The sequence below is a fragment of the Variovorax rhizosphaerae genome, assembly GCF_037889975.1.
In the GTDB taxonomy this organism is placed as follows: Bacteria; Pseudomonadota; Gammaproteobacteria; order Burkholderiales; family Burkholderiaceae_C; genus Variovorax; species Variovorax rhizosphaerae.
Genome location: NZ_JBBKZT010000001.1, coordinates 173,015 through 627,907, shown reverse-complemented (window position 1 = coordinate 627,907; position 454,893 = coordinate 173,015). Strand labels below are relative to the sequence as shown.

Sequence of the window (454,893 nt, the reverse complement as noted above, 5' to 3'; positions counted from 1 at the left end):
GAGCACTTCGTCCACGCTGTGCGCGGCCGGGTCGCCCTGGAAGGCGGCCACCACGTCGCTGTCGAGCAGCCGGCGGATGTCGGGCAACGCGTCGCCGAATTCCCGCACCGCTTGCCCTGCGCGCGCATCGACTTCGTCCACAGCAGTCGGGGCATGCCGGCCGACGTACTGCAGTTCCAGCCGGGCCTGCTCCAGCAAGGTGTGAAGGGCCGCGTCGAGCGTGTGCGCGACGTAGTAGTCCTCGCCGTCGGGCCGCAGATTGGGCGGACCCAAACGCAGCGGGAACAGCGCACCCTTCAACTGCTCGACCACCACGGCCAGCGATTCACGCGACGGAAACTCGCGCCCCGCCGGCTCGCGCGATCGCTTCTGTGCGTCGCGCCATTCGCTGCGCACGCCGCGCAGGGAACTGGCGATGCGGTCGATGTCGAGTCGTACGGGCATGGTGTCCTTTGCGTCGTTGACCGGGTGCCGGTCAGTCCTGCACCCAGGGCAGTTGATGAAAGCGCCAGCCATCGGCCACGCCGCGGTGCTGGTGCGCATCGATCTCGCCCTCGAAGCCTTCGAGGACGTTGAAGACATTCGCAAAGCCGGCCTTGGCAGCAGCCTCCGCCGCCAGCGCCGAGCGTTTGCCGCTGCGGCACAGCAGCAGCACGACCGCATCCTTGCCGCCCTCCTTCGCCACCTTTGCTTCCAACTCGCGCACGAAGCGCGGGTTGCGCGTCAACGCGGTGCCGGTGGCCCAAGGCACGTGCAGGCTGTCGGGCACATGGCCGACGAACTTGCGCTCTTCGCCGGAGCGCACGTCCACGAGCACGGCCTGTGCCTGCTGCACCAGTTGCCACGCCACGAAGGGCGTCACACCGCCTGCGTAAGGGAGGTTCTGCTGTGCCGCGATGTCGCGGGCCTGTTCCAGTGCCGCGGGCAATTCAAGGGTTGCTGCATCGAAATTCATGACAAGGTCTCCACTTTTTTTGGGGATCAAAGGTCTCGCCTTGATGGCGATAGACCACTTTAGGGTGCGTGCTTGCCAACACAAACGACTGAGAATTCAGTTCTTAAGCACTGAACTGTCTATGGCCGCAGGATGCATCTGGGCCGCGCACCATTCATGCGCCCGGCTCGAACAGCGTCACGGCCAGCGTGTCGACGCGACGCGGCAACAGCTTCTCGGCGAGGAAGGCGTCCGCAATGCGCTGCTGCTCCGCCAAGCCTGCGGCCACGACCGGGCGCACCCGGTAGCTGCGCCGTGCGTTGGCCTGCTCGATGGTGGCCGTGTCCAGGCCCCACACCGGTGCGAGCACGGCAGCCGCCTCGGCCGGGTTCTGCTTGACCCAGCGGCCCGCCTTCTCCAACTCGGCATACACCGCGCGCAACACATCGGGCCTTGCCTGCGCATAGCGCGTGCGCGCGAGGTAGTAGCGCTGGTACGAGGCAATGCCGGTGCCGTCGGCGAGCACGCGCGCCTGCGTCTGGCGTTGCGCGGCGGCGAGGAACGGGTCCCAAACCACCCAAGCATCTATCGCGCCGGTCTCGAAGGCTGCACGACCATCGGCCGGGGTGAGATAGGCGGGCTCGATGTCCTTGAACGACAGGCCGGCCTTCGCGAGTGCCGCGATCAGCAGGTAGTGCGAACCGGCCGCCTTCGCGAAGCCGACTTTGCGCCCCTTGAGATCAGCGACGGTCTTGATCGGCGAATCAGCGCGCACGAGGATCGCCTGCGCCGACGGCGACGGCGCCTCCTGCGCAACGAAGGTCAGTTGCGCGCCGGCCGCCTGCGCGAACACCGGCACCGTGTCGGCCACGTCGGCGCTGAAGTCGAGGTTGTCCAGGTTCAACGCTTCCAGCAGCGGCAGCCCGCTCGTGAACTCATGCCAGCTCAGCTTCACGCCCAGCGGCGCGAGGCGCTTCTCCAGCGTGCCTTGAGCCTTGAGCAGTGCGATCAGCGTTGATGATTTTTGATAGCCGAGTCGCAAGGTGTCGGATGCGCTACCGGCCTGCGCCAGCGCCCGCGCTGCCGCGAGCGAGCCCAGCAGTCCGAGCACGCCGCGGCGCGTGAATGCATGCGCCGTCGCTTTCACCACGAATGCGCCAGCAAGGCGTGCGACTGTGAGTTCGAAGGGGCGTTGAACCGCAGGCGCTTCAGCAAGCGGATCGACAATGAACGACGCGGCGCGCGCGGCGCCACATGCCAGGCCGATGCCGTGACGGCGATCACCCGGCGAGCCCGGGCTACGGGCGAAATCTCTGAAAGCTGTGTCATCGTGACTTCCACCGAAAGCGGGCCGGCGGCCCGCGCGTTGAGGGATTCTGCGAAGGTGCGACTGCAAAGCCAAAGAAGGAATTCGGCTATGCAGATTCGGTTTGCGTGGGGCGCGGAGATTCAGCCAAACATACCGCTGCGAAAGAGCATTGCGCCGCCAATCGCTGTGACGGCAACCGCAATCCACGCCCAGCGGCGCAGCAGCCGTTCTTCGCGCTCTTCTGGTATTGGAATCGCGAATGCTTGCTTGATTGAGAACAGGGGCTGTGCGCCAGTCAAACGTGTGCTGCGCGTCGACAGCAGACCCAGCGCTAGAACGGCAAGTCGCCCTGGATCGTCGTGCGATACAGCTTGCGCCGCAGTTCATCCGGCGTGCCGGCCGCGAGGTGCATCAGCGAGCGGTTGTCCCAGAACACGAGGTCGTGCGGCTTCCATTGGTGGCGGTAGACGAACTCCGGCTTCACGCTGTGCGCGAACAGTTCGGCCAGCAGCGCATCGCTCTCATCCTTCGGCAGGCCGACGATGCCGGTCGTGAAATGCTCGCTGACGAACAGCGCCTTGCAGCCCGTCTCGGGATGCGTGCGCACCACCGGCTGGATGGCGGGTGCGACCTTGTCGATCTGCTCCTGCGACAACTTGGGCCGCCACGGGTTCTTCGAACGCAGTTCCTCGTACTTCGCCAGGTAGCTGTGCTCGGCCTTCAGCGGCAACAGGTGCTGCTGCGTCTCCGGGCTCAGCGCTTCCCAGGCCAGGTGCTGATCGGCAAAGAGCGTGTCGCCGCCTTCGCTCGGCAGTTCCTGCGCGTGCAGCAATGAGCCGAGGCTGGGCTTGTCCTTGTACGAGATGTCGGAATGCCAATACGCACCCGCGTCGCCCAAGCCGATGGGCTCGCCGTTCTCCTTGATGTTGGAGACGATGAGGATCTCCGGGTGCCCCTTCAGGTGGTACTGGTGCAGCACGTGGATCTCCAGCGGGCCGAAGCGGCGGCTGAAGTCGATGTGCGCCTCGGGCGACACGTCCTGGGCGCGGAAGACGACGACGTGATGGTCGAGGTGTGCGCGGTGGATGCGTGCGAAGTCGGTTTCGTTGATGGGCTTCGAGATGTCGAGCCCGATGATCTCGGCGCCGACGGGCGCGTCGAAGCGGAGGACTTCGAAGTCCTGCGCGGGAATGGAAGCGGTGGTTGTCATGCGCGAAAGTCTACGGCGGCAGTGCGCCGCGTGCCGGGGGCGCGGGTACCGGGTTTTCTTACGCGATGCCCGACAGGAAGCCCGCAATCAGCGCGGCGGCCGTGACGACCAGGATGCTCAGCGCCAGGTCGCGCAACTCGGTGCCCAAGGGATGGCGCTCCTGCGGATCGTCGGCGAAGTCTTCGGTGCGTACGGGGGAAAGCATTGGCGCATTCTGCGGATCCGCACGCTATTGGCGAACGACGGAATTGTCAGTTGCATATAACTGAAACAGCTGGTTTGACGGCGATATCCACGACTCCGTCCAAAGTCGACCTTCGCCTGACCCTGTTCGGCATCTTCGTCCGTACAAGCTCCCACGGTCAATGTCGACCGGCTTGCGAGGAGCCCTTCATGTCCCATCCTGTCGTCGCCCTGCCGCCCCGCGTGGCCGGCCTGTTGAACCGCCGCCTGCTGCTGGGCCTGCCGGCCGCCGGCCTCCTGGTGGCCTGCGCGACGCCGACCTGGTCGCGAACGCAACTGGATTCGAACTGGCTGCGCGTCGAGGTACAGGACCGTGACAGCGGCGAGACCCTGCCCGTCTACACCGCCGCCGACGGGCAGCGCTACGTGGCCGGCCGCCCCGGCGCGCGCTACGGCGTCACGCTGCGCAACCTGCGCAGTGAGCGCATCTTGGTCGTGATGTCGGTGGACGGCATCAACGTGCTGAATGGCAAGACCGCCGGATGGGACCAGGACGGCTATGTGCTCGGCGCGCATGCCTCGGGCCAGATCGCGGGCTGGCGCAAGAGCGACCGCGAAGTCGCGGCCTTCGAATTCACCGCGCCCGGCGACTCATATGCGTCACGCACCGGGCGCCCGCTCGACCTGGGGGTGATCGGCTTTGCGGTGTTCAGCGAACGACGGCCCGAGCCGCGGCCGATGCCCAGGCCACCGATGGTCCCCTCGCCGATGCAGAAGGACAGCGCCGCCGCGAGCGAGGCCGCGTCCACGGCACGCGCCGAAGCACCGGCGAGTGCGGCATCCCAACCGTCGGGCTCCGGCGCCGCCAATGACGCCGCGTCGCCCTCCGCGCTGGCCCGCCGCGAGCGCGCACCGCTGGAAGAACAGAAGCTCGGCACCGGCCACGGCCAGCGGGAGGAATCGATCGTCACGCACACCCGCTTCGTGCGCGCAAGCAGCACGCCCGTAGAGGTGCTCGCCGTGCGCTACGACAGTCGCGCCAACCTGATCCGCATGGGCGTGATCCCGCAGCCTGACGATCGCATCGCGCGGCCCCCGCGGCCGTTCCCGCAGACCCCGCAGGCGAGCTATGTTCCCGACCCGCCGCCGCGCTACTGATGTTCAGCGCTTCGCCGCCCGGTAAAGCCCTTCCACCTTCGGCACGTTGGCTTCGAGGATCTTGATGCGATCGGTGCCGCTCGGGTGCGTCGACAGGAAGCCCAGCCCGCCCGAGGACTTGCTGGCTTCGGCCATCTTCTTCCACAGCGTGACCGAGGCCTTCGGGTCGTAGCCCGCGCGCGCCGCAATCTCCAGCCCGACCAGGTCCGCATCGGTCTCGTCGTTGCGGCTGAACTTGAGCGTGATGAGTTGCGTCGCGCCGCGCGCTGCCAGGTCGCCCATCTGGCCCAGGCCCAGCAGTTGCGCGCCGATCGACAGCGCCGCGCCGGTGCCGGCGTTCTTGGCCATCCGCGCCCGCGCATGCTCGCGCAGGGCATGCGCCATCTCGTGGCCCATCACCATGGCGATCTCGTCGTCGGTCAGCTTCAGCTGGTCGATGATGCCGGTGAAGAAGGCGATCTTCCCGCCCGGCATGCAGAAGGCGTTGATCTGCTTGCTGCCGATCAGGTTGACCTCCCACTTCCACTCCCTGGCGCGCGGATTCCACTGCCCGACGAATGGAATGAGCCGCGCCGCGATGGTGCGCAGGCGTTGCAGTTGTGGGTTGCCGTCACCGGCCAGCGCGCCCTTGGCCTTGGCCTGCGCCATCAGCTGGCTGTACTGCTGCGTACCGGCCTGCTCGATCTGGTCCGCGGAGACGAGATTGCGGGCCATCGAAGACTGGCCGACGTCGACCTGCGCCAGCGCAGGGCCCGCGACCGAAGCACCGGCCGCAAGCAGGAAGGCGCGGCGCGCGAACAATGGGCCGGCGGGATTGAAATGGCAGCGTGAACACATGGGGGAATAATAAGCAGCAAGCCCTGCTTGTCCTACATGTCCCCACCTTCCGCCGACCAAACCCTTCCCGCTTCTCAAGCCGATGTGGCTTCGCCAACTCGACTTGATTCCCCTCGGGGGGCGGGCCGGTCCGCGCCCGGCGCTGGGGGCGCTGCAGTCGATGCGGCTTCGCCCTCCCGGCTTGATTCTCCGCAGGGGGATTCGGAAGACCGCAAGCTCCCCTGGCGCGACACCCTCAAGGTCTACCTCGAACCGGCCACGCTGCGCATGCTCGCGCTGGGCTTCTCCGCCGGGCTGCCGCTGTTGCTGGTGCTCGGCACGCTGAGCTTCCGGCTGCGCGAGGCGGGCGTGGACCGCGCCACCATCGGCTTCCTGAGCTGGGTCGGGCTGGCCTATGCCTTCAAGTGGGTGTGGGCGCCGCTGGTCGACCGGCTGCCGTTGCCGCCGCTGACCACGCTGCTCGGCCGGCGCCGCGGCTGGCTGCTGTTCGCGCAGGGGCTGGTGGTCGCCGGCTTGGTCGGCATGGCGCTCAATGATCCACGCGATGGCCTGCATCCATTGGTCTGGTGCGCGCTGCTCGCGGCCTTCGGCTCGGCCACGCAGGACATCGCGCTGGACGCCTTCCGCATCGAATCGGCCGCGACGCGCAAGCAGGCGGCGCTCGCCGCGGCGTATCAGACCGGCTATCGCCTCGCGATGATCTGGGCCGGTGCCGGGGTGTTGTGGGTGGCGGCATGGGCCGAGGTCAGCGACACCGGCGGCTACCAGAACGCCGCCTGGCGCACCGCCTACCTGGTGATGGCCGCATCGATGTCGGTGGGCGTGCTGACGGTGTTGTTGTCACCCGAGCCGGAGCGACGATCGCTGGCCGCGCCCAAGGGTGCGGTCGCGTGGCTGCAAAGCGTGCTCATCGAGCCCTTCGCCGACTTCATCCGCCGCTACAAGTGGCAGGCCGCGCTGATCCTGTCGCTGATCGCCGTCTACCGCATCAGCGATGTAGTGATGGGCATCATGGCCAATCCGTTCTATGTGGACATGGGCTTCACCAAGGACGAGGTGGCCACGGTCAGCAAGATCTTCGGCGTGATCATGACGCTGGTCGGCGCTTTCGTCGGCGGCGTGCTGTCGATGCGCTTCGGCGTGATGCGGGTGCTGATGCTGGGCGCCGTGCTCAGCGCGGCCAGCAACCTGCTGTTCGCATGGCTGGCCACGCGCGGACATGACCTGAGCGCGCTGGTGGCCGTGGTGTCGGCGGACAACCTCGCGGGCGGAATCGCCTCGGCCGCGTTCATCGCGTACCTCTCCAGCCTGACCAACATCAACTACTCGGCGACGCAGTACGCGCTGTTCAGCTCGATGATGCTGCTGCTGCCCAAGTTCATCGCGGGGTATTCGGGCGTGTTCGTCGACCGCTTCGGCTACATCAACTTCTTCACCGCCACCGCACTGCTGGGCGTGCCGGTGCTGGTGCTGGTGGCGCTGGCTTCCAGGGCGCGGAAGACGGCCGGCAACGATTGATCAGAGCGTCCCTCTCCCGGATTCGGCTGAATACGCGCCGGCCCTGAAGGCACGAAGATTTCGTAGCGAGGGCGCCGAGGTCGGTGGCCGCAGTAGATAGATTCGCGCCTTCAGAGCGTCCAGCCGCCGTCGATGACGTGCGCCTGTCCCGTCGTGTACGTCGCCCCCGCGAGGTACACGACGAGGTCCGCGATCTCCTCCGGCTGCCCGATGCGCCCGATCGGCTGGCGCGCGATGAAGGCCGCGCGGTTCGCCTCGTAGTTGCCGTCCGCGCTCAGCCGTTGCTGCAGCGAGGGGCTCTCCACCGTGCCGGGGCATATCGCATTGCAGCGGATGCCCTGCGCAATGAAGTCCGCCGCGACCGATTTCGTCAGGCCGATCACCGCCGCCTTGGTCACGCTGTAGGCAAAGCGGTTCTGCACGCCCTTCACGCTCGACGCAACCGAGGCCATGTTGACAATGCTGCCGCTGCGCCGCTCCAGCATGCCGGGCAGCACGGCCTTGATCGTGCGGACCATGGCCTTCACGTTGAGGTCATACGCAAAGTCGATGTCGCGCTCCGACGCCTCGAGGATGGTGCCGCCGTGCACCACGCCCGCGCAATTGAACAGCACGTCGACACGGCCCACCTGCTGGAAGAAGGCCGCCACGGCTGCATCGTCGAGCGCGTCGAGCCTGCGCCGCTGCATCTGCGCACCGCCCTGCACTTCCGCCAGCGCGGCCTCGTTGATGTCGGTGGCCCACACGGTGGCGCCGAGCCGGTCGAATGCCTCGGCTGTTGCGCGTCCGATGCCCTGCGCGGCGGCAGTGATGACGACCACCTGTCCGTTGAAATCCATGCTCATTTCCAGTTCCTTGCAGTTGCCGACGGGTTCATGCTGCGGCGCCCGGTGCTGCCATCGTCATTCGGCGCCGCGCTCGTAGGAGCGGGATTGGATCGCGAGGATGGCCAGGATCGTGACGGCGCAGCACACCATCAGGTAGACCGCCACATAGGTCGACGCGCCATCGGCGGCGGCGACCAGCGCCGAGGCGATGAACGGCGTCGGCCCTGCGATCAGCAGGCCGCTCAACTCCCGGCTCAATGCAATGCCCGAGAAGCGATAGCGCGTGGGAAACAGGTTGGCCAGGAACGCGCCCTGCGCGCTCGCCAGGCCGCCGAATCCAAGGCCGTAGCCGAGGCTCATGCCCAGGCAGCAGAGCACCACGTTCTTCGTGTCGAACAGCGCGAACAGTGGAAACGCGAACAGGAACACGAAGGCCGCGCCGCCCATGTAGACCTTCGCATGGCCGATGCGGTCTGCCAGCATCCCGAGGAAGGGCGTCAGCACCACGCCGACGAAGGTCGCGACCAGCACCGCCGTCAGCGCGTCGGTGCGCGCCATGTGCAGCGTGTTGGTCATGTAGCTGAGGCTGAAGGCGCTCAGGATGTAGGCGTTGGCGTTGTGGCCGGTCACGCTGAGGAAGCCGAAGAAGACTTCCTTCGGGCTGTCGCGCAGCAATTGGCGGATCGGCACCGATTCCTTGCGGCGCTGCTCGCCCTGCTTCGCCATGGCCGCCACGTATTCGGGCGTTTCGTCCAGGCGCTTGCGGATGTAGAGCGCGACCACGAAGAGCAGCGCCGACACCAGGAACGGGATGCGCCAGGCCCAGCCGAACAGCACCTCTTCCGGGAGGTAAGAGACCAGCAGGAAGCACAGCGTCGCCAGCAGGATGCCGAGCACCGTCGCCGACTGGATGAAGGCGGTGTAGAAGGCCTTGCGATGCGGCGGCGCGTATTCGGCCACGAGCGTCACGGCGCCCGCATATTCGGCACCCGCGCCGAAGCCCTGCACCAGCCGGAAGAACACCAGCAGAACCGGCGCCATCACGCCCGCCTGCGCAAAGGTGGGCAGCATACCCATCGCCACGGTGGACAGGCCCATCAGCGCGATCGTGAAGATCAACGCCGGCTTGCGGCCGAAGCGGTCGCCGAAATGCGCGATGACGATGCCGCCGACCGGCCGCGCGAAGAAGCCCACGGCAAAGGTGGCGAAGGACGCCAGGATCGCGGCCGTCGCCGACAACTGCGGAAAGAACAGCTTGTTGATGATGAGGCCCGCGGCCGCGCCGTAGAGCGCGTAGTCGAACCATTCGATGACGGTGCCGATCGTCGAAGCCACCACCGCACGGCGCAGGGTGTCGGTGCTGGCCGGGGCCGGGCGCGGGCGCGCTGCGGAATCGGCTGTGATGTCGAGGCTTGCCATGTTGTTTCCAGTCTGGAGATGTGTACGTTCAGGTGGGCATCGGGACCGAGAGACGCTCGGACCACGGTTTCAGCGCCGCCATGACGCCCGGGTCGACCTGCACGCCATCGCGCAGCTGGCGTTGCCGGCGTGCTTCGCTGTCGTCGCCGGGCACGCTCACCTTGGCCACGCCGGGCCGCGGCGCGGAAGCGCGGCAGGCGTCGGCCAGCCAGGTGGCCTGCTTGAGGTAGGCATCGGTACCGCCGAAGGCCGCCGGATCGAGCGCCAGCACGAAGACGCTCGCACTCCAGCCCTCTTTCGGTTCGGCCCGGCCATGACCCGACAGGCAGCCCGACAGCAGTTCGACCATCAGGCCGATGCCGTAGCCCTTGTGCCCCGCGTCCAGGCCGCCCAGCGGCAGCACCGTGCCGGGGGGCGTGGCGCCGACGACAGCCGGATCGGTGGAGGCGTGGCCCTGGTTGTCGAGCAGCCAAGGCTGGTCGAAGTGGCGTCCCTGCGACTGCATGCGCGCGACCATGCCGTTGGTCGTCATCGACGTGGAGATGTCGATGTGCACGGGCTTGTCTCCGCCCGGCGCACCGAACGCGATCGGATTCGACGTCAGCACGGGCGTGATGCCGCCGAAGGGCGCCACGCTGGAAAAGCCCGGGTCGGTCAGTGCGATGTAGAGCATCAGGCCCTGGTCGGTCGCGCGGCGCAGGTACGCGCCCAGGCATGCCGCATGGTGGCTGCGCTGGATCGACACCGCACCCATGCCGAACTGCCCCGCCCGCGCCATCGCTTCATCGACGGCCCGCAACATCAGCCACGGCCCGGGCAGCTTGCGGCCGTCCCAGGTCAGGCAGGCGCCGAAGTCGTTGACCACGCGCGGCGCGCCATCGACCTGCATGCCACCCGACTGGATCTCGCGCAGGTAAGGCGCCAGCAAGGCATAGCCATGCGTGCTGCGGCCCAGCAGTTCGCCTTCGACCAGGACCTGCGCGACGTCTTCCGACTTGTCCTGCGGCATGCCGGCGCGCTGCAGCAGTTCGCGCGCAAAGGCGGCGAGGGCCTCGTGCCGGAACTTCATGCGCGCCTCCGCGCCGAAGGCAGCAGGATGTCCCACAGCAGCGCCATGAGCAGGCCGGCCAGGATCATCAAGCCGCCGATGACGTTGACGCTGAGGAAAGTGCTCTTCGTCAAGTCGTTCACCCAGCCGATGAAGGTCGGGCTGAACACGCTGCCCAGGTTGCCCATCGAATTGACGAATGCAATGCCACCCGCGGCCGCAACGCCGCTCAGGAAGGTCGACGGCACCGTCCAGAAGACCGGGAAGATGCCCAGGATGCCCAGCGTGGTCACCGACAGCGCCGCAATGGCCACTGCCGGGTTCTGCGCATTGGCCGCGCTCACGATGTAGCCCAACCCGCTGGCGATGGCGCACAGCGCCAGATGCCACTTGCGTTCGCCGGTGCGATCCGAGTTGAAGCCGATGAACACCATGCCCACACCGCCCACCAGCCACGGGATCGAGGTCAGCAGGCCGATGGTCTGCGCGTCGGCAATGCCGGTGTTCTTGATGAGCTGCGGCATCCAGAAGGTGACGCCGCCAAAGCCCACGAGGATCAGGAAGTAGACCAGCGCGAGGTACAACAGACGAGGATCGGCGAAGGACCTGAGCAGGGAATGACCGCTTTCGGTGCTGCGTTGCTCGCTCGCCAGGTCGAAGGCGATCCGCCGCTTCTGGCTTTCGCTGAGCCAGCGGGCCGTGGCCGGCCGGTCCGGCAGGCAGGCATACACCACCACGCCCATCACCACCGCCATGAGGCCTTCGATGAGGAACAGCCACTGCCACCCGGCCCAGCCGTTCGTCTCCGCGAAGTGCTTCATGATCCAGCCCGCCATCGGACCGCCGGTGACGCCGGCCAGCGAGATCGCGATCATGAACAGGGCGTTGGCGCGGGCGCGTTGCGCCTCGGGGAACCAGTAGGTGAAGTACAGAACGACGCCGGGGAGGAAGCCCGCTTCCATCGCGCCGATGAGAAAGCGGCCGATGTAGAACTGCGTGGGCGTCTGCACGAACATCAGCAGCGCCGATGCGATGCCCCACGAGACCATGATCCGCGCGATCCAGATGCGCGCGCCGATGCGGTGCAGGATCACGTTGCTCGGGATCTCGAACAGGATGTAGCCCACGAAGAACAGGCTGGCCCCGAGGCCGTACACGGTGTCGCTGAACTTGAGGTCCTGCTGCATCTGCAGCTTGGCAAAGCTGATGTTGACGCGGTCGTAGTAGGCGACGATGAAGCAGATGATCAGCAGCGGGATCAGGCGCCAGGCGACGGTGCGGTAGATCGACTGTGCGTCCCTTTCCGCTGCTGCCGCCGCTCCTTGCTGGATGGTGGTGGTCATGGTCTTGTTTCCTTGGTGGTCCCGGGTGGTCAGCTGTGCAGTTGGCGATGCACGAGGTGATGCTCCAGCTTGTCCCAGTCCCACTCGATCCCCAGCCCCGGTTCATGCGAAGGAATCGCCTGGCCGTTCTCCACGCGCATGCCGCTGTGCGTCACCAGGTCCAGCTGCGGGATGTATTCGAGCCAGCGGCTGTTGGGCACCGCGCAGCACAGCGCCACATGGATCTCCATCAGGAAGTGCGGGCACACCGGCACGTTGAAGGCCTCGGCCATGTGCGCCACCTTGAGCCACGGCGTGATGCCGCCGATGCGGCCCACGTCGGTCTGCACGATGGAACAGGCGCCGCTCTGCAGGTAGTCCTTGAACTGCGACAGGCTGTACATCGATTCGCCCACCGCGATCGGCACCGTCGTCGAGGCGCAGAGACGCTGGTGCGCGAGCACGTCGTCGGCATGGATCGGCTCCTCGAACCAGGCGATGTCGAAGGGTTCGAAGCAGCGAGCGCGGCGAATCGCCTCGTCCAGGCTCAGGCCCTGGTTGGCGTCGGTCATCACGTCCCAGTCGCCGCCAACCGCGTCGCGCACGGCGGCGATGCGGCGCACGTCCTCGCCGACATGCGGCTTGCCGACCTTCAGCTTGGTGCCGCCGAAGCCCAACGACTTGGCGCGCAGCGCCTCCTCCACCAGTTGCGACTGCTCCAGGTGCAGCCAGCCGCCTTCGGTGTAGTACAGCGGGATGCTGTGCTTGGCGCCGCCGGCCACCTGGTGCAGCGGCTGGTTGGCCTTGCGGGCGCGCAGGTCCCACAGGGCGGTGTCGACGGCGGCCATGGCGATTGAGGTGATGGCGCCGACGGTGGTCGCATGCACGCGGTAGAACATGTCGCGCCAGAGCTTCTCGACATCCGCCGCGTCGCGCCCGATGAGCATCGGCGCGAGGTGGTCATCCAGCAGCTTGATGACCGACGATCCGCCCGTGCCGATGGTGTAGCTGTAGCCGGTGCCGACCACGCCGTCCGCGTCGCGGATGCGCACCATCGGCGTCTCCTGGCATTCGAAACTCTGGACGGCATCGGTGCGGACGACCTTGGGCTTCAGGTCGACCTTGAGCACCTCGACGGAAACGATCTTGGCCATAGCGAAGTTCTTTCTTGGGGATAGGGTGTTGATAAAACGTACTTTACACGCCATGTGCGTTTCCAACAATGAGCAAGTTTGCAGTGTTCACCCTCTGTTCTGGCGAACGGAATCGGCGTATATATTGAATTCAGAGTGCAAAATACAAATTCATCACCTTCCCCGCGCGGCCCTCGCCACCGCCAACACCCATGACGCCGCCCGAAGCCCCGTCCGCCCCGCTGCTCGCCGACACCGTCTATCGCGTGCTGCGCCGGCACATCGAGGCGCGCCACCTGCCCGAGGGCCTGCTGCTGGGCGAGGCCAACATCGCCAAGGCGCTCTCGGTCAGCCGCACGCCGGCCCGTGCCGCCCTGCAACGGCTGGCGGACGAAGGCCTGCTGGTGCCGCATGCCGGCCGGGGCCTGCTGGTGCGCCACGACGACCCGGCGCCGCAGCCGCTGCGCATGGACCTGCACGAGGCCGGGCTCAGCCTGGTCGCAGCCGACGAAGACCATCTCGACTCATCGACCACCGCGGACCGCCTCTACCCCGATATCGAAAGGGCGATCGCCTCCTGCATGGCCTTCGGCCGCTTCTGGGTCAACCAGACCGCGCTGGCCAGCCACTTCGGCATCAGCCGCACGGTGGCGCACGACCTGCTCACGCGGCTGGAGAAAGTGGGTGTGGTGTCGCGCGACCGCAATGCGCGCTGGTACGTCGAGCCGCTGACGCCGGCCAAGGCGCAGGAGCACTACACCCTGCGCGCGCTGCTCGAACCCGAGGCCCTGCTGCTGGCCTGGCCGCACATGGACAAGGCCCGCATCGAGGCAAGCTGGCAACGGCTCGTCGCCGCCATCCAGGCGCCGGCCGCGCTCGACGCCGCGGGCTTCGACCAGATCGAGCGCGACCTGCACGTCGACCTGATCCACCTCTGCCCCAACGCCCAGATGGTCAAGGTCATCCAGGAAAGCCAGATGCCGCTGATCGCCACGCACTACACGATCGAGCGCTACAGCGATTCGGCGCAGATCGGCCAGTCGATGCTGCAGCATCTCTCGGTGCTGACGCCGTTGATGGAGCAGAACCCGCAGCGCGCGGCCGAGGCGCTGCGCTACCACCTGCAGCAGGCGGCCGAGGTGACGATCCCGCGCATCGCCAACCTGCCCGTGTTGCGGCCGGACCAGTACCCGAATTACTTGCTGCCCGAAAGGTAACCCACGCCCGTGCGGCTGGGGCGCCGAAAGCGACCGGCCGCGTGACGCGCCATGCCAGCGGATATTGGGCCGCGTGCCTTCGATATGGCAAAACACCCACGTTGGAAACCTTGGTGAACTGGTAGGCTTTTGGATTGGCTTCCCTCCGGATTTCCCTCTCTTCGTTCTCCCACCGTGCCCTCCAGGATCCCACCCCTTCACATCAGCGCCTTCACCGCCACGTCGGCGGTCGGCGTCGGCAAGGCGCCGCTGCTCGCGGCGCTCGAACAACAGCGCAGCGGCCTGCGCGCCAACGACTTCGGCCCCAATCCCTTGCCCACATGGATCGGCCGCGTCGACGGCGTCGAAGACATCCGGCTGCCGGAGTCGCTCGCGTTCTGGGATTGCCGCAACAACCGGCTGGCCTGGCTCGGCCTGCATGCCGATGGGTTCATGGAGGCAGTGGCGGCGGCGCGCGAACGACACGGCGCGGCGCGCATCGCATTGATCCTGGGCACTTCGACTTCGAGCATCGGCGAGACCGAGCTCGCATACACGCAACTGACGCCTGAGCGCCAATTCACGCCAGAACAAAACCGTGCCGCCGTGCACACGCCGCATTCGCTGGCGATGTTCGTGCAACAGGTGCTGCAGCTCGAAGGGCCGTGCGAGACCATCTCGACCGCCTGCTCGTCCAGCGCCAAGGTGTTCGCCTCGGCGGAACGCATGATCCGGCTGGGCCTGGTCGATGCGGCCGTGGTCGGCGGTGTGGACACCCTCTGCGGCAGCGTGCTGTTCGGCTTCAACTCGCTGGAACTCGTGTCGACGCAGCCCTGCCGCCCCTTCGACGCATCGCGCAACGGGATCAGCCTGGGCGAAGGCGCGGGCTTCGCGCTGCTGGAACGCGGACCGGGCGCGCTGGAACTCCGCGGCTATGGCGAATCGAGCGATGCACACCACATGTCGACCCCGCACCCCGAAGGCCTCGGTGCCGAGCACGCGCTCGACGACGCCCTGGCACGCGCCGGCCTGGAGACCAGCGCCATCGACTACATCAACATGCACGGCACCGCCAGCATGAAGAACGACGAGGTCGAGGGCGGCCTGGTGTCGCGCCGCTTTCCGGCAAGCACCCATGCCAGCTCGACCAAGGGCTTCACCGGCCACACGCTCGGCGCCGCCGGCATCGTGGAAGCGGTCATCAGCCTGCTCGCCATCGAGACCGGCCTCAAGCCCGGCACTGCCAACTGCAAGGAACTGGGCACGGGCTTCGGTCCGCAGATCAAGCTCGAGCCGGAGCGCGGCGATGTGCGTTATGCGCTCTCCAACTCCTTCGGCTTCGGCGGCAACAACTGCGCGCTGATCTTCGGCAAGGGAGTGGCCGCGTGAGCGCCGCCCGGCCGCTCCGAAGGCGCTCGCACCGCAGCGCGCAGCGCGGAGGTACCCAGTGAGCGAGACCACGATCCCCAATGTCAGCCCGCCGACGCTCTACATCGAAGGCCCGGCCTTCTGGGCACCCGAACTGCCCGGCTGGGACATCGCCTGCGCCGCCTTCCGCGACGAGGGTGGCCTGACCGATCCGCCCGCCAAGCGCCCCTCCCCGCAGATCCTGGCACCGGCCGAACGCCGCCGCGCACCCGACACCGTCGCGCTCGCGCTCGAAGTCGCCAGCGCGGCCGTGACCGCATCGGGCCGCAACGCGAAGGACCTGCCCTGCGTCTTCGCCTCCGCGCACGGCGACCTCGGCATCAACGACTACATGTGCGGCACGCTCGCCACCGATCCATCGGTGCTGTCGCCGATCAAGTTCCACAACTCGGTGCACAACGCGGCCGTGGGCTACTGGACCATCGGCACCGGCTGCATGGCCTCCAGCAACTCGCTGAGTGCCTTCGAGACCAGCTTTGCCGCCGGCTTGCTCGAAGCCGCAACCCAATGCGCGGCGGACCAGCAAGCCATCCTGCTGGTCGGCTACGACGTGCCGGCTGTCGGCCCATTGAAATCAGTGATCACGAGTGCCGGCCTCATGGCAGCGGCTTTCGTCGTGTCCCCAGTGCGGACCGAGCGCACGGTGGCCTCGCTCGACTGGGCGCTGGAGCCGGGCCCTTCGCAGACGCCAGCCTTGCATTCGAGCGCCGCGAACAAGGTGCACACCGACTCCATCGCCGACGCACTCCCGGTGTTCGAGGAACTCGCGCGCGCCAGCGGCACGCCACTTCGACTGCCCCTGGCGCCGACGATGTCGCTGCGCCTGCTGATCCACCCTCTGGCCTGACGGAGCCCCCATGACCAGCACCGCCAATCCCGCACACGACGTCGTGATCATGGGTGGCGGCCTGGCAGGCCTCACGCTGGCGCTGCAGCTCAAGCGCCGCTTCGAGGACATCGACGTGCTGGTGCTGGAGCGGCGCAGCCACCCTGTGCCGCTGGCTGCGCACAAGGTCGGCGAATCCTCGGTCGAGATCGGCGCGCACTACTTCGACACGGTGCTCGGCCTCAAGCCCCACATGCAGGAGGCGCAGCTGCGCAAGTTCGGCTTCCGCTTCTTCTTCAGCGAGGGCCGCCGCGACATCGACCAGGTCACCGAGATCGGCGCCAGCCGCTTCCTCTCGGTGCCCAGCTACCAGATCGATCGCGGCATCTTCGAGAACTACCTGGCCGAGGAAGCCGCACGCCGTGGTGTGCGCTTCGTCGACGGGGCCGTGGTTCGCGCCGTCGACCTGGCCGAAACTCTCGATGCGCCGCACCGCCTACGCTGGACCGTCGACGGCGTGACCTACATCGCGCACACACGCTGGGTGGTCGACGCCTGCGGCCGCGCCGGCCTGCTCAAGCGCAAGCTCGGCCTCGCGCGGCCCAACGCACACGACGCCAACGCCGTGTGGTTCCGCATCGGCGAGCGCATCGTCATCGACGACTGGAGCGACGACCCCGCGTGGCGTGCCCGCTGCGATCCGCAGGCGCGCTGGCTGTCGACCAACCACCTGGTCGGCGCCGGCTACTGGGTGTGGCTGATCCCGCTGGCCTCCGGCTCGCACTCGGTCGGCATCGTGGCCGACCCCAAGCTGCATCCGCTCGACACGATGGACAGCTTCGACAAGGCGATGGACTGGTTCAGAACCTGGCAGCCGCGCCTCTACGACGAGTTGGACGGCAAGCGCGACAAGCTGCAGGACTTCATGTTCTTCCGCAAGTTCTCGTACGGCTGCAAGCAGGTGTTCTCCGCGCAACGCTGGGCCCTGACCGGCGAGGCCGGCCTGTTCCTCGACCCCTTCTATTCCCCCGGCAGCGACTTCATCGCGCTCGGCAATACCTACATCACCGACCTCGTGGCGCGCGACCGCGCCGGCCTGCGGCTGGAGGCACGCGCGCAGCTCTACGACCAGATCTACCACTCCTTCTACGAAAGCACCCTCACGCTCTACCAGGACCAGTACCCGCTGTTCGGCGACCCTGAGGTGCTGCCGGTCAAGGTGATCTGGGACTACACCTACTACTGGGGCGTGCTGTCGCAGATGTTCTTCCAGGAGAAGCTCACGCACCTCGCCCTGCTGGGTGAACTCAAGGAGGACCTGGTGCACTGCCAGCGCCTCAACGTCGCCATGCAGGCCTTCCTGCGCACCTGGTCGGCCGTGAGTGAAAAACGCAACCCGGCCGTGATGCTCGACCAGGCCGCGCTGCCCTGGTTCGCCGAACTCAACCGCAGCCTCAACGACAAGCTCGACGACGACGGCTTCCGCCAGCGCATGCGCGCCTCGGCGGCGCTGCTGGATGCGCTGGCCCGCGAGATCGTTGACCGCGCCGGCCGGGCCCATCCCGGCCTCGACACCGGTGCGCTCGGCCGCCTGCTGGACGAGAGAACACACTCACCATCAAACGAAGCGAAGCGGCCCGGCATGCTCTTCTGCGTCGCCCAGGCAATGGGTTAGCCTCGCATCCCGCCTCTTGCCCGTTTACGCAACTTTACCCAGCCTTCAAGCCCGCTTGGCCGGCCTGCACCACGATCCTTCCATGAGCAATCCGCAACTCCTGATGATCGAAGACGACGCGCGGCTGGCGCAGATGGTGAGCGAATACCTCACCCAGTCCGGCTTCGGCGTCAACCATGCACTGGACGGCAGCACCGGCCTGGAACTCCTGCAACAACACGCGCCCGACCTCGTCGTGCTCGACCTGATGCTGCCCGACATCGACGGCCTCGAAGTGTGCCGCCGCATCCGGGCGCTGCCCGGCCCGCTGTCGAAGGTGGCAGTACTCATGCTCACCGCCAAGGGCGACCCGATGGACCGCATCATCGGCCTGGAGATCGGCGCCGACGACTACCTGCCCAAGCCCTTCGAGCCGCGCGAACTGCTGGCCCGCATCCGCGCCGTTCTGCGCCGCCGCAGCGAATCCGGCGCCGCCAGTGCAGCCGCCACGCTGATGCGCTTCGGCACGCTGGAGATCGACCGCGACGCGCGCACCGTCACCGTCGGCGGCGCGCTGGCCGACCTCACCTCCTACCAGTTCGACCTGCTGGCCGCGATGGCCGAGCGCGCCGGCCGCGTGCTGACACGCGACCAGATCATGGAAGCCGTGCGCGGCCGCGAGCTGGAAGCCTTCGACCGCTCCATCGACGTGCACATGGGCCGCATCCGCGCGGCGATCGAGGTCGATGCGAAGAATCCGAAGCGAATCCTGACGGTGCGCGGCGTGGGCTACGTCTTCGCCAAGCAACAGGACTGAGATGGCGCCGCCCTCCCGGCACCACGGCGTCTCCGGCCAACCCTGCATCGCGTCGTGATCAACCTGTACTCACGCCACCTCTACGTCCGCATCTGGCTGGCGGTGGTTGCGGGCGTGGTCATCCTCACGCTCACGGCCGGCTGGATGGTGCGCTGGGCGGCCGACAACGAGCGCGACCGCATTTCGTCCTTGCCGCGCACGGTGATCGTGCGCGACGCCGAGGACCGCATCATCGGCACCGGCCAGGCCACGCGCGTGCGCGGCCAGGGCCTGGAATTCGACCTCACCCTGAGCGACGGCCGCGCACTCACGCTGCAGATGCCGCCGCGCGACCAGAACCCCGGCCCGGCCGGCCGTGCGCCGCCGCCGCCATGGCGCACGCCCTTCGGCTTCACCTGGATGATCGTCGTGGTCGGCCTGGCGGTGGCGCTGGGCGTCTATCCGATCGTGCGGCGCCTGACGCAACGGCTCGAGGCCTTGCAGCGCGGCGTGCAGCGCTGGGGCGAAGGCGACCTCTCCGTGCGCGTGCCGGAGCAAGGCCAGGATGAAGTGGCGGACCTGTCAAAGCGCTTCAATGCGGCCGCGGCGCGTGTCGAGACGCTGGTGCGCTCGCACAAGTCATTGCTGGCCAACGCCTCGCACGAGCTGCGCTCGCCGCTGACGCGCATCCGCATGGGGCTCGAACTCATGGGAAATGCGGCCCCCGAGCTTGGCACTGACCCGTCCTCGCCGCCCACCCTGGGGGCTCTTGCGGCTCGGGGCGACCCGTCGCAGTTCGTGACCCGCAAGCCCGGCGCCACCGACTCCCACGCCGCCGCACGCGCCGAGATCTCCCGCAACATCGCCGAGCTCGACCAGCTCATCGACGAGATCCTGCTGGCCAGCCGCCTCGACGCGCACGAGGCCGACATGGGCACGATCGAGACGGTCGACCTCACCGGCCTGGCCGCCGAGGAGTGCGCGCGCATGGGTGCCGAACTCGACCTCGCCGAAGGCACCAGCAGCAACAGTCTCAACGTGCCCGGCGTGCCGCGCCTGCTGCGCCGCGCCGTGCGCAACCTGCTTGAGAACGCACGCCGCTATGGTGCCGGCGAGATCAGCGTCGAACTCAAGACCGACGCGCGCAACGCAGAAGTGCGCGTCGGCGACCGCGGCCCGGGCGTGCCGGCCGCGTTGCGCGAGCGCATCTTCGAGCCCTTCTACCGGCTGCCCGGCGCGAGCGAACGCGAAGGCGGCGTCGGGCTGGGGCTGGCGCTGGTGAAGTCGATCGTCGAGCGACACGGTGGCAGCGTGCGATGCGAGTCCCGCGTGGGCGGCGGCGCCAGCTTCGTGATCGCGTTGCCGCGATAGCAGAGATGAATGCCTGTTCGTGGGCACCCGCGGAACCGGCTTTGCCGGGCCGCTGGGTGCGCCTCCTTGAGGGGCTGAGGGCCGCGGCTCCAAGCCTGCCTGCGCATGCTTGGACGGCCCGCAAGAGCAGCCGCCTCTGGCGGCCGCCCGGGCGCCGCAGGCGCTGCTGGGGTGGGTCCTAGAATTCGCCCCATGCTCAGGACACGCCTCGTCCGCTACACGGCGGCCTTCTGGGGTTTCGTGGTCTACATGCCCGTGGGCGTGAACTACGGCGCCACCTTTCTTCTCCTCCTCACGATGCTCGCCGGCGGCGGCTTGCGCGAGCGAGGGGCGCGCCTGCGCGCCAGCCCGATGTGGTGGCCCATCGTCATCTACCTGGCCTGGACGCTGGTGGTGCTGGCCATCGGGCAGCACTATCCGGAGACCGGGGAGAACCTGTTCCACGGCATCCGCATCGCTTCCACCATGCTGCTGGCGCTGGCGCTCACGCGCGCGGAGGCGGTGTGGGCGCTGCGCGGCTTCCTGCTGGTGTCGATGATCAACTTGCTGCTCATCGTGCTGCACCAAGCCCACGTCTTGCCCGACGTGCAGATCTGGCGCGCCGTCGTCTCGCTGCAGGGCAACAAGTCGATCAACGATGCGCTCCTGTTCACCGTGCTGGGCGCATCGACCGCGGTGCTGGGCCTGGCGCACCTGGCCGATGCGCGGCGCTGGCACTGGGCCGGCCCGGCCTTCGTCTTCACCGTGCTGATGGCGCTGATCGTGACGCTGGTGCTGCCTTCGCGCACCTCGCTGGTCGCGATGCTGGTGTGCGTGGTGGCCGCCTGTTTCCACCAGTGGCGCAGCCATCCGCGCATCCTGGCGGGCGCACTGACGGCGGTGTTCGTGGTGGCGGGGCTGCTGGTCTGGCAGGCGCCGGCGTCCATGAAGGACAAGTTCGAACTCGGCCTGCAAGAGGTCGAACAGGCGCAGGCGGGCGAGGTGTCCGAAGGCAGCATGACCACGCGCTACTACATGTACCGCCTGACGACCGAGATGATGCTGGACAAGCCGCTCATCGGCCTGGGCATCGGCGCCTGGACCAGCGAGTGGAAGAAGCGCGGCCCGAAGGTGCTCGACTACAAGAACATGCCGCACAACGACTACCTCTGGATGGGCTCGCAAGGCGGCATCCCGGGGATGCTGTCGCTGCTGTTCATCCTGGTGGCCGGCGTGTGGATCGCGTGGCGCCGCGCCGACCTGACCGGGCGGCTGGGCTTCGTCGCGATGCTGACCCTGCTGATTGCCGCGAGCCTGAACTCCGCCTTGCGCGATGCGCAGATCGGGTTGTGCCTGCCGTGGATCTGCTTCCTCTACTTGCGGCTGGTCGGGGAGAGCGGCAGCCCGTGGCGCGAGGTGCTGCCAGCGCGGCTGTCCGGTGTGTTCGTCAGTGCGGACGGCAGTCCGACGCACGCCCTTTGAGCACCGCGTTCAGGCCGTGAGCGTCCGGATCGCGATGCGCGCCGCCGAGGCCACCACCTCGTTGCGCATCGTCGCGTCCTTGCGGTCCTGCGTGTAGTAGATCGCCAGCACCAGCGGTGCACGGGCGACGGGCCAGACCACGCCGATGTCGTTCGTGGTGCCGTAATCGCCGGAGCCGGTCTTGTCGGCCACCACCCAGTTGCCCGACGCGGCCCGGATGCGCTGGCCGCCGGTGGTGTTGTCGCGCATCCAGGCCTGGAGCTGGTTGCGCTGCGCCTGAGGCAGTGCGTCGTCGAGCGCCAGGCGCTGCAGGTTGCGCGCCATGTCGCCGGGCGTGCAGGTGTCGCGCGGGTCGCCGGGCACGGCGGTGTTCAGTGCCGTCTCCCAGCGGTCCATGCGGAAGGTCTGGTCGCCCAGGGTCCGCGCGAACGCCGTCACCGCTTCGAGCCCGCCCGCCTGGCGGGTCAGCACGTTGCCCGCCGTGTTGTCGCTGTACTGCAGCGCCGCGGCGCACAGCTCGCCCAGCGTCATGCCGTCGTTGACATGCTTCTCGGTGATGGGCGAGTAGTTGACGAGGTCCGAGCGCGCATAGCGCACGCGGCGTTGCAGCAAGCCCGGATCGGCCGCGCTCTGCCGCAGCACGGCGGACGCGGCCAGCACCTTGAAGGTGCTGCAGAACGCAAAGCGCTCATCGGCCCGGTGCTGGATGCGGCGGCCGGTGCCGGTGTCGATGCCCATGACGCCGAGACGGCCGCCGACATCGGACTCCAGCTCGGTCAGCGTCGCCCGCGTCGCCTGCGTCGCCGGCAATGGGGCACACGCGTTCAGCACCGGCACCGCCATGGCGCCGAGCAGCAGCGTGCGACGGGTGGTCATCAGTGCCGGTGGCCGGCGGACTCGCCGGCCTTGAGACGATAGACCGTGCCGCAATACGGGCACTTGGCTTCGCCGGTGCGGGCCACGTCGAGATAGACCTTCGGGTGGTTGTTCCAGATCGGCATGTCAGCCTTGGGGCTGGGGCAGTACACGCCGCCCTGCGAGTTCAGTTCCTTGCCGAGCAATTCGACGACGGCGACGGGTTTGGTCGTGGACATGGTGCGATCAGACTTTGGTGAGCCAGTGGGCGTACTTGGGATTGCGGCCGTTCACGATGTCGAAGAACGCGCTCTGGATCTTCTCGGTGATCGGGCCGCGCGAGCCGCTGCCGATCTCGATGCGGTCGAGTTCGCGGATCGGCGTGACTTCGGCGGCGGTGCCGGTGAAGAAGGCTTCCTCGGCGATGTAGACCTCGTCGCGGGTGATGCGCTTCTGGATCACCTCGATGCCGAGGTCCTTGGCGATGTGCAGGATGGTGTTGCGCGTGATGCCGTTGAGCGCGCCGGCCGAGAGATCCGGCGTGTAGATGACGCCGCCCTTCACCACGAAGATGTTCTCGCCGGCGCCTTCGGAGACAAAGCCCGACGCGTCGAGCAGCAAGGCTTCGTCGTAGCCGTCGTCCAGCGCTTCCATGTTGGCCAGGATCGAGTTGCTGTAGTTGCTGACGGCCTTGGCCTGCGTCATCGTGATGTTGACGTGGTGGCGGGTGTAGCTGGAAGTCTTGACGCGGATGCCGCGCTTCATGCCTTCCTCGCCCAGGTAGGCGCCCCAGGCCCAGGCCGCGACCATCAGGTGGATCTGGTTGCCCTTGGGGCTGACGCCGAGCTTCTGCGAGCCGATCCAGGTGAGGGGGCGCAGGTAGCAGCTTTCCAGTTTGTTCTCGCGGACGACGGTCTTCTGCGCCTCGTTGACCTCTTCCTTGGTGAACGGGATCTTCATGCGCAGGATCTTGGCGCTGTTGAAGAGGCGCTCGGTGTGCTCCTCCAGGCGAAAGATGGCTGTGCCGTCGACCGTGTTGTAGGCCCGCACACCCTCGAATGCACCGCAACCGTAGTGCAGCGTGTGGGTCAGCACATGGATCTTGGCATCGCGCCAGTCGACCAGTTGGCCGTCCATCCAGATCTTGCCGTCACGGTCGGCCATCGAAGGCGCGGGGGGAACGAGGGCGCTCATTGTGTTGTGTCCTTGGGGGAGATTCGCTGAGCCGACGATTTTACGGCGCGGGCGGCTTGGCGTCGGGCCAGCAAGCCCACGGAAGGCGGAGGCGCGACGAACGATGGCGGCGAACGTCTGCTGGCGAACGTCTGGTGGCAAAAGCCGGGGCGCGCCGAGCGGATGTCCCACGAAGCGGCCGCCGCCGGGCGGCGACAATGCGCGCCTTCTTCGCCAAACCTTCGCCAAACCGTTACCGCTCATCGTTTCAGAAAAGAGTGCCTGTGTCCTTCTTCAAGAACGTCATCGTCTATCGCATCGAATCTTCATGGTCTGCCACGCTGGACCAGGCCGAACTGGCGCTCGACGCCCACCGTTTCACGCCCTGCGGTGCCACGCAGGAAAAATCCGCCGGCTGGATCGAGCCGCGCGGCCAGGCCAATGGCTCGCTGGTCGAGTCCGTCGGCGGCCACTGGCTGCTGGAATTCATGATCGAGGCCAAGGCCGTGCCGGCATCGGTCATCCGCCGCAAGGTCGACGAGCGCTGCGCGCAGATTGAGGCCACCACCGGCCGCAAGCCCGGCAAGAAGGAAAAGCGGGATCTCAAGGAAGACATCGCGCATGAACTGCTGCCGATGGCCTTCACGCGCCAGGCGAAGGTGACGGTCTGGATCGACCCGGAGTCGCGCCGCCTCGTCATCAACAGCTCCAACGTCTCGCGCGCCGACGAGGTGGTGACCGCGCTGGTCAACGCCTTCGAAGGCTTTGCCGTGGCACAGATCTCCACCACCATCGAGCCGGCCGCCGCCATGTCCAACTGGCTGTCGACGCAGGAGCCGCCGGCCGGCTTCACCATCGACCGCGAGTGCGAACTGAAGGCCAGCGATGAATCCAAGTCGGTGGTGCGCTATGCCAAGCACGCGCTCGACATCGACGAGGTGCGACAGCACATCGAACAGGGCAAGCGCCCGACCCGCCTGGCCATGACCTGGGACGACCGCGTGTCCTTCGAGCTGACCGAAGGCATGACGCTGCGCAAGATCGTGTTCCTTGAAGGCACCGACAGCACCAGCGCGATCAAGGACGGCAAGGAAGACAACTTCGACGCCGACGCGGCGATCGCGACGGGCGAACTCGGCCAGTTGGTGCCGGACCTGCTGGAAGCGCTCGGTGGCGAGATGGCGCTGGGCGTGGCCGCGCCGGTGGAAAAAGCCGACCTTCCCGCAGAGGCGGAAACGGAAGACGCGCCGTTCTAAGGGCCATTCGAAGCGCCCGCGCCGCTCGAATGAAGGGGCGAACCGAACGGGCTTGATTCGGACCCTCGGCGCGGGGCCATGCTTGCCCACGACCCGCAAGCGGATCAAGTCGGGTTTGCCTTTGCCTCCTCGACTTGATCGCGGCCCTAAGGGGCTGGCGTCTGGGCGGGAGGTTCCGCCGCATCCGTCGCCTCAGGCCGCGTGAGCGACCACTGGCGCAGCTTGCCGTTCATGAACTCGGCATCGACCCACGAGCCGCCGCCATCGGTCCAGCGGTAGAGCTCCGGCTGCTCGTCCTTCGGCGACCGCAGTTCACCGAGCGAGCGCGTGAGCGCCATCAAATGCATCAGGTTCACGCCGGGCTTGAGCTTGGCGTTGAGCATCACCGCGCTGTCGACATAGCCGATCGGCCGGTTGGCCGCGCGCCGCAGCACGGCCATCGTGCGATTGAAGTGCAGCAGCAGGAACATCACGATGGCGCCGGACACCACGGCCACGCCCTGCCAACCGTATTGGTTCCACGCGAAAACGAGCAACAACAAGCCGAATGCCGGCACCAGGTACTTGCGGAAATTCATTGATGGATTGTCGTTGGTAGTCAAGCCGCGCTACTGCGAGGGGCATGTTTCGATACTTTGCAGGGAAGCGATGCCGGACGGTACACCGAGGCGGCACATTTCGTTCACGGGCATGTGCCCGGGCCACCCCGAAGTGTATGAATCGCGTCTCCTTCTCCCCCCGTGTTTCCACCGTTCTCCTGTTCGTTGCCACTGCGGTCGCGGCAGCCACCTTGAGCGGCTGCTACGTGGTGCCGATGGCGCCGCCTGCGCAAGTCGGGCCGCCGCAACAGGCCATCGCGCTGTCGCCCATGCCTCCGGTGCCAACCGCGCCGCCGGCACCGACGAGCCAGAGCTTCACCGCACGGCTCTATCCGAGCAACGTCGAAGCGGCCCGCTTCGGTGCAGTGACCGGCGTGGTGACAAGTGACCTGAATGGCCGCGGCCATTTCAGCGCGGTGATCGGTGGAGAACAGTTCCAGGGAGAAGCAACGCGCACTGCGGGTTCGCAACGCAACGGCATTGCCAATGCCGCCGGTGCGAAAGGCGGGATCTTGAGTTGCCGGTACACGATGAATTCAACGACGTTGGGCGCAGGCAACTGCACGCTCAACAGCGGACCCGAATTCACGATGCATATCGGCGGGTAGGGAGGTCTGCCCGGATTCGCGATCGTCCCCCTCGCGGTCCGGGCGTTTTTTTGACCCCTGGCTATTGAAGTTGACGGACCACGTCCATCGCTTCCTCGATACGTTCCACGGCGTGGATCGTCAAGCCTTCGATCTCCTTCGCGCCCTTCCGGGGCGCGTTGGCTTTGGGGACCACCGCGATGCTGAAGCCGAGCTTGGCGGCCTCGCGCAAGCGCTCCTGGCCGCGCGGCGCCGGGCGCACCTCGCCGGCCAAACCCACCTCACCGAATGCGATGAAGCCCTTGGGCAAGGGCTTGCCGCGCAGGCTCGATGTGATGGCAAGCATCACGGCCAGGTCGGCCGCAGGCTCGGTGATGCGCACCCCACCGACCGCATTGACGAACACGTCCTGATCCATGCAGGCAATGCCCGCGTGGCGGTGCAGCACCGCCAGCAGCATTGCGAGGCGATCCCGGTCGAGGCCGACACTCAAGCGCCGCGGACTTGGGCCGCCGTTGTCGACCAGCGCCTGGATCTCCACCAGCATCGGTCGCGTGCCTTCGAGCGTGACCAGCACCACGCTGCCGGGCACGGGTTCCGCATGCTGGCTCAGGAAGATGGCGCTCGGGTTGGTGACGCCCTTGAGGCCGCGCTCGGTCATTGCGAAAACGCCGATCTCGTTGACCGCGCCAAAGCGGTTCTTGATGGCGCGCACGAGCCGGAAGCTCGAATGCGTGTCGCCTTCGAAATACAGAACCGTGTCCACCATGTGCTCCAGCACGCGCGGGCCGGCCAGCGCGCCTTCCTTGGTGACGTGGCCGACCAGCACCACCGCGGTGCCACTGGTCTTGGCGAAGCGCGTGAGGTGCGCCGCGCATTCGCGCACCTGCGCGACAGAGCCGGGCGCGGAGGTGAGCTGGTCTGAATACACGGTCTGGATCGAGTCGATCACCGCGATCGCGGGCCGGTTGGCGTCCAGCGTGGCGATGATCTTCTCCAGCTGGATCTCGGCCATCACCTGCACCTGCGAATAGTCGAGACCGAGCCGCTTGGAGCGCAGCGCAACCTGCGCCCCGCTTTCTTCGCCGGTGACGTACATCGCGTTCTGCCCTGCGCGCTGCAAGGCATCGACGGCCTGTAGCAGCAAGGTCGACTTGCCGATGCCCGGATCGCCGCCGATCAGCGTGACGCCGCCCGCGACGATGCCGCCACCGAGCACGCGGTCCAGTTCATCGATGCCGGTAGGCGTGCGGGCGATGTCGGTCGCTTCGATTTCCGACAGGGTGGCCAGTTCCGATGAGCCGCCGAGCGCCGCGAAGGGCGCGCTGAAGCGGTTGTTGCCAGCGCCGCCACCTTGCACCGCGACCTGCTCGACGAGCGTGTTCCAAGCGCCACAGCTGGGGCACTTGCCCAGCCATTTCGCGCTGGTGCCGCCGCATTCGCTGCAGACGTAGTTTGTTTTTTCCTTTGCCATGGATCGAGTGTAGGGAGGGCCGAGGAAGCGCCCGCCGTGTGTCCTCGGGTAAACCCCTTCGTAACGGAATGTCCGGGCACTTGCAAATCATTTAACAAGTTAAATAATAGCGATGCTCATGACCGCCACACCCTTCGTCCATCGCAACCTGCCACGCCTGCTGCTGCAAGCGCGCGAGGCGGTGATGGCACACACGCGGCCCAGCCTGCGCGAGCACGACCTGTCGGACCAGCAATGGCGGGTGCTGCGGGTGCTCGGCGAGCATGGCGCTGTCGAGACCGGCCGCGTCGCACGGGAAGCATTCATCCTGGGACCGAGTCTCACCGGCGTGCTGGCGCGCATGGAGCGCGACGAACTGATCCGGCGCAGCCGCGATCCGGAGGACCAGCGCCGCACGGTGATCGAGGCCACGGCCAAGGGCAAGCGGCTGGTGAAGAAGCTGTCCGGCACCATCGAGGCCCACTACGCGTGGCTCGAGGGATCGCTGGGCAAGGACAAACTCGGGGAGCTCTACGCGCTGCTCGACGAATTGATTGCATTGGAGCAACCATCGTGAGCAACGAGCGCCCCGGCGCGGAGACTTTCATGCCGACCGGCACCGTGTACGGCGTGCTGCTCAACTTCCGCGAGGAGGCGGAGGCCTGGGCGTCGCGCATGAATGAGCCGCCGTACAAGGCGCCACCCAAGGCACCGGTGCTGTATGTCAAGACGGCCAACACGTGGAGCCCGCATGGCAGCGCGATTGCAGTGCCGGAGGGCGCGAGCGAAGTCGAGGTCGGCGCGACCATTGCCATGGTGATGGGCGAAGGCGGCCAGGTGGCAGGCCATGTGCTCATGAATGACCTGTCGCTGCCGCATGCGAGCTTCTTCAGGCCACCGGTCAAGTTCAAGTGCGTGGATGGTTTCCTGGGCATCGGCGCCGCGATGCGCTTCGGCGGTGATCCGGCGGAGTTCACGCTGGAAGTGCGGATCAATGGTGAGCTTCGGCATGCCGCCGACTTCTCCCGGCTCGTTCGCGACGCGGCCCGATTGCTGGCGGACGTGAGCGAGTTCATGACCCTTGCGCCTGGCGATGTGCTGATGCTGGGCTGCAATGCCGGGCGACCGCTGGCGAAAGCGGGCGACCGAATCGAGGTCAGTGCGCCCGGCTTCGAGACATTGACGAACACGCTGGTGGAGGCCGCATGAAACACGCCCGCGTGCGCTACCAAGAAGCCGTGCACCGCGCCACCGAACGCGACGGCGCATTGCTGCTCGCGGATGGCCGGGTCGTTGCGTTCGAGGCGGTCGACTGGCTTCCGCCGCTTGAGCCCACGCCACGCCCCCGCACCATCCTCGCGCTCGGCCTCAACTACGCCGACCATGCAAAGGAACTGGAGTTCAAGGCGCCGGAGGAACCGCTGGTGTTCGTCAAGGGCGAAGGCAGCTTGATCGGCCACCGCCAGCTCACGCGCCGCCCCGCCGGCGTCCAGTTCATGCACTACGAATGCGAGTTGGTGATTGTCATCGGCCGCACCGCGAAAAAGGTGCGGCGCGACGATGCCTATGACTTCATCGGCGGCTACACCGTCGCCAACGACTACGCGATCCGCGACTACCTCGAGAACTGGTACCGCCCCAACCTGCGCGTGAAAAACCGCGACACCTGCACGCCGATCGGGCCGTGGCGGGTCGATGCGCAGGACGTGCCGGACCCGATGGCGCTGGCCTTGCAGACCACCGTCAACGGCAAGCTCACGCAGTCGGGCAACACACGCGACATGATCTTCGACGCGCCCTTCCTCATCGAATATTTCAGCCGCTTCATGACGCTGCAGCCGGGCGACCTGATCCTCACCGGCACGCCCGACGGCGTGGTGGATTGCCAGCCCGGCGATGTGGTCGTGACGGAGATCGAGCACATCGGCGCACTCGTCAACACCATCCAGGGAGCTTCATGAAGATCGATCACCTCATCAACGGCAAGCCGGTGTCCGGCAGCGACTACTTCGAAACCGTCAACCCCGCGACGCAGGAAGTGCTGGCCGAGGTCGCGTCCGGCGGCGAGGCGGAAGTCCACGCCGCCGTGGCCGCCGCGAAGGAAGCCTTTCCGAAGTGGGCCGGCATGCCGGCGCCGCAACGCGCGAAGCTGATCCGCAAGTTGGGGGACCTGATCGCGGCCAACGTGCCGGCCATCGCGCAGACCGAGACCGACGATTGCGGCCAGGTCATCGCGCAGACCGGGAAGCAACTGGTGCCGCGCGCGGCCGACAATTTCTACTACTTCGCCGAGATGTGCACGCGCGTCGACGGCCACACCTACCCGACCGAGACGCACCTCAACTACACGCTGTTCCATCCGGTCGGCGTGTGCGCGCTGATCTCACCGTGGAACGTGCCGTTCATGACGGCGACGTGGAAAGTTGCGCCATGTCTTGCGTTCGGCAACACGGCGGTGTTGAAGATGAGCGAGTTGTCGCCGCTGACGGCCGCGCGGCTGGGCGAACTGGCACTCGAAGCCGGCATTCCACCTGGCGTGCTGAACCTCGTGCATGGCTATGGCAAGGATGCGGGCGAGCCGCTGGTCGCGCACCCCGACGTGCGTGCCATCTCGTTCACCGGATCGACGGCCACGGGCAATCGCATCGTAAAGAGCGCGGGCTTGAAGAAGTTCAGCATGGAGCTGGGTGGCAAGAGCCCCTTCGTGATCTTCGAGGACGCGAATCTCGACCGCGCGCTCGACGCGGCCGTGTTCATGATCTTCAGCAACAACGGCGAGCGTTGCACCGCGGGCTCGCGCATCCTCGTGCAGAAGTCGATCTATGCGGACTTCGCGGCGAAATTCGCGGAGCGCGCCAGGCGCGTCAGGGTCGGCGATCCACTGGACGAGAAGACCATCGTCGGCCCGATGATTTCGCAGGCGCATCTTGCCAAGGTGCGCAGCTACATCGAACTCGGGCCAAAGGAAGGCGCGACCTTGCTGTGCGGCGGCCTGGGCGCGCCCGATCTGCCCGAGCGCGTAAGGAAGGGCAACTATGTGCTGCCCACCGTGTTCGCCGATGTCGACAACCGCATGAAGATCGCGCAGGACGAGATCTTCGGGCCGGTTGCCTGCCTGATTCCCTTCGATGACGAGGCGGATGCGATCCGCCTGGCCAATGACATCCAGTACGGCCTGAGCAGCTATGTCTGGACCGAGAACATCGGCCGCGCGCACCGCGTGGCCGCAGCTGTCGAAGCCGGCATGTGCTTCGTCAACAGCCAGAACGTGCGGGATCTGCGCCAGCCTTTCGGCGGCACCAAGGCTTCGGGCACCGGGCGCGAAGGTGGCACGTGGAGCTACGAGGTGTTCTGCGAGCCGAAGAACATTGCGGTGTCGATGGGTTCGCATCACATTCCACATTGGGGCGTGGCATGAGCGTCGAAAGGAGCCCGATGGCTTCGTCGCGGCGATCGTTCCTGCAAGGCAGCGCGGCCACGCTGCTCTGGCCATTTCTTGCACACGCCCAGAGTTGGCCCGGCAAGCCGGTCCGCATCGTGGTGCCCTTCACGCCGGGTGGCACGACGGACTTCGTCACGCGCCTGGTCGGCGTCGAACTCGCGAAGTCGCTCGGCCAACCGGTGATCGTCGAGAACAAGCCCGGCGCGGGCACGGTCATCGGCGTCGAGTCCGTGGCGAAGTCCGCGCCGGATGGCTACACCTTCGTCTGCGTCGCCAACAGCTTCGCGGCCAACCAGACGCTGGTGAAGAAGCTCCCCTACGATACGCTCAAGGACTTGCGGCCGGTGGCACTGATGGGCATGTCGGAGCATGTGCTCGCAGCCAACCCGGCGAGCGGCATCAAGACACTGGCCGACCTGCGCGCACAAGCGAAAGCCAAGCCTGGCACGCTGAGCTTTGCGTCGTTTGGCAACGGCACGTCGGCGCATCTGTCGGGCGAGATGCTCAAGCTGCAGATGGGGCTGGACATCGTGCATGTGCCGTACAAGGGCCAGGGGCCGGCGCTGGCCGATCTGCTGGGTGGACAGGTCACGGTCATGTTCGGCAACTGGCCCGAGTTCCGCAGCCACATTGCCGCCGGCAAGCTGGTCGCGCTGGGCATGGCGACGGCACAGCGATCGCAGTACGCGCCCGACATTCCGACGCTGGCCGAGCAAGGCGTGGCCATCGAATCGAATTCGTGGAACGGCCTGCTCGCACCAGCCGGTACGCCCGACGCGATCGTGCAGCGCATGAACGAGGAAGTGAACCGTGCGCTCGCCAGCCCCGCCGTCGTCGAGGCCTTCCACAAGGGCGGCATCGCCTCGTTGTCGGGCACGCCTGCGGAGTTCGCGGCCTTCGAGCAGCGTGAGATCGCGAAGTACGCGGAGGTGATCCGCAAGGCCAACATCGCGTTGGAGGGCTGAGATGAGACTGCCCCGGTGGCCTCGGCCCACATCCCAGTCAGAGATTCGTGCGACGGCGAGGCGGGACTGACATGAGCCTCTACAGCATGCAGAAATTCCTCTACGCGCTGAACCGCGAACCGGAGGTGCAGCGCCGATACCGCGAAGGCGGCGCGGAGCGCGACGCACTGCTCGCCGGCTACGACCTCGTCGACGAGGAGCGCGCGGCCATCCGCGACGGAGACATCGGCAAGCTCTATGTGCTCGGCTGCAACGGCCAGTTGCTGATGCACTTCGCGCCCTTGCTCGGCATGCCGTGGGCCGACTATCTCGAAGCGATGCGCGAGGGTGTGCGCAAGTACGGGCCGGTGCGCGCAGGCATCTATGCAATGACCACGTCGACCGACGACAAGGTGGCGGGCGTATGAAGGGAGAACGGTCATGAGCCTTGTTTTCGCAGGCGTTTGCAGCCACGCACCCGGCATCACGGGCCGTGCCCATCTGGCCGACCCGGTGGTGAAGGACGCGTTCCACGCGGCGTTCCATCGCTTCGGCGAGGCCATGCGCGCGACGAAGCCCGATGCGGTCATCGTCATCGCCGCCGAGCACTTCGCCAACTTCTTCATGAACAACATGCCGGCCTACGCGATCGGCATGGCGGACCGCTACGAAGGGCCGATCAAGGACCCGGTCTGGCTCGGCATCGCGAAGACCTCCGTGCCCGGCAACGCGGCGCTGTCGCAACGTCTCATCCGCGAAGTGATGCAGACGGTCGACGTGGCCTATGCGGAGGAATGGAAGTTCGATCACGGGATCATGGTGCCGCTCAACTTCCTCACACCGCAGTACGACCTGCCGGTGGTCCCGATCAACATCAATTGCCAGGGGCCGCCGCTCACGCCGCTGCATCGCGCGTGGGCCTTCGGTGAAGCGTTGCGCCGCGCCTGCGACAAGGCGCCGGAACGCATCGCGCTGGTGGGCACGGGCGGAATCTCGCACTGGCCCGCGACACCGGACTCCGGCAAGGTCAACGAGGCGTGGGACGCCGACTTCATGCAGCGCTGGTGCGCCAACGACAAGGCTGGCATGCTCGACTACACCGATGAAGCCACCTACCGCGACGCGGGACAAGGCGGCTTCGAGATCCGAACCTTCATCACCGTGGCGGCCGCGGCGCGCGGACGCGGCGAGATCCTGCACATGAAGGCCATTCCGATCTTCGCGGTGAGTTGCACTGCCGCCACCATGACCGTCCTCTAGCCATGCCCCATCTCGTCATCCTCTACACACCGAACATCGAAGCGCAGACCGACATGGGCGCGTTGTGCCGCTCGATGGCCGACGCCATGCTCGCGCAGCGCGACGATGACGGCAAGCAGGTCTATCCGACCGGCGGCACGCGCGTGCTGGCCTTTCCCGCGGCGCACTATGCAGTGGCCGATGGCAGTGGCGACCATGCCTTCGTTTATCTCAACGTGCGCATGGCATCGGGCCGGCCCGATGCCGTCAAGAAGCGCATCGGCGATGCGTTGCTGGCCTGCGCGAAGCAGCACTTCGATCCGCTCATCGCGCAGCGCCACGTCGGCATCACGCTGCAGATCGACGAGGCGCCGGGGCAGGTCTACGACGGCAAGCTCGGCAACCTGCATCCCCTGTTCAACAAGTAGCGCCCATGCTCTCCACCGAAGTCATCCAGCAGCTCGCCGCCGAGCTGGACCAGAGCGAGAAATCGCGCGTGCAGGTCGAGCATTTCTCGAAGCGCTATCCGCAGATGACCATCGAGGACGGCTATGCGATCTCGCGTGAATGGGTGAAGGGCAAGATCGCGGCGGGCCGGATCGTCAAGGGCCACAAGATCGGCCTGACTTCGCGCGCGATGCAGCAGGCCAGCCAGATCACGGAGCCGGACTACGGCACGCTGCTCGACGACATGTTCTTCGAGCAGGGCGGCGACATCCCGTTCACCCGCTTCATCGCGCCGCGCATCGAGGTCGAACTGGCCTTCGTGCTCGGCAAGAAGCTCGAAGGTCCGGGCGTGACCATTTTCGACGTGCTCGCCGCCACCGACTATGTGGTGCCGGCCATCGAGATCATCGACGCGCGCATCGAGCAGTTCGATCGCCACACCAGGCAGATGCGCAAGGTGTTCGACACCATCGCCGACAACGCGGCCAATGCCGGCATCGTCACAGGCGGCAGGCCTGTGAAGCCCGATGCCGTGGACCTGCGCTGGGTCAGCGCGCTGCTGTTCAAGAACGGCGTGATCGAGGAATCCGGCGTGGCCGCTGCCGTGCTCAATCACCCGGCCACCGGCGTCGCGTGGCTGGCCAACAAGCTTGCGCCCTGGGGCGAATGCCTGGAGGCCGGCGAGGTGGTGCTGGGCGGCTCCTTCACGCGCCCGACCACCGGCGCGCTGGGCGACACCTTCCATGCCGACTACGGGCCCCTGGGCTCGATCTCCTTCCGTTTCGTCTAAAAAAGGCTCCCATGCAAACACCCGTCAATCCCTTCAAGCAAGCCCTCATCGAGAAGCGCCCGCAAATCGGCTTCTGGCTCGGCTTCGGCGATGCCTACAGCGCGGAGATCTGCGCCGGCGCCGGCTTCGACTGGCTCTTGATCGACGGCGAGCATTCGCCCAACGGCCTGCAGTCGATCCTGCAGCAGGCGCAGGCGATTGCGGCCTACCCCGGCGCGAACGCGATCGCGCGCGTGCCGGTGGGCCACGGCGATGTCGGCACGACGTATATCAAGCAATACCTCGACCTCGGCCTGCAGACGCTGCTGGTGCCGATGGTCGACACACCCGAGCAGGCCGCAGCCATCGTGCGCGCGATGCGCTATCCGCCGCACGGCATCCGCGGCATGGGGGGCGCGCGCGCCTCGCGCTGGGGCCGCTACAACAACTACCCGAAAGAGGCCAACGACAACGTCTGCCTGCTGGTGCAAGCCGAGACGCGCGAGGCGCTGCACAACCTCGACGAGATCGCGGCCGTCGACGGCGTGGACGGCATCTTCATCGGGCCGGCCGACCTGTCGGCGTCGCTCGGGCACCTTGGCAACCAAGGGCATCCGGAGGTGCAGGCCGCGATCGAGGACGCCATCGCGCGCATCCTTCGCGCTGGCAAGGCAGCAGGCATTCTGACGCCGGACGAGACGCTGTCGCGCCGCTACCTGGAACTGGGCGCGACCTTCGTGGCGGTGGGGCTGGACACCAACCTGCTGGTGCGGCATACCAGTGCGCTGGCCGCGCGCTTCAAGGACAGCGCGACCGCGGTGAAGCCGGGCAGTGCATATTGATCTGCGTTGGATTCAACGTATGACAAATTCATCGTACGTTGCCGGAGCGCCCGAACAGTCAGATTGCCATGTGCTGCGGACACTCCGCGCAATGCCGCCGGAAACGGGCCAGGTTGCTCTTCACGTCGCTCGGCAAACAGCGCTTGGAAACATATTCAACGTGAGGTAAACGCGGGGGCCAAAAAGCGGTCGCCACTGGAACAATTCCGACCGCACTCAACCTCGGAGACATCCCATGACTATCACCCGCCGCCACATCCTGCAATCCACCGGCGCCGCCGCGCTGCTCGCCAGCATCGGCCAGCAGGCCTTCGCCCAGGCGCAGATCGAGACCGCGCGCATCATCACCGGCTTCGCGGCTGGCGGCACGTCGGATACCACCTGCCGCCGCGTCGCGACCAAGCTTGGCCCGCCGTACGCGAACACCTGCGTCGTCGAGAACAAGACCGGCGCGGGCGGCCAGATCGCCGTCACGTATGTGAAGAGCCAACCGGCCGACGGCGCAACCATCCTGCAGACGCCGACCTCCATCCTCACGATCTACCCGCACATCTACAAGAAGCTGCCGTACGACCCGCTCGTCGACCTGACGCCGGTGACCGTCGCCTGCGTCTTCGACTTCGGCTTTGCCGTCGGTCCGGCTGTGCCGCTGGACGTCAAGACGGTGCCGCAATTCCTCGCCTGGGCCAAGGCCAATCCGGCCGGCGCCAACTTCGGCTCGCCGGCCGCGGGTTCGACGCCACACTTCATCGGCGTGCTGCTGGGCAAGAGCGCGGGTGTCGAGCTGAAGCATGCGGCCTATCGCGGCACGCAACCGGCGATGCTCGACCTGCTGGGCGGCAACATCTCCGCCGTCTCCGGCCCGATCGGCGACATCACGCAACACCTGCCTACCGGCAAGATTCGCATCCTCGGCGTGTCGGGCGAAAAGCGCAGCCGTTTCGCCCAGGACGTGCCGACCTTCGGCGAGCAGGGCATCAAGGACATGGCGCACAGCGAATGGTTCGCCTTCCTGCTGCCGGCCAAGGCTTCGCCGGAAGTGCTGAACCGCCTGAACGGCGCGATGCGGTCGGCACTCGCGCAAAAGGACGTGATCGACGGCCTCGCCGGCTTCGGCCTGGAAGCCATGTCGTCCACGCCACAGGAGCTGACCGATCTGATCAAGAAAGACACCGCCAAGTGGGCGCCCATCGTGAAGCAAGTGGGCTTTACCGCGGAAGGATAAGGCTCTCCCCCAGGTTGCTCGCAGGTCGTGCGAGCGCCCACCCCCTCACCGGGGGCGACACCAGCGGCCCGGCGAAGCCGGTTCCACGGTGTCCCTGGAAAGAGAGGCGGCGCATGGTGCGCAAGGGATATTGAAACTGAAAGGCAACCCAGATGAACACCCGACTCGATGCACCCGATGCGTTGCTGATGCATCCGGACGAGCGCGCCGCAAGGCTGCAACTGGCCGCCTGCTACCGCGTCTTCGCGATGCTGGGCTGGACCGAGATGATCTACAACCACATCACGGTGCGATTGCCCGACAGCGTGACGGGCGGTGAAAAGCAGTTCCTCATCAACCCCTTCGGCCTTCACTACACCGAGGTCACGGCCAGCAACCTGCTGAAGATCGACCTGCAAGGCAATGTGCTCGACGGCGGCGCGTATCCCGTCAACCCGGCCGGCTTCACGGTGCACGCCGCCATCCACGACAACATTCCCGACGCGCATTGCGTGATGCACACGCACACCACGGCGGGCGTCGCGGTGGCCTGCCTGCAAGGCGGCCTGCAGCAGACCAACTTCTACACCGCGCAACTGCACGGCATGGTCGCGTACCACGACTTCGAAGGCATCACGATCCATGCTGACGAAGGGCCGCGTCTCTTGAAGAGCATCGACGGCAAGCCGGCCGTGATCCTGCGCAACCACGGCCTGCTGGCCTGGGGCCAGACCTTGCCGCAGACCTTCGCGATCCTCTGGACGCTGCAGCGCGCGTGCGAGATCCAGATGGCGACCTTCTCGATGGGCCAGGCCATCCCGATCAGCGAAGATGTCGCGCAGCGCTGCACGCGCGATGCGCTGCAGTTCAATCCGAACCACGGCGCCGGACGCGATGTGTTCGATGCACTGGTGCGGCAGGTCGATCGCATCGATCCCTCTTATCAAGATTGACATGAAGATCTGCATCTACGGCGCCGGCGCCATCGGCGGCTGGATTGGCGTGGCGCTGGCGCAGGCCGGCGAGCGCATCAACGTGGTGGCGCGTGGCGCGACCTTGGAAGCGCTGCAGCGCGACGGCCTGTCGCTGATGCGCGGCGACGTGCGCACGCGCGTGCCGGTGAACGCCGTGGCTGACCCGGCCGAGCTTGGCGAGCAGGACCTTGTCGTCGTGGCCGTGAAGGCGCCTTCGCTGGCGGGCGTGGCGGCGCACATCGCGCCGCTGCTCGGACCCGATACCCTCGTGCTGGTCGCAATGAACGGCGTGCCATGGTGGTTCCTGCAAGGCGGCTTCGGCGGTGAGGTCACGGGCCGGCGGCTTGCGGCAGTGGACCCCGAGGGCGCGATCGCTGCCGCCATTCCGGACCACCACGTGATCGGCGGCGTGGTGCATTGCAGCTGCTCGCTCGATGCGCCGGGCGTGGTGCGACATCACTTCGGCAACGGGCTCATCATCGGCGAGCCCTCGGGCGAGGCCACGCCGCGCGCGCAAGCCTTGCTGGACCTGCTGACACGTGCCGGCATCGACGCCAAGCTGTCGGCGCAGATCCAGAAGGACGTGTGGTTCAAGCTGTGGGGCAACATGACGGTGAACCCGATCAGCGCCCTCACCCGTGCGACCACCGACCTGATCCTCGGCGACGAGCTGGTGCTCGGTTTCATCTCGACCGTGATGCTGGAGGCCAAGGAGATCGGCGCGCGCATCGGCATCCCGATCACCGACACGCCCGAGGACCGACATGCCGTAACGCGTCGCCTCGGCGCCTTCAAGACCTCGATGTTGCAGGACGTGGAAGCCGGTCGCGCGGTCGAGCTCGATGCGCTGGTGAGCGCAGTGCGCGAACTGGGGCAAATGACCCGCGTGCCGACGCCATTCACGGACGCACTGCTCGGCCTGTCGCGGCTGCAGGCGCGTCAACTCGGCTTGTATTGAGCCCGCCTTCGCAGCCGGTCAGCGCCCCAGCATCGGCCAGATCGCTTGCGGCAGCGTCGCCGCAGCGGAGAGGAATACATCGACGGCCGCGCCCGACACGAGCGCGATGCCAAGCAGGAACAGCGCGATGACCGGCACCAAGGATGCGTTTGCCATCGCCCGCGCTCGCACGTCGAGCGACCCGCCCGGCAGATCGCCGAGCCCCGTGCCGTCCGCGCGCGGCGGCACGGTCATGCGACGATCGTTGGCACCCGCAAGGCCAGCGCGCACATGAGTTCGTAACCGACCGTACCCGCGGCGCGCGCCACGTCGTCGATCGGCAACACGGTGCCATTGACGGCCGAGCGGCCCCACAGCACGACCTCGCTGCCGAAGCCCGCGTCCGGCACCGGTGTGAGGTCGACCGTGATCATGTCCATGCTCACCCGCCCGACCATGCGCGTGCGCACGCCGTTGACCAGCACCGGCGCGCCGGTGTCGGCATGGCGTGGATAGCCGTCCGCATAGCCGACCGCGGCGATGCCGATACGCATCGGCTGCTCGGCCGCGAAGCGGGAGCCGTAGCCGACCATCGCGCCCGGCGCCAGGTCCTGGATGCCGATGAGCCGCGTGGCCAGTGTCATCGTCGGTTGCAATTGCCAGTGCGCCGAATCGTGCGCCGGAAAGTCGGGCGCGCTGCCGTACAGCAGGATGCCGGGGCGCACCCAGTCGGCGCGCGTGCCTTCGGGGTGCCTCAACAATGCGGCACTGTTGGCGATCGAACGCTCGCCGGGCAGGTCTTCGGTGGCGCGGCGGAAAGCCTCGACCTGCGCATCGATGCCGCGCGGACCATCGGCGTCACTGAAATGCGTGACGAGCGAAATCTCGTCGACTTGCGGCAGCGCATTGAGGCGCGTCCATGCGGCGCGGTAGCGTTCGGGCGTGAAGCCGAGCCGGTTCATGCCCGAGTTCATCTTGAGGAAGACGCGCTGCGGTTGTTGCGTCTTGTGTGCCGCGAGCATGTCGATCTGCTCGTCGCAATGCACGGTGTGCCAGAGGTCCAGGCGCGAGCAGAGTTCCAGGTCGCGCGCATCGAAGACGCCTTCCAGCAGCAGGATCGGTCCGCGCCAGCCGAGTGCGCGCACACGCTCGGCCTCGGCCAGGTCGAGCAGCGCAAAACCGTCGGCGCCGCGCAGGCCTTCATAGGCCCGCTCGATGCCGTGGCCGTAGGCGTTGGCCTTGACGACCGCCCAGACGCGCGCGTCGAGCGCGGCGCGCCGTGCGCGGTCCAGGTTATGGCGCAGTGCGTCGGTGTGGATGGTGGCGAGGATGGGGCGCGGCATCGGATGGCGTGGATGTGAAGGTGGGGAAGACGCCGGGACAGTCGCGCAAAACGACACGTTCGGCGCGCGGGTGAACCCGTAGTGGCACGGTGATTCTGGCACTGGACCCCCATGCTATAACCGCCTGTCCGCCCGTACGGCGGCGACTATTTCCACTATTGCCAGCGGCCCTTTTCCACTGGCCAGCATGCTCATCGATGAAGCGCGGTTTTTACACCATCATGTCGGCCCAGTTCTTTTCGTCTGTGGCCGACAACGCGCTTTTCGTCGCCGCCATCGAACTGATGAGAAGCACCGGCGCTGCCGAATGGCAACGCGCCGCACTGGTGCCGATCTTCGCCATCTTCTACGTTGTGCTGGCGCCGTTGCTGGGCGCGTTCTCCGACGCCTTGCCCAAGGGCAAGGTCATGTTCATCAGCAACGGCATCAAGGTGCTGGGGTGCGTGATGATGCTGTTCGGCTCGCATCCGTTGCTGTCCTACGCCATCGTCGGTCTCGGCGCAGCGGCTTATTCGCCGGCCAAGTACGGCATCCTCACCGAGCTGTTGCCAGCCTCGCAACTGGTCAAGGCCAACGGCTGGATCGAAGGCCTCACCATCGCGTCGATCATCCTGGGCATCCTGCTGGGCGGGCAACTCGTGGGGCACGCGGTGTCGCACTTCCTGCTCGGGTTCGACATGCCGCTCATCGACACCGGCATCGACACGCCGTCCGAAGCCGCCATCGGTGTGCTGATCTTCGTGTACCTGATCGCTGCCTGGTTCAACACGCGCATCCCGCATACCGGCGTCGAGATGCGGCCGCTGCGCTCCAATCCGCGCAAGAGCTTCGTGGGCAACCTGGTGGCGCTGCTGCCTGACTTCTGGCACTGCAATTCGCGCCTGTGGCGCGACCGGCTCGGGCAGATTTCGCTGGCCACCACCACGCTGTTCTGGGGCGCCAGCGGCAGCCTCAAGTACATCGTGCTGGCATGGGGCACGCTGGCCCTGGGCTACACCACGGCGCAGGCCACCGCATTGACCGGCGTGGTGGTCGTGGGCACTGCCGTCGGCGCCGTGGTGGCGTCGATGCGCATGAAACTGGACATGGCGACGCGGGTGATTCCGATGGGCATCGGCATGGGGCTGCTGCTGATCTCGCTGATCTTCATCACCAACCTGTGGGTGGCGATTCCGTTCCTGGTGCTGCTGGGCGGGCTGGGCGGCTTCCTGGTGGTGCCGATGAACGCGCTGCTGCAGCACCGCGGCCACAACCTGATGGGCGCCGGACGCTCCATCGCCGTGCAGAACTTCAACGAGCAGGCCTGCATCCTGGTGCTCGGCGTGTTCTACAGCGCCTGCACCGGCGCGGGCCTGTCGGTGTACACGGCCATCGCCGCGTTCGGCGGCCTGGTGGGCGGCGTCATGCTGATCATCCAGCTTTGGTACAACTACAACTGCAAGAAGTACCCCGAGGAAATCGAGCATCTGCTGCAGATTGCGCGCAGCGACAAGCATCACTAGTCCACCCCGCAGCGCCTGCGGCGCACCCCTCAAGGGGCGCACCCAGCGGCCCGGCAAAGCCGGTTCCGCGGGTGCTCACGAACAGACAGCGCTTGCACAGGCTTCGTACGGCGGTGACAGACACGTCTTCCCGCTCCGACTACGATGCTCGCCTTTACCCACAGCAAGGAATGACCATGGCAAGCATCTATGACTTCGAGGCGACCAGCATCGATGGCAAGCCCATCGCACTCAAGAAATTTAAAGGCAAGGTCATGTTGATCGTCAACACGGCGAGCAAGTGCGGCTTCACGCCGCAGTTCGAAGGGCTGGAGAAGCTGCATGAAAAGTACGGCGGCGAAGGCCTCACGGTGCTGGGCTTTCCGTCAAATCAGTTCGGCGCGCAAGACCCGGGCAGCAACGAGGAAATCGGCGCGTTCTGCACGAAGAACTACGGCGTGAGCTTTCCGATGATGGAGAAGATCGACGTCAACGGCAGCAACGCCGCGCCGCTCTACCAGTACCTCACCAAGGAAAAGCCCGGCCTGCTCGGCATGACCGCCATCAAGTGGAACTTCACCAAGTTCCTGGTGGGACGTGACGGCAAGGTGCTCAAGCGCTATGCGCCGCTCGACACGCCGGCCTCCATGACGCGCGATATCGAGAAGGCGCTGGCGGCAGCGTGAGACAGGGCCCCAGCACCCACTGCGCGCGCTGCGCGGTGGAGCAAGCGCCATGACGGCATCGCCCGTCCGGCACGACGCGGTTCGCACGCCCGACGAGCGCTTCGGCAACCTGCCGGGCTATCCCTGGGCACCGCACTACATCGCGGACCTGCCCTCGCTGGCGGGCCTGCGCATGCACTACCTTGATGAGGGCCCGCGCGACGCTGCGAGCACCTGGTTGTGCCTGCACGGCAATCCGACGTGGAGTTACCTCTACCGCAAGATGATTCCGATCTTCCTGCAGGCGGGGCACCGCGTGGTCGCGCCGGACCTGATCGGATTCGGCCGGAGCGACAAGCCCATTGACGAAGCCGCGCACACCTTCACCTGGCATCGGCAGGTGCTGCTCGAATTGGTCGAGCGACTGGACCTTCGCGACGTGGTGCTTGTGGTGCAGGACTGGGGCGGACTGCTGGGCCTGACGCTGCCCATGGCCGCGCCGGAGCGCTATCGCGACCTGCTTGTCATGAACACGGCATTCGGCACCGGCGACGCACCACTTGGCGCGGGCTTTCTCGCATGGCGCGAGATGTGCGCGAAGAATCCCGAATTCGACGTGGGGCGACTTTTCGCGCGCGGCAATCCGCAGATGAGTGGTGGCGAATGCGCTGCCTACAACGCGCCGTATCCGGATCACGCGTACCGTGCCGCGCTGCGGGCCTTCCCGCCGATGGTCCCGGAATTCCCGGACGCCAACGGCGCGGCGGAGTCACGCGCAGCGCGCGAATTCTTCGGAGAGCGGTGGCAAGGCCGCACGGTGATGGCGGTCGGCGCCCAAGACCCGGTGATGGGCGTGCCGGCGATGCGCGCGTTGCAGAAGTTGATCCGCAATTGCCCCGAGCCCATCGTGCTCGAAAAGGCCGGGCACTTCGTGCAGGAACTGGGCGAGCCCGCGGCGCTGGCCGCGGTGCAGGCGTTCCGCTGAAACGGTCGCGCTAGAAGCGGAAGTCCACGGTCCTCGGCGCGCTGGCGATCGTCACCGGCAGGTTCTTGGTGACGCCGCCGCTGCTGGCCTGAACCATGTACGAACCCGTCGGAAGGTCCACCAGACACAGCGGGCCGCGTGCGCGGAACACATAGGCGGGGGCTGCAGTCGTCGCATCCTGGATCGTCACGTCGACGTCAGCAAGATAGGCGCCATCGGGCCGCGCGAACATCAGCGACAGCGGATGGTCATTCATCTGCGCTCGCATCGCCACCGACTCGTCCGAGCCGACGCCGCCGCAAACATGTGTCGGTCCATCGGCCTTTTGCGCCCAGACGCCGCAGGCCGCCGTGGCAATCGCGCAGGCGACAACGCCGCGGCGCAGCAAGCTGGAAGAAACAAGGGAAACCATTTGGAACTCCTTCCTGAAGATCAGGTTGAAGTCAGGATGCAGCGCGACGGGCATGCAGCGGGTCGGACCCGTCCTGCAATGCCTGTGCGATCAGGCCGATGCAGCGGACGGCGCAAGCGCCGCGTCAAGCAGTTCGACCCAGTGCTTCACCGGTGTTTCGCTGCCGCTTTGCAGGTGCGTGATACAGCCGATGTTGGCCGACACGATGGTGCTCGGCTGCAACTGGTTCAGGTGCCCCAGCTTGCGGTCGCGCAGCGGATAGGCCAGTTCGGGTTGCAACACGGAGTAGGTGCCGGCAGAGCCGCAGCACAGGTGCGATTCATTGCGCGCGACCTGGATGTCGAAGCCGAGCGCACGCAGGTTCACTTCGACACCGCCGCGCAGCTTCTGCCCATGTTGCAGCGTGCAGGGCGGGTGGTAGGCGATCACGCCGATGGGCGCCTTCACGCGCGGCTTGAGCGCCTTCACCAGATCGGGCAGCAACTCGCTGAGGTCGCGCGTCAGTGCGCTGATGCGCGCGGCCTTCGTGGCATAGGCCGCGTCGTCCTTCAGCATGTGGCCGTACTCGCGCACCGTCACGCCGCAGCCCGATGCATTCATGACGATGGCCTCGACCGCGCCGCTTTCCACCTGCGGCCACCAGGCGTCGATGTTGGCGCGCATCTGCGCCTTGCCGCCTTCGTGGTCATTGAGATGGAACTTGACGGCGCCGCAGCAGCCCGCTTCCTTGGCGATGACCGTCTCGATGCCGGCCGCGTCGAGCACGCGCGCGGTGGCGCTGTTGATGTTGGGCATCATCGACGGCTGGACGCAACCGGCGAGCATCAGCACCTTGCGCGCGTGCTTGAGCGTGGGCCAGGCGCCAGCGTCCTGCTTCGGGGGCACCTTGGCCTTGAGCTTTTCAGGCAGCAGGCCGCGCACGCTCTGACCAAGCTTCATCGCGGGGCCGAACAGCGGCGAGGGCAAGCCTTCCTTCAGCAGCCAGCGCGCGGCCGACTCCTTGCCGGTGCGCGGCACCTTCTCGTCGACGATCTTGCGACCGATGTCCACCAGGTGCCCATACTGCACGCCGCTCGGGCAGGTGCTTTCGCAATTGCGGCAGGTGAGGCAACGGTCCAGGTGCATCTGCGTGCTGCGCGTCGGCGCCTTGCCTTCGAGCACCTGCTTGATGAGGTAGATGCGTCCGCGCGGGCCGTCGAGTTCATCGCCGAGCAGTTGGTAGGTCGGGCAGGTGGCGGTGCAGAAGCCGCAGTGCACGCACTTGCGCAGGATGGCTTCGGCTTCCTTGCCTTCGGGGGTGTTCTGGAATTCGGGGGCGAGTTCTGTTTGCATGGATTTACCAGGCTTTGCCTTCGTTGCCGAGACGGCCACGGTTGAAGATGCGATGCGGATCGAACTCATGCATCAGGTTGTGCTGCACGCGCGCGAGGGCGGGCGAGAGCGTGTCGAATCGTGCGTCTGATCGGGACGCATCGCCCGGCCGGAACAGCGTGGCGTGACCGCCCGCTGCGCGCGCCGCGGCGCGGATGGCTCCGCCCTGGCCCGACGGTATGCGGTACCAGCGTTGCGCGCCGTGCCATTCGATCAGCGGCGGCTCGCCCGCGATGGCCAGCACGGGCGCGGTCTGCGGCACCGAGACGCGCCACAGGTCGTGCGTAGCGGGTGTGTCGACGAACCACGGCAGGGTCTGGTCGCGGCAGGCATCCCAATCAGCGGCGACGTTCTCCTGTCGCTCGCCGCCGAGGTGCGCGCAGGCGGCCTCCACCGCCGCTACGGCGCCGCGCAGTCGCAGGTAGAGCACGGGATTCCCGGCATCCTCCACCCAGCAACTGGCGTTCAGTGGCAACGGTTGCCCGCCCCAGCTGTTGAGCAGGCGCAGCGCATCGGCCTGGCTGCAATCGAAGCGCAAGGTGGCTTCGGCCGGCGGCACCGGCAGCACCTTGAGGCTGACCTCCGTGATGACGCCCAGCGTGCCGAGCGAACCGGCCAGCACGCGCGAGACGTCATAGCCCGCGACGTTCTTCATCACCGTGCCACCGAAGCGCAGCAACTCGGCCTTGCCATTGAGCAGTTCCGCGCCGAGCACATGGTCACGCACCGATCCGACACTGGCGCGCGACGGGCCGCTCAGGCCCGCCGCGACCATGCCGCCGACGGTGCCGCCACCAAATCGCGGCGGCTCGAAGGCCAGGCACTGGCCCTTGCCGGCGAGCAGGGCTTCCAGTTCTGCCAGCGGCGTCCCGGTGCGCACCGTGACGACCAGTTCGCTGGGCTCGTAGCTCACGATGCCCGCGAGCGGCGTGGTGTCGAGTGCTTCGCCGGCGATGGGCTCGCCGTAGAAGTCCTTGGTGCTGCCGCCACGGATGCACAGCGGCGTCGCGCTGGCCGCCGCCGCACGAACGCGTTCGACCATCGCTTGCAAAGTGGTGTCCATGGTGCTCATCAGAAACGTGGGAGGTCGGCAAAGGGCATCTGCGCGCCGGCGCGGAACACCTGCTTGCCGTATTCGGCGCAGCGCTGCAGCGTCGGGATCACCTTGCCGGGGTTGAGCATGCCGCTCGGGTCGAAGGCGCGCTTCACGCCGAACATCTGCTCGTTCTCCGCGGCGGTGAATTGCACGCACATGCTGTTGAGCTTTTCCACGCCGACGCCATGCTCGCCCGACACCGTGCCGCCCATCGCGACGCTGGTCTCGAGGATGTCGGCGCCGAAGAGTTCGCAGCGGTGCAGTTCGTCCGGGTCGTTGGCATCGAACAGCACCAGCGGATGCAGGTTGCCGTCGCCCGCGTGGAAGACGTTGCAGCAGCGCAGGTTGTATTTCTTCTCCATGTCCTGGATCGCCAGCAGGATGTCGGCGAGGCGCTTGCGCGGGATGGTGGAGTCCAGGCACATGTAGTCGGGGCTGATGCGGCCCGATGCGGGGAAGGCGTTCTTGCGGCCGCTCCAGAACTTGAGGCGCTCGTCCTCGCTGGTGCTGACGGCGATGGCGGTGGCGCCGCAGCTGCGCAGCACCTCGCTCATGCGGCCGATCTCTTCCTCGACTTCTTCCGGCGTACCGTCGGATTCGCAGAGCAGGATCGCGGCGGCCGTGAGGTCATAGCCGGCGCGCACGAAGTCTTCGACTGCGGCGGTCATGGGCTTGTCCATCATCTCCAGGCCGGCCGGGATGATGCCGGCGGCGATCACGGCTGCGACCGCGTCACCGGCTTTGCGCACGTCGTCGAAGCTGGCCATGATGCAGCGCGCGAGTTGCGGCTTGGGCACCAGCTTGACCAGCACTTCTGTCGTCACGGCCAGCATGCCCTCGCTGCCGACGACGAGCGCGAGCAGGTCGAGGCCCGGTGCATCGAGCGCTGCGCCGCCGAATTCGACGGGCTCGCCATCGGCCATGAAACCACGCACGCGCAGCACGTTGTGCAGGGTCAGGCCGTACTTGAGGCAATGCACGCCGCCCGAGTTCTCGGCCACGTTGCCGCCGATGGTGCAGGCGATCTGGCTCGACGGGTCGGGCGCGTAGTAGAGACCGTAGGGCGCGGCGGCTTCGCTGATCGCGAGGTTGCGCACGCCGCACTGCACGCTGGCGGTGCGCGCGACCGGGTCGATCTCGAGGATGTTGTTGAACTTGGCGAGCGACAGCGTCACGCCCATGGTGTCGGGCATCGCGCCACCGGAAAGGCCGGTGCCCGCGCCGCGTGCGACGACGGGGACATCGAGCTTGTGGCAGGTCCTGAGCACGGCTTGCACCTGCGCAGCGGTCTCGGGCAAGGCCACGACCAGCGGTCGGGCGCGGTAGGCCGTGAGGCCGTCGCATTCGTAGGGCGTCGTGTCCTCGTCATGCCAGATCAGCGCGTGCGCTGGCAGATGAGCTTGCAGCGCGCGCACCACCTGCGACTGGCGTTCTGTCTTTGAAAGCAATTCGTTCTGCGTGGGCGTGACGGGGGCATTCATTTCTGTACTTCCATTGCGCTGTGCGCCAAATCGGCGTTGACAAGGACGATCGCGAGCTTCAGGCTGATTCAGCCGACATTCTCAGTGAACCACCATCAAGGTGAACGGCCACACATAGGCCTGCATCGTCACATACAGCCCCACCAGCGCGGCCAGCGCGATCGAGTGGAAGAACACGTAGCGCAGGATGTCGCCTTCATGGTCGAACCAGCGCGTGGCGGTCGAGGCCACCACGATCGACTGCGCATCGATCATCTTGCCCATCACCCCGCCCGAACTGTTGGCCGCGCCCATCAGGTTCGGGCTCAGGCCGAGCTGTTCCGCCGCCACCTTCTGCATGCCGCCGAACAGCACGTTCGAAGCGGTGTCAGAGCCCGTCATCGCCACCCCGATCCAGCCCATCAGCGTGCCGAAGAAGGGATAGAACGCACCGGTGTTCGCAAAGGCCAAGCCCAGCGTGGTGTCGGTACCGGAGAAGCGCGTCAAGGTGCCCAGCGCCAGCATCAGCACGATGGTCAGCAGCGAGTAGCGCACCAGCCACAACGTCCGGAAGAAGGTGCGCACGATCTCGACCGGGTTGTACTTCATGAACAGCGCGCTCACGATCGCTGACAGCAGGATGCCGGTGCCCGTGGACGACAGCAGGTTGAGCACATAGACCGCCGATTCCTTGTGCGGCGTGGGCACCACCGGCGGCATCTTGTCGATCATGTTGTGCAGCCCGGCCATCGGGAAGGACGGCGCGAAGATGCCGTTGAGCGCGGACTTCACCGGCGGCAGGCCCCAGACGAAGACGAACACCGACAGGATCAGCCACGGCGTCCACGCACGGATCAGCTCCGCCCGCGGATGCACCACGATGGGCGCCGGCGGCTTGGCTTCATGGGCGCTCACGTCCTTGCCGCGCAGGGACGGCGAGTGCCAGATCTTCTTCGGCTGCCAGACGCGCAGGAACAGCACCAGGCTGACCATCGAGACGATGGCCGCAATGATGTCCACCAGTTCCGGGCCGATGAAGTTGGAGACCAGGTATTGCGGGATGGCGAAGGACAGGCCCGTCACCAGGATCGCCGGCCAGATCTCCATCATTCCCTTGCGCCCGGCGAAGGCCCAGATGAGCCAGAAGGGCACCAGCAGCGAGAAGAAGGGAAGTTGCCGGCCGATCATGGCCGTGACTTCCATGAGGTCGTAGCCGTGCACCTTGGCGAGCGTGATGACTGGCGTGCCCAATGCACCGAAGGCCACCGGGGCGGTGTTGGCGATCAGCGAAAGTCCGGAGGCTGCCAGCGGCGAGAAGCCCAACCCGATCAGGATGCCCGCGGTCACCGCCACCGGCGTCCCGAAGCCCGCCGCGCCCTCGAAGAACGCACCGAAGCAGAACGCAATCAGCAGCAGCTGGATGCGCCGGTCCTCGGTGATGCCCGAGAGCGAATCCTGCAGCACCTTGAAGCTGCCGTTCTGTTCGGCCAGCTGCTGCAGGAAGATGATGTTGAGCACGATCCAGCCGATGGGCAGCAGGCCGGTGAAGCCGCCGAACAGCGCCGCGCGTCCGGCCATGTCGGCGGGCATGCCGTAGGCGAACACGGCCACCAGCAGTGCGGCCAGCAGGCCCAGCCCTGCAGCGATGTGCGCCTTGATGTGGAAGAAGCCCAGGCAGGCCAGCATCACCACCACCGGAATCGCGGCCAGCGCGGTGGAAATGATCATGTTGCCGAACGGGTCGTAGATCTGCTGCCAGGTCATGTGTTTGTCTCCGGATGTTGTGCCGGTGACTGTAGGCAGGCGCGCCCCGCAGCGGGTTGATTGTTTTTTGTCCTCGGGTTGAAGAAATTTCGCGGCGGCCCTGAAGGCGCGAAGATTTCGTAGCGAGGGCGCCGAGGTCGGGTCTGCGGCGCGGAACCCCACTCTCGTGCGGTGACACCGAAGTTGCGGCAGAGGCTGACAACTGCGCGAAGTGCTTGTCATGCCGGAGCCAACACCGCAGGCCCGAGATCAGCGTCCGCAGCAGAAAAATTCGCGCCTTCAGCCGTGGAAGGTCTGCGCCAGCCAATCAGCGAAGGCCGCGCATTGCCACCGCTCCAGCGCGCCCGGCTGCCAGCAGATGTAGTGCTTGTGCGGCGACAACACCGGCTTGTCCGACAGCGACACCAGCCGCCCCGATTCAAACCACGCCGCACCGAGCTTCAGCCGCACCAGCGCGACGCCGAAGCCGCTGGCGGCGGCATCGTAGACCAGGCCCAGGTCGTTGAACTGCGAGCCGACCTTCGGCTCGGGCTGGGCCAGGCCGCAGCTTGCGAACCAGGTGTTCCAGGGTTCCAGCGGACTGCGGATCAGCCGGGCACTGGCGAGCTCGGCCTCCGTGCGAAACCCGTCGAACGGCCCGAACTCGTTGAGGTAGCTGTGGCTGCAGGCCGGCACCACCTCCTCCTCGATCAGCAACCGGTGTTCGCAGTCGGCATACGCGCCGGGGCCGTAGCGCACTTCGAGGTCGGCCTGCTCGCCGGTCACGTCCAGCAACGGGATCGACACCTGCAGCACCAGGTCGATGTCGGGATACAGGTTGCGGAAGGCTTCCAGCCGCGGCATCAGGAACTGGCGGCTGAAGGTGGGCGTGACCGCCACGCGCAGGCGTGCCGCGCGCTGTGTGGCCTTGTTGCTGCCCGGCATGGCCTGCAACGCGGCGAGGCCTGTGCGCACGTTGGCCAGGTAGGCCGCGCCGTCGGCCGTGAGGCTGAAGTCGCTGCGGCCGAACAGCTTGAAGCCCACATGCGACTCGAGCTGGCGGATGCGGTGGCTGACCGCGCTGGCCGTCACGCACAGTTCATCGGCCGCGCGGCCCGCGTGCCGCAGCCGCGCCACGGCCTCGAAAGTCAGCAGGCACTGGATCGGCGGGATGTGCTGGAGGGACATGGCCGCACATCAGTCGTCGAAGAAATTGACCGGCAGGCCCCTGGCCTCGACACGGCGCATGACCACGCAACCCGACGCGGGCAGGCGCTCGATCTCCGCCGCGGGCCGCCCCTTGCGCGCACTGGTGACGAACAAGGTGCGCAGGTCGTCGCCGCCGAAGCACGGCATGGTCGGGCACTGCACCGGCAGCGCAACGGCTTCGCGCTGCGTGCCCTCGGGGGACAGGCGCAATAGCTGCCCGCCTTCGAACATGGCAGACCAGTAGTCGCCGGCCGCATCGACGGTCGCGCCGTCGGGACGGCCCTGGTAAGGCACGCCGCTCCCGGCACTCCAGCCCTCGGGCTTGGCAGCAAACTGATGGAACACGCGCTCATGCGAGAGCGTGTTGCGGTCGCCGGCCCAGTCCCAGGCGCGTACGACATGCGCGGCGGTGTCGGACCAGTAAAGCGTGCCCGCGTCCGGCGAGAACCCGAGTCCGTTGGCGGTGGTGGCGTCATTGGCCATCCTGGTGATGACCGGCGTTAGGCCTCCGCGCGCATCCAGGCAATACAGCGTGGCGTTGCGCTGCGTCTTGGGTTCATTCAGCGTGCCGGCCCAGAAGCGGCCGAGCGGATCGCACTTGCCGTCGTTGAAGCGCATTGTCGCGGTGTCGTAGTCGGCGGCCTGCATCAATAGCAGCGCGCCGCCCCATTCCGGGGCGCGGTGGATGCCGCTGCGCAAGGCCATGACGAGGCCGCCGCGCCGGGCGGGCGCGATGCAGCCGGGCTCCTCGGCCAACGCCCAGCGCTCGACGCGGACATCGGGCCCGATCGCGCCGCGCGTGCGAAGGATGCACCGGCCGGGGATGTCGACCCAATAGAGGGAGCGCTCCTGCGGATGCCAGAAAGGCGATTCGCCAAGTTCGCAAAGGGAGTCTGGGAGGGTCTGCCACATGGTGCTGCGATTGTGCGGGCAAGCGCGGCGCCTGCCCTCCCCCCGTTCAACGCCCTTGCGCCCGCCGACCACCCGCTTATGATGCGGCTGCCCCAAAAAACTGACGGGAAACTGACCATGAATACCATCCATTCGAAGACCTCGCTGTCGCGCCGCAGTGCGTTGCAACTGTGCCTGGGGGGCGCTGCCAGCGTTCTCCCGGGCTTCGCCTCCGCCCAAGGCGCTTGGCCCAACAAGGCGGTGACGCTGGTCGTGGGCTATCCACCTGGCGGGCAGACCGACTTCGCGGGCCGCGTGCTCACGGCGGGCATGCAGACCAGCCTGGGCCAGGGCGTCGTGATCGACAACAAGCCCGGCGTCAACGGCAACATCGCGACCGACTACGTCGCCAAGTCGCCGCCGGACGGCTACAAGCTGCTGGTCGGCAATGGCAGCAACATGGTGCTGAACCCGCACACCTACCGCAACACGCCGGTGGCGGACCCGCTCAAGCTCACGCCGATCGGCCTGCTGCTGACCTCGTCGCTGATGCTGGTGGTGCCGGCCACCCTGCCGGTGAAGACGGTCGAGGAATTCATCGCGTGGGTCAAGGCCGAGGACAAGGCCGGCAAGACCGTCGACTACGCCTCGGGCGGTCCCGGCAGCCTGGTGCAGACCGCCATGGAACTGTTCCGCGAGCGCATCGGCAAGCCCAAGATGAGCCACGTGCCTTACAAGGGCAGCAGCCCGGCCATGATCGACCTGATCGCCGGCCGCATCCCGTGCATGTTCGACGCCTCGTCGGTGGTCGCGCCCATGCTCAAGTCGGGCCAGCTCAAGGCCCTGATGTCCACCGGCCCCAAGCGCGTGCCGGCCTTCCCCAATGTGCCGACCGCCAAGGAAAGCGGCATCAAGGACTTCGAGATCATCTCCTTCATCGGCTTGTACGGCCCGGCCGGGCTGCCAGCGGACATCGTGACGAAGGTGAACACCGCGATGAACACCGCCCTCAAGGACGCCAACGTGCAGAAGACCATTGCCGACCGCGGCGACGATGCCGGCGGCGGCACGCCCGCGCAACTTGATGCGATGACCAAGAGCTACTACAAGCTGCTGGGCGACGTGGTCAAGAACAACGACATCCGGGCCGAGTAACGACCAGAAATCGGGCCGGCCAAGGCGCCGGCCCTCAGCCCACCGCCGACAGCAACTCCGGCAGGCGGGCAGCGGCCTGCCTCGTGGCCGCGCGGTAGCGGCGCAGCAGCGCCTGCCGGTCCGCATCGCTCTCGTCGACGCCGCGCACCATGTTGCCGAGCGTGTTCAGCCGGGCACGGCCCATCCACTCCGACACGGCAGGATGTTTCGCCCAACGCTGCCCGTTGGCCATCGCGACGGCCATCATGCGCAGCCAGTCGACCGGTACGCTGGGCGGCGGGATGATGGCGCAGAGGGCATTCTTTTCCGCGTCGTCGGTGTCCAGGCTTTCCACGAACGCGATCAGCGAAGAGCTGAAGGCCGGCAGGCAACTGCGCACCATCAGCAGGTTGACCCTGTCGCCGTCGAACACGCGCTTGACCTGCGGCGGGGGTATGCCATTGGCGGTGCAATCGATGTAGAGCCAGTCGGGGCCGGCCGGGATGGTGCCGTGGTCGAGCACGATGCGCGTCGGCTCGATGGAGCGCACATGCCCCAGGCGCACGATGTTCGTGATCCGCTGCACCTCGCGCATTTCAGCTGGCGCGACGGTGGCACAGCGGTACATCGTCGGTTCGATCGACGGCGACAGGCGCAGCACCTGGTGCGACGCCTCGAGCCGCAGGAACAGGTCGGCGATCGAGCTGGCGGCAGCGATCGCCTCCATCTGCTCGGCCAGGCCGAGAAAGGTTCGATCGAAGCCCTCCATGCCGGGCTGCACCGCGCCGCGGTCCAGGAACCACGCATCGCGCGGCACGATCCAGCGAATCGCATCGGGGTCCACCCCGTTCTGCAACAGCCATTGGCAGGTGTCGATGCCGGTCTTGCCGGAGCCGATCACCACGTAGGCCGGATGCGGCCGGCCGATCTTCGGCAACTCGTTCGGGGGCACGCAGCGGACGCCCGCCGCGACCGGGTAAGGCGGCGGACGGGTGGAGGGCACTTCGGTGCGCGCATGGGTGGCATCCACGATCTTCCGGCGCACCTTCACCGCCTGCCGCGCGCCCGTCAGCAGCGCGCTGAAGCCGGCGCCGTCCGCATCGACCTCGCACATCGGGAAGTAGTGCACCCGCCCCGAAGGCAGGAAGCGCTGGTTCATCACCTGGTCGAAGTAGTCCACCACCTCCGCGCCGGAAGCCAGTTCCGACAGCCCCTGGTTGAGCCCGACGAGATCCTTGCCGCCGTTGCCGAGCTGGCGCGAGTTGACGCCGTAGAACGCGGATGGCGAATGCAGCCGGACGAAGGGATACGCGTCGTTCCAATGCCCGCCAGGCCGGTGATGCCGGTCCACCATCACGATGTCGGCCTGCGTCTCGTCGAGCAGCGTGTCGACGAAGGACATGGCATTGGCGCCGGCGCCAATCACCAGGTAGTCGGTTTCGAGCAGGGCAGCGTCCATGGGTGCACTCTATGCCCGCACGCGCACAAGACCTATGAACCCGTTCACATCCGCCAAAAGCAAAAAGCCACCCGGAAAAGGTGGCTCGATGCTCATTCGGGGGATACCGCGGAACCGGCTTTACCGACCCGCTGGTATCGCCCCCAGCAGGGGAAGGCCTCGCGGCACGCAGTGCCGCGAGGCCTGGGGGCTTACCTGTTGTATGCCGTCTCGCCGTGCGACGAGATGTCGAGGCCTTCGCGCTCTTCTTCTTCCGTCACGCGCAGGCCGATCGTCAGGTCGGCGATCTTGTAGGCGATGAAGGAGACCACGCCCGACCACACGATGGTCAGCACCACCGCCTTGAGCTGCGTCAGCACTTGCGGGCCGATCTCGCCAGCCACCACGGTCGCCGTGACCCAGTCGCCGACATAGCCGGGGCCGCCGAGCGACTGCGTGTTGAACACGCCCGTCAGCAGCGCGCCGACGATACCGCCCACGCCGTGCACGCCGAACACGTCGAGCGAGTCGTCCGCCTTCAGCAGCTTCTTCAGGCCATGCACGCCCCAGAGGCAGGCGAAGCCGGCGACGAAGCCGATCACGATCGCGCCCATCAGGCCGACGTTGCCGGCGGCCGGCGTGATCGCCACCAGGCCGGCGACGGCGCCAGAGGCCGCACCCAGCATGGAGGCCTTGCCCTTCATCAGCGCTTCACCGATGGACCATGCGAGCACGGCGGCCGAGGTAGCGGTGAAGGTGTTCATGAAGGCGAGCACGGCGCTGGTGCCGGCTTCGAGGGCCGAACCTGCGTTGAAGCCGAACCAGCCCACCCACAGCAGCGAGGCGCCCACCATGGTCAGCGTGAGCGAGTGCGGCGTGAAGGCTTCCCTGCCGTAACCCACGCGCTTGCCGATCAGGATGGCACCGACCAGGCCGGCGACAGCCGCGTTGATGTGCACCACGGTGCCGCCTGCGAAGTCGAGCGCGCCCCATTGCCAGATCAGGCCGGCCTTGGCGTTCAACTCATCGACCACTGCCGCGCTGGTGTAGGCGTCCGGGCCCATCCAGAACCAGACCATGTGCGCGATCGGCGTGTAGGCGAAGGTGAACCACAGCACCATGAACAGCAGGACGGCCGAGAACTTGGCCCGCTCCGCGAAGGCGCCCACGATCAGCGTGCAGGTGATGCCGGCGAAGGTGGCCTGGAAAGCCGCGAACAACAGTTCAGGGATGTAGACACCCTTGCTGAAGGTCGCGCCGGGTGCGAAGACGCCCGTGGCCGGATCGAAGATCCCCTTCATGAACAGCCGGTCGAACCCGCCGATGAAGGAGTTGCCCTCGGTGAACGCCAGGCTGTAGCCGTAGATGAGCCACAACACCACGATCATCGAGAACGTGACCATCACCTGCATCAGGATCGACAGCATGTTCTTGCTGCGGACCAGGCCGCCGTAGAACAGGGCCAGGCCCGGCACGGTCATCATGATGACCAGCAGCGTGGAGACCATCATCCAGGCGGTGTCGCCCTTGTTGAAGCTGGGGGCGGTTGCGGCGGCGGCGTCGGCCGGCGCGGCGGTTGCAGCGGCGGCGGGTGCAGCAGCTGCGGGCGCCGTGGCGGCGGGGGCTGCCGTGGCAGCGGGCGCCGTGGCTTCGGCGGCTGGCGCCGGCGACTGGGCAAAGCCCGAGAAGCTGGCGGTCAGTACGCCCACGCCTAGCGCGAGGGAGATCAGCAACTTTTTCATTGGGGTGTTCTTTCGTGCCTTGAAATGCTTGAAATCAGAGGGCTTCGCGACCGGTTTCACCGGTACGGATGCGCACGACCTGCTCGAGGTCGTACACGAAGATCTTGCCGTCGCCGATCTTGCCGGTGCGGGCTGCGCCCTCGACGGCTTCGATCACGCGCTCGACCAGGTCGTCCGCCACGGCGGCTTCGATCTTGACCTTGGGCAGGAAGTCCACCACGTACTCCGCACCGCGGTACAGCTCGGTGTGGCCCTTCTGCCGGCCAAAGCCCTTGACCTCGGTCACGGTGATGCCCTGCACGCCGATGGTCGAGAGTGCTTCGCGCACCTCGTCCAGCTTGAAGGGTTTGATGATGGCTGTGACCAGCTTCATGGTTCTGTTACTCCTGAGGAAATATGGATGGCTCGACCCCTGCAAGGGCCGGGCCTGCTTTTCGTTTTTCTTAGAACGTCTTGGTCAGCGTCGCGATGAAGCGGGCCTTGTTCGGCGAGTAGGTCGTCGCGCCGATCGGGCCGAAGCCGAGGTCGATGCCGGGGTTGTTGGCCACGGCATAGGTGTTCTTGTGGTTGGCGCCTTGCACCGAACCCGCCAGCGACAGGCCGCCGCCGAAGTCCCAGCTCGCGCCGACGTTGTAGTCCATGTAGTTGCTGTAGCCTAGGCTCTTGATGTCCGAGGACATGAAGGTGTAGCCAATGGCCGCCTTCAACGTGAGGCTGGTCAGCACGGTCTTGCTGTACGACAGGTTCAGGTAACCCGTGTTCTGGCCCTTCAGGCCCGAGCCGCCCTTGTGGCCGGCATAGTTGAAGTAGTCCTTCGACACGGTGTGCGAGTACTTGGCGGTGAAGCCGCCGATGGCTTCGTCGGACCAGGTGGCCGCACCGTAGATTTCGGTCGTGTTGCCGGCCGTATTGCCCGAGTAGTAGTACTGCAGCACGCCGAAGTCGAGGTCGACCGGGCCGGCCTTGAACTTGTAGCCGCCGTAGAAGTCGCTCTCGATGCTGTTGCCCGGGAGCCAGTTGACGCTGGAGTTCCAGTTGCCCAGGTAGAAGCCGCTGGCATGCGCATAGTCGAAACCGCCCTGGATGGCGGGCTTGAACCAGCTGGTCTTGACCGGGGTGGTGAAGCCGCTGCTGATCATGTCCTGGTCCTGGCCGCGGAACTTGTAGTTGGTCGTGAGCGAGACGTTGGCCGTGATCGGCGAGACGACGGGTGCGGCAGCAGCCGGCTCTGCCGCTGGGGTGCTCTGGGCGAAAGCGGCGCCCGACGTTGCGAGCGTGGTGGCCAGTGCAACCAAAGCCTTGGCAGTGTGACGGTGCATCATCGAGGGAACTCCTACGTATATTTGAAAGGTTGGGAAACCCTTCAAAGCAGGGAGCGTGCCAAAGTGATGCGATCGATGCTGGATAACCCCGAGGGCATTCACAAACACTCACAACTGACGGGCAAAATCGTTACGGAAGTGTTTCGACGCAGAAGCGTGGAACTGAAAAGTAAACAAGAGCGCACCACAGCGGTGGATGCACCGTTTTGGTGAGGGAGAGGAAATGAGTCTGTCTTTGGTGCAAAGCCGTGCTTTGCTGGGCCTGGAAGCGGCCAGCGTCACGGTTGAGGTGCATCTGGCCAATGGATTACCCAGTTTTACGCTGGTCGGGCTGGCCGATGTGGAAGTGAAGGAGGCGCGCGAACGCGTGCGCTCGGCCATCCAGAACGCGGGGCTGGAGTTTCCGAACAACAAGAAGATCGTCGTGAACCTGGCCCCGGCGGACCTGCCCAAGGACTCCGGGCGTTTCGACCTGCCGATTGCGCTGGGCATCCTGGCCGCCAGCGGGCAGGTCGATGCGGCGAAGCTGGCGGGGCATGAGTTTGCCGGCGAGCTGTCGTTGTCCGGCCATCTGCGGCCGGTGCGCGGGGCGTTGGCGATGGCGTTGGCGCTGCACAGCCGGGGCATTGCGACCCGATTGGTGCTGCCAGCCGAGAGCGCGCAGGAGGCGGCGCTGGTGCCCGGCTCGGAGGTGTATGGTGCGCGGCATTTGCTGGACGTTGCGCGGCGGTTTCTGCCAGCGGGTGCGGACGATCCGCTTCAGGTCGAAGCGGGAGAGGACGGCTGGATGCGCGTTGTTCCGGAAGCCGGTACTTACGTTCCAAGCTATCCGGACTTGTCTGACGTGAAAGGGCAAGCCGGCGCCAAGCGTGCACTGGAGATCGCGGCGGCGGGCGGGCACAGCCTGCTGATGGTCGGGCCGCCGGGCTCGGGCAAGTCGATGCTGGCCCAGCGCTTTGCCGGATTGCTGCCGGCGATGTCGGTGGACGAGGCGCTGGAAAGCGCGGCGGTGTCGAGCCTGGCCGGGCGCTTCGCGGTCGACCGGTGGGGCGTTCGGCCAACTTGTGCGCCGCACCATTCCGCAAGTGCGGTGGCATTGGTGGGCGGTGGCTCCCCTCCTCGGCCTGGAGAAATCTCCCTCGCGCATCACGGCATTTTGTTTTTGGATGAGTTCCCGGAATTTCAGCGGGCCGCGCTGGAAGCGCTGCGCGAGCCCCTGGAGACCGGCACCATCACCATCGCACGGGCCGCACGACGCTCCGAATTCCCCGCGCGCTTCCAGCTCATCGCCGCGATGAACCCCTGCCCTTGCGGCTTCTCGGGCTCGCCGCTGAAAGCCTGCCGGTGCACGCCGGACCAGATTTCGCGCTACCAGGGCAAGCTCAGCGGACCCTTGCTGGACCGCATCGACCTGCATATCGAAGTGCCGGCCGTGTCCGCGCAGGAGTTGCTGACTGCGCCGCAGGGCGAGGCAAGCGCCGGCATCCGGGACCGCGCCGCCGCCGCGCGTGATCGGGCGATGACGCGGCAGGGCGTGCCCAACCAGGCGCTGCGCGGTGCGCAGATCGACGTGCATGCGGGGCTCGACGAAGCCGGCATGCGCTTCATGCAGACCGCAGCGACCAAGCTCGGCTGGAGCGCGCGCTCGACGCACCGGGCGCTCAAGGTCGCGCGCACCATCGCGGACTTGGCCGGCGCCGAGAATGTGCAGGCCGCGCACGTGGCCGAGGCGGTGCAGTACCGGCGGGCGCTGAGTGGCGCCGGCTGAATGACTGAACGGCAGAGCACACCGCATGAACGTTTCGCCATGACTGCCATCGCACGGTTCGCCAGGAACACGCTGGGGCGGGACTTTGCCGTCGGGGACATCCACGGTGCATTCGGCGCCCTGAAAGTCGCGCTGGACGCCATCGGCTTCGACAGCGCCACGGATCGGCTGTTCTCGGTGGGCGACCTGGTCGACCGCGGGCCCGATTCGGCGCAGGTCGTGGCATGGCTCGACCTGCCCTGGTTCCACGCGATCTGCGGCAACCACGATTTCATGGCGTGGCGCAGCGCGCTCGGCCGGCCTTTTGAACCGGTCGATCACGCCGCGCACGGGGGTGCATGGTTGCGCGACCTGCCGGTGGCCGAACGGCGGCGTATCGGCGAACGCCTGCGCGCGTTGCCGATGGCCTTCGAAGTGGAAACGTCCGGGGGCGTGGTCGGCATGGTGCACGCCGACTTTCCATCGGACGACTGGCGCGACCTGAGCGCGATCGACTGGCGGGCGCTCGACAACATCGACAGCATTGCCAGCCAGTGCCTCTGGTCGATCGAGCGCCATCAACGGCGCTACCGGGGCGTCGTCAGGAACATCCGTGCCGTCGTGCATGGGCACATGACAATTCCCGCGATGGAGACCTTGGGGAATGTTCATTTCATCGACACCGGCGGCTGGCATCCCTCGGGGCGCTTCACCTTTCTTGAACTGGGGGAACTGAAGGCCTTTACCGGTCCGGGACCCGAGCGTGAACCTGCCAATGCCCGGCGAAACCGGTAGCGCCCTGAACCACGGCGGCTCCGGCGTGTCTCCCGGGCGGCCCCTCTACGACGCACGCATGGTCGGTTGGTTGTCGGTCGGACAGTTGATCACCTGGGGCAGCGTGTTCTACGCGTTCGCGCTGCTGATGGAGCCGGTCGAGCAGTCGCTGGGTTTGAGCCGCGCGCAATCGTCGCTGGCCTTCAGCCTGGGCCTGCTGGCCGAAGGCGTGATGGCCTGGCCGGTGGGGCGCTGGATCGACGCGGGGCATGAACGCGCGGTGATGACGGGCGGCTCGCTCGTGATGGCGCTCGGGCTTTTTGCCCATGGCTTCGTGCAGGACGCGGCGGGCTTCTATGCGGTGTGGATCGTGCTGGGCGGGGCGCTCGCGGCGACGCTGTACGCGCCGGCCTTCGCGATCGTGACGCGGCGCTTTCCGCTGGGGTTTCGACGCGCGATCATCACGCTCACCTTCCTGGGCGGGCTGGCCAGCACGGTGTTCATTCCGTTGATTGCGTGGCTCATCGGCGCGATCGGCTGGCGGCATGCGCTGTGGGTGCTGGCGGCGATCCATCTGTTCATCTGCGTGCCCTTGCATGCCATCGTGTTGCGTGGCGCGCCAAAGCCGTCGGCATTGCGCGAGACCGGCGCAGCGGCATCGACCACAACGCTGCCTGCGTCCCACTTCCTGCGCAGCAAACCCTTCCTGCTGATCGGTGTGTTCGCGGTGCTGTTGATGGCCGTCACGGCCGCGCTGCCGCCGCACATGGTGAGCCTGTTGCGCGGCAGCGGACTTCCGGAGGCGTGGGCCATCGCGGTGCCGGCAAGCATCGGCATCGTGCAGGTCTTCGGGCGGGCGTTGCTCTACTTCTTCGAGCACCGCTTCGACCTGCATCTGGCGAACCGGCTGATTCCCTGCTTGATCCCGCTCGGCTTGATCGCGCTGCTTGCCGGCAGCGGGCATGCGGGCGCGGCGTTGGTGTTCGTCGCGTTGTACGGCATGGGCAACGGCATGCTGACGATCGTCAAGGGGACGGCGATTGCGCAGTACGTGAGCCGCGAGCACGTCGCCACGCTGAATGGCGCGCTTGGGTTGCCGATGGCGATTGCCCGCGCCATTGCGCCGCTGATGCTGGGGGTGTTGTGGACGCCAGCGAGTGGCTACACGACGGGGCTGTGGGTGCTGCTGGTCGCGAGCGTCGTGGCCGTTCTTGCGTTGGTGGGCGCGCAGCGGGCGCGGGTGGGTTGAGTGCTCGATCCGCTCAACCTTCGATGTCAGCCATTGCTGGCATTCCAGAGGCCGAACTCCGCATGCCTCGACGCAGACTGAAAGTCCTTGTCGGTCGACAGGAGCCGAAGATCGTGTCGACGGCTGAGCTGAATGAGCAAGGCGTCAATCGTGCCGATCTGAACACCATGGCGGCGGCAGGTATTGCGAACCTCGGCGGCTTCGATATGGTCCTGACGATCTGGCTCGATGAAGGCCAAGGCGGTGAAGCGCTCGATGATGCTGTCGCGTGCTTTCGGGCCGGCGAAGCCCTGCAGGAGTTCCTGCAGCACAAGCCCGGTGCTGAACACTTGGTCCGCTCCGTGAAGTGCGTTGCGCAACGCGATGACCTGCGGCGTCTGAAGGTCGCCATCCCTGCGCAAGGCGAGCGACCAGACGCTGGTGTCCACAAGCAAGCTCATGACTTGCGCGATCGCTCGGACTTGTAATCGAAGGATGAGTCCCAATCGAGCTTGCCGAAAAGATCGGCAACTCGCTTCTGCTCGCGACGGGCAATGAACTCCTGAAGCGCACGCGTGACCGCAGCCTTCTTCGTGACTTCTCCGCTGAGCAGAAATGCGCGGTTCAGAAGTTCTTGATCAAGGGCTAGGTTGGTGGCCATGTGTAACTCCTTCAAGTTCAGTCTACACATGGCATTTTGTTACGGCAACACGGCCGCGGCAATACAGGGCCTTCGCACGCCGCGACCTCTGGAGCGCCGCCATGCGGCCCCTGCCGCTCTTACGCCCCGACGCGCGAATCCAGCGCTTCATCAACCGGCAACACCTCCGAAGCCGGCCGCCCGCGCAGCACCACCACCCACAGCAGCAACCCAGCCATCAGCCATCCCGCGCCAACCGCCAACGCCAACGGACTCAGACTCAGCAACAGGCCCACGCTGACCAGCAACCCGATGCCCGGCAGCAGCCGATGCCGCACGAAGCGCACCGTCTTCTCGTGCTTGCCAAAGAAGCGCAGCACCGACAGATGCAGCAGCAAAAAGCCCCCGAGCGCGCCGAAGTTGATCATGGTCGACAACTCATCCGCATGGTCCACGCCGACGAGCGCGACCAGCAATGCGATCACCGAGGTCAAAAGCATCGCCACATGTGGCGTGCCGTGCTTGGCATGCACACGCCCGAGCACGCGCGGCAACTGGCCGTCGAGTCCCATCGCATACATGAGCCGCGCCACGCCGGCACAGATCGGCACCATCGCGACGATGGCCGCGACCACCACGGTCCAGGTCATCACCCCGCCGAGCGTCGGGCCCAGCGTGGCATTGGCCACGTCATAGGCCAGTGAAGCCGGGTCGCCGACCTTGAAGCCCACCATCAGGTCGCTCAGCAGCGAAGCCTGCACCACGAACAACACGCCGGTCAGCAGCAGGCTCAGCATGATGGCGCGGCCGATCAGGTGGCGATGCTCGGGGCGCACCTCTTCGCTGAGCGTCGAGATGCCGTCGAAGCCCAGGTATGACATCACGCCCAGTGCCACGCCGGGCAGCAGCGACTGCCAGACGATGTGCGCAGGCCAGAGCGACAGCGTGCTCACGTGGCCCGCACCCTTGCCGCCACTCAGCGCGATGACCGCGGCAATGATGAAAGCCCCGACCGCCGCCACCGACACCCAGAACAACACCGCGTTGATGCGCGCGCTGACGCCGATGCCGAACCAGTTGACCGCCAGCGTCACGAGCACCAGGCCGACCACCCAGGCCTCGCGCGGGATGGCCGGGGTCTGGCTGTTGAGCCCGATCGCCGCGAACACGCAGGTCAGCGCCGGGAACAGGATGTAGTCCAGCAGCATCAGCCAGCCGGCAAGAAAGCCCGCGAACGGGCCGAGGGCGACGCGGGCATAGGCATACACCGAGCCCGCGCGCGGTACGCGTTCCACCATGGTCGCGTAGCTGGCCGCGGTGAAGACCATGCAGCCCATGCCCAGCAGGTACGCCAGCGCCGGCGTGCCGCCCGAAGTGACGTGCAGGAAGCCGAAGATGACCCACGGCGCCACCGGCACCATGTAGGTCATGCCGTAGATCAGCAGGTCGGAGAAACGCAGGACCGGTCGCAGCTTGCCGTCTTGATGGCTCATGTGGGCTCCAGGGAAGGACTTTGCGTTGCAGATGCAGAGGAAACCGGTCGGCGAGCGCGCTGTGCCAGGTAGTCTTCGACCACGCCGCAGGCCAGCTCGATGAGCATCGGCGTCAGCTCGATCGCGGTGGCCGTGCCCTTGCGCTCATGCACCCAGCCCAGGTAGGTGGTGCTGCGTGCTGCGAGGAACATCGGCAGGCTTGCAAGGGCTTGATCGCTCAGGTCGCGGCGCCGCCGATAACCTTCGACGAGCGCGGCCTGCGCCACGTCGTAGTACGGCTCCGCCTTCAGGAAGTACAGCGAGGTCGCGACGTCGAACAGGTGCCAGCCGAAGCCTGCGTCGTCGAAGTCGATCACGCGGACGTCGTCGCCGTCGACGAGGAAGTTTTCCGGCACCAGATCCGCATGGATGAGGCCGTAGACCTGCGCGGACTTGCCGATGGCGAGCAGGTCTTCGCGGATCGCCATGCGCGCGGAGCCGAGCAAGCTGCGCTGCGAGGGCAGCAGCGCCTCCAGTTCCCAGAAGCGGCCCCACAGCGGGCGCAGGCCGGCGAGACCTTCCTCGCACCAGCTGTGACGCGCGAAGCCATCGACCGGCTGCCAGCGGCTCGATTGGTTGTGCATGCGCGCCATGGTCTCGCCGACGATGCGGTACTTGCGTGCGATCTCTTCGTCGCCGCCGCTGACGCCCTCTTCCACCGAGCCGAGTTGCCGGCCGTCGATCCACTCGATGATGTCGACCTGGTGGCCGATGGAACTGGTCGTGGCACCAATGACTTCGAAAGGCCGGCCATAACGCGACGCGATGACGCGCGGCACCTGCAAGCCATCGCGTTCGAGCGCGGCCATCCATTCGGATTCGGAGCGCAGTGCATCGTCGGAGTGGTAGCCCTGGCGATGGACGCGCAGCACCACCTTGCGGCCGTGTTCGCAGTCGACACGGAACACCGCGTTCTCGCGCACCTTGATGAGATGGATGCCAGCCGGCTTCAGGTCCCAGTGGATCAGGGCCGAGAGTGCGATCTGGCGGAAGGCGTGTTCGTCGGGCGTGGTGTGCAGCGTGTCGGTCACGGCGTGGGCTCCGTGACCTATGCGGCGACGCGCAGCGAAGACATCACGCGGTCGAGCGTCTCGATCAGCTGGTCCGCATTGCCGCTCGTGAAGGGCATCGGCGGGCGGATCTTCAGGATGTTGTCGAAAGGACCGATGCGGCTGATGAGCACGCCGGCGCGGCTCATCGCGTTGATGATCTCCTTGGCGGCATCGGTCGCCGGCGTCTTGGTCTCGCGGTCCTGCACCAGTTCCACCGCGAAGAAGAGTCCTCGTCCGCGCACATCGCCGATCAACTCGTGGCGCTGTGCCAGATCGCGCAGTTGCGCCAGCACATCGTCGCCTGTGGTCTTCGCGTTGGCGACCAGGTCTTCGTCCTCCAGCACATCCATCACGGCCATGCCTGCCGCACACGACACCGGATTGCCGGCGAAGGTGTTGAAGTACATCGGGTTCAACTCGGTGAAGCGCTCGACGATGTGGCGGCGCGCGATCACCGCGGCCATCGGATGGCCGTTCCCCATGGGCTTGCCGAGCGTCACGATGTCGGGCACCACGCCCTGCACCTGGTGGCCCCAGAAGTGGCTGCCGAAGCGGCCGAAGCCGCCCTGCACTTCGTCGGCGATGAAGTAGCCGCCGGCCGCGCGCACCTGCTCGGCGACGCGGCGCATGTAGCCGGCCGGTTGCGTGGGCAGGCCTTCGGAGGAAAGGCCGGTGCACAGGATCATGCCGGCGAACTTGCGGCCGCCGTCTCCGAAGCTGGCGATGGCCTTGTCGACCTCGGCGCAGTAGCCGTCGACCAGCGTGGCATCGTCTTGCTGGCCGCGATCACGGTACGGGTCGATGACCGGGATCATGCGCACGTCGGGGCCGCGCTGGTCGGGCGTGCTGAGGATGGCGCTCACCTGCGATACCGCCGCCGTGTTGCCGTGGTACGAGTGGGCCGTCGAGATGACGCCGGTGCCGCCGCTGACTTCACGCACCATGCGCAGCGCGAGCTCGTTGGCCTCGCTGCCGCTGCAGCAGAACATCACCATCATGTCTTCCTGCGCGAAGGTCGCGGCCAGGCGCTCGGCATAGCGCACGATGGTCTCGTGCAGGTAGCGCGTGCTGGTGTTGAGGGTGCGGGCCTGGGCGCAGATGGCATCGACCACGCGCGGATGGCAATGGCCCACGTGGGCGACGTTGTTGTAGGCGTCGAGGTACTTCTTGCCGTCGGCGCCGTGCAGCCAGACGCCTTCACCGCGCACGATGTGCAGCGGCTTTTCGTAGAAAAGCGGTGCGCGCTTGCCGAGGATGTCGAAGCGGCGCTGGAGGAGTTCTGTGGATGACATGCGATGTCCTTCTTCGGATGTGTTGTGTGTGTTCAGCGGCCGGCGGATTCGACCGGACCGTTGCGCGACAGGAGGAGTGCCTTGCCGTCGGGCAGTAGCGCGGCGGCGGTGAGGCTGAGGCGGTCTTCGCGTATCTCGGGCTTGACGTGCGAACCACCGTCGTTGCTGTGCAGAACGAGGCCGTCGAGGCCCACGGCCAGCACCTGCTTGCCACGCGCGGCCAGGCCGGTGATCGACGAGGTGCTGCCGGTGTCGATGCGGTCCCAGTGCGCGCCGTCGTCGGTGCTGCGATAGAGAGAGCCGCGCAGGCCGCCCACCACCCAGGCGCCGTCCGCAGCCACGCCGGTCCAGAACGAGCCCTTGTAGCCCGTCTCGACGTAGCGCCATGCATGGCCCTGGTCTTCCGAGACCAGCACCATGCCCTTCTCCGCGGTCGCGATCAGACGGCCCTTGCTGTCCGCGAACAGGCTCAGCAAATTCAGGTCCGCGGTCTTGCCGCCGGGGGGCGGCGCGAGCTTCTGTTCCTTCCAGCTCTTGCCGCCGTCCTCGGTCACGAGCACCAGCGACCACAGGCCGACGGCCACGCCGTGGCCGGCGTCGAAGAAGTGAACGGCGAAGAGCGGACGGTCTTCCTGCGCGGCCATGCGTTGCACCACCCAGGTATCGCCGCCGTCCTGCGTGTGCAGGATCACGCCGCGATGGCCGACGGCCCAGCCCTGCTTGCCGTCGACGAAGCTGGTGCTGTTGAGCTTGACGTCGACTGGCACCGACTTCGCCTGGCGCCATGCCTTGCCCGCGTCGTCGCTGAGCAGCACGACACCGTGGTCGCCGACTGCGACGAAGCGCGGGCCGGCACTGGCGATGGCCAGCATCTCGGCCTTCAGCGCATGGGCCACGCGTTGCGCTGGCACGAGCGCGGACGGCGCGCCATCCACCGGCGCCTGCGCGCAAGCCGCGAGACTTGCAAGGCCGCAACCCAGGGCCACGATCGATGCACGCAGGCTGCGCGAGAGGAATGCGTTGTTCATGTTCCTGCTCCCCTCTTCAATGGCTCAGCAAGCCAGGCGCACGCATCGGCACCTTGCGCGGGAACAACCTCTCCAGCCACACCGCAAAAGCCGGCAGCGCGGTCATCGCCATGATCATGTTGACCATGAACATGAAGGCCAGCAGCTTGCCCATGTCGGCCTGGAACTTGAGGTCGGAGAAGGACCAGGTCGCCACGCCGACCGCCAGCGTGATGGCGGTGAAGATGGTCGCGGTGCCGACTTCCAGCATCGCGTGCTCCACCGCCTTGACGATGGGCTGGCCCTTGCTCAGGTGCAACTGCAGCCGGTTGTAGATGTAGAACGCATAGTCCACGCCGATGCCCACGGCCAGCACCATCACCGGCAGCGTCGCCACGGTCAGGCCGATCTGCAGTTCCTTCATGAACCAGTAGCCGATGAAGGTGCCGACGGTGAGCGGCAGGCAGCAGGCCAGCACGGCGCGGAAGTCGCGGTACACGGCGAACACCAGGATCACGATGGCCGCGTAGACGTACAGCATCATCGGCAGCTCGCTGTGCTCGACTTCTTCATCGACGGCGGCCAGCACACCGGCGTTGCCCGAGGCAAGGCGGATGGTCACGCCGGGCTGCGGATGCGTGTCGCGGAAGCGCTTCACCGCATTCACCACGCGCTGGATGGTCGCGGCCTTGTGGTCGGTGAGGAACAGGTGCACGGCCGTCATGCTGCAGTCCTTGCGCATCGTGCCGCGGATGCGCGAGATCTCGGCCGCCAGCGCGGCATAGTTGCCGGGGTCGGTCGGCACCACGCTCATTTTCGGATTGCCTTCGTTGTAGCCCTCGTTGTAGAGGCGCATCTGCTGCGAGAACGAGGACACCGAGAGCACGCCCTCCACCGGCTGCAGCGCCCAGGCGAAGCGATCCTGGTAGAGGCCGATGTCGATGTTGCTGCAGCTGTCGGGCGCAGCCTCGAAGACCACGGTGAGCCAGTCGAGGCCGGTGTCGTAGTTGGTGGAGATGGCGACCGCATCGCGGTTGAAACGCGCTTCGGGCCGCAGCTCCGGCGCGCCCGGTTGCAGCGTGCCGACCACGCGGTCGCTGCTCTGCCAGACGGCGGTCGCGAAGATCGCGCCCACCACCGCCAGCGTGATGGCGGCATTGCGCGGCTCGGCCACCTTGACGACCACGCGCAGCCAGCGCGCACGCGCCTCGCGCTGCACCATCGCACGGTCGGCATAGGACTTGGGCACGTCGAAGTACGACGCTGCCACGGGCAGCATGACCAGGTTGGTGATGATCTTGAAACCGACACCGAGCGATGCCGTGATGGCCAGCTCGCGCACCATCGGAATCGGGATCAGCAGCAGCGTGACGAAAGAGACGAAGGCCGTCACCAGCGCCAGCGTGCCAGGGATCAGCAGGCCCGTGAAGCTGGCCCGGCACGCGTCATGGCAGCTCTTGCCATGCGAGATCTCGCGCACGATGAAGTTGATCTGCTGCACCCCATGCGACACGCCGATCGCGAACACCAGGAAGGGCACCAGCACCGCCAGCGGATCGAGCCCGAAGCCCAGCAGGCGCAGCGCACCGAACTGCCACACCAGCGAGGTCAGCGAACACACGATCGGCAGCAAGGTGAAGCGCACCGAATGGCTGTACCAGTACACCGCGCCCGCCGTCAGCAGCAGCGCCAGCGCGCAGAACTCGATCACGGCCGAGGCACCGTCGGCGATGTCGCCGATCTGCTTGGCGAAGCCGATGATCTGGATCTCGAAGTCGGCGTCCTCGAACTTGTCGCGGATGTCCTTTTCGAGGATGCGGTTGTAGGCAACGTAGTCGAGCTTCTTGCCGTCCTTGTCGAACTCGATGAGTTCGCCCGTGACCATCGCGCTGGTCTGGTCGCGCGAGACCAGCGAGCCAACGAAGCCGCCCTGTGCGGTCGCCTGGCGGATCGCGGCGATTCGCTCAGGTGTGAGCTGCTCGGGCGTGATGGTGCCGTCGATCAACGGATCGGCGCGAAAGCCTTCCTCGGTGATCTCGTTGACGAAGCTGTTGGGCGTCCACAGCGACTGCACGCCGAGGCGCTCGACGCTCGGCAGGAACTTGACCGCCTCCGTCACGTCGTAGAGGCGCTTGAGGCCGGCCGGCGTCCAGATGCCGCCGTTGCGCGCCTTCACCACGATGTTGAGGCGGTTCGCGCCGAGCACGTCGTTGCGATATTGCTGGAAGGTGCGGATGTACTCGTGGCCGATCGGCATCTGCTTTTCGAAGCCGGCGTCCATGCGCAATTGCAGCGCGAGACCGCCCATGACCACGGTGAGCAGCGCGAGTGCGATGAGCAGCGGCTTGCGCCGCGTGAAGAAGAAGTCCTCGAGGCGGGCCAGCAGGCGCTGCACGAAGGAAGGGGCAAGGGTTTGAGAAGTCACGACGTGATCCCGTTGGACGCACTGAGGGCCCGGAAGGTGTGAAGATTTCGTAGCGAGGGCGCCGAGGCCGGGTCTGCGGCGCGGAACCGCACTCTCGTGCGGTGACAACGCAGTTGCGGCGAGGCTGACAATTGCGCGAAGCGCTTGTCATGCCGGAGCCAACATCGCAGGCCCGGGATCGGTGGCCGCAGTAGAAAGATTCGCGCCTTCCTAGAAGTTGCGCGACGCGTAGACGCCGATGAAGTCACGGTCACGCAGCGGCTGGTCGAACACCGATTCGCCGCCCCAGAACTTGGCGTAGTTGACGCCGAACTGCCAGGTCGCCGGGTTCTTGATGAAGGTCACGGTCAGGTTGACCGCTTTCGCGCCCTTCATGAAGTTGGCCGACAGGTTGGGCGTGCGGCCGCTCAGTGCCTGGAAGTAGTAGATCTCCGGCACCACCTGCCAACCCGGGATCAGCGTGCTGTCATAGGTCCAGCTGAAGTCGAAGTTGAAGCCGCTGGAGTACTTGCTGCCGACCGGGTATTGCGCGTTGGTCGCGGCATTGACCGCGTACTCGTTGCCCCAGCCCCAGCCGCCCGCGGCCACCGGGTCGCCGCCATAGGTGGGCTTGAGCTTCGGGTAGCCGATGACCACGGCCTCGGCCATCAGCGTCGCGGTCTGCGCGCCGAGGAACTTGAGCACCGGCTCGGCATTCGATGGCGTGAGACTCAGGATGCCGGTCAATGCCCACTGGAAGCGCTTCTGGTCGACCCAGCAATTGCCGCCCTGGCTCGAACAACCCGAGACGTTCGGCGAGATGAACACAGCATCCTTCGGCCGGTACGAGAGCTCGGTGCCGATGGCCCAGTCACCCAGCGGCATGTTCGCGCTCAGGCCGAACATCTTGCGGTTCTCGAGGTACTTCCACTGCGGGCCGAATTCGGTGAGCGCCAGGTTGGGCGTCTTGTCGGTGTACGTCATCGCATACAGGCCGAGGTTGAGCTGCGTGCCGTCCGGCTGGTAGCGCAGCGCGACGCCGCCCTGGCCGGTCTGCTTGGGCTTGGTGTCCTGGATGCCGTAGGTGTTGGCGCCCTTGCCCAGGCCGTTGGTGACGGACCAGTAGCTGCCGCTCGGCGGAAAGTAGCTCTTGTTCCAGTCGGTCTGCACATAGGCTTCGGCCGCAAAGCCGGCACCCAGCCCCGAGGCGACGCTGATCATCGGCGCGGGCAGCACCGCTTCCTTCAGCTGCGTGCCGGGCTGCGACAGCCGCATGATGTCCATCGCATTGGTGGCGTTGATACCGCCCGGTAGAAAGAGGCTCTCACCCCAGTTGACCACCTGGTTGCCGATCCGCACGCGGGCCGTCTGCTCGCCGATGGAGAAACTCTTGCTGACCCACAGGTCGAGCAGCCGGGCCTTGAAGCGCAGGTCGTCACGCGCGTCCGGTGCCAGCCCGTCGCGCGACTCGATCGGCGGCGCGGAACTGATGTAGCCCGTGGTGTGGGTGGAGGTGAAGTCCCTCAGCCAGCTGAAGCGGCCCATGAAGGTGACGCCCTCGGGCATCTTCAGCAACAGTTCATGGCTGCCCTTGAGGTAGGTGGTGAAGGCATCGCCCTTGCCGTAGTTCAGGTTGCCCTGGTCGCCCATGCCCGACAGCGGCGACAGCTCGCCCGGCGGGCCGCCGGTGTTGCCGGCGTTGATGAGCGTGGTGCTGGGGTCCTTCAGGCGCACGCCGGAGCCGAGGCTCACGGTGGAGTCGAAGCTGCCCTTGAGGCTCTCGGTTTCGAAGGTGAGCGCATGGGCGTCGGCCATGCCGAAGAGCGCGCAGGCCGTGGCAATGCAGGAAGGGACGAAGCGATGGCGCATGGTGTCGTTCATTCGTGTGTCGCCTGACGCTCAACGCTCGCTGATGGCACGCAGGTTCTCGGAGGTGTAGAAGCCCTCCTTGAACTTCGGCTCCTTCGACTCGACGACCCAGCGCAGGTCCTTGCCGGCGGCAAGCGGCGTCTGGTCGAACAGGTAGCGGCCCTCGGGCAGGTTGTATTGGACGAAGGCCGGGTTGTCGCAGCTGCCCGTCTCGTAGACCGGGATCACGAAGGACTCGCGCACCTTGGCGATCTTTCCTTGCGCGTCGTAGTCGTCGGCGACGACGGCGGACCAGCTGTCCTCGTCGAGGTAGAAGGTGCGCTTGGGCGCCGAGTGGCGCACGCCGGCTTTCACCGTGGCCTCGACCACCCAGACGCGATGCAATTCGTAGCGGCGGCTGGCCGGGTCGATGAAGTCCTGTTTCGCGACCTGCTCGAACTTGACCGAGGGGTCGTACATGCCGAAGGCGTTGTAGCCGACGTAGATTTCCTTCTTGCCGACCAGCTTCCAGTCGAAGCGGTCCATGGTGCCGTTGAACACGCGCGGCTCGTCCACCGTGTACTGGTTCTCGAAGCCGACCTGCGGCGCGTCATAGGCGTAGGTCGGCATGCGGCGCACGCGGCGCTGGCCGGGGAAGTAGTAGAAGGCTTCGCTCGGCTTGTCGGTGTAGAGCACGTACACCAGGCCCTGGCCCGCCAGCGCCGTTGGCGATTCGTAGGCGAAGTAGGTGTTGTACTCGACCGGGGGCAGGGTCGACAGCAGCGTCGAACCCTTCTTGCCCCAAGGGAAATAGTAGGTCTGGGTGGCCCCCGCCTGGACCCATTCCGTCGCGCCCTTGCGCGGCGACAGCGACACGTAGTTCAGCGGCCATTCGAAGCCGATGCCCGCGTACTTCATCTTGTAGTTCCACATCGCCTCGGCGCCGCTGGAAGGCATCGGGAAGGGAACGCCGGGGACCACTGCTTCCTTGAGGCTCCAGCCGTCATCGCCGAGCTTGGCGGTGCCGATGTTCTTCTTCGTGTTCTCCTGCACGAAGTCCGGCACGCTGCAAGTGCGGCGCGTGGGGTACACGTCCATGCGGTAGCCCTTGGTCTGCTTGATCAGTTGCACCTGGCCGGGCGAGAGCTTGTCGGCGTACTTGTCGACGTTCGATGCATCGATGGCGAACAGCGGCTTGTCGCCCTTGAACTTGAAGAAGTCCTCGCGCTTCTTGCCTTGCGACCAGCCGGGTTCGGCCGGCTGGATGACCGTGAACGCGGGGATGACGCCGTCCTTGTTGGCCGCCTTCTCGGCGCCGGTGGCCGTGAGGTCGGCACCCAGGCGGGATGCGTCGGGGGCGGCAGATGAAGTGGCTGCGTACAGCGAACAAGCCATGGCGATTGCAGCGGCGATGGCGGTGGGGGCGGATGTGGATCTCATGAATGAAACCTCCTTGAGTGGTGCGCAAGCGTCTGGATCGAGACGGGTGTGGGACCGCTGGAGCGGACACGTCAAAGGTACGTTTGCACCGTCGCGCCTGCTTGGACTGGCGTGCACAACCTGCCGGATTCGCGTGCAAGCGATGCGCGCGGCTTGCACGCTCGTGCGGCATGACGTGCACGCCAATGCCCGCCTTCGCCGCGATGGCTGCCTGCGTTCGACGGCGAGGCGGGCCGATGAGCCGCACCAGCGCTATCGCTTCACCCGCCCGCTCTCACGGCGTCAAGGAACACCCCGTGGCTGGAGATTCGAAGGGCAAGGTCGCGCCGGTCACGGTCACGGTCACGGTCACGGTCACGCTCACGGTCACGCTCACGGGCGCGGGCCAGGGCATCGGCGAAGGCATTGCGCGCGTGCTTGCGGCGACGGCGCAAAGCTCGTCATTGCCAAGCGCACCGCGCAGAACGGGCGGTGACGGAAGCATCAAGGCAGCGGGCGGCGAGGCGAGGCGACGCTGGTGTGGGCCGACGTCGGCCGGCGCGAGGAGATCCGCAAGGCGGTGGCCGTCGCGACGCAGTTCTACGGGCAACTCGACATCGTGGTGCACGACACGGCCGTGCACCCGGTCATTGCGATCGGGCAACTGGGCGATGAGGACCTGGAGCGCACGCTGGCGGCGAACCGCAAGCCGCTTAAGCCGCTTTTCAGAACACCGTTCCGCTCACCTCACCCAGGCCGATCCGTACCGCCCCCTTGCGCTCGCAATACCCGCGCAGCGTGAGCGTGTCCCCATCCTCGAGGAAGGTGCGGCGCTCTCCGTTGGGCAGCGCGACCGGGTTCTTGCCGCCGAGCGTGAGCTCAAGCAGCGAGCCGGCCTGATCGGGCTCGGGCCCCGAGAGCGTGCCAGAGCCGAGCAGGTCGCCCGGTTGCAGGTTGCAGCCATTCACCGTGTGGTGCGCCACCAGCTGCGCCGCCGTCCAGTAGGCGGCCTGCGCGGCGTTGCTGCGTGTAAGGCGCGTGGCGGGCACACCGGCGTCGCGCATCTTCGGCGTCTGCAACCAGACTTCCAGCGTGATGTCGAGCCCGCCGGTGTGCCGGTTGACGTCGCTGTCGAGGTACGGCAACGGCAACGGATCGCCCGCCGGTCGGTCGAAGGACCGGGCGCGAAAGGGGGCCAGGGCTTCCATCGTCACCAGCCATGGCGACAGGGTCGTGGCGAAGTTCTTCGAGAGGAAAGGCCCGAGCGGCTGGTACTCCCAGGCCTGCAGGTCGCGCGCGGACCAATCGTTGAGCAGAGTGACGCCGAACAGGTGCTGCTCGGCTTTCGCGATGCCGATCGGCTCGCCTTGCGCGTTGCCCTCGCCGATGAAGAAGCCCAGCTCCAGTTCGTAGTCCAGCCGCTTCGAAGGCCCGAAACTCGGCGCCTCCGCATCGGGCGCCTTGGTCTGGCCGTGCGGCCGCTTGAAGCGCTGGCCGCTCACGCCGATGGAGGAGGCGCGGCCGTGATAGCCGATGGGCACCCACTTGTAATTGGGCATCAGCGGCTGGTCGGGACGGAACAGCTTGCCGACGGTGGTGGCGTGATGGATGCCGGTGTAGAAATCGGTGTAGTCGCCGATGGTGCAGGGCAACGCCATCTCGACGTCGGCCTGCGCATACAGCGCCAGCTCCCAGTGGTTCTGCCGAGGGCTGCCCTCACGCAAGTCCTCGGACAGCAGGGCGCGCAGCGCGGCCCGTTCGGCGGGCGATGCCGACATGACGAGGTTCATGTCGGAGTGCTCCAGCACATGGGCGGCTTCGAGGTCCAGCACACGGTCGCCGATGGCCACGCCAATGCGGAACGGCTCGTTGCTGCCGGCCGGCCTGAAACGGCCGAACGGCAGGTTCTGGATCGGAAAGTCGCAACCCGCCACGTTGGCGGTCTCCACCCAACTGCGCAAGTTGGGGTCGTGCGTGGCGTTCAAGTCGTTGCTCATTGTTTCTCCCTGATCGATGCGTCGTGATGCGTGCCGGACGGGACGATGGTCATCTCGGGAACCTCCGCGAAAGCAGGACTTTGATAGTAGTGCGTCCTCGCCAAAAACTGCAGGGGAGAACCGGCATTCACGCAGGCATCGGGAAGCCGCATCCTTCGCGACGCCGGACGTCGTTCTCCGCCGAAGCCCAGGGCGGCCGACGGCGGCGAAGGCGTGTCATGGCAAGCCATTCATACGGCTTTGCATTCAATTGCAGAACAAGGCGGAGCGCCGCAGACAGCGCTGTAGCACGGCAAGGTGATCCAACGCAGTGATGCGGTTGAAGGCGAAGTCGTATCGCGCCTCCCACCGATGAAGCCCGCCATGCAGCGCAAAGCCGGGGCAGGCGCTGTCGTGGAACGGACTTGCGGCGGCGCGCTGGATCCAGGCTGATGCTGGAAGCAGTCCATGCGCAGGCTTGGACACCTCCAAGCGCAGCCGCATCGGGACTGCGGCCGTGGGCTCAGCGACGGGCCGCGTGCAGCATGTCTCGCGTCCGCTGCGCCTCGCGCCGCGCGGCTTCGGCGAAGTCGTCGCCGGCCGATGCGTAGCAAATGGCACGTGACGAGTTGACGACGATGGGCGCATCTTGGCGCCAGCCCGCTCGCACCGTCGCCACCGCGTCACCGCCCTGCGCGCCCACGCCCGGGATCAGCAGTGGCACGGTGGGGGCCAGCGCACGCACGCGTTCGATCTCGTCCGGGTAGGTGGCGCCCACCACGAGGCCGAGTTGGCCGTTGAGGTTCCACGGTCCCTGGGCCAGTCGTGCGATGTGTTCGTAGAGGAAGGGTTCGCCTTCCACGCCGGCCAGCCGCTGGCCCTGCAGGTCGGAGCCGCCGGGGTTGCTGGTTCGGCACAGCAGGAAGGCGCCCTTGCCCGCATGCCGCAGGTAAGGCTCGACCGAATCGAAGCCCATGAAGGGTGACAGCGTGACCGCGTCGGCACCGTAGCGTTCGAAGGCCTCGATGGCGTATTGCTCGGCGGTGGAGCCGATGTCGCCGCGCTTGGCGTCGAGGATGGTGGGCACATGGGGCGCGTTGCGGCGCATGTGCTCCATCAGTTGCTCCAGTTGGTCTTCGGCGCGGTGGGCCGCGAAGTAGGCGATCTGCGGCTTGAAGGCGATGGCCAGGTCGGCGGTCGCGTCGACGATGCGGGCGCAGAAGTCATAGATGCGACTGGCATCGCCCTTGAGCTGCGCCGGAAAACGGCTGGGTTCGGGATCGAGGCCGACGCACAGCATGGAGGCGTTTTGCTGCTCGGCCGTGCGCAGCTTGTAGAGGAAAGTCATGGGGCGGGATTCTAGGTTTCGCGGGGAGCACATCGCCCCGGGCTCCTGGGCCTCATGTCCCGCCGAACCGATCCGCAGCCAGGCAGAGATCGGCCCAGGCCTTGGCCTTGTCGCCCCGGTTGCGCAGCAGGTAGGCGGGGTGATAGGTCGCGACGACCTGCACGCCCGACGCACCCGGCAACTCGGCCGCCTGGCCGCGCAGCTTGCCGATCGGCTCATTGCGTCGCAGCAGGCATTGCGCGGCGAGCGGGCCCATCGCGAGCACCATGCGCGGCGCGACCGCCGCGAGGTGCGCATCGAAGCTTTGCGCGAAGGGCTGCGAGGCGGAGGCTGAGGAGGTGGCGCTCCGGTGCGTGCGCATCAGGTGCACGGGCACGGCGCCGCTGTCCAGTTGCAGCGCGCGCAGCATGTTCTCGAGCAAGCGGCCGGCCTCGCCCGCAAAGGGCTCGCCATGGCGGCCATCGGGCTGGGGCGGCATGTCGACCACGACCAGCCAGCCGCCTTGCGCCGCGCTGCCGCCGTAGAGGCGCTGCGGCGGCTCGATCTGCATGGCTTCCTCGCCCGCCGCTGAAGGGCGGACGGCGGGCGCGGGGGCCGGACCTTTGGCGGTCGGTCCGGCGGGGACCGGTCGCGGGGCGACTTCGGCTGGCGCGGCGCGGCGGGCTTCCGGCCGGCCGCCGGCCACGGCCGGCTGCGCGGGTTCGGCGGCTGGCGCGGCCTCGCGCGCCACGCGCAGCGCCGGCTCCGCCGTCGACGCCACCACGGGCTCAACCGGCCACCAGACCTTGACGCCCATCTCCTCCAGCATCGCGCGTTGCCGCGCATCGAGTGCGAGTGCGCTCATTTCAAAGGGCCCCAGGCGCTGGCCGATTCATTGAGCAGCAGGCTCATGACGATCGCGTCCTCGCGCTGGTTCTGCAGCGCCGGGTAGTAGCCCTTGCGCACGCCCACGCGGCGAAAGCCGCCCCGCTCGTAGACAGCTATCGCGCGCGCATTGGATGCACGCACTTCGAGCCAGAGCCATTGCGCGCCTTGCCCGCGTGACCATCCGGCCAGGGTTTCGAGCAGCATCGGCGCCCAGCCCTGGCGCTGGAATGGGGGCGCCACGGTCAGGTTGAGCAGATGCACTTCGTCCACGCCCTTCATAGCGACGAAATAGCCGATGAGCTCGACCGGCTCGATCCTCGCGCGCTCCCGGCGCGAGAGCGCATCGGCGTCTGGCGCGGGTCCCACCAGCAACTGGCAGTGGTAGCCGGCATGCATCGAATCGATGAAGTTGGCCCGCGTCCAGGGATGGGTGTAGGCGGACTGTTCGACGGCGCAGACCTGGTCGAGCCGCTCGATGACGAGCGGTTCGAGTCGTGCTTGCAACGGTGGCTGCGGTACGGCGCTCATCGGTTTCAGGTGGTGGTTCCGCTGCGGATGCGCATGCGCTCTTCGGTGGTCTGCGCGACTTTATCGCGGACGTACAGCGGCCACGCATCCGCCGGCGCAACGGTGCGGCCGGCGGCGATCATTGCCGGGGCGAGTCGCAACAGGGCCGCGGCGGTCGGCAGCACCTCGTGGCGCGCGGCGGCTGCAGGGAGTCGATCGCCGTACGCCTGGAAGGCATTGCCCGCCAGTGCCCAGCCTTGGGGCACGCGCACTTCCTCCGGCGCCAGCAAGCGAGGCTCGCAGGCGGACTCAAGCGCATCGAAGTCGTACTCCGCCGCATAGACCTGGTCCATGCGCGCATCGAGCAAGGCCACCACGCGCCGAGAACCGAAACGATCTCGCGCCTCCTCGGCCACCGCGTGCAGCGTGTCGATGGGCAGCAGGCGCACGCCCGCGCCAAAGCCCAGGCCCTGCGCCACCGAACACGCCGTGCGCAGCCCGGTGAAGGAGCCCGGGCCGCGCCCGAACGCGATGGCGTCCAGCTCTCGCAGCGTGAGCCCGGCATCGGCCAGCAACTGCTGGATCAGCGGGATCAGCGTGGTGGACGATTGCGCGCCGCCCGCGCCGGTGTGGACATGCAGCGCATCGCCGTTGCGCACGGCCACCGAAAGATGCTCGGTGCTGGTGTCGAAAGCGAGGAGCTTAGGCATCGGCCTTCCCCGCGGCACGCACCAGGGGCGTGGCCGGTGCCGACGCGTTCGGCCGCACGCGCTGCACGCCGAACAGGATGCCGCCCGTCACCAGCAGCAGCCCGACCAGCAGGCTCCAGTGCAGCGGCTCGCCGAGGAAGATCACCGCGGCAAAGGCGGACAGCCCCGGCACCAGCGCCGTGATCATGGTGGACCGCACCGGCCCGAAGTACTGGATCATCCGTGTGAACGTGATGCCCGAGATCACCACCGACCCGAGCCCCTGGAACAGCATCTGGAAGGCGATCTCGCCCACCGGCGCGGTGCCCAGGTGGCTGTTGACCCAGCCGACCGTCACCAGCAGCGCATACACCGGCACGAAAGTCAGCGTCGCGAACACCGTGATCGCGATGGTGGCGCGCACCGCATCGAGCCCGTTGCTGCGCGCCACGATGCTGTAGCAGGCCCAGCAGAAGGCGGCGCTCATGAAGAGCAGGTCGCCCTTCCAGATCTCACCGCCCTCGAAAGCATGCAACAGGCTGCTGCCGCCGACCATCAGGTCGCCGATGACGATCAGCGCCAGCCCGGCCGCGCGCATCGGCGTGATGCGATCGCGCAGCACCACCGCAGCCAGCAAAGTGGTCCAGAGTGGCAGACTGCCCGGCAACAGCACCGAGGCATGCGCGGCCGGTGCGTAGAAGAAGCCGGAGTACGCGAGCAACGCATAGCCCAGCCCGCCGAACACGCCGCCCAGCGCCGTCACCCGCAGGCCCAGCGGCGACAGGCCGAACAACGAGCTGACGACCGGTCCACCACCGGCCTCGCGCCGCGCCTTGCGGACCAGCCATGCGCCCCAGGGCATCAGCACCAGGCTGGCGCCGCACATGCGCGCGACGGCAATGTCGAAGGGCGTGAGCGAACGCGCGGCCGAAGCCCGGGCGATCACGATGAAGGCAGTCCAGACGAGCACCGTGATCACGGCCGCGCCGATGCCGATGGTGCGCGGGGAGAGGCGGGGAGCGACGGGCATCGGGGGATTATCGAGGGCGGCCCGCCAACCCCGGCGCGCCGGGGCCAATGCATGGGCCAATACCGCTCCCTCAGCCCCGGCACAAATGAAACCGATGCGTTTCGTGCCACGTCAAGGCCCAAACCTCAGCGACACCAGGGGCTCCGCACCACTCACGCCGCTGCATCAGCCTGCACGATTCGCGCCGCGGCCTTGCGCAATGCGGCCAGCGCCTTGGCCGGCGCCGTAGGGGCCACCAGCAGCGTGACACCTGGGCCCAGCGGATGGATCACGCAAGCCGATGCCACGCCGATCTTCTCGGAAGAAGCCAGCACCACCGTCTCCGCCGACGCCGCCATCAGCGCGCGCTTGATGTGCGCCTCTTCCAGGTCGGCCGTGGTGAGGCCGGCCTGCGCTTGAACGCCGGTCACGCCCATGAAGTAGGTGTCGGCGCGGACCTGCGCGATCGCCTGCAGCGCCGCCGCGCCAACGGCCACCATCGAATGCTTGAACAGCCGCCCGCCGACCAGCACCACCTCGACGCCCGCATGTCCGGCCAGTTCGACCGCGACCGAGGGGCTGTGCGTGACCACCGTCGCGCGCAGCGAAGCGGGCAGGTGCCGCGCCATCTGCACGGCCGTGGTGCCGCCATCGATGAACACCACCTGCCCCGGCAGCACCATGCGCGCGGCGGCGCGGCCGATCAGGCGCTTGTCGGCCGTGGCGATCTTTTCGCGGCCCGGAAAGTCGGCCTCGGCCGGCGCCAGCGGCAGCGCGCCGCCATGCACGCGTTGCAGCAGGCCCTCGGCCGCCAGCTCGCGCAGGTCGCGCCGGATCGTGTCTTCCGACAGGGCCAGTTCCTCGCTGAGCGCACGGGCGATGACCTGCCCGTCGCGCCGAAGCGCCTCGAGGATGTGTTGCTTGCGTTGACGGGTGAGCATGGCCTCGATGGTAGGCGATGAATGCACGAATCTGCACGTTTTATCTTGAAGCTGCACGAAATTGCTTCTACGATCGCCACCATGAAGCTGCAAGAACGCGTCCGGGTGCACGAAGTCACCCTGCTCTCCGACAACTGGTACGTGCTGAAGAAGACCGCCTTCGACTGGCGCCGCAACGACGGGCAGTGGCAGCGCATGGAGCGCGAGACCTACGACCGCGGCAACGGCGCCACGCTGCTGCCCTACGACCTCGCGCGCCGCACCGTGCTGCTGACGCGGCAGTTCCGCTATCCGACCTTCGTCAACGGCTATGGCGAGTTGCTCATCGAGACGGCGGCCGGCCTGCTCGACGACGCCGCGCCCGAGGAACGCATCCGCGCCGAAGTCGAGGAAGAACTCGGCTACCGCATGGGCCATGTGGAGAAGGTCTTCGAATGCTTCATGAGTCCCGGCTCGGTCACCGAGAAGCTGCACTGCTTCGTCGCGCCCTACGACGCCAGCATGCGCATCGGCGATGGCGGCGGACTGGCGCATGAGGGCGAGGACATCGAGGTGCTGGAGTTGGACATCGACGAGGCGCTGGCCATGGTGGCGGACGGGCGCATCGTCGATGGCAAGACCGTGATGCTGCTTTATCACGCTCGATTGCATTTGTTCGTTCAGTAGCGTCCGAGAAGTCACGCAAGGTCGGATGGATATCGCCGTCCTGGCAGCATCCATCGCTACACTTTCGGCCTCATGTTCCGCTTCCGGTCCGCCCATCGCTGCTTCTCCGCCTTCGTGGTGATGCTGTCGCTGTTGTTCTCGCAACTGGCGCTGGCGGGCTATTCGTGTCCGGCGATGGCCGCGCCCGAGTCGATGGCCGAGCGCATGGCCCGCGGCGCGCCGTGCGAGGGCGGTGACGAGGTGCAGCCGGTGCTGTGCCACCAGCATGCGGTCAATGCGTCGCAGTCCTTCGAGCCGGCCAAGCCGGTCACGCCTTCGCTACCCATGGTGGTGCAGGTGCTGCCGGCACCATCGATGCTGCCGGTGACCGACGCTGCCGGCCTGCGCGTGGCGCACGTGCCCGAGCAGCGACCTCCACCCGATCCCGTCTTCCTCGCGACGCGCAGACTGCGCGTTTGACATCTCCGTCGACCTGAGCTGACCGGTGCTGGCGCGGCCTTGCCGCTTGCCAGCCATCGCCTCGTTGTTTCGCGGAGATCCCATGTCCATTCCCCTGATACGTTCGGCCGTCCTGGCCGTGGCGCTGTTGCCCTGCCTGGCCAGTGCCGAAACCCTTACCCTGGAGACGGCGCTGCAACGCGCGGTCCAGCGCTCCGAAGCCGCACGCGCCTCGCGTGCCGGCGTGCTGAGCGCCACCGAGAGCGCCCGCGCCGCCGGCCAGTTGCCCGACCCGATGCTGCGTGTCGGCATCGACAACCTGCCCGTCACCGGCGCTGACCGCTTCAGCACCACGCGCGAGCCGATGACCATGAAGCGCGTCGGCATCAGCCAGGAGTGGCTGTCTGCGGACAAGCGCAACGCACGCCAGGCCGCTGCCGACGCCTCGGTGGAACGCGAGACGGTGCAGGCCCGCGCGGCCATCGCCGAGGTCCGCCTGCAGACGGCGCTGGCGTATGTCGATGCCTTCTATGCCGCCGAATCGTCGCGGCTCGCCACCGCAATGGAGCACCACGCGCGGGAGGAATTCGAAGCGGCACGCGCGCGACTCGCTGCGGCGGCGGCTGGCAGCCAGGAGGTTCTAGCGCTTGGCGTCGCACGTGGCCAAGCCGAGGACGAGGCGAGCGACGCCCTGCAGCAACAGAACGCTGCGCGGCTTGCCCTGCAACGCTGGGTCGGCTCGACGCCCGACGACCTCGCGCCGTTGGCCGAGTTGCCGATACCTGACGAGGAGGCCTACGTGGCCGCCCATCCGACCATCGCCGCATTGCAGCGCGATGTAGAAGTGGCGAAGCGATCTGCCGCCGTCGCAAGCAGCAACCGCTCGCCCAACTGGACCTGGGAAGTGGGCTACGGCCAGCGCACGGGTTACTCAGACCTGGTGTCCGTCGGCGTGAGCATCCCGATCCCGGTCGCGCCCGACGCGCGCCAGGACCGCGACACCGCCGCGCGGTTGGCCTTGGTCGACAAGGCCGAAGCCGATCTGGCGGAAGCCACGCGCGTCGCCACCACGCAATACCAGACGCTGCAGGCCGACACACAGCGCCTGCGGCAACGCATCGAGCGCTACCGCACCAGCGTGCTCACCGTCGCGTCGCAACGCACCGCCGCCGCGATGGCTTCCTACCGCTCCAACCAGGCGTCACTTGCGACATTGTTCGAGGCGCGCCATGCCGAAGTCGAAGCGCAACGCAAGCTGCTCGCGCTGCAGCGCGACCTGGCCAGGACGCTGGCCCAACTGGTGTTCCGTCCCATCGTTGACGAGGTGTCCCCATGAAACGCACCCGTCTCGCGGCCCTGTCGCTGGTCGCCGCCCTGTTGATCGCGGGCGGCGCGTTCCATGCGGGCCGCACGCTCGGCCCCGCTCCCGACGAGCACGCGGCCCACGCGCCGGCCCCCGCTGCCAGCACGCCCGAACCCGCGGCCGAAAAGAAGATCCTCTACTGGCACGACCCCATGGTCCCCGGGGCGCGCTTCGACAAGCCCGGCAAGTCGCCCTTCATGGACATGCAGCTCGTCCCGATGTATGCCGACGCCGACAGCGTGAGCGGCACCCGGATCGATCCGACCATCCAGCAGAACCTCGGCATCCGCCATGCCACGGTGCGACGTATCGAATCGAACACATCGGTCGAAGCCATTGGCTCGGTGCAGTTCGACGAACGGCTCGGCGTGGCGGTGCAGACGCGCGTCGCCGGCTATGTCGAGCACCTGGCCGTGCGTGCGCCGATGGAGTCGGTGCGCAAGGGCCAAGCCCTTGCCACGGTCTTCGCGCCCGAATGGCTGGCACCGCAGAACGAACTGCTGGCCTTGCAGCGCTCGGGCGTGTCGCAGGAGATCATCAGCGCCGCACGCGATCGCATGCGCGCGATGTCGATTCCCGCCGAGCTCATCCGCCAGAGCGAAAAGGCCGGCTCGGCGCAAGCCCGCTTTACCTTGACCGCACCCGCGAACGGTGTCGTCACCGAACTGGGTGTGCGTGAAGGCATGGCCGTCACACCCGGCATGACGATGTTCCGCATCGGCGGGCTCGACAAGGTCTGGGCCGTGGTCGAGGTCCCTGAGGCACAGGCCTCGCGCATCCGCGTCGGGCAGAAGGTCAAGGCTGTCTTGCAGGCTGACGCGACGCAGTCCTTCGACGGCAAACTGACCGAGATCCTGCCGCAGATCGATGCGGCCACACGCACGCTGAAGGCCCGCTTCGCGGTCGACAACGCGCAACGCAAACTCGTGCCGGGCATGCTGCTACGGTTGCAAGTGGAAGGGCCGAAGACCACGCGCCTGGTCGTCACCTCGGAGGCCGTGATCCGCACGGGCAAGCGCGCGGTCGTGATCGTGCGCAAGGCCAATGGCGCCTTCGAGCCACGCGATGTGACGCTCGGCGCAGACCTCGGCGACGACATCGAGATCATCGACGGACTCACCGAGGGCGAGCAGGTCGTCGCGAGCGGCCAATTCCTCATCGACTCTGAAGCGCGCCTGCGCTCCGTGCTCGGCAACATGGCCCCGCAGAAGCCATGATCGCCGCGCTCATCCGCTGGTCTATCGGCAACCGACTGCTGGTGCTGATGGCCACGCTGCTGCTCGTCGCGGCCGGCCTCTGGTCGGTCATGCGCACACCGCTCGACGCATTGCCGGACCTGTCGGACACGCAGGTCATCATCCGCACCCCTTGGCCCGGCAAGGCGCCGCAGGTGGTCGAGGACTTGGTCACCTATCCGATCACCACCACCATGCTCGGCGTGCCCGGCGCAAAGACGGTGCGCGGTTATTCCTTCTTCGGCGACTCCTTCGTCTACGTGCTGTTCGACGACAAGACCGATCCGTACTGGGCCCGCTCGCGCGTCGTCGAGTACCTCAACCAGGTGCAGGCCCGCCTGCCCACCGGCGCCAAGCCCGCGCTCGGACCTGACGCGACCGGCGTGGGCTGGGTCTACGAATACGCGCTGGTCGACCGCACCGGCGCCCATGACCTCGGCCAGTTGCGCGCGCTGAACGACTGGTTCCTCAAGTTCGAACTCAAGACCGTGCCCGACGTGGCCGAGGTCGCCAGCATCGGCGGCATGGTGCGCCAATACCAGGTGGTGCTGGACCCCGAGCGCATGCGCTCGCTGGGCATCACGCAGGGGATGGTGGTCGACGCGCTGCAGAAGGCCAACCAGGCCAGCGGCGGTTCGGTGGTGGAGATGGCCGAGGCGGAGTACATGGTGCGTTCGCGCGGCTACCTGCGTTCGCTCGACGACTTCCGGACCATTCCGCTGACGCTGTCCGGCGCCACGCCCGTGTTGCTGCGCGACGTGGCCACAGTGCAGGTCGGGCCCGAGATGCGCCGCGGCATCGCCGAGCTGGACGGGCAGGGCGAAGTCGCAGGCGGCGTCGTGGTGATGCGCTCCGGCAAGAACGCCCGCGCGACCATCGCGGCGGTCAAGGCCCGGCTGGAATCGCTCAAGCCCAGCCTGCCGCCGGGCGTGGAGATCGTGCCGGTGTATGACCGCTCGCTGCTCATCGACCGTGCCGTCGACAACCTGCGCAGCAAGCTGGTCGAGGAGTTCATCGTGGTCGCGCTGGTGTGCGCGGTGTTCCTGTTCCACCTGCGCTCCGCCCTGGTGGCGGTGGTGGCGCTGCCGGTCGGTGTGCTGGCCGCCTTTGCCGTCATGCATTGGCAGGGCGTCAATGCCAACATCATGTCGCTGGGCGGCATCGCGATCGCCATCGGCGCGATGGTCGACGGCGCCATCGTGATGGTGGAGAACCTGCACCGGCACATCGAGGCCTTCGAGACGAAGCATGGACGGCAGCCGGACCCGCTGAAGCGCTGGCGGCTGGTGGCCGATGCCTCGGTGGAGGTCGGGCCTGCCCTCTTCTTCTCGCTGCTGGTCATCACGCTGAGCTTCGTGCCGGCGTTCTCGCTGGAGGCGCAGGAGGGCCGGCTGTTCTCGCCGCTGGCCTTCACCAAGACCTATGCGATGGCGGCTGCGGCCGGCTTGTCGGTGACGCTGATTCCGGTGCTGATGGGCTGGCTGGTGCGAGGCCGCATACCTCATGAGGCGGCCAATCCGGTGAACCGTTTCCTGATGGCGATCTACCGGCCCGCGCTCGAAGCGGTGCTGCGGTTTCCGAAGGCTACGCTGGTGGTATCGGTGCTCTTGCTGGCCTTGAGCATCGTGCCGCTGCTGCGCCTCGGCGGCGAGTTCATGCCGCCGCTCGACGAAGGCGACCTGCTGTACATGCCGTCCGCCCAACCAGGGCTGTCGGTGTCGAAGGCCGGCGAACTCCTGCAGCAGACCGACCGCCTGATCAAGACCGTGCCGGAAGTGGCGAGCGTGTTCGGCAAGGCAGGCCGCGCCGACACGCCGACCGACCCCGCGCCGCTGGAAATGTTCGAGACCACCATCCAGTTCAAGCCGCGCAAGCAGTGGCGTTCCGGCATGACGCCCGACAAGCTCGTCGCGGAGCTGGACCGCGTCGTGAAGGTGCCGGGCCTCACCAACGTCTGGGTGCCGCCGATCCGCAACCGCATCGACATGCTGGCCACCGGCATCAAGAGCCCCGTCGGCATCAAGGTCGCGGGTGCGGACCTGGCCATCATCGACGCGCTCACCGCGCAGATCGAAGCGGCAGTGAAGAAGGTGCCCGGCGTGTCTTCGGCACTGGCCGAGCGGCTCACCGGCGGGCGTTACGTCGATGTCGACGTGGACCGCGCAGCGGCAGCGCGCTACGGGCTGTCGGTGGCCGACGTGCAGGCTGTGGTGTCCACCGCGATCGGTGGCGACAACGTCGGCGAAGTGATCCAGGGGCGCGAACGCTATCCCATCAACGTGCGCTATCCGCGCGAGATCCGCGACTCGCTGGAGCGCCTGCGCACGCTGCCCTTCGTCACCGACAAGGGCGCGCAACTGTTGCTGCAGGACGTGGCCCGGGTCCGCATCGAGGACGGCCCGCCGATGCTGCGCAGCGAGAACGCGCGCCTGTCGGGCTGGGTGTATGTCGACGTGCGCGATAGAGACCTGCGCTCTACCGTCAACGACATGCAGGCGGCCGTTGCCAAGTCGGTGACGCTGCCGGCGGGCTATGCCGTGTCCTGGTCCGGCCAGTTCGAATACCTGGAGCGCGCGACCGAGCGCCTGAAGCTGGCGGTGCCGGCGACGCTGGCCGTCATCTTCGTGCTGCTGTACCTGCTGTTCCGGTCCTTCGGCGATGCGCTGCTGGTGATGGCCGCCGTGCCCTTCTCGCTCATCGGCGGCCTGTGGCTGGTGTGGGCGCTGGGGCATGCGGTCTCGGTGGCCACGGCGGTGGGCTTCATCGCGCTGGCCGGTGTGGCGGCGGAGTTCGGCGTGGTGATGCTGGTGTACCTGCAGAACGCTCTGTCGCGGCGACTCGCGGCCGGCGAGCCCATGAACGAGCAGACCCTGCTCGCCGCCATCCGCGAAGGCGCCGTGCTGCGCGTTCGGCCGAAGGCCATGACAGTGGCGGTGGTGATGGCCGGGCTGTTGCCAATCTTGTGGGGCAGCGGAACAGGATCGGAGCTGATGACCCGCATCGCCGCGCCGATGGTCGGTGGCATGGTGAGCGCGCCCTTGCTGAGCATGCTGGTGATGCCGGCGGCGTGGTATCTGCTTCGACGGAGGGGCATGGCAGGTGCGGGTGCCGCAGGATCGGCCACGTCCGCAACCGCGACCGCGACCGCGACCGCGACCGCGACCGCAAACTGATCCTTGCTGCAACTTCACCTCTGCCGCAGGAACCAGAACCAGAACCAGAACCAGAACCGGCGCCGAAGCCGAAGCCGAAGCCGAAGCCGAAGCCGAAGCCGAAGCCGAAGCCGAAGCCGAAGCCGAAGCCGAAGCCGGGGCCGAGGCCGAGGCAGTTGCCGCCGCCAGAACCGCAATCGAAACCGCCGCCGATGGCACCGCCGCCTCAGACGGCCCGACCGGGATAATCCACCGATGCGATTCGCCCCCCTCCTCTCCTTGGCCGCCGCGACGCTGTTCAGCCTCGGCGCCGCCGCCCAGCAAGCCCTGCCCCCCGAAGTCGACGCCGCGCTGGCCCGCGCCAAGGTGCCGCGCGATGCCGTCACCATGCTGGTGATCGATGCCGAAGGCGGCAAGCCGCCCCGCCTGGCCTGGCGCTCACAGACGCCGGTGAACCCTGCGTCGATCATGAAGCTGGTCACCACCTATGCCGGCCTTGACCTGCTCGGCCCGGCGTACGCCTGGACCACGCCCGTCTACGCCGACGGCCCGGTCAGCAACGGCGTGCTCAACGGCAACCTCTACATCAAGGGCCAGGGCGACCCCAAGTTGGTGGTCGAGCGCCTCTGGCTGCTCATGCGCCGCGTGCAGGGCCTCGGCATCCACACCGTGGGGGGCGACATCGTCATCGACCGCAGCGCCTTCGAGAGCCCGACCGAGCCCGATCCCGCGGCGTTCGACGGCGAGCCGCTGCGCCCCTACAACGCATCGCCCGATGCGCTGCTGATCAACTACAAGTCGGTGGTGATGACCTTCGTCCCCGAGCGCCAGGCGCAGACCGCGCAGGTCAACTTCGAACCCACACTGGCGGGCGTCACGATGCAGCCCACCGTGCCGCTGTCCGCTGGCGAATGCGGCGACTACCGCAGCAACCTGCGCGCCGATTTCAGCGACCCGACGCGCATCCGCTTCGGCGGCAGCTTCCCAGCCGCCTGTGGCGAAAAGACCTGGGCCGTGGCCTATGCCGATCCGCGCAACTACGCCGCGCGCGCCGTCGGCGGCATGTGGAGCGACATGGGCAACCAGCTCAAGGGCCAGGTGCGCGAGGGCCGCGTGCCGGCCGGGCTCAAGCCCGTGTTCGAGGCCGTCTCCCCGCCGTTGGCCGAGGTCATCCGCGACATCAACAAGTACAGCAACAACGTGATGGCGCAGCAGCTGTTCCTCACGCTCGGCCTGCAGCAGAAGAACCGCGGCACGCTCGACGGCGCGCGCACCGCCGTGCGCCAGTGGTGGAACGACCGCATCGGCACCGGCGAAGGCCAGCCCGTGCTCGACAACGGCTCCGGCCTGTCGCGCGAGGAGCGCATCACCGCCGCCGCGCTGGCCAAGATGCTGCAGCATGCGTGGCGCTCGCCGGTGATGCCCGAGCTCGTGTCGTCGCTGCCCGCCAGCGGCGTCGATGGCACCTTGAAGAAGCGCGCCCTGCGCTCCGGCGGCACCGCGCACCTCAAGACCGGCTCGCTGCGCGACGCGGCCGGCGTGGCAGGGTACGTCGATGGCGAGAGCGGTCGCCGCTACGTGCTGGTGGCCATCGCCAACCATGCCAACGCCGGCGCCGCGCGTCCGGCCTTCGACGCACTCGTGGACTGGGCCACGCAGGACTGAGAAGGCGCGAATCCTTCCACTTCGGCCACCGATCCGGGGCCTGCGGTCATCGCCGCACGAGCGTTCGGGTTCTCGTCCGCGAACCAGTCTCCCGGCTGGCCCCACGCGGCGAAATGCTCACGCCATCCTTGCCTCCCGAATGTCGGTCAAATCCTCCCGGGCAGTACTTTCGTCGTAGGACATCGGCTAACATTGCCCGCGTTCGTCCAAAACAAAATTCAGGGAAAACAAATGAGACATTTCCAGATGTGGAGCGTGGCGGCCGCGACCGCCGCCTTGACGGCTTGCGGCGGTGGAGGAGGCGGCAATGACGCCTCCCTCGCGATCCTCGCGGCCACCCTGGCAGCGCAGAAGAACGCGACAGTCACCCCCCAAACCCCCGCGCCAGGCTCGCTGCGCGACCCCGCGGTCGTCGCGGCCACGCTCAGCGCGGCGCAGATCGACGCGGCCACGGGCGCCAGCGGCTTGCAGGCGCTCAGCGGCAAGGCGAAGTGCGACGTCAAGGTCGTCCCGCTCAACTACAACACCATCGGCGTCAAGGGCGAACCGGCCAATGCCTCGGGCGTGCTGCTGCTGCCGGCCGGGGCTTGCGCCACCAGTGCCGCGCCACTGCTGGCCTATGCCCGGGGCACCGAAGTGTCCAAGCCGCGCACCATGGCCAACCCGCAGGACGGCGAGACCCAATTGCTGCTGGCCCTGTTTGCATCCCAGGGCTATGCGGTGGTGGCCACCGACTACCTGGGCTACGCCAAGTCGACCTACGCATTCCACCCCTACCTGCACGCGGATTCGGAAGCCAGCGCGGTGATGGACTCCCTGCGCGCCGCTCGCCTCGCGGCAGCCAGCCAGTCGGCCCCGCTGTCGGGCAAGGTGATGTTCACGGGCTATTCGCAAGGCGGCCATTCATCGATGTCCGCGCATCGCGCCGCCGAACGCGACAACGCCGCCGAGTTCAATGTCGTGGCGGCCGCCCACCTGGCCGGTCCCTACTACCTGTCGAACACGATCAAGTCCACCGACGCCATCGCCGGCTACCAGGTCTTCGTCCCGTTCCTCATCAACTCGTACCAGAAGGTCTACGGCGACGTCTACGCGAACCCCAGCGTCGTCTACCAGGCCCCCTACACCAGCGATGCGTACAACACCAGGTTCGGCAGCATCGCCGACCTGCTGCCCAGCCCGACGCTCACCTTCACCACGCTCATCACCAGCGGCGCGGTACCGGGCGCCAATGGGGAGACGCCTGCCCAGGCGCGCGATGCGCTGTTCCAGCCTGCATTCGTGGCGGCGGTGCAGACCGACCCGGCCAACAAGCTGGTCCTCGACGCGAAGAAGAACGACCTGCTGGGCTGGAGCCCGAAGGCCAGCACCCTGCTGTGCGGTGGCGCCGCCGATCCGACCGTGCCGCCCGCGGCGCACATGGTCCCGCTGATGGCGGACTTCCGGGCGCGCGGTGTGACGACTGTGACCAGCGTCGACGTGGACTCCCAGATCCAGGCCACCTACGGACCGAACGGCGCAGCGCCGACCGACCCGGGATCGCCTGAATTCGCCGCCTACTACGGCAAGTACCACGGCACCTACGAGCCGCCGTTCTGCCTGTTCGCGGCGCGCACGCTGTTCGATGCGATGAAGTAGCGGTTGGCCGGCCAGGCTGGCAGGCAGTCCGCCTGCTGGCCTGTCGCTCCGCCAGGATCAGCGCCGCGCGGCCGGCCGCCTTCACGTGGCCGACCTGCGCTCGCAACGGCCGCTCCGCTTCCGCCGGCGTCCGTCCGGCCGCGGGACGCAGCAAGTCCTGGCTCACGACACGCAAGGTGCTGGCCGAGGTCAGGCAGAAATGGATCGCCGTTTCCCTCGACTGCCCCAAAGAGCCGCCCTTCCTCCTGGAGAACTGTGCGTTCGCCGGCCGATGACGGCGCCGAAAGCGCTAATGAGGGCAGGTCACTGTCGGCACGTGGAAGCACACGCCTCGATGGCAGCGAGCGCGCCACCAAGCAGATTCAACTCGGCCGCTTCGCTTTCATCATCCTCCCAGGATCGTTTGTCGGTCCCATCTGGCCTGGGGCTCCGCCAGGTATTCCTGCCAGCGGAAGCCGGCGTCGAGTCAAGCTTGACGCCCGTCACCGAGCCCCCAGCCTTCGCCGCCGAAACAGCGCGAAATGCTCAGTCCGCCGCTGCGGCGCGGCGCAAGCGGTCGCGCACGCCTTCCCACTCGGGTGAATCGGGCGGCGTCTCGATCCAGATCAGCCGAGCGCCGCCCGCATCGAACTCGCGCAGCACCGCAAAGAGCTGTTGCGCGGCGGCGACCGCATCGTCCGGCATGCGCCGTTGCAGCACGCGCTGCGAGCGGCTCTTGAGCCCGGTGCGCGACCACACCGCGATGTGCGCGGCTTCGGCGCCCAGCACATCGAGCCCGGCTTGCAGCGCGCGGGCATCCATCAGGCGCAACCTGGCATTGGGCGCGTAGTGCGCTTCCAGCGTGCCGGAGGCGCGCGGGTCGGGCTGGGCCAGTTCGGCGGGATCGCGCACGCGCTCGCCACAGGCGGCCTCGACCTGCGCGCGCGTGATGCCGCCCGGGCGCAGCAGCACGGGCACGCCCCGGCTGCAGTCGATGATGGTCGACTCGATGCCGACATGGCATGGGCCGCCGTCGATGACCATCAGGCCGTCGCCGAACTCGTCATGCACATGCGCCGCGGTGGTCGGGCTCACGCGCCCGAAGCGGTTGGCGCTCGGCCCGGCCAAGCCGGGAACGCCTTGCGCCAGGCAGGCCGCCAGCAGCGCCTGCGCCACCGGATGCGCGGGACAGCGCAGGCCGATGGTGTCCTGCCCGCCAGCCGCGGCCGCGCCAACGCCGTGCTGGCGCGAAACGATCAAGGTCAGCGGCCCGGGCCAGAACGCCTTCTCGAGACGCTCCGCGAACGGTGGCAGCGGCTGGGCGAAACGCGACACCGCCTCGGCGCCGGCAGCGCCCGCCGCCACATGCACGATCAAGGGATGATCGCTCGGACGCCCCTTGGCCGCGAAGATGCCGGCCACGGCCGCATCGCTGGCGGCATCCGCGCCCAAGCCGTAGACCGTCTCGGTCGGAAACGCAACCAGGCCGCCCGCGCGCAGCAGCACCGCGGCCTGGTGGATGGCTTCGGGGGAGTGGCCGTCGAAGATCATGGGAGAACCAGTCCACCCGCCGGGCCGCCCCAAGGGCGGACTGCACCCCCTCGGGGGGCAGGGAGGACACGCAGTGCCGAACGTGGGGGCTGCACCAGTCCACCCGCCGGGCCGCCCCAAGGGCGGACTGCGCCCCCCCGGGGGGCAGAGAGGACACGCAGTGCCGAACGTGGGGGCTGCATGTTCATTCCGACAGCGGTATCGGCAAGCCCAGCAAGGCAGCCGCGAAATCAGCCGTGCTGCGAACGGCATTGATATCCGCACCGGTCACGTTGAGGTGGCCCATCTTGCGCCCGCGCCGCGCCTCGGCCTTCCCGTACAGATGCAAATGCACCCCGGGCAGCGCCAGCACATCCGCCCAGGGCGGCTCGCGTGGCGTGTCGCCGTCCGGGAACCACAGGTCGCCCAGCAGGTTGAGCATGATCGCCGGGCTGTGCTGTCGTGGCTGCGTGAGTGGCAGGCCCGCGAGCGTGCGCACCTGCAATTCAAACTGCGAGATGTCACTCGCGTCCATGCTCCAGTGCCCGCTGTTGTGCGGTCTAGGCGCCATCTCGTTCACGACCAGCGTGCCATCCATCAGCACGAAGAACTCGACGCAGAGCACGCCCACGTATTCAAGGCCCTCCGCAATCGACCGGGCCGCGGCCGTGGCCTGCTCCGCCACGTCGATGGGCATGCTGTATTCGTGGACCTCGGTCACGGCCAGGATGCCGTCGCGGTGCAGATTGCGCTGCGCCGGCAGGTGCACCATCAGTCCGTCGCGGCCGCGCGCCACGATCACCGAGCATTCGAAGTCCAGCGCAAGCATCTTCTCCAGCACGCAGGCGACGCCACCGGCAGCCTGCCATGCGGCGGCCAGCTCCTCGCGCGTGCGCACGCGCTGCTGGCCCTTGCCGTCGTAGCCGAGCCGCGCGGTCTTCAGGATGCCGGGAAGCAGGTCGTCGTCGACAGCGGCCAGGTCGGCCGGGTCCTTGAGCACGGCATGTGGCGCACATGAAACGCCGCAGCGGATGAAGTGCGCCTTCTCGCGGATGCGGTCCTGCGCAATGGCCACAGCCGCCGCGGCAGGCGACACGGGCCGCGCCACGGCAAGGTGCTGCAGCGAAGGCGCGGGCACGTTCTCGAACTCGGTCGTGATGGCGTCCGCCAGTCCAGCGAGCCGCGCCAGACCATCGACATCCGCATAACCGGCGGGAACGTGGTGGTGGCTGACGTGCCCGGCGGGGCTGTCCGGGTCCGGATCCAGCACCGCCGTTGCATAGCCCATGCGCTGTGCCTCATGCACGAACATGCGGCCGAGCTGGCCGCCGCCCATCACGCCGAGCGTGGCGCCGGGAAGGATGGGTGCGCCGTTCTCGCGCGCCACGCTCACAACGCGCCCCCGCCTTGCGGCGAGAAGAGCGGAGCCGCGGCGCCGGGCGACGCGGCATCGGCGCCCGGCGGCGGCAGGGTCATGGCCTGGGCCGTGGCCGTCTGCGCCGCGCGGAAGGTGTCGAGCTGGGTGCGCAGGCGCGGATTGTTGACGGCCAGCATGGCCACCGCGAACAGCGCCGCATTGGCCGCGCCCGCGTTGCCGATGGCGAAGGTGGCGACCGGCACGCCCTTGGGCATCTGCACGATGCTGTAGAGCGAATCGACACCCTGCAGGTGGCGGCTCGCGACCGGCACGCCGAGCACCGGCACCGTCGTCTTGGCGGCGAGCATGCCCGGCAGATGGGCCGCGCCGCCCGCGCCTGCGATGATGGCGGCCAGCCCGCGCGGGGCAGCGTTCTCGGCGTAGGAAAAGAGCTGGTCCGGCATGCGATGGGCAGAGACCACTTGTGCTTCGTGCGCAATGCCGAATTGCTGGAGAATCTCGACGGCGTGGCGCATCGTCTCCCAGTCGGAGTTCGAGCCCATCACCACACCGACCTGGATTGCTTGGTTCATGGTCGCAATTTTACGTTTGACACACCTTTCCCGATGATCGACATCACCCTCGACAACTTTCAGACCGAACTCATCGAAGGTTCGATGGACGCGCCCGTGCTGCTGGACATCTGGGCCGAATGGTGCGGTCCCTGCAAGCAGCTCGGGCCTGTGCTCGAGCAATTGGAGGTCGAATACGCCGGCCGCTTCACGCTGGCCAAGCTGGACGCCGACAAGGTGCCGCAGATCTCGCAGCAGCTCAGCCAGATGTTCGGCGTACGCAGCATCCCCTTCTGCGTGATGTTCAAGGGCGGCCAGCCGGTAGACGGCTTCGTCGGCGCCGTGCCGGCCGCGGAGATCCGCAAGTTCCTCGACAAGCACGTGCCCGCCGCCGAGGAACTCGAAGCCGCCGCGCAGGAAGAAGCCGCGCAAGAGGCGCTGGCCGAGGGCGACACCGAAGGCGCGCTCGAAAAGCTGCAGCATGCGGTGGCCACCGATCCGGCCAATGACGAAACCCGCTTCGACTACATCAAGCTGCTGCTGCAGCAGGGCCGCGACGACGATGCGAAGGTGGCCTTCGCGCCGGTGATCAGCAAGGCCCCGGCGGTGCGCCGTTTCGACGCGTTGCAGCGCTGGATGGACGCCATCGACTTCGCCAACCCGCCGACCGGCGCCGCGCCCGTGCTCGCCGACATCGACGCGAAGATCGCCGCCGCCAAGCGCGACTTCCCCGCCCGTTTCGACCGCGCCCGCCTGCTCATGGCCGCGCAGCAATGGACGGATGCGATGGACGAACTGCTGGAGATCCTCATGCGCGACAAGGCCTGGAACGAGGAGCTGGCGCGCAAGACCTACGTGGCCATCCTCGAGATCATCGAACCGCCGAAGGTCAAGGTCGCCGATGGGCAGATTCCGCCGGCCGATCCGACTGTCTCCACCTACCGGCGCCGCCTCAGCAGCGTCGTCCTGAGCTGATTCCCCTGGACGGAACACGCACCATGCCCGCCATCCCACCGCAGGTTTCGGCCCCTTCGACGGCCTCCCGGCTTCTCGCTGCCGCGCGACTCACGTGCGCCGGCATCGGATTGTTCGCGGTGTCGGCCTGCTCCAGCGTGAGCCTCGACGAACCGCTCGAAGGCACGCCCTGGCGGCTGGTGCAGCTCGAAGGCCAGCAGGTGATGATCGGCGCCGACCCGAAGATCGATCCGACCCTCCAGTTCGACGCCGGCTCGCAACGCGTGAGCGGCAATGGCGGCTGCAACAACCTCTCGGGCGGCTACAAGCGCAGCGGCAATGCGCTGCGCATCGGCCCGCTCGCCTCCACCCGAAAAGCCTGCATCGACGCCAGCCGCTCGCGCCTGGAAAGCCGCTTCCTGGCCGCGCTCGAAGCCACCGCCGGCTACACCGTGAAGGGCGGCCAGCTCACGCTGCTGGACGGTCGCTCGATGCCGCTTGCGGTGCTGGACCTCGGCTTGCGGACGGCATCGCCTCCTTGACCGGGGAGGCGGATGCACCGGCAGGCATGGCGGCTCCCGCCGCAGCTCATTGCAGCTTGTACAGCCCCACGATCTTGCTCATCTCGACCTGACGCGCGCTGCGCACCCACAGCTCGAAGCTGTTGAGGGTGGTGCCTTGCGCGTATTGCGGGAAGCCGAAGCTGGTGTCGCAATGAAGGTCCATCGCGGTTTGCTTCGAGCACCGGACAACGGTCTTGCGCGCCAGGCTCGCCACGCCTGTGGCGTCGTTGAAGCGTGCACCGGCTTGACCGGCGACGCTGCTGCCGAAAGGTGCGCGGCCATAGGCGATGAACGATGTCGGCGCCAAGGCCCCCGGCGGAACCGTCCAGGCGTCCACGTTGCCGTCGCTGCTGAAGTCAACGATGTTGGGCTTTGCCTGGCTCGCCGCACCGAACGTGAACGCTCCCGCAGCGGCGCTCGAACCGATCAGCCCGACCCGCATCGACGGCGTGAGATCCACGAACGATGCCTGGCGGATCTCACCGAGGGTCAATGGCCGCGACAGCGTGCGGTAGGCCTGCACCACGTTGGCCACGGCATCGTTGGCATGGAAGAACTCCAGGGTCCACGCGCTCTGGTCATTCAATGCGCTGATGCGCGAATCGGTGTATTGCGGACTCGCGAAGTACAGCGCGGTTTCCTTCTCGGCGGGGTTGCCTGGCGTCGACCGATCCAGGTACTCGCCGCGCAGGCGGAAGACCGGACTGGAGGTGAGTGTGACGTTGTCCTCGCGCGTGACCACCAGGTATGAAAGGCCGGGCGTTGGCACGAAGACGCGCTGCTCTCCGCTGGCCGCGGTGACCAACACCTTGCTGAACAACGGAGCGCCCGCGCCATCGACTCGATTGTCGATATAGACGTTGTAACCCGTGGTCAGGGAACTGAAGGCCGGCGTGTTCAGCAGGTCACGGCGTTGTGCAAGGGGACGCACGCTCGCGCTGTACGCGTTGGTATTGCCGGCGAGCTTGAGAACGCCGCCGACATTGCGCGCCGCGAGGGTGTCGTGGTCGGTGTTGCCCAGGGCATCGGTCCAGCGGTAGCTCAGCACCATGTCGCCGTTGGCGCGGAAGAACTCGACGTTGGCACGGTCCCATTGGAGGCCGGTGGCGCCGCTGCGGAACAGAGAGGCGAATGCCCCCTGGTTGCTGGCGTCGCGGCCCACCGCGAGGCCGTTGGCAAGGTAGGTGTTCGGGTCATCACCCACGAACAGCGTGCGACAGGCCGGTGCGGAGACATCCGCCGCCCCGCCGATCGCGCTTGTCGTGTCGCTTGCACCGCGGATGCGCTGGGACAGCGGCAATGCATAGCAGGCCGTCAGTCGGCTGACGAATGCGGCGACGACGTCGGGCGCTGGCACCGGCGCGACGTCCTGCGCCGTCAATGTGGCCGGCAATGCCGGGATCGCCGCATCGCTGCTGCGAAAGACGATGGAGACCGGCGCACTGTCGGCAGCCGTAGGCAAGGTCTTGACCGTGATCTCGACGTTGGCAGCGCTGCCGTCAGGCCGCACGCTGACCACGAGCGCGTCGAGCACCTTGTCCTGCCCCGTGCCATTGGCGGAAAACGCACCGGCGATCGGATCGATGGTGGTTTCGCCGAGTGCGCCCAGCAGCGGCTGCAGCGCCGAGGCCAATGCCGCGACCTGCGCGTTGAGGGTGTCGGCCGTCACCGTGGCCGGCGTGGTCTTTATCGCACCGGCCAGGCTGGCGGGATTGCCCTCGGGCGAAAGCCTGGCAACGATCACCGTCGTGAGCGAGCTCACGTTGGCAACGCCAGAGGCAGTGGCCGACGTGCCGTACAAGGTCTGGTCGTCGCGCACGGCGCGGATCGCCAGGGGCGCCCGGGTGGTGCCGGCCAGCGTGCACGCATAGGCGCCCTTTTCGTCGGTGGTCGTGTCACACACCTTGGTGCCAGCCTGGTCCGTGACGGTGAGGGCCGCGTGGGCGAAGGGGGCGCCGGTGGCAGCCACGCCGCTGAGGGTGGTGGCGGTGGGTGTCGTGGTGGTGGGAGCGGGTGTCGTGCCGACGGTGCCGATCGGAAAGTAGCTACCGCCGCCTCCACCGCCGCATCCCGAAATCGCCAGTACCAACGCACCGGACACGGCCAGGCAGGTACGCGAAAAGCGCTTGTTCATCGAAGTCTCCCTGAATTTGGTGTGGCATCCGCTTCGCGCAGCCGCCTTCAGGGAGCATAGGGGATCAGCACGAAGCCACACCCCCAGTTTTGAGGATTTCGAATCAGGCCCGCGCCTGCTACCAGCGCGCGGGCAGCGACTTCAGGATGGTCAGCGTGCTTCGCTCGTCGACCAGGTAGGCGCCGCGCTTCAGGTCCATCAACAGCCGGCTCACCATTTCGCGAGAGCAGCCGATTTCGCTGGCGATGGTCTGGTGGGTAAGGCGCCCGACCACCAGCGTGCCGTCGGCCTGGGGCTGCGCACGTTCCTCCAGCAGCAGCTTGAGCCGCGTGTAAACGTCGAGCAGCGCCATGCTGCGGGCACTTTCGGTGGCCAGGCGGGCCCGGCGGATCAGTCGCAGGATCAGCTCCATCGCAAACTCCGGCTCGGCCGCGATATGGCGCAGCACGGTCTCGCGCGTGACCACGGCGCAGAGTGTCGGCTCTACCGCCTGCACGCTGGCCGAGCGCGGACCGCCGTCGAGGGACATTTCGCCGACGTACTCGCCGGGACCATGGTGACTCAGCGTGGCCTCGCGCCCGCGTGAATCGGAGACAAAGGCACGCAGCCGACCGGCGAGCACGACATAGATCGCATCGCCCCGGTCGCCCTCGTTGATCAGCACCGCATGGGTCCGATACCGGCGCTGGACGCCCAGGGCGGCCAGCGTTCGCACATGCGGCGGGAGGGCGGAAAGCGGGTCGGCGTTCGATTCGGGAGCGGGCGGCGGCATCCACCGAATATAGGGCGGCCTTCGAAGTGCCGCTGTCGCCGGCCTCAGTTCGCGTGCATGCGCAGCGCCGACACCACCTGCGGCATGCGCGAGACGCGGTGGACGACCTCGCGGATGCTGCCGCTGCCGGTCTTCTGCCGCACGTTCTTGATATGGGTGCGGACGGTCGACAGGCAGATGCCCTGCAGGCACGCGATTTCCTCCGCGCCGTGGCCGGCGCAGAGCTGGGCCAGCACGTTCTGCTCGGCACGCGTGAGTTGCTTGGCGCGGGCGAACATCTGCATCGTGATGGTCTCGCAGCCGGCCGAGCGGCTGCACATGATGAGCACGGTGTCGACCTCTGCGCCGGCGTCGCGCGGGCCGAGCGGAATGAAGGCCAGCGACAGCGGCTCGCTCGCATGCTCCAGTTCGACGATGCTGCGGCAGCCGCGCTCCGCATCCTTCAGCGCCTGGCGGATCGGGTTCTGCCAGCCGGACTGCGCTGCATTCAGCATGCCGTCGACGTTGCGCAGCGTGCGCTGTGCCGCCAGTTCGCGCAGGGCCGGATGGTTGGCGTGCAGGATGCGGCCGGTGAGGTCGACCAGCATCAGCCCGTGGTCGATTTCGTCGAGCACGCGGGCCAGCATGCCGGCGTGCAAGGCCTCCGGCGGTGGCATGCTCGCCGGGGTGTAGGAGGTCCAGGTCTGCGGTTGGTGTGCCAGATTCATGTCGCTCTCCTCAATCGTTGGGATGAGTTGAGTGTGCTGAATCGGTACGCTGGCGGGTGGGGACTATTGCCGCCGCTTTTGTGACTTATTCACGTTGACACGGCTGCCGACATTTCTGCCTTCGGCAATGCGAGAACGACCACTTCGGCGAGTCCGCCGTCTCAAGCGACCGTGCTCACCTCCATCGATTGGGCGCCGCAAGCTTGCGACGGACATCCCTCGTCCGGAGGATGGGCCAGGACGCGCCGCCCGGGAATGGAGCGCGGCTGCAGCCCCGCCAGGCGTCAGCGGTCGCGCGGCTGCTCAGCCTGTCAGCCGCTCCAGCGCCTCGCGGTACTTCGCGGCGGTCTTCTGGATCACGTCGGCCGGCAGGCGTGGCGCGGGCGGGGTCTTGTCCCAGGGCTTGCCGTTGATCTTCGTCGCCTCCAGCCAGTCGCGTACGAACTGCTTGTCGTAGCTCGGCGGATTGGCGCCGGTGCGCAGCGCGTCCTCGTAGCCTTCGACCGGCCAGTAGCGCGAGCTGTCGGGCGTGAGGACTTCGTCCATCAGCACCAGCGTGCCGGCTTCGTCGAGGCCGAACTCGAACTTGGTGTCGGCGATGATCATCCCCTTGGCCAGCGCGATCTCGGCGGCGGTCTCGTAGATCTGGATGCTGGTCTCGCGGATCTGCTGCGCCAGCGCGGGGCCGACGATCTCCACCACGCGGTCGTAGCTGATGTTCTCGTCATGCTCGCCGGCAGCCGCCTTGGCCGCGGGCGTGAAGATCGGGCGCGGCAGCTTGCTCGCGTTGGTCAGGCCTTCGGGCAGCGGCACGCCGCAGACGGCGCGGTTGTCCTGGTATTCCTTCCAGCCGCTGCCGGCCAGGTAGCCGCGCACCACGGCCTCGACCGGTATCGGCTTCAGCCGCTTGACCAGCATCGAGCGGCCGGTGACCTGCGGTACTTCGTCGGGCTGGACGGCGCTCTCTGGCGCGTCGCCGGTCAGGTGGTTCGGGCAGATGTGGCCGAGGCGGTCGAACCACCACAGCGCCATCTTCGTGAGGATCTCGCCCTTGCCGGGAATCGGCTCGCCCATGATCACGTCGAAGGCGCTCAGCCGGTCGCTCGCCACCATCAGGATGCGGTCGTTGCCTACGGCGTAGTTGTCGCGGACCTTGCCGCGTGCCAGCAGGGGCAGGCTCTTGATGGAGGAGGTGTGGACGGTGGTCATGAGCGGGGTCGGAAGTTCAACGGGAGATCAGCGCGGAATTGTGGCGCATCGTGATGCCCTTCAGTTCCGCCAGTGTCAATTGCGCCGTGACGCCGCGCGGCGACCGATAGAACGCAGCCAGCCCGCAACCCGCACGCCGCCGCATTCGCCGAAAGGCGGCTTGGTGCGCTGATCGATCTCGCTCACAATGGCTCTTCACAGGGAGGACGCCATGGATGCACATGCGCCAAGACGCGCGGCTGGACTACGCTTGCTCGCACTCGCCAGCCTTTCGAGCGGCTGTACGGGCGCACCATCGATTCCGTTTGCCGGCGCGTACTTCCCGGCCTGGCTGGTGTGCGCCATGGTGGGGGTGGCAGGCGCCATCGTCGCGCGCCTCGTCTTCGTCTCCACCGGCCTGGCCCAGGTCCTTCCCCTGCAACTCTTCGTCTGCACCGCCATCGGCATCATGGTCGGCGCGCTGGCCTGGCTTTTCTGGGTCGGGATGTGACCATGGAAGCACGAGGCAAGCGCAAGCCGCCGGTTCGCGGCCTGGTCATTTCGCTGACGATCATCGCCGTCGCGATCGGGGTGGCGGTCTACATCGGGGCTCGCAGCCGACCCTCGACCGACAACGCCAGCATCGACGCCGATGTCGTCCACGTGGCGGCAGCCGTCGGAGGCCGCATCGTCGACCTGCCGATCCGCGAGAACGGTTTCGTGCGCAGGGGCGACCTGCTGTTCCAGATCGATCCGGTGCCCTACCAGATCGCGGTGGACGTGGCAGAGGCCAATGTCGGCGTCGCGCTCGGTGCGCTCGACACGCAGCAGCGCCTTGTGGCGACCCAGCGATCGGGCGCGATCGTCGCGAGCGAGCAGACGCGCCGTGCCGAAACCAACCTGGGCCTGAACACGCGCACCGAAGAGCGCCTGCGCCCGCTCACGTCCAAGGGCTATGTCCCGCAACAGCAACTCGACCAGGCCCAGACCGCCACGCGCGATGCGACGACGTCCTTGCGCCAGGCACGTGAGCAGGCGGCGGCGGCCCAGCGCGCGGTCGGCAACATCGCTGGCGCCGAAGCCGCCGTGCAATCGGCCCGGGCCATGCTGGCCAACGCGCGGCGCGCGCTGGAGGACACCACCGTGCGTGCCGCGCACGACGGCCGCATCGTCGGGCTCACGGTCTCCAGCGGCGAGATGACCCTGCCTTCTCAGGCCCTCTTCACGCTGGTCAACACCGAGGAGTGGTTCGCCGTCGCCAACATGCGGGAGACCGATCTCCACGACATCGCGACGGGCGACTGCGCAACGGTCTACTCGATGATCGATCGCGGCAAGCCGATCAAGGGCGTGGTGGACGGCATCGGCTGGGGCGTGCTCTCGGACGACCGGGTCAACCTGCCGCGCTCCGTCCCCTTGGTGCAGCGCTCGCTGAACTGGGTTCACGTCGAGCAACGCTTTCCCGTGCGCGTGCGCTTGGAAGAACCGCCAGAGGGCCTCGTGCGGCTGGGCGCCAGCGCCAATGTCGAGATCCGCCATGGCGCCCGCTGCCGCTGAGAACAGTCCCTTGCGCCTGGCCGCGCTGGCACGGCTGCTGGCGCCGCGACCCGGGCGGCTGGAATTCGCGGCGCGGCTGGCGCTCATCTGCGCCTTGACCGCGCTGGTCACCGAGATCTACCAGACCCCCGAGCCGGCGCTCGCGACCTACGTGGCCTTCTTCGTCACCAAGCCGGACCGCGTGTCGAGCGTGGTGGCCTGCCTGCTGATGACCGTGGTGATCACGGTGGTGCTCGGCGGGGTGCTGCTGGTCGCGCAGTTCGTGCTGGACTTTCCCGCCTGGCGCGTGGCGAGCATGGCGCTCATCTCCTTCGGGCTGCTGTTTCTTGTCTCGGCGAGCAAGCTGCGCCCGCTGGCCGGCACCATGGCGCTGATGACGGCATACGGGCTCGACCGGCTCGGTTCCGTGCCGGCCGGAGAACTCGCGACGCGGGGCTTGCTTTACGCGTGGCTGTTCGTCGGCATTCCCGCGGCAGTGGCGTTGGTCGTCAGCCTGTTGCTGGCGCCGTCGCCGCGCACGCTCGTCCAGCATGCGTTGGCTGGACGCCTGCGCCTGGCCGCCGCAGCGCTGCGCGGGGCCGATGAAGCAACGGCCGGCGCATTGGCGCAATGCATTCGCGGGGGCGATGCCGAGATCCAGGGCGGGCTCAAGCTGGCCGGCGTGGAGCGGACCTCGCCGCCCGAAGACATCGTGGCGCTCCGCCATGCCGCCGACGCCACGGTCGTGCTGCTGTCGGCCGTCGACTTCATGGCGCGGACACCCGGGGCCATGCTGCCGGAAGGCACGCGCACCGCGCTGGCGGACACGGTGGAGCAGATGGCCGGGATCCTCGCGACCGGCGGGTATCCGGTCGGGGTGACGCTGGCGTTGCCAGACGACGAAGCGCTCGCTGCGCTGCCGGCCACAGCCCTGGCGGCGGTGAAGGACGCGCTGCTGCATTTCGCCGAGCCAGCGCCCGCCGTTGCACCCGCTCCTGCCGCAGCCGCAGCCGCAGCCGCAGCAGCAACCGCAGCGCCATCTTCCGCGTCCGAACCTGCCCCCGCGCCAGGCGGAGCGTCATCGGCCGAAGCCGGTACCCCACGCGCCCCCCTCGCCCCCGCCGCAGTTGCAGCCCCCCTACCTGCACCTGCGCCCTCCGGCTTCCTGGCCCCCGACGCCTTCACCAACCCCGACCACGTGCGCTATGCCCTGAAGACCACCCTGGCCGCCATGTTCTGCTACCTGCTCTTCTCGGTGCTCGACTGGCCTGGCATCCACACCTGCCTGATCACCTGCTACATCGTGTCGCTCAACACCATGGCGGACAGCGTCGAGAAGCTCGGCCTGCGCATCGCCGGCTGTGCAGTGGGCGCTGCCGCGGGCATCGGCGTGATGACCTTCATCGTTCCCTCGGTCACCTCGATCGGCGGGTTGCTGGTGATCGTGTTCCTGGGCGGGCTGGCGTCCGCCTGGGTCGCGGCCGGCAGCGCGCGCATCTCGTATGCCGGCTTCCAGATGGCCTTCGCGTTCTTCATCTGCGTGGTGCAGGGCGCGGGGCCGGCGTTCGACATGGTCGAGGCGCGCGATCGGGTGATCGGCATCCTGCTGGGCAACGTGGTGGTGTACATCGTGTCCGCGCATATCTGGCCGGTGAGCGTGCGAGCGCGCATCGAGGCCGGCATCGGCGCCATCACACAGCGGCTGAGCCTCATGGCGCAGGCCACCAGCCCCGCTGCGCGGCGTCGACGCGCGGCCGAAGCCCAGGCCGCATTGGGGACGACGGAAGCCGACCTCGCGCTGGCGCAGTACGAACCCGACTGGGTGCGCCCCGAAGATGCCTGGCTGGACCAGCGGCGTGATGTCGTGACGCGAGCCGGCGCATTGCATGCACCCTTGCTGCTGCTCGCGTCGGCAGGCCATGGCGTGGACGCCGGGATCGAACAGCGCCTCGATCGGCTCGCAGGCAAAGCTGCGGCGCCTGCGACACCGGGCGCCACTCCGCCGTTCTCTGGAAGTGCAGGGAGCGCAGGGAGCGCAAGCATCGAGACCCGCCCGCTGCGCACGCTCGTCGACGCGCGCCTGCGCCATCTGGAAAACGCATGGACGGCCCTCGACCGGCCGCAGGGAGAGGTTTCGCATGCACCAGCCTGAAAAGCTCGCCACAGCGATGTGTTCGCTGGTGCTGGCCGGCTGTGCCAGCACGGCGCTGGACATGGTGCCCAGCCGACCCGACCGTCCCTGGCGCCCCGCGATCAGTGTGGGCGGCGAGATCCTTGCCAACGGTGCGGGTGGGGTTGCGACATCGGACAACGGCTCCTATGTCCTGCCCTCGAACCCCGCACTGGCCGTCGTCAAGCCGGCGCCCGTGCTCGACCCCGGCCGCGCGTACTCACTGGCCGACCTGATCGACATCGCGCAATCCAGCCATCCGGCGACGCGCATCGCCTGGGACGACGCCCGGCACGCGGCGCTCGCGGCCGGCATCGCGGAGAGCGCCTATCTGCCTCGCCTCACCGCCAACCTGGTCGGCGCCCGCCAGAGCGCCGACGGCAGGAGTTCCCTGTCGTCGCTCAACTTCGGCAATGGCTCCGACTGGGGTGCGGTGGGCGCGCTGTCGCTGCAGTGGCTGCTGTTCGACTTTGGTGAGCGGGCGGCGGTCCTCGACGCCGCGCAGCAGGTCACGGTGGCATCCAACATCGCGTTCACCGCGGCCCACCAGCGGGTGATCCACGACGTCTGCCTGGCTTTCTATGCCCAGGCTGCGGCCAGGATGCGGGTGGAGAGCGCCGACAAGTCACTGTCGAATGCGCTCAAGGTCGAGGCCGCCGCCGACGATCGCTTCAAGCACGGCGTCGGCACGGTGATCGCCGTGGCGCAGGCGCGCCAGGCAACGGCGCAGACGCGGCTGGCGCAGGTCCAGTCGAAGGGCGTCGCGCAGGACAGCTACCAGGCCTTGCTCTCGGCGATGGGCATCTCGCCGATGACGCAGATCCGGCTGGCCGACGTGTCGAAGCGCAAGCTGTCCCCGGCGTTGGCGGGATCGGTCGATCGCCTGGTGCGCGAAGCCCTGTCGCGCCGCCCCGATGTGCTGGGCGCCTACGCAGCGCAGAAGGCCGCCGCCGCCAGCATCCGCGCCGCCGAAGCGGACTTCAAGCCGAAGGTCTTCGTCTCCGCGAGCACCTCGTACACCACCGCCCACCTGGGCCTCACGTCCATTCCGTCGGTGAGCCAGCAGCCCGGCACCGCCAACCTGTCAGGCCACAAATGGGGTGCCACCGTCCTCGCGGGCATCACGGTCCCGATCTATGACGGGAACATGCGCAACAACACCTTGCAGCAGGCCCATGCCAACGCCGACAAGGCTGCCGCCACGCTGGAGCGGGTGCGGGATGAGGCCGTGCGCCAGATCGTGATGGCCCAGAACGCGCTGGAAACCAGCCTGGCCGCGCACGATGCAGCCACCGCGCTGAAGACCGCTGCCCAGACCACCTTCGACGCGGCGCTGGATGCCTACCGCCACGGCGTGGGTTCGATCACGGATGCCACGATGGCCGAAACCCAACTGCTGCAGGCCGGCAACGCCGCCACTGACGCCTACAGCAATGCGCTTTCGGCGGCGGCCACGCTGGCTTTCGCGAGCGGGTCGCTGGGCGCGGCGCCGGACTCGCGCTGAAGTGAAAAAGCACCGCCGATGTCCCTGCGACGCCGGGGCGGCCAGCAAAGGCGGCGGCTCTTGAGGGCCGTCCAAGCCTGCGCAGGCAGGCCCGGAGCCGCGACCCTCAGCCCCGCCCTCGAGGGACGCGCACCCAGCGGCCCGACAAGACCGGTCCCGTGGGTGCCCACGAACGGGCAACGCTGCGGGATGCGGGATGCGGGATGCGGGATGCGGGATGCGGGATGCGGGATGCGGGATGCGGGATGCGGGATGCGGGATGCGGGATGCCGTCAGTCTGGCCGGAATTCGTCAAAGAGAGACGGGTTCGCTGGCGACGAGGGAGACGTTTCGTCCCATTGCGCCAGCCAGGCCCGCACGCCCTTGTCATCGCGCCACAAGTCGAACTGTTCAGCCACCATGACGCGCGCTTCCTCCACCGAACCAACGGCGTAGCTGGAGATGTCCGGCACCTTGGGCTTGCGCGAGCCACGCAGCAGCGGCAGCACGTGCGGATTGCGCCGATGGACCTCCGCCAGCAGGCGCCCGGCTTCGTCGAGGCGCTGCACCGCCAGCAAGGCACGCGCATGCGCCACCGTGATACCCACGACGAAATCGTCCGGGTAGCGCGCGCACAACGCCAGCGCTTCCGACCTCATGCCGCGCCGCAGGTACACCGCGGCCAACCGAGGCCGGAAGCCATGGTTGTCGTTCGGATTGAGCACCTCGACCATCGCACGCAGCCATTCGAAGGAACTGTCGGCCTTGGCGGATGTGTCCAGTTCGATGCGGCGCACGAGGTGACGCAGCGCAGGCCGGTTCTCCATCCAGGCCCATTCGCATCGCGCCGCCGGATAGCGCTGGAGAATGAGGTTCCAGAGTGCCAATGCCCGTTCCAGGACACGCGATTCCAATCGATAGGTCAGGGCAGCGGGCCCGCCATCCAGCGCCAGCAGCAGGGCGTCCAGCACGTCCAGGCAATCCGCCAGCACGGGGCTGCGCTGCAGCGCTTGCAGCCAGGCCGCGGCATCGAACACCTGCAGTTGATCGTCATCGAGCCGCGAATACGTCAGCTGCGGCTCGGGTTGCGTCATCGCCTGCCGCCATCGGCGCATCGCCGTCGCGGCCACCTTCGTCGGCGCCAGGGCGCCCAGGTCGTCCGCGGTCGCATGGCGCCAGTCCAGTTGCAAGCGCGCCTCGGGCAGGCTGTCGATCCAGTTCAGCAACGAATCCACATCGGCATCCATGCCGAAGAGAGCCCGGACATCGTCGTCGAGCACCTCGTCCCCCTGGCCCGCGGCAAGATGCCATTCGCCACGGCTCATGTCCTCCAGGGCGTCGATGGTGTGGGCGATTTCAGGCGCGATCGGGAGGCGGCCCAATCGGCGCGCGTGGAAACCGGCGCGCTCACGCGCCCGGCTCTCCTGGCCGGTGCCCAGCAAGGTGGTGACTTCGAGGACGGCAATGCGCGGATCGTCGGGTGTGAGGCGCTGGGCCTGGTCGAACGCGCGCTTCGCGCCCTTCGCATCGCCAGCGTCGGAAGCCATCATGCTCAACCGCTGCCAGCCGAACGATTGAACTGTGGCATCGCCGTTGTCGATCATGGCCTGCGCGAGTTGCTTGCGCTTGCGAGGCTTGTCCAGGTCGAGGTACACATCGGCCAGCACGTCCAGCAGGTCGCTCACCTCGGCCGTCCACGGGGCAGGTCGCTTGGCCCAGGGCTCCAGCAGCGCGCAGGCGTCCTGGAACGCTTCTTCGTCACAAAACGATTGCGCTGCCGCCAGCACCATGTCGGGCGGAATTCGCAGGGCCGGCAGTTCGCCCCACTGCTTGCGCGGCATTGCACAAACCATGACCGCGCCCAAGGTCAGCGGCTCGAACGACGGCAAATGCGCGTACACGTCCGCGCAGCAGTGCTTGAACTTGCGAGCCGAGCCGCACAAGCAGGCGTCGTTGCGCCCCGGCAGAGGGAGCTTGCGCGGGATGAATCGGTTGGACGGCAGCGGCATCGCGGACGCAATGGCCCATCCCAACGCACGAAACATGGGCGCTGCCGCGGGATTGGCCCGCGCGCCGGCGCCTTCCGCCGTCAACTCCGGGTAGAGCGAAGGACCTGCCAGCGCCAGCCGTTCGATGAGTTGGCTGGCATCGTCGCCTGCCAACAGTCGCTGCGCACTCCAATACAGCAAGCCATCGATGGCCGCAGCGCGCGCAAGAGCGTCCGGGATATCGTCCATTCCGTCCGTCCTCATCGCCGGGCACCCATTCAATCCAGGAGATGGTCCAGGGGCCGGCCCCTGCGCAGCACGCGCATCCTGCGCGCCGGGTCAGACCACCGCTTGCGCGAGTTCGCCCTTGGCGTATTTGGCAGCGACGACCTGCAGCGTGTCGCCCTTGATCTTCAGGCCCTGGCCTTCGCAGCCGAATTCCAGGTAGCGCTGCTTGCAGATCAGGCGAGCAGCTTCACGGGCCGGCTTGAGCCATTCGCGGGCGTCGAACTTCTCGGGGTTCTCGGCCATGAACTTGCGCACCGCGCCGGTCATGGCCAGGCGGATGTCGGTGTCGATGTTGATCTTGCGCACGCCGTGCTTGATGGCTTCCTGGATTTCCTCGACCGGCACGCCGTAGGTTTCCTTCATGTTGCCGCCGTACTGGCGAATGATGGCCAGCAGTTCCTGCGGCACGCTCGACGACCCGTGCATCACCAGGTGGGTGTTGGGGATGCGCGCGTGGATTTCCTTGATGCGGTCGATCGCCAGGATGTCGCCGGTGGGCTTGCGGGTGAACTTGTAGGCGCCGTGGCTGGTGCCGATGGCGATGGCCAGCGCGTCGATCTGCGTACGCTTGACGAAGTCTGCCGCTTGCTCAGGGTCGGTCAGCAGTTGCTCGCGCGTCATGGTCGCGTCGGTGCCGTGGCCGTCTTCCTTGTCGCCCTTCATGGTTTCCAGCGAGCCGAGGCAGCCCAGTTCGCCTTCAACCGTCACGCCCACGCGGTGCGCCATGTCGGACACCTTCTTGGTGGTCTCGACGTTGTATTCGTAGCTGGCGATGGTCTTGCCATCGGCCTCCAGCGAGCCATCCATCATGACCGAGCTGAAGCCCAGGTCGATGGCGCCCTTGCAGACGTCGGGGCTCTGGCCGTGGTCCTGGTGCATGACCAGGGGCACGGTCGGGTAGGCCTCGATGGCGGCCATGATCAGGTGCTTGATGAAGGCCTCGCCTGCGTACTTGCGGGCGCCGGCGCTGGCCTGCAGGATGACGGGCGCGCCGACTTCCTTGGCCGCTTCCATCACGGCTTGCACCTGCTCGAGGTTGTTGACGTTGAAAGCGGGAATGCCGTAGCCGTTGGCGGCTGCGTGGTCCAGCAGTTCGCGCATCGATACAAGTGCCATGGGGTGCCTCTGTAGGTAGAAAAATCGGAAAAAAGTACTGCCGGCGATTCTATCGATCCCCTCCCGAGTCACGGGGGATTGCCCCCACATGGCGCGCTGTGCGCCTACGGCAATCCGAGGAATTTCACGATCGGCGGCAGAACTGGTCCGCCCAGCCAGCGCAGCGGCTTCGCGACGGCGGCAATCAGGGTGACGTGGCCGAGGTTGTCAAATTCGCGCACCTGGACGTCGACGCCCACTGCACGCAGCCGCTCGGCCATCTGCCGCGTGTTGCGGACCGGGTTGACCAGCGTGTCCTTGTTCACCGCCATGAGCAGCGTGCGCGGCGCGGCGGCCGTCACGTGGTTGAGGGGCTGCGACTCCGGCAGCGTGTTCGGCCAGTCGAAGGCGACCCGGGCGTCCGGGTTCTCGATGGGCAGGAAGTCATAGGGGCCGGCCAGGCCGATCCATCCGGCGAGCTGCTTCGGGCTGGCACCGACGGCCCCCAGCCAGCGATCGTCCAGCGCCACCATTGCCGCGTTGTAGCCGCCCGCACTGTGGCCCATGACGTAGACCTGCTTCGGGTCGGCGCCGAGGCGCACCGCGTTGTCCAGCGCCCATTTGACGGCCAGCGCGCTGTCCTGCACGAACACCGGGTACCGGAAGTCCGGCGACAACCCGTAGTCGGGCAACACGACCACCGCGCCGCGCGACGCCAGCGCCTCGCCGACAAACCAGAAGGTCGCGCGATCGCCCGTGGTCCAGGCGCCGCCGAAGAAGAACACCACCAGCGGGCGCCGCCCCACCACCGGCAATGCGGCGGGTAGCGGCCGGAACACATCGAGCTTCTGGCGCGGCGCCGGACCGTAGGCCTCGCCGCCGTCGAAGTCGTAGGTGTTCCGCGACACCGCGCGGTCCAGCAGCATGGCGGGCGAGCAGGCCGCCAGAAGCGTGGTGCCGGCCGCGCAGAAGGCCAGTGCGGCGCGCCGCAGGAGGGGAGCGAAAGTCATGGCACAGAATACGTCGGACGACATGATCTGGATTCGCGGGCCGCTGTCCGCCCGAGCCGGACGCCCGGGCAACCATCCTGCCCATGACGGGGTCAGAAGGTGTGAGGATTTCGCAGCGAGTGCGCCGAGGTCGGGTCAGGCAGCGCAGCCGTAATGCGGTACGGCGAGGAGCGAAGGCCCGGGATCGGTGGCCGCCGTAGAAAAAATTTCAACTTCGTCAGGTGGCCCGGCAGATCTTCAGCATGTTGGTGCCGCCGGGCGCGCCCATCGGCTCGCCGCAGGTGATCGCATACACGTCGCCGCTCTGCACGATGCCGCGCTTCTTCAAGTGCGCCTCGGCCTGGTCGAGCGCGGTGTCGCGGTCGCTCTGCGAATCCATCAGCAGCGGACGCACGTTGCGGTAGAGCGCCATCTTGCGCTGCGTGGCCAGCCGCGAGGTGAGCGCGTAGACGGGGATGTGCGCGGCATGACGGCTCATCCACAGCGGCGTCGAGCCCGACTCGGTCATCGCCACGATCGCCTTGGCGCCCAGGTGGTGCGCGGTGAACAACGCGCCCATCGCGATCGACTGGTCGATGCGGTTGTAGGTGTGGCCGCTGAAGTCGGTGTCGCGGGTCTTGTCCTCGGCGGCTTCGGCGGCTTCGCAGATGCGGCTCATTTCCTGCACGGTTTCGAGCGGGTAGCGGCCCGAGGCGGTTTCGGCCGAGAGCATCACCGCGTCGGTGCCGTCCAGCACGGCATTGGCCACGTCGCTGACCTCGGCGCGCGTGGGCACCGGGTTGGTGATCATCGACTCCATCATCTGCGTGGCGGTGATGACCACGCGATCCATCTCGCGCGCCATGCGGATCATCTTCTTCTGCAGCGCCGGCACCGCCGCGTTGCCGACTTCCACCGCCAGGTCGCCGCGCGCGACCATGATGCCGTCGCTGGCACGGATGATTTCCTCCAGCTTGGGGATCGCCTCGGCGCGTTCGATCTTGGCGATCAGGCCCGGCTTGTGCCCATGCTCTGCCGCCGCCACGTTGCAGAGCTGGCGCGCCATTTCCATGTCGGTCGCGTTCTTCGGAAAGCTCACCGCGACGTAGTCGGCCTTGAAGCTCATCGCGGTCTTGATGTCTTCCATGTCCTTGCCGGTCAGGGCCGGCGCGGTGAGGCCGCCGCCCTGCTTGTTGATGCCCTTGTTGTTCGACAGCTCGCCGCCGAGCTTGACCGTGGTCAATACCGTCTCTCCCTTGACCGCATCGACCGTCAGCACGATCAGGCCGTCGTTGAGCAGCAGCTTGTCGCCGGCCTTCACGTCGCGCGGCAGGTCCTTGTAGTCGAGGCCGACGCCGTTGACGTCACCCAGCTCGGTGCGGGCCGCGTCCAGCAGGAACTTGGCGCCCGGCTCCAGCCAGACCTTGCCTTCGGCGAACTTGCCGACGCGGATCTTCGGTCCCTGCAGGTCGGCCATGATCGCCACCTCACGCCCGGTGCGCCGCGCCGCCTCGCGCACCATCGCCGCGCGGTCGATGTGGTCCTGGGCCGTGCCGTGGCTGAAGTTCAGCCGCACCACGCTGACCTTGTTCAGGATCATCTGCTCGAGCAACTCCAGCGTGTTGGAGGCCGGGCCGAGCGTTGCGACGATCTTGGTGGCGTGGCGGGGAAGGCGGACGGGGGTATCCATGGTGCAAGTCTCCGGGGTCGTTGTGGTTATGAGAGGTCTTCAGGAAATCCACCCCGCCGCGCCCGCGAGACGAGCGCGAACGGGTTCAGTTCAATGCGGGGCGCTCACTGCGCCGCGCGCCGGGTCAGGATCTCGAAAGCCGGCAGCGTCTTGCCTTCGAGGATCTCGAGGAAGGCGCCGCCCCCGGTCGAGATGTAGCCGACCTTCGATTCGATGCCGTACTTGGCGATCGCGGCCAGCGTGTCGCCGCCGCCGGCGATCGAGAAGGCCGGGCTCTCGGCGATGGCTTCGGCGATGGCCTTCGTGCCGCCCGCGAAGGCATCGAACTCGAACACGCCGACGGGGCCGTTCCAGACGATGGTGCCGGCTTCGCGCAATTGCGCGGCGAGCTGGGCGGCGGTCTTCGGGCCGATGTCGAGGATCAGGTCATCGGCGGCCACGTCGGTCGAAGCCTTGACGGTGGCGGGCGCATCGGCCGAGAAGGCCTTGGCCGTGACCACGTCGACCGGGATCGGCACGGCGGCGCCGCGTGCGCGCATGGCTTCGATGACGGCCTTGGCCTGGTCGAGCAGGTCGGGCTCGGCGAGCGACTTGCCGATCGGCAGGCCGGCGGCCAGCATGAAGGTGTTGGCAATCCCGCCCCCGACGATGAGCTGGTCGACCTTCTCGGCCAGGCTCTTGAGGATGGTGAGCTTGGTGCTGACCTTGGAGCCGGCGACGATGGCGACCAGGGGGCGCTTGGGCGTGGCCAGTGCGCGGGTGATGGCGTCGATCTCGGCCGCGAGCAGCGGGCCGGCGCTCGCCACCTTGGCGTATTCGGCGATGCCGTAGGTCGTGCCCTCGGCGCGGTGCGCGGTGCCGAAGGCGTCGTTCACGTAGATGTCGCACAGCGCGGCCATCTTCTTCGCGAGCGCGGGGTCGTTCTTCTTCTCGCCCTTGTTGACGCGGCAGTTCTCGAGCAGCACGACGTTGCCGGGCTTCACGTCGACGCCGTCGACCCAGTTGGCGACCAACGGCACCTCGCGGCCCAGCAACTCGGCCAGCCGCGCGGCGACCGGCGCCAGCGAATCCTCCGGCTTGAATTCGCCCTCGGTCGGGCGGCCCAGGTGCGAGGTCACCATGACCGCGGCGCCCGCGGCGAGCGCCTGCTGGATGCAGGGCACGGAGGCGCGGATGCGCGTGTCCTCGGTGATGCGGCCGGTGTCGTCTTGCGGCACGTTGAGGTCGGCACGGATGAAGACGCGCTGGCCGGCAACCTTGCCTTGGGCGCACAGATCGGTAAAGCGAATGACGTTCATGCGCTTGATTCTAGGAGTCGATCGTGACGGTGCCTGTACGCGTTGGCAACGAACTGATGCGCTGCGGCCGGCGTTGCCGCAGCACCAACGGCTACCAGCCCAACCCGAGGTGCAGCGGCAGGTACACCGCCATGCCCGCCACGATGGTCCCCAGCACGCCTCGGCGCTTGAAGTAATAGAGGGCACCCACCGCCGCGGCGTAGAGCCGCGCGTCCTGCCATGTCGCGATGAAGTGGCCCTGCGTCATCACGATTTCGGGAATCACCACCGCCGCCAGCGCCGCCACCGGCGCATAGTGCAGCGCCCGGTGTGCCCATGGCGGAAGGCCCCAGGGCCGGTCGAGGATGAAGAAGAAGCAGCGCGTGAGCACGCTGATGCCGGCCAGGCCGAGGATGATCAGCAGCGTCCAGCCGTCCGTGACGCCGCCGTTCACTTCGCGTCCCATTCATTCGGGTCCAGCCCGAGCTTCTTCTCGAACCAGAAGCACAGCAGCACCGCCACGCCGATGCCCACCACGATGTTGAGCTTCAGCGGCAGGCTGTAGGCCATCACGGCCGTCGCGCCGGCGATCCCGATCGCGACCATGCGCAGCCTGCTGGTAGCCATCGAACAGAGGATCGCAACGAGGCTCAGCACGCCCGCGAAGCCCAGCCCCCAGGCGAGCGGGATGAAATTGGCGAGCGCCACGCCGAGCAAGCTCAGGCCCATCCAGGCCACCCAGGTGATGCAATAGCCGCCCGCGAGGTAGGCCTCCTGCTCTTCGCGTCCCGCGGTGTCCGGTGCCGGCTCGGGGTAGCGCCGCGTGAACATCACATAACTGAGGTCGGCCGTCATGTAGCCGTTGACCAGCCGGCGCCAGCGCGGCATGTGCATGAGGTAGGGCCGCAGGTGCAGGCTGAACACGACGAAGCGCAGGTTGACGCAGAAGCCCGTCGCCAGGATCACCCAGCCCGGCGCGCCCGCCATGAGCAAGGGAATTGCCGCCAGCTGGGAGCTGCCGGCATAGACCAGCAAGGCCATGGCAACGGCCTCGACCACGCTCATCCCCGACTGCACCATTGCCACGCCGGTCATCAGGCCCCAGGCCGCGATGCCGAGCGCGAGCGGCGCCATGTTGCGCGCGCCTTCGCGGAAGGCGGGATGGTTGCGGACGGATCGAAGGAAGAACAAGCGATCAGCGCCCGAAAACCTGACCCGGCCGCACATCGAAGCCGCGCACGAAATCCGCCACCGCCAGGCGCTTGCCGCCCGGGCGCTGCAACTCCGTGACGACGACTTTCGCGTCATGGGCGGCGACCGTCATGCCCGCGGGCGCGACGTCCAGGATCGTTCCGGGTGCCTGCTCCGGCAGGCCGGCGTCGACGCGGGCGGCCCACACCTTGACAGTCTCGCCGGCCAGTTCACTGCTCGCGCCCGGAAACGGATCGAAGGCACGGATGCGGCGCACGATGGCTTCGGCCGGCTGGTCCCAGTCGATCTTCGCCTCGTGCTTCTCGACCTTGTGGGCATAGGTCACGCCCTCCGCGGGTTGGCGCTGCGGCTTCAACCCGCCCACCTCAGCCAGGCGCAGCGCGTCGACGACGAGGCGTCCGCCCATGTCGGCCAAGCGGTCGTGCAGCTTCGCGGTGCTGTCCTCGCCGATCGCGAGCGACTCGCGCAGCAGCATGTCGCCGGTGTCGAGACCGGCGTCCATCTGCATGATGGTCACGCCGGTTTCCGCATCGCCGGCCTCGATGGCGCGGTGGATCGGCGCGGCGCCGCGCCAGCGCGGCAGCAGGCTGGCGTGGATGTTGAGGCAGCCCAGCGGCGGCATGTCCAGCACCCACTGCGGCAGGATCAGGCCGTAGGCCGCCACGACCATCGCATCGGCGTTGGCGGCCCGCAATACTTCTTGCGCGGCAGCCGCGTCCTCCGGGTACTTGCCGTCCAGGCGCAGGCTGCGCGGCTGCGCCACGCGCCATCCGCGCAGCAGGGCGAGCGTCTTCACCGGCGAGGCCTGCAGCTTCATGCCGCGGCCGGCAGGACGGTCGGGCTGGGTCAGCACGAGGGCGATTTCAAAGCCGGCGGCATCGAGCCGCGCCAGCGCAGTCGCGGCAAAGGCGGGAGTGCCCGCAAAGACAATTCTCAAAGGGGTACTCGCAGGGTCAGCGGGTCAGTTGCTCGAACCGCAGGTCGTCTCCGACGTTGTAATGGTCCACCACGCCTCGCGGATCGACGTAGATGTAGAGCAGCCGGATCGTGTTGTGCCACTTGTAGCGCCAGGTCCAGACGTCGCCATTGAAGGAAGTGACCCGGCTGATCTCGTAAGGGCGACCATAGGTGAGCAGCACATCGGGCACGCGCCAGGTGCCGGGTCGGATGGTGTTGCCAAACAGCCCCTCGTCGAGTTCCTGTCGGATGGACAGCACCTTGCCACTCCTGTCCAAGTCGACGTTGTTGACTTCGAAGCCTGCCGGCCCGCGTGAGTACTGCAGGCGCTCGCCACCATCGGGGAGCGCATACGTCGCGGTGGGCGGGCCCAGGCGCTGAAGCGCTTCCGCCCGCGTGCTTTCCAGCGGGAGCCGGGTCGGCTCCCCGGCGCAACCCACGAGACCGCCCATCAGGCCAAGCGCCGCCGTCAACGCAGCCAGTGCCCGCCGGCAGCGAATCACGCTCATCCCCGGCCTTCGCGCTGCTCTTCGCGTTGCTGCTTGAGCAGCTTGCTCTTGATGCGATTGCGCTTCAGCGGCGACAGGTATTCGACGAAGACCTTGCCGAGCAGGTGATCCAACTCGTGCTGGATGCAAACCGCCAGCAGGCCATCGGCCTCGATGGTGCGCGGTTCACCATCCAGGTCGAGAGCTGTGCAGCGCACCGAAGTGGAACGCTCGACCCCGTCGTAGATGCCCGGAACCGACAGGCAACCCTCTTCATTGACCACTTTCTCGTCACTCGCCCACACGATTTCGGGGTTGATCAATATCAGCGGGGCGTTACGCTCCTCCGAAACGTCAATGACCACGAGTCGTTCGTGCACGTCGACCTGAGTGGCCGCGAGTCCGATGCCCTGGGCGTCGTACATGGTCTCCAGCATGTCGGCCACCAAGGTCTTGATGCGGGCGTCGACACCCTGAACCGGCTTGGCAACCGTGTGCAGGCGTTTGTCGGGGAAACTCAGGATGGGTCGTTTGGCCATGAAAGCGTGGGAAAGTTGGGGCTATTTTCGCCAATTCCGCGACGCCCCGCGGACACCGAAAAGGATAAACGTTGCCGTCTCCGGGGCTTCAGCGCAAAATTCGTTGCAAATTGTGAGGATTCGTTTCCGCCGCCTCCGTGGCCGTAGTGTGTGCACACCATCCAACTCATGAAAACATTCCGAACCATCGCCGGCGTGCGTCCGAACAACCTTGAGTCGATGTGGCTTTGCTTGCTCGACTCAACCCCCCGCGGGGGGCGGGCGGGGCGCAGCCCGGCCCTGGGGGCGCTTGAGTCGATGCGGCCTTGCCATCTCGACCCCATCCCTCGCGGGCGGCGCCCGGTTCTGGAGGCCATTGCCATGCTCGCGGGCCTGACGCTGTTCGGCACTGCCACGGTGGCTTCGGCGCAAACCTACCCGATCACGCCGACGCAGCGTGCCACCGCCCAGCAGACCGCGCAAACCGGCATTCCGCTGAGTGAACTCGCCCCCAACGCGCCGGACGAATACACCGTCAAGCGTGGCGACACGCTCTGGGCGATCTCGCGCATGTACCTGCGCACGCCATGGCGCTGGCCTGAGTTGTGGGGCATGAACATCAACGAAATCCGCAACCCGCACCTGATCTATCCCGGCCAGATGCTGTACCTCGACAAGACGGGCGGCCGCGCCCGCCTGAGCACCCGTCGCGGCACCGGCGCGCCGGAAGGCACGATCAAGCTGTCGCCGCGCACGCGTACCGAATCGCTGTCGGGCATGGCCCTGCCGACGCTTAACACGGCCCTGATCGAACCCTTCCTCACCGAGCCGATCGTGACGGACGAGGACAGCGTCAGGCTGGCGCCGCGCATCGTCGCCGGCAACGACAACCACGTGCTGCTGTCCCGTGGCGACCGCGCCTATGCCCGCGGCGAAGCCAATGCGCCGCTGGTGGAGAAGCCAGGTCCGATCAACCAGTACCGCGTGTTCCGCAATGCCACGCCGCTGAAGGATCCGGCCACCGGCGAGATCCTCGGCTATGAGGCGCAGTACCTCGGCAAGGTCCAGTTGCAGCGCAGCGAGACGACCGAAACCATGATGCAGGACGGCAAGGAGGTCACCAGCGTGGTGCCCGCCACCGTCGACGTCGTGGCTGCCAAGGAAGAAATCCGTGCCGGCGACCGCCTGCTGCCCGAACCGCCGCGCCAGTTGCTGAGCTACGCGCCGCGTGCACCCTCCGGCACCATCGCCAATGGCCGCATCATTTCCGTGTATGGCAATGCGGTGCAGTTCGCGGCGCAGAACCAGGTGGTGTCCATCAACAAGGGCACCCGCGACGGCCTCGAGACCGGCAACGTGCTGGCCATCCTGAAGAATGGCGAGACCATCGTCGACCGCACCAACGGTGGCAAGGAAACGCTCAAGCTGCCGAATGAACGCATCGGCCTGCTGATGGTGTTCCGTCCGTTCGAGAAGGTGTCGTACGCCCTCGTCCTGGAGATCAGCGACACTCCGAAGGCAGGGGACTTGCTGATCAACCCCTGAAAAAACAACAGGGGAGTGGACAGGGAGTGGAACGAGAAGAACTCGAGGGCTGGCTGCGGCTGACCCTCACGCCGGGCGTCGGCGATATCACCGCGCGCAAATTGCTGGGCGCCTTCGGGCTGCCCGGCGACGTATTCCGGCAGACGCCGGCCGCCCTTGTACAGGTCGTGTCCGAGACCTGTGTCGCGGCGCTCCAGCAAGCGCCCGCCGGGCTTGAAGCGCTCGTCGAAACGACCTGGCAATGGCTCCACGGCAGCGACGCCACCGGCGCCGCACGACGGGTGCTGACGCTCGGCGATGCCGGCTACCCGGCCGGGCTGCTGCAGATGGCCGATCCGCCGCTGATGCTCTACACGCTGGGCGCTGCCGGATTCAACCTGGCGCAGGTCGATCGCAGCTTGGCCATGGTCGGCAGCCGCAATCCGACGCCGCAAGGGCTTTCGAACGCGCGCGCATTTGCGCAGGCGCTGGGCGAAGCACACATCGTGGTCGTCTCGGGACTGGCGCTCGGCATCGATGGCGCAGCGCATCAGGGCGCCCTGGATGCCGCCGGCAGCGCGCAGCGCCTGGCGACAGTCGCGTTTGTCGGCACCGGACTCGACCGCGTCTATCCGGCCCGACATCGCGACCTGGCGCGCCGCATCGTGGGACAGGGCATGCTGGTCAGCGAATTCCCACTCGGCACGCCCCCGCTCACGCAGAATTTTCCGAAGCGCAACCGGCTGATAGCCGGCCTTTCGCAAGGCACGCTGGTGGTCGAGGCCGCATTGCAATCCGGCTCGCTGATCACCGCCCGGTCGGCGGTCGAACAAGGCAAGGAAGTCTTCGCGATCCCTGGGTCGATCCACGCGCCGCAGTCGCGCGGCTGCCATGCGCTGATCCGGCAGGGGGCCAAGCTGGTCGAGTCGGTGCACGACATCCTGGAGGAACTGCACTTTCCGATGTCAACGCATGCAACAAGTGCCGGCTCGTCATCGGCCAAGGGCCCCGACAACATGGAATCGGAAAACCCATTGCTGGAAGCACTCGGCCACGATCCCGTCACCCTCGACGCACTGACCGCGCGCACCGGTTGGAGCGCTTCCGACCTGCAGGTTCGCCTGCTGGAACTTGAACTGGATGGCCATGTGGCGCGGCTGCCGGGCGGGTTGTTCCAGCGCGTCGCCTCGGCGTGACAAGCCCATCCCCGAATATGCCTGCGACGACCCCACTCAGGGGTCGCACGCGGGCGACCGGCGAGAGGGACCCTATGAGTCGGGTTCACAGCCCCGATGCGGAGTGCCGTATGGGGGACTGGTCCAGCGAGTCGGCGGCAACACCCGGCGGCCATGCGAAGCCGGTTCCCCGGGTGCCCATGAACAGGCCATGCTCCCGGATCGCCAGGCGCGGGACGCGCACGTCATGGATACGCCGAACTGACACATTCATACGACTTCCCAGGCGGCTGGGCTATATTGGGGCATGTTCGAAGTGCTCGTATTCGTCTATGAAAACTACTGGCGCGGCGACGCGTGCCCCGAACCCGAGCAACTGGGCCGCAAGCTCAGTGCGCACGGTTTCGACCACGACGAGATTCGCGATGCGCTCCAGTGGCTGGAGGGCCTGAGCCTCGCCACCCGGGGCGCCCAACTGAAGTTCGAGGGTGACGGCAGCACCGCCACCGTCACCCTGCTCGGCCCGGACGAAGCCGCCCTGCCCCAATCCGACGACGCGATGCGTGTCTACTCCAGTGCCGAGCAAGACCACCTCGGCGCCGAATGCCTGGGTTTCATCAACTTCCTCGAAGCCTCGAACGTGCTTGACGGCGGCTTGCGCGAGATCGTCATCGAGCGCGCCATGGCAGCGCCCGGCGACCCGGTGGCACTGGACGAACTGAAGATCATCGTGCTGATGGTGCACTGGAGCACCGGCATTGAGCCCGATGCGCTGGTGCTCGACGAGCTCTGCGAAACCCGCGCCGGACGGGTGGCGCATTGACCATTGCCTGCTCCCTGCACTCGCTGTAGCGACCATCCCCAGCCGGAAAGTCGCAGTGCAGTGGCCCGGCAAGGCCCCGTGCACGTCGAAGCGTGCCGATATGACGAACGCGGCGAACTCATTGCCATGTGCGGCGGAAAGGCGTTCGGATCGACCGGATTCGCAGTGTTCCGGGCCTGGTACCGCCTGACTAATTCAACAACCGCTCGGGATTAGCATCCAGCTTGGCCAGCGCTTCGCGCGTCGCGCGGACGGTGAGGGTTTCCTCTTCCGCCGGCACCAGCAGCCCGGCCTGCAGGTAGGAAGCGAGTCGCCCGGCCTGGATCAGGAAGTTGCGCCCGTGCGTCGAGGCGAACAGATGCAGTTGCTTGCGCTCGCTGCGCCAGACGAACTGGACCTGATTCACGCGGCCATTGTGGTCGAGCATGAACCAGGTGCCGACCTGGAGTTCGTGCGCCCAGGCCAGCATGTCTTCGCTGACCTTGGTGCCCGCGTTCGGAATGACTTCCATCGATGCCGCATCCACGCCCAGCAGCAGTTCGATGCTGCCGGCATCGATCGGCAACTCGCCCGAGACGTCGCCGGCCTCGTCGGTGACGAAGTCCTCGAGGTTGGCCAAGCGCTTGGCCATGGCCTCGATCTGCGCGGCAGGAATGGCTTCCGTCTTCGACATGAAGGCATCGGCCAGGGTGTCGCCGATGATCTTGATGTGCGCTTCCTGCGGCTCGCCCACGATGCCCAGCAGCGTCATGCCGGAGCGCAGGCGCTGCAGCAGCTTGGGCAGGTCCTGGATCACGCGGGTGCGGTCGTTGCGGTTGGGCTTGGCGCTGGCGGCCCACACCAGTTCGGAAGCTGCGCGCTTGAGCGTCACGGTCTGCTCGTCCTGGCCGCCATAGCGCAGCGCGGCGATGGCCAGCACCTCGGCCCAGACCTTGAACAGGAACTCGCGGATCTCATCGCGCACCGGCATCTCGTTGAGCATCTTGCGCAACTCGATGGTGTACTGGATCGCCATCGTTTCCTTCTGCTCGACCTGCTGCGCCACGCTCATCAGCCGTTGCGTGGCGTCGCTTTGCGTCAGGTACTTGTTCAGGAAGGCGACGAACTCGTCGAACACCAGCTTGAACACGCGCTGGCCGGTTTCCGGGTATTGCTCGATCACCTGGACCACGCGGCGGATCTCGCCTTCGAGCGCGCTGCCAGAGATGGCCGCCGCGTCGAAGCCCATGACGCAGGAGCCCATGCGGTCGATCAGCATGCGCGCGGGATGCTGCAGCGTGCCGAAGAACTCGGGTTCGGCGATCGCCACGCGCAGCACCGGCATCTGCAGGCGCGCGAACCACACGCGCGCCGAGAACGGAATGCGCTCCTCGGCAAGGATGGCCTGGAACATCAGCGCCACGATCTCGACCGTGGCCTTGTCGGCGGTGGTCGGCGCCTTCTTCTTGAGTTCGGCGCTGCGCCGGCGGAGGTCGACAGCGGTCTGCTGCACGGCAATCGCATCGTCGGCCAGAAGGTACTGCGATGCGGCAACCTGGTAGGCCGCCTCCGCATCCGCGATGGCCGCGGCAAAGGCTGCGCCACCGACGCCACCACTGGCACCTCCCGCCATGCCGCCGCCGACACCGCCTCCGCCCATGCCTGTGGCGCCGACCCCGCCGCCCAGGGCGCCACCTCGCTGTGCCACGGTTTCACCGCCAATACGTGCAGTCACGAAGCGCTTGAGATTCAGCAACACGCCTTGGGCGCGCTGACGGGCCACAAAAAACGGCGATCCGCCTCCGCCTTCCAGACCCGGTAGCGCCGCACCACCGGAGCCTCGGCTGCCACCGGAACCCCAACCGCCGTGGCCATGGGAGCCTCGACCGCCGCCGGACCCGCTTCCGCCTCCATTGCTGCCGCCACCGCCGCCTGGCTCGCCGTGCACCACGCCGATCGCGGCAGGCGCGAAGCTGCCAGGGGGAATGCCGAAGCCGCCCGCATGGCCGCCGCCGCGATGCGCGCCACCAACGCCCTGCACGCCACCAACGAATCCGCCCAGTCCCCCGCCGCCAATGGCAGTGGAATTGGCATTGGCAAAGCCGCCCGATTCAGGGATGAAGCCGCCGCCCAGCACGCCGGCGTTCGTGGCATTGCCGGTGCGCTTGACGAATTTCTTGAGGTCGATCTCGGGCATCACGCCCTTGGAGATCAGGAAAGCGTTGGCGTCGTGATAGGCACCCACCACGACTTCCAGCAGCCGGGTGTGCACGACCTCCTGCACCTTGGTCCAGAGCGGCCGACTGAGTCCGGCAGCCAGCCATTGCTCCACCAGCATCTTGGCCAGCGACTCGGGCCGCAGCACGTCCTTGGAATCGAGTTCGGTCGTGCCTTCCAGGTGCTGGATGCGCAGGCGCAGGTCGTTCAACTCGAAGCTGGCCTTGTCCTGGATCACCAGCGCCAGTCGCGACGACAAGATGTTGTTTTCCACCACCTCGTCGCCGATGAGCTCCAGCGACGACAGCGAATTGGGCAAGCTGCCGGTGCTGGAGGACACCTGGGCCAAAGCCTTGCGCCAACTTTCCTGCGCGAGCGAAACCCAGTCTGATTCCTTGTTCCGGAAAGTCAGGAAATCGTCGCGGTGCTCCTGCATTTCGCGCGCGGTGGCCACCTGTTGCGACAGCACGGTCAGGCGCTCGCGGATGGCATGCGCAGATGGCGCGATCACCCCTCCGGTTGCAGTCACGAAACGCTCGCGGGCCTCACGGGCAAGTTGCAAGGACGCGACGTTGGACCGCTGGGTGCTCATGAATGGATCAGGCCGGCTTTAGAACTTTAGCAATCACCTAGCTTGCATTGGGATGCGTTTTGACACAAGCCCGTTGCATGCTCGCCAACCCGTAATTTCCGGCATTGATTCACACCACGGCGCCGGCGTTGGGATCGTCCGGATCGCCGTCGCGCTTGATCGGGCCCTTGACCAGGTCCTCGCGCTTGACGCCCAGCCACATCGCGATGGCCGCCGCCACGAAGGCCGACGAGTAGATGCCGAAGCAGATGCCGATGGTCAGCGCCAGCGCGAAGTAGTGCAGCGTGGGGCCGCCGAAGAAGAACATCGACAGCACCACCAACTGCGTGGAGCCGTGGGTGATGATGGTCCGGCTGATGGTCGAGGTGATCGCGTTGTCGATGATCTCGTGGGTGTTCAGCTTGCGGTAGCGCCGGAAGTTCTCGCGCACGCGGTCGAAGATCACGACCGATTCGTTCACCGAATAGCCCAGCACTGCCAGCACCGCCGCCAACACCGCCAGCGAGAACTCCCACTGGAAGAAGGCGAAGAAGCCCAGGATGATGACCACGTCGTGCAAGTTCGCTAGCACGGTGGCCAGCGCGAACTTCCATTCGAAGCGGAAGGCCAGGTAGATCATGATGCCGACCACCACCATGCCGAGCGCCTTGAGCCCGTTGGTGGTCAGTTCATCACCGACCTGCGGGCCGACGAATTCGTTGCCGCGCAGCACGACCTCGGGGTCGACCGCCTTCAGCGCACCCATGACCTGCTCGCTCTGCTGAGCGGAGCTCATGCCCTTTTGCACCGGCAAGCGGATCTGCACGTCGCGCGAGGTGCCGAAGTTCTGCACCTGCACGTCGGCATAGCCGAGCTTGGCGATGGTCTCGCGCACCTTGCCGACGTCAGCCGACTGCTTGTAGGCCACTTCCATCACCGTGCCGCCGGTGAATTCCACCGACAGGTGCAAGCCGCGGTGGAACAGGAAGAACACCGCCAACGCGAACGTGATGAAGGACACCGCATTCAGCAGCAGCGCGTGCCGCATGAACGGGATGGTCTTGTGGATTCGGAAAAACTCCATCGCAGGGTCCTGTTCTTATTCGGCCACGGCCGTGCCGTCGGTCTTGGGGCGCCACACGGTGCCGATGGAGACGGTCTTGAGCTTCTTCTTGCGGCCGTACCAGAAGTTCACCAGGCCGCGCGAGAAGAACACGGCCGAGAACATCGAGGTGACGATGCCGATGCAATGCACCACCGCGAAACCGCGCACCGGGCCGGAGCCGAAGGCCAGCAAGGCGACGCCGGCGATGAGCGTGGTCACGTTGGAGTCCAGGATGGTGCCCCAGGCACGGTCGTAGCCGGCATGGATGGCCGCCTGTGGCGCGGCGCCATTGCGCAGCTCCTCGCGCACGCGCTCGTTGATCAGCACGTTGGAGTCGATCGCGACGCCGATGGCCAGCGCCATGGCCGCGATGCCGGGCAAGGTGAGCGTGGCCTGCAGGATGGACAGTACGGCCACCAGCAACAGCAGGTTGACCGCCAGTGCGATCGACGAGAACACGCCGAACAGCGCGTAGTAGATGCACATGAACACCATGATCGCGGCAAAGCCGTACATCACGCTGTCGAAGCCCTTGGCAATGTTGTCGGCGCCAAGACTCGGGCCGATGGTGCGTTCCTGGATGATTTCCATGGGCGCGGCCAGCGAGCCGGCGCGCAGCAGCAGCGCCAGGTTGTTGGCATCGACCGAACTCATCGCACCGGAGATGCTGAAGTGCGTGCCCAGTTCACCGCGGATCGTCGCGACCGAGATCGCCTGCCCCTTGCCCTTCTCGAAGAGCAGGATGGCCATCAGCTTGCCGATGTTCTCGCGGCTGGTGTCGCGCATGATGCGGCCGCCCTTGGCGTCCAGGTCGAGCGACACGTTGGGCTGGTTCTGCTGCTGGTCCAGGCCAGCCTTGGCATCGGTCAGGTTCTCGCCGGTCACCAGCACCTGCTTCTTGACGATCACCGGTTGGCCGCTGATGTCGGGGAACTTCTCGGAGCCGAAGGGCACCGGGCCGCCGGTCTTGGCGGCGCGCGCCTCGGCGCTCTCGTCGACCATGCGCATCTCGAGCGTGGCGGTGCGGCCCAGGATGTCCTTGGCACGCCCCGGGTCCTGCACGCCGGGCAGTTGCACCACGATGCGGTCGATGCCCTGCTGCTGGATCACCGGCTCGGCCACGCCGAGTTCGTTGATGCGGTTGTGCAGGGTGGTGACGTTCTGCTTGAGCGCCTCGCCCTGGATGCGGACGGCGGCCTCGGGCCGGAACCGGGCCGTCAACAGGTAGTCGTCGCCCTCGCGGCTGTCGGTGGTAATGAGATCGGGCTGCTGGTCCTGGAACAGGCGCTTGGCGGCCTCCAGCGCGGTCGCGTCGCGCGCGCGCACTTCCACGGTCTGGCCATTGCGGCTGACCGACGCGCCGCGCACAGTCTTGTCGCGCAGCGCCGAGCGAACATCGCCGGCAATCGTCTCGGCCCGCTTGTCGAGCACGCCCTTCATGTCGACCTGCAGCAGGAAGTCCACGCCGCCGCGCAGGTCCAGGCCCAGGTACATCGGGTAGGCGTGCAGTGCCGTGAGCCAGTTCGGCGAACGCGACACCAGGTTCAGCGCGACCACGTACGCCGGGTCTTCCGCATTCGGCACGAACGCATGCTGCAGGGCATCGCGCGCCTTCAACTGGTCATCGGTGGTCGTGAAGCGCACACGCACGGCCGATGCGTCGAGCGTCAACAGGTCGGCCTTCAGGCCGGCGGTCTTGAGCGCCTCCTCGACGCGGGCCTGGGTCGTCGCGTCGATCTTGGCGGTCGACTTGGCGGGCGACACCTGCACGGCAGGCGCCTCGCCGAAGAAATTGGGCAGTGCGTAGATCAGCCCCAACAGGAGCACGATCACGATGACGGTGTACTTCCAGACCGGATATCGATTCATGGCGGGAGGTTGAGCGTTGGAAGTTCGGCTTGGCGCAAGGGTTGCCGGGGGCTGCCCCCGGCCGGCGAACGATTACTTGATCGCGCCTTTGGGCAGCACCTGGATCACGGCGCTGCGCTGGATCTTGATCTCGACGCCGTTGGCGACTTCAAGGCCGAGGTACTGGTCGCCGATCGACGTGATCTTGCCGAGCACGCCGCCACCGGTGACGACTTCATCGCCCTTGGCCAGTGCCTCGATCATGGCGCGGGCTTCCTTCGCGCGCTTCTGCTGCGGGCGGATGATGACGAAGTAGAAGACGGCAAAGATTGCAATCATCATGGGCAATTGCAGGCCGCCGAACGCAGACAACATGTCGCCGCCGGCAGCAGGGGCGGGAGCAGCGGCGGTCTGGGCAAAGGCAGAGGAAATGAACAAGGGAGTCTCCAGCAGAGGGTGTTGTCAGGAACGCAGGCGAGGCCCGCAAAAAGTCGCGGCGACCGCGGGGTGCGGCCATGCGGCGCAGGACCATGCCCGCGCGCAAGCACCGGGGATTGTATTCGTGGGGGCAATCGCCGTTGCCGGCTAATCCGGCGCTGGGAACGGGGCTTTGAAAGCGGCGCGCGAAGGGGCTGCGCTGCGACTCAAGTGATGGCGGGCAATGACTGTTCGTGGACACCTGCAGAACCGGCTTCGCCGCCGGCCCGCCGGGTGCGCCCACTGCTGGAGGGGCTGAAGGCGCGGCTCCAGGCCTGCTTGAGGGGACTGGGACGGCCCGCAAGAGCGGCCGCCCCGGCGCCGCAGGCGCATTCGGGGGCAGGCTTCTTTTCTTTTTTCAGGCCGCGGCGCGGGACGCCTGCGGCTGGCGCCACTGCGTCATGAGCGCCGCCCAGCGCGTGCGCGCCGCTGCCAGGTTGCGGTCCTTCACATGACCGTAGCCACGGATCTGCTCCGGCAGCGCGGCGATTTCCAGCGCCGTGGCATGGTTGGCGGCGGTCAGGCCGGACATCACTTCCTCGATGCTCGCCTTGTATTCGCCGATCAGTGCGCGCTCGGTCTTGCGCTCCTCGGTGCGGCCGAAGACGTCGAGCGCGGTGCCGCGCAGGCCCTTGAGTGCGGCCAGCAGCTTGAAGCCGGTCAGCATCCCGGGGCCGAACTTCTTCTTCTGCAACTCGCCCTTCGAATTCTTCTTCGCGGTGAGCGGCGGCGCCAGGTGGTAGTTGAGCTTGAAGTCGCCTTCGAACATGCCGTTGACGCGGTCCAGGAAGCTTTGGTCGGTGTGCAGGCGCGCGACCTCGTACTCGTCCTTGTAGGCCATCAGCTTGAACAGGTAACGTGCCACGGCCTCGGTCAGCGTGTTCTTGCCGACCCGCGCCGTCTCGACCTGTTGCACGCGGCCGACGAAGGCCTTGTACTGCTCGGCATAGGCGGCGTTCTGGTACGCCGTCAGGAACTCCACACGGCGCTTGACCAGGCTCTCGACCGTTTCGCGCTTCTTGAACTCGATCACCTGACCGGGCGTCACGAGCTTCTGCACGGCGGCAGGGCTGTGCGCGGCACGGCGGCCCCATTCGAAGGCGGTCTTGTTGTTCTCGACGGCCACCGCGTTCAGCTCGATCGCGCGCATCAGCGATTCATGCTCCAGCGGCACCCAACCCTTCTGCCAGGCAAAGCCGAGCAGCATCGGGTTGGCGTAGAGGCTGTCGCCCATCAGCGCGACGGCGGTGGCATCGGCATCGAAGCTGGCCAGGCCATCGGCGCCGACGGCGCGCGCGATTTCATTGGCGCACTCGTCCTGCGGGTTGGTCCAGTTGGCATTGCGCACGAAGGCCGCGGTCGGCGCGCCATGGCTGTTGAGCGCGACGTGCGTGCGGCCTTCTCGCATGCGGGCCAGCGTCTCGCCGTTGACGGCCACCAGCGGGTCGGCTGCAAGGATCAGGTCGGCCGCGGCCGTGCCCACGCGCGTCGTGCGGATCGCGTCCTGCGATTCGCCGATCAGCACATGGCTCCAGGTGGCGCCGCCCTTCTGCGCGAGGCCGGCCGCGTCCTGCGTGACGATGCCCTTGCCCTCGATGTGAGAGGCCATGCCGAGCAGCTGGCCGATGGTGATGACGCCAGTGCCGCCGACGCCGGCCACCACCACGCCCCACACCTGGCCTTCATTGAGCAGCGGCAAGACGGGTTCGGCCATCTCGCCCATCTCGAAGGGCGAGTTGGCCTTGCCCTTCGACTTCTTCTTGAGCTGGCCGCCTTCGACCGTGACGAAGCTCGGGCAGAAGCCCTTGAGGCAGCTCATGTCCTTGTTGCAGCTGCTCTGGTTGATGGTGCGCTTGCGGCCGAATTCGGTTTCCAGCGGCTCCACGCTCAGGCAATTGCTCTGCACGCCGCAGTCGCCGCAGCCTTCGCAGACCAGTTCGTTGATGACCACGCGCTTGGCCGGATCGACGGCCGTGCCCCGCTTGCGGCGGCGGCGCTTCTCGGTGGCGCAGGTCTGGTCGTAGATGATGGCGGTGGTGCCCTTGATCTCGCGGAACTCGCGCTGGATGTCGTCGAGCAGGTCGCGGTGCTTCACTTCGACATGGTCGCCCGGTACGCTGACGCCCTGGTACTTCTCTGGTTCGTCGGTGACGATGACGACCTTCTTCGCGCCTTCGGCATGCATGCTCTCGGCGATCTGCAGCACCGAATGACCCTCGGGCCGCTCGCCGACCTGCTGGCCGCCGGTCATCGCGACCGCGTCGTTGTAGAGGATCTTGTAGGTGATGTTCACGCCGGCCGCGATGCTTTGGCGGATCGCGAGCAGGCCGCTGTGGAAGTAGGTGCCGTCGCCGAGGTTGGCGAAGATGTGCTGGTCTGTCGTGAAAGGCTGCTGGCCGACCCATGGCACGCCCTCGCCGCCCATCTGCGTGAAGCCGATGGTGGAGCGGTCCATCCAGGTGGCCATAAAGTGGCAGCCGATGCCGCCCATGGCGCGCGAGCCTTCGGGCACGACGGTGCTGGTGTTGTGCGGGCAGCCCGAGCAGAACCAGGGCTGGCGACCATCTTTCACGCCACCGACCTGCAGCACTTCCATCGAGCGCTCCTTGGCTTCGAGGATCGCCAGTTGCGCGTCGATGCGCGCGACCATGTCGCTGCCGGCCTGTTCGAGCAAGCCGGTCTTCTTCAGGCGTTGCGCGATGGCCTTGGCGATCAGTGCCGGGTTCAGGTCGGCATTGGCGCGCAGCAGCGTGTGCGAGGTCGGGTTGGGCATCGACCATTCGCCGCCCGAGTAACCCTCGGCCGCATGCACTTCGCCTTCGTCGTACTTGCCGACCACGTTGGGCCGCACGTCCGAGCGCCAGTTGTAGAGCTCTTCCTTGAGCTGGTATTCGATGACCTGGCGCTTCTCCTCGACCACCAGGATTTCCTGCAGGCCGGTGGCGAAGTCACGCGTGAGTTGCGCTTCCAGCGGCCACACCACGGCCACCTTGTGCAGGCGGATGCCGAGCTGGCGGCAGGCGTCGTCGTCGAGGCCGAGGTCGATCAGCGCCTGGCGCGTGTCGTTGAAGGCCTTGCCGCTGGCCATGATGCCGAAGCGATCGTTCGGGCCTTCGATGACGTTGTGGTTGAGCCGGTTGGCGCGGATGTAGGCCAGCGCGGCGTACCACTTGTAGTGCATCAAGCGGGCTTCCTGTTCCAGCGCATGGTCGGGCCAACGGATGTGCAGGCCACCGGGCGGCATCTGGAAGTCGGTGGGCGTGATGATCTCGACGCGCTCGGGGTCGATCATGGCGGTGGCGCTGGACTCGACGATCTCCTGGATCGTCTTCATGCCGGACCACACACCAGAGAAGCGGCTCATCGCGAAGGCATGGATGCCGAGGTCCAGGATTTCCTGCACGTTGGTCGGGAAGAACACCGGCGTGCCGCAGGCCTTGAAGATGTGGTCGCTCTGGTGCGCGGCGGTCGAGCTCTTGGAGATGTGGTCGTCACCGGCCACCGCGATGACGCCGCCGAACTCTGTCGTGCCGGCCATGTTGGCGTGCTTGAAGACATCGGAGCAGCGGTCCACGCCCGGGCCCTTGCCGTACCAGATGCCGAAGACGCCGTCGAACTTGTTGGTGCCCTGGGGCGAGAAGCCCAGTTGCTGCGTGCCCCATAGCGCGGTGGCGGCCAACTCTTCATTGACGCCCGGCTGGAACACGATGTTCTGCGCCTTCAGGTACTTGCTGGCCTTCCACAGGGCCTGGTCATAGCCGCCGAGCGGTGAGCCGCGGTAGCCGCTGATGAAGCCGGCCGTGTTCTTGCCGTTGTGCTGGTCACGCAGGCGTTGCAGCATGGGCAGCTTGACGAGGGCCTGGACGCCGCTCATGAAGGCGCGCCCATAGTCGAGCGAATACTTGTCGTCGAGCGTGACGGTTTCGAGTGCCTTGCGAATGTGCTCGGGAAGCGGGGCGTTCATGTGTCGGTCTCCGGTGGCTTTGCCTCGTGGGCGTGGCTGAAAAGGTGTTTTGAACCCTTGTAGGGCGCTCCCCAATAGTGACGCAAAGTGTATGCCCGAGCTTCCGACAGGTGCTTGCGTTCTCTGCCTCGCAAACCCGCGTTCCAGAAAGGATCTTTCTTAAAATGCGTGCGTATGGAAAGCATTGACAAGTTCGACCTCGCCATCCTGCAAGAACTGCAGGCCGATGGGCGCCTCACCAACGCCGAACTGGCACAACGCGTGGGGCTGTCCGCCGCGCCATGCTGGCGCCGGGTGCGGGCGCTGGAGGAGGCCGGATTCATCAAGGGCTATCACGCCGAGATCGACCGCCACAAGATCGGGCTGGGCGTTTTCGCTTTCGTGCGTGTCGATACGGAACGGGTGCAGGGCGATGCCACGCGCAAGCTGGAGGACGCGATCCGGAAGATGCCGGAAGTGGTGGCCTGCCACTACATCAGCGGCACCGGCACCTTCGAGTTGCAGGTGGTGGCGCAGGACCTCGACACCTTCTCGGCGTTCGCTCGCGAGCACCTGATGAACCTGCCAAACGTGAAGGACCTGCACACCAGCTTTTCGCTGGGTGAAGTCAAGGCCAGCAGCGCCTTGCCGCTTGCGCACCTGGCGTCGCCGCGACGCTGACAGGTTGACGGCGCGTAGTCGAACTGGTGGAGGTCCATCTATCCGGCCCGACCGCTGAGCCAGTTGACCTGGCAAGCCACTTCATCCTCATGGGAGCCCGTGACCACGGCGTTGGCTGCGCAGGCATCAGGTCAAGACCAAGCATGCGGCCGAAGCAGGCGGCGCGGGCGTTGCGCACCAGGGATTTGTCCGCATGGTTGGCCAGCAACGCCCGGTTCTTGCTGGCCGGCCGGCCGAGCAGCGCCGCCTTCCTTGCCCAGCTTGAGCGGTGGGGCTTCCTGGGCATTCATTCCCCGGTGCCGCGGCCGCGAATGTCGGTGGCGATCATCGTGTCGGCGTCGCCGAGCGGCGGAGTAGCGGAAGTATCCGTGCGCCTTCTTCAGGAACAGCAGGCCGGTGAGTTGCTCCAGGTAGTCGCCTTAGCCCCCGCCGCCGTCGCGCAGCGCCTGGCCGAAGACTGCAGTGAAACTGCCCGACTTGCCCCCGTGTTTCTCCAGCACCCGCACGCCGCTGATCGTCATGCCACGGTCCACCGCCTTGCACATGTCGTAGATCGTCAGTAACGCCACCTGCACGGCGGTCAACGCCTCCATCTCCACGCCCGTCGGCCCGACCGTCTCCACCGTCGCGCTGCAGACCACGTGCGGCGGCAGTCCACCCTCGGCCGAATGGCTGGTGAACCCCACTGCCACGCGAGTCAACGCCAAGGGATGGCACAGCGGGATCAAATCGCTGGTCTTCTTGGCTGCCTGGATGCCCGCAATCCGCGCCACGCCCAGCACATCCCCCTTCTTCGCGCTCCCCGATTCGATCAGCGCCAGCGTGCTCGTCAGCATTTCGATGCGCCCGGTGGCGACGGCAATACGGTGGGTCGCGGCCTTGCCGGCCACGTCGACCATGTGGGCCTGACCCTCGCTGTCAAAGTGTGTAAGGGAACTCATGAGTGAACATTCGGTGCGGTCGCGCATCATACGAGGCCGACTCAACAACCAGGAATGCTGAGGTTGACTTCCATTTCCAGCTCAAAACGGGGTGTCGTGCCCGTCCTGCGGGCGTTCTGCGCCTCCTTATTGATCGCGTGCCAGACCGTCATGCCGCCGGTGGCGGCGGCCCAGGCGCAGGGCTTGCCCGGCATGGGCGACGGCGAAATGACCCCCAGCGCCGAGCGCCAACTGGGCGACAGCATCTCGCGCCAGATCTATCGCGACAACGACTACCTCGACGATCCGGTGCTGGTCGAGTACCTCCAGGACATCTGGCAGAAGCTGTTGGCCGCCGCCCGCGTGCGCGGTGAACTCTCGCCTGACCTCGACGAACGCTTCGCCTGGACGATCCTGCTGGGCCGCGACCGCGACATCAACGCCTTTGCCCTGCCCGGCGGCTACATGGGCGTCAACACCGGCCTGATCGCCGTCGTCGGCAGCCGCGACGAGATGGCCACCGTGCTCGGCCACGAGCTGTCGCACATCACGCAGCGCCACATCTCGCGCATGATCAGCCGCGACGCGCGCAACATGCCGCTGCTGATCGCGGCCATGGTGCTCGGCATGCTGGCCGCGGCCAAGAGCAACAGCCGCAGCGGCGCCGATGTCGGCCAGGCCGTGGCGATGGGCGGCCAGGCGGCTGCGATGCAGAGCCAGCTCAACTTCTCTCGCGACATGGAGCGCGAGGCTGACCGCATCGGCTTCAGCGTGATGACGCAGGCCGGCTACGCACCCCAGGGCGCCGCCGCGATGTTCGAGAAGCTGCAATACGCCTCCCGCCTCAACGACAACGCTTCCTATCCCTACCTGCGCAGCCACCCGCTGACCACCGAGCGGATCGCCGACATGCAGGGCCGCGCCCAGTTCAGGCCCGGCGCCGAAGCCGAGATGCCACTGGTGATGGACCAAGCCATGATCTCGTCGCGCGCGCGTGTGATCTCGCGTCCGGGGGTCGACATCCTGCGGGTCTGGATTCAGTCCATCAACACCGGTGAATTTGCCAAGAGCCCGCCCGCGCAGCAGGCCGGCATGCTCTACGCGGCGGCGCTGGCTGCCAATTCGCTGAAGGACTTCGGCACCGCGCGCGACATGGCTGCGCGGTTGCGCGAGCGCACGGTCGGCAACGCGCCGGCGTCCCGCCTGGCCCGGCTGCTGTCCGCCGAGATCGAACTCTCCGCCGGCCAGCCCGGACGCGCCGCCCCGTTCCTCGATGCCAAGGCCCGGGACCGTCCCGAAATGATGTTGTCCGCGCAAGCCGCCGTCGCCACCCGCAACCCGGCACCCATGATCCCGCCACTGCGCGACTGGGTCGCCACGCATCCACGCGATGCCACCGCGTGGCGCGCCCTCGGCACGCTCTACAACGCCCAGGACGAGCCGCTGCGCGCAATCCGGGCCGACGCGGAAGCCAACGTCGCCATTCTTGACTACGTCGCCGCGCGCGACCGTTTCAAGGCCGCCCAGGACCTCGTACGTCAACCCGGCACCGGCCCGGTGGATCACTATGAGGCCTCCATCATCGATACGCGGGCCCGGGAGGTCGACCAATTGTTGCGGGAGCAAATGGCCGAGGAGAAGAAGGCGCAGCGGTGACCTGCGTCACGATTCAGGGGAAACATCGGGTACGGGCAGGCGGGCTGCGGCGCTAACATAGCCGCTGGAACTTTTTGCTACGCCGTTCCTGCTCGCCCTGCTGTCACGGGGCGGCCGGATCGAGTTTCCCGTGTTTTGAACCAAGCGACCTATTCAGGGAGGACCGCGCAACGCGCGGTCACGTGCCGCACCCTCGCGGCACTTTTCGAATCGCGATGCACCGAAGGCGGTGCCCGCGAGGCGTATGCCGTGGTGCGCGACGACATGATCCTGTCCGACACCGTGAGCTTCGCCGAACTGGGCGAACGGTGCCGTGGCTTGGCGCGGCGCCTGACCAAGGTCACGCGTCCCGGCGACCGCGTCTTGCTCGCATTGCCCACCGGACTGGATTTCGCCTGTGCTTTCTGGGCCTGCATGCTGGCGGGACGCGTGGCTGTCCCGGTGCCTGCGCCAGATCCGATCCGGTGGCGCCGCGCCGCGCCACGGCTGCGCGGCATCATTGAAGACGCCGGCGCGAGCCTGGTCCTGATCGCCGAATCCATGCGCCAGGCTGCAACAGATCTCGTGGGTGCGCACGGCACCACAGGCGTGCGCTGGCTCACGCCTGCCGAGCTGCAGGCCCTCGAGCCAGGCGTGCTTGTCGATGCAATCGTGGGCCCCGATACGCTGGCCTACCTCCAATACACCTCGGGTTCGACCTCGGCGCCTCGCGGCGTGTGCCTCAGCCATGCCAACGCGCTGGCCAATGCACGCGCGCTGACCACGGCGGTCGCCGTGCAGCGACACAGTCGGCTGCTCACCGGGCTGCCGCAGTTCCACGACTTCGGCCTGATGTTCGGCCTGCTCGCACCCATGATGGTCGGGGCCAGCAGTTGGCTGATGTCCCCATTGACCTTCCTGCGCCGTCCGCTGCGTTGGCTCGACGCCATCGCCGAGTTCGGCATCACGCACAGCGGCGCACCGGATTCCGCCTACGCCGCCTGCCTGCGCCAGTTGGCGGGCCAGCCCTATGCCCGCGATCTTTCCGGGGTGGTGTCGTTCAGTTGCGGCGCCGAGCCAGTTCGCGTGGCCACCATGCAAGACTTCCTGCACGCCTGCGCGCCCGCCGGATTGCGCCCCGAGGCGTTTTCCGCGGCCTTCGGCCTCGCGGAGGCGGTGCTCGGGGTGACGATCAGCACCCCCAAGCAATCGCCGCGGGTGCTCGGCGTCGACGCGGCGGCCTTGCGATCGCACCGCGTCCGGCACCAGGCCATCGACGATTCTTCCTGCCTGTCACTCGTCAGTTGCGGGGCGCCGCTGCAGGACACCGAAGTGGCAATCGTCGACACCGACACCGGCGCGCGCTGTCCCAGCGACGCGGTCGGCGAGATCTGGGTGCGATCGCCCAGCGTCGGCGCAAGGTACTGGCGGCAGGAGGCGTCGTCGCGGGCCACATTCGGGGCCGTGTTGCCGGATGGCTCGGGGCCTTGGTTGCGCACCGGCGACCTCGGCTTTGTCGACGGCGGCGAACTCTTCGTCACCGGCCGCCTCAAGGATCTCATCATCATCCACGGCGAGAACCACTATCCACAGGATCTCGAGCAAACCGCGGAAGAAGCGCAGCCCGCCCTGCGGGCCGGCTTCGGCGCCGCCTTCAGTGTGGACAACGGGCAGGGCGAGGTCGTGGTGCTGTTGCTCGAGATGGAGCGCCGCACGGAGCCGACCGACGCCGCCGCCATCGCGCGCTCGGTGCGCCGCGTCGTGGCACTGGCCCACGAAGTGCCAGTCGATACCGTGGCCGTGGTGCGGGCTGGCGCCTTGCCGCGCACTTCCAGCGGCAAGATCCAGCGCAGGGCGTGCCGCAGCGCATGGCTCGCCGGCGAACTCGACATCCTGGCGCGTGATACGCAAGCGCCAGACGCACGGCATGTGCCACCGCGCGACGCGGCCGAGCAGGCTGTGTGGGACATCTGGCAAGAGGTGCTCGGCACCCGCGCGTTCGGCGTGCACGAGCACTTCGCCGAATTGGGGGGCACCTCGCTGACCATGTCACAGGTTGCATCGCGCCTGCAGGATCGCCTGGGCGTGGTGCTTCCATTGCAGGCGCTGTTCGAGCAGCCCACCGTCGCCATGCTGGCCGGCCGGGTGGCCGAGGCCCTGCGCGACGATCCGCCACGGGCGGCGGAAGCGCCGATCGCGCGGATCCGGCGCGGCCAGCCGCTGCCTGCTTCGCTGTCGCAACGACGGATGTGGATCATCCAGCAGTTCAATCCTGCTTCCGTGGCCTACAACGTGCCGGTCTCGCTCAGGCTGCGGGGTCCGCTCGACCGCGAGCTGTTGCAGCGCGTGATCGATCACCTGATCGAGCGTCACGAGGGTTTGCGCACGCATTTCGAGATGCAAGGCCCGGAGCCCGTCCAGTTCATCACCCCCAGCCTCAAGCGCGACATCGAATACATCCCGCTCCAGGCGTCGCATCCTGCTCAGCGCATGGCACAGGCGCGCGCCCTGCTGCGCGAGCGAGTGGCCACGCCCTTCGACCTCGCGCAGCCGCCGCTGCACCGCGCCACGCTCTTGGGTCTGGAAGACGATGACCATGTCTTCCTGTGGCTCATGCACCATGCCATCACCGACAACTGGTCGATGGCGATCTTGATGCGCGAAGTGCTGGCGCTCTATTCCGCCTGGCTCGGCGGCCGCGAGCCGCGCCTCGTGGCATTGCCCGTGGAATACGCCGACTACGCCGCCTGGCAACGCGCACCCCAATCGGTGCGGCACCGCAAGCACCAGATGGGGTACTGGATCGAGCGCCTGCGCGGCCTCCAGGCCATGCAGTTGCCGACCGACTTCTCGCGGCCGGCGTTCTCGGGCTTTCATGGCGCCAAAGTCACGGCGGTCCTGCCAACGCGGTTGAGCGAGGATCTCCGGAGCTTTTGCACGCGCCATGCAGTGACGCCTTACATGGTCCTGCTCGCTGCCTTCAAGCTCATGCTCTCGCGCCAGGCCGGCAGCACCGACATCGCCGTCGGCACGCCCATCGCCAACCGCCACCACCTCGCCACCGAGCAACTGGTCGGCACGCTGGTCAACACGCTGGTCATGCGGACCGACCTGTCGGGCGACCCGGAGTTCTCTCGGCTGGTGCTGCGCGTTCGAGAGACCGCATTGGGCGCCTATGCGCACCAAGACGCGCCCTTCGACGAACTGGTGGAGGCGCTGGGGCAGGGGGGCGTCGCGCAGCCCGACGGCCTCGTGCGCGTCCTGTTCAACGTGCTCAATGCGCCCCTCGGACAGCTTGAGCCGGTGCCCTTCGCCTACGAGGAATTCGAACTGGAACGCACCGCCTCGCAGTTCGACTTCTCCCTGCACATCGACACCGAATTCGCGCACCGCATCCACCTCGAATACTCGACCGATCTGTATGCCGCCGTGACCGCCGAGCGCATGCTGGAGAACTACGTCGCGCTGGTCGGGCAGGTGTTGCTGGACCCCGAGCGACCGCTGTCGACCTATTCGATCGTGGCCCCTGCCCAACTGGCGCTGCTGCGCAACAACTGGAACGCCACGCAACTCGCCCCGCCGGCGGAGCAACTGGTGCATCGCCACCTGCGCACGGCCAATTCGGCACTGCGCGACACGGTCGCAGTTGTGGACGCGTCAGGCCTGCGCTTGGGCTATGCGGAGCTGGAGGCAGGCTCCAATGCACTGGCGCGCGTGCTGCGCGCTCGCGGCATCGCCCGCGGCCATCGCGTCGGCTTGTGCCTGCCGCGCGACGCGGGCATGTTGGTGGCGATGCTCGGGGTGCTGAAGTCCGGCGCGGCCTACGTTCCGCTGGATCCGGCATTCCCGGTCAGCCGCCTGGCCTACATGGCCGACGATGCGGAACTGTCGGTCATCCTGGTTCCGCCAGACCTGTCCGCCCCCTTCCGCGACGTTGATGTGCCGCTGATCGACCCGCGTGAGCGCGCGCTGACCGCAGCCGCATCGACAACCGCGCTGGCCGCCGACCCCGAGCGTGATGCGCGCCCGCTCGACGCCGCCTACATCATCTACACCTCCGGCTCCACCGGCCAGCCCAAGGGCGTCGCATTGCCGCACCGGGCGGTGGTCAACTTTCTCGCGTCGATGGCGCGGTCGCCGGGGCTGTTGCCGAGTGATCGCCTGCTCGCGGTGACCACCCTTTCGTTCGACATCGCTGTGCTGGAGCTGTTGCTGCCGCTGGCCGTCGGCGCCCAGGTCATCGTGGCCGGCCGCGAACAGGTCGGGGACCCGACGCAACTTCGCCAGTTGCTGGAGCGCCACGAAGCCACCGTCATGCAAGCCACACCATCGGCCTGGCGCGCCCTGCTCGACACGGGTTGGGCAGGTGGGCCCGGCTTTCGCGCGCTGATCGGCGGCGAGGCGCTCCAGCCCGCGCTGGCCGAACAACTCATGGAGCGTTGCACTTCGCTGTGGAACATGTACGGCCCGACCGAAACGACCGTGTGGTCGACCTGCTGGCAGGTACAGACACCGAGCCAGGGCATCGCCATCGGCCGGCCGATTGCCAACACCTCGGTCTGGGTGCTGGACCCCCAGGGCCACCCGTGCCCGCCAGGCGTACCGGGCGAGGCCTGCATCGGCGGCCTGGGCGTGGCGCTCGGCTACCACCGGCGCGACGAACTGACGGCGAGCCGTTTCGTGCCGGATCCTTGGAGCGACGAGCCCGGCGCGCGCCTCTACCGCACCGGCGACCTGGCGCGCTGGCGGCATGACGGGATGCTCGAGCACCTGGGGCGACTCGATCATCAGGTCAAGGTGCGCGGCTATCGGATCGAACTGGGCGAGATCGAAGTCGCGCTGTCCAAGCATCCTTCGGTGGCCGACAACGTGGTCGTCACGCACACCGAAGGCGCGGACGATGTCCGGCTCGTGGCCTATTGCGTCGCGCGTACGCAGCTGCTCGATCCAGCGGTGCTGCGGGAGCATCTGCGCACGCGCCTGCCCGGCTACATGCTGCCGCAGCACATCGTGCGGCTGGAGACGTTGCCCCTGCTGCCGAACGGCAAGATCGATCGCCAGGCACTGCCGCGTCCGATCGGGGACTTCCTGCGCGAGCCGCAGCAACGCGTGGCGCGCCCGAGCACGACTGAGGAAATCGTCATCGCGCAGATCTGGTCCAAGCTGCTGGGTGCGGACGACATTTCGCCCGTCGACAACTTCTTCGACCTCGGCGGCCATTCGTTGCTGGCCATGCGCGCCGTGGTCAACATCCGTGAGCGCCTGGGCTGGAAAGTGGCGCCCGACCGTCTGATCTACGAGACGCTCGGCCAGATCGCGCGCAAGGAAAACCTGTCCGTGAATTGAGGTGGCGCGCCACTCGAAGCCTCTTTGCAGGCACCCGCGAGCCGGCCTTGCCGAGCCTTCGGTTGCGCACCTTTGAGGGGGTGGCCGCAGGCGGCTACTGGGGGCGGGTCATTTCCCGAGCGCGGCCTCGATGACGACGCCCAGCAACGAGTAAAGCACCGAGCCAATGAGCGCCGCGCCGAAGCTGTTCACGTGGAAGCCATCGAGCAAGCCTGAGGCTGCCCAGAACATCAAGGCGTTGACCACGAACAGAAACAGCCCGAGCGTGACGATGGTGACGGGCAAGGTCAGCAGCACCAGCACCGGCCGTACGATCGTATTGAGAAAGCCGATCACCGCGGCGGCGATCAGGGCCGAGCCGAAGCTGCTGACCTGCACCTGGTGATAGAGATAGGCAACGGTCAGCAGCGCAACGGCGCTCAGCAGCCATTTGATTATCAGTCGCATCGATCAGAGGATACACGTGGCGTGGGGAAGCGCCGCGAGGCGGGGGCGCCCTGGGCGGCCGGTCGCCCGGCGTATCGACCGCGCCTACTCGCCGAGTTCGTTGGCCAGCACCAGCAACGCGCCCATGCCCACCACAGCGCCGGGCAATGCCCAGCCAGACTGGCCCGTTGGCGGTACATCTGGCGCCACCGGTTCCATGTCCACGCCCAGCTTGGGCCGACGTGCGTCGATCACCTTCGCCGCGCCGTGCGACAGCCGCAACTGCTGCGTCAGTTCGGTCAGCCGGCCCGCGGCAAGCGAAGGGGTGATCTGGTCGCCGGGGCGGCACAGCGCCGGCGTGACCTCGGCCACCGTCTTGGCGAACCACTTGGCGCGCCAGTTCTCGCGTGCGCTGTGACTCACCCATTTGCTGATCCGATGCGTCATGCGCGGCGCGCAAGCCACCAGGATCCAGTGGCGTGCGCCTCCGCCCGCATCCGTTGCCGGAGCCACCAACCGGGCCACGTGTTCACGCGCAAAGGCGGCGTCGTCCACGTACACGATGATCTTTTCCATGATGTGCTCCTGTGGTGAATGGGAGAGCGGCAGCGGGACGCGGCCGCCCGAACCCGACTTACGCCGTGACCTTGTCGTTGCCTGCGCGGCCTTCTTCCGATGCCCGGTCGCGACGCGTCTTCAACCAGCCGGCGGTCAGCACGCCCACGATGCACAGTGCACACACGCCCCAGTAGGCGATCTGGTTGCTGGTGGCGGAACCGCCGAACCAGGTGGCCAGCATCTTCTCGTTCACGATCATCTTGCCGGCCGTGAAGGCGAGCACCGCAGCGCCAATCTGGATGATGATGGGGAAGCGTTGCACCAGCTTGAGCACCAGCGTGCTGCCGAACACCACGATCGGCACGCTGATCAGCAGGCCCAGGACCACGAGCGTGAAGTCGCCATGCGCCGCACCTGCGACGCCGAGCACGTTGTCGATACCCATCAGCGCGTCGGCAATCACGATGGTCTTCATCGCACCCCAGAAGGTGGTCACACCGGCGCTGGCGTGCTCATCGTCGCCGTCATGCGTGTCGGCCAGCAATTTGTAGGCGATGTAGAGCAGGCCCAACCCGCCCACCAGCATCAAGCCCGGGATCTTCAGCAGCCAGACCACGCCGACCGTCATGATCGAACGCACCACGATCGCGCCAACAGTGCCCCAGACGATGGCCTTGCGTTGATGTTCCTTGGGCAGGCTGCGCGCGGCCAATGCGATGACGATCGCATTGTCGCCAGCGAGGACGAGGTCGATCAAGATGATGGCCAGCAAGGCCGAGAACCAGGGGGCGGAAAAAAGCTCCATGAACAAGTCACTCCAGTGCGTTTCGATTCATCCCGCAGGTGCGGAAGAGACGGCTGGAGGATCGGGCCGGATGTTTCCGGAGATCTCAAAGCGCTTCGACCAAACCTTTAGCGGGTTCAAATCGAAGGTCTTGCTCAACACCGCGCCACAGGCACGCTGCCCGACAGACCGGAAGTGTTATTTGCTTCGTATTGACGGCCTGACGATATCCCTCGCAAGGTGCGATGGACGGGAGCTACTCCCCTTCGGAACGCCGATTAAAGCATCGCGGCCGGCGGCGCCGCAACCGCAGAATCCGCATTTCATATGGAAAAATGACCTGGAAGATGCATGTGATAAGCGTTTAATGCTATTAATTTAATAGCGCAAAGACCTTTCGCATCTTCGGGACTTGCACAGTCTATGATGCCCGTCCGCTGTCTTCCCCGTCCATGGCCGCCATTCACATCACCGACATCGAGGCCGCCATCAACTACTGGCGCGACAGGAGCCCGTCGCCCGACGGCATCACGCTCGCGCCCGAACTGCGCGCGCTGGCCGAGGTCTACGCACTGATGGTCTACCACCATGAAGACGAGGTCAGCGAGGTCGGTTTCCCGCGCAAGGCTTGGGCCGCGTGGCTCGAGTGGTATCGCACCACGCCCGACACGCCTTGCATCGCCATTTGCTCCACCAGCCAGGGCGACGACCAGTGCAAGGGCTGCGGCCGCAGCTTTGCCGAAGTGCAGCACTGGCCCGCGATGACCCCCGCCGAGAAGCGCGGCACCTGGCGCCGGATCACCATGGAAGACACAGCCTGGCGCTTCAACAAGTACGCCGAACGAGCCCGTGAAACGGAGCACGTCTGGCCTGATGAGCCAGCCAGCGACACCCCAGTGACCGCCGGCGACTGACGCGGCGTGGCTGCCTACGCGTTCGTGCTGCTGGTCGGACTGGTGGCCGGCGCCGTGAGCGGCGTCATCGGCACGGGTTCGTCGATCATGTTGCTGCCGGTGTTGGTCTACGCATTCGGGCCCAAGCAGGCGGTGCCGATCATGGCCGTCGCCGCGGTCGTGGCCAACCTCGCGCGCGTGCTGGCCTGGTGGCGCGAAGTCGACTGGCGCGCCTTCGCGGCCTATTCGGCGACCGGCGGCCCGGCGGCGGCGTTGGGCGCCCGCACCCTGCTGCAATTGCCGGCCACGCTCATCGACGTGCTGTTGGGCATCTTCTTCATTTCGATGGTGCCGTTTCGGCATTGGGTGCAGCGGCGCGCCTTCCGGGTGCGACTGTGGCAGATGGCGTTGGCTGGCGCGGTCATCGGATTTCTCACCGGCGTGGTGCTGTCGACCGGGCCGTTGAGCGTGCCGGTGTTCGCGGCCTATGGCCTGCTGAAGGGGGCTTTCCTGTCGACGGAGGCGGCCAGTTCACTGGTGCTGTACGTCAGCAAGGTGCTGACCTTCAGGGGGCTGGGCGCGATGCCGGCGGAGGTGCTGGTGCAAGGGTTGGTCGTCGGCGCGTCATTGATGGCTGGCACCTTCGCGGGCAAGGCGATGGTGTTGCGGCTCAGCGCGCGCGCCTTCCAGTACATGCTTGACGCCCTGCTGGCGGGTTCGGGCCTGGCATTGCTGCTGGCGGCGACGCAGCACTGAGCCGCTCCGGGTCAGTTCCAGCTTTCCATTGCCCTTGGAGAGCACCCGCATCCGGCGTCCGCCCTGGCGGCCGCAGGAGGACGCTATTTCAAGCGCGTGAGCTCGATGTCTATGCTTTCGGCCCCGTTGCCGAGCGTCAGCGTGTTTTCGTGCACCGTGGCCTGCAGTTGCATGCTGCGCTCGGCGAGCTTGGCGACGGTCTGCGAGGTCTCGCTCGGCACGCGCCACACCTGCAGGTTCTGCGGCCGCGTCAGTTTGTTCTCGATGCCCTTCCACCAGATGCCGGCGGCATGGCTGAAGCAGTAGACGATCACCTGGTCGGCCTTGCCGCAGGCCTTGATGATGGGCTTGTCTTCCGGCTGACCGACTTCGATCCAGAGCTTCACCTCACCGGTGAAATCGCGCAGCCAGACGTCAGGCTCATCGACGTTCGACAAGCCGGCGCCGAAGGCCAGCGTGCCGTCGCCCTGCACCACGTCCTGCAGCTTGTACGCGTTGAGCGCCAGCGCGATGAGCCGGATCATCATCCGCTCGTCGTTCTCGCTCGGATGCCGCGCCAGCGTCAGCGCATGGTCGGCGTAGTAGTTGTGGTCGATGTCGGCAACGGCGACGTTGGCCTTGAAGATGGTGGATTTGAGGGCCATCAGGCGCGCCGAGCGAGTTCTGCGGCCTTGCCCGTATACGAGCCAGGCGTCATCGCCAGCAGCCTGTCCTTCTCGGCTTGCGGAATCTCCAGCGAGCGGATCAGCCCATGCAGCGCCTCGGCCGTCACGGTCTTGCCACGCGTCACTTCCTTCAGTTGCTCATAAGCGCCCTGCACGCCAAAGCGGCGCATCACCGTCTGGATCGGCTCGGCCAGTACTTCCCATGAGGCATCGAGATCGTCGGCCAGTGCCTGCTCGTTGAGCTCCAGCTTGCCCAGGCCGGTGGCCAGGCTCGCAAAGGCCAGCGCCGTGTAGCCGAAGCCCACGCCGATGTTGCGCAACACCGTGCTGTCGGTCAGGTCGCGCTGCCAGCGGCTGATCGGCAGCTTTTCGCTCAGGTGGCGCAGCACCGCATTCGCCAGTCCCAGGTTGCCTTCGGCATTCTCGAAGTCGATCGGGTTGACCTTGTGCGGCATCGTCGACGAGCCGATCTCGCCCTTCTTCAGCCGTTGCTTGAAGTAGCCCAGGCTCACGTAGCCCCAGATATCGCGCGCAAAGTCGATCAGGATCGTGTTGGTGCGGGCAAAGGCGTCGAACAGCTCGGCCATGTAGTCATGCGGCTCGATCTGGATGCTGTAGGGCTGGAAGGTGAGTCCCAGGCCCTGCGGCGCAGGCGTCTCGATGACCTTGCGGCTGAAGCCTTCCCAGTCGAACTCAGGCCAGGCCGCGATGTGTGCGTTGTAGTTGCCCACGGCGCCGTTCATCTTGCCGAGCAGCGCGACGGACGCGATCTGCGCGCGCGCCTTGGCCAGCCGCACCGCGACGTTGGCGATCTCCTTGCCGACCGTGGTCGGGCTGGCGGTCTGGCCGTGGGTGCGGCTCAGCATCGGCACTTCGGCGAACTTGCCGGCCATGTCGCGCAGCGTGGCGATGATGCCGTCGAGCGCAGGCAGCATCACCTTGTCGCGCGCGGACTGGATCTGCAGGGCGTGGCTGGTGTTGTTGATGTCCTCGCTGGTGCAGGCGAAATGGACGAACTCGGAAGCGGCGAGCAGTTCCGGCCGGGCCTCGAACTTCGACTTGATCCAGTACTCGACGGCCTTGACGTCGTGGTTGGTGATCTTTTCAATGTCCTTGATGGCCAATGCGTCGGCCTCGGAAAAGTTGGAAACCAGCCCCATGAGGTACTTGCGGGCGCCGCCGCTGAGCGGCTTGAACTCGGCGAAGCCGGCGTCCGACAGCGCGATGAACCAAGCCACCTCGACCTGGACGCGCCGGTGCATGTAGCCCTGCTCGCTCATCAGCGGCCGCAGCGCGCCGAGTTTGCCGGCATAACGGCCGTCGAGGGGGGACAGGGCGGAAACTGTGGAGAAGGTCATCCTTCAATTTTAGGTGCCGGCTGTGGCGTTTCCCCCTCGCTGCCCACCGACGGCCGCTTCCCGAGGGGGCGGTTCCCCTAGAATCAAAAAAGCTACAACGAATGTCACTCCGAGGGAAGAGCCCGCATGAAATTGATCGGATCCGCCGCCAGTCCTTATGTGCGCAAGGTGCGCGTGGTCATGGCCGAGAAGCGGCTGGATTACCAATTCATCAAGGAAGATGTCTGGGCCGATGACACGACCATCAGTCAGGCCAACCCGCTGGGCAAGGTGCCCTGCCTGATCATGGACGGCAGCGAGGCGATGTTCGATTCGCGCGTCATCGTCGAATACCTTGACACCCTCTCTCCAGTGGGCAAGCTCATTCCACAGCAAAGCCGCGAGCGCGCCGAGGTCAAGACCTGGGAAGCGCTGGCCGATGGCGTGATGGACGCGGGCATCCTCTGGCGCCTCGAGGCTACCTGGGCCAAGCGCGCGGATGGCGAGCGCAGCCAGGCCTGGATGGACCGCCAGCGCGCCAAGGTCGAAGGCGGCATCGCGGCCATGTCCAAGGGCCTCGGCGACAAGCCGTTCTGCAGCGGTATCCACCTGAGCCTGTCGGACATCGCGGTCGGCTGCGCGTTGGGCTGGGTGAGCTTCCGCTTTCCGGATATCGACTGGCGCGGCGAGTATGCGAACTTGGCCAAGCTGTGCGACAAGCTGCAACTGCGGCCCAGCTTCGCCGACACACTGCCCTCGTAACTTCGCTCGCTGGGCGTTAAGTGCGCCCGCCCCGCTTGCTGCGAGCGCTACACAATCGCCAGAAACTTGATTGCTGTTCGAATGTGAGGGCGAACCCAAATGCCCTCAGAGGCGTGTCGAGCACTCCCATTTCCAGGAACACCGCGGAACCGGCTTCGCCGGGCCGCTGGCGTTGCCCCCGGTAGGGGTTGGACGAGCGGCATGAGGTGTCGCCCGGCGCGAGCCAGGTGCTTGTACAAAAATGCTGCGAGGCGCCCCGTGCGAAGAGGGAGGGAGGGAGGAGGAGAAGAATCGCCTCGGGATTTCAGCCGGACTACGAATGCCCGGAAGACCTCGCAGCATGAAAACCAGTCAGGCAATTCACCGCCCGAATGCGTTTAGGAGGCCCTCCGCCGCGCCGAGGTTCCCGATTCGAACGTAAACATTTGTGAAGCCACGCCAGGATGCCGAGCCGTCCGCCCACAGGCCTTGCTTTCACGGTGCGGCGAGCTGCTTTTCAAGCGCTCGGAGGAAATCCTTGCTGTCAGGCGTGGTCATGCTGGAGTAGCTTTCGACCACCTTGCCATCCCTGCCGATCAGGTACTTGTAGAAGTTCCACTTTGGCGTGGTGCCTGAAACTTGTGCGAGTTGCTTGAACAGCGGGTTGGCCTCCGGCCCTCGCACCGACGACTTGGCGAACATCGGGAATTTCACGCCAAAGGTGCTTTCGCAGAAATCGGCGATCTCCTTGTTGGAGCCGGTTTCCTGGGAGAAATCGTTCGACGGAAAGCCAAGCACGGCGAGGCCGCGCGCGCGGTATTTGCTGTCCAACGCTTCCAGTCCCTTGTACTGCGGCGTAAACCCACAAAAGCTGGCGGTATTGACGACCAACACCACTTTGCCGGCATACTGGCACAGAGATTGGGGTTTCTCGTCTTGCAAACGCAGGAATGTGTGGTGCAGGATCGGAGGGCAGGCGGCCTCTGTCTCGGCCTGCGCTGTGGCGGGGCCCAGCGCAGCCGCCGTCAAGCAAGTGAAAATCAGGGAGCGCAAGTGCATCGGTTATCTCCAGCGGCATGGCGCATCCAATTCGGCGATGCGTGTGTGCCGCATCATCGCGCGCTTGTCACGGCCGTGCCAAACCTTGCCGACTAAAATCCCTCGGCTACAGAAAGACATCGATGCTTTACCCGGAACTCTTCAGACAACTCGAATCCGTCCGTTGGGACATGGACCGGGACATTCCGTGGCAGTCGTTCGACGCCACGAAGTTGTCGGCGGAGCAGGCGCAAACCATCAAGATGAACGCCATCACCGAATGGTCGGCGCTGCCGGCCACGGAGATGTTCTTGCGCGACAACCGGCACGACAGCGATTTCTCGGCGTTCATGTCGATCTGGTTCTTCGAGGAACAGAAGCACTCGCTGGTGCTGATGGAATACCTCAAGCGCTTCAGCCCCGAACATGCGCCGACCGAGCAGGAACTGCATGAAGTGCGCTTCGACTTCGACCCGGCGCCGCCGCTCGAGACGCTGATGCTGCATTTCTGCGGCGAGATCCGCCTCAACCACTGGTACCGCCGTGCCGCCGAATGGCACACCGAGCCGGTCATCAAGCACATCTACACCACGCTGAGCCAGGACGAGGCCCGCCATGGCGGCGCCTACCTGCGCTACATGAAGCGCGCCATGGAAAAGTTCGGCGACGAGGCCCGCGCCGCCTTCACCAAGGTCGGCGTGCTGATGGCCAGCGCCCGACGCACCGCGCAGGCATTGCACCCGACCAACCTGCATGTGAACAAGGCGCTGTTCCCGAACGACACCATCCAGAGTCGCATGCCCGACCCGGACTGGCTCGAGCACTGGCTCGACAAGCAGATCAAGTTCGACGCCGTCTGGGAAACCAAGGTTGGCGAACGCATCCTGCACAACATGAGCCTGCTGATGAACCGCAGCTTCAAGACGGTGCAGGAACTGAACCGTTACCGCAAGGAACTGGCCGCGACGCTCGGGCCCAAGCCCGAATACCAGGGCGCCTGAAACAGGCCCACCCCCGAAACGCCTGCGCCGCCGCCCCCTCGAGGGGACGCACCCAGCGGCCCGGCCACCCGGTGCGCGGGCGCCCACGACGGTCCTCGCCCTGCTCGCCTTGGTGCCCACCTGTCGGGCGTGCATTTCCGACTTGCGAACCGCCTCCCGCTTGGCGCCCTCGCTGCGAAATCCTCTCGCCTTCGAAGCCCTTTCAGCGTCGCTCCACGATGACCGGCGCGAGGCTCAGGCCGTTGCGGACCTGTTCGCCTGCCGCTTGGGCAGATTCGCGTGTGGCGTAGGGGCCCGCCTGCAGGCGGTGCATTCCGTTCTCGCTGAACACCGTCATCTTCAGCGCCGGCATCTGCTTCGATACCTTTTCCTGGAAGATTGCTGCGCCTTCGCGCTGGCTGAAGGCGCCCAGTTGCACCCAGAAGCCGGTGGCAGCCGCCGGCTTCTCCACCGCATCGGTCGTCGATCCGGGCGCCGGGTTCGCTGTGCCGCGGGGCGGCAACGGAATGGTGCCCATGGACGGCAGGTCCGTGCCCATGGCACCGCGAGGCGGTGGCGCAGGCGTTGAAACTTGTGTCGTGAGGCCAACTGGCACGACGACGGCATCCGATGGTTGTCGTGGCCGCGCAGATGCCTCTTGCGCCACGGTGGTGTCGCCCGAACGTCGCCAGGCGCCGGTGCGGATGTCCTGGTTGGTGATGCGTTCGACCTCGACGGGCGCCACACCGCGCAGCAGGTCGAGCTTCGAGGCTGCTGCATAGCTCAGGTCGATGACGCGGCCGTCGACGAATGGGCCGCGGTCGTTGACCCGGACGATCACCTCGCGCCCGTTGGCCGGGTTGCGCACGCGCGCATAGCTGGGCAGCGGCAGTGTCTTGTGCGCGGCCGTCATGGCGTACATGTCGTAGGGTTCGCCACTGGCGGTCGAGCCGCTGTGGAACTTGCGGCCGTACCAGGAGGCCAGTCCGCGTTCGCGGAACGGGCGGTCGTCGACGATGGGCACATAGGTCTGGCCCAGCGCGACGTAGGGCTTGCTGGTGCCGCCGGCGGCGCGGATGCTTTCGACGCGCGGTTCGGCATCGGGCATGCGATCGAAGTCGGCTGGCAGGGTGGCTTCGGCGCCATCGCTGCCGCCGGGCCCGGCCGAGTCGCTGGGCCCGCTCGCGCAACCTGCCAGAACGCTCGCCAGCAGCACGAGGGCCGCGCACGCGAGAGGCGCCAGCGCGTGGCGGCTCGTCGTCGGCGCGCGCCGGGAGTCCATCAGCGCGCCACGCTCAGCCAAAGGCCGCCTTGCACAGGGCGGCCATCGCGTTGCGTTCCGCCACCAGCGAAGTCAGCGGCATCTGCGTCGGCTCTTCGTTGAGGCGCGCGACGTGCTGGACGCGGCGCAGTTCGCGATAGGCCACGCCTGCATCGTGGCCCACGCCGGGCGGCAGCAGGCCGGCGTCCTCGGCGCGCTGCAGCAGCGCGATGTTGCCGACGTTCGGTAGCAGCGACGGAAAGCGTGCGCTGGCCGACAGCACCATGTACTGCACCACGAATTCGGCATCGACCATGCCGCCAGGGCTGTGCTTGACGTCGAAGCGGTCGGGCTTGACCGGATGCGCGGCGCGCACCTTGTCGCGCATCGCGACGATCTGCACCTTGAGCGCATCGAGGTCGCGGATCGAGGTGATCGTGGCTTCGCGCACGGCATCGAAGCGCCGGCCGAGTTCCGGGTCGCCGAGCACGAAGCGCGCGCGGGTCATGGCCTGGTGCTCCCAGGTCCATGCGGTGTTGCTACCGCGGCCGAGTTGGTACTTCTCGTAGGCGTCGAAGCTGATGGTCAGCAGGCCGGAGTTGCCGTTGGGGCGCAGGGCGGTGTCGATCTCGAACAGGTCGCCTTCGGCCGTCTTGACGGTGAGCCAGTTGATGAGCTTGCGCACGTAGGCGGCGTAGACCTCGCTGGCGCGCTCGTCGTCATCGTCGTAGACGAACACGATGTCGAGGTCGCTGCCGTAGCCCAGCTCCTTCCCGCCGAGCTTGCCGTAGCCAATGATGGCGAACTGCGGCTGCGGCCGGTGGTGGTTGCGCACCAGCGGCCAGCACCAGCGTGCGGTCACGCGCAGCACGGTGTCGGCCAGTGCGCTGAGGTCGTCGGCGACCTGCTCGACGGTGATGTGGCGCTCGACATCGCGCGCCAAGGTGCGGAACACCTCCGCGTGGTGGGCGCGGCGCAGCAGGTTGAGCATGGCCTCTTCATCGGCTTCGCCGGTGCTGCGCAGGGCGCCGCGTCGCTCTTCCAGCTCCTGCTCGAAAGTCTGCGCATCGAAGCGGCTGGTCAGCATGTGATCGTCGGCCAGCTCGTCGATCACGCCGGGGTGCTTCAGCAGGTAGCGGGCAGGCCACTTGGCCGCGCCCAGCAGGCCGAGCAGGCGGCGTTGCACGACCGGGCGTTCGACCAGCAGCGCCAGGTAGCTTTCGCGGCGCAGCAGCGGCTCGATCCAGTCGGCCCAGCGCAGCGCGGCCTGCAGGTGGTCGGCGACCTGGCCTGCGCCATCGCCGTCGGCCTCGTCGCGCATCCATTGGCCGGTACGCTGCACGAGCTGGCGCAGGCGGCCCTGGGCTTCCTCGCGCAAGGCGAGCACGCGCGGATGGTCGACCCAGCGCTTGATGCGTTCGGCGAACGCGGGGGGCAGGTCGTCGAGCAGGCCGGCCATGTCGGCCGGCGTGACGCCGCCGGACTTGCCGTTGCATTTGCCATTGCAGGTCTTCGGCTCGCCGCCCAGCAGCTTGTCGAATTCCTGCGCCACCAGTTCGCGATGGGCGTCGAGCTGGGTCAGGAATTCGCAGCTGTCCGCGTAGCCGAGCGTCCGGGCGATCCAGCGCAGGTCGTCGTCATTGACGGGCAACGCATGGGTCTGCTGGTCGTCGAGGTACTGGATGCGGTGCTCGACGCGGCGCAGGAAGACGTAGGCTTCGGCCAGCGCGTCGGCGGTCGCCTGCTCCATCAGGCCGGCGCGGGCGAGGCGCTGCAAGGCGTCGAGCGTGGGACGGGTGCGCAGTTCGGGGAACTGGCCGCCGCGCACCACCTGCAGCAGTTGCACGGTGAATTCGATCTCGCGGATGCCGCCGCGCGACAGCTTGACGTCATTGGCCCGCGACGGCCGGCCCGCGCTGCGGCGTGCGGCCTGCTCGCGGATCTGCCGGTGCAGCACGCGCAGCGAGTCGAACACGTTGTAGTCGAGGTAGCGGCGGAAGACGAAGGGCAGCACCACGGTGCGCAGCGCTTGCGCAGAGGCATCGGCGATGCAGTCGAAGGGCGCGACGACGCGGCTCTTGAGCCAGGCGAAACGCTCCCATTCGCGGCCCTGCACCTGGAAATATTCCTCCAGGGCATCGAGCGAGACGGCGTTCGGCCCCGAGTTGCCATTGGGCCGCAAGGCGAGGTCGACGCGGAACACGAAGCCATGTTCGGTGGTGTCGCCGACCAGCGCATAGATGCGCTTGACCATGCGGCCGAAGAAGTCCTGGTTGGCGAGCTTGCCGCGGCCCGTCGCATCGCCGGCGGTCTCGCCATCGGCGTCGTAGAGGTAGATCAGGTCGATGTCGCTGGAGACGTTGAGCTCGCGCGCGCCCAGCTTGCCCATGCCGACGATCCAGAGGCTGGCCGGCTTGCCGTCGGGGCACAGCGGCTGGCCGTGCACAAGGGCGAGTTCGCGCCGGGCTTCGTGGCAGGCGGTGTCGAGCGCGAATTCGGCGAGTTGCGTAACGGCGGTGGTCACGACTTCCAGCGGGGCCTGGGCTTCGCAGTCGAGCGTGATGAGGCGCTCCATCACCAGCTGGCGAACGATGCGCAAGGCGTCGGCCACGGAAGCGTTGCGTGCGCGCAAGGCTTCGTAGGCTTGCGTGAAGTGCCCTCGCACAGGCGCGCCGGACGGCAGCAGCGCGAGGTCGGCGGCATAGCGCCTTCGCAGTCGCTGCACGAAACGGGAATGCGATGAAAGATGCACGGCGGGCGCCGCGGTGGCACCATGGCCATGCGCGTCCGGAGTTGAACTGGTCTGAAGGCTGGCAGTCATAATTCCTGACACAGCGCGCGATCCCTAATGAACGTCACGACGTCTTCCCCTTCACGTCTGCTCCAGGTCACCGCTGTCACGGCGCGCTGGATGCTGGGACTTCTGATCGCCGCCTGGTTGTTGTTCGCACTGTCGGTCGTTGTCCTACACGGCTGGATTGTGCCGCGAATCGGCGAGTACCGCGGCGTGCTGGAAGCGCAAGCCACCAAGGCCATCGGGGTACCTGTGCGAATAGGCGCGATCACCGCGGTCTCGGAGGGTCTTTTCCCCACCTTCGAATTGCGCGACGTGGTGCTGCATGACAGCGTGGACCGTGAAGCGCTCAAGCTGGCGCGCGTGGTGGCCAGCGTGTCGCCGCGTTCCTTGTGGCGCCTCAACTTCGAGCAGATCTATATCGAGAACCCCGAGGTCGACGTGCGGCGTGATGCCATGGGCAAGCTGCACGTGGCCGGGCTCGACATGGACGCGGACACCAGTGGCGACACGCGCGCGGCCGACTGGTTCTTCTCGCAGCGCGAGTTCGCCGTCGAGGGCGGCACCGTGCGCTGGACCGACGAAACCCGCAAGGCACCGCCCCTGCTGCTGACCGACGTGAGCTTCGTCTCGCGCAACAGCACGCGCCGCCATGCCTTGCGCCTCGACGCCACGCCGCCCGAGGGCTGGGGCCAGCGCTTCACCTTGCGCGGCCAGTTCCGGCAGCCCTTCCTGAGCACCCATGCCGGCAAGTGGCAGACCTGGGACGGCCAGCTCTATGCCGAGTTTCCCCACATGGATGTCAAGCGGCTGGGCGCCTATGTGTCGCTCGACGCCCGCATCCGGGAAGCCAACGGCGCGCTGCGGTTGTGGGCCGATGTGAACGACGGCCAGGTCTACGGCGGCGCGGTCGACCTGGCATTGCTGCGCGTCGACGCGGTGCTGGGCGAGAAGCTGGAGCCACTGGTGTTTCGTCGCGTCACGGGGCGGCTCGCCGGCCACACGGACGACGAGCGCTTCACATTCTCGACCACCGACTTGCAGTTCGATACCGCCGACGGCACGCGCTGGCCCGGCGGCAACCTGAGCTTCGAACGCATTCCCGCCAAGGGACGCACCGGCTCCGAGCGCGGCGTGTTCAAGGCCGACCGGCTCGACCTTGGCGCGCTCACGCAGATCGCGAGCCGCTTGCCGATCGACGAGCCCACCCATCGCGCGCTCTCGATCCTGGACCTGCGCGGACTGGTCGAGCGCATCGACGCGAATTGGCAGGGGCCGATGAGCGAACCCGACAAGTACCAGGCGCGCGGCCGTGTCAGCGGCCTGGCCGTGGCCTCGCAGCCCGGCGAGCCCGCGCCGGTCCGGCCAGCCGCGCCACGCGGCACCAACGTGCCCGCCGCCGTGCCGACCGGCACGCCCGGCCTGCGCGGCGCCACCGTCACCTTCGACGCGACCCAGGCCGGCGGCACGGCCGATCTGGCCATCACGAAGGGCGCGCTCGATTTCCCCGGCGTGTTCGAGGAGCCGGTGGTGCCGATCGAGCAGCTCTCGGCCAGGCTCGCCTGGAAGCGCGACGGGTCGGACATGCAGGTGCAGGCGACAGGCGTGCGCTTTTCCAATGCCGATACGCAGGGCGAATTCAAGGCCGACTGGCGCACCAGCGATCCCGCCACCTCGCGCTCGCGCGGGCGCTACCCAGGCGTGCTCGACCTGCAGGGGCAGCTCACCAAGGCCGACGGCACGCGGGTGTTCCGCTACCTGCCGCTGGTCATCCCCAAGTCCACGCGCGACTATGTGCGCGACAGCGTGAGCAAGGGCACCGCGTCGACCGTCGACTTCAAGGTGCGCGGCGACCTGCACGACATGCCCTTCAACGATCCGAAGCAGGGGGACTTCCGCATCGCGGCCAAGGTGAACGACGTGACCTATGCCTACGTGCCGCCGCCCCCCGGGGCCGCCCCGGCCGTCGGTGCATGGCCGGCGTTGACCGGCCTTTCAGGCGAGTTGATCTTCGAGCGCGCCGGCATGCAGGTGCGCAATGCGCGTGGCCACTTTGTCGGCGTGCAGGGCATCGAGGTCACCAAGGCCGAGGCCGAGATTGCCGACATGGCGCATGCCGCGCCCTTGCTGAAGGTGGATGGGCTGGCCAAGGGGCCGCTGCTTTCTCTGATCAAGGCGGCGGCACCGATCGTGGGTGGCGCCCCGGGCGAGGCCATCGGGCAGGCCCGTGCCACGGGCAACGCCGACTACAAGGTGCATCTCGAACTCCCGTTGGAGGCCATGGACAAGTTCAAGCTCCAGACCACGGTGGCGCTGGCCGACAACGAAGTCCAGCCGATGCCGGAAGCCCCGGCCTTCACGCAGGCGCGCGGCATGCTGACCTTCACCGAAAGCGGGTTCATGCTTGCCGGCGTGCAGGCCCGGGTGGCTGGCGGCGATGTCAAGGTCGAGGGGCACGGACGCTATGCCGGCATCGGCAGCGAGATGGTCTACAAGGCGCAGGGCACGGCCACGGCCGAGGGCCTGCGCGCCATGCGCGAGGTGAACTGGCTCAGCCGGCTGGCAAAGCGGGCCAGCGGCAGCACGCCCTATGCGGGCACGCTCTCGGTGCGCGACGGCGTCACGGAGTTCAGCCTCGCCAGCAGCTTGCAGGGCCTGGCACTCGACCTGCCCGCACCGCTGGCCAAGCCCGCGGCCGATGCCCTGCCGCTGCGCCTCGAGAAAAAGCTCCTGCCCCGCGCGTCACCGGCGGCGCCAGCGCGCGACGAACTGCAGATGGACCTTGGCCGCCTCGCGACGGTCCGCTACCAGCGCGACATTTCGGGCGCCGAACCGAAGGTCACCAATGGCGCGATCGGCATCGGGCTGGAGGGCGGCGAGTCGGCCGTATCGCCGGCACGCGGCGTGATGGCCAACCTGCGGCTGGCGCGCTTCGACGTGGATGCCTGGAAGTCGGTGTTCGGCGAGGCCACGGGCACGCCGCCGGAAGCGCTTGGTGCAGCGCAGGAGGAAGCCTCGGGCTACCTGCCGACCTTGCTCGCCGTGCGTGCACAGGAGTTGGTGGTGTCCGGGCGCAAATTGAAGAACGTGGTCCTGGGCGGCAGCCGGGAAGGGCCGGTGTGGCGCGCCAACATCGACGCCAACGACCTCAGCGGCTACGCCGAGTATCGGCAGTCGCAGGATGGCCGGCTGTATGCGCGGCTGGCCCGGCTGCGCATCGCGCCCAGCGAGGCACCGGAGGTCGAGTCGCTGCTCGACGAAAAACCCGGCACGCTGCCAGCGCTCGACATCGTGATCGACGACTTCGAGTTGTTCAATCGCCGGCTGGGCCGCGCTGAGATCAACGCCGTCAACCTCGGCGGGACCAGCCACGAATGGCGGCTGAACAAGCTGGGCTTCAGCACCCCGGAGGCCAGCTTCATGGCCGAGGGGAGCTGGACCGCCCTGCCCGCAGCGCCTGGCACGCGTCCGGACGCGCGGCACACCAGCATGCACTTCACGCTGGACATCTCGGATGTCGGGCTGTTGCTCAATCGCTTCAACATGAAGGACGTGGTCCGGCGCGGCCATGGGCGGCTCACAGGCGAGGTCGACTGGCGCGGATCGCCCTTCTCTCTCGACTATCCGAGCCTGGACGGCAAGGTCCGTATTGACGTCGAGTCCGGCCAGTTCCTGAAGGCAGACCCGGGCCTGGCCAAGCTGCTCGGGGTGCTGAGCCTGCAGGCACTGCCGCGTCGCCTGACGCTGGATTTCCGGGACATCTTCAGCCAGGGCTTCCAGTTCGACTACGTCCGCGGCGACGCAAGGATCAACGACGGCACTGCCAGCACCAGCAACCTGCAGATGAAAGGCGTGAACGCGGCCGTGCTGATGGAGGGCACGGCCGACATCGCGCATGAAACCCAGTCGCTGCGCGTGGTGGTGGTGCCCGAGATATCGGCCGGCACCGCGGCGTTGGCGGCCACCGTCATCAACCCCGCCATCGGACTCGCCGCCTTCCTCGCCCAATACGCGCTGAGCAAGCCGCTGAGCGCCGCGGCGACACAGGAATTCCAGATCGACGGCACCTGGACCGATCCGAAGATCACCAAGGTGCCGCGCAAGGTGGCGCAGGAGGCCAAGCCTTGAGCGCCGCGCCCGCCGCCCGAAGTCGCTCGCGCCATCATGCGCAGCACGGAGGTTTCCCGGTGAGCGCCATGACAGCCACGGAGAACACATGAAGGTTTCAGCGATCCAGATGGTTTCGGCGGTCGAGCGCGAGGCCAACCTCGCCCGCGCCCATGCGCTGCTGGGCGAGGCGGCCGCGGCGGGCGCCGAACTGGCGGTGCTGCCCGAATACTTCTGTGTCATGGGCCGGCGAGACACCGACAAGATCGCCCTGCGCGAGCAGCCCGGCGACGGGCCGGTGCAGCGCTTCCTGGCCGATGCCGCGCGCGAGTTCGGCCTCTGGATCGTGGGCGGCACCTTGCCGCTGGTGAGTCCGGAAGACGATCTGCACGTGCTCAACACCTCACTCGCGTTTTCGCCGACCGGTGAATGCGTGGCGCGCTACGACAAGATCCATCTCTTCCGTTACGACAACGGCACCGAGCGCTACGACGAGCGCCGGGTCATCACGCCCGGCACGCAGCCCGTGCTGTTCGAGTTGCCTTCGCGCGACGGGCATGTCTGGCGAGTCGGCATGAGCGTCTGCTACGACCTGCGTTTTCCGGAGCTGTACCGTGCGTTGGCGGCGCAGGGCGCGGAACTGCTGCTGGTGCCCAGCGCCTTCACGCACACCACCGGTTCCGCGCACTGGGAAGTGCTGCTGCGGGCCCGCGCCATCGAGAACCTCGCCTGGGTGATGGCGCCGGCCCAGGGCGGCACGCACGAGAACGGCCGTCGCACCTGGGGCCAGTCGCTGGTGGTGGACCCTTGGGGCACGATCGCGGCGCAGCGCGCCACCGACGAGGGCGTGGTGACCTGCGATGTCGACATCGCCCGGGTGGCGACGGCGCGCCAGCAACTGCCGGCGCTCGGGCACCGCGTGATCACGGCCTGAATGTCCCCCACCCCCGAATGCGCCTGCGGCGCCGGTGCTACCGCCAGAGGCGGCCGCTCTAGCGGGCCGTCCAAGCCTGCGCAGGCAGGCTTGGAGCCGCGGCCCTCAGCCCCTCAAGAGCCCCCAGGGCCGGGCTGCGCCCAGCCCGCCCCCCGCGGGGGATCGAGTCGAGATGGCAAAGCCACATCGACTCAAGGGGGCGCACCCAGCGGCCCGGCAAAGCCGGTTCCGCGGCTGCCCACGAACGGGCATGGTTCGCCCTTGCTCTGGGGGCACTGAATGGTCGAGCGACTGCACTCGTCCATCGCGCCGGCCCGGCAGGCCTTCGCGCGCTTGCGCTCCTTGTGGCAGCGCTGGTTCCTGTGGCTCTTGCTGGCGCTGCTGGTGATGGTGTTGCTGACCACCGTGGTGTGGCTGGCGGGGCGCCATGAGGCCGAGCAGGTGCAGGTCGTGCTCGACCATGACACCGCCGACGCGCTGGGCGAATTGCGCGGCGGCCTGCAGCGCAACGCGCAGAGCCTGAATGCCCTGTTGACCGACGCCACCCATGCCGGGCACTGGCCCGAGGAGGAAGCCGCGGCCCAGTTGCGTGCACACCGCGAATGGCTGCGCCTGGAGTGGCGCGATGCACGATTGCGACTGCTGGCCGCTACGGACACGCCCTACCGCATGCGCCTGTTCGAGCCGGCCGCGCGCGAAGCCATGCGCTCCGACATCGCGCTGGCCTGCACCGCGGCCAACAAGCTGTCGTCCGCGGCCTATTCGCCCAGCCACTACGTGTCGAACAGCGCCGGCACCGGCATGGAGGTGCTGGAGGTCTGCCTGCCCTCCGAGGCGGGCGGCTACCTGGTCGCAACCTATTCGTTGCGCGACACTCTGACCGAACTGGTCGGGCCGACGCTTCGGCGCGGGCAGGAGATCACGTTCACCGAGCCCGACGGCACCCGGCTGGCCTCCGTGGGCGTGGCGCGGCGGGTGGGCAGCCGCGTCTTTACATCGCAGCAATTGCTCGACCTGCCCGGCGTCACGCTGATGCTGCGGGTCGATGGCTGGCGTTCGGAGCCGGACCTGTTCCCGAACGTGCTGACCGCCCTGGTCACGGCGGTGTCGATCGCGCTGGTGTCGGTGCTGGTGCTGCTGGCGCGCGACACGCGGCGACGCCTCAGGGCCGAACGCGAGCTCGCCGACACGCTGGCCTTCCGCAAGGCAATGGAAGACTCGGTCATCACCGGCTTGCGTGCGCGCGACCTGCAGGGCCGCATCACCTACGTGAACCCCGCCTTCTGCGCGATGGTCGGCTTCACCCCCGAGGAACTGATTGGCACGCAGGAAGCGCCCTACTGGCCGACCGAACTGGCGCACGAATACCAGCAGCGGCAGGACCTGCGGCTCGGCGGCAGCGTGCCACCGCGCAACGGCTTCGAATCGGTCTACATGCGCAAGGACGGCGCGCGCTTTCCGGTGCTGATCTTCGAGGCACCGCTGATCAATGCGCACGGCATGCAGACCGGCTGGATGAGCGCGTTTGTCGACCTCAGCGAGCAGCGCCGCATCGAGGAAATTTCGCGTGCCAGCCTGGAGCGCCTGCAGGCCAGCGCGCGCCTGGCCACCGTCGGCGAGATGGCGTCGCTGCTGAGCCATGAACTCACGCAGCCGCTGGCCGCGATCGCCAGCTATGCCACCGGCTCGCTCAACCTGCTCGGCGGCGAGGCGGGCGGCGCCTCGGCCGAGCTGTCCATGGCCATGCGGCGCATCGGCGAGCAGGCCGAGCGCGCCGGCCAGGTCATCCGCAGCGTGCACGACTTCGTGCGCCGCCGCGACCGCACGCGCGAGCCGGTGGCGCCGCAGGCCCTGCTCGATGCGGTGATGCCGCTGGTGCGGCTGCAGGCGCAGAAGCTCGGCGTGCGCATCGACATCGAGCTGGAGTCTGCGTTGCCGCAAGTGCTGTGCGACCGCACGCTGGTCGAGCAAGTGCTGCTGAACCTGACCCGCAATGCCATGCAGGCGATGGACCAGCCCGCCATCACGGAGCGCGTCCTGCTGCTGCGCGTGGCGACGGCGCCCGGTCGCGAGGAGTCGGTGCCCGAGGCGCGCAGATGGCTCGAATTTTCCGTGGCCGATATCGGCTGTGGCATCGACGACGCGGTGGCGCGACGGCTGTTCACGCCCTTCTTCACCACCCGCACGGATGGCATGGGCCTGGGCCTGAGCCTGTGTCGCACGGTGGTCGAGCAACACGGCGGCGCGCTGGTGTTCGAACCGAACCGGCCCAGCGGCACGGTGTTTCGATTTACATTGCCAGCGGTGGTGGCTGCGCCCCTCGAAATCCCCGCCCTCGCCGCCAACGCCTAGCCGCCTGCCAAGTCATGCAACCCCCGATCGATGCCCTGATCTTCATTGTCGACGACGACGCCAGCGTGCGCGAGGCGCTGGCCTGGCTGCTGCGCTCGCGCCGGCTCATGAGCGAGCACTTCGCCAGCGCCGAGGCCTTCGAGCAGCGGCTGGAGGGCGACCCTGCGTTCGACGCGCCGACGCAGCCTCGCTGCCTGCTGCTCGACGTGCGCATGCCCGGCACCAGCGGCCTGGTGCTGTTCGAGCGGCTGGCCGAGCGCGGCCTGATCGGCACCATGCCGGTGATCTTCCTGACCGGCCATGCCGATGTGCCGACCGCCGTGGACCTGGTCAAGCGCGGTGCCTTCGACTTCTGCGAGAAGCCGTTCTCCGACAACGCGCTGGTCGACCGCATCGAGCAGGCGCTGGGCGCCTCCCTGCGCGCGGTCGAGCGCCAGCGCGCGCGCTCGGGCCTGGCGGCGCGCATGAGCGAACTGACCGAGCGCGAGCGCGACGTGATGCAACGGGTGGTGGAAGGCCTGCCGAACAAGCTGATCGCGGATCAGCTCTCGATCAGCGTGCGCACGGTGGAGGTCCACCGGGCGCGGATCTTCGAGAAGATGGAAGTGAAGTCGGCGGTCGAATTGGCCAACCTGCTGCGGGCGATGTAGGGGGCGCCAGTGTCGCTCGGCCGACACCGCCGCCACGGCGTCGCAGGGCGCCTTGCAGATCCGGAAACATGCCGATCATCAGGCCGGCAAAGAGTCAAGCGGCCGCGTTGACCGGCCTGTACAGTTCCAACGCGTGGGTCGAACCGTGGGCGGCCCGCCCGCGTTGTTGCCTCACTTGCACACACCCCATGCCTGTCGAGTCCCAACCTGCCTTGCCCTTGCGCCTGCGGCGCTTTCGCGTCGACGTCGGCACCATCATCACGGTCGTGATCCTGGTCGAGTCGCTGCTGCTCATCGCGCTGGGGTACTGGGGGTCGCAGCGGCTGGTGTCGCGGATCGGCGAGTCGGCGCACCAGGCTGACCACCTGCGCATCGAGGACCGGACCATCGCCTTCCTCCATCACGCGGCGACGGCCGTGCGGGCCATGAGCGAATCACCGAGCCTGCAGACCGGCGGCGAGGGCACGGGCCAGTCGGGTGAGCTGATCTGGACGCTGTTGCAGCAGTCGCCAGAGCTTGACAGCATCTACGTCGCGGCCGCCGATGGCCGCATGCTGATGGTGACGCGGCATCCGGAGCCGGCCGTGGTCAACATGAAGGCGGAGCCGCAAGGCACCACCGAGGTCTGGCACTACAAGCCGCCGGCCAGCGACAGCACCGATGTGCAGGAGCGCTTTCGCACGGTGCGCGTGGAGACCTTGCATACGCAGTACAAGCCTGCGGAACGAGACTGGTTCCGGAGCGCCCTGAACAGCCAGCGCAACGAGGCGGTCTGGTCGCAACCCTATGTGTTCGCCTCGCAGCGCCAGGAGCTTGGCGTGACGTATTCGCTGCCGGCGTGGCGCCGCGGGGCGGATGGCAGCACGCAGCAACTGGTGGCCGCGGGCGATGTCACGCTGGGCCGCCTGTCCGAGTTCGTGCGCCTGTTCAGCCGTGACGGCAATGGCGAGGCGGCACTGCTCGGCACCGCATTCCAGGTGCTGGCGCGCAGCGATGTCGAAGGCAACGTGAGGCAGCTCGATGTGCCGCGCGGCGGCGTGTTGGGCGCGGTGCACGCGCGTCTGCAGGCCGGCACCGGCGCGCGCGGCGCTGCGGACGGGAACTTCGCGCTGGAGCACGAAGGCCGCCGCTACCTGGTGCGCACCTCGCACCTGCCGTCGACGAACTGGCTGCTGGTGAGCTGGGTGCCCGAGGACACATTGCTCGGCGGCCTGCGGCGCAACGTGCTGTGGTTGCTGGCACTGGTGCTGTCGTCGCTGGGGATCATCCTGATCGTGTCGTTGCGGCTGTCGAAGGTGGTGACCCTGCCGGTCGAGCAGCTGTCGCGCATCGCACGCCGCATCGGTCGCTTCGACCTCGACAACATACCGCGCGTACCGAGCCGCGTGCTGGAGATCCAGCAACTGGACCAGGCGCTCGACGATTCGGCACGCGGGCTGAAGGCATTCAGAAAGTTCGTGCCGGTGGACCTGGTGAACCAGCTCGTCGACGAAGGCCACACGCTCACGCCCAGCGGCGAGCCAAGGCGCATCACGGCGATGTTCACCGACGTGGCGGGCTTCACGCGCATCTCCGAAGTCATCGAGACCAAGATGCTGGTCGAGCAGCTCACCGAGTACTTCAACGTGGCCACGCGCGTGATCGCGCGCCATGGCGGCACGGTCGACAAGTTCATCGGCGACGCGATCATGGTGCTGTGGGGCGCGCCTTCTGCGCTCGAAGATGCGGAGTACAAGGCCTGCGTGGCCGCGCTGGACCTGCAGGCGGAACTGGCCGCGCTCAACGCGCGCTGGGCCACGCAGGGCCGGCAGGCGTTCGTCACGCGCATCGGCATCCACACCGGCACGGCCGTGGTCGGGGCGCTCGGCTCGAACGACCGGCTGGCCTACACCGCGTTCGGCGATGCCATCAACGTGGCGAGCCGCATCGAGGGCATGAACAAGGAGCTGGGCACGAAAGTGCTGTTGTCGGAGTCGACCTTCGAAGGGCTGAAGGGCCGGCTGCGCACGCGGCGCGTCGAAGAGGTAGCGCTGCGCGGGCGGCTATCGAAGATGGTGTTGTATGAGTTGCTGCCGACATAGGCAACAAGGAAGACGCACGGTCGCGAGAGCGTTCGCCATTCGATCGATCCAGACATCGACAAGCGTCGACCCACTCCTCATCAAGCGGCCGCAGCCCGCCGCTGCGCCAACCCCACATACCAATCCAGGCACCCCGGGTTCGCCATCGCCTCGCGGTTCAGCACCTTCTCGATCGGTTGCCCGAGCAACAGTTTCTTGATCGGCAGTTCCTGCTTCTTGCCCGACAGCGTGCGCGGTATCTCCGCCACCTGGAAGATCTCGTTCGGCAGGAAGCGCGGCGAGAGCGAGGTCTTGATCGCGTCGTTGATCCTGCCGCGCATGGCGTCGTCGAGTGCGACGCCGGGGCGCAGCACGACGAAGAGCGGCATGTAGCTTTCGCGGCCCAGGTATTCGAGGTCGACGACCATCGAGTCCAGCACCTCGGGCAGGGCTTCGACGGCGCTGTAGATCTCGCTGGTGCCCATGCGCAGGCCCTGGCGGTTGATGGTGGCGTCGCTGCGGCCGTAGATGATGCAGCCGCCGTCCTCGCCCACCTTGAGCCAGTCACCGTGGCGCCAGACGCCGGGCCAGGTGTCGAAGTAGCTCGACAGGTAGCGTGCATTGCCGGTGTCGCCCCAGAGGTAGAGCGGCATGGCGGGGAGGGGTTGGATGCAGACCAGTTCGCCGACTTCGCCGATGACCGGCTGGCCCTCCTCGTTCCAGGCCTCGACCGCATGGCCGACCTGGCGGCATTGCATCTGGCCCGGCACTTCGGGCAGCTCGCGGTTGCCGCCGACGAAGGCGCCGCAGAAGTCGGTGCCGCCGGAGATGTTGCACCACCAGATGGTTTCCTTTTCGCTCGCGCCGTGTGTCGCCGCCCGCGCCTGCCGGAACTGTGCGCTGCCCCAGCGTTGCACCTCTTCCGACAACGGGGAGCCGGTGCTGCCGAGGGCGCGCACACAGGACAGGTCGCCGCAGTCGGCTGCCGTCACGCCGGCCTTCATGCAGTGGGTGAAGTAGGCCGCGCCCGCGCCGAAGAAGGTGACGCGGTGCTTCGCCGCGAATCGCCACAGCACGCCCCAGTCGGGCTTGTCCTTGCTGCCCGCGGGATGGCCGTCATAGAGCACGATGGTGGCGCCCAGGCACAGGCCGGCCATCTGGCTGTTCCACATGACCCAGCCGGTGGAGCTGTACCAGTGATAGCGTTCGCCGAAGCTGTTGGCGTGGTAGCTCGCGCCGATGTCGTTGTGCAGAGCGCAGGCATACATGGTCATGATCACCCCGCCCTGCCCGTGCACGATGGGCTTGGGCAGGCCGGTGGTGCCACTCGAATAGAGGATCCAGATCGGATGGTCGAAGGGCAGCCACTCGGGCTCGAAGGCGGCGACCTCGGCATCGTCGCGCGCGATGGCGTCGGGCCAATGGGCGTCGGCCTGCATCGCGCCCGCTGCGTGCGGGCTGTCGACAAGCAACAGTTTCTGCACGGTGGGCAAGGCGTCGCGCAGTTCCTGCAGCACGGCAGTCCGGTCGATCGGCTTGCCGCCATAGTGGACGCCGTCGGTGGCAATCAGCACCTTGGGTTCGATCTGCCGGAAGCGGTCGAGCACGGCCGGCGTGCCCATGTCCGGCGCGCACACGCTCCACACGGCGCCGATGCTTGAACAGGCGAGGAACGCGATCATCGTCTCGGGCACGTTCGGCAGGTAGGCTGCCACGCGGTCGCCGCGCTGTACGCCGAGCGAGCGCAGCGCGAGCGCCACCGACGCAACCTGGCGCTTGAGCTCGGGCCAGGACAGCTCGCGCGCCTCGCCCCGTTCGTTGTCGCTGACGATGGCCGGCAGGCCCGCCGCATGCGCGGCATCGACGTGCCGCAGCACCTCGCGCGCGTAGTTCACCTGCGCGCCAGGGAACCACACGGCGCCGGGCATCCTGTTCACCGCGAGCACCGCGCTGTGCGGTGTTGGCGAGTGCATGCCGGCATAGTCCCAGATGCTTTGCCAGAAGGCATCGAGCTCGGTGGTGGACCAGCGCCAAAGCGCGTCGTAGGCGTCGAAGGAAAGGCCGCGCGTGTCGCGCAGCCAGGTTTGATAGAGACGAATCTGCGGGATGTTGAGCACAGTCATTGCCGCGAGCCTAATGCCGCGCAGCAATGTGCTCAAGGGGGCTAGACCTCTGGCGCAGGGCCAGGCGCATCGTCACCGGATTGCACGGCCAATCGTGCGGTGAAGCGGGTGCCGGCCTCCGCCGAGGAGCTGACTTCGAGACTGCCGCCATGCGCTTTCACGATCATCGAGCAGATGTGCAGGCCCAGCCCCAGGCCACCCTTGGCTTCGTTGTCCGCAGGCCGCCAGTAGGGCTCGAAGATCCTCGCCATGTTCGCCGGCGCGATCGGCACGCCCCCATTCCACACGGACACCTGGAGGCGGCCGCCCGGCTCCGACCGGGCCTCGACCACCACCGGCTGGTCGCTCGCGCCATGCGTCAGCGCATTGCCCAGCAGGTTCGACAGCAACTGCTGGATGCGCCCGCAGTCGCACCAGACGTCGGCGGCGATGTCGATGTGCTCCTCGATCCGCCGATCCGGGTGCGCAAGCTGGAGTTCGGAGACCACCTCCGACATCGATGCGCCCAGGTCCGCGACCTTCGCCGGCGTCACGACCAGCCCGGAGCCCATGCGGCCGCGCGCGAAGTCGAGCACGTCGTCGATCAGCAGCGCCATCCGGCGTGTCGTCCTGCGAATGCGTTCGCCGACCTTGGCCGCCTCAGGCTCGGCCGTACGACGCACGAGCAGCTCGGCCAAGGCACTGACCGACGCCAGCGGATTGCGCAGGTCATGGCCCAGCACCGCGATGAATTGGTCGCGCAACTCGGCGGTGGCGCGCTCGTCGAGCAGCGCGGTCTCGGTGGCCAGCTGCGATTCTTCCTGCGCGAGCTGGCGCCCGATCAGTTCGGCAAAGCTCTCGAACATGGCCACCGTCTTCTGGTCCGACACCGGCAGCGGGCGCGGGTCGATGGCGCACAGGTTGCCGAAGTATTCACCGCCGGGCCGGATGATCGGCACCGAGATGTAGCTCTCGATGTTGTAGAGGCGCGGCGTGTGATGGTCGCGGTAGACCGGGTCCAGGCTCGCATGGTCGAACACGACCGGCTTGCGCGCGGCCCGCGCCTCGATGCACAAGGTGGTGCGCACATCCAGCTGGCCGCCCGGCAGCAGGCCGAAGTGGATGTCGTCCTGCACCGCGCATGCCGTCCAGGTGCCCTCCGTCACCCGCGCCACGGCGGCAAATCCCATGCCGGTGTTGCTGCAGATGATCTTGAGAAGCGTCGGCACCGCACTGATGCGGCCGATGGCGGCAACGTCACGCAGGATGGTTTCAGGGGCGTCTAGGGTCGAGTCGGTCAGGGTCGGGGTTCCAGTAATGTCAACGGATTGTCGACGAATCACCTGAACGGTGTCTGGCTCGGGGCGGGTGGCCGCGCCCAAGGCCACGCCACTGTTCGCGGAGCGATCACCGCGTGACGGGCTTTTTCTTCTTCGCAGCGCCCTTGGGCGCGTCATCGCCGCCGAACAGCTTCTCCATGCGCTGCCCGAGCCGCGCCCCGATCGCAGTGCCCACCCCCGGCAACACCGCGCTGCCGATGGCGGCGCCGGCCAATGCGCCGCCGGTCAGCGACAGCTCCGGCGCATCCAGCGTGCCGCCCACCTTGAGCGGTACGCCGACCACGCCATCGACGATGTCGACCGTCAGTTCGCCGTCCATCCTGCGGTTGATCACGGTGCCAGCGCCGCTCGCCGTGAGCACGCCCGACGTGGCCTTCAGGTTGCTGTAGCGCAGCACGGTGCCTTCTTCGGTGGCCTGCGTGTCGAGCGTGCCTGCGATCTCGTCGAGGGGGGTCTGGCCGCCGCGGCTGATGCCGGCCGTGCGCACCGCCCGTGCCAGGTCGAAGCGACGCAGCACGGCGGGCCGCACGGTGAAGCGGGTGCGCGTGTGCAGCACGCGCGCCCATTCGACCGGGTTCTCGCCTTCCGCCGTGACTTCGGTGCGGCCGTTGATGCGACCGACCAGCGCCGCCTGCCGCCCGAAGGCCGCTGTCAGCCCCGCGATGTCGACGTTGCGCGGCGCGAGGTCGGCATGCAGGCGCAGCTTGTCGCCTGCCAGCGCCTCGACGGTGGCGGTGCCGTTCCACGTGCCGCCGCCCACCTCGATGTCGGTGCGCCACTTCATGACCTCGTCAGCTTCCCGCGTGATTTGGAGGCGCGCGGGCGGCGTCACGCCACGGCGCGCCACTTCGGCATTGCGCGGCATCCAGCCGGCGTCGAACTCGATCCGCCCGTCATAGGCCAGCGCGATACCGCGCCGGTCGATCCAGGTGACGTCCTCGAAGCGGACCTGCGCCACCGGCACCGGGTGCGCAGCGAAGGGACCGAGCGGCTCAGGTGTCGCATCGCCGCGCCCGCGAAACTCGCGTGCCGATGCGCGTGGGAACATCGCGCCTTCCACCTCCACGTCGTCGATGCGAATGCGCCGCGCCAGCAGCTCGCGCAGGCTGGCGTGCAGCACCAGGCGGCGCACCGTGATCGGTTCCTTCTGCGCCGTCGCCAGTTCGCCCAGGACCAGCGAAAGGCCTGGCCGCAAGGTCCAATGCGCGGAGCCCACGCGCAAGCCCACGCCGGTACGTTGCTCGAACTCCGAAGCCACTCGCGCCGCGAGCTGCGCATCGTCTGGCAACCACCAGGCCAAGCCGCCTGCGGCGATCAGCACCAGGCCGACCAGCGCGGCCACGATGCCGGCGATCCAACGTCCAGGGCGGGTCATTCAAAAGAAACCTGTGCGCTCATCCGCTCAGCTTAGGCCCGCCCTGGACGCTCGCTATAGTTTTGCTCCTCTCTCCTACATCGGGAAAGCATCCATGCCCATCTGGCAAAAACCCATCTCCCTTGAACTTCTGAATGCGGGCAACAAGGGCACCGCACTCGAAAGCCTTGGCGTCGAATTCACCGAAATCGGCGACGACTTCCTGAGCGCCCGCGTGCCCGTGGACAAGCGAACCATCCAGCCCTATGGCCTGTTGCACGGCGGCGTGTCGGTGGTACTGGCCGAATCGCTGGGCTCTTCGGGCGCCCACTTCAGTTCCCCGGAAGGCCATCGCGCGGTGGGGCTCGACATCAATGCCAACCACCTGCGCTCGGCCCGAAGCGGCTGGGTCACCGGCACCACACGACCGGTGCACCGGGGCAAGACGACGCAGGTGTGGGCGATCGAGCTGGTCAACGATGAAGGTGAACTGGTCTGCGTGTCGCGCATCACTATGGCCATGCTGGCGCCGCGCTGAAGAAATGTTGCTCCTCCCGAGGCAGGGCTCACTTCGTGCAGCCCGCCCACCCCCCACCGGGGGCAACACCAGGGGCCCGGCAAAGCCGGTTCCCCGGTGTTTCACGAACAGATCCAGGAAATTCAAATGAATCCATCGACTGAAACCTACCTGCCCCGTTGGCGTGAAGTGCGCGCGGTCCAAGGCACCGTGGTTGCGCCCGACGAGCGCCTGCCCTGGCCGCAGACCGCGGCGATGGGCGTGCAGCACGTCATCGCGATGTTCGGCGCCACGGTGCTGGCGCCGATCCTCATGGGCTTCAACCCCAACCTGGCGATCCTGATGAGCGGCGTCGGCACGCTGATCTTCTTCTTCGTCACCGGCGGGCGCGTGCCGAGCTACCTGGGCTCCAGCTTCGCCTTCATCGGCGTGGTGATCGCGGCCAGCGGCTATTCCGGCACCGGGCCCAACAACAACATCGCGGTGGCGCTTGGCGGCATCGTGGCGTGCGGCGTGCTCTATGTGCTGATCGGCCTGCTGGTGCAGATGGTCGGCGCGGGATGGATCGAGCGCTTCATGCCGCCGGTCGTCACGGGCGCGGTGGTGGCGGTGATCGGGCTCAACCTGGCCAGCGTGCCGATCAAGAACATGGCGTCCAGCAACTTCGAGTCGTGGATGCAGGCCGTGACCTTCCTCTGCGTCGGGCTGGTCGCGGTGTTCACGCGCGGCATGGTGCAGCGGTTGCTGATCCTCATCGGGCTGATCCTCGCGAGCATCGTCTACGCGGTGCTGACCAACGGCATGGGCCTGGGCAAGCCGATGGACTTCACCGGCATTGCCAATGCCGCCTGGTTCGGCGCGCCTGCACTGACCGCGCCGACCTTCACCGGCCCGGCCATGCTGCTGATCGCGCCCGTGGCCATCATCCTGGTGGCCGAGAACCTGGGCCACCTGAAGGCCGTGACCGCGATGACCGGCCGCAACCTCGACCGCTACATGGGCCGCGCCTTCATCGCCGACGGCATCGCGACGGTGGTGAGCGGCAGCGTCGGCGGCACTGGCGTCACCACCTATGCCGAGAACATCGGCGTGATGGCCGCCACGCGCATCTACTCGACCGCGGTGTTCGTGATGGCCGCGCTGATCGCGCTGGTGCTGGGCTTCAGCCCGAAGTTCGGCGCAGTGATCCAGGCGATTCCGCTCCCGGTGATGGGCGGCGTGAGCATCGTGGTGTTCGGCCTGATCGCGATCGCCGGCGCCAAGATCTGGGTCGACAACAAGGTCGACTTCTCGCAGAACAAGAACCTCATCGTGGCGGCGATCACGCTGATCATCGGCACGGGCGACTTCACGCTGAAGTTCGGCCAGTTCGCGCTGGGCGGCATCGGGACGGCGACCTTCGGGGCGATCCTGCTGTACGCGTTGCTGGGGCGGTCTCGCAACGCATAGGTTGTTGAATACGGACAGCCGAACGCAGAAGACGCAAAGGTTTCGCAGAAGTCGCAAAAGGAATACCGAAGAAATTTTTCTTTGTCTTCTTTCGCGACCTTCGCGTAACCTTCGCGTCCTCTGCGTCCGGTACCCGATCCCGTATTTCTAAACCCTGTACCGCTCGATCAACTGCTTCGCGATCACCGTGCGCAGGATCTCGTTGGTGCCTTCGCCGATGCACATCAGCATCGCGTCCCGGTAGAAGCGCTCGATCTCGTATTCCACCGAATAGCTGTAGCCGCCGAAGATGCGCATCGCTTCCTGCGCACAGAAGGCGCCGGCTTCCGAGCCGGCCAGCTTGGCCATCGCGGCCTCCAGGTCGCAGCGCTCGCCGGCGTCGAACTTGCGCGCCGCCTGCTCGATCAGGCGCTTCGCCCCTTCCACCTGCGTGACCATGTCGGCCAGCTTCATCTGGATCGCCTGGTGCTCGCAGATCTGCTTGCCGAAGGCGCTGCGCTCCTGGGCATAGCGCAAGGAATGCTTCAGCGCTCCTTCCGCGATGCCCGCGCCGCGTGACGCGACGTTGATGCGACCCAGTTCCAGGCCGCCGGCCGTCTGGTAGAAGCCCTTGCCCTCGACGCCGCCAAGCAGGTTGGCCTTCGGCACGCGGTAGTCCTCGAAGTTCAGTTCGCAGGTGTCGATGGAGCGGTAGCCCATCTTCTTGAGCTTGCCGACCACGTTGAAGCCCGGCGCCTTCTCGGCGATCAGCAGGCTCATGCCCTTGTGGCGCGGCTTGGCGGCCGGGTCGGTCTTCACGAGCAGCAGCGTGCCGTGACCATGCATGCTGTTGGTGATCCAGGTCTTGTTGCCGTTGACGACATAGTGGTCGCCTTCGAGCTTTGCAACCGTGCGGATGGCCTGCAGGTCGGAGCCGGCGTTGGGCTCGGTCAGGCCGATGCTGCCGCGGAACTCGCCGGTGGCCATCATCGGCAGGTACTTCGCCTTCTGTTCCGCCGTGCCGGCACGCTCGATCGCGGAAGCCATGATCAGGTGCGAATTGACGATACCCGAAGGCGCCATCCAGATCGACGACAGCTTGATCACGATCTGCGCATAGGTCCAGGACGAGAGGCCGAGCCCGCCGTATTCCTCGCCGATGGTGGCGCCGAACAGGCCCAGTTCCTTCATCTGCTCGACGATGTCGTGCGGGTATTCGTCGGCCAGGTCGTACTTGCGCGCGACCGGCCGCAGTTCCTTCTCGGCCCAGGCTTCGACGGCGTCGACAAATTCCTGCTGGTCGGCGTGCATGTCCAATGCGGGGCGTGTGGTGACGGCATCCATGAGTGAGTCTCCGGGCCGGCTCAGTAGCCGACCTTGTCTTCGACGCTGTGGCCCTGCTTCGCGATGAGCATGGTGCGGGTGAAGGTGCAGACCACCTTGCCGTCCTGGTTGGTGCCGATGGTGCGCACGGTGACGAGGCCGGCGCCGGGCCGCGAGGCGGATTCGCGCTTCTCCAGCACTTCCGATGCGGCATAGAGCGTGTCGCCCGCGAAGACCGGGAAGGTCATCTTGATGTCGCCCCAGCCGAGGTTGGCGATCGCCTTCTGGCTCACGTCGGTCACGCTCATGCCGACCATCAGCGCCACGGTGAAGGGGCTGCAGACGATGCAGCGGCCGAACTCGCTGGCCTTGGCATATTCGCCATCGAAATGCATCGGGTGCGTGTTCATCGTCAGCAGCGTGAACCAGGTGTTCTCCGTTTCCGTGACGGTGCGGCCGGGGCGGTGCTCGTAGACGTCGCCGACGTGGAATTCCTCGTAGTGGCGACCGAAGCTTTCGCGATAACGCTGCTCGCCGATTTTCTTGATGACCTGGACCATGGTGTCTCCTGTTTGCGGGTGAGTTCGGGGGAATGAAGGAAGGCGGGTCAGCGCTGGCCGGCCCGGGCAAGGATGCGGCGCGCGTTCCGGATCACGGGGGCATCGACCATGCCGCCGCGGAACATGAAAGCGCCCGCGGCGTCGTTGGCTGGCACTGCGTCGGCGAGCGCGCGGGCCCAGTCGATGCGCTCGGCGGGCGGCATGAAGGCGTCGTGGATGACCGGGATCTGCTGGGGATGGATGGCCGTCTTGCAATCGAAGCCCAGCGCCAGCACGCGGCGCGTTTCGTCGGCCAGGCCCTCGGGGTTCTTCAGGTCGATGTGCGGCACGTCCCAGGCCTGCAGGTTCGCCGCGCGGGCCGCGTGGAGGATGCGGGCGCGGGCGTAGAGCAGGGCGTCCCAGCCGAACTGCGCGCCGAGTTCGGCCGACAGGTCGGCGCCGCCGAGCATGAGCGCGCCGAGCGGCGCGCCGGCGTGAGCAATGGCGGCAGCGCCGTCGATGCTGCCGGGCGTCTCCAGCAGCGCGACCAAGCTTGGGCACTTCGCGCCCAGCCACGCGTGGACGCATTGAAGGTCCGCGGCGGCTTCCACCTTCGGCAGCAGGACCCAATCGGGCATCACCGTCGCATCGGCGAGCGCCAGCACGTCGCGCAGGCCTTCCAGCGTGCGGACCGCGTTCAGGCGCAGCGCCACGGCGGGCTGCGCGGGATCGGTGGGGCGCTCCGCAAGCCAGCGCAGCGCATCCGCACGGGCCGCCGCTTTCTTCGCCGGGGCGACGGCGTCTTCCAGGTCGATGCAGACGAGGTCGGCGCCGGCCGCCATGGCTTTCGCAAAGCGTTCCGGCTTCTCGCCGGACACGAAGAGCATGGAACGCGGCGGGGCGGCGGAAATGGAGGTCGAGGATGGCAAGGCTTGGGTCTCGTCTGCGTCTTAATTGTCCGTACAATAAACCAATTTCCGTGGTGGTGTCAACCGATCCGTCGCCAAATGGGATGATTCGCCCGTGAGCCATACCACCCCCTCCCCCGCGCCAGACGTCGACGAAGACGCGCCGCGCTACATGCAGATCGCGCGCGAGTTCATCCGCGGCATCGCCGACGACACCTATCCGCTCGGCGCCCACCTCCCGACCGAGGCCGAGCTGTGCGAACAGTTCGGCATCAGCCGTTTCACCGCCCGCGAGTCGATCCGCGTGCTGGTGTCCGCCGGCCTGGTCACGCGGCGCCCGCGCATCGGCACCGTCGTGATCGCCAAGCCGGACACCGCCCGCTACGCCCAGGAGGCCAGCGCCCTGCCCGACCTGCTGCAGTACGCCCGCGACACCGACATGCGTTTCGTCTACATCGGCAAGGTCACGCTGGGCAAGGCGCAGGCCCAGGAATTCGGCGTTTCCCCCGGGGAGGAATGGACTTATGCGCTCGGCGTGCGCTATGCCAGCGACCCCGGCAACGCCGATGAAACAAGCGCACCATCGCGGCCTTTCTGCATCACGCGCCTCTTCCTCAATCCGCAGCTCGAAGGCATCGGCGCCCTGTTGCGCTCGACCAAGACGGCCGTGTACGCCCTCATCGAACGCGAGTACGGGCTGCCGATCGACCGCGTGGAACAGGAGCTCAGCGGCGCCGTGCTCGACGCCGACGATGCGGCCAACCTCGGCAGCACGCCGGGCGCGCCGGCGCTGCGAATCGTGCGCCGCTACTACGACAAGAAGGACCGCCTGCTCGAGGTCGCCGACAACGTGCATCCCAGCGACCGCTTCACCTACCGCATGAATCTGCGGCGCTGAATTCCAGGCCGGCGCGTCGGCGCTGTTGACACCATGGCGAAAGACTCCTATATTTGTCCGTACAAATACCGGAGACCTCACCCATGCCCCTGCTTCGCCGCCCCCTTCTCCTCGCCTCGCTGCTCGCCGCCTTCCTGGGCCCGCTGCCAGCGCTCGCGCAGAGCGACTACCCCAACCGGGCGGTCAAGATCCTGACCGGCTTTCCGCCGGGGCAGGCCACCGACACGCTGGGCCGGATCATTGCCAACAAGCTGCAGGAAGCCCTCAAGCAGCCCTTCTTCGTCGACAACAAGCCCGGCGCCGCCGGCATCATCGCGACGCAGGCGGCGATGGCCGCGCCGCCCGACGGCTACACGCTGCTGCTGACCTCCTCCGGCCCGCTGGCGGTGAACCCGGGGCTCTACGCCAAGCTGCCCTATGACCCGGTGAAGGACTTCGTGCCGGTCGGCGGCATCGCCATCGTCCCGGAGGTGCTGGTCGTCAACATGGATGTGCCGGTCAAGGACGCGAAGGGCCTGATCGCGCTGGCCAAGGCCGAGCCCGGCAAGCTCAACTACGCCTCGGGCGGCGTGGGCGTCACCAACCACCTGGTGACCGAGATGTTCCGCAGCACCACGGGCATCGAGCTCAGCCATGTCCCCTACAAGGGCGGCCCGCCCGCGCTGACCGACCTGATGGGCGGCCGGGTGCAGATGATGTTCGAGACCACCGTGGCCACCCTGCCCTTCGTCAAGCAGGGCAAGCTGCGCGCGCTGGCGGTCAGCAGCCCCGAGCGCATCGCCGCCGCGCCGGACCTGCCCACGATCGCCGAACTCGGCTATCCGGGCTTCAGCGGCGTGCCGTGGATCGTGATCATGGCGCCGGCCCACACCCCCGCGCCGATCGTGGCCAAGCTCAACGCCGAGATGAACAAGGCGCTCAACAGCAAGGATGTGCGCGAGTCCTTCGCCGCGCAGGGCGTCGAGCCGATGGTGAAGACGCCGGAGCAACTGGGCGTGTTCATCAAGTCCGAGATCGTCAAGTGGACCAAGGCGGTGAAGGACTCCGGCGCAAAAGCCGAATAACACCCCGAAGCGCCTGCGGCGCCCGGACGGCCACCGAGGCGGCTGCTCTTGCGGGGCCGTCCAAGCCAGCACAGGCAGGCTCGGCGCCACGGCCCTCAGCCTCCTCAAGGGGGCGCCACCCGGCGGTCCGGCAAAGCCGGTTCCGCGGGTGCCCACGAACCAGCCTCGCTGGCTTGCAGTTGGAAATTCCTGAACCACCACCGCGAACCTCATGACCCACACCACCGACACCGCCCCTGACCACATCGCCACGACGCTGGCCGGCTTCACCCACCGCCTGCGCCTGGGTGAAGTGCCCGCCGAAGTGAGCCTGCGCGCCCGCCACCTTATGCTCGACGCCATCGGCTGCGCGCTGGCCGCACGCCAGGAGGACTTCGCGCTCCGCTTCGAGAAGGCCGTGCACGCGCTGCCCGGCGCCAACGTACCTGCCGCCTGCACCGCTGGCGCTATCGGCTTCGCCCGCCGCCTGCCGCTGCGCGATGCGGTCCTGCTCAACGGCGTGCTGACGCATGGCCTGGACTACGACGACACCCACATGGCCGGTGTGCTGCACCTCAGCGTCAGTGTGCTGCCCTCGCTGTTCAGCCTGGCCGCGGCCAACGACGCCAGCGGCGCCGACATGCTGGCCGCCTACATCGCCGGGCTGGAGACGGGGGCACGCATCGCCAGCGTCGCCAAGAGCGGCTTCCACGGGCAAGGATTCCACCCCACGGGCGTGGTCGGCGCCTTCGCGAGCGCGCTGGCCGTCGGCCGGCTGCTCGGCCTGGATGCGGACGCACTGGTCGCGTCACAGGGCATCGCGCTGTCGCTGGCCAGCGGCAGCCTGCAGTTCATCGAGGACGGCAGCTGGACCAAGCGCATCCACCCCGGCTGGGCCGCGAATGCCGGCCTCACTGCCGCCAGCTTCGCCCAGCAAGGCATCCCTGCACCCGATGCGCCCTACGCGGGCCGCTACGGCTTGTTCCGCAGCTACCTCGACACCACCCGCCAAGCCCAGGTCGACATGGCGCTCGGCACCGCCGGCATCGGCGCCGATGGCCGCGCCAGCACCTGGGAGCTGGACAACATCGCCGTCAAGCCCTTCCCGATGTGTCACTTCGTCCATGCGAGTGCCGACGCGGCGATCACGCTGCATCGCAACGGCATCGACGTCGACAAGATCCGCAGCGTCGAGGTGGCCGTGCCCGCCGGCGTGGTGCAGGCCGTGTGCGAGCCCATCGCCGCCAAGCGGCGCCCCACCAGCGACTACGAGGCCAAGTTCAGCCTGCCCTATGCGGTCGCGAGCGGCCTGCTGCGCGGCCGTCTCGGCCTGAAGGAACTGGAACCGGCGGCCTTCGGCGATGCCACGGTGCGCGCATTGATGCAGCGCATCCGCTACGTCGAGGACCCGGCCTCGACCTTCCCGCGCCACTACACCGGCGAGGTGCGCGTCGAGATGGAGGACGGCAGCACGCAGGTGCAGCGCGAGCCCGTCAACCGCGGCCATGCCGAACGCCCGCTCACCAACGCCGAAGTGCGCGAGAAGTTCATGGACAACGCCACGCTCTGGTTCCCGCGCAGCCATGCGGAAGCGGTGTGCGAGCAGGTCCTTTCGCTCGACAAGCTGCCGTCGGTGCGCACGCTCGAATCCCTGCTCGCGACCGACCCGTCGACGCCAGCCATCGCCGCCACCCCCGCGACCGTCATGAACTGAACACGCCATGTCCAAACAACCCACCTCCACCCTTCCCCTCGCCGGCCTGCGCGTGCTGGCCGTCGAGCAATACGGCGCCGGCCCCTTCGGCACCTCCTACCTGGCCGACCTCGGCGCCGAGATCATCAAGGTCGAGAACCACAAGGACGGCGGCGACGTCGGCCGCCATGTCGGCCCGCACTTCTTCGGCGAGGAAGACAGCCACTTCTTCCAGACCTTCAACCGCAACAAGCGCAGCATCACGCTCGACCTCAAGCATCCCGAGGGCATGGCCGCGTTCCGCAAGCTCGCGGCCGGTGCCGACGCGGTGCTCGACAACCTGCGCGGCGACCTGCCGGTCAAGCTCGGCCTCACCTACGCCGCGCTCAAGGACGTGAACCCGGCCATCGTCTGCACGCACCTGTCCGCCTACGGCCGCGAGGGCTCGCGCCGGGCCTGGCCGGGCTACGACTACCTCATGCAGGCCGAGGCCGGCCACCTCACGCTGACCGGCGAGCCCGAGGGCCCGCCCACGCGCTACGGCCTGTCGATCATCGACCTCATGACCGGCCTGGTCGCGGCCTTCGCGCTGCTGGCCGGCGTGACGCGCGCGCGGCAGACCGGCATCGGGCTGGACATGGACACCTCGCTGTTCGACGTCGCGCTGCACAACCTCAACTACCCCGGCACCTGGTTCCTCAATGCCGGCGTGGTCACCGGCCGCACCGCGCGCAGCGGGCATCCGAGCCTGGTCCCGAGCCAGCTCTACCGCACGAAGGACGGCTGGCTCTTCATCATGTGCAACAAGGAAAAGTTCTGGCCGATCCTGGCGCGCGAATTGGGGCATCCCGAATGGGCAACCGACCCGCAGCTCGCCACGTTCGCCGTGCGCCTTGCCAACCGCGACCGCGTGACGCGCCTGCTCGACGACGCGCTGATGCAGGCGCCCACGGCCCACTGGATCGACAAGCTGTCCGGCAAGGTGCCGGTGTCGCCGGTGTTCGACGTGGCGCAGGCGCTGGAGAACCCCTTCGTGCACGAGCGCGACGGAGTGGTCGACTACGCGTATGACGACGGCCGCGCCGCCCGCATGATCGCCAACCCCATCCGCGTGCCGGGCGTCACGTTGCCGCAACGCGCCGCGCCCTGCATGGGGCAGGACAACGACGCGCTGCTGCGCGAAGCGGGCTTCGATGACGCGGCGATTGCCAAGCTGCGCGACCTGGGCGTGATTGCCGAAACACGTGAGGCACGCGAGGCGGGCGAGGAGCTTGCACTGGCGGAGGACATCGGCCACGCAGCCGGGCCCTGATACGGCATTGCCGTCGACCGCATGGCGGCGTTGAAGCGCCTTGCCGTGCTGCAGCGCTGTCTGCGAGCACGCCAACGTCCTGCGCTCAACTGCAAATCTGCACAAGCGGCTACGCCACACGCGCCCCCAATGAAAACGGCGCCCTCGATGGGGCGCCGTTCTTGCTGGTAGATGACTTTATTCGGCAGCGGCAGTGACATCGGCCTTGACAGCCGGCTTGCGCGATCGGGCCTTCTTCGCGGGTGCCGCTGGAGCGGGAAGCTCCGGCGCCGCAGCCTTCTTCACGCGCGCCTTCTTGGCCGCAGGCTTCTTCGCAGCGGCAGACTTCACCGGCTCGATCGCCTGTGCCTCGACGGCTTCCGTCTTCGCCGTCGCCACTTCAGGCGCAGCATGCGGCACCGCCGTCTTCGCAGCCGCGGCCTTGGCGGCGGAGCCGGCGGAGGGTGCATCGCCTGGCAGCATCTTCGTCAGTTCCAGCAGCATGCGGTGCTCGGCCAGCATGTAGTCGCCCAGGTCGGTGAGGTCCGGCAGCACGCGGCGGCAGGCGATCAGGCCGTAGTCCATGCGGCCGTTGTAGCTCTGCACCGTGATGTTCAGCGCCGTGCCGTGGCTGGCGATCGACACCGGGTAGTAACAGGTGACATACGCGCCCGCAAAGTACATCGGGAAGGGCGCGCCGGCCACGTTGGAGATCGCCACGTTGGCCATCGGCGGCAGCACGTTGACCAGGCCCGAGCGGCCGTACATCGTCGCCATGCCCGACATCAGCCAGGGCGCGGCGAACATCGGGAAGTCGTCGATCATCACCGACTTGAAGCGGTTCATCACACCCTTGGCCGAGGTCGACGAGGTGTTGATGGCGCGCATGCGCTCGATCGGATCCTTGATGTCGGTCGCCAGGCTCACCAGGATCATGCTGGCCTGGTTGTTGGCCGTGTCGTCGCCGGCCTCGCGCGTGCTCACCGGCACGCCGGCCACCAGCGACTGCTCGGGCAGCTCGTTGGTGTCCTTGAAGAAGTTGCGCAACGCACCGGACACCGTGGCCATCACCACGTCGTTCAGCGACACGCCGAAGTGCTTGCCGATTGCCTTGGTCTCGGCCAGCGGGATGGTGCGGCCGGCAAAGGTGCGCTGGTTGGTGATCGCGACGTTCAGCACCGTGCGCGGCGCGAACAGGTTGAACTTCTTCGGCGCCGACTTGGCTTCCTTGCCCTCGGCGCTTTCCACCGGCTTGGCCAGCCCCGCGATGGCCTTGCCCAACGCCGGCGCCATCTTGAACAGCTTCACGTACTGCTGCACCGTGTTCTTCATCGCCGCGCTCGCGAGCTCGGCCATGCCGAGCTGGTACTTGTTGCCGCGCGGCTTGACGCGCGGCGGCTTGATCACGCGGCCCGTGGGCGCGGTGTCGAAGATCGCCTTGCCGACCTCGACGCCGGCCTGCCCGTCGATGCCCGCATGGTGCACCTTGGTGTAGAGGCCGACCTGGCCGCTCTTCAAGCCGTCGATGATGTAGAACTCCCACAGCGGCCGGCTGCGGTCCAGCAGCGCCGAATGCAAGCGCGCCACCACCTGCTGCAGCTGCCGGTTGCTGCCGGGCTTGGGCAGCGTGATGTGGCGGAAGTGGTGGTCGATGTCGAGGTCGTCCTCTTCCACCCACACCGGGTTCGACAGGTCGAAGGGCATCAGCGCCAGCTTGCGCGTGAACACGTCGGCCAGGTGGATGCGGGCCAGCATGTTGGCCTTCGCGTCCTCGAAGAAATCGCCTTCGTAGCCCTCGGGCAGGTCGAGCACGTTCAGCGAGCCGACGTGCATCGGCATCTCGGGGGTTTCAAGGTGCAGGAAAGTCGAGTCGAGTCCGCTCAGGTGTTTCATGGGTTGTCTTTTCTGTTCGCAATGATTGGTTGGGCCGCGGGCAATTCGCTCAACGCGATGGGCTCTCGGCGGGATACAAGGCGCGTTCGGGGCCGGTCGGCTTGAAATGTTTCCATCCATCTTCCGACTGCGCCAATCGATCGCCGATGGCATAAAGCGCCAGCGGATGCACCCCGAGACCGGAGTGCGACGCACCGACGATCTCGATATTGTCGCTGAGTGGCCCTTTCTTCTCGATGCTGCAGCCCCAGCCGACAATGCCGTCCGCCCGCGTGAAGATGGCCGTCATGGGCACGCCCGGGGGCGGACCGTCACCGCGCTCGCCCGGATCAACATCGTTGCGCCCGCTGACGAACTTGTAGAGCTGCGACGCGTTGCTGCTGCTGTCCGGGTGGCCATAGAGCGGGCTGCCGAGCGAAATGGCCTGGCGCACCTTGCCGGGCGACTCGCGGGCCATCTCCCGGGCGTACACGCCGCCCAGACTCCATCCGACGATGCTGACCTTGCGGCCGGACTGCGCATGCAGGTCGGCGAGCGTCTGGCGCAACTGGGTCAGCACGCCCCGGCGCGGACCCAGGTTGGGACCTTGGCCCCAGCCGGAGGTCTGATAGCCGCGCGACGCCAGGAAGCGGCGCAGCGGAATGGTGGAGTTGTCGTCGGCCATCATCCCCGGCAGCACCAGCACTGCATGCCCGTCGCCTTTCGGCACGCGCGACATGAGCCAGGGCAGGGCCAGCGGGAGGGTCGAAAATTCCAGCAACGCCCGCCCCTCGAGCAACATCAGCAGCCTGGAAGGCCGCCGCTCGTCCGGGGTCTTGCCGAAGATGTTCCTGAATGGCAGGACATCGTTGAGGTTGAGTTTCAAAGGCACTCCCTGGTTGATATGACCACAAGGGGGCATTCTGAGAGCACAGCCACGAAAGTGGAGCACTTCCGCGTCGCCGCCGCGACTAGGGTTTACCGCATGCGGGATCTGGAAGTCAATTGGCACGTCCCGGGCCGATCGTGCACGGCGACGCGCGGGTGCGCAGGGTCCCTGCGTCTTCCGGCCTGCATGCTCCCGCCCCGACCGCGCCCGAATTTAAAACCAAGCGCAACAGTCGCCGCCCTCCCCTCGGCGCCCGTTAGACTTGTCCGCTTTCCGCACCGACGTTTTACATGGCAGATGCATCCGCCGCGCGCACTCGTGCGGTTTTCGAATTCAAGAGCGCGACGCTTCCGCTGATTGCGGTGATCCTCAAGACGGCCAACCTGGCCGTGCTCACCGAGGCCATCGATGCACAGTTGGCGGACTCTCCCGATTTCTTCGAGCAGGAGCCGGTGGTCATCGACCTCTCGCACCTGCCGGCCGAGGAAGCCGTGGCGACGCTCGATTTCGCCGCCTTGCGCACCCTGCTGGCGCGCCACCAGACGCAGCCCATCGCGGTGCGCGGCGGGAGCGACGCGCAGAACAAGGCCGCACGCGCCGCGGGCCTGTCGATCGCGGCCATGCCGGTCGCGCCGCCGCCCCGCTCCTCGCCGCCCGCCGAAGCACCCAGCCCCGCGCCGCAGATCGTGCGCGAGGTGCCGGTGCCTGCGAACGGCACCCTGGTCATCGACAAGCCGCTGCGCTCCGGCCAGCAGGTGTATGCACGCGGCGGCGACGTGATCGTGACCGCCGTGGTCAGCGATGGCGCCGAAGTCATCGCCGACGGCAACGTGCACGTTTATGCACCGTTGCGTGGCAAGGCAATTGCAGGTGCCCGCGGCAACACGGCGGCGCGCATCTTCACGACCTGCCTGGAAGCCAAGCTCGTGGCCATCGCCGGCATCTACCGCACCGCCGAGGTGCCGTTTCCGGCCGGGGTGGCCGGCAAGGCGGCGCAGATCAGCCTCGACGACAAGAAACTCGTGATCAAGCCCATATGAACCGGAGGCGGCCCGTCAGGAACGCATCCCGAACCAACAGCATTTGAGAATTCAGAAGGAAAGTTAGATGGCCAAAATAGTGGTGGTGACCTCGGGCAAGGGCGGCGTCGGCAAGACGACCACGAGTGCGAGCTTTGCATCCGGACTCGCCTTGGCGGGCAAGAAGACGGCAGTGATCGACTTCGACGTCGGCCTGCGCAACCTCGACCTCATCATGGGTTGCGAGCGCCGCGTGGTGTACGACCTGATCAACGTGATCCAGGGCGAGGCCAACCTGAACCAGGCGCTGATCAAGGACAAGCAGTGCGACAACCTGTTCGTGCTGGCCGCCTCGCAGACGCGCGACAAGGACGCGCTCACGCAGGCGGGCGTCGAGAAGGTGCTGAAGGACCTCTCCGACATGGAGTTCGACTACATCGTCTGCGACTCCCCCGCCGGCATCGAGACCGGGGCGCTGATGGCCATGCACTTCGCCGACGAGGCGCTGGTCGTGACCAATCCGGAGGTCTCCTCGGTGCGCGACTCCGACCGCATCCTCGGCATCCTCAGCAGCAAGACCCAGCGCGCGATCGAGGGCAAGGAACCCATCAAGGAACACCTGCTCATCACCCGCTACAACCCGAACCGCGTGGCCGGCGGGCAGATGCTGTCGCTGGAGGACATCCAGGACATCCTGCGCATCAAGCTGATCGGCGTGGTGCCCGAATCGGAGACGGTGCTCAACGCGTCGAACCAGGGCATCCCGGCCATCCATGACAAGGGCACCGACGTCTCCGAGGCCTACACCGACGTCGTCGCCCGCTTCCTCGGCGAAGACCGGCCGCTGCGGTTCACCGAAGCGCAGAAGCCGAGCTTCTTCAAGCGCATCTTCGGGAGATAAGCCATGTCTTTTCTCTCGTTCCTGCTCGGCGAAAAGAAGAAGACGGCAACTGTTGCCAAGGAGCGGCTGCAGATCATCCTGGCCCACGAGCGCAGCGGCCGCAGCAGCCGGCCCGACTACCTGATAGACCTGCAGCGCGAGCTGGTGGCCGTGATCTCCAAGTACGTGTCGATCAAGCCCGAGGACATCAAGGTGAACCTCGAACGGCAGGACGATCTCGAAGTGCTGGAGGTCAAGATCGAATTGCCCGAGGCGATGTCGCCCGCGCGCTGATGCCTGCCCAGTGCGCAAGCTGCTGTTTCGATAGCAACAGACGCCCGCCAGCCATGCGCTCGCGGGCGTCGTTGCTTTTGGCGGGAGCGCTTCGCGCCAGCCAGTCCCGGGCGCGACAGCGGGAAAGCCCCGATGCAAAAAATTGCCGATGAGGCTCCACGAATGTTCGCTCTCAGCGTATCGTGTCACCCCATTTCATCAACATCCAGAGGAGACATACGCCATGGCAACTGCAAAGAAATCCGCCCCCCGGAAAGCCGCTTCCGCCAAGAAGGCCGCCGCACCTGCGGTCAATGCGGTGCAGGACATGCAGGAAGCGATGACCAAGCCCTTGAAGGGCGCGGTCGAGAAGCTCAAGGGCCTCAAGCTGCCGGGCGTGCCGGATACGTTCAAGAATGTGAACCTGCAAGGCGCGGCCAGTGCCCTGCTGGACAACGGCCGCAAGGACCTCAAGGCACTGGTCGAGGCCAACGAGAAGTCCTACAAGGGCCTGCAGGCCGTGGTGCAGCGCCAGGCCGAGATGCTCAAGAGCTCCATCGGCGAGTGGCAAACCGCCGTCAAGGAAATGCCGGGCAAGGACCCGAAGGAAAACCTGGCCAAGCTCGACGAACTGGGCCGCGCTGCCTTCAAGCAGGCGCTGGCCGACATGAAGGAGCTGGCCGAACTGGCCGCCAAGTCGCAAGCCGATGCCTTCAACGTGGTGCGTGACCGCATCAACGACAACGTGAAGCAAGTCAGCGACCTGCTCAAGACCGGCGGCAAGTGAGTCGTCCGAACTTCGCGAAAGCCAACGGCGTCGAACTCGCCTGGGACAGCTTCGGCGACCCGGGCGCGACGCCTTTGTTGCTGGTCATGGGGCTCGGCGCCTCGATGATCGCGTGGGACGAAGTGTTTTGCGCGCACCTGGCCGCCGCGGCCGGCGCGCATGTGATCCGCTTCGACAATCGCGACGTCGGTCTGTCGACCGCATTCCCGCAGCTCGGCGTGCCCGACGTGCAGGCGCTGATGATGAAGGCGCTGGCACGCCAGAGCTTCACGGTGCCCTACACGTTGCGCGACATGGCTGACGACGTGGCCGGCCTGATGGACACGCTGGGCATTGCCCGCGCCCATGTGGTCGGCGCGTCGATGGGCGGCGCCATCGGCCAGGAAATGGCGATCCATCACCCGGGGCGCATGCTGTCCTTCACCAGCATCATGTCGACCACCGGCGACCCCGCCCTGCCACCGCCCACGCCCGAGGCGCTGGCCGTGCTGTTCACCCCGGCGCCGCCCACGCTGGAAGCCTTCATTCCCCATTACGCCAAGGTGTGGCGCGTTTTGCGCGGGCCGCACTCCTTTCCCGAAGACGAGGCACGTGACGCCGACCGCGCCCGCGCCGTTTTCGCACGCGGGCTCAACCCGGCCGGCACGGCGCGCCAGCTGGCCGCGATCTTCGCCTCGGGCAACCGCAAGCCGGCGCTGCACAAGACGCATGTGCCGACGCTGGTGATCCACGGCGACGCCGACCCCCTGGTGCCGGTGGAAGCCGGCATCGACGTGGCCGCGGCCATTCCTGATTCGAAGATCCTTCGCCTGCCCACCATGGGCCATGCCCTTCCGGTGTCGCTCTGGCCGCCGGTGATCGAAGGCATTGCCAACCACACCGCGCGAAACGCTCCCACGCGCTGACTTCATGACTCGGCGCCCGGCGGCAGCATCCGCTGACACGGGCTCCATTTCCCGCTAGAAAAACATCCCAAGGAGACTACAAGCAATGGCCAACAACGATCACCCCTGGACCTCTTCGTATCCTGCAGGCATCCGATGGGATGCCCCGCTCACGATCTCGCCGGTGCAGCAACTGCTCGACGATGCGATCGCGCGCTGGCCGGACCGGCCCTTTCTCGACTTCATGGGCCGCCGCATTGCGTACCGTGAATTCGGCGCGATGGTCGACCATGCGGCTTGTGGATTCCAGAAGCTGGGCGTCAAGCCGGGCGTTCATGTCGGCCTGTACCTACCTAACTCGCCGCACTACCCGATCGCCTTCTTCGGCGTGATGAAGGCCGGCGGCACGGTGGTCAACTATTCGCCGCTCGATGCCGAACGCGTGCTGGAGCACAAGGTGGAAGACAGCGAGACCGACATCCTCGTCACGCTCGACCTGGCATTGCTCTATCCGCAGATGTCGCGCCTGCTCGGCCATTCGCGGCTGAAGAAGCTGGTGGTCGGCACGCTGCCCGAGTACTCGGCCGCGCCCGGCCCGATCCGCGCGCAGATGGAAGCCGGCAAGATGCTGGCGCCGGTGGCCACCGACGACTTCCACATGAGCTTCGCCCAGTTGCTCGACAACGACGGCCAGTACGTCACGCACCCCTTCGGGAATCCGGCTGAGACGGTCGCGGTGCTGCAATACACCGGCGGCACCACCGGCCTGCCCAAGGGCGCGATGCTCACGCACGGCAACCTCACCGCCGCCTGCAGCCAGTATGTCGAGAGCCTCTCCGGCGACGACCCGATCGTCAACTTCGGCGAGGAGCGCGTGCTCGCGGTGCTGCCGCTGTTCCACATCTATTCGCTGACCGTCAACATGTTGATGGGCATCAAGCTCGGCGCGGAAATCGTGTTGCACACCCGCTTCGACCTCGAGACCGTGATGAAGGAATTCGAGGCCAAGAAGATCACCATGTTCGCCGGCGTGCCGACCATGTACACCGCCATCGCCAACCATCCCAAGGCGAAGGAAATCAACATGACCTCGCTGAAGTCCTGCGGCTCCGGCGGCGCGCCGCTGCCGGTGGAGGTGGCGCAGAAGTTCTTTGCGATGACCGGCTGCAACCTCAACGAAGGCTGGGGCATGACCGAGACCTCGCCCACCGGCAGCTTCACGCCGGCGCGCGGCCGTCGCAAGGCGGGTTCCTGCGGCATGCCGCTGCCGGGCATCACCCTGTCGATGCGCAGCCTGGACAACCCCGACGAGCAGGTGCCGACCGGCCAGCGCGGTGAACTGTGCATCTCCGGCCCGAACGTGATGAAGGGCTACTGGCACAACGACAGCGCCACCCAGAGCAGCATGACCAGCGACGGCTTCTTCCGCAGCGGCGACGTGGCCATCATGGACGAGGACGGCTTCGTCTTCATCGTCGACCGCACCAAGGACATGCTCCTGTGCGGCGGCTTCAACGTCTACCCGCGCACCATCGAGGAGGCGATCTACGAGCACCCGTCGGTCGAGGAAGTGTCGGTGATCGGTGTTCCCGACCCGTACCGCGGCCAGTCGCCGAAGGCCTTCATCAAGCTCAAGGCCGGCGCCGAGCCGCTGACCCTCGAGTCGCTCAAGGCCTTCCTGAAAGATCGCCTGGGCAAGCATGAAATGGTGGGCGAGATCGACGTGCGCGACGAACTCCCCAAGACCGCCGTCGGCAAGCTCTCCAAGAAGGAGCTCTACGACGAGGAGAGCGCGAAGCGGGCCGGCGCGGAGAAGGCATCCGCGTAACTTGCTACACGGTTTGCGTACTGGAAGTTTCCACTGTCAGAAAAAAGAATACGCCGGCAACTTGTACGGCGTACATTGGGGTTCTCATTACAGGTTCCAGAACGGACAAGCAATGGCAGCAATTTCTCGCGCGTCCAAGTCGCTCGAAGAAGCGAATGAGCGGGCAGCACAACGTGAACGGCTCAGGCAGGCCCTCCCGGAGACGGTGGACCGGCTCAAGCAGCGGCACGCAGACCTGATCGATGCCGACGACATCGAGGCCTACGTGGCGCTGAACTGGCTTGAATGGCACGGCGGCGGCTTGCGACTGACGATCACCGGTCGCAACGTGCGCGCCCAGCTGGCTCCAACGTCGATCTGAGCGCCCAGGGCGCCGCCGACTTTCACCCGGGGCCTGTGTCGGTCCCTGGGGATTCGTTCCCGGCCACCGCACTGGCTAGCGCCCCGGATTGGCGACATCCACCGAAGTCCGGGTCAGACCCGTCGCCGTCTCTTCCCCCACCGCCGTCGAACTGACTGGCGCATCCGCCATGCGCAGCACCGCCGCGACCGTGAGCGCCCCGGCGAGCCCGATCGCGCACGCCAGCGCCACCTGGGCGGCGAGCGACCGCGCCGACGCGTGCGGCGCCATGTGCCATGACGCTGGCATGGGTGAAGGCGGACCCACCGTCCGTTCGAAAGGGTCGCTGGCCGCCAGGGGCACCGGCCCGGAGGTGCTGGCCCAGCCTTCGGGGGGCGCCTCGGGTGTGAGCCAACCGAGGTGGTAGCGGGCCGACGCGGCCAGCGCATGGTCTTCCACTTGCTCGGCCAGGTCAAAGGATTCGCGCAACAGCTGGGCGGCCAGCGGGGGATAGCCTTGCGCCAGTTCCAGCGTGCCGCGCTGATGCAACGCCCAGGCACGCTCACGCTCGTCACCGAGTTTCCAGGCGGCCTTGGCATGCCAGTCGAGCGCACGCTTGGCCGCGTCCCACCGGCAGGCAAGGACCAGCGGGACATCCCACGCGCGCACGATCGCCATCACGTCCAGCCATGCGTGCGCCTTGCGCGCGGCATCCAGCGCTGACCACAGCAATGGCAACGAGACCAGACCCGAGTCCATGGCGCGCGGGTGGCGGCCGGCGCGGTGCGCGAGGCGCACCAGCCCGTCGATCCGCCGCTGGCTCGCGAGCACCGGCGGCGCCTGCAGGGCTGCCACCACTTGCGGCATCAGCCGCACCTCGCCGTCGTCCTGGTAGACCCAACCGGCACCGATCAGCGCCTCGACCGCGGTCAGTGCATCGCGCCTGCCGCTGAGATCCGTGATCACCGCGGCCTGCACGGGCTGAGGGTGGAACGCTGCCAGCATGTCGAGCACCCCACGCGAGCTTGCGTCGAGCCCCTGCAGCGATGCCGGATCGGCTCGGCTGCTTCGCGAAAGCCGCTCGGGGTGGCCGCCCATCGTTTGGCACTGGTTCAGCGCCCCGGCGAGGTCGGCGCCGGCGATGGGCGCGCCACGCAGGCGTTCCAGCAGGGTCATCGAGTCGGCGGCGGACAATCCGCCCAGCACGATGGGGCCGGCATCGCGTTGCAGCCGCGGTTGGTGCGTGGCAAGCAGCACCGCGCAGCCAGGCGCCACGTCCCGCAGTTGTTCGAGGGCTGTGTCATCGAGCGCCGCGTCGTCGACCAGCAGCAGTGCCCGCGTGGCCACGAACCGCTCGCGCAACTCGCGCCGCGCGGGACGGCATCGTTCCTCGACGCCGTAGAACGCTTCGAACAAGGCTTGCAGCAGGTCGGAGCCGCCGAAGGTGCCGGGCGCCACGCGTATCACGCCATCGGCGAACAGCGATTGCGCCTCGGCGCCCGCGCGGCACAGCATCCAGCTCTTGCCGATACCGTGCTCACCGGTGACCTCGACCGAGGCCAGGCCGATCTGCAGCGAACCGATGACGATGCCCGTGGCTTCCTCGCGGTCGATGAAGCCGGTGGGGGCGGCAGGCGATCGGCGATAGTCGATGCCACGCTCGACCACCTTGCGCTCGCCCAATGAGACATGGACGTTTTCGCCGTTGCCGGCCGACAGAATGCCCTTCTGCCGCTCCATGCGGAAGTGGTTGGCGCCCTCGGCGCGGGGGAGTGAAAGGGCTGCAACCGGCAAGAGCGTCCTTTGGAAACCTCACGGCCATCGGCTGGCGCACGTTGGTTAGCGCTCCCTTAACACTCCCTCAAATGTAGATCACAAGTATGCAATTCGCCTAAAGGGGTTTAGCGAGGCCGCGTGCCGGCCTGTGCTCAAACCGTCCCGGCGCGCCGCCGGAGGAAACGATCCGTACAGGCTCTGAAAGTGTGAAGAATTTCGTAGCAAGGGCACCTCCGGGAGGCCGGTTCGCCGAGCGGAACCGACCTCAGTACGGTGACCACGAAAGTGCTGCAGAGGCTGACATCGGCGCTTGGCGCTTGTCATGCCGGAGCCAACCGCAGCGGCTCGGGATCGATGGCCGCAGTGGAAGGTTTTGAGCCTTCAAGTGGCGGGCTTGTCGTTCGGTGCCTTGATGTTGTCCTGCAACTGCGGGCTCATTGGCAGGCCGATCGGCTGGTTCTTGGGCGGGATCGGCTGCATGAACCACTTGTCGTAGAGCTTGGCGAATTCGCCCGACTTCATCATCCCGGTGATGACGCCGTCGACCAGCGCCTTGAACTGCGGGTCGTCCTTGGGCAGCATGCAGGCGTAAGGTTCGACCTGCAGCGACTCGCCGACCACTTCCAGGTCGCCCGGTGACTTGGCATTGGACCGCAGGCCGAACAGCAGGATGTCGTCCATCGCGAAGGCGGTCGCACGGTCGCTTTCGACCAGCAGCAGCGCGTCGGCATGGTCCTTGGCCGAGATGATGTCGATGCCGAGCTTCTTCTCCTCGTTGTACTTGCGCACCACCTGCATGTTGGTGGTGCCGGCGGTGATGGCAACGTTCTTGCCCTTGAGGTCGGCATAGTTCTTGACGCCGGAGGTCTTCTTCACGAGCAGGCGCGTGCCGGTGTAGAAGTGGTTGATGGCAAAGGCCACGTCCTTGCCGCGCGCGGTGTTGTTGGTCGTGGAACCGCACTCCAGGTCGATGGTGCCGTTGGTGATCAGCGGGATGCGGTTCTGCGAGGTCACGGCCATGAGGCCGACTTCGAGGTTGGGCTTGTTGAGCTTCTTCTTGACCTCGGCAGCGACGGCGTTGGCGATGTCGACCGAGAAGCCGATCGGCTTCTCCGGCCCGTTGAGGTAGCTGAAGGGCACCGACGATTCGCGGTACGCGAGCGAGATCTTGTTGGCTGCGGCAATCTTGGCGAGCGTGTCGGCCGCCTGGGCGCCTCCCGCGAGGCTGGCGAGGCCCAGCAATACCAGGGCGGAGGTCACGGCAGAAATCTTCATGTGGCAGGTTCCCTTCAGGATGTGGCGATGGTCAGTGATCGGTCAGTCTAGGAGCGAAGCGCGACGGCCCGCCCCCTCCTTTTCCCGAACCGGTGCGCCGGCGGCTACAGTGGCGGGCAGCAACCCACCTACAAAAGGACGTCGAACCCCCTCATGCAAGTCACAGTGCTCGGCGCCGGCATCGTCGGCCTTGCCGCCGCGTGGGAACTTTCGTTGCGCGGCCACGCGGTCACGGTGATCGACCGGGCAGCGCCGGGCCATGGCGCCAGCGGCGGCAACGGCGCGCAACTGAGTTATTCGTACGTGCAGCCGCTGGCCGATCCGTCGATCTGGGCGCAGTTGCCGAAGCTGCTGCTCTCGCGCACCTCGCCGCTCAAGCTGCGCCCACAGCTCGATCCGCAGCAGTGGCGCTGGGGACTGGAGTTCCTGGGCGCGTGCAATGCCGAGACTTCGCGCAGCACCACCGAGCAGTTGTTGGCGCTTGCGATGCGCAGCCGCGCGGGATTCGAGTCGATGATGGCCACGCTGCAACCCGACTGCGACTTCTCGGCCACGGGCAAGCTGGTGATCTACCGCAGCCAGGCCGCCCTCGACGGCGCCGCGCGCCAGGTCGAATTGCAGAGCGAACTGGGCAGCGCGCCGCAGCGCATCGTGTCGCCCGACGAGTGCATTGTGATCGAGCCCGCGCTCGTCACCGTGCGCAACGAGATCGCCGGCGCGGTCTACACGGAAAGCGAGTGCGCTGCCGATTGCCTCAAGCTTTGCATCGCGCTGGTCGATGCGCTGCAGGCGCGCGGCGTGCACTTCATCCTGGGCGAGACGATCGACGGCTTTGCCTTGCGCGGCGACAGCATCAGCGCGGTGACGACCTCGCGCGGCGCAGTCGACGGGGATGCGTTCGTGCTGTCATTGGGGAGCGCGTCGAATGCGCTGGCGCAACGGCTCGGCGTGCGGCTGCCGGTGTATCCGCTGAAGGGCTACAGCATCACGCTGGCGGTGGACGAGACGCCCGGCGCGGCACCCACGGTGAGCGTGACGGACAGCGCGCACAAGGTGGTGTTCGCGCGGCTCGGCCAACGGTTGCGCGTGGCCGGGATGGCGGAGCTGGTCGGCGCGGATGCGTCGATACCGGCGGCGCGCATCGAGTCGCTGGTGGCCTCGACGCGCGCGGTGTTTCCGAACTGCAGCGACTTCGCGGAGTTGAATCCCTGGACCGGGATGCGACCCGCAACGCCAACCGGCCTGCCGATCGTGGGCCATCTGCCCGGCGCGCCGCGCAACCTGCTGTTCAACACGGGGCATGGGGCATTGGGCTTCACGCTCTCCTTCGGCTCGGCGGGGCGCATTGCCGATGCGCTCGATGAGTTCGGGCCCTCGCCGGCGTTGCCGGAGCCGGGACGGGGGCGCGAGACGAAGGGTTGAATTCGGGATCGGACAACCAAGCGCAGAAGAAGCCAAGGGAGCACAGAAGTCGCAGAACGCCTTCCATTTCCATTCTGGATTTTTGAGACCTTCGAGCCCTTGGGCCTCCTTCGTTCGGTTCCCGCATTCATCAATTCGGGTCCGTCAACTGCAACAGGCCGTTCGCAAGTGCCTGCCATGCCGCGTCTCGCAAATCGCCGGTTAGAGGCTCTATTCCTGGGCCTGCGCGCGCGCGAGACGCTCGCTCTTCCAGTACACGTCATCGCCCCCGTCGACGCGGTTCAGCACACGGGCCAGCACGAACAGCAGGTCGCTCAACCGGTTGAGGTACTGGCGCGGCGCATCGTTGAGTTGCTCGCCCTGCCCCAACGCCACCACCGCGCGCTCCGCACGCCGCGCAACGGTGCGGCACACATGCGCATGCGAAGCGGCGCGCGTGCCGGCCGGCAGGATGAATTCGGCCAGCCGCGGCAACGTGGCGTTGTGCGTGGCCAATGCGTTGTCGAGTTGCAGCAGCGCATCGGGCTTGAGCAGCGTGAAGCCGGGCATCGACAGCTCGCCGCCGAGGTTGAACAACTGGTGCTGCACGTCGACCAGCAACTCGCGCACCGCGTCCGGCATCGGCTCGCAGAGCAGCAGGCCGATGTTGGAATTGAGTTCGTCGACGTCACCCATCGCATGCACGCGCAGGTGGTCCTTGGACACGCGCGTGTTGTCGCCGAGGCCGGTGCTGCCGTCGTCGCCGGTGCGCGTGGCGATCTGTGTGAGGCGATTGCCCATGTGGGTAGCTTTCTGGAGTGCGGTTCCTAGAATGGTAGACCGCCAGCCGCTGCCTGCCCGCCGCGACGCCGGGAGGCCCCCACATTTGGAGACGCAAAGATGAACGCCCCTGCCGCCCTCGCCCACCTGACGCCCGAGATTGCCTTGCGCGATGTGCCCGATGCGTTGATCGCCGCGCTCAAGGACCGCTTCGGCGCCAACTGCTCGACGGCCATGGCGGTGCGCACGCAGCATGGCCGCGACGAGTCTTCCTTCGACGCGCCGCCGCCCGCGGCCGTGGTCTTCGCCGAGAGCACGCAGGACGTGGCGGACGCCGTGAAGCTGGCCAGCGACTACAGCGTTCCGGTGATTCCCTTCGGTGTCGGCTCGTCGCTGGAAGGCCACCTGCTCGCCGTGCAGGGCGGCATCAGCATCGACCTGCAGCGCATGAACAAGGTGCTGTCGGTCAACGACGCCGACCTGACCGTGACGGTGCAACCCGGCGTCACGCGCAAACAGCTCAACGAGGAAATCAAGAGCACCGGCCTGTTCTTCCCGATCGATCCGGGCGCCGATGCCTCCATCGGCGGCATGACGGCCACGCGCGCCAGCGGCACGAACGCGGTGCGCTACGGCACCATGCGCGAGAACGTGCTGGGCCTCGAAGTGGTGACGGCCAGCGGCGAGGTGATCCGCACCGGCACGCGCGCCAAGAAGTCCTCGGCCGGCTACGACCTCACGCGCCTGATGGTCGGCAGCGAAGGCACGCTCGGCGTGGTCACCGAGATCACGTTGCGCATCTACCCGCTGCCCGAGGCTGTGTCGGCCGCGATCTGCTCCTTCCCGAGCATCGAGGCGGCCGTGCGCACGACCATCCAGATCATCCAGCTGGGTGTGCCGATCGCGCGCGTGGAGCTGATCGACGTGAACGCGGTGCGCATGGTCAATGCCTACGCCAAGCTCGGCCTGCGCGAGGAGCCGATGCTGCTGATGGAATTCCACGGTTCGCCGGCCGGCGTGAAGGAGCAGGCCGAGACGGTGCAGGAAATCGCCAGCGACCACGGCGGCAACGCCTTCGAATGGGCCAGCACGCCGGAGGAGCGCACGCGGCTGTGGACGGCGCGGCACAACAGCTATTTCGCGGCGGTGCAGTCGCGGCCGGGTTGCCGCGTGATCTCGACGGACACCTGCGTGCCGATCTCGCGGCTGGCCGATTGCCTGCTCGAGTCCGTGGCCGAGACGGACGCCAGCGGCATCCCCTACTTCCTCGTCGGCCATGTCGGCGACGGCAACTTCCACTTCGGCTACCTGATCGACCCGAACATCCCCGAGGAACGTGTGAAGGCCGAGAAGCTGAACCACGACCTGGTGAGCCGCGCGCTCTCGCTGGAAGGCACCTGCACCGGCGAGCACGGCGTGGGGTTGCACAAGATGGACTTCCTGGTCACCGAGGCCGGTGCCGGTGCCGTGGACATGATGCGCACGATCAAGCGGGCGCTCGATCCGAAGAACATCATGAATCCGGGGAAGATTTTCAGCTTGTAGAGCATCAGGAGCCCGCACGGTCAGTCGTGTTGCCAGCTTTTGTAGACCGCTTCGAGGCTGTAGCCGTCAGGATCGAAGACGCTCGCGGCGTAGTAGCGCGGATCGTAGTAAAGACGCGCGCCGGGCTTGCCGTTGTCGGTCGCGCCCGCGCGCATGGCGGCCTCGTGGAACGCGTTCACCTGGGCCTGGCTGTTGGCGACGAAGCCGACATGCACTGCCCTCGGGTCCGCATTGCCCTGCCGCAGCCAGAAGAACACGCGGCCGTCCCGCCCGAAGCCCTTGAGGTCGGGATGCCCTTGGGGGCCGTCCTTGCCGTCGTAGTCGAGCACATGCGCGATGCCGAGTGGTTGGAGCGCCGTCTCGTAGAAGGCGATCGAGCGAGCGGGATCGCTGACGGTGAGGAAGATGTGGTCGAGCATGGTTTGGCGGGATCAGGCGTCGCCATGCTGCTTGTTGAACCACAGCGCCGCGCACGACAGGAAGAGGAGGAAGGCCGTGGTCGCATGGATGATCTCCAGCACCAGCAGTCTGAAAAGATTCGTCCTTGCATCGAAGTCCGGGCTCATGCTCCCGACGACCAGGACTGCGAAGGACAGCCTGCCCTCCCCCGTGAGGCGCCTGAGCGGCAGCACGGCGGCGGGATGCGCAAAGGTCCAGGGCATCTTGGACGCTCGACCAGGTCAGTCGCCGGAAGGCCGCGCGAGCGACCTACGCCATCCCGCGAAAGCGGTCGATCAACCCGTTCAGCGCCTCGATCGAGCCGAAATGGATGGCCAGCTCGCCGCTCTGCGCCACCTTGCCGCCGCGCTTGCTCTTCTTCTTGATGCGGACCTCGATCTCGGCCATCAGCAGGTCGGCCAGTTCTTCCTCGACGCGCAGCAGGTCGCGCGACTTTTCCTCGTGGTTCCGGGCGCGCGGCGAGGACAGGCTGAAGTCGGCGCCGAGCTTCTTCACCAGCGCCTCGGCCTCGCGCACCGACAGCTTGCGCGCGGCGATCTGGCTGGCCGCGGTGATCTGCATGGCCTTGTCGAGCGACAGCAGCGCGCGGGCATGGCCCATGTCGATGTCACCGGCCATCAGCATGGCCTGCGCCGGCTCGGCCAGGTTGAGCAGGCGCAGCAGGTTGCTGGCGGCGCTGCGCGACCGGCCGACGGCCTGGGCGGCGAGTTCGTGGGTCAGGCCGAATTCGGAGACCAGGCGCTGCAGGCCCTGCGCCTCTTCCAGCGGGTTCAGGTCTTCGCGCTGGATGTTCTCGATGAGCGACATCGCGGCGGCCGATTCGTTTGGCACGTCGCGCACCAGCACCGGGACGCTGTCCAGGCCGGCGAGACGGGCCGCGCGGTAGCGGCGCTCGCCGGCGATGATTTCGTATTCGGCGCTCTTGGCCGCCGCCGACGCTGCGTCGAGCCGGCGCACCAGGATCGGCTGCATGATGCCCTGGGCCTTGATGCTCTCGGCCAACTCGTACAGCGCGCCTTCGTCCATGCGCGTGCGCGGCTGGTAGACGCCCGGGACCATCTGGTCGAGCAGGAGCGTGCTGGGGTTCTGCGCGGCGCCGCCTTCGGGCTGGGGCTCGCCGGATTCGCTGGCCGTCGGGCCGAGCAGTGCTTCAAGACCGCGGCCGAGGCCCTTGGGTTTCTTGGTGACCATGTCAGGCCACCTTTGGCCAGGAGGGCAGATGCACGAGGCGATGCACGCAGGGGCGGGTCATTTCATTCCTTCTTTTTCAAGCAATTCGTTGAGCAGCTTGCGGCCTTCGGGCCAGTCGCCCAGGCCGGATTCACCGTTGAGGTGGCCTCCCGGCCCGGCGTCGACGAAGCGCGCGCCCCAGTCGGCCGCCATCTGGCGCGAGCGGTCTTGCGCGCAGTACGGGTCGTCGTTGGCTGCGATCAGGATCGACGGGAATGGCAGCGGTTGGCGCACGATGGGCGCCCAACCCGGGATCATCTGGCGCAGATCGTCGCGCTCCAGGTCGCCGGGTGCGACCAGCAATGCAGCGCGCACCCTGGCCGTGTTGCGCGAGTGCGAGGCCCACGCGGCGACGAGAATGCAGCCCAGGCTGTGGGCGACCAGCGTGACCGGCGCCGGGGCGGCCAGCAATTCTTCTTCAAGCCGGACTTGCCAGTCGCCGCGCAGCGGGCACATCCAGTCGTGCTGCTCGACACGGTGATCGCCATGCATGGCCTCCCAGCGGCTTTGCCAGTGGGGTGCGTCGCTGTTCTGCCAGCCGGGCAACAGCCAGATCGAGGAAGTGGTCATTTGCTATGAAATTGATAGCGGACGTGGCCAGTGGCGAACAGGGCGTCCCTCGTCGCCGGGGGCTGACCGCCACGGGGCCGCCATGCGGCTCGAGACAAAGCCGGGAGGACGGGCCGGGTCACTGGACGTCGTTCGGTGCGGGAGTTTCCGTGGCCGCCGGTGGGGCTACCGATTGCTGCGGCGCAACCACTGGCGCCGGCGCGGAGGCGGTGGCACCGACGTTGGCGCTGGCACTGGCGCCCGGCATCTTGACCACCAGCTCCTGCGCGAACGCCAGGAAGGCCTGGCTGCCCTTGGCCGACGGATCGAACACCACGCCGGGCAAGCCGTAGCTGGGCGCCTCGGCCAAGCGGACGTTGCGCGGGATCACGGTGTCGAACACCTTGTTGCCGAAGTGCGACTTCAGTTGTTCGGCCACCTGCTGCTGCAGCGTGATGCGCGGGTCGAACATCACGCGCAGCAGGCCGATGATCTGCAGGTTCTTGTTGAGGTTGGCATGCACCTGCTTGATGGTGTTGACCAGGTCGGTCAGGCCTTCGAGCGCGAAATACTCGCACTGCATCGGCACGATCACGCCGTGCGCGGCGCACAGGCCGTTGAGCGTGAGCAGGCTCAGGCTGGGCGGGCAGTCGATCAGGATGAAGTCGTACTCGGCGCCGACGGCGGCGAGCGCGGTGCGCAGGCGCTTTTCCCGGCGATCGATGGCGACCATTTCCACTTCGGCGCCGGCCAATTCACGGTTGGCGCCGAGGACGTCGTAGCCGCACTTGTCGGCGGTGATGCGGGCCTCGGCCACGGTCGCGGATTCGAGCAGCACGTCGTAGACGGTGAGTTCGAGCTGGCGCTTGTCGATGCCCGAACCCATGGTCGCATTGCCCTGCGGGTCGAGGTCGATCATGAGGACGCGCTGGCCGACCTTGGCCAGGCCGGCGGCAAGATTGACCGTGGTGGTCGTCTTGCCGACGCCGCCTTTCTGGTTGGCGATGCAGAAGATGCGGGCCATCAGTGTTCTCTTCCCGGCTCGGTGGTGGGGCCGTGTTGCGTGGGGTCGCGAGGGATCATGGATTCTGCTGTGGCGGGCTCGCCGGTCTGGTGACTCGGCGTCCGGCATGCAGGGGAACAGATGCGGCAGGTTGCCTGTCGCTGAAGGTTTTGCGTCATCAGCTGGAAGCGGCGAGCTTGACGCCGAAGCCGATCAGGAAAATGCCGGCCAGCTTTTGGAGCTTCGAAGAGACGCGCGGATTGGCGCGCAGCCGTTCAGCGAAAAAGTGCGTCAGCAAGACAGCGCCGAGGCCGTAGATGAAAGTCAGACCGGCGACCGTCAAGGCCATGACGCCGAAGGTCAGCATGCCTTGATGCTTGGCCGGGTCGATGAAAAGCGGGAAGAACGCCATGTAGAAGACGATCGCCTTCGGGTTCAGCAGCGTGATGGTGAACGCCTGGCTGAAGTACTGGCGTGGACGGATGTTCAGGATCGGGGCAGCGCCGGGCTTGGCCAGCAGCATTTTGGCGCCCAGCCAGGCCAGATAGGCAGCGCCGAGCCATTGGACGGCGTGAAAAACGGTGGGGTAAGCAGTCAACAGGGCCGCGATGCCGGCTACCGCGGCCCACATCAGCACTTGGTCACCCGCGATCAAGCCGAAGGTAGCCGCCATGCCGCCACGGATGCCGCCCTTGCTGGTGGACGTGATCAGTGCCAGATTGCCCGGTCCGGGGATGGCGAGAAACAAAACAATGGCCGCGACGAACGCGCCGTAATCAGCAATGCCGAACATGGGAAATCTGCCTGGGGGATGAAAGCGTCGAGTGTACGCAAGGGTGATGCCGCAGCGGCCGCGCACACGCCCAACCCGAGGCGCTTCCCGTCAAAAATCAGTCGACAACTGTTGCTTTCTCGCGTGCCCAGACGATGCAGCGTTCTGCGTCCAAGCCCGGAACAGTCAAATGTTCCACGTGAAACACATCCACACCCGGAGGCAAGGCAGCCAGTTCGTCGGTCGGCACCTTGCCCTTCATGGCCATCCAGCGTGCGCCGGGGGCGAGCAGTTGCACAGAGCCATTGAAGAAATCCGGCAGTGAGGCGAAGGCGCGGGAGCTCACGATGTCGTACTGCCCTTCCAGCGATTCGACCCGCGCATGGACGCCGTGCAGATTGGGCAACTTCAGTTCGGCGGCCACTTGCTGCACAAAGGCGGCCTTCTTGGCCACGGCATCGAGGCAGCTCACATCGATGTCGTCCCGCAGGATCGCAATGACCGCGCCGGGCAGGCCGGCACCCGCGCCAACGTCGAGCAGGTTTCCCTTGGTGGGTCGCTCGCGCCGGAGCGGCTCGATCACCGCCATGCTGTCCAGTAGGTGGTGCGACAGCACCAGCGCGGGATCGCGCAAGGCCGTGAGGTTGTAGACCTTGTTCCATTTCAAGATCAGCGCGGCGTAGGCCAGCAGGCGCTCTGATTGCCGCTCGGTCAACGTCAGTCCCAACGCGGCGGCACCCGCGTGCAATGCGGCGACCTGCGTCATTCCGCGATCTCGGCAGCGGCTGTCGTGAAGGCGCGATGGCCGCCCTTGCGCAGATGGATCATCAGCAAGGAAATGGCTGCGGGTGTGATGCCGGAGATGCGTGACGCCAGCCCCAGGGTTTCAGGCCTATGCTTCCCGAGGATCTGCCGGGCCTCGAAACTCAATGCGGTGACCTGGCTGTAATCGAAGTCGGCGGGCATCTTCAGATTCTCGAAATGCGCTGCGCGTTGCACCTCGTCGTGCTGGCGGTCGATGTAGCCCGAGTACTTGGCGGCGATCTCGATCTGTTCGATTTCGGTCGCGCCCAGGGTCGCGCCCTCCTCCGCTGCGTACTTTCCGCCGTCCAGCGACATCAGCGACTGGTAGCTCACATCCGGCCGACGCAACAGGTCCGCCAGGTTGTACTCATGCTCGATGGCCTTGCCGAGGACCCGCTCGGATTCAGTGGCAGGCAAGTTGCGCGGGTTCACCCAGATCGACTTCAGCCGCTGTGTTTCACGTGAAACAGCGTCGCGCTTGCGCGAGAAGGCATCCCAGCGCGCGTCGTCCACCAGGCCCAACTTCCGCCCTTCCTCGGTCAACCGCATGTCGGCGTTGTCCTCGCGAAGTTGCAGCCGGAATTCGGCGCGGCTCGTGAACATCCGGTAAGGCTCCGTCACGCCCTTGGTGATGAGGTCATCGACCAGCACGCCCAAATAGGCCTGATCCCGACGTGGTAACCAGGTCTCTTCGCCCCGACATTGCAGTGCAGCATTGATGCCGGCGAACAAGCCCTGCGCCGCCGCTTCCTCGTACCCGGTCGTTCCGTTGATCTGCCCCGCAAAGAACAGGCCCTGGATCGCCCGCGTCTCGAAGCTGGACTTGAGCGCGCGCGGATCGAAGTAGTCGTACTCGATCGCATAGCCGGGGCGCAGGATGTGCGCGTTCTCCAGACCGGCCATGGAACGCACCAGCTTGTACTGCACGTCGAAGGGCAGGCTAGTGGAAATCCCGTTCGGGTAGTACTCGTTGGTCGTGAGCCCTTCGGGTTCCAGGAAGATCTGGTGGCTTTCCTTGTCGGCGAAGCGATTGATCTTGTCTTCCACGCTCGGGCAGTAGCGCGGCCCGACGCCGTCGATCTTGCCGGTGAACATCGGGCTGCGATCGAAACCGGACCGGATGATCTCGTGCGTGCGCTCGTTGGTGTGGGTGATCCAGCACGGCATCTGCTGCGGATGCATGTCGATGCTGCCCATGAAGCTGAACACCGGCAGCGCAGTCGTCGTGCCGCCGGGCATGCCGTCTCCGGGTTGCTCGGTGCACTTGGAAAAGTCGATGCTGCGGCCATCGAGTCGCGGCGGCGTGCCGGTCTTGAGGCGGCCTTGGGGCAGCTTCAGTTCCTTGAGCCGTGCCGAGAGACTGATCGCTGGCGGGTCGCCCGCGCGGCCGGCCTGGTAGTTGTCGAGGCCGACGTGAATGCGGCCGTCGAGGAATGTGCCAGCCGTCAGCACCACCGTGCGCGCGCGGAAGGCGATGCCGACCTGCGTCACGGCGCCGACCACGCGATCGCCCTCCACCATCAGGTCGTCGACCGCCTGCTGGAACAACGACAGGTTCGGCTGGTTCTCCAGGCGGCGACGGATCGCAGCCTTGTACAGGACACGGTCGGCCTGCGCCCGGGTCGCGCGCACGGCTGGCCCCTTGCTCGAATTGAGGATGCGGAACTGGATGCCCGACTCGTCCGTCGCGATGGCCATCGCGCCGCCGAGCGCATCCACTTCCTTGACCAGGTGCCCCTTGCCGATCCCACCGATCGACGGGTTGCAGCTCATCTGCCCCAGCGTCTCGATGTTGTGGCTGAGCAGCAGCGTCTTTGCGCCCATGCGGGCCGCGGCCAAGGCGGCCTCGGTACCGGCATGGCCGCCGCCAACGACGATCACATCGAATTCTTCAGGGTAGAGCATGGGAGCAGGCGCACAGGAGGGGCGCGGCAGAACGGGGCATCAATTTTAGTCGGGCACCCCGTCTTCTGCCTCTCGCGTGGTCAAGCGGCCCGCCGCTGTCGGCGCGAATGGAAGCGTGTCCCGATGCGCTTCAGGCGCGCCTCAAACGCTATCAATTTGATAGCGTGACGGAGAACTTTGCTGCCGAGCGAACGATCAAGCCGATGCCCGAAGTGGACCAATCGCAGCAAGCGCGGCATCTCGCTGGGGGACGTGCGCAGCAGGGACGAGACAAGCGCCCTCGACCCGACCCCTCGATTCCAAGCCGATGTGCACCTCCACCGGGCTCTCCGAGGAGCAAGACCGGACAAGCCCCCCGGCCTCGAAAAAGTCAGGAACGCAGGCGAGGGGTCTGCTCAGCCCGTCGTCTCCAGCGAATGCGCCGCTGCATCGGACCCGTCGGTGCGTGGCATCACCGCCACCGGCTTCTCGATGCCCACCAGTTCACCCGTCGGCGCCGGCTCACGCAGCGGCGGCGCGCTCTCGTCTTGGTACTCGCGAACGATGATTTTCTTGTCGGTCATGCCCACGGGGCCGAAGATGGTGCAGAAGGCGACGTCCTTCGCATCGCGACCGGTCCCCACGCGCACAAGCCGGTCCACCGGCGCCATCCGGGTCGCGTCGAACAGCACCCAGCGCCCACCCAGCCAAGCCTCGAACACGGCATGGAAATCCTGCGGCGGTTCGTCGAAAAAGACATAGCCGACCACCAGCCGGGCCGGGATGTTCAGCGCCCGGCACAGCGTGATGCCCAGGTGCGCAAAGTCGCGGCACACCCCCGCACGCTGCACGAAGACTTCCTGCGCCGTCGTGGTCGACGTGCTCGTGCCCGGCTCATAGGTGATGCTTTCGTGGATCCAGTCGACCACCGCCTGCACCCGACCGATGCCCGGCGGCAAGTGGCCGAACAGTTGCTGGGCTGCGCGCGACATCAGGTCCGATTCGCAATAACGCGTCGGCATCAGGTAGTGCAGCACCGCGTCGGGCACTTCGTTGACCGGCACCTCGCCCAGCTGCTCGGGCAATATCACCGGAGAACGCTGCACCACGGCGCGATAGCGGATCGTGAGCGGCCCGGGGTCCACGTCGAAACGTATGAACCGGTTGCCACTCCCCTCGTCGCAGAAGGCATTCAGCTTCAACGGTGGCTCCACCACCAGTTCCTCGCTCAGCACCGACTGGCCGCTGCATCGTGCGGCCTCGATATTGAGCAGCATGTGCGAGGGGCCGGTCACCTCATAGGCGAGGACGGTTTCAATGTTCGAGTAGTGCATTCAGCGCAGCGCTTTCTTGGCCGCGCCGACGCCCAGTGCGGCAAGCACAAGGAACACCACCGCGAGGATGAGGAACAGGCCGAACAGCACCTTGGCAATACCGGCGGCGCCCGCCGCAACGCCGGTGAATCCGAATGCCCCGGCGACGAGCGAAATGATCGCGAAAACAATGGCGTACTTCAACATGACCCATCTCCTTGTGGCGGCACGAACGTCCGCGGTACATGGAGCGTAGGTTTGCGTGCGCTCACCCCAGGACAGCCGCGCCCGCGAAGGCCCGTAGGACAAGCCCGTGCGGCAAACCCGCTAGGATGGCCGTCGCCTCTCCCAGTCCAACCTAAAAAGGAGCAATTCAATGAAGCTGTACTACTCGCCTGGCGCCTGCTCGCTCTCTCCCCACATCGCGCTGCACGAAGCCGGCCTTGCCTTCGAGCCGGTCATGGCCAGCACCAAGAGCCACAAGCTGCAGGATGGCACCGACTACTACGGCATCAACCCGCTCGGCTACGTGCCGATGCTGGAACTCGACGACGGCACGCGCCTGCGCGAAGGCCCCGCGATCGTCCAGTACATCGCCGACCAGGCGCCCGCCAAGAACCTCGCGCCCGCCGCCGGCACGATGGGCCGCTACCGCCTGCAGGAATGGCTGACCTTCATCGGCACCGAGATCCACAAGACCTTCAGCCCGCTGTTCAACCCGGCCACGCCGGAGGAATACAAGGTCATCTCCAAGGACAAGCTCAAGAGCCGCTACACCTGGCTCGACAGCCAGCTCGCCGGCAAGCAGTACCTGATGGGCGACACCTTCAGCGTGGCCGACGGCTACCTGTTCACCGTCACCAACTGGACCAAGCCGACCGGCGTCGACATCAGCGGCTTTCCGAACCTGACGGCATGGCACGCCCGCGTCGGCGCGCGCCCGGCGGTGCAGGAAGCAATGAAGGCGGAAGGCCTGCTGAAGTAGTTCATACAGCTTTGCATTGCCTGTTCGTGGGCACTCGCGGAACCGACCTTGCCGGGCCGCTGGGCCCGGCCCCTTGGAGGGGCTGAGGGCCGCAGCTCAAAGACTGCCTGCGCAGGCTTGGGCGTCCCCGCAAGAGCAGGCTCCGGCGGCCGCCGCGGAGCCGCAGGCGCATTCGGGGGTGGGTTTCATTTCATTGATGAAGCGTGCGCTGGCGCGAGGCCAGCGCCGCGCCCAGCCACAGCGTGCCGGCCGACACGATCAGCCCGTGCGCCAGGCCGCCAGCGCCATCGGAGATCCATCCGGTCACCGTCGGCCCCACGATCTGCCCCAGTGCGAAGGCGATCGTGAACGCGCTGATGCCGCGCGCCCAATCGACCTGCGGCAGGTTGTGCCGCACCAGCGCGGTGGTCGATGCCACCACCGACAGGAACACCGCGCCGAACATCACGCCCGACACCAGCGCCACCGGCAGCGACGGGCTCAGCACCGGCAGCAAGGTCGCCACGCCGAGCAGCATGTTCAGCAGCGCCTGCGGCTGCCCGCCATGGAAACGGTCCAGCAGGCCCGCCCACAGCCGCGACGACGCCACGCAGGCCAGCCCCAGCAGCGAATAGAACAGCGTGACGAAGCCCGCGCTCGCGCCCTGCTCGCGCAGCAAGGCAATGATGAAAGTCATATAGCCGATGTAGCCCGCGCCGAAGAGCGTGTAGCCGCCCAGCGCCCAGCCGAACCGATGCAAGGCCACGGGTTCCGATGCCTGCTGTGCACCACTGCCCGCCACGGCAGCCGCAACGCCCAGGCCCTGCCCGGTCATCGCATGCACCGCCCAGGCCAGCCATACGGTGCCCAGGGCGCTCGCCAGAGCCAGCGCCCACCATGCCCACGCCCATCCGTGTGCGACGCCCGCAGCCGCCTGCAACACGGCCGGCACGACCAGGGCCGACAGCAGGATGCCGAAGCCCGTGCCGCCGTAGTAGAGCCCCAGCAGGAAGCTGCTGCGCGAAGGCTGCGCCGCGCCCAGCCGCGCGGCCAGCAAGCCCCCCGCCACGAACACCCAGGCACTCGCCAGCCCCGCCAGCAAGCGCTGCAACAGCAAGGCCGGCGCCGAGGTCACGAAGCCGCTGCCCGTCATGAACAACGTCGCCAGCACCGCCCCCACGATCAGCACCCACATCGCGCCACGCCGCCGCATCAACGCTGGCGTCACCAGCGCGCCGACAAGGTAGCCCACCGCGTTGGCCGTGTTCATGCCGCCCGCCAGCGCATAGCTCCAGCCGAGGTCGGCCCGCATCGGCGGCAGCAGCAAGCCGTAGGAGAAACGCGCCAGGCCGAGGGACACCGCCGCCCCCATCGACAGCGCAAGCGCCACCCATAGCGCGCGCCCGGCCGTCATGGCGGAGGGCGTGGAGACGGCGGGCGGGGAGGTGGTCATCGGGCGAACGGACCATTCTGCGGCAATGGGCGGCGATTGCGCATTCGCTACTTCCCCGGTCCACCGAATCATTGAAATGCGCGCTGGTGGACGCATGTATCGGATGGACAGCCCCGATCCGGATTCCGTGATCCATCGGACGGCTACCACCAAAACCGACAACCCCACCCCAGCAGGGATGAGCGCGCCGCCGTACGCTCGCGCCCCCTACTGGCAACTGGAACCCAGAACAATGACCACGCTTTTCGACCCCGTCCAGGCCGGCGACCTGCAACTTGCCAACCGCATCGTCATGGCGCCGCTCACGCGCAACCGCTCGCCCAACGCCGTGCCGCGCGACATCACCGCCACCTACTACGCCCAGCGTGCCAGCGCCGGCCTGCTCATCACCGAAGCCACCGCCATCAGCCACCAGGCCCAGGGCTACGCCGATGTGCCGGGCCTCTACGGCACCGAGCAACTCGACGCGTGGAAGCACGTCACCGACGCCGTGCATGCCAAGGGCGGCAAGATCGTCGTGCAGCTGTGGCACGTCGGCCGCGTCTCGCACACCGAGCTGCAACCCGACGGCGGCAAGCCGGTCGCGCCTTCGGCCATCACGGCCAAGACCAAGACCGTGCTCATCAAGGACGACGTGCCCACCTTCGTCGAGACCTCCGAGCCCCGCGCGCTGAAGGCCGAGGAACTGCCCGGCATCGTCCACACCTACGCGGCCGCCGCACGCAACGCAGTGGAGACGGCCGGCTTCGACGGCGTCGAGATCCATGGCGCCAATGGCTACCTGCTCGACCAGTTCCTCAAGACCGGCAGCAACCAGCGCACCGACGACTACGGCGGCAGCATCGAGAACCGCGCCCGCCTGCTGCTCGAAGTGACGCGCGCCATCGTCGATGCCATCGGCGGCGGCAAGGTCGGCATTCGCCTCTCGCCCGTCACGCCCGCCAACGACGTGCGCGACGACAACCCGCAGCCGCTGTTCGACTACGTGGTGAAGCAACTGGCCCCGCTCGGCCTGGCCTACATCCACGTCATCGAAGGCGCCACCGGCGGCCCGCGTGAAATCGAGGACCGCCCCTTCGACTACGAAGCGCTGAAGTCCGCGTATCGCGCGGCCGGCGGCAAGGGCGCATGGATGGTCAACAACGGCTACGACAAGCCGCTGGCCGAGACCGCCGTGAAGGAAGGCGACGACCTCGTCGCCTTCGGCAAGCCCTTCATCTCCAACCCCGACCTGGTGCGTCGCCTGCGCGAGAACGCGCCGCTGAACGCGCTGGACAAGGCCACGATGTACGGCGGCGGCGCCAAGGGCTACATCGACTACCCGGCACTGGCCTGATGGCCTGACCGGTCATCGATACGGGCGCTGGCCCGTTCGATGAGCGATGCGAAAGGCGCTGCCGATGGGCAGCGCCTTTTGCCTGGGTGGCTACCATCCGTGCCATCCATCAATCCGCAGGCGGCTGGCGCCACTTCTCCTTCGGCACCAGCACCGGTTCGGCCGGTTGCAGCACATAGTTGGGCGACATGATCTGCACGCCGTACTCGTTGAAGACATCGACGATGTGGCTGTGCAGTTCGTGGAGCACGTCGTACTTCAGCGCGTCGGGCCGCATGAAGACGTTCAGTTCGAACTCGATGTACCAGTCCTGCAATCGCAACTGCCGCACCACCGGGGCGGGCTGATGCAGCAGGTTCGATGTGCGCGCGCAGGCCATCGCCAGCATGGCGTGCACCTGGCGCCAGGGCGTGTCGTAGCCGATCGTCACCGTGGTCGAGATCGACATCTCCGCAGGCTTGCCCGTGTGGTTGTAGTTCACCACGCGCGCCGCCACCACCACGGCATTGGGCAAGGTGATCTCCTGCTCCAGGCGATTGCGCAGCTTGGTCGAGAACACGCCAAGACTGAGCACCTGCCCCTCCGAGTCGCCGATCTGCACCTGGTCGCCGGGCCGCAGCGCACGCGAGTACACCAGCACGAAGCCGGCCATGACCTGAGACACGACTCCGGATGAACCCAGCGTGATCAGCACGCCGAACAACACGCTGAGTCCCTTGAACGCATCGGAGTCCGAGCCCGGGATGAACGGATAGGCAACCACCAGCGCGAACAGCCAGACCATCGCGGAACTCAGTCGCTTGGTGGCGCCGATGGTGTCGGGCTGCAATGCGCCCAGCGACGCGCCGCTGGCGCGCGCACCTTCGAACAACGCATGCAGCACCTTCACCAGGATGCGGGCGAGCAGGAAGATGACACCGATCATGGCCACGTCGGGCAGCGCGTACAGCACGGCCAGCATCACCCGCTCCACCAGCGCCGCCAGCGAATCGCCCAGCGTGGCGCCCCAGGGCTGCGTGTAGGGGAAGCGCGTGAGCACGAAGGCCAGCCACAGGTACAGCGCCACCAGCACCAGGCCATAGCGCACCCACTGCACGATGTGCATCAGCACCTGGAACACCATGCGGCGCCAATCGAACATCGAACGGCTGGCGGCACGCGCGCGCATGCCTTCGGTCCAGGCCTCGACCTCGCGCGCGCCGCGGCGCAACGCGATGAAGACGGCCACGAGGATCACACTGGCCAGCACCGTCCATGCGACCGCCAGCGCGATCCGGCGCGCGCCGCCCTGTTCCCACCGCACCTGCAATGCCGCCTGGAGCCGGTTGCCCGCTTCGGTGGCCACTTGCCGCAGCGGCGGGTCGCCCGGCTCCAGGTCGGACGCAAACACCGCGAACATGGTGGCGCCTTCCTGCGTGATGACATAGCCGTCCATACCGTCCTGCTTGATTTCCGCGACCTTCACGGGCTCGCGCAGGCGCGCCGTCGGTACCGCCGCGATGCGCTCCGCCGCGCGGGCCGCGCGCTGCGTCGCCGTGAGCCCGAACATCGGCGCGCGAAACACGAACACCTGGCGGTTCGCCACGTTGAGCGGCGCCTCGACCGCCGGGTTCTGCGGATGCGTCTGCGCGCCGGCACCAAAGGCCGCGAAGACCAGGAACAGCGCAAGCAATGCGGCGAAGCGGGACGCGAGGGACTTCATGGAATGGCGCCAGGAAATGGGCACCTCACCCTAGCCGCCGTCCATGGAATGCGCAACAAGTCTGCTCAGTTTTCCACCACGCTATCGCGTGACCGGCGACGTATGAAATCCGGGTGAGCAATGCCTGTTCGTGGGCACCCGCGGATCCGGCTTTGCCGGGCCGCTGGGTGCGCCCCCTCGAGGGGCTGAGGGCCGCGGCTCCAAGCCTGCCTGCGCAGGCTTGGACGGCCCGCAAGAGCAGCCGCCTCTGGCGGCCGCCCGGGCGCCGGAGGCGCTGCGGGGGTGGGTTTCATTTTCAGTTCAACAGCAGCCAGATCGCGCTGACCGCGCCCATGGCGACCACCGCAAGCGTCAGCAGGCTCACCGACGTGGAACTGGGCTCGAAGCGCTGCTCCACGATCTGCTTGTAGGTCTTGCGATAGCGCAGCAGCGACCACAGCAACAGCACCATGCCCACGATCACCATGCCGAGCCCGACAGTGGCCACGTCGCGCATCGCGAAGTGCGGGTGCTCCAGCAGCTTCTCCGCGTTCTGGCCCTGCAGCAGGTAGATGGCGAAACGGTTGATGGTGATGCCGAAGCTCATCATCGACAGCGCAGTGCGCAGGTAGGCCAGGTGCGTGCGCTCGTTGGCCAGGTGCGAGCGCGCATCGGCCAACGCCGTGCGGTGCTCGGCCATCTCCGTGGACGTGGGGCCGGGCGCCGGGCTCTCCGCGGGCTCGATCATGCGCTTGCTCCTGCACTGGCCATCGCGAACTCCTTCAGGCGTGCGAATCAGGCGATGGTTTTAGTCGCTTGGCTCCGCGTGCGGAACTGGCCTTTGGTTAAGTGCTGTCATTGCCGTCCTTGTCACCGGCGTTCCCGTTGTCGCGCTGGCCGACCGCGCTGACGATCGCCTCGAACAGTTGATCGCTGGAAAACGGCTTGCGCAGCAGGCCCCTTCCGCCGAGCGCGAGCGCCGAGCGATCCAGCCCCGGATCGTCGCTCGCGGTGATGAAGACCACCGGCACCTTCAGCGTCGCGGCGCGGATGCGCGACTGCACCTCGAAGCCCGACAGGCCCGGCATGTGCAGGTCCACGATGGCGCAGAGCGGCAGCTGCGCGCCATCCAGCGAGGCCAGGAAGTCTTCGCCGCAGGCGTATTCGCCGACGCGGTAATCGGCCAGCCGCAGCACCCGCCCGAGCATGACGCGCACGGGCGATTCGTCGTCCACCACGGCAATGAGCGGTTCCGGATCAGTCACCGGCGCACGCTACGCCCCCACGCGCTTGCCGGGGACTGGACTTTGGTTCAGTGTGCAGTCAGCATGGCACCCACCCCCCGCAAGGAGACGCCAGTGGCACTTGTCGAACAACGCCTCGCAGCCCTCGGGCTGGTACTGCCGCCGCCGGTCAAGCCGCCGCCCGGCGTGGTGCTGCCGTTCCGGGCGGTGCGGCTGGTCGGCCGCCGCGCGATCATCTCGGGCCACGGCCCGCAAGACAACGACGGCGCCATCGCGCGTCCGCTCGGCAAGGTCGGCGGGGCGCTCACGCTGGCGCAGGGCCGCACGGCAGCGCGGCTCACGGCCTTGGCCATCCTGGGCAGCCTGCAGCGCGCGCTGGGCGACCTCGACCGCATCAGCGCCTGGGTGCGCGTCTTCGGCATGGTGAACTCGGCGCCGGGCTTCAACCAGCAGCCCAGCGTCATCAACGGCTTTTCTGACCTGATCCTGGAACTCTTCGGTCCGGAGGTCGGTGCGCATGCGCGCAGCGCGGTGGGCATGGCAGAGTTGCCCTTCGACCTGCCGGTGGAAATCGAAGGAGAGGTCAAGATCGCTGCATGACGACAATCACAGGGGGAGATCCAGCATTGACCAGCCAACTCATGTCGCTCGCCGCCGCGATGTCCATCGCCACCTGGCTGGCCGGCTGCGCGACCACCACGCCGACCGCGGCCACCACCGCGCCCGTGCCCACCATCCGGCCGGCGCCCGGCGTCGCATGGCAGCTGGCCGGCGCGCACGACTTCGAGCCGAACCGTCCCGGCCTCGGCAGCAGGCAGCGCTATGAAAGCGCCGTCGGCTGGATCGACGTCTACCACTACGGCCTGGGCCGCAACGACTGGGCCACGGGCGTTTCCGACCCGGCCTTCGACGCGCATTTCCGCAGCACCATCAACGAGGTCCGCCAGCTCGCGCGGTCCGGCCAGTACACCGAACTCAAGATCGGCCCCACGCGCGACACACGCATCGGCGGCCTCGACTTCCGCACGGTGAGTTACCAGTTCCGCAGCCAGGGCCGGCCGCTGGAATCGCGCACCTTCATGACCGGCCTGCAGGGCCGGTTGCTCAAGTACCGCATGAACTTCCCGAGTCCGGTCGATGGCGACGTCGACGACATCGCGCGCGACTTCATCGACAAGGACTTGCGCAGCGCACCCGGCGCCATCGACGCCTCCGCGCCGCGGTTCCCGGTGCGTGCCTTGCGCCGCTCGCAAGGCTGAACCACTGCCCGCACCACGACCATGAACGACGCCACCGACCCCTACCTCGGCGACATGGTCACCGTCGCGCAAGACCTCACGCCCACCGATGCCCACATGCTGTGCGCCTGCCTCAATGCGGCGCGCGTGCCGGCCGTCGTGGCCGACGACAACCTGGTGCAGGCCAACCCGCTCTGGAGCGTGGCCGTCGGTGGCGCCAAGCTGCGCGTGGCGGCGTCGCATGTCGCCGAAGCCAAGCTGGTGATCGCCGCCTTCGAGCGCGGCGACTTCGCGCTCGACGACGACTTCGACCCGGGCAGCGCGGCCCGCTAAAGCTTCGCCAAGCCCAGGGCGAGGACAGGCGGGCCGCCCGGCGCGCACCTGCGCTCCCCGCTTCGCCTGAACGGCGCGAGCGATTCATTCCAGGTATCGGTCCAGCAGCTTTCGCATCTTTTGCCCTCATTCGAGCGCGCATAGCATCCGCGGCGGTGACCAGGATCGTGTCGCCAAGCACCGAACCCATTCGAAGGAGACAAGAGATGACAGAAGCAGTGACGGCGAAGCTCCGCCAATTTCGCCAGCTGTTCGCCGGCAAGCGTGTCGACAGGGTCCTCCCATGAGGAAGATCGACATCTACAACCACGTGCTGCCTCCGAAGTACTTCGAACTGGTCAAGGCACACGCGAAGGACGCCGGTCTCGTCAAGCGCATGGCCGGACTGCCCATGCTGTGGGACCTGGAGGCCCGCGCGAAGATGCTGGTGGAGAAGTTCCCCGACGTCGTGCAGGTGCTGACCCTGAGCGCACCTGCGCCCGAGTACCTCGGCGGTCCGGACCAATCGCCTGAATTCGCCCGTGTCGCCAACGACGGCATGGCCGAGATCTGCAAGCGCTGGCCGGACCAGTTCCCCGTCTTCGTCGCATCGCTGCCGATGAACAACGTGCCCGAAGCGCTGAAGGAAATGGACCGCGCGATCAACGAGCTCGGCGCGCGCGGCGTGCAGATCATCACGAACGTGAACGGCCGCCCTCTCGACGACCCGGAGTTCTTCCCGATCTTCGAGCGCATGGCCAACACGCACGACCTGCCGATCTGGATGCATCCGTTCCGCCCGGGCACCACGTCCGACTACAAGGGCGAGGAACGCTCCAAGTACGAGATCTGGCAAGTCCTCGGCTGGCCCTTCGAAACCTCCGTGGCCATGTCGCGCATGGTGTTCTCGGGCCTGCTCGAGAAGCTGCCGAAGCTGCGCATCATCACGCACCATTGCGGCGGCATGCTGCCTTACTTCGCAGGACGCGCAGAGTCGCTGTGGGCGCAGCTCGGCAGTCGCAGCGTGGACGGCAGCGAAGCCGACGTGCTCAAGCGCCTGTCGAAGGCGCCCATCGAATACTTCAAGATGTTCTACGGCGACACGGTGCTCGGCGGCTCGCGCTCGGCATTGCGCTGCGGCATCGACTTCTTCGGCGTCGACCACGTCGTGTTCGCATCGGACTGCCCGTTCGATCCCGAAGGCGGTCCGATGTTCATCCGCGAAGGCATCCGGTCCATCGAGGACCTTGGCTTGAGCGAAGCGGACCAGGAGAAGCTCTACCTCGGCAACGCGCTCAAGCTGATGCGCCTGTCACGCATCGGCAAGACGTGATGAAGCCGGTTCGATCACCCATGGACACTCGCATGCACAAAGTCATTTCAAGGATGAGACAGGCCATCGGATTCTCAGCCTGCATGGCCGTGGCATTCGTTGCCGCCTTGTCGGCCGCGGCGGTCCAGGCGCAACCTGCCGCATTCCCCAACAAGACGGTGACGCTGGTGGTGCCGTTCACATCCAGCAGCGGCAGCGACATCATCGCGCGCATCGTCGCGCCGAAGCTGTCGCAGCGCTGGGGCCAGCCGGTGATCGTCGACAACAAGCCGGGCGCGAGCGGCAACCTTGGCGCCCAGCAGGTGGCCAATGCAGCCCCGGACGGACACACGTTGCTGATGGCCATCAACACCTTCACGATGACGCCCGCGATCTACAAGAAGATGCCCTTCGATCCGGTGGGCGACTTCGCGCCCGTGGCAAAGCTCGCCGAGGCGAGCTTCGTCCTTGCGGTGAACCCCGCGGTCCCGGCGACCGACATGAAGTCGCTCGTCGCCTATGCCCGGAAGAATGCCGGCAAGCTCAACTACGCCACACCGGGCAACGGAACCCCTCAGCACCTGGCGATGGAATTGCTCAAGTCGAACGTCGGCATCGATGTCGTGCATGTCCCGTACAAGGGCATCGCTGGCGCGATCACCGACCTGATGGGCGGCCAGGTGCAGATGATGTTCGCCAGCGTGCATTCGATGCGCCCGCACGCGCAGGCCGGCAAGGTGCGCCTGCTGGCGGTCACGGGCCAGGCACGAAGCGCATTCGTGCCGGAGGTGCCGACGTTCAGGGAGCAGGGCATCGACGTGATGGACGGGGTCGACGCATGGTTCGCCGTCATGGCGCCGGGGCGCACGCCGCGAGAACTCGTGGAGCGGCTCAATCGCGACTTCGTGGCGGTGCTCAATTCCGACGAGGTGAAGGACAGCCTGGGCAAGCAAGGCCTGGTGGTCCGCACCGGCTCGCCGGCCGAATTGCAGGCGCTCGTCAAGAGCGACATGGCGCGTTGGAACAAGGTCGTCTCCGACGCGAAGATCACGCTGGATTGAAGCCCCACGGCGCCAAGGCGATGAGGACTACCCCGACTGGACCTGGAAGGCCACGCTGGCCCGCAAACCGCCGGTGACCGCATCGCTTTCCAGCGTGAGCACGGCGCCCAGCAACCCCGCATAGCGCGAAACGATCGACAACCCGAGCCCGGCCCCTTCGCCCAGCTTCTGGCCGGCGGCCCCCTGGGCCCAGCGCTGCATCAGGTCGCGCCGCGCCTCCTGCGGAATGCCGGGACCGTCGTCGATCACGCTCAGCACGGTGCCGGCCAGCTCGACCGTGATGGTGCGTCCGCCATAGCGCAGCGCGTTGTCGATGAGGTTGTCGAGCACGCCTTCGATCAGCGCCGCGTTGGACTGCACCACCACGCTCGCGCCCTCCTCGATGCCACGCGCGCCCAGGTCCACGCCGCGCGCATCGGCCCGCGCCAAGTGGCGCAACACCGTCTGCTCGACCAGCCCGGCCAGGCGCACCGGCGCGCGCTGTTGCGTCGCATGCGCTTCGTCGGCCAGCGCGATCGCCAGCAACTGGTCGACCATGTGGCTGGCGCGCGCCTCGCTGCTGGCCACGCGCTCGAGTTGTTCGCGCCAGACCGCCGGGTCCGGGTGCGCCAGGCCGTACTCGGCCAGCGCGCGGATGCCTGCCAGCGGCGTGCGCAACTCGTGCGCCACGTTGCCCGTGAACTGGCGCTGCGCCTGCACGCTGTGCCCGAGCCGGTCGAACAGCGAATTGACCGCATCGCCCAGCCCCTCGACCTCGCGCGAAGTGCGCACCACCGGCACCGGCGCGAGGTCATCGGCATCGCGCCGGTCGAGCGCCTCCTGCAGGTCGACCAGCGGCCGCAGGTCGGACCGGATGCGGCGCCACAACCACACCGCCAGCATCCCGAGCAGCAGCAGTTGCGGCGCCAGCGTATACAGCAGCAGGCGCTCGATCAGCGCGGCGCGCCCGCGCGTGGTCTGCGCGATCACCACGCTGTGGCCGGCCGGGTCTTCCTGCCTCAGCATCACGGCCCGAAAGGGCTTGCCTTCGAAGCGGATGTCGGAAAACAGGAAGCGCGTGCCGGGTTCGGGCGCCAGCGGCACCAGGCCGGCCTCGCCCGCGATGCGCGAACCATCGGAGGCCAGCACCGCGAAATGCACCTCCTCCACCTGGTCGAACAGCAAGGTGTTCAACTCGCGCGGCGACAGCCGCAACTCCGGTCCGCGCTCGCCGGGCTGGATGTTGGCCGACATCGCCAGCGCATCGTCCAGCATCGCGTGGTCGAAAGCCTGGCCGGTCAGGTAATGCGCCACGCCGCCCGCCACCCCCGTGCCAATCGACCAACTCAACGCCAACGGCCACAGCACATTGCGCAGCACCCTGCGCGTGAGCGACCGGGCCGTCCGGCCCCGCCGCGCCGGATCAGCTTCAGGCACGGGATTCATGACTTTGCAATCAGGCGCAAGACAAGGCGGGGCGCCGCAGGCAGTGTTGTCGCACGGCAAGGCGATTCAACGCAGTCATGCCTTTGATGGCGAGGTCGTACCAGGCTCGGCTTCCAGCAGATACCCGATGCCGCGCAGCGTGCGAATCCCGGCGCCGGTTCCCGCCAGCTTCTTGCGCAGCCGCGAGATGAAGGCCTCGAGCGCGTTGTCGCCCAGCGCTTCTTCAAAGCCCGACAGCTTGTCCGACAAGGCGCGCTTGCTCACCGCGCGGCCGGGCGGGCTCATCAGCTCCCACAGCACCTCGAACTCGCGCGCCGGCAGTTCGAGCGGGCCATCGGCATTGGAGAAGCGGCGCGCCTTGCGGTCGAGCTTCAGTTCGCCCAGCAGGACGATGTCCTCGGTGCCCTGGGCACGGCGCACCAGCGCACGCAGCCGCGCCTCCACCTCGGCCAGGTCGAAGGGCTTGCCCAGGTAGTCGTCGGCGCCCGCATCCAGCCCGGCGATGCGCTCGTCGGTGCGGTCGCGCGCCGTCAGCACCAGCACCGGCGTGCGGTCGCCGCGCCCGCGCGCCTGCCGCAACGCGCCGAGGCCGCTGGCCAGCCCGCTGGTCGGGCTGGCGGTGGCGGGCAGGTTCAGGTCGAGCAGCACGGCATCGAAGGGCTGCACGCGCCAGAGATGATCGGCCTCCTCGACGTTGGTCGCCACGTCGATGCGGTGTCCCGCGTCGGCCAGGCTGCGCACCATCACGTCGCGCAGCACGCTGTCGTCTTCAACCAAGAGGATTCGCATGGGCTTCGGTGGATGGCCAACGGCAGCGCATCTTCGTGCGCAGTCGGCGTTGGCGATTGAACAGGGGTGCCAGCATACGGCAGCGCGCGCTTTTCAGCCCTTCGGGTCCGCAGGCTTCCAGCGCCGCAGCAGCAACGCGTTCGCCATCACGCTGACGCTGGAGAGCGCCATCGCCGCGCCGGCCACCACCGGGCTCAACAGGCCCAGCGCCGCCAGCGGCACGCCGGCCGCGTTGTAGGCAAAGGCCCAGAACAGGTTCTGCCGGATCTTGCCGACGGTGCGCCCCGAAAGCGCCAGCGCCTCGGCCACCAGCGCCAGGTCGCCACGCATCAGCGTGATGCCCGCGGCCTCCATCGCCACGTCGGTGCCGCCCTGCGCATGCGCCATGGCGATGCCGACATCGGCTGCCGCCAGGGCCGGTGCATCGTTGACGCCATCGCCGACCATGGCGACCACATGCCCGCCACGCTTCAACGCGCCGACCACGGCCGCCTTGTCGGCCGGCAGCACCTCGGCATGGACATCGGCGGCATCGATGCCCAGGCGCGCGGCCATCGCGTTCGCCGCCCGCTGGTTGTCGCCCGAAATCATCACCACGCGCAGGCCGCGCGCGCGCAGCGCCGCAATGGCTTCAGTGGCGTGCGGCTTCGGTTGGTCGGTGAAGGCCAGCAGCGCGCGCAGCACCATGCGCGTCCCATCGACCTGGAGCAACGCCGACAAGGTCGCGCCTTCGTCCTGCAGCTGGCGCGGCGGCTCGACCGGCACGCCCAATTCCTCGCACCAGCGCAGGCTCGCCATGGCCCATTCGCCACCCCCCACCACGCCGCGCACGCCACGCCCCGGCAGCGCCTGCACATCGCGCGGCGATGCCACCTGCAGGCCGCGCCGCTGCGCCGCCACGAGCACCGCAAGCCCCAGCGGGTGCCCGCTGCCAGCTTGCAATGCCGCGGCCACGCCCAGCAGCCCGGCCTCGTCGCCCTCGCCCACCGGCAGCAAGGCCGTGAGTTCCGGCGTGCCCAGCGTGAGCGTGCCGGTCTTGTCGAAAGCCACCGTGTCGACCCGGTGCGCCAGTTCCAGCGCCTGCGCGTCCTTGACCAGGATGCCGCGCCGCGCCGCAACGCCAGTGCCGGCGATCACCGCCACCGGCGTCGCCAGGCCCAGCGCACACGGGCAGGCGATGACCAGCACCGTCACCGCATGGACCAGCGCCCGTTCGATGCCCACGCCGGCCAGCAGCCACCCGAGGAGCGTCGCCAAGCCGATCAGCAACACCACCGGCACGAACACCGCCGATACCTTGTCGACCAGCTTCTGGATCGGCGCCTTCGCCGCCTGCGCATCCTCGACCAGCCGGATGATGCGCGCCAGCACGCTCTCGGCGCCCACCGCGCGCACCTCGACCACCAGCCGCCCGGCGCCGTTGACCGACCCTCCGGTCACCCCATCCCCCACGCGCTTGGGCACCGGCAAGGGCTCCCCGGTCAGCATCGATTCATCCACCTCCGATTCGCCCTCCAGCACCCGCGCGTCCGCCGGCACGCGCTCCCCCGGCCGCACCGCCAGCCGGTCGCCCGGCATGACCTCGGCCAGCGGCAGGTCAGACTCCCCGCGCGGCCCCACCAGATGCGCCACCTCGGGGCGAAGCTGCTGCAGGGAACGGATCGCCGACGTGGCCTGCCGCTTGGCCCGCGCCTCCAGCCACTTGCCCAGCAAGACCAGCGCGATCACCACGGCCGAAGCCTCGAAGTAGAGATGCGGCGCCGCATGCCCCGCGTGCCCGCCCGCGCTGGCCCGCCACCACAACCAGAGCGACAGCCCGAAAGCCGCGCTCGTGCCCAGCGCCACCAGCAGGTCCATGTTGCCGCTGCGCGCCTTCAACGCCAGCCAGCCGGCGCGGTAGAAGCGCGCGCCGAGCCAGAACTGCACCGGCGCGGCCAGCAACAGTTGCAACCACGGCGGCAGCATGACGTCCAGCCCCAGCGGCGCCAGCAGCATCGGCGCAAGCAGCGGCGCCGACAGCAGCAACCCGGCCGCCACTGGCCCGAAGCCTTTCCAGGCCGGTATCTCCGGCTCCGGCCCCGCGACCGCCACGCGCGGCTCATACCCGGCCGCACGCACCGCACGTCGCAGGCGCGCATCCATCCCCTCGCCCGCCCCCTCCCCGGCCCACGCCACGCGGGCCGACTCAGTCGCCAGGTTCACCGTGGCCGCGGTCACGCCCGGCACCTGCCGCAACGCACGCTCGACCCGCCCCACGCACGAGGCGCAAGTCATCCCGCCCACCGAAATATCCAGCACCGCTTCCGTCGACAAGTTCATGAGCCAAGACTAAAGCCTCACATCATGGCAAGGTCAAGTCCCATGTGCTCAACCTTGCATGGGCGTGCAGGTTCAGACTCGGGGGCATCCCCACAGACACAGAAAAGGAGCCCCCTTCATGAGCCAGAAATTCCAGGTCGACGGCATGAGCTGTTCCCACTGCGCGGAGAGCGTCACGCAAGCCGTCAAGCAGGTCGACCCCGAAGCCCAGGTCACCGTCGACCTGCCCACCGGCCATGTCGATGTGCTGACCCACCAGGCGCGCGAGGACATCCGCCTGGCGATCGAGAACGCCGGTTACCGGGCGGCATGATGCGCGTGGCGATCGGCGAAGCAGCGCGGCAATCCGGCGTATCCGCCCGCATGGTGCGGCACTACGAGGGACTCGGCCTGCTGCCTCCCGTCGACCGCACCGACAGCGGCTACCGCCAGTACGGCGAACCCGACATCCACACCCTGCGCTTCATCAAACGCGCCCGCGACCTCGGGTTCTCGATCAGCGAGATCGCCGAACTCGCCGGACTGTGGCACGACCGCCGGCGCACCAGCGCCAACGTCAAGGCCATCGCCCAGCGGCACCTGGCCGAACTCGACCAGCGCATCGTCGCGATGCAGGCCATGCGCAAGACGCTGACGCACCTCGTGCATTGCTGCCACGGCGACCAGCGGCCGGAGTGCCCGATCCTCGATGACTTGGCGGGAACGTGACTTACACATGGGATATGCCGTTCTTGTCCACCTGAGAGATTGCGGGTTTGCAAGCACTTTTGTAGTATCAATGTATGCAAATGCAATCCGAGGCCGTACAGCCGTCCCCACTTGAGCAAGCCGAAGCCCCGCCCGGCAGGACACCCGCCAAGTGGCTCCCCATCGAGCGCGTCGACGGCGCCCAGCTCAGCTACGACGACTTCCTCGCCCGCTACATGCACACGAACCGGCCGGTCGTGCTGACCAATGTGGCGAGCGACTGGCCCGCCATGCGCAACTGGACCCCGGAACATTTCAAGAAGCGTTTCGGCAGCCAGCCCGTGGCGATCGGCTACGACCGCAACATGCCCTTCGACACCTTCATCGACCAGGTGCTGGAATCGAGCCCCGAGAAGCCGGGCCCCTACATGTACCGGTCCTTCCTGCACGAGGTGTTGCCGGAACTGCTTCCGGACGTGATCCCGCAGAACAAGTTCGCCTTCCCGCGCCGCTACGCCAGCCCGCTGATGCTGGAGAAGTGGCGCCGCCCGGACGGCTACCTGAAGCTGCTCATCGGCGGCGTCGGCAGCAAGTTCCCGGTCATGCACTACGACGGCGAGAACGCCCACGCCGCCATCACCGAGATCTACGGCGATAAGGAATTCATCGTCTACCCGCCAGAAGACGGCCAGTACCTCTACCCGAAGAAGTTCTTCCAGAACCATTCGATGGTCGACGACCCGGTGATGATGGACCTGGAGCGCTTCCCGTTGCTGGCCAAGGCCACGCAATACCGCACCACGCTGAAACCCGGCGACATGATCTTCGTGCCGGCCAAGTGGTGGCACGCGGCACGCGCGCTGTCGACCTCGATCTCGGTCTGCACCAACATGCTGGACGGCTCCAACTGGGGTGGCTATGTCGATGAGGTGGCAACCGACGAAGCCAAGGCCTCGCCGAAGCGCGCGAAGTTCGTGCGCCGCTACCTGACCGTCGCCGGTCGCGTGCTCGATGCGATGGAGCGTTTGCAGCGCAACTCACCTGCGCTGGCGAAAGCGCTGGTGCTGCCGGGCATCCTGGCGCCGGCCTCCGCCGAGGTCGCCCCGGAGCCGTCGCGCCAGCAACTGAACATCCGCATCCCGACAAGCTGAGCCAGCCCCGCTGCAAGCCCCTGCATGCGCCGCGCGGCGCATGACCACGCCGCAATGAGCGGCGGCGAGTCGCTACCATTCGCGCCATGCCGCCCAAGCCCCGCATCCTGATTGCCGAAGACGAGTCCGGCATTGCCGACACCCTGCAGTACGTGTTGCGCAGCGACGGCTTCGAGCCCGTGTGGTGTGCCACCGCGGAAGACACGATCAAGTCCTTCGCCGATGAGCCGCCGGCGCTGGCCATCCTCGACGTGGGCCTGCCGGACCTGAACGGCTTCGAGCTGTTCAAGCGGCTGCAGGGCATCACGCGCGCATCGGGCGGCGTCGAGGTGCCGATGATCTTCCTCACCGCGCGCAGCGACGAGATCGACCGCGTGGTCGGCCTGGAACTCGGCGCCGACGACTACATCGCCAAGCCTTTCTCGCCGCGCGAACTGGTGGCGCGTGTGCGCACCGTCCTGCGACGCAGCGGACGAACGCAGTCGGCCGTCGCGGCGGCACCGGCAGCGGTCGCAGCGCCAGTACCCAAGCCGCAGCCCTTCATGCTCGACGCCGAGCGCATGCAGATCCGCTACTACGGCCGCGCGCTCGACCTCTCCCGCTACGAATACGGCCTGCTCAAGCTGATGGTGCAACGCCCCGGCCGCGTGTTCACGCGCGACGAACTGCTGCAACTGGTGTGGGACGACGCCAGCGAAAGTTTCGATCGCACGGTGGATGCCCACATCAAGACCCTGCGCGCCAAGCTCAAGGCCATCGCGCCGGAGGTCGAGCCGATCCGCACATTGCGCGGCACCGGCTATGCGTTGAACGAAGAGCTGCCCTTGACGCCATGAACATGGCCTTTGGATACGGACATCCGGACGCAGAGGACGCGAAGGTTCCGCGAAGGACGCGAAAGAAAACCCGAAGAATTCCTTCTGTCTTTTTCGCGTCCTTTGCGTTTCTTCGCGTCCTTCGCGGCCGGTCAAGTCCGCATTCAGCAGCGTCCCAAAAGTGACCCAACGCACCCGCATCTTCATCGGCATCCTGCTGATCTACACCATCGGCATTGCGCTCCTGCTCTACCGCGTGATGGCCGACATCGATCCGCGCTACCGCGAGTCGGCGGAAGAATCCTTGGTCGAGACATCGCAGTTGATGGCCAGCCTGGTCGAGCAGGACGTGATCGCCGGCGCGCTCAACACGGCGCGGCTGGAACCGCTGTTCCGCTCGGTCTACGCGCGGCAGTTCTCGGCGCAGATCTACAACCTGCACAAGACACAGGTCGAGTTGCGCGTGTACGTCACCGACCGCACGGGGCGCGTGGTGTTCGACTCGACCGGGCGTGAGTCGGGCCACGACTACTCGCGCTGGCCGGACGTGGCGCGTTCACTTGCAGGCGAGTACGGCGCGCGCACCACGCGCGACGTGGCCAGCGATCCGCGCTCGTCCGTGATGTACGTCGGCGCGCCGATCCGCTGGGGCGAGGAGATCGTCGGCGTGGTCAGCGTCGGCAAGCCGGTGCAGAGCTTCGGCCAGTTCGTCGCGGACGCGCGCGCCCGCACGCTGTGGGTGGGCGTGGGCTCGGCCCTCGCGCTGCTGGTGCTGGCGATCATCATGTCGGTGTGGCTGGTGCGGCCCTTCGGGCTCATGTCGGACTACTGGAAGTGGGTGCGCAGCCAGCCGCACCTGAGCGTCTCGCGCATGGTGCGCCGCGCCGTCGACGTGCTGCGCGGCGGCATCGGCGAGATGCGCGATGCACTCACCGGCCGCAACTACGTGGCCGACTACGTGCAGAACTTCACCCATGAAGTGAAGAGCCCGCTGTCGGCGATCCGCGGTGCGGCCGAGTTGCTGCAGGAACCATCGATGCCGCAGGAGCAGCGCGAGCACTTCCTGGTCAACATCACGCGCGAGACGCAACGCATCCAGGAGATCGTGGACCGCATGATGGAGCTCACGGCTCTCGAAGCAAGGCGCTCGCTGGACCGCGTGGAGCCGATCGTGTTGGCGGACTTCCTGCAGGACGTCGCGGGCAGTGCACACACGGCCGCGTCGGCGCGCGATGTGTCGGTGCGCGTGGCGATCGACTCGCCCTTCGCGACGGCGGAGGGCGACCCCTTCCTGCTGCGCCGCGCGGTGAGCAACCTGCTCGACAACGCCATCGACTTCTCGCCGCCGGGGCGCGAGGTCGTGATCACACTGCAGGCGACGTCACGGCATGCGCGCATCACCGTGCGGGATCGCGGGCCGGGTATTCCGGACTACGCAGAAGACAAGGTGTTCGAGAAGTTCTATTCGCTGGCGCGGCCGCACAGCCACAAGAAGAGCACGGGGCTGGGCCTGGCCTTCGTGAAGGAGATCGCGGCGCTGCACCGGGGGCATGTGGAGTTGGTGAACGGGCCGGGTGGTGGAGCGCTGGCGACCTTGACCTTGCCACTGGCGGCGCGTGGGTGAGCCCTCATCCGCCTTCGGACCCGCCTCGTCGCATGTGTCAGGAAGCGACTTCATGCGGCTGCAGCCACGCAAGCATGTCGCGCTGCCCATGGCGCACGCGCCACACGTCAATGCAGTCCGGTCGTTCGAAATAGAACACCAGGTGCGGAAAGCCGGTCAATGGCGAATTGCGCAGCCCTGGCAATTCAAGCGCGTACGCATGGCGCGTGGACCTGTCGCAACTGGAGCCGCTGTTGATCCTTGCGAATCAGTTCGCGCACATATTCACTGCTCGTGCCATAGCCGCGCTGGGCCACCTGCTCATCCACGAATGACTTCATGGTGTCCGGGAGGGATAGGTTCATGGTGCTCATGAGACAAGCGTAGGTCCATTGGCAAAATTTGGCTAGACGACGTCGCGGACGGATGTCACCGCTGCCGCACTCGCCGTTGGGCCGCGGCGGAAGGCGAGGCGCGGGCAGTAGGGCGACGCTACGGGCGCCGCCTCCGGCACCGTTGCGCGCCTCGCGCAGCGCCAACATAATCGCGCCCTTTGCCAAGGGAGACGACAAGAATGGAGATTGCGCAATCCACGCCGACTGCGACCAGCATCGCGCGGCTGGTCGAGTCACGCTATGACCTCGGCGAGGTCGTCGAAAGCGAGTTCCTGCGGCGCAGCTTCAACCAGGTCTACCGCTTGGTCTTTGCCAGCGGCCAGCGCGCCGTGGCGCGGCTGTGCGCCGAACGGCCACGCGGGGCACCCAACCTGCACTTCGAGGCAGAAGCGCTGGAGCACTGGGCGCAGGCCGGATGCGCGGTGTCGCGCGGACTGCGCGCGGCGAGCGGCGAGGTGGCCATCGATGTCGGCCTGCCCGAAGGCCAGCGGCCGTTGATGCTGTTCGAATTCGTGGAAGGCGAGATGACCAGCGATGCGGCCGTGGAAATCGAGGTCTTTGCGCGCGGGCTGGCGGCGTTGCACAGCGCAGGCGAAAGCTTCCAGGGCACACCGAGCGCCTACACGCTGGACCTGGACTACCTGCTGCTAAGACCGTTGCAGAGCCTGCTGCGCGCCCCCACCATGACGGCCGAGTTGCGACCGCAGTTCGAGGACCTGGCCAGGCGGCTGCACGATCGCATCGGTGAATTCAGCGAACTCAGCCGCGTGCTCTGCCATGGAGACGCGCACAGCCACAACAACTTCGTGGTCCAAGGCGCGCAGGGGCAGCGCGAGGCGGTGTTCTTCGATTTCGACGAGGCCGGTCCGGGCTATCTGGCCTACGAGCTCGCGGTCTATCCGTGGTGGCTGCATCCGCGTACGCAGGACGGTGTCCTGAGCGACAAGGCGATGACGCAATGGCGCCACTTCATCGGCGCGTACCGGTCGGTGCGCGCGGTCGCAGCCATCGATCTCGCCGCCATCGCCCCCTTCATGGCCGTGCGGCAGTTCTGGCTACTGGGCGAGTACGCGGGCCGCGTCCCGGTCTGGGGCTCGCAGGCCATGCCGACCGACTACTTGCGGCGGCAGGTCACGATGCTGCGGCGATGGGAAGCGATGGAACTGCCGCTCGATGCGATCGAGCGGTGAGAGGCGCGGCACAACGTCCCCCGGAACATCCTGTTCCAGCAACGACGCGCGCGGATCGCCTTGCAAGTAGCGGGCCTGCATGAGGCACTGACGAAGAAAAGCCATGAAAGACGGAAGCCGTGCCGGCGCACATGCACCGGCACGAGACACACTGCTTATTGCGCGACGGTCGGCGCCTTCTTGCTCGCCTGCACTTGTGCAGCCAGCGGATGCGGCATCGTCGACACGACGGTGCTGTTGAAGCGCGAGCCGCGCGACACGTTCTGGTCGGGGGCGTAGTTCGCATACACCGCGTCAGCGCGAACGACAGCCGCGTCGGCCTGTGCAACGAAGCGCTCGGCGCCACGCGAACCGCGCGGAATGTTCTGGTCCGCCGCAGCCGCGGTGCGGACGGCATCGGAGTACACGGCGTCGCGGCTCATGGCCGAGACGGGGGCTTGAACGCCTTCGTAGGTCTCGGCGTGCAGGCCGGCAGCCAGCAGGGCCAATGCGCTCGCGGAGAGGATGTGAACAGTCTTCATGTCGATGCCTTTGGTTGAGAGGTTTCTTGCGCGGCGTCCTGGTGGCCTCCGCGTGAAACGGATTCTCTGGCGCGCATGCACAGCGTGCGCACGGCACATCGCGAACGCTACGTTCACGAAATCGAAACGATGACGACACCACTTTCGGTGCAGCGCAGGAGCCATCCGGATGCGTGTCGGCTCAAGCCGCTGCAACGGGAAGCGTGCGCAGCGTCGATACGCTCGACCACAGGATGACGCCAGCCTGGACCGCGAAGCCCACCAGCGCCAACAGCAGGCAGGCAGACTCGCCCCACCAGGCGCCGACCACTGCGCCGAGCGCGGCACCCATCGGCCGCGCGCCGACGGTCGCCGTCAGGAACACGGCAGAGGCCCGGCCCAGCATGGCACCCGGCGTGACGCTCTGGCGCAGCGTCGTGGAGGTGATGGTCCAGACCATCGGACCTGCGCCGAAGAGCACGAAAGAAAGCCCGGCGAGCGCAGCATGCGGGAACACCAGCGTCGCAGCCATGGCCGACGCGGCAAGCACCGCAGCGACAGGGCCGACCTGGATGGCCCGCCCGAACGGCATCCTGGCCACCACACGGGAAGTGAAGAGCGCGCCCAGGACCATGCCCACACCGAACAGCCCGAGCGTGAAGCCGAGCGTCTGCGCGCCCATGCCCAGCACATGAACCGCATAGGGCGCATACGCCGCCTGAAGAACGAACCAGGAGAGGTTGAAGACCACGCCCGTCACCAGCATCGGCCGCAACATCCCATGCCGCCACACGAAGCCCGCACCCTCCCGGATTTCCAGGAGCGGATGACGCTTGAGGGGCATGGCTCGATGAGGCTCGGACACGCGCCACAGCAGGACGATCGCCGAGGCCGAGAGCACGGCCCCCAGCGTGAACGCCGCGGATGCGCCGGCCCAGAACACGAGCGCTCCCGCGATGGCTGGCCCCGCAGTGAATGCCCCGCTGCGGGCCAGTTCAAGTCTCGCATTGGCGAGCGCAAGCACTTCGCGCGGGACCAGGGAAGGCACCAGCGCCGGGGCGGCCACGCTGAAGCCGACCGTGCCGATGGCGCCAAGGAACCCCAGGGCCGCAAGCCATTCGATGGTCAAGGAAGACGCCAGCCAGGCCACGAGCATCGCGAGCAGGGAGATGGCCCGAAGCAGCTCCGACCCCAGCATCAGGCGGCGCCGGGACATGCGGTCCGCGAGCATGCCCAGCGGCATCGAGAGCAGGAGAAATGGCAGTGTCTGGGCCGCTGCCAACATGCCCGTCTGACCCGGTCCGGCATCCAGCGAGAGCACGGCAATCATGGGCGCTGCGGCCAGGCTCAGCTGTTCGGCAGACTGGGCGCAGAGGTTGGACCCGGCAAGGCGGGAAAAGGATCGAGGAAGGGGTGCCGGCATGGTCGTCCAAAGTGAGAAGGGTCACTTTATGGAAAGGCCTTGAAGCCGGCGCTCCGCTTCTTGCGGTGGAATTCCGCACGACCTCCGCCCACAGCTTTCCCGCGCGAACATCCCGAAGATCAACTCCCGCAGCCACTGGTTCGCCGGATCCTGGTGGTAGCGCGCATGCCAGAACAGCGTGATCGCGTATCGGGCAACGGCGCCGGATGTTTCGCCGACACGAGGTCGAAGGGTTCGACGATCTTCTCGGCCAGGCGCTGCGGCAGCGTGGCGATCATCTTGGTGCGGGCCAGGATGTGGCCGACGGCGACGAAGTGCGGCACACGCAACCGCACCGTGCGCTGGATGCCGCGGCGCGCGCCGGACACGCGGCGCTTCATCAGCAACTGATTGAACCCCACCAGCAGGTTGAGGTCGATCTCATGAAGGTCCATGCCCGCAGTATTCGCCGGATTCGATTGGCTGATAGCGACAAAAGGGCCATCATGGGACGCAAGAGCCACCCTCACGAGGAGACAACCGACATGGCCACCGAAGCCGTCCTGCGATGGCACGACGCAGGCACCAGCTGCATCCCCTTCGCCGCCTACATCGACGACGTGCTGCACCGCGAGGAACTGGAGCGCCTGTTCTACACGGGCCATTGGTGCCATGTCGGTCTCGAAGCCGAGACCCCCAACCCGTACTACCAACGCCATGTCGTCGGCGCGCCGCTCGGTCACAAGGACGATGGCGAGCGCATCGAATGCGAGGCCAACTACGCCGTGTTCCGCACCAAGTTCAACGAGCTGACCACGTCTACAGCATCGGCCGCTACATCGACACCATCGTGCGCACGCCCGATGGCTTCAAGTTCGCATCGCGTCTCGTTGTGCATGACAGCGAGATGATTTCCAACTCATTGATCTATCCGCCATGAACAACTCGACGACAACCGGATGGATCGACATCGCCGCCGCCGATGCAGTACCGGCGGGCGACGTGATCGGCGTCGAAGTGGGCGCGCTCGACATCGCCCTCTTCGATGTCGACGGCACCATCCACGCGACAGACAACAGTTGCACCCACGGCGACGGCCGCCTGTGTGACGGCTTCCTCGAAGGCCACGAGATCGAGTGCCCGCTGCACCAGGGCAAGTTCGATGTGCGCACCGGCAAGGCGACCCATGCGCCGGTCAACAAGCCGGTCCGCAGCTACCCGGTGAAGATCGAGAACGGTCGCATCTGGCTCGCGCTGGGGTAAATCAGCGGAACCAGTCGAGGATGCGATTGCGCTCCTCGGGCTGCGCTGGGGTTACCGCCGGCGCAGGCGCCACCGTCACAGGCGCCGACATCGACGGCCCACCCACCTGCTGCTCGGCCGGAGGCGTCGGCGCCGCCGCATCGAGGCCCAGGCTGGCCACGCCACGCCCCGGCGTGAAGTCGTCGTAGTACCAGCTGCCATCCACATTGGCCACGCCTTCAGGCGCCGTCAGCGCAGCCACAGGCACGCCCTTCAGCGCGGTCTCCATGTAGCCGGTCCACATCGGCAGACTCAGGCTGCCGCCGGTCTCGCCGCGCACCCCAAGCTGGCGCGGCGTGTCGTAGCCGACCCATGCGATGCCGACCATCGTCGGCTGGAAGCCTGCGAACCAGGTGTCGACGGAATCGTTGGTGGTGCCGGTCTTGCCGAACAGGTCGTCGCGCTTGAGCGCCTGGTAGGCCTTGAAGGCGGTGCCACGCTTCACCACGCTGTTGAGCAGCGTGCGCATCACGAAGGCATTGCGTTCGGGGATCGCACGCATGCTTTCGTCGAGCACCGGCGGCTTGCCCTCGAACTCGACCTTGCCCTTGAAGTCGGTCACGCGCGTCACAAGGTACGGGGCCACGCGATAGCCGCCATTGGCGAACACCGAGTACGCCGCGGCCATCTGCATCGGCGTGACCGAGCCGGCACCCAAGCCCATCGGCAGCACAGCCGGATGCTTGTCGCGGTCGAAGCCGAAGCGCGTGATCCAGTCCTGCGCGTAGGTCGTGCCGACGGCCTGCAGCACGCGCAAGGTGACCATGTTCACCGACTTCTCCAGCGCATGCTGGATCGTCATCGGGCCGGCATAGGTGCCGTCGAAATTCTTCGGCTCCCAGGGTGCGCCACCGGTGGCGTTGCTGTCGAACACCAGCGGCGCATCGTTGACCACCGTGGCCGGCGAGAAGCCCTTCTCCAGCGCCGCCGAATAGATGAAGGGCTTGAAGGTCGAGCCCGGCTGGCGCCAGGCCTGCGTCACATGGTTGAACTTGCTCTTGTCGTAGTCGAAGCCGCCGACCAGCGCCTTGATCGCGCCGTCGCGCGGGTCGATAGCGACGAAGGCAGCCTCGACCTCGGGCAGTTGCGTGATCTCCCAGGCGCCCTTCGCCGTCTTCGTCACGCGGATGACCGCGCCGCGACGGATCGCGAGGGGCGCCGAGGCCTTGGCGGAGAGGCTCGCCAGCATCGGGCGCAAGCCCTCGCCCGTCACCTGGACGGTGTCGCCGTTGGCACGCACTGCAAGCACTTCCTTCGGGCTGGCCGACAGCACCACCGCTGCCAGCACGTCACCGTTGTCGGGATGATCGGCCAGCGCGTTGTCTACCGCATCGTCGAGCGCGGATTCTTCCGTGGGCAACGCGACCGTCTGCTCCGGACCGCGGTACGGCTGGCGCCGTTCGTAATCCATGATGCTGCGACGCAATGACCTGTACGCCGCGGCCTGGTCCGCTGCCACGATGGTCGTGTAGACCTTGAGGCCGCGCGTGTAGATGCTGTCGCCGTACTGCGCCAGCATCTCGCGCCGCACCGACTCGGCCACGTACTCCGCATGCACGCGCGCCGGGTCGGCCGCATCGCGCAGGTGCAGCTTCTCGTCGCGCGCGGCCGTGGCCTGCGCGACGGTGATCATCCCCGTGTCTTCCATGCGGCCGATCACATGCAACTGGCGCGTGCGTGCGCGGCGCGGGTTGACCAGCGGGTTGTTGGTGCCCGGTGCCTTGGGCAGGCCGGCCAGCATCGCGGCCTCGGCCGTCGTGATGTCCTTGAGCGGCTTGCCGAAGTAGCTCTCCGACGCGGCGGCAAAGCCGTAGGAGCGGTTGCCCAGGTAGATCTGGTTCAGGTAGATCTCGAGGATCTGGTCCTTGGTCAGCGTGCTCTCCAGCTTCCAGGCCAGCAGCGCCTCGTAGGCCTTGCGCGTCATCGTCTTCTCGGAACTCAGGTACACATTGCGCGCCACCTGCTGCGTGATGGTCGATGCGCCCTGCCGGTTCGAGCCATGCAGGATGTTGGTGAGCAAGGCGCGCATCAGTCCGAAGTAGTCGATGCCGCCGTGCTCGTAGAAGCGCGAATCCTCCACCGCCAGCACCGCATCCTTCAACACCTTCGGCACCTCGCCGATCGGCACCAGGTCGCGACGCTCTTCGCCGAATTCGCCGATCAGCACGTCGTCGCTCGAATACACGCGCAACGGCAGCTTGGGACGGTAGTCGGCGAGTGCCGACACGTCGGGCAGCTTGGGCGTGATCACCACCATCGCCACGCCCACCGCGCCCAGCACCAACAAGGCGCCGGCCACGAAGGCACCGCCGCCCCACACCACTGCACGCTTCAATCCGGGTGAAAGTTTGGACATCGAGGACTTGCGCTTTCTCATCATTCAATCATTCAATTCGCCGGCGACGGCACAGACACCATCGCCGCAGGGACAGCCGCATTCACGGAGCCGGCCGACAACGCATACCAGTCGACCTTGCGTGTGGCCAGCATCAACACCGCCAGCATGCCGAAGACCAGCAGTGCACCGAGCAGCAACGCATTGCTCTCCGATGCCAGCAAGCCGTAGAGCGCGCCATACAGCACCGCCACATACGCGCCAAAGGCAACGCCACGCTGCCAGCCGCCCACCACCGCGCTGAAGTACACGACCAGCAACAACACGCTGGCACTCGCGGCCCCAGCATAGGCCATCCCGAATGCGACTTTCTCCGACAGCGCGAGCAGCAACAGGAAGAACAGTGCGATCGACAGGCCCACCAGGCCGTACTGCACCGGATGCATGCGCAGCTTGCGGAACAGCTCGAACATGAAGGCGGCCATGATCACCAGGCCGATGAACAGCGCGCCGTATTTTCCCGCACGCGTGGACATCGAATAGACGTTGACCGGCTGCGCCAGCGATACATCGAAGGATTGCAGGAAGGCCGGATCGGTTCCCTTGCGCACCATCACGCCATTCACCAACTGTTCGCGCGCCGTCGTCACCAGCGATGACACGCGCCAGCGGGCATCGAAGCCTTGCGCCGTGATACTGCGCTCGGACGCCAGGAAGCGCCCGCCAAAGCTCGGATGTGCCCATGGCGATGTGAGATGCGCCGTGGTCTCCGCGCCGAGCGGCACCACCGACAAGCTCTCATGTCCGACCAGCCCCAGCTTCAATTCGAAGGGCAAGGGCTTCCCCGCCTTCCAAGCCGCCAGTGCCTCGCCCGACAGCGGCGCGTGAATGCCGCCGCCCATCACGCCATCGTCCGCCAGGCCTGGCACGCGTTGCGCGAAAGGCAGCGATTCGCCTTGCATTGCCAGCACGGGCGAGCCATCGAACCCGCGCAGGTCGCTCACCTTGAACGCGATGTACGGTGTCTTCATGTCGATCTGCGAATCAGTCTCGCTGCGGGCGATGCCCGCCACATTGAAGCCAGCGAATGCACCGTCGAGCGTCGCCTTCAATGTGTAGAACGGAACCTTGAAGATGCCGCGATAGCGCTCCTGTGGCGTCAGGCTGCCTTCGATGTGCTGCCGCTCTGGGAACACGATGTGCGCCGCTTCCTTGCTGCGCTGCAGGTTGCGGATGACGTTGCCTTCGGCATTGCGCTGCACCTCGGTCCAGCGCTCCACATAGGGCACCACCAGCAGCGGGCCGATCACCTGCTGGCTGTCCGCGTAGGTCCGCGCCAACTCCGCCGCAGCCTCCCGTTGGCTCTGCCCGCGTTCGTGGTTCAACGCATCGATCCGGGCCAGCGGAATGCACAGCAGCAGCGTGAGCAGCAACAGGCCCGCGACCTTGAACAGGATCGAATTCTTCAGTGCCTGGTAAATCATGGGATGTCCTCCTCGGTTGCGACGCCGCGATGCTCGCCGCGCCAGCCGAAGCGGGTGTGAAGCCCCGCGCCGCAAGACTTCACACAGGCTTCACATTCGCGTTTTCCTGCTCTCGCGGCCTTCCAACTGCCTTCGCCTGCGCTCGCGACATTGAGGTCCGTGCAAGTTCGCACGACCGAGGAAACACAACAATGAAGCAAGCTACCTCTCCCCGCCCCGGCCCCTGGCTCTGGTTCGCCACCGTGAGTGTTGCCACCACCTGCTTCGTGCTGCTGAGCACACGCCCAGCGGCAGCGCAGCAGGCGCCGGGGACACGCCTGAAGACCGAGAGCCCGTATTTCTTCGTGAAGAGCGATTCACCCGACACCGACCGGCTGCCGCTCAAGGCCACCGAGGTCAACGTGCATGTGTCCGGCGTGATCGCCGACGTGACGGTGACGCAGACCTATCGCAACGAAGGCCAGCGCCCGATCGAGGCACGCTACGTGTTCCCGGGCTCGACCAAGGCAGCGGTGAGCGGCCTCAACGTGCGCCTGGGCGACCGCCTCATCACCGCGCAGATCCGCGAGAAGCAGCAGGCGCAGATCGAATACAACACCGCCAAGGCCGAAGGCAAGACGGCCGCGCTGCTGGAGCAGCACCTGCCCAACGTGTTCCAGATGAACGTCGCGAACATCCTGCCGGGCGACGACGTGAAGGTGGAACTGCGCTACACCGAGCTGCTGGTGCCGAATGCCGGCAACTACCAGTTCGTGTTCCCGACCGTGGTGGGACCGCGCTATCACAGCCCAATGGCCGACCCGGCCGCGACCAAGTGGGTGGCGCAGCCGACCCTGCGTGCGGGCGTGGCGCCGAACACCACCTTCAAGCTCAAGGTCGCGATCGACACGCCGATCGGCCTCCAGGAGATCCGCTCGGCCACGCATGCGATCGAGGTGAAGAAGAGCGATCAGGACAAGCACGCGGACATCGCACTCACATCATCCAGTGAGCCCGCCAACACGGGTGCCCCCATGCTCGGCACTGGCGTGTCCGCGCTGCCCCCCAAGGGGGCTCTCGCCCCTGGAGGCGACTCGTCGGGGCTCAACCGCGACTTCGTCCTCGACTACCGCCTCGCCGGAGAGAAGATCGAATCCGGCCTGATGCTCTTCAAGGGCCAGGACGAGAACTTCTTCCTCGCGATGATCGAGCCGCCCAAGTCGGTCGCGGCCAGCGCGATCTCGCCGCGCGACTACATCTTCGTGGTCGACATCTCGGGCTCGATGCACGGCTTTCCGCTGGACACGGCCAAGACCATGCTCGAGCGCCTGATCGGCGGACTGCGCCCGAGCGACACCTTCAATGTGCTGCTGTTCTCGGGCAGCAACAGGATGCTGTCGCCGAAGTCGGTGCCGGCCACGCGCGCCAACATCGAGCAGGCGATGGCCACCATCAACAAGTACCAGGGCGGAGGCAGCACCGAGCTGGTTCCCGCACTTAAGCGCGCCTACGCCGAGCTCAAGTCCGACAACGTCTCGCGCTCGATCGTCGTGGTCACCGATGGCTATGTCGACGTCGAAAGCCAGGCCTTCGAACTGGTGCGCAAGAACCTCGGCAAGGCCAACCTGTTCTCCTTCGGCATCGGCAGTTCGGTGAACCGCCATCTCATGGAAGGCCTGGCCCGCGCCGGCATGGGCGAGCCCTTCATCATCACCGACCCGATCCAGGCGCCCGAGCAGGCCGCGCGCTTCAAGCGCATGGTCGAGTCGCCGGTGCTGACGCATGTGAAGGCCACCTTCGGCAACCTCGACGTGTACGACGTCGAACCGAGCGCCTTGCCCGATGTGCTGGGCGAACGCCCGGTGATCATGTTCGGGAAATGGCGCGGCGAGGCCAAGGGCCGCGTCATCATCGAAGGCCAGGCCGCCAACGGACCGTATCGCCAGGAAGTGGCCATCGATGCGAACACGCGCCAGGACACCGCCGCGTTGCGCACGCTGTGGGCACGCCATCGCATCGCAGCATTGAGCGACCAGGAATCGCTGGAACCGACCGACGTGATTGCCAAGCGCATCACCGACCTCGGCCTGCGCTACAGCCTGCTCACGCAGTACACGAGCTTCATCGCCGTGGACAAGGTGGTGCGCAATCCGGCGCCGCAGAACACGGCCAGCGTCGACCAGCCGCAGCCACTGCCCAAGGGCGTGAGCGAGCTGGCCGTCGGTGGTGCGCCGACCTTGGGCGCAGAAGTGCCGAGCACACCGGAACCCGAGATGCTGGGTGCGGTCGCCGTGGTGCTGTCGATGCTGGCCATGCTGCGCCGCCGCGCACGTCGCAACGATGCGCGTCGGCTGACCCATTGAGGGCTGGAAAGATGTCGCTCGCATCCCTTGCCCGAACACATCCTCGCGTCGTGGACTGGAGCATCCGGCTGGACCGCGCGCCGGCCTGGAGCTGGCTCGCGTTGCAGGCCGCCGCGTTGGCACCGACCTGGCTCTGGATGGCCGCGCGCCTGCGCGATGGCTCCGACGATCTGCTGGGCCTGCTGGCACTCGGCGCGCTCGCGGTACTCGCGTGGCATACGCGGCGCGAGTTGCGCGCCTCGCCGCGCCTCGACTGGCTGGCGCTGGCGATGCTCGGCACGGTCGCGGCCACGCTGCTGCGCTCCATGCTGCCGCCGCTGGTCTCGGGCCTGCTGGCCGTGCTGGCGCTGGCCTGCGGCCTGTCGGCATTCCTGCCGCGCCGCGTTGCCTTGCTGCCAGTTGCAGGCCTGGCCGTGCTCGCGTTGCCGCTGTTGTCCTCCTTGCAGTTCTACGCGGGCTATCCATTGCGCGTGGTCACGGCCGAAGCCAGCCGCTGGCTGCTCGCGCCGGCCTTCAGCGTTCTGCGCGAAGGCACCGCGTTGCTGGTCGACGGACGCATGGTCATCGTCGATGCGCCCTGCTCCGGCGTGCAGATGGTGTGGCTGGGTTACTTCACCGCTTGCTCTGTCGCCTTGTGGGCCGGCCGCAGCGACCGCGACTTTCTCGCCCGCGTACCCGCCGTCGGCCTGTACGTTATGACGGGCAACATCTCGCGCAACGCGGTGCTGGTGGCCTGCGAAGGCGCCGGCCGGCCGCTCGCACCTTGGGGGCATGAGGCGCTCGGCTTGATCGTCCTCGCCATCGTGTGTGCCGGCATCGCATGGGCCATGTCACCGCATCGAAAACGCATCACGGAAGAATCCATCGCCATCTTAGGAGGCCGACATGTGGCTGCAGCCGCTTGACCGCTTGTTGTTTGCCAACCAGTTCATGCAGCGCATTGCGCACAAGGCCGTCTTCGCGGTGACCATGGTGTTGTGCGTCGCCTGGTCCGCGGCCACGGCCGTGCACACCCCGCCTGCCCCTGCTGCGGCGCTCCAGTCTGCATCGAAGGTGTGGCCGGACACCTGGGACGGCGCGCGCCTGCGCCCCATCGCACTGAGCGAGGTCGAGCAGCGCTTTGCCGAACGCTTCCCCGGCACCATCGCCCGCATGACCGATGGCTCGCAGACGCTCGTGCTGCGCGAAGTGCGCTCGCCCACACGCATGCTGCATCCGGCGGCTGACTGCTACCGCGCGCTGGGCTATCGCATCGGGCAGGCTCGGCTGGAGCGCGACCCGCGGGAGCGGATGTGGCGCTGCTTTGTCGCGGACCGGGCTGGTGCGCCAAGGCTGCGCGTGTGCGAGCGGATCGTCGATGCGGCAGGGACTGCGTTCACCGATACGTCGGCCTGGTACTGGGCTGCGACGAGTGGCAAGTCGGAGGGGCCTTGGCAAGCCATCACGACGGCGCGGGTCGATGAGTGACGTGGTGGTGATGCAGCGCTGGGCCTGTCGTCACCGCGGGAATTCGGCCCGAGTTGGCCTGCGGGCGCATCTATCGCTCCGCCCGCATCGAAGGGTCGGGCGCCCTTACGCCAGTTCTCTCCCAGGGGGAGAGGGAGTGCGCAAAAAGCGGGCTCGATATTTCGGCATATAATCATTGGCTCGGAAACGCGGGAATAGCTCAGTTGGTAGAGCGCAACCTTGCCAAGGTTGAGGTCGAGAGTTCGAGACTCTTTTCCCGCTCCAGTATTTCCTCGAAAAGGCCACCCCAGGGTGGCCTTTTCGCTTTGGCGTCGCCAGGGCCGGTTTGGCGCCAAGGCCACAACGCCATCCAACGACTGCATCCCGCCACCATGCGGGTGCTTCTCGGAGAACATGCGGGACCATTGCTTTTTCCGGACCGAGCCTTTGGACCTGAGGTTTCCTCTTCGGCGAGCACAGAAGATCCCGCGAGGTGCGACGTGATGCTCAAGGCCCTCGAGCACGTAGTCGCCAGCCTCAGGAAGACAAGCAGCGGGCCCGCAAGAGGCCTCGTTGGTGGCTTCCATGGTGTCACTCTTGAGGACGGCCGCGAACGCAGAACGTGCTCCGGCCGTGTTGTCAGGTCTGCTGGCGAGCGGCAGCGTGTCGATCGACGACAAAGGTCGGGTGTCCTATGCGTTTCCGTAGCGCAAGCGCAGGCACGCACCCTTTCGCTTTCAGCGCCTGCTTCTGCCGCTCAACCTGCCGCCGAGCCTCACGCCGGCTCCCGCCGATATGGCGCCATCGCGCCGCTGTGGCAAGCTCGCACATGCGACACCACGACTTCGACGAGACGAGACCCGTGAAGAAGATCCTGCGCTACCTGCTCTACGTGACCCTGGCCCTGGGGGTGACGGCGTGCGTGGCTGTCGTGCTGATCGTCAAGATCGCGCTGGCGCCGGCCAACGGGGAATGGGCGACGCGCGTGCAGGCCGGGCCGATCGGCTTCGACGTGGGCGTGCCGACGGTGATCCGCGTGGCCACCGCGCCATGGTTCGCGCCTTGGCTGAACGGCCGCTCGCTCACCACCCGCTACGGCCCGGTGCGCTTCGCCTGGAATGAGCCGAAACAGACGCTCGAACTGGTCTGCGCACCCTGCAGCGCCACCGTGCCCGAGCTCGGCGCCAAGCCGATGAGCGTCGACCGCCTGCGCATCACCGTGCATCGCGACGTTGTCGTGTTGACCGGCACGCTGGAGGCCATGACGCCGGGCAGCGCCACCTCCATGCTGCGCGGCCATTGGGATGGCCGGCTCTCGCAGACCAAGCTGCAACTCAACGTCGACATGGACGAGGGGCCGATCGACAAGTGGTATGCCGTGTTCGCGCCCGGCCTGCCCGAGCTGAAGCGCGCACGCATCGGCGGCACCATGTCCTTGCGCGCGCAACTCGCGCTGCCGGCCGACAGCTTCAACGTGCAGCCGAAAATCTCGCAGTTCAGCGTCGAGGGCCTTGGCACCGAGGCGATGCTGAGCACGCGCACCAGTTGCGGCCCGTCTGCCAAGCTGTCGCCGGAAAGCTGGCTGGCGCGCGCCGTCATCGCCGCGGAAGACCAGCGCTTCTTCGAGCACCCGGGCTACGACCTGACGGAACTGGGCGCTGCCGCAGCAGCCAACCAGAAGGCGGGCCAGGTCGCACGCGGCGGCAGCACCATCGACCAGCAACTCGCCAAGATGCTGATCACCGGCAGCGAACGCACCGGCGAGCGCAAGCTGCGCGAGATGCTCTACGCCGTCGAGATGGAACGGACGCTCGGCAAGGCCCGCATCCTGCAGATCTACCTCGACAACGCGCCCTGGGGCGACGGCGTCTGCGGCGCCGAGGCAGCGGCGCGGCGCTACTTCAAGCGCAGCGCGGCGCGGCTGGACCCCTCACAGGCCGTATGGCTGGCGGCGATGCTGCACAAGCCCGATGGCGAGCTGGCCGAATGGAAACGCACCGGCAACATCAACACGGCGCGCGCCAAGTGGGTGGCCGAGAACCTGCACAGCGTGAGCAAGGGCCAGCGCGATGCGACGGTGCGCGCGGTGAGCAATGCACGCTTTGCGCCGCCACCCTGAAGACGGTCTGAGTCCCGCAGCCACCGATCTCGGAACCCCGGTGTTCACCGAACGGGCGTGCGGTTCCGCTCCTCACCCCGGCTTCGGCTCCCTTGCTACGACATCTCAACCCCTTCTGCGCCCCACGTGACCGGCCCACGCCCACCCCGCGCCGCAGGAATTGAGACATGACATCGGAAGACATCGAGGCGATCGAACGCGCCACCCTGGCCGCAGTCGCGCCGCACACGGTGGAGGAATTCGACGGCTGGCTGCTGCCCTTCGACCACGGCACGGTCGGCCGGGCAAAGTCCGCCGTGCCACTGCGTCATGAAGCGCCACGAGACGCCGCCGGGTTGCTGGCCGCCATTGAGGCACGCTATGCCTACCAAGGTTTGCCGGCCGCATTCCGCATGGCCGACCTGCCCTGCTTCGATGCGCTGCGCGGGGCCCTGCTGGAACGCAACTACCAGCGCGGCAAACCCACCCTCACGCAGACGAGCGACCTGCGATCCCTGGTCGCGCTCGCCCCCGAGGTGCCGGCCGACGTCGACACGACGCCCGACGCCGGATGGGCCTCCGTGTTCCTGGGGGAGGGCTTCGACCCGGTCGATGGCGCAAGCCGCGTCCAGGCGTTGAGCCGCGCGGCTGGCACGCTGTTCGGCAGCGTGCGCGAAGACGGCCGCACCGTCGCGGCCGGCGCGCTGGCACTGAGCCATGGCTGGGCCAGCCTGCACGGCATGCGCACGCAGCAATCGGCGCGCGGGCGCGGCCTCGCCGGACGGGTGATGGCCGGCCTGGCGCAAGCAGCCCTGGCGCTCGGTTACGAGCGCGTGTTCCTGCAGGTCGAGGCCGGCAACGCGCCGGCGCAAGCGCTGTACCGCCGCGCGGGATTCCTGACGCAGTGGACCTACGAATACTGGACCGCGGATCGCGTCGCCTGAACCATCCGGCCCCCTCGCCGTAGCAAGGCCAGCCATTCGATCCCGGGACGGCACAAGCGCGCAGTGCCGCCCGGCCCTTGACGCATTGTTTGCGTTGGTCGCGATCGACGGCTGAGCCGCCACCCGCGCGCCCGATCGTGGTGCACCGCGGGCGCAGTCTGGGAGCGAAGGCATTGGCACATGTCTTGCAAATGTCACCACAATGCAAACAGTCGCCACCCCCCCTCCCGCGGCCGTTGAAATCATCGCGCTGACCAAGCGCTATGCGGCCGGCACGCCCGCGGCCGTCGACCAGATCGACCTGCGCATCGAAAGCGGCAGCTACTGCTGCCTGCTCGGCCCGTCGGGCTGCGGCAAGAGCACCACGCTGCGCATGATCGCGGGCCACGAATCGGTCTCCACCGGCGACGTGCTGCTGGACAACCGCAACATCACCAACCTGCCCGCCGCGGCGCGCGGCACGGCCATGATGTTTCAAAGCTTCGCGTTGTTCCCGCACCTGAGCGCGCTCGACAACGTGGCTTTCAGCCTGAAGATGAAAGGCGTGTCGAAGAACGAGCGCCACAAGCGTGCGGGCAACCTGCTCGAACGCGTCGCCATGGGGCACTTGGCCGATCGCAAGCCGGCCGAGCTCTCCGGCGGCCAGCAACAACGCGTTGCACTGGCCCGTGCGCTCATCACCGAACCGCGCGTGCTGCTGCTCGACGAGCCGCTGTCGGCGCTCGACCCCTTCCTGCGGATCCAGATGCGCGCCGAACTGCGGCGCTGGCAGAAGGAGCTGGGCCTCACCTTCATCCATGTCACGCATTCGCAGGAAGAGGCGATGGCGCTGGCCGATACCATGGTCGTGATGAACCACGGCCTGATCGAGCAGGTCGGCTCGCCGCATGCGGTCTACAACCATCCGTCGAGCGAATTCGTTGCACGCTTCATGGGCGGCCACAACGTGATCGATACGCCAACGGGCCCCATCGCGGTGCGCAACGACCACATGCGCGTTCGTGGTGCGGACGAGTCCGGTTTGGGTGCGGTCATCACCGACGTGGAATACCAGGGCACCTATGTGCTGCTCGGGCTCGAAGTGACGCAGGCCGCTGCGGGGCGCAAAGGCGTCTCGGTGCTGCTCAACGAGGCGACCTTCCTCGGGCATCCGTACAGCGCCGGCGATCACGTCACGCTGTCGTGGGACGCCGCCGATGCACGGGTGCTCGGCCCGGGCGTCAAGCGGCCGTCGGCGCGCAATTCGACGGCGCGGACGCCACGCGATGAACTGGCTGCAGAAGCGGCGTGAACGTGACCCCCACGCTCCGTCACTTCGTGTACTCGCTGCCCCCCGAGGGGGCCGCAGGCCGCCTTGGGAGCGGCCCGGCGCCGGCCTGGATGACCCCCACGCTCCGTCACTTCGTGTACCCGCTGCCCCCCGAGGGGGCCGCAGGCCGCCTTGGGAGCGGCCCGGCGCCGGCCTGATCCCAGCCCACCTCCCGGTTTTTCCAACGCCGTTTCCCTGTTCACCACCAACTCTGGAGGCCTTCCCATGTCCGACCCGATCGATCTTTCCAACAACGGCATCCAACGCCGCGCACTCGTCAGGGGCGGTGCGGGCCTCGCCGGCATCCTGGCCACGGGCATGGCGCCCTTCGTCCATGCGCAGGAAAAGGTCGTGTTGCGCTACCTCGGCACCGCGGTGAACCAGGACAAGGCCATCGGCGAGAAGTTCAAGGCCGACACCGGCATCGAGATCCAGTACGTGGCCGTGACCACCGACGACGTGACCAAGCGCGCCGTCACCGCGCCCAACAGCTTCGACCTGATCGACACCGAGTTCTTCTCGCTGAAGAAGATCGTGCCCACCGGCAACTTGAAGGGCATCGACACCAAGAAGATCAAGAACGCCGACAAGATCACCACGCTCTTCACCAAGGGCGAAGTGGCCGGCAAGGCGGTGGGCGACCAGGGCACCGCGCCCAAGAAGGTGATCTACCTCGAAGGCGAGAAGTCGAAGAAGTTCTCGGCCACGCCGACGCAGTTCATGTCGCTGATCCCCACGGTCTACAACGCCGACACGCTGGGCATCCGCCCCGACCTGATCAAGCGCCCGATCGAATCCTGGGCCGAGCTGCTGAACCCCGAGTTCAAGGGCAAGGCCGCGATCCTGAACATCCCGTCCATCGGGATCATGGACGCCGCGATGGTGGTGGAGGCCAAGGGCATCCACAAGTACAAGGACAAGGGCAACATGACGAAGGCCGAGATCGACCTGACGATCAAGACCCTCATCGAAGCCAAGAAGGCCGGCCAGTTCCGCGCGCTGTGGAAGGACTTCAACGAGTCGGTCAACCTGATGTCGTCCGGCGAAGTGGTGATCCAGTCGATGTGGTCGCCGGCCGTGACGGCCGTACGTACCAAGGGCATCGCGTGCAACTTCCAGCCGCTCAAGGAAGGCTATCGCGCCTGGGCTGCCGGCTTCGGTTTGCCGGCGACGCTCAGCGGCAAGAAGCTCGACGGCGCCTACGAGTTCATCAACTGGTTCCTCGACGGCTGGGCCGGCGCCTACCTGAACCGTCAGGGCTACTACAGCGCCGTGCTCGAAACGGCCAAGGCCAAGATGGAAGCCTACGAGTGGGCCTACTGGATGGAGGGCAAGCCCGCCGCGCAAGACATCAAGAGCCCGAACGGCGACGTGCTGGCCAAGACCGGCGCCGTGCGCGACGGCGGCAGCTACGAGCAACGCATGGGCGGCATCGCCTGCTGGAACGCGGTGATGGACGAGAACGAGTACATGGTCCGCAAGTGGAATGAGTTCGTAGCCGCTTGATTTCTTGCTCCCTCTCCCCTCTGGGGAGAGGGCAGGGGTGAGGGGCAACGGCGGTAGTTGAAGCACTGACTCTTCGACCGCCCATGCCCTCACGCTGCCCTCTCCCAGAGGGAGAGGGGAAAGACCCACAAACATGAGCGCACCTGCAGCCACCGGTCACACTGCTTCAATGCCTACCCACACGGTGAAAGCCTGGTGGCAGGCGGCGCCGTTCGCGCTGGTGTTCCTCCTCTTCTTCCTCATTCCGCTGGCCCTGATCGCGATGGTCAGCCTGTGGAATTTCAACGAGTACGAGCTGATCCCGGCCGTCACGCTGCGCAACTACCTGAGCATCTTCGAAGGCTGCTCGCACCTCACCGACAACGGCGACTTCTGCGTCACGCTCAGCACGTACATCAGCACGTTCAAGTTCTGCCTGCTGGTCTGGCTCATCACCTTGCTGATCGGCTTCTCGGTCGCCTACTTCCTCGCGTTCCACATCCGGTCGCCGGGCATGCAGACGATCCTGTTCATCCTCTGCACCGTGCCCTTCTGGACCTCCAACGTGATCCGCATGATCTCGTGGGTGCCGCTGCTCGGACGCAATGGCCTGGTCAACGACTTCCTGATGACGCTGGGCCTGGTGAACCAGCCGGTCGAGTGGCTGCTGTTCTCCGACTTCTCGGTGGTGCTGGCCTTCGTGCACCTCTACACGATGTTCATGATCGTGCCGATCTTCAATTCGATGATGCGCATCGACCGCTCGCTGCTCGAAGCGGCCAGCGACTCGGGCGCATCGGGCTGGCAGACCTTGTGGAACGTGATCGTGCCGCTGTCGCGCACCGGCATCCTGATCGGCTCGATCTTCGTCATCACCATCGTGATGGGCGACTTCGTGACCATCGGCGTGATGGGCGGCCAGCAGATCGCATCGATCGGGAAGATCATCCAGGTGCAGACCTCCTACCTGCAGTTCCCGCTGGCCGCGGCCAATGCGGTGATCCTGCTCGCGGTGGTCCTCATGATCATCTGGGGCCTGACGCGGCTGGTCGACATCCGCAAGGAGCTTTGAGATGGAGCACGCCGCATGAGATTCCCCCTCGGTGAACATCGCGCGCCCGGCTTCTGGCCGCTGGCCATCGTGTTCGGCCTGTTCGTGCTGTTCCTCTACGGCCCGATGATCACCATCTTCGTGCTGAGCTTCCAGGGGCCGGAAGGCGGCCTGACCTTTCCGCTGCGCGGCGTCTCGCTGCACTGGTTCCAGAAGCTGGCCGAAGGGCTGGGCACGGTCGACATCGGCGCGGCCTTTCGCCGTTCACTGATGCTCGGCACGGTGGTGATGCTGTTCACCGTGGTGCTGTCGGTGCTCGCCGGCCTCGCGTTCCGCAAGAAGCTCAAGGGCGGCAACGCGGTGTTCTTCATCACCGTGGCCAGCCTCATCATGCCGTCGATCATCGTGTCGCTCGGCATCGGCCTGCAGTTCCGGCTGCTCGACACCGGCATCAAGGACGTGCTCACCGCCATGGACGCGACCGGCACGCTGGAGAACTACGGCACCGCGCTCGGCCTGCTCACTTCGGCGCTCGGCGCGCATCTCACATGGACATTGCCCTTCGGGTTGCTGATCATGTTCGCCGTGTTCAACCGCTTCAACCCCGCGTACGAAGAAGCGGCGCGCGACCTCGGCGCGACCCCGTGGCAATCGTTCCAGCATGTGGTGCTGCCGCTGATCGGCCCGTCGATCGTCGGCATCGGCATGTTCGGCTTCACGCTGAGCTGGGACGAGATCGCACGCACCTCGCAGGCCATCGGCGACGTCAACACGCTGCCGCTGGAACTGCAGGGGCTGACGTCGACGGTCACCACGCCATCGATCTACGCACTCGGCACCGTGACCACCATCGTGTCCTTTGCCGTGATGGGCATCGCACTTGGCGCGGCTGCCTTGCTGCGCCGGCGTTCGGCCAGGAAAAAGTGATCGCTACACTGATTCCCATGCCCTCGCTGCTCGTCATCAACCCCAACACCTCCCAATCCGTCAGCCTGCTGCTGCAGCAACACGTGCACCAGGAAGTCGGCGCTGCGCTCGACGTCCATGTCGAAACCGCGCGGTTCGGCGCCCCGTACATCTCGTCCGAAGCCAGCTACGCCGTAGCGAATCACACGGTGCTCGATGCCTGGGCGGCGGCGCTCGCGCAACGGCCGAAGCCCGATGCAGTGCTGATCGGCTGCTTCGGCGACCCGGGCCTGTTCGCGCTGCGCGAAGGTGCCGGTGTGCCGGTGAGTGGGCTGGCCGAAGCGGCCTTCGCAGCGGCCGCATGGCATGGCCGCTTCGCCATCGTCACGGGCGGCGAACGCTGGCGGCCGATGCTGCAGCGCCTCGCCGGCGCGCTCGGCCACACGCAGACGCTGGCCGGCATCCACACCGTCGCACCCACCGGCGCCGAACTCGCGGCCGACCCGGCCGGCGCACGCAAGCTGCTCGCCCAAGCCTGCCGCGAAGCCGCCGAACGCTTCGACGCGCAGGCCATCATCCTCGGCGGCGCGGGCCTGGCCGGCATCGCGAACTGCATCGCCGAACAGGTGCCCGTGCCGCTCATCGACAGCGTGCAGGCCGGCGCGCAATGGGCCCTCGATGCGGTGCGCGATGGGCAGAACACAGTCGGTCAGAGTGGCTTTGGCGTGGCCTGGCAAAACGTGTCGCCGGAGATGGCCGCGCTCGCGTGAAGATGAGCCGCGCGCCCGTCGGCTGAAGCCAACACCCGCGTTGCTGGCGAGGTTCCCCGCCTGGTGCCACCATGTCAGACATGACCAGTGCACCCACCACGCCCCACGTCACCCGCCTCACCGAACTGCAACCCGTCGCCACGCCACGCGGCATCGACCACATCGTGGCTGGCGTGTCGACCAGCGATGGCGATGGCGTCAAGCTCACGCGCGTGCTGCAGCAGACCCTGCAGCAGCGGCTCGACCCGTACCTGATGCTCGACGCCTTCGGCAGCGACAACCCCGGCGACTACATTGGCGGCTTTCCGAACCACCCGCATCGCGGTTTCGAGACCGTCACCTACATGATTGCCGGCCGCATGCGGCACCGCGACAGCGCCGGCCATGAAGGCCTGCTCTCCAACGGCGGCGTGCAATGGATGACGGCCGGCCGCGGCCTGGTGCACAGCGAGTTGCCCGAGCAGGAAGACGGCGTCATGGAAGGCTTCCAGCTCTGGCTCAACCTGCCCGCGAAGGACAAGATGTGCGAACCCTGGTACCGCGACATCCAGAGTGCCGAGATCCCCGAGTACCTCACGCCCGCCGGCGTCCATGTGCGCGTGATCGCCGGCAGCAGCCATGGCGTGCAGGGCGCGATGCAACGCAAGCACACCGAGCCGCTCTACCTCGACATCACGCTGCCGCCGGGCGCCGAGTTCTGGCAGCCGCTCCCGGACGACCGCAACGCGCTGGTCTATGCGTTTCGCGAATCGGTCTGGCTCGGCAACAGCGAGGTGCCGACCCGGCGCATGGCGATCATGGCCAACGACCCCGGCAGCGACGGCATCCGCTTGCGCGCGGCCGCCACTAATCACAGCCCGGCGCGCGCCCTGCTCATTGCCGGCAAGCCCTTGCATGAACCGATCGCACAGTACGGACCCTTCGTGATGAACACGCGCGAGGAGTTGATGGAAGCGGTGCATGACTTCCAGAATGGCCGGCTCGGTTGAGCGTCGTTCGCCGTCAACGAGTGCACCAGGCGTCGTGGCCAGCAGAGCGTGGGAAGATTTCGCAGCGAGGACTCCGAGGCCGCGTCGACAAGCACAGCCGCACACCCGTACGCCGACAACGATGTTGCGGCAGAGGCCAACAACTGCGCGACGGTGCTTGCTTCGCCGGAGCCGACACCGCGGGCGCGACATCGGTGGCCGCAGTAGAAAGATTCTCATCCTCTGGGCAGAATCGTTCGCATGAGCACGCCCTACACCCCCGAGACCACTGACCGCGCCGCGGTCGACCGCCTGCCAGGCGCCACTGTCGTCGAGTTCGGCACCAACTGGTGCGGCTTCTGCCAACGCGCCGAACCCTTGATCGATGAGGCCTTCGAAGGCCATGCCGACGTGAAACGCATCCGCGTGGAAGACGGCAGCGGTCGCGCTCTCGGCCGCACCTTCCGCGTCAGGCTCTGGCCCACGCTGGTCTTCATGCGCGACGGCAAGGAACTCGCGCGCGTGGTGCGCCCGAACACCGCCGATGAAATCAGCCGTGCCCTCGGCCAGATCGCTGCGCCCGCTTGAAGAAGATTTGCAGGTCAACGCACGCTGGATGTCGATTTGGCGTGCCCCCATTCGGCGTGTAGGCAGGGCCGCCGAAGATCGGTCGAAACCGACCGGCCAGCGGCCCTTTCACCCCCTTGATCCTCCAGGAGTACCCCAATGAAATTCATGGTCATCGTCAAGGCCGACGCCAACTCGGAAGCCGGCGTCATGCCCTCCGAACAACTGTTCACCGAGATGGGCAAGTTCAATGAATCGCTGGTCAAGGCGGGCGTGCTGCTCGCCGGTGAAGGCCTGCACCCCAGCGCCAAGGGCGCCCGCATCCGCTACGACGGCGCCCAGCGGACCGTCATCGACGGACCCTTCGCCGAGACCAAGGAACTGGTGGCCGGCTTCTGGCTGATCCAGGTCAAGTCGAAGGAGGAAGCCATCGAATGGCTCAAGCGCGCGCCCTTCGATGGCGGTGCGGAAATCGAAATCCGCCAGGTGTTCTCGCCCGAGGATTTCGGCCCGGCCCTCACGCCTGAGCTGAAGGCCAACGAGGAACGCCTGCGCGCGCAAGTCGCGGCACAACAACAGCAAGCCGCCGGATGACACCATGCGATTCATGATCATCCGCAAGGCCGACGCCGAGACCGAATCCGAAACCAGCCCCGTCGGCCCCGAGCATGCGCAGTTGCTCAAGGACATGATGGCCTACAACCAGGCCATGCTCGACGCCGGCATCCTGCGCGGCGGCCAGGGCCTCAAGCCCAGTGCAGCCGGCGCGCGCGTCCAGTTCAAGGCCGGCAAGCCGACCATCACGGACGGCCCCTTCGCCGAGGCCAAGGAACTGATCGCCGGCTTCACGCTGATCGAGGTGAAGTCGAAGGAGGAAGCGCTCGAATGGGTGCGCCGCTGGCCCGCGAGCGACGGCCATGGCAACGTATCGCTGGAACTGCGGCAGCTCTACGAGGTCGAAGACTTCGAGGGCGTCGCCGGGCCCGAACTGAAGGAACTCGAAAAGCAGATGCACGCATCGACCGACGTCCCGCGCTGAAGCTTGAACCCGGAAAACAGGGAGATCGCCATGCTCAAGAAGGTCCTGCTCACCCTCGTCGCGCTGCTCGCGATCGGCATCGTGGTCGTGCTCGCCCTGGCCGCCGGCAAGCCCGACACCTTCAGGGTCGAGCGCAGCGTGACGGTCCAGGCGCCGCCCGAGAAGATCGCGCCGCTCATCGAGAACTTCCAGAGCTGGAGCGCCTGGTCTCCCTATGAAAAACTGGACCCGTCGATGAAGCGCGTGTTCAGTGGCGCGCCCAGCGGCAAGGGCGCGGTCTACGCCTGGGACGGCACCGGCAACGCCGGCGCGGGTCGCATGGAGATCGTCGAGTCGACGCCTCAGCGAATCGGCATCCGGCTTGACTTCAGCAAGCCATTCACGGCCCACAACATGGCGGCGTTCACCTTGCAACCGCAAGGCGCTGGCGCGACGCGGGTCACCTGGTCGATGGATGGCCCGGCGCCCTTCGTGTCGAAGGTCATGCAGGTGTTCATCAGCATGGACACGATGATCGGCAGGGACTTCGAAGCCGGACTCGCCAACCTCAAGACCGCAGCAGAGAAGGTGTGACCGGCAACCCCGGCGCCACCCACAGCGCCATCGATGCGGTCTGGCGCATCGAGTCCGCCCGGATCATCGGGGCCCTCGCGCGCATCGTGCGGGACGTCGGCCTGGCCGAGGAACTGGCGCAGGACGCCCTCGTCGCGGCGCTGGAGAAATGGCCGGGCGATGGCGTGCCCGCCAACCCCGGCGCCTGGCTCATGACCGCCGCCAAGTACCGCGCGCTCGACGAACTGCGCCGTCGCAAGCTCATCGAGCGAAAGCAGGACGAATACGGCCATGAGCTGGTGGTGCACGAGGCGCACCTGCACATCGATTCACACGACGCGCTCGATGACGACGTCGGCGACGACCTGTTGCGGCTGATCTTCATCGCCTGCCATCCAGTGCTCTCCCCGGATGCCCGCGCCGCACTGACCTTGCGCCTGCTCGGCGGCCTCACGACCGACGAAATCGCCCGCGCGTTCCTCGTGCCCGAGGCCACGATCGCACAGCGCATCGTCCGCGCCAAGCGCACCTTGTCCGAGGCCCGGGTCCCTTTCGAGGTGCCGCGCACCACCGAATTGCCGCAGCGCCTCGCGTCCGTCCTCGAAGTGATCTACCTCGTCTTCAACGAAGGCTATGCCGCCACCGCCGGCGATGCGTGGATGCGGCCGGCGCTGTGCGAAGACGCGCTGCGGCTGGGCCGCATCCTGGCGGAACTGGCGCCGACAGCGCCGGAGGTGCACGGCCTGGTCGCGCTGATGGAAATCCAGGCCTCGCGAACGCCTGCGCGCGTGGATGCGCAAGGCACGCCGATCCTGCTGCTCGAACAAGACCGGTCACGCTGGGATTGGCTGCTGGTCCAGCGCGGCCTCACCGCCCTTGCGCGGGCCGAGGCGCTTGGCGGCACGCGCGGACCCTATGCGCTGCAAGCCGCCATCGCCGCCTGCCATGCGCGCGCCCGCACCGCCGATGCCACCGACTGGCCGCGCATCGCCGCCCTCTACGACGCGCTGGCGCAACTGATGCCCTCGCCTGTCGTCGAACTCAATCGCGCGGTCGCACTGTCCTTCGCCTTCGGTCCGGCGGCGGGTCTCGAAGTGGTCGACCTGCTGGTCGCCCGCGGGCACTTGCGCGGCTACCACCTGCTCTCCAGCGTGCGCGGCGACCTGCTCGCGAAGCTCGGCCGAACCAGCGAAGCACGGGCCGAATTCGAAGCCGCTGCTGGCCTCACGCGCAACGCCCGCGAGCGCGCCTTGCTGCTCGATCGCGCCGCAGCTTGTGCTTCGTAGAACGGGGCCAGTCGTCGGCACGAGCAGAGAACCAGGCTGCGCCCGGAAGCTGTGAAGATTTCGCAGCGAGGGCGCCGAGCTTGGGCCGAGGAGCGGCGCCGCACTCTCGTGCGGTGACAACGAAGTTGCGACGGAGGCTGGCAACCGCGCGAATTCGCTTGTCATGCCGAAGACAGCACCGCAGTCCCAAGATCGGCGTCCGCTGCAGAAAGATTCCTACCTTCTGCCATTCACGCAACTTTACGCACGCACACCGCCGCCTCACGCGCGCGAAACAGAGCGCTCTCACACTCCCCCTCACCTGCTGCCGAGTGGCATCAGTCTTCTTCGAAAGGAAGCTCTCTCATGATCTCGCTCACCCAACGTCTCATCTCCGCCGGCTTGCTGGCCACCGCGGCCTTCGCCGCCTCGGCCCAAGCACCTGCAACGCCCACCACCGCGCCCGCGGCACCCGCCGCGGAACAGCGGATGGACCGCCAGCAACGCGATGCGAAGTTCTTCGAACGCATGCAGGCGCGTCACGCCCAACGCCTGGCCGCCCTGAAGGCCAAGCTCAACTTGAACGCTGGCCAGGAAGCCGCATGGTCGACCTACACCGCCGCCATCGCGCCACCGGCACGCCCGCCTCAGCGCCCCGATCGCGCCGAGCTCCAGAAGCTCACGACACCGGAACGCATCGACCGCATGCAGGCGCGCCAAGCCGAACGCCAGGCCATGTTCACCCAGCGTGCCGACGCGACGAAGAGCTTCTATGCCGCGCTGAACCCGGAACAGCAGAAGACCTTCGATACCGAGTCGCTGGCCATGATGGACCACGGCCGGCACGGCGGCCCGGGCCACCACGGACATCGTTCTCCCCCCCCGGCGAAGGGTTGAGAACAGGGCCGGAATGGCGGCCCGCTCTGCCCCCCATGAAGCCCGCGGCGCCTCGGCCCCGCGGGCTTGATCACGTGGCCAGGCCGAATACTTCGCGTGCCCACTTTCCCCGGTTCGACTTCTCGCGGAAACCGTGAAATCACCGTAGGCCTACCTGGGTTGTGGTCATCGGCCAGACACTCCTGTAGGAACAAGCCGCCGTGGCGAAAAGGTGCGGCCTGAACGTGGCCTGCTCCTACAGGCAAGGCGCCTCGTGCGCCTTACAACTGGTTTTCCATGACGCTCCAGCCACCCGCCACGCCCGTTATGCAATTCACTCCTGCATCGCTCAAGGTGATGACGGTGAACACGCACAAGGGCTTCACCGCGCTCAACCGCAAGTTCATCCTTCCCGAACTGCGCGACGCGGTGCGCACCGTTGGAGCGGACGTCGTGTTCCTGCAGGAAGTACAGGGCACGCACGAGCGGCACGCGCGCCTGCATGACAACTGGCCCGACACGCCGCATTACGAGTTCCTGGCCGAAACCATGTGGCCGCAGTTCGCCTACGGCCGCAACGCGGTGTATCCCAAGGGCCATCACGGCAACGCGGTGCTGTCGAAGTTCCCGATCGTGGATTTCCAGAACCACGACGTCTCCATCGCCGGCCCCGAGAAGCGCGGCCTGCTGCACTGCGTGCTGCGCCTGCCCGGCCGTGCGAGCGACGTGCACGTGATCTGTGCGCACCTGGGCCTGGCCGAAGCACATCGCCAGCAGCAACTCGAACTGCTCTGCCACATCGTGCGCGACGAGGTTCCTGCCGATGCCGCGCTGATCGTCGCCGGCGACTTCAACGACTGGCGTGGCCGTGCCCATGACGTGCTGGCCGAAGGTGCCTCGTTGCGGGAAGTCTTCGTGCAGGCCAACGGCAGCGCGGCGCGCACCTTTCCGTCGCGCTTTCCGTTGCTGCCGCTCGACCGCATCTACGTGCGCAATGCCGGCGCCCATGCACCGGTCGTGCTGCCGCGCAAGCCCTGGTCGCACCTGTCCGACCACGCGCCGCTGGTGGCCGACATCGAACTTTGAAATGAACCGGAGAACCGCACCATGAGCAGCCGCTGGACCACCGGCAACAGCGTCGAACTGCTGGAGAACGGGGAGAGCTTCTATCCGCGCGTCTTCGAGGCCATTGCCAACGCCGAACGCGAAGTGATCATCGAGACCTTCATCCTGTTCGAGGACAAGGTCGGGGAAGCCCTGCGCGACGCCATGCTGACCGCGGCAGGGCGTGGCGTGAAAGTCGACTTGATGGTCGATGGCTTTGGTTCGCCCAACTTCTCGCATGAGTTCGTCGACAGCCTGACCCGCGCCGGCGTGAAGGTGCGCGCCTTCGACCCGGGCAATCCGGTGTTCGGCAAGCGCGTGAACCTGCTGCGCCGGATGCACCGCAAGATTGTCGTCATCGACGGCGTGCTCGCATTCGTGGGCGGCATCAATTTCTCGGCCGACCATCTCGGGGACTTCGGCCCCAAGGCCAAGCAGGACTATGCGGTGGCGCTGCGCGGGCCGATCGTCAACGACATCCACCGCTTCGTGCTGCATGCCATCGCGGCCGGCGGCAAGGGCTTCCGCTGGTTCCGGCGCCGCGTCGAAGCGGCTGCGCCGGACGCCCAGGCAGCACAAGCCGCAGGCAATTCCGACGTGCTCTTCGTCACGCGCGACAACCGCCACCACACCAACGACATCGAGCGCCACTACCGCGCCGCGATCCGCTCCGCGCGCCATCGCATCACCATCGCAAATGCCTACTTCTTCCCGGGCTACACCCTGATCCGCGAGATGCGGCGCGCGGCACGGCGCGGCGTCGACGTGCGGCTGATCCTGCAAGGCGAACCCGACATGCCGATCGTCAAGACCGCGGCGCGCATGCTGTACCACCACCTGCTGCATGCCGGCGTGCGCATCTTCGAATACTGCGACCGGCCGCTGCATGGCAAGGTCGCGCTGGTCGACGACACCTGGAGCACGGTCGGCTCCAGCAACCTCGACCCGCTCTCGCTGTCGCTCAACCTGGAAGCCAACGTCGTCGTGCGCGACAAGGCCTTCAACGCGGTGCTGGCCGAACGGCTCGAGCACCTCATGCGCCACAGCTGCAAGCAGATCGAGCACCAGCATCTCAACGACCCGAGTGCCTGGCGCCTGGTGCGCAGCTTCTTCGTCTTCCACTTGATGCGCTGGTATCCCGCATGGGCCGGCTGGCTGCCGCCGCACTCGCCGCGGCTGGAGCGGATACGGCAAGGCCAACCGACGCAGAACGGCGTGACCCAGACGGACGTGGCATGAACTTCCATTCCGTCACCTCGCGTCCGTGGTGGCCCTGGGCCAAGCGGATCGGGGTGGCCGGCTTCCTTGCCTTCGTGCTCTTCATGCTCGTGCATGAAGCCCGCACCATCGACTGGCCCGAAGTCTTCGCAACGATGCGCGACTACCCGCTCGGCGTCGTCTGCCTGGCGGCCGCGCTGGCCTGGACCAGCCACCTGATCTACAGCACCTTCGACCTGGTCGGCCGGCACTACACGGCGCACCCCTTGCGCCCCGGTTCGGTGATGGCCATCACCTTCGTGAGCTACGCCTTCAACCTCAACCTCGGAACGGTGGTCGGCGCGCTGGCGATGCGCGTGCGGCTCTACACCCGGCTCGGGCTGGAAGCACCCGTCATCGCGCGCGTGGTGGGCCTGAGCATGCTGACCAACTGGCTTGGATACTGCCTGCTGGCCGGCCTGGCCTTTGCGTTCTGGCCGGTGCCGATGCCACCGGACTGGCACCTGGGCACGGTCGCACTGCGCGTGCTGGGCGGCGCGCTGGTACTGGCATCGCTGGGCTACCTGGCGCTCTGTGCTTTCTCGAAGCGTCGCGAATTCAGTGTGCGCGGCCATGAGATCGCATTGCCGAACCTGCGGCTGGCCTGCGTGCAACTCGTTATCTCCTGCGCCAACTGGTCGGTCATGGGCGCGACCATGTATGTGCTGCTGCAGGGGCAAGTCGCCTATCCCGTGGCGCTGGGCGTGCTGCTCATCGGGGCCATATCGGGGCTCATGTCGCGCGTGCCGGCCGGGCTGGGCGTGCTGGAGGCCGTGTTCATCGCGCTGCTCTCGCCGCCGCTGTCGACCACCACGCTGATCGCCGCGATCCTGACCTATCGCGCTGTCTATTACTGGGCCCCGCTGGCGGTCGCCACCTTGGTCTACCTCGCGATGGAGGTCAATGCGAAGAAGCTCGCCGCGCGCACTGTCGACGATGCGGGTGCGCGAGGGCAGCAACTGCAGCCTTCCTGCTGACGCCGCGCCACTCGATGATCGACCCGCCTGGCACGCCCGGGCGTGTCCTCAAAAATGGTAGCCGTAGCGCAGCTTGACCGCGTTATCCCCTGGGTTGGGCTTCCTGATGCTCCCGTTCGACACATGCAGCACGCGCAGCGAAAGCTCGTGGGCGCCGTTCACGCCGAAGTTCCGCCCGACGCCCAGCACTTCGGTGAACTGGAACTGCGTACTGAACCGGCGGTCCTCCGTCTCGTAGTGACCATCGAACCAGGTCAAGCCGAGTCCGAGGTCCGCAAACCATGGCGACGCACCTTGATCAAAGCGATAGCGCGCATTTGCGATCGCACCCACCTGCGTGTAGGTCTGGTCGCCCACAAGATCCCTCTGGGTCCGCCAATGACTCACGAAGAAATCGCCGTAGGTTGTGACGATGCCTCCCCACAACGCATGGCGCGACCCGAACTGATAGGTCACCCCTGCAGTGCCCAGGTCGGATTTGGACTTGCTCTCCAGCGTTGTCCCCCCTTCAACGTAAATACCCCAGGGCGTTTGCGTCTCGGTACTCTGCTGCTGCTGCGCCATCGCCGACCCGGCCCACACAGTCATCACCCCACTTCCCACGCAAATCGCCGCCATCCGACGCATACGCATCATTCTTTGCCTCCCGCGGCAATCAACGCCGCCAAAAAATATTGCTTTGACGATTGTGGCCAAAGAACCGGAAAAACTCTCGGCAAAAAGTAGGGAATCAATCCGTTCTCTCGGCCTTTTTTGCTGCACTGCAGCAAAAAAATGACGTTGCGCCTATAGTCGGGGCATGCGCATGCCCAACACCTCCCCCCGGTTCTTCAATCCGCTGATGATCTGGACCGATGTCGCCCTCAAGACCGGCGAAATGCTGGTCTCCTCAGGCTCGGTCATTCAGTTGCGCACCAGCCGGATGGCGGCGCACGGCATGCAGCCCTCCCCGGCCGACATGCGCGAGATCCACCTGATGAGCGAGGAAAAGCTCGCCGCAGTCACCGAATCCACCGCCGCGATCGCGAACCAGCTGCACACCACCAGCTACGCGCTGGTCAATCGCGCCGTGCAGCAGTGGTTCGAGAGCCAGGTCGCGCTCTGGTCGCTGGCCACCAGCTTCACGCCGGTGCATGCGCTGACGCGCGGCCAGGCCTTCCTCGACGCCAGCACGCGCCTGGCACACACCTGGAGCCAGCTTTCCAGCGCCGGCGCCCGCGTGGCCCAGCGCGCGCTCAAGCCGATCCATGCAAAGGCGACCGACAACGCACGGCGCCTCGCACTGGCTGCGCCGGCATCGACCTGATCGTCTGATTCAGCGCGCCCGGACCAGGCGCAGCAGCGCAATCTCCGAGGGCGCGCCAAAGCGCTTCGGTGGCCCCCAGTAGCCGGTCCCCCGGCTCACGTAGACCCACATGTCGCGCAAGCGGTGCAGACCCGCCGTGAACGGTTGCTGCAGCGGCACGAACAAATTCCACGGAAAGAACTGGCCACCGTGCGTGTGGCCGGACAACTGCAGCTGGAATCCCGCGGCCGCCGCCGCAGTGGCGCTCCGCGGTTGGTGCGCCAGCAGCACGCGCGTCGTGCTGGCCAAGGGCGCACCGGCCAATGATCCTTCAGGGTCGCTCGCCTGAGATGCGTCGAAATGGCCGGCGGTGAAGTCGGTCACCCCGGCCAGCACCAGCGCCTCGTTGTCGCCGGTGGAGCGGCCCGGTGAATCCTGCCGCAGCACCACGTGCTCGTTCAGCAGCACCTGAAGCCCGATCCGGCGCAGCTCCGCGATCCAGGCCGGCGCACCCGCGTAGTACTCGTGGTTGCCCGTCACCACGTAGGTGCCATGCCGCGCCCGCAAACCGCCCAGCGGCGCAATGTGGTCGCGCAACTCGGGCACGCTGCCGTCGACAAGGTCCCCGGTGATCGCCACCACGTCGGCATCCAGCGCGTTCACGGCTTCCACCATGCGCAGGATGTAGCCGCGCTTGATGGTCGGCCCGACGTGGATATCGCTCAACTGCGCGATCGTGAAGCCTTCCAGGGCGCTCGGCAGGCCCGCAATGGGCACGTCGACCCGTCTCACGCCCGCTGTGCGCCGCGCATTCACGAATCCGAGGAGGGAGGTACTGGTCGCCATCAACGGCACCGCTGCGGCGCTCCAGGCGCTCACCAGCGGCCAATCGACGTTCCAGAGCCCGGCCGAGCCGCCCAACCACGCGCCCAGCAAGCCGGCATCGCGCGCCAGGGTCAGCACGAACATCGAGGAAAACCAGCCCATGCTGAGCAGCCCGACCCACTTCCAGGTGTCCGACACCGGCTTCGCGGACGAACGCCGCCCGATGAACGGCAAGGGCATCGTCACGGCCGAAACCGCCAGCAACAGCAACAGGACCGGCCAGAACGACGTCAAGGCCGCCAGCGAAGGCAGAAGCCGCACCCCGATGAGGAGGTGCAGCAGCAAGGTCAGGAAAACGAGGGGGCGAATCGGCATCTGGGCCTTGGACGACGGGCGTACCCGGGGCTCAGCAGATGCAAGGCGCGTGCCCCGCATTCAAGGCACGGCTTCGAGAGAAATTCGGGCTCAGGATCGCAGGGCGCTGGTGGGCCAGACGAACGTGGCCTTGCTGGGCTCGCCGACGCGCACCGTCAGTTCCTGCTTCAGCGTCTGGCCATTGAGCGTCGCCTCGACGTCATAGCGGCCTGGATCCAGCCGCGCCAGCAGGAATGGTCCCTCGGATTGCGCGCTCAGCAGCGCCTTGCCGGTGGCAGCATCGACCACCCGGACCTGCACATTGGCCGCGAAATCTGCGCCTTGTGCGTTCGTTGCGTCCTTGACCGCGAATTCCAGCGTGGCTGCCCAGCGCGGCGACACCGTTTCCATGAACTGCGCCTCGTCCTTGCCGATGCCGCCACTCATGTACTCGATGCCATTGGTCATGTGGATCGGCGGGTTGGCCGCCTGCGCCGAGAGCGCGCCCAGCAGGCCGGCACCACAGAGAACTGCGACCGCCACGGGCCGCATCGTCGATTGCCAGGTTGTCATGATCCAACTCCTTCCAAAGTGTGTGTGACATCCATGAGCACACTGTGCGCCAGGCACCTTAGGGGAACCTGATCGACGGGCCGCCGCAATCTACAGCCATCCGGCCTTTCGGAACCGGTAGTAGAGGTAACTGCTGGTGCCCACGATCAACGCCAGTGCCATCACGTAGCCGTAGCGCCACTTCAGTTCCGGCATCGCCTCGAAGTTCATGCCCCAGATGCCGGCGAAGGCCGTGCACACCGCGAAGATCGCCGCCCAGGCCGCCAGCCGCTTGGTCACTTCCCCGTCCTCGATGGTCACCATCGACAGGTTGACTTGGATCGCCGTGCTGATCGTGTCCCGCATCGACTCGATCGACCCGTTGATCCGGCCCAGGTGGTCCACCACGTCGCGGAAGTATTCCTGCGTGCCCAAGCAGACCTGCGGCACCCGTCCGCCATGCAGCTTGTTGGCGCCTTCGAGCAAGGGCGCCACCGCGTGCTTGAGCACCATCACGCGCTGCTTCAGTGCATACAGGTTCTGGATGCTGGTGCGTGCGTTGCGCTCCACGAAGATCTGGCGCTCGACCTGCTCGAGTTCCACCTCCAACGCGTCGATCACCGGAAAGTAGCGGTCGACCACCGCATCCATCAGCGCATACAGCACGAAGCCGGAGCCGTTTCGAAGAAGTTCGGGCTCTCGTTCGCAGCGCGCCCGCACCCCCAAGAAGCCGGATTGGCTGCGGCTGCGCACCGAAACCACGTAGTTGCGACCCACGAACACATCGACTTCGCCGACGTTGAGTCCGTGCTCCTCGCCAGCGGTAGCGGGCTCCACCATCTGCATCACCACGAACAGCGAATCACCGTACTCCTCGATCTTCGGCCGCTGATGGCCGTGGCGCGCGTCCTCCACCGCCAGCTCGTGCAGGCCGAACTCCTCTTTCAGTTCATCCAGTTCCTCCGGCGAAGGGTCGCTCAGCGCAACCCACACGAAGCAACCCGGCCGCAGCATGTAGTCGCTGATCTCCGCCACCGGAATGTCGGCCAGCTTGGCCCCGTCTTGGTACGCAACGCAGTTGATCAGCATCGTGGTGTGGCCCCCGTGGGACGTGTTGTGGTTTCCGCAAGATTGTCCGGCCGGCCCGAGGGGCACGGCTGTTCCTGCTATTTCTTCTTATTCTTTCTATTTAAATTAGTAGTAGTAGTAAGAGTGACGCTTGGCTGTGGACAGTGCGATTTTTTCCTTTGCCTGCAGGCACTTGCGTCATCTCAATGCCTGTGCGCGGCTGCGCTTCCCAGCTGTCGCGCCAATGCGAACAACATCGCGCTCGATCCGCGCGCTGTGGACAACTCGCCACTTGTGCCGAAGGAGTCCCCAGACTTGTACTTTGACAGCGCGCAAAGTCGGCGCTAGAGAGAGAAATTCACGCTGCAGTCCTCTGCCCAAGGATTAAGCAGACTGTTGATTCTCTTTAAAAATCAACGACTTGCGTTATCCCTACAGGCGAGTCCTGTAGTTGTCCACAAAGTTACCCAAGTTTTGTGGGGAAAGCTGTGACGCGCGCATGACGGCGAGCGCGCGAGATTGAACATTTCTTTTCGCTGTCACGTGATGCCGCAGGACGGCTACGCGCAGCCACAGGCCGGCTTCCGAAGTGAGGTCCAATCTCAAAAGGCCTTGCAAGGAGGCCCAGGCCCCTTTGGCGGCCGTGTACCGGGATGGCCACCGCGTTGAGTCGCCACCCCCACCGGAAGCGCTGCGCGACCTCCCAGACTTCGTCGATGCGACGGAACTCAAAAACTCGGCCTCACGCGATTGATTGAAGCCTGCACTGCTGCCCAGACCCGCACGCAGCGTTGCTTAACGCGAGGCTGGAGCCGAGTCGAGCCGCGCTGTCTCACTTGGTCGCATGAAAGTGGCGCCGCGGATCTGGCTCATCGCCAGCGTTGCAAACATCAACTGTTGCATCGATGCGCCACCGCAACGCGCAGCGCGGCGGTTCCTGCTATCTCTTCTTATTCTTCCTATTCAAATTAGTAGTAGTAGATAAGGAACGGTCCTGCCTGTGGAAAGACCTCTTTTCCTGTTTGCCGACAGGCACTTGCGCCTCCTCGACCACTGTGCGCACCTGCGCTTCCATGCTGTCACGCCAAGGCGAACAACGTTGCCCGCGCAGTCTGCGCTGTGGACAACCTCCCGCTTGTGCCAGAACGCTCCCCAGACTTGTGCTTTGACAGCGCACCAAGGACTTGATAAAGAGCCGAAATCCCGCCGGACAGGTTGTGCCCACGAATTAAGCAGACTGTTGATTTCCATTGAAAATCAACGACTTACATCGTCCTTACACAGTACTCCTGTAGTTGTCCACATGGTTGCGCAAGGTTTGTGGGGAGAAGCCTGTGACTTGGTGATGACAGCGGCACGCAAACGGAAATTCGGGGCCGCATTCGTGTGTTTGAGCTGAAAGTTAACAAATGAAATAGCTGTGTGGCTCAAGACCCCAGGGCCGGGCTGCGCCCCGCCCGCCTCCCGCGGGGGATTGATCGAGGTGGCAAGGCACATCGATTCAAGAGCATTCCAACCCCGTGGCGGGGCAGGCGTTCGCAGAGAAACGGACTCGACGGGACTTGTTTCTCAAGAGTACGAAGAGCAACAGCGTCGCCGCCCTGAGGCGTCGCGCCACTGCCCTCGGCTTTATCGTCACACCCGCTGGCACAACCGCCTGAAGCACGGCGTCAAAGGATTTGTTTCTCAAGAGGGGTTGCCGGCTCTTTTTCAGCAGCGATTGGCGCAAGAAAAATGAGGAGCGGCTGGCTGATGCGAATGCTGCAAGCCTTGCATTGAGCGTTGCATTGGACCTTTTGCGTGCACGGGCCCATGGCCCAGATGGATGCGGCCTGCTTCATCGCTTTCGCGCAAGCGCGGTGGCGCCTGGTTGCTGGGCCTCGCACAACTGCCTGGGACCCCGCTCGCGCCTCAGAGCGTGCCAGCAATGAAAAACGCCCGGGAGGTCCGGGCGTTTTCATGCCCAAGGCATGGATTCAATTCAGCGGCCATGAACACCCGATGGGTGCCAATGGCCGCCATCAAGGTGTCAAACGTCGATGTTCGCCGCCCGCAGCGCGTTCTGCTCGATGAACTCCCTGCGCGGCTCCACCTCATCTCCCATCAGCATCGTGAACACGCGGTCCGCCTCGATCGCATCGTCGATCTGCACGCGCAGCAAGCGCCGCACGTTCGGGTCCATCGTGGTTTCCCATAACTGCTCGGGGTTCATCTCGCCCAGGCCCTTGTAGCGCTGGCGCGAGGTGGTGCGTTCGGCTTCGCTGATCAGCCACTTCATCGCGATGCGGAAGTCGCCCACGCGCTCTTCCTTGGCGCGCTCGCCCTCGCCGCGCTTCACCACCGCCTGATCCGACAGCAGGCCGCGGAAGGTGTTGGCGGCCTCGGCCAGCGCCGCGTAGTCGGCGCCGTGGACGAAGTCCTGCGTGATCACGCTGCTCTTGATGTTGCCGTGATGGCGGCGGCTGATGCGCAGCAGCGGCTTGTCGGTGCGCACGTCGAATTCGCTCGCAACCTCGGCCGGCACGCCGGTCGTGTTGAGTTCACGCAGCTTGGTCTGCAAGGCCACGGCAGAGGCTTCGGCGCTGGCCGTGGTGTCCAGGTCCAGCCGCACGCCGTCGGCAATCGCACGCAGCGCCTCGGCATCCATGAAGTTGCGCAGGCGTGCGATCACGGCCTCGGCCAGCTGGTGCTTGCGCGCCAGTTCGGCCAGCGTGTCGCCGCTGATCGTGGCCGACTTTTCGCCACCCGTCTCGATGCTCGCGTCCTTCAGCGCCACCTTCAACAGGAACGCGTCCAGCGCCGGGCCGTCCTTGAGGTACTGCTCTTCCTTGCCGACCTTCACCTTGTAGAGCGGTGGCTGCGCGATGTAGATGTGGCCGCGTTCCACCAGCTCCGGCATCTGCCGGTAGAAGAAGGTCAGGAGCAGCGTGCGGATGTGGGCGCCGTCGACGTCGGCGTCGGTCATGATGATGATGCGGTGGTAGCGCAGCTTGGCGACGTTGAAGTCGTCCGCGCCACCGCCCGCTGTCGTCGCACCCGCGCGGCCGATGCCGGTGCCGAGCGCGGTGATCATGGTCAGGATTTCATTGCTGGTCAGCAGCTTCTCGTAGCGGGCCTTCTCGACGTTCAGGATCTTGCCGCGCAGCGGCAGGATGGCCTGGAACTTCCGGTCGCGGCCCTGCTTGGCGGAGCCGCCAGCGGAGTCACCCTCCACCAGGTAGACCTCGCACAGCGCCGGGTCCTTTTCCTGGCAGTCGGCCAGCTTGCCCGGCAGGCCCATGCCGTCGAGCACCCCCTTGCGGCGCGTCATCTCGCGGGCCTTGCGGGCGGCTTCGCGGGCACGCGCGGCCTCGACGATCTTGCCGCAGATGATCTTGGCGTCGTTCGGACGTTCCTGCAGGTAGTCGTTCAGCAGCTTGCCGACGATGTCTTCCACCGGCGCGCGCACTTCGCTGCTGACGAGCTTGTCCTTGGTCTGGCTCGAGAACTTGGGCTCGGGCACCTTCACGCTCAGCACGCAGCACAGGCCTTCGCGCATGTCGTCGCCGGTGATCTCGACCTTCGCCTTCTTGGCGAATTCGTTTTCTTCGATGTACTTGTTGATGACGCGGGTCATCGCAGCGCGCAGGCCCGTGAGATGGGTGCCGCCGTCACGCTGCGGAATGTTGTTGGTGAAGCAGAGGACCTGCTCGTTGTAGCCGCTGTTCCATTGCATCGCCACTTCGACGCCGATGTGCGTGCCCGGGATGCCGCCGTAGGTGTCGGCCGGGCGTTCGCCTTCGGCATAGAACGAATTCGGATGCAGGACGGTCTTGCCCTTGTTGATGAACTCGACGAATCCGCGCACACCGCCGGCGCCGGAGAAATCGTCTTCCTTGCCGGTGCGCTCGTCCTTCAAGCGGATGCGCACGCCGTTGTTGAGGAAGCTCAGTTCGCGCAGGCGCTTGCTGAGGATCTCGTAGTGGAAGTCGGCGTTCTCCTTGAAGATCTCCGTGTCGGGCAGGAAGTGCACTTCGGTGCCGCGCTTGTCCGTGTCGCCGATCACCTTCATTGGCGAGACCTCGACGCCGTTCACCGTGTCGAGCAAGCGGTCCTGCACGAAGCCGCGGCTGAACTCCAGCTCGTGGATCTTGCCTTCGCGACGCACCACCAGGCGCAGCATCTTGCTGAGCGCGTTCACGCAGCTCACGCCCACGCCGTGCAGGCCGCCCGACACCTTGTAGCTGTTCTGGTTGAACTTGCCGCCGGCATGCAGTTCGGTCAGCGCGATCTCCGCAGCGGAGCGCTTGGGCTCATGCTTGTCGTCCATCTTCACGCCGGTCGGGATGCCGCGGCCGTTGTCGGTGACGGAGATCGAGTTGTCGGTGTGGATGGTGACGACGATGTCGTCGCAGTGGCCGGCCAGCGCCTCATCAATGGAGTTGTCCACCACTTCGAACACGAGGTGATGCAAACCGGTGCCGTCGGACGTATCGCCGATGTACATGCCGGGGCGTTTGCGCACCGCTTCCAGGCCTTCGAGGATCGTGATGGAGCCTTCGCCGTACGAGGTGTCCGGCGGGGTGATTTCAATCGGAATCGCGCTCTGGATTTCCGGGGTGTAGACCGGCTCGGTGTGCGGTACTTCGGGCTTGTTTTCTTCGCTCATCACTGTCCTTCCTCGGGCAACTCGGTGCGAGTCACCGCTTTCTTTCTGTCCACGGATACCACGGAACCGGCACCCCCGGCCCACTGGTATCGCCCCCTGCAGGGGGTGGGCAGCCTCATTGAGGCCAACCTGGGTGTGCCAGTTCCCTAGATCCGCATTGGCATGACAACGTACTTGAAGCTCGCGTTGTCTGGAATCGTCAACAGCGCGGAGCTGTTCCCATCCGCCAGGTCCAGCTTGACCATGTCCTGGCTCATGTTGGCCAGCGCGTCGATCAGGTACGTCACGTTGAAGCCGATCTCGATCGCGTCACCGCCGTAGTCGATGTCGAGTTCGTCCTGCGCCTCTTCCTGCTCGGCGTTGCTCGATGCGATGCGCAAGGTGCCGGGCTCGATGTTCAGTCGCACGCCCTTGAACTTCTCGCTGGTCAGGATCGCGGTGCGTTGCAGGCTGGCCAAGAGCGGCGCGCGGCCCAGCGTCACGCTGTTCTTGTGGTTCTTGGGGATCACGCGGTTGTAGTCGGGGAACTTGCCCTCGACCAACTTGGTGACGAACTCCATGCCCCCGAACCTGAACCTGGCCTGGTTGCTCGCGAACTGCATCTCGATCACGGGCTGGTCTTCACCCCCGGCATCACTCAGCAGGCGCTGCATTTCGAGCACCGTCTTGCGCGGCAGGATGACCTCCTGGCGCGGCACTTCGACGTCGAGCGTGGCCGAGGCAAATGCCAGCCGATGGCCGTCGGTCGCGACCAGGCTCAGTTGCTTGCCTTCAGCGACGAAGAGGATGCCGTTCAGGTAGTAGCGGATGTCATGCACGGCCATCGAGAAGGACACCTGGCTCAGCAGGTCCTTCAACGTCTTTTGCGGCACGCTGAACACCGGGCCGAAGCTCGCGGCTTCCTGGACCAGCGGAAAGTCCTCGGCTGGCAGCGACTGCAGCGTGAAGCGGCTCTTGCCGCCCTTGAGCACCAGCTTGCTCGCGCTCGACTCCAGGCTGACGGTCTGGTCGGCCGGCATGGTGCGCAGGATGTCGATGAGCTTGCGTGCACCGATGGTCGTCGTGAAGTTGCCCTCGTCGCCACCGAGCTCTGCGGTGGTGCGGATCTGGATCTCGAGATCGCTGGTCGTCAGTTGCAGTTGCCCGCCAGTCTTGCGGATCAATACGTTGGCCAGGATGGGCACCGTGTGGCGACGCTCCACGATGCCGGACACCGATTGCAGCGCGGCAAGGACTTTGTCTTGTGTGGCCTTCAGGACGATCATGCTTACCTCTTCCAGTCTTTCTTTGAATTGCGTACCAACACTTGAGGATCATCAGCCCTTGAGCGTTTGCTCGAGGACGTGCAGTTGCTGATTCAGTTCGGTGAGCTGCTGCCGCTCGCCGGAGATCTTGCGCACGGCGTGCAACACGGTCGTGTGATCGCGTCCGCCAAACAATTCTCCGATCTCGGGCAGGCTCTTCTGCGTGAGTTCCTTGGCCAGGTACATCGCGATCTGGCGCGGCCGCGCGATGCTGGCCGGGCGCTTCTTGCTGTACATGTCGGCGACCTTGATCTTGTAGTAGTCGGCCACCGTCTTCTGGATGTTCTCGACCGAGATCTGGCGGTTCTGGATGGAGAGCAGATCGCGCAGCGCTTCACGGGCCAGCGCGATCGAGATCTCCTTCTGGTTGAAGCGCGAGTACGCGAGGATCTTGCGCAGCGCGCCTTCCAGTTCGCGCACGTTGGAGCGCACGTTCTTGGCGACGAAGAAGGCCACTTCCTCGGGCATTTCCACTGACTCGGCACGCGCCTTGTTGATCAGGATGGCCACGCGCATCTCGAGCTCGGGCGGCTCGATCGCCACCGTCAGCCCGGAATCGAAGCGCGACACCAGCCGCTCATGGATGTCTGCCAGACCCTTCGGATAGGTGTCGCTGGTCATCACGATGTGCGACTTCTTGGCCAGCAGGGCTTCGAAGGCGTTGAAGAACTCTTCCTGCGTGCGGTCCTTGTTGGCGAAGAACTGCACGTCGTCGATCAGCAGCAGATCGAGCGAGTGGTAGCGCTCCTTGAACTCATCGAAAGTCTTGCGCTGATAGGCTTTGACCACATCCGACACGAACTGCTCCGCATGGATGTAGAGAACTTTCGATTCAGGCCGGTCCTGGAGCAAGCGGTTACCCACAGCGTGCATCAAGTGGGTCTTGCCCAAACCAACCCCGCCGTAGATAAAAAGCGGGTTGTAGAGGTGGCCCGGCATGCCGGCCACGTGCATGGCCGCGGCGCGCGCCATGCGGTTGGCCGTGCCCTCCACCAAGGTCTCGAAAGTAAGGCCGGAGTTGAGGCGGTTCTTGAAGGCGGCGGCCACCGGATCCTCACCGGGGCCGGCCACGTCACGGGGCACATCCGTCTCGGCAAGCGCCACCATGGGTGAAGTCCGCACAGGCATTTCGCGAGGAGCAAGCGCTAACTCAACTGCCACCGGCTGGCCATAAAGCTTCTCCGCCATGGCGGCGATGCGGCCGGCATACTGGGCCCGGATCCAGTCGAGCTTGAACCGGTTGGCAACGAAAACCGTCATCCGCGACAAGTCGTCTGCGACCTGTGCAGTGAGCGGTTTGATCCAGGTGTTGAACTGCTGCTCGGACAGTTCCTGCGCGAGCTGGTCGACGCAAGCCTGCCACAGGCTGTCGCCTATGCTGTCACTCGACATGGGGCTGCGGACGAATGGTGAAACCCTCTGTCATCTCTTGTTGGTGTTGTGGATATTTGCTGTGCGAAGCGCCGGGCATTCTAACTTGTCAAAAACTTATCCACACGTCTGCAAGGTGCCGGGAAAGCCCGAGTAAACCTGCCGACATTGTTGCCGCCCAAAATGTCTGCGATAATCGCGGGTTTCCCTGAATGCCTCTTAGTGTGTGTGTTTCGGGGGCGTCCAGCTCATCCACCGTCATCCGACATCCATCGGTGAGCCAGACTAATCAGGAAGAACCATCATGAAACGCACCTACCAAGCCTCCAAAGTCCGCCGCGCCCGTACCCACGGTTTCCTCGTCCGCATGAAGACCCGCGGCGGCCGCGCGGTCATCAACGCACGTCGCGCCAAGGGCCGCAAGCGCCTGGCCGTCTGACGGCAAAACCGCGGGCGCCGTTGCCGGCAATCAGTCCATCGGAGCCATCGCCCGCTACATCGGCAGGCGCATCGGCTTCCATGCAACGGCTCAAGACCCGCGCGCAATTCCAGGCCGTCCTCGCGGGTTCCACCGTGGCGCGCACTGCTCACTTCGCCCTGCACCGTTGTGCGCTCGATGGCCCGTCGCTTTCCGCTGAATCCCCCACTGCTGCTGCGCCGCTGTTCACCGTCGACGACGTGTGGATCGGTGCCATGGTGCCCAAGCGTTGGGCCAAGCGGGCGGTCACGCGCAATGCGATCAAGCGTCAGGTCTACAACGTGAGCGCCCAGCCGGGCGCCGCCTTGCCGCGCGCGGCGCATGTGGTGCGCCTGCGTGTCGCTTTCGATCGCAAGGAATTCATCAGCGCCAGCTCCGAGAAGCTGAAGGTGGCCGTGCGTGCCGAACTTCAGCTGCTGCTGGCGCGCGCAGCCGCGACCTCCTCGGCGGGCGCCGCAAGCACCTCCAGGAAGGCGAGGCCGTGATGCAGCGCCTGCTGGTCGGCATCGTCAAGGCCTACCGGCTGTTGCTGAGCCCGTGGCTCGGCGCCTCCTGCCGCTTCGAGCCGACCTGCTCTGTCTACGCCATCGAGGCGCTGCAGGTGCATGGCGCCGGACGCGGCAGCTATCTCACGCTCAAAAGATTGGCCCGCTGCCAGCCCTGGTGCAAAGGCGGGCATGATCCAGTGCCGCCTGCAGGGGGGTCTGCGAAGACTGATTCAGGCGCGCTGTTCACATCTCTCATCTCCGACAAGAAGTCTTCTTCATGAACGATATCCGCCGAACCATCCTGTGGGTGATCTTTGGTTTCTCACTGGTGCTCCTGTGGGACCAGTGGCAGGTCTACAACGGCAACAAGCCGACCTTCCTCAACACGGACCATCCCAAGGCGACCCAGCCGGCGGCATCCGGCGCCGCGGCACCAGGTGCCGTGCCGGCCGCCGCGGGCGGTATTGCTGGCAACGCAACCGCCGTCCCGGCGCAAGCGACCACGCCGGTCGGCGAGAAAGTGACCGTCTCGACGGACGTGTTCAAGGCGACCATCGATGCCCAGGGCGGCACGCTGTCGCAACTCGACCTGCGCAAGTACGTCGACCAGACCAATCATGGCGGCCTGGTCGAGTGGTTCAAGAAGCTGATCGGCCAGCCCGTGCCGCCGAACGAGATCAAGGACGTGACCTTGATGGAAGACGGCTCGCCGGCCACGCGCTACGTCGCACAGACCGGCCTGCTGAACCCGGTCGACACGGGAGAACGCTTCCCCACCCACCTGACCCAGATGACGGCCAAGCCGGGCCCGCGCGAGATGGCCGATGGCCAGAACACCCTGGAAGTGGTGTTCGAGTCGCAGCCTGTCGGTGGCCTCAAGTACGTCAAGACCTACCTGTTCACGCGCGGTGATTACTCCATCCGCGTCAAGCACCAGGTCGTGAACACCACCGACCAGCCGCGCGACGCGCAGCTCTACCTGCAGTTCGTGCGCCATGGCACCGTGGCCTCGAGCACGATGTTCGGCACCAACACCTTCACCGGCCCGGCGATCTACACCGACGAGAAGAAATTCCACAAGGTCGACTTCGCGGACATCACCAAGAAGAAGGTCGAAGTGCCGCCGGCCGCCAACAACGGCTGGATTGCGATGGTGCAGCACTACTTCGTCTCGGCCTGGCTGCTCAATGCGCCGGACAGCAAGGAGCTGAAGCGTGAGTTCCGCGTGGCCGACCTCGGCAACAACCAGTACTCGCTGGCGATGGTGCTGCCGCTCAACAAGCTCGCGCCCGGTGCCAGCCAGACCGTCGACACCGACCTGTTCGCCGGCCCAGAGGAAGAAAAGAAGCTCGAAGCACTCGCACCCGGCCTCGAACTGGTGAAGGACTACGGCATCTTCGCGATCATCTCGAAGCCGCTGTACTGGCTGCTGTACCAATTGCACGGCATGCTGGGCAACTGGGGCTGGTCGATCGTCGCGCTGGTGGTGCTGCTGAAGGCGGCCTTCTACTGGCTCAATGCCAAGGCCTACGCCAGCATGGCGAAGATGAAGGCCATCAATCCCAAGATCACCGAGATGCGCGAGCGGCTGAAGGACAAGCCGCAGGAAATGCAGCAGGAGATGATGCGCATCTACCGCGAGGAAAAGGTCAACCCGATGGGCGGGTGCTTCCCCATCCTGGTCCAGATCCCGGTGTTCATCGCGCTGTACTGGGTGCTGCTCTCGTCGGTCGAGATGCGCCATGCGCCGTGGATCCTGTGGATCCATGACCTGTCGGCACCCGATCCGTGGTTCATCCTGCCGGTGGTGATGACGGCGACCTCGCTGTTCCAGACCTGGCTCAACCCGACCCCGCCGGATCCGATGCAGGCCCGCTTGATGTGGATCATGCCGCTCGCCTTCAGCGTGATGTTCATCTTCTTCCCGGCCGGCCTGGTGCTGTACTGGATCACCAACAACTCGCTGTCGATCCTGCAGCAGTGGTTCATCAACAAGCGGTTGGGTGTGCTCGGCATGAAGTGATGTCGGCCTGATCCGGCATTGCATGCATGACTGCGTTGGCGCCTTGCCGTGCGACAGGACTGTCTGTGGCGCTCCGTTTTGTCCTGCGCTCGAATGCATAGCCGGAAGATCCGCCACACCTTGAAGGGCCGCCATGCGCGGCCCTTTTTCTTGGTCTGAAAGAATGTCATCCATGCTTGCCCATGCCACGGACCCCATCGTTGCCATTGCTACTGCACCCGGACGCGGCGCGGTCGGCATCGTGCGGGTCTCGGGCGCGCGTCTCGCACCCTTGATCCAGGCCCTTTGCGCCAAGCCGCTCAAGGCGCGGGAGGCGACCTACCTGCCCTTTCGCGATGCCGCGGGAGAAGCCGTCGACCATGGGCTGGCGATCCACTTCCCGGCGCCGCATTCCTTTACCGGTGAAGACGTCCTGGAGTTGCAGGCGCACGGCGGCATGGTGGTGCTGCAGTTGCTGCTGGCCCGTTGCCTGGAGGCGGCGAACGAAGTCGACGCGGCCAGTGGCCGGGCCCGCCTGCCCGGCCTGCGCGTGGCGCAACCGGGCGAGTTCAGCCGGCGTGCCTTCCTGAACGGAAAGGTCGACCTGGCGCAGGCCGAGGCGATCGCCGACCTCATCGACGCCAGCACCGAGGCCGCAGCGCGCAGCGCCGGCCGCTCCTTGTCAGGCGCCTTCTCGCGCGAGATCCACGTGCTGCGCGATGCGCTGATCCACCTGCGCATGCTGGTCGAGGCGACGCTCGACTTTCCAGAAGAAGACATCGATTTCCTCCAGAAAGCCGATGCGACCGGCCAACTCGCTGCCCTGCAAGAACAACTCGCCGTGGTGCAGTTGCGTGCGCGCCAGGGCGCCCTGCTGCGCGAGGGCATCAAGGTGGTCATCGCGGGCCAGCCGAACGCCGGCAAGAGTTCCTTGCTGAACGCGCTGGCCGGTGCCGAGCTCGCGATCGTCAGCGCCATTCCAGGCACCACGCGCGACGTGGTGGCCAAGACCATCCAGATCCACGGCGTGCCCGTGCATGTGGCGGACACCGCCGGCCTGCGCGAAAGCAGCGACGAGGTCGAGCAGATCGGCATCGCGCGCGCATGGAGCCAGATCGAATCGGCCGATGCGGTGCTGTTCCTGCACGACCTCACGCGTGCGGACACACCGGACTATGCCGCGGGCGATGCCGACATCCTCAATTCGCTGCGCCTCAAACTGCCGGCTGGGGTGCCCGTTCTGGACGTCTGGAACAAGCACGACGCGGTTGCCTCCACTGCGCAGCCGCACGATGGATTGAGCTTGTCGGCCAAGACCGGCTTCGGCATCGAGGCGCTTCGCACTCGCTTGCTAGAGATTGCCGGCTGGCAGGCGGTGCCGGATGGCGTGTATTTGGCCCGGGCCCGACATGTGCATGCGTTGGCACGTGTCTCGGACCATCTGGGCTTGGGTGCGGACCGACTTGCCGAGCGCCAGCCGGCATTGGACTTGCTGGCAGAGGAACTCCGCCTGGCGCAGAACGCGCTCAACGAGATAACCGGTGACTTTGGTGCAGATGAACTTCTGGGCGTGATTTTTTCCAGTTTTTGCATTGGAAAATAGGTCAGATTGCTTATGTTTGTGACAGTTGTGCCATGTGTATACAACTTATCGGATACTCGGACCGGCCAACAAGGTTGAACCATGTCTTCTCCCATCCATGACCTCTGTCGCGCCTTTGCGCAGAACACAAGTTACGACGCCTTCGCCCCCGCTTTCACGCAGGCGCAATGGGATTTGCTGGGCGCCTACCTGCAGCTGATCGAATTGCCGGCCGGCCAAGTGCTCATCAGCCAGGGCATCCAGGACCGCACGCTGTTCTTCATCGAGAGCGGCGCGTTGAGCGTGCATGTGGTGGGCGATGAGGGACAGATGCAACTTGCGATCCTCAATCCCGGGTCGGTGGTCGGTGAAGGCGCATTCTTCTCGCGGCTGCCGCGATCGGCCAACGTCGTCGCCACGGGGGCGGCACGCGTCTGGCGGCTCAGCCCGATCCGCTTTGCCGAACTCGCCAACCGCCAGCCCGCCGTGGCCCTCGAATTGACGCTCGCACTGGGCGGCGTGATCGCCAGGCGCATGGTCAACAAGCCCAAGCGCGTGGCGGTGACCTGAGCTTGGCACCTCATCCACAGCCGTCCATCAGTGTTCCATGACGCTGGCGCGTCTTTTGCGACGCATGAAACCAAGGCCGGCAATGCCTGATCGTGGGCACCCGCGCAACTGGCCTTGCCGGGCCGCTGGGTGCGCCCCCTTGCGGGGCTCAGGGCCGCGGCTCCAAGCCTGCCAGTGCAGGGTTGGACGGACCGCAAGAGCAGCCGCCTCTGGCGGCCGCACTGGCGTCGCAGGCGCATTCGGGGGTGGTTTATTCCAGTTACAAATTGACAGGAGGCATTGACATGCCTGTGTTATGCGCTGCCTGCACCACGAGCAACCGGGACGCCGCCAGGTTCTGCAAGAACTGTGGCACGAAACTTTTCATCACCGCACCGGCCAATACAACACCCAGCTCCGGGAAAGACACGGATTGGCAAGTCAGTGCGCCGTCGCGGCCGCCCACCGTGCAGCGGCCCCCGCTTGGCGGACCGCAGCTCCCGAGCGGTGTGATGCCAAATCGCAGCAAGCTTCCGGGCGTCGGCATGGCCATCCTGGTGATTGCACTGGCGGGTGGTGCTGCCTGGTACGCAGTTCATGACTCGAACACCTTGGCGCCGGTCGAATCCGATATCGCGGTGCCGGCCCTGGCCCCGCCAGAGCCCGAGGCGCCACCCGCACCGGCAATGGTGGCGGCGCCCGAGCCTGTGCCGGAGCCGGAACCAGCGGCCGTGATCTCCAAGGAGATGCAGCAACCACGCCCGGCGGAGGTTGTCCCACCGCCGCGCCCGCCTGTCGCTGCGCCACCCAAGCCCCGGAAGGTCGCAACGGTTGCCACACCTGTCGCGCCGCCTGCGGCAGTCGTGGCGCCTCCTGTGTCGACCGAGCCACCACCTCCTCCGCCCGATCCGGAGTCCGTGTGTGGAAGACTCAATTTCATCGCCAAGGCGCTATGCATGGCCGACCAATGTGCCAAGGCGGAGTTCAAGGCAACGGCGCAATGCGAGGCCGTCCGGGCACAGCAACGTATCGAAGAAGAAAAGCGCAATCCAACCCTGGCCCATTGAGGTGGGTGGATGCGAAGTCAGGGAGTCAACAGCAATGCTTTGTCCGGCTTGTTCCCGGGAAATGGAGGCCGCCCACCGGTTCTGCGACCAATGCGGCGCGCGCATGCCTGCCCCACGCAGTCCTCGCAAGGCCTTGTGGGGCGCCTGCGTCGCGGTTGCGCTCGTCGCAGCAGGTGGAATTGGCGCGCAACGCTGGCTGGCGAGGCCTCCAGTCACCCCTGCGTTGTTGTTCACGGCCCTATCGAATGCCATTGCAAGCGGCCAACTGACACCCGGTCGCGATCCGATCTGCATCGCCAATGGAATTGCGTATGACCAGGAGCCGGTCAACGTGCAAACCAGCAACACGGCCACCTTGTCGTGGATGAACCTGCTGGTAGATGCCGGGCTCTATCAGAGTCCGACCAGCGGTCAGTCGGGGGGAGATCAATCCCAACCGATCTCGATCTACCAACCCCTGCCGGAACTCGGCCGTTGGGGCGGTGGCCGGCGGCTGTGCGTGGCACGTGGCGTGCGGCTCGATGCTGTGTCCAACCTCGGTCCGGTCGAAGACATGCGCTTGCGCGGCAAGCGCTACACCGGCGTGCTGGCCGATGTCCGCTGGACGCTGGACGAGCCCGCGCCCTGGCTGGCAAAGCCTGGCGTCAGCGAAGCACTGGCAGGCGAACTCCCCGCTTGGCGAAGCGCACGCTGGCATCCAGGACCCAAGGGCTGGGAATTGACGCAACGCAAGAGCTTCGTGCGGGTAGAGGACCGCTGGACAGTCGGCGATGCTGTCGAGCGCGCCGCGTCGACGCAATCCGGGCCAGGTTCAACCAAGTCGACCAGCGGCCAACGAAACACTGGCGACCTTTGAGGGCGCGGGCGCATGACATGGCTGTCTTCCATCGCCGATCGCAGCCTTCTCGAATTCATGACTTGCTGCAGGCTTCAGGATTCAGCCCTTCTGCAGCATCTCGACCGCAATGGCCAATGCCGCCGGCTTGCCAGAGAGCACCAGCGTATCGCCATCGGCCAACCGGGTGTCATCGAGCAGTGGCACGGCCTTGCCATCGTGCCGGCGCAAGCTGGCCACGCGAACACCGACCGCATGCAGCGCCAGCCGGGCCAAAGGCTGGCCGATGGCGCGGGCGCCGGGGGTCAGCGTGAAGGAGTTGAGGCGCTCATGATCCACCTCGTCGGCCTTGTCATCGTCGGCGCCGTGGAAGTAGCCGCGCAGCAGGTTGTAGCGTGCGTCGCGCTGTTCCTGCGCGACGCGGATCACGCGCCGCATCGGCACGCCGACCAGCGCCAATGCATGGCTCGCGAGCATGAGGGAACCCTCGATGGCCTCGGGCACCACTTCGGTCGCGCCGGCGGCACGCAGGCGCTCGAGATCATGGTCGTCCTGCGTGCGCACGATCACCGGCACTTGCGGCGCATGCGCCCGGATGTTGGCCAGCACCTTGATCGCGCCCGGCACGTCGAGGTAAGTCACGACGACGGCACTGGCGCGCGCCAGGCCCGCGGCCATCATCGCCTGCAAGCGTGCGGCATCGCCGAACACCACCGAGTCGCCGGCCGATGCGGCCTGCCGGACACGGTCCGGATCCAGGTCCAGCGCCATGTAGGGAATGCCTTCGCGCTCCAGCATGCGCGCCAGGTTCTGGCCGCAGCGGCCGTAGCCGCAGATGATGACGTGCTGGCTGGTGTTGATGGTCTTGCGCGCGATGTTGGTCATCTGCAGCGACTGTTGCAGCCAGTCGCTGGCGACCAGCTTGCGCACGATCTTGTTGCTGTAGAGGATGATGAACGGCGTCGCCAGCATGGACAGCACCATCGAGGCCAGCACCGGGTTGGCCAGCCATTGCGGCAGCAGGTTGCGGTCGCTGGCCAGCGCCAACAGCACGAAGCCGAACTCGCCCGCCTGCGCCAGGTACAGACCGGTGCGCAGCGACACACCGCTGGTCGCGCCAAGCACCCGCGCGAGCACCGTCACCAGCACCAACTTGAACAGCAGCGGCAACGCCAGCAGCACCAGCACCAGGGCCCAACGCTCGACGGCCACATGCCAGTCCAGCGTCATGCCGATGGTGATGAAGAACAGCCCTAGCAGCACATCGTGGAACGGGCGGATGTCGGTCTCGACCTGATGCTTGAATTCCGTTTCCGACACCAGCATGCCGGCGATGAAGGCGCCCAGCGCCAGCGAGAGCCCGGCGAACTGAGTCAGCCAGGCCATCCCCAGCGTGAGCAGCAGCACGTTGAGGATGAACAGCTCTTCGCTGCGCAGGCGGGCCACGATGGTGAGCCACCAGCGCATCACGCGCGGGCCGCCGTAGAGCAGGATGAACACCAGGAAGCCGCCCTTCACGAGCGCCAGCGCCAGCGCCTTGAACAGCGCTTCGGACGGAGCGCCAAGGGCCGGGATCAGCACCAGCAGTGGCACCACCGCCAGATCCTGGAACAGCAGCACGCCCATCACGCGCTTGCCGTGCTCGCTCTCCAGTTCAAGCCGCTCGGCCATCAGCTTGACCACGATCGCAGTACTGCTCATGGTCAGCGCGGCCGACAACGCCAGCGCGGTCTGCCAGCCCAGCCGCCATTGCGGCGGCAGCCACGTGGCGACGATCAATGCTCCCGACGTGGCAACGGCCATCGTCAGCAGGACCTGCAGCAGCCCCAGCCCGAACACATGCTTGCGCATCGCACGCAACTTGGGCAGGCTGAACTCCAGCCCGATCACGAACATGAGGAACACCACGCCGAACTCGCCCAGGTGCTGCATCGCCTCGGAGTTGTCCGCCAGCGCCATGGCATGCGGCCCGATGATCACCCCGGCCATCAGGTAGCCCAGCATCGGCGGCAGCTTGAGCGAACGACATGCCACCACGCCGATCACCGCAGCCAGCAAGTAAAGGAGTGTGAGTTGGAGCGCCGACATGGCCCCGATGCTAGAGGAACTCCGGGGGTTTGTAGTGCCAAGGGCTGGGTTGTGCCTGCCCCGGCCTTTGCGAGCGATCGAGCCATGATGGCAAAGCCACATCGACTTGGGAGGCGCCGCCTAAAATCCAGCCGATGAGCTCCCTCCTCGACCTGCCGACCGGCACTGACGCCGACAAGCTGCTGGCACGCGCACGCCTGACCTTCGACATCGAGGCCGCAGCCGTGCTCGGCCTGAAGAACCGTGTCGGTCCGAGTTTCGTGGAGGCGGTCAAGCACATCCTGAACGTGCGCGGTCGTGTGGTCGTGATGGGCATGGGCAAGAGTGGCCATGTCGGTCGCAAGATCGCGGCCACCCTTGCATCGACCGGCTCGCCTGCCATGTTCGTGCACCCGGCCGAAGCCAGCCATGGCGACCTCGGCATGATCAAGTCGGTCGACCTCGTGCTGGCCATCTCCAACAGCGGCGAAAGCGACGAACTCGCAGCGATCCTGCCCGTGGTCAAGCGCCAGGGCGTGCCCTTGATCGCGATGACCGGCGGGCTCGGTTCCATGCTGGCCCGCCACGCCGATGTGGTGCTCGACAGCGGCGTCGAGAAGGAAGCCTGCCCGCTCAACCTCGCGCCCACTGCGAGCACCACGGCGCAGATGGCGCTCGGCGACGCGTTGGCCGTCGCGCTGCTCGACGCGCGCGGATTCGGCGCCGAGGACTTCGCGCGTTCGCATCCGGGTGGCGCGCTGGGTCGCAAGCTGCTGACGCACGTGAGCGACCTGATGCGCAGCGGCGACGACGTGCCCCGGGTCGCGCCGCACGCCACCCTCAGCGAACTGATGCGCGAGATGAGCTCCAAGGGCCTGGGCGCCACCGCCGTGGTCGATACCGAGGGCCGCGCGATCGGCATCTTCACCGACGGTGACCTGCGCCGTCTGGTTGAAACCGGCGCGGACCTGCGCGAACTCACTGCGGCCGACGTCATGCACAAAGGCCCGCGTACGATGCGCGCCGACGCGCTGGGCGTGGAAGCGGCCGAGCTGATGGAGCAATACCGCATCACCAGCATCCTCGTCACGGATGCGGCCGGCTTGCTCATCGGCGCCATCAGCATCAACGACCTGATGCGCGCGAAGGTCATCTGATGACGGACATGCCCCTCGTTCGATTCGACACTGAAACCCTGCTTGCCGCGCAGGACGTGCGCATCGTCTTCTTCGATGTCGACGGCGTGCTCACCGATGGCGGCGTGTACTTCAGCGAACACGGCGAAACGCTCAAGCGCTTCAGCATCCTGGACGGCCTCGGCTTGAAGCTGCTGCGCCTGGCCGGCATCACGCCCGCCGTCATCACCGGGCGCGATTCGAAGCCGCTGCGCATGCGCCTCGAAGCCCTCGGCATCGAGCATGTGCGCTACGGCACGGAAGACAAGCTCCCCGCCGCCGAAGCCATGCTGGCTGCGCTGGGCCTGGGCTGGAAGCAGGCCGCTGCCATTGGCGACGACTGGCCGGACCTGCCGGTGCTCGCCCGATGCGCATTTGCCGCGGCGCCGGCCAATGCGCACTTCGAAGTACGCGCCATCGCCCACTACGTGACCACCTTGCGCGGTGGCGAAGGCGCGGCCCGCGAGTTCTGCGATCTGCTGCTCACAGCCAGCGGGCACTACCGTCGCTTGCTTGACCTGGCGCGGGGGCCGGCCGCTTGACCGCCGGAACCCGCAAGTTGATCGCGTTGCTGCGTCGTGGCATCGACCGCGGCAGCCTCTACCTGCCGATCATCGTGGCTGCAGCGCTGGCGCTGGGCACCTACTGGCTGGTACGCAACGCGCCACGCGTGGCCATGCCGGCGCAAGTGGAGGCACCCACCCATGAGCCGGATTACTTCATGCGCGGCTTCATCGTGAAGAATTTCCTGCCGCACGGCGAACTCCGCAGCGAGGTTGCGGGTGCCGAAGGACGGCACTACCCCGACAACGACACCATCGAAGTCGACCAGATCCGGCTGCGGTCCATTTCGCCGCAGGGTTTCGTCACGCATGCTTCAGCCGATCGGGGATTGTCCAATGGCGACGCCAGCGAGGTCCAACTCTTCGGCAACGCGATCGTGGTTCGGGACGCGTCCGTCGGCCCGCAGGGCAAGCCGATGCCGAGGCTGGAATTCCGCGGCGAATTCCTGCATGCCTACATGGACACGGAACGTGTACGCTCCGACAAGCCCGTCACATTGACGCGGGGCACGGACCGCTTCACGGCGGATTCGATGGACTACGACAACCTGAGCGGCGTGGCCAACCTGAACGGGCGGGTTCGCGGCGTGTTGATGCCACCCACCACGGCAATCGCAGCGCCGCAGAAGCGCTGACAACTAGAAAAAGGGGAGAGCAATGACACAACGCCTGGTCTTCATCACTGGGGCGTCGAGCGGTATCGGCCAGGCCTTGGCCGCACGCTTCTACGATGCGGGCTACAACCTCGCGCTGGTGGCGCGTCGCACCGAGCAGATCTCAGCCTGGGCGACATCGCGCAAGCTGGATGCCGCGCGCTATCGCGTCCATGGTGCAGACGTGGCGGTGATCGACAGCATCGTGGCCGCCGGCAATGCCTGCATCGCCGAACAGGGCGTGCCCGACGTGGTGATCGCCAATGCCGGCGTCAGCATCGGCATGGACACTGCGCAGCGCAGCGACCTGGATGTCCTGGCCAACACACTCGCCATCAACAACATCGGCCTGGCCGCTACCTTTCATCCCTTTGTCGCCGCGATGGCCGCGCGCGGCAGCGGACGGCTGGTCGGCATCGGCAGCGTGGCCTCGATCCGTGGACTGCCGGGTCACGGCGCCTATTGCGCCAGCAAGTCCGCCGTGGTCGCGTACTGCGAAAGTCTGCGCGGCGAAATGCGGTCGAGCGGCGTCAAGGTCGTCACGATCTGCCCTGGCTACATCGACACGCCGTTGACCCAGGGCAACCGCTACGGCATGCCGTTCCTGATGAGGCCGGATGTGTTTGCCGATCAGGCCTTTCGCGCCATCGAGCAAGGCGTGAGCTATCGCGTGATCCCCTGGCAGATGGGCGTGCTCGCCAAGCTCATGCGCATGTTGCCCAATGGCGTGTATGACCGTGCGGTGCAGGGTCGGGGCCGCAAGAAGCGCCTCGGCGAAGGCTAGCGCTAGCCAAGCGGGCGCTGGCGCGCCGTCGCCGAGAGCGGATCCCGAGCCTCACGATCGGCAACAAAAAAGGCTCCCGAGGGAGCCTTTTGACATTCTGTCGTGAACGGCAGTCGATTCAGTAGCCGCTGTTGCCGCCGTTGTTGCCGCCGTAGCCGCCACCGCTGCGGCCACCACCGCCACGCGGGCCGGCACCGTAGGGGCTGCGGAAACCGCCATCGCCACCACCACCGCCATAGCCACCACCGCCGCTGCGGCCACCACCACCGCCGCCGTAGCCGCCGCCACCACTGCGACCGCCACCGCCGCCGCCGGAGCCACCGCCACCGTAGCCGCCGCCACCCGACCCGCCACCGCCGTAGCCACCACCACCGCCGCCGTAACCACCGCTGCGAGGCGGGCGAGCTTCCATCGGACGGGCTTCATTCACGACGACGCTACGACCGCCGAGCGGTTGACCATTCATACCGTTGATGGCGGCTTGCGCTTCTGCATCGCTGCCCATCTCGACGAAACCGAAGCCCTTCGAGCGTCCGGTGTCGCGCTCCATCATGACCTTGGCGCTGGTTACGGCGCCAAATTGGCCGAAGGCCTGTTCGAGATCTCCGTCGCGCACGGAATATGGCAGGTTGCCGACGTACAGTTTGTTGCCCATGACGGGACTCCTAATAAACACATCAAAGAAAGCGAAAGCGATGGAGTCCCGACTGCATATCCAACTTGAAACGCTGAGTCGCGCGAAACTGGCCGATCACCCACATTTGCGTCATCCAAATGTTGCGGAGGTACGCTTGCTCATTATGTGTGAAATACACATTGTGCAAGAATATTTTTGTATCCCGCGTCGCACTTGAGTAACTAAGAAAGCTAGCACACACTAACAAACGAGCTGCGAAGCCGGACTAGAATGCGTGCTGTCATCGGGGAGTAGCCGCCTTCCGCATGCGAGAAGGGCTTGCGTCAACAGACTTGTCCTGCGTCCGCAGTACATGGTGCAAGCAGTTTCCCACCTGGCAAGACCTTTGACTGTGCAACTTCGGAAATATGGCCGAAGGTGTTGCATGGTCAATTGCGTCCTTCGGCCTGAGGAACTCACACATCATGGAAGCATTTCTGGTCGCGACGGGGATCGTCTCGCTCGCGGAAATGGGCGACAAGACCCAACTTCTCGCGCTGGTGCTCGCCGCGCGATTTCGCAAACCCTGGCCAATCGTCATAGGCATATTCGCCGCAACGATCGTCAACCATGCCCTGGCGGGCGCGGTCGGAACCTTCGTCACGCACTGGCTCGGACCGGTGGCGTTGCGCTGGATCCTGGGCGTCTCGTTCATCGCAATGGCGATCTGGATGCTGATCCCTGACAAGCTCGATGAAGACGAAGGCGCGGCCCGGTCGCACTTCGGTGTCTTCGGCACCACGGTGATCGCCTTCTTCCTGGCCGAGATGGGCGACAAGACCCAGATTGCCACCGTCATGCTGGCGGCACGCTTCGTCAACGACTACGTCTGGGTTGTTGCCGGCACGACGCTGGGGATGATGCTGGCCAACGTGCCGGTGGTGTTCTTCGGTGAGCGGATCATGCGGCGCGTGCCGATCAAGCTGGTGCATGGCGTGTCGGCCGCAATCTTCCTCGGGCTCGGCATCATTGCCATCATGAGTTGAAACCCCAAGGCCGGCGGCGCACGGCGCGCTCGCCGCGCGGCATTGCGTCGAGATGGCAAAGCCACATCGACTCAGGAATCCGCGGAGATATACTCCCCTCGCGCCGATTTGCTACAGCTTGCGGGCGCTTAACAAATTCAGCTAAAGACCGTGGCCGACCCGGCTCGTTTTTTTAGCGAGGCCGGGTTTTTTCATGCGCACATTTGCCGACGCTCACCACTCTATGAATCGCTGCCTCCCAAGGGGGCCTTCCGCGTCCTCGTCGCGGCCGGGCGGAGATCACATGGGCCTCCACGCTTGTCACTTCGCGTATCGCTGCCCTTCAACGGGGCTGTCAACGTCCTTCGGGCGACCGGGCGGACGTTGATGTCATTCGAAGCCGTCCCCCAATCGATGTCCTTCGCGCGCCCGCTGGCGCTGCGCAGCGGCGCGTCGATCGTCGACTACACGCTCGCCTACGAAACCTACGGCACGCTCAACGCGGACAGGAGCAACGCCGTGCTGATCTGCCATGCGCTCAATGCCGACCATCACGTGGCCGGCCGCTACGCGGGGAAGCCGCGGTCGGAGGGCTGGTGGGACAACATGATCGGTCCGGGCAAGCCGGTCGACACCAACCGCTTCTTCGTGATCGGTGTGAACAACCTCGGCTCCTGCTTCGGCTCGACCGGCCCGATGCATGTGGACCCCGTGACCGGCCGTGTCTACGGCGCGGACTTTCCGGTGGTGACGGTGGAGGACTGGGTCGACGCGCAAGCGGTGTTGCTCGAAGCCCTCGGGATCAAGACGCTGGCGGCCGTGATGGGTGGCAGCCTTGGCGGCATGCAGGCGCTGAGCTGGACCTTGCAATACCCCGACCGGGTGCGCCATGCCGTGGTCGTGGCCAGTGCGCCCAACCTCACGGCCGAGAACATCGCCTTCAACGAAGTCGCGCGCCGCGCCATCGTCACCGACCCGGACTTCCACGGCGGCCATTTCTACGAGCACGGCGTGGTGCCCAAGCGCGGCCTGCGCATTGCCCGCATGATCGGCCACATCACGTACCTCAGCGACGACGTGATGAACGCGAAGTTCGGCCGCATGTTGCGCAGCGTGACTGAGGGCGAAGCGGCCGGGCCGAACTACCGGTATTCGACGCAACAGGTCGAGTTCCAGATCGAGAGCTACCTGCGCTACCAAGGCGACAAGTTCGCCGAGTACTTCGACGCCAACACCTACCTGCTCATCACTCGCGCGCTCGACTACTTCGATCCGGCACGGGCGCATGGCGGCAACCTCACCGAGGCGTTGGCCAAGGCCACGGCCAAGTTCCTGCTCGTGAGCTTCAGCACCGACTGGCGCTTCTCGCCGGCGCGCAGCCGCGAGATCGTCAAGGCACTGCTCGACAATCGACGCAGCGTGAGCTACGCGGAGATCGACGCGCCACACGGCCACGATGCCTTCCTGCTCGACGACGCGCGCTACTTCGGCGTGGTGCGTTCCTTCTTCGATCGGATGCCACTCGGCAACGAAGGGCAGCAGCCATGAGTGACCTCGCCACCCAAAGACTCATCGCGCAACTCGTGCCGCAAGGCTCGCGTGTGCTGGACCTCGGCTGCGGCGACGGTGCCTTGCTCGACCTGCTGCAACGCGAACGCGGCTGCAGCGGCTACGGTGTGGAGATCGCCGACGGCAATGTCATCAAGTGCGTGCAGCGCGGCGTCGATGTGCTGCAGTTGAACCTGGACGAAGGCCTGACGATGTTCGGCGATGCGTCCTTCGACGTGGTGCTGCAGATCGACACGCTGCAGAACCTGCGCAATGCCGAGATCATGTTGCGCGAGACCGCGCGCGTGGGCCGCATCGGCATCGTCGCGTTCCCGAATTTCGCGCACTGGCCCAATCGCCTCAGCGTGGCGCGCGGGCGCATGCCGGTGACGCGCCGCCTGCCCTACCAGTGGTACGACACGCCGAACATCCGCGTCGGCACCTTCAAGGACTTCGAGGTGCTCGCGCAGCGCAACAAGCTGCGATTGCTCGACGCCTTTGGCCTGCAGAACGAACGTGAAGTGCGCTGGCTGCCGAATGCGCGCGCCAGCACGGCCGTGTTCAAGTTCGAACGCGCCTGACGTCCGGCCCCCGGTCGCTGCGCACTTCGTGGCGCCGCACGCGCCCGGAGCACCATCCACCGGCTTGTCAAAGCCGTCACCGCGGTATTTCGCCAAGCTGCCGCTGTGCGCGCGCGGTTCGACCGTGCAGACGAAGTATCCTGCGGCTCACTACAAGGGGACTGGAGATGGGCTTTCCACTGGGCTGCATAGCCGACGACTTCACGGGCGCGACCGATCTCGCCAACAACCTGGTGCGCGCCGGCATGCGCGTGGTGCAGACCATCGGCGTGCCCATCGGGCCGTTGGGCGCCGAGGTGGACGCGGTCGTGGTGGCGCTCAAGTCGCGCACCATCGCGCCCGAGGATGCCATCGCGCAGTCGCTGGAAGCCTTGCGATGGCTGCAGGCGCAGGGCGTGCAGCAGGTCTACTTCAAGTACTGCTCGACCTTCGACAGCACACCGCAAGGCAACATCGGCCCGGTGACCGAGGCGCTGATGAACGCGCTGTCCACCGACTTCACCATTGCCACCCCCGCCTTTCCCGACAACCAGCGCACGGTGTTCAAGGGCTACCTGTTCGTCGGCGACGTGCTGCTCAGCGAGAGCGGCATGAAGGACCATCCGCTGACGCCGATGACCGACGCGAACCTGGTGCGCGTGATGCAGGCGCAGTGCCGGCGCAAGGTCGGCCTGATCGACCATCGCGCCGTGGCGGCAGGCGCCGATGCGGTGCGCGCGCGCATCGCGCAGCTCAAGGCCGATGGCGTGGGCGTCGCGGTCGTCGATGCGGTGTCGAATGACGACTTGCTGCGACTCGGCCCGGCGCTGGCCGACATGCCGCTGGTGACGGCCGGTTCGGGCGTGGCGATCGGCCTGCCGGCCAACTTCGGCATCTCGCCCTCGCCGCGCGCGGCCGCGTTGCCTTCGGTGAGCGGATTGCATGCGGTGGTCTCGGGCAGTTGCTCGACTGCGACCAATCGGCAGGTGCGCGACTTCATTGCGCGCGGGCACCCGGCGCTGGCGCTGGACCCGATCGCCGTGTCCGAGGGACGGCAGAGTGCCGACGCGGCGCTCGCATGGGCCGCGCCGCTCTTGGCCAAAGGCCCGGTGCTGGTCTATTCCACCGCCGACCCGCAGGAGGTCAAGGCCACGCAAGGTCAACTGGGTGTCGAGGCCGCTGGCGTGCTGATGGAACGCACGCTGGCGGCGGTGGCGCGCGGACTGGTCGAACGCGGCGTGCGCCGCCTGCTCGTGGCAGGCGGCGAGACATCGGGGGCCTGCGTGCAGGCGCTCGGCATCGCGCAATTGCAGATCGGCGCACAGATCGACCCCGGCGTGCCCTGGTGCCATGCGCTCGCCGACGGCGCGCCCGCGCCCGGCATGCACATCGCGCTCAAGTCGGGCAACTTCGGCAGCGACGACTTCTTCACCAAGGCCTTCGGCGCATGACGGAATCGGATGCACGCGAGGAGATCTGCCGTGTCGGTGCCAGCCTGTTCGCGCGGGGCTATGTGCATGCGACCGCGGGCAACATCAGTGTGCGGCTGGAGGACGACGGTTACCTGATCACTCCGACCGATGCCTGCCTTGGCGCGCTCGATCCCGCGCGCCTTGCCCGGCTCGACGCTGACGCCCGGCAAGTGAGCGGCGACCGGGCCAGCAAGACCATCGCGCTGCACACGCGCATCTACGCGGCGGCGACTCGTTTCGATGCCAACACACGCTGCGTGATCCACACCCACAGCACGCATTGCGTGGCACTGAGCCTGGACTCGCCAGCGCATGCCGCGGAGGAACTGCTGCCGCCGCTCACGCCCTACTTCGTCATGAAGGTCGGCCATGTGCCGCTGATTCCCTATCACCGCCCCGGTTCGCCTGATGCGGCTGAAGCAGTGGCGCGAACCATCACGCGCCATGGCGAAAGCGGCGTACCGATCCGCGCCGTGATGCTCGAGCGCCTCGGGCCCAACGTGTGGCACGACACGCCCGCCGCCGCGATGGCCACGCTCGAGGAACTCGAGGAAACGGCGCGCCTGTGGCTGCTCACACGCGACCGTTACCCCGCACCGCTGGACCCGCCCGCCATCGACGAGTTGCGCGCCAGCTTCGGCGCGCGCTGGTAGAACACGCACCGCAGCCATCGCGAACCCCGCGCCATCGAAAGACAACACCGAGAGGACCCCCATGCCCCGCTTTGCAGCCAACCTGTCGATGCTCTACACCGACCTGCCTTTCATGGATCGCTTCGAGGCCGCCGCGCGCGACGGCTTCAAGGCGGTGGAGTACCTGTTCCCCTATGCCTTCCCCGCGAACGAACTGGCGGCCCGCCTCAAGGCCAACGGCTTGCAGCAGGTGTTGTTCAATGCCCCACCCGGAGGCGATTCGCCCGAGTCCAACAACACCGCATGGGAGCAGGGCGCGCGCGGCACCGCCAGCGTGCCCGGCCGTGAGGCGGAGTTCCGCTACGGTGTGCAGCGTGCACTCGAATACGCCGCCGTGCTTGACTGTCCGCGCATCCACGTGATGGCCGGCTTGCTGGCCGACGACCAGACCCGCGAAGGCCTGCGCGGCGTGTACATGGACAACCTGCACTGGGCCGCGGTCGAAGCCGCCAAGTCAGGCCGCGACATCCTCATCGAGCCGATCAACACGCGCGACGTGCCGCGTTTCTTCCTCAACCGGCAGGACCATGCGCACGACATCGTCGAGGCCGTCGGCGCGCTCAACCTGCGCGTGCAGATGGACCTGTACCACGTCCAGATCGTCGAAGGCGATGTGGCGATGAAGCTGCGCAAGTACCTGCCGACCGGCCGCGTCGGCCACATGCAGATCGCCGGCGTGCCGCAACGGCATGAGCCCGACATCGGCGAGTTGAACCATCCCTACCTGTTCGGCGTCATCGACGAACTGGCCGCCGAAGGCCACTGGGATGGCTGGATCGGTTGCGAATACCGTCCCCGCGCCGGCACCAGTGAGGGCCTGGGCTGGGCGCGCGGACTGCTGTGAAGTGAATGCCATTCACGCTCGCTGAACCGGTTCACAGCGAACTGCTGCTGAAGAAGAGCCGTTTCATCGGCTGCGTGCAGGCGGTCCCCGACCGGCCTGCGGCACTGGCAGTGGTCGAAGGCCTGCGGGCGCAGCATCCGGGCGCCGCGCATGTCTGCTGGGCCTTGATGGCCGGCGGGCAGTCGGCCGCCAATGACGACGGCGAACCCGGTGGCACCGCGGGCCGCCCCATGCTCGAAGTGCTGCGGCACCAACAACTGGAGGGCGTGCTGGCAACGGTGGTGCGCTATTTCGGCGGCGTGAAGCTGGGCGCCGGGGGACTCGTGCGCGCCTACACCGATTGCGTGGCGCAGGCGTTGCTCACGGCAACGCCGGTGCCTCTCGTCCCGCAACGCAGCCTCTGCTGCGCAGTGCCTTATGCGATTGAAGGACTGGTGCGCCGGGAGATCGCCGCGGCCGGCGGCGTGCTCGAAGAAGTGCGTCATGAGACGCTGGTGCAGTTCAGGTTCACGCTGGCAGCGTCGCAGGCCGCGGCTTTTGTTTCGCGCCTTGACGATGCCGCACAAGGCCGCGTTGACTGGCGGGCTTGAATCTTCAGGGCGTGGCGCCTACCATGCTATGGATTTCATAGCGCGCGAACGCGGAGGCGCGCGTCGTGAAAAAGAGGCCACTGCCTTTTTCGTCTGCCACAACGTAGACAATAGTTCAAGGGGAGTTCGACAAGTAACGATTTTGGTTACGCATCTTTCCTAATGAAGTACTGACGTGCGAAAGTGCGTTCTTACGATACTCAACTTTTCCAGGAGCTACACCTTTGGCCACTCAGTCCCCCTTTTTCGGCAAACGCACCAGCGATACCGACAATGCCCCTTCCCGCCCGGCTCCGCTGGTGGGTTCGCCAACCAACCTGTCAGGCTCCCCCGTGAATCAGGCTTCGCTCGTCAATGCACAAGTAGCAAATGCCGTGGCTCCTCCGGTCAAGGAAGGCGGCAGCAAGCTCACCGTCGGCCCGAACATCAAGCTCAAGGGCGTCGAGATCACCGATTGCGACACGCTCGTGGTGGAAGGCCTGGTCGAGGCGACGATGGAATCGCGCGTGATGCAGATCGCCGAGCAGGGCGCCTACAAGGGCTCCGCAGAGATCGACATCGCCGAAATCCACGGCGTGTTCGACGGCAACCTCACGGTGCGTGAGCGCCTCGTCATCCACTCGACCGGCAAGGTCACCGGCAAGATCCGCTACGGCAAGATCGTCATCGAGGAAGGGGGCCAGCTCTCGGGCGAAATCAGTTTCGGCACCAGCACGAAGAGCGATAGCAAGCCCGTTGCCGAAAGCAAGCCGGCCCTGCAAGCGGCGGCCTAGGCTTTCGAGCCCCTTCGGCTTGGGCCGCGCCCGCTTTTTCTCTCGAAAGCGTCAGTCGACCCAGGCCGCACCGGCTCAAGAGCCCCCAGGCCCGGGCCATGCCCAGCGCCCCCGCGGGGGATTGAGTCGAGATGGCAGAGCAGCACCGGCTCAAGAGGGCGTCCAGCCCAGGCGTCCCAGCAACGCACCCGCTGCGGCGGGTGCGCGTTCCTTGGCGCCGTTGATCATGAAAACGAACACGTCCCGCTTCACTGGCGACGTGGCCCAAGACTTCGCCCGCGTGGCCCATTCGTCGAGCGCCTGCGGTGCATAGCCCGTTTCCAGGTCGGCCGCGCACATCATCAGGCGCGCATAGGCAAAGTCGCCCTCGGGCTCCTCGAAGGACGGAAACTTGTCGGAATCGGTAAACACCGTCGACACCTTGTATTTCTTCGCAAGCTTTTGATAGTCCGGCGAGATGAAGCTCTCGTGCCGCACATCCATCACATGGCGCAGCGCCCGGCTGCCCTCCTTCTTCGGCAGCAAGGCCAGGAAGGCTTCGAAATCTTCGGCGTCGAATTGTTTGGTCGGCATGAACTGCCAGACGATCGGGCCGAGCTTGTCGCCCAGTTCGGCGATGCCGCTGCCGACGAAGCGCGCGATCGAATCGCCCGCATCCGCCAGCACCTTGCGGTTGGTCGCGAAGCGCGAGGCCTTGAGCGAGAACATGAAGTCGTCTGGCGTCTCGTCGCGCCACTTGCGAAAGCTCTCGGCCTTCATCGTGCTGTAGTAGGTGCCGTTGACCTCGATGGCGGTGAGGTGCCGGCTCGCGTACTGCAACTCGAGCTTTTGCGACAAGCCCTTGGGATAGAAGTTGTCGCGCCAGGGTTCGAAGGTCCAACCGCCGATGCCGACGCGGACCGGGTGCTTGGAAGCGGCCATGAATGCGGATTTCCTTGGAACGCTGAAGTCGCAAAGGTTACGCAGAAGTCGCAAAAGAAGACATCGAATTTTTCGGTTCCCTTTCGTGACCATTGCGTGGTTTTCGACTTGCGCAGTCTTCGCGTCCCCTTTGCGTCCGGTACCCGTCCCCGCTTTCAACGACCTTTGAACCAGCGCAAAATCCGCGCTTGCCCCTCGCCTGGAAAAATCCTGATGAACGCCCCCCAGCACCGCGAAATTCCAACCGCCCAACTCGACGCAGAGCGCGCCCTGTCCGATGTCTCTTCCAAGTGGGACGGCGACATCGTCAAGCAACTCACCAGCTACATCGAGATCCCGGCCAAGTCGCCGGGCTTCGACCAGCAGTGGTCGGCCAACGGCTACCTCGAGACCGTGTTGCGCAATGCCGCGAAATGGGTCGAGGACCAGAACGTCGAAGGCCTGAAGCTGGAGATCGTGCGCATCGAAGGCCGCACGCCGGTGATGTTCTTCGAAGTGGCGGCCACCGGCACGACGATGACCGAGACCGTGCTCATGTACGGCCACCTCGACAAGCAGCCCGAGTTCAGCGGCTGGCGCAACGACCTCGGCCCCTGGACACCGAAGTACGAAGACGGCCTGCTCTACGGCCGTGGTGGCGCCGACGACGGCTACGCGGTCTATGCCAGCGTGGCCTCCATCCAGGCACTCAAGGCCCAGGGCGTCGCGCACCCGCGCATCGTCGGCATGATCGAGACCTGCGAGGAAAGCGGCTCCTACGACCTGCTGCCCTACGTCGATGCCTTGCGGCCGCGGCTTGGCGACGTGGAACTCGTGATCTGCCTCGATTCCGGCGCCGGCAACTACGACCAGCTCTGGCTCACGACCTCCCTGCGCGGCATGGCCAGCGGCACGCTCAAGGTCGAAGTGCTGACCGAAGGCATCCACTCCGGCGACGCATCGGGCCTGGTGCCGTCGAGCTTCCGCATCATGCGCCAGGTGCTCGACCGCCTCGAGGACAGCAAGACCGGCCGCCTCTTGCCCGCCAGCTTCCATTGCGAGGTGCCGGCCGACCGGCTCGCGCAGGCCAGGGCCACGGCCGCCATCCTTGGCGAGGAGGTCTACAAGCGCTTTCCCTGGGCCCACTACGACTGCGAAGGCGCGACGGCCTTTGCGCTGCCCACCACCACCGACCCGGTCGAGGCGCTGCTGAATCGCACCTGGAAGCCGACCCTGAGCGTCACCGGTGCCGAAGGCTTCCCCGCGCTCAAGGACGCCGGCAACGTCTTGCGCCCGTACACGGCGTTCAAGCTGTCGCTGCGCTTGCCGCCGCTGGTCCAGGCGGACGAAGCGGTGCAGCAACTCAAGGAACTGCTGGAGGACAACGCGCCCTACAAGGCCCGCGTGACCTTCGAGGGCGGCGCCGGCGCCACCGGCTGGAACGCACCGACCATCACGCCGTGGTTCGAGCAGGCGCTGCATGCCGCGAGCCGGGCGCACTTCGGCGCGCCCTGCGGCTTCATCGGCCAAGGCGGGACCATTCCGCTGATGAACATGCTGACCAAGGGCTTCCCCACGGCGCAGATGATGGTCTGCGGCGTGCTCGGCCCAAAGAGCAACGCGCACGGGCCGAACGAGTTCCTGAACGTGCCCTATGCCAAGAAGCTCACCGCCGCGGTGTCCGAAGTGATCGCCGCATTGCCTGCGGCCCACGCGGTGGCCACAGCTTGAACCAGATGCTCGCCCCTGCGGAAGTCGAGGCCATCGCCGCCCAGACGGACGGCCTCACCTTGCGGCGGCCCGATGGCGAGACGCTCGCCCTGCGCGAGTGGACCGTCGAAGGCGCCTCGCCGCGTGCGGTCGTGCAGATCACGCATGGCCTGGGCGAGCACATGGACCGCTACGACCATGTGGCGCAACGCCTCAACAGCTGGGGCTTCGACGTGCGCGCACACGACCACTACGGGCACGGCCGGTCGAGCGGCCCGCGTGGGGGATTGCCGAGCACGATGCGCCTGCTCGACGACCTGGCCGCCGTGGTCGACGAGACGCGCCGCGTCTGCCCGGACACGCCGCTGATCCTGATGGGCCACAGCATGGGCGGCCTGGTCGCGGCCAGCTTCATCGCGCGCGAGGTGCGGCCGGTCGAGGCGCTGGTCATGTCCTCGCCGGCATTCGACCCGGGCCTGGATGCCATGCAGAAGATGCTGCTGGCCGTGCTGCCCAAGATCGCGCCGAACCTGCGCGTGGGCAACGGCATCAACGTCGAGCACATCTCGCATGACCCGGCCGTCGTGCAGGCCTATCGCGATGACCCGCTGAACCACGATCGCGTCTGCGGTCGCCTGGCCAGCTTCCTGGCGGAGGAAGGCGCGGTGGTGCAATCCGTGGCGCGGCACTGGAAGGTGCCGACCCTGCTGCTCTATGCCGGCTCCGACAAGATCGTGCGACCCGGTGGAAGCAAGGCCTTCGCGCGGGCTTCACCGCAAGACGGCATCGTGGCCGCGACCTGCTTCGACGGGCTGTTCCACGAGATCTTCAACGAGATGAATGCGAAGGCGGTGTTCGCGACGCTGCGCAACTGGCTCGACAAGCACTGCTGATGAAGGCCTGAATTTTCCTGCTGCGGCCACCGATCCCGGGCCTGAGGTGCTGGCTCCGGCATGACAAGCGCTTGGCAAAGTTGTCAGCCTCTGCCGCAACTTCGTTGTCACCGCACGGGAGTGCGGTTCCGCTCCGCGAACCGGCCTCCGGGCTGGCGCCTCGCTACGGAATCTTCACACCTTCTCGCGCGTGGGGCCAAGCTTGCGGAGAGCCGCCGGATCACGCCGCGAGCCGTGCCGCGCGTCGCTGCGTGAACGCCAGCCACAACAGCGCCGCCCCTGTCAGCGCCACGGGCAGCAACGAGCCGTAGTTCAGCAGCGTCCAGCCTTGCGTCGTCACCAGCACGCCGGATGCAAACGAGGTCACGCCGAGCGTCGCGAACATGCAGAAGTTCAGTGCGCCCTGGGCGCGGTCCTTTTCCTCGGGGGTGTAGGTGGTCAGCGACAAGGTCGTCGCGCCGGTGAACAGGAAATTCCAGCCCACGCCCAGCATCGTCAGCGCGAACAGGAACTGGTGCAGGTCCACGCCCGAGAGCGCCACCGCGATGCAGCCGAGGTTCAGCAGCAGCCCCACGCCCATCACCGACAACGCGCCGAAGCGGCGGATCAGGTGGCCCGTGAAGAAGCCCGGCGCGAACATGCCGATGACATGCCATTCGAGCACCAGCGCGATGTCGGGGAACGGCAGGCTGCAGACCTGCATCGCGATCGGCGTGGCGGCCATCAGCAGGTTCATCACGCCATAGCCCAGCGACCCGGCCACTGCCGCGACCAGGAATGCGGGCTGCCGCATGATCTGGCCGAGCGGCCGGCCGCCCGCGGCCTGTTGGCGGCTGAGCGGCGGCGGAAACTCGATGAAGCGCAGCACGGCCATCGACAGCAGCGCCACCACCGCCAGCGCGAGGTACGCGCCGACGAATGGCGCATCGAACAGCCCGCGCGTCACGGCAGCCAGGTTCGGCCCGATCACCGCGCCGATGAGTCCGCCGGCCATCACCAGTGAGACGGCTTTCTCGCGCCAGGCCGGTGCTGCGATCTCGGCCGCAGCAAAGCGGTACAGGCCGGCGTTGGCGTTGTAATAGCCCGCCACCAGCGTGGCGAAAGTCAACAGCCAGAAGTACTTGCCATGGGCCGCATAGGCGCACAAAAGGGCCGAGCAGACAGCCACCGCCAGTCCGAGCTGGAACGACCCGCGCCGGCCGAAGCGACGCTGCGAGCGGGCCACCAGCCCGGTGCTGAGCGCGCCGCCGACCACATAGCCCATGACCGGCAAGGTCGCCATCCACCCTCGCGGCGCAAGGCTCAGGCCGACCAGTCCGTTGATGGCGATGAAGGTGACATTGTTGGTGAGAAACAGCCCTTGGCAGATCGCCAGCAGCCAGAGGTTCTTGTTCATGAAGGCATTGTGCGGGGCATGCGTAGCGCAGCCGGGCGACCTTGCACCTCCCGGGCAAAGAAAAAGGCGCCGGGTGAGGCGCCTTTGGCAGTGGGCAGCGTTGCGCCTAGCCTTTTTGCAGCAAGCCGCTCAGTGAAGAAAGCAGGTCGTCTTGATTGCCCAGGCCCTGTTCCGGCACCTTGCCGTGCGGTGTGAGCTGGTCGATCAGCGAGGGAAGCATGGTGGCGAGCATGGGCAGCAGCGTCGTGGTGTCCACACCCAGCTTGCTCGCGATGCCGGAAATCGCGTCCCCGCCGAGCACCTCGCCCAGTTGGTTGCCGGAGATCGGCGCGTTGTCGCCCTTGCCGATCCACGAGCCGATCACATCGCCCATGCCAGCCTGCTCGAACTTCGAAACCAGCCCGCCCAAGCCGCCCACCGCCCCGTTGTTGGCCAACAGGCCACCGAGCGCGCCGGCGATCCCACCCAGTTCGCCACCGAAGCCGACGAGGCCTCCGTGTTGTTGAGGCTGCGTCTGTCCGACCGCGCCCAGCACCTGACCCAATACCGAATCCAGCAATCCCATGGTGTTCCCCCGTTTTGCGCGTCCAACCGCGCGTGATGTGTGACAGCCCACATTGCTGAATCGCATGGCCCCCTATCGACCGGGGCCACGGCATTCAAGGGATCAGTGTGAAACGCTGCCTCGAAACCGCCGTGCGATCTCGCTCGCGCGAGAAGGTGGGCGACCGGAGGAATTCTGCGCGCCCGGACCACGGCTGTCACGCCTGCCCATTCGCGCAGCGCGGGAAAGCCCGGCCCGGCCGCCCGATCCTCAGCCTGAGAGGGAAACCAAGGCCGCAATCGCCGCGGTTTCGGCGCGCAGCACCCGCGGGCCCAGCGTGAGCGGCACGAAGCCGCGGCGCAACGCCTCCTGCTCCTCCGATGGGCTCAGCCCACCCTCCGGGCCGCTCAGCAGCGTGAAGCTGGCGGGCGACTCCGACACCAGCCCGGCCGGGGTGCGTGCGCCCGCGGCAAAGCTCAGGATGCCACGCTGTTCGCCTGCGCAAGGCGCGGGCAAGGCGCCGAGCCAATCGTTCAAGGAGCGTACCGGCAAGACCTGCGGCACCCGGTTGCGACCGCACTGCTCGCAGGCCGCAACCGCCACGGCCTGCCAGTGCGCAACCTTCTTGTCCGCGCGTTCACCGGCGAGGCGCAGCACGCCATGCGCCGTCATCAACGGCTGGATGCTCGCCACGCCGAGTTCGGTCGCTTTCTCGACCAGCCAGTCCATGCGCTCGTTGGCCGGCATGCCCACTGCGAGATGCACCGGGCGCAGCGCCTCTCGCTCGACAGCGTCGCGCGCGCCGACATTCACCGCAACGTCGCTGCGACCCATGCGCTCGACGGTGGCCGCGAATTCGCCGCCGCTGCCGTCGAACAGCGTGATCTCGTCGCCCGGCTGCAATCGCAGCACCTGCACATGCCGCGCCGCACCGGGCGGCAGCGCCAGCGTGTCGCCGCTCGACAGCGGGATGGAGCAATGGAATCGCGGCATCGTGGCGCCGGTCAGACGCGCGGAATCGCGAAGCCGATGGTGTCGGTCGTGCCTTCGACCTCGTCGATCACGCGCAGCAGCGGCGTGAGCTGGGTGTAGCGGGCACAGGTGGTGCGGATGTAGCGGATGAATCGCGGCGTGTCGGCGAGGTAGCGCGGCTTGCCGTCGCGCAGCGTCAGCCGCGCGAAGATCCCGGCCACCTTCAGGTGGCGCTGCAGGCCCATCCACTCGACCGCACGGTAGAAGCTGCCGAAGTCGTCGTCGACCGGCAATTTCGCCTTGCGCGCGGCCTCCCAGTAGCGCACCGTCACATCGAGCACGAACTCCTCGTCCCAGCTCAGGAACGCATCGCGCATCAGGCAGGCGATGTCGTAGGTGATGGGGCCGTAGACCGCGTCCTGGAAGTCCAGCACGCCAAGTTGGTGGGCGGGTCGCCCCAGGGCGGCAGACGCCCCCTCGGGAGGCAGCGAGGACACGGCCGTGCCAGGCGCAGGGGCGCCAACCATCAGATTCCGCGGCATGAAGTCGCGGTGCACGTAGACATTGGCCGATGCGAGATTGGTCTCGACGATGATCTTGAAGGCGCGTTCGAGCCGCTCCTTCAGCATCCCTTCGACCGCCACGCCGCGGTGCGCGCCCAGGTACCACTGCGGGAACAGCGACAGCTCACGCTCCAGCAATGCCTTGTCGTACGGCGGCAGCACGCCAGGCTTGGACGACCGTTGCCAGCGGATCAGCGCGTCGATCGCTTCCAGGTAATGCGGCAGGTTGGCCTCGGGCCGCTCGGCGTCGATCACGTCCAGCATGGTCTGCCGGCCGAGGTCGTCGAGAAGCAGGAAGCCGTCGGCCTGGTTCCAGTCGAGAACGCGCGGCGCCTTCACGCCGGCCTCGGCCATCAGCCCGGCCACCTGCACGAAGGGCGCGCTGTTTTCCAGCGCGGGCGGTGCGTCCATCACGATGCGGGTGCCTATCGCGGCATCGAGGCTGTCGACGCGGAAGTAGCGGCGGAAGCTGGCGTCGGCCGAGGCCAGCCGCACGGTCTCGGGGCGCAGTCCCTGGGCCGGTGCGATGGCCGCGAGCCATTGTTGGAATGCGGATGCGCGGGCGGGGTCGCTCCACGCGATGGCCCGGTCGGCGCCGGTGGGCGTTGGCGAAGGTACTGTCATGGATAATCAATTCTACAAATCCGCCTGGCGCGGACGGCCGCCGGCAGCCTTTGGACTCGGCTTCGGCCTGAGCTCTTGCCAACTGCGCCAATCACCACCGGCCACCCTGCCTGAAATTGCCCGACGCCCTTGCCTGTGCCGACGCCTGACCTGACCCGTGCCCCCCGGCGCCGGTGCCGACCCCCGCTCCCGCTGGCGGTGCTTTCGCTCGCGCTGCTGCATGCGCACGGCGCTTCCGCGCAAACGTTTGACTTGGCGGGGCCACTCATCCTCAAGCGCACGCCGCAACTGCAGGAGACGGTGCCACCGGCCCTGCGCGGCGATCAATCGAGCTTCGTCAGCGGGGAGCGCATCTCGGGGCAGCCCGACCTGCAAACCGAGGTCACCGGCGACGCCCAGTTGCGCCGCGGCGACATGGTGATCAACGCCGAGAAGCTCTCGTACGAACATCCCGCCGACCTGGCCAAGGCCACCGGACACGTGAGGGTGAACCAGGCCGGCAACGAGTACTCGGGGCCGGACCTCGAACTCAAGGTCGAGAGCTTCGAGGGATTCTTCAACAACGTGCGCTACCGCTTCCTGGCCACTGGAGGCCATGGGGACGCGCAGCGCATCGATTTCGTCGACCAGTCCCGCTCGGTCGCGCGGGAAGCCACCTACACCACCTGCCGGCGCGAAGACTATCCGGGTTGGGTGCCGGCATGGATGCTGAGCGCGACCACCCTGCATACCGATACCGAGGAAAACGTCGGCGTTGCGGAAAACGCGCAGCTGTCCTTCATGGGCATCATCAGCACGCCGCCGTTCCCGAGCCTGAGCTTCCCGCTCAACAGCAACCGCAAGACCGGCCTGTTGCCGCCGACGCTCGGCATCGACAACGTCAATGGCTTCGAGATTGTCCAGCCCTGGTACTGGAACCTCGCACCCAACCGGGACATCACCCTCACGCCCACTTTCATGAGCAAGCGCGGCCTCAACCTGAGCACCGATTTCCGCTACCTCGAACAGGGCTACAACGGCGAGGCGCGCGTCGACTACATGCCGGACGACACCTTGCGCGATCGCGAGCGCTGGGGCATCTGGACCTCGCATGCACAAATCTTCGATCCGAAGCCCCTCGGGCTCGACAGTTTGAGAGGCACGCTCAACATCAATCGCGTCAGCGACGACGACTACTGGCGCGACTTTGCACGCACTCCCTCGCTGACAACGCGCCTGCTGGCCAACGACGGCACGCTCAACTGGGCCAAGGGCGACTGGACCGGCCAGGCGCGCGCGCTGTACTACCAGACGCTGCAGGACACCACGACGACTTCGAAGCTCGTTCCGCCGTACAACCGGATGCCGCAAGTCACGGCCGACTACAACAAGTACGACTGGAACGGCTTCGACATCACGCTCAACAACGACTTCACGCGTTTCGACAGCAATCCTTTGCTGCAGTACCAGAAGTACCAGTACGTCGCGGCTCCGAACCAGCCGTCGGTGCTGTTGACCCAGCCGAATGCCGAACGGGTGTATTCGCAGGCCAGCATCAGCCGTCCGTTCCTGACGCCCGGCACCTTCGTCGTTCCGAAGCTCCTGCTCAATGCGCGAGCGTATTCCTTCGATGACCCGCTCTCGGTGCGGTCCGACGCGCAGGCCTATCAAAAGATGAACGGCGTGTCGTCCGCCAACGTGACGGTGCCGACCTTCAGCCTTGACGGGGGACTGGTCTTCGAGCGCGACACCAACTTCTTCGGCCGCGCCCTGGTCCAGACGCTGGAGCCACGCGCGTTCTACGTCTACACACCCTATCGCGACCAGAGCGCGATCCCGGTTTACGACACCGCGGCGAACGACTTCAACTTCGCCACCGTCTACACCGAGAACGCCTACTCGGGCAACGACCGCATCGCGGACAACAACCTGCTCACGCTGGGCGTGACCTCGCGACTGATCGATGCCGATACCGGAGAGGAAGCCGCACGCTTCGGCATTGCGCAGCGCTTGCGCTTCAGCGACCAGAGGGTGCAGCTTCCGACGGTCCCGACCGTGGAAAAGGGGGTAGGCGACGTGTTGATGGGCGCGCAGATCAACTGGACGCCGAAGTGGAGCCTGGACACCACCATCCAGTACAACCCGGACACCCACACGTCGACTCGCAACACGCTGGGTTTGCGCTACAGCCCCGGACCCTACCGCTCGATCACCGCGGCGTACCGGTACCAGGCCGACTCGACCCCGGGCGCGGGCGACGGCAACAAGTCGTTCGACATCGGCTGGCAATGGCCGCTCAACGACCTGTGGGGAACGAAGGACGAAAATGTAGGGCTGGGGCGCGGCTTGGGCGGGGGGCGCTGGTATGCGGTTGGCAGGCTCAACTACAGCCTGGTCGATCGCAAGATGACCGACGGCATCGTGGGCCTCGAATACGACGGCTGTTGCTACATCGGCCGTATCGTGCTGGAAAGGCTTACGACGGGTCAGGTCACCGCAAACACGCGCATCATGTTCCAGATTGAATTCGTGGGCTTCACCAGCGTTGGCACCAGCCCCCTGCGAACCCTGCAAACCAACATTCCGCGCTACACACCGCTGCGCCAGCCGGTTCCCGGACCGAGCCGCTACACAAACTACGATTGAGCATCTCCGTCATGAAACACTTTCGCTTTACCCGCACGCTGGCCGTTGCAGCGGTACTTGGCATGGCGACCGGCGCGCAGGCCCAAGGCTCCCGATCCCCCACCACTGGCGCCGCCTCGCAAGGGGCGCCTGCCCGTGGCATCACGGACATCATGAAGGCGCCGCAGGGCTTCGCCGTGCCGCCAGCGCAGGCGCCGCGTGCGGCCGCGCGCCCGCCGGTGCAGCGCTCCGCCGAATACATCGTGGCGCTGGTCAATTCGGAGCCCATCACCAACTCCGACGTGCAGACGCGCGTGCAGCGCATCATCGAGCAGAACCCCGACGAAGCCGGCAAGATGCCGCGGGCGCAGTTGAACTCGCTGGTGCTGGAGCGCCTGATCAGCGAGCGCGCCCAGTTGCAGCTGGCCAAGGAACAGGGCATCAAGGTCGACGAAGTCTCGGTCGACCAGGCCGAACAGACGGTGGCACGCCAGAACCAGATCACCGTCGAGGAGTTGCGCCGACGCGTGGCGGCCGATGGCCTCTCGCAGGCGGAATTCAGGCGCGACCTGCGCAATCAGTTGCTGTTGACGCGCCTGCGTGAACGCGAGGTCGACCCCAAGGTCAAGGTCAGCGATCTCGAGGTCGATCAGTTCCTGCGTGATCAGCGCACTTCGCCGAATGGCGCGTTGCCTTCCGACATCAACCTGGCGCAGATCCTCGTGGCCGTGCCCGAGGGCGCGACCGACGCGCAGGCTGCCACGTTTGAGCAGAAGGCCCAGGATATCGCCAGGCGCGTGCGAGCCGGAGAAGACTTTGCGAAGCTGGCGCGCGAACTCTCCGACGCGCCCGACAAGGTCGCGGGCGGCGCGATCGGCTTGCGCAGCGCGGACCGGTACCCGCAGTTGTTCCGGGATGCGGTCGAGGGCACGGCGGTCAATGGCATTGCCGGTCCGGTGCGCTCGCCGGCCGGATTCCATGTGCTCAAGGTGCTCGCCAGGTCGCAGCCGGGCGCTGCCGACGCGAACGTCACGCAAACCCAAGTCCGGCATATCCTTCTGCGCACCGACGCCAAGATGAGCACCGAGCAGGCGATTGCCAAGCTCGCCGATTTCAAGCGCCGCATCAAGGGCGGCACGGCCACCTTCGAAGGGCTTGCGCGCGACAACTCTCAGGATGGCAGCGCCAAGGACGGTGGCGAATTGGGATGGTCGCGTTCCGGCCAGTTTGTGCCAGAGTTCGAAGAAGCCATGAACCGCCTTTCGCCCGGCGAGGTGAGCGATCCGGTGGTCTCGCGCTTCGGCGTGCACCTGATCCAGGTGGAAGGCCGGCGCGACACCAAGCTGAACGCGGCCGAGCAGCGCGAGGCGGCACGCACTGCATTGCGCGACAAGAAGCTCGACGATGCCTTCGACACGTGGGCCCAGGAGGTGCGCGCACGCGCGTACGTCGAGTTCCGCGAGCCGCCGCAGTCTTGAAGCACATCGCACGCAAGCGCTTCGGCCAGCACTTCCTGACCGACGGCGGCATCATCGACGCGATTGTTCAGGCGATCGCGCCGCAGCCAGGTGACGCCATGGTGGAGATCGGGCCGGGACTTGCCGCGCTGACACAACCGCTGGTCGAGCGCCTGGGCCGTCTCACCGTCGTCGAACTCGACCGCGACCTGGCCGCACGCCTGCGCAACCATGCGCAACTCGAGGTGATCGAGTCCGATGTGCTGAAAGTCGACTTCGCCGCATTGGCCGCGCAAAAGGCGCCAGTCGCTTTGCGCGTGGTAGGCAACCTGCCCTACAACATCTCGACGCCGATCCTGTTCCACCTGCTCGGCTTCGCGCATCTCATCGCCGACCAGCACTTCATGCTGCAGAAAGAAGTGATCGACCGGATGGTGGCGCGACCGGCCACCTCCGACTACAGCCGCCTGAGTGTGATGCTGCAGTGGCGCTATGCGATGGAGAACGTGCTGTTCGTGCCGCCCGAGAGCTTCGATCCGCCGCCGCGCGTCGACAGCGCCGTCGTGCGCATGGTGCCGCTGGCCGAGCCGCCCGTTGTCGATGCCGGTCGTTTGGGCGAAATCGTGCAGGTGGCTTTCAGCCAGCGGCGCAAGATCCTGCGCCACACGCTGGGCAAGTGGCTGGATGCGCATGGCTTCGGCGGTGCGTTCGACAGCCAGCGCCGTGCGGAGGAAGTGCCGGTGGCGGAGTACGTCGCGCTGGCGCAAGCCGTCCCGCCATGAAAAAAGCCCGTGCGTGGACGGGCTTGAATTGCTGGCGCAGCGCCATCGGCCGGGATGGCCGGTCAGTGGGCACTGCGACGGATGATGGATGGAAAGCGCGACTCGACCGATGCGCGGCCCGCGGCGGGCCAACACTCAGGCTCTCAGGCCGCAGCCAACCAATACCTTGCGTTGAAGGGGCTGCTCATGCGCAGCGCCAATGGCGAGACGTCGACCAACTTGTCGGTTGGCATCTTCTCGGCGTTGGGATCGACCTCGATGGCGATCCCGGAGAGCACGGCCGTGCCCTGCGAAGCCTCGTTCGCCCGTTCTGCTTGGCTGGTGTGTGCAGAACGGGCTACAGAAAAGAATAGAAGCACCTGAACGGTATCTTCCGGTCTCCCCAGTAGTCGGAGGCGTCGCGGAAGATGTCGAGCAGTTGCTCGCGCGCTTCCTTGTCGAACTTGGTGTTGGCCGGGATCTGCTCCAGCACCACCACGAAACCAGGCTGTGGGCCCGATTTGTGCAGCGGATCGGTCATGCAGTCGTACAGCGCGTCGAAGTTCTTCCCGACATGTGCCGGGAAGGTGAACTGTTGCGCGATCAGGTCGAGCACGTCCTGCTTGGTCTGGGCGTTGCCCAGGTTGGCGTAAAGGAAGTGCTGACCGGCTGCGTGCGCGGCCTCCTGCAGGTCGTTCACGCGGAATGCGCGAATCGACTGCACGATGTTCGGCCGCACGGCACGAAGGGATAAAGTCATCTCCGCTGGTCTTTCAGTGGTTGTCGTCGTCATTGCATCCTGGCGCGGCAAGGCGCCCCTCCATTCCAATTCGTCACTGCTCATGGCGTGATGCGCCTGAAACTCGTGTAATGGTCGGCCGTATACCAACAGGCAGACGGTGTGGTCTGTTCGCCGCCGCAAACAATGCGCTTGGCACCGCGATCTCGCGAACCAGGGGTATCGACCGTGTATTCACGGTAATGGCCTCGCCGTTCCCGCGGCAACTGGCGTTCGCGATTGCCGAACACCGTGCCGTCTTTCTCATATTTGAAGGGGCCACCCTTCAGGATGGCCGCGTACGTTTTCTGCCCTTGCACGGGCAATTCGGACAACGCGATCGGTCCCGTTTCCGGCTGCCCGCTCCTGGAACCGAACCATTCACGGGCCTGGACCCCGGTGGAGAGCGCAACCAGCAAAAAGCTAGTGAGCGCAAACTTGGAGACAGGAAACGTGATCGGGGCGTGAGCCGCCATGGGGCACCAGGAGGAAATAAAGAGCGAGGCCGAATCCGGGGCCAACTTGGGGTTAACCCGAAAATTCAGCCCGCTAGTGTGCATCAGACGCGCACGAATAGCAAGCACCCTGCCCAAGAATTGAGCAGTGCCAGGCAGCGCGAGATTAAGCGGTAAGTTAGCGCACGCTGTCTTTGAATGCTTTAGCGTTCGGCGTTTGCGTCAGCGACCGTGAGTGCGGTCATGTTGACGATCCGGCGGACCGTCGCACTCGCCGTGAGAATGTGCACCGGCTTGGCAGCCCCCAGCAGCACCGGCCCGATGGCAATATTGCCGCCAGCGGCTGTTTTCAGCAGGTTGTAGGAGATGTTGGCGGCATCGATGTTGGGGAAAACCAGCAAATTGGCGTCGCCGGCCAAGGCGCTGTGCGGCATCACGGCTGCCCGTTGCTTTCCGTCCAATGCCACGTCGCCGTGCATCTCTCCGTCGACTTCCAGCCAGGGCGCCTGTTCGCGCAGCAAGGCCAGCGTCTTGCGCATCTTGATCGCCGTGGGCTGGTTGCTGGTGCCGAAGTTGGAATGCGACAGCAGCGCCGCCTTCGGCTTCAGCCCGAAGCGCATCATTTCCTCGGCGGCCATGGTGGTGATCTCGGCCAGTTCCTCGGGGGTCGGGTCGTAGTTGACGTGGGTGTCGACCAGGAAGATCTGGCGATCCGGCAGCAGCAGGCCGTTCATGCAGGCATACACCGGCACGTCCTGCGGGGTGCTCTCGCAGCCGCCGACGCGCTTGCCGATGACCTGGTCGATGTAGTGCAGGTGCGTCTGTGTCGTGCCCCAGGTGCCGCAGATGAGGCCGTCGACCTCGCCCTTGTGCAGCAGCATCGAGCCGATCAGCGTCAGGCGGCGGCGCATCTCGATCTTGGCGGTCTGCACCGTCTGGCCCATGCGCTCGGTCATGCGGTGGTAGGTCTGCCAGAAGTCGCGGTAGCGGTGGTCCTGCTCGACGTTGACGACGTCGTAGTCGAGCTCTTCCTTCAGGCGCAGGCCGAATTTCTCGATGCGCTGGGCGATGATGGCCGGGCGGCCGATCAGGGTCGGGCGGGCCAGGGCCTCGTCGACCACGATCTGGACGGCGCGCAGCACGCGTTCTTCCTCGCCCTCGGCGAAGGCCACGCGCTTGCGGGTGGAGCGGCGCGCCATGTCGAAGATCGGCTTCATCGTGGTGCCGGAGGCGTAGACGAAGCTCTGCAGCTTGTCGCGGTACGCGTCCATGTCCTTGATCGGGCGCATCGCCACGCCGCTTTCCTCGGCCGCCTTGGCCACGGCCGGCGCGATCTTCATCATGAGCCGTGGGTCGAAGGGCTTGGGAATCAGGTACTCGGGGCCGAAGCTGAGTTTTTCACCGGCATAGGCGGCGGCCACGCGCTCGCTCTGCTCGGCCTGGGCCAGGTCGGCGATGGCATGCACCGCGGCGATTTCCATCTCGTCGGTGATGGTGGTCGCGCCGCAATCCAGCGCACCGCGGAAGATGTACGGGAAGCACAGGACGTTGTTGACCTGGTTCGGGTAGTCGGTGCGGCCGGTGGCCATGATCACGTCGCCGCGCACGGCATGGGCGTCTTCGGGCGCGATCTCGGGGTTCGGGTTGGCGAGCGCGAAGATGATGGGCTTGGCGGCCATCGTCCTGACCATGTCGGCCTTCAGCACGCCGCCCGCCGAGAGGCCGAGAAACACATCCGCGCCCACCATCACCTCCGACAGCTTGCGCAGGTCGGTCTTCTGCATGTACTGGCGCTTGTCGTCGTCCATCAACTCTTCGCGGCCTTCGTAGACCACGCCGGCCAAGTCGGTGACGAAGACGTTTTCGCGTTTCAGGCCGACCTTGAGCAGCAGGTTCAGGCAGGCCAGCGCGGCGGCGCCGGCGCCGGAAGCCACGAGCTTGACCTTGGCGATGTCCTTGCCGGCGACCTTGAGGCCGTTGACCATGGCCGCCGCGACGGTGATGGCGGTGCCGTGCTGGTCGTCATGAAACACCGGGATCTTCATGCGCTTGCGCAGTTCGCGCTCGACGTAGAAGCAGTCGGGGGCCTTGATGTCCTCGAGGTTGATGGCACCGAAGGTGGGCTCCAGTGCAGCGATGACTTCCACCAGCTTGACCGGGTCCTTCTCGTCAATCTCGATGTCGAACACGTCGACGCCGGCGAACTTCTTGAAGAGGACGCCCTTGCCTTCCATCACCGGCTTGGAAGCCAGCGGGCCGATATCGCCCAGGCCGAGGACGGCGGTGCCGTTGCTGATCACGCCGACCAGGTTGCCCCGCGAGGTGTACTTGAAGGCGTTGGCCGGGTCCTTGACGATTTCCTCGCAGGGCGCGGCCACGCCTGGCGAGTAGGCCAGCGACAGGTCGCGCTGGTTGGTCATCTGCTTGGTCGCCGCGATGGCGATCTTTCCGGGGACCGGGAACTCGTGGTATTCGAGGGCCGCTCTGCGCAACTCGGCGCGCTTGTCTTCAGCGGTGGGGGCAGTCGGGGACGCGGGGGAATCGGACATGGGCACCTGGCTCCTGCAGTCGCTGGGCACACGCAATCAGCCGTCGGCGACATTGATTATTGGGGGCGCGATTGTAGACCTCCGTCTACATCCAGTCCGGCCGTGGGGCGCGGCGTCCGGTCATGAAATCAGGGCATGCCGCGATGCCGATGTGGCAATATCCGCGCCGCAGAACCACCTTGTTGAGGAGCGCGACCATGGCCCTGATGGATTTCATCAAGAAGCAGTTCATCGACATCATCCAGTGGACCGAGTCGGGCGACGGCACGCTGGCCTGGCGCTTTCCGATGGCGGAGATGGAAATCCAGAACGGCGCCTCGCTCACGGTGCGGGAGTCGCAGGTGGCGGTGTTCGTCAACGAAGGCAAGGTGGCCGACGTGTTCGGCCCCGGCATGTACAAGCTGACGACGCAGACGCTGCCGGTGCTGACCTACCTGAAGAACTGGGACAAGCTGTTCGAGTCCCCGTTCAAGAGCGACGTCTATTTCTTCAGCACGCGCCAGCAGGTCGACCAGAAGTGGGGCACGCCGCAGCCGATCACGGTGCGCGACAAGGACTTCGGCGCTGTGCGCATCCGGGCCTTCGGCAACTACTCGTTCCGCATCGGCGATGCCAAGCTGTTCCACACCGAGATCTCCGGGACGCGCGATGTCTACACCGCGGCCGATCTGGACGGGCAATTGCGCGGGCTGGTGCTGCAGAACATCAGCAACGCGATCGCCTCCAGCGGCGTGCCTTTCCTCGACCTTGCGGCCAACCAGATCCAGTTCGCGACGGCGCTGGCCACGCAACTGGTGCCGGAATTCGCGAAGATCGGCATCAAGCTCGAGAACATCACGGTGCAGAACCTCTCGCTGCCCGAGGAGCTGCAGAAGATCCTGGACCAGAAGATCGGCATGGGCATGGTCGGCAACGACATGGGCAAGTTCATGCAGTACCAGACGGCTCAGGCGATCCCGAAGTTCGCGGAGGGTGCGGGCGGCGGCGGGGGCATCGCGGGGGACGCGATGGGGCTGGGCGCTGGCGTGGCGCTGGGGCAGGTGTTGGCGCAGAACCTGGCGCAGGGGTTGAACGCGAACAGCAACGCCGCGGCGGCCAGTGCGGCGGTGGCCCAGCCAGTGGTGGCGGTGGTCAGCGCGGCGGATGTGATGACGACGCTGGAGAAGCTCGGCGAGCTCAAGTCGAAGGGCATCCTGACGCAGGAAGAATTCGACGCCAAGAAGGCGGAACTGCTGAAGAAGCTGGTGTGAACACGGCCCCCACGCAGGCTGCGCTGCGCTTCGCCAACTCCGTTGCAGAGGGCGGTATCGGCAGGTTGGCAAGGGCGGATCGGCGGTATCTGCCGACCTGATGCAGATCACCGTCTTGCGACATGGCTGAATCCGCTCAGCGCGCTTACCGCGCGCCCTGCCCCGGCTGCGGCGCGCCGGTCGAGTTCCGCTCGGCGCAGTCGACGTTCGCGGTGTGCCCGTACTGCCAGAGCACGGTGGTGCGGCAGGGCGAGACGCTGGCACGCATCGGAAAGATGGCGGAGCTGTTCGATGACTTCAGTCCGCTGCAACTGTTCGCGTCTGGCCGCATCCAGGACAAGCCCTTCACGCTGGTCGGCCGGCTGCAGTACAGCTATGCCGGTGGGCGCTGGACCGAGTGGATCGCCGCGCTCGACGGCGATCGCACCGGCACGCTGAGCGAGGACAACGGCGCCTTCGTCTTCTCGCTGCCGCTGGCCTTGCAGCAGGCCGCGCCGCCGGCCACGGCGTTGCGCGTGGGCGCCACCACGGCGTTCAATGGCCAGAGCTATACGGTGGCCTCCAACGAGCAGGTGCAACTGGTGTCGGCCCAGGGCGAACTGCCGAAGTTGCCTGAACTGGGGCGGTCTTTCACGGTCGTGGAGCTGCGCAGCGACAAGGGCATGGTGCTGAGCCTGGACTACGGCTCGGAACCACCCGGCGCTTACCTTGGCCGCGCGGTCCGTCTCGAAGACCTGCAACTCACCGGCCTGCGCGGGGAGTCGGCCAAGGAGGACAAGGGCCGCAGCTTCAATTGTCCGAACTGCGGCGCGACCGTCACGGTCAACTTCGACAGCAGCAAGAGCATCACCTGCCGCAACTGCAGCAGCATCATCGACCTGACGCAGGGCATCGGCGGCGAGTTGCGGCATGCCGAGCAGGACGAGCCGGTGCGTCCGCTGATCGCGCTCGGCACGCTGGGCACCTTGCAGGGCCTGCAGTGGCAGGTGGTCGGTTTCCAGCATCGCATGGGCAACGCGCCCGGCGACGACGAACACTTCGGCTGGGACGAGTACCTGCTGTTCAACAAGAAGCGCGGCTTCAGCTTCCTGGTGGATGCCGAGGACGGCTGGAGCATGGTCTCCCCGACGACTGGCGCACCGTCGATGGCCGAGAGTGGTGCCTCCGCCACCTACCTCGGCAAGCGCTACCTGCAGCAGTACGCGTACAACGCCGAGACCACCTACGTGGCGGGCGAGTTCTACTGGAAGGTCGAGCGTGGCCAGACCACCTTCAACCGCGACTTCGCGAGCGGCAACAGCCTGCTGTCGATGGAGCGCTCGACCAACGAGCTGACCTGGTCGTCCGGCGACAAGCTCGACAGCGCGACGGTGGCGACCGCCTTCAAGCTCGACGCGAAGAAGGAGATGTTCAAGCGCGCGGACGCCTCGCCGGTGAGCGCCGCGTCGAGCCTGGGCTGCGGGACCATCATCCTGATCGTGGTGATCATCATCATCGTGTTGATCATCCTGAGCACCTGCAGCAGTTCGTCGGGGAGCGGCTACCGCGGCTCGGGTGGTTCGTTCGGAGGGTATTCGAGTGGCGGTGGGCACAAGTGAAACGAATGACTATGACTGGAGGTCCCCATGGGATTTGAATGGCTGAAGGCGGGCGTCATCCTTGGCTCGCTCGTCTACGCGGTGATTGGCGTGGCGGTGTTCTGGCTGGCGTTCATGATCATCGACAAGATCACGCCCTACGACCTGTGGCGCGAGATCGTCGAGAAGCAGAACATGGCACTGGGGCTCGTGGTGGCCGCGATGAGCCTGGGCATCTGCGTGATCGTCGCGGCGGCGATCCATTGACGCTGCGGTGAGCGCCGTGCTTTCGCCCGCGCGGGCCACGGCCGGCGCGCGGCCGGTCGAGGTCGCGTTGCTGGCCAGCGTGTTCGTCATCGCGGCCTGCGGGCTGGTGTACGAACTGACGGCGGCCGCGCTGAGCTCCTACCTGCTCGGGGATTCGGTGCTGCAGTTCAGCACCGTGATCGGCACCTACCTGTTTGCGATGGGCGTGGGGTCGTGGCTGTCGCGGTACTTCGAGCGGCAACTGCCTGCGCATTTCCTGCGCATCGAGTTGCTGGTGGCGCTCATTGGCGGTGCACTGCCGGCCGTGCTGTTCATCGCGAATGCCTGGGTGCCGGGGGCGTTCCGCCTGTTGTTGTACGGGTTGGTGATGGTGGTGGGCACGCTGGTCGGGCTGGAGATACCGCTGGTGATGCGCATCCTCAAGCGCGACGTGGCGTTGAAGGACCTGGTGTCGCAGGTGCTGACCTTCGATTACCTGGGCGCGTTGGCGGTGTCGATCGCGTTTCCGCTGCTGCTGGTGCCGCAGCTGGGGATGATCCGCACGGGGCTGTTGTTCGGCTTCATGAACGCGGCGGTGGCGGTGTGGGCGCTGTGGCTGTTCCGGCATGAACTGCGGCGCGTGGGCTCGCATGCGGTGGCTTGCGCGTTGACGCTCGGGGTCATCGGTGCGGCCTTCGTCGGCGCGGACCAGATCACGACGGTGGCGGAGGACAAGTTCTACCAGGACCGCATCGTGTTCAGCGCCAGCTCGCCGTACCAGCGCATCGTGGTCACGCGGGGGCAACTGGGGCACCGGCTGTTTTTGAACGGCAACTTGCAGTTCGCGGAGCGCGACGAGTACCGGTATCACGAGGCGCTGGTGCATCCTGCGATGGCGGCACAGGGCGCGCCGAAGCGGGTGGCCGTGCTCGGTGGCGGGGACGGGATGGCGGTGCGCGAGATCCTGAAATATCCCTCGGTCGAGCAGGTGACGCTGGTGGAGCTGGATCCGAACATGACGAAGCTTTTTGCCGAGCATGAGACGCTGGCCGCGTTGAACGGGGGCTCGTTGAAGTCGCCCAAGTTGAGGATCGTGAACACGGATGCGTTCCGGTGGTTGCAGCAGGCGGGTGAATCGAGCGTTCCATCGGGGGGCGGTGAATCACGCAAGGCGGCACGCGCGGCGGACGATGATCTGTTCGATGTGATCGTGGTCGACTTCCCCGATCCAACCAACTTCGCCATCGGCAAGCTCTACACGAACGCCTTCTATGCACTGCTCGATAAGCGCCTGTCGGCCAGCGGCTATGCGGTGATCCAGACCACTTCGCCGCTGGTCGCGCGCCACAGTTTCTGGACCGTGGCGACCACCATCGAATCGGTCGGATTGACCGCGACGCCGTACCACGCGCATGTGCCGAGCTTTGGCGAATGGGGCTTCATCATCGCGAGCCGGCGGCCCTGGCGACTGCCGGACGCGCTGCCGGCGAGCCTGCAATTCCTCACGCCCGCCACCTTGCCGCTGATGTTCGATTTTCCGAAGGACATGGGGCGCGTGCCGGCGGAGGTCAATCGGCTGTCCAACCAGATCCTGGTGACCACTTATGAGCGGGAGTGGGGCAAGGTGGTGGGGCATTGATGTCGATTGCCGGCGGGCTCCGTTTTCTTCCATGAGGCGGCGCACCTTTCTTGGTGCGGGTGCCGGCGCGTTGGCGCTCGGCGGATGTGAAGCGCGGGAGGGGGAGATCGAGGGCGGCTTCACCGGCATCGACGTGGTGCGCGGGCATGCCTTGCGCGACGGCGGTCTTCGTGGCGCGGCGCCTTCGAAGACGCGGATCACGCGTGTCGTGATCGCCGGTGGCGGCGTGGCAGGACTCGCGGCGGCGCGTGCGCTGCGCCTGTCGGGCATCGAGGACTTCGAGTTGCTCGAACTGGAAGACACGGCCGGTGGCAACAGCCGCGGCGGCGCGGTCGGCGGCATCGCCTGCCCGCTTGGTGCGCACTATCTGCCGGTGCCGGGCGATGAGGCGCACGAGGTGCAGGACCTGCTCGAGGAACTCGGCCTGCGCCAGCGCGTGGCCGGACGCTGGCAGTACGACGAACGACACCTGTGCCACAGCCCGCAGGAGCGCATCTTCATCGAGGGTGAATGGCAGGATGGGCTGCTGCCGATGCAGTTCGCGGGCGCCAGCGCGCTGGCCCAGTACCGCTTGTTCGGCCAGCGAGTCGAAGCGCTGCGGACCGGGGCGCGCTTCGTCATCCCGACGCTGCGCGCGCCACTTGCGCCGGCCTTGCTGGCGCTGGATGCCGTTCCCTTCGCCGCGTGGCTGGACCGCGAGGGCTTCGACGAACCGCACCTGCGCTGGTACCTCGACTATTGCTGCCGCGACGACTACGGCGCCGGGGCTGCGCATGTCTCGGCGTGGGCCGGCATCCACTACTTCGCGAGTCGGCACGGCTTTCACGCGCCGGGCGATGACAGCGCGGAGCGCGACGCGGTGCTGACATGGCCGGAGGGCAACGGTTGGCTCACGCGCCGTATCGCGCAGCCGCTCGGGGATCGAATCCGCGGCGGCCACGTCGTCACGCGAATCGCCGAGATGCGCAGCGGCGTCGAGGTCGATGCCTACGATGCCGCGACGCAATCGATGGTGCGCTGGCGGGCCGAGCGATGCATCGTCGCGTTGCCGGTGTTTGTCGCGGCGCGCATCGTCGAGAACCCGCCCGAGGTCCTGCGCAATGCGGCGGCGCATGTGCGCTACGCGCCCTGGCTGGTCGCCAATTTGCATCTGCGCGCCCCGCTCACCGACCGTCCCGGCGCCGCGCCGAGCTGGGACAACGTGGTCTACGGCAGTCGAGGGCTGGGCTATGTCGATGCTCGCCACCAGTCGCTGGACCCGACGCCCGGCCCCACCGTGCTGAGCTGGTATCGCCCGCTCGGACCGAGCAGCTACGACACGAGCGATGGGCGTCGGCTGCTGCTCGACCGACCATGGACGGCATGGCGCGACGAGTTGGTGGCCGAGCTTTCCGCACCGCATGCGGACCTGCGTGCCAAGGCGACGCGCATCGACATCACGCGCTATGGCCATGCGATGGCGATGCCGATGCCCGGACTGTTGAGCCAAGTCGGGTCGCATCGGCAGGCCAAGGGCAAGGTGGTGGCTGGCCGGCTGTCCTTTGCGCACGCGGACTGGTCGGGCTACTCGATCTTCGAGGAGGCCTTCACGCGGGGACACGTCGCCGGCTCCGCGGCCTGAAATGAAACCCACCCCCGAATGCGCCTGCGGCGCCGGTGCGGCCGCCAGAGGCGGCTGCTCTTGCGGGCCGTCCAAGCCTGCGCAGGCAGGCTTGGAGCCGCGGCCCTCAGCCCCTCCAGGGGGCGCACCCAGCGGCCCGGCAAAGCCGGTTCCGCGGGTGCCCACGAACAGGCATTGCTCGCACTGGTTTCATGCGTCGTGGGCCATGGGCCGCTGCGGTGCAAGTTTCCCGAGTGTGTCCCGCAGGTGCGCCGGCAGCCCAGGCCGCGGGTGCTGCGCACCGCGGACGACGAGGTCCCCGCCAGTCGCGTGAGGTGTCGAGACCCAAGACCCTGCCATCCACCCGCCGACAGGCGGCAGGTCAGCGCATCAGCGCCTCGATCTCGTCCCCATTCACCGGCACGCCGCGCGAGATCGGTTCGCAACCCGTCGCCGTGACGATCGCATCGTCCTCGATGCGGATGCCGATGTTGTGGAACCGCTCCGGCACGCCCTCGCCGGGCCGTACGTAGATGCCCGGCTCGATGGTCGGCACCATGCCCGGCTGAAGGATGCGGCTGGGCCGGTTCTGGATGAGTTCGTTGGACAGCGGGTCCCTGCGTTCGCTCACTTCGCCGACCTGCGAGGGCTCGACGTAGCTGCCGCAGTCATGCACGTCCATGCCCAGCCAGTCACCGGTGCGGTGCATGTAGAAGGGAAAGTAGGCGCGCTTGTCGATCACGTCGTCCACGCTGCCAACCTTGTCGGCGTCGAGCAAGCCAACATCCAGCATGCCCTGTGACAGCACGCGCACCGTGGCGTCGTGCGGGTCGGTGCGGTGGGCCCCGGCCCTGGTCGCGTCTACGGCGGCCTGCTGGCTGGCCAGCACCAAATCGTAGAGCACGCGCTGCGGGCCGGTGAACTTGCCGTTGGTCGGCAAGGTGCGGGTGATCGATCCAGTCGCCTGGTACTGCTGGCCAAAATGGACGACGCCACGGCCAGCTCGGCCCTGACCGGCCTCACGACAAGCTCAACGCGATCGCAGATCCGATGCGCAAGAGCTTCGCGTACGACCAGGGCAAGGAGATGAGCTACCTCCGGCAACTGGCGGCCGCCACGGGCGTGCGGGTCTACTTCTGTGATCCGCACAGCCCCTGGCAGCGTGGGCACCTGCGAAAACACCGACGGGCTGCTGCGCCAGTACCTGCCCAAGGGCACCGACCTGAGCGAGCACAGCCAGGACGACCTACACACCATCGCCGACAGCCTGAACGGCAGACCTCGCGCAAACCATGCTTCAACACCCCGCTGGCTGTGTTCCCACACCTGCTGGCGAGCGCGCAGCACGCCCCGGTCCTCGCACAACAATTACATGCTGCGCTTCAGTCTTGAAACCGCCACCTATTCGCCCCTCGCGTGATGAATGAAGAAGCCCGCATAATGCCTTGATTTTACTGACGCAGTAAGACCAAGGAAGGTCTGCGTAAATCCCCCAGGATGTGCTGATCGGTACAAGTGCGCGCAGACAATCGACCCCCATGAAACAAGCCGACCTGGGCCTGAACCCGACGACCAAACGCACGCGCAAACGCGAGTTCCTGGCAGAGGTGGAGCGCGTGGTGCCGTGGGCGACGTTGGTGCCCGCGCCGCCGCGACGCCGTAGACTTGTCTTCGGCCCCGCGGCGGGCCTTCTCCCCCCGGGCACCAGGAACGGTTGAATGTTGCAAGACTGGCAAACACCCTTTGAGATCGGCAGCGGCAACCAGACGACCACGTGGGAAGCCTGCATCGCATTCCACGAGCGGCTGGCGCAGGCCTTTCCGCAGTACCTGCGCTTCGTCGAGATCGGCCGGTCCGACGGCGGCACGCCCGTGCACCTGGGAGTGCTCAGCGCCGACGGCGAGTTCGACGCGCGGCGCATCAGGGCGGCGGGGCGGACCGTGTTCTTCAACAACAACGGCATCCACCCGGGCGAGCCCGAGGGCATCGACATCTGCATGGCGCTGGTGCGCGACCTGTGCACGCGCCCCGAACGGCTCGCACAGCTCGGCTCGACGGTGCTCGCGTACATCCCCGTCTACAACGTGGACGGCTCGCGCAACCGCCACGACACGAGCCGGGTCAACCAACTGGGGCCCGAGGCCTTCGGCTTCCGCGGCAATGCACGGCACCTCGACCTGAACCGGGACTTCATCAAGGCCGACTCGCGCAATGCCCGACTGTTCGCGAAGACCTTCACCGAGTGGGACCCGGACGTGTTCGTCGACACCCACACGTCCAACGGCGCCGACTACAGCTACGCCATGACGCTCATCCCGACGCAGCCCGACAAGCTCGGCGGCACGCTCGGCGCATGGTTGCGCGATCGCATGCTGCCCGAGCTCTACGCGGACATGGAGCACAGCGGCTGGCCGATGTGCCCCTACGTCAACACCGCCACCGACATCCCGGACGACGGCCTGCTCGCCTTCGCCGATTCGCCGCGCTATTCCACCGGTTATGCGGCCTTGCACCATTGCATCGGGTTCATGCCTGAAACCCATATGCTCAAGCCTTTCGCGGACCGCTACCACAGCCTGCGCGCCTTCCTCGACGCCGCGATTGCCCACACCACGCGGCACGGCGCGGAGATCCGCGCGTGCCGCGCGCGCGACCGGGCCGCCGTCGCCGGTGCGGTCGCGTGGCCGGTCGACTGGACGCTCGACGAAAGCCGGCACTCGAGCTTCCGCTTCCACGGCTACGAGGCGGTGCGCGAGCCGAGTCGCATCGGCCACTACCGGCGCCTGCGCTTCGACCGGCAGCAGCCCTTCGTCAAGGAGCTGCCGTACTTCGAGTTCTGCCGCCCGACGCGGCTGGTCGCGCCGCCAGCCGCATACTTGGTGCCGCAGGCCTGGGACGAAGTGGCGCAGCGGCTTCGCCTCAACGGCGTTGCACTGCTCCCGGTGCGCGAACCCGGTACGGCGGCCCTGGAGGCCTACCGCATCGCGCGGGTCGACACCAGCCCGCTGCCGTTCGAGGGGCGCCACCTGCATGCGCAGGTTGAGCTGGCGCCCGAGGCCGTCGAGATTCAGCTGAACGCCGGCGACTGGCTGGTGCCGCTGGGCCAGCCGTGCGACCGCTTCATCGTGGAGACGCTCGAACCCGAAGCCACCGACAGCTTCTTCCGCTGGGGCTTCTTCGATGCGGTGCTCGACAAGAAGGAGACGTACAGCGCCTACGTGTTCGAGGACGAGGCCGAACGGCTGCTGGCGCAGGAGCCGGCACTGCGCGAGGCGTTCGAGCGCTGGAAGAGCGAGCACCCGACCCTGCTCGCGGACGAAAAGGCGGTGCTCGACTTCCTCTTCCTGAACTGCAGGCGCTACGCCGAGCCCGAGCACCGCAGGGTGCCGGTGTTCCGCGTGCCGGCGCCCCTGGCTTCCCGACTGAGCGCCTGATGACCCGCCCCATCGTCCTTGCCGACTTCGCCGACCCGGCCCCGAGTGCGCCGTCGATCCAGTCCGCCGCCTTCGGGCACGACGCGCGCCTGCTCGCGTACCTGCAGCCGGGCCGCGATCCGCACGCGCTGGACTTGCGCATCCTTGACACGGAAAGCGGGCTGACGTGCACCGCCCTGTCCGCGCAGCAGGTGGGCGACGGACGCGCGGAGCGCTCGCTCGCCGAGGAACTCGCGCGCGAAAGAGCGCGTCAGCGATTCGACGGCGTCACCAGCTTCGCGTGGCTGCCCGCATCCGCCGGACTGGTCTGCGCCGTGTCGAACCGGCTGGCCGTGGTGGATGCCGCATCGCTCGCGCTGGCCCGCCACGAGCACGATGCCTACATCGAGTACCTGCAGCTCAGCGACGACGGCACCCGTCTCGTGTTCTGCAGCGGATCGGAGCTGTGGTTGCTGGATACGCCGCGCCCCGGCGCCGCGGCGACCGGCCCTGCGCGCCGGCTGACGCACGACGCCACGGCCACCCGCTTCAACGGCCTGGCGGACCAGATCACGCGCGAGGAGATCTACAACGGCGCGCCCTGCCGCTGGAACAAGGACGGGGGGCGGCTCGTGTTCGCGAGCTTCGACGTGAGCGCGGTCGAGTCGATCGGGATCAGCGACGGCGCGCAGACGCGCATCGAGCAGTACTTCTACGCGCGGCCGGGCCTGCCGGTCGCGCGCTTCGCGGTCTCCACGCTCGACGTCGACACCGGCGAGCGCGCGGAGATCCTCGCGGCATCCGACGAATGGCCGTACCTGTGCGGCCTGGCCTGGCGCGGACCGGAGGCCGTGTTGGTGACGCGCCTGAGCCGCGACCAGACGCGCTACCAGTTGCTGAAGATCGCGCTGCCCGATCGCCGCGCGTCGGTGCTGCTGGAGCAGACGCAGTTGCCTTGGATCAATGCCGGCGGCTCGCCGATGTTCCGCGGCGGCAGCGACGACAGCTTCTTCCTCGCGCACGAGCGCGCCGGCGTGGGCCGCATCGGCTTGTTCGATGCGCAGGGCGCGATGCTGGCGGACATCGGCGCCGACGGCCTGCATGTCGAAGGGCCGATCGGCCTGGTCGGCGACGGCGAGGGCGAGGGCGTCTACTTCACGGCCACTGCAGGCGACGGCCTGACGCGGCACGTCTACCGGGCCCTGGCGTCGAACGCCTGGGTGGCCGAGAACCTGACGCCCGAGCCCGGCATCCACGACGTGACGATCGCGCCCGACGGCAGGCACTGGCTGCACAGGTCCGAGTCGCTGACCCGCAAGCCCGAGACGCGCTTCGAGCGCATCGAGGACCGTGCCGCACGCCACATCTTCGCGCCGTCCGCGCCCGTGAGCGAGTACGAGGCGGGCTTCGTCGCGCCCGAGCTCCGGACCGTGCTGGCCGCGGACGGCCGGACCCCGCTGCACGCCGCGGTCTACGCTCCGGCGTCGGCGCCGGCCGGCGGCGCGAAGACCCCGGTGGTGCTCTTCGTCTACGGCGGCCCGCACGCCCAGTCGGTGCGCGACAGCTGGGCGCTGACGGCGGACCTGCGCGCCCAGTTCCTGCTGCAGCAGGGCTTCGCGGTGGTCAAGATCGACAACCGCGGCACCAGCGGCCGGGGCTTCGATTTCGAGCGCCCGATCCATGGGCGGCTCGGGCATCTCGAGGTCGACGACCAATGCGCCGCACTGGAGCAGATCCTGGCGGCGCGCCCCGATCTCGATCGCCATCGGGTCGGCGTCTGCGGTTGGAGCTACGGCGGCTACATGGTGTTGCGCTGCATGCAGCTGCGGCAGGACCTGTTCGTCTCGGGCGTCGCGGGCGCGCCCGTGGTCCGCTGGGAGGACTACGATGCGCCCTACACCGAGCGCTACATGGGCAGTCCGCACGCAGGGCCGCACCTGCCGGTCGAGAACGGCGCCGGCTATCGCGCGTCTGACGTGGTCGGCAAGATCGATTCGCTGACCGGCCGGCTGCTCGTGATCCACGGGCTCAAGGACGAGAACGTCCTGTTCAGGCATTCCGCCGCGCTGATCGAGGCGCTCGCGGCGCACGGCGCACTTCATGAGCTGCTGCTGCTGCCGGGCGAGCGCCACGGCGTGCGCGGCGCCGTCGCGCGGCAGTACCTGGAGCGCCGCATCCTCGATTTCCTGCGGCGCACCCTATGCTGAAGAGGACGCCATCGGTCCGGCTCGACCTCTGGCATTCGGGCACGCCAGCCAGCGAGCGCTACCAAGTGGCGGCCGTGTTCGACGAGGCGCATCCGGACCCTTTCATCCCCCAGGCCTTCGACCTGCGCGGAGACTACCGCTGGTCGGTGCTGTCCGATGCCGGCCGGCCGCTGGCCTCGCGCGGCTATTCGACGCTGTTCGACGAGTGGCAATCGACGGTTGTCGGAGCCGGCGAAGACGTGGTAGCGCAGTTCTCCGAGTCGCACGTCGTCCCGTGGTTCGCCGGTGCCAGCGTCCGCTTCGAGAAGCGCGTCCGCGGCGACGCCTACCGGACCTTGCTGGAGCACGCATTGCCGGCGGCCGCGCCAACGCTCGAAGCGGCCGAACGCGAAGCGCCGGCCGACAGGCAGGTCCGGCAGCTTCACGGCGCCCCCGGCGCGCCGCTCAGCGTGTTGCTGGTGGCCGAGGGCTACACCGCCGACGAGGCCGAAGCCTTCTTCGAGAAGGCAGCGCAGGTCGGCCGCATTCTGCTGGCAGCGGAGCCGTATCGCGCTCGCGCGGATGCAATCGCCGTGCGCGCGCTGCTCGTGCCGAGCCCGGCCTCCGGCATTCCGGCGACACCCGACGCGGACCGGCGCCTCACCAATTTCTCCACCAGCTACGGCGTGTTCGGCATGGACCGCTACCTCGTCGCCACGGACCTCCACCGCCTGCGGGCGCTGACCGGTGGCATCGCCGCCACGACGTTGATCGTGCTGGCCAATGCACCGCACTACGGCGGCTCCGGCATCTTCAATTCCAACTGCTGCGTCGCGGCCGGTATGACGGAGGAAGACCTCAGTTACGTGCTGCTGCACGAACTGGGGCACTCGTTCGGTGGCCTGGCGGACGAGTATTTCGGGAGCGAGGTGCCCTATGTCTTTGGCGCCGACGTGACGCCCTGGGAGCCGAATGTCTCGGTGCTGGACGCGTCGGGCCGGGTGAAATGGTCGTCGCGCATCGCGCCGGACACGCCGGTACCGACCCCTTGGGGCCATGCGGAGTACCTGCGCCTGTCGACGCCGCCCCCCGTGCCGGAGAGCGTGATCGGCGAGCAGTCGGCCTCGCGAAACCAGGCGTCCGCCCAAAGCAGGCGCGACACGCTGGCGGCGCTGCTCGCGCAAGAACCCCATGCCGGCCTGATCGGCGCTTTCGAGGGCGCTCGCTACATGGCACGCGGCCTGTTCAGGCCGGAGGTTGATTGCCGGATGTTCAGCCGAAGCGCGAAGTTCTATTGCAGGATATGCAATGAAACCCTGATCGCGGGCATGGCTCTTGCGATGAAGTGAAACCGGTGTGCCTGGACTGAAAAAGGCGCCAGAATGTCTACAGCGTTGTTTTCTCTTCGTTTCATCGAAAGGCAGGTAGCAGCATGGACAGCAGATTGACATCAGCCTTGATCGCCGTAGCAGAGCACGCAGCCGCGCGTTCGTCATGGGATTCCGACCCCCGGGCGGCGCTTGCGGCGCAAGGCTACTCAACTGACGAATTGGTAAACCTCCCCAGCGACTTCGAGTTGCACGTGCGCCAACAGTTCGAGCAATTCGGCCGTGGCTCCACGGCCACTGAATCAGCGCAGCGGGTGCCGTTTCCTGCGCCTCAATCGGGCGCATGAGTGAAGGAAACCCCAGGTCCGGAGGGTCGATAGCCGTCGTAGGCCTGGGTCTCAGTTCGATCTCGGATCTAACGGTAGAAGCCCAGCAGCAGATTCGTTCCGCCGGCTGCGTGTTCTATCTGACGAGCAATCCGCTCGACATCGCATGGATCGAACGCGAGGCTCGCTCCAGCGAAACACTGATTGACTGCTACAAGCAATGCGAAGACCGCGCCAATGCGTACCGGGCGATGGTCGATCGCGTGATGGCAGCGGTACGCAGCGGTCTTCGGGTTTGCATGGCCTTGTATGGGCATCCGGCCGTGTGCTGCTCTCCCGGGCACATGGCGGTCGATGCCGCGCGGACGGAAGGCTATCCGGCTCGCATGTCCCCGGGGATCTCGGCACTCGACTGGCTGATGGCGGACCTGAACATCGATCTGGTATCGCTCGGATTCCAGTCCTACGGCGCCACCCATCTGTTGCGCGCGAGACCGCTGATCGATCCACGACACCACCTCGTGCTGTGGCAGGTCGGGATGATCGGCGAGAACACGTACAAGGAGCGCTTCGACGTTGGCCAGTTGCGAGAGCTTCACGCCTATCTGGCCAGCTACTACCCTGCATCTCATTCCGTCATCGAGTACGAAGCTGCTACCCACGTCTTGCTGAGTCCGAGTATCCAGACCTTCGCCCTGGCTGAGATGGCGGGCAACCGTGCGCCGCGCTGGGTATGCACCTATGTTTTTCCTCCGGTCGACGCGGCCAAGCCGCCGGAGAATCCCTATGTCGCGCCAAGTGCCTTGAGTTGCGCCAACTCCGACTCCGATAGGTCGGCGAGCAGCGATCCCAGCAACGTGATCTGAAGGCGGATGCGCCAGAGGTGTCCTGAACTCGGCGACGCTTTGCGAGCGCGTGCATACGCAGCAATTCCGTCGGCATGGCTGCACTCTCCCTGGCTGGCCAACCCCAGCAGCGCCCACCCTTGGGCACAATGCGCCTCCCAGTTGGCAGGACATGACCGCAACAGCTGGCTGGTTTCTTCAACAACTTGGTCGAGGATCCGGGCGCCTTTCCGGTCCGCCTGCCTGAGGCGAAGAATTCCAAGCAGTGCGCGCGGATTGGGATTGTTCAGCGGCCGGTTGAACGTCAATGCTTCCCGCGCCAACTGCTCGGCAGCTTCAAGTTTGTCAGCGTCTTTCGACAGTGCGCTGGCAATCAGCCATTTGCACCAGCTTCCGGAAAGCACGTTGTTGATGTCCCGCTCGATCTCGAGCGCGCTCAGCGCCAGCTCGATCGCTCGTGCACTGTTGCCGGTCACCAACTCCGTCTCGGACGACAAGCCGTAGGCAAGCACCAGCTCATAGCCGCCGCCGGCCTTCTTGCCTAGGCTGATGGCATCCCGATACTTGCTCCTCGCGGCCGCGAAATCCCCAGCATAGGAGAGGTACAGCCCCGAATATGCGGTGCCGCGAACCAGGCCACGCACATCGCCTTCGCAAGCAGCCAGAGCCTCGGCCCGCTGCGCGAGAGACAAAGCGCCGCGTATATCGCCGACGATGCTTTTCGCGAACGCCAGATCACCGAGCAGCCGAACTTCCAGTGCGGCATCCACCACGCCGGTATCGCGACATTGCTGCAACTGGGCATCGGCAGACTCAAGGTCGTCGATCGCGTTGGAAATCCGTCCCAATTCCAGTTCGCACCGTGCATCGCATTGCTTGGCCCGCACAACATCGATGCGATCCAGGTCGGCATCGACAAGCAAGCTCAGCGTCCGGCTGGAGACATCTTTCGCCTGATCGAACACACCGAGTCGGCCCAGCGAATCCGCCAGCGCGCATCCGACCCGCCCGCGCATAGCCACCGACATGGCCGCGTCGCGTTGGGCTTCGATGGCCGACAGCATGCCGCGCAGCCTGAGGTGGTAGCCGCGTTGCGTCAGAAAACCGGCCGTCCCCAGCGTCACCGCGGCGGCTTGCTCGATCGCCCCCCGAGCCTTCAAGAGATCGATCTCGCGAAACTGGGGCTCAAGGTCTGCGATGGAGGTCCAAGTGGACTCGGGCCGGCACCGCGCTTGCCAGAAACGGGTCGCGCTCTCCATGAGACGCTCTCGCGTCCACATCGAAGCAACTCCATCCTGCGTCTGGGAGGAAGGCAAGGACCCGATCAAATGCGTGCGCTCCGCGTCGTGCTGGTCCAAGGTCTCTCCAGTTCTTCGGATCAGCCTGTGCCGGAGCAGGCGCGCCTGCACGACGGTGAGTTCTTCCGTGATGGCTGCGCCGCATTCGGTCAGCACGTGCGCGACGGCATGCAAACTCACCGGCGTCCCATAGACCGCGAGCGCCTGCAGGAACTGGATCTCGATCCTGCTCAGTTTCTCGTAGTAGACGCCGATCAATGCCTCCAGCAGGTCGCCAAAGACGGCATGCGACCCGCGCGCGTCTGCCAGGAAGCGCGCCACCTGCGCCGGTTCCACGCGTCCGGCTTCGACCGCTCCCCGGATGAGTTCGATGGCCTTCGGATTGCCTCCCACGCTGCGCACGATGTCCAGCAGCATTGCGACCGGCGCATCCCGAAGCCCGAGAACGCCCTGGGGATCTTGCCGACGCAGCAAGTCGACTGCGGCTGCGTCGGCCAGTCCGGTGGCCAGATCCACTTGTCTTTGACGCTCGGGGCGCAGTTGCTCGATGGGCACCAGGCCGGCTTCGGCCCGTATGCTCGGATTGGTGCGGCTCGTGTAGGCCAGCCGGACATGCTCGCCACCTTCCATCAGTTCGACGAACAGATCATTCAGGTCCGGGTCGGCCAGCGCGCCATCTCCGACCGAGATGGCCGATTCCAGATTGTCGAGAAATATCAGGATGCGCAGCGCCGCGGTCTCCTCGGCAAAGCGCGCAAACTTGGCTCGCGCAGACGTATCTTGGCCGCTGGTCGACACCGCGGGCAGCCCCAGCTTGCGCAAGACCTCGTCAGCACCTTCGAGGATTCGCGCGGCGGTCTGGGATTCATTCTCGTGGCACCGGATGAACAGCACCGCGTCGAACGCGGCCCGCCTGCCAGGTTCTGCGCCGCCGCCTGCCGCGAGCAAATCGTTCAACACATAGGCGACCAGCGTCGTCTTGCCCGCGCCTGCACGGCCGATGATCCGCAGCATCTTGGTCGCCGGGTCGGCAAGCTGCTCGCGCAGCAGCGTCAATTCCTCGTCTCGGCCCACCGGCTTGTGCGCGACCGGCAGCGGTCGGGGGAGCAACGGTGCGCCTGGCGATATCGCAACCGCCGCGCTCGCCCCGATCTGGGCCCGTATGCGCTCGTCGAGATCCTCGAACCGCTCCACCAGCACGCCAACCTGCTCGTCGATCCGCTTCAGCAGCACGAGGACTTGCTCGGCGAATTCATCGAACTCGTTGCGCAACGAGACCAGGAGCGCCCATTCGCGATCGATCGACGCATCGATGACGTCCAGACGCGAGGACAGCTCCGACCAGTTCGGGCCCAGTTGTGGCTGCAGTCGACTCTGGACGTCCAGTTCCCAGGCGGTGCGCGCGCGTTCGTTCGCCGGGTCTTTCAGCTCCTCCCGGAACGCCGTGCGCAGGTAGTCCCACCAGCCATTCGGATGCTGGTAGAGATGGTCGCGCAGAATCGTCGGAAAACCCTCGCGCAGCACCGGCTCCAGCTTCTTCGACAGGCCGGAGAACCGGCCCGGCCCCATGACGGCGGATTCGAGTGTGGTGACGAAGTTGTCCACCACCGTGCGCCTCAGCGTTTCAACATCGTCGGCGGCAAAGCATTCGGATGCCGAGCGGACGATGCCGGGCAGATCGTTAGTCGCGCCGCCATTGAGCCTCTCGAGTTCGTCGTTCGGCATCTCTCGCAAGCGGCGGTGCAGTCCGCGGAACATGCGCCTCAGGGTGCAGAGGCTGTCGAGTGTCGGGTCGCGCAGGCTCTGCGTGCGCAGTTGCAGGAACGCCTTTATCTTGCCCTCCGACAGTTCGATGCCGGCGTGCGCCAGGATGCAGCGGTCGATGATCTCGCTCATGGCGGCGCATTCGGCGCGGCGCAAGGCGCGCAACAGATCGTGATTGGGTCGCTGCCCGCCGCCACTGAGTATTTCGCTGAGCTCCGGAACCTTGTCCAGGAGCGCTTTGGCCGACCGCTTCCCTACCCACTTCCCGGTTTCCCACAACAGGCTTGCCGCCAGATTTCCGATGACGCCGCCAAGGAACGCACTGCCGAAGCATGTGGCACTCGACCAGAGCACCTCCAGCGCGCTACCCTCGACTTTGCTCGGCTCTGCCATCGGCGTTCACTCCACAAGTGGTTGACCTTGACAGTCTCGCTGAAATCGCGCGCGCCTGGGATGGAAGATCGTCCATCACGAGGGCGCAGCCGCGAAGCCAGGCCCTTCACCACGAACGCACTCCGCATCGCTCCGATCGAGCCACCGTTCGCGCGGGCATGGCCGGCCGCCGACGGAACGGGCCTCCCCTGCAATGGCGACTGAGGGCGCACCGCCCCCTGCCTCGCGCCAGCCCGAGCCGGTGCCGGCCGGCTGCCGCCAGGGCATCGTCACGGCCGTCACGATCTTCATCGGCTTCTCGCTCGCCTTCCTGCGCTTCTGGACCTTCGAGGCGCCCGGCGACTGGACGCCGCGCTCGGTGCTCGCCGCTGTCATCCTGGGCGTCCCGATCGCGATGGAGATCCACGTCCTGTTCCGCTTGGCAGGTTGAGCTGCTCGACGCCAGCCGTCGATGCGCGCCTCCAGGCCCTTGTGCGTCGCGAAGGGATACCAGACGACCGAGCGTTCTCCAGCAGCTTGGGTAGTTGCTGTCCAGGTCGCCGATTGCAAATGCCTGGTCAACCCCGAGCGCGGCAGGTGCGCCTTCCGGGCCAAGGCGGTAGCCGTCCCAGATTTCGCGCTCCAGATCCTTCGGGGCACAGAACAGGGTGCTGGCGCCATCACCGATTAGTACTAAACAGGCGTTTGGCTCCACGAAATCGGACAAGTAAAAAAAGTAACTGTCGTGTCGATATAGGAAATCGCTGCCGCGATCTCGGACGTGTTCGGGCGCGGTGGGTATCACGGCAATTCCATGCCGTCCCAATTGGGAGGCGAGCCGTGCGCGGCGGTCTGAATGAAGGTTGAAGTCATGCCCTGACGACGCCACAGGTCAGCAACAAGCGCTTGTTGCACTGCAGCATTACACCGACCGGTTTTGCCAGTACATTTGCGATGCTTTTTTTGTTTGCCATTGATTGTTTGTTAAGTCAATTAAGGAAAGTACTATGTTTGGCGTAAATTGGTCAAAATTGCAACTTTTGGTATCCATTTCGTTGATTGGCTGCGGCGGAGGGGGCGGCGGAGGGGGTGGCGGATTCCTTGTGCACAGCGCAGATACCAGCACAGTGGCTTTGGCCAAGCCTGCGTCAGCTCCCGCAAACGTAGTGACCAGCCACGGCGGTGCTGCGAACCCGGGTGTCGGGACAACGGGCACCGGCAGCACGGGTGGCACAGGCAGCACAGGCAGCACAGGCAGTACAGGCAGCACGGGTAGCACCGGCAGCACGGGTAGCACGGGTAGCACGGGCGGCACCGTAACCGGCGCGATCGTCGCCGGTGGCGAAGGCACCGGAGGCGGAACCGCCGCAACGCCCGTCAATCCCGCACCTGGGGTCGGGGTCGGGGTCGGGGTCGGCACGGTGCCCGGCACCGTTCCTGCCAAGGCAACTTACTGCGGCGTCACGATCGACGATGTCGTGGATGCCTCGCTCACGGTCGTTCCGGACTCGTACCGGGCAATGGCCGCCCAGCTCAGCAAGGACGCGGGCATCACCTACCGGTATGGACCGAATGCCGCGTCTTGCGGCGCCAGCGGTGGCGCCCGGTTGTTTGGCCCGCGTCCCGACAACCTGACACCCGATTACCCGTACATGGCTCCCGATCACCAGAACCGGTGGCAGATCGGCACGCGCGCCACCGAGGTCGGGCTGTATTCCAGCAACCAGGCGAACGTGGCGTTCGTTGCCGACAGCGCGGCCAATGTCGGCATGGCCGACATCCAGACCACGAATCACACCCTGGGCACCTTCGCCCAGCTGCCGCAGTTGAGCTGGACTCTCTACGGGGGCGGCATGGACAGTGTCAACGTGCTGGACTACAAGAAGGCCGGCCTCGTCAGCGGCGACCCGATCGCAGTCGAGCGCTGTGCTGGCCGCCGTGCCGGCTACTGTGCCTCGGGCATGGCGGTTTTCCAGAACGGTGTGATCGCCACGGTGGGCAACAACACGACCCTGAACAGGGCATCTGTGAAGCTGCCGCCCAACAAGGTGCCGACCGGCGTCGCCATGACACCCGACAGCGAGTTCGCGCTGGTCACGATCTGGGACACGACTGCGCTCAAGGGCCAGCTCGCGGTGGTGGCGCTGGCCGGCCTGTGCGACAACTGCAATCCATTCAACCGGGAGGCCAACGGCACCTACCATGCCTGGTACAACTGGTGGCGGGAGTGGGACGCCGTCTACCCCGGGTTGCCGAACGCGGGCAACACCGCCTTCATGAAGATCCTCGGCTATGTCGACCTGGTCGCGCCGGACGGCTCCGTGATGAATGCACCCACCGAGGTCGCCGTGACCACCGGGCTGGATCCCTTCGAGACGATCGTGGAGGCGAGGGTGACCTCGGCGATGACGAAGAACCTGGCCAAGGACGATGACCAGGCCGGCATCGGGTTCATGGGCTTCACCCATCCGCTGACCAACCAGGCCAACCGGCAGGCCTTCCTGAACGGAAATCTCTCCGGAAGGTACCCCAAGGGTGGCATGGCGGTGGTGATCTCCAAGTCGGAGAAGAAAGCGGCCTTCATCGACCTGAAGCCGCTGTTCAGCTATGTCAACAGCGTCTACTTCGGCGGCGACCTGGGCACCTTCAACGCGCGCATGGCCAGCCTCGGCCATGCCGACACGCAGTGGCCCTACTCCTTCTCGAACCAGCCGCAACAGACACCGAAGGTCGTCAAGATGATCGCGCTGGCCGACAAGCCCACCGCGGTCAAGACCACCGCATGGGGCAGCCCGCAACGCGCGTGGATCGCCACGCAGGGTGGCACCCTGCGCGTGTTCGATCTGGGTGGCTATGCGCCCGGAGGGGTGGCCACGTCGCCTGCCGCCTCCGCCATTGTCGAACTGCCGCAGTTCGCCATCAGTGTGGGCCGCAATCCGACGTCGCTGGGCGTCTCGCGGGGCGAGCCGGACGACCCGGACCTTTTCAGCCCCATTCAGCAGTACGCCGATCCGAACAAGCAGGTGCTGGTGAACTCGCGTGGTGATCGCAAGATCTCGTGGGTTCGCTTCGGGGCGGAGGGCAGCAGCATCGTTCGTTCGTTCCAGGATCCGCGCATGGAGGATCCGATCGCCATCGACGATGCGGACAACTTCGCGAACTGGGCTTTCGTGGTGACCGTCGCCGACTACCAAGGCAAGGCGGTGCACAACTTCCGCTACGGGCCGGTGCTCTTTCTCGAAAACAAGTCCTGCCCGAGGCCCACCGGTTGCCCGGTGACTCCGACCGGGTCCACCAAGGTCGAGTACGGCGGCAAGCTGGACTTGCCGGGCAAGCCGTTCCAAGTGTCGGGGACGAATGTTCCCTGAGGTGTCGAATCCATCCGCAATGCGCATCCGTGGAGGGTCGCATCAGCAGCTGCGCTTGGCGGCGGCAGGATCTTGACGACGGCAGCACCCACCATCGGCGCGCTCCTCATACGACATTGCAATCAGCGCAGTCATGCGCTCGAAGGCGATGTCGTATCAGGCGGACCAGTCTTCCCGGGCGTTCAACTGCGCGAGCCGTTCCGGAGTGCCCACATCGGTCCACGCGCCCCGGTAGAGCTCGCCGCTCACGCGGCCGGCCGCCATCGCGGCGCGCAGCAGTGGCGCCAGCGCGGCCTTCCGGCCTTGCGGATTGCCGGCGGGAATGGCGCACCAGGGTGGCGCGAACAAGGCCGCACGGTACAGGGCGATCGTGGAGAAGGTGTACTTCTGCGCGGCCTCGCTCAATGCGAGGCCATCGTCCGAGAGGCCGAAATCTCCCCGCGGGTTGTGCGCCGGATTGGGAACGAGCCACAGGTGCGCCAGCATGTCGCCCGCCTGGAATCGCGCCACGGCATCCTGGGTGAACCGGAAGTCCGGCGCGTAGACATCGCCGGCGGCGACCCAGAAGACGTCGCCCAGCAAGGGCAGTGCACGAAGCACGCCGCCTGCCGTCTCCAGCGCGCCGCCGAAATCGAGGCCCTCGTGCGAGTAGGTCACGGAAGGCCCGAAGTGACTGGCGATCTGCTCGCCGAGCCAGGCCGTGTTCACCACCAGGTCGGTGAAGCCACCCGCCGCCAGCGCCTCCATCGGCCATTGCATGAGCGGCTTGCCGTGCACCACCAGCAAGGGCTTGGGCGTCACGTCGGTCAGCGGACGCATCCGCTCGCCGCGGCCGGCCGCGAGGATCATTGCTTTTGCACTCATCGAAGGGAAGTCCTCAGGCGTTCACGGCCGCCAGCGTCCCGCGCGTCACCGCATGGCGCTCGACATGCGCCGGCTCGAACAGGGCCAGCAAGGTCGCCATCAAGGCATGCGCCTTCGCCGAATGGTCGCCGCCGAAGTTGCAGACGTAGACGTCGAGCGTGACGGCGTGCTGCTCCGGCCAGGTGTGGATGCACAGGTGCGACTCGGCGAGCAGCACGGTGGCCGTGACACCGCCCGCGCCCTGTGGGGTTGATGGAAAGGCATGGAAAAGCCGCGCCACGCCTTGCAGGCCCGCGGCCTCGACGGCTTCGATACAGGCGGCGCCCAGCGCCTCGGCATCGAGCATCCAGCGCGATTCGCATTGGCAATCGTGAAGGTCGGCGGTAAGGTGCAGCCCGTGCATGCGCGGCACTCTAGCAGGCCGTTGAAATACGCTTCGGCGTGCCCCGGCAGCCCGCCCGAGCGGACCGGAGGGCGCGGTCGCTAAAATCGCGGGCTCCCCCCAATCCCCCTCCTCGAAAGCCTTCCCAAATGGCCAACCAAGCCCTGATGGCCAACGCGATTCGCGCGTTGGCAATGGACGCCGTGCAAACCGCCAACTCGGGCCACCCGGGTGCGCCCATGGGCATGGCCGACATGGCTGTCGCACTCTGGGGCGAGCACCTGCAGTTCAACCCCACCAACCCGCACTGGGCCAACCGCGACCGCTTCATCCTGTCGAACGGCCATGCCTCGATGCTGCAGTACGCCGTGCTCCACCTGGCCGGCTACGACCTGCCGATCGACCAGCTCAAGCACTTCCGCCAATTGCACAGCAAGACGCCGGGCCACCCGGAAGTCGACGTCACGCCCGGCGTGGAAACCACCACCGGCCCGCTCGGCCAGGGCATTGCCAACGCCGTCGGCTTCGCGCTCGCCGAGAAGCTGCTGGCCAGCGAGTTCAACCGCAACGGCCACGACATCGTCGACCACCACACCTACGTCTTCCTCGGTGACGGCTGCATGATGGAAGGCATCAGCCACGAAGCCTGCGCCATCGCCGGCGCCTGGCGCCTGGGCAAGCTGATCGCGCTGTACGACGACAACGGCATCAGCATCGACGGCCAGGTCAAGCCCTGGTTCATCGACAACACCTCGGAGCGCTTCAAGGCCTACGGCTGGCACGTGATCGGCCCGATCGACGGCAACGATGCCGCCGCGGTGTCGAAGGCCATCACTGAAGCCAAGGCGCACGGCGCCAGCGAGAACCAGCCCACGCTGATCGTCTGCAAGACGCAGATCGGCAAGGGCAGCCCGAACCGCGCCAACACCGCCAAGGCCCACGGCGAGCCGCTGGGCGCCGAGGAAATCAAGCTCACGCGCGAAGCCATCGGCTGGACCTGGCCGGCCTTCGAAGTCCCGGCCGAGGTGTACGCCGACTGGGACGGCAAGGAACGCGGCGCCAAGGAAGAAGCGGCCTGGAACGACAAGTTCGCCGCCTATTCGGCAGCCCATCCCGCGCTGGCCGCCGAGTTCACGCGCCGCATGAAGGGCGACCTGCCCGCCGACTTCAACCAGGTCGCGTTCGACACCGTCGTTGCGGCCCACACCAAGGCCGAGACCGTCGCTTCGCGCAAGGCCTCGCAGCTCGCGCTGGAGTCCTTCACTGCCGCCCTGCCGGAAATGCTCGGCGGCAGCGCCGACCTGACCGGTTCCAACCTTACCAACACCAAGAGCACGCCCGCCCTGCGCTTCGACGCCAGCGGAGACGTCGTGATGACCGCGCCGGTCGAGCAACCCGACCAGGGCGCCGAGGACGAAGCCTGCCCCGACAGCACCACCAGCGGCGCCGAGCCGGCCCACGGCCAGATCGGCCGCCACATCAACTACGGCGTGCGCGAGTTCGGCATGGCCGCGATCATGAACGGCGTGGCGCTGCACGGCGGATACATCCCCTACGGCGGCACCTTCCTGACCTTCAGCGACTACAGCCGCAACGCGATCCGCATGGCCGCATTGATGAAGCGCCGCGTGATCCATGTGTTCACGCACGACTCCATCGGGCTCGGTGAAGACGGCCCGACGCACCAGTCCATCGAGCATGCCGCGTCGCTGCGCCTGATCCCGAACCTGGACGTCTGGCGTCCGGGCGACACCGCGGAAACGGCCGTGGCCTGGGCCGTCGCGCTGCAGACGCAGGGCCGCCCGAGCGCGCTGCTGCTCTCGCGCCAGAACATCGCCTATGCGGCGAAGACCGACCTGGCCGACATCAGCAAGGGCGCCTATGTGCTCAGCGAGCCGGCTGACGCCGGCCTGAAGAAAAAAGCGCAGGCCGTGCTGATTGCCACGGGCTCGGAAGTCCAGCACGCCGTCGCGGCGCAAAAGCTGCTCGCGGAAAAGAAAATCGCCGTTCGCGTCGTTTCGATGCCCAGCACGACGGTGTTCGACCGCCAGGCCGCGGCCTACAAGGAGGCCGTGCTGCCCGCCGGCGTGCCGCGCATCGCCGTCGAGATGGGTGTGACGGACGGCTGGTGGAAGTACGGCTGCGCCGCCGTCGTCGGCATCGACACCTTCGGCGAATCGGCACCGGCGCCGGCGCTGTTCAAGCATTTCGGCTTCACGCCCGAGAACGTGGCGGACACGGTTCGCGCCGTGCTCGCGAAGTAACCCTTTTTCAAAGCAACCCAGGAGCAATTCAGTGGCAATCAAGATCGGTATCAACGGCTTCGGCCGCATCGGACGCATGGTGTTTCGCGCGGCCGTGCAGAACTTCAGGGACGTCGAAGTGGTCGGCATCAACGACCTGCTCGAACCCGAATACCTGGCCTACATGCTGCAGTACGACTCTGTGCATGGCCGCTTCAAGGGCGAAGTGGCGGTCGAGGGCAACACGCTCATCGTCAACGGCAAGAAGATCCGCCTGACGCAGGAGCGCGACCCGGCCAACCTCAAGTGGGGCGACATCGGCGCCGACATCGTGGTGGAAGCGACCGGCCTGTTCCTGACCAAGGAAACCGGCCAGAAGCACATCGATGCGGGCGCCAAGAAGGTCGTGATGTCGGCACCGAGCAAGGACGACACCCCGATGTACGTCTACGGCGTCAACGACAACACCTACAAGGGCGAAGCGATCATCAGCAACGCCAGCTGCACCACCAACTGCCTGGCCCCCGTGGCCAAGGTGCTGCACGACAAGTGGGGCATCAAGCGCGGCCTGATGACCACCGTGCACGCGACCACCGCGACGCAGAAGACGGTCGACGGCCCGAGCAACAAGGACTGGCGCGGCGGCCGCGGCATCCTGGAAAACATCATCCCCTCGAGCACTGGCGCGGCCAAGGCCGTGGGCGTGGTGATCCCCTCGCTCAACAAGAAGCTGACCGGCATGAGCTTCCGCGTGCCGACCTCCGACGTGTCGGTGGTGGACCTGGTGGTGGAGCTGGAAACGGCCGCCACCTACGCCGAGATCTGCGCCGAGATGAAGGCGCAATCGGAAGGCGCGCTGAAGGGTGTGCTGGGCTACACGGAAGACAAGGTCGTCTCGACCGACTTCCGCGGCGAGCCGCGCACCTCGGTGTTCGACGCCGAAGCCGGCATCGCGCTGGATGGCACCTTCGTCAAGGTCGTGAGTTGGTACGACAACGAATGGGGTTATTCGAACAAGGTTTTGGAGATGGTGCGCGTCGTCGCCAAGTAAGCGCGGCAAATCCGCAACGAAAACGCGCCCCTTGGGGCGCGTTTTTCATGGGACGCGCCTGTTCTGCACCGGCAAGCGCGCCGACGGCCCGGAGGCGAAGGGGATGCCCTTCGCCTCCGGGCAAGATGAGCGGCACTGACCTGCAGGCGCTGCACCTGCACCTGGCGACGATGCAGCTTGCCGTGCAAGGTTGAGGCAACGCGGACTGCGTTGCGTATCGGCGCCTCAAGCTCTCAAAGGTTGTCGCCCTGGACGGCGTCGCGCTTTCAGACCGGCGAAAGCACGTGGATGACGCGGTTCTCCACCAGTTCCTTCGTCTTCGCCCCATAGGCCGCCATGTGCGGCGCCACGGCATGGGCCTTGAGCGCGTCCAGCGTTTCCCATTTCTCGACCACCACGAAGGTGTCGTCCCCGAAGGTGCCGCGCGAGGGCGGCATGCCGGCGGCGTCGATGGTGGCGACGTATTCGATGCAACCGGCTTCGGCCAGCACCGTCGGGCGGTTGGCAGCGAAGGCTTCGAGCACCTGGGCGCGCTGGCCGGACTTGGCAGTGATGATGGCGACGACATGGATCATGAGGACTTGGCTCCGTAGTGGGTGGGTGGCCGTTGACAGACTTGGCAGCGGGCCGCGTCGAATCTAGACGAATGGCTGCATCTTCGCTGTCGCCCCTGCGGCCCGCGCCATTGGCCTACTCGCGGAATCTGGATCGGCGCACGCCGGCACGCTGCGCTCCGCAGGACAGTAGACGCTCACACCACACTGGTATTCCATGAGCCCGAAGCAACTCCTTGCCCTGTGCTGCGACGCTGTTTCCGCCTGGGTCGACGACTTTGCGCCAAGCATGGGAGCGGCCATCTCGTACTACACGATGTTCTCGCTCGCGCCCTTGCTGGTGATCGTGATCGCGGTCGCCGGGGCCTTGTTCGGGCGGGAGGCGGTGCAGGGCGAAATCGTCGGGCAACTGGGCGGCCTGATCGGCCACGATGGCGCCACCGCAGTGCAGGGCCTGGTGGCCAGCGCGAGCGAACCGAAGCGTGGCCTCATCGCGGGCGGGATCAGCATCGCTGTGCTGCTGGTCGGCGCCACCACCGTCTTCGCCGAGTTGCAAAGTGCGCTGGACCGCATCTGGCATGTGCCCGAAGCCGACAAGCCGAGCGGCGTCTGGGCGTTGCTGCGGGCGCGAGTGTTGTCCTTCGGGCTCATTCTCGGGCTGGCCTTCCTGCTGATGGTGTCCCTGCTCGTCAGCGCAGGCCTTGCAGTGCTTGGCAATTGGACGGGGGGGCTGATGCCGGGCTGGGAAGTGCTGCTGCAGGCGCTCAATGTGGTGATCTCGTTGTCGGTGAGCACGCTGCTGTTCGCGATGATCTTCAAGTTGATGCCGACCGCGCCGATCGCCTGGCGCGACGTGTGGATCGGCGCCGCCGTCACCGCCGTGCTTTTCGAGGTCGGCAAGTCGCTGATCGGGCTTTACCTGGGCAAGAGCGGCATGACCGAATCCTTTGCCGCGGCGGGCTCGCTGGTGGTGCTGCTGGCTTGGGTGTATTACGCGGCGCAGATCTTCCTGCTGGGGGCCGAGTTCACCAAGGTCTATGCCAACGCGCACGGCTCCGTGGCCGGGGCCAAAGCCGTGGCCGCCACCGAGCATGCGAAGCAAGTGGCCAGGGCAGGCACGGACGTGCTCGCGCAACCCGTGCCGCCCGCCACCGGCAAGGAAGCGCTCGCGCGCACGGTCGAGACCGAGCGCGAAGTATCGAAGCGCCTGGACGCGGCCACGCAGGCGCTGGCGCGGCAGGTCGCAGCCTTCGCGCTCGCCTCGATCGCCAGCGCCATCCTCGCGCGCTGGCAGAAGCGGCGGCGTCGTCAGCAAATGCGTCGGCAGCGGATCTAGTGTTCAATAGCCCACCGACCGCGCGATCCTGCTGCGTCGGCCCTTGAAAGTCATTCCATGGCCGAGTCGCTGCTTCTTTCCACAGCCCGTGTGACGACCTTCGACGGCGACAAGCTCCTGACTGGCGCCAGCGGCTTCTTCTTCGAACGTGACGACCGGCTCTTCTTCGTGACCAGCCGCCACGTGGTGATCGACGCGCCGACCAAGCATTTCCCCAACCGCCTCGAGATCGAGTTGCACACCGACGCGGTCGACCTCACGCGCTCCACCGCCATCTCGGTCTGGCTCTACGTGGACGGCAAGAGCGCCTGGCGCCAGGGCAGCGACATGGGCGGCGAGATCGACGTGGCCGCCATTGAAATCCCGCGCGAGGCGCTGCCGCCGAATCCCGCGATGTTCTGCTTCACGCCCAAGCACCTGCCGCGCTCGCTGGACGAGGTGGAGGTCGGTAGCGTGCTGCTGATCGTGGGCTTTCCGCTGGGCTTCCATGACGTGGTGCATCACCTGCCGGTGGTGCGCCAGGCGGTCGTGGCGTCGGCCTTCGGCGTGCGCTTCCAGGGGCAGGGATTTTTCCTGACCGATGCGCGCACGCACCGCGGAACCAGTGGCGCACCGGTGGTCAAGCGCGTGCCTGCGGCCGGCGGCAAGCTGCCGTGGACCCTTCTCGGCGTGCATTCCGCTCGCATGGACATGAGCACGCGCGACCTGCAACTCGATGAATCGCTGGGTCTCAACAGCGCCTGGTATGCGGACATCCTGATGACGCTGACGGCGCCGGTGATGACGGGGAAACAATTGCAAATCCAGGGCTGACAACGGTCTTTTTTCCTGGGTCGGAGATGTCTGCGCCCCCGGCCACGGGGCGGCCGCGCTGAACGGTCTTATTCTTCGTGGTCGCGCAATCAGCGCGAACGACAAGACATTCATCAGGGAGCGAAGACATGAAGCTATTGACAGGGCTCGGCTGCGTTGCGTTGGCGACGAGCTTGGTGGGGTGTGGCGGCGGTGGCGGAGGGGGCGGCGGCTTCGCGGGGTTGCCGCCGTCCGTCGCGCCATCGCCCGCGGCGAACGCGCCGGCTGCGCCGTCGGTGGCGATGGATGGTTCGGGGGCGCCGGCACCTGCTGCCGCGCCGGGCAGTGCACCACCCCCGCCACCGCCTGCACCGCCACCACCACCACCACCACCACCACCACCGCCCGCACCGGGTGCCGGCCCGGGCGTGGTCTACACCTTCAAGGCCGCGCCCAACGCGTTCTACGGACCGAGCCCGGCGACGGTCGCTGTCGCCACACTGAGTTCACCGGCCTTCGCCGGCTACACCTACGCGCGACCCAGCTTCGACGGCGCGCAGATGATCATGATGAAGGGCGTCGAGACCTACACGCACCGCGCGGGCGAAAGCGCGGTGGCAATGGGCGCGCAGGGATTCAGCCAATGGGGATCCTGGATGACCGGACCGCAGCTCTACAGCAAGCCGGGCTCGGACGATGGCAACGTGGTGTATGACTACACGCCGTTCACCATCGGCTCGCCTTCCGCGCCCGAGCGGCCGGAGGACGTCCTTGCGCAGCTCAACGCCAATGGCCAGGCAGGCTTTTGCGAGCTCAGTAGTGGACAGTGGCATGACCTCGCGATGCGGCGACGCAATGCGGCGCCGCTGTCGCGCTGCAGGTTCGAGATCATCCCGGTGGCGTTGGAAAGCATCCAGGCGCACGTCGACCAATTGAATGTCCAGGGTGCGCGTGGCTTTGTCCTGATCTACTCGGGCTACGGGACCGCGTACTGGCGCAAGGACGAGTCGCAGGAAGTGACCTACGACTACACCGCGGTCGACCAGCCCAGCAACGAAACCTTGCTGGCCCAGTTGAACGAGCAGGGCGCGCGTGGGGCGATCGAGTGGAAGAGCTTTTTCAATACGCCGGGCAAGTTCATCTACCAGCGCGCCACGAACTGCACCCGCGCGTGGCTGTGCGGCCCGTACTGACCGGTTAGCTGCGCACGTCCAGCTGGTTGTCGACGGCCGTGACGCCGGCCACGGACTTGGCGATGTCGCTGGCGCGCGCCTTGGCCTCGATGCTCGGCGCAGGTCCCACCAGCTTGACCGTGCCGGCGCGCGTCTCGACGTTGATCTGCCGCGCGCTCAGTTCGGCGTCCTTGGCCAGGCCGGCCGAGACGGAGGCAGTGATCGACGCGTCATCGACCTTCGCGGCGGCCGTGTTGCCGACGTTCTTCAGCGCATCGACGACCTTGCCGGCGTCCTCTCGCACCTGCGGCGAGTTGGCAAAGGCGACGGTCCGGTCGCGCGCCTTCTCGGCCAGTTCGGCGGCCTTGCTGGCGGCGGCGACGGTGGCGTCGCGGGTCTTGTCGATCACGGCGTCGACGTCCGCACGCGCAGGTTCCTGGGCGACGCGCTGGTCGCAGGCCGACAGCGACAAGGCGCCGAGGGCGGCGATCAGGATGACGGGCGCGACACGGCGGGGAAGCAGGGTTTTCGTGTTCATGCCGGCATCGTGAATGGCCTTCGTGGCACCGCCAGCCCCGTGCTTCGCAAACGCATGTAGGACCAATTCACGCCCCTTCTCGGCAAGGCCGTCTCGTGTCGCGTGGACTTCGTTCGGCTCAGTAATGCGGCGGCAATTCGTCCCGCAAGTTGCGCGGCCCGCCGGCGCCGGCCTGGGCGCCCTGCTGGCGCAGCAGCACCACCTGCTCGACCAGGCTGTCGATCTGCTGCTGTTGCCGGTAGATGACCATGTTGAGCTGGTCCAGCAGGTCTTCGGCGTAGCTGGCCTTGATCTCCAGTTCGTCCAGGCGGTGGTCGATGTCTTGCGGTTGTTCCATGCCGCCATTGGACCACCGTGGTCTGATCCACTGAATCACTGAAAGCGGACCGGCGCCGCCCCTCGCCGAAGCCGCGGTGCTTCAGCGGGAGCTCAGGCCGGCCGTTCCTCGCGCCCGTCCGGATGCCGCGCAAAGCGCGCCGGGTCACGCCCGTGCACCGGCGCCTCATCCGGCCACGGCCAGCCGCCGAACTGGGTGCGGCGGAAGTCCTGCATCGCCTGCGCGATCTCGGCCTGCGTGTTCATCACGAAGGGGCCGTACTGGGCCACCGGCTCGGCGATCGGCCGGCCCTGCAGCACAAGGAATTCGGACACCCCGTCGGGGCCGTTCACCAGCTCGACCTCCTCCGAAGCGCGCAGCTCGATCATGGCCAGCCGATCGATCTCCTCGCCCGCGACGGTGACCGACTGGCCCTTGAAGAAGTACAACGCCCGCCGCGTGCCCTTGCCCGTCGCGGCCGGCATGGTCCAGCGCGCGCCGGGCGACATGCGGACGGTCCAGATCGCGACATCGGCATCGGGCTGCGCGGCCCATGAATCCGGCGGTGGTGCGAGCGGGCCACCCTCGCCGGGCTGGCCGTCGACCGGGCCGATGCGGCCGGCCACGCTGGAAACATGGGTGGTGCGGCCGGACTCGTCGGTCGCGGTGAAGCGCGGAATGTCCTCCGCCCAGAACATGGTGAAGTGCGGCGCCACCATCTTGTTGCGCGCCGGCAGGTTCAGCCAGATCTGGAACAGCTCCAGCGGATTGGGCGCGGCGGCGTCCATCAGCGGGAACATCTCCGAATGCACGATGCCCTTGCCGGCCGTGACCCACTGCACGTCGCCGCCGCCGAAGCGGGCCGCTGCGCCCAGCGAATCGGAATGGTCGATCAGGCCCTTGCGCACGATGGTCACCGTCTCGAAGCCGCGGTGCGGATGCCCCGGGAAGCCCGGCACCGGGTTGCCGTGGTACATGCTCCAGCCATCCTTGCGGCTGAAGTCGCTGCCGAGGTTGCGCCCGGCCAGCAGCGCGTCGTCGACGGCCATCTCGCCGTTGCCTTGCGGATAGGCATCGTCGTGGTAGGCGCAGAACAGGAAGGGGTCGATCGTTTCCCAGGGGAAGCCCAGGGGCTTGATCTGGACGATGGGACTCGCAAATACAGTGGACACGGCAAGGTCTCCTTGGGTGGCGCGGCGCGCAGCAATGTCGAGCGCGTCCGGCATTCGCAACACATGGGGGCACCATGATGCGCGAAAAGGGGCCGGCGCGGGACACAGCGATCCACGCGCAGGACGATGGGCGCACGCGGCGCGACAAGGACAACCCCGCACTGTCGGCGGAATTGGGTTTCGGCCTGGAAGCGACCCCATCGTTGCGGCATGCTCGTGCACTCCGCTGATGCGCACACCCACAACCCGCAAAGAGACCCATGACCTTCAACGCACTGCTCCTCACCAAGGCCGAAGACGGCTCCACCCAGGCCGCCACCACCGCGCTCGACGAAGCGCAATTGCCGGAGGGCGAGGTGCGCGTCGCCGTCGCGTATTCCACGCTCAACTACAAGGACGGCCTGGCCATCACGGGCAAGTCACCGGTGGTGCGCAAGTTCCCGCTGGTGCCGGGCATCGACTTCGCCGGCACCGTCGCCGAAAGCAGCGACCCGCGCTACAAGCCCGGCGACCCGGTGCTGCTGAACGGCTGGGGCGTCGGCGAATCGCACTGGGGCGGCCTCGCGCAGCAGGCCCGCGTGAAGGCCGATTGGCTGGTGCCGATTCCCGCGGGTCTGGATGCGTGCCAGTGCATGGCCATCGGCACGGCCGGCTATACCTCGATGCTGTGCGTCATGGCGCTGCAGGGAAACGGCCTCAAGCCTTCTGACGGGCCGGTGCTCGTGACAGGCGCGAACGGCGGCGTCGGCACCATCGCCATCGCGCTGCTGGCCCGGCTGGGCTTCGAGGTGCATGCATCGACCGGACGTGCGGCGGAGGCCGAGCACCTGAAGCAACTGGGCGCGACCGAGATCGTCGACCGCGCCACGCTGTCAGCACCCGGCAAGCCACTGCAGAAGGAGCGCTGGGCCGCGGCCGTCGACAGCGTCGGCAGCCACACGCTGGCCAACGTCTGCGCGAGCCTGCGCTACGGCGGCACGGTGGCCGCCTGCGGCCTGGCGCAAGGCCTGGACCTGCCGGCCAGCGTCGCGCCCTTCATCCTGCGCGGCATCACGCTGGCGGGCATCGACAGTGTGATGGCACCGTTTGCGAAGCGTGTCGAGGCGTGGGGCCGGCTGGCGAAGGAATTGCCGCCGGACTTGCTGGAAGGCAATACCGAAACCATCGGGCTCAGCGCCGCTGCCGCGACTGCGTCGAAGCTGCTGGCCGGGCAGGTGCGCGGGCGCGTGCGGGTGGACGTGAACGCGGCCTGAGCCAACGTCCAGCGGATGCGCATTGCCTCGTACAACGTCAACGGGGTGGTGAATCGCCTGCCGCAACTTTGCGCCTGGCTGGATGTGACGCAGCCCGACGTGGTCTGCCTGCAGGAACTCAAGTGCACCACCGCGGCCTTCCCGCGGCGTGAATTGAAGGCGCTCGGCTACGAGGCGCTGGTGCATGGCCAGGCCACGTGGAACGGCGTCGCGATCCTCGTGCGCGGGGCCGTGCCCCTGGAGACTCGGCGCGGCCTGCCATTGGCCAAGGGCGAGCCGGCCGACACGCAAAGCCGCTACCTCGAGGCCGCGGTCAACGGCATCGTCGTGGCCTGCCTGTACCTGCCCAACGGCAATCCCTGGCCGGGGCCGAAATTCGACTACAAGCTGGCGTGGTTCAAGCGCCTGAACCGCCATGCGGCCAGCCTCATCAAGACCGGCCATCCGTTGGTGCTGGCCGGTGACTTCAATGTGGTGCCGACCGACGCGGACATCTATTCGACCGCCTCCTGGAAGGACAACGCATTGCTGCAACCCGAGCCGCGCGCCGCATGGCGGGCCTTGCTCAAGCAGGGCTGGACCGATGCGCTGAAGCAGCAGTTCCCCGACAAGACGCCCTACACCTTCTGGAGCTACCTGCGCAACCGCTGGCCGAGGGACGCGGGGCTGCGCATCGACCACGTGCTGCTGAGTCCGCCTGTCTCGAAGCGGATGATGGAGGCGGGGGTCGACAAGGCGCTGCGCGGAATCGAAGGTGCCAGTGACCACGCACCGCTGTGGGTGGAGTTGGCAGATTGAGACGTCTGCCGTGCGTACCGGCGCGCCTGTGGTGCCACAGGCAAGCGCATGGGGCGATGGCGCGCCCTGCTTCTAGTCGCGGTAGCGCAGCGCCCACTTCCAGAGCGGCTTGGGCATCATGAGTGCGACCAGCGCCTTCGCGCCGCGTGCCGACAGCCGCTTGCGCCAACTCCAGTGACCTGAAAGGTAGCAGGTCCAGGCGCTGCGTCTTTCGCCATCCCTTGCATAGCGCACTGTCGCCGCCGGCGCCATGAAGGCGAGCCTGGCGTCCTTCTGCGCGACGAATTCAGGCGGTACTTCCAATTGCTGGAAGAACTCGTAGGAGCGGTGCACGTCCACACCGCGCCCCGCATTCGTCACGGAGTCGTCTTGCACGCGATAGAGCGACACCTCTGCTCGCGTGGAGCGGGCCCAGGCGCCATCGTTGGCCATGCGAACGTTGGTGGCCCAGTCGCCGACGTTGCCGTCGTTAGAGCCCCGCATGTGCCGCAGGTACGCCTCCCGCTCGACGAGAAAGCAGTTGGGCGGAATGGACTCGGTCAGGCACCACTGCCACATCGGCTCGGCGCGCGCCGGGCCGGTCCGCCCGTAGTCGCGATCACGCTCTGCGGTGCGCACCGGGTCCACGCGGCCGTTCTCGTCGGTGATCAGGCAGTTGCCGAACCAGAGCTTGACGCGTGGGTCCGTCTCGTTCTCGCACATGTCGGACAGCACGCGCAGCCCGCCAGGGCACAGCATGTCGTCGTTGTGCAGGAACAGCACATGGCTGCACTTTGCCTTCTCCGCGAGGGACCAGTGATTGGGATAGATGCCCAGCGACGGTTCATTCGGCGAGTAGGCGACCAGGTCTGCCACGCCGCTCGACGCGATCACGGCTTGATTGCGTTCCCAGTAAGCGCGCGGGCTGTCGTCGCTCACGATGACCTCCCCGACCACCGAACGATCCTGCAGTGCGATGCTCGCAAGCGCGTCGCCGAGCTGCTCCGGCCTTGCATACGCCGGAATGAGAACCGAGATCAGCATGCCACGGCGGGAATCCGCGCGTGTTGCACCTCGAGAACCTCGCGCACTGCGGCAATGACCCGGGTCACGTCGGCATCACTCAGCTTCGCTGACATCGGCAGCGAGACGGTCTGCTGCCCCACCCGGTACGCGTGAGGCGTGTCTTCGGGTTGCCATCCATAGGTTTCCTGATAGTACGGATGCTCGTTCAGCGAGAGGTAGTGCACGCCGACACCAATTCCACGCGCGGTCATTGCGTCCAGGAATGCATCGCGCGAAATGCCGGACCGGTTCGCGTCGATGTGCACGGTGAACAGGTGATGGGCGTGGCGTGTGTCCGGCGCAGCAGGTGCAGGCAATGCCAGGGGCAGGTCTGCAAGTTCCTCCATGTAACGCGCCCAGATGGCCTTGCGGCGCTGCCAGTATTTTTCGACCCGCTCCAGTTGCTTCAGGCCGAGGGCTGCCTGGAGGTCCATCATGTTGTACTTGAAGCCGGCGGCCACGACGTAGTAGTGCTTGTAGCCTTCATCGCTGAAGCGCTTCCACGCGTCCTTGCTCATGCCGTGCAGCCCGAGGATCTTGATGCGCGCGGCATCCTCGGCCTTGCGTGAGAACACCATCCCGCCTTCGCCGGTCACGATGTTCTTGGTGACGTAGAACGAGAAGCAGCCGAAGTCGCCAATCGTGCCGGCGCTGCGACCGTGGTATTCGGTCTCGATCGCATGCGCACAGTCTTCGATGACCTTGAGGCCGTGCTCGTTGGCAAGCGCCATCAAGGCATCCATCTCGCACGGTCGGCCGGCGAAGTGCACGGGCACGATGGCGCGGGTACGGGGCGTGATCTTGAGCCGCACCTGTTCCGGATCGATGTTCAGCGTCTCGGGGTCGATGTCGGCGAGCACCGGCGTTGCGCCGGCATGGATGATGGCGTTGACCGTCGCGCAGAACGTCAGTGGTGTCGTGATGACTTCATCGCCCGGGCCCACGCCAGAAGCCAGCAGTGAGAGGTGCAACGCCGCGGTGCAGGAGTTCAGCGCCATCGCGTGAGACGCGCCGCGATTCTTCGCAAAGGCTTGCTCGAACTGGGCAACCTTGGGTCCCGTCCCCAGCCAGCCAGATCGCATCACCGACTCGACAGCGTCGATGTCATCCTGCTCGATCCGTGGCGCACCAAATACCAGGAAATCTTGTTTGCTTGGCATGAGAGTATGTAGAAATTGGTTTAACAATTGTCCGCGTAACGCCTTTCGACGGTACGTAACGTTACCCAATGTTAACAACATAGTCCCGTTCCGGGCCGTGCATAAAGTCACGGCGAAGTCGCGCCAAGGGTTGTTCAGGGACGGCGCCCCCCCTATTCATGGCAGCGAATTCGAAATTCGCTGGATTAAAGTACCAGGGCGATTTTTTTAAAGCTCAGCGTTCCTCGCCCCGTTCGCGAAGCATCGGAAAACCACGCTGGTGCCACACCGGATATGCGGCTGGTACATCGCTCGCCGCATCCAGTGCCGCCACCTGTTCGGGCGTCAGCTTCCACCCCACCGCGCCGATGTTCTGCACCAGCTGGGCTTCATCGCGCGCACCGATGATCACGCTGGCCACGGTGGGCCGTTGCAGCAGCCAGTTGAGCGCGATCTGCGGAATGGTCTTGCCCGTTTCTAGGGCCACCGCATCCATCGCGTCGACGATGCGGAACAGCCGCTCTTCTTCGAACTTCGGCCCCGTGCCCGCGATGTCGTGCGCGCGCGTGCCGGGCTGCGCGGGCTGCCCGCGGCGGATCTTGCCGGTCAGCTTGCCCCAGCCCAGCGGGCTCCAGATCACCGCGCCGACACCCTGGTCCTGGCCCAGCGGCATCAGCTCCCATTCGTAGTCGCGGTTCAGCAGCGAGTAGTAGGCCTGGTGCGCCACGTGACGCGGCCAGCCATGCCGATCCGACACGGCCAGCGACTTCATCAGGTGCCAGCCCGAGAAGTTCGAGCAGCCGATGTAGCGCACCTTGCCCAAGCGCACGAGCTGGTCGAGTGTCGACAGCGTTTCCTCGACCGGCGTGTTGTAGTCCTGCCCGTGCAGTTGCAGGAGGTCGATGTGCTCGACACCGAGCCGCTGCAGCGCCTTGTCGACCGCATTGATCAAGTGCTGCCGCGACGAGCCGTAGTCGTTCGGCCCGTCCCCCGTCGGAAAGGTCGCCTTGGTCGAGATCAGCAGCCGGTTGCGCTTGCCCTTGATGGCCGCGCCGAGGATCTCCTCGGCCAGCCCCGACGAGTAGCCATCGGCGCTGTCGAACATCGACACGCCATGGTCCAGGCACACGTCGATGAGCCGTGACGCACCGCCCGCGTCGGTCGCGCCCCAGGCCTTGAAGAAGTCATTGCCGCCGCCGAAGGTGGCGGTGCCGAAGCTGAGCGCGGGCACGCGCAGGCCGGAATGGCCGAGACGCCGATGTTCCATAGGATGATCCTTGCGTTGCTTGCGGTGAACGAAGGCCCGCAATCTATCCCTTTGCGCGCGGACGTGCAGGCGGGCAAGAATCAGCAAACTGAACCTAGAAAAAGCAGTTGACCGCGCTCAACCTTTGGAAAAGCAGCATGGAGCCTGAAACCTCCGCCTTCGATCACGTTCGCCGCCGAGGTGAGAGCGCTATGCACCCGATTGCACCGCGCTCGACGCGCCATGCGGCGTTGCTCGGCCTTGCGGGCATGAGCCCGCCGCGTTCTCCCGCCTTGCCTGGCACGCCGATCACGGCGCACTCGGGCGCATCCAACTGCTTTTTCTAGGTTGAAAGGCGCTCGCCGCGCAACTCGCCATGCCCACCTTCAAGACGATCGCGCTCACCACCGCGGCGATGCTCGCTTTCGCGGCCAACTCGCTGCTGTGCCGGGCCGCGCTGCAGCATGGCGGCGTCGACCCGGCGAGCTTCGGCAGCATCCGGCTGGTGTCGGGTGCGCTGGCGCTGGCCCTCATCGTGCGGATGCGCACGCAGCCCGCGCCGCGTGGCCCGGTCGACTGGGTCGCGCCGCTCATGCTGTTCGCCTACGTGGCCTGCTTTTCATTTGCTTACCTCAGCCTGTCGGCCGGCACGGGCGCGCTGATCCTGTTCGGCGCGGTGCAGTTGACGATGTTCGGTGCGGGGCTGTACGCCGGCGAGCGCTTCGACAAGATGGCGCTGGCGGGCCTGGCGCTGGCCGTGGGCGGTCTCGTCTACCTGGTGTCGCCGGGCGTCACCGCGCCGCCGCCGCTGGGGGCCGCGTTGATGGCGGCGGCCGGTGCGGCATGGGGCGTGTACTCGCTGCGCGGTCGCGGTGTGGGCGATCCGCTGGCGGCCACCGCGCGCAATTTCGCCTGGGCGGCACCGCTGGCCTTGCTGCTCAACCTCGTGTTCGTCTCGGGCATGCATGCCAACGCCAGCGGCATCGCGCTGGCCATCGCATCCGGCGCCATCACCTCGGGCCTGGGCTACGTGATCTGGTACGCCGCGCTGCCCCATCTTTCCGCGATGCGCGCGGCGACGGTGCAGTTGTCGGTGCCGCTGATCGCAGCGCTCGGCGGCGCGCTGATGTTGACGGAAGCCATCACGCCGCGCTTAATCGCCTGCTCCGCGGCCATCCTCGGCGGTATTGCGCTGGTGTTGTTCGCACGGTCCCCGACGCGAAGGAGCGCCTGACATGATGCATGTGACATTCATCGGTGCGGGGGCCATCGCAACCGAGGTCTTCAATCGCCTCGCGCCCTATCACAACGCGCTCGAGATCATGGCGGTGGTGCGTTCCGACACGTCGAGCCGGACCTGGCACGACGTGCCGGTGCATGCGTCGGTACCCGACGACTACTGCGACCTCGTCATCGAGATGGCCGGCGAAGCCGCCGTGACCCAGCACGTGGTGCCGGCGCTGCGCAACGGCGTGCCCTGCTTCATCTGCTCGGTCGGCGCACTCGCCGCGCCCGAGGTGCAGGCGGCCGTGCGCGGCGCGGCCCAGCAGGGCGGTACCACCGCGCAACTCATGAGCGGCGCGATCGGCTCGCTCGACGCGCTGGCTGCAGCGGCCGTCGGCGGACTCGACCGCGTCCACTACACCGGCCGCAAGCCACCGGCAGCCTGGCAAGGCACGGCAGCCGAGGCGCACGGTTCGCTGCAGGCGCTGACATACCCCACCGTCATCTTCGAAGGCAGCGCGCGCGACGCGGCGCTGAAGTACCCGCAGAACGCCAATGTCGCAGCCACCATCGCGCTGTCCGGCCTGGGGCTGGACAAGACCCGCGTCACCCTCATTGCCGACCCGTGCGTGGATTGCAACGTGCATCACATCGAGGCCTCGGGCGCGTTCGGCCGGCTCGACTTCTGCTCTCACAACCTGGCGTCGCCGGACAATCCCAAGACCTCCGCGCTCGCGGCGTGGAGCGTGGTGCGGGCGGTGCTGGATCGGGTCAGTGCGTTTCGGTCTTGAGTACGTTTCGCCAGGCGCGCGGGCGATGACGTGCCGCGTCAGGCACGACCGGCGGTGCCGAGCGTCTTGCGCATGCGCGCGTTGCGCAGCACTTCGCCGCGCAGCTCGACCTCCTGCCGCCGTTCGATGACGAAGCCGCAGCGCGCGAAGAATCCCTCCGCGGACAGGCTCACGTCCGAGCAAAGCCTGCCGATGCCGCGCGCGTGCGCCGACTGGTGAAGGTGCGCCATCAGCGCGCTCCCCACGCCTCGGCCGCCGAAGGTGCCGTCGACGAAGAAATGATCGATGTAGCCGGAGGGTTGCAAGTCCGCGAAGCCCGCAACTCGCCCTTCGACTTCGGCCACGAAGGGCCGGTTGGCGCGCAACCGCTCGGCCCACGCGATGGCGTCGTACGCCTCCGGCGCCCAGGCCTCAAGTTGTGCCGGCGTGTAGAAGCCGACGGCCAGTTGATGCACGGAGGAACGGAAGACCGCGCGCAATGCGGCTTCGTCGTCGCCCGGGCGGAACGCGCGAATGCGCATGCGACGGGCGCCGCGCAATCGGCGACTACTGCCCCACCACCGACCAACCCGCCTTCTGGTTGGTCTTGTCGTTCTCGTATTCCCACTTGGTGCCGCAGGCGTCGCAGCGGTAGGTGGTGACGTTGACCGAATGCCCCTCGCGCTCTTCCTTGCGGGTGGATTGCTGCACGAGTTCGGCATGGCCGGGCGCCTTGCGCCAGTTGCGCTGGATGCCGGCGCAGCTTGCGCACAGCGGCATCTTCTTCTGGTCGGCCGCGCGGGCGGAGCGCTTGGGATCAACGGTGGTCATGTCGGGGCCGATCGTGGTGGCGTTCAATGGTGGTGGCCGTGCTCGCCATGCACGTGGCGATGCGCGATCTCTTCCTCGGACGCGGCGCGCACTTCAGTCACCTTGAGGCTGAAGCGCAAGTCCATGCCGGCCAGCGGATGGTTGCCGTCGAGCATCACGACCGGGCCCTTGATCTTCATCACGTGGAAGATCTGCTGCTCGCCCTTGTCGTTGCGCCCTTCGAGCTGGCCGCCGACCTTCACGCCGGGCGGGAACTCCGACTTGGGGATGGTGCGCACCAGCGATTCATCGCGCTCGCCGAAGCCGTCCTCGGGCTTGAGCTCCAGCGTGACCTGGTAGCCGGGCTGGCGCCCGTCGAGCGCGGCCTCGATCTTCGGCAGCGTGTTGCCGTAGCCGCCATGGAGATAGACCATCGGGTCCTTGCTCTCCTCGATCAGCTTGCCCTTGGCATCCGCGACCTTGTAGCGGAGGGTGACGACGGTGTCTTTGGTGATTTGCATGGGGGGATTCTCCCGCAGGCTGGGGAGGGACGCCAAACTGCGCTCGTCCGCCGTGCACGGGCGCGTCGGTCAGGCGTCACCCGCCGGGCACTTTGAGCTACATGCGAAGGACTTGCTCCGAAAGTTCGTCGAGCCGCGCCTTCACCGTGCGCCATTCCGGCATGTGCCGATCCAGGGCCGCAAAGAACCTCGCGCTGTGGTTGTGATGCAGCAAATGGCACAGCTCATGCAGCACCACATAGTCGATGCACTCGCGCGGCGCCTTCACCAGCCATGGATTGAGCGTGATGCGCCCGGCTGGCGAGCAGCTTCCCCATTGGACCTTCATGACCTGCAAGCGCATCGGTGGCGGCGTCTTGACCCATCGCAATGTGGCAGCGATGGACGCCAGTCGTTGCAGCAAGACCTCGCGCGCCCGGCCGCGATACCAATCGTCCAATGCAGCGCGCAGCACCGTCGGGTCGTGGCGTGGCGCGGTGACTTCGAGATAGCCGCCTCTCAGCCGCACGCCGGGCGGCTCGTCGGACCGCAGCGTGACCTTGAGCCGGTAGCGCCGACCCAGGTAGTGCATCGATTCACCGCTGAGATACTCGCGCGGCAACGACAGCGCCCGCCGCGCGCCGATGGCGTCCAGATGCCGGCCGATCCAGCGCGCACGCTTCTTCACGGCTGCGAGCACCTGCGCATCGGTGGCGTCCTGGGGCGCATCCACAAGCACGCGTCCATCCGGCTCCACGTGAATTGCCACGCGTTGCTGCAGTCGTTCGGCCCGGCGACGCACCTCAAACCGGATCTTGACATCGCCGTAGGCGAAGCTATGCGCCTTCACCGCTGGCTCAACCCCATGCGCGTGATCTGGATCACCTGTTCGACCACGGCCTTGGCATCGTCGAGGCCCAGAGCCGTGAACAGCATCGGCAAGACGCCCTTTCGAATCGCCGCTTCGATGTTCTGGGGATTCAGGGAATGCTCCGCCACCGCGTCTCGCACGGTGGCGTCCATGCGCACGGCCTGCTGCAGCAGATCCTGCCGGCCGGCATCGCTCATCGCGGCAAACTTCTCCTCACCCAGCACCAGCCGCACCGCGCCGAAGTACGCACGCGCATGGGGCTTGTCGGCCAGCGCACCCGGCATGCCGGGCGCCTGTCGCGTCTCGAGGGCTTGCTCGAAGTTCACGAACAGCGCGTGTTGCTTCAACGGGTGGTCGAACAGGGCCTCCGCTTGCGCGATGGCTTCCCGCAGAAGCGCGCCGAACACCTTCTGTGCGTACGGGTCGTCGGCCAGGTCCTGCTCGATGGTCTTGCGCAGGCGGGTCTTGATCATGTCCGTCTCGTTGCGCGTTTTCTCCTCGCTCCACTTCGCTGGGTCTTCTGCCTTGCCGAGTTGATGTACGAGGTATACGCCCTCCGGCTCGCGCACCTCGGTGCCGATGACCTGCTTGTCGACGAGGCGGCGAATCTGCTCTTCATAGGCGCTGTAGTCCACCGTTTCCATGGCATCGCGCCGGGCCGTCTGCCGCAGCTCGGTGAAGAAGCGCAGGTCGGATTTGTAGCGCGCGATCGTCGCCTCGGAAAAGCCCTTGTCCTCGAAGAAGCTGCGCGAACTCAGCGCCGTTTGCAGGCAGAGGCCGAAAGCCGTCAATGCTTCGTAGAAGTCGTCACGCAGCTTCTGTCGCTCGTCGTGTTCCTCCCCGTCGACATCGCGGACGAACCTGGGCGTCAACATCTGCCGGTACTGCTCGCGATCGAGCCGGTTCATCACGCCCTTGAAGAAGGACCACAGCCGGTCGTGCAAGGCCGGCAGGCGCTTGTATTCGGTGCTGAACTGGTGGTACAGCCCGTCGATGTCGGCCACGTCGAAGCCGCCTTGCGTGCGGGTTTCCAGGTCCTGGTAGGCGCGGATCGCGGTGTCCAGGTGCTCCAGGAGGCCGCCGCGGTAGGCCACCAGGACGCCATAGCGCTTGGCATCGTGCAAGCGGTTGACGCGGGCGATGGCCTGGATCAGGTTGTGGCTCTCCAGCGGCTTGTCAATGTAGAGCACGGCATTGCGCGGCTCATCGAAGCCGGTGAGGAGCTTGTCCACGACGATGAGCAAGTCGGGGTCGCCGTCGCTGCCGAAGTCGGCGACGACTTGCTTCTCATACGCCTTGGCGTCCGGGCCATATTTCGCGACCGTTTCCTTCCACCACTTCTGCACCTCGGGCATGCTGTCTTCGTCAATCTCGGAGTTGCCCTCTCGCGTGTCTGGCCCCGACATCACGATGGCGCTGGTCACCAGGCCGGTGTCGTCCAGTGCCTTCTTGTAGCGGATGGCGTCCAGCTTTCTCTCGGTCGCGACCTGGCCCTTGAGTTGCAGGCCGTCGCCCGCGCTGACCTTCTTGATGCTCTCGCTGAAATGCGTCGCGATGTCCCAGGCAATCAATTCGATACGGTTGGCCGCGCCGTAGATGGCACCCTTCTTCGCGTACTTCTTCTTCAGGTCGCCGCGCTGCGCTTCGCTGAGGTTGACGGTGATCTTGTCGAACCACCGGTTGACCGCGTCTTCGTTGATGGTCAGTTCCGGCACGCGCTCCTCGTACAGCAGCGGCGCCACCGCTTCGTCTTCCACCGCGCGCTGCATCGTGTACGCATGCAGGATGGGACCGAACTTGCCGGCTGTCTTCTCGTTCTTGAGCAAGGGCGTGCCGGTGAACGCCACATAGGCCGCCCTCGGCAGCGCCTTGCGCATGCGCTCGTGCGTCTCGCCGCCGTGGCTGCGGTGGCCCTCGTCCACCAGCACGATCAGGTTGGACGAATCGTTGCGGCACTCTGCGAGCTTGCTGGCCGTGTTGAACTTGTGGATGAGCGTGAAGGTGATGCGCTCGTTGCCGCTGCCAATGCGCCTGGCCAGGTCGCGCCCCGTGAGCGCGCGGCTGTGCTCGCCGTCCTTGCGCAGGCCGATGTTGGAACCGAAAGCTCCACTCGACATGAAGTTGCGGCGAAGCTGGTCTTCCAGGTCCAACCGGTCGGTGACGACGATCACACGGCATTCCTGCAAGGCATCGACCAGCAGCAAGGACTTGGTCAGGAACACCATGGTGAAGCTCTTGCCAGAGCCGGTGGTGTGCCAGATGACGCCGCCCTCGCGCCCGCCATCGGGCCTGCGCTGGGGCAATCGCGAGAGCAATGCGCGGATGCCGAAGAACTGCTGATAGCGCGCCACCAGCTTGCCCACCTTGCGATCGAACAGCACGAAGCCGCGCAGGAATTCCAGCAGCCGCGAAGGTGTCAGCAGGCTCACGAGCAATCGGTCCTGGTCGGTCACATGCGAATGTTGCGACCACAGTGCATCGAAGTAGCTTGCAAGCGCCGCCGGCTTGCCCGCGAACAGCGCTGCGCGCGTGGCGGGGTGCAGGGTCTTGTTCTTGACGGCATCGACGTCCGCATCGTCAAAGCTGGCCTCTGCCTGCGCCCCCTGCTCCTCGCGCCAGCGTGCCCAGAACTTGGTGGCGGTATGCGTGGTGCCGTAGCGTCCTTCCGTCTGGCTGATGGCAAGCAACAATTGCGCGTAGGCGAAGAGGCTCGGAATCTCGTCCGTGCGCTGGTTGCGCAGGTGTTGGCTGATGCCCTCGTCCACCATCGTCTTGCTGGCGTGGCTGCCCTCGGGCCGCTTGGCCTCGATCACCACCAGCGGAATGCCGTTCACATAGCCGACCACGTCGGGCGTGCGATGGTGCGTGCCCTGCGCCGACAGCACCTGCAATTCCTCGGTCACGTCCCAGCGATTGGCACCGACGTTCACCCAGTCGATCACCGCAATGGTCGGCTGGTGCTTCTTGCCATCGGGCATGAACTCGGTGACCGTGATGCCCAGCGACAGCTTCTGGTACAGCCGCTCGTTGGCGGGCAACAGCCCTTCGGCCAGGCTCAGCGAGGAAAGCTCCCGCACGATCTGGTCGATGCCGCCGGCGGACAAAGAATGCCACTGACCTTTGTACTCGTAGCGGCGTGATTGCAGCACCTCGACAAGGCGCGGCACCAGCAGCACCTCGCGCGTGCTGCCGCCGCGCATCGCCAATGCATCTGCCGTGCTCACGAAGTCCCAGCCCAGGTTGCAGAGCAAATGCAACGCGGGGATGTGGGCGCTGTATTGCTCGCGGGAGTTGGGGGTGGTGGTCATGGTGTTGCGATCACGTCGTCCTCGGGCAAGCGCACGCGGCGCTTGCCGGTGAGGAGTTGGGCCATGAGGGCCGCCTTTTCTTGCTTCAATTGGTCAAGAACTGCTTCGTGCTGCAGGACCCACGAGGTGGCAGTTTGCAGAATTCCAGCAAGGCGGACTTGCTCTTTCTTCGGTGGAACTGGAACTTCGCAACCCAGAAAATCTGCGGGTCGAATGTTCAGCAGGCCGTTGTTGCGAACCCCCGTGTTGACGAGCGCCCCAAGTTGATCATGCAAGTAGTCGGCGGCGAACAGGTGGCGATAGAACTCGGGATGGCATTGGTCGCGGAGACGAAAGCAGACATAAACATGCGGTACCAAGCCGCGATCAATGTTCTGTAGTTGGAAAACGCAGCCGAATTCATACAGCTTTGAATTGCCTTTGTTGTACGCAAACTCGCCCTTGCCGAGCGTGATGTAGTTGTTGACACTCTTGCCCGCCATGAACTTGCTGTACTTCTCGTCCTGCCGCACGAAGCCTTGACCGGAGGAGATCATCAAGACCGGCAAGCCCTCTTCATTAACAGCCTGGCGCTGAATCCGGTCGCTGACTTCTTTTATCGATTGGACTGGCCACTGCCGCGAGAAGGCCGGCTTCAACAAGTGCTGATCGACGAGAGCCTGTTTGTAAGTGCGACTGTTTGTGAGTAAGCGCTCTGCAGTGGCAATGGCCTGATCCCACGTTGCAAGGGCGTCGGTGACCCGCTTCTGCTCGAGCTTTGGTGGCAACCAGATCTCGAGCTCACTAAGGCCCTTCTTCGTCAGCTTGTAGCGCCCAACGCCCTGCCTCGATAGCGACGCTGTCAGATCCCGATGCATGAACCAGTAATAGAACCACTTGGGCGAGCAGTACTCCGAATCTCCAATCACATGGGCGTGGTTGTTGACGTTGGCCCTGCCGTCGAAGTGCAAGGTCATCGGTTTTTCTCGGAACTTGAGGAAGTGGTCGCCGTCTTCGCCAATGATTGCGAATTCTTCGTCGATTCTGTAGTGGTCGATATGGGCCAAGATTCCGGTCGGGCCGAAATAGGGGTAAGGACCAGGCATCGAAGCCCTTTGCTCCGTGTTGATTGGCATGCGCAGGTTGTTCTTGATCGAACATGCATGGCCAACGGTCATACGACTCCAGCCATCAGGAAGCATCACGGCCCCCCTTCTTCGCCGTGCGCCCACGTAGCTCTACGGCCGCCTCCGGCACAGCGACCACATCGCCGCCACCCGCCACCAGCCGGTCAAAGTCCGACTGGAACAAGCGGTCCTGCACGATGCGGTACTTCTCGAATTCGCTCTCGGCATGCGCCCGCGCAATCTCGGCGCTAACTTTGCCTGCGTCCTGCAGCACTTCCCGGTCGGTCGCGGCGATGAAGCGGTTCAGGCGCGTCTCCCAGTCCTGCATGGTCATGGGGATGCTGCGCAAGGCCATGTCTTCGGCCACATCGAGGTAAGCCGAGACCAGGCGCTGCAACTGCGCCACTTCGTTCTCGGTCAGGTAGTTTTTGGCCACCACCACGTCGAACTTCTGGATCTTGCCTTCGGGCGCGTCCTTCCACGAGGTCAGCCCCATGCGGTCTTTGCGCGCATCAGCGCGGCCGTGGATCACCTCGGCGGCGGTCTGGCCATGAATGGCCCAGTGCAGCTTGTTCTGCACGGTGGCAAAAAACCGCTGGGTGGCCTGGGACTGGCGGTCGTAGTCGATCGACGTGACGTAGATGTCGGTGATCTTTTGGTAGAACTTGCGCTCGGACAGGCGGATCTCGCGGATGCGCTGCAGCTGCTCCTCGAAATACCGCTTTGTGAACACCGAGCCATCGTTCTTCAGCCGCTCGTCATCCATCGCGAAGCCCTTGATGGTGAAGGACTCGACGATGGCGCTGGCCCATTTGCGGAACTGCACGGCGCGCTCGGAATTGACCTTGTAGCCCACCGCGATGATGGCGCCCAGGTTGTAGTGCTGGGTGTCGTATGTCTTGCCGTCGCTGGCAGTTATCCGGAATTTCCGGATAACTGAATCTTCGGTCAGCTCTCTGTCTGAGAAGATCTTCTTGAGGTGCTCATTGACCGTGCGGACGTTCACGTCATAAAGCTGCCCCATCATCTTCTGGGTCAGCCATACGTTTTCATCGGCATAGACGGCTTCCACGCCCCCCTTGCCGGCGGCCGCTACGAAGGTCAGGTACTCGGCCGCCGATGAGCGCGTGATCCCGGGCGCCACCGTCAAGGCCCGGCTGCCAGGCTTGTTGGCCGCACCGCCGCCTTTGCCTTTGTCACTCATAGCCCAGTTCCTTCAGGTAGGCATCCATCTGGGTTTCCAGCCGCGCCAGTTCCGCCTTGAGCTCCAGCCGCTCCTTGCGCACCGCCATCAGGTCGATCGCTTCCTCTTCCTCGAAGGTGTCGACGTAACGCGGGATGTTCAGGTTGAAGTCGTTCTCCGCAATTTCGGCGGGCGAGGCGAGGTACGCGTACTTGTCCGCCGGCTTCCGCGCGGTGGCCGTATCCAGGACGCGTTGCAGGTCGTCTTCGCGCAGGTAGTTCTGGTTCTTGCCCGCCTCGAAGTCGCGGCTGGCGTCGATGAAGAGCACCTTGTCGTCGGCCTTGTTCTTGCGCAGCACCAGCAATGCGGCCGGGATGCCGGTGCCGTAGAACAGCTTCTCGGGCAGTCCGATCACGATGTCGAGCAGGTTTTCCTCGATGAGCTTTTGCCGGATGCGCCCTTCCGCCGCGCCGCGGAACAGGACGCCGTGCGGCACCACGACGGCCATGCGTCCGGTGCCCGGCTTCATGGTCTCGACCATGTGCAGCACGAAGGCATAGTCGCCCTTGGTGCGCGGTGGCGTACCTCGGCGGAAGCGACTGAACTTGTCGGCTTCGGCGCCTTCATGTCCCCACTTTTCCAGGCTGAAGGGCGGGTTGGCCACCACGATGTCGAAGTGCTTGAGGTGGGCCGCGCTATCGAGCAGCTTGGGGTTGCGGATGGTGTCGCCCCACTCCACGCGATGGTTGTCCTCACCATGCAGGAACATGTTCATCTTGGCCAGCGCCCAGGTGCTGCCGATGGCCTCCTGCCCGTACAGCGCGTACTTGCGCGAGCCGGTGCGCTCGCGGATGAGGCGGCCGCACTTCATCAGCAGCGAACCGGAGCCGCAGGTCGGGTCGCAGATTTCCTCGCCCTCCTGCGGGTCCATCAGGCGCGCCATGAGGCTGGAGACTTCGGGCGGCGTGTAGAACTCGCCGGCCTTCTTGCCGCTGGTCGAGGCAAAGTTCTTGATCAGGAATTCATAGGCATTGCCGATCACGTCGAGCGTGCCGACGCGGCTGGGGCGCAGGTTGAGCGCCGGCTTGGCGAAGTCTTCGAGCAGGTGCCGCAGGATGTCGTTCTTCTGCTGCTCCTCGCCGAGCTTGTTCGAGTTGAAGTGGATGTCCTGGAACACGTCCCGCAGCTTGGCGATGTTGGCGTCTTCGATGGCATGCAGCGCCTTGTCGATACGCTCGCCGTTGCCCGGCGTGTGGCGAAGAGCATGCAGTACATAGAAGCTCGCATTTGGCGGCAGCACGAAGCGCTCGTTCTTGAGCATTTCCTCGATGAGTTCGGGGTGGTCGCCGTACTGCTTCTTGTACCCCTCGTAGTGGTCTTGCCAGACATCGGAGACGTACTTGAGGAATAGCATTGTCAGGACGTAGTCCTTGTAGATGCTTGGGTCGACAGTGCCGCGGAACGTGTCGCAGGCGGACCAGACTGCGGCGTTGATCTCGTCCTGGCTGATGGGGGTGGTGGTCGTCATTGGATTTCGGTGGTTGTTCGGGGTGCGATGGCGAGGTGTTCGGCGATGGATTCGAGTTGTTGTTCGCGGGTGCGTATCAGGCGGCGCAATGCACTGCGCTCCTGGCGTGCCATGTCGGCCAGGGCGGCGACGCGGCGCTGGTCGGCCAAGGAAGGTACGTTGATCGTCAGGCCTGCGAAGACAGACATGCGAATGCTCAGCTGGTTGGAGCCTTCCGCGGCTTGGAGCAGTTGGCGCTGGAACGGCGGTTGGTTGATTTGCCAGGCAAGGAAGGCCGGCAGTACCCCGCCCCCTGGATTGACGCGCAGGTGAAAAAACTGGGGAGAGCAAACCGCTGAAAGCGGCGGCATGCCGAGGCAAACGGCGTAGAACCGCGAGCCGCGGCTGGCAAAAAGGATGTCGCCTTCGCGGAGCCAGTCCGCTTGTTTGCGGCCGGGCAACTCGGTTCGAACGGTATCGGACCAGTTGACGCCTGTTTCGGGATCGGTGTCTCGCATCTGGACCACCCTGACCGTACCGGCGGGTGTCGCCTGGATGGAACCCCTGAAAGGATATCCAAGCTGAAGTACAACCACCTCGTCGATCAACTTCTGTTTTGCTGCATGTCGCATGAAGCAAATGTAAATCAAATTGAAATGCAGCAAAGAAGATGGTGCAAAATTTTCCTCGTAGCACGCCTCCTGACAAGATCCTGGGCCTCTTGTTAAAAGCCAGCCATGAACATCGTCGACTCCTTCGCCAACGTCGCCCGCTTCATCGACATCCGCCGCGACATCCACGCCCATCCTGAACTCGGCCTCGAAGAGCACCGAACCTCCGAAAAGGTCGCGCAGTTGCTCACCGAATGGGTCATCGAAGTCCATCGCGGCATCGCCGGCACCGGCTTGGTCGGCGTGCTGCGCAAGGGGACCAGCCAGCGCACCATCGGCCTGCGCGCCGACATGGATGCCCTGCCCCTGCACGAGGCCAACGAGTTCCCGCACAAGTCCACCCACGCCGGCCGCATGCATGCCTGCGGTCACGACGGCCACACGACGATGCTGCTCGCCGCTGCTTGGCACCTGTCGCAACAAGGCCCGGATGACTTCGACGGCACGGTCCACTTCATCTTCCAGCCCGCCGAGGAGATGGGCAAGGCTGGCGCGAAGAAGATGATCCAGGACGGCCTGTTCGATCGCTTCCCCTGCGATGCGGTGTTCGCGCTGCACAACTTCCCGGTCGGCGAGGTCGGCCGCTTCGCGCTCAACGAAGGCGCGTTGATGGCGTCGAGCAACACCTACAAGGTCACGATGCGCGGCCGGGGCACGCACGCCTCGATGCCACACACGGGCATCGACCCGGTGGCCGCGGTGGTCACGCTGGCCCAGCAGTTGCAGACGATCGTCCCGCGCACCATCGCCAGCACCGAGCGCGCCCTGTTGGCCGTCACGCAACTTCAAGGCTCCGACGCGCCCAACGTCATCCCCGACGTGGCCACGGTCGGCGGCACGGTGCGCACCTTTTCCATCGATGCGCTCGACAAGATCGAGGAGCGCCTGCGCACCGTCGCCAAGGGCGTGGCCGAGGCACATGGCTGTACCGCCGAGGTGAGCTTCATCCGCGCCTCGCCGCCGGTGGTCAACCACAAGGCAGAGGCGCGCTTTGCGGCCAGCGTCATGCGCGAGGTGGTGGGCGAAGACATGGTCACCGATGACTGGCCTGCCGTGATGGGCGCGGAGGACTTCGCGCACATGCTGATGGTGCGGCCGGGCTGCTATGCCTTCCTCGGCAACGGCGACGGCGACCACCGCATGGATGGCCACGGGCCCGGGCCTTGCATCATCCACAACACCTCGTTCGACTTCAACGACGACATCATCCCGATCGGCGCCAGTTACTTCGTCAAGCTGGCGCAGCGCTGGTTGCCGGTCGGCGCCTGAATCCGTTCAACCCCTGGAAGAAAGAAGCTCTCCCGCCATGTCCTTCGCGCTCGACCGTCGTTCCTTCATCGCCGCCGCCGCAGCGGCAGCTGCCGTTCCCGCCATGGCGCAGCAGCGCGTCATCCACATCATCGTGCCTTTCGGCACCGGCGCCGTGCAGGACACGGTGGCGCGCGCTTTCAACAGCGAGCTGGGCGTCGCGTTGGGCGCGACCACCGTGGTGGAGAACCGCGCGGGTGCAGGTGGCAGTGTGGGCGCGGCCCTCGTCGCGAAGGCACCCGCGGACGGCAACACGCTGGTCCTCGCCGCCGCCAGCCATCACATTGCCGGCCACCTCTACAGCAAGCTGGGCTACGACCCGCTCAAGGACTTCGTCGGCGTCGCCAACCTCGGCAACGCGGGCTACGCGCTGGCGGTTTCAAGCGCGATGAACGTCGGCACGACGGCGGACTTCATCAAGGAGGTCAAGGCCAACCCGGGCAAGTACAACTTCGCCTCGGCCGGCAACGGCAGCGCCACACACCTGGCGATGGCCTCCTTCCTGGCCAAGGCCGGCCTGCAGATGACGCACATCCCGACCAAGTCCACCGGCGAGGCCGTCAACGAGCTGCTGGCCGGCCGCGTGCAGGCGGTGATCTCGTCGAGCATCGGCGTGATCGGCTTCCAGACCGACGCGCGCATCAAGCTGCTTGCCACGACCGGCACCAAGCGCAGCCCTTTCCTGCCCAACCTGCCGACGGTGGCGGAGAGCGGCCTGCCCGGCTATTCCTTCGATTCGTGGATCGGCCTGCTCGCACCGGCGGCCACGCCGAAGGCCGAGGTCGACAAGCTCAACGCCGCCGTCAACAAGGTGCTGGCCGACCCGGTGATCCAGGAGCGCTTCGCGCGCCTCGGCGTGGAGCCGCGCACGCAGACGGCGGCGGAGTTCCAGCAACTGTTGCGCAGTGACTGGGATGCGATGGGCGTGGTGGTGAAGGCGTCGGGCGCGAAGGTGGATTGACCGGAGGGCCCGCCCTGCGCGGCTCATTTTGCCGGCCGCGCTCCGAACGGCATGAAGTTCGCCTGGGCCTTCGCCCGGTCGAACGGCGGAAGAATTGCCTTGGTGATCGGAACGTCATTCAATGCCGGAAAGCGCTTGCGAAACGCCGGCTCGTCTTGCTCGAACTGGTCGGAAATCTTCACAACGAAGGTGCCGGGCGATGCACCGGCCACGACTTGATCGATCAGCGGCGTTGCCGGACCGGCGGGAAACTCGTTGCCGACCCTTTGGCGAACCGAGGCTTCCACGTGGCCGAGGTAGTACACGCCGGGGGTGTCCACTTTCAAGGGGCTGTTGAGCGGAGTCTGGAACAAGCCATCGATCCAGAATGTGCGCGTACGGCTGGTCAGCCCCTTGATCTCGTAACTTCCCGGGGCGAGTTCCATGCGCACGAAATAGCTGCTGGGACGAGTCGTGTCATAGGCGTCCTTGAGATCCACCATCGACTTGAAGTCGATGCGGAAATCGAGTCGCTCGTCAGGTTGCTGCCGGCCGCCGTCGCGCTTGACGTTGACCTCCTCCAGCTTGGGCTGGTAGTCCGGCTTGAAGTTGTTGCGCAAGGTGACGGTCATCAGGTAGACCGGCTTGCTGTCGCCCTTAAGGACATCGGCGTCATTTTTGAAGGCCATGTCGGTGCGCGTGGCACAGCCCATCAGCAACGCACACGCGCCAGTCAGCGCCGCGCCGGTCATGATCCGAATCATCATCATGAAATTCCTCCCTGGTCTTGTTTTCCACGCCGTCGCATCACGCGAACAGAGTGGCTCTGCGTTTCCTCGCGAGAAGAAGCGCTGCCAGGGATTCTCGCGCGCAATGACGCTACGGCGAGTGAAACACCAGCATCGACCGCCCCGTGACCATGTAGAGATGCCCGGGCCGGAAGGTGTCTTCCTCCTGCGTATCCAGCGCCGTGTCCACCACCCGCGTCCACGTCTTGCCGCGCGCCCGGCCGCGTCGCGGCATCTTGAATTCCAGCGCGCCTTCCCAGGCGTTGAACACCATCAGCACGCTGGCGTCGGTGGCTGGCTGCGGCAACGACGAGCCGGGCACGCTGCCTTCCAGCAGCAGGCCGAAGCAACGCGTGCGCATGTCGAGCCAGTGGGGCTGGTCCATCTCTGCGCCGCTGGGCGTGAGCCAGGTCGCGTCCTTCAGCTTCGTGGCCTGGTTGACCGTGCCGGTCATGAAGCGGTTGCGGCGCAAGACGGGATAGTCCTTGCGCAGCCGGATGATGTGGCGCGTGAAATCCAGCAGTGTGCGGCTGGGCTCCGAGCCAGCGGCGGCCCAGTCGATCCAGCTGATCTCGTTGTCCTGGCAATAGGCGTTGTTGTTGCCCTGCTGCGTGCGGCCGAATTCGTCGCCGGCCAGCAGCATCGGTGTGCCTTGCGACAGCAGCAGCGTGGCCAGCAGGTTGCGTTGCTGGCGTGCGCGCAGGGCGAGCACTTCCTCGTCGTCGGTCACGCCCTCGGCGCCGCAGTTCCATGAGCGGTTGTGCGAATGGCCGTCGCGGTTGTCCTCGCCGTTGGCCTCGTTGTGCTTGTCGTTGTAGCTCACCGTGTCGGCCAGCGTGAAGCCGTCATGCGCGGTGATGAAGTTGACGCTGGCCCATGGCCTGCGGCCGCGGTGGTTGAAGTAGTCGCCGCTGGCCGTGAGGCATTGCGCGAGCGCCGGCGCCATGCCTTCGTCGCCCTTCCAGAAGGCGCGCACGTTGTCGCGGAACTTGTCGTTCCATTCGGCCCAGCCCGGCGGAAAGCGCCCGACCTGGTAGCCGCCCGGCCCGATGTCCCACGGCTCCGCGATGAGCTTGACGCTGGAGAGCACCGGGTCCTGCCGGCAACTGTCGAGGAAACCGCCGCCTTCGTCGAAACCATGCGGCTCGCGCGCGAGGATGGTGGCCAGGTCGAAGCGGAAGCCGTCGATGTGCATCTCGCTCACCCAGTAGCGCAGGCTGTCCGTCACCATCTGAAGCACGCGCGGATGGCTCAGGTTGACGGTGTTGCCGGTGCCGGTGTCGTTGATGTAGTAGCGCGGGCCGGGGCCGTCGCCGTTGGGCATCAGGCGGTAGTAGCTCGCGTTGTCGATGCCCTTGAAGGACAGCGTCGGGCCGAGCTCGTTGCCCTCGGGCGTGTGGTTGTAGACCACGTCCAGGATCACCTCCAGCCCGTGCGCATGGAAGCGGTCGACCATGTGCTTGAACTCATCGATGTTGGGGCCGTCGAGGTAGCGCTGGTCGAGCGCGAAGAAGCCGATGGTGTCGTAGCCCCAGAAGTTGGTCAGGCCCTTGTCGGTGAGGAAGGGCTGGTTGAGGAACATCTGGATCGGCAGCAGCTCGACGCTGGTCACGCCGAGCTCGCGGATCGGGCCGAGCACTTCATCGCGGGCCAGTCCAGCGAAGGTGCCGCGCATGTGCTCCGGCACGCCGGGGTGCCGCATCGTGAAGCCACGCACATGCGTCTCGTAGAACACGGTCTGGTTCCACGGCACGCGCACGGCATCGGTCTGCGTCCACTGGAAGCGCGAGTCGACCACCACGCACTTGGGCATGAAGGGTGCGCTGTCGCGCTCGTCGAAACTCAGGTCGCCATCGGGATGGCCGACGGTGTAGCCGAACAGCTCGGGGCCCCACTTCAGCTCGCCCATGTGCGCCTTGGCATAAGGGTCGAGCAGCAGCTTGTGGTGGTTGAAGCGATGGCCCTTCTCGGGCTCGTAGGGGCCGTGCACGCGCAGGCCGTAACGCGTGCCGGGCAACAGGCCGGGCACGAAGCCATGCCAGACCTCGTCGGTGTATTCGGGCAGCGTGATGCAGGCCAGCTCGGTCGTGCCGGCCTCGTCGTAAAGGCAGACCTGCACCCTGGTGGCGTGCGCGGAGAACACGGCGAAGTTGACGCCGCGCCCGGTGTAGGTGGCGCCGAGCGGGTGCGGGGCGCCTTCTTCGAGCGCGTGAAGTGCGTGAGGGTGGCCGGGGTCTGGCATCGAGGCTCCAGGCAAAGAGCAGGACTTTGCGCCATCGCGGGCGTCGCCGCCACGGAAGGCCTGCGGTTGATGTCGTAGGCGAACATGCCTTTCCCGCAATTGCCATGCCTGCCGTGATGCCGTGTGCCGGGCGCATGGGGCCGGGATGCGCGACCCTGCGCACTTTTCGGGCCGTGCTTTTTGAAACGTACCCGCTCCGGATCGCGACTACATTCGGCCTCGGCAAACACCCTATCGAGGGAGGAAAGCAAGGGCTGGCTCAGTGTTTGCCATCGGTGGCCGGCCGCAGGAAATCATGTACGAATTCCATTCCGCAGACTATGCGCCCGATGCCTTCGAGGTCCGGGTTTCCGAATTGCTCGTGGCCACTGCCGAGGGCGGCGATGCGCTCATCTGCAGTGCCGTGACCGAGGTGCTGCAACTGTTGCGCGAGAAGCTCCACATGGACGTGGTGTTCGTCTCCGAGTTCGTCGACGGCCATCGCGTGTTCCGCCGCATCGAGGCCGATGCCGACAAACGCGTGTTCGAGGAAGGGCAGTCGCATCCGCTCGAATACACCTTCTGCCAGCGCGTCGTCGACGGCAGGCTGCCGCAAATGGTCAAGCACTGGGCCACCGACCCGGCCACGCAGGGCCTTCCCAAGCTGCCCTTCCCCCTCGGCAGCTACCTCAGCGTGCCGGTGGTGCTCGGCGATGGGCGCGTCTACGGCACGCTCTGCTGTTTCAGCTTCGCGGAGAACGAGGAGCTTTCGCAGCGCGACCTCAAGAAGCTGGAGATGACGGCGCAATTCACGGCTCGGCGCATCGACGAGGTGCGCATGCGCGAGGCGGCGAATGCGGCTCAATCCGCGACACTGCCGGCCCGGCGCGACCACTGACGCGGACTCGCCGCGCTGACGTCGGCCTCGGCGCCAGCCGTCGCACCTGACGCACGGCCACGCTTTCAGTTTTCCGTGGATCGCGAGATGGCGTGGCCCCGCGCGGTAAGGCGGTAGCGCTCAAAGACACGGCTCGCACGCTTGCTCTCGACAGTGTCATTCGCCTCGGTGAGGGCGTAACGTTGCCGCGGCCGTTGGCGATCCCAGCCATTGGAACGGCGCCTCATGGCTGCCAGCTCGATGGCCGTGTGGGGCGCGTTCGCCGGGCCGCCCGCCGTTGCCGGGACGGAGCGCGCGGGCCGCGGTCTTTCCGCGTGCTGGAGAGCACCGTGACATTTTTCCTGGACGCACATCGTTGGACAAGGAGCGCCGGCGCGAGCGGACCCTTGTGACTGTTGAAGTTGAAACTTATGTCATGAATGCGGGTGCGACGTGCCGGTGGTGGTATGTGCCTGTCAGGGACTTGTGACTAGTATCTATTTGTCACAAGGGGGTAGCAAGCGATGGCCGACGGAATTCAAAGCACATGGGGTAGCACCTGGAAGGCGCGAGAGCCCGGCTACGACCCGGTCATCGCACGGGCCCGCAAGGACTCGCACATTTCGCTGGCCGACAACCCCGCGAAGGATCGCCTCGACGAGCGCATCACCATGGTCATTCCCGACGTGCCCGGTGGCGTGATGGACTATGCCCACATGATGGCCGGGCACATGGGCAATGCACGCGTGCTGGTCTATCACAAGGACCTGAACGTCGATGGCGATTCCGTGCTGCTGCATATGAGCGGCTATGGCTACTCGCGCTATGGCGCCCCCCTGCACCTCCTGAACTGGGCCCGCCGCAACAAGCCGCGCATGAAGCGTTTCGGCGTGTTCATGCACGAGGCCTACGCCGTCAGCGACCGGATCACTTCGTCGGTGTACTGGGTCTGGCGGGCCCAGCGCTACATCGCCAGTCAACTGGCCAGGCGATCCGATTTCTGGATCTCGAACACGCATTACATCCACGACTGGCTCGAAACGCAGGCCGGTGACCTGCCGCATCTCTGGATGCCGATCTATTCGACCATCGGCGAGCTGGCCGAGTTGCCGGCTGTGCGCCAGAAGAAGCTGGTCGTCTTCGGCACAGCGCTCATGCGCGTCAATACCTGGCGCGCGGGCGGGGAGGCGTTGTTTCGCTGGGCCGCCGCCAGTGGTCTGGAGATCCATGACATCGGCTCCCCCATCGGCGATCCGGAAATCGCGGCCATGCTCAAGGCACGCGGCGTCATTGCCCATGGGCGGCTGCCCGCCGAGGCGGTGCAGAAACTGCTGACCGCCGCGACCTACGGCGTGGTCGCCTACTCACCGCACGACGTGGCCAAGAGCGGCATCTTCGGCGCCTACAGCGCGCACGGCGTGGTGCCGGTGTTGCTGTCCCCCAATACCGGCTCCCATGATGGCCTGGCGCCCGGTGTGCAGTACCTCGAGGGCATCCCCCTGGCCGAACCGGACCCCGTCGAGATGGCACGCATGTCGAGGGCAGCGTTCGATTGGTACCAAGGGCACAGCGTGGCCGCGAGCTGCGATGCGATCGAGGCCTTGTTTGGCCCTGCACACGGGGCAGAAGGCATCGTCAGAAGCGGGACGCGGCCCGCCCGAACCCAGGGCGAGCAGGGAAAAGTCCCCGTGCGGGTACCCCTCGAACTGGCTTTGTCGGACGGTCGGGGGCACCCCTTCGAAGGGATTCGGCGTTCCTTCGGCGCGCGGACCTGGGGGAGTGGCGCCATTTCCAACCACGGTTTCCCAAGGCACTGGCCACTCGAGGCGAGCGAGCATGGGGGCCTTTGAGCGGGCTGAGTTGCTTCGGTAGTCGATCTGGCCGTGCCGCCTCGATCCCTGCCGCGCGTGCGGGGCAATGGGCTTGCGCTGCAGGGCGCAGGACCCAGAGCCATCCCGAAGAATGTGCACCTGGGTCCGGACGGTCGCACACATTCGATGTCCGATGTGCGAGGTCGGTCCAATCCATCGCAAGCCTCTGCCATGCAGCCGCATAGAGGGCGGAGGCCCGCCCCCTGTCCTAGTGGTTGTCGCGCGGCACGCCGAAGGTCGCGTGAATGCGCTGGTACTTCACCGCCGGCTTCAGCACCATCCCTTCGGACAACTCCGCGACCACGCTGCGCTGGATCTCCTGCCATGGCGTCTGGCTCGGCGGGTACTTGTAGCCGCCGGCGGCGTCGAGCTTCTCGCGGCGCAGCTTCAGTTCCTCGTCGGACACCAGCATGTTGGCCGTGCGCTTCTTCAGGTCGATGCGCACGCGGTCGCCGGTCTGCACCAGCGCCAGATTGCCGCCGGTCGCGGCTTCCGGTGACGCATTCAGGATCGAGGGCGAGCCCGAGGTGCCCGACTGCCGCCCATCGCCGATGCAGGGCAGCGCGGTGACGCCCTTCTTCAGCAGGTAGTCCGGCGCGCGCATGTTCACCACTTCCGCCGCGCCCGGATAGCCGACCGGGCCCACGCCGCGCATGAACAACACGCTGTGCGCGTCGATCTTCATCTTCGGATCGTCGATCTTGTGGTGGTAGTCCTCCGGGCCGTCGAACACGATGGCCGTGCCTTCGAAGGCCATCGGGTCGTTCTCGTTTTCGAGGTAGCGCTTGCGGAACTCGTCGGTGATCACGCTGGTCTTCATGATCGCGGAGTCGAACAGGTTGCCCTTGAGGTTGAGGAAGCCGGCGTCCTTCTTCATCGGCTTGTTGTAGGCAAAGATCACCTTGCGGTCGCTGGTGAACTGGCCTTCGCAGTTGTCCTTCAAGGTCTTGCCATTGGCCGTCATCGCTGGCTTGATCTTGTCCTTGGCCACGAGTTCGGCGACCACCGCGGGCACGCCGCCGGCGCGATAGAAGTCCTCGCCAAGGTATTCGCCGGCCGGCTGCAGGTTGACCAGCAGCGGCACCTTGTAGCCGTGCTTTTCCCAATCGTCCGTCGTGAGCTCCACGCCGATGTGCCGCGCGATCGCGTTCAGGTGGATCGGCGCATTGGTCGAGCCGCCGATCGCCGAGTTCACGATGATTGCGTTCTCGAAGGCTTCGCGCGTGAGGATGTCGGAGGGCTTCAAGTCCTCGCGCACCATCTCGACGATGCGCTTGCCGGTCATGTAGGCCATCTCCTGACGGTCGCGGTACGGCGCCGGAATCGCGGCGCTGCCGGGCAGCGTGAGGCCCAGGGCCTCGGCCAGCGAGTTCATCGTCGAGGCCGTGCCCATGGTGTTGCAGTGGCCGGTCGACGGGGCCGACGAAGCGACCAGTTTCAGGAAGCCCTCGTAGCCGATCTCGCCCGCGGCCATCATCTCGCGCGCACGCCAGACGATGGTGCCCGAGCCGGTGCGTTCGCCGTTGAACCAGCCGTTGAGCATCGGGCCGGCGTTCAGCGCGATCGCCGGAATGTCGACCGTGGCCGCGGCCATGATCTGCGCAGGCGTCGTCTTGTCGCAGCCGGTGGTCAGCACCACGCCGTCGATCGGATAGCCATACAGGATCTCGACCAGCGAGAGGTATTGCAGGTTGCGGTCGAGCGAGGCAGTGGGGCGCTTGCAGGTCTCTTGAATGGGATGGATCGGGAATTCGAAGGCGATGCCGCCCGCGTCGCGGATGCCTTCCTTCACGCGGTCGGCCAGCACGATGTGATGGCGGTTGCACGGAGCGATGTCGGAGCCGGTCTGCGCGATGCCGATGATCGGCCGGCCCGATTGCAGCTCCTCGAAGCTGAGCCCGAAGTTCATGGTGCGCTCGATGTAGAGCGCAGTCATGTCCGCGTTGTTGGGGTTGTCGAACCAGGCTTGCGAGCGCAGGCCGGCGGGCTTGCCCTTGACGGCCTTGGCCTTCGAGGTCTTGGTGGCGCCCTTGGTGGTGGGCTTTGACTTCTTGTCGCTCTTGTCGGTTTTCATCAGTTCATTCCCTTCAGGGTTTCGTTCGCGTTAGGAAGCGCTGCGCAGTCGGCCACGTACTGCCGGATGATGTCGGCGAAGTTGTCATGCGGATGCAGGCCCAGTTTGCCCGCACGGGTGGCCGTCGCGCCAGTCGGCCAGTTGGCCACAATGCCCGCGATGCGCTCGTCGCGCTCGAAGCGCACCAGCCCGCGCACCTTGGCGCCGGCCACTTCCTCGAGGGCATCGAGCATGTCGCCGACGCGCACGTTGATCGACGGCAGGTTGAGTGCGAGCCGGCCCTGGAAGGCCTCGCGGCTGGCTTCATACACGGCGATCAGGCCATCGATGGTGCGGCCGGGCGAGGACATCGGATGCGACACGTCGGCCGACACCGGGCAGATCGATTCCACGCCCGCCAGCGGCTCGCGGATGATGCCGCTGAAGAAGGACGAGGCGGCGCCGTTGGGCCGGCCCGGACGCACCGTCACGGTCATCAGCCGCGCCGCGCGGCCGTCGACGAAACCCTTGCGCGTGTAATCGGCCACCAGGTGCTCGCAGATCAGCTTCTGCACGCCGTAGGACGTCTGCGGCGCGGGCAACGTGTCATCGGACACCAGCTTGGGCATGGGCACCGCCGCATCCGGACCGAACACCGCCACGGAGCTGGAGAACACCAGCCGCGGCACCTTGCCGCCGGCCGTGACGTTCGCGCGGATCGCATCGAGCAGCGCGCGCGTGCTGTCGAGGTTGGAGCGCATGCCCAGGTCGAAGTCGAGCTCGCACTCGCCCGACACGGCGGACGCCAGGTGGAAGATGCCATCGAAGGACTCGGTGCGCAGCGCATCCGTCTGTGTCAGCAGCGGGCCGGTGCGGGCCTCCACGCGCGCGTCGGCCAGCAGGTCGGCCGGTGGTGGCGCGATGTCGGTCAGCACGATGCGGTCGACGGTCTGCCCGGCCAGCGTGCCACGCTGCAGCAGCGTGCGCGCAAGCCGGGCGCCGACGAAGCCGCCGCCGCCGGTGATCATGATCTTCATGGGGTCTCCTTGAGTTGATGGGTTGCCTTGACGGCGGCCTGCCGGCGTCGGCCATGGATGATTCCGCCTTCCACGAGCCGTTGCTCGCCCCGGATCAGGTGTTCGTTCGCATGGTGGCGCGCAGCCACCGGGTCGCGTGCCGCAATGGCCTCGTAGATGGCCCGGTGTTCGGCCTGCACGGCCACCATGAAGTCGGCGCGACGGGCCTCATTGCCGCGCGTGATGCGCATGCCCTCGCGCAAATATTGCTCGAGGAAGCCAAGCAGCAGGCGGAACTGCGGATTGCCGGTCGCCTCGCCGATGACCCGATGGAACTCAAGGTCTTCCGCCACGCCGTCGTGCCCCGCGGCCACCGCATCGTCGATGCCCTTGAGCGCACGGCGCAAGGCGGCGATTTGCGCGCGCGTCGCGCGCTCGGCGGCCAGTGCGGCGATCTCGCCTTCCAGCACGCGCCGCACTTCCACCACGTGAACCACCGACTGCACCGAATCGAGCACCGCGGGGTCGAACACCAGCGGCTGGTTGACCGGACGCTGCGCAACGAACACGCCCGAGCCCTGGCGCGATTGCACCAGCGCGCGGGATTTGAGCTGGTGCACCGCCTCGCGCACCACCGTGCGCGACACGCCATGCGCGAGGGCGAGTTGCTGCTCGGTCGGCAGCCGGTCGCCAGGGCGCAACTGGCCGGCATCGATCTGCGCGCCCAGACGGGCAGCCAGCCGGTCTGACAGGCGATCGACGGTGAGCGGGGGAGGGGCGGAAAGAGCGGAGTTCCGCATGGGGGCGGAGGAGCAGGTCGTAGTTATCTGGTCATCATACAAATTTCCGGGGGTAAATGCGTAACGGTTTGCCCTGATGGCGCTCACAGGGCGCGCCGCCAATACTCCGCGGCTGCGAAACGGTTAACCGTTAGACACGATTGACCAGGACCTCTGAACAGGCCCTCCCAACCCACAGGACGCATTGAATGGCCAGTGTCACGATCCAGGCGGTGAAGAAGAACTTCGGGGATGTGCCCATCCTTCACGGCGTGGACATCGACATCCAGGACGGCTCCTTCACGGTGCTGGTGGGGCCTTCGGGCTGCGGCAAGTCGACGCTGCTGCGCATGATCGCAGGGCTGGAGCAGATCAATGGTGGCGAGATCCGCATCGGCGACAAGCGCGTCAACGACCTGCCGCCCAAAGAGCGCGACATCGCGATGGTCTTCCAGAACTACGCGCTCTATCCGCACATGACCGTGCGCGACAACATGGCCTTCGCGCTGGCGCTGGCCAAGACCGACAAGCCGACCATCGAATCCAAGGTCAAGCGCGCCGCCGAGATCCTCGCGCTCACGCCGCTGCTGGAGCGCTATCCGCGCCAGCTCTCCGGCGGCCAGCGCCAGCGCGTGGCCATGGGCCGCGCCATCGTGCGCGACCCTCAGGTGTTCCTGTTCGACGAGCCCTTGTCCAACCTCGACGCCAAGCTCCGCGTCGCCATGCGCAGCGAGATCAAGGAACTGCACCAGCGCCTGAAGACCACCTCGATCTACGTCACGCACGACCAGATCGAGGCCATGACCATGGGCGACAAGATCGTCGTCATGCGCGACGGCCGCATCGAGCAGACCGGCAGCCCGCTGGACCTCTACGACAACCCGGCCAACCAGTTCGTGGCCGGCTTCATCGGCTCGCCCGCAATGAACTTCCTGCCCGGCACCCTGCGCCGCAACGGCAGCGGCGCCTACGTGGAACTCAACGACGGCACGCGGCTCGACGCGCCGGTGCACGCGGGCGGCAGCGACGGCCAACCCGTGGTCTATGGCACGCGACCGGAACATTTGTCGCTCGCGGAATCGGGCGGCATCCCGTCGCAGGTGGTGGTGATGGAGCCGACGGGCATGGACACCTTCGTCGCCTGCCGGCATGAAGGCGCCGACCTCTCCGCCGTGTTCCGCGAGCGCTACGACTTCGCACCCGGCAGCACGATCCTGCTGCAGCCCGACCTTCAGCGCGCGCATTTGTTCGACGCAAGCAATGGCCAACGCCTCGTTGCCTGACCCACAGCTTTCACCGACCGGCCCGTTCAACCCCCAGGAGACGACATCCATGAGTGACTTCAACAACCGCCGCAAGATCCTCAAAGGCTCCGCCGGCTTCGCAGCCGCTGCCACGGTCGGCACCGGCTCCATCCTGTTCTCCTCGCTGGCGCAGGCGCAGAACATCACCTTCAAGCCGGAGAAGGGCGCCAAGCTGCGCGTGCTGCGCTGGAGCCGCTTCGTGCAGGGCGACATCGACGCCTACATGGCCAACGTCAAGAAGTTCCAGGACGCCACCGGTATCGAGGTCCGCGTGGACAACGAAGGCTGGGAAGACGTGCGCCCCAAGGCCGCGGTGGCCGCCAACACCGGCGCCGGCCCGGACATCATCCTGTCCACCAACGACGATGCCAACCTCTATCCGGACAAACTGCTCGACTGCACCGATCTGGCCGAATACCTCGGCAAGAAATACGGCGGCTGGTATCCGGCTGCCGAAGCCTTCATGCGCCCCGACGGCAAGAAGTGGCTGGGCCTCCCGCTCGGCGCCTCGGGCTCCCTCATGGTGTATCGCGAAAGCATGGTCAAGGCCGCTGGCTTCGACACCTTCCCGAAGAACACCGACGACTTCCTGAAGATGTACAAGGCCCTCAAGGAAAAGGGCACGCCCGGCGGCATGGCGCTCGGTAACGCGACCGGCGACAGCACCTGGACCAACTGGCTGATCTGGGCCTTCGGCGGCAAGCTGGTCGACAAGAACAACAAGGTCGTCATCGACAGCCCAGAGACCCTGAAGGCGCTGGAGTACTCGAAGGAGCTCTACGCCAACTTCATCCCCGGTACGCTTTCGTGGCTGGACCCGAACAACAACAAGGCCTTCCTCGACGGCCAGATCGCCGTCACCAACAACGGCATCTCGGTCTACTACGCCGCCAAGAATTCGCCGGACCCGAAGGTCAAGGAAATGGCCGCGGACATCAACCATGCCGTCTTCCCGGTGGGCCCGGTGGGCACGCCGACGGAATCGCACCTGTTCTTCAACCAGATGATCATGAAGTACACCAAGTACCCGCAGGCCTCGAAGGAGTTCCTGCGTTTCATGATGGAGAAGGAGCAGTTCGACGCCTGGCTGCAAGGCGCCGGCGGCTACGTGGCGCAACCATTGCGTGCCTACGAAGCCAATTCGATCTGGACCTCCGACCCCAAGAACACGCCGTACCGCGACTCGGTCAAGAACCTGCGCCCGGCCGGCTACGACGGCAAGCTGGGCTATGCCTCGGCCGGCGCGGCGGCGGACTTCATCATCCCGAACATGGTGGCGGAAGCCGCGAGCGGGGCGAAGACGCCGAAGGAAGCCGCCGAGCGCGCCCAGAAGCGCGCCGAGCGCTACTACAAGGTCTGAGAAGGCGTGAATATTTCTACTGCGACCACCGATCTCGGGCCTGCGGGGTTGGCTCCGGCATGACAAGCGCTACGCGCAATTGTCAGCCTCGCCGCAACTGCGTTGGCGCCGCACGAGAGTGCGGCTCCGCTCCTCAAGCCGAGCTCGGCGCCCTCGCTGCGAAATCTTCACACCTTTTGCGCGGCAACTCCCAAGCTGCGCCGCTTGTCTCGCCGGGGGCAACACCAGCGGCGCAGCAAAGCTGGTTCCGCGCTGCTTCTTGAAAAAGAGTGGGTGATCGCAGTGACGTTCAACGAGGCTTCATGACCCTGATTCAGCGAATCCAGAACAGTCGCAACGCCCTCGGCTTCATGTTCATGTTGCCGGCGGCCTTGCTGCTGCTGGTGTTCCTGACCTATCCGCTCGGCCTGGGCACCTGGCTCGGCTTTACCGACACCAAGGTGGGCCGGGCCGGCGAATGGATCGGGCTGGAGAACTACGAGTTCCTCTGGGGCGACGCCGTCACGCGGCTGGCCCTGTTCAACACGCTCTTCTACACGGCGGTGGCGAGCGTGTTCAAGTTCCTGCTGGGCCTGTGGCTGGCGCTGCTGCTCAACAAGAACATCCGCTTCAAGACCTTCTTCCGCGCCGTCATCCTGCTGCCCTACATCGTGCCGACCGCGCTGTCCGCGATTGCCTTCTGGTGGATCTACGACTCGCAGTTCTCGATCATCAGCTGGGCGCTGGTGAAGATGGGGCTCATCGACACCTACATCGACTTCCTCGGCTCGCCGTGGAACGCGCGCATCGCGGTCATCATCGCCAACGTCTGGCGCGGCGTGCCCTTCGTCGCGATCACGTTGCTGGCCGGCCTGCAGACCATCTCGCCCTCGTACTACGAAGCCTCGGCCATCGACGGCGCCACGCCGTGGCAGCAGTTCCGCCATGTGACGATGCCGCTGCTGACGCCGATCATCGCGGTGGTCATGACCTTCTCGGTGCTCTTCACCTTCACCGACTTCCAGCTCATCTACGTCATCACGCGCGGCGGCCCGCTGAATGCGACGCACCTGATGGCCACGCTGTCCTTCCAGCGCGCGATCTCGGGCGGTGCGCTCGGTGAAGGCGCCGCCATCGCCATCGCGATGGTGCCCTTCCTGCTGGCCTGCGTGATGTTCAGCTTCTTCGGCCTGCAGCGTCGCGCATGGCAACAAGGGGGTTCCGACAAATGAGCGCCAACCCGGGCCAGGTCGACACCGTCGGCATGAGCTTCCTCGACTCGCTGCCGCGCAAGGTGGTGACGGTGTACCTGCCGCTGGTCGTATTCCTGATCGTGCTGCTGTTCCCGTTCTACTGGATGGCCATCACCTCGGTGAAGCCCGAGCCGGAACTGCTCTCGCGCGAAGGCAACCCGTTCTGGGTGATCCATCCGACGCTCGCGCACTTCCACAAGCTGCTGTTCGAGACCTCGTACCCGCAATGGCTGTGGAACACGGTGCTGGTGTCGGTGGTGTCGACCTTTGCTTCACTGGCAGCCTCGGTGTTCGCCGCCTATGCCATCGAGCGGCTGCGCTTCAAGGGCGCGAAGCACGTGGGCCTGTCGATCTTCCTGGCCTACCTTGTGCCGCCCTCGATCCTGTTCATTCCGTTGGCCAACGTGGTGTTCAACCTCGGCCTGTTCGACACGCGCTGGGCGCTGATCCTCACCTACCCGACCTTCCTGATCCCCTTCTGCACCTGGCTGCTCATGGGCTATTTCCGCTCCATCCCGGCCGAACTGGAGGAGTGCGCGCTGATCGACGGCGCCAACCGCTGGCAGATCCTCGTCAAGATCGTGCTGCCGCTGGCGGTGCCGGGACTGATCTCGGCCGGCATCTTCGCGTTCACGTTGTCTTGGAACGAGTTCATCTATGCGCTGACCTTCATCTCGTCTTCCGAGGTGAAGACCTTGCCGGTCGGCGTGGTGACGGAACTGGTGCAGGGCGATGTCTACCAGTGGGGGCCGCTGATGGCCGGTGCCTTGCTGGGCTCCCTGCCGGTGGCCTTCATCTATTCGTTCTTCGTCGAGTACTACGTGTCGGGGATGACGGGGTCGGTCAAGGAGTAGCGTCCGCACTTGCTGGCGCCACGATGCGCAGGTCGTGCCTGGCCGCGAGCGGGGCAGAATCGCCGGCCGCCCGCCCGCAAACTGCCGAAGCCGAATGACCGACCTGCCCATCGCTGCGCCGCCGCCCCCTCCAGCGTCTTCGCAACCGCAATCGCAAGCGCCTGCAAACGCCGTCTACTCCACGCCTTCCAGCGCGGCCATCGCACAGGCCGTGGCGCGGCACTGGCCATTGCTTGGCCCGATCGAAAATTGCCGCCTGCTGCGGCGCGGGTTCAATGACGTCTATGCGGTGCGCTTCGGGGATGGCATCCAGCGTGTGGCGCGCTTGAGCGCGAGGCGCGCTCGCGGCCCGGCCAACGTCGACTTCGAAGCGGCGCTGCTGTTGCACTTGCGGGGCGCGGGCGCCGCCGTCGCGGCCAGCCTGCCCACGCATACCAGCGCCAATTCGGCCGAGTTGCTGGCGCCGGAAGGCATCCGCACGCTGATGCTGTTCGACTTCCTGCCCGGCGAACCGCCCGGCGACATGCTGCCCGACATCGAAGCGACCGGCCGCGACCTCGCCCGCATCCACATCGCCGGCCAGCACTACTGCGGCCCGCCCAGCCTGTATTAAATCGGCCTGCCGCATCTGCTGGACCAGCCACTGCGCTGGCTGCTCGCCGCCCCGACGCTGGACGCAAGCCTGCGCGCAGCGTTCACCGCCATCGGCGAGCGGCTGAGCGCGCGCATCGGCAGCTACGCGCTGCTGCCCCAAGGCGCATGCCACGGCGACGCGCACGCCAGCAACATGCATCTCGCCGATGGTCCTGAAGGCTCGCGCATCGCCTCCTTCTTCGACTTCGACGACGCAGGGCCGGGCAGCCTGGTCTACGACCTGTCCACCTGGCTCTGGAGCCTGCTGCTGCGGGCAGGCCCGGCCGGTCTGGACGCTCCTGCGCTGGAGCGATGGCACCGCTTCCTGCACGGCTACCGCAGCGTTCGCTTCATCGACGCGCCGGAGTTCGACGCCATTGCCCGCTTCGTCCCCCTGCGCCACGTCTGGTTCATGGGCGAATACGCAGGCCGCATGGCCGAATGGGGCACGCAGACGATGTCGGCTTCGTGGCTGCGCAGGCAAGTCGACCAGATGATCGCCTGGGAGTCGTTGCAGACACCGGCTTGACGTGGAACACTGCACCGAGAATGCACAGGGAGCCACGGCCCAAGCGGCCCAACGCAGCGATGCACTCCATGAATTCGACCCATGTCCCTGTCTGCGCCCGGATCCGCCTGAAGAACGGCGCGGTGCCCCGCGTGCGCGAATGGGCGGCCCACATGTCGGCGCACCGTGCCGACGCATTGCAGCGTCTGGTCGCGGAAGGCGTGTCGATCGAATCGGTGTTCCTGGACATCACGACCGATGGCGAATTCCTCGTCTACTACATGCGCGCCGCCTCGCATGAGGAAGCCCACCGGGTCGCCGCGCAATCCGCGGCCGAACTCGACCGCTATCACAAGGACTTCCAGCGGCAAGCCTGGGGTGCCGCGCAACGGCTCGAACTGGTGCTGGACCTTCGCCGCGACGCAGGGTGACGCAGGCGTCGCCCGGCGCTTGAAGGTCCGGTGCCTGCCTATGCGTCCGCAAACTGCGGGCAGCGCCAGTTCAGCAACTCCGCCAGCCGCCGCACGGTCCACGTTGCCTCCGCCGCGGACACCCCCGACTCCGCCGTGAGCAGCCCGTCGCGGCAGCGGTGCAGGATTTCGTCCTCCGAGGGTACGGCGACGTGATGCAGGCGCTGCGCCTGCTCGATGAGCAGCGTCGCCAGGTCCTCGCACAGCTCGTAGCGCGCCCGCACGATGCCGATCGGCTCGCTCAGCCGCTGGCGCGCGTCCGCGTAGATGGCAAGGAAAGACGCGGGAACCTCGATCTGGTTGTCGTCCGACATAGGGCCTTCAGAGTGAACCGAACAAAAGTTGCAGAGGCGCAAGTGGACCGCCCTGCGCCGGGAGAGCGATCCACGCTGCCGTTTTCGGTGAAATCGCACGAACAGTCGCAGCCGGCGAGGCGGCTTCATGGAGGCGTGACTTTGTGCACTGCCGCAATTGCAACTCTCGCTTACAAATGAAGTCTACAGTTTTCATTTTGAAAGAATTACCTTGGTTGCGAATGGCATTGCATTGATCGTGGAGGAACCCGCCCCCGGTCAGTTCTATTGGGTCTTGGAAGCGCAGCAAATCCGCGCTGCCCGGGAGGCTCGATTGGACCGGGCGGCACGCCCGATGCCGAGTTACGGGCTGGCTGTGATGGCAGGCATTGCCGCGCTCGAACAGCGCGCCGGCGTGGCTTCATCAGGTCGCCAGGGCAGGCTCTCCGAGCATGCTGTCATGAATTTCGGCCCGACCACCATCGCCGGAACAATCTAGCCCGGAGTGCTTGCTTTCGTGCGTGACTCCCTGCCCCGGACAACATCAAGGGCCCATCAAAGCCAGTTGTATGGTGGCTGGAAGGGATGCGGCGCCCTTGTTCGAGGTGCGCGCATGAAGCGATGCTGCGAGTCGGCCAGGCGCAGCATCAAAGCAAGCGCACCTTCACGCTCTTGCCCTTGACCCGTCCGCTGGACAGCTTCTGCAGCGCCTGCTCCGCGATGCGCCGATCCACCGCAACATAGGTCGAAAACTCGTTCACGTTGATCTTGCCGACCTGCTCCCGCGTGAAACCGGCCTCGCCGGTGAGCGCGCCCAGCACGTCGCCGGCGCGGATCTTCTCCTTGCGCCCGCCGACGATCTGCAGCGTGGCCATCGGCGGCTGCAACGGACCGCCGCCCGCCGGCGTGAGGCTGGAAAGTGCCTGCCAGTCCGATTCGCGGCCCTGCAACTGCTCGATCTTCCCGACGTAGCCCATTTCGTCCATGCTGGCCAGGTTCAGCGCCAGGCCTTCGGCATCGCCGCGGCCCGTGCGACCGATGCGGTGGATGTGCAACTCCGGATCGGGCGTCACGTCGACGTTGATCACCGCCTCGAGCTGCGCGATGTCGAGCCCGCGCGAGGCCACGTCGGTCGCCACCAGCACCGAGCAGCTCCGGTTGGCGAACTGCACGAGCACCTGGTCGCGCTCGCGCTGCTCAAGTTCGCCGAATAGCGCCATCGCGCTGAAGCCCTGCGCCTGCAGCACCTCGACCAGGTCGCGGCATTGCTGCTTGGTGTTGCAGAAGGCCAGCGTGCTCTCGGGCTGGTAGTGGTTCAGCAGCAGGCTCACCGCATGCAGCCGCTCGCTTTCCTTGACCTGCCACCAGAGTTGGCGGATCTTGCCGGCCTCGTGCTGGGCCTGCACCGTCACCTGCTGCGGCGCCTTCATGAACTGCTGGCTGAGCTTCGCGATGCCTTCGGGGTAGGTGGCCGAGAACAGCAGCGTCTGGCGGTTGGCGGGGCACTGGCGCGCCACCTTGGCGATGTCGTCGAAGAAGCCCATGTCCAGCATGCGATCGGCTTCGTCGAGCACCAGCGTGTTGAGCGCCGCCAAGTCGAGGTTGCCGCGCTCCAGATGGTCCATGATGCGGCCCGGCGTGCCGACCACGACGTGCGCGCCGTGCTCCAGGCTGGCTGTCTGCCCGCGCAGCGCGACGCCGCCGCAGAGCGTCACCACCTTGATGTTCTCCTCGGCCCGCGCGAGGCGGCGGATCTCGGTCGTCACCTGGTCGGCCAACTCGCGCGTCGGGCACAGCACCATCGCCTGCACGGCGAAGCGGCGCGCGTTCAGGTTGGCCAGCAGCGCGAGCGCGAAGGCTGCGGTCTTGCCGCTGCCGGTCTTGGCTTGCGCGATCAGGTCCTTGCCGAGCAACGCCAGCGGCAGCGCAGCCGCCTGGATCGGCGTCATGCGCGTGTAGCCGAGCTGCGTGAGGTTGGCCAGCGCCTGGGGGGAAAGCGGCAGCGTGCCGAAGTCGTTTGTGTCTGTCGTCATGATCGAGCGGAGTGTGGGGTCAAGGCGGGCGCGAGAGCGCCACCCTTGGGCCGGCGCAGCGTCATGGCGGGAAACAACACGCTGCAGGAAATGAAACCCGTGGCGAGGCTCTGAAGGCGCCGATGGCGCGCGCCCTCCACGGGACTTGTTTAGAGCCTCACTTGCCTGCGCGCGGCGAATCACGGCGGCGCGTTCGAGAGGGTGCTTCGGGCAAAGAAAAAGGCCCCCGGCACCCGTGCTGCTTGCGCAGAAGCTATCCGTGGACAGCAACGGGAGCCCGGAGGCCGAGTCACACAGTCGCCGGCGAGGATGCCGGCGGCAGGCGTCAGCGACGGGGAGTCGAAGGATTCGACGGCGGCATCGGGCCGCGACCATTCAGGTGGCGGAAGGTGATGCGGCCCTTGGTCAAATCGTAGGGCGACAGCTCCAGCGACACCTTGTCACCCGCCAGGATGCGGATGTGATGCTTGCGCATCTTGCCGCCGCTGTAGGCGATGAGTTGATGCCCGTTGTCGAGCGTGACGCGATAGCGCGAATCGGGCAGCACCTCGGTGACTGCGCCGTTCATTTCAATCAGTTCTTCCTTGGCCATGTATGTTTTACCTCTGCGTGATTATCGTGAATTGTGCTGAAAAAGGCTTACCCCGTGTCACGTCACTACAACGCGCGACATGCTGCGTTCGCGCACCCAGCCCAGGCCTTGTTCGGTGGCGTAGCTGTGCGCCTGCGCGTGGCTGTCGAAGCGCGGCGTGAAGCGCATCACGCGGTCGTGCGTGCCCCGGCCCTGGCCGGATCGAATCGAGACGGAGGCGGCGAAATCGCCGTCGACGGTGTGCCGGATCAGCGGCGAGATAAGGTACTTGCCCACTGCGACAGTGGTGTGAATGAGATCCATGAATTGCAATGCCCGATGGCCACGCTCTGCGTGACGCACCCTGAAAAATGTTTGAAAACGGCGCGCGGCGCTGCCGACGAAAGGTCGGCCGACAAGGCGCGAAATTCGCTTTACAAGACAGAAGGCAGTGGTGGCAATCATGGGCGCCCGATCTGGCGCTCCAACGCACTGTGTGGGCCGGCTTCAGGAAGTCTGAGGCCCGTACATGCGGGCCAACCGGCGGTATGACGAAAAGTGCTTCGTCGTGTCAGCGAACCCTCAATTATAGCCTGATGGGCACAAGTGTTGCTTGAAGAATTGGCCCACCCCCGCAGCGCCTGCGGCGCACCCCCTTCAAGGAGGCGCACCCAACGGACCGTCCGCGGGTGCCCACGAATGGGCCTCGCTGCCTCACCCCCAACCCTCAAGCGTCAGGGGGACGCGACAGGCGGTTCGCCATCCGCGGAGTGAGTGGGCACAATGAACTTCCTTGCCTCTGGAGGTATCGACCCGCCATGCCCAAGACTGTTGCCGGCCGCCTCAAGATCGGCCTCTCCGCCTGTTTCCAGCATGCGGACCCCACGCGCTCGCTGTTCACCAACAAGACGCTGCAGTACGTGGAGCAGTCGATTGCGCACTGGCTGATGTCGGCCGGCGCGATGGTGGTCATGGTGCCCTGCCCGACCGGCGAGACCGCGCGTGGCGACACGCGGCTGTCGCACTACGCCGAGTGGCTCGACGGCGTCGTCATGCATGGTGGCGCCGACGTGTGGCCTGGCAGCTATGGCGAGACGCCGCTCAAGGAAGCCTGGATCGGCGACCGCATCCGCGACCTCTATGACCTCGCCCTGGTCGAGGCCTTCGAGCAGGTCGGCAAGCCCATCTTCGGCGTGTGCCGCGGCCTGCAACTCATCAATGTGGCCTTCGGTGGCACGCTCTACCAGGACATCGAGACCCAGCATGCCGGGGCGCTCACGCACCGCGATCCGGTGAGCTATGACAAGAACTACCACGATCTGGTGCTGGTCGAGGGCACGCGGCTGGCCAGCATGTACCCCGGCGTGACGCACACGCGCGTCAACAGCATCCACCACCAGGGCATCAAGGACCTGGCGCCCGGCTTCGAGATCGAGGCCTGGAGCTATCCGGACCATGTGCCTGAAGCCATTCGCCGCACCACCACGCGCGGTGGCCACGGCTACATCGCGGCCACCCAGTGGCATCCGGAGTTCCATGGCGCGGGCAGCGTGATCACGACGGTCGATGACACGCCCATCCTCGACGACTTCCTCGCCGCATGCGCTGCCGGAAGGCGCCAGCCGCAGCGCTGGCGCCACCGCATGCCGGGGCAGATTCGCGACCGCGCCGCCCGGCTGCTGCGACAGGCGCTGCTGCGCCGATAGCGCCACGCAGACGCCTTGGCGACACCCGGTGGCGGCGCCATGGAACGTTGGTGGTACATGCGTGGTCAGCTTTCGCGAAGACGGGGCGCCGAAACGGTCTGTTCTCTCGAATTGAACGTCATCGTCGGGCGTTCAGGGACCATCGCGCTTGTTTGAGTGGCATAGTGCTTGTCTTGATCGGCACGGGCGCACGCGCGCCCGGGCGACAATGGAATCCGTCGTGGACCAGGGCAATGGAAGTCGGCTGACCACGATGGTCGATATGGTGGAGATCGAAGGTGAGGCCGACCCGCCTTGATCGCCGGGACGCTGGAAGTTTGGCAAGGGCGACATGATCGACCAGGCCGAATCGAAGGCATTGAACGCAGCGCAAAGCGCGGAGAACTCGATGAGCGAAGAGACAACCCCGAAGAAGCAGGCAGCGGCAACCAAGCGTGCGAAAGCCGCCGCCACTGCCCCAGTCAAGAAGGCAGCAGCCAGGAAGACTGCACCCGCCAAGCCCGCGGGCAAGGCCGTTGCCAAGGCGGTCAAGAAGGCGCCAGTGGCAGGCAAGTCAGCCACCCCCAAGCTCGCGACGAAAGCAAAAGCCGCCGTCACCAGCGAGGGGAGCGACACCGCCGGCCTGGTCAAGGGCCTGGCCGACGATGCGGCCAGCAACACCCTCGCAGTCAACCCGCTGATGGGCTTGCGTTTCGAAGATCTCGGCGAAGGCGTCAAGGCCTTCTTCGACTCGGCCGTCAAGCAACCCATGAAGGCGGTGCAGCACTGGTCGACCTATGCGCTCGAATTGAGCAAGGTCCTGACCGGCGACGCCACCGAGCCCTATCCCAAGGACAAGCGCTTCACCGATCCCGCCTGGCGCAACAGCGCCGTGCTCAAGCGCCTGTTGCAGGCGCACGCGGCCACGGGCAGCGTCATCAACAACTACCTCGACTCGGTCAACCTGGATCCGCGCGCCAAGGCGCGTGCCCAACTGGTTGCTTCCATCTACATCGATGCCATCGCGCCCAGCAATACGCTGATCAACCCGGCCGCCCTCAAGAAGGCCAAGGAGACGCGCGGGCAAAGCCTGGTCAAGGGCATGAAGAACCTGGTGGGCGACATGCGCAACAACGGCGGCCTGCCGTCGTCGGTCGACAAGTCGAAGTTCGAGCTCGGCAAGAACCTCTGCCTGACGCCGGGCCAGGTGGTCTTCAAGAGCGACGTGCTCGAACTGATCCAGTACAAGCCACAGACCGCCGAGGTCTTCCAGCGCCCGCTCGTGATCTGCCCGCCGCAGGTCAACAAGTTCTACGCGATGGACTTGTCGCCCGAGAAGAGCCTGGTCAAGTTCGTCGTCGAGCAAGGCGTGCAGGTCTTCTGCGTGAGCTGGTTCAACCCTGGCGAAAAGCAGCGCGACTGGAACATGTCGAGCTACGTCAAGGCGCTCGACGAGGCCGTCGATGTCGCACGCGAGATCACGGGGAGCCCGGACATCACCCTTTGGGGCGCGTGCTCGGGCGGCATGACCGCTGCCTCCTACGTGGGCTGGCTTGCCGCCACCGGCCAGGACAAGGTGCACAACGTGGTGAGCCCGGTCTGCACGCTCGACCCCGAGAACGTGTCGGACACCAGCATGGGCCTGTTCATCACGCCCGAGAGCATCGCCGCCATCAAGGCCTCCACCAAGGCCCGCGGCTATGTCGACGGCGAGGCACTGGCGCGCGTGTTCGCATGGCTGCGGCCCAATGACCTGATCTGGAACTACTGGGTCAACAACTACCTGCTCGGCAACGATCCACCGGCCTTCGACATCCTCTACTGGAATGCCGACACCACCCGTCTGCCGGCCGGCTTTCATGCCGACCTGCTGGACATCATGCAAGACAGCCCTTTCATCAACGCCGGCAAGTTCAAGGTGCTGGGCGAGTCCATCGACATGAAGAAGGTGAAGGTCGACGCATACATCGTGGCCGGCATCACCGACCACATCACGCCCTGGAAGTCGTGCTACCCGACCGCGCGCATCTACGGGGACAAGAGCACCTTCACGCTGGTCAACGCCGGCCATCTGCAGAGCCTGCTCAATCCACCCGGCGCGGCCAAGTCCTTCTTCCTGACCGGTCAGGTCGGCGGGCCGGACCCCGAGGCATGGTCCGCGGGTGCATCGCGCATCGACGGAAGCTGGTGGCCGCACTGGATGAGCTGGATGCACGCGCGTTCCGGCGACAAGGTGCCCGCACCTGCCAAGCTCGGCAGTGCGAAGAACAAGCCGGGCGTTGCTGCGCCGGGCGAATACGTCATGCAAAAGTGAGCGGCGTCGTCATGCGCCTTTGCGCGCCGCTGCGCCTCGCGAACTGGGCTGAATCATTCATGGGCACCGCCAAGAAAACCACGACCGGGGTCGCTGCGCCTCAAGATCGACTCAAGGACGCGCAATTCGACCCTGAGTCGGGCATGCACGTCGGTACCCTGACGATCGGCGACCAGTTGCTGCGCGTGGGCATCCGGCCCGGCGCGCGCGTCGCGGGGGCCCTCACCGGCACGCCGTTGCTGCTGTTCAACGGCATCGGTGCCAATCTTGAATTGGTCAGCCCCTTCGTGGCCAAGCTCGGCGACACCGAGGCCGTGATCTTCGACGTGCCCGGCGCGGGCAAGTCGCCTGCGCCGAAGGCGCCGTATCGGCTGTTCATGATGGCGCGACTCGCGGCGAAGGTGCTGGACGAACTGGGCTACGACCAGGTCGACGTGCTTGGCGTGTCCTGGGGCGGCGGGCTGGCGCAGCAGTTCACCCTCCAGTTCCCGGCGCGTGTGCGGCGGCTGGTGCTCGCGGCGACGAGCATGGGCGGTGCGACCATGGTGCCCGGCAAGCCCAGCGTGCTCTGGAAGATGGCCAATCCGAAGCGCTACCTGGAAAAGGGCTACATGAAGCGCATCGCGCCCGACATCTACGGCGGCTTGATGCGCAAGGACCCGGACGCGATCAAGCTCTTCACCGACCATGCGCGCGGCGGCGACCGCGCGGGCTATCGCTACCAGTTGCTGGCCATTGCCGGCTGGAGCAGCCTGCCCTTCCTGTGGCGCATCCACCATCCGACCCTGGTGATGGCGGGCAGCGACGATCCGCTGGTGCCGTTGGTCAACGCCCGTTTGCAGGCCTCGCTGATGCGCAATGCCAAGCTGCACATCGTGGATGACGGGCACCTGTTCCTGATGAACAAGGCGAGCGAGGTGGCGCCGGTGGTTCGCGAGTTCCTGCGGTAGCGCAACGAAGCTGCTCCCAATGAAAAACGGGCCCCGATCATTTGCGATCGGGGCCCGTTTTTTCTTGAGCGGCCCGGCGTCAGAAGGTGTGAAGCTTTCGCAGCGAGGGCGCCAGCCGACGGACCGGTTCGCAGAGCGGAACCGCACTCCGGTGCGGTGGCAACGAAGTTGCGGCAGAGGCTGACAACTGCGCGAGGCGCTTGTCATGCCGGAGCCAAGACTGCAGGCCCGGGATCGGTGGCAGCCGTAGAAAGATTCGCACCTTCTTCAGTCGGTCGAGAGGTGCTTGCCCACGATGCCGGCCAGTTCGAACATCGTCACCTGGTCCTTGCCGAAGACCGGCTTCAGCTTGGCATCGGCATTGATCGCGCGCTTGTTGGTCGCATCCTGCAGGCCATTGGCCTTGATGTAGTCCCACAGCTTCTTGATGACCTCAGTGCGCGCCACGGGTTCGGCGCCGATCACCGCGGCCAGTTCGCTGCTGGGCTTGAGGCCGGTGCCGGCCTTGCGGGGGGCCGCTGGTGCGGCCGCCTTCTTGGCGGCGGGCTTCTTTGCGGCAGGCGCTTTCTTCGCAGCGGCCGGCTTCGACGCAGCCGTGGCCGCCTTCGCAGGCGCTGCCTTGCCGAAGGTCTTGCGCGGCGGGAACTTGCTGGCGCGTGGCTCGAACTCGAAGGTCACCTTGCCTTCATCCTTGTTCCAGGTCAGGAAGGCCTTGAACGCGCGGCGCGTGCGCATCGACACGAACTTGTCGAGCAGATCGGTCTTGCCGGTCGCCAGCAGCTTGTGGATCTGATCATGGTCGACCGGTTGCTGCAGGATGATCTTGCCGCTCTTGAAGGTGCAGCTCGGCGTCGGCTGCTCGTTGGTCGGCACCGACTTCTCGCAGACGTAGTTGCTGCCGGACTCGAACACCTTCGACGCGCAGATCGGGCAGGGGCCTAGCGAGGTCTGGCCGCTGAAGTCGATGATCTCGCCGCTCTCCTCGTTCTTGTCGTCGCCGAAGTCGAACTCCAGCTTCCAGTTGCTGGCTTCCTCGTCGAACTTGAGGATGATCTCCGAGGTGAAGGGCCAGCCCGCCTTGGACCGGAAGCCTTCCAGCGGGCCGATGTGGCGGTCGCGCAGCAGCGCCTCGGCCTCGGTCACTTCGAAGGTGCGGCCGGCCGGCGACTTGCCGAAGGAGAAGCCGCAGGCGTCCTCGCCGGTGCCGCTCTTGCCGGTGCAGGCATAGCGGCGGTAGTTCTCCTTCACGACGCCGCCGCAGTTGGGGCAGGGCGCCTGTAGCGTGGCGTAGTCGCCGGGGACGGTGTCGCGGTCGTACTCCTTCGCCTTCTTGACGATGTGCTCCGTCATCTTGGCGATCTCCTGCATGAAGGAGTCGCGGCTGAGCTTGCCGTGCTCCATCTGCGCGAGCTTGAATTCCCACTCGCCGGTGAGTTCCGCGCGCGAGAGTTCTTCCACGCCGAGGCCGCGCAGCAGGGTCATGAGCTGGAAGGCCTTGGCCGTCGGGATCAGCTCGCGGCCTTCGCGCAGCATGTACTTCTCGGCGATCAGGCCTTCGATGGTGGCCGCGCGCGTGGCCGGGGTGCCGAGGCCCTTCTCCTGCATGGCCTCGCGCAACTCGTCGTCGTCGATGGTCTTGCCGGCGCCCTCCATGGCGCCTAGCAGGGTGGCTTCGGAATAGCGCGCCGGCGGCCGCGTCTTCAGCCCCTTCATGTCAGCCGACTCGTTCTTCACGATCTCGCCCAGCTTCACCGGCACCAGGTTCTTGCCGTCCTTCTCGTCGTCGTCCGACACGGCTTCCTTGCCGTAGATGGCGAGCCAGCCCGGCTTGACCAGCACCTTGCCGTCGCTGCGGAACGGGTACTTCTTGCCATTGGTCTCGACCGTGCTGATGCGCGTGGTGACCTGGTATTCAGCGCTCGGGAAGAACACCGACAGGAAGCGGCGCACCACGAAGTCGTAGAGCCGCTGCTCGGCTTCGCTCAGGCCGCTGGGCGCCTGCAGCGTCGGGATGATGGCGAAGTGATCCGACACCTTGGCGTTGTCGAAGATGCGCTTGTTGGGCTTGACGTAGTTGCCGTCGACCGCCTGCTTGGCAAAGGGTGCGAGGTGCTTCATGCCGCTGTTGGCGAGCATGGCCATGGTGTTCTTCACCACCGGCAGGTAGTCCTCGGGCAGTGCGCGTGAATCGGTCCGCGGATAGGTCAGGGCCTTGTGGCGCTCGTACAGGCTTTGCGCCAGGGCCAGCGTGGTCTTGGCGCTGTAGCCGAAACGGCTGTTGGCCTCGCGCTGCAGCGAGGTCAGGTCGAACAGCATCGGCGAGGCCGAGGTCGTGGGCTTGCTTTCCTCGGTGACGGTGGCGGGCTTGCCGCGCGATGCGTCAGCGATCTCGCGCGCCTCGCGTTCGTTCCAGACGCGGTCGGCCCGCTGCTCGGCATCCGGCTCGCCGTTCGCGAGCAAGGGGGCGTTGGCCTTCTTCCAGTTGGCGTCGAACCACTTGCCGGGGTACACGCCCGCTTCGGCCGCGAAGGTCGCGTGGATTTCCCAGTAGTCGCGCGAGACGAACTTGCGGATCTGCTCCTCGCGCTCCACCACCACCGACAGCGTCGGGGTCTGCACGCGGCCGACGGTGGTCAGGAAGAAGCCACCGTCGCGCGAGTTGAAGGCGGTCATGGCGCGCGTGCCGTTGATGCCCACCAGCCAGTCGGCCTCGGAGCGCGAGCGTGCGGCGTCGGCCAGGCCCTGCATCTGCTTTTCGGTGCGCAGCGAGTCGAAGCCTTCGCGAATGGCCTGCGGCGTCATCGACTGCAGCCACAACCGCTTGACCGGCTTGCCCAGCGTCGACTTGCCGCCCGCGTATTGCTCGATCAGCCTGAAGATCAACTCACCCTCGCGGCCCGCGTCGCAGGCGTTGATGAGCTGCGTGACGTCCTTGCGCTTGGCCTGCTTCACGACGGCGTTCAGGCGCGTCTTGGTCTTGTCGACCGGCTTGAGGTCGAAGTGCGGCGGAATCACCGGCAGGTTGGCAAAGCTCCACTTGCCGCGCTTGACGTCGAATTCCTCGGGCGCCTGGATCTCCACCAGGTGGCCCACCGCGCTGGTCACGACGTAGTGTTCGTTCTCGAAATGCTCGTCGTGCTTGTCGAACTTGCCGGCCGTGGGCGTGAGCGCGCGAACGATGTCCTGCGCCACCGACGGTTTTTCTGCAATCACCAGAGTCTTGGTCATCTTTTCTCTCTATCTACAATCTGCCGCTTCTCGCGTGTGTACGCGCGCGCACGCATACGTGTGCATGTTCAAACTAACAGACTTCGGCGATGCCTTCCAAATCCCCTTTGAACCCAGGTCGTCGCATCCAGACGCGCCGCTCCGAAGTCCACGGCAACGGTGTTTTTGCCGTGCAGGACATTGCCGAGGGCGAGACCATCGTCGAATACAAGGGTGAGGTGATCAGCTGGAAGGAAGCGCTGCGCCGCCATCCGCATGACCCGGCGCAGCCGAACCATACCTTTTACTTCCATATCGACGACAAGCATGTCATCGACGGTAAGGTGAACGGCAACGCCGCCCGCTGGATCAACCATGCCTGCGCGCCCAATTGCGAGGCCGATGAACAGGACGGCCGCATCTTCATCAAGGCCTTGCGCGACATCGCGGCCGGCGAGGAACTCAACTACGACTACGGCCTGATCATCGACGAGGAGTACACGCCCGAGTTGCTGGCCGATTACCCGTGCTGGTGCGGCGCCGAGACATGTCGTGGCACCTTGTTGTCGCCCAAGGGGGACGACGAAGGTGCCAAGGCGGAGCCGGTCAAGAAGAAGAAAAAGAAGAAGGCCGAGAAAGCTGCCACGGCTGGCAGGGACGAGAAGACCGACAAGGCGGGCAAGAAGGCCAGGGTGGGCAAGGCGGACAAGCTGAAGGGACAGGGCAGGAAGGACAAGAAAGCCGTCGGAAAGTCCGGCAAGAAGGCTGACAAGTCGTGACGAATCCCTGGCCCGTCGCCGAACTTGACGCCCGGCTCGGCGCATTGGTGGCTGGCATGTCGGTCGAGTGGGTGCCCGAGATCGACTCGACCAACACCGAGCTCATGCGCCGCGCGCGTGCCGGCGATGCCGCGCCGGTGCTGCTGGTGACCGATCGCCAGACCGCGGGCCGCGGCCGGCTGGGACGGCCCTGGCAGAGCGCGAGCGATGCCGGGCCGGGCAGGCTCGACGAGTCGCTGACCTTTTCGCTCGGCCTTCCGCTGGCGCCTGTCGACTGGTCGGGCCTGTCGCTGGCGGTCGGCGCCAGCGTGGCCGACAGCCTTGATCCGACCGGCACGCAGCTCCGCCTCAAGTGGCCCAACGACCTGTGGACGGTGCAGGACCGTAAGCTCGGCGGCATCCTCATCGAGACCGCCATGCCACACGTTGCCGAGGCGCAGCGCTACGTGGTGATCGGCATCGGTATCAACATCGGGCCGCGTCCGGCCGAGGGATTGAGCACTGCGCCGGCCTGGCTTCAGGAATTCCGTCCCGATGCGACCGCGCCACATGCGCTGGCCGATATCGCGGCGCCGCTGGTGCGCAACGTGCTGCGCTTTGCCGCGCGAGGCTTCGCCCCATTCGCGCAGGACTTTGCCGCGCGCGATGCGCTGCGCGGGCGCGTGGTGAGCTTGAGCGACGGGACCATCGGCGCCTGCGAGGGCGTCGGTCCGGGTGGCGAGTTGCTCGTGCGCACGGCAGCCGGCCTTCAGTCGATCACGAGTTCGGAAGTCAGCGTGCGGCCGGCCGGCGAGGGGCAGGCATGAAGCCGGCGCGGTTGTTGCTCGCCACGCTGGTGGTGCTCAACCTGCTGTACTTCACTTGGACACAGGGCGGACTCGCGATGTTCGGCACGGCGCCCGCGTCGCTGTCGGAGCGCGAGCCGCAGCGAGTAACGCAGCAGGTCCGGCCTGCGGCCTTGCAGATTCGCAGGGAGTCGGACATGGCGGTGCCTGCGCCCGCCACAGCGGGATCGTCGTCCGAGCAAGCGCCATCGGCAACCCCGACCTCGCCCGCTGCGTCGAACGACCCATCCGCGCCCCACAGCGAACACGAAGGCCTCTGACAGAGTCCAGGCCCGGGCCGGATGCGCGAAGAGACTCAACCCGTCTGGAAGCGCACGCTGAACAATGCACCATGCTGCTGCCGTTCCGGCCGCGCATCGCCAAGCTCCACCGTCGCGTTGTGGTGTCGCGCAATCTCCAGCACGATCGGCAGCCCCAGCCCGGAGCCGTCGGCCTCGTTGCCGAGCACGCGGTAGAAGGGCTGGAACACCAGTTCGCGCTCGTGCTCGGCAATGCCGGGCCCCGAGTCTTCCACCTGCAGCAGCGTGACCCGACCGAAGGGGTCCGACAGCACGCGTGCGGTGATCACGCCGGGCCGCTCGCTCGATGAAGGCGTGTAGTTGATCGCGTTGTCGATCAGGTTGCGCACCAGCTCCTTCAGCAGGGTCGGATTGCCCTGGATCATCACCCCCTTCGTGCCAGCCTCGACGCCGTCATAGCCCAGGTCGATCCGCCGCTCGATCGCCCGCGGCACCGCCTCGCGCACCACCTCGATGGTGATCCGCGCCAGGTCGCAACTTTGCCTTGGCACCGCGACGCCACCGCCTTCGGCGCGGGCCAGCGCCAGCAGCTGGTTCACCGTGTGCGTGGCCCGGATGCTGGCGCGGCCGATCTGCTTGAGCGATTGCTTCAGGTCTTCCGCGCTTGCGCCTGCGCGCTGCGCCAGGTCGGCCTGCATGCGCAGCCCGGCCAGCGGCGTCTTCAACTGGTGCGCCGCGTCGGCCAGGAACCGCCGCTGCGTCGCGATGGTTTCGTTGAGCCGCGTCAGCAGTCCATTGACCGAGGCCACCAGCGGCGCGACCTCGACCGGCACCGCGCTGTCGTCGAGCGGGCTCAGGTCGTCGGACTTGCGCTCGCGGATGCGGTCTTCCAACTCTGACAGCGGCTTGATGCCGCGCACCAGCGCCAGCCAGATCAGCAGGATCGCCAGCGGCAGGATCGCGAATTGCGGCAGCAGCACGCCCTTGATGATTTCGGTGGCCAGCACCTCCTGCTTGCGCCGCGTCTCGGCCACCTGCACCAGCACCAGGCCGGCGCCGGGCAGCCGCGGCTGGACCCAGGTGTAGGCCACGCGCACCGTCTCGTCGCGCATGCGGTCCTCGCGGATCAGCACGCGCTCGTTGGACGGCGCCTCGTCGTCCGGCGGCGGCGGCAGGTCGGCATCGCCGCCGAGCAATTCGCCTTCGGAATTCCGAACCTGGTAGTAGACATGGTCGGTGTCATCAGCCCGCATGATGTCGCGCGACGGCTGCGGCAAATAGAACTGCACGCGCTCCCCCTGGACCGTGACCAGCGTGCCCAGGGTCTGGACGTTGTATTCGAGCGCGCGGTCGAACGGCCGGTTGGCAATGCCCTGCGCCACCAGCCAGGTCACGCTGATGCTCACCGGCACCAGCAACAGGAGCGGCGTGAGCATCCAGTCCAGGATCTCACCGAACAGCGAGCGCTGGCCGCGATTGAAGAATCTCAATTGACGTTTTCCACAGAAAAGAAACGGATTGTCAATTGTTCGGAAGTTTCCAGATATCGGCGCAGAAGTCGCCGATGGCGGCGTGATCGGTCGAAATCTATCGTTGGCGCTTCTGTTCAGCCATCCGAAACGTCAGGGAGTCATCCATTGAATCGTGAACCGTTGCGCGCTCGCGCCAACCCGCTGGGGACCGTTGCCGCAGCAGCGGCGCTCTGTGCCACATTGACCGCTTGTGGCGGTGGGGGCGGAGGTGGTGGTGGGTTCTTGCCGGCGACATCGCCAGCGGCCGAGACGAGCCCCGTTGCCACGACGACCCCTTCCAGCAGCAGCCCGACAGCGCAGGAGCCCGCCAGCCCGACGCCCGCCTCGGCAGCGCCGGCGCCACCGGCCACGGCCCCGGCTGCGCCCGCCCCGAGCGCACCGGATGTCTACGCCCGTGCAAAGGACACCGAGCCGTTGCCCCCGAAGCCCGAGCGCGGATCGGCTGCGGACGCAGGCAACGACAGCGAAGGCATCTACGAAGCCGACAACAACCTCACCTTCATCGGTCCATCGGGCTACCTGATGGGCAAGGGCACGCCGGGATGGACCCTCGGCTCCATCGCCGTCGCCAAGTACGAATGGTCCTTCAAGAGTCCGACCTTCCTGCGCAGCGCCAAGGGGCTCGACGAGATCAAGGGCTCCGGCGCCTTCTTTGCCAAGGAGCAGATCCTGGGTACCTACACCGTCGCAGACGGGACGCAGGAATTCCTGGGCCCCTTGCGCTACAGCAAGTCGAACTCCCTGGCGACCACCCAGGCCGGCATGGCCGGCACCTGGCGCGTCGACAGTCCGGTCGATTTCGACATGTCGATCACCGTGGACGCGAAAGGCAACTTCACCGGGACCACCGCGGGCGTCGTACCCGGCGCATGCACGGTCTCCGGCACCGTCAAGCACTTGGAACCCGCCGCACGGAAGAACATGTTCGCCATGGTGCTGAATGCCAGCAACGCCGCGACCGGCAGCCAATTGCCTTGCAACCTGAGCGCCACCAACACGTACTACGGCATGTCGGCGATCGTGCTGGTCGCGGCAGGCCGCTATGACTCGAACGGCTACTACCGCAGCTTCGGCTTTCACGCGACAACCGAATCCGCTGCCGTGATCTCGAACGTCCTGCGCAAGCAGCCTTGATGGCGCCCGCGACCGCCTACGCCTGGATCTTCTCCAGGCAGTAGCCCAGCCCCCGCACCGTCGCGATGCGGATCGGGCCCTTCTCGATCTTCTTGCGCAGGCGGTGGATATAGACCTCGATCGCGTTGAGGCTCACCTCCTCGCCCCATTCACACAGCCGCTCGACCAATTGGTCCTTGCTGACCAGCCGGCCTGCGCGCTGCAGCAGCACCTCGAGCAGGCCCAGTTCGCGCGCCGACAGCTCGAGCATCCGGCCGTCGATGGTCGCCACCCTGCCCGCCTGGTCGTAGACCAGCGGACCGTGCCGGATGGCGTTGCTGGTGCCGCCCATGCCGCGCCGCGTGAGCGCGCGCACCCTCGCCTCCAGTTCCTGCAGCGAGAAGGGCTTGGCCATGTAGTCGTCCGCGCCGTAGTCGAGGCCCTTGACGCGCTCTTCCACGCTGTCGGCAGCGGTCAGCACCAGCACCGGCAGGGTGGAGCCGCGCGCACGCAGGCGCTTGAGGATTTCAAGCCCGTGCAGGTTGGGCAGGCCGAGGTCGAGGATCAGCAGGTCGAATTCGCTGTTGGTCATCAGCGCGGCATCGGCCTGCGAGCCGGTGGCGACGTGGTCGACGGCGGCGCCCGAGGTGCGCAAGCTGCGCAGCAAGGCGTCGGCGAGGACTTGGTCATCTTCGGCAATCAGGATTCGCATGGGTGGTGTCCCGTTGGTCTTGTGGCGTCCCTGCGATGTTGCTTTCATGCGACCTGCAACCAAACACATCGCTGCGTTGGAGTGCCTTGGCGTGCTACAGCACGGTCTGCGGCGCTGCGCCTGGTTCTGGGCTTGGTTGCAAGTCGTATCAGGCCGATTCTAGAAGTGCGTCCATGGCCTGTCGCTCAAGTGGCGTAGGCCTCCAACCCGATCGTCACCACGGTGGCCACCTCGTCGCCCACGCTGGCGCGGAACTCCTGCTCGGCCTGCGCGACGGCGCGGCGAAAGGCATCGAGCCAGGCGAGCCCGTCGGTGGTGAACGTCACGCGCCGCGCCCGCGCGTCGAGCGGATCGGGTCCGCGCGTGACGATGCCCCAGGCCTCGCATTGATCCACCAGCACGCCCATCGCCTGCTTGGTCATGCCGGCGCGATCGGCCAGTTCGGTCAGGCGCGAGCCGTTGCGCGCCAGGTGCCGCGTGATGTGGATGTGCGCGGCGCTGACCTGCTGGCGCGCCGCGAGGTTTGACAGCGCCAGGGGCACCTCGATGTCATGCGCCATCAGCGTCAGCACGCGCTCGTCGAAGCGGCGCATCGCATGGCCGAGCAGGCGGCCCAGGTGCGTCTGGCGCCAGTCGTCTTCGTGGGGTGCCGTGGTCATGCTGCAAATGGTAAAGCAAACTGACTAAAAATCGTCTTTACGGATTTATACAGCCGCATACACTACTGTTCAAGCATCCAGCCTGTTATCAAACACAGATGCCAAAACCAAACATAACCCGTTGATATTCAAGGAGATTTTTCATGGACGCACTCGTCAAGGGCAGCAGCATCTCGGTCCCGAACAGCGAAAAGGCCAAGGCACTGCAGGCCGCGCTGGCGCAGATCGAAAAGCAGTTCGGCAAGGGCACGATCATGCGGCTGGGCGAAGGCGAGGCGCTGGAAGACATCCAGGTGGTCTCTACCGGCTCGCTGGGGCTGGACATCGCGCTGGGCGTCGGCGGCCTGCCGCGCGGCCGCGTCATTGAAATCTACGGCCCGGAATCCTCGGGCAAGACCACGCTCACGCTGCAGGTTATTGCCGAGATGCAACGCCAGGCCGGCACCTGCGCCTTCGTCGATGCCGAGCATGCGCTCGACGTGCAGTACGCCCAGAAGCTCGGCGTGAACCTGTCGGACCTGCTGATCAGCCAGCCCGACACCGGCGAGCAGGCCCTTGAAATCGTCGACTCGCTGGTGCGTTCCGGCGCCGTGGACCTGATCGTGGTCGACTCGGTCGCCGCGCTCACGCCCAAGGCTGAAATCGAAGGCGAAATGGGCGACTCGCTGCCCGGCCTGCAAGCCCGCCTGATGAGCCAGGCGCTGCGCAAGCTCACCGCCACGATCAAGAAGACCAACTGCATGGTCATCTTCATCAACCAGATCCGCATGAAGATCGGTGTGATGTTCGGCTCGCCCGAAACCACCACCGGCGGCAACGCGCTGAAGTTCTACGCCTCGGTGCGCCTGGACATCCGCCGCATCGGCACGATCAAGAAGGGCGACGAAGCGATCGGCAACGAAACCAAGGTGAAGGTCGTCAAGAACAAGGTCTCGCCCCCGTTCAAGACGGCCGAGTTCGACATCCTGTTCGGCGAGGGCATCAGCCGCGAAGGCGAGATCATCGACATGGGCGTCACGGCCAAGATCGTCGACAAGTCCGGCGCCTGGTATGCCTACATGGGCGAGAAGATCGGCCAGGGCCGTGACAACGCCCGCGAGTTCCTGCGCGAGAACCCCGAGTTGTCGCGCGAGATCGAGAACAAGGTGCGCGAATCACTGGGCATTCCGCTGCTGGCCGCCGATGCGAATGCCCCGGAGGCGCCTGCGGCCAAGCCCGCGAAGGCCGAGAAGGCTGACAAGGCCGACAAGACTGAGAAGTAAACGCCACGTCAGCCGATGGCATTTGCAGCCCCTTCCCTCAAAGGCCGTGCGCTGCGCCTGCTGAGCCAACGGGAGCATTCACGCGCCGAACTGGAGCGCAAGCTCGCGCGGCACGAAGAAGAGCCCGGCTCCCTGGACCGGGCGCTCGACGAGCTCGCCGCAAAGGACTTCATCAGCGAGGCGCGTGTGGTCCAGTCCGTGCTGAACCAGCGTGCATCGCGCATGGGCGCAGCGCGGGTCCGGCAAGAACTCGCCCACAAGGGCATCGCGCCGGAAGCCATTGCCGAAGCCGTGGCCGGTCTGCGCGACACCGAGTTGCCCCGCGCAGTGGAAGTCTGGCGCCGCCGCTTCGGCGCCCCCCCGGTTGACGCGGCCGATCGCGCCCGACAAATGCGCTTCCTGCTGGCCCGCGGCTTCTCCGCCGATGTGGTCGCCAAAGCGCTGAAAACTACCGACGACAACAATTAAACGTGCCCATTCCTGGCATGGGCTGGCATGATCCGGAGGCGCGGCGCAGACCGCAAATCCGGGAGGAATCTTGTCATCGAATGCTTCATCGGCGGCTTCGCCATCGCTCATGCGCACCGGTCTCAAGGCCGGCGCGGCCTACGCGAGTTCCGTTGTGGTGGGCGGACTGCTGGCGCTGCTGTGCGGCGGCGGCGCGTTCGCCTGGTACCTGAGCCGCTTCAACGGACCGGGCATGTCCGCAGGCCATGCGGGCGGCATCGGCGGTGTCCTGGCGATGCTGGCCTCGCCGCCCTTGCTGGTGGCCATGCTGCTGATGCTGTACATCCCGCTCTACCTGGTCATCGGCGTCAAGCAAGGCCATGCGGGGGCGCTGCAGCAGGTGGTCAGGGCGCACGGTCACACCATTTCGCAGCGGTTGGCGTCAGCCATCGCCGGCCGCATCGAGGCCATGCCGCGCACGCACGGTGCGCTACAGCGTGTGCCGGACTGGCTCACCGTCGAAACCCTGAGCCGTCAACTCGAGCCGGTGCTGGGCGAAAGCAAGGCGGTGCGGCTGGCCATCGGCTTCGTGCTCGCGCGGCTGCCGCTGTCGGACATGGTGGCGCATTGGCAGCAGACCCAGGGCGAATTCGGGGCAGCGGCAGCGGGCGCTGAAGACGCGGCCCTGCGCACCATGCTCAACCAGCGCATCGGCGATGCGCTGGAAGATGCGACCACGCCCTCGCACAAGATCTGGTGGATCGCCGTCGGCGTGCACGCTGTCCTGGTGGCTGCGGGCTTCCACCTCACACGCTGAAGTCCGGCGCAGCGCGGGTCGAATTCAGCCTGCGGTTCAGGCCACGTCCGGTTCGTCTCCGACCTGCGGCGCGTCGGCCTTGTGTGCGGCGATGTCACGCACGTTCTTCTGCACGGCAACCGCACCGAAGAGCGCAAGCAGGAACGCGATGCCGTAGAAGCCCTTCTCGCTCCCCGCCAGGGTCGCATTGAAGAGGCCCGCCGCGAGCAGCACCACCGACAGGAGCAACGAAACCCAGCACAGGCTGTAGTAGATGTTGGTGACCGGAATGCCCTCGAGCCGATCGCGCACCGACTTCTGCAGGGACACCGCGGAAAACAGGCCGTACATCAGGATAGTGAGGTAGTAGCCCTTTTCATTGAGCTGCATGGACGCGTTCCACAACCCGATCAGGAACACGATCGCACCGACGAACAGTGCGGCCCACGAAGCGGCGACGAACGCGCCCGTGGGCTTCTGGAACTTGGCGGTCATGTTGGGCGCTCCTCTTGTTTGGATCGCCGGATGATAGCCACATTTGCACGCCTGGAACCGCGGAAATGCGCGCCACAATTGCAAAGGATGCTATCAAATATGTAGCGACTGAGAAGGGGCGCGAACCGGGATTGGCCCGCGGCGTACTTCATGCCATGAATGTCCCCGCCGCCAGCGTGCGGGCGTCGGCACTGCTGCGGCCGATCGCTCCAGCGATTCGACGAGGCTCAGAGCCCCAGCATCAATTCCAGGTTCTGCACCGCCGCGCCGCTGGCGCCCTTGCCCAGGTTGTCGAGCCGCGCGATGACGACCGCGTGGCGGTGGTCTTCGTTCGGGAACACGCGGATCTCGAGTTCATTGGTGTCGTTGAGCGCCAACGGATCGATCTTGCCGCCATCGGTGGGTGGCAGCACCTTCACGTATTGGGCCGGCGTGTTGCTCTTGGCATAGTGGGCCGCGAGAGCGTCATGCAGGTCGCCGGCCTTCGGCTTGCCGGGCAGTTGGTCCAAGTCCAATGGCAACTGCACCAGCATGCCCTGCTTGAAGTTGCCGACCGAGGGGATGAATACGGGCCGGTGCGTGAGCCCCGTGTACTTCATGATCTCGGGGATGTGCTTGTGCTTGAGCCCGAGTGCATAGGTCTCGAACGCCGGCGCGGCACCCGATTCGTAAGCCTCGATCATGGTCCGGCCGCCGCCCGAAAAGCCGCTGACCGAAGGCAGGGCGATGGGTTGGTCGGCGCGCAGCAGCCCCGCGTCGATCAGTGGGCGCACCATGGCGATGGCGCCGGTGGCATAGCAACCCGGATTGGCCACGCGATCAGCCCTGGCCACTGCCTCCCAATGGCCCGCCACCAATTCGGGAAAGCCAAAGGTCCACGCCGGGTTCACGCGGTGCGCCGTCGACGCATCGATGATCTTCGGCTTCTTGCCGCTCATCTGGTCGATCAGCGCCACCGATTCGATGGCCGCATCGTCGTGCAGGCACAGGATCACCAGGTCGACGCCGGCCATCAGCTCGCGCTTGGCGCTCACATCCTTGCGCAGCGCGGGTGCAATGCTGACCACCTCGATGTCGGGCATCGTGGCGAGACGTTCGCGGATTTGCAGGCCGGTGGTGCCGGCTTCGCCGTCGATGAAGACCTTGGCCATGGTGTTGTACTTCGCTGGAGAAACTACGTATTGACCACAAGCGAATGCCTGCGGTTGGTGCAGCGCACCATGATACATTCTCCGGTTGTTCGCCGGCCCGCCCTGCAGCGCACGCGGCCCCCGGACAGCAGCCTCCCCATCTCCCGTCCCATCATCCTCTTCCGAGAGACATCCTCATGAAGATTCACGAATACCAAGGCAAGGAAATCCTTGCCAAGTTCGGTGTGCCGGTGCCCCGTGGCATTCCGGCGTATACGGTTCAGGAGGCGGTCGAGGCCGCCCAGAAGCTTGGCGGCCCGGTGTGGGTGGTCAAGGCCCAGATCCACGCGGGTGGCCGCGGCAAGGGCGGCGGCGTCAAGGTTGCGAAGAGCATCGACGACGTCAAGCGCCTGGCCGGCGAGATCCTCGGCATGCAGTTGGTCACGCACCAGACCGGCCCGGAAGGCCAGAAGGTCCGTCGCCTCTACATCGAGGACGGCGCCGACATCAACAAGGAATACTACGTCTCGGCAGTGACCGACCGCGCCACGCAGAAGGTGGCTTTCATTGCCTCCAGCGAAGGCGGCATGGACATCGAGGCCGTCGCGCACGACACGCCCGAGAAGATCATCACCGTGATGGCCGACCCCAAGGTGGGCCTGACCGACGCGCAAGCCAAGGAAATCGCAGACGGCATCGGCATGCCGGCCGACTCCACCGCGCAAACGGTCGACATCCTCAAGAAGCTCTACCAGTGCTACATGGAGACGGACGCCTCGCTGGTCGAGATCAACCCGCTCAACCGTGACAGCAAGGGCAAGGTCATGGCGCTGGACGCCAAGTTCAACTTCGACAGCAACGCGCTGTTCCGCCACTCCGAGATCGTCGCCCTGCGCGACTTGGACGAGGAAGACGCGGCCGAAGTCGAAGCCTCCAAGTTCGACCTGGCCTACATCTCGCTGGACGGCAACATCGGCTGCCTGGTGAACGGCGCCGGCCTGGCCATGGCCACGATGGACACCATCAAGCTGTTCGGCGGCGAGCCGGCCAACTTCCTCGACGTGGGCGGCGGCGCCACCCCCGAGAAGGTCACCGAAGCCTTCAAGATCATGCTGAAGAACAAGAACGTGGAAGCCATCCTCGTGAACATCTTCGGCGGCATCATGAAGTGCGACACCATCGCCACCGGCGTGATCGCAGCCTGCAAGGCCGTGAACCTGCAAGTGCCGCTGGTCGTGCGCATGAAGGGCACCAACGAAGTCGAAGGCAAGAAGCTGCTGGCCGATTCGGGCCTGCCGATCATCAGCGCCGACACCATGGCGGAAGCGGCCCAGAAGGTCGTCGCAGCCGTCAAAGCCAAGGCCTAAGGAACATCATGTCCATCTACATCAACAAAGACACCAAGGTCATCACCCAGGGCATCACCGGCAAGACCGGCCAGTTCCACACGGAAAAGTGCCAGGAATACGCGAATGGCAAGAACTGCTTCGTCGCGGGCGTGAACCCCAAGAAGGCCGGCGAATCGATCTTCAGCATCCCGATCTTCGGCTCGGTCAAGGAAGCCGCATCGCAGACCGGCGCCACCGTGTCGGTGATCTACGTGCCGCCTCCGGGCGCCGCCGCCGCGATCTGGGAAGCCTGCGAAGCCGACCTGGACCTGGCGATCTGCATCACCGAAGGCATCCCGGTGCGCGACATGCTCGAAGTGCGCAACAAGATGAAGGCCAAGGAAGCCGCTGGCGGCAAGAAGACGCTGCTGCTCGGCCCGAACTGCCCCGGCCTGATCACGCCCGACGAAATCAAGATCGGCATCATGCCCGGCCACATCCACCGCAAGGGCCGCATCGGCGTGGTCTCGCGCTCGGGCACGCTGACCTATGAAGCGGTGGCGCAACTCACCGAAATCGGCCTGGGCCAATCGAGCGCAGTCGGCATCGGCGGCGACCCGATCAACGGCCTCAAGCACATCGACGTGATGAAGGCCTTCAACGACGACCCCGATACCGACGCCGTCATCATGATCGGCGAAATCGGTGGCCCGGACGAAGCCGACGCCGCCCGCTGGTGCAAGGACAACATGAAGAAGCCGATCGTCGGTTTCATTGCTGGCGTCACCGCGCCCCCCGGCAAGCGCATGGGCCATGCCGGTGCGCTGATCTCGGGCGGCGCCGACACGGCGGAAGCCAAGCTGGCGATCATGGAAGAGTGCGGGTTCACCGTAACACGCAACTTCTCGGAATTGGGCAAACTGCTGAAGTCACGTTTGTAAACTGCGCTTGGCAAATTGATTGCCTGCCTCTGACAAGGGCGCCCGCGACGTTGGTTGCGGGCGCTTTTTTGGTTCCAGACCCAGGGCTTGAGGGACGATGGATGGAATTTCTGCAATCGACTGATTTCTGGTTGGGCCTGATGAAGATCGTCTGGATCAACATCATCCTTTCCGGTGACAACGCCGTCGTGATCGCGCTTGCGGCGCGCTCGTTGCCGCTGGAGCAGCAAAAGAAGGCCGTGATGTTCGGCTCCGGGGCTGCAGTCGTGCTGCGCATCGTGCTCACAGTCGTTGCCGCCAAGCTGCTGGCGCTGCCATTCCTGCAGATCGCCGGTGGCTTGCTGCTGCTGTATATCGGCGTGCAATTGCTCCGCGACGACGAGGAAGACGAAGGCCAAGGCAAGGAATACGGATCGCTGGCGGCGGCAATCCGCACCATCCTCATTGCCGACCTCGTGATGAGCCTGGACAACGTCATCGCGGTCGCGGCGGCGGCCAGCGGCGACATGGTGTTGCTGATCCTCGGCCTGGCGATCAGCATTCCGCTGGTGATCTTCGGCAGCACCTTGATGATCAAGGTGATGGAGCGCTTCCCGATCATCGTGATGCTGGGCGCCGCGTTGATCGGTTGGGTCGGTGGCGAGACGATCGTGGAAGATGCCTCGCTGCATGACGTGTTGGCGGCGAATGCGTGGCTGCACTACGCCGCTGCAGCGGCCGGCGCGGCCCTCGTGGTGGCGGTCGGCCGCTCCATGCAGAAGCGTGCTCACGCAGCAACCTGAAATCGAAAGAGACCTGCATATGGCAATCACCGGCGCCGTGCATGCCCCTGGGGCCGTGTCCTTGCCATGGCAATTCGCGGCGTTGACCCATTCCGGGCGAGTGCGGGCGAACAATGAGGACGCCATTGCCTTCGACCCCGCGCTGGGTCTGGCCATCCTGGCGGATGGCATGGGCGGCTACAACGGCGGCGAGGTCGCGAGCGGCATGGCCATCGCGTTGTTGCAGGCAAGTTTCGGGCGCTGGCTGGCCCATGCCGGTCCACGGGCCCATGCGCGCACCGTCCGTCGCGCGTTGCAAGCCGGGGTCGACGAGGCGAACGACGCCATCCTCGAGGCCGGTGTTGCAAATCTACAACTCCAGGGCATGGGGACGACGTTGGTCGTCGCAGCGTTCGGGCCCCACCGCGTCATCGTCGGCCACATCGGCGATTCGCGTTGTTACAGGCTGAGGGGAGGCAGGCTGGAGCAGCTGACACGCGATCACTCCCTGCTGCAGGAGCAGATCGACGCCGGTGTCATCACCCCGGCGCAGGCCGCGCTGTCGCCACATCGCAACTTGGTGACGCGGGCTTTGGGCATCGAGCGCCACGTCGACCTTGAAATGCACGAGCACAGCGTTCGCTCCGGCGACCTGTACCTGTTATGTTCGGACGGACTGAGTGAAATGGTTCTAGAGGAGCAGCTTTTCTCGCTTTTGTCGCAACACACAGAATTGTCAGAAAAAGCAACAATGTTGGTTGAAATTGCAAACGAGAATGGCGGAAGGGACAACATTTCTGTTGTTCTTGCTCGTGCCGGTAACATTTCAGAGCGCGATATCGCCGCTTGACAGGGCTGCTTGGGCAGTAGGTTGGCGCGTGTTGTGCTGATGCATTGAAAACGTACTGAGATCCAGGAGTCGGCCATGCCGAAATTGATCGTTTCGATCGACGGAGTCGTGATCAAGGAAGTCACGCTTGCCAAGGACCGCACGACCCTCGGGCGACGGCCCTACAACGACATCGTGATCGACAATCTGGCGATCAGCGGGGAGCATGCCGTTCTGCACATGATCGGCAGCGACGTCTATCTTGAAGATCTCAACAGCACCAACGGCACCTACGTCAACGCACGCGCCATCAAGAAGCAGGCGCTGGAGCACAACGACGTCATCGAAGTCGGCAAGTACAAGATCCGGTACATCGCCACCATTGCCGCGCATGAAAGCGGCAGTTTCGTGCGGGGTCCGGGCTCGTCGGCGCCGATGCCGCTTCCCTTGTCCGCTGCGCCGACTGAAATGTCGCCGCTCGCGCCCGCCAGCGGCATTGCGGTCATCCGCGTGCTCACCGGTGCAGGCGCCGGACGCGAGCTCTCGCTGCAGAAGGTGGTCACCACGATCGGCAAGCCCGGTGTCGCGGTTGCCGCGGTCACCCGTCGGCTGCAGGGCTATGTGGTGGCGCCGATCGACGGCGGTACCGTGCTCAACGGCGAACCGTTGGGCGCCGATGCCGTCGCCCTGCAGGACGGCGATGTGCTGGAGCTCGGCGGCACCCGGATGCAATTCGTCCACACCTGATCCCGGCGCGCAATGGCTGCGCTGCTGAAACACTGGCGGCGCATCCTCATCACGCTGGTGCCGATGGCGCTGGTGCTGGTGCATGCGGTCAGTCAGCCACGGCGGCCGTTCATCGACAGCCTCGACAGCTACATCTACGACTGGCGCCTGCGGGCCACCATGCCGCAGACACTCGACCCGCGCATCGTCATCGTCGACATCGATGACGCGAGCATCCAGGCGATCGGTCAATGGCCCTGGGGGCGCCACCAGCTTGCACGCCTGGCGAATGAGCTCATGGGCCGGCAAAAGGCAGCGGTGGTGGGGTTCGACGTCGTGTTCGCGGAAGTCGACAAGAGTTCCGGCCTGGCCAACCTGCGCGAGTTGTCGCGCGGCCCGCTGCGGGATGACGCGGCGCTGGCAAGGGAAATCGGGCGGCTCGAATTTTCGCTGGACTACGACGGCAGCTTCGCACGCGCCATCCAGGGCCATCGGGTGGCGCTCGGCTACTACTTCACGCAGGGTGCGACGCCACTGTCCAAGGGGGTGCTGCCGCCCCCGGTGCTGCCGCTGACTGCCTTTCCTGCGCATGGGGCGTATGCGCCGGAGTGGAACGGGTTTGGCGGCAACATCGCGGTGCTCGCGCAGGCGGCAACGACCGCCGGATTCATCAATGCGGACCTTGGATCGACCAGCGACGGACTGTTGCGCGCTGCCCCTTTGATCGCCCGGTATGAAGGAGGTGCGGCGGCGGCGGGGTATTACGAATCGCTCGGGCTGGCGATCTTCCGCCTGGCATCGGGCATGTCAGGCGTCACGCCGACCTTTGCCTCGTTTCCCCTGGGCACCGAGGATGACCGGCTGCCTCTCCAGGCGCTGCTGTTGGGCGACGGACACAACGCGTTGCGTGCGCCGGTCGACCAGCGCGCGCGCATGCTGATTCCCTATCGCGGGCCGGGCGGCGCCTTGGGCGGCTCGTTCCGTTACGTCCCTGCCACCGCGGTGCTGGCCGGCGCACTTCCGCCCGGCGATCTGCAGGGCAAGATCGTGCTCGTGGGCACCACCGCGCCCGGGCTGCAAGACCTGCGCGCCACGCCCACGAACGCCACGTTCCCGGGCGTGGAAGTGCATGCCAATGTGGTCTCCGCCCTGCTCGACCGCCGGCTGCTCGCCGTGCCGGACTACGCGCGGGGCTACGAAGTGGCCGTGCTCGTCATCGCTGGAGTGGTTCTTGCGATCGGGCTTTCGCTGCTGAGGATGTGGCGCGCCGTGCTTCTCTTCGCCTCGACCCTCGCGGCCGTGGTGGGCCTGAATGCATGGCTCTTCGTGTCCGCCGGACTCGTCCTGCCCATTGCGTCGGCGATGCTCATGATGGCCATGGCCTTCGCTGTCAACATGGGCTGGGGCTACTTCGTGGAAGAGCGCGGCCGGCGCGGGCTGGCCAACCTGTTCGGTACCTACGTGCCGCCGGAGCTGGTCGAGAAGATGCTCGAGCGGCCGGGGCAATACAGCATGCGCGCGGAAAGCAAGGAGCTCACCGTCATGTTCTGCGACATGCGCGGGTTCACGCACCTCTCGGAGCAACTGTCGCCGCAGGAACTGCAGGAGTTCCTCAACACCGTCTTCAACCGCCTCACGCAAGTCATCAATCGATACGGCGGCACGGTCGACAAGTACATGGGCGACTGCGTCATGGCCTTCTGGGGCGCACCGGTGGACGCGCCCAACCATGCGGCGCTCGCCGTCCAGGCCGCCATCGACATGGCCGCATCGATCCGCGAACTCAGCCAGCAGAATCGGCAGGCCGGCCGGCCGGAAGTCAGCGTGGGCATCGGCATCAACACCGGCGTCATGAGCGTCGGCGACATGGGCTCCGCCGTGCGGCGCAGCTACACGGTGGTCGGCGATGCGGTGAATCTGGCGTCGCGGCTGGAGGGTCTCGGCAGCACCTACGGCGAAACCGTCGTCGCCAGCGAGGCCACCATGCAGGCGGCCCCCCTCTTCGCGTGGCAGGAACTGGACCGGGTGCGCGTCAAGGGTCGGCACCAGGCCGTCACCATCTATTCGCCCGCAGGCCGCGCGGCCGGGATGACCGAGGACGAGGAAAATCATCTCCGCCTATGGACCCGGATGCTGGGGGCGTACCAAACGCAACAGCCTGACGAAGCGCAGACAGCATTGGACTTGTTGCTGGCGCGGGATGCCAAAAAAGTCCTTTACCGGTTGTATGCCGAGCGTTTAGCCTCAATGAAGTTGCGGCCCTTTGACCCGGAATGGGACGGCGCAACCCGGTTCGATTCCAAATAGCGTTCAAGAGAAGAGGCGGCTGCAAGATGCAGGTGCGAGTGTTGGGGTGCTCAGGCGCCATTGCCAAGGACTGCCGGACGACCTCGTTCCTGATCGACAACGATCTCCTGGTCGACGCCGGCACCGGCGTGGGTGACCTCACCCTGGAAGAAATGGCGAGCATCGACGATGTGCTGCTGACCCATTCGCACCTCGATCACATCGCTGCCTTGCCCCTGATGCTCGACACCGTGGCCAGCCTGCGCACCAAGCCGCTGCGCGTGCATGCGCTGCGCGCCACGATCGAGGCATTGCGCGCGCACGTCTTCAACAACGTGATCTGGCCGGACTTCGCCAGCATCCCCAGCACCGACTCGCCTTTCGTCACTTTTCATCCGGTCACCATCGGGGAAACCTTGCAACTGGGCAGCAGCCAGCCCAAGCACATCGAGGTCTTGCCGGCCGTGCACACCGTGCCGGCCTGCGGCTACGCGGTCCGCTGCGCGAAGGGCACGCGGCACTGGGTCTTCAGCGGCGACACCGAACGCAACGAACCCTTCTGGAATCGCGTGAACCAGCTCGACGTGGGCATCCTGGTGATCGAGACGGCCTTCAGCAACCGGGAACAGGCATTGGCACGACGCAGCCTGCACCTTTCGCCCACCACGCTGGCCCATGAACTGGCGCAGATCGGGCCTGGCAAGAACTACCCCATCTACATCACCCACACCAAGCCGGCCGAAACCGAAGAGATCATGAGCCAGATCGATGCGCTGTCGGCGGGATGGAAGGCCAAGAAGGTGGATCCGCGGGATATTCGGTGGTTGAAGGCGGCTGCGGTGCTGACACTTTGAGCGCGCCGGTACTGACGTAACTGGGTCGATTGACAAAAAATGTCACGAGGTGTGGGGCTCAGCCGGCGTGTTACGTCAGATCCTGTAAGGGGAATGTCAACAGATCCGCTCCCGAAGTGCCTTGGGACAAGGTTGCCGCTGTCTGGCACAGATGCTGCAATCAGGAATCCGCTCCGGGGAGGCTCCCGGGCCTCTCTCAACCAAACTGGAGTAAGCGAATGAATCGAAGGTCTATCTCACGCAGTGTGCAAAAGGGCTTCACCCTGATCGAACTGATGATCGTCGTGGCGATCATCGGTATCCTGGCCGCAGTCGCGTTGCCGGCCTATCAAGACTACACAGTGCGCGCGAAAGTCGCAGAGATGATCGATGCCGCGTCGTCGTGTCGCACGTCAGTGACTGAGCTGGTGCAGTCCTCGCCAACCCCCAGTGTCGTCACAGCGCTCGCAGCGACGCCATGCACCTTCACGGCCACTAAATACGTGACCTCGGGTTCGGTTGGCACGGCCGGTCAAATCACCGTCGTGGGCAACAATACCAACCTCGGCGGCACCACGAGTGCAACAACGAATTCCATCAGCCTGACCCCGTACATGGACGCAGCGGGCACTACGGCGCTCGCCCCGACCACCGATGGCGGCAAGGCGATCGCATCGTGGAAGTGCGGCCCGGCTGCCACGAATCCGCTCGATAAGCGGTACTTGCCGGGATCGTGCAAGGGCTGATCCACCAGCGCTCTCAATGAGGCCGCCTCCGGGCGGCTTTTTCATTTGTTCAGCGGGGCCGGCCGCGAGTCCTCGCTGATTTTCCAGTTGCCTGTAAGCCAGCGGTTCAACTCTGCATTGCCGGTGATGGCATCGGGAATACCGAGTTTCTGGACGGCGTACTTTGCAACGGTTTTTGATCCTTCAGGATCGTCAACCAGGTCGTCGAACGATTTCCGCAGAACTGAGGTTCCAAGACCGACCAAACAAGATTCAAGCCCGACCCTTCATATCAGTTTTCGATGACGCTGGCGCGTCTTCCGCGACGCATGAAACGGATGTGTAATTCGAGCGCGGCGTCCGGCACAGAGGTCGGTTTGTACTTGGTGCCTCGAACCCGTATTTCAGTTGGACCCGCGGCCTCACGAGCACCCCGTACTGTCGCCTGGGGCTTGGCGCCCCTGAGCACGCATTTCAGACTCCGATAACGTGGGCCGCACGCCGATGTCGCCGCGACACGGAGGCAATCATGGAAGTCATCTATCCGCGCTGCGCAGGTCTGGATGTGCACAAGGAGACCGTGGTGGCGTGCGTACGCATTGCCGGCGACGGCCCTCCGTTGCAGGAAGTGCGCACCTTCCACGCCACGACCTCGGGGCTGCTGGCCCTGACCGATTGGCTCGACTCCTTCGGCGTCGAGCACGTGGGCATGGAGGCCACCGGCGTGTACTGGAAGCCGGTATGGCACGTGCTGGAAGGTCACTTCGAGCTCGTCCTGGCCAACGCCGCGCATGTCAAGAACGTCCCCGGGCGCAAGACCGACGTGAACGACGCGATGTGGCTGGCGGACTTGCTCGCGCATGGGCTGATCCGGGCCAGCTTCGTGCCACCCGTTGCCGTGCAGGAGCTTCGCTCGCTCACGCGTACCCGCAAGCAGTTCGTGCGCGAGCGTGCCTCGCACGTGCAGCGCATCGAGAAGGTGCTCGAGGATGCCAACCTCAAGCTCAGCGTCGTGATCAGCGACATCCTGGGCAAGGGCGGACGCGCAGTCCTGCAAGCCCTCATCGAGGGTCAGAGCGATGCCGAACGCCTGGCCTCCTGCATCACGACCCGCGTCAAGGCCAGCCGTAGCGAACTGATTGAAGCGCTGCGCGGGCGCGCCAGCGCGCACCATCGTTTCATGCTCAAGCTGCACCTGGGCCACATCGACGCATTGGACAAGGCCATCGCCGACATCGAAAAGGAGGTGGGCCTGGGGCTCGAGCCGTTTCGAGCCGCCGCCAAGCTGTTGAGCACGATGCCCGGCTTGAGCAGCGTCAACGCGAATGTGGTGGTCTCCGAAATCGGCATCGATATGTCGCGCTTCGCCACACCGGGGCACCTGCTGTCCTGGGCCTGCATGTGCCCGCGCAACGACGAGAGCGCCGGCAAGCGCCGCAGCACCCGCCTGCGCCGCGGCGGCAAGTGGCTCAAGACCACGCTGGTGCAAGCCGCCTGGTCCGCCATCAAGGTCAAGGGAAGCTATCTGCAAGCCCAGTTCCACCGCCTGCGCGCTCGTCGCGGCGCCAAGAAGGCCATCATCGCCGTGGCCGCCTCGATGCTCACCGCAGCCTGGCACATGTTGCGTGACGGCACCGAATGGCACGACCTGGGAGCCGCTCACTTCGACCGCGCCAACGTCACCAAGACCGCCAACCGCCTCATCCGGCGCCTGCAGCAGATCGGCTACACCGTGCAGGCCACACCAGCTTGAATGCAGTCGTTTCATTTCAGTTTTCCATGACGCTGGCGCGTCTTCCGCGACGCATGAAACGGATGTGTAATTCGAGCGCGGCGTCCGGCACAGAGGTCGGTTTGTACTTGGTGCCTCGAACCCGTATTTCAGTTGGACCCGCGGCCTCACGAGCACCCCGTACTGTCGCCTGGGGCTTGGCGCCCCTGAGCACGCATTTCAGACTCCGATAACGTGGGCCGCACGCCGATGTCGCCGCAATTGGAGGCGATCATGGAAGTCATCTATCCGCGCTGTGCAGGCTTGGACGTGCACAAGCAGACCGTGACCAATCGCCTCAGCAGGCGCCTTCAGCAGATCGGCTACATCGTCCAGGCCACACCGGCTTGAGTGCAGACGTTTCATTTCAATCCACCAGTTCCCGCCAAGACGTCCGCCGAGCCCCACCCCCGCTGGGCCCAGACCCATCAACCTGCGGCGCCCCGGTCGTCCTGTCGCCACTGCTGCCCTGCACGACGATCTTGGAGTTGCCGCTGCTGGTTTGCACCCAGCTCAGGCCCACGATCAGCGAGTTGCTGCTGAACAGCGCGCCGACGGGGTTGGAGGTGATCACGCCGCCGTTGGTGATGTCGAGGAAGTAGATCCACGACGAGCCGCCGGAGTCGCAGGCATTGCCCGTCGGAATGGTCGAGGCGAAAGCCAGTGTCGTGAACTGCGTGACCATGTTGCTGCTCACGCGTTCACCCGCTTGAGGCAGGTCGACGCGCCATCCGGCCTTGGTGGTCCAGTCGACCGGGTTGTCGCTGATCGACGCCGTGAGGGCCTTGCCGTTGCCATCGCGGTTCAAGCTCAGTGTTTGCGACACGAAAGCGTTGCTGGCGCGCACGTCGTCCCAGCCGGTGGCGGTCAGCGGATCCTTGATCGCGTAGACGCTCTGCACGGCGGTGTCCTCGATGTCCGTGGTGCCGAGGTAACGGCCCGTGCCGACGACGATCACCGGCTTGCCGGAGATTTCAGCGGGTTGCGGTTTGGTGGTGATGGGCTGCGGCGTGCTGGCGTTGGTCTGCAGCCGGGCGAGCAGCAGGGCTTTCTGGTTGGGGAGGACCAGGTTGTCGACGTCGAAGCGCCACAGGTTGCCCTTCAGGTCGCCGCCATAGAAGCGCTGGGCGGTGTTGTCCGTGGTGTTGCCGACCCAGGCGTTGATCTTTGCCAGGCCGCTCGGGTCGGTGGAACTGCCGACGCCGGTGGAGATGTCCAGCAGCAGGGCGCCGGTGTTGGCATTCAGCAGGTAGAGGTGTCCCTTGCCGTCGCCGGCGGTGTTGTTGTAGCCGGAAGTCAATGCCACCACCCAGGTGCCGTCGGCGCGCTTGGTGATCATGGGGTTGCCATGGGTCAGGCCGAGGTTGGTGTTGGTGAACTCCCAGAGCGGCAGAGGGTTGGCGGGGTCGGTGATGTCGAGTGCGTAGTACCCGGCGCCGCCACTGCCGAGCCCGCCGACCAGGATCGTCTTCCAGCTGCTTCCGACCTTGATGTCGCCGATCACCGGCGCTGCATCGACGTAGTACTGGTGCCTGCTGGCATAGCTGGTGTCGGCCAGCTTGTAGAGATTGGGCATGACCGCGGTCGGCACGTAGGCCCACAGCTCGACGCCGGTGGCTGCCGAGAACGCATGCAGCATGCCGTCGTTGGCGGCCACGTACACCACCGGCGTGCGGGTGGCGCTGGCGCTGGCGTAGTTGGCGTAGCCGCTGTCCGCATAGTTGAACGGCGGCTTGCCCACGTACTGCGGTGCGCCGTTGATGATGTCGCCCAGCACATGGTCACGCTTGCGGTAGAGCGCTGCAACGCCCGCGCTGGTGCTCTCGTAGGTGCGCGTGCCGCGCAGCCAGGCGACCAGGTTGGTGCCTGACTCGGCCAGCGCCTTGTCCGAGGTGGACAGCGAGGCGCACTGCGCCGCCTGGACCGACTTCGAGCACATGTTGTCGAAGTAGGCCTTCTGCGTGGCGCTGAGGTTGGCGTACTGGAAGTCCTGGCGCACGTTGCCGTTGCCGAAATAGATCTTGCGTGCCGATGCCGCCGTGGCATCCAGCAGGCTCTGCGCCGACCACAGCGGGGTGTCGCCAATGGACGCGTCTTCGCCGGTGAGCGCGTAGGCTTTCAGGTCGCCGGTCCAGGCCGCGGTGGTGTAGCTGGCGCCGAATACCTTGTTGTTGTCGCCGGCGACGAGTTCCAGCGAACTGGTGGAGGCGGCCGAGGCAGAGCCCGATACGGCCTGCACGGCTGTGACCACGCCATTGATGGCCTCGGTCAGTGCGGATGCGTTGAGTGCCGAGTAGTACTGGCCGCGCCCGTTGACCGCCGCATGCCAGAGGTCGTCGACGTTGCGCGCGTCTTCAGTGCCGTTCGAGTTCTGGGTGTTGCTGGGTGGCGGCCAGTTGGTCGGGCCGTTGCTGAGGTTCACGTAGGCGCCGGCGGTCTGCGTGAGGTAGTTCTTGTCGTAGGGCAGCGTGCCGCTCACCCCCAGCCCGATGGTGTAGGTGTTCATGTGCTGCCAGGTCGCGGTGTCGCTGCCCAACGTGGGCACGATGTTGCTGCAAAGGTCCTGGCCTGAGCTGGTGGTGGAGGTGCAATTGCCGAGCGCCGTGGTGCGCAGGTCGCTCTTCCAGAAGTACTCGGCGCCGTCGGCCAGGGTGTCGGCCGTGCCACCTGAACTGGTGCTGGTCGTGGCGACCACGCCGTTGTCATAGGCCCCGATGGCTGGCGTGGTGTTGGTCGTGACCAGGGCTGACCAGGCGCTCCAGGCGCCGGAGCCGGTCGAGTAGCTCGACTGGCCGTTGCCGGCCGTACCCTGGCAGCCGGCCGAAGTGGCGGGGCCGCTGTCGGTGTAGCTGTTGGGCCCGGGCGCGCCCTTGTCGGGTCCGTTGACCGTCGCGGTCGCGGCGGTGCCTGTGTAAGTCCAACCGGAGAGGGTTTCGGCGCTGCTGGTCGGGCCGGATGTGACCACGCCATCGGTGGTCACGACGGTGCTTTGGTAGGAGGCGGTGGCGGTTCGCGGCGTGCTGAAGGTTTGTGTTTGCGATGTCTGGTTGTAGGTCTGGGTCTGCTTCGTTACGGCGTACCCACCCTGAAGAAGGCAGCCAAAACTGAAGCTCCTCGAGACGGTGGTTTCGGTGCGCGTCCAGTCGAAGGTCCTGGCCTGCGACTTGATTTCGGTGCTGCTCGCAGGGGCGGTGTAACGCGTTACGGACGTCACGGTGATCGTGGCATCGTCCTTCATCGGCCTGGCTTCGGTGCCGTCCTGCTGGCCGATCGTGGCGCCGTCGAGCCGCACACCCTTGCCGCCATTCCAGTAGCCGTCCGTCGACAGCAGCGTGTAGTTGCGCTGGCAGGCGTACTGCACCGGGTCGTAGGTCTGGCCGGGCGCCTTCCTGGCGTAGTAGAGGCCGGCTTTCGACAACGCCGTGCGCAGCGGTGTCGAGTCGCCCGGGGTCGCGCCGTAGAGGCTGCTGTAGAAGCGCGTCTTCTGCGTCGCGTCGAAGTCCTTGACGTCGCGGAAGTAGCCCATGTCATTCGAGACCGAGTTGCTTCCATCCACCGCGCGGGTGTCGTGGATGGTGCTGAAGCCGACGCGGTAGCCCTCGTCGAGTTGGGAGATCGCGCGGCCCATGGCGGTGCGCATCAACAGGTAGCGCTTGCGGTAGTACGAGTACCAGTTGGCGTACTTCACCTTGTCCGCCGCCGTGAGGCTGCTCACCTGTACCTTGGTGAACCTGGAACTGCTGGTGCTCGAACACTCCTGGTAGAAGGCGTTGTTGGTGACGCCGCTGGTGGTGTAGACCCAGCCCATCTTTGGCTGGCTGCCGCTGTAGCTGTAGTAGTAGGCGCCGGACAGGTCCGTCGTATCGCTGGAACTGCTCGTGTAGCCATCCTTCTTCGCATTGGGATACGTCGCGTTGGGGTAGCTCGTGCCATCCGCCTTGAGCGGCGGCGGATAGGTTTGAGCCGGATCAGGGTCGTAGGCCAGGCCGTTGCACTGCGCCGACCAGTAGCCGCGCCAGTTGGTGTAGGGCTCGTCAGTGCCGCTGGATGACTCGCCCAGCTCGTCGGGCATGTAGCTGTAGTTCATCGAGCCCGAATCGTCCAGGATGAACATCAGGTTCGGCTTGGCCTTGACCTTGGGCAGCGTCGCCAGCGGCTGGCTCGATATGTCGGTGGCGCCGACCACCGATGCGATGGCGCCGAGCAGCAAGGCGCAAGCAGGCAGCAGCACGGTGCGTCGTGAGGCGATCGAAGTGTTCATGGTCTTCTTCTTCGCTGCGGTCAGAAGTGCACGATGGTCTCGGTGAAGCTCGCGGTGTTGCGCGCACCCAGGACCCGCACCACGACGCGGTAGTACGGCTGCACGCTGGTGGCCGTGATGGGGCAGCGGCCGTAGTCGCACGCTTCCTTGGACGTGGTGACGCCACCGCTGCTCGCGAGCGGCGTGGCGCAGCTGATCGTGGTGTCGGCAGGGAAGGCGCCGGGCTTCGAGCAGAGGCGGAAGATCACGTAGCTCGCCTGGTTGCCGTTGATGTCGCTGAGGCTGGCGCTCTTGAGCTCGCAACTGGTGTAGGTGCCGCTGGTGGCGTATCGGCAGTTGTTGTTGTCCCAGTCGATCAACTGTCGGTTGAGGCTGGCCTGCTGCCGGCCCGTGACGTCGACGGGCGGCTTCACCGTGACGCCATCGGAAGCCAGTTCGAGGGTGCTGGCGTAGTAGCCGGACGACGCGTTGGTGTTCAGGCTCGCAGAGTGGGTGGTCAGCCATGCGATGGCCTGGCGCGTCGCCTGGTCGGCGGCAGCGGTGGCGTCCTGCTTGAAGCCGATGTTGCCGAGCAGCAAGGTATTGGTGTCTACCGATCGCACCAATGCGAGGGCCGTGAGCATCAGTGCGGCCAGTGTCAGCATCGCAAACAGCAGCGAGACACCGCGCTGCGCGGCGCGGCGCCGGGCCCGTTGCAAGAAGCGCGGGCTTGTCATCAGTTTTCCGTGACGCTGGCGCGCATTCCGCGACGCATGAACCGGGACGAGCGCAGCGTTGCCCGTTCGTGGGCACCCACGGAGCCGGCTTTGCCGGGCCGTGGGGTGCGCCCCCTTGAGGGGGAGGCGCCGCAGGCGCTTCGGGGGTGGGACTTCACCTCAGGAGTTCCATAGCATGTTGCGCAAGGGGACCACCGTGTCGTAGACCTTGTAGCGGTAGTGCTGCCAGTCAGGCAGGAAGTCCACCTTGATCGGGATGCAGTTGTTGGCGCTGCCAGCGCAGGTCGCGGTGGTCACGCCGGCGACGGATTCGCTGAGCCCGACATCCCATTGGGGACTGTTGCTGGCGGAGGTCACCAGCTCCCGTTCGTACTGGTTGCTCCGCGCGACCACGGCCACGCGGATCGCGAGCACGCGGGTCCAGTCGGCTTGCGTGACGGGCGTGATGGTGTCCCATCGATCGATCGCGCCGTTGGCATCGGTGTCCTTGCCATACATCGCCTGCAGGTTGACGATCTGCGGGTACACGTCGGTGGCCGCCGAGGCGACCGACTTCGAGGTCGTTGTGGTCACCTGCAGGTTGTTGGCCGCGCTCACCGAGTAGACGCGCTGCGTGAGGGTTCCCAGGTTGAGCAGGTAGCTCTTGGCCCCGCCGCCAGTGAGCGGCACGCCTTCATAGTTGGCCGTGGGGAAGATCTCGCTGTGATTCCAGGCGGGGCTGCCCGCCGCCGTATGCGGAATGCGGTCCGGCCCCAGCATCGTGTTGGCGCTGGCGGTGTTGTGCGTCACGCTGAACAGGGTGCACCAGTGGGTGGCGCTCGGCATTTGCGGGACGGCGACCATCAAGTCGCCGGGCGCAACGCCCAGCGACGACTGGACCCGAAAGTACTCCTGCGCCCTGTCATGGGTTTCCGTGATCCGGATCGGCGTGGAAAAGCGCGGGGTCTGGCTCTGCAGCAGGACGATCTGGTCGGGCGTGCCCTCGGCGCCGTCGATGATGACGATGGGCGCCAAGGTCATGCTGATGTCGGTCGACGATGGTGACGCGCTGGCGTCCGGATTGGTGTATTTGCCCTTGATGACGCAACCCAGGGCGGCCGGGTTCGTCGACGCGCCATAGCCCGCCGCCTGGATCTCGCGCTGCAGGGTGTACAGCGACAGGGCGCCGTTGATTTGCGCATCGCTCCCCATCGACACCGTGCGCTTCTTGCCTTCGGCCATCATCAACACCTGGGAGATGACCAGCACCGTCAACATGCCCAGCGCCAGGCCGACCATCAGTTCGACCAGGGTGAAGCCAGCCTGGCGGGGCCTGCGCGGGTATTCGGAAAGCGCGCTGCGCATCTCAGTTTTCCACCACGTTATCGCGTGACCCGCGGTGCATGAAACCAAGGCGAGAACGCCTGTTCGTGGGCACCCGCGGAACCGGCTTTGCCGGGCCGCTGGGTGCGCCCCCTTGAGGGGGAACGCCGCAGGCGCATTCGGGGGTGGGTTTTCATCTCAGCCGCCCGACCTGGCGATCGTGGTGGCGGTGACGTACCTGTGGGTTTCGCCGCCAGGCGAGGTCCAACGGACGGTGATCGTGACGTCGCCGGTGCCGGTATTCAGGTCCAGCGCCCCGGTGCCCTGCGGCAGGCTCGTGCCGACCTTGTCCTGCCATTCCTTGCAGCGTGCGATCGAGGCGCAGTCGGCGCCGTTGTAGCTGGCAACAATGCCCAGGTCGGACCACATGCGGCCGATGGCCTCGGTCGCGAGATTGGCCGCATCGGCGCGGTACTTCGATTCGGTCTGGGCGCGGGTCATTGTGCTTTGCAGGCCGACCAGCCCGAGCACACCGAACGCGAACACCAGCAGTGAGACCAGCACTTCGATGAGCGCGATGCCACGCGTGAAAGATCTTCTGGGCCCCAGGGCCGGCCCGCGTTCAGCCCGCCACCCGCGAAAGATCAAATCGCGATGGCCAGGCCCCATCGACCTGGGAGAGCAACGCATGGCGCGGGTCATCACATGCATTTGCGCGGATCGTTGTTGTCGGACACCGACGGATCGCAAAGACGCACCGAGCCGGCCGCCGAGATCATGAGCCGCAAGTTGCGCGTGCTGGTGCCGCCCAGGTCGATCGTGCGGATCGGGTCCGTGTTGGTGATGCGGCCAAAGCCGTCGAAGGTGACGGTTGTCGCAGCGCTGCCATCCTGTTTCACCGCTGAAACCGTCACCTGACCGCCGCCTGCAGCACGGCCGACGACGAGCATGGGCGACGAGTCGGTCGAAGCTTCGTCCGCGCAATGGGCGACCGGCGAATTGATGCTGACCACCCAGGAGGCGCTGGCGCTGGAAAGCGTGCAATCGTTGCTCAGGACGGTCGGGTCGCTGCCCGCGACCAGCCAGAAAGACATGTTCTGGTTGCGCCGTATCGCTTCGCCGCGCGCAGTCTGCAGGCCGTTCTGCAGGGAATCGGCCGCGTTGCGGATGCGCGTGTTGTCGAGCCAGTTCGCCACGCTGGGCATGACCGACACGAGGATCAGGGCCAGCACGGTGATGCCGGTCATCAGCTCGATCAGGGTGAAGCCACGTTGCCGCATCGGTCTGCCTGGCCTACGCTCAACAGGTCGTGCTGCTGGTCAGCCAGCACGACGCGTTCAGGTCCGTGCCCTGGTACCGCGTTGTCGTGCGATTGCCGTTGTGGTCAATCGCGTAGACGTGCCCGACGGCGCGGCCACCACTTCCCGTTGCCGTGACCGTGTAGCCCTGCTGGCTGTCGGTTGTGACGCATCCGTAGGTGAAGTACTTCGCACCGCTCGGCGCGAACCCCGACCAAGTGGCGGCGCTCGCGTCGGTGGCGCACTTCGCGGCGGTGCCGTAGTTCTTGTTGTCCTGGTAGTACTGCTCCATCTTCGTCCGGTAGTCGGACAGGTTGGAGAAGGCCTCCGGGAGTTGCCCCCGCCGCACATAGTCGTTGTAGGAAGGCAGGGCCACTGCCGCAAGGATGGCGACGATGGCCACCGCGATCATGACCTCGATCAGCGTGAAGCCACGGGATTGCACGCGTGATGGGACCTCTGGCACCTTGCAATCTTTCGATGGTTTGTTGGTGACAAAGTGTCACTTCGGCGGGTTGAAAGTGGTGGCCGTTCGTCTGCCGGAACGCACCTTTCATCTGAGGCGGAAGATGGATTACGAACTTTTTAGCCACTCTCCACGCGAGTGAATACAAACTTCTAAGCAGTTGACTCGACGTTGTAAAATTGCAACAAACGGAACAGAGCGAAGGTTGGATGTCCGGGTCTGCACGACAGAGCGCGGTGAAGTTGCATCCGTCGTCGTGAGGCGGTGAGTAGGGTCATTGACTCCGGGTGTGACTGCTCGCCGAGCTTGCGGATTTATGCAAGGAACACGCGCCAGCAACTTGCGCAGGCGGTGGACCAAGCGGAAGGCGGTGAAGGTCGCGCCCACCGCCTTGCCGGCCCACGAACAGAATGAGGTCGGCAGGGCCCGTGTCGGTGGGGTACTCTTGCACGCGCACGCCAAGGTCGGCCCCGAGGTTGACGCGCTTCATGTCCTGCCGCAGCCATACGGCGGCAACCAACTCCCGATCGACCTGTTCGCGGGCCTTGGCTGCTGGCGTCATGGCGCCGGATGGGTCGATGGGGTGGAGCGCGGCCGAGCCCAGGATTTCCTTGCAATCACGACCCCCCGGTCGACCGGATAACAATAGAACGCATGCCCCCCATATCCATCGAGGAGACCTCGGTCCAGCCGCTGCGCCCCACGCCCCCGCGCATCGGCGCGCTGACCCCGCTCAAGCTCCCCGTGTTCCGCATGCTGTGGAGCACCTGGCTCATCGCCAATATCTGCATGTGGATGAACGACGTGGCGGCGGCGTGGATGATGACCACGCTGACCAGCACGCCGATCTGGGTGGCGCTGGTGCAGTCCGCCTCGACCCTGCCGGTGTTCCTGCTCGGGCTGCCGAGCGGCGCGTTGGCGGACATCCTCGACCGGCGTCGCTGGCTGGTGGCCACGCAGTTCTGGCTGGCCGGCGTGGCGATCCTGCTGTGCGTCGCCGTCGCCCTGGGCTGGATGAGCGCGCCCCTGCTGCTGGCGCTGACCTTTGCCAACGGCATCGGGCTGGCGCTGCGCTGGCCGGTGTTCTCGGCGATCGTGCCGGAGTTGGTGCCGCGCACGCACCTGCCGGCGGCGCTGGGGCTCAACGGCATCGCGATGAACGCCTCGCGCATCATCGGGCCGCTGGTGGCGGGCGCGCTGATCGCGAGCGCGGGCAGCCTGTGGGTGTTCGTGCTGAACGCGGTGATGTCGGTGGCTTCGGGCTTCATCGTGCTGCGCTGGCGGCGCGAGCACACGCCCAATCCGCTGGGCCGCGAGAAGCTCATCAGCGCGATGCGCGTGGGCGTGCAGTTCGTCTGGCAGTCGCAGCGCATGCGCGCGGTGCTGACGCGGGTCGCCATCTTCTTCCTGCACTCGACCGCCTTGCTCGCGCTGCTGCCCTTGCTGGCGCGCGGGCTGAAGGGCGGCGATGCCGGCACCTTCACGCTGCTGCTGGCGGCGATGGGTGCGGGCGCGATCATCGCGGTGCTGTTCCTGCCGCGGCTGCGCCAGGGTTACGAGCGCGACCAGCTCGTGCTGATCGGCACGCTGGTGCAATCGGCCGCGACCGCGGTGATGGCCTTCGCGCCCAACGTGTGGGTGGCGGTGCCGGCCATGATGTTCGGCGGCGCGGCGTGGATCACGGTGGCCAATTCGCTCTCGGTCTCGGCGCAGCTCGCGCTGCCGGACTGGGTGCGCGCGCGCGGCATGTCGACCTACCAGATGGCGATCATGGGCGCGACCGCGTTCGGCGCGGCGGTGTGGGGGCAGATCGCGACGGTGTCGACCTTGCAGGTGAGCCTGTGCATCGCGACCGTGAGCGGCACGCTGGCGATGCTGACTGCGCTGCGCCTGGTGCGCGACCACGGCACCGATGACGACGTGAGCCCCGCCCAGCCCGGCTGGAGCAAGGCGCCCGCGCACCCCGCGCCGGGCGAGGGCCGCGTGGTGATCACCGTCGAATACATCATCGACCCGGCGCGCGCGGCAGCCTTCCTCATCGTGATGCACCAGACCCGCCGCACGCGCTTGAGCGAAGGCGCGATCGACTGGGTGCTGTTGCACGACATCTCGCAACCCGAGCGCTACGTGGAGCAGATCGTCGACGAGTCATGGACGGAGCATCTGCGTCGGTTCAACCGCGCCACCGCGGCCGACCTGGCGTTGCGGGAGCGGCGGCTGGCTTTTCATCGGGGGGAAGACCCGCCGGTGGTGACGCGCTACGTCGTGCAGAGATAGCGCTCGTCGGCGGGCTCTGCGACACGGCGCGTGGCGTTCCCGCACTGCCGGCGATCCCACGGCGGCCCGGCAAGACCGTTCCGCGGTTGTTCCTCTTTCGCTACGCCTTCTTCGGCAACTCGATGCCGGGGAATATCTTGATGACGGCGCTGTCATCCTCCTTCGCAAACCCTGCCGTCGAGGCCTGCATGAACATCTGGTGCGCAGTCGACGACAGCGGCAGCGGGAACTTGGTCGCGCGCGCCATGTCGAGCACGATGCCGAGGTCCTTCACGAAGATGTCGACGGCCGACAGCGGCGTGTAGTCGGCCGCGAGCACGTGGGCCATGCGGTTCTCGAACATCCAGCTGTTGCCGGCGCTGTGGGTGATGACCTCGTACAGCGCCGCCGCATCCACGCCTTCGCGCAGGCCGAGCGCCATGGCCTCGGCGGCCGCGGCAATGTGCACGCCCGCCAGCAACTGGTTGATGACCTTGACCTTGCTGCCGGCGCCGGCCTTGTCGCCGAGCCGGTAGACCTTGGCGGCCATGGCGTCGAGCACCGCGCCGGCCCTGGCATAGGCCTCGGGAGTAGCCGCCGTCATCATGGTCATGTCGCCGCTGGCCGCCTTGGCCGCACCGCCGGAGATCGGCGCGTCGATGTAGAGCAACCCTTTCTCGGCCAGCCGCGACTCAAAGGCGATCGACACGTTCGGATCGACCGTCGAGCACATCACGAACACGCTGCCGGGCTTCATGCTGGCCGCGACGCCGCTGCTGCCGTCCGCGCCGAACAGCACGCTCTCGGTCTGCGCCGCATTGACGACCACCGACACCACGATGTCACAACCCGCACCCAGTTCGGCCAGCGTGGCGCAGGCATGGCCGCCCTCCTTCGCGAAGGCCTCGGCCACGCCGGGCCGCACGTCGAAAACATGGAGGGCATGGCCGGCGCGGCGCAGCGATTGCGCCATGCCGCCACCCATGGCGCCGAGGCCGATCAAGCCGGTGGTAAGGGTCGTCATTGGTGTGTGTCTCGTGGAAGGAAATGAATCATGACCCAAAACATTCGCGAGTCGGCGTGGCATTGCCATCCGGACTCGATCCACTCGCAGGTGCGGCCTGTGCGGGTGCCACGAAACCTACACATACGGTCGTTAAGTTCAGGTTTCCGTCCGCCCTGAACCCACGATGACACACCCCACAGAAACGCATCCGTACGTCGACCCCGACGATCTCGACAACAACCCCAGCAGCAACACCGCGCTGCATGAGCTCGTCGCAACGCGCATGCACCGCCGCCATGTGCTGCGCGGCGGCGTCGGCGCCCTGGCAGCCGCCACGATCGGACCCCTGGCGCTGGGTGCTTGCGGTGGTGGCGGCAGCAATGGCTTCCCCCTCGTGGCAGCCGCGCCGGCACCGGCGCCTGCCCCCACCCCCACCCCCACCCCCACCCCCACCCCCGCACCCCCTGCCGGCCCGACCCTCGGCTTCAATGCCGTCAGCAAGAGCCTCGCCGACACCGTCGTCGTCCCGGCCGGCTACACCGCCACCGTGATCTACGCGACCGGCGACTCGATCGACCCGGCCGTCGGCGACTACAGGAACGACGGCACCGACGCCGACTTCGCCCGCCGCAGCGGCGACCAGCATGACGGCATGCACTTCTTCGGCCTGACGCCCGACGGCAAGCCTTCCGTGTCGGCCACCGAACGCGCCCTGATGTGCATCAACCACGAGGCCATCAACGGCACCGTGGCCTTCATGCATCCGAACGGCCAGACCAATGCCTCTTCCGGCGCCCGTCCCGAAGCCGAAGCCCTCAAGGAAGTCGAAGCGCACGGCGCCGCCGTGGTCGAACTCGCACGCAGCAACGGCAAGCTCGCCGTCGTCAAGAACACCACCTTCAACCGCCGCATCACGCCACGCACGCCGATGGTCTTCGGCGGCCCGGCCAAGGGCTCCGCGTTGCTCAAGACCCTCTACTCGCCGGACGGCACTGCCGCGCGCGGCATGATCGGCAACTGCGCCAGCGGCTACACGCCCTGGGGCACCTACCTCACCTGCGAGGAGAACTTCGCCGGCTTCTTCACCCGCTCCGCCACCGACGACGCAGTGCGCACCGCCAAGGAACTCACCGCCTTCAAGCGCATCGGCCTGAGGCAGAACGTGACCGGCGGCCAGCGCTGGTCGACCGTGGTGCCGGCGGATGCAACCAACACCGAATACCAGCGCTGGAACGCCAGCAAGACCGGCACGTCGACCGACGGCACGGACGACTTCCGCAACTCGCACAACACCTTCGGCTGGGTGGTGGAGATCGACCCGTATGACGCCACATCGACCCCCGTCAAGCACACCGCACTCGGCCGCTTCGCGCACGAAGGCGCATGGCCCAGCAACCCGGTCGTCGGCAAGCCGCTGGCCTTCTACATGGGTGACGATTCGCGCAGCGAGTACGTCTACAAGTACGTCTCGAAAGCCACATGGAGCGCCGCCGACGCCAACCCGGCGGACCGCCTCGCCACCGGCGCCAAGTACCTTGACGACGGCACGCTCTACGCCGCAAGGTTCAACGCCGATGGCACCGGCACCTGGCTGCCACTCGACTTGAGCAACACCGTCGTGTCGGGCAACACGGCCTACGCCTTCGCCGACCTGGCCGACGTGCTGGTCAACGCGCGCCTGGCCGCCGACGCCGCTGGCGCCACCAAGTGCGACCGCCCGGAATGGACGGCAGTCAACCCGCTCAATGGCGAGATCTACATCACCATGACCGAGAACCCCGACCGCGGCAACGTCGGCACCCTCAGCAGCAACAACGTCCCCAACCCCGACGTGGAACCGGCCTTCCCGCGCTACTGGCTCGACAACAAGGGCATCACCGCGCAGAACGCGGCGGCGCAGGCCAACAAGGGCGACGTCAACGGCCAGGTCATGCGCATCCGCGAGACCGGCAACGACGCCTCGGCCACCACCTTCAACTGGGACATCTATCTCTTCGGCAGCCAGGCCAAGGCCGATGCCGGGCTGGACGACGCCAACTACCAGCAGAACGTCAACCTGTCGGGCCTGTCGGACTTCAACGACCTCTCCAAGCCCGACGGCTGCTGGTTCTCGCGCGCCAGCGGCATCCTCTGGATCGAGACCGACGACAACGCCTACTACGACGTCACCAACTGCATGCTGCTGGCAGCAGTGCCCGGCACGTACGGCGACGGCGGCAAGGTCGACGTGGTGAACCAGGCCAACGGCAAGCCCGGCACCGCCGGCACCGCGCCGGTGACGGTCACGACCTATGCCGGCAAGAAGATGAACGACACCATCTTCAAGCGCTTCCTGACCGCGCCGAAGGGCGCCGAAGTGACGGGCCTGGCCGAGTCACCCGATGGCAAGGCCCTGTTCATCAACATCCAGCACCCCGGCGAGAACACCGCCGCTGCCGACATTGCCGACGCCAGCAAGTACGAAAGCCATTGGCCCGGCAACGGCGCCGGCATCGCGGCGGCCTACGGCCCGGGCGGCGCGACCGCACGGCCGCGCTCTGCTACCGTGATGATCACGAAGGACGATGGCGGCGTGATCGGACTTTGAAGAAGGTGCGAATCTTTCTTCTGCGGCCACCGATCTCGGGCCCGCTGTGTTGGCGCCGGCATGACAAGCGCTTCGCGCAATTGTCAGCCTCTGCCGCAACTTCGTTGTCACCGCACTGAAGTGCGGTTCCGCGCCGCCGACCCGACATCGGCGCCCTCGCTAGGAAATCTTCACACCTTCCTGCGCCAAGGCCGGACCGCGCTCCCGCATCGGGCAAGGTCACATCGACTCGAGACCGATCAGGGAGCCGGCGGCTTCGGCCACAGCGCCCAGAGGCGCAAGGGCTGGTTCATGCCGGCGGCCAGCCGGCCAGCCTCCGGCCCGGTGCCTGCAAAGTAGTCGGCGCGCACGGCGCCGGTGATCGCCTTGCCGGTGTCCTGCGCGACCACCAACTTCTGCAACTGCGCGGTCGGGCCACTCGATGCGAGCCAGACCGGCGTCCCGTACGGGATGCTGTCGCGGTCGACCGCGATCGAGCGGCCAGCCGTGAGCGGCACGCCCTGTGCACCACGCGGACCGGCCGAGGCCTCCAATTCAGTCAGCTCTTCTTCGCGGAAGAACACATAGCGCGGGTTGCTCCACAGCAGTTGCGGCACGCGTTGCGGGTTCACCGCGGCCCAGTCCTTGGTGTCGTCAGGCCACTTGCCGGCGCGCACGCCCTGATTGGTCAGCCATTGCTGGATGCTCTTGTAGGGCTGGTCGTTGGTGGCAGCGTAGGCCACGCGCACCACGCGCTGCGAGCCGTCGGCCTCGGTGAGGCGCAGGCGCCCCGAACCCTGGATATGCAGCATCATCGCGTCGATCGGGTCGGCCAGGAAGGCGATCTCTCGGCCGCGCAATGCAGCCTGCGCCTCCGGCAAGGTCTCGATCTGCTGGCGCGTGTACCAGGGCTTGCGCACGGCAATGTCGCCGGGCGCGCGATACAACGGCACGCTGAACTGCGCATTCGGCCGGCGCGAGGCGTCGTACACCGGCTCGTAGTAACTGGTGAGCTGGCCATCGCTCTGGCCGCTCAGCGACTCGATGCGGTAGGGCTGCAGGCGCTCGGTGATCCATTGCCGCTGCGTCTGCGCATCCGCGATGGCCAGTCGGCGAACGTCCTGGCACAGCGGCGCGATGGCGGCATTGGGCCGCGTGCAGTTCGAGACCAGCGCCACCCAGCCCTCGTGCAGCGGGTCGTCACCGAAGCCGGGCAGGTCTGTCCATGCAACCGGCACCCAGCGGCTCTTGGGATGCGCCAGCGAGCCAGTGAGCGGTGGCAGGGGTGGTGGCGTCACACTGGGCGGCGCGGCAACATCGGGCGTGCGCGGGCCGAACGAGCAGCCCGCCATCATTGCCACTACGATCGCGGGCCCGCCCAACCGCCACAGGAGTCCTTTTTTCATGGGCCTGATTCTGCTTGAAGCCTTTCTTGCCGGCGCCGTGCTCGTCTTCATCGTCTGGTGGACGATGTTCTCGGGGCGCAAGGGCGGCGAGATCGACCGTGGCGACGATGCGCACGAAGGGCCCGGGGAAGGCAAACCGTCGAAACGTGATTGATTTGTTGTAGTTGGAGGCGCTGTTGCACCGTCGGAAGGCAGGCCATTTGCTATGAATTCCATAGCAATGAATGGCTGCGCCACGTGCTGTTGCGCTACTTTTTCTCCTATGCCTTCCTTACATGCGGAAACGATTCGCGCAGGGGCCGTTACCCATAATCGTCCGCTCCTCCTCGCCACTCTCCAAGAAAGGGAAACCATGAAAAAACTCGTTCTCAGCACCTGCGCCCTGGCCATCCTGCTGACCGGCTGCGCCGGCATGACCGAAACGCAGAAGACCACCGGCACCGGCGCCGGCATCGGTGCGCTCGCCGGTGCGGCCATCGGCTCCGCCACGGGCGGCAATCGCCAGGCCATCGCCGGCGGCGCGGCCATCGGCGCGGCGGCCGGCGCGCTGGGCGGCTACCTCTGGTCCCAACGGATGGAAAACCAGAAGAAGGAAATGGAACAAGCCACCCGAGGCACTGGCATCGCCGTGACGCAGACCGCCAACAACGAACTCAAGCTCGCCATTCCAAGCGACGCCTCCTTTGACACCGGCCGTGCCGTGATCAAGCCCACGCTCGCGGGCGTGCTCGACCAGTTCGCCACCGGCCTGCGCAACAACGCCAATGCCGAAGTCAAGATCGTCGGCCACACCGACAGCGCCGGCACCGACGCCATCAACAACCCGCTGTCGGTGGAACGGGCCGCCAGCACGCGCGACTACCTGATCTCGCGCGGTGTGCGTTCCAGCGCATTCAACATCGACGGTCGCGGCTCACGCGAGCCGGTGGCCGACAACGGCACCGATGCCGGCCGCGCACAGAATCGCCGCGTCGAGATCTTTGTCGGCGAACGTCCGCCGCAAGGCTGACGATGCAAAGGCGCTGTCGCCTTGACGCGGCGGCGCCTTTGCAAGCAACCACAAGGGGGACTTCTTCAAGAGCAGAACAAAGTCGTCCCGGGCACTCGCTCGCCGCGTCCTGCTGCACTTGCAAGGGTGACTGTGCCTACTACAGCATCCCCTCAGGCAGCGAGCGCGCGACCCACGCCGTCTGGACCTGGACCTACCAGGCGCCCTCTGACGCCGTATCGGTCATCAAGGGCCCACCTGGCCTTCTACCCGGACCGTGCGGACGCGATCGGCCGATGTGAGTGCTGTCAGCGACCCGACAAGATCAAGCCGAATGCGAGCAGATCCTCAAAGGTTCCGCGATGGTTGACGTGCTTGATCCATCGACCTTCCGCCTGGAATCCGACCTTCTGCAAGACGCGCGCGGAGCCAGGATTTCGGGCGAGGCAGAGGCCGACCACGCGCGTGATCTGAAGCTCTCGATGGCCGAAGTCGATCAGCGCCGTCACTGCCTCTGCACAGATGCCGCGCGACCAATGCGGAAAGCCGATCCAATAGCCAAGTTCGGCGCGCTGGTCCACGCTGGACATTCGGCAAAGTGAGACCGCACCAAGCAGGCTCCCGTCGTCCTTCGATGTGACCGCAAAGGTCACACCGGTCATGGCATTGAGCAGCTCTGTGTGCGAAGCGATCCAGTTGTCAGCAGCGTCGTGCGGATAAGGATGAGGAATGTTCGCGGTCGGCTCGGCAACGCGATGGTCTCCGGCGAGTTGGCGCACGGCTTCAGCGTCGGACGGGATGAAGGGTCTGAGAATGAGCCTTTGGGTCTGGAGCGTGGGCTGGATCAAGTGCGGCATTCGTTGTACCTGGGAGTCAATGTTGACCTCGCGCACAAGCCGACGCAAGGCGATGTCAAGCCTGCACTGCGTCTGCCCCGTCGAAGCGCCAAGACCGTTCGATCACCCAAAGCCCGGGATGCGATGAGCCGATTGGCGCCGCCTCTGTGCCGCCGAGCAGCGCAGCGTTTGGCGGATCAGGGCTTGCAGCTGTCTGAGCCGAAGGCGAGTTCTGCAAGACCCGGCCAAACGTGAGCAGCGCAGGGCAGTCGCGAAGCGACCGGCACAGTCGAAGGCGCCAAGCGGCTCATCGCGTCCCGGGCGCTCCCCGCAGCGAGAACAGACCCAAAAGAAAACCGGCCTTGCGAATCCACTCCGCAAGGCCGGCTGTTCAATCGAGCAAGCAAGAAAATCAGTGCTTGGCCACAGGCCCCTTCGCCCGCATCTTCGACACCGCATCCGCCGTCACCGACGCAGGCTGCCCACCAAAGCGAACCCGCAGGTAGTTGCTCAGATCCGCAATCTCTTGGTCGCTCAGCTCATTGGCGAACCCAGGCATCTCCTGCATGCGCTCATACCCCGTGAACTGCTGAGCCTCGATCCCGTCCAGCACCGACACCACCAGGTTGCGCGGATCCCCGATGCGCAACGTCGAGTTGCCAGCCATCGCCACCGCCACATGCGACTTGCCTTCACCGCTCACGCCGTGACAGCCCGCGCACACGTTCAGGTAGGTCTGCCGCCCCGGCCCCAGCTTCTGGTCCGCCGTCGCGTCTTCCTTCGCAGGCACCGCTTCCAGCGGCTTGTCGCCCGTCATGAAGCGCACCATCGCCTTGCCGTCTTCCTCGGTCAAGTGCTGCGTGCTCAGCGCCACCACGGTGTGCATCTCGCCCCAGGCCGATCCTTGCGGCGCCACACCGGTCTTCATGAAGGTGCCGATGTCCTTCTCCGTCCAGCCGCGCTCGGCCAGCCCCTTGGGCGTGATGTCCGGCGCCAGCCAGCGCCCGATCTGCGCACCCTGCCACTGCAGGCCCAGGTCCAGCTGCCCCAGCGCACCACGCGGCGTATGGCACTCGGCGCAATGGCCCAGCACGTTGGCCACGTAGCGACCGCGCACCCACTCGGGTGACTGCCCCTGCGACGCCACCGGCAACTCGTCCTTCAGGAACAGCGTCTTCCAGAAGAACATCCCGAAGCGCATGTTGTACGGAAAACGGAGCTCGTCAGGCTTGCTCGGCTGCGCCACCGCAGGCAGCTGCATCAGGTAGGCATAGATCGCATCCACGTCCTCGCGCGGCATCGCGCGGTAGGACGCGTAGGGCATCGCCGGATAGAGCTGCCGACCACCAGGCGAGGTGCCGTCATGCACCGCCTTGTAGAAGTCGTCCTTGCTCCACTTGCCGATGCCATGCTGCGGATCCGGCGTGATGTTCGTGCCGTAGAGGTTGCCGAATTCCGACTCCAGCGCCGCGCCACCCGCAAAGGGTGCGCCGCCGGGCGCCGTATGGCAGGCCGCGCAGTCGGCCGCCTTGGCCAGGTACTTGCCGCGCGCGATCTCGTCCGCGCTGGACTTCACCGGCTTGCCGTCGCCGGTCGGTCCGCCGCAGGCGCTCAGGGCCAGGGCCACGCCCAGCACAGCCGCAACCCGCGTCAGGGGGTGATGAAAGAGGGCGCGCATGCTCAGCCCTCCGTGGTCAGGCCGGGGGTCGACAGGATCACGTCCTTGACCGCCTCGTAGTAGCGAACGTAGCCCGTGCAGCGGCACAGGTGCGTGTTCAGCGACTTCGTGATCTCCGCCTCGACCTTGCTCTTGGCGATCGGCTGACGCTTGAGTCGTTCGACCAGCACCGTCGCGCCGTTGACAAAACCCGGCGTGCAGTAGCCGCACTGGAAGCTGTAGTGCTCCAGGAACTTCTGCTGCACCGGCGAGAGCATGACCACCTCGCCCTTGTCATTGCGCTGCGCATGGCCTTCGACCGTGCGGACCTTCTTGTCGGCGAAGAAGTGCGCGCCGGTGATGCAGGTGCGCACCTCCTCGCTGGCGCCACCCGGTTTGTCGACGATGACCACGCAGGCCCGGCATTCGCCGATGCCGCAGCCCAGGCGCGAACCGGTGAGGCCCGCGTACTCGTGCAGGTAGTCGATCATCATCAGACCATCGGGCACGTCCGTCGGGCCGACGTCCTTGCCGTTGATCGTGAGCTTGAGCGGTTTGACCGCCGGCATCGTGCTCATTGCAGCACCCCCCTGATTTTTTCCGCCGTGATCGGCAATTCCGTGAAACGATGACCGGTGGCATGTGCCACCGCGTTGACGATGGCCGGGACGATGGAGATCATGACCACCTCGCCCATTCCCTTGGGCGGGTCGGTGTCCGACAGCGCTGGCAGGACTTCGGCGCCCTGGGTCCACACCGCCACGTCGGCTGCGCGCGGCAGCAGGTAGCGGTTGAAGTTCCACGTGCCGTTGCCGGGCCCGTCCTCGTACTGCGGCAGGAACTCATGCAGCGCATGCCCGATGCCCATGGCGATGCCGCCCTGGATCTGGCCGGAGACCAACTGCTTGACGATCTGGTTGCCGCATTCGAGCACCGACTGGTGGTTCATCAGGTCGACCTTGCCCGTGGCCCTGTCGATCGAGACCTCGGCGATCGTCGCGATCGCGGCGTAGTAGGTCACGCCAGCGTTGTTGCGTTGGATCGGCGGGTAGAACAGCTTCTTGCGCGTGATGAAGTGGTAGCCGCCCGCCGTCGCGCCGGTCTTGCGTTTCGCTTCGGGTGCGTTGTCGCCGTAACGCACGGACAGGCCGTCGAGCGGACGGCGGTGGTTCTGCCCTTCGACTTCGAAGTCGGCCTCGGCCCATTGCCAGCGGTTGAAGGTGTGGCCGATCGCGCCGGTCACGACACCCAGTTCATGCGCCCGCCGCGCCAGGCGTGCGAGCGTCAAAGGCTCCATGCCGGCACAGGTGAGGCTGCCGTTGACCCAGCGCGCGTCATCGATGCGCACGACGTGCGGCGCCGCCTGGCCACCGCCGATGCCCGCGCCCCAGATCGACATGGCCGCCGGCCACAGGCCGTGCTCGAAGATCACCCGCGCCGTCTCGCGCGTGCCGTGCGAGAAGTAGAAGGCCGAGTTGCTGGCGCTCGACGGCGAGCAATAGTTGGGCGTCCAAGCCGGGTTGACCACGGCCTTGTCCTGGTCGGCCTGGCTCGACAGGTATGGGTCGCCGCTGGTGACCATCGGCAGGTCGGACCATTCGGTGACCGAGGTCTCGATCTCGTCTGCCGCGCGGCCGAACCAGCGCGACACCACCACGGCTTGCGAGGTCTGCATGCCGGTGCCCATCTCGGCGCCGCTGTGGCGCATCACGACGCGGCCTTCGGGCGTGATCTCGAGCTTGACGAAGCAGGACTCGGCGCCCGTTCCGAAGTCCTTCTGCGTGCAGCCGAAGCCGACGCCGTAGCGCTTGCCGGGGTTGGCGGCCTCGTACTCGGTCTTGCGCTTGGCGCGGTTGGTCCAGAGCGGGTGCTTCTGCAGCTTGAGCATGACCTCGTCGGCGCGGATCGCACCTCCGGGGATGGCGCCCTGGCTGTTCTTCATGCCGGACTTGAGCACGTTGCGCAGCCGGAACTCGACCGGGTCGAGGCCCAGCTTCTCCGCCACTTCATCGACCAGCATCTCGGTCGCGCCCATGGACTGCAAGGTGCCGTAGCCGCGGGCCGAGCCGCAGTCGACGGCGCGCGTGGCGAGGCCGACGGCGGTGAAGTCGCTCTTGGGCAGGTAGTAGATGCTCTGCGCCGAGGTGGCGGCCACCAGCGTGACCGACGGCGTGAAGTTCATGCGGCCGCCGCCGTCGAGCTGGAAGTCGCCCTTGAACGAGCGGATCATGCCGCTCTTCTTCTCGACCGCCATTCGGTACTGCATGCGGATGCTGTGGCGCTTGAGCGAGGTCTGGAACTGCTCGAAGCGGTCATTGGCCAGCCGCACCGGCTTGCCCGGCGAATAGAACGCGGCCATCGCGCCGTAGTACGGGAAGTTGTAGTGGTCCTTGGAGCCGTAGCCGACCGTGTAGCACGGGTGCAGGAACAGGTTCTTCACCGGGAAGGCGGCCTTGGCCAGCATCTGCGTCATCGACTCGACGACTTCGACCGGGCCCTGCGTGGGCACGACCATGTGCAGCTCCTGCTTGTCGGGGTCGTACCAGCAGTTGGCGTTGTCAGGCTCGAGCGCTGCGGTATCGATGGACTGCGAAAAGTATTCGCGGTTGATCACGAGCAGGTCTTCGCCGGGTTTGTCGAGCTCGTCGGCGATGGCCTTGGCATGCGCCATGCCTTGCTCGCCGACCTTGCCGCCCATCAGCGCCTCGGGCCAGTTGGCCTGGCGCTTCTTGAAGGACGGGAACAGCACCGTGTCCTTCAGCGTGGAGAAGCTGTCGTCTTCATAGGCCGTCCGGCCGCCGACGCGGATGTAGCGGAAGCCGGACCACGGCTCGCGCTCCAGCGGCCCGGTGACAGGGCCGCCCTTGACCACGTTGTTGTTGTCGAGCGAGCGCAGCTTGGTCTTGGCGTAGCGGAAGCGCACGAAGTCGTTGTAGATCAGCAGTGCGACCGCATGGCCCAGGTAGGCCGGCGTCTTGCCGGTGGGCAGCAGCATGTCGTCGCCGTAGAAGGCCGGGAAGGCGATCTTGTCGCGGGCAAGATCCTCGGCGGTGACGACGCGGTCGGGCTTGAGGTCGTCGCCGAGCGCCGAGATGTCGATGCCCGTGAACGCCCGGTCCGCGAAGGTGGCGCGCAAGAGCAGCGCGTGCGATTGGGTCTGAGGCCAGTGCGGCATGTCGCGCGATCGGATGTCGAAGGCGAATACCTTGTCGCCCGTGACCTTGGCCGTTCCGTCGACGCGGAACTTGACCGATCCGTCTGCGTTGTTGAAAGCAATCGGCGTGAGCATCTTGCTTTCGAACAGCGCCGCGTATGCGGGGCTGAAGAGTGGTGCCACCCAGACACCGAGGCCGCCAGCGGCGCCCATCTTCAGCAGATTTCGCCTGGACACGCCAGTGCGTTGATTCATTGTCACCTCCTTATTTCCGTGCCATTCGATAAGACAACGGACTTATCCATCGTGTTGCCGCCAACGGGATCGTGTCCCATTTTTCAGCAGCGGAGAGTGTCATGGCTGTGCCTGAAAGAAGCAAAGGAAATATGATGAATTGGGTTCCATTGGTGACACGGCGCAACGTCTTGAATTAATTGCAAATGTCAACCGTCTTTGTCCTTAATACCCTGGCATTCAACGGAGGGCATTCAGGAATTCAGATGGTCTTTATGGAATTAATCAAATAGTTGCAAGGTCGAGTTTCAAGCCCGCTCGTCGCCGGAATGCACCTGCGCGAATCCGGCTTCGGCTTGCAACGGCAATTCGATGGTGGCTGCCAGCGGGACATTGGCGATTCGCTCGCCGCTGGCAATGACGAAGGCCCGACCAGGTTCGCGAGACACGTCAGCCAGCGTGCGCCAGAGGCAGCGTATCGATGCGGCATCGAGTGCGCCCGTGGGCTCGTCCAGCAAAGTCAACGGGCGGCTTGATGCCAGTGCCGCGGCAAGCCAGACCTTTGCCTGGAGCCGGTGGAGAGCATGAACATCGGCTTGTCGATGTGGGGCGCCAGGGCGAAACCATCGACCAGCGATTGCCAGCGGCTGGCATCGAAGTCCGTGTCGCCGACGCACAAGGATGCGGTGATTTCGCGCGCTGTTTTCTGCTTGTCGAACGCATCGCTGTCCGGTTCGACGAAGAACACGTTGCGTCGGTAAGCCTCGGGCGAGGCGTCCAGCGCCACGCCCGCGACGCACAGGCGCCCCCTGGCCGGCAGCCTGCCGGCGATGACGCGCAGCAAGGTCGACTTGCCGCTGCCCGTGTCGCCGTACAGCAGCGTGACCCCGGCGCCGATCGAAGCGGACCATCGCGTTGCGAGCGCAGGCTGCGATGGGTAGGCAAAGCCCAGGTCTTGCAGGTGCAGGATGGCGTCGGAGGGCGCGGTCATGGAGGGTCGGCGATGCACGCCGGGCACGGTGCGGTTCGCGGCGATTGTGCCAGCCAGGTTCCGATGCGACCTTGCGATCCAGCGCAGGACAAGGCGGAGCGCCCCGGCCGTTCTGCAGCGCAGCAAGGCGATCCAACGCGGTGACGGGTCGAAGGCGAAGCCGCATGACGCCGGACCCGCAAGGCACAGCGCATGGCATAGGCCACGCGGAGGATCGCGCGGGTGCGTAGTCGCCGCTAACCTGCGGCCATGATGGAAGCGAGCCAACGACGCTGAGCGAGAGCCATGTCCGTCGATCCACCGCAAGACGATCCGATCGTGGCGCTGTCGCCCGATGGCATGCTGCGCGTGGAGCACCGGCACTACGACGACGATCGCGGCGGCCCATGGGACACCGTGCGTGTGGTCGCGCTACCGGGCGAGGAGGTGCTGGTGCAGGTGCCCAACCGCGGGGTCACGACAGAACCGGTGGTCTTTCCGGGGCCCGGCATCGCGGCGGTGCCGGTGACGGACAGCCAGGGCCATTGGCGGCAGTTGCGCATCGACGCGGTCAAGCGTGTGTTCCGCTTGTCGCCGGGCGAGGCGGACGAAGCGCTAGACCTGCTGCCGCAGCGGCTGGGCTTCACCGGCCCGGCCGTCCACTACACCCCGCCGCGACGGCCCGCCACCCTGGGCCAGCGGATCCTCATGACCACGCTGGCCGTGGCGAGCCTGGTGTTCGTGTTGGGTGGCCTGTGGATGGTGGTGGCGGGGAGCAGCAGCACCGACAGGTGGAACGGCGCCTTGGGTGCGTTGTTCTTCGGCGGCTGCCTGGCGATCGCGCTGCGCGACCTGCGGCCGGGGCGCTGACGCACAGGCGCACCCGCTACAGCGGCGCGATCGGGATGCAGATCTGGCATTCGAAGGCGCCGGTTGCCGGGTCGTAGGCGTTGGCCACCGGGTAGTACTCGAAGGCGGGGCGGTGGTCGAACTGGAAACCGCTGGCCGGCAGCCAGTCGCGCAGCAGGGCGTTCCATGCCGGGAGGATGCCGTCCGGCGTGCCGCGATATGCCAACGCGGCGTAACGGCCACCGGGCAGCGTCGTCTTCTGGAAGCCGTCGGTTGGCGTGAAGTCTTCATCCACCTCGACGCACGCGTCATAGCGGCACTGCTCGGGCGGCGTGATGCTCGGGTCGTCGTAGCTGATGCCGTAGCGCGCACGGTTCCACAGCTTGTGGGCGCCAATCCACGGCGCGACCTTCTCTTGCCAGAACGCGCCGACCGGCGCGCCGAAGGGGCCCATGTAGCGCAGGTAGGCGATGAGCGTGGGCGGGCGGCTGATGATCTGGACGTTCATGGGTTCCCTGGCGTGCGTTGTGTTACGTATGGAAGGCCCATTCTTCGCAAGGTCCGGCAGTCCGTCCTGATCGGGATTGCGGTTTGCGCGCCAGGCGCTGGGCGATCTGCCGAAGCGCGCACGGAACGCGCGCGAGAACGCCTCGCCCGAACCGAAGCCCACCGACAGCGCCGCCTCCAGCACCGACAGGCGCGGCTGCGTCTGCAAGCGCAGCGCAGCGACTTCGACACGCCGGCGGCGTACATAGTCGCCCAGCGTCTCGTCCATCCACGCCGCGAACAGGCGATGAAAGTGGAAGGGCGAGAAGTGCGCCACGTCGGCCAACTCGGCCAGTTCGAGCGGCTGGTCAAGGTGCGCGTCGATGTGCGTCAGCACCTTGTGCATGCGCCATTCGTATTCGGATCGGCTGTCGCGTGAAGTCATGTGTCCCCTCTCGCCTGGATTATGGGGAGCAGGGCGGAGGTCGGGCATTCCAAGCGGAGTTGCACGGCGACGGCCGGAGGCGCATTCCCTGTGCTGATCTGGCAATATTTGCCTGTTGTTCTTGTGTTGCCGGGAAGGAGCGCCATGTCGTCCATCTCAACATCGTCGGTGACCGCCATTCGCCCGAACAGCGAAGTGGCCACCGCGCAAGGCCTGCCGTATTTCGTCGGCTTCTCCGGGCACAGCGCGGGTGCCTGCGGGCTGTCGATGCACCTGGTGGTGATTCCGCCGGGCGCACGCTCGCAGCCGCATTTCCATGAAGGCCATGAAACCGCGATCTACGTACTGCAGGGGCGCGTGCAGACGCTGTATGGCGAGGGGCTCCAGCAGTCGGTGATCAGCGAGCCCGGCGACTTCCTGTTCATCCCGCCTGGCGTGCCGCACGTGGCGATCAACCTCAGCGCGACGGAAGCGGCGCGCGCGGTCGTGTCGCGCAATGATCCGGCGGAGCAGGACAAGGTGAGGGCGTATCCGTAGCGGCGGCGAGTGGCCCCCGCAGAAAACGCAAAGGTTTCGCAGAAGTCGCAAAAGGAATACCAGAAGATTTTTGCCTTCTTTCGCGACCTCTGCGTCCGGTACCCGATACCGCATTCAGAAGTCACATCGACGACGTGACAGTCATCGCCGTCATGACCGCCGCGCCGCCCGACGCGATCAGGCCGAGCGCCCACACCTTTTCCAGGTTCAGCCACGCGCTGCGCAGCGCGCGCAGGCCGAGGTAGCGGTAGACGACCCACGCCGCGGAAAGCCCCGAGCCGATCATCGCGGCCGTGTGCACCAGCGACACGATGACGGCGGTGGCCAGGCTGGTGCGCATCAGGTCCATCACCGCCGCATGATCGAAAGGATTCGTGGCAGGCGTGGCAGCCGGTGCATCGCACAACCCCATCAGGATCGGCAGCAGCATCAGCGCCGCACCGTGCGCCGTGGCCATGAGGAAGGACCAGAGCGCCAGTTGCGTCGGCTTGATGCGCGCGAGGCGCCGATGGCGTTGCGGCAACACCAATTGCGCGATGCCGAACAGCAGCACCCCCGCGCCCACGACGATGCGGATCTCCCGGCTCCACTGCAGCAGCCACGCCAGCACCGCGAAGGGCACGAGCACCATCGCCATCGCGAGCAGATGGCCGGCGCCCAGCGGCATCCAGCTGCCGAACACCGCCGCACCGCGCTTCTGGTCCAGCCCGCGGGCCACGGCCAGCGGCCAACCCATCGCGGGATTGAGCCCGTGGTAGATGCCGATCGCCACCACGCCGGCCCACAGCGGCCATGAGAGCGAGGGATCGTTCACCTTCTCAGTGGTCCATCACGCGTTGCGCATCGCGCGGTCGGCGGGCGAGTGCTTTCATGCGGAGGAATAGCAGAACGAGTCCGTGGAACAGTCGCCGCCCTGCAGCCGCACCTGATGCGACCCGTACTCCGCGCCGAAGTCGACCACGAATTTCTTGTCCAGCTCGATGCCGCCATTCGCGCCCACGTTGCACATGACCATGCGGCCCGGCACGCCATCGGGATAGAACTGCGCATCCCACTTGCTGTAGAGCGAGTTGGTGAAGTACACGCGCTTGCCGTCGCGGCTGATCTCGGTCATCTGCGGGCCGCCGCCGAAGGCCGAGCCGTTCGGATGTGGCGTGTGTTTCGCGATGCCGCCGACGCGCACGCTGCCGGCGAGCTTCGGGTTCATCGGGTCGGTCACGTCGTACTGCCGCAGTTCGCCGGTGCCCCAACAGGCGACATATAGGAAGCGATCGTCCAGCGACAGGTCGATGTCGCTGATGAGCGGCGGCACCGCGCCGAAGCCCTTGAGCAGCGGCGGCAGCACGGCTGGGTCGGCCGGCTCCGGCGGCACCACGGCCGTCTTCTTCGCGTGGAACTTGCCGTCCTCGCGCCACCAGGTCCAGATCGAGGCTTCGAGGTTGGTGGTGTCGACGCACACGCCGACGAAGCCGTACTCGCGCGCCGGATCGTGCGCCGGGCGCACCTCGAGCGCCATCTGGTGGTTCTCGCCCAAGTCGATGGTCTGCACATGGCGCCGCGCGCTCAGCTCCCAGAAATGCAGTCGGTGCCCGTAGCGGTTGGCCAGCAGGTCCTCGGCCACGATGCCGTTCTCGATCTGCGGCGGCAGCGCCCATTCGCTGGAGACCATGTAGTCGCGCGGCAGGTTCCACCAGAAGTCGTAATGGAGCTTCTGCGGGCCGCGGTCGATCTCCCACTTGCCCATGACCTCGAAGCTCTTGCAATCCATGAGGAACACGCCGGGCGGCCCGTCCATGCCGTCCGGCCCGCCACCGCCGACCGTGCTGATGTACAGCCCCTCCGGCCCGCAATGCACCGTGTGCGGCCGCGAGTAGCCGGACCTGCTCGTGACCTCGGCGGGCTCGACCACCTTCACCAGCGTGGGCTTGGCCGGATCGGGGTGCGTGTCGATGATGTGGATGCGCGAGGAGCGCAGGCCAGGGACGACCAGGTAGCGCCGCTTCAGGAAGGCGTGGCCCGACATCGGCGAGAGGGCTGAGCTGCACGCGTTCCAGCCGAAGTGATGCAGCTCGTCGCCCTTGTTCGGCATGTCGAGCCGGTGCAGCACGGTGCCGTAGGTGGAGGAGGCCGGGTCGACGTCGACGACCGCGAGTGCATCAGGTCGCGAGCCATCGGGCGAGAGCAGCGCGGTGTAGGCGATGCGTTCGGGCTCGGCCTCCATCGCCAGGCGCGGCGAAGGATGGAAGGTCGGGTCGGTTCGCAGAGACTCGAGCATGTCTGGCTCCTGCAAAAAACACGGCCCGCCAGTATGCGCCGGTGGGCGCTATTTCGGAATGCGTTTTGCGAGGAAGGCATCGATGCCTTCGCCCGCGTCTTCCTCCATCATGTTGCGCGCCATCACGTCGCCGGCGAAGGCATAGGCGTCGGCGAGCGCCATCTGCCGCTGCCGGTAGAACATCGACTTGCCGTAGCGCACCGCGGCGGGGCTCCTGGACAGGATGACTTCAGCCTTGCGCGCGACCGCCGCGTCGAGTTCGGCCTCGGGCACTGCCTCGTTGATGAGGCCCCAGTCGGCCGCGGTTGCCGCGTCGATGAAGCGGCCGGTGAACAGCATGTCGAAGGCGCGCTTGGTCGAGACGTTGCGCGACAACGCGACCGACGGCGTGGCGCAGAACAGGCCGACGTTGATGCCGGAGACGGCGAAGCGTGCCGTGTCGGCGGCGATGGCCAGGTCGCAGCTCGCCACCAGCTGGCAGCCCGCCGCTGTTGCGATGCCCTGCACGCGCGCGATCACCGGGACGGGCAGCGACTGAATGGCCTGCATGACCTTGCTGCAGCGCGCGAACAAGGCCTGGTAGTACGCCAGTTCCGGGTGGCCGCGCATCTCCCGCAGGTCATGGCCAGCACAGAAGGCCTTGCCGGCCGCGGCGAGGACGACGCAGCGCACGCTGGTGTCGGCCGCAAGCTCGCCGATCTCACGTTGCAATGCGTCGAGCATGGCCTCCGACAGCGCATTGAACTGGCGCGGCCGATTCAGCCGCAGCGTTGCAACGCCGTCCCGGTCTTCGCGCAGCAGCAGGGGTTCGGAAACGGGCACGGCGGCAAGCATCATGGGCTCCTCGGTCGGAATGGGGTGCGTCTGCAAGGCTACACCCTGTCATGATCGAAACGGCTGCTGCCCTTGTCGCTTCCATCGATCGAAGAGGAGTCGGATGAATCGCCGTGAAGCTGCGTTGATGGTCTCCGCTTTCGCCCCGGCAATGGTGCCGTTGGCCGCGTGGGCGCAGCCGACCGGCAAGGTGTCGCGGATCGGCTACCTCGGGCCGTCGGCGGACACCGCACCGCACCTGCTCAAGGCGTTCCAGGAAGGATTGCACGCGCTGGGCTACGAGGAAGGACGCAACGTGGTCATCGAGTACCGCTGGACCAACGCCGGAAGCGGGATGACCGACGACAGCGCGCTGCTCGCCAATGCGCGGGACCTGGTGGCGCGGAAAGTCGATGTGCTGGCGGTGTCGATCGACCCGGCCGCACTTGCCGCGCGGCGTGTGGCCGGCAACGTGCCGATCGTCACGATCAACGTGAGCGACCCGGTGGCGCTCGGCCTTGTCGCAACCCTGGCGCACCCCGGCGGCAATGTGACGGGCCTGAGCCGCCTCAGTCCCCAGTTGATCGGGAAGAACCTCGAGATCCTGCTGGAGGCGACGCCGGGCGCGAAGCGCATCGCCTTGCTGGTGAGCGCGGTGCGCGGCATGAATCCTTCGACGATCGAGAACGCCCGGCAAGCGGCAAGCACGCGGGGGCTCGCGCTGCAAGTGGTCGAGTCGGGCACCCTGACGGAACTGGAGGCGGTGTTTGCGGCGTTCCGACGCGACCACCAGGTGGAGGCCTTGGTCGTTGCGCCGGGCGGCCTGTTCTTCACGCAGCGCGCACGGCTCGCCGAGCTGGCGCTGGCACAACGGCTGCCGGCGATCTTTGCCAACACCGAGAACGTCGAGGCCGGCGGACTGATGTCGTACTCGCCCAGTTCCGTCGACAACTACCGGCGCGCGGCCACCTTCATCGACAAGATCCTGCGCGGCGCCCGGCCGGGCGACATCCCGGTCGAGCAACCGACCCGCTTCGAACTGGTCATCAACATGAGGACGGCGAAGGCGATGAACCTTGTCATTGCGCAATCGCTGCTGGTGCGGGCGGATCGGTTGCTTGAATAGTGCCCCGCATGACTCTTGACAACCGCGGACAAGAAGATCGTTCGGCGATGAGCAAGGACACCATGAGCTTCGCCCTCGCGGAAGTACTACGCAGCCACGTCGATCGGCGCGACCAACAGGAACAGGCAAAGCGCCGCCTGCGCGAGTTGATCGAGGAAGGCCTGAGTTCTGGCAGCGGTCGCAGGCTCACGCGCAGGGTGGCTGCCGAGCTGAAGAAGCGTGCCTTGGGCGCACCCGATTGAAGGTCGCAAGACCGCGCCTTTCCGACCCAGCGAAACTCGCCCGCCTGCGCCATCGCGTCCCGACCAACGGTCGAACACTTTCGGGTTAACACGGACCCACCCGCGCCCCCGCAGGCAGATCATGTCCGGCCGACTTTCAACGCTACGGAGACATGATCAATGACCGAAGTGACCGTTGACCCGACACAGGCCGCGACCACATGGCTCGCCGATTTCGGCGCCGCACTTGCCAAAGGCGACATCGACGCCGCAGTCGCCCTCTTCGAGACCGACAGCTACTGGCGCGACCTGGTGTCCTTCACCTGGAACATCCGCACGCAGGAAGGCGCTGACGCCATCCGCGCGATGCTCAAGGCGCGGTTGGCCGATGTGGCCCCGTCGAACTTCGCCATCGAAGGCGAGGCGACCGAGGCCGACGGGATCGTCGACGCATGGTTCACCTTCGAGACCCGCGTGGCCCGCGGACGCGGCCACCTGCGCCTGCGCGAGGGCAAGGCCTGGACGCTGCTCACCACCATGACGCAACTCAAGGGTCACGAGGAAAAGACCGGCAGCGAGCGCATCAAGGGCGCGGAACACGGCCAGCAGCCGGGCCGCAAGACCTGGCTCGAAAAGCGCAAGGAAGAAGCGGAATCGCTTGGCTACACCACGCAGCCCGAAGTCGTGATCATCGGCGGCGGCCAGGGCGGCATCGTGCTCGGCGCGCGGCTGCGGCGGCTGGGCGTGCCGACCATCATCGTCGAGCGCAATGCCAAGCCCGGCGACTCCTGGCGCAAGCGCTACAAGTCGCTGTGCCTGCACGACCCGGTCTGGTACGACCACCTGCCGTACCTGCCCTTCCCGGACGACTGGCCCGTGTTCTCGCCCAAGGACAAGATCGGCGACTGGCTCGAGATGTACACCAAGGTCATGGAGCTCAACTACTGGGGCGGCACCACGGCGAAGAAGGCGCGCTTCGACGAGGCGAAGAAGGAATGGGAAGTGACCGTCGAGCGCGACGGCAAGGAGGTCGTGCTGCGGCCGAAGCAGCTCGTCTTTGCGCTCGGCGTGTCGGGCTACCCGAACGTGCCCAAGATCGAGGGCGCCGAGAACTTCAAGGGCGACCAGCACCACTCCAGCGCGCACCCCGGACCGGAGGCCTACAAGGGCAAGAAGTGCGTGGTGCTCGGCTCCAACAATTCGGCTCACGACATCTGCGCCGCGCTGTGGGAGAACGGCGCCGACGTGACCATGATCCAGCGCTCGTCCACGCACATCGCGCCCTCGGATTCGCTGATGGAACTCGCGCTCGGCGGGCTGTACTCCGAGCAGGCGGTGAAGAACGGCATCGACCACCACAAGGCCGACCTGATCTTCGCGTCGGTGCCCTACAAGATCATGGCCGGCTTCCAGATCCCGGTGTACGAGGAGATGAAGAAGCGCGACGCCGATTTGTATTCGCGGCTGGAAAAGGCCGGCTTCATGCTCGACTTCGGCGACGACGGCTCGGGGCTCTTCATGAAGTACCTGCGGCGCGGATCGGGCTACTACATCGACGTGGGTGCGTCGGAGCTGGTGGCCAACGGCAGCATCAAGCTGAAGAGCGGCGTGAACATCGCGCGCGTCAACGAACGCTCGGTGACGCTGACCGATGGCACCGAGTTGCCCTGCGACCTGCTGGTGTACGCGACCGGCTACGGCTCGATGAACGGTTGGCTCGCGGACCTGGTGTCACCCGAGGTGGCGGACAAGGTCGGCAAGTGCTGGGGGCTGGGTTCCGACACGACCAAGGATCCGGGGCCGTGGGAAGGGGAACTGCGCAACATGTGGAAGCCGACGCAGGTCGACAACCTGTGGATCCACGGGGGGAACTTGCATCAGTCGCGGCATTACTCGCAGTTCCTGGCGCTGCAGTTGAAGGCGCGGATGGAGGGGATTCCTACGCCGGTTTATGAGAGGGCGGCGACGTATCACCGGCGGTGAGGGTCTCCTCACCGACAACTACACCCGCTGCCGCACTTGCTGACGGGCCGATTTATAGAACGCGCCACAAGCAATTCCATGACGATGCCAAGGGGTAGGTGACTACCAAAATCGTGCTCCCGAGGGGGTGCTTTGGAGGTGTTTCCGCAGCCCTGTTAAAGCGCCAGCCGTGAGATTACTTCGCGCACGTACAAATTCCACAATCGGATGCACTGATCTGCATGTCAAAACGCCCCGAGGCGCGAGCCTCGGGGCGTTTTGCTTTTGCAGTCTCCGGTCAACCCTGCCCGGGCTACGCGCCTATTGACCGACTTTCAATCGTCCACCTCGCCCCAGGCCACCTTTGACCTCCTGTGCCTTGTAGTTGCGAAGAGACACCACCATGTTGTTGTAAGCGTCCATGAACGCGGCAACCGTGGCTTTGCCCGCCGGCGTGCGCGAGAAGCCGCCCAGTGAGCCCCCGGCGCTCCCCCCCAAAGCCCCCATGGCGGCGCCGAAACTGGTGGCCGACGCATTGCCTTCCGCACTTGCGATCTGCACAGAAGAACGGACGTCGTGCAGAGCCATTGTCACGACCGACACCTTGCTCTCCATCGAACCAGCGGCACGCGCCAAGGTGCCGAAATTGCCGGGAAGGAGGCCGCCCACCGACCCCACAATTTTCCCGGTGGAGTCGTTGTCGATCACGATGGAGGGCTCCAGGAAATAATCCGCCGCAACGCGTTGGCCCTTTTGCTGGTTTGAGCCGGCCCGGTATTCGCCAGAATTGCGCTGCTTGTCGGTGATGCCGCTGAGTTTGCTGTCAAGTCGGTTGTTGCCAATGGACGTGATCACGAAGCAGTTCGACTGCTGCACAGCCACCCGCAGCAGGGGTTCAATGGAGGTGATCTGCGTAGCAGCGCCGAAGCTGGCGTACCAGTCCTTGCCCCGACCGTCATCGACCGCCAGCGTGCCCAGAGGCTCGTCGCAACGAACCAGACTTGCATTGGCACCTGCACTGGTGCTGCCAGCCGCACCGCCCGTGACCGCTGTGGGGCTGCCACCGGTGCTGACCATGCCTCCTCCCATCCCCCCTCCGGCGCAACCGGCCAGTGCAAGCACACTGGCCAGGCAAGCAGCGCGACACGCAAATGCAGAAAAAAGCTTCATAGAGATCTCCCTTTTTTGATTGTGATGAATGCCTTTTCGAAGGCGAAGAATCAGCTTGTTGTCACCGGAAATACCAGCCGCTCGGTCCCCAGCTCCCGTAGTACGGATAGCCGTAGCCCCAGTATCCGTACCACCCGGAGCGGCGATAGGAAACCCAGAGCCGATATTCCTCTTGATTTTTCAGCTTCGCGGCGCTGGCCTCCTTGGCAAGTGCTGACGCTTCCTTGTTGCCTTGCGCCGCAGCCATCAGTAGCCACTTTTCGGCCTCGGCTGGATCCGACCCCATTTCTTCCACGCCCATCAGGTAGAAGCGCCCCAATGCGAGTTGGGAAACGACCTGCCCGGCCTCGGCCGCCTTGCGCATCCATCGCAGCGACTGATAGGTGTTCTGGGGCACGCCATCGCCGCGAAAGAAGCGCAGGCTCAGGTCATGGGCCGCACGTGGATCGCGGGCGGCCAACTGCTCCAGCGCTGCAATACGGCGCTCCTGCTCGGGATCGTCACCGGCAGAGGGGTTGAAGCTGGCGCTGCTACGCGGTCTATCTGAGCATCCGGTGGCATCGCAGATGCGCACCATCGATGATGCATCCGGCACCGTCGGCGAGCCCGTGGCACATCCTGCCAACGCGAAGACGAGAAGCAAGCTCGCCTGCCGTAGAGTGATATTCAACATGAGTCGGAAACGGCCTGGCAGGAAGAGGTCGAACTTTCCAGGGCGGCGAATCGCTCGACCCCGGAAATGACGTTTGAACTAACCCGGTAGCACCGCCACGACGTGTCGAGCGAGGCTACCAAGCCACGAAGCGCAACGAGGAGTCGCACTTCGTCGCGCTCCAGGCTTCCTCCTGCCTTGCGCGTGACGTACCTGCCCTCCCTGATGAGCCGCGTTAATTCTAAAGTAATAGCGAGGCCCGCCGGCACCCGGGGATCGACTCCGTCGCGACCTCGCCCCATTCCCGCGTGGCACATTGCGCGAAATAGGAATCGAGTTCATGTCATGTGCAAAGCGCTAGCATCCAATCACTGAAAACCTCCAGCAGTGGCGACGGATCGGCCCGGTCGCTTGTCACGAGGTAGTAATTGCGCTCCCCTGCGAGCGGCCGCGCGCAGGCCACGACCAGATCGCCGCGGGCCAGTTCATCGGCCACCAGCATGGTCGGCATCAACGCCACACCGAGACCGTGCGCCGCCCCGGCTGCGAGCATCGAGAACAGTTCGTAGCGCGGCCCGCCGCGCGCATTGGGTGCATCGACTTCTTGCGCATCGAACCATTGGCGCCAGATGTCTGGGCGAGTGCTCTGTTGCAGTAGCGGCAGCTTGGCGATGGCGGCGGGCGTTACTGCCTTGCCTCGTGGCAACAACGTCGGACTGCACACGGGCACCACGTCTTCGTGGAGCAGCAACTGCGCCCGTGTGCCTGCCCAGTTCGCTACCTGCGCGGGCGTGCCGGCATAGAGAGCCGCGTCGAACTCGGCATCAGCAAACAGAAAGGGACGGGTGCGCGTCTCGATGTGCACCGTCACGTCGGGGTGCAGCGCAGCGAAGCCGGGCAGGCGCGGGATCAGCCAGCGCGTCGCAAATGTCGGCACGGCCGCCAGCGAAATTGAGCCTCCTTCACCTTGGTGCGACATCGCGTCCAGCGTGTCGCGCTCCATCGCTTCGAGCCGCTTGGTGATCTGCCGCGCGTAGGCCGCGCCGCTGGCGGTGAGCGCGACGCCGTGGCGTGTGCGGCGGAACAGAGCAACGCCGAGGAAGGCTTCGAGCGCACCGATCTGGCGCGACACCGCGCTTTGCGTCAGCGACAGTTCCTGCGCGGCACGCGTGTAGCTCTCGTGCCGTGCCGCGGCGTCGAAGCAGACGAGGGTTTGAAGGGGCGGGATCTTGCGGCGCATGTATGCCGGCAGTGTATGACTGGCAACCGCATGCCGCCAATGACTGCGCCCACCGCCAAGTGACAAGACATTCCTGTATCGCATATCTGGGTGCGAATTACTCGTTTGCACCGCGCTGGATGCCCCGCTACGATCCACCGCATTCCTTCCCCGCTTTCCCCTATTCCTTTCTCGGAGACACCCCCATGGCCACCAAAGCCCACTTCCACTGGGACGACCCCCTGTTGCTCGACCAGCAGCTCACCGACGACGAGCGCATGGTGCGTGACGCGGCCAATGCCTATTGCCAGGAGCGCCTGCTGCCGCGCGTGGTCGAGGGCTTTCGCTCGGGCATCACCGACCCGGCGATCTTTCGCGAGATGGGCGCGCTCGGCCTGCTCGGCCCGACCATCCCCGAGGAATACGGCGGCCCCGGCCTCAACTACGTCTGCTACGGCCTGATCGCCCGCGAAGTCGAGCGCGTCGACTCCGGCTACCGCTCGATGGCCAGCGTGCAGAGCTCGCTCGTCATGGTGCCGATCAACGAATTCGGCACCGTCGCGCAGAAGCAGAAGTACCTGCCAAAGCTCGCCACCGGCGAATGGATCGGCTGCTTCGGCCTGACCGAGCCCGACCACGGCTCCGACCCCGGCAGCATGGCGACGCGGGCCAAGAAGGTGCCGGGCGGCTATTCGCTGTCGGGCAGCAAGATGTGGATCAGCAATTCGCCGATCGCTGATGTGTTCGTGGTCTGGGCCAAGGAAGTCAGCGAAAGCGGCGCCGTCGGCCAGATCCGCGGCTTCGTGCTGGAGAAGGGCATGAAGGGCCTGAGCGCCCCGGCCATCCACAGCAAGGTCGGCCTGCGCGCCAGCATCACCGGCGAGATCGTCATGGACGGCGTGTTCTGCCCCGAAGAGAACGCCTTCCCCGAAGTGCAAGGCCTGAAGGGCCCGTTCACCTGCCTCAACAGCGCACGCTACGGCATCTCCTGGGGCGCGCTCGGCGCGGCCGAGGACTGCTTCCACCGCGCCCGCCAGTACGTGCTGGACCGCAAGCAGTTCGGCCGCCCGTTGGCCGCCAACCAGCTGATCCAGAAGAAGCTGGCCGACATGCAGACCGAGATCACGCTGGGCCTGCAAGGCAGCCTGCGCCTGGGCCGCATGAAGGACGAGGGCATCGCCTCGGTCGAGATCACCTCGATCCTCAAGCGCAACAACTGCGGCAAGTCGCTCGACATCGCCCGCATGGCGCGCGACATGATGGGTGGCAACGGCATCAGCGACGAGTTCGGCGTGGCCCGGCATCTGGTGAACCTCGAAGTGGTCAACACCTATGAAGGCACGCACGACATCCACGCGCTGATCCTGGGCCGCGCGATCACGGGGATCGCCGCGTTCTCGAACTGACGCGAATCCGGACTTGGCCATACGCGAAGGACGCGAAGGTTCCGCGAAAGACGCAAAAGAAATCCTTCAAAATTTTCTTTGTGTTTTTCGCGTCCTTCGCGGAACCTTTGCGTCCTTCGCGGCCGGTACCCGATCCCGACTTCAAACCCACAAAGCAACATGACCACCCCCGCAGCCCTCGACGGCATCAAGGTCCTCGACCTCTCCCGTGTGCTCGCGGGCCCATGGTGCACGCAGATCCTCGCGGACCTGGGCGCGGACGTGGTCAAGATCGAGCGGCCCGGCACCGGGGACGACACGCGCACCTGGGGCCCGCCCTTCCTCAAGGATTCGAGCGGCCACGACACGAACCAGTCGACCTACTTCACCTCCTGCAACCGCAACAAGCGCTCGGTCACCATCGACATGGCGACGCCCGAGGGCCAGGTGCTGTTGAAGCAGATGGCCGCGCAGAGCGACATCGTGGTGGAGAACTTCAAGACCGGCGGCCTCAAGGCCTACGGGCTCGACTACCAGAGCCTGAAGGCCATCAACCCGCGCCTCATCTACTGCAGCGTGACCGGCTTCGGCCATGACGGCCCGCATGCCTCGCGCGCCGGCTACGACCTGATGATCCAGGCGACCAGCGGCATGATGAGCATCACCGGCCGCCCCGACGACGCGCCTGGCGGCGGCCCGCTGCGCGTGGGCGTGGCGCTCACCGACCTGTTCACCGGCGTCTATGCGAGCAGCGCGATCCTGGCAGCGCTGCAGGTGCGCCACCGCACCGGCGAAGGGCAGCACATCGACATGGCATTGCTCGACGTCGGCATGGCGATCCTCGCGAACCAGGCCAGCGCCTTCCTCAACACCGGCGTCGCGCCGCAGCGGCAGGGCAACAGCCATCCGAGCCTCGCGCCGTACCAGGACTTCCACACGAAGGACGGCGCGATGCTGCTGGCCATCGGCAACAACGGCCAGTTCGCGCGCTTCTGCGAGGCGGCCGGCCGCCCCGGCTGGGCCACCGACCCGCGCTATGCCACCAACACGCTGCGCGTGAAACACCGCGAAGTGCTGATCCCCGAGATGGAAGCCGTCACCCGCACCCGCACGACGGCCGAATGGATCGCGCTGCTCGAAGACAAGGCTGTGCCCTGCGGTCCGATCAACAACATCGACCAGGCCTTCGACGACGAACAGGTCAAGGCGCGCGGCCTCGCGGTGACGATGCCGCGCGATGCCGGCGATGGCATCCACAACATCGTCGGCGTGGCGAGCCCGCTGCGCCTGTCGGCCACGCCGCCGGTGCTGCGGCATGCGCCGCCGGCCCTGGGCCAGCACACCTTCGAAGTGCTGGCAGAACTTGGCGTGGACGCGCAACAGGCCGCGGCCTTGCGCGCCGCGGGGGTGGTCTGAGCAAGAGGGTTCACTCCCGACAACATGCCGCGGCACGCGCCTCGGCCTGCCCGCCGCCGGACACGCTGACGCCGGCCGACCGCTACCAGGAACTGTTCACGGCGGTGCAGGGTGCGCGCGTGTTCGCCGACAGCAAGACCTTTGTCGACTGCGCGCCGCTGCAGGAGCCGCAGGAGATCCTCAAGGCCTACCGTGCGCAATGCAAGGCGGACGGGTTCGACCTCAAGGCTTTCGTCGATAAGCATTTCGAGGTGCAGTTGCCGCCAAGCAGCGAGTACGTCTCGGTTCCCGGTCAACCCCTCTGCGCCCACATCGACGACCTGTGGCCCGTGCTCACGCGCCAGCCGCTGGAGCACGCGCCGAGCGGCTCGTCCCTGCAGCTGCCGCATGCCTACGTCGTGCCCGGCGGTCGCTTCGGCGAGATGTACTACTGGGATTCGTACTTCACGATGATCGGCCTGGTGGCGAGCGGGCGCACCGACCTGCTGCACGACATGGTCGTCAACTTCGCGCACCTCATCGACACCTACGGCCATGTGCCGAACGGCACGCGCACCTATTACCTCGGCCGCTCGCAGCCGCCGCTGTTCGCCTTCATGGTGGAGCTGTCTGAACGCGTCGAAAAATGCAGCGCGACCGACTTCCTGCCGCAGCTTCGGCAGGAGCATGCCTGGTGGATGCGCGGCAGCGAAGGCCTCGCGCCGGGCTCAGCGGAGCGCCGCGTCGTGCGGCTGCCCGATGGCAGCGTGCTCAACCGCTACTGGGACGAACGTGACCAGCCGCGCGAGGAAGCCTGGCTGGAAGACGTGACGACCGCGCGCCTGTCGGGCCGCGAGCCGGGCGAGGTGTATCGGCACCTGCGCGCCGCGGCCGAGTCGGGATGGGACTTCAGCACGCGCTGGCTGGCGGAAGGTGCGCCGCACAAGGCGCAGGATGGGCAGGCGGAGCAGGATTCGCTGGTCAGCATCTGCACCACCGACATCGTGCCAGTCGACCTCAACGCCTTCCTCTACAAGCTGGAGACGACGGTCGCCGACCTTGCCCATCAGGCGGGCGATACCGGCACAGCGCACGAATTCAGGAAGCACGCAGCCGCACGCAAGACCGCCGTCGTCGCGTTGATGTGGGACGAATCACAAGGCGCCTTCTTCGACCACGACTGGCGCCTCGGCGAACGCCGCAGCTGCCTCACCGCCGCCTGCGTCGCCCCACTCTTCGCTGGCCTCGCAGATCAGTCGCAGGCCGACGCCCTCGCCGCCACCGTCGAACAGCGCCTGCTCGCCCCCGGCGGCCTGTCCACCACCGAATGCACCAGCGACCAGCAATGGGACCAGCCCAACGGCTGGGCCTCGCTGCAATGGATGGCGATGAGAGGCTTCCACGCGTACGGTCATGACGACATCGCACGCACCCTCGCGCATCGTTGGCTCGCCACCGTGGCGGCGGTCTACGAGCGCGAGGGCAAGCTGGTCGAAAAGTACGCGCTGCGTCAGGTTGAGCACCAGGTGTCGACCGGCGGCGGTGGTGGCGAATACCTGTTGCAGGACGGCTTCGGCTGGACCAACGGCGTCACGCGTGCGCTGTTGCATGCGCATCCGCAGCACACGGCGCACACGTGCGTGGCGCATGCGGCGCAGCCGCTGCACCGATAGCCAGCAGACTTACGGCTTGTCCACCACCACTTCGCTGATCTGCAGCTCCGGCGTCAGGTCCGTGTAGTTCGGAACGTCGCCCATGATCTGCTTCATGTGCGGCCCGAAGCCGGCCTGGAACGCTTCCACGGAATTGCAGAAGATGTGGCACATGCCGACGAAGGGCGGGGGCGCGCCGGGTGCCCCACCGGCCAGGCCCTTGTCCACCGTGTAGTAGAGGCAGGCATCGCCCATGAGCGACTTGACCAGTGGCATGTGCTTCTCGGCGTAGTAGGTGTGGTCGAACCGGGCACCGGGCTTGTTGGGGTACAGAACGCTCACTTTGATCACGGGTCAGTCTCCTGTTTGTTGGGCCACCGAGGATAGAGGGGCCGTCGTGCGTCGGCAAGCGCCTGCGAGCCGATGCTTGCAGCGCCCTCAGGCAAGGCATCAGGCCGCATCGTGCTGGTAGGCCGGCAGTTTCGCCCCGCAATCGCTGCAGAAGCGCGCGTTCGGCGAATGTCCTTCGCTGAGGCATTCGTGGCAGGTCCGCGTGGTGGTGGCGGGTGCGCCGCGGCCCTGGCGCTGTACCGTGAACTCCGCGCTCACGATGCCGGTCGGCACGGCCAGCGTGCCCCAGCCCAGCAGCATCATCACGGAAGCGATCATCCGGCCGATGCCGGTCTGCGGCGCGATGTCGCCGAAGCCCACCGTGGTCATCGTCGTGATGGCCCAGTACACGCCCACCGGGATGCTGGTGTAGCCGTGCGCCGGTCCCTCGACCACGTACATCAGCGTGCCCATGACCACCACCACCATCAGCACGAAGGACATGAACACCAGGATCTTGCGACGCGACGCGGCCAGCGCCTGGCCCAGCGCGCCGTACTCCGCCACGTACTCGGTCAGCTTGAACACGCGGAACACGCGCAGCAGCCGCAGCACGCGCACGTCGATCAGCGCATGCAGCCCCGGCACCAGCACCGCCAGATAGGTGGGCAGCAGCGCCAGCAGGTCGATGATGCCGAACACGCTGAAGGCATAGCGGTCCGGCCGCCGCACGCAATAGAGGCGCACCAGGTATTCGATGGTGAAGGCGGCGGTCACGAGCAGCTCGAACACCTTCAGTTCGAAGGCGAAGCGCGCATGGATGGCGGCCACGCTGTCGAGCACCACCGCCGCCACGCTGGTGAGGATGACGATGATCAACCCGACATCGAAGGCCTTGCCGGCCCGCGTGTCAGCCTCGAAGATGATCGTGTAGAGCTTCAGCCGCAGGCCCGAGGTGGGCTTGCCGAAACGTTCCGAGTCGGAATTCCGCGATGCGGAGGGGGGCGCCATGCGAGGCATCGTATGACAGCCCGCGACGGTTGCCTATGGGGCGGGCGGTGCAGTTCCGGGGGGCAAGTTGCGCAGAGGAGGCCGCAAAAGTCAAGGGCCCGCTTCGGGTACGCTTGCGCCCTTTCGCGAGGCGCTCACTGCCCTCCAGGCTACTGTCGCCTCGCATCCCGTTTTCCCGAGGAGTTCCTACGTTGAAAGCCATCCCATTCGTCGTTGCCGCAGCCCTGTCGGGCGCCGCCATCACCGCTGGCGCGCAGGTATCCGTCAACATCAATGTGCCGCTGCCCGGTGTCGTGCAGGTGGCCCCGCCCCCGCCACGCTACGAAGTCATGCCCGCACCGCGCCCGAGCCAGGTCTGGGTCCCCGGACATTGGCAATGGGACGGCCGTGACTACAAATGGCGCAAGGGCCGCTGGCAAGGTGCGCGACCGAACTACGCCTACGCGCCCGGCGCATGGGTGCAGGCAGATGGCGGCTGGCGCTGGCGCGAGGGCGATTGGCGCCGCGCGGAGCGCCACGAACGCCGCGAATGGGAGCGCGAGGACCGGGATCACCGCCACGACCATCATCATGGCGGCGGCTACCACTGCCCGCCGGGGCAGGCGAAGAAGGGCAACTGCTGAGGCGCCATCGCGGCCTCGATCGCGGCGGAACCTGGCTGTGGCGTGCGCCGTTCGAGTCGGGCGCGCTCGTCGTCATTCAGTATGGACTGACCGGGCGGCGCCGGGAGCGCCAAAGGTACTGGCCAAGCGTCTCCTTGACCTCCCCCTTGCATTGAATACCATCGACTGACAAGCAAGCAGCGTCACGAAGGCGTTGCCCAATACGTCAGGGAGGGCGTCGAGCATGTCGCCATGGCATCAGGTCATCCGTCCGACACCATCCGCAACTACTTCTGGGGCACGCGATTGCTGCGGCGCGCGGAGATCGATGCGCTGTTTCCGACGGCGGAAGTGCGCTTCGAAAAGGCGCTGGGCATGGTCAAGTCCTACTACGTCATCGACCGCATCCGGTCGTCGAGCCCGGTCAGCGCACCCGCGCCGGGTAACCCGCCTCGATCCACGCCTCTGCACTCGCCGTCGTCAGCTTGAAGCTGGGCGCGGTGCGGGCCTCGCCCAGCTGCGCGCCGAATTCGTCCTGCGCGGACAGCACCGCATGCGGGTTGTCCTCGTCGGGCACGATGCGCAGCGCCACGCGGATGCGCTCCGAGCCTGCGCCGATGCTGACCTGCTTGTTGAGCTGCGCATGCAGTTGCTGCTCGTGTCGGCGCAAGACTTCGTTGGCGGTCTTCACCAGCGTGTGGAAGGCGGGCGTGTCGAGCGGCTTGGGGTTCTTCTTGTCGCGGCCCATGGTCCAGGGGCCGACCAGTGCCGGCTCGGCCTCGCCATGGCGCGTCATCGAGACGGCCCAGCCGTCGTCGTCCTCGTTCTTGATGACGCGTGCGGTCCACACGGCGTCGCGCCAGAGGCGGGGTTCCTGGATGGCGGCGCTGTCGGCGTCTTCGTGCGCGGGCTGCTGTGCGGGAGAGATGTCGTTCATGATGGGGAGAGTCTTGCACAAGGAGCTCATCGCCATGACTTCCGCATCCGACGACGATCGCCGCGCCTTTGCGCGCTCGCTTTGGCGCTACGTCGGCGATGTGCGTCCGCCCTTTGCGGTGACACCAGAAGCGGGGCAGGAATCCGTGTGGGACTATCCGCGGCCGCCGCGCATCGCGCCGGATGCGCGCGAGGTCACGGTGCGTCTTGGCGACATCGAGATCGCGCACACGCGTCGCGCGCTGCGGGTGCTCGAAACAGCCAGCCCGCCGACCTGGTACCTGCCGCGATCGTACGTCCAAGTGGCGCTGCTACAGCCTGCCGCGGGCCAGTCGCATTGCGAGTGGAAGGGCGAGGCGCGCTATCTCTCGGTCGTCACGTCGCAACGCAGGGCTGACGCTGCGGCATGGTGGTATCCAGCCCCGCTGCCCGGCTTCGAAGGCCTGGAGGACCACATCGCGTTCTACCCGCAGCATCTGGAATGCCGCGTCGACGGCCTGCGCGTGCTGCCCCAGCCGGGCCGCTTCTATGCGGGCTGGATCACGCCCGAACTGGTCGGGCCGTTCAAGGGGGAGCCGGGGTCGGAGGGCTGGTGATCTCAGCGTGCGAGCCCGCCCACGATCTGCCCGACCCGCTTCAGCGCGCCGTCCACCACCTCGTCAAAGGGCCAGCCGCAGTTGAGGCGCAGGTAGTGGTCGCAGCGCGACGAATTGGAGAACAGCCACCCCGGCGCGACGAGGATGCCCTCGCGCAGCGCCGCGTCGAACACGTCGGCCGATGGGCACGCGCCCGGCAACTCCACCCATAGCTGCAGCCCACCGTTCGGCAGGTTCAGCCGCGTGCCTGCGGGGAAGTACGCCGCGATCGCCTCGGCCGTGCGCTCGCGCTGTTCGCGCAAGGCGGTGCGCAGCCGACGCAGATGCCGGTCGTACGCGCCACTGGCCATGAACTCGCCTGCGCCGAGTTGCGACAGCACCTCGTTGTTGCGCGTCTGCGCGTACTTGAGCATCTCCACGCGCGCATGCCAGCGCCCGGCCGAGATCCAGCCGAGCCGCATGCCGGGCGCGAGGATCTTGTGCAGCGACGCGCAATGGATCACGTTGCCGCTACGGTCCCACGACTTGATCGCGCGCGGCGCGCTGTCGACGTCGAGAAGCTCGCTGTAGGTGTCGTCCTCGATCAGCGCGATGCCCTTGGACTCGCACAGCTTCACCAGCCGTTCCTTGTGCGCATCCGGCATCACGCTGCCGAGCGGGTTCTGCAAGTGCGGGATCACGACCACGGCCTTGATGTCGTCGTAGGTCTGCAAGGCGAGTTCCAGCGCTTCGACCGAGAGTCCTGATTGCGGGCTGGTCGGGATCTCCAGCGCGCGCAGGCCCAGGCTCTCCAGCACCTGCAGCAGGCCGTAGAAGGTCGGCGACTCCACCGCGATGGTGTCGCCTGGATGGGCCACCGCGCGCAGCGCGAGGTTCAGCGCCTCGATGCAGCCGTTGGTGACAAGCACTTCCTCGGGCGACAGCGTCATGCCCGCGGCCAGCGCGCGCTTGGCCAGCACCGCACGAAACTGCGGGTCGCCTTGCAGCGGCGGCGCGGCGGCCAGCAGCTCGGGCCGCAGGCGCAAGGCGCGCGTGATGCCGGCGCGCAGGGCCTCGGCCGGATAGAGCTGTGGCGCCGCGCGTGCGATCGAGAAGTTGACCTTGACCTCGGCCGCGCGCCGCTGCGCGACGAAGGCTGACACGCGCGCATGGATGCCGACGAATTGCGCGGGGTCCGGCCGCAGCCCGGCGGCCGGCTCGTCCATCGGCGCCAGGCGCAGGCGCTGCGGCTTGCGCACGAAGTAGCCGGAGCGGTCGCGCGCCTCGGCCCAGCCGTCGGACTCCAGCGTGCGGCAGAGTTGCAGCGCGGTCGACAGGCTGATGTCATGCAGCCGCATCAGGTGGCGCAGCGAGGGCATGCGCTCGCCCGGCGCCAGCGTGCCGGCCTCGATCGCGCCGCGGTAGTGCGTGGCCAGGCGGCGATACAGCGGTGGCGCGGCAGGTGTGTTGGGCATGGACGAGGGCGTGAGCATGGCCCGATCGTTGCGAATCGGCGGCCAATGAAACAGATGCAGTTGGCGCAAAAACGACCATAACAGACGCCTTGCTGCGCTGTCTGTTCCGGTCGCAACAGTGAAGGCTGTGCCTGTTTTCCGTGCAGCCAAAACCGGACCATGAAGGCCTCGTTTCAAGGAGCCTTCGATGACCCACTTCCTAGCCACCACCACCCGCCTGCAACGCGGCGAAGCGCTGCACATCCCGCTCGACCGCCTGACCACGCTGGAGGTCGACAGCGGCCGCGTCGTGGTGCGCGAGCCGCTGCATTGGCTCGGCGAGACGACGCTGTCGCCGTCCGTCACGCTGTCGCACGGCGAGTTCCACCGGCTGGAACGCGGCGGCTGGGTCGCGCTCGAAGCAGGCGGCGAGGGGGCGGTGATCCGGAGCCACCAACCCGCGCCAGCGGCATTCGTCGTGTGGCAGGCCCTGCGCCGTCGGGTCATGGCCTATGCTGCACGGCTTTCCCGTGTCAACGTCCATTGAAGCCATGACCACCACGCACAACGCCATCGCCGACCAGATCGCCGCCGAGCTGGGCCACAGCTTCGAGGGCGAGATCCGCATCGGCGGCCACTACGCCTCGGCCGTGCGCGACGGCCGCACCGTCTGGCTCAGCGGGCAGGTGCCGCGTGTCGGCAGCACGGTGGTCGTCACGGGACGTATCGGCGCGGATACTTCGCTCGACCAGGCCCGCGAGGCCGTGCAGATCTGCACGCTGCGCGCGCTGGCCATCCTGCGCCAGACTTTGGGCTCCCTCGACGCGGTCGACAAGATCCTGCGCGTCACCGTCTACATGCAGACCACGCCCGACTTCACCCAGCAAAGCGAGGTGGCCGATGCCGCATCCGACCTGCTTTACCGCGTGTTCGGCGAAGCGGGCGTGCACACGCGCACCTCGGTCGGCGTGTACAGCCTGCCCAAGAACGCATCGGTGGAGCTCGACATGGTCGTGACCACCCACGTCGACTGAAACGCTCCACATGTCATCGCCATTGCCTTCGCCATCGCTGCGCTCGCGCCACATCGCGCTGCCTGCGGAGGCACGCGTCGCACCGCTCTACGCCGGCGCCTTCCTGGCCGATGCCTTCGCCATCGACCTGCCGCCCGATGCGCCTCGCGATACCTTGGCGCTCGCACGATTCGCGCTGGAGAACCAGGCGCCCTGGGTCGACCGGTTGATGGGCGTTCGTGATTCGGCGGTGAAGCTGTTCGGCCTCAAGACTTCCGGCGCGTTGCGCGCCGACACCTCGCCGCGCGTCGCGTTCTTCCGCATCTACGAGACGCACGATGACGAAGTCGTGCTCGGCGAGGACGACCGGCACCTGGACTTCCGCCTTTCGATGCTGCAGCGGCCCGTGCCGGGCGGTGGCCGCGAAGTGGTCGCGACCACCGTCGTGCATTGCCACAACCGGCTCGGGCGCAACTACATCCGCCTGATCGCGCCCTTCCATCGGATGGTGGCGCGCTCGGCGCTGGACCGGGCGTCGAAGGGCGGGTGGGGCCGCCCGCCACAGTGAACCGGACCCCTGTCGTGGCACAGGGCCCACGGCGGGGTGCCGGGCGAAGCCGTGCTGCTCAGAACACCGACAAGCCGGTCTTCCCCACGAACATCTCCAGCGCCTTCATCCCCATCAGCGAGTTGCCCGTGGTGTCCAGCGCGGGCGACCACACTGCGAGCGTGAGCCGGTCCGGCACCACCGCGACGATGCCGCCGCCCACGCCGCTCTTGCAAGGCAGGCCGATCGAGAAGGCCACGTCGCCGGCCGCATCGTCGGTGCCGCAGGTCAGCATCAGCGCATTGATGCGGCGCGTCTGGCGCTCGGTGGTCACGGCAGATTGGCCTTCAACGGGATGCGCCCCGTCACGGCACAGGAACGACGCAGCGCACGCCAGTTGCACGCACGACATGCGGATCGCACACTGGTGGAAGTACATGTCGAGCACCGGGTCCACATCGTTGTCGAGCTTGCCGAAGCTCTTCATGAAGTTGGCCAGCGCGATGTTGCGATAGCCGGTCTCGGCCTCCGACGCGGCCACCTCTTCATCGAACGCGATGGCCTCGCCGGCCAGGCTCGTCATCAGCGCCAGGATGTCGGCCTTCGCATCGCCGAGGCTCACGAGCCGGTCGGCCACCGCGATCGCACCGGCATTGATGAAGGGGTTGCGCGGCTTGCCCTGTTCGCTTTCCAGTTGCACCAGCGAGTTGAACGGATTGCCCGACGGCTCGCGCCCGATGCGCTCCCACAAGCGTTCGCCCAAGTGCTGCATCGCGAGCGTCAGCGTGAACAGCTTCGACACGCTCTGGATCGAGAAGCGCTCCCCCGCATCGCCGGCGCAAGCCTCGACGCCATCGCAGGTGCGCAGCGCGATGCCGAAGCGCTCGGCCGGCACGCGGGCCAGCGCAGGGATGTAGCTGGCGACCTTGCCACCGTGGCCCAGCATCGGGCGGATCTTCGCGTCGATCTCGTCGAGCACGGCCTGGAAGTCGATGCGGTGGTTCATGGGGTGCGGTGGATGGTCGTGAAATCTGTGCGAGTATGTCCCGCATGCGGTCGTGAAGGGCGCGAGGACAATTCATCCCATACCTCGATCACACAAGGACACAGCCATCATGGAAGCCCGCCTCGATTTCTACAAAGCCTCGCCCGAAGCCACCAAGGCCATGCTCGCGCTCTCGGCCGCCGTCAACAAGCTGGGCCTGGAGCCGCTGCTGTCGGAGTTGGTCAAGCTGCGCGCCTCGCAGATCAACGGCTGCGCCTATTGCGTCGACATGCATGCCACCGAGGCCCGCAAGCGCGGCGAGACCGAACGCCGCCTCTACGCCGTCGCGGCCTGGCGCGAGTCTCCCTTCTTCACGCCGCGCGAACGCGCCGCGCTGGCCTGGACCGAAGCGCTCACGCGCGTCGCCGACACGCATGCGCCCGACGCCGACTACGAAGCGCTGTGCGCGGAATTCAGCGAGCGCGAGCGCGTCGATCTCACGCTGGTGATCAGCACCATCAATGCATGGAACCGGCTGGCGGTCGGCTTCCGCACCGTGCCCGTCGCCTGATGCATTGAGCAAGTTCGATCAGGCGAAGGCGCGACTCTCGCGTCAACAATGCAGGCCATGAACACCATCGACTACGCCACGGCCACCGCCACCCAACTCGTCGAAGCCCTGGCCGCGCGCCAGGTCGGCGCCGTTGAACTCTGCGACGCCGCCATCGCGCGCATCGAACAGCGGGATGAAGAGATCAACGCCGTCGTCGTGCGCGACTTCGACCGCGCCCGCGAACAGGCCCGCGCTGCGGATGCTGCACTGGCCCGTGGCGAGCGACGCCCGCTGCTGGGCGTGCCGATGACGGTGAAGGAAGCCTTCAACGTCGTGGGCCTGCCCACCACCTGGGGCTTCGAGTTCGCCAAGGCCATTCCCGTCGCGCAGGACGCCGTGGCCGTGCAGCGCCTCAAGGCCGCGGGCGCGGTGATCCTCGGCAAGACCAACGTCGCCTTGGCGCTGGGTGAGTGGCAAAGCGTGAACCCGGTCTATGGGCGCACGCTGAATCCGTTCGACACCACGCGGTCGCCGGGCGGCTCCTCCGGTGGCTCGGCCGCGGCGGTGGCCGCGGGCATGGTGCCGCTCGAACTGGGCTCCGATATCGGCGGGTCGATCCGCGTGCCCGCGCATTTCTGCGGCCTCTACGGCCACAAGCCCAGCGTGGGCCTGTTGCCGGGGCGCGGCCACGATTTCCCCGGCGCGCCCAGTGGTGCAGCCGATGTGATTGCCGTGATCGGACCGCTGGCGCGCAGCGCCGACGACATCGAGTTGGCAATGGACGTGCTGGCTGGCCCGGATGTGGACGACGCTCCCGCATGGCGCCTCGAACTGCCGCCCGCGCGGCATGTGCAGCCGGATGGCCTGCGCGTGCTGGTGATGACCACGCATCCCTGCGCTCACGCCTCCGCCGAAGTGCAGGCTGCCGTCGAGCACACCGCCGATCGGCTCGCACGGGCCGGCGCGCAGGTCAGCCATGGCAGCGATTTGCTGCCGGACCTCGAAGCGCTGCACAAGCTGTACGCCGCCATGCTCAAGACCATCGTCACGCGCGGTGCACCCGACGCGCCGCCTTCCATTCCCTCGCATGAATGGCTCACGATGCTCGACCGCCGTGCGCGCCTGCGCGGGACTTGGCGCAAGCTGTTCGAGGCCTTCGACATCGTGCTGTGCCCGCCTTTCGGCACCGTGGCCTTCCCGCACATCCCGGGGCCGATCGATTGGCAAACGACCATGCTGGATGTCGACGGCAAGTCCACGCCCTACCACCATCAATTGGCCTGGGCCGGCGCCGCCACACTGGCCGGCCTGCCTGCGACGGTCGCGCCCGTGGGCAGGACCGCGGGCGGATTGCCTATCGGCGTGCAGATCATCGGTCCGCTGCTGGAAGACCGCACGCCGATCGCCGTCGCGCGCTGGCTGCAGCAGAACGGCTAGCCAAAGAGCGCGACGGTTCGGCACTGCCGCGCGAGGGTGGCGCGCGACCTCGTTCCAGGCCGTCAGGCACGGCGCTCCTGCCGAGATGTAACGCCCGTCGCCACCGGCCGGGTTTTCCCGCTGTGGCCTAATGTCGCCCGGACATTTTTTTACCGGAGCCCACCATGCCTGCCACTTTCAGAACCGAAGCCGAACGCAAAGCCACGCCCAAGCCCACCCCCGCACCGGGCTACACCCTCGCCAAGTCGGGCATCGGCCAGAAGCGCAGTCTCGAGCGCGGCACCGCCACCCGCAGCAAGAAGAACCCAGGCAAGCGCGCCAAGAAGGGCGGCTGAAGCCACCCCCTCGCTCCTTGCGAATCAGGCCGCCTTCGAGGCGGCCTTTTTTACGTCCGGCGCGGGCGCCTTGCGCCGGTTCACCATCACGATGCCCAGGCCCACGCCGGCCAGCGCCAGCACCAGGCGCAGCGTCAGCGGCTCGCCCAGCAGCATCACGCCGAAGGCCAGCGCGAACAGCGGCGTCAGAAAGGTGAAGGATGACATCTGCGTCGCCGGGTAGTGCCGCAGCAGCCACATCCAGGTCAGGTAGCTCGCGAACGCACCGATCACCGTCTGCACCGCGATCGAACCCCAGGCCATTGCGGAATAAGAAAAGCCCCAGGTTTCCCCAAGCGCCAGCGACATGAATGGCGATACGGCGGCAGTGACGGCCACCTGGTAGAACAAAGTCTTCTCCGCGCTGGCCGTCGCCAGCTTGGTCGCGCGGATCGACAGCGTGGTCAACCCCCACAACATGCCCGACGCCAGCGCCAGCAGGTCGCCATGCAGCTGCCTCGGGCTGCTGTGGCCGAAGCTCTCGCTGAAGGCCAGCATCACGCCCCCAAAAGCCAGCGCCAGCCCCACCCACTGCCAGCCCCGCAACTGCTCCGACGGCGCCCAGCGCGGCAGGAACAGCGCCACCCAGAACGGCGAGGTGTAGAGGAACACCGTCAGCCGCGAAGCCGTGGTGTCCTGCAAACCCAGGTAGATGCAGCAGAACTCGCCCGCGAACAGCAGCCCTGCCAGCAGCCCGCCCGGCAGCGTGCCGTCACGGTTGAACAGCGGCACGCCGCGCGCGCGGCACCAGAGCCACAGCAGCAGCACCGCGCCCGCCATGCGGATCGACGCCTGCCACAGCGGTGGCACCTCCACCACCGTGGTCTTGATGAGGATCTGCTGCAGCCCCCAGAAGGCGCAGCATGCAACCAGCAGGCTGATGGCGCGGGTGTCGAGATGGGTCTTGCGTTCGATCATTCTTTTCTTGCTTTCGCTACGTCATCGGCGCAACCGGGCAGGCCGGTCGCGATCAGCAAGACGGAGTGTGTCGAACCCGTCGCTCCGCTGCGTGCACGGGTCGGTGACGGGTGCTGCGGCAACGGTTCCTGCTGGCAGCCACGCCATCCATGCGAGCCGGCAGGAGCCGATGCGGCCAAGGGTCAAGGAATGATGGTAGCCGCGCGCGGCAAATGACGCTGGTGCAAACTCGACGCATGCATACGGCCATTCCCATCATCGACATCTCGCCCCTCGCAGCCCGTGGTACGGCGCAGCATGCACGCGTCGCCGCCGAGGTCGGCGCTGCCTGCCGCGACGTCGGCTTCTTTGCCATCACCGGTCATGGCGTCGCGCCCGAACTGCTCGCCGACGCCTTTGCCGCCAGCCGCGAATTCTTCGCGCTCGACACCGTCACCAAGCAGTCCATCGCCATCGGCAAGCTGGGCCACAACCGCGGCTATGTCGACTTCGGTGCCGAAGCGCTCGACGAGAAGCGAGGCGCCGACCAGAAGGAAGCCCTCAACTTCATCTGGACCGACGAGCTGACCCGCCCGCCCAATGCCTGGCCGCCCATCGAGGGTTGGCGTCCGCGCGTGCAGGCCTACTTCGATGCCGCCCTGGCCGCGGCGCGCATGCTGCACGCGGCCTTTGCGGCGGACCTGGGCCTGCCGCCAAGCTTCTTCGACGACAAGATCGACCAGCCCATGGCCACGCTGCGCTTCCTGCACTACCCGGCGCCGGCCGCAGGGACCGCAGCGGAAGGCATCGGCGCCGGCGCCCACACCGACTATGGCAACGTGACCCTGCTGGCCACCGATGGCGTCGCCGGCCTGCAAGTGCGCCCGCGCAACGGCGACTGGATCGATGCGCCCGCGTTGCCGGCCGGCGCCTTCCTCTGCAACATCGGCGATTGCCTCATGCGCTGGACCAATGACGTGTACGTGTCGACACCGCACCGTGTGCTGCGGCCGACGCGCGAGCGCTATTCGATCGCGCTGTTCCTCGATCCGAATCCGGATGCGCTGGTCAGCGCGATTCCCTCCTGCGTGCCGGCGGGCGAGGCGCCGCGCTATGAACCGGTCACCGCGCAGGCGTACCTGCAGTCGCGCTTCGATGCAACGTACAAGAAGGGTTGACCGCTGCGCTTGCATCGCACAGGCCGCAGTCTTGCGGTGAGTGCCATGGGTAGCCTCCGGCCGCGCCATCCCGTCTTCCGGTAGATCGACAGGGGCCGCAGCGGACGGACCCGCGGGGCATTGCTACAGCGGGTGTTCCGTGAAGAAGCGCCCGCCGTGAAACAACAACGGCGACGCCCCCCTGCGCCATGCGCAGTGCTCCACTTCGCCAACGAAGATCACGTGGTCACCTTCGTCGTACCGGCTGCGGTTGAAGCATTCGAAACTCGCCACCGCGCCGTCCAGCAACGGCGAGCCGCCCAGCCCTTCGGTGAACGCCACGTCGGTCCATCGGTCCAGGCGCTTCTGCGCGAAGCGCTCGGCCAGTTCCTTCTGGTTCGCGGCCAGGATGTTGATCGCGTAATGCGAGCCGGTGTCCAGCGCCGGCATCGACCCCGACGAGCGCGCCAGGCTCCACAGCACCAGCGGCGGCGAGAGCGACACCGAGTTGAACGAGTTGGCCGTGAGCCCCACCAGCGAGCCGTCGGCCGCCCGCGCCGTGACGATCGTGACGCCCGTGGCAAACATGCCGAGCGCATCACGGAATTCGTCGGGCGAGAAGGAGGGCGCTTGCGCCTGGGCGGGAACAGTCACGACGTGGGCTGGAGGCAAGGGGAGTTGCATTCTGGCCGATCGGGCATGGCCGTGTTGTCGCACAGGCGTGCACGGCGTCATTGATGTGGTCGGGGCATCAATGCGCGCCCGCGATTTCATCGATGCGTTGCGCCCCCGGGCCTACGATGGAAGCGAAAGGTGTGGCCATGAAAATCCATCTTGATATCCCCACCGTCGAAGTGATTCCGGACGACGGCGCGGACTGGGCCCATGAGTCCTACGGCTCCTTGCACGCGGTCACCGTCGCGGCGCACTGGACCGTCCTGGCCGTGAGCATCGCGTTCGTCGGCTGCGCGATCCTCTCCGGCGTACTGGCGCGTTGACGACTGGCCGATCGGGCGTCGCCGCGCGTCGCGTCTCGCGCAGCCTGAGGCACACACGCCGACAACGGGCTTGTCGCAGCACGGAAAACGGGTCAATCTCTCCAGTCGATGTGGCTTCGCCATCTCGACTTGACTCCTCAAGGGGCTGGCTCAGGCGCCGCGCGGGGAGCATCAGGGGCTCGATGTCTCACCCGGAAGGACTCGCATGCTGCTGCGCACACTCTCCACCTGGATGACCTGCTGGACCTTGCTCGTCACTGCGCCGGTCGCCGCCGCTGCGGCCGACACGACCCGCGCGGCGCAGGCGATGACGGCCGCGGCACGGGCACTGCTCGAGGCAACGCCGTCGGCGCAGCGCCCCCAACTGCTGCTGCCGCTCACGCTGGACGCGCGTGGCGACTGGAACTACACGCCGCGCAGCCGCCCCGGCATCCCGTTGAAGGCCATGGCGGCGCCGCAGCGCCAGGCCGCGCAACAGTTGCTGTCCGCGGCCCTGTCCGAGCCCGGCCTGGTCAAGGTCCAGTCCATCATCGCGCTGGAGATCGCGCTGCGCGAGATCGAGACCTTCGGCCTCTCGCGCGATCCGGAGAACTATGCCTTCGCGCTGTTCGGCACGCCGGACGCCACCGCCGCCTGGGGCTGGCGCATCGAAGGGCACCATCTCTCTTTGCACTTCACGCTGGCCAACGGCCAGGTCGTGGCCACGCTGCCGCAGTTCCTCGGTGCCAATCCGGCGCAGGTGCCGCGCGACATTGCCAACAAGGGCCCGCGCAAGGGCCAGCGTGCGCTGGGCGAGGAGGAAGACCGCGCGTATGCGCTGCTGGCCGCGCTCTCGCCGACGCAGCGCCAGCAGGCCATCTTCAGCGCCCAGCCCTTCGGCGACATCGTCACGCGCAATGCCGCCCAGCTCGAACCCCTGGCCCCCGTGGGCATCACCTTCAGCGCCCTGGACGCGGCGCAACAGGCCCTGCTGTTGCGCATCGTCGAATCGCTGGCGTCAGTGGCCGAGCCTTCGCTGGCGCAGCAGCGGCTGGAACGCGTGCGCACCGGCGGCCTGGACGCCATCCGCTTCGGCTGGGCCGGCGCCACTGAGCGCGGCCAGCCGCACTACTGGCGCATCCAGGGCCCGCGCTTCCTCATCGAATGGGACAACTCGGGCGGCAACCACATCCACAACGTGTGGCGCGACTTCGATGGCGACTGGGGGCGCGACGTGCTGGGCGAGCACTACCGGCGCGCGGGTGGCGGCAGTCATCGGCATTGAAGACCCGCCGAGAGCACCCGGATTTCTTCAATTGCAACAAGATTTTTTTCATTCCAGGCGGAGGCGCATGGATTTTTTCAACTCGTCCCGACGGAGGCCCTCGTCCAAAGAATTCCCGACGGCATCCGTCAACATCGCGCCCTATCCAAAAAACCAATAGCAAACCGCAATCGCCGCCACCACCCCCGCCAGCTCCGCCGCCAGTGCGCAAGCCACCGCATGCCGCGCCCGCTGGATGCCCACCGCGCCGAAGTACACCGCCAGCACGTAGAAGGTCGTCTCCGTGCTGCCCTGGATGATGGCCGCGGCCAGCGCGGGAAAGCTGTCCACGCCCTGGCTCTTCATCGTCTCGATCAGCATCGCCCGCGCCGCGCTGCCGGAAAAGGGCTTGACCAGCGCGGTTGGCAGCGCATCGACGAAGCGCGTGTCCCAGCCCCCTATCGTCACCACCCACCGAATGCCGTCGAGCGCCAGGTCCAGCGCGCCCGATGCCCGCAACACGCCCACCGCGCACAGCATCGCCACCAGATAGGGCAGCAGGTTCTTCGCCACATCGAAGCCCTCCTTTGCGCCCTCGATGAACTGCTCATAGACCTTCACGCGCCGCACCGCGCCGGCCAGCAGGAACACGATCACGATGCCGAACAGGCTCAGGTTGCCGAGCAGCGAGGACAGCGACGCCAGCGCTGCCGACGACAGCGTGCCCAACAGCGCCATGAAGCCGCCCAACACCAGCGCACCGGGCAGCACATAAGCCAGCACCACGGGATCCCACAGCCGCAGGCGCTGCACCAGCGCCACCGATAACAGCCCCACCAGCGTCGACGCGCTCGTGGCCAGCAGGATCGGCAGGAACACCATCGTCGGGTCGGGCGCGCCCTGCTGCGCGCGGTACATGAAGATCGTCACCGGCAGCAGCGTGAGCGAGGAGGCGTTCAGCACCAGGAACAGGATCTGCGCGTTGCTCGCCGCGGTGGCGCTCGGGTTCAGCGACTGCAACTCGCGCATCGCCTTCAGCCCGATCGGCGTGGCCGCGTTGTCCAGTCCCAGCGCATTGGCCGCGAAGTTCATCGTGATCAGGCCCAGCGCCGGATGGCCCGCGGGTACCTCCGGCATCAGGCGCCGGAACAAGGGGCCGAGCAAGCGCGCCAACCAGCCGACCAGCCCCGCCGCCTCGGCGATGCGCAGCAGCCCCAGCCACAGCGTCAGCGTGCCGAACAGCAGCACCATCACCTCGACCGCCAGCTTCGCCATCGCGAACAGGCTCTCGACCACGGTCGCGAACACGGTGGCGTCACCGCCGACCAGCCAACGCCCGAACGATGCCACGGCCGCGACGAGAAAGAATCCGAGCCACAGGCCGTTGAGCATTGCGTGAGTCCCTTGCTGAAAGATGCCGGCCGATCATAGGGGCGCGCCCATTGGCAGCCGTGCGGGGGAGAGGCAACATTGCAAGTCATGGGAGAGAACAACAAGTGCGTGGGGCTTCGCCGCCTGGCGATGCTGCTGGCCGCCTGGCTGCTGACGGCGTGCGCTGGCTTGCCGCCGCCGGTGCCGAACGTGCCCACGCACGCGCTGACCGATGTGGCCGGCACCGCGCTCGCACGTACCGTGGCCGCCAATGGTGCGCATGCGCCGGACCTGTCGGGCTTCCGCCTGCTGCCCGAGGCCTCGTTTGCCTTCGATGCGCGCATCGCGCTCGCACGCCGCGCCGAGAAGACGCTCGACGTGCAGTACTACCTGATCCAGAACGACGACGTCGGCCTGTTGCTCCTGCGCGAGTTGCGCGATGCGGCCGCGCGCGGCGTGCGTGTGCGCTTGCTGGTGGACGACCTCTACATGGGTGGCCAGGACGAGTTGTTCGCCGTGCTGGCCGCGCAACCCAAGGTGGAAGTCCGGCTGTTCAACCCCTTGCCTTCGCGCGTCGCTTCGCTGCCTCTCCGCCTCGCCTTGTCGCTGCACGAGATCCGCCGCATCAACCATCGCATGCACAACAAGCTGATGCTGGCCGACAACAGCATGGCCGTGATGGGAGGACGCAACATCGCCAATGACTACTTCATGCGCAGCACTGCGGCCAACTACATCGACATCGATGTGCTGTCTTGCGGACCCGTGGTGCGCGACCTGTCGGCGTCCTTCGACCGCTACTGGAACAGTGCGCAGGCATGGTCCATCCAGACCGTCGCGCCGCTGCGACTGTCGCCTGACGCGGCGCGAAGGCGCTTCGACCAGCTGGTGAAAGCCGCTGCGCCCGATGTGCCGCTGGAAGCGCGCGATGCGCTCGACAACCCGCCCGTCACCGAGCAACTGGCCACCGGCCGGCTGACGATGCACTGGGCCCCGGCCCGGGTGGTCGCGGACGACCCGGCCAAGATCACCCGCACGCCCGAGCAGGCCTACAAGGGCAGCGTCATCGAAGCCACGCTCCAGGCCTTCGGCCAAGCCCAGTCGGAGCTGCGCATCTCCTCGCCGTATTTCATTCCGGGCCAGCAAGGCATCGAACTGATGCAGCACGCCATCGCGCAGGGCCGGCGCATCTCGGTGCTGACCAACTCGCTCGGCGCCACGGACGAGCCGCTGGCCTATGCGGGCTATGAGCGCTACCGCACGGAGATGCTGCGGATCGGCGTGGAGATCCAGGAGATCGCGCCGGAGATCTCGGCCCGTTCAGGCCGCTTCGGCACCTTTGGCCATTCGCTGAGCCGGCTGCATGCCAAGCTCGCGACCATCGACCGCCAGCGCATGGTCATCGGCTCGATGAACCTCGACCACCGCTCGGCCGCGGTCAACACGGAGGTCGGCCTGATCATCGACAGCCCCGAAGCCGTCGCCCAGTTCAATCACCTGCTGGGCATCGACGGCGCCCAGCCGGTCAACCTGGGCTATGTGCTGCGCCTGTCGGCCGACGGCCAGCGCCCGGAATGGATCGAGACAACGGAAAACGGCCGGGAGATCGTGCATGACGATCAACCCGGCCGTTTCATCTGGCTGCGCATCCAGAACTGGTTGCTGCTGCCAATGGTTGGCGAAGAGCTGCTTTAGGCAATGCTTCCGGGTGTGCCGGCAGCGTTGCCTCGGGCGACCTGCGGCGTAGCGCAGGACAACCCGTCAGGCCGATCAGTCAGCCTTGCGAGCAGCGCGACGTGCCGGCTTGGCAACGACGGCGACTTCGGTCATTTCTTCAGCGACCACACCGAGGCGGGCTTCCACAGCCTTCGCGCCTTCGACGACCTTGTCGGCGATTTGCGTTGCCAGCGAAGCGATCGGCGCGTTCATGGCGCGGACCGGGTCGAGGTTGATGAACTCGAACGACGATTCGACGCGGGCAACCGTGCTGGCAACCGTTTCGATGCCGCTGTTGGCGCCCTTGGCGATCATGTCGATGGCTTGGTCAGCCTGGCCGTAGACGGTTTGCACGCCCTTGAGCATGTAGCCCGACAGCACTTCTTGTGCGTTCACGAGTTGCGACTTGATCTGGTCGTTGACCAGCGGCAGCGAACGGGCGTCCAGGACCGACTCGAAACGGGTCTTGGCATCGCCGAGCAGGCGCTCGACGGTGGCGCGGTAGGCTTGGTTCAGGGTCTTGCCGGCAGCGCTGTACTGGGCAACGACGTGGGTAGCAGCGGTAGCGAGGGATTGGTTCGACATGATCTTTTCCTTGAGGTCTTGAGTTGGTATGAATGAATCTTCTCGCTGAAGGCCTAGTCGGCGAAAGCTAGAACGGGTCGATAGTTGGAGCAGATGCTCTAGAACCGGAAACGATCGGCGCGGCTTCGCCGCAGATTCGACGGCAAGGCAAGCGGGCGCAGCGTGAGAGACGGGGCCGTTCAGCACCAGGAACAGGATCTGCGCATTGCGTGCCTGGGTTCAGGGTCTGCAATTCGGGGATCGCCTTCAGCGCGATGGGCATGGCCGCGTGGTCCGGTCCGAGCGCATCGCCGTCGTGACGCTCATGGTCGTGTAGAACGCGAATTCGGGCGCGCGACCGGGCGAATGGAACTCATGCGAGGCGCTGGGTCAACAACTAATCGCCTGCGGCTAAGCTGGAAGGATGACAACCTCCAGCACCCATTCCTCTCGCCTCCTGCTTTCCGTCGTGGCCTTGCTAATTCTGGTCGCCTGCTGGTTTCCCGGGATCAATGCTCCGGCAACGAAGAACATCGAGGCAGGACTTGAGCGCTCGCTGGCGACTTTCGCGACGGCTCGTGCACTCGGTGCGGCGCTGTCGGTGGCACAAGGCACGCAAGTCAGCGTGCAGCCGGGCGGCGTCGGTGTCAGCTTCGCACCGGGACAGGCCTTGCAGCCATTGAACGAACTCGTCGACAAGTTCGCTGACGTCATGCTTGTGGCCAGCGTGTCGTTCGGGATCCAGATGCTTCTGATGAAGATCGGTGCCCATGAAGCCGTAGCCATCGCCACTTCGCTCGCCGTCGTGCTCTGGTGGGTCGCTGGCATGTGGCGGGGAGGGGGCACCTGGGCCGCGCGGTGGTCCCGGCCGTTGTTGGTCGCCACTTTGCTGGTTCGCTTCGCGGTGCCGCTGACAACGCTCGGCAACGAGGCTGTTTACGGTGCGTTCATGTCGGCGCAATACAAGGAGGTCAGCGCCAATGTGGAGGAAGCAGATCACAAGGTACCGACCGCTGTGTCGGAACTACCGCAGGCAAAGGGCGGCATCTGGGACATCCTGGACCGCTGGAAGAAGGTGCTGGAAAACGTCAAAGAGGGCTTGGACTACAAGGCCATTCTCAATGAGGCAAAGGATCTGAGTGCCAAGATCGTCAGCTTGATCGCTATCTTCGTGCTCCAGACCATCGTCTTGCCTGTCGCGTTCTTGTGGATGCTATGGCGGTCAGCCCGCGTGCTCGTCGGCAGCTTTGCGGTGGAGATTCGCGGCAAATAGCCCTTCGGCGGCGGTCCAGGACTTGTGCTGCCCGCCTTCAGCTCCGGTGCGCGTGTCGCAGGCGCCCGGCAGCACGCGCTCGATCAGGCTCGCAGCCCCCGGCGCTGCTGCCGCGCCAACGCCGTGCCGCGCGCATGGCCGCAGTCGTTGAGGAGTTCTGCCGCGCCGGCCACGCGCACATGCACAGCTGCCTCGACGGGCTGTCGGCGCGCTGAACGTTCGCGGCTGACCGAGACCCGGCCAAAGCCCCGGTTCACACCTCGATCAGCAACTTTGGCTTGAACGCCTCCTGCTCCCCCTTGCTCCGATAGCCCAATGGGTTGGCCACCACGCGGCAGCCGTCCTTCACATAGTCGAAGGCGCAGTGCAGGTGGCCGTGCAGCCACACTTTGGCCAGCGGCAGCAATTCATCGAGCGAGTTGCAGAAGCCGGCGGTTCCGGGCGACAGCCCGTAGCGCGGATCGGCACTCGCCAGCGTCGGCGCGAAATGCGTGATCGCCACCGTCGTGCCATCGAAAGGCCGCGCCAGTTCATCGCGCAGCCAATCCTGGCAGAGCAGCGCTTGCTCCCTCAACTCCTCCGCCATGAAGGGCTTGCCGTCCCGCACCGTCGCCGCTTTCTCCAGGTAGAAGTTGGCCGCTCGCATCGCCTTGCCGCGCGTTTTGAGCAGTTCGGTCATGCCGCCGGCCGGGTCGACCAACGCGTCGAAATCGCTCCACAGCGTGGTGCCGACGAAGCGGATGCCATCGATCACCAGCGTCTCGCGCTCCAGCCAGTGGATGCCCAGCGCGTCGCAGGTGGCGCGCAGGCGATCGTGCACCGCGTCGAAGTCGTCGCCGTCGTACTCGTGGTTGCCGGGCACGTAGATCACCGGCGCCGGCCAGCCATGGTGCGGTGAAAAGCGACCCAGCCCGAAATCCGGTTCGGTCAGGCGCGAGCCATTCTGGTAGGAGCCGATGTCGCCGGCCAGCACCAGCAGGTCGGCGCCGGGCGCCGCTTCAGCCTCGAAGCGTGGGTGCGATTCCAGATGCAGGTCGGACAGGAGTTGAAGCTTCATGGCCGTATCTTCGCCGGCAACTCGACCTCGTCGGCGGACTTCGCGAACGCCACCTCGGCCGCGCGCGCCAGCGCATCGCGCAGCCACGCATGCGCCTGGCCGTATTGCGTGCGCCGGTGCCAGAGGGCGTCCACATGCACCAGCGGCTGGTCGAAGGGCAGCTCGCGCAGCTCGAACTGGTCGGCGATGCCGGTCACCTTGACGAAGTGGCGCGGCATCACGGCCAGCAGGTCCGAGTTGGCGACCACGCGACCGGCCGTGTAGAACTGGTTCACCGTGACCGTGATGTGCCGCTCGCGACCGAGCGCGCCCAGCGTCTGTTCGATGAAGCCATAGGCTCGCCCCGAAAAGCTGACCAGCAGGTGCCGCGCGGCGCAGTAGTCGTCCAGCGTGAGCGGCTTGCTGGCCAGCGGATGGCCGCGCCGCATCACGCAGACGTACTGGCCGAGGTAGAGCCGCTGTGTCTCGAAAGGCACCGCCACGCCCGACTGGCCGCGCGCCGTCAAGGCGGCCAGCACCGCCGGGAAGTACCCGACCGCCATGTCCGCGCCTTCGTTCTCCAGCAGTTGGCGCGGATCGCGCGTGGTGAGCGGCACCACGCGCAAGGAGACGGCGGGCGCCTCGCGCTCGATGATCTGCACCAGGCCCGGCACCAGTTCCGCCGCAGTGGCGTCGGCCATCGCCAGGACGAAGGCGGTATCGGCCGTGGCCGGCGTGAAATCGCCCGGCGCCAGCACGTGCTGGAGGTGCCGTAGCGCGTCCCGCACGGTCGGCCACAGCGCCAGCGCGCGCGGCGTGGGCTCCACGCCGGCACCCGACCGGCGCACCAGTTCATCGCCCAGCAGGTCGCGCAAGCGGCGCAGGGCATTGCTGACAGCGGGCTGCGTCAGCGACAGGTTGCGGGCGGCGCGGGTCAGGTTGCGCTCGGCCATCACCTCGTCGAAGACCCGCAGGAGGTTCAGGTCCAGCGTGCGAAAGTTGACGTTCATCATTAAAGTGAATGATAAACATCATGGATATAAAGTGGCACGACACTAGGGAAACCCCTAAGATTCAGTCATCGGCTCACCACCCAACGCAATTCTGAGAGGACCATCATGACCAGCTTCGTTAACGCAAACCACCCCACGTTCCACCCCGGCGTCAAGCGCGCAGAGGTGCTGTTCGACATCGTCAACGGCAAGTCGAAGCGTGGAGGCTCGCGCCATGTCATCGCTTTCCTGCTGGTGGCCGCGGTTTCGTCGGCGCTGGTCTTCGCTGAAGCGCTCGTGACGAGCTGGGACGAGACCAGCCTGCTGGCTGCATGGGCCGTGCTCTGTGCCGCGCTGTTCGCCGGTGCCGCGCTCTACGCCGACGTGATGGTGGGCGGGCTGAAGCGCATCGGGGCACTGCTGGGTGCCGCTGCTGAAAGCCGTGCCGCTGCCCGCGCCGACGCTCTGTTCCTGGCCACTGCCGAACGCGACCCGCGCATCATGCAAGAACTGCGCGCTGCCATCGAGCGCAGCAAGGTTGAAGCCGAAGCGACGGAAGTCGTCCCGGCACCGGTCCGCAAGTCCAAGCTGACCGCCCTGCACGAAACGCCGTCCCTGTATGTGGCCCTGGCCCGCGTGCAATCCGGCCACTTCCACTGATCACCTTGCTGTCACCATGAAAAAACCGCCCGAGGGCGGTTTTTTTGCGTCTGTTGAAATGCGAAAACTCAAGCCTCGAGGCGCTCTTCAATCGCAGCCTTGGTCGCTGGCAATTCCTTCGGCAGATGATGGGCCAGCTGCGCGAACAGCTCTTCGTGCAGCTTCAGCTCATCGCGCCAGGCCGACTTGTCGATGCTGGTCACGGTGTTGAACTGCTCGGCGCTGAAGTCCAGGCCGGTCCAGCTCAGGTCCTGGTAGCGCGGGCTCACGCCGAAGACGTGCTCCTGGCCGTCGGCCTTCTGCTCGATGCGCTCGATCATCCACTTCAGCACGCGCATGTTCTCGCCATAGCCGGGCCAGACGAACTTGCCGTCGGCGCCCTTGCGGAACCAGTTGGTGGTGTAGATCTTCGGCAGCGTGGCACCGGCGGCGTCGAGCTTGGCGCCCAGGTCGAGCCAGTGCTGGAAGTAGTCGCTCATGTTGTAGCCCATGAAGGGCAGCATCGCGAACGGGTCGCGGCGCACCACGCCGGCCTGGCCGGTGGCTGCTGCGGTGGTTTCGGAGCCCATCGTGGCGGCCATGTAGACACCCTCGACCCAGCTGCGGGCTTCGGTGACCAGTGGCACGGTGGTGGAGCGGCGACCACCGAAGATGAAGGCGTCGATGGCGACGCCCTTGGGGTCGTCCCAGGCTTCGTCGAGCGCAGGGTTGTTGGTGGCGGCCACGGTGAAGCGGGCATTCGGGTGTGCGGCCTTGGCGCCGGTTTCCTTGCCGATGGCGGGCGTCCAGTCCTTGCCCTGCCAGTCGATGGCGTGCGCGGGCGCCTCGCCCATGCCTTCCCACCACACGTCGCCGTCGTCGGTCAGCGCAACGTTCGTGAAGATGGTGTCGCGGCCCACGCTGGTCATGCAGTTGGGGTTGGTCAACGCGTTGGTGCCGGGCGCGACGCCGAAGTAGCCGGCTTCCGGGTTGATGGCGCGCAGGCGGCCATCGGGCTGCGGCTTGATCCAGGCGATGTCGTCGCCGATGGTCGTGACCTTCCAGCCGTCCAGGCCGGCCGGCGGGATCAGCATCGCGAAGTTGGTCTTGCCGCAGGCGCTCGGGAAGGCCGCGGCCACATGGTATTTCTTGCCCTCGGGGTTGGTCACGCCGAGGATCAGCATGTGCTCGGCCAGCCAGCCTTCGTCACGGCCCATGTTCGAGGCGATGCGCAGCGCGAAGCACTTCTTGCCCAGCAGCGCGTTGCCGCCATAGCCGGAGCCGTAGCTCCAGATCTCGCGCGTCTCGGGGTA

Annotated in this window: 407 protein-coding genes, 1 tRNA gene, 9 pseudogenes and 1 riboswitch (2 of these 418 only partly in view); of the genes and pseudogenes, 218 read left to right on the top strand and 199 right to left on the bottom strand. The window is 66.5% G+C overall.

Features of this window, described 5'->3' with window-relative positions:
- From epsC to WKW82_RS02765, 5 genes are all read right to left on the bottom strand, one after another.
- Positions 1–444, bottom strand: partial view of a serine O-acetyltransferase EpsC gene (gene epsC / locus WKW82_RS02785; protein WP_340340717.1) — the 5' portion only. It extends 483 nt beyond the left edge of the window; the window shows 444 of its 927 coding nt (coding positions 1–444); its start codon is at positions 442–444; its stop codon lies off the left edge, out of view.
- 31 nt (positions 445–475) lie between these two features.
- Positions 476–955 carry a rhodanese-like domain-containing protein gene (locus tag WKW82_RS02780; RefSeq protein WP_340340716.1) on the bottom strand — a complete coding sequence of 160 codons (480 nt, stop codon included), beginning with the start codon at positions 953–955 and terminating at the stop codon, positions 476–478.
- 154 nt (positions 956–1,109) lie between these two features.
- The gene (locus WKW82_RS02775) at positions 1,110–2,036 is read right to left on the bottom strand and encodes an aliphatic sulfonate ABC transporter substrate-binding protein (protein WP_422823401.1); all 927 of its coding nucleotides are present in this window, start codon (positions 2,034–2,036) and stop codon (positions 1,110–1,112) included.
- A 538-nt stretch (positions 2,037–2,574) separates the two neighbouring features.
- Positions 2,575–3,453, bottom strand: a complete 879-nt coding sequence (locus WKW82_RS02770; protein WP_340340714.1) for a TauD/TfdA dioxygenase family protein — start codon at positions 3,451–3,453, stop codon at positions 2,575–2,577.
- Between the two features lie 58 nt (positions 3,454–3,511).
- Entirely contained in the window at positions 3,512–3,658 is a 147-nt protein-coding gene (locus WKW82_RS02765; protein WP_340340713.1) for a hypothetical protein, read from the bottom strand.
- A 188-nt stretch (positions 3,659–3,846) separates the two neighbouring features.
- On the opposite strand from WKW82_RS02765, the gene WKW82_RS02760 reads away from it, so the two are divergent.
- Positions 3,847–4,794 carry a hypothetical protein gene (locus tag WKW82_RS02760; RefSeq protein WP_340340712.1) on the top strand — a complete coding sequence of 316 codons (948 nt, stop codon included), beginning with the start codon at positions 3,847–3,849 and terminating at the stop codon, positions 4,792–4,794.
- A 3-nt stretch (positions 4,795–4,797) separates the two neighbouring features.
- Here WKW82_RS02760 and WKW82_RS02755 read toward each other — a convergent pair whose 3' ends face one another.
- Positions 4,798–5,631 (bottom strand): M48 family metallopeptidase, encoded by an 834-nt coding sequence (locus tag WKW82_RS02755; RefSeq protein WP_340340711.1) that lies wholly within the window; start codon positions 5,629–5,631, stop codon positions 4,798–4,800.
- An 84-nt stretch (positions 5,632–5,715) separates the two neighbouring features.
- Between WKW82_RS02755 and WKW82_RS02750 the strand changes: the two genes are divergently transcribed.
- Positions 5,716–7,149: an AmpG family muropeptide MFS transporter gene (locus WKW82_RS02750; protein ID WP_422823400.1), complete on the top strand. Its 1,434-nt coding sequence runs from the start codon at positions 5,716–5,718 to the stop codon at positions 7,147–7,149.
- A gap of 110 nt (positions 7,150–7,259) precedes the next feature.
- Here WKW82_RS02750 and WKW82_RS02745 read toward each other — a convergent pair whose 3' ends face one another.
- From WKW82_RS02745 to WKW82_RS02725, 5 genes are read right to left on the bottom strand one after another with little or no spacing between them, the layout of a single operon-like run.
- The gene (locus WKW82_RS02745) at positions 7,260–7,994 is read right to left on the bottom strand and encodes an SDR family oxidoreductase (RefSeq protein WP_340340710.1); all 735 of its coding nucleotides are present in this window, start codon (positions 7,992–7,994) and stop codon (positions 7,260–7,262) included.
- A gap of 57 nt (positions 7,995–8,051) precedes the next feature.
- Positions 8,052–9,395, bottom strand: a complete 1,344-nt coding sequence (locus tag WKW82_RS02740) for an MFS transporter (protein WP_340340709.1) — start codon at positions 9,393–9,395, stop codon at positions 8,052–8,054.
- A gap of 28 nt (positions 9,396–9,423) precedes the next feature.
- Complete coding sequence (locus WKW82_RS02735; protein WP_340340708.1) at positions 9,424–10,464, bottom strand: Ldh family oxidoreductase; 1,041 nt, start codon at positions 10,462–10,464, stop codon at positions 9,424–9,426.
- A complete protein-coding gene (locus WKW82_RS02730; protein ID WP_340340707.1) occupies positions 10,461–11,786 on the bottom strand; it encodes an MFS transporter in 1,326 nt (441 codons plus the stop codon). Before WKW82_RS02730 ends, WKW82_RS02735 begins: the two co-directional genes overlap by 4 nt.
- A gap of 29 nt (positions 11,787–11,815) precedes the next feature.
- Positions 11,816–12,919, bottom strand: a complete 1,104-nt coding sequence (locus WKW82_RS02725; RefSeq protein ID WP_340340706.1) for a mandelate racemase/muconate lactonizing enzyme family protein — start codon at positions 12,917–12,919, stop codon at positions 11,816–11,818.
- A 191-nt stretch (positions 12,920–13,110) separates the two neighbouring features.
- On the opposite strand from WKW82_RS02725, the gene WKW82_RS02720 reads away from it, so the two are divergent.
- From WKW82_RS02720 to WKW82_RS02690, 7 genes are all read left to right on the top strand, one after another.
- Positions 13,111–14,115 (top strand): GntR family transcriptional regulator, encoded by a 1,005-nt coding sequence (locus WKW82_RS02720; protein WP_340340705.1) that lies wholly within the window; start codon positions 13,111–13,113, stop codon positions 14,113–14,115.
- Between the two features lie 174 nt (positions 14,116–14,289).
- Positions 14,290–15,483: a beta-ketoacyl-[acyl-carrier-protein] synthase family protein gene (locus WKW82_RS02715; protein ID WP_340340704.1), complete on the top strand. Its 1,194-nt coding sequence runs from the start codon at positions 14,290–14,292 to the stop codon at positions 15,481–15,483.
- 58 nt (positions 15,484–15,541) lie between these two features.
- Complete coding sequence (locus WKW82_RS02710; protein ID WP_340340703.1) at positions 15,542–16,369, top strand: beta-ketoacyl synthase chain length factor; 828 nt, start codon at positions 15,542–15,544, stop codon at positions 16,367–16,369.
- 10 nt (positions 16,370–16,379) lie between these two features.
- Positions 16,380–18,023, top strand: coding sequence for an NAD(P)/FAD-dependent oxidoreductase (locus WKW82_RS02705; protein ID WP_340340702.1), 1,644 nt, complete (start codon positions 16,380–16,382; stop codon positions 18,021–18,023).
- Positions 18,024–18,105: 82 nt separating this feature from the next.
- Positions 18,106–18,819: a response regulator gene (locus tag WKW82_RS02700; protein WP_340340701.1), complete on the top strand. Its 714-nt coding sequence runs from the start codon at positions 18,106–18,108 to the stop codon at positions 18,817–18,819.
- A gap of 54 nt (positions 18,820–18,873) precedes the next feature.
- Entirely contained in the window at positions 18,874–20,169 is a 1,296-nt protein-coding gene (locus WKW82_RS02695; RefSeq protein ID WP_340340700.1) for a sensor histidine kinase, read from the top strand.
- 192 nt (positions 20,170–20,361) lie between these two features.
- Positions 20,362–21,630 (top strand): O-antigen ligase family protein, encoded by a 1,269-nt coding sequence (locus tag WKW82_RS02690; RefSeq protein WP_340340699.1) that lies wholly within the window; start codon positions 20,362–20,364, stop codon positions 21,628–21,630.
- A gap of 9 nt (positions 21,631–21,639) precedes the next feature.
- Here the strand turns inward: WKW82_RS02690 and bla are convergent, their stop codons facing one another.
- The 3 genes from bla to WKW82_RS02675 are packed head-to-tail and all read right to left on the bottom strand — an operon-like array spanning position 21,640 to position 23,679.
- Positions 21,640–22,506, bottom strand: a complete 867-nt coding sequence (gene bla, locus WKW82_RS02685; RefSeq protein WP_340340698.1) for a class A beta-lactamase — start codon at positions 22,504–22,506, stop codon at positions 21,640–21,642.
- Positions 22,506–22,724 (bottom strand): zinc-finger domain-containing protein, encoded by a 219-nt coding sequence (locus WKW82_RS02680; protein WP_340340697.1) that lies wholly within the window; start codon positions 22,722–22,724, stop codon positions 22,506–22,508. The genes bla and WKW82_RS02680 overlap by 1 nt, the downstream gene beginning before the upstream one ends.
- A gap of 7 nt (positions 22,725–22,731) precedes the next feature.
- A complete protein-coding gene (locus tag WKW82_RS02675; RefSeq protein WP_340340696.1) occupies positions 22,732–23,679 on the bottom strand; it encodes a branched-chain amino acid transaminase in 948 nt (315 codons plus the stop codon).
- 263 nt (positions 23,680–23,942) lie between these two features.
- On the opposite strand from WKW82_RS02675, the gene WKW82_RS02670 reads away from it, so the two are divergent.
- Positions 23,943–24,914 (top strand): recombination-associated protein RdgC, encoded by a 972-nt coding sequence (locus WKW82_RS02670; RefSeq protein WP_340340695.1) that lies wholly within the window; start codon positions 23,943–23,945, stop codon positions 24,912–24,914.
- Positions 24,915–25,060: 146 nt separating this feature from the next.
- Here the strand turns inward: WKW82_RS02670 and WKW82_RS02665 are convergent, their stop codons facing one another.
- Positions 25,061–25,492, bottom strand: coding sequence for a glycerate kinase (locus tag WKW82_RS02665; RefSeq protein WP_340340694.1), 432 nt, complete (start codon positions 25,490–25,492; stop codon positions 25,061–25,063).
- A 137-nt stretch (positions 25,493–25,629) separates the two neighbouring features.
- Here WKW82_RS02665 and WKW82_RS02660 point away from each other — a divergent pair, with 137 nt between their 5' ends.
- A complete protein-coding gene (locus WKW82_RS02660) occupies positions 25,630–26,121 on the top strand; it encodes a hypothetical protein (protein ID WP_340340693.1) in 492 nt (163 codons plus the stop codon).
- 61 nt (positions 26,122–26,182) lie between these two features.
- Here the strand turns inward: WKW82_RS02660 and radA are convergent, their stop codons facing one another.
- Complete coding sequence (radA, locus tag WKW82_RS02655; RefSeq protein ID WP_340340692.1) at positions 26,183–27,574, bottom strand: DNA repair protein RadA; 1,392 nt, start codon at positions 27,572–27,574, stop codon at positions 26,183–26,185.
- Positions 27,575–27,692: 118 nt separating this feature from the next.
- Here radA and hpaR point away from each other — a divergent pair, with 118 nt between their 5' ends.
- The 13 genes from hpaR (at position 27,693) to WKW82_RS02590 (ending at position 38,372) form a co-directional block, all read left to right on the top strand.
- The gene (gene hpaR, locus WKW82_RS02650) at positions 27,693–28,130 is read left to right on the top strand and encodes a homoprotocatechuate degradation operon regulator HpaR (protein ID WP_340340691.1); all 438 of its coding nucleotides are present in this window, start codon (positions 27,693–27,695) and stop codon (positions 28,128–28,130) included.
- Positions 28,131–28,159: 29 nt separating this feature from the next.
- The gene (locus WKW82_RS02645; protein ID WP_340340926.1) at positions 28,160–28,762 is read left to right on the top strand and encodes a fumarylacetoacetate hydrolase family protein; all 603 of its coding nucleotides are present in this window, start codon (positions 28,160–28,162) and stop codon (positions 28,760–28,762) included.
- Positions 28,759–29,514: a fumarylacetoacetate hydrolase family protein gene (locus WKW82_RS02640; protein WP_340340690.1), complete on the top strand. Its 756-nt coding sequence runs from the start codon at positions 28,759–28,761 to the stop codon at positions 29,512–29,514. Before WKW82_RS02645 ends, WKW82_RS02640 begins: the two co-directional genes overlap by 4 nt.
- Positions 29,511–30,971 carry a 5-carboxymethyl-2-hydroxymuconate semialdehyde dehydrogenase gene (gene hpaE, locus WKW82_RS02635; RefSeq protein WP_340340689.1) on the top strand — a complete coding sequence of 487 codons (1,461 nt, stop codon included), beginning with the start codon at positions 29,511–29,513 and terminating at the stop codon, positions 30,969–30,971. Before WKW82_RS02640 ends, hpaE begins: the two co-directional genes overlap by 4 nt.
- Positions 30,968–31,960, top strand: a complete 993-nt coding sequence (locus WKW82_RS02630) for a tripartite tricarboxylate transporter substrate binding protein (RefSeq protein WP_422823393.1) — start codon at positions 30,968–30,970, stop codon at positions 31,958–31,960. Before hpaE ends, WKW82_RS02630 begins: the two co-directional genes overlap by 4 nt.
- Before the next feature lie 71 nt (positions 31,961–32,031).
- Complete coding sequence (locus WKW82_RS02625; protein ID WP_340340688.1) at positions 32,032–32,367, top strand: aromatic ring-opening dioxygenase subunit LigA; 336 nt, start codon at positions 32,032–32,034, stop codon at positions 32,365–32,367.
- A 13-nt stretch (positions 32,368–32,380) separates the two neighbouring features.
- Positions 32,381–33,199 (top strand): DODA-type extradiol aromatic ring-opening family dioxygenase, encoded by an 819-nt coding sequence (locus tag WKW82_RS02620; RefSeq protein WP_340340687.1) that lies wholly within the window; start codon positions 32,381–32,383, stop codon positions 33,197–33,199.
- A gap of 2 nt (positions 33,200–33,201) precedes the next feature.
- Positions 33,202–33,606 (top strand): 5-carboxymethyl-2-hydroxymuconate Delta-isomerase, encoded by a 405-nt coding sequence (locus WKW82_RS02615; RefSeq protein WP_340340686.1) that lies wholly within the window; start codon positions 33,202–33,204, stop codon positions 33,604–33,606.
- A 5-nt stretch (positions 33,607–33,611) separates the two neighbouring features.
- Positions 33,612–34,415 (top strand): 2-oxo-hept-4-ene-1,7-dioate hydratase, encoded by an 804-nt coding sequence (hpaH, locus tag WKW82_RS02610; protein ID WP_340340685.1) that lies wholly within the window; start codon positions 33,612–33,614, stop codon positions 34,413–34,415.
- An 11-nt stretch (positions 34,416–34,426) separates the two neighbouring features.
- Positions 34,427–35,236 carry an aldolase/citrate lyase family protein gene (locus WKW82_RS02605; RefSeq protein WP_340340684.1) on the top strand — a complete coding sequence of 270 codons (810 nt, stop codon included), beginning with the start codon at positions 34,427–34,429 and terminating at the stop codon, positions 35,234–35,236.
- Between the two features lie 235 nt (positions 35,237–35,471).
- Positions 35,472–36,461 carry a Bug family tripartite tricarboxylate transporter substrate binding protein gene (locus WKW82_RS02600; protein ID WP_340340683.1) on the top strand — a complete coding sequence of 330 codons (990 nt, stop codon included), beginning with the start codon at positions 35,472–35,474 and terminating at the stop codon, positions 36,459–36,461.
- Positions 36,462–36,613: 152 nt separating this feature from the next.
- Positions 36,614–37,393 (top strand): class II aldolase/adducin family protein, encoded by a 780-nt coding sequence (locus WKW82_RS02595; protein WP_340340682.1) that lies wholly within the window; start codon positions 36,614–36,616, stop codon positions 37,391–37,393.
- Position 37,394: 1 nt separating this feature from the next.
- Positions 37,395–38,372, top strand: coding sequence for a 2-dehydropantoate 2-reductase (locus WKW82_RS02590; protein ID WP_340340681.1), 978 nt, complete (start codon positions 37,395–37,397; stop codon positions 38,370–38,372).
- Between the two features lie 18 nt (positions 38,373–38,390).
- On the opposite strand, the gene WKW82_RS02585 is transcribed toward WKW82_RS02590, so the two are convergent.
- Both WKW82_RS02585 and alr read right to left on the bottom strand, forming a co-directional pair.
- Entirely contained in the window at positions 38,391–38,606 is a 216-nt protein-coding gene (locus WKW82_RS02585; RefSeq protein ID WP_340340680.1) for a hypothetical protein, read from the bottom strand.
- Positions 38,603–39,694 (bottom strand): alanine racemase, encoded by a 1,092-nt coding sequence (gene alr / locus WKW82_RS02580; protein WP_340340679.1) that lies wholly within the window; start codon positions 39,692–39,694, stop codon positions 38,603–38,605. Before alr ends, WKW82_RS02585 begins: the two co-directional genes overlap by 4 nt.
- Positions 39,695–39,891: 197 nt before the next feature.
- Here alr and lplT point away from each other — a divergent pair, with 197 nt between their 5' ends.
- The 3 genes and pseudogenes from lplT to WKW82_RS02565 all read left to right on the top strand — a co-directional run.
- Positions 39,892–41,196 carry a lysophospholipid transporter LplT gene (gene lplT, locus WKW82_RS02575; RefSeq protein ID WP_340340678.1) on the top strand — a complete coding sequence of 435 codons (1,305 nt, stop codon included), beginning with the start codon at positions 39,892–39,894 and terminating at the stop codon, positions 41,194–41,196.
- 176 nt (positions 41,197–41,372) lie between these two features.
- On the top strand, positions 41,373–41,861 hold the full coding sequence (locus WKW82_RS02570) for a glutathione peroxidase (RefSeq protein WP_340340677.1): 489 nt from the start codon (positions 41,373–41,375) through the stop codon (positions 41,859–41,861).
- Positions 41,862–41,922: 61 nt separating this feature from the next.
- Positions 41,923–42,825 (top strand): annotated as a pseudogene (locus WKW82_RS02565) (haloalkane dehalogenase); the annotation flags it as partial.
- A 10-nt stretch (positions 42,826–42,835) separates the two neighbouring features.
- Here the strand turns inward: WKW82_RS02565 and WKW82_RS02560 are convergent.
- The 7 genes from WKW82_RS02560 to WKW82_RS02530 all read right to left on the bottom strand — a co-directional run bounded on the left by WKW82_RS02560 (position 42,836) and on the right by WKW82_RS02530 (position 51,028).
- Entirely contained in the window at positions 42,836–43,291 is a 456-nt protein-coding gene (locus WKW82_RS02560) for a carboxypeptidase regulatory-like domain-containing protein (RefSeq protein WP_340340676.1), read from the bottom strand.
- Positions 43,292–43,327: 36 nt separating this feature from the next.
- The gene (gene glcF, locus WKW82_RS02555; RefSeq protein ID WP_340340675.1) at positions 43,328–44,569 is read right to left on the bottom strand and encodes a glycolate oxidase subunit GlcF; all 1,242 of its coding nucleotides are present in this window, start codon (positions 44,567–44,569) and stop codon (positions 43,328–43,330) included.
- A 4-nt stretch (positions 44,570–44,573) separates the two neighbouring features.
- Positions 44,574–45,671 carry a glycolate oxidase subunit GlcE gene (glcE, locus tag WKW82_RS02550; RefSeq protein WP_340340674.1) on the bottom strand — a complete coding sequence of 366 codons (1,098 nt, stop codon included), beginning with the start codon at positions 45,669–45,671 and terminating at the stop codon, positions 44,574–44,576.
- Positions 45,672–45,679: 8 nt separating this feature from the next.
- The gene (locus tag WKW82_RS02545; protein WP_340340673.1) at positions 45,680–47,185 is read right to left on the bottom strand and encodes an FAD-linked oxidase C-terminal domain-containing protein; all 1,506 of its coding nucleotides are present in this window, start codon (positions 47,183–47,185) and stop codon (positions 45,680–45,682) included.
- A gap of 81 nt (positions 47,186–47,266) precedes the next feature.
- Positions 47,267–48,928, bottom strand: a complete 1,662-nt coding sequence (locus tag WKW82_RS02540; RefSeq protein WP_340340672.1) for an L-lactate permease — start codon at positions 48,926–48,928, stop codon at positions 47,267–47,269.
- A 279-nt stretch (positions 48,929–49,207) separates the two neighbouring features.
- Positions 49,208–50,095 (bottom strand): LysR substrate-binding domain-containing protein, encoded by an 888-nt coding sequence (locus tag WKW82_RS02535; protein ID WP_340340671.1) that lies wholly within the window; start codon positions 50,093–50,095, stop codon positions 49,208–49,210.
- Positions 50,096–50,104: 9 nt separating this feature from the next.
- Positions 50,105–51,028 carry an SMP-30/gluconolactonase/LRE family protein gene (locus WKW82_RS02530; RefSeq protein WP_340340670.1) on the bottom strand — a complete coding sequence of 308 codons (924 nt, stop codon included), beginning with the start codon at positions 51,026–51,028 and terminating at the stop codon, positions 50,105–50,107.
- A gap of 117 nt (positions 51,029–51,145) precedes the next feature.
- On the opposite strand from WKW82_RS02530, the gene WKW82_RS02525 reads away from it, so the two are divergent.
- The gene (locus tag WKW82_RS02525; protein WP_340340669.1) at positions 51,146–52,162 is read left to right on the top strand and encodes a Bug family tripartite tricarboxylate transporter substrate binding protein; all 1,017 of its coding nucleotides are present in this window, start codon (positions 51,146–51,148) and stop codon (positions 52,160–52,162) included.
- Between the two features lie 34 nt (positions 52,163–52,196).
- On the opposite strand, the gene WKW82_RS02520 is transcribed toward WKW82_RS02525, so the two are convergent.
- From WKW82_RS02520 to WKW82_RS02505, 4 genes are all read right to left on the bottom strand, one after another.
- Positions 52,197–53,600, bottom strand: coding sequence for a hypothetical protein (locus tag WKW82_RS02520; protein WP_340340668.1), 1,404 nt, complete (start codon positions 53,598–53,600; stop codon positions 52,197–52,199).
- 191 nt (positions 53,601–53,791) lie between these two features.
- Positions 53,792–55,321 carry an ammonium transporter gene (locus WKW82_RS02515; RefSeq protein ID WP_340340667.1) on the bottom strand — a complete coding sequence of 510 codons (1,530 nt, stop codon included), beginning with the start codon at positions 55,319–55,321 and terminating at the stop codon, positions 53,792–53,794.
- 34 nt (positions 55,322–55,355) lie between these two features.
- A complete protein-coding gene (gene glnK, locus WKW82_RS02510; protein WP_213954512.1) occupies positions 55,356–55,694 on the bottom strand; it encodes a P-II family nitrogen regulator in 339 nt (112 codons plus the stop codon).
- Positions 55,695–55,764: 70 nt separating this feature from the next.
- Complete coding sequence (locus WKW82_RS02505; RefSeq protein WP_340340666.1) at positions 55,765–56,643, bottom strand: TorF family putative porin; 879 nt, start codon at positions 56,641–56,643, stop codon at positions 55,765–55,767.
- Between the two features lie 223 nt (positions 56,644–56,866).
- Between WKW82_RS02505 and WKW82_RS02500 the strand changes: the two genes are divergently transcribed.
- Genes WKW82_RS02500 through WKW82_RS02490 form a run of 3 tightly spaced genes read left to right on the top strand, consistent with a single transcriptional unit; the run spans position 56,867 to position 60,413 of the window.
- Entirely contained in the window at positions 56,867–58,411 is a 1,545-nt protein-coding gene (locus WKW82_RS02500) for a YifB family Mg chelatase-like AAA ATPase (protein WP_340340665.1), read from the top strand.
- A gap of 39 nt (positions 58,412–58,450) precedes the next feature.
- Positions 58,451–59,185 (top strand): metallophosphoesterase, encoded by a 735-nt coding sequence (locus WKW82_RS02495; protein WP_340340664.1) that lies wholly within the window; start codon positions 58,451–58,453, stop codon positions 59,183–59,185.
- Complete coding sequence (locus tag WKW82_RS02490) at positions 59,154–60,413, top strand: MFS transporter (RefSeq protein WP_340340663.1); 1,260 nt, start codon at positions 59,154–59,156, stop codon at positions 60,411–60,413. The genes WKW82_RS02495 and WKW82_RS02490 overlap by 32 nt, the downstream gene beginning before the upstream one ends.
- Before the next feature lie 26 nt (positions 60,414–60,439).
- Here the strand turns inward: WKW82_RS02490 and vapC are convergent, their stop codons facing one another.
- The 17 genes from vapC to WKW82_RS02405 all read right to left on the bottom strand — a co-directional run bounded on the left by vapC (position 60,440) and on the right by WKW82_RS02405 (position 78,923).
- Complete coding sequence (gene vapC, locus WKW82_RS02485) at positions 60,440–60,841, bottom strand: type II toxin-antitoxin system VapC family toxin (RefSeq protein ID WP_340340662.1); 402 nt, start codon at positions 60,839–60,841, stop codon at positions 60,440–60,442.
- Between the two features lie 8 nt (positions 60,842–60,849).
- Positions 60,850–61,053 carry a type II toxin-antitoxin system VapB family antitoxin gene (locus WKW82_RS02480; protein ID WP_340340661.1) on the bottom strand — a complete coding sequence of 68 codons (204 nt, stop codon included), beginning with the start codon at positions 61,051–61,053 and terminating at the stop codon, positions 60,850–60,852.
- A 119-nt stretch (positions 61,054–61,172) separates the two neighbouring features.
- Positions 61,173–62,525: an APC family permease gene (locus WKW82_RS02475; protein WP_340340660.1), complete on the bottom strand. Its 1,353-nt coding sequence runs from the start codon at positions 62,523–62,525 to the stop codon at positions 61,173–61,175.
- Positions 62,522–63,595, bottom strand: coding sequence for a phosphotransferase enzyme family protein (locus WKW82_RS02470; RefSeq protein ID WP_340340659.1), 1,074 nt, complete (start codon positions 63,593–63,595; stop codon positions 62,522–62,524). The genes WKW82_RS02475 and WKW82_RS02470 overlap by 4 nt, the downstream gene beginning before the upstream one ends.
- Positions 63,596–63,612: 17 nt before the next feature.
- Positions 63,613–64,908: an aspartate aminotransferase family protein gene (locus tag WKW82_RS02465; protein ID WP_340340658.1), complete on the bottom strand. Its 1,296-nt coding sequence runs from the start codon at positions 64,906–64,908 to the stop codon at positions 63,613–63,615.
- A gap of 32 nt (positions 64,909–64,940) precedes the next feature.
- A complete protein-coding gene (locus tag WKW82_RS02460) occupies positions 64,941–65,936 on the bottom strand; it encodes a WD40/YVTN/BNR-like repeat-containing protein (protein ID WP_340340657.1) in 996 nt (331 codons plus the stop codon).
- 16 nt (positions 65,937–65,952) lie between these two features.
- A complete protein-coding gene (locus WKW82_RS02455) occupies positions 65,953–68,340 on the bottom strand; it encodes an efflux RND transporter permease subunit (protein WP_340340656.1) in 2,388 nt (795 codons plus the stop codon).
- A 210-nt stretch (positions 68,341–68,550) separates the two neighbouring features.
- Positions 68,551–70,200, bottom strand: coding sequence for a DUF1302 domain-containing protein (locus WKW82_RS02450; RefSeq protein WP_340340655.1), 1,650 nt, complete (start codon positions 70,198–70,200; stop codon positions 68,551–68,553).
- Between the two features lie 18 nt (positions 70,201–70,218).
- Positions 70,219–71,607, bottom strand: coding sequence for a DUF1329 domain-containing protein (locus tag WKW82_RS02445; protein WP_422823392.1), 1,389 nt, complete (start codon positions 71,605–71,607; stop codon positions 70,219–70,221).
- Positions 71,608–71,881: 274 nt separating this feature from the next.
- Positions 71,882–72,250 (bottom strand): hypothetical protein, encoded by a 369-nt coding sequence (locus tag WKW82_RS02440; RefSeq protein ID WP_340340654.1) that lies wholly within the window; start codon positions 72,248–72,250, stop codon positions 71,882–71,884.
- A gap of 61 nt (positions 72,251–72,311) precedes the next feature.
- Positions 72,312–73,583 (bottom strand): fumarylacetoacetase, encoded by a 1,272-nt coding sequence (fahA, locus tag WKW82_RS02435; RefSeq protein WP_340340653.1) that lies wholly within the window; start codon positions 73,581–73,583, stop codon positions 72,312–72,314.
- 502 nt (positions 73,584–74,085) lie between these two features.
- Positions 74,086–74,910 carry an orotidine-5'-phosphate decarboxylase gene (pyrF, locus tag WKW82_RS02430; RefSeq protein WP_340340652.1) on the bottom strand — a complete coding sequence of 275 codons (825 nt, stop codon included), beginning with the start codon at positions 74,908–74,910 and terminating at the stop codon, positions 74,086–74,088.
- A 52-nt stretch (positions 74,911–74,962) separates the two neighbouring features.
- Positions 74,963–75,754, bottom strand: coding sequence for a uracil-DNA glycosylase family protein (locus WKW82_RS02425; protein ID WP_340340651.1), 792 nt, complete (start codon positions 75,752–75,754; stop codon positions 74,963–74,965).
- Positions 75,751–76,305, bottom strand: coding sequence for a ribosomal protein S18-alanine N-acetyltransferase (gene rimI / locus WKW82_RS02420; RefSeq protein WP_340340650.1), 555 nt, complete (start codon positions 76,303–76,305; stop codon positions 75,751–75,753). Before rimI ends, WKW82_RS02425 begins: the two co-directional genes overlap by 4 nt.
- A 5-nt stretch (positions 76,306–76,310) precedes the next feature.
- The gene (tsaB, locus tag WKW82_RS02415; protein ID WP_340340649.1) at positions 76,311–76,994 is read right to left on the bottom strand and encodes a tRNA (adenosine(37)-N6)-threonylcarbamoyltransferase complex dimerization subunit type 1 TsaB; all 684 of its coding nucleotides are present in this window, start codon (positions 76,992–76,994) and stop codon (positions 76,311–76,313) included.
- Complete coding sequence (locus tag WKW82_RS02410; protein WP_340340648.1) at positions 76,987–78,003, bottom strand: DMT family transporter; 1,017 nt, start codon at positions 78,001–78,003, stop codon at positions 76,987–76,989. The genes tsaB and WKW82_RS02410 overlap by 8 nt, the downstream gene beginning before the upstream one ends.
- A 152-nt stretch (positions 78,004–78,155) precedes the next feature.
- Positions 78,156–78,923, bottom strand: a complete 768-nt coding sequence (locus tag WKW82_RS02405; protein WP_340340647.1) for a DeoR/GlpR family DNA-binding transcription regulator — start codon at positions 78,921–78,923, stop codon at positions 78,156–78,158.
- Between the two features lie 81 nt (positions 78,924–79,004).
- Here WKW82_RS02405 and WKW82_RS02400 point away from each other — a divergent pair, with 81 nt between their 5' ends.
- From WKW82_RS02400 to WKW82_RS02370, 7 genes are all read left to right on the top strand, one after another.
- The gene (locus WKW82_RS02400) at positions 79,005–79,589 is read left to right on the top strand and encodes an NUDIX hydrolase (RefSeq protein WP_340340646.1); all 585 of its coding nucleotides are present in this window, start codon (positions 79,005–79,007) and stop codon (positions 79,587–79,589) included.
- 72 nt (positions 79,590–79,661) lie between these two features.
- Complete coding sequence (locus WKW82_RS02395; RefSeq protein ID WP_340340645.1) at positions 79,662–80,048, top strand: hypothetical protein; 387 nt, start codon at positions 79,662–79,664, stop codon at positions 80,046–80,048.
- A gap of 82 nt (positions 80,049–80,130) precedes the next feature.
- A complete protein-coding gene (locus WKW82_RS02390) occupies positions 80,131–81,363 on the top strand; it encodes a TolC family protein (RefSeq protein ID WP_340340644.1) in 1,233 nt (410 codons plus the stop codon).
- Complete coding sequence (locus WKW82_RS02385) at positions 81,360–82,607, top strand: efflux RND transporter periplasmic adaptor subunit (RefSeq protein ID WP_340340643.1); 1,248 nt, start codon at positions 81,360–81,362, stop codon at positions 82,605–82,607. Before WKW82_RS02390 ends, WKW82_RS02385 begins: the two co-directional genes overlap by 4 nt.
- Positions 82,604–85,798 (top strand): efflux RND transporter permease subunit, encoded by a 3,195-nt coding sequence (locus tag WKW82_RS02380; RefSeq protein ID WP_340340642.1) that lies wholly within the window; start codon positions 82,604–82,606, stop codon positions 85,796–85,798. Before WKW82_RS02385 ends, WKW82_RS02380 begins: the two co-directional genes overlap by 4 nt.
- Positions 85,799–86,032: 234 nt before the next feature.
- The gene (gene dacB, locus WKW82_RS02375; protein ID WP_340340641.1) at positions 86,033–87,442 is read left to right on the top strand and encodes a D-alanyl-D-alanine carboxypeptidase/D-alanyl-D-alanine endopeptidase; all 1,410 of its coding nucleotides are present in this window, start codon (positions 86,033–86,035) and stop codon (positions 87,440–87,442) included.
- A gap of 231 nt (positions 87,443–87,673) precedes the next feature.
- Positions 87,674–89,080, top strand: coding sequence for a lipase family protein (locus WKW82_RS02370; RefSeq protein WP_340340640.1), 1,407 nt, complete (start codon positions 87,674–87,676; stop codon positions 89,078–89,080).
- Positions 89,081–89,605: 525 nt separating this feature from the next.
- Here WKW82_RS02370 and WKW82_RS02365 read toward each other — a convergent pair.
- The 3 genes from WKW82_RS02365 to purE all read right to left on the bottom strand — a co-directional run bounded on the left by WKW82_RS02365 (position 89,606) and on the right by purE (position 92,539).
- Positions 89,606–90,610, bottom strand: coding sequence for an L-threonylcarbamoyladenylate synthase (locus WKW82_RS02365; RefSeq protein WP_340340639.1), 1,005 nt, complete (start codon positions 90,608–90,610; stop codon positions 89,606–89,608).
- 184 nt (positions 90,611–90,794) lie between these two features.
- Positions 90,795–91,976 (bottom strand): 5-(carboxyamino)imidazole ribonucleotide synthase, encoded by a 1,182-nt coding sequence (locus WKW82_RS02360; RefSeq protein ID WP_340340923.1) that lies wholly within the window; start codon positions 91,974–91,976, stop codon positions 90,795–90,797.
- Positions 91,977–91,978: 2 nt separating this feature from the next.
- Complete coding sequence (gene purE / locus WKW82_RS02355; RefSeq protein WP_340340638.1) at positions 91,979–92,539, bottom strand: 5-(carboxyamino)imidazole ribonucleotide mutase; 561 nt, start codon at positions 92,537–92,539, stop codon at positions 91,979–91,981.
- A gap of 33 nt (positions 92,540–92,572) precedes the next feature.
- On the opposite strand from purE, the gene WKW82_RS02350 reads away from it, so the two are divergent.
- A complete protein-coding gene (locus WKW82_RS02350) occupies positions 92,573–93,493 on the top strand; it encodes a tetratricopeptide repeat protein (RefSeq protein ID WP_340340637.1) in 921 nt (306 codons plus the stop codon).
- A gap of 23 nt (positions 93,494–93,516) precedes the next feature.
- Positions 93,517–94,014: an META domain-containing protein gene (locus tag WKW82_RS02345; RefSeq protein ID WP_340340636.1), complete on the top strand. Its 498-nt coding sequence runs from the start codon at positions 93,517–93,519 to the stop codon at positions 94,012–94,014.
- Between the two features lie 46 nt (positions 94,015–94,060).
- Here WKW82_RS02345 and WKW82_RS02340 read toward each other — a convergent pair whose 3' ends face one another.
- From WKW82_RS02340 to WKW82_RS02325, 4 genes are all read right to left on the bottom strand, one after another.
- Entirely contained in the window at positions 94,061–96,169 is a 2,109-nt protein-coding gene (locus WKW82_RS02340; RefSeq protein WP_340340635.1) for a carboxypeptidase regulatory-like domain-containing protein, read from the bottom strand.
- Positions 96,170–96,287: 118 nt separating this feature from the next.
- On the bottom strand, positions 96,288–96,941 hold the full coding sequence (locus WKW82_RS02335) for a Crp/Fnr family transcriptional regulator (protein WP_340340634.1): 654 nt from the start codon (positions 96,939–96,941) through the stop codon (positions 96,288–96,290).
- Between the two features lie 44 nt (positions 96,942–96,985).
- Positions 96,986–97,648, bottom strand: coding sequence for a helix-turn-helix transcriptional regulator (locus WKW82_RS02330; RefSeq protein WP_340340633.1), 663 nt, complete (start codon positions 97,646–97,648; stop codon positions 96,986–96,988).
- A gap of 303 nt (positions 97,649–97,951) precedes the next feature.
- Entirely contained in the window at positions 97,952–98,857 is a 906-nt protein-coding gene (locus WKW82_RS02325) for a phosphoribosylaminoimidazolesuccinocarboxamide synthase (RefSeq protein WP_340340632.1), read from the bottom strand.
- A gap of 250 nt (positions 98,858–99,107) precedes the next feature.
- Here WKW82_RS02325 and WKW82_RS02320 point away from each other — a divergent pair, with 250 nt between their 5' ends.
- The 4 genes from WKW82_RS02320 to WKW82_RS02305 are packed head-to-tail and all read left to right on the top strand — an operon-like array spanning position 99,108 to position 104,046.
- Positions 99,108–99,347: a YtcA family lipoprotein gene (locus WKW82_RS02320; RefSeq protein ID WP_422823391.1), complete on the top strand. Its 240-nt coding sequence runs from the start codon at positions 99,108–99,110 to the stop codon at positions 99,345–99,347.
- Positions 99,348–99,349: 2 nt separating this feature from the next.
- Positions 99,350–100,393, top strand: coding sequence for a multidrug transporter subunit MdtN (gene mdtN / locus WKW82_RS02315; RefSeq protein ID WP_340340630.1), 1,044 nt, complete (start codon positions 99,350–99,352; stop codon positions 100,391–100,393).
- The gene (locus WKW82_RS02310; protein WP_340340629.1) at positions 100,374–102,524 is read left to right on the top strand and encodes an FUSC family protein; all 2,151 of its coding nucleotides are present in this window, start codon (positions 100,374–100,376) and stop codon (positions 102,522–102,524) included. The genes mdtN and WKW82_RS02310 overlap by 20 nt, the downstream gene beginning before the upstream one ends.
- Positions 102,511–104,046, top strand: coding sequence for a TolC family protein (locus WKW82_RS02305; protein WP_340340628.1), 1,536 nt, complete (start codon positions 102,511–102,513; stop codon positions 104,044–104,046). Before WKW82_RS02310 ends, WKW82_RS02305 begins: the two co-directional genes overlap by 14 nt.
- A gap of 272 nt (positions 104,047–104,318) precedes the next feature.
- Here the strand turns inward: WKW82_RS02305 and WKW82_RS02300 are convergent, their stop codons facing one another.
- The 10 genes from WKW82_RS02300 to def form a co-directional block, all read right to left on the bottom strand.
- Positions 104,319–106,262 carry a YecA family protein gene (locus WKW82_RS02300; RefSeq protein WP_340340627.1) on the bottom strand — a complete coding sequence of 648 codons (1,944 nt, stop codon included), beginning with the start codon at positions 106,260–106,262 and terminating at the stop codon, positions 104,319–104,321.
- 90 nt (positions 106,263–106,352) lie between these two features.
- Positions 106,353–107,417: a class II fructose-bisphosphate aldolase gene (gene fba, locus WKW82_RS02295; protein WP_340340626.1), complete on the bottom strand. Its 1,065-nt coding sequence runs from the start codon at positions 107,415–107,417 to the stop codon at positions 106,353–106,355.
- A 104-nt stretch (positions 107,418–107,521) separates the two neighbouring features.
- Entirely contained in the window at positions 107,522–108,406 is an 885-nt protein-coding gene (locus WKW82_RS02290) for an alpha/beta hydrolase (protein WP_340340625.1), read from the bottom strand.
- A gap of 217 nt (positions 108,407–108,623) precedes the next feature.
- A complete protein-coding gene (gene pyk, locus WKW82_RS02285) occupies positions 108,624–110,075 on the bottom strand; it encodes a pyruvate kinase (protein ID WP_340340624.1) in 1,452 nt (483 codons plus the stop codon).
- Positions 110,076–110,179: 104 nt separating this feature from the next.
- On the bottom strand, positions 110,180–111,373 hold the full coding sequence (locus WKW82_RS02280; protein ID WP_340340623.1) for a phosphoglycerate kinase: 1,194 nt from the start codon (positions 111,371–111,373) through the stop codon (positions 110,180–110,182).
- A 91-nt stretch (positions 111,374–111,464) separates the two neighbouring features.
- Positions 111,465–111,818 carry an AzlD domain-containing protein gene (locus tag WKW82_RS02275; RefSeq protein WP_340340622.1) on the bottom strand — a complete coding sequence of 118 codons (354 nt, stop codon included), beginning with the start codon at positions 111,816–111,818 and terminating at the stop codon, positions 111,465–111,467.
- Positions 111,803–112,486, bottom strand: a complete 684-nt coding sequence (locus tag WKW82_RS02270; RefSeq protein WP_422823399.1) for an AzlC family ABC transporter permease — start codon at positions 112,484–112,486, stop codon at positions 111,803–111,805. The genes WKW82_RS02275 and WKW82_RS02270 overlap by 16 nt, the downstream gene beginning before the upstream one ends.
- Positions 112,487–112,547: 61 nt before the next feature.
- Positions 112,548–113,501: a methionyl-tRNA formyltransferase gene (fmt, locus tag WKW82_RS02265; RefSeq protein WP_340340620.1), complete on the bottom strand. Its 954-nt coding sequence runs from the start codon at positions 113,499–113,501 to the stop codon at positions 112,548–112,550.
- A 16-nt stretch (positions 113,502–113,517) separates the two neighbouring features.
- The gene (locus WKW82_RS02260) at positions 113,518–114,030 is read right to left on the bottom strand and encodes a hypothetical protein (protein WP_340340619.1); all 513 of its coding nucleotides are present in this window, start codon (positions 114,028–114,030) and stop codon (positions 113,518–113,520) included.
- Complete coding sequence (def, locus tag WKW82_RS02255; protein WP_340340618.1) at positions 114,027–114,548, bottom strand: peptide deformylase; 522 nt, start codon at positions 114,546–114,548, stop codon at positions 114,027–114,029. Before def ends, WKW82_RS02260 begins: the two co-directional genes overlap by 4 nt.
- Positions 114,549–114,908: 360 nt before the next feature.
- Between def and WKW82_RS02250 the strand changes: the two genes are divergently transcribed.
- The 3 genes from WKW82_RS02250 to WKW82_RS02240 all read left to right on the top strand — a co-directional run bounded on the left by WKW82_RS02250 (position 114,909) and on the right by WKW82_RS02240 (position 118,049).
- Positions 114,909–116,072, top strand: a complete 1,164-nt coding sequence (locus WKW82_RS02250) for a LysM peptidoglycan-binding domain-containing protein (RefSeq protein WP_340340617.1) — start codon at positions 114,909–114,911, stop codon at positions 116,070–116,072.
- Positions 116,073–116,098: 26 nt separating this feature from the next.
- Positions 116,099–117,247 carry a DNA-processing protein DprA gene (dprA, locus tag WKW82_RS02245; protein WP_340340616.1) on the top strand — a complete coding sequence of 383 codons (1,149 nt, stop codon included), beginning with the start codon at positions 116,099–116,101 and terminating at the stop codon, positions 117,245–117,247.
- Positions 117,248–117,533: 286 nt separating this feature from the next.
- A complete protein-coding gene (locus tag WKW82_RS02240) occupies positions 117,534–118,049 on the top strand; it encodes a Smg family protein (protein WP_340340615.1) in 516 nt (171 codons plus the stop codon).
- Positions 118,050–118,239: 190 nt separating this feature from the next.
- On the opposite strand, the gene WKW82_RS02235 is transcribed toward WKW82_RS02240, so the two are convergent.
- From WKW82_RS02235 to WKW82_RS02215, 5 genes are all read right to left on the bottom strand, one after another.
- The gene (locus WKW82_RS02235) at positions 118,240–120,837 is read right to left on the bottom strand and encodes a DUF1631 family protein (protein WP_340340614.1); all 2,598 of its coding nucleotides are present in this window, start codon (positions 120,835–120,837) and stop codon (positions 118,240–118,242) included.
- Between the two features lie 109 nt (positions 120,838–120,946).
- The gene (secF, locus tag WKW82_RS02230; RefSeq protein WP_340340613.1) at positions 120,947–121,900 is read right to left on the bottom strand and encodes a protein translocase subunit SecF; all 954 of its coding nucleotides are present in this window, start codon (positions 121,898–121,900) and stop codon (positions 120,947–120,949) included.
- Between the two features lie 15 nt (positions 121,901–121,915).
- Complete coding sequence (secD, locus tag WKW82_RS02225; RefSeq protein WP_340340612.1) at positions 121,916–123,790, bottom strand: protein translocase subunit SecD; 1,875 nt, start codon at positions 123,788–123,790, stop codon at positions 121,916–121,918.
- Positions 123,791–123,862: 72 nt separating this feature from the next.
- Positions 123,863–124,207 (bottom strand): preprotein translocase subunit YajC, encoded by a 345-nt coding sequence (yajC, locus tag WKW82_RS02220; RefSeq protein WP_340340611.1) that lies wholly within the window; start codon positions 124,205–124,207, stop codon positions 123,863–123,865.
- A 397-nt stretch (positions 124,208–124,604) separates the two neighbouring features.
- Positions 124,605–128,210, bottom strand: coding sequence for an indolepyruvate ferredoxin oxidoreductase family protein (locus tag WKW82_RS02215; protein WP_340340610.1), 3,606 nt, complete (start codon positions 128,208–128,210; stop codon positions 124,605–124,607).
- Between the two features lie 174 nt (positions 128,211–128,384).
- Here WKW82_RS02215 and WKW82_RS02210 point away from each other — a divergent pair, with 174 nt between their 5' ends.
- Positions 128,385–128,870: an Lrp/AsnC family transcriptional regulator gene (locus WKW82_RS02210; protein ID WP_340340609.1), complete on the top strand. Its 486-nt coding sequence runs from the start codon at positions 128,385–128,387 to the stop codon at positions 128,868–128,870.
- 419 nt (positions 128,871–129,289) lie between these two features.
- On the opposite strand, the gene moaC is transcribed toward WKW82_RS02210, so the two are convergent.
- Positions 129,290–129,811 carry a cyclic pyranopterin monophosphate synthase MoaC gene (gene moaC / locus WKW82_RS02205; protein ID WP_340340608.1) on the bottom strand — a complete coding sequence of 174 codons (522 nt, stop codon included), beginning with the start codon at positions 129,809–129,811 and terminating at the stop codon, positions 129,290–129,292.
- Between the two features lie 54 nt (positions 129,812–129,865).
- On the opposite strand from moaC, the gene WKW82_RS02200 reads away from it, so the two are divergent.
- Entirely contained in the window at positions 129,866–131,446 is a 1,581-nt protein-coding gene (locus tag WKW82_RS02200) for a M48 family metalloprotease (protein WP_340340607.1), read from the top strand.
- A gap of 249 nt (positions 131,447–131,695) precedes the next feature.
- Entirely contained in the window at positions 131,696–136,771 is a 5,076-nt protein-coding gene (locus WKW82_RS02195; RefSeq protein WP_340340606.1) for an amino acid adenylation domain-containing protein, read from the top strand.
- Positions 136,772–136,879: 108 nt separating this feature from the next.
- Here WKW82_RS02195 and WKW82_RS02190 read toward each other — a convergent pair whose 3' ends face one another.
- From WKW82_RS02190 to WKW82_RS02180, 3 genes are all read right to left on the bottom strand, one after another.
- Positions 136,880–137,218 carry a phage holin family protein gene (locus WKW82_RS02190; protein WP_340340605.1) on the bottom strand — a complete coding sequence of 113 codons (339 nt, stop codon included), beginning with the start codon at positions 137,216–137,218 and terminating at the stop codon, positions 136,880–136,882.
- Positions 137,219–137,302: 84 nt separating this feature from the next.
- The gene (locus WKW82_RS02185) at positions 137,303–137,773 is read right to left on the bottom strand and encodes a hypothetical protein (protein ID WP_340340604.1); all 471 of its coding nucleotides are present in this window, start codon (positions 137,771–137,773) and stop codon (positions 137,303–137,305) included.
- A gap of 58 nt (positions 137,774–137,831) precedes the next feature.
- A complete protein-coding gene (locus WKW82_RS02180; RefSeq protein WP_340340603.1) occupies positions 137,832–138,560 on the bottom strand; it encodes a TerC family protein in 729 nt (242 codons plus the stop codon).
- On the opposite strand from WKW82_RS02180, the gene WKW82_RS02175 reads away from it, so the two are divergent.
- The 3 genes from WKW82_RS02175 to WKW82_RS02165 all read left to right on the top strand — a co-directional run bounded on the left by WKW82_RS02175 (position 138,559) and on the right by WKW82_RS02165 (position 140,188).
- Positions 138,559–138,921 carry a hypothetical protein gene (locus tag WKW82_RS02175; protein ID WP_340340602.1) on the top strand — a complete coding sequence of 121 codons (363 nt, stop codon included), beginning with the start codon at positions 138,559–138,561 and terminating at the stop codon, positions 138,919–138,921. The two genes, WKW82_RS02180 and WKW82_RS02175, sit on opposite strands and share 2 nt — an antisense overlap.
- Positions 138,922–138,991: 70 nt before the next feature.
- Positions 138,992–139,453: a DUF3717 domain-containing protein gene (locus WKW82_RS02170; protein ID WP_340340601.1), complete on the top strand. Its 462-nt coding sequence runs from the start codon at positions 138,992–138,994 to the stop codon at positions 139,451–139,453.
- A 6-nt stretch (positions 139,454–139,459) separates the two neighbouring features.
- Entirely contained in the window at positions 139,460–140,188 is a 729-nt protein-coding gene (locus WKW82_RS02165) for a sulfite exporter TauE/SafE family protein (RefSeq protein WP_340340600.1), read from the top strand.
- A gap of 83 nt (positions 140,189–140,271) precedes the next feature.
- Here the strand turns inward: WKW82_RS02165 and WKW82_RS02160 are convergent, their stop codons facing one another.
- Both WKW82_RS02160 and purB read right to left on the bottom strand, forming a co-directional pair.
- A complete protein-coding gene (locus WKW82_RS02160; RefSeq protein ID WP_340340599.1) occupies positions 140,272–140,832 on the bottom strand; it encodes a YaeQ family protein in 561 nt (186 codons plus the stop codon).
- Positions 140,832–142,211 (bottom strand): adenylosuccinate lyase, encoded by a 1,380-nt coding sequence (gene purB, locus WKW82_RS02155; protein WP_340340598.1) that lies wholly within the window; start codon positions 142,209–142,211, stop codon positions 140,832–140,834. The genes WKW82_RS02160 and purB overlap by 1 nt, the downstream gene beginning before the upstream one ends.
- 126 nt (positions 142,212–142,337) lie before the next feature.
- On the opposite strand from purB, the gene WKW82_RS02150 reads away from it, so the two are divergent.
- Positions 142,338–142,952, top strand: coding sequence for a glutathione S-transferase N-terminal domain-containing protein (locus WKW82_RS02150; RefSeq protein ID WP_340340597.1), 615 nt, complete (start codon positions 142,338–142,340; stop codon positions 142,950–142,952).
- 474 nt (positions 142,953–143,426) lie between these two features.
- Here WKW82_RS02150 and WKW82_RS02145 read toward each other — a convergent pair whose 3' ends face one another.
- Positions 143,427–143,990 carry a glutathione peroxidase gene (locus tag WKW82_RS02145; RefSeq protein ID WP_340340596.1) on the bottom strand — a complete coding sequence of 188 codons (564 nt, stop codon included), beginning with the start codon at positions 143,988–143,990 and terminating at the stop codon, positions 143,427–143,429.
- A gap of 122 nt (positions 143,991–144,112) precedes the next feature.
- Here WKW82_RS02145 and WKW82_RS02140 point away from each other — a divergent pair, with 122 nt between their 5' ends.
- Positions 144,113–144,970 (top strand): ferritin family protein, encoded by an 858-nt coding sequence (locus WKW82_RS02140; protein ID WP_340340595.1) that lies wholly within the window; start codon positions 144,113–144,115, stop codon positions 144,968–144,970.
- A 202-nt stretch (positions 144,971–145,172) separates the two neighbouring features.
- Here the strand turns inward: WKW82_RS02140 and WKW82_RS02135 are convergent, their stop codons facing one another.
- Both WKW82_RS02135 and glnE read right to left on the bottom strand, forming a co-directional pair.
- The gene (locus WKW82_RS02135) at positions 145,173–146,231 is read right to left on the bottom strand and encodes a septal ring lytic transglycosylase RlpA family protein (RefSeq protein WP_340340594.1); all 1,059 of its coding nucleotides are present in this window, start codon (positions 146,229–146,231) and stop codon (positions 145,173–145,175) included.
- A 13-nt stretch (positions 146,232–146,244) separates the two neighbouring features.
- On the bottom strand, positions 146,245–149,031 hold the full coding sequence (gene glnE, locus WKW82_RS02130) for a bifunctional [glutamate--ammonia ligase]-adenylyl-L-tyrosine phosphorylase/[glutamate--ammonia-ligase] adenylyltransferase (RefSeq protein WP_340340593.1): 2,787 nt from the start codon (positions 149,029–149,031) through the stop codon (positions 146,245–146,247).
- A gap of 27 nt (positions 149,032–149,058) precedes the next feature.
- Here glnE and WKW82_RS02125 point away from each other — a divergent pair, with 27 nt between their 5' ends.
- The 5 genes from WKW82_RS02125 to WKW82_RS02105 all read left to right on the top strand — a co-directional run bounded on the left by WKW82_RS02125 (position 149,059) and on the right by WKW82_RS02105 (position 159,128).
- Positions 149,059–153,132, top strand: coding sequence for a YhdP family protein (locus WKW82_RS02125; protein ID WP_340340592.1), 4,074 nt, complete (start codon positions 149,059–149,061; stop codon positions 153,130–153,132).
- 88 nt (positions 153,133–153,220) lie between these two features.
- Complete coding sequence (locus tag WKW82_RS02120) at positions 153,221–154,045, top strand: carbon-nitrogen hydrolase family protein (protein ID WP_340340591.1); 825 nt, start codon at positions 153,221–153,223, stop codon at positions 154,043–154,045.
- Positions 154,046–154,324: 279 nt separating this feature from the next.
- Positions 154,325–156,397, top strand: coding sequence for a two-component system sensor histidine kinase NtrB (locus tag WKW82_RS02115; RefSeq protein ID WP_340340590.1), 2,073 nt, complete (start codon positions 154,325–154,327; stop codon positions 156,395–156,397).
- A gap of 14 nt (positions 156,398–156,411) precedes the next feature.
- Positions 156,412–157,047 carry a response regulator transcription factor gene (locus tag WKW82_RS02110; protein WP_340340589.1) on the top strand — a complete coding sequence of 212 codons (636 nt, stop codon included), beginning with the start codon at positions 156,412–156,414 and terminating at the stop codon, positions 157,045–157,047.
- Positions 157,048–157,235: 188 nt separating this feature from the next.
- The gene (locus WKW82_RS02105; RefSeq protein ID WP_340340588.1) at positions 157,236–159,128 is read left to right on the top strand and encodes an adenylate/guanylate cyclase domain-containing protein; all 1,893 of its coding nucleotides are present in this window, start codon (positions 157,236–157,238) and stop codon (positions 159,126–159,128) included.
- Between the two features lie 80 nt (positions 159,129–159,208).
- Here the strand turns inward: WKW82_RS02105 and WKW82_RS02100 are convergent, their stop codons facing one another.
- From WKW82_RS02100 to WKW82_RS02090, 3 genes are all read right to left on the bottom strand, one after another.
- Positions 159,209–161,230 carry an acetoacetate--CoA ligase gene (locus WKW82_RS02100; RefSeq protein WP_340340587.1) on the bottom strand — a complete coding sequence of 674 codons (2,022 nt, stop codon included), beginning with the start codon at positions 161,228–161,230 and terminating at the stop codon, positions 159,209–159,211.
- Positions 161,231–161,271: 41 nt separating this feature from the next.
- Entirely contained in the window at positions 161,272–162,438 is a 1,167-nt protein-coding gene (locus tag WKW82_RS02095; protein ID WP_340340586.1) for a GAF domain-containing sensor histidine kinase, read from the bottom strand.
- 178 nt (positions 162,439–162,616) lie between these two features.
- Positions 162,617–163,924: an AsmA family protein gene (locus tag WKW82_RS02090; RefSeq protein ID WP_340340585.1), complete on the bottom strand. Its 1,308-nt coding sequence runs from the start codon at positions 163,922–163,924 to the stop codon at positions 162,617–162,619.
- Positions 163,925–164,018: 94 nt separating this feature from the next.
- On the opposite strand from WKW82_RS02090, the gene WKW82_RS02085 reads away from it, so the two are divergent.
- Entirely contained in the window at positions 164,019–164,441 is a 423-nt protein-coding gene (locus WKW82_RS02085; RefSeq protein WP_340340584.1) for a hotdog fold thioesterase, read from the top strand.
- Positions 164,442–164,567: 126 nt separating this feature from the next.
- Positions 164,568–165,869: a solute carrier family 23 protein gene (locus tag WKW82_RS02080; RefSeq protein WP_340340583.1), complete on the top strand. Its 1,302-nt coding sequence runs from the start codon at positions 164,568–164,570 to the stop codon at positions 165,867–165,869.
- A 147-nt stretch (positions 165,870–166,016) separates the two neighbouring features.
- Here the strand turns inward: WKW82_RS02080 and WKW82_RS02075 are convergent, their stop codons facing one another.
- Genes WKW82_RS02075 through WKW82_RS02065 form a run of 3 tightly spaced genes read right to left on the bottom strand, consistent with a single transcriptional unit; the run spans position 166,017 to position 168,639 of the window.
- Positions 166,017–167,192 carry an acyl-CoA dehydrogenase family protein gene (locus WKW82_RS02075; protein ID WP_340340582.1) on the bottom strand — a complete coding sequence of 392 codons (1,176 nt, stop codon included), beginning with the start codon at positions 167,190–167,192 and terminating at the stop codon, positions 166,017–166,019.
- 20 nt (positions 167,193–167,212) lie between these two features.
- A complete protein-coding gene (locus tag WKW82_RS02070; protein WP_340340581.1) occupies positions 167,213–167,731 on the bottom strand; it encodes a MaoC family dehydratase in 519 nt (172 codons plus the stop codon).
- A 47-nt stretch (positions 167,732–167,778) separates the two neighbouring features.
- Positions 167,779–168,639: an HpcH/HpaI aldolase/citrate lyase family protein gene (locus tag WKW82_RS02065; protein ID WP_340340580.1), complete on the bottom strand. Its 861-nt coding sequence runs from the start codon at positions 168,637–168,639 to the stop codon at positions 167,779–167,781.
- Positions 168,640–168,733: 94 nt separating this feature from the next.
- Here WKW82_RS02065 and WKW82_RS02060 point away from each other — a divergent pair, with 94 nt between their 5' ends.
- The 4 genes from WKW82_RS02060 (at position 168,734) to WKW82_RS02045 (ending at position 173,564) form a co-directional block, all read left to right on the top strand.
- Positions 168,734–169,516, top strand: coding sequence for a GntR family transcriptional regulator (locus WKW82_RS02060; protein ID WP_340340579.1), 783 nt, complete (start codon positions 168,734–168,736; stop codon positions 169,514–169,516).
- 83 nt (positions 169,517–169,599) lie between these two features.
- Positions 169,600–170,580: a Bug family tripartite tricarboxylate transporter substrate binding protein gene (locus WKW82_RS02055; RefSeq protein ID WP_340340578.1), complete on the top strand. Its 981-nt coding sequence runs from the start codon at positions 169,600–169,602 to the stop codon at positions 170,578–170,580.
- A gap of 211 nt (positions 170,581–170,791) precedes the next feature.
- Entirely contained in the window at positions 170,792–172,273 is a 1,482-nt protein-coding gene (locus tag WKW82_RS02050) for an MmgE/PrpD family protein (RefSeq protein ID WP_340340577.1), read from the top strand.
- A gap of 7 nt (positions 172,274–172,280) precedes the next feature.
- The gene (locus tag WKW82_RS02045; RefSeq protein WP_340340576.1) at positions 172,281–173,564 is read left to right on the top strand and encodes a CaiB/BaiF CoA transferase family protein; all 1,284 of its coding nucleotides are present in this window, start codon (positions 172,281–172,283) and stop codon (positions 173,562–173,564) included.
- A 177-nt stretch (positions 173,565–173,741) separates the two neighbouring features.
- Here WKW82_RS02045 and WKW82_RS02040 read toward each other — a convergent pair whose 3' ends face one another.
- Positions 173,742–175,436, bottom strand: a complete 1,695-nt coding sequence (locus WKW82_RS02040; protein WP_340340575.1) for a WS/DGAT/MGAT family O-acyltransferase — start codon at positions 175,434–175,436, stop codon at positions 173,742–173,744.
- Positions 175,437–175,485: 49 nt separating this feature from the next.
- Entirely contained in the window at positions 175,486–176,427 is a 942-nt protein-coding gene (locus tag WKW82_RS02035; protein ID WP_340340574.1) for an esterase/lipase family protein, read from the bottom strand.
- A gap of 167 nt (positions 176,428–176,594) precedes the next feature.
- Between WKW82_RS02035 and minC the strand changes: the two genes are divergently transcribed.
- The 7 genes from minC (at position 176,595) to WKW82_RS02000 (ending at position 182,336) form a co-directional block, all read left to right on the top strand.
- The gene (minC, locus tag WKW82_RS02030) at positions 176,595–177,344 is read left to right on the top strand and encodes a septum site-determining protein MinC (RefSeq protein WP_340340573.1); all 750 of its coding nucleotides are present in this window, start codon (positions 176,595–176,597) and stop codon (positions 177,342–177,344) included.
- A 67-nt stretch (positions 177,345–177,411) separates the two neighbouring features.
- Positions 177,412–178,224, top strand: a complete 813-nt coding sequence (gene minD, locus WKW82_RS02025) for a septum site-determining protein MinD (protein ID WP_340340572.1) — start codon at positions 177,412–177,414, stop codon at positions 178,222–178,224.
- A gap of 3 nt (positions 178,225–178,227) precedes the next feature.
- Complete coding sequence (gene minE, locus WKW82_RS02020; RefSeq protein WP_340340571.1) at positions 178,228–178,497, top strand: cell division topological specificity factor MinE; 270 nt, start codon at positions 178,228–178,230, stop codon at positions 178,495–178,497.
- Positions 178,498–178,720: 223 nt separating this feature from the next.
- Positions 178,721–179,263: a TIGR01841 family phasin gene (gene phaP / locus WKW82_RS02015; protein WP_340340570.1), complete on the top strand. Its 543-nt coding sequence runs from the start codon at positions 178,721–178,723 to the stop codon at positions 179,261–179,263.
- Complete coding sequence (locus WKW82_RS02010) at positions 179,260–180,168, top strand: alpha/beta fold hydrolase (RefSeq protein WP_340340569.1); 909 nt, start codon at positions 179,260–179,262, stop codon at positions 180,166–180,168. Before phaP ends, WKW82_RS02010 begins: the two co-directional genes overlap by 4 nt.
- Positions 180,169–180,253: 85 nt before the next feature.
- The gene (locus tag WKW82_RS02005; RefSeq protein WP_340340568.1) at positions 180,254–181,975 is read left to right on the top strand and encodes a long-chain-fatty-acid--CoA ligase; all 1,722 of its coding nucleotides are present in this window, start codon (positions 180,254–180,256) and stop codon (positions 181,973–181,975) included.
- A gap of 112 nt (positions 181,976–182,087) precedes the next feature.
- Positions 182,088–182,336 (top strand): hypothetical protein, encoded by a 249-nt coding sequence (locus WKW82_RS02000; RefSeq protein ID WP_340340567.1) that lies wholly within the window; start codon positions 182,088–182,090, stop codon positions 182,334–182,336.
- Positions 182,337–182,411: 75 nt separating this feature from the next.
- On the opposite strand, the gene WKW82_RS01995 is transcribed toward WKW82_RS02000, so the two are convergent.
- Together WKW82_RS01995 and WKW82_RS01990 are read right to left on the bottom strand one after the other, a co-directional pair.
- The gene (locus WKW82_RS01995; RefSeq protein ID WP_340340566.1) at positions 182,412–184,109 is read right to left on the bottom strand and encodes an ATP-binding protein; all 1,698 of its coding nucleotides are present in this window, start codon (positions 184,107–184,109) and stop codon (positions 182,412–182,414) included.
- Positions 184,110–184,472: 363 nt separating this feature from the next.
- Positions 184,473–185,366, bottom strand: coding sequence for a transporter substrate-binding domain-containing protein (locus WKW82_RS01990; RefSeq protein WP_340340565.1), 894 nt, complete (start codon positions 185,364–185,366; stop codon positions 184,473–184,475).
- Between the two features lie 153 nt (positions 185,367–185,519).
- On the opposite strand from WKW82_RS01990, the gene WKW82_RS01985 reads away from it, so the two are divergent.
- On the top strand, positions 185,520–186,788 hold the full coding sequence (locus WKW82_RS01985; protein ID WP_340340564.1) for a D-amino acid dehydrogenase: 1,269 nt from the start codon (positions 185,520–185,522) through the stop codon (positions 186,786–186,788).
- 210 nt (positions 186,789–186,998) lie between these two features.
- Here WKW82_RS01985 and WKW82_RS01980 read toward each other — a convergent pair whose 3' ends face one another.
- Positions 186,999–187,568 carry a cob(I)yrinic acid a,c-diamide adenosyltransferase gene (locus WKW82_RS01980; RefSeq protein ID WP_340340563.1) on the bottom strand — a complete coding sequence of 190 codons (570 nt, stop codon included), beginning with the start codon at positions 187,566–187,568 and terminating at the stop codon, positions 186,999–187,001.
- Between the two features lie 99 nt (positions 187,569–187,667).
- On the opposite strand from WKW82_RS01980, the gene WKW82_RS01975 reads away from it, so the two are divergent.
- Positions 187,668–189,092, top strand: coding sequence for an FAD-binding oxidoreductase (locus WKW82_RS01975; protein ID WP_340340562.1), 1,425 nt, complete (start codon positions 187,668–187,670; stop codon positions 189,090–189,092).
- Positions 189,093–189,112: 20 nt separating this feature from the next.
- On the opposite strand, the gene WKW82_RS01970 is transcribed toward WKW82_RS01975, so the two are convergent.
- The 10 genes from WKW82_RS01970 to WKW82_RS01925 all read right to left on the bottom strand — a co-directional run bounded on the left by WKW82_RS01970 (position 189,113) and on the right by WKW82_RS01925 (position 197,313).
- Positions 189,113–189,511: a VOC family protein gene (locus tag WKW82_RS01970; RefSeq protein ID WP_340340561.1), complete on the bottom strand. Its 399-nt coding sequence runs from the start codon at positions 189,509–189,511 to the stop codon at positions 189,113–189,115.
- Positions 189,512–189,523: 12 nt separating this feature from the next.
- Positions 189,524–189,754, bottom strand: coding sequence for a DUF4184 family protein (locus WKW82_RS01965; RefSeq protein ID WP_340340560.1), 231 nt, complete (start codon positions 189,752–189,754; stop codon positions 189,524–189,526).
- Between the two features lie 46 nt (positions 189,755–189,800).
- Positions 189,801–190,742, bottom strand: coding sequence for a ParB/RepB/Spo0J family partition protein (locus WKW82_RS01960; RefSeq protein WP_340340559.1), 942 nt, complete (start codon positions 190,740–190,742; stop codon positions 189,801–189,803).
- 57 nt (positions 190,743–190,799) lie between these two features.
- Entirely contained in the window at positions 190,800–191,351 is a 552-nt protein-coding gene (locus WKW82_RS01955) for an RBBP9/YdeN family alpha/beta hydrolase (protein WP_340340558.1), read from the bottom strand.
- A 118-nt stretch (positions 191,352–191,469) separates the two neighbouring features.
- Complete coding sequence (locus WKW82_RS01950; protein WP_340340557.1) at positions 191,470–192,354, bottom strand: ParA family protein; 885 nt, start codon at positions 192,352–192,354, stop codon at positions 191,470–191,472.
- Between the two features lie 157 nt (positions 192,355–192,511).
- Positions 192,512–193,126, bottom strand: a complete 615-nt coding sequence (locus tag WKW82_RS01945; RefSeq protein WP_340340556.1) for a LysE family transporter — start codon at positions 193,124–193,126, stop codon at positions 192,512–192,514.
- 97 nt (positions 193,127–193,223) lie between these two features.
- A complete protein-coding gene (gene rsmG / locus WKW82_RS01940) occupies positions 193,224–193,871 on the bottom strand; it encodes a 16S rRNA (guanine(527)-N(7))-methyltransferase RsmG (RefSeq protein WP_340340555.1) in 648 nt (215 codons plus the stop codon).
- Positions 193,868–195,814 (bottom strand): tRNA uridine-5-carboxymethylaminomethyl(34) synthesis enzyme MnmG, encoded by a 1,947-nt coding sequence (gene mnmG, locus WKW82_RS01935; RefSeq protein ID WP_340340554.1) that lies wholly within the window; start codon positions 195,812–195,814, stop codon positions 193,868–193,870. Before mnmG ends, rsmG begins: the two co-directional genes overlap by 4 nt.
- Positions 195,815–196,209: 395 nt before the next feature.
- Complete coding sequence (locus tag WKW82_RS01930; protein WP_340340553.1) at positions 196,210–197,127, bottom strand: transglutaminase-like domain-containing protein; 918 nt, start codon at positions 197,125–197,127, stop codon at positions 196,210–196,212.
- On the bottom strand, positions 197,128–197,313 hold the full coding sequence (locus WKW82_RS01925; protein ID WP_340340552.1) for a DUF1328 domain-containing protein: 186 nt from the start codon (positions 197,311–197,313) through the stop codon (positions 197,128–197,130).
- A gap of 169 nt (positions 197,314–197,482) precedes the next feature.
- Here WKW82_RS01925 and gstA point away from each other — a divergent pair, with 169 nt between their 5' ends.
- Positions 197,483–198,091, top strand: a complete 609-nt coding sequence (gene gstA / locus WKW82_RS01920; RefSeq protein ID WP_340340551.1) for a glutathione transferase GstA — start codon at positions 197,483–197,485, stop codon at positions 198,089–198,091.
- Positions 198,092–198,281: 190 nt separating this feature from the next.
- Here gstA and WKW82_RS01915 read toward each other — a convergent pair whose 3' ends face one another.
- Positions 198,282–199,523: a YbfB/YjiJ family MFS transporter gene (locus WKW82_RS01915; protein WP_340340550.1), complete on the bottom strand. Its 1,242-nt coding sequence runs from the start codon at positions 199,521–199,523 to the stop codon at positions 198,282–198,284.
- A 232-nt stretch (positions 199,524–199,755) separates the two neighbouring features.
- On the opposite strand from WKW82_RS01915, the gene WKW82_RS01910 reads away from it, so the two are divergent.
- Entirely contained in the window at positions 199,756–200,859 is a 1,104-nt protein-coding gene (locus tag WKW82_RS01910) for an alkene reductase (protein WP_340340549.1), read from the top strand.
- A gap of 109 nt (positions 200,860–200,968) precedes the next feature.
- Here WKW82_RS01910 and WKW82_RS01905 read toward each other — a convergent pair whose 3' ends face one another.
- The 3 genes from WKW82_RS01905 to WKW82_RS01895 form a co-directional block, all read right to left on the bottom strand.
- Positions 200,969–202,561, bottom strand: coding sequence for a mechanosensitive ion channel family protein (locus WKW82_RS01905; RefSeq protein ID WP_340340548.1), 1,593 nt, complete (start codon positions 202,559–202,561; stop codon positions 200,969–200,971).
- A 295-nt stretch (positions 202,562–202,856) separates the two neighbouring features.
- A complete protein-coding gene (locus WKW82_RS01900) occupies positions 202,857–203,288 on the bottom strand; it encodes a YidH family protein (RefSeq protein ID WP_340340547.1) in 432 nt (143 codons plus the stop codon).
- A 97-nt stretch (positions 203,289–203,385) separates the two neighbouring features.
- A complete protein-coding gene (locus WKW82_RS01895) occupies positions 203,386–203,805 on the bottom strand; it encodes a response regulator transcription factor (RefSeq protein WP_340340546.1) in 420 nt (139 codons plus the stop codon).
- A gap of 93 nt (positions 203,806–203,898) precedes the next feature.
- Here WKW82_RS01895 and WKW82_RS01890 point away from each other — a divergent pair, with 93 nt between their 5' ends.
- From WKW82_RS01890 to WKW82_RS01870, 5 genes are all read left to right on the top strand, one after another.
- Complete coding sequence (locus WKW82_RS01890) at positions 203,899–204,384, top strand: RidA family protein (protein WP_340340922.1); 486 nt, start codon at positions 203,899–203,901, stop codon at positions 204,382–204,384.
- A gap of 26 nt (positions 204,385–204,410) precedes the next feature.
- Positions 204,411–205,043 carry a hypothetical protein gene (locus tag WKW82_RS01885; protein ID WP_340340545.1) on the top strand — a complete coding sequence of 211 codons (633 nt, stop codon included), beginning with the start codon at positions 204,411–204,413 and terminating at the stop codon, positions 205,041–205,043.
- A gap of 21 nt (positions 205,044–205,064) precedes the next feature.
- On the top strand, positions 205,065–205,355 hold the full coding sequence (locus WKW82_RS01880; RefSeq protein ID WP_340340544.1) for a hypothetical protein: 291 nt from the start codon (positions 205,065–205,067) through the stop codon (positions 205,353–205,355).
- Between the two features lie 283 nt (positions 205,356–205,638).
- Positions 205,639–206,667 carry an amidohydrolase family protein gene (locus tag WKW82_RS01875; RefSeq protein WP_340340543.1) on the top strand — a complete coding sequence of 343 codons (1,029 nt, stop codon included), beginning with the start codon at positions 205,639–205,641 and terminating at the stop codon, positions 206,665–206,667.
- An 83-nt stretch (positions 206,668–206,750) separates the two neighbouring features.
- Positions 206,751–207,707 carry a tripartite tricarboxylate transporter substrate binding protein gene (locus tag WKW82_RS01870; RefSeq protein ID WP_340340542.1) on the top strand — a complete coding sequence of 319 codons (957 nt, stop codon included), beginning with the start codon at positions 206,751–206,753 and terminating at the stop codon, positions 207,705–207,707.
- Between the two features lie 27 nt (positions 207,708–207,734).
- On the opposite strand, the gene WKW82_RS01865 is transcribed toward WKW82_RS01870, so the two are convergent.
- From WKW82_RS01865 to WKW82_RS01855, 3 genes are all read right to left on the bottom strand, one after another.
- Positions 207,735–209,132, bottom strand: coding sequence for a sensor histidine kinase (locus WKW82_RS01865; RefSeq protein WP_422823390.1), 1,398 nt, complete (start codon positions 209,130–209,132; stop codon positions 207,735–207,737).
- Between the two features lie 75 nt (positions 209,133–209,207).
- Positions 209,208–209,921 (bottom strand): response regulator transcription factor, encoded by a 714-nt coding sequence (locus WKW82_RS01860; protein ID WP_340340540.1) that lies wholly within the window; start codon positions 209,919–209,921, stop codon positions 209,208–209,210.
- Between the two features lie 93 nt (positions 209,922–210,014).
- Entirely contained in the window at positions 210,015–212,240 is a 2,226-nt protein-coding gene (locus WKW82_RS01855) for a heavy metal translocating P-type ATPase (RefSeq protein WP_340340539.1), read from the bottom strand.
- A gap of 118 nt (positions 212,241–212,358) precedes the next feature.
- Here WKW82_RS01855 and WKW82_RS01850 point away from each other — a divergent pair, with 118 nt between their 5' ends.
- The 5 genes from WKW82_RS01850 to creC all read left to right on the top strand — a co-directional run bounded on the left by WKW82_RS01850 (position 212,359) and on the right by creC (position 216,517).
- Positions 212,359–212,553, top strand: coding sequence for a heavy-metal-associated domain-containing protein (locus WKW82_RS01850; protein WP_340340538.1), 195 nt, complete (start codon positions 212,359–212,361; stop codon positions 212,551–212,553).
- Complete coding sequence (gene cueR / locus WKW82_RS01845) at positions 212,550–212,948, top strand: Cu(I)-responsive transcriptional regulator (RefSeq protein WP_340340537.1); 399 nt, start codon at positions 212,550–212,552, stop codon at positions 212,946–212,948. The genes WKW82_RS01850 and cueR overlap by 4 nt, the downstream gene beginning before the upstream one ends.
- Before the next feature lie 74 nt (positions 212,949–213,022).
- The gene (locus WKW82_RS01840) at positions 213,023–214,078 is read left to right on the top strand and encodes a cupin-like domain-containing protein (protein WP_340340536.1); all 1,056 of its coding nucleotides are present in this window, start codon (positions 213,023–213,025) and stop codon (positions 214,076–214,078) included.
- A gap of 86 nt (positions 214,079–214,164) precedes the next feature.
- Positions 214,165–214,914, top strand: coding sequence for a two-component system response regulator CreB (creB, locus tag WKW82_RS01835; protein WP_340340535.1), 750 nt, complete (start codon positions 214,165–214,167; stop codon positions 214,912–214,914).
- A gap of 160 nt (positions 214,915–215,074) precedes the next feature.
- A complete protein-coding gene (gene creC / locus WKW82_RS01830; protein ID WP_340340534.1) occupies positions 215,075–216,517 on the top strand; it encodes a two-component system sensor histidine kinase CreC in 1,443 nt (480 codons plus the stop codon).
- A gap of 209 nt (positions 216,518–216,726) precedes the next feature.
- Here the strand turns inward: creC and WKW82_RS01825 are convergent.
- Positions 216,727–216,870: pseudogene (locus WKW82_RS01825) on the bottom strand (ribbon-helix-helix domain-containing protein); the annotation flags it as partial.
- A gap of 200 nt (positions 216,871–217,070) precedes the next feature.
- On the opposite strand from WKW82_RS01825, the gene WKW82_RS01820 reads away from it, so the two are divergent.
- A complete protein-coding gene (locus WKW82_RS01820; RefSeq protein WP_340340533.1) occupies positions 217,071–218,081 on the top strand; it encodes a phosphotransferase enzyme family protein in 1,011 nt (336 codons plus the stop codon).
- 155 nt (positions 218,082–218,236) lie between these two features.
- Here WKW82_RS01820 and WKW82_RS01815 read toward each other — a convergent pair whose 3' ends face one another.
- The 3 genes from WKW82_RS01815 to WKW82_RS01805 all read right to left on the bottom strand — a co-directional run bounded on the left by WKW82_RS01815 (position 218,237) and on the right by WKW82_RS01805 (position 220,438).
- Positions 218,237–218,602, bottom strand: coding sequence for a DUF4148 domain-containing protein (locus tag WKW82_RS01815; RefSeq protein ID WP_340340532.1), 366 nt, complete (start codon positions 218,600–218,602; stop codon positions 218,237–218,239).
- Between the two features lie 181 nt (positions 218,603–218,783).
- Entirely contained in the window at positions 218,784–219,911 is a 1,128-nt protein-coding gene (locus tag WKW82_RS01810) for an MFS transporter (RefSeq protein WP_340340531.1), read from the bottom strand.
- Between the two features lie 212 nt (positions 219,912–220,123).
- Positions 220,124–220,438, bottom strand: a complete 315-nt coding sequence (locus WKW82_RS01805) for a type 2 periplasmic-binding domain-containing protein (protein ID WP_340340530.1) — start codon at positions 220,436–220,438, stop codon at positions 220,124–220,126.
- Positions 220,439–220,681: 243 nt separating this feature from the next.
- On the opposite strand from WKW82_RS01805, the pseudogene WKW82_RS01800 reads away from it, so the two are divergent.
- A pseudogene (locus WKW82_RS01800) lies at positions 220,682–220,923 on the top strand (salicylate hydroxylase); the annotation flags it as partial.
- Complete coding sequence (locus tag WKW82_RS01795) at positions 220,920–221,246, top strand: non-heme iron oxygenase ferredoxin subunit (RefSeq protein ID WP_340340529.1); 327 nt, start codon at positions 220,920–220,922, stop codon at positions 221,244–221,246. The pseudogene WKW82_RS01800 and the gene WKW82_RS01795, both read left to right, overlap by 4 nt.
- 1 nt (position 221,247) lies before the next feature.
- Here WKW82_RS01795 and WKW82_RS01790 read toward each other — a convergent pair whose 3' ends face one another.
- The gene (locus WKW82_RS01790) at positions 221,248–223,641 is read right to left on the bottom strand and encodes a penicillin-binding protein 1A (RefSeq protein ID WP_340340528.1); all 2,394 of its coding nucleotides are present in this window, start codon (positions 223,639–223,641) and stop codon (positions 221,248–221,250) included.
- Positions 223,642–223,673: 32 nt separating this feature from the next.
- Positions 223,674–225,104, bottom strand: coding sequence for a cell envelope integrity protein CreD (gene creD / locus WKW82_RS01785; protein ID WP_340340527.1), 1,431 nt, complete (start codon positions 225,102–225,104; stop codon positions 223,674–223,676).
- Positions 225,105–225,295: 191 nt separating this feature from the next.
- Between creD and WKW82_RS01780 the strand changes: the two genes are divergently transcribed.
- The 21 genes from WKW82_RS01780 (at position 225,296) to WKW82_RS01680 (ending at position 246,060) form a co-directional block, all read left to right on the top strand.
- Entirely contained in the window at positions 225,296–227,446 is a 2,151-nt protein-coding gene (locus tag WKW82_RS01780; protein ID WP_340340526.1) for a VIT and vWA domain-containing protein, read from the top strand.
- A gap of 11 nt (positions 227,447–227,457) precedes the next feature.
- Positions 227,458–228,351, top strand: coding sequence for an exosortase Q (xrtQ, locus tag WKW82_RS01775; protein ID WP_340340525.1), 894 nt, complete (start codon positions 227,458–227,460; stop codon positions 228,349–228,351).
- Positions 228,332–228,913: a hypothetical protein gene (locus WKW82_RS01770; protein ID WP_340340524.1), complete on the top strand. Its 582-nt coding sequence runs from the start codon at positions 228,332–228,334 to the stop codon at positions 228,911–228,913. Before xrtQ ends, WKW82_RS01770 begins: the two co-directional genes overlap by 20 nt.
- A gap of 188 nt (positions 228,914–229,101) precedes the next feature.
- A tRNA-Gly gene (locus WKW82_RS01765) sits at positions 229,102–229,177 on the top strand.
- A 577-nt stretch (positions 229,178–229,754) separates the two neighbouring features.
- Entirely contained in the window at positions 229,755–231,011 is a 1,257-nt protein-coding gene (locus tag WKW82_RS01760; protein ID WP_340340523.1) for a biosynthetic peptidoglycan transglycosylase, read from the top strand.
- Positions 231,012–231,178: 167 nt separating this feature from the next.
- Positions 231,179–231,934 (top strand): GNAT family N-acetyltransferase, encoded by a 756-nt coding sequence (locus WKW82_RS01755; protein ID WP_340340522.1) that lies wholly within the window; start codon positions 231,179–231,181, stop codon positions 231,932–231,934.
- Positions 231,935–232,136: 202 nt separating this feature from the next.
- Positions 232,137–233,225: an ABC transporter ATP-binding protein gene (locus tag WKW82_RS01750; RefSeq protein WP_340340521.1), complete on the top strand. Its 1,089-nt coding sequence runs from the start codon at positions 232,137–232,139 to the stop codon at positions 233,223–233,225.
- 243 nt (positions 233,226–233,468) lie between these two features.
- Entirely contained in the window at positions 233,469–234,749 is a 1,281-nt protein-coding gene (locus WKW82_RS01745; protein ID WP_340340520.1) for an ABC transporter substrate-binding protein, read from the top strand.
- A gap of 133 nt (positions 234,750–234,882) precedes the next feature.
- Positions 234,883–235,800: an ABC transporter permease gene (locus WKW82_RS01740; protein WP_340340519.1), complete on the top strand. Its 918-nt coding sequence runs from the start codon at positions 234,883–234,885 to the stop codon at positions 235,798–235,800.
- 15 nt (positions 235,801–235,815) lie between these two features.
- Entirely contained in the window at positions 235,816–236,706 is an 891-nt protein-coding gene (locus WKW82_RS01735; RefSeq protein WP_340340518.1) for an ABC transporter permease, read from the top strand.
- 17 nt (positions 236,707–236,723) lie between these two features.
- A complete protein-coding gene (locus WKW82_RS01730; protein ID WP_340340517.1) occupies positions 236,724–237,455 on the top strand; it encodes an aspartate/glutamate racemase family protein in 732 nt (243 codons plus the stop codon).
- A 71-nt stretch (positions 237,456–237,526) separates the two neighbouring features.
- Complete coding sequence (locus WKW82_RS01725; protein ID WP_340340516.1) at positions 237,527–238,444, top strand: pirin family protein; 918 nt, start codon at positions 237,527–237,529, stop codon at positions 238,442–238,444.
- 240 nt (positions 238,445–238,684) lie between these two features.
- A complete protein-coding gene (locus tag WKW82_RS01720; protein WP_340340515.1) occupies positions 238,685–239,011 on the top strand; it encodes a thioredoxin family protein in 327 nt (108 codons plus the stop codon).
- A gap of 138 nt (positions 239,012–239,149) precedes the next feature.
- The gene (locus WKW82_RS01715; RefSeq protein WP_340340514.1) at positions 239,150–239,584 is read left to right on the top strand and encodes a YciI family protein; all 435 of its coding nucleotides are present in this window, start codon (positions 239,150–239,152) and stop codon (positions 239,582–239,584) included.
- 4 nt (positions 239,585–239,588) lie between these two features.
- The gene (locus tag WKW82_RS01710) at positions 239,589–240,029 is read left to right on the top strand and encodes a YciI family protein (RefSeq protein ID WP_340340513.1); all 441 of its coding nucleotides are present in this window, start codon (positions 239,589–239,591) and stop codon (positions 240,027–240,029) included.
- Between the two features lie 30 nt (positions 240,030–240,059).
- The gene (locus WKW82_RS01705) at positions 240,060–240,602 is read left to right on the top strand and encodes an SRPBCC family protein (RefSeq protein ID WP_340340512.1); all 543 of its coding nucleotides are present in this window, start codon (positions 240,060–240,062) and stop codon (positions 240,600–240,602) included.
- Positions 240,599–241,867, top strand: a complete 1,269-nt coding sequence (locus tag WKW82_RS01700; RefSeq protein WP_340340511.1) for an RNA polymerase sigma factor — start codon at positions 240,599–240,601, stop codon at positions 241,865–241,867. Before WKW82_RS01705 ends, WKW82_RS01700 begins: the two co-directional genes overlap by 4 nt.
- A gap of 345 nt (positions 241,868–242,212) precedes the next feature.
- Positions 242,213–242,743, top strand: coding sequence for a Spy/CpxP family protein refolding chaperone (locus tag WKW82_RS01695; RefSeq protein WP_340340510.1), 531 nt, complete (start codon positions 242,213–242,215; stop codon positions 242,741–242,743).
- Between the two features lie 306 nt (positions 242,744–243,049).
- Entirely contained in the window at positions 243,050–243,808 is a 759-nt protein-coding gene (locus WKW82_RS01690; protein ID WP_340340509.1) for an endonuclease/exonuclease/phosphatase family protein, read from the top strand.
- A 21-nt stretch (positions 243,809–243,829) separates the two neighbouring features.
- Entirely contained in the window at positions 243,830–245,065 is a 1,236-nt protein-coding gene (clsB, locus tag WKW82_RS01685) for a cardiolipin synthase ClsB (RefSeq protein WP_340340508.1), read from the top strand.
- Positions 245,062–246,060 carry a lysylphosphatidylglycerol synthase transmembrane domain-containing protein gene (locus WKW82_RS01680; protein ID WP_340340507.1) on the top strand — a complete coding sequence of 333 codons (999 nt, stop codon included), beginning with the start codon at positions 245,062–245,064 and terminating at the stop codon, positions 246,058–246,060. Before clsB ends, WKW82_RS01680 begins: the two co-directional genes overlap by 4 nt.
- Positions 246,061–246,108: 48 nt before the next feature.
- Here WKW82_RS01680 and WKW82_RS01675 read toward each other — a convergent pair whose 3' ends face one another.
- The gene (locus tag WKW82_RS01675; protein WP_340340506.1) at positions 246,109–246,696 is read right to left on the bottom strand and encodes an acyloxyacyl hydrolase; all 588 of its coding nucleotides are present in this window, start codon (positions 246,694–246,696) and stop codon (positions 246,109–246,111) included.
- A 169-nt stretch (positions 246,697–246,865) separates the two neighbouring features.
- Between WKW82_RS01675 and WKW82_RS01670 the strand changes: the two genes are divergently transcribed.
- Entirely contained in the window at positions 246,866–247,366 is a 501-nt protein-coding gene (locus WKW82_RS01670) for a polyhydroxyalkanoate granule-associated phasin (RefSeq protein WP_340340505.1), read from the top strand.
- A gap of 9 nt (positions 247,367–247,375) precedes the next feature.
- Here the strand turns inward: WKW82_RS01670 and WKW82_RS01665 are convergent, their stop codons facing one another.
- The 6 genes and pseudogenes from WKW82_RS01665 to dnaA all read right to left on the bottom strand — a co-directional run bounded on the left by WKW82_RS01665 (position 247,376) and on the right by dnaA (position 257,488).
- Positions 247,376–248,545: a metallophosphoesterase gene (locus WKW82_RS01665; protein WP_340340504.1), complete on the bottom strand. Its 1,170-nt coding sequence runs from the start codon at positions 248,543–248,545 to the stop codon at positions 247,376–247,378.
- A 90-nt stretch (positions 248,546–248,635) separates the two neighbouring features.
- On the bottom strand, positions 248,636–249,097 hold the full coding sequence (locus tag WKW82_RS01660; RefSeq protein ID WP_340340503.1) for a carboxypeptidase-like regulatory domain-containing protein: 462 nt from the start codon (positions 249,095–249,097) through the stop codon (positions 248,636–248,638).
- A 90-nt stretch (positions 249,098–249,187) separates the two neighbouring features.
- Positions 249,188–250,165: a magnesium/cobalt transporter CorA gene (gene corA / locus WKW82_RS01655; protein ID WP_340340502.1), complete on the bottom strand. Its 978-nt coding sequence runs from the start codon at positions 250,163–250,165 to the stop codon at positions 249,188–249,190.
- 2,008 nt (positions 250,166–252,173) lie between these two features.
- Positions 252,174–254,690, bottom strand: a pseudogene (gene gyrB / locus WKW82_RS01650) (DNA topoisomerase (ATP-hydrolyzing) subunit B); the annotation flags it as partial.
- A gap of 248 nt (positions 254,691–254,938) precedes the next feature.
- Positions 254,939–256,057 (bottom strand): DNA polymerase III subunit beta, encoded by a 1,119-nt coding sequence (gene dnaN / locus WKW82_RS01645; RefSeq protein ID WP_340340500.1) that lies wholly within the window; start codon positions 256,055–256,057, stop codon positions 254,939–254,941.
- 51 nt (positions 256,058–256,108) lie between these two features.
- Positions 256,109–257,488, bottom strand: a complete 1,380-nt coding sequence (gene dnaA, locus WKW82_RS01640) for a chromosomal replication initiator protein DnaA (protein WP_340340499.1) — start codon at positions 257,486–257,488, stop codon at positions 256,109–256,111.
- A gap of 283 nt (positions 257,489–257,771) precedes the next feature.
- Between dnaA and rpmH the strand changes: the two genes are divergently transcribed.
- The 8 genes from rpmH (at position 257,772) to WKW82_RS01600 (ending at position 264,489) form a co-directional block, all read left to right on the top strand.
- The gene (gene rpmH, locus WKW82_RS01635; RefSeq protein WP_007834827.1) at positions 257,772–257,906 is read left to right on the top strand and encodes a 50S ribosomal protein L34; all 135 of its coding nucleotides are present in this window, start codon (positions 257,772–257,774) and stop codon (positions 257,904–257,906) included.
- A gap of 80 nt (positions 257,907–257,986) precedes the next feature.
- Positions 257,987–258,430: a ribonuclease P protein component gene (locus WKW82_RS01630; protein ID WP_340340498.1), complete on the top strand. Its 444-nt coding sequence runs from the start codon at positions 257,987–257,989 to the stop codon at positions 258,428–258,430.
- Positions 258,430–258,714 carry a membrane protein insertion efficiency factor YidD gene (gene yidD, locus WKW82_RS01625; RefSeq protein WP_340340921.1) on the top strand — a complete coding sequence of 95 codons (285 nt, stop codon included), beginning with the start codon at positions 258,430–258,432 and terminating at the stop codon, positions 258,712–258,714. Before WKW82_RS01630 ends, yidD begins: the two co-directional genes overlap by 1 nt.
- Positions 258,711–260,456 (top strand): membrane protein insertase YidC, encoded by a 1,746-nt coding sequence (gene yidC, locus WKW82_RS01620; RefSeq protein ID WP_340340497.1) that lies wholly within the window; start codon positions 258,711–258,713, stop codon positions 260,454–260,456. Before yidD ends, yidC begins: the two co-directional genes overlap by 4 nt.
- 172 nt (positions 260,457–260,628) lie before the next feature.
- Complete coding sequence (gene mnmE, locus WKW82_RS01615; protein WP_340340920.1) at positions 260,629–262,038, top strand: tRNA uridine-5-carboxymethylaminomethyl(34) synthesis GTPase MnmE; 1,410 nt, start codon at positions 260,629–260,631, stop codon at positions 262,036–262,038.
- A gap of 81 nt (positions 262,039–262,119) precedes the next feature.
- Positions 262,120–262,587, top strand: coding sequence for a Crp/Fnr family transcriptional regulator (locus tag WKW82_RS01610; protein WP_340340496.1), 468 nt, complete (start codon positions 262,120–262,122; stop codon positions 262,585–262,587).
- Between the two features lie 491 nt (positions 262,588–263,078).
- Positions 263,079–263,633 carry a hypothetical protein gene (locus WKW82_RS01605; RefSeq protein ID WP_340340495.1) on the top strand — a complete coding sequence of 185 codons (555 nt, stop codon included), beginning with the start codon at positions 263,079–263,081 and terminating at the stop codon, positions 263,631–263,633.
- Positions 263,634–263,964: 331 nt separating this feature from the next.
- The gene (locus WKW82_RS01600; RefSeq protein WP_340340494.1) at positions 263,965–264,489 is read left to right on the top strand and encodes a hypothetical protein; all 525 of its coding nucleotides are present in this window, start codon (positions 263,965–263,967) and stop codon (positions 264,487–264,489) included.
- An 81-nt stretch (positions 264,490–264,570) separates the two neighbouring features.
- Here the strand turns inward: WKW82_RS01600 and WKW82_RS01595 are convergent, their stop codons facing one another.
- Entirely contained in the window at positions 264,571–266,556 is a 1,986-nt protein-coding gene (locus WKW82_RS01595) for a cation:proton antiporter domain-containing protein (protein WP_340340493.1), read from the bottom strand.
- 134 nt (positions 266,557–266,690) lie between these two features.
- On the opposite strand from WKW82_RS01595, the gene WKW82_RS01590 reads away from it, so the two are divergent.
- Genes WKW82_RS01590 through WKW82_RS01575 form a run of 4 tightly spaced genes read left to right on the top strand, consistent with a single transcriptional unit; the run spans position 266,691 to position 269,710 of the window.
- Complete coding sequence (locus tag WKW82_RS01590; protein WP_340340492.1) at positions 266,691–267,692, top strand: KpsF/GutQ family sugar-phosphate isomerase; 1,002 nt, start codon at positions 266,691–266,693, stop codon at positions 267,690–267,692.
- 8 nt (positions 267,693–267,700) lie between these two features.
- Positions 267,701–268,252, top strand: a complete 552-nt coding sequence (locus WKW82_RS01585) for a KdsC family phosphatase (protein ID WP_340340919.1) — start codon at positions 267,701–267,703, stop codon at positions 268,250–268,252.
- Positions 268,249–268,908 carry an LPS export ABC transporter periplasmic protein LptC gene (gene lptC, locus WKW82_RS01580; RefSeq protein ID WP_340340491.1) on the top strand — a complete coding sequence of 220 codons (660 nt, stop codon included), beginning with the start codon at positions 268,249–268,251 and terminating at the stop codon, positions 268,906–268,908. The genes WKW82_RS01585 and lptC overlap by 4 nt, the downstream gene beginning before the upstream one ends.
- A 22-nt stretch (positions 268,909–268,930) precedes the next feature.
- The gene (locus tag WKW82_RS01575; protein ID WP_340340490.1) at positions 268,931–269,710 is read left to right on the top strand and encodes an SDR family oxidoreductase; all 780 of its coding nucleotides are present in this window, start codon (positions 268,931–268,933) and stop codon (positions 269,708–269,710) included.
- 118 nt (positions 269,711–269,828) lie between these two features.
- On the opposite strand, the gene WKW82_RS01570 is transcribed toward WKW82_RS01575, so the two are convergent.
- Positions 269,829–270,365, bottom strand: coding sequence for an RNA recognition motif domain-containing protein (locus tag WKW82_RS01570; protein ID WP_340340489.1), 537 nt, complete (start codon positions 270,363–270,365; stop codon positions 269,829–269,831).
- Positions 270,366–270,620: 255 nt separating this feature from the next.
- A riboswitch (yybP-ykoY riboswitch) is annotated at positions 270,621–270,804 on the top strand.
- Between the two features lie 7 nt (positions 270,805–270,811).
- Between WKW82_RS01570 and WKW82_RS01565 the strand changes: the two genes are divergently transcribed.
- The 8 genes from WKW82_RS01565 to WKW82_RS01530 all read left to right on the top strand — a co-directional run bounded on the left by WKW82_RS01565 (position 270,812) and on the right by WKW82_RS01530 (position 277,830).
- A complete protein-coding gene (locus WKW82_RS01565) occupies positions 270,812–271,372 on the top strand; it encodes a TMEM165/GDT1 family protein (RefSeq protein ID WP_340340488.1) in 561 nt (186 codons plus the stop codon).
- A 366-nt stretch (positions 271,373–271,738) separates the two neighbouring features.
- Positions 271,739–272,899 (top strand): homoserine O-succinyltransferase MetX, encoded by a 1,161-nt coding sequence (gene metX, locus WKW82_RS01560; protein ID WP_340340487.1) that lies wholly within the window; start codon positions 271,739–271,741, stop codon positions 272,897–272,899.
- Positions 272,896–273,480 carry a methionine biosynthesis protein MetW gene (gene metW / locus WKW82_RS01555; RefSeq protein ID WP_213957298.1) on the top strand — a complete coding sequence of 195 codons (585 nt, stop codon included), beginning with the start codon at positions 272,896–272,898 and terminating at the stop codon, positions 273,478–273,480. Before metX ends, metW begins: the two co-directional genes overlap by 4 nt.
- A gap of 167 nt (positions 273,481–273,647) precedes the next feature.
- A complete protein-coding gene (gene otnK, locus WKW82_RS01550) occupies positions 273,648–274,910 on the top strand; it encodes a 3-oxo-tetronate kinase (protein ID WP_340340486.1) in 1,263 nt (420 codons plus the stop codon).
- Positions 274,907–275,584, top strand: coding sequence for a class II aldolase/adducin family protein (locus tag WKW82_RS01545; RefSeq protein ID WP_340340485.1), 678 nt, complete (start codon positions 274,907–274,909; stop codon positions 275,582–275,584). The genes otnK and WKW82_RS01545 overlap by 4 nt, the downstream gene beginning before the upstream one ends.
- Before the next feature lie 61 nt (positions 275,585–275,645).
- The gene (gene otnI, locus WKW82_RS01540) at positions 275,646–276,467 is read left to right on the top strand and encodes a 2-oxo-tetronate isomerase (protein ID WP_340340484.1); all 822 of its coding nucleotides are present in this window, start codon (positions 275,646–275,648) and stop codon (positions 276,465–276,467) included.
- Between the two features lie 5 nt (positions 276,468–276,472).
- Positions 276,473–277,057: an IMPACT family protein gene (locus WKW82_RS01535; RefSeq protein WP_340340483.1), complete on the top strand. Its 585-nt coding sequence runs from the start codon at positions 276,473–276,475 to the stop codon at positions 277,055–277,057.
- A 224-nt stretch (positions 277,058–277,281) separates the two neighbouring features.
- Entirely contained in the window at positions 277,282–277,830 is a 549-nt protein-coding gene (locus WKW82_RS01530) for a bactofilin family protein (protein ID WP_340340482.1), read from the top strand.
- A gap of 150 nt (positions 277,831–277,980) precedes the next feature.
- Here WKW82_RS01530 and WKW82_RS01525 read toward each other — a convergent pair whose 3' ends face one another.
- The gene (locus WKW82_RS01525) at positions 277,981–278,751 is read right to left on the bottom strand and encodes a DUF72 domain-containing protein (RefSeq protein ID WP_340340481.1); all 771 of its coding nucleotides are present in this window, start codon (positions 278,749–278,751) and stop codon (positions 277,981–277,983) included.
- A gap of 213 nt (positions 278,752–278,964) precedes the next feature.
- Here WKW82_RS01525 and WKW82_RS01520 point away from each other — a divergent pair, with 213 nt between their 5' ends.
- Together WKW82_RS01520 and WKW82_RS01515 are read left to right on the top strand one after the other, a co-directional pair.
- Positions 278,965–280,461 (top strand): M20 family metallopeptidase, encoded by a 1,497-nt coding sequence (locus tag WKW82_RS01520; RefSeq protein ID WP_340340480.1) that lies wholly within the window; start codon positions 278,965–278,967, stop codon positions 280,459–280,461.
- A 5-nt stretch (positions 280,462–280,466) separates the two neighbouring features.
- A complete protein-coding gene (locus WKW82_RS01515; RefSeq protein ID WP_340340918.1) occupies positions 280,467–281,333 on the top strand; it encodes an alpha/beta hydrolase in 867 nt (288 codons plus the stop codon).
- Between the two features lie 220 nt (positions 281,334–281,553).
- Here WKW82_RS01515 and WKW82_RS01510 read toward each other — a convergent pair whose 3' ends face one another.
- From WKW82_RS01510 to WKW82_RS01495, 4 genes are all read right to left on the bottom strand, one after another.
- On the bottom strand, positions 281,554–282,729 hold the full coding sequence (locus WKW82_RS01510) for an MFS transporter (protein WP_340340479.1): 1,176 nt from the start codon (positions 282,727–282,729) through the stop codon (positions 281,554–281,556).
- Between the two features lie 106 nt (positions 282,730–282,835).
- Positions 282,836–283,294 (bottom strand): YidB family protein, encoded by a 459-nt coding sequence (locus WKW82_RS01505; protein ID WP_422823389.1) that lies wholly within the window; start codon positions 283,292–283,294, stop codon positions 282,836–282,838.
- 249 nt (positions 283,295–283,543) lie between these two features.
- On the bottom strand, positions 283,544–284,266 hold the full coding sequence (locus WKW82_RS01500; RefSeq protein WP_340340477.1) for a 16S rRNA (uracil(1498)-N(3))-methyltransferase: 723 nt from the start codon (positions 284,264–284,266) through the stop codon (positions 283,544–283,546).
- Positions 284,267–284,277: 11 nt separating this feature from the next.
- The gene (locus WKW82_RS01495; RefSeq protein ID WP_340340476.1) at positions 284,278–285,432 is read right to left on the bottom strand and encodes an aminoglycoside phosphotransferase family protein; all 1,155 of its coding nucleotides are present in this window, start codon (positions 285,430–285,432) and stop codon (positions 284,278–284,280) included.
- Positions 285,433–285,567: 135 nt separating this feature from the next.
- Here WKW82_RS01495 and WKW82_RS01490 point away from each other — a divergent pair, with 135 nt between their 5' ends.
- The 3 genes from WKW82_RS01490 to rsmA are packed head-to-tail and all read left to right on the top strand — an operon-like array spanning position 285,568 to position 290,275.
- Positions 285,568–288,057 (top strand): LPS-assembly protein LptD, encoded by a 2,490-nt coding sequence (locus tag WKW82_RS01490; RefSeq protein WP_340340475.1) that lies wholly within the window; start codon positions 285,568–285,570, stop codon positions 288,055–288,057.
- Between the two features lie 11 nt (positions 288,058–288,068).
- Positions 288,069–289,514, top strand: coding sequence for a peptidylprolyl isomerase (locus WKW82_RS01485; RefSeq protein ID WP_340340474.1), 1,446 nt, complete (start codon positions 288,069–288,071; stop codon positions 289,512–289,514).
- Positions 289,511–290,275 (top strand): 16S rRNA (adenine(1518)-N(6)/adenine(1519)-N(6))-dimethyltransferase RsmA, encoded by a 765-nt coding sequence (gene rsmA / locus WKW82_RS01480; RefSeq protein WP_340340473.1) that lies wholly within the window; start codon positions 289,511–289,513, stop codon positions 290,273–290,275. Before WKW82_RS01485 ends, rsmA begins: the two co-directional genes overlap by 4 nt.
- Positions 290,276–290,418: 143 nt before the next feature.
- Here the strand turns inward: rsmA and WKW82_RS01475 are convergent, their stop codons facing one another.
- The 4 genes from WKW82_RS01475 to WKW82_RS01460 form a co-directional block, all read right to left on the bottom strand.
- The gene (locus tag WKW82_RS01475; RefSeq protein WP_340340472.1) at positions 290,419–290,553 is read right to left on the bottom strand and encodes a hypothetical protein; all 135 of its coding nucleotides are present in this window, start codon (positions 290,551–290,553) and stop codon (positions 290,419–290,421) included.
- A gap of 59 nt (positions 290,554–290,612) precedes the next feature.
- A complete protein-coding gene (locus WKW82_RS01470; RefSeq protein WP_340340917.1) occupies positions 290,613–291,047 on the bottom strand; it encodes a barstar family protein in 435 nt (144 codons plus the stop codon).
- Between the two features lie 47 nt (positions 291,048–291,094).
- On the bottom strand, positions 291,095–291,508 hold the full coding sequence (locus tag WKW82_RS01465) for a guanyl-specific ribonuclease (protein ID WP_340340471.1): 414 nt from the start codon (positions 291,506–291,508) through the stop codon (positions 291,095–291,097).
- 182 nt (positions 291,509–291,690) lie between these two features.
- Complete coding sequence (locus WKW82_RS01460; RefSeq protein ID WP_340340470.1) at positions 291,691–294,036, bottom strand: NADP-dependent malic enzyme; 2,346 nt, start codon at positions 294,034–294,036, stop codon at positions 291,691–291,693.
- A gap of 197 nt (positions 294,037–294,233) precedes the next feature.
- Here WKW82_RS01460 and WKW82_RS01455 point away from each other — a divergent pair, with 197 nt between their 5' ends.
- The 5 genes from WKW82_RS01455 (at position 294,234) to WKW82_RS01435 (ending at position 300,369) form a co-directional block, all read left to right on the top strand.
- Positions 294,234–295,286 carry an SPFH domain-containing protein gene (locus WKW82_RS01455; RefSeq protein WP_340340469.1) on the top strand — a complete coding sequence of 351 codons (1,053 nt, stop codon included), beginning with the start codon at positions 294,234–294,236 and terminating at the stop codon, positions 295,284–295,286.
- Between the two features lie 122 nt (positions 295,287–295,408).
- On the top strand, positions 295,409–296,884 hold the full coding sequence (locus WKW82_RS01450; protein ID WP_340340468.1) for a DUF4178 domain-containing protein: 1,476 nt from the start codon (positions 295,409–295,411) through the stop codon (positions 296,882–296,884).
- Between the two features lie 27 nt (positions 296,885–296,911).
- A complete protein-coding gene (locus WKW82_RS01445) occupies positions 296,912–297,130 on the top strand; it encodes a DUF350 domain-containing protein (RefSeq protein ID WP_340340467.1) in 219 nt (72 codons plus the stop codon).
- A 7-nt stretch (positions 297,131–297,137) separates the two neighbouring features.
- Positions 297,138–298,748: a polyamine aminopropyltransferase gene (locus WKW82_RS01440; protein ID WP_340340466.1), complete on the top strand. Its 1,611-nt coding sequence runs from the start codon at positions 297,138–297,140 to the stop codon at positions 298,746–298,748.
- Positions 298,749–298,779: 31 nt separating this feature from the next.
- The gene (locus WKW82_RS01435; protein WP_340340465.1) at positions 298,780–300,369 is read left to right on the top strand and encodes an NAD(P)-binding protein; all 1,590 of its coding nucleotides are present in this window, start codon (positions 298,780–298,782) and stop codon (positions 300,367–300,369) included.
- A gap of 361 nt (positions 300,370–300,730) precedes the next feature.
- Here WKW82_RS01435 and WKW82_RS01430 read toward each other — a convergent pair.
- Positions 300,731–301,300 (bottom strand): annotated as a pseudogene (locus WKW82_RS01430) (M24 family metallopeptidase); the annotation flags it as partial.
- A 98-nt stretch (positions 301,301–301,398) separates the two neighbouring features.
- On the opposite strand from WKW82_RS01430, the pseudogene WKW82_RS01425 reads away from it, so the two are divergent.
- The 6 genes and pseudogenes from WKW82_RS01425 to WKW82_RS01400 form a co-directional block, all read left to right on the top strand.
- Positions 301,399–301,740 (top strand): annotated as a pseudogene (locus WKW82_RS01425) (IS30 family transposase); the annotation flags it as partial.
- A 146-nt stretch (positions 301,741–301,886) separates the two neighbouring features.
- Positions 301,887–301,988, top strand: a pseudogene (locus WKW82_RS01420) (IS5/IS1182 family transposase); the annotation flags it as partial.
- 78 nt (positions 301,989–302,066) lie between these two features.
- On the top strand, positions 302,067–303,782 hold the full coding sequence (locus WKW82_RS01415) for a M14 family zinc carboxypeptidase (protein ID WP_340340464.1): 1,716 nt from the start codon (positions 302,067–302,069) through the stop codon (positions 303,780–303,782).
- On the top strand, positions 303,782–305,968 hold the full coding sequence (locus WKW82_RS01410; RefSeq protein WP_340340463.1) for a S9 family peptidase: 2,187 nt from the start codon (positions 303,782–303,784) through the stop codon (positions 305,966–305,968). Before WKW82_RS01415 ends, WKW82_RS01410 begins: the two co-directional genes overlap by 1 nt.
- 65 nt (positions 305,969–306,033) lie before the next feature.
- Complete coding sequence (locus tag WKW82_RS01405) at positions 306,034–307,296, top strand: M64 family metallopeptidase (RefSeq protein ID WP_340340462.1); 1,263 nt, start codon at positions 306,034–306,036, stop codon at positions 307,294–307,296.
- A gap of 322 nt (positions 307,297–307,618) precedes the next feature.
- Positions 307,619–308,467 (top strand): SAM-dependent methyltransferase, encoded by an 849-nt coding sequence (locus tag WKW82_RS01400; protein WP_340340461.1) that lies wholly within the window; start codon positions 307,619–307,621, stop codon positions 308,465–308,467.
- Here WKW82_RS01400 and WKW82_RS01395 read toward each other — a convergent pair.
- Complete coding sequence (locus WKW82_RS01395; RefSeq protein ID WP_340340460.1) at positions 308,386–311,901, bottom strand: AAA family ATPase; 3,516 nt, start codon at positions 311,899–311,901, stop codon at positions 308,386–308,388. The two genes, WKW82_RS01400 and WKW82_RS01395, sit on opposite strands and share 82 nt — an antisense overlap.
- A gap of 193 nt (positions 311,902–312,094) precedes the next feature.
- On the opposite strand from WKW82_RS01395, the gene WKW82_RS01390 reads away from it, so the two are divergent.
- Positions 312,095–312,331: a hypothetical protein gene (locus tag WKW82_RS01390; protein WP_340340938.1), complete on the top strand. Its 237-nt coding sequence runs from the start codon at positions 312,095–312,097 to the stop codon at positions 312,329–312,331.
- On the opposite strand, the pseudogene WKW82_RS40590 reads toward WKW82_RS01390, so the two are convergent.
- Positions 312,316–312,769: pseudogene (locus WKW82_RS40590) on the bottom strand (aminopeptidase P N-terminal domain-containing protein); the annotation flags it as partial. The gene WKW82_RS01390 and the pseudogene WKW82_RS40590 sit on opposite strands and share 16 nt — an antisense overlap.
- Positions 312,770–313,046: 277 nt before the next feature.
- Here WKW82_RS40590 and WKW82_RS01380 point away from each other — a divergent pair.
- Complete coding sequence (locus WKW82_RS01380; RefSeq protein ID WP_340340459.1) at positions 313,047–315,248, top strand: hypothetical protein; 2,202 nt, start codon at positions 313,047–313,049, stop codon at positions 315,246–315,248.
- Positions 315,249–315,404: 156 nt separating this feature from the next.
- Here the strand turns inward: WKW82_RS01380 and WKW82_RS01375 are convergent, their stop codons facing one another.
- Both WKW82_RS01375 and speD read right to left on the bottom strand, forming a co-directional pair.
- Positions 315,405–316,097, bottom strand: coding sequence for a nucleotidyltransferase family protein (locus tag WKW82_RS01375; protein ID WP_340340916.1), 693 nt, complete (start codon positions 316,095–316,097; stop codon positions 315,405–315,407).
- 28 nt (positions 316,098–316,125) lie between these two features.
- A complete protein-coding gene (gene speD, locus WKW82_RS01370) occupies positions 316,126–316,515 on the bottom strand; it encodes an adenosylmethionine decarboxylase (RefSeq protein ID WP_340340458.1) in 390 nt (129 codons plus the stop codon).
- Positions 316,516–316,643: 128 nt separating this feature from the next.
- Between speD and WKW82_RS01365 the strand changes: the two genes are divergently transcribed.
- Both WKW82_RS01365 and gap read left to right on the top strand, forming a co-directional pair.
- A complete protein-coding gene (locus tag WKW82_RS01365) occupies positions 316,644–318,758 on the top strand; it encodes a transketolase family protein (RefSeq protein WP_340340457.1) in 2,115 nt (704 codons plus the stop codon).
- Between the two features lie 31 nt (positions 318,759–318,789).
- Positions 318,790–319,788 (top strand): type I glyceraldehyde-3-phosphate dehydrogenase, encoded by a 999-nt coding sequence (gene gap / locus WKW82_RS01360; RefSeq protein WP_340340456.1) that lies wholly within the window; start codon positions 318,790–318,792, stop codon positions 319,786–319,788.
- Positions 319,789–320,054: 266 nt separating this feature from the next.
- Here gap and WKW82_RS01355 read toward each other — a convergent pair whose 3' ends face one another.
- Entirely contained in the window at positions 320,055–320,363 is a 309-nt protein-coding gene (locus WKW82_RS01355) for a putative quinol monooxygenase (protein ID WP_340340455.1), read from the bottom strand.
- A gap of 196 nt (positions 320,364–320,559) precedes the next feature.
- Here WKW82_RS01355 and WKW82_RS01350 point away from each other — a divergent pair, with 196 nt between their 5' ends.
- The 3 genes from WKW82_RS01350 to WKW82_RS01340 all read left to right on the top strand — a co-directional run bounded on the left by WKW82_RS01350 (position 320,560) and on the right by WKW82_RS01340 (position 323,663).
- Positions 320,560–321,678 carry a YihY/virulence factor BrkB family protein gene (locus tag WKW82_RS01350; RefSeq protein ID WP_340340454.1) on the top strand — a complete coding sequence of 373 codons (1,119 nt, stop codon included), beginning with the start codon at positions 320,560–320,562 and terminating at the stop codon, positions 321,676–321,678.
- Positions 321,679–321,735: 57 nt separating this feature from the next.
- Positions 321,736–322,491 (top strand): trypsin-like peptidase domain-containing protein, encoded by a 756-nt coding sequence (locus tag WKW82_RS01345; protein ID WP_340340453.1) that lies wholly within the window; start codon positions 321,736–321,738, stop codon positions 322,489–322,491.
- A 128-nt stretch (positions 322,492–322,619) separates the two neighbouring features.
- Entirely contained in the window at positions 322,620–323,663 is a 1,044-nt protein-coding gene (locus WKW82_RS01340; RefSeq protein WP_340340452.1) for a hypothetical protein, read from the top strand.
- 4 nt (positions 323,664–323,667) lie between these two features.
- Here WKW82_RS01340 and WKW82_RS01335 read toward each other — a convergent pair whose 3' ends face one another.
- The 3 genes from WKW82_RS01335 to WKW82_RS01325 form a co-directional block, all read right to left on the bottom strand.
- Complete coding sequence (locus WKW82_RS01335) at positions 323,668–324,180, bottom strand: BON domain-containing protein (protein ID WP_340340451.1); 513 nt, start codon at positions 324,178–324,180, stop codon at positions 323,668–323,670.
- Between the two features lie 118 nt (positions 324,181–324,298).
- Positions 324,299–324,517 (bottom strand): SlyX family protein, encoded by a 219-nt coding sequence (locus tag WKW82_RS01330; RefSeq protein WP_340340450.1) that lies wholly within the window; start codon positions 324,515–324,517, stop codon positions 324,299–324,301.
- 92 nt (positions 324,518–324,609) lie between these two features.
- Positions 324,610–325,668: a pirin family protein gene (locus WKW82_RS01325; RefSeq protein WP_422823388.1), complete on the bottom strand. Its 1,059-nt coding sequence runs from the start codon at positions 325,666–325,668 to the stop codon at positions 324,610–324,612.
- A 260-nt stretch (positions 325,669–325,928) separates the two neighbouring features.
- On the opposite strand from WKW82_RS01325, the gene acuI reads away from it, so the two are divergent.
- Complete coding sequence (acuI, locus tag WKW82_RS01320) at positions 325,929–326,921, top strand: acrylyl-CoA reductase (NADPH) (RefSeq protein ID WP_340340448.1); 993 nt, start codon at positions 325,929–325,931, stop codon at positions 326,919–326,921.
- 15 nt (positions 326,922–326,936) lie between these two features.
- Entirely contained in the window at positions 326,937–327,719 is a 783-nt protein-coding gene (locus WKW82_RS01315; protein ID WP_340340447.1) for an exodeoxyribonuclease III, read from the top strand.
- A gap of 72 nt (positions 327,720–327,791) precedes the next feature.
- On the opposite strand, the gene WKW82_RS01310 is transcribed toward WKW82_RS01315, so the two are convergent.
- From WKW82_RS01310 to WKW82_RS01300, 3 genes are all read right to left on the bottom strand, one after another.
- Complete coding sequence (locus WKW82_RS01310; protein WP_340340446.1) at positions 327,792–328,742, bottom strand: glycosyltransferase family A protein; 951 nt, start codon at positions 328,740–328,742, stop codon at positions 327,792–327,794.
- Positions 328,736–330,004 carry a DegT/DnrJ/EryC1/StrS family aminotransferase gene (locus WKW82_RS01305; RefSeq protein WP_340340445.1) on the bottom strand — a complete coding sequence of 423 codons (1,269 nt, stop codon included), beginning with the start codon at positions 330,002–330,004 and terminating at the stop codon, positions 328,736–328,738. The genes WKW82_RS01310 and WKW82_RS01305 overlap by 7 nt, the downstream gene beginning before the upstream one ends.
- A gap of 133 nt (positions 330,005–330,137) precedes the next feature.
- Positions 330,138–331,169 carry an aldo/keto reductase gene (locus tag WKW82_RS01300; RefSeq protein WP_340340444.1) on the bottom strand — a complete coding sequence of 344 codons (1,032 nt, stop codon included), beginning with the start codon at positions 331,167–331,169 and terminating at the stop codon, positions 330,138–330,140.
- A gap of 107 nt (positions 331,170–331,276) precedes the next feature.
- Here WKW82_RS01300 and WKW82_RS01295 point away from each other — a divergent pair, with 107 nt between their 5' ends.
- Genes WKW82_RS01295 through WKW82_RS01285 form a run of 3 tightly spaced genes read left to right on the top strand, consistent with a single transcriptional unit; the run spans position 331,277 to position 333,163 of the window.
- On the top strand, positions 331,277–331,495 hold the full coding sequence (locus WKW82_RS01295) for a hypothetical protein (RefSeq protein ID WP_340340443.1): 219 nt from the start codon (positions 331,277–331,279) through the stop codon (positions 331,493–331,495).
- Between the two features lie 29 nt (positions 331,496–331,524).
- On the top strand, positions 331,525–332,382 hold the full coding sequence (locus WKW82_RS01290; protein WP_340340442.1) for a DMT family transporter: 858 nt from the start codon (positions 331,525–331,527) through the stop codon (positions 332,380–332,382).
- Between the two features lies 1 nt (position 332,383).
- Complete coding sequence (locus WKW82_RS01285) at positions 332,384–333,163, top strand: aspartate dehydrogenase (RefSeq protein ID WP_340340441.1); 780 nt, start codon at positions 332,384–332,386, stop codon at positions 333,161–333,163.
- Between the two features lie 38 nt (positions 333,164–333,201).
- On the opposite strand, the gene WKW82_RS01280 is transcribed toward WKW82_RS01285, so the two are convergent.
- The 9 genes from WKW82_RS01280 to WKW82_RS01240 all read right to left on the bottom strand — a co-directional run bounded on the left by WKW82_RS01280 (position 333,202) and on the right by WKW82_RS01240 (position 343,092).
- Positions 333,202–333,684, bottom strand: a complete 483-nt coding sequence (locus tag WKW82_RS01280; protein ID WP_340340440.1) for a GNAT family N-acetyltransferase — start codon at positions 333,682–333,684, stop codon at positions 333,202–333,204.
- Positions 333,685–333,709: 25 nt separating this feature from the next.
- Entirely contained in the window at positions 333,710–333,973 is a 264-nt protein-coding gene (locus tag WKW82_RS01275; RefSeq protein WP_218509662.1) for a hypothetical protein, read from the bottom strand.
- Positions 333,974–333,996: 23 nt separating this feature from the next.
- Positions 333,997–334,473 carry an FKBP-type peptidyl-prolyl cis-trans isomerase gene (locus WKW82_RS01270; protein WP_340340439.1) on the bottom strand — a complete coding sequence of 159 codons (477 nt, stop codon included), beginning with the start codon at positions 334,471–334,473 and terminating at the stop codon, positions 333,997–333,999.
- Between the two features lie 97 nt (positions 334,474–334,570).
- Positions 334,571–335,302 (bottom strand): M48 family metallopeptidase, encoded by a 732-nt coding sequence (locus WKW82_RS01265; protein WP_340340438.1) that lies wholly within the window; start codon positions 335,300–335,302, stop codon positions 334,571–334,573.
- The gene (locus WKW82_RS01260; RefSeq protein WP_340340437.1) at positions 335,299–338,631 is read right to left on the bottom strand and encodes a type I restriction endonuclease subunit R; all 3,333 of its coding nucleotides are present in this window, start codon (positions 338,629–338,631) and stop codon (positions 335,299–335,301) included. Before WKW82_RS01260 ends, WKW82_RS01265 begins: the two co-directional genes overlap by 4 nt.
- Entirely contained in the window at positions 338,628–339,812 is a 1,185-nt protein-coding gene (locus WKW82_RS01255; protein ID WP_340340915.1) for a restriction endonuclease subunit S, read from the bottom strand. The genes WKW82_RS01260 and WKW82_RS01255 overlap by 4 nt, the downstream gene beginning before the upstream one ends.
- The gene (locus tag WKW82_RS01250) at positions 339,802–340,941 is read right to left on the bottom strand and encodes a virulence RhuM family protein (RefSeq protein WP_340340436.1); all 1,140 of its coding nucleotides are present in this window, start codon (positions 340,939–340,941) and stop codon (positions 339,802–339,804) included. The genes WKW82_RS01255 and WKW82_RS01250 overlap by 11 nt, the downstream gene beginning before the upstream one ends.
- Positions 340,934–342,448 (bottom strand): type I restriction-modification system subunit M, encoded by a 1,515-nt coding sequence (locus tag WKW82_RS01245; RefSeq protein ID WP_340340435.1) that lies wholly within the window; start codon positions 342,446–342,448, stop codon positions 340,934–340,936. The genes WKW82_RS01250 and WKW82_RS01245 overlap by 8 nt, the downstream gene beginning before the upstream one ends.
- Positions 342,445–343,092, bottom strand: a complete 648-nt coding sequence (locus WKW82_RS01240) for a restriction endonuclease subunit S (protein WP_340340434.1) — start codon at positions 343,090–343,092, stop codon at positions 342,445–342,447. Before WKW82_RS01240 ends, WKW82_RS01245 begins: the two co-directional genes overlap by 4 nt.
- A gap of 72 nt (positions 343,093–343,164) precedes the next feature.
- Between WKW82_RS01240 and WKW82_RS01235 the strand changes: the two genes are divergently transcribed.
- Positions 343,165–344,367: a M20 aminoacylase family protein gene (locus WKW82_RS01235; protein WP_340340433.1), complete on the top strand. Its 1,203-nt coding sequence runs from the start codon at positions 343,165–343,167 to the stop codon at positions 344,365–344,367.
- A gap of 37 nt (positions 344,368–344,404) precedes the next feature.
- Positions 344,405–345,367, top strand: a complete 963-nt coding sequence (locus WKW82_RS01230; RefSeq protein ID WP_340340432.1) for a tripartite tricarboxylate transporter substrate-binding protein — start codon at positions 344,405–344,407, stop codon at positions 345,365–345,367.
- A gap of 23 nt (positions 345,368–345,390) precedes the next feature.
- Here WKW82_RS01230 and WKW82_RS01225 read toward each other — a convergent pair whose 3' ends face one another.
- Positions 345,391–346,098: a hypothetical protein gene (locus tag WKW82_RS01225; RefSeq protein ID WP_340340431.1), complete on the bottom strand. Its 708-nt coding sequence runs from the start codon at positions 346,096–346,098 to the stop codon at positions 345,391–345,393.
- Positions 346,099–346,225: 127 nt separating this feature from the next.
- A complete protein-coding gene (glgX, locus tag WKW82_RS01220; protein WP_340340430.1) occupies positions 346,226–348,376 on the bottom strand; it encodes a glycogen debranching protein GlgX in 2,151 nt (716 codons plus the stop codon).
- A gap of 295 nt (positions 348,377–348,671) precedes the next feature.
- On the opposite strand from glgX, the gene WKW82_RS01215 reads away from it, so the two are divergent.
- Both WKW82_RS01215 and WKW82_RS01210 read left to right on the top strand, forming a co-directional pair.
- A complete protein-coding gene (locus tag WKW82_RS01215) occupies positions 348,672–349,253 on the top strand; it encodes a GAF domain-containing protein (protein ID WP_340340429.1) in 582 nt (193 codons plus the stop codon).
- Between the two features lie 503 nt (positions 349,254–349,756).
- Positions 349,757–351,082, top strand: a complete 1,326-nt coding sequence (locus WKW82_RS01210) for a hypothetical protein (RefSeq protein WP_340340428.1) — start codon at positions 349,757–349,759, stop codon at positions 351,080–351,082.
- Between the two features lie 229 nt (positions 351,083–351,311).
- On the opposite strand, the gene WKW82_RS01205 is transcribed toward WKW82_RS01210, so the two are convergent.
- From WKW82_RS01205 to WKW82_RS01195, 3 genes are read right to left on the bottom strand one after another with little or no spacing between them, the layout of a single operon-like run.
- The gene (locus tag WKW82_RS01205) at positions 351,312–353,177 is read right to left on the bottom strand and encodes an IlvD/Edd family dehydratase (RefSeq protein WP_340340427.1); all 1,866 of its coding nucleotides are present in this window, start codon (positions 353,175–353,177) and stop codon (positions 351,312–351,314) included.
- Complete coding sequence (gene denD / locus WKW82_RS01200) at positions 353,177–354,193, bottom strand: D-erythronate dehydrogenase (protein WP_340340426.1); 1,017 nt, start codon at positions 354,191–354,193, stop codon at positions 353,177–353,179. The genes WKW82_RS01205 and denD overlap by 1 nt, the downstream gene beginning before the upstream one ends.
- A complete protein-coding gene (locus tag WKW82_RS01195; RefSeq protein ID WP_340340425.1) occupies positions 354,190–354,972 on the bottom strand; it encodes a FadR/GntR family transcriptional regulator in 783 nt (260 codons plus the stop codon). Before WKW82_RS01195 ends, denD begins: the two co-directional genes overlap by 4 nt.
- A gap of 188 nt (positions 354,973–355,160) precedes the next feature.
- Between WKW82_RS01195 and WKW82_RS01190 the strand changes: the two genes are divergently transcribed.
- From WKW82_RS01190 to WKW82_RS01165, 6 genes and pseudogenes are all read left to right on the top strand, one after another.
- Positions 355,161–356,234: an ABC transporter ATP-binding protein gene (locus tag WKW82_RS01190; RefSeq protein ID WP_340340424.1), complete on the top strand. Its 1,074-nt coding sequence runs from the start codon at positions 355,161–355,163 to the stop codon at positions 356,232–356,234.
- A 49-nt stretch (positions 356,235–356,283) separates the two neighbouring features.
- Positions 356,284–357,615: an ABC transporter substrate-binding protein gene (locus WKW82_RS01185; RefSeq protein WP_340340423.1), complete on the top strand. Its 1,332-nt coding sequence runs from the start codon at positions 356,284–356,286 to the stop codon at positions 357,613–357,615.
- A gap of 302 nt (positions 357,616–357,917) precedes the next feature.
- Positions 357,918–358,826, top strand: coding sequence for a carbohydrate ABC transporter permease (locus WKW82_RS01180; RefSeq protein ID WP_422823387.1), 909 nt, complete (start codon positions 357,918–357,920; stop codon positions 358,824–358,826).
- Complete coding sequence (locus WKW82_RS01175) at positions 358,823–359,701, top strand: carbohydrate ABC transporter permease (RefSeq protein ID WP_340340422.1); 879 nt, start codon at positions 358,823–358,825, stop codon at positions 359,699–359,701. The genes WKW82_RS01180 and WKW82_RS01175 overlap by 4 nt, the downstream gene beginning before the upstream one ends.
- A 94-nt stretch (positions 359,702–359,795) precedes the next feature.
- Positions 359,796–360,863: pseudogene (locus WKW82_RS01170) on the top strand (phosphotransferase enzyme family protein).
- A gap of 68 nt (positions 360,864–360,931) precedes the next feature.
- Positions 360,932–361,273 carry a DUF6176 family protein gene (locus WKW82_RS01165; RefSeq protein WP_340340421.1) on the top strand — a complete coding sequence of 114 codons (342 nt, stop codon included), beginning with the start codon at positions 360,932–360,934 and terminating at the stop codon, positions 361,271–361,273.
- A 38-nt stretch (positions 361,274–361,311) separates the two neighbouring features.
- Here the strand turns inward: WKW82_RS01165 and WKW82_RS01160 are convergent, their stop codons facing one another.
- The gene (locus WKW82_RS01160; RefSeq protein ID WP_340340420.1) at positions 361,312–361,626 is read right to left on the bottom strand and encodes a hypothetical protein; all 315 of its coding nucleotides are present in this window, start codon (positions 361,624–361,626) and stop codon (positions 361,312–361,314) included.
- Between the two features lie 157 nt (positions 361,627–361,783).
- On the opposite strand from WKW82_RS01160, the gene WKW82_RS01155 reads away from it, so the two are divergent.
- Positions 361,784–362,104 (top strand): hypothetical protein, encoded by a 321-nt coding sequence (locus WKW82_RS01155; RefSeq protein ID WP_340340419.1) that lies wholly within the window; start codon positions 361,784–361,786, stop codon positions 362,102–362,104.
- A gap of 148 nt (positions 362,105–362,252) precedes the next feature.
- Here WKW82_RS01155 and dbpA read toward each other — a convergent pair whose 3' ends face one another.
- The 3 genes from dbpA to WKW82_RS40585 form a co-directional block, all read right to left on the bottom strand.
- Positions 362,253–363,638, bottom strand: a complete 1,386-nt coding sequence (gene dbpA, locus WKW82_RS01150) for an ATP-dependent RNA helicase DbpA (protein WP_340340418.1) — start codon at positions 363,636–363,638, stop codon at positions 362,253–362,255.
- Between the two features lie 325 nt (positions 363,639–363,963).
- On the bottom strand, positions 363,964–364,230 hold the full coding sequence (infA, locus tag WKW82_RS01145; RefSeq protein WP_340340417.1) for a translation initiation factor IF-1: 267 nt from the start codon (positions 364,228–364,230) through the stop codon (positions 363,964–363,966).
- 57 nt (positions 364,231–364,287) lie between these two features.
- Entirely contained in the window at positions 364,288–364,533 is a 246-nt protein-coding gene (locus WKW82_RS40585; protein ID WP_422823398.1) for a hypothetical protein, read from the bottom strand.
- Positions 364,534–365,027: 494 nt separating this feature from the next.
- Between WKW82_RS40585 and WKW82_RS01135 the strand changes: the two genes are divergently transcribed.
- From WKW82_RS01135 to phaZ, 3 genes are all read left to right on the top strand, one after another.
- A complete protein-coding gene (locus tag WKW82_RS01135) occupies positions 365,028–365,915 on the top strand; it encodes a gamma-glutamyl-gamma-aminobutyrate hydrolase family protein (RefSeq protein WP_340340415.1) in 888 nt (295 codons plus the stop codon).
- 331 nt (positions 365,916–366,246) lie between these two features.
- Positions 366,247–368,208, top strand: a complete 1,962-nt coding sequence (locus WKW82_RS01130; RefSeq protein ID WP_340340414.1) for an alpha/beta fold hydrolase — start codon at positions 366,247–366,249, stop codon at positions 368,206–368,208.
- A gap of 143 nt (positions 368,209–368,351) precedes the next feature.
- A complete protein-coding gene (phaZ, locus tag WKW82_RS01125; protein ID WP_340340413.1) occupies positions 368,352–369,158 on the top strand; it encodes a poly(3-hydroxyalkanoate) depolymerase in 807 nt (268 codons plus the stop codon).
- A 267-nt stretch (positions 369,159–369,425) separates the two neighbouring features.
- Here phaZ and WKW82_RS01120 read toward each other — a convergent pair whose 3' ends face one another.
- Positions 369,426–372,386: a DNA topoisomerase III gene (locus tag WKW82_RS01120; RefSeq protein WP_340340412.1), complete on the bottom strand. Its 2,961-nt coding sequence runs from the start codon at positions 372,384–372,386 to the stop codon at positions 369,426–369,428.
- 89 nt (positions 372,387–372,475) lie between these two features.
- Between WKW82_RS01120 and WKW82_RS01115 the strand changes: the two genes are divergently transcribed.
- Genes WKW82_RS01115 through WKW82_RS01105 form a run of 3 tightly spaced genes read left to right on the top strand, consistent with a single transcriptional unit; the run spans position 372,476 to position 374,249 of the window.
- The gene (locus tag WKW82_RS01115; protein ID WP_340340411.1) at positions 372,476–373,144 is read left to right on the top strand and encodes an SET domain-containing protein; all 669 of its coding nucleotides are present in this window, start codon (positions 372,476–372,478) and stop codon (positions 373,142–373,144) included.
- Positions 373,145–373,200: 56 nt separating this feature from the next.
- Positions 373,201–373,950, top strand: coding sequence for a biotin--[acetyl-CoA-carboxylase] ligase (locus WKW82_RS01110; protein ID WP_340340913.1), 750 nt, complete (start codon positions 373,201–373,203; stop codon positions 373,948–373,950).
- Positions 373,947–374,249, top strand: a complete 303-nt coding sequence (locus WKW82_RS01105) for a hypothetical protein (protein ID WP_340340410.1) — start codon at positions 373,947–373,949, stop codon at positions 374,247–374,249. The genes WKW82_RS01110 and WKW82_RS01105 overlap by 4 nt, the downstream gene beginning before the upstream one ends.
- Before the next feature lie 35 nt (positions 374,250–374,284).
- Here the strand turns inward: WKW82_RS01105 and WKW82_RS01100 are convergent, their stop codons facing one another.
- Positions 374,285–375,718, bottom strand: coding sequence for a sensor histidine kinase (locus WKW82_RS01100; RefSeq protein ID WP_340340409.1), 1,434 nt, complete (start codon positions 375,716–375,718; stop codon positions 374,285–374,287).
- Between the two features lie 264 nt (positions 375,719–375,982).
- On the opposite strand from WKW82_RS01100, the gene WKW82_RS01095 reads away from it, so the two are divergent.
- Positions 375,983–376,894, top strand: coding sequence for a hypothetical protein (locus WKW82_RS01095; RefSeq protein ID WP_340340408.1), 912 nt, complete (start codon positions 375,983–375,985; stop codon positions 376,892–376,894).
- Positions 376,895–376,910: 16 nt separating this feature from the next.
- Here the strand turns inward: WKW82_RS01095 and WKW82_RS01090 are convergent, their stop codons facing one another.
- Entirely contained in the window at positions 376,911–377,585 is a 675-nt protein-coding gene (locus WKW82_RS01090; RefSeq protein WP_340340407.1) for a response regulator, read from the bottom strand.
- Between the two features lie 185 nt (positions 377,586–377,770).
- On the bottom strand, positions 377,771–378,244 hold the full coding sequence (locus tag WKW82_RS01085; RefSeq protein WP_340340406.1) for a MarR family winged helix-turn-helix transcriptional regulator: 474 nt from the start codon (positions 378,242–378,244) through the stop codon (positions 377,771–377,773).
- A 143-nt stretch (positions 378,245–378,387) separates the two neighbouring features.
- Here WKW82_RS01085 and recA point away from each other — a divergent pair, with 143 nt between their 5' ends.
- From recA to WKW82_RS01070, 3 genes are all read left to right on the top strand, one after another.
- Positions 378,388–379,506 (top strand): recombinase RecA, encoded by a 1,119-nt coding sequence (gene recA, locus WKW82_RS01080; protein WP_340340405.1) that lies wholly within the window; start codon positions 378,388–378,390, stop codon positions 379,504–379,506.
- A gap of 15 nt (positions 379,507–379,521) precedes the next feature.
- Complete coding sequence (gene recX, locus WKW82_RS01075; protein WP_340340404.1) at positions 379,522–379,974, top strand: recombination regulator RecX; 453 nt, start codon at positions 379,522–379,524, stop codon at positions 379,972–379,974.
- A gap of 109 nt (positions 379,975–380,083) precedes the next feature.
- Positions 380,084–380,770, top strand: coding sequence for a hypothetical protein (locus WKW82_RS01070; RefSeq protein ID WP_340340403.1), 687 nt, complete (start codon positions 380,084–380,086; stop codon positions 380,768–380,770).
- 36 nt (positions 380,771–380,806) lie between these two features.
- Here the strand turns inward: WKW82_RS01070 and yiaA are convergent, their stop codons facing one another.
- Both yiaA and argC read right to left on the bottom strand, forming a co-directional pair.
- Complete coding sequence (gene yiaA, locus WKW82_RS01065; RefSeq protein ID WP_340340402.1) at positions 380,807–381,244, bottom strand: inner membrane protein YiaA; 438 nt, start codon at positions 381,242–381,244, stop codon at positions 380,807–380,809.
- 227 nt (positions 381,245–381,471) lie between these two features.
- Positions 381,472–382,395: an N-acetyl-gamma-glutamyl-phosphate reductase gene (argC, locus tag WKW82_RS01060; RefSeq protein ID WP_340340401.1), complete on the bottom strand. Its 924-nt coding sequence runs from the start codon at positions 382,393–382,395 to the stop codon at positions 381,472–381,474.
- A gap of 176 nt (positions 382,396–382,571) precedes the next feature.
- Here argC and sucC point away from each other — a divergent pair, with 176 nt between their 5' ends.
- From sucC to WKW82_RS01020, 8 genes are all read left to right on the top strand, one after another.
- On the top strand, positions 382,572–383,741 hold the full coding sequence (sucC, locus tag WKW82_RS01055; protein WP_340340400.1) for an ADP-forming succinate--CoA ligase subunit beta: 1,170 nt from the start codon (positions 382,572–382,574) through the stop codon (positions 383,739–383,741).
- An 8-nt stretch (positions 383,742–383,749) separates the two neighbouring features.
- Complete coding sequence (sucD, locus tag WKW82_RS01050; protein ID WP_340340399.1) at positions 383,750–384,643, top strand: succinate--CoA ligase subunit alpha; 894 nt, start codon at positions 383,750–383,752, stop codon at positions 384,641–384,643.
- A gap of 101 nt (positions 384,644–384,744) precedes the next feature.
- A complete protein-coding gene (locus WKW82_RS01045) occupies positions 384,745–385,425 on the top strand; it encodes a TerC family protein (RefSeq protein ID WP_340340398.1) in 681 nt (226 codons plus the stop codon).
- 19 nt (positions 385,426–385,444) lie between these two features.
- Positions 385,445–386,254: a Stp1/IreP family PP2C-type Ser/Thr phosphatase gene (locus WKW82_RS01040; protein ID WP_340340397.1), complete on the top strand. Its 810-nt coding sequence runs from the start codon at positions 385,445–385,447 to the stop codon at positions 386,252–386,254.
- Positions 386,255–386,329: 75 nt separating this feature from the next.
- Positions 386,330–386,980 carry an FHA domain-containing protein gene (locus WKW82_RS01035; protein WP_340340396.1) on the top strand — a complete coding sequence of 217 codons (651 nt, stop codon included), beginning with the start codon at positions 386,330–386,332 and terminating at the stop codon, positions 386,978–386,980.
- Between the two features lie 12 nt (positions 386,981–386,992).
- A complete protein-coding gene (locus WKW82_RS01030; protein ID WP_340340395.1) occupies positions 386,993–389,266 on the top strand; it encodes a CHASE2 domain-containing protein in 2,274 nt (757 codons plus the stop codon).
- Between the two features lie 26 nt (positions 389,267–389,292).
- Positions 389,293–390,099 carry a 3',5'-cyclic-nucleotide phosphodiesterase gene (locus WKW82_RS01025; RefSeq protein WP_340340394.1) on the top strand — a complete coding sequence of 269 codons (807 nt, stop codon included), beginning with the start codon at positions 389,293–389,295 and terminating at the stop codon, positions 390,097–390,099.
- Positions 390,100–390,344: 245 nt separating this feature from the next.
- Positions 390,345–390,824 carry a pilin gene (locus tag WKW82_RS01020; protein WP_340340393.1) on the top strand — a complete coding sequence of 160 codons (480 nt, stop codon included), beginning with the start codon at positions 390,345–390,347 and terminating at the stop codon, positions 390,822–390,824.
- A gap of 41 nt (positions 390,825–390,865) precedes the next feature.
- On the opposite strand, the gene WKW82_RS01015 is transcribed toward WKW82_RS01020, so the two are convergent.
- A complete protein-coding gene (locus WKW82_RS01015) occupies positions 390,866–391,069 on the bottom strand; it encodes a hypothetical protein (RefSeq protein WP_340340392.1) in 204 nt (67 codons plus the stop codon).
- Between the two features lie 263 nt (positions 391,070–391,332).
- Between WKW82_RS01015 and WKW82_RS01010 the strand changes: the two genes are divergently transcribed.
- The gene (locus WKW82_RS01010; RefSeq protein WP_340340391.1) at positions 391,333–392,556 is read left to right on the top strand and encodes an IS110 family RNA-guided transposase; all 1,224 of its coding nucleotides are present in this window, start codon (positions 391,333–391,335) and stop codon (positions 392,554–392,556) included.
- 385 nt (positions 392,557–392,941) lie between these two features.
- Here the strand turns inward: WKW82_RS01010 and WKW82_RS01005 are convergent, their stop codons facing one another.
- From WKW82_RS01005 to WKW82_RS00980, 6 genes are all read right to left on the bottom strand, one after another.
- Positions 392,942–396,835 (bottom strand): pilus assembly protein, encoded by a 3,894-nt coding sequence (locus tag WKW82_RS01005; protein ID WP_340340390.1) that lies wholly within the window; start codon positions 396,833–396,835, stop codon positions 392,942–392,944.
- A 20-nt stretch (positions 396,836–396,855) separates the two neighbouring features.
- Entirely contained in the window at positions 396,856–397,551 is a 696-nt protein-coding gene (locus tag WKW82_RS01000; protein WP_340340389.1) for a pilus assembly protein PilX, read from the bottom strand.
- A 159-nt stretch (positions 397,552–397,710) separates the two neighbouring features.
- Positions 397,711–398,895, bottom strand: a complete 1,185-nt coding sequence (locus WKW82_RS00995) for a PilW family protein (RefSeq protein WP_340340388.1) — start codon at positions 398,893–398,895, stop codon at positions 397,711–397,713.
- Between the two features lie 156 nt (positions 398,896–399,051).
- Positions 399,052–399,417: a type IV pilus modification PilV family protein gene (locus tag WKW82_RS00990; protein ID WP_340340387.1), complete on the bottom strand. Its 366-nt coding sequence runs from the start codon at positions 399,415–399,417 to the stop codon at positions 399,052–399,054.
- Positions 399,418–399,554: 137 nt separating this feature from the next.
- Entirely contained in the window at positions 399,555–400,133 is a 579-nt protein-coding gene (locus WKW82_RS00985; protein ID WP_340340386.1) for a GspH/FimT family pseudopilin, read from the bottom strand.
- A 19-nt stretch (positions 400,134–400,152) separates the two neighbouring features.
- Positions 400,153–400,596: a type IV pilin protein gene (locus tag WKW82_RS00980; RefSeq protein WP_340340385.1), complete on the bottom strand. Its 444-nt coding sequence runs from the start codon at positions 400,594–400,596 to the stop codon at positions 400,153–400,155.
- Between the two features lie 675 nt (positions 400,597–401,271).
- Between WKW82_RS00980 and WKW82_RS00975 the strand changes: the two genes are divergently transcribed.
- The gene (locus tag WKW82_RS00975; protein ID WP_340340384.1) at positions 401,272–402,894 is read left to right on the top strand and encodes an MFS transporter; all 1,623 of its coding nucleotides are present in this window, start codon (positions 401,272–401,274) and stop codon (positions 402,892–402,894) included.
- 100 nt (positions 402,895–402,994) lie between these two features.
- Here WKW82_RS00975 and ltnD read toward each other — a convergent pair whose 3' ends face one another.
- Entirely contained in the window at positions 402,995–403,897 is a 903-nt protein-coding gene (gene ltnD / locus WKW82_RS00970) for an L-threonate dehydrogenase (RefSeq protein WP_340340383.1), read from the bottom strand.
- 166 nt (positions 403,898–404,063) lie between these two features.
- On the opposite strand from ltnD, the gene WKW82_RS00965 reads away from it, so the two are divergent.
- Positions 404,064–406,466: a PhoX family protein gene (locus WKW82_RS00965; RefSeq protein WP_340340382.1), complete on the top strand. Its 2,403-nt coding sequence runs from the start codon at positions 404,064–404,066 to the stop codon at positions 406,464–406,466.
- 239 nt (positions 406,467–406,705) lie between these two features.
- Here WKW82_RS00965 and mltA read toward each other — a convergent pair whose 3' ends face one another.
- Positions 406,706–407,851: a murein transglycosylase A gene (gene mltA / locus WKW82_RS00960; RefSeq protein WP_340340381.1), complete on the bottom strand. Its 1,146-nt coding sequence runs from the start codon at positions 407,849–407,851 to the stop codon at positions 406,706–406,708.
- On the opposite strand from mltA, the gene WKW82_RS00955 reads away from it, so the two are divergent.
- From WKW82_RS00955 to WKW82_RS40580, 3 genes are all read left to right on the top strand, one after another.
- Positions 407,850–408,005 carry a hypothetical protein gene (locus tag WKW82_RS00955; RefSeq protein WP_340340380.1) on the top strand — a complete coding sequence of 52 codons (156 nt, stop codon included), beginning with the start codon at positions 407,850–407,852 and terminating at the stop codon, positions 408,003–408,005. The genes mltA and WKW82_RS00955 overlap by 2 nt on opposite strands.
- A 198-nt stretch (positions 408,006–408,203) precedes the next feature.
- A complete protein-coding gene (locus WKW82_RS00950) occupies positions 408,204–408,860 on the top strand; it encodes a YiaD family glycine zipper/OmpA-like lipoprotein (protein ID WP_340340379.1) in 657 nt (218 codons plus the stop codon).
- Positions 408,861–408,862: 2 nt separating this feature from the next.
- Positions 408,863–409,141, top strand: a complete 279-nt coding sequence (locus WKW82_RS40580) for a DUF427 domain-containing protein (protein WP_422823386.1) — start codon at positions 408,863–408,865, stop codon at positions 409,139–409,141.
- A 6-nt stretch (positions 409,142–409,147) separates the two neighbouring features.
- Here the strand turns inward: WKW82_RS40580 and WKW82_RS00940 are convergent, their stop codons facing one another.
- The 6 genes from WKW82_RS00940 to WKW82_RS00915 form a co-directional block, all read right to left on the bottom strand.
- Positions 409,148–409,696 (bottom strand): GNAT family N-acetyltransferase, encoded by a 549-nt coding sequence (locus WKW82_RS00940; RefSeq protein ID WP_340340378.1) that lies wholly within the window; start codon positions 409,694–409,696, stop codon positions 409,148–409,150.
- Positions 409,697–410,087: 391 nt separating this feature from the next.
- The gene (locus tag WKW82_RS00935) at positions 410,088–411,353 is read right to left on the bottom strand and encodes a c-type cytochrome (RefSeq protein WP_340340377.1); all 1,266 of its coding nucleotides are present in this window, start codon (positions 411,351–411,353) and stop codon (positions 410,088–410,090) included.
- A 2-nt stretch (positions 411,354–411,355) separates the two neighbouring features.
- On the bottom strand, positions 411,356–411,910 hold the full coding sequence (locus WKW82_RS00930) for a (2Fe-2S)-binding protein (RefSeq protein ID WP_340340376.1): 555 nt from the start codon (positions 411,908–411,910) through the stop codon (positions 411,356–411,358).
- A complete protein-coding gene (locus WKW82_RS00925; protein WP_340340375.1) occupies positions 411,907–414,741 on the bottom strand; it encodes a xanthine dehydrogenase family protein molybdopterin-binding subunit in 2,835 nt (944 codons plus the stop codon). The genes WKW82_RS00930 and WKW82_RS00925 overlap by 4 nt, the downstream gene beginning before the upstream one ends.
- A 287-nt stretch (positions 414,742–415,028) precedes the next feature.
- The gene (locus tag WKW82_RS00920) at positions 415,029–415,244 is read right to left on the bottom strand and encodes a hypothetical protein (protein WP_340340374.1); all 216 of its coding nucleotides are present in this window, start codon (positions 415,242–415,244) and stop codon (positions 415,029–415,031) included.
- Complete coding sequence (locus WKW82_RS00915) at positions 415,241–415,711, bottom strand: ABC transporter ATP-binding protein (RefSeq protein ID WP_340340373.1); 471 nt, start codon at positions 415,709–415,711, stop codon at positions 415,241–415,243. The genes WKW82_RS00920 and WKW82_RS00915 overlap by 4 nt, the downstream gene beginning before the upstream one ends.
- A gap of 285 nt (positions 415,712–415,996) precedes the next feature.
- Here WKW82_RS00915 and WKW82_RS00910 point away from each other — a divergent pair, with 285 nt between their 5' ends.
- Positions 415,997–416,560 (top strand): hypothetical protein, encoded by a 564-nt coding sequence (locus WKW82_RS00910; RefSeq protein ID WP_340340372.1) that lies wholly within the window; start codon positions 415,997–415,999, stop codon positions 416,558–416,560.
- Between the two features lie 16 nt (positions 416,561–416,576).
- Here the strand turns inward: WKW82_RS00910 and WKW82_RS00905 are convergent, their stop codons facing one another.
- Positions 416,577–417,470 (bottom strand): AraC family transcriptional regulator, encoded by an 894-nt coding sequence (locus WKW82_RS00905; RefSeq protein ID WP_340340371.1) that lies wholly within the window; start codon positions 417,468–417,470, stop codon positions 416,577–416,579.
- A gap of 144 nt (positions 417,471–417,614) precedes the next feature.
- Here WKW82_RS00905 and WKW82_RS00900 point away from each other — a divergent pair, with 144 nt between their 5' ends.
- A complete protein-coding gene (locus WKW82_RS00900) occupies positions 417,615–418,007 on the top strand; it encodes a cupin domain-containing protein (RefSeq protein WP_340340370.1) in 393 nt (130 codons plus the stop codon).
- Positions 418,008–418,128: 121 nt separating this feature from the next.
- Here the strand turns inward: WKW82_RS00900 and WKW82_RS00895 are convergent, their stop codons facing one another.
- From WKW82_RS00895 to WKW82_RS00885, 3 genes are read right to left on the bottom strand one after another with little or no spacing between them, the layout of a single operon-like run.
- The gene (locus WKW82_RS00895) at positions 418,129–418,821 is read right to left on the bottom strand and encodes a hypothetical protein (RefSeq protein WP_340340369.1); all 693 of its coding nucleotides are present in this window, start codon (positions 418,819–418,821) and stop codon (positions 418,129–418,131) included.
- 54 nt (positions 418,822–418,875) lie between these two features.
- Positions 418,876–420,282, bottom strand: coding sequence for a selenium-binding protein SBP56-related protein (locus WKW82_RS00890; RefSeq protein WP_340340368.1), 1,407 nt, complete (start codon positions 420,280–420,282; stop codon positions 418,876–418,878).
- A 48-nt stretch (positions 420,283–420,330) separates the two neighbouring features.
- Positions 420,331–421,116, bottom strand: a complete 786-nt coding sequence (locus WKW82_RS00885) for an enoyl-CoA hydratase (RefSeq protein WP_340340367.1) — start codon at positions 421,114–421,116, stop codon at positions 420,331–420,333.
- 103 nt (positions 421,117–421,219) lie between these two features.
- Between WKW82_RS00885 and WKW82_RS00880 the strand changes: the two genes are divergently transcribed.
- The 3 genes from WKW82_RS00880 to WKW82_RS00870 all read left to right on the top strand — a co-directional run bounded on the left by WKW82_RS00880 (position 421,220) and on the right by WKW82_RS00870 (position 424,425).
- A complete protein-coding gene (locus WKW82_RS00880) occupies positions 421,220–422,221 on the top strand; it encodes an ABC transporter substrate-binding protein (RefSeq protein WP_340340366.1) in 1,002 nt (333 codons plus the stop codon).
- Positions 422,222–422,268: 47 nt separating this feature from the next.
- A complete protein-coding gene (locus tag WKW82_RS00875; RefSeq protein ID WP_340340365.1) occupies positions 422,269–422,463 on the top strand; it encodes a type II toxin-antitoxin system ParD family antitoxin in 195 nt (64 codons plus the stop codon).
- Positions 422,464–422,622: 159 nt separating this feature from the next.
- On the top strand, positions 422,623–424,425 hold the full coding sequence (locus tag WKW82_RS00870) for an NAD(P)/FAD-dependent oxidoreductase (protein ID WP_340340364.1): 1,803 nt from the start codon (positions 422,623–422,625) through the stop codon (positions 424,423–424,425).
- Between the two features lie 300 nt (positions 424,426–424,725).
- Here the strand turns inward: WKW82_RS00870 and WKW82_RS00865 are convergent, their stop codons facing one another.
- The 3 genes from WKW82_RS00865 to WKW82_RS00855 all read right to left on the bottom strand — a co-directional run bounded on the left by WKW82_RS00865 (position 424,726) and on the right by WKW82_RS00855 (position 427,466).
- Positions 424,726–425,574 carry a hypothetical protein gene (locus WKW82_RS00865; protein ID WP_422823385.1) on the bottom strand — a complete coding sequence of 283 codons (849 nt, stop codon included), beginning with the start codon at positions 425,572–425,574 and terminating at the stop codon, positions 424,726–424,728.
- Between the two features lie 61 nt (positions 425,575–425,635).
- Positions 425,636–426,247 carry a tetratricopeptide repeat protein gene (locus WKW82_RS00860; protein ID WP_340340363.1) on the bottom strand — a complete coding sequence of 204 codons (612 nt, stop codon included), beginning with the start codon at positions 426,245–426,247 and terminating at the stop codon, positions 425,636–425,638.
- 322 nt (positions 426,248–426,569) lie between these two features.
- The gene (locus tag WKW82_RS00855) at positions 426,570–427,466 is read right to left on the bottom strand and encodes a LysR substrate-binding domain-containing protein (RefSeq protein WP_340340362.1); all 897 of its coding nucleotides are present in this window, start codon (positions 427,464–427,466) and stop codon (positions 426,570–426,572) included.
- Positions 427,467–427,651: 185 nt separating this feature from the next.
- Here WKW82_RS00855 and WKW82_RS00850 point away from each other — a divergent pair, with 185 nt between their 5' ends.
- The 3 genes from WKW82_RS00850 to treF all read left to right on the top strand — a co-directional run bounded on the left by WKW82_RS00850 (position 427,652) and on the right by treF (position 431,898).
- Positions 427,652–428,851, top strand: a complete 1,200-nt coding sequence (locus WKW82_RS00850; RefSeq protein WP_340340361.1) for an acyl-CoA dehydrogenase — start codon at positions 427,652–427,654, stop codon at positions 428,849–428,851.
- 159 nt (positions 428,852–429,010) lie between these two features.
- Positions 429,011–430,246, top strand: a complete 1,236-nt coding sequence (locus WKW82_RS00845) for a CaiB/BaiF CoA transferase family protein (RefSeq protein ID WP_340340360.1) — start codon at positions 429,011–429,013, stop codon at positions 430,244–430,246.
- Positions 430,243–431,898: an alpha,alpha-trehalase TreF gene (treF, locus tag WKW82_RS00840; protein WP_340340911.1), complete on the top strand. Its 1,656-nt coding sequence runs from the start codon at positions 430,243–430,245 to the stop codon at positions 431,896–431,898. Before WKW82_RS00845 ends, treF begins: the two co-directional genes overlap by 4 nt.
- Positions 431,899–431,907: 9 nt before the next feature.
- On the opposite strand, the gene WKW82_RS00835 is transcribed toward treF, so the two are convergent.
- Both WKW82_RS00835 and WKW82_RS00830 read right to left on the bottom strand, forming a co-directional pair.
- Positions 431,908–432,228: an EthD family reductase gene (locus tag WKW82_RS00835; protein ID WP_340340359.1), complete on the bottom strand. Its 321-nt coding sequence runs from the start codon at positions 432,226–432,228 to the stop codon at positions 431,908–431,910.
- 99 nt (positions 432,229–432,327) lie between these two features.
- Positions 432,328–433,227, bottom strand: a complete 900-nt coding sequence (locus WKW82_RS00830; RefSeq protein ID WP_422823384.1) for an ion transporter — start codon at positions 433,225–433,227, stop codon at positions 432,328–432,330.
- 182 nt (positions 433,228–433,409) lie between these two features.
- Here WKW82_RS00830 and WKW82_RS00825 point away from each other — a divergent pair, with 182 nt between their 5' ends.
- Together WKW82_RS00825 and WKW82_RS00820 are read left to right on the top strand one after the other, a co-directional pair.
- A complete protein-coding gene (locus WKW82_RS00825) occupies positions 433,410–433,841 on the top strand; it encodes a YXWGXW repeat-containing protein (protein ID WP_340340357.1) in 432 nt (143 codons plus the stop codon).
- A gap of 231 nt (positions 433,842–434,072) precedes the next feature.
- The gene (locus WKW82_RS00820) at positions 434,073–434,309 is read left to right on the top strand and encodes a hypothetical protein (protein ID WP_340340356.1); all 237 of its coding nucleotides are present in this window, start codon (positions 434,073–434,075) and stop codon (positions 434,307–434,309) included.
- Here the strand turns inward: WKW82_RS00820 and WKW82_RS00815 are convergent.
- The gene (locus tag WKW82_RS00815) at positions 434,245–434,757 is read right to left on the bottom strand and encodes a hypothetical protein (RefSeq protein WP_340340355.1); all 513 of its coding nucleotides are present in this window, start codon (positions 434,755–434,757) and stop codon (positions 434,245–434,247) included. The two genes, WKW82_RS00820 and WKW82_RS00815, sit on opposite strands and share 65 nt — an antisense overlap.
- A 34-nt stretch (positions 434,758–434,791) precedes the next feature.
- Between WKW82_RS00815 and WKW82_RS00810 the strand changes: the two genes are divergently transcribed.
- Positions 434,792–435,352 (top strand): DUF427 domain-containing protein, encoded by a 561-nt coding sequence (locus WKW82_RS00810; RefSeq protein ID WP_340340354.1) that lies wholly within the window; start codon positions 434,792–434,794, stop codon positions 435,350–435,352.
- 2 nt (positions 435,353–435,354) lie between these two features.
- On the opposite strand, the gene WKW82_RS00805 is transcribed toward WKW82_RS00810, so the two are convergent.
- The gene (locus tag WKW82_RS00805; protein WP_340340353.1) at positions 435,355–436,806 is read right to left on the bottom strand and encodes an aminotransferase-like domain-containing protein; all 1,452 of its coding nucleotides are present in this window, start codon (positions 436,804–436,806) and stop codon (positions 435,355–435,357) included.
- Between the two features lie 187 nt (positions 436,807–436,993).
- On the opposite strand from WKW82_RS00805, the gene WKW82_RS00800 reads away from it, so the two are divergent.
- Genes WKW82_RS00800 through WKW82_RS00790 form a run of 3 tightly spaced genes read left to right on the top strand, consistent with a single transcriptional unit; the run spans position 436,994 to position 438,366 of the window.
- Positions 436,994–437,332 (top strand): hypothetical protein, encoded by a 339-nt coding sequence (locus WKW82_RS00800; protein ID WP_340340352.1) that lies wholly within the window; start codon positions 436,994–436,996, stop codon positions 437,330–437,332.
- Between the two features lie 4 nt (positions 437,333–437,336).
- Positions 437,337–437,819: a RidA family protein gene (locus WKW82_RS00795; protein WP_340340351.1), complete on the top strand. Its 483-nt coding sequence runs from the start codon at positions 437,337–437,339 to the stop codon at positions 437,817–437,819.
- Between the two features lie 10 nt (positions 437,820–437,829).
- Positions 437,830–438,366: a DUF2867 domain-containing protein gene (locus tag WKW82_RS00790; protein ID WP_340340350.1), complete on the top strand. Its 537-nt coding sequence runs from the start codon at positions 437,830–437,832 to the stop codon at positions 438,364–438,366.
- 58 nt (positions 438,367–438,424) lie between these two features.
- Here WKW82_RS00790 and WKW82_RS00785 read toward each other — a convergent pair whose 3' ends face one another.
- On the bottom strand, positions 438,425–439,339 hold the full coding sequence (locus WKW82_RS00785) for a glutaminase (protein WP_340340910.1): 915 nt from the start codon (positions 439,337–439,339) through the stop codon (positions 438,425–438,427).
- A gap of 121 nt (positions 439,340–439,460) precedes the next feature.
- Between WKW82_RS00785 and WKW82_RS00780 the strand changes: the two genes are divergently transcribed.
- From WKW82_RS00780 to WKW82_RS00770, 3 genes are all read left to right on the top strand, one after another.
- Positions 439,461–439,901, top strand: a complete 441-nt coding sequence (locus WKW82_RS00780; protein WP_340340349.1) for a carboxymuconolactone decarboxylase family protein — start codon at positions 439,461–439,463, stop codon at positions 439,899–439,901.
- Between the two features lie 57 nt (positions 439,902–439,958).
- A complete protein-coding gene (locus tag WKW82_RS00775; RefSeq protein ID WP_340340348.1) occupies positions 439,959–441,320 on the top strand; it encodes an amidase family protein in 1,362 nt (453 codons plus the stop codon).
- A 164-nt stretch (positions 441,321–441,484) separates the two neighbouring features.
- Positions 441,485–441,655, top strand: coding sequence for a hypothetical protein (locus WKW82_RS00770; protein ID WP_340337118.1), 171 nt, complete (start codon positions 441,485–441,487; stop codon positions 441,653–441,655).
- Between the two features lie 24 nt (positions 441,656–441,679).
- Here the strand turns inward: WKW82_RS00770 and WKW82_RS00765 are convergent, their stop codons facing one another.
- A complete protein-coding gene (locus WKW82_RS00765; protein ID WP_340340347.1) occupies positions 441,680–442,612 on the bottom strand; it encodes a DMT family transporter in 933 nt (310 codons plus the stop codon).
- Positions 442,613–442,848: 236 nt separating this feature from the next.
- Here WKW82_RS00765 and WKW82_RS00760 point away from each other — a divergent pair, with 236 nt between their 5' ends.
- Entirely contained in the window at positions 442,849–443,769 is a 921-nt protein-coding gene (locus WKW82_RS00760) for an isopenicillin N synthase family dioxygenase (protein WP_340340346.1), read from the top strand.
- 123 nt (positions 443,770–443,892) lie between these two features.
- On the opposite strand, the gene WKW82_RS00755 is transcribed toward WKW82_RS00760, so the two are convergent.
- On the bottom strand, positions 443,893–444,432 hold the full coding sequence (locus WKW82_RS00755; RefSeq protein WP_340340345.1) for a flavin reductase family protein: 540 nt from the start codon (positions 444,430–444,432) through the stop codon (positions 443,893–443,895).
- Between the two features lie 137 nt (positions 444,433–444,569).
- Here WKW82_RS00755 and WKW82_RS00750 point away from each other — a divergent pair, with 137 nt between their 5' ends.
- Positions 444,570–444,746 carry a hypothetical protein gene (locus WKW82_RS00750; protein WP_340340344.1) on the top strand — a complete coding sequence of 59 codons (177 nt, stop codon included), beginning with the start codon at positions 444,570–444,572 and terminating at the stop codon, positions 444,744–444,746.
- Between the two features lie 205 nt (positions 444,747–444,951).
- A complete protein-coding gene (locus tag WKW82_RS00745) occupies positions 444,952–446,010 on the top strand; it encodes a DUF3500 domain-containing protein (RefSeq protein ID WP_340340343.1) in 1,059 nt (352 codons plus the stop codon).
- 141 nt (positions 446,011–446,151) lie between these two features.
- Here the strand turns inward: WKW82_RS00745 and WKW82_RS00740 are convergent, their stop codons facing one another.
- Positions 446,152–447,381 carry a nucleoside recognition domain-containing protein gene (locus WKW82_RS00740; RefSeq protein WP_340340342.1) on the bottom strand — a complete coding sequence of 410 codons (1,230 nt, stop codon included), beginning with the start codon at positions 447,379–447,381 and terminating at the stop codon, positions 446,152–446,154.
- 87 nt (positions 447,382–447,468) lie between these two features.
- On the opposite strand from WKW82_RS00740, the gene WKW82_RS00735 reads away from it, so the two are divergent.
- Complete coding sequence (locus WKW82_RS00735; protein ID WP_340340909.1) at positions 447,469–449,055, top strand: phospholipase D family protein; 1,587 nt, start codon at positions 447,469–447,471, stop codon at positions 449,053–449,055.
- A 75-nt stretch (positions 449,056–449,130) separates the two neighbouring features.
- Here the strand turns inward: WKW82_RS00735 and WKW82_RS00730 are convergent, their stop codons facing one another.
- Positions 449,131–449,661, bottom strand: coding sequence for a hypothetical protein (locus tag WKW82_RS00730; RefSeq protein WP_340340341.1), 531 nt, complete (start codon positions 449,659–449,661; stop codon positions 449,131–449,133).
- A gap of 403 nt (positions 449,662–450,064) precedes the next feature.
- Between WKW82_RS00730 and WKW82_RS00725 the strand changes: the two genes are divergently transcribed.
- Positions 450,065–450,913 carry a hypothetical protein gene (locus WKW82_RS00725; protein WP_340340340.1) on the top strand — a complete coding sequence of 283 codons (849 nt, stop codon included), beginning with the start codon at positions 450,065–450,067 and terminating at the stop codon, positions 450,911–450,913.
- A gap of 253 nt (positions 450,914–451,166) precedes the next feature.
- On the opposite strand, the gene WKW82_RS00720 is transcribed toward WKW82_RS00725, so the two are convergent.
- Both WKW82_RS00720 and WKW82_RS00715 read right to left on the bottom strand, forming a co-directional pair.
- Entirely contained in the window at positions 451,167–451,970 is an 804-nt protein-coding gene (locus WKW82_RS00720) for a metallophosphoesterase (RefSeq protein WP_340340339.1), read from the bottom strand.
- Positions 451,967–452,959 carry a LysR family transcriptional regulator gene (locus tag WKW82_RS00715; RefSeq protein ID WP_340340338.1) on the bottom strand — a complete coding sequence of 331 codons (993 nt, stop codon included), beginning with the start codon at positions 452,957–452,959 and terminating at the stop codon, positions 451,967–451,969. The genes WKW82_RS00720 and WKW82_RS00715 overlap by 4 nt, the downstream gene beginning before the upstream one ends.
- Positions 452,960–453,067: 108 nt before the next feature.
- Between WKW82_RS00715 and WKW82_RS00710 the strand changes: the two genes are divergently transcribed.
- Positions 453,068–453,601, top strand: coding sequence for a hypothetical protein (locus WKW82_RS00710; protein ID WP_340340337.1), 534 nt, complete (start codon positions 453,068–453,070; stop codon positions 453,599–453,601).
- Positions 453,602–453,669: 68 nt separating this feature from the next.
- On the opposite strand, the gene WKW82_RS00705 is transcribed toward WKW82_RS00710, so the two are convergent.
- Positions 453,670–454,893, bottom strand: partial view of a phosphoenolpyruvate carboxykinase (GTP) gene (locus tag WKW82_RS00705; protein ID WP_340340336.1) — the 3' portion only. The gene runs 627 nt beyond the window's last position; 1,224 of the gene's 1,851 nt are visible here — the last part of the coding sequence; the start codon falls outside the window, past its right edge — the gene reads right to left on this strand; the stop codon is at positions 453,670–453,672.

What these genes read in the sequence shown, in the direction of transcription:
- WKW82_RS02595 (WP_340340682.1), top strand. Translation starts at nt 36,614, where the DNA reads ATGAACACCCGACTCGATGCACCCGATGCGTTGCTGATGCATCCGGAC.
- WKW82_RS02735 (WP_340340708.1), bottom strand. Translation starts at nt 10,464, where the DNA reads ATGAAGTTCCGGCACGAGGCCCTCGCCGCCTTTGCGCGCGAACTGCTG.
- WKW82_RS02620 (WP_340340687.1), top strand. Translation starts at nt 32,381, where the DNA reads ATGAGCCTTGTTTTCGCAGGCGTTTGCAGCCACGCACCCGGCATCACG.
- phaZ (WP_340340413.1), top strand. Translation starts at nt 368,352, where the DNA reads ATGCACGTCGGTACCCTGACGATCGGCGACCAGTTGCTGCGCGTGGGC.
- minE (WP_340340571.1), top strand. Translation starts at nt 178,228, where the DNA reads ATGTCTTTTCTCTCGTTCCTGCTCGGCGAAAAGAAGAAGACGGCAACT.
- WKW82_RS01990 (WP_340340565.1), bottom strand. Translation starts at nt 185,366, where the DNA reads ATGAAGATTTCTGCCGTGACCTCCGCCCTGGTATTGCTGGGCCTCGCC.
- WKW82_RS01820 (WP_340340533.1), top strand. Translation starts at nt 217,071, where the DNA reads ATGGAGATTGCGCAATCCACGCCGACTGCGACCAGCATCGCGCGGCTG.
- WKW82_RS01505 (WP_422823389.1), bottom strand. Translation starts at nt 283,294, where the DNA reads ATGGGATTGCTGGATTCGGTATTGGGTCAGGTGCTGGGCGCGGTCGGA.
- WKW82_RS00870 (WP_340340364.1), top strand. Translation starts at nt 422,623, where the DNA reads ATGACCGAAGTGACCGTTGACCCGACACAGGCCGCGACCACATGGCTC.
- WKW82_RS02405 (WP_340340647.1), bottom strand. Translation starts at nt 78,923, where the DNA reads ATGCTCACCCGTCAACGCAAGCAACACATCCTCGAGGCGCTTCGGCGC.
- WKW82_RS00790 (WP_340340350.1), top strand. Translation starts at nt 437,830, where the DNA reads ATGTCATCGCCATTGCCTTCGCCATCGCTGCGCTCGCGCCACATCGCG.
- yiaA (WP_340340402.1), bottom strand. Translation starts at nt 381,244, where the DNA reads ATGACCGCCAAGTTCCAGAAGCCCACGGGCGCGTTCGTCGCCGCTTCG.
- WKW82_RS01755 (WP_340340522.1), top strand. Translation starts at nt 231,179, where the DNA reads ATGACATCGGAAGACATCGAGGCGATCGAACGCGCCACCCTGGCCGCA.
- WKW82_RS02515 (WP_340340667.1), bottom strand. Translation starts at nt 55,321, where the DNA reads ATGAAAAAGTTGCTGATCTCCCTCGCGCTAGGCGTGGGCGTACTGACC.
- WKW82_RS01860 (WP_340340540.1), bottom strand. Translation starts at nt 209,921, where the DNA reads ATGCGAATCCTCTTGGTTGAAGACGACAGCGTGCTGCGCGACGTGATG.
- WKW82_RS02115 (WP_340340590.1), top strand. Translation starts at nt 154,325, where the DNA reads ATGGTCGAGCGACTGCACTCGTCCATCGCGCCGGCCCGGCAGGCCTTC.
- WKW82_RS02765 (WP_340340713.1), bottom strand. Translation starts at nt 3,658, where the DNA reads ATGCTTTCCCCCGTACGCACCGAAGACTTCGCCGACGATCCGCAGGAG.
- WKW82_RS02410 (WP_340340648.1), bottom strand. Translation starts at nt 78,003, where the DNA reads ATGCCCGTCGCTCCCCGCCTCTCCCCGCGCACCATCGGCATCGGCGCG.
- WKW82_RS01245 (WP_340340435.1), bottom strand. Translation starts at nt 342,448, where the DNA reads ATGACGACCACCACCCCCATCAGCCAGGACGAGATCAACGCCGCAGTC.
- WKW82_RS01345 (WP_340340453.1), top strand. Translation starts at nt 321,736, where the DNA reads ATGGCCGAGTCGCTGCTTCTTTCCACAGCCCGTGTGACGACCTTCGAC.
- WKW82_RS01810 (WP_340340531.1), bottom strand. Translation starts at nt 219,911, where the DNA reads ATGATTGCCGTGCTCTCGCTGGATGCCGGACCGGGTCAGACGGGCATG.
- WKW82_RS02005 (WP_340340568.1), top strand. Translation starts at nt 180,254, where the DNA reads ATGGCCAACAACGATCACCCCTGGACCTCTTCGTATCCTGCAGGCATC.
- ltnD (WP_340340383.1), bottom strand. Translation starts at nt 403,897, where the DNA reads ATGACGACCCTTACCACCGGCTTGATCGGCCTCGGCGCCATGGGTGGC.
- rimI (WP_340340650.1), bottom strand. Translation starts at nt 76,305, where the DNA reads ATGAGCGCCGTACCGCAGCCACCGTTGCAAGCACGACTCGAACCGCTC.
- WKW82_RS02050 (WP_340340577.1), top strand. Translation starts at nt 170,792, where the DNA reads ATGACCCACACCACCGACACCGCCCCTGACCACATCGCCACGACGCTG.
- WKW82_RS02340 (WP_340340635.1), bottom strand. Translation starts at nt 96,169, where the DNA reads ATGAACAAGCGCTTTTCGCGTACCTGCCTGGCCGTGTCCGGTGCGTTG.
- WKW82_RS02270 (WP_422823399.1), bottom strand. Translation starts at nt 112,486, where the DNA reads ATGGCGCCGCTCGCGCTCGGCATCGCGGCCTGGGGCCTGATGACCGGC.
- WKW82_RS01185 (WP_340340423.1), top strand. Translation starts at nt 356,284, where the DNA reads ATGAGTGACTTCAACAACCGCCGCAAGATCCTCAAAGGCTCCGCCGGC.
- WKW82_RS01980 (WP_340340563.1), bottom strand. Translation starts at nt 187,568, where the DNA reads ATGGGCAATCGCCTCACACAGATCGCCACGCGCACCGGCGACGACGGC.
- WKW82_RS02545 (WP_340340673.1), bottom strand. Translation starts at nt 47,185, where the DNA reads ATGAATGCCCCCGTCACGCCCACGCAGAACGAATTGCTTTCAAAGACA.
- WKW82_RS01680 (WP_340340507.1), top strand. Translation starts at nt 245,062, where the DNA reads ATGAACTTCCATTCCGTCACCTCGCGTCCGTGGTGGCCCTGGGCCAAG.
- WKW82_RS00715 (WP_340340338.1), bottom strand. Translation starts at nt 452,959, where the DNA reads ATGAACGTCAACTTTCGCACGCTGGACCTGAACCTCCTGCGGGTCTTC.
- alr (WP_340340679.1), bottom strand. Translation starts at nt 39,694, where the DNA reads ATGCCGCGCCCCATCCTCGCCACCATCCACACCGACGCACTGCGCCAT.
- WKW82_RS02200 (WP_340340607.1), top strand. Translation starts at nt 129,866, where the DNA reads ATGCTGAGGTTGACTTCCATTTCCAGCTCAAAACGGGGTGTCGTGCCC.
- WKW82_RS01910 (WP_340340549.1), top strand. Translation starts at nt 199,756, where the DNA reads ATGACCACGCTTTTCGACCCCGTCCAGGCCGGCGACCTGCAACTTGCC.
- WKW82_RS01230 (WP_340340432.1), top strand. Translation starts at nt 344,405, where the DNA reads ATGTCCTTCGCGCTCGACCGTCGTTCCTTCATCGCCGCCGCCGCAGCG.
- WKW82_RS01660 (WP_340340503.1), bottom strand. Translation starts at nt 249,097, where the DNA reads ATGACAACCTGGCAATCGACGATGCGGCCCGTGGCGGTCGCAGTTCTC.
- WKW82_RS01575 (WP_340340490.1), top strand. Translation starts at nt 268,931, where the DNA reads ATGACACAACGCCTGGTCTTCATCACTGGGGCGTCGAGCGGTATCGGC.
- WKW82_RS01665 (WP_340340504.1), bottom strand. Translation starts at nt 248,545, where the DNA reads ATGCCGATTCGCCCCCTCGTTTTCCTGACCTTGCTGCTGCACCTCCTC.
- WKW82_RS02570 (WP_340340677.1), top strand. Translation starts at nt 41,373, where the DNA reads ATGGCAAGCATCTATGACTTCGAGGCGACCAGCATCGATGGCAAGCCC.
- WKW82_RS01805 (WP_340340530.1), bottom strand. Translation starts at nt 220,438, where the DNA reads ATGGACCTTCATGAGATCGACCTCAACCTGCTGGTGGGGTTCAATCAG.
- WKW82_RS01205 (WP_340340427.1), bottom strand. Translation starts at nt 353,177, where the DNA reads ATGAAAACCGACAAGAGCGACAAGAAGTCAAAGCCCACCACCAAGGGC.
- WKW82_RS01260 (WP_340340437.1), bottom strand. Translation starts at nt 338,631, where the DNA reads ATGACCACCACCCCCAACTCCCGCGAGCAATACAGCGCCCACATCCCC.
- WKW82_RS02100 (WP_340340587.1), bottom strand. Translation starts at nt 161,230, where the DNA reads ATGACTGTGCTCAACATCCCGCAGATTCGTCTCTATCAAACCTGGCTG.
- WKW82_RS02660 (WP_340340693.1), top strand. Translation starts at nt 25,630, where the DNA reads ATGAATCGCGTCTCCTTCTCCCCCCGTGTTTCCACCGTTCTCCTGTTC.
- WKW82_RS00935 (WP_340340377.1), bottom strand. Translation starts at nt 411,353, where the DNA reads ATGCGCGCCCTCTTTCATCACCCCCTGACGCGGGTTGCGGCTGTGCTG.
- WKW82_RS02090 (WP_340340585.1), bottom strand. Translation starts at nt 163,924, where the DNA reads ATGACCCGCCCTGGACGTTGGATCGCCGGCATCGTGGCCGCGCTGGTC.
- WKW82_RS02675 (WP_340340696.1), bottom strand. Translation starts at nt 23,679, where the DNA reads ATGAGCGCCCTCGTTCCCCCCGCGCCTTCGATGGCCGACCGTGACGGC.
- WKW82_RS01985 (WP_340340564.1), top strand. Translation starts at nt 185,520, where the DNA reads ATGCAAGTCACAGTGCTCGGCGCCGGCATCGTCGGCCTTGCCGCCGCG.
- WKW82_RS00830 (WP_422823384.1), bottom strand. Translation starts at nt 433,227, where the DNA reads ATGCCTCGCATGGCGCCCCCCTCCGCATCGCGGAATTCCGACTCGGAA.
- minD (WP_340340572.1), top strand. Translation starts at nt 177,412, where the DNA reads ATGGCCAAAATAGTGGTGGTGACCTCGGGCAAGGGCGGCGTCGGCAAG.
- creB (WP_340340535.1), top strand. Translation starts at nt 214,165, where the DNA reads ATGCCGCCCAAGCCCCGCATCCTGATTGCCGAAGACGAGTCCGGCATT.
- WKW82_RS01850 (WP_340340538.1), top strand. Translation starts at nt 212,359, where the DNA reads ATGAGCCAGAAATTCCAGGTCGACGGCATGAGCTGTTCCCACTGCGCG.
- WKW82_RS00850 (WP_340340361.1), top strand. Translation starts at nt 427,652, where the DNA reads ATGGCCACCAAAGCCCACTTCCACTGGGACGACCCCCTGTTGCTCGAC.
- WKW82_RS02720 (WP_340340705.1), top strand. Translation starts at nt 13,111, where the DNA reads ATGACGCCGCCCGAAGCCCCGTCCGCCCCGCTGCTCGCCGACACCGTC.
- WKW82_RS00845 (WP_340340360.1), top strand. Translation starts at nt 429,011, where the DNA reads ATGACCACCCCCGCAGCCCTCGACGGCATCAAGGTCCTCGACCTCTCC.
- WKW82_RS01175 (WP_340340422.1), top strand. Translation starts at nt 358,823, where the DNA reads ATGAGCGCCAACCCGGGCCAGGTCGACACCGTCGGCATGAGCTTCCTC.
- WKW82_RS01670 (WP_340340505.1), top strand. Translation starts at nt 246,866, where the DNA reads ATGCCCAACACCTCCCCCCGGTTCTTCAATCCGCTGATGATCTGGACC.
- mltA (WP_340340381.1), bottom strand. Translation starts at nt 407,851, where the DNA reads ATGAAAAAAGGACTCCTGTGGCGGTTGGGCGGGCCCGCGATCGTAGTG.
- WKW82_RS01305 (WP_340340445.1), bottom strand. Translation starts at nt 330,004, where the DNA reads ATGTTGTTAACATTGGGTAACGTTACGTACCGTCGAAAGGCGTTACGC.
- secF (WP_340340613.1), bottom strand. Translation starts at nt 121,900, where the DNA reads ATGGAGTTTTTCCGAATCCACAAGACCATCCCGTTCATGCGGCACGCG.
- WKW82_RS00770 (WP_340337118.1), top strand. Translation starts at nt 441,485, where the DNA reads ATGCCTGCCACTTTCAGAACCGAAGCCGAACGCAAAGCCACGCCCAAG.
- acuI (WP_340340448.1), top strand. Translation starts at nt 325,929, where the DNA reads ATGACCTTCAACGCACTGCTCCTCACCAAGGCCGAAGACGGCTCCACC.
- WKW82_RS01930 (WP_340340553.1), bottom strand. Translation starts at nt 197,127, where the DNA reads ATGCACTACTCGAACATTGAAACCGTCCTCGCCTATGAGGTGACCGGC.
- WKW82_RS02045 (WP_340340576.1), top strand. Translation starts at nt 172,281, where the DNA reads ATGTCCAAACAACCCACCTCCACCCTTCCCCTCGCCGGCCTGCGCGTG.
- WKW82_RS00765 (WP_340340347.1), bottom strand. Translation starts at nt 442,612, where the DNA reads ATGATCGAACGCAAGACCCATCTCGACACCCGCGCCATCAGCCTGCTG.
- tsaB (WP_340340649.1), bottom strand. Translation starts at nt 76,994, where the DNA reads ATGCCTAAGCTCCTCGCTTTCGACACCAGCACCGAGCATCTTTCGGTG.
- fba (WP_340340626.1), bottom strand. Translation starts at nt 107,417, where the DNA reads ATGGCACTTGTATCGATGCGCGAACTGCTGGACCACGCAGCCGCCAAC.
- WKW82_RS01705 (WP_340340512.1), top strand. Translation starts at nt 240,060, where the DNA reads ATGCTCAAGAAGGTCCTGCTCACCCTCGTCGCGCTGCTCGCGATCGGC.
- otnK (WP_340340486.1), top strand. Translation starts at nt 273,648, where the DNA reads ATGGGCTTTCCACTGGGCTGCATAGCCGACGACTTCACGGGCGCGACC.
- WKW82_RS02525 (WP_340340669.1), top strand. Translation starts at nt 51,146, where the DNA reads ATGAATACCATCCATTCGAAGACCTCGCTGTCGCGCCGCAGTGCGTTG.
- WKW82_RS01355 (WP_340340455.1), bottom strand. Translation starts at nt 320,363, where the DNA reads ATGATCCATGTCGTCGCCATCATCACTGCCAAGTCCGGCCAGCGCGCC.
- WKW82_RS01880 (WP_340340544.1), top strand. Translation starts at nt 205,065, where the DNA reads ATGAACGACGCCACCGACCCCTACCTCGGCGACATGGTCACCGTCGCG.
- WKW82_RS01955 (WP_340340558.1), bottom strand. Translation starts at nt 191,351, where the DNA reads ATGACCACTTCCTCGATCTGGCTGTTGCCCGGCTGGCAGAACAGCGAC.
- WKW82_RS01335 (WP_340340451.1), bottom strand. Translation starts at nt 324,180, where the DNA reads ATGAACACGAAAACCCTGCTTCCCCGCCGTGTCGCGCCCGTCATCCTG.
- WKW82_RS01395 (WP_340340460.1), bottom strand. Translation starts at nt 311,901, where the DNA reads ATGGCAGAGCCGAGCAAAGTCGAGGGTAGCGCGCTGGAGGTGCTCTGG.
- WKW82_RS01330 (WP_340340450.1), bottom strand. Translation starts at nt 324,517, where the DNA reads ATGGAACAACCGCAAGACATCGACCACCGCCTGGACGAACTGGAGATC.
- minC (WP_340340573.1), top strand. Translation starts at nt 176,595, where the DNA reads ATGGCAGATGCATCCGCCGCGCGCACTCGTGCGGTTTTCGAATTCAAG.
- WKW82_RS01840 (WP_340340536.1), top strand. Translation starts at nt 213,023, where the DNA reads ATGCAAATGCAATCCGAGGCCGTACAGCCGTCCCCACTTGAGCAAGCC.
- WKW82_RS00975 (WP_340340384.1), top strand. Translation starts at nt 401,272, where the DNA reads ATGCCCCCCATATCCATCGAGGAGACCTCGGTCCAGCCGCTGCGCCCC.
- WKW82_RS00855 (WP_340340362.1), bottom strand. Translation starts at nt 427,466, where the DNA reads ATGCGCCGCAAGATCCCGCCCCTTCAAACCCTCGTCTGCTTCGACGCC.
- WKW82_RS02560 (WP_340340676.1), bottom strand. Translation starts at nt 43,291, where the DNA reads ATGCCCGTCGCGCTGCATCCTGACTTCAACCTGATCTTCAGGAAGGAG.
- WKW82_RS02615 (WP_340340686.1), top strand. Translation starts at nt 33,202, where the DNA reads ATGCCCCATCTCGTCATCCTCTACACACCGAACATCGAAGCGCAGACC.
- WKW82_RS00875 (WP_340340365.1), top strand. Translation starts at nt 422,269, where the DNA reads ATGAGCAAGGACACCATGAGCTTCGCCCTCGCGGAAGTACTACGCAGC.
- WKW82_RS00985 (WP_340340386.1), bottom strand. Translation starts at nt 400,133, where the DNA reads ATGCGGCAACGTGGCTTCACCCTGATCGAGCTGATGACCGGCATCACC.
- WKW82_RS01875 (WP_340340543.1), top strand. Translation starts at nt 205,639, where the DNA reads ATGAGGAAGATCGACATCTACAACCACGTGCTGCCTCCGAAGTACTTC.
- WKW82_RS01105 (WP_340340410.1), top strand. Translation starts at nt 373,947, where the DNA reads ATGAAGCCGGCGCGGTTGTTGCTCGCCACGCTGGTGGTGCTCAACCTG.
- hpaH (WP_340340685.1), top strand. Translation starts at nt 33,612, where the DNA reads ATGCTCTCCACCGAAGTCATCCAGCAGCTCGCCGCCGAGCTGGACCAG.
- WKW82_RS01900 (WP_340340547.1), bottom strand. Translation starts at nt 203,288, where the DNA reads ATGATCGAGCCCGCGGAGAGCCCGGCGCCCGGCCCCACGTCCACGGAG.
- glgX (WP_340340430.1), bottom strand. Translation starts at nt 348,376, where the DNA reads ATGCCAGACCCCGGCCACCCTCACGCACTTCACGCGCTCGAAGAAGGC.
- speD (WP_340340458.1), bottom strand. Translation starts at nt 316,515, where the DNA reads ATGCACGGGCTGCACCTTACCGCCGACCTTCACGATTGCCAATGCGAA.
- hpaE (WP_340340689.1), top strand. Translation starts at nt 29,511, where the DNA reads ATGAAGATCGATCACCTCATCAACGGCAAGCCGGTGTCCGGCAGCGAC.
- WKW82_RS00710 (WP_340340337.1), top strand. Translation starts at nt 453,068, where the DNA reads ATGACCAGCTTCGTTAACGCAAACCACCCCACGTTCCACCCCGGCGTC.
- WKW82_RS02125 (WP_340340592.1), top strand. Translation starts at nt 149,059, where the DNA reads ATGAACGTCACGACGTCTTCCCCTTCACGTCTGCTCCAGGTCACCGCT.
- WKW82_RS02690 (WP_340340699.1), top strand. Translation starts at nt 20,362, where the DNA reads ATGCTCAGGACACGCCTCGTCCGCTACACGGCGGCCTTCTGGGGTTTC.
- WKW82_RS01590 (WP_340340492.1), top strand. Translation starts at nt 266,691, where the DNA reads ATGAGCTCCCTCCTCGACCTGCCGACCGGCACTGACGCCGACAAGCTG.
- WKW82_RS00750 (WP_340340344.1), top strand. Translation starts at nt 444,570, where the DNA reads ATGAAAATCCATCTTGATATCCCCACCGTCGAAGTGATTCCGGACGAC.
- xrtQ (WP_340340525.1), top strand. Translation starts at nt 227,458, where the DNA reads ATGTCGCTCGCATCCCTTGCCCGAACACATCCTCGCGTCGTGGACTGG.
- WKW82_RS02380 (WP_340340642.1), top strand. Translation starts at nt 82,604, where the DNA reads ATGATCGCCGCGCTCATCCGCTGGTCTATCGGCAACCGACTGCTGGTG.
- WKW82_RS01375 (WP_340340916.1), bottom strand. Translation starts at nt 316,097, where the DNA reads ATGATCCTCGCGGCCGGCCGCGGCGAGCGGATGCGTCCGCTGACCGAC.
- WKW82_RS02760 (WP_340340712.1), top strand. Translation starts at nt 3,847, where the DNA reads ATGTCCCATCCTGTCGTCGCCCTGCCGCCCCGCGTGGCCGGCCTGTTG.
- WKW82_RS01465 (WP_340340471.1), bottom strand. Translation starts at nt 291,508, where the DNA reads ATGGCGGCTCACGCCCCGATCACGTTTCCTGTCTCCAAGTTTGCGCTC.
- WKW82_RS01165 (WP_340340421.1), top strand. Translation starts at nt 360,932, where the DNA reads ATGAATTCGACCCATGTCCCTGTCTGCGCCCGGATCCGCCTGAAGAAC.
- WKW82_RS01415 (WP_340340464.1), top strand. Translation starts at nt 302,067, where the DNA reads ATGTTGCAAGACTGGCAAACACCCTTTGAGATCGGCAGCGGCAACCAG.
- WKW82_RS02705 (WP_340340702.1), top strand. Translation starts at nt 16,380, where the DNA reads ATGACCAGCACCGCCAATCCCGCACACGACGTCGTGATCATGGGTGGC.
- WKW82_RS02310 (WP_340340629.1), top strand. Translation starts at nt 100,374, where the DNA reads ATGGCGCCCGCTGCCGCTGAGAACAGTCCCTTGCGCCTGGCCGCGCTG.
- sucC (WP_340340400.1), top strand. Translation starts at nt 382,572, where the DNA reads ATGAAGATTCACGAATACCAAGGCAAGGAAATCCTTGCCAAGTTCGGT.
- WKW82_RS02335 (WP_340340634.1), bottom strand. Translation starts at nt 96,941, where the DNA reads ATGCCGCCGCCCGCTCCCGAATCGAACGCCGACCCGCTTTCCGCCCTC.
- WKW82_RS01390 (WP_340340938.1), top strand. Translation starts at nt 312,095, where the DNA reads ATGGCGACTGAGGGCGCACCGCCCCCTGCCTCGCGCCAGCCCGAGCCG.
- WKW82_RS01255 (WP_340340915.1), bottom strand. Translation starts at nt 339,812, where the DNA reads ATGCTTCCTGATGGCTGGAGTCGTATGACCGTTGGCCATGCATGTTCG.
- WKW82_RS01715 (WP_340340514.1), top strand. Translation starts at nt 239,150, where the DNA reads ATGAAATTCATGGTCATCGTCAAGGCCGACGCCAACTCGGAAGCCGGC.
- WKW82_RS01675 (WP_340340506.1), bottom strand. Translation starts at nt 246,696, where the DNA reads ATGATGCGTATGCGTCGGATGGCGGCGATTTGCGTGGGAAGTGGGGTG.
- WKW82_RS01000 (WP_340340389.1), bottom strand. Translation starts at nt 397,551, where the DNA reads ATGACAAGCCCGCGCTTCTTGCAACGGGCCCGGCGCCGCGCCGCGCAG.
- metW (WP_213957298.1), top strand. Translation starts at nt 272,896, where the DNA reads ATGAGTGACCTCGCCACCCAAAGACTCATCGCGCAACTCGTGCCGCAA.
- WKW82_RS02500 (WP_340340665.1), top strand. Translation starts at nt 56,867, where the DNA reads ATGAGTCTGTCTTTGGTGCAAAGCCGTGCTTTGCTGGGCCTGGAAGCG.
- WKW82_RS01695 (WP_340340510.1), top strand. Translation starts at nt 242,213, where the DNA reads ATGATCTCGCTCACCCAACGTCTCATCTCCGCCGGCTTGCTGGCCACC.
- WKW82_RS40580 (WP_422823386.1), top strand. Translation starts at nt 408,863, where the DNA reads ATGCAAAGGCGCTGTCGCCTTGACGCGGCGGCGCCTTTGCAAGCAACC.
- WKW82_RS02325 (WP_340340632.1), bottom strand. Translation starts at nt 98,857, where the DNA reads ATGACCACCGTCCACACCTCCTCCATCAAGAGCCTGCCCCTGCTGGCA.
- WKW82_RS00820 (WP_340340356.1), top strand. Translation starts at nt 434,073, where the DNA reads ATGGCATCAGGTCATCCGTCCGACACCATCCGCAACTACTTCTGGGGC.
- WKW82_RS02425 (WP_340340651.1), bottom strand. Translation starts at nt 75,754, where the DNA reads ATGAGCGCACTCGCACTCGATGCGCGGCAACGCGCGATGCTGGAGGAG.
- WKW82_RS02000 (WP_340340567.1), top strand. Translation starts at nt 182,088, where the DNA reads ATGGCAGCAATTTCTCGCGCGTCCAAGTCGCTCGAAGAAGCGAATGAG.
- WKW82_RS02300 (WP_340340627.1), bottom strand. Translation starts at nt 106,262, where the DNA reads ATGGACGATATCCCGGACGCTCTTGCGCGCGCTGCGGCCATCGATGGC.
- WKW82_RS02465 (WP_340340658.1), bottom strand. Translation starts at nt 64,908, where the DNA reads ATGTCATCCACAGAACTCCTCCAGCGCCGCTTCGACATCCTCGGCAAG.
- WKW82_RS01510 (WP_340340479.1), bottom strand. Translation starts at nt 282,729, where the DNA reads ATGAACAAGAACCTCTGGCTGCTGGCGATCTGCCAAGGGCTGTTTCTC.
- WKW82_RS01275 (WP_218509662.1), bottom strand. Translation starts at nt 333,973, where the DNA reads ATGACCACCGTTGATCCCAAGCGCTCCGCCCGCGCGGCCGACCAGAAG.
- WKW82_RS02280 (WP_340340623.1), bottom strand. Translation starts at nt 111,373, where the DNA reads ATGAACGTCATTCGCTTTACCGATCTGTGCGCCCAAGGCAAGGTTGCC.
- WKW82_RS02345 (WP_340340636.1), top strand. Translation starts at nt 93,517, where the DNA reads ATGCCCGCCATCCCACCGCAGGTTTCGGCCCCTTCGACGGCCTCCCGG.
- WKW82_RS01285 (WP_340340441.1), top strand. Translation starts at nt 332,384, where the DNA reads ATGATGCATGTGACATTCATCGGTGCGGGGGCCATCGCAACCGAGGTC.
- WKW82_RS00720 (WP_340340339.1), bottom strand. Translation starts at nt 451,970, where the DNA reads ATGAAGCTTCAACTCCTGTCCGACCTGCATCTGGAATCGCACCCACGC.
- WKW82_RS00735 (WP_340340909.1), top strand. Translation starts at nt 447,469, where the DNA reads ATGGGAGAGAACAACAAGTGCGTGGGGCTTCGCCGCCTGGCGATGCTG.
- WKW82_RS02370 (WP_340340640.1), top strand. Translation starts at nt 87,674, where the DNA reads ATGAGACATTTCCAGATGTGGAGCGTGGCGGCCGCGACCGCCGCCTTG.
- WKW82_RS00755 (WP_340340345.1), bottom strand. Translation starts at nt 444,432, where the DNA reads ATGCAACTCCCCTTGCCTCCAGCCCACGTCGTGACTGTTCCCGCCCAG.
- WKW82_RS02450 (WP_340340655.1), bottom strand. Translation starts at nt 70,200, where the DNA reads ATGAACGACACCATGCGCCATCGCTTCGTCCCTTCCTGCATTGCCACG.
- WKW82_RS01035 (WP_340340396.1), top strand. Translation starts at nt 386,330, where the DNA reads ATGCCGAAATTGATCGTTTCGATCGACGGAGTCGTGATCAAGGAAGTC.
- def (WP_340340618.1), bottom strand. Translation starts at nt 114,548, where the DNA reads ATGGCCAAACGACCCATCCTGAGTTTCCCCGACAAACGCCTGCACACG.
- WKW82_RS02540 (WP_340340672.1), bottom strand. Translation starts at nt 48,928, where the DNA reads ATGACCTGGCAGCAGATCTACGACCCGTTCGGCAACATGATCATTTCC.
- WKW82_RS01410 (WP_340340463.1), top strand. Translation starts at nt 303,782, where the DNA reads ATGACCCGCCCCATCGTCCTTGCCGACTTCGCCGACCCGGCCCCGAGT.
- WKW82_RS02145 (WP_340340596.1), bottom strand. Translation starts at nt 143,990, where the DNA reads ATGCACTTGCGCTCCCTGATTTTCACTTGCTTGACGGCGGCTGCGCTG.
- WKW82_RS02075 (WP_340340582.1), bottom strand. Translation starts at nt 167,192, where the DNA reads ATGGATGCCGTCACCACACGCCCCGCATTGGACATGCACGCCGACCAG.
- WKW82_RS01950 (WP_340340557.1), bottom strand. Translation starts at nt 192,354, where the DNA reads ATGGCCCGCATCTTCTGCATCGCCAACCAGAAAGGCGGCGTCGGCAAG.
- WKW82_RS02135 (WP_340340594.1), bottom strand. Translation starts at nt 146,231, where the DNA reads ATGGACTCCCGGCGCGCGCCGACGACGAGCCGCCACGCGCTGGCGCCT.
- lplT (WP_340340678.1), top strand. Translation starts at nt 39,892, where the DNA reads ATGAAGCGCGGTTTTTACACCATCATGTCGGCCCAGTTCTTTTCGTCT.
- WKW82_RS01925 (WP_340340552.1), bottom strand. Translation starts at nt 197,313, where the DNA reads ATGTTGAAGTACGCCATTGTTTTCGCGATCATTTCGCTCGTCGCCGGG.
- infA (WP_340340417.1), bottom strand. Translation starts at nt 364,230, where the DNA reads ATGGCCAAGGAAGAACTGATTGAAATGAACGGCGCAGTCACCGAGGTG.
- WKW82_RS02290 (WP_340340625.1), bottom strand. Translation starts at nt 108,406, where the DNA reads ATGACTTTCGCTCCCCTCCTGCGGCGCGCCGCACTGGCCTTCTGCGCG.
- WKW82_RS00940 (WP_340340378.1), bottom strand. Translation starts at nt 409,696, where the DNA reads ATGCCGCACTTGATCCAGCCCACGCTCCAGACCCAAAGGCTCATTCTC.
- WKW82_RS01365 (WP_340340457.1), top strand. Translation starts at nt 316,644, where the DNA reads ATGGCCAACCAAGCCCTGATGGCCAACGCGATTCGCGCGTTGGCAATG.
- WKW82_RS02365 (WP_340340639.1), bottom strand. Translation starts at nt 90,610, where the DNA reads ATGATCTTCGACGGCCACTCCCCCGAAGCCATCCACCAGGCCGCGGTG.
- WKW82_RS01735 (WP_340340518.1), top strand. Translation starts at nt 235,816, where the DNA reads ATGAGATTCCCCCTCGGTGAACATCGCGCGCCCGGCTTCTGGCCGCTG.
- WKW82_RS01470 (WP_340340917.1), bottom strand. Translation starts at nt 291,047, where the DNA reads ATGACGACGACAACCACTGAAAGACCAGCGGAGATGACTTTATCCCTT.
- WKW82_RS01435 (WP_340340465.1), top strand. Translation starts at nt 298,780, where the DNA reads ATGAGGCGGCGCACCTTTCTTGGTGCGGGTGCCGGCGCGTTGGCGCTC.
- WKW82_RS01610 (WP_340340496.1), top strand. Translation starts at nt 262,120, where the DNA reads ATGTCTTCTCCCATCCATGACCTCTGTCGCGCCTTTGCGCAGAACACA.
- WKW82_RS01160 (WP_340340420.1), bottom strand. Translation starts at nt 361,626, where the DNA reads ATGTCGGACGACAACCAGATCGAGGTTCCCGCGTCTTTCCTTGCCATC.
- WKW82_RS01250 (WP_340340436.1), bottom strand. Translation starts at nt 340,941, where the DNA reads ATGAGTGACAAAGGCAAAGGCGGCGGTGCGGCCAACAAGCCTGGCAGC.
- WKW82_RS01795 (WP_340340529.1), top strand. Translation starts at nt 220,920, where the DNA reads ATGAACAACTCGACGACAACCGGATGGATCGACATCGCCGCCGCCGAT.
- WKW82_RS02390 (WP_340340644.1), top strand. Translation starts at nt 80,131, where the DNA reads ATGTCCATTCCCCTGATACGTTCGGCCGTCCTGGCCGTGGCGCTGTTG.
- WKW82_RS01745 (WP_340340520.1), top strand. Translation starts at nt 233,469, where the DNA reads ATGTCCGACCCGATCGATCTTTCCAACAACGGCATCCAACGCCGCGCA.
- WKW82_RS02120 (WP_340340591.1), top strand. Translation starts at nt 153,221, where the DNA reads ATGAAGGTTTCAGCGATCCAGATGGTTTCGGCGGTCGAGCGCGAGGCC.
- creD (WP_340340527.1), bottom strand. Translation starts at nt 225,104, where the DNA reads ATGATTTACCAGGCACTGAAGAATTCGATCCTGTTCAAGGTCGCGGGC.
- WKW82_RS02190 (WP_340340605.1), bottom strand. Translation starts at nt 137,218, where the DNA reads ATGCGACTGATAATCAAATGGCTGCTGAGCGCCGTTGCGCTGCTGACC.
- WKW82_RS02745 (WP_340340710.1), bottom strand. Translation starts at nt 7,994, where the DNA reads ATGAGCATGGATTTCAACGGACAGGTGGTCGTCATCACTGCCGCCGCG.
- WKW82_RS01855 (WP_340340539.1), bottom strand. Translation starts at nt 212,240, where the DNA reads ATGAACTTGTCGACGGAAGCGGTGCTGGATATTTCGGTGGGCGGGATG.
- sucD (WP_340340399.1), top strand. Translation starts at nt 383,750, where the DNA reads ATGTCCATCTACATCAACAAAGACACCAAGGTCATCACCCAGGGCATC.
- WKW82_RS02520 (WP_340340668.1), bottom strand. Translation starts at nt 53,600, where the DNA reads ATGGACGCTGCCCTGCTCGAAACCGACTACCTGGTGATTGGCGCCGGC.
- WKW82_RS00905 (WP_340340371.1), bottom strand. Translation starts at nt 417,470, where the DNA reads ATGACTTCACGCGACAGCCGATCCGAATACGAATGGCGCATGCACAAG.
- yidC (WP_340340497.1), top strand. Translation starts at nt 258,711, where the DNA reads ATGAACGATATCCGCCGAACCATCCTGTGGGTGATCTTTGGTTTCTCA.
- WKW82_RS01115 (WP_340340411.1), top strand. Translation starts at nt 372,476, where the DNA reads ATGCCTTCCAAATCCCCTTTGAACCCAGGTCGTCGCATCCAGACGCGC.
- WKW82_RS40585 (WP_422823398.1), bottom strand. Translation starts at nt 364,533, where the DNA reads ATGGATCTCATTCACACCACTGTCGCAGTGGGCAAGTACCTTATCTCG.
- WKW82_RS02600 (WP_340340683.1), top strand. Translation starts at nt 35,472, where the DNA reads ATGACTATCACCCGCCGCCACATCCTGCAATCCACCGGCGCCGCCGCG.
- yidD (WP_340340921.1), top strand. Translation starts at nt 258,430, where the DNA reads ATGCAGCGCCTGCTGGTCGGCATCGTCAAGGCCTACCGGCTGTTGCTG.
- WKW82_RS02665 (WP_340340694.1), bottom strand. Translation starts at nt 25,492, where the DNA reads ATGAATTTCCGCAAGTACCTGGTGCCGGCATTCGGCTTGTTGTTGCTC.
- WKW82_RS01120 (WP_340340412.1), bottom strand. Translation starts at nt 372,386, where the DNA reads ATGACCAAGACTCTGGTGATTGCAGAAAAACCGTCGGTGGCGCAGGAC.
- WKW82_RS01210 (WP_340340428.1), top strand. Translation starts at nt 349,757, where the DNA reads ATGGCCGACGGAATTCAAAGCACATGGGGTAGCACCTGGAAGGCGCGA.
- WKW82_RS01515 (WP_340340918.1), top strand. Translation starts at nt 280,467, where the DNA reads ATGCTCGCCCCTGCGGAAGTCGAGGCCATCGCCGCCCAGACGGACGGC.
- WKW82_RS02275 (WP_340340622.1), bottom strand. Translation starts at nt 111,818, where the DNA reads ATGGGACGCGAAGTGAACGGCGGCGTCACGGACGGCTGGACGCTGCTG.
- WKW82_RS01690 (WP_340340509.1), top strand. Translation starts at nt 243,050, where the DNA reads ATGCAATTCACTCCTGCATCGCTCAAGGTGATGACGGTGAACACGCAC.
- WKW82_RS00800 (WP_340340352.1), top strand. Translation starts at nt 436,994, where the DNA reads ATGACCCACTTCCTAGCCACCACCACCCGCCTGCAACGCGGCGAAGCG.
- WKW82_RS00780 (WP_340340349.1), top strand. Translation starts at nt 439,461, where the DNA reads ATGGAAGCCCGCCTCGATTTCTACAAAGCCTCGCCCGAAGCCACCAAG.
- radA (WP_340340692.1), bottom strand. Translation starts at nt 27,574, where the DNA reads ATGGCAAAGGAAAAAACAAACTACGTCTGCAGCGAATGCGGCGGCACC.
- WKW82_RS01500 (WP_340340477.1), bottom strand. Translation starts at nt 284,266, where the DNA reads ATGCCGCGATTCCATTGCTCCATCCCGCTGTCGAGCGGCGACACGCTG.
- dbpA (WP_340340418.1), bottom strand. Translation starts at nt 363,638, where the DNA reads ATGACGACAGACACAAACGACTTCGGCACGCTGCCGCTTTCCCCCCAG.
- WKW82_RS01045 (WP_340340398.1), top strand. Translation starts at nt 384,745, where the DNA reads ATGGAATTTCTGCAATCGACTGATTTCTGGTTGGGCCTGATGAAGATC.
- WKW82_RS02740 (WP_340340709.1), bottom strand. Translation starts at nt 9,395, where the DNA reads ATGGCAAGCCTCGACATCACAGCCGATTCCGCAGCGCGCCCGCGCCCG.
- WKW82_RS02175 (WP_340340602.1), top strand. Translation starts at nt 138,559, where the DNA reads ATGAACAAGTCACTCCAGTGCGTTTCGATTCATCCCGCAGGTGCGGAA.
- WKW82_RS02530 (WP_340340670.1), bottom strand. Translation starts at nt 51,028, where the DNA reads ATGTGGCAGACCCTCCCAGACTCCCTTTGCGAACTTGGCGAATCGCCT.
- WKW82_RS01630 (WP_340340498.1), top strand. Translation starts at nt 257,987, where the DNA reads ATGCAACGGCTCAAGACCCGCGCGCAATTCCAGGCCGTCCTCGCGGGT.
- WKW82_RS02780 (WP_340340716.1), bottom strand. Translation starts at nt 955, where the DNA reads ATGAATTTCGATGCAGCAACCCTTGAATTGCCCGCGGCACTGGAACAG.
- dnaN (WP_340340500.1), bottom strand. Translation starts at nt 256,057, where the DNA reads ATGATCGTCCTGAAGGCCACACAAGACAAAGTCCTTGCCGCGCTGCAA.
- WKW82_RS02680 (WP_340340697.1), bottom strand. Translation starts at nt 22,724, where the DNA reads ATGTCCACGACCAAACCCGTCGCCGTCGTCGAATTGCTCGGCAAGGAA.
- WKW82_RS02150 (WP_340340597.1), top strand. Translation starts at nt 142,338, where the DNA reads ATGAAATTGATCGGATCCGCCGCCAGTCCTTATGTGCGCAAGGTGCGC.
- WKW82_RS01280 (WP_340340440.1), bottom strand. Translation starts at nt 333,684, where the DNA reads ATGCGCATTCGCGCGTTCCGCCCGGGCGACGACGAAGCCGCATTGCGC.
- WKW82_RS01730 (WP_340340517.1), top strand. Translation starts at nt 236,724, where the DNA reads ATGCCCTCGCTGCTCGTCATCAACCCCAACACCTCCCAATCCGTCAGC.
- WKW82_RS00740 (WP_340340342.1), bottom strand. Translation starts at nt 447,381, where the DNA reads ATGCTCAACGGCCTGTGGCTCGGATTCTTTCTCGTCGCGGCCGTGGCA.
- WKW82_RS01455 (WP_340340469.1), top strand. Translation starts at nt 294,234, where the DNA reads ATGGCCCTGATGGATTTCATCAAGAAGCAGTTCATCGACATCATCCAG.
- WKW82_RS00795 (WP_340340351.1), top strand. Translation starts at nt 437,337, where the DNA reads ATGACCACCACGCACAACGCCATCGCCGACCAGATCGCCGCCGAGCTG.
- WKW82_RS01710 (WP_340340513.1), top strand. Translation starts at nt 239,589, where the DNA reads ATGCGATTCATGATCATCCGCAAGGCCGACGCCGAGACCGAATCCGAA.
- WKW82_RS01270 (WP_340340439.1), bottom strand. Translation starts at nt 334,473, where the DNA reads ATGCAAATCACCAAAGACACCGTCGTCACCCTCCGCTACAAGGTCGCG.
- cueR (WP_340340537.1), top strand. Translation starts at nt 212,550, where the DNA reads ATGATGCGCGTGGCGATCGGCGAAGCAGCGCGGCAATCCGGCGTATCC.
- WKW82_RS00760 (WP_340340346.1), top strand. Translation starts at nt 442,849, where the DNA reads ATGCATACGGCCATTCCCATCATCGACATCTCGCCCCTCGCAGCCCGT.
- WKW82_RS01960 (WP_340340559.1), bottom strand. Translation starts at nt 190,742, where the DNA reads ATGGTCACCAAGAAACCCAAGGGCCTCGGCCGCGGTCTTGAAGCACTG.
- WKW82_RS00815 (WP_340340355.1), bottom strand. Translation starts at nt 434,757, where the DNA reads ATGAACGACATCTCTCCCGCACAGCAGCCCGCGCACGAAGACGCCGAC.
- WKW82_RS01545 (WP_340340485.1), top strand. Translation starts at nt 274,907, where the DNA reads ATGACGGAATCGGATGCACGCGAGGAGATCTGCCGTGTCGGTGCCAGC.
- WKW82_RS01130 (WP_340340414.1), top strand. Translation starts at nt 366,247, where the DNA reads ATGATCGACCAGGCCGAATCGAAGGCATTGAACGCAGCGCAAAGCGCG.
- WKW82_RS02350 (WP_340340637.1), top strand. Translation starts at nt 92,573, where the DNA reads ATGATCGACATCACCCTCGACAACTTTCAGACCGAACTCATCGAAGGT.
- dacB (WP_340340641.1), top strand. Translation starts at nt 86,033, where the DNA reads ATGCGATTCGCCCCCCTCCTCTCCTTGGCCGCCGCGACGCTGTTCAGC.
- WKW82_RS01350 (WP_340340454.1), top strand. Translation starts at nt 320,560, where the DNA reads ATGAGCCCGAAGCAACTCCTTGCCCTGTGCTGCGACGCTGTTTCCGCC.
- bla (WP_340340698.1), bottom strand. Translation starts at nt 22,506, where the DNA reads ATGACCACCCGTCGCACGCTGCTGCTCGGCGCCATGGCGGTGCCGGTG.
- fahA (WP_340340653.1), bottom strand. Translation starts at nt 73,583, where the DNA reads ATGAGCAACGACTTGAACGCCACGCACGACCCCAACTTGCGCAGTTGG.
- WKW82_RS01025 (WP_340340394.1), top strand. Translation starts at nt 389,293, where the DNA reads ATGCAGGTGCGAGTGTTGGGGTGCTCAGGCGCCATTGCCAAGGACTGC.
- metX (WP_340340487.1), top strand. Translation starts at nt 271,739, where the DNA reads ATGTCATTCGAAGCCGTCCCCCAATCGATGTCCTTCGCGCGCCCGCTG.
- clsB (WP_340340508.1), top strand. Translation starts at nt 243,830, where the DNA reads ATGAGCAGCCGCTGGACCACCGGCAACAGCGTCGAACTGCTGGAGAAC.
- WKW82_RS01595 (WP_340340493.1), bottom strand. Translation starts at nt 266,556, where the DNA reads ATGTCGGCGCTCCAACTCACACTCCTTTACTTGCTGGCTGCGGTGATC.
- WKW82_RS01520 (WP_340340480.1), top strand. Translation starts at nt 278,965, where the DNA reads ATGAACGCCCCCCAGCACCGCGAAATTCCAACCGCCCAACTCGACGCA.
- glcE (WP_340340674.1), bottom strand. Translation starts at nt 45,671, where the DNA reads ATGGACACCACTTTGCAAGCGATGGTCGAACGCGTTCGTGCGGCGGCG.
- WKW82_RS01290 (WP_340340442.1), top strand. Translation starts at nt 331,525, where the DNA reads ATGCCCACCTTCAAGACGATCGCGCTCACCACCGCGGCGATGCTCGCT.
- WKW82_RS01535 (WP_340340483.1), top strand. Translation starts at nt 276,473, where the DNA reads ATGCCATTCACGCTCGCTGAACCGGTTCACAGCGAACTGCTGCTGAAG.
- WKW82_RS01725 (WP_340340516.1), top strand. Translation starts at nt 237,527, where the DNA reads ATGTCAGACATGACCAGTGCACCCACCACGCCCCACGTCACCCGCCTC.
- WKW82_RS02080 (WP_340340583.1), top strand. Translation starts at nt 164,568, where the DNA reads ATGAATCCATCGACTGAAACCTACCTGCCCCGTTGGCGTGAAGTGCGC.
- WKW82_RS02630 (WP_422823393.1), top strand. Translation starts at nt 30,968, where the DNA reads ATGAGCGTCGAAAGGAGCCCGATGGCTTCGTCGCGGCGATCGTTCCTG.
- WKW82_RS01450 (WP_340340468.1), top strand. Translation starts at nt 295,409, where the DNA reads ATGGCTGAATCCGCTCAGCGCGCTTACCGCGCGCCCTGCCCCGGCTGC.
- WKW82_RS02085 (WP_340340584.1), top strand. Translation starts at nt 164,019, where the DNA reads ATGCCCATCTGGCAAAAACCCATCTCCCTTGAACTTCTGAATGCGGGC.
- WKW82_RS02725 (WP_340340706.1), bottom strand. Translation starts at nt 12,919, where the DNA reads ATGGCCAAGATCGTTTCCGTCGAGGTGCTCAAGGTCGACCTGAAGCCC.
- WKW82_RS01780 (WP_340340526.1), top strand. Translation starts at nt 225,296, where the DNA reads ATGAAGCAAGCTACCTCTCCCCGCCCCGGCCCCTGGCTCTGGTTCGCC.
- WKW82_RS01865 (WP_422823390.1), bottom strand. Translation starts at nt 209,132, where the DNA reads ATGAATCCCGTGCCTGAAGCTGATCCGGCGCGGCGGGGCCGGACGGCC.
- WKW82_RS00890 (WP_340340368.1), bottom strand. Translation starts at nt 420,282, where the DNA reads ATGCTCGAGTCTCTGCGAACCGACCCGACCTTCCATCCTTCGCCGCGC.
- WKW82_RS02395 (WP_340340645.1), top strand. Translation starts at nt 79,662, where the DNA reads ATGTTCCGCTTCCGGTCCGCCCATCGCTGCTTCTCCGCCTTCGTGGTG.
- pyrF (WP_340340652.1), bottom strand. Translation starts at nt 74,910, where the DNA reads ATGACTTTCCTCTACAAGCTGCGCACGGCCGAGCAGCAAAACGCCTCC.
- glcF (WP_340340675.1), bottom strand. Translation starts at nt 44,569, where the DNA reads ATGCAAACAGAACTCGCCCCCGAATTCCAGAACACCCCCGAAGGCAAG.
- WKW82_RS02770 (WP_340340714.1), bottom strand. Translation starts at nt 3,453, where the DNA reads ATGACAACCACCGCTTCCATTCCCGCGCAGGACTTCGAAGTCCTCCGC.
- purB (WP_340340598.1), bottom strand. Translation starts at nt 142,211, where the DNA reads ATGACCTTCTCCACAGTTTCCGCCCTGTCCCCCCTCGACGGCCGTTAT.
- WKW82_RS01565 (WP_340340488.1), top strand. Translation starts at nt 270,812, where the DNA reads ATGGAAGCATTTCTGGTCGCGACGGGGATCGTCTCGCTCGCGGAAATG.
- WKW82_RS01740 (WP_340340519.1), top strand. Translation starts at nt 234,883, where the DNA reads ATGAGCGCACCTGCAGCCACCGGTCACACTGCTTCAATGCCTACCCAC.
- hpaR (WP_340340691.1), top strand. Translation starts at nt 27,693, where the DNA reads ATGACCGCCACACCCTTCGTCCATCGCAACCTGCCACGCCTGCTGCTG.
- WKW82_RS01905 (WP_340340548.1), bottom strand. Translation starts at nt 202,561, where the DNA reads ATGAAGTCCCTCGCGTCCCGCTTCGCCGCATTGCTTGCGCTGTTCCTG.
- pyk (WP_340340624.1), bottom strand. Translation starts at nt 110,075, where the DNA reads ATGGATACCCCCGTCCGCCTTCCCCGCCACGCCACCAAGATCGTCGCA.
- WKW82_RS00995 (WP_340340388.1), bottom strand. Translation starts at nt 398,895, where the DNA reads ATGCGCAGCGCGCTTTCCGAATACCCGCGCAGGCCCCGCCAGGCTGGC.
- WKW82_RS01605 (WP_340340495.1), top strand. Translation starts at nt 263,079, where the DNA reads ATGCCAAATCGCAGCAAGCTTCCGGGCGTCGGCATGGCCATCCTGGTG.
- WKW82_RS01570 (WP_340340489.1), bottom strand. Translation starts at nt 270,365, where the DNA reads ATGGGCAACAAACTGTACGTCGGCAACCTGCCATATTCCGTGCGCGAC.
- WKW82_RS01815 (WP_340340532.1), bottom strand. Translation starts at nt 218,602, where the DNA reads ATGAAGACTGTTCACATCCTCTCCGCGAGCGCATTGGCCCTGCTGGCT.
- WKW82_RS01040 (WP_340340397.1), top strand. Translation starts at nt 385,445, where the DNA reads ATGGCAATCACCGGCGCCGTGCATGCCCCTGGGGCCGTGTCCTTGCCA.
- WKW82_RS02495 (WP_340340664.1), top strand. Translation starts at nt 58,451, where the DNA reads ATGACTGCCATCGCACGGTTCGCCAGGAACACGCTGGGGCGGGACTTT.
- WKW82_RS01460 (WP_340340470.1), bottom strand. Translation starts at nt 294,036, where the DNA reads ATGTCCGATTCCCCCGCGTCCCCGACTGCCCCCACCGCTGAAGACAAG.
- WKW82_RS01970 (WP_340340561.1), bottom strand. Translation starts at nt 189,511, where the DNA reads ATGCTCGACCACATCTTCCTCACCGTCAGCGATCCCGCTCGCTCGATC.
- WKW82_RS02480 (WP_340340661.1), bottom strand. Translation starts at nt 61,053, where the DNA reads ATGGCCACCAACCTAGCCCTTGATCAAGAACTTCTGAACCGCGCATTT.
- WKW82_RS02755 (WP_340340711.1), bottom strand. Translation starts at nt 5,631, where the DNA reads ATGTGTTCACGCTGCCATTTCAATCCCGCCGGCCCATTGTTCGCGCGC.
- WKW82_RS02070 (WP_340340581.1), bottom strand. Translation starts at nt 167,731, where the DNA reads ATGGTCCAGGTCATCAAGAAAATCGGCGAGCAGCGTTATCGCGAAAGC.
- WKW82_RS01310 (WP_340340446.1), bottom strand. Translation starts at nt 328,742, where the DNA reads ATGCTGATCTCGGTTCTCATTCCGGCGTATGCAAGGCCGGAGCAGCTC.
- WKW82_RS00880 (WP_340340366.1), top strand. Translation starts at nt 421,220, where the DNA reads ATGAATCGCCGTGAAGCTGCGTTGATGGTCTCCGCTTTCGCCCCGGCA.
- WKW82_RS01525 (WP_340340481.1), bottom strand. Translation starts at nt 278,751, where the DNA reads ATGGCCGCTTCCAAGCACCCGGTCCGCGTCGGCATCGGCGGTTGGACC.
- WKW82_RS01445 (WP_340340467.1), top strand. Translation starts at nt 296,912, where the DNA reads ATGGGATTTGAATGGCTGAAGGCGGGCGTCATCCTTGGCTCGCTCGTC.
- WKW82_RS00950 (WP_340340379.1), top strand. Translation starts at nt 408,204, where the DNA reads ATGAAAAAACTCGTTCTCAGCACCTGCGCCCTGGCCATCCTGCTGACC.
- WKW82_RS01180 (WP_422823387.1), top strand. Translation starts at nt 357,918, where the DNA reads ATGACCCTGATTCAGCGAATCCAGAACAGTCGCAACGCCCTCGGCTTC.
- WKW82_RS01945 (WP_340340556.1), bottom strand. Translation starts at nt 193,126, where the DNA reads ATGTTCGGCATTGCTGATTACGGCGCGTTCGTCGCGGCCATTGTTTTG.
- WKW82_RS02250 (WP_340340617.1), top strand. Translation starts at nt 114,909, where the DNA reads ATGCTCGCGGGCCTGACGCTGTTCGGCACTGCCACGGTGGCTTCGGCG.
- WKW82_RS02625 (WP_340340688.1), top strand. Translation starts at nt 32,032, where the DNA reads ATGAGCCTCTACAGCATGCAGAAATTCCTCTACGCGCTGAACCGCGAA.
- WKW82_RS02170 (WP_340340601.1), top strand. Translation starts at nt 138,992, where the DNA reads ATGGCCGCCATTCACATCACCGACATCGAGGCCGCCATCAACTACTGG.
- WKW82_RS01225 (WP_340340431.1), bottom strand. Translation starts at nt 346,098, where the DNA reads ATGACCGGCGCGGCGCTGACTGGCGCGTGTGCGTTGCTGATGGGCTGT.
- WKW82_RS01005 (WP_340340390.1), bottom strand. Translation starts at nt 396,835, where the DNA reads ATGAACACTTCGATCGCCTCACGACGCACCGTGCTGCTGCCTGCTTGC.
- WKW82_RS02400 (WP_340340646.1), top strand. Translation starts at nt 79,005, where the DNA reads ATGAAGCTGCAAGAACGCGTCCGGGTGCACGAAGTCACCCTGCTCTCC.
- rpmH (WP_007834827.1), top strand. Translation starts at nt 257,772, where the DNA reads ATGAAACGCACCTACCAAGCCTCCAAAGTCCGCCGCGCCCGTACCCAC.
- gstA (WP_340340551.1), top strand. Translation starts at nt 197,483, where the DNA reads ATGAAGCTGTACTACTCGCCTGGCGCCTGCTCGCTCTCTCCCCACATC.
- WKW82_RS02215 (WP_340340610.1), bottom strand. Translation starts at nt 128,210, where the DNA reads ATGAACGCCCCGCTTCCCGAGCACATTCGCAAGGCACTCGAAACCGTC.
- dnaA (WP_340340499.1), bottom strand. Translation starts at nt 257,488, where the DNA reads ATGTCGAGTGACAGCATAGGCGACAGCCTGTGGCAGGCTTGCGTCGAC.
- purE (WP_340340638.1), bottom strand. Translation starts at nt 92,539, where the DNA reads ATGAACCAAGCAATCCAGGTCGGTGTGGTGATGGGCTCGAACTCCGAC.
- WKW82_RS02160 (WP_340340599.1), bottom strand. Translation starts at nt 140,832, where the DNA reads ATGGCCCTCAAATCCACCATCTTCAAGGCCAACGTCGCCGTTGCCGAC.
- otnI (WP_340340484.1), top strand. Translation starts at nt 275,646, where the DNA reads ATGCCCCGCTTTGCAGCCAACCTGTCGATGCTCTACACCGACCTGCCT.
- WKW82_RS00885 (WP_340340367.1), bottom strand. Translation starts at nt 421,116, where the DNA reads ATGCTTGCCGCCGTGCCCGTTTCCGAACCCCTGCTGCTGCGCGAAGAC.
- WKW82_RS00955 (WP_340340380.1), top strand. Translation starts at nt 407,850, where the DNA reads ATGGGCCTGATTCTGCTTGAAGCCTTTCTTGCCGGCGCCGTGCTCGTC.
- WKW82_RS01300 (WP_340340444.1), bottom strand. Translation starts at nt 331,169, where the DNA reads ATGGAACATCGGCGTCTCGGCCATTCCGGCCTGCGCGTGCCCGCGCTC.
- WKW82_RS02585 (WP_340340680.1), bottom strand. Translation starts at nt 38,606, where the DNA reads ATGACCGTGCCGCCGCGCGCGGACGGCACGGGGCTCGGCGATCTGCCG.
- glnK (WP_213954512.1), bottom strand. Translation starts at nt 55,694, where the DNA reads ATGAAGCTGGTCACAGCCATCATCAAACCCTTCAAGCTGGACGAGGTG.
- WKW82_RS01340 (WP_340340452.1), top strand. Translation starts at nt 322,620, where the DNA reads ATGAAGCTATTGACAGGGCTCGGCTGCGTTGCGTTGGCGACGAGCTTG.
- WKW82_RS02235 (WP_340340614.1), bottom strand. Translation starts at nt 120,837, where the DNA reads ATGAGCACCCAGCGGTCCAACGTCGCGTCCTTGCAACTTGCCCGTGAG.
- denD (WP_340340426.1), bottom strand. Translation starts at nt 354,193, where the DNA reads ATGAAGATCATGATCACCGGCGGCGGCGGCTTCGTCGGCGCCCGGCTT.
- WKW82_RS01030 (WP_340340395.1), top strand. Translation starts at nt 386,993, where the DNA reads ATGGCTGCGCTGCTGAAACACTGGCGGCGCATCCTCATCACGCTGGTG.
- moaC (WP_340340608.1), bottom strand. Translation starts at nt 129,811, where the DNA reads ATGAGTTCCCTTACACACTTTGACAGCGAGGGTCAGGCCCACATGGTC.
- WKW82_RS00915 (WP_340340373.1), bottom strand. Translation starts at nt 415,711, where the DNA reads ATGACCGCGCCCTCCGACGCCATCCTGCACCTGCAAGACCTGGGCTTT.
- WKW82_RS02140 (WP_340340595.1), top strand. Translation starts at nt 144,113, where the DNA reads ATGCTTTACCCGGAACTCTTCAGACAACTCGAATCCGTCCGTTGGGAC.
- argC (WP_340340401.1), bottom strand. Translation starts at nt 382,395, where the DNA reads ATGGCCAAGGTCTTCATCGACGGCGAAGCCGGCACCACCGGCCTGCAA.
- WKW82_RS00810 (WP_340340354.1), top strand. Translation starts at nt 434,792, where the DNA reads ATGACTTCCGCATCCGACGACGATCGCCGCGCCTTTGCGCGCTCGCTT.
- WKW82_RS02700 (WP_340340701.1), top strand. Translation starts at nt 18,106, where the DNA reads ATGAGCAATCCGCAACTCCTGATGATCGAAGACGACGCGCGGCTGGCG.
- WKW82_RS01090 (WP_340340407.1), bottom strand. Translation starts at nt 377,585, where the DNA reads ATGCGAATCCTGATTGCCGAAGATGACCAAGTCCTCGCCGACGCCTTG.
- WKW82_RS01870 (WP_340340542.1), top strand. Translation starts at nt 206,751, where the DNA reads ATGGCCGTGGCATTCGTTGCCGCCTTGTCGGCCGCGGCGGTCCAGGCG.
- WKW82_RS02640 (WP_340340690.1), top strand. Translation starts at nt 28,759, where the DNA reads ATGAAACACGCCCGCGTGCGCTACCAAGAAGCCGTGCACCGCGCCACC.
- WKW82_RS01070 (WP_340340403.1), top strand. Translation starts at nt 380,084, where the DNA reads ATGCGCACCGGTCTCAAGGCCGGCGCGGCCTACGCGAGTTCCGTTGTG.
- WKW82_RS00745 (WP_340340343.1), top strand. Translation starts at nt 444,952, where the DNA reads ATGCTGCTGCGCACACTCTCCACCTGGATGACCTGCTGGACCTTGCTC.
- WKW82_RS02330 (WP_340340633.1), bottom strand. Translation starts at nt 97,648, where the DNA reads ATGAATCTGGCACACCAACCGCAGACCTGGACCTCCTACACCCCGGCG.
- WKW82_RS02210 (WP_340340609.1), top strand. Translation starts at nt 128,385, where the DNA reads ATGGAAAGCATTGACAAGTTCGACCTCGCCATCCTGCAAGAACTGCAG.
- WKW82_RS02185 (WP_340340604.1), bottom strand. Translation starts at nt 137,773, where the DNA reads ATGGAAAAGATCATCGTGTACGTGGACGACGCCGCCTTTGCGCGTGAA.
- WKW82_RS01195 (WP_340340425.1), bottom strand. Translation starts at nt 354,972, where the DNA reads ATGCGGAACTCCGCTCTTTCCGCCCCTCCCCCGCTCACCGTCGATCGC.
- recA (WP_340340405.1), top strand. Translation starts at nt 378,388, where the DNA reads ATGGACGCACTCGTCAAGGGCAGCAGCATCTCGGTCCCGAACAGCGAA.
- WKW82_RS02055 (WP_340340578.1), top strand. Translation starts at nt 169,600, where the DNA reads ATGCCCCTGCTTCGCCGCCCCCTTCTCCTCGCCTCGCTGCTCGCCGCC.
- WKW82_RS00775 (WP_340340348.1), top strand. Translation starts at nt 439,959, where the DNA reads ATGAACACCATCGACTACGCCACGGCCACCGCCACCCAACTCGTCGAA.
- WKW82_RS02240 (WP_340340615.1), top strand. Translation starts at nt 117,534, where the DNA reads ATGTTCGAAGTGCTCGTATTCGTCTATGAAAACTACTGGCGCGGCGAC.
- WKW82_RS02040 (WP_340340575.1), bottom strand. Translation starts at nt 175,436, where the DNA reads ATGAAACACCTGAGCGGACTCGACTCGACTTTCCTGCACCTTGAAACC.
- WKW82_RS00865 (WP_422823385.1), bottom strand. Translation starts at nt 425,574, where the DNA reads ATGAAGCTTTTTTCTGCATTTGCGTGTCGCGCTGCTTGCCTGGCCAGT.
- WKW82_RS01485 (WP_340340474.1), top strand. Translation starts at nt 288,069, where the DNA reads ATGAAACACTTTCGCTTTACCCGCACGCTGGCCGTTGCAGCGGTACTT.
- WKW82_RS00900 (WP_340340370.1), top strand. Translation starts at nt 417,615, where the DNA reads ATGTCGTCCATCTCAACATCGTCGGTGACCGCCATTCGCCCGAACAGC.
- WKW82_RS02180 (WP_340340603.1), bottom strand. Translation starts at nt 138,560, where the DNA reads ATGGAGCTTTTTTCCGCCCCCTGGTTCTCGGCCTTGCTGGCCATCATC.
- WKW82_RS01495 (WP_340340476.1), bottom strand. Translation starts at nt 285,432, where the DNA reads ATGACAGTACCTTCGCCAACGCCCACCGGCGCCGACCGGGCCATCGCG.
- WKW82_RS02445 (WP_422823392.1), bottom strand. Translation starts at nt 71,607, where the DNA reads ATGAGATCCACATCCGCCCCCACCGCCATCGCCGCTGCAATCGCCATG.
- WKW82_RS02110 (WP_340340589.1), top strand. Translation starts at nt 156,412, where the DNA reads ATGCAACCCCCGATCGATGCCCTGATCTTCATTGTCGACGACGACGCC.
- WKW82_RS02535 (WP_340340671.1), bottom strand. Translation starts at nt 50,095, where the DNA reads ATGTCCCTCCAGCACATCCCGCCGATCCAGTGCCTGCTGACTTTCGAG.
- WKW82_RS01585 (WP_340340919.1), top strand. Translation starts at nt 267,701, where the DNA reads ATGCCCCTCGTTCGATTCGACACTGAAACCCTGCTTGCCGCGCAGGAC.
- WKW82_RS02590 (WP_340340681.1), top strand. Translation starts at nt 37,395, where the DNA reads ATGAAGATCTGCATCTACGGCGCCGGCGCCATCGGCGGCTGGATTGGC.
- WKW82_RS01215 (WP_340340429.1), top strand. Translation starts at nt 348,672, where the DNA reads ATGTACGAATTCCATTCCGCAGACTATGCGCCCGATGCCTTCGAGGTC.
- WKW82_RS02730 (WP_340340707.1), bottom strand. Translation starts at nt 11,786, where the DNA reads ATGACCACCACCATCCAGCAAGGAGCGGCGGCAGCAGCGGAAAGGGAC.
- WKW82_RS01790 (WP_340340528.1), bottom strand. Translation starts at nt 223,641, where the DNA reads ATGTCCAAACTTTCACCCGGATTGAAGCGTGCAGTGGTGTGGGGCGGC.
- corA (WP_340340502.1), bottom strand. Translation starts at nt 250,165, where the DNA reads ATGCTGATCAACTGCGTTGCGTACCAAGACGGGGCCAAGCTGGCCGAC.
- WKW82_RS02105 (WP_340340588.1), top strand. Translation starts at nt 157,236, where the DNA reads ATGCCTGTCGAGTCCCAACCTGCCTTGCCCTTGCGCCTGCGGCGCTTT.
- glnE (WP_340340593.1), bottom strand. Translation starts at nt 149,031, where the DNA reads ATGACTGCCAGCCTTCAGACCAGTTCAACTCCGGACGCGCATGGCCAT.
- WKW82_RS01010 (WP_340340391.1), top strand. Translation starts at nt 391,333, where the DNA reads ATGGAAGTCATCTATCCGCGCTGCGCAGGTCTGGATGTGCACAAGGAG.
- recX (WP_340340404.1), top strand. Translation starts at nt 379,522, where the DNA reads ATGGCATTTGCAGCCCCTTCCCTCAAAGGCCGTGCGCTGCGCCTGCTG.
- WKW82_RS02305 (WP_340340628.1), top strand. Translation starts at nt 102,511, where the DNA reads ATGCACCAGCCTGAAAAGCTCGCCACAGCGATGTGTTCGCTGGTGCTG.
- phaP (WP_340340570.1), top strand. Translation starts at nt 178,721, where the DNA reads ATGGCAACTGCAAAGAAATCCGCCCCCCGGAAAGCCGCTTCCGCCAAG.
- WKW82_RS01110 (WP_340340913.1), top strand. Translation starts at nt 373,201, where the DNA reads ATGTCGGTCGAGTGGGTGCCCGAGATCGACTCGACCAACACCGAGCTC.
- WKW82_RS02385 (WP_340340643.1), top strand. Translation starts at nt 81,360, where the DNA reads ATGAAACGCACCCGTCTCGCGGCCCTGTCGCTGGTCGCCGCCCTGTTG.
- WKW82_RS01720 (WP_340340515.1), top strand. Translation starts at nt 238,685, where the DNA reads ATGAGCACGCCCTACACCCCCGAGACCACTGACCGCGCCGCGGTCGAC.
- WKW82_RS00930 (WP_340340376.1), bottom strand. Translation starts at nt 411,910, where the DNA reads ATGAGCACGATGCCGGCGGTCAAACCGCTCAAGCTCACGATCAACGGC.
- WKW82_RS01085 (WP_340340406.1), bottom strand. Translation starts at nt 378,244, where the DNA reads ATGACCACGGCACCCCACGAAGACGACTGGCGCCAGACGCACCTGGGC.
- WKW82_RS00925 (WP_340340375.1), bottom strand. Translation starts at nt 414,741, where the DNA reads ATGAATCAACGCACTGGCGTGTCCAGGCGAAATCTGCTGAAGATGGGC.
- mnmG (WP_340340554.1), bottom strand. Translation starts at nt 195,814, where the DNA reads ATGCTCTACCCTGAAGAATTCGATGTGATCGTCGTTGGCGGCGGCCAT.
- WKW82_RS00725 (WP_340340340.1), top strand. Translation starts at nt 450,065, where the DNA reads ATGACAACCTCCAGCACCCATTCCTCTCGCCTCCTGCTTTCCGTCGTG.
- WKW82_RS00965 (WP_340340382.1), top strand. Translation starts at nt 404,064, where the DNA reads ATGACACACCCCACAGAAACGCATCCGTACGTCGACCCCGACGATCTC.
- WKW82_RS01315 (WP_340340447.1), top strand. Translation starts at nt 326,937, where the DNA reads ATGCGCATTGCCTCGTACAACGTCAACGGGGTGGTGAATCGCCTGCCG.
- WKW82_RS00910 (WP_340340372.1), top strand. Translation starts at nt 415,997, where the DNA reads ATGTCCGTCGATCCACCGCAAGACGATCCGATCGTGGCGCTGTCGCCC.
- WKW82_RS01965 (WP_340340560.1), bottom strand. Translation starts at nt 189,754, where the DNA reads ATGCCCTGGACCTTTGCGCATCCCGCCGCCGTGCTGCCGCTCAGGCGC.
- mdtN (WP_340340630.1), top strand. Translation starts at nt 99,350, where the DNA reads ATGGAAGCACGAGGCAAGCGCAAGCCGCCGGTTCGCGGCCTGGTCATT.
- WKW82_RS01975 (WP_340340562.1), top strand. Translation starts at nt 187,668, where the DNA reads ATGAACGCCCCTGCCGCCCTCGCCCACCTGACGCCCGAGATTGCCTTG.
- WKW82_RS01770 (WP_340340524.1), top strand. Translation starts at nt 228,332, where the DNA reads ATGTGGCTGCAGCCGCTTGACCGCTTGTTGTTTGCCAACCAGTTCATG.
- WKW82_RS02645 (WP_340340926.1), top strand. Translation starts at nt 28,160, where the DNA reads ATGCCGACCGGCACCGTGTACGGCGTGCTGCTCAACTTCCGCGAGGAG.
- WKW82_RS00860 (WP_340340363.1), bottom strand. Translation starts at nt 426,247, where the DNA reads ATGTTGAATATCACTCTACGGCAGGCGAGCTTGCTTCTCGTCTTCGCG.
- WKW82_RS02475 (WP_340340660.1), bottom strand. Translation starts at nt 62,525, where the DNA reads ATGAGCCATCAAGACGGCAAGCTGCGACCGGTCCTGCGTTTCTCCGAC.
- WKW82_RS01235 (WP_340340433.1), top strand. Translation starts at nt 343,165, where the DNA reads ATGAACATCGTCGACTCCTTCGCCAACGTCGCCCGCTTCATCGACATC.
- WKW82_RS00805 (WP_340340353.1), bottom strand. Translation starts at nt 436,806, where the DNA reads ATGCCCAACACACCTGCCGCGCCACCGCTGTATCGCCGCCTGGCCACG.
- WKW82_RS02260 (WP_340340619.1), bottom strand. Translation starts at nt 114,030, where the DNA reads ATGAGCGTGATTCGCTGCCGGCGGGCACTGGCTGCGTTGACGGCGGCG.
- mnmE (WP_340340920.1), top strand. Translation starts at nt 260,629, where the DNA reads ATGCTTGCCCATGCCACGGACCCCATCGTTGCCATTGCTACTGCACCC.
- WKW82_RS02505 (WP_340340666.1), bottom strand. Translation starts at nt 56,643, where the DNA reads ATGATGCACCGTCACACTGCCAAGGCTTTGGTTGCACTGGCCACCACG.
- rsmG (WP_340340555.1), bottom strand. Translation starts at nt 193,871, where the DNA reads ATGACGCAGGTCGCCGCATTGCACGCGGGTGCCGCCGCGTTGGGACTG.
- WKW82_RS01190 (WP_340340424.1), top strand. Translation starts at nt 355,161, where the DNA reads ATGGCCAGTGTCACGATCCAGGCGGTGAAGAAGAACTTCGGGGATGTG.
- WKW82_RS01400 (WP_340340461.1), top strand. Translation starts at nt 307,619, where the DNA reads ATGAGTGAAGGAAACCCCAGGTCCGGAGGGTCGATAGCCGTCGTAGGC.
- WKW82_RS01915 (WP_340340550.1), bottom strand. Translation starts at nt 199,523, where the DNA reads ATGACCACCTCCCCGCCCGCCGTCTCCACGCCCTCCGCCATGACGGCC.
- WKW82_RS02605 (WP_340340684.1), top strand. Translation starts at nt 34,427, where the DNA reads ATGCAAACACCCGTCAATCCCTTCAAGCAAGCCCTCATCGAGAAGCGC.
- WKW82_RS00730 (WP_340340341.1), bottom strand. Translation starts at nt 449,661, where the DNA reads ATGTCGAACCAATCCCTCGCTACCGCTGCTACCCACGTCGTTGCCCAG.
- WKW82_RS02460 (WP_340340657.1), bottom strand. Translation starts at nt 65,936, where the DNA reads ATGAACAACGCATTCCTCTCGCGCAGCCTGCGTGCATCGATCGTGGCC.
- secD (WP_340340612.1), bottom strand. Translation starts at nt 123,790, where the DNA reads ATGAATCGATATCCGGTCTGGAAGTACACCGTCATCGTGATCGTGCTC.
- WKW82_RS01750 (WP_340340521.1), top strand. Translation starts at nt 232,137, where the DNA reads ATGCAAACAGTCGCCACCCCCCCTCCCGCGGCCGTTGAAATCATCGCG.
- WKW82_RS01135 (WP_340340415.1), top strand. Translation starts at nt 365,028, where the DNA reads ATGCCCAAGACTGTTGCCGGCCGCCTCAAGATCGGCCTCTCCGCCTGT.